Genomic DNA, 461,373 nt, shown 5'->3' on the forward strand with positions numbered 1-461,373 from the left:
CGGGATTTACGGGCGAGCTATGGTATCTGGCCCTCTGGTGTTTGCGGAGGAAACGGGGACGGATAATGCCTACCTTCATTTAGTGATCCCCTTAGCGGGCCATCGATGTGATGGTATTGAAAAAATCTATTTTGGCGATGACGTAGCCTGGGCCAATGGTGCGCTAACGGCAAAGTATGCCAGTGTTGCACGGATCAAAATTCACCTTGGCAATCAAACCACCTCTGATCCTGATTTAACCGCTGAATGCCGCCAGTGGACATCGGCCCACGTTGGCTTTGGTGTCACGTACCTCTATGCTCGCCTCAAGTTTGATACCAAGGTATTCCCCAACGGTGTACCGAACATCAAAGCGTTGGTGCGCGGCAAACAAGTCTATGACCCCCGTAAAACCACCCATAACTGGAGTGACCCTGCAACGTGGGAATGGTCTGATAACTGGGCATTATGCTGCTTGGACTATAACCGCTTTGAGTCAGGCGTTGGAGCCGCAGCACACGAAATTGATTTAAGTTATTTTGCAGCGGCGGCCAACGATAGTGATCAACTGGTTGAATATAAAACGGGTAAATTTGAGAAGCGCTATACCTGTAATGGTACCTATAACACCGATGTGTCGCCTTCATCCATTATGGAGAAAATGCTAACGGCGGGCGCTGGCATGCATGTGTATGTTAGCGGCCAGTATCGGTTATATGCAGGCGTGTACCAAGGGCCAGAAGTTCTGGTGTTAACCGAGGATGATGCCGCAGGTGATATTGATGTTAGGCCATATACGCCCCGTGCAGAACTGTGCAACGCAGTGCGCGGTACCTTTGTTGACCCTGAGAACTTCTATCAGCCAACGGACTTCCCGCCGTATGAGTCTAGCTATTATCGTGCCCAAGACGATGGCGAATATATTGATCACGATTTAGATCTGCCCTTTACCCAATCAGTTTGGACAGCACAACGCCTAGGTAAACTGTACTTAGAGCAGAAGCGTGCAGGCATGCAAATCTCTATGCCCGTTAAAATGATTGGGGTAGCTGTGAGCGTGGGTAAAGTGGTGGGCTTAAGCCTGCCACGCTTGGGGATTGATGGCACCTTTCAAATCGTTGATTGGCAGTTTGATTACGGTAAACCTGTTAGTTTGATTTTGGTTGAAACCTCACCCGAGTTATTCGACTACGCCATGGGTAGTTATACCGAGCGAGACTTAACCCCTAACGTGATTTTACCCAATCCTGCTACGGTACCAACGCCAGTTGGTTTGCAGTACGTTGAATATCAAGATGACCCCCAATGGCAAGGTGAACTGACATGGAGCGCCCCTGCTAATAACAGTAGCTATCGCTATGTTATTGAGGTGAGCAACGGCTTAGGTGAAGTGGTTTATCAAACCAACGCAGACGCCACCCGCTTATTGCTGCCAAAATTTGATGCAGGTTTTTATACCGTATCAGTATGGGCGCTAAACCTTTTCGCCAACCGCTCTAATGCTCCTGCCACCATCACTATTGGGGCTACTCTGCCTGCACCAGTGACCGGAATTGAAGTGATTGCGGGGCCATTAACGCTAACACTCCGCCCCACAACCGCCGCTGCGATTGCGCAAACTACACAGTTTGAGATCTTAGGTAGCATCACCAACAATATCGCTGATGCGGCGCTTATCGGCACAGGTAAAGACGCTGTATGGCCAGATAGACACCCTAATACCCGTTATCAAGTGTGGGCACGTACCATTAATAACTACGGTGCAAGCAGCTGGTATGGCCCTGTGCAAGCCACAACCTCGGCGGATAACTCATCGATCATTGACCTGATTGGTAACACGTTTAAAAGCTATACCTGGTTTGCATGGGCTGATGATAACCAAGGTACGGGCTTTACTACCGTAGAAGCCTTGGGTGATGGTAAAGCCTATATGGGCCTTGCTACCGATAAACCAACTGCTACCCCAAGCGGTAACTGGCAGGATTATACCTGGTCTAAGATTAAGCCAGATATAGGCCCAATCTTTACGCCTGAGGAAGAAGCCAAGCTTGATAATTTATTAGCTGGTAAGTTGCCGAACGCTCCTGACAAAGACATGTTGGCCGCGCAAGATGCGCTTAATAACCCTGCATTAGCTAATAACTTGATCACAGCGTTGTCATTGCTTAACCAAGGCATTAACGCGCCAGCTTTGGGCGGTGAAACGCCTAGCGGTGCCCAGTCAAAAGCCAGTAGCGCCCAAAGTGCGGCAATTGCTGCCGCTGCTACCGATGCCACTACCAAGGCTAACAACGCCAAAGCGGCCGCAGAGTCTTACGCCTTGGCTAAGGCAAACTTAGCCGAAACTACAGCCAAAGCTTATGCCGATGGCATTGTGAGTGATGAAGAGGCCAGAGCGATTGCTGATGCCCAGGCTAAGGCCGATGCCGCCAAAGCGGCGGCGATTGCTGCCGCTGCTGCCGATGCTACTAGCAAGGCAAATAATGCTAGAGCACAGGCTGAGGCTAATGCTGCGCTCGATGCGCTCAATAAGGCGAATACGGCTAAAGATGATGCGATTAGTACAGCTTCAACCGATGCCACAAATAAAATCGGCGCATTAAAAATAGGAGGGACAAACTTAGTTGAAAACTCACTAATTAATGCTGATTCAACATCTTATGGTTTCGCTAACAGGGTTATAAATCTAGTATCTGGTCGTGAATATGTCTTTTCTGCTGCTGGTTATGTTAGCCAAAAAGCGCTTGATGAAGGGCATTATCTTGTTATTTATATCTATAAGCCTGATTGGTCGTTTTCAAAGGCATTATCAATTTCAACATTAAGTGAGTCAGTTAAAGATGTAACATTTGTTGCTCCTTCAACTGGGAGCTATTCAATTAACTCTTACCTTTATCCAAACGGCGGAACTAGAACGGGAACAGTTCATTGCAGTTGGTATAAGCTTGAAGAAGGTAACAAACCAACAGCGTGGGCGCCAGCGCCTGTAGATTTAGAAAATTACGCATTAAATCAGGCTGCTCAGGCTCAATCAAATGCAACTGCTAGTGCTGCCCTAGATGCGTTGAATAAGGCTAATGCCGCTAAGGCTGATGCGATTAGCACTGCTTCAACTGATGCTACTACCAAAGCTAACAATGCTAAGACTCAGGCGATCAGTTCTGCTGCTACTGATGCAACTACTAAAGCGGATGCAGCTAAAGCAGCTGCGATTGCTGCCGCTGCTGCCGATGCCACGACTAAGGCAAATAATGCCAAAGCACAGGCCGAGGCTAATGCTGCCTTGGATGCGATAAATAAGGCGAATACCGCTAAGGCTGATGCTATTAGTGCGAATGATATTTTAGGTTTAACAACTAATGGTAGTTACAGTTCGGTTCTAGGGGCAACGTGTGGGCATAATAGTCCATCCCCATCATGGGATGGGAGTGTTTATTCTAAGTTAAGCCACAATGGCGGAGCATCTATAACAGTCACGGTAGAATCATTGTCAGGTTCTACTCGTAGGGTCATGGTTGGTTTAACAACTGTTCCTAGCGCCATAATAGGCTATAACGATATTAGTTTTGCTATTTACGCAGATCTAGCTAACTACGCTATTTATGAAAGTGGCTCAGCTAAAGGTGTTGTTTTAAGCCGCTCGCCTGCTGTGGGTGATGTGCTTAATGTTAAATATGATGGACTTAAGGTCTACTATTCAATTAATGGCACAGTTCTTAAGGAAACCGTAGCAAGTAGAAATTTAACCTTGTTTTTTAAGGCTGCTTTTTATGGTTCTGGTTTCTATTTAAATAATATTACCTTTACCCCATTATCTAATCTTGTAGTGGCAAGTGATGATGCCACTACCAAGGCTAATAATGCCCAAAGCGCGGCGATTGCTGCCGCTGCTGCCGATGCTACTACCAAAGCAAATAATGCCAAGGCACAGGCAGAGGCTAATGCTGCCTTGGATGCCATAAACAAGGCTAATGCAGCAAAAACAGATGCGATTAGTACGGCTGCAACTGATGCAACGGCTAAAGCCAATTCAGCACTAACGGCTGCAAATGCTGAATTAAATAACCGAATTAATGCGGCTGAGGCTGCCGCTTTAGATAACCTCTTTAACATATCTGGTTTACCGTATCGAAAAGATATTGTTATCGGTGGTGATAGCAACAAATACTATCCAGTGGTTTTTTGGGGTGGTTCTCAAGATGTTAATCGCCGCATAAAAATATGGCGTGGTTACAATGAACAAGCGCCAAACGATTGGTACTCATCTACTCATAAAGGCCAGTTAACTATCGATTGGTTGGGTAATTTTGGTGGTTGGGGTGGTGCGGGATATTTCGACCAATTGCTTAGTCATCGATGGGAATATACAGAGTTACTTGGTGATTTGTTTCGTTTCGGCCAAAACCAAGCATATTGCTTTATGCTTCGAGGCGGCGGCGCTATTTATCATTTTGCTAGTGATTTAAGCGTATTGCCTGAAGTTTACTACAATCAAGAGCTTCTGCATGCTGGCTCAAATACCTACGCCCCCGCACCATCGACAACTGTTAACAGTGAGCGGATTTTGTATGCAAAGCTTGGTAATGCTAGCTTTGGCAATTTATTAGCCTATTCAGGCCAATTTACGGCATTAAAATCGAGGTTAGGTAATTTTGGAGGGCTTACCGCCGAAACTATCGCCGCGTTAGCCATTGCCACAAACCATTTGCAGGCTGGCGCGGTTACAGTTGATAAGGTTAGTGCAAATGCGATTACCGCCGAGAAAATTGCCGCCTTAGCCATTGCCACAAACCATTTGCAATCTGGTGCTATCACTGCTGACAAGGTTGGCGCTAATGCGATAACTGCCGAAAAAATTGCCGCCTTGGCGATTGCCACAAACCATTTGCAAGCGGGTGCGGTAACGGTTGATAAGGTTGGCGCTAATGCGATTACCGCCGAGAAAATTGCCGCCTTGGCTATTGCTACAAATCATTTGCAATCTGGTGTTGTTACTGCTGACAAAATCACTGCTGATACTGCGCTAATTCAAAAGCTGATCGCCAATGTGGGCTTATTTAATCAACTACAGGCCCAGTTGGGTATCTTTGGTGGATTAGCCGCAAACAGCATTGCGGCTGGTGCGATTCAAGCCGATAAGTTAGCGATCCTTGCTAGAGAATATGTTAACCCTGTTTCGACTAGCGGAAATTTAATCGGTTGGGGTGGCGTTCTAGAAGATGGGACTGGCGGTAACAATGCTATTATTTCTTACGATAGCACTGAAAAAGCAATAGTAATTACATCAAATTCTATGCACTCAGTCTGGTGCAAGTCATGGAAGATTAATCACGATAAAATATATCGTATATCAATGAAAATTAAAGCAAACTCTACTGAGGGGCTTTTTTATCTTGGTGCTCAAGCGTGGAACATGGGGAATGATGGTGGTGCATTAGCCGCGCATAATGGTCAAGGTAATATGTTGCTTTATGGGTATTATCCAAATAGGTTGCTGCAATCTACCGGAAATAACATTTATTTTAGTTATGGTGCCCCTTCTACTGAATATGTTGAGTATATAGTTTATCTGATTGGGGCTAACCGTGATGTTAATGATTGTCCTGCACACACTGGCCCTTCATCAAACCCATTTATTAAGCTGGATGCGGCCGCTAAAGAGGCAGGTATTCGGCTTCTAAACTGGTCTAATACTTCAACCAAGAAATTATTTGTTAAAGATATTTCGGTAACTGAAGTCGGTGCTGGGCAGGTAGTTGCTCAAAATATTGCTGCTAATGCAGTTACTGCTGACAAGATTGCTGCAAATGCTGTTAGTGCTGGAAAAATTGCCGCTAATGCCGTTACCGCCAACGAACTATTGGCTGATGCTGCGTTAATCAATAAATTGGTGGCGACCAGCGCATTATTTGATAGCTTGGTGGCTCGCTTAGCTGTGTTCGGTGGGCTTACTGCTAACTCAATTGCTTCAGATGCGATCCTAGGCCGCCATATTAAAGCGGGTGAAAAGATCTCATCCCCCATTATCGAGGGCGGTGAAGTCAGGCTGATTGGTAGCGCATTTATGAAGGTGCAATCTGCAACAGCATTTGGCCCTGATGGCCTTGTTGAATGGTATGGGCCTAAACTGCTGCTTAACGGTGCGCCTGATTGGGCTAATCTGCGTAAATCCAATGCGATCACTTATCTTGCTGCAAATGGCGATGCTTACTTTGGCGGTTCGCTCAGTGCTGGCGTGCTGAAAACTGGCGTGACTAATAGCAGCAAAACTCCTTATACGGCTAATAGTTATCCGGTGGAGATTGGGCCTTTTGGTACCAATGGTAAGCCTAAAGTCATTGTGGTTTCGTTTAACTTGAGCGGTATGTCTAGCCAGAGTAGCGCCCCTTCAGGTAATCCAACTCAACCGCAGTTATCTTGGCAGTTACAACGCAAGATTGGATCAGGTAGCTGGGCAACTGTTAGCAGTGGTGTTTTTTCTGGTGTTACTGACAGCTTTTATGAAGCCGAACCGCCAGCCCACTGGGAAACCATTGAGCGTTGTAGTGGATCGTCTACCTATACGGATAACACTGTTTCAACCAGCGATTTTAGTTATCGCATCCTAGTTGTTAGCTTTAGCAGATTCCATGCAACAGCAAACGTTAATACTCAAACACTTACACTTATATCAACAGAGCAATAGAGGTCATTATGGCATTTACATTATCAACAATTACTTTGGCATCCGGCTTACAACTCGCTAACCCGATGCTGGTTATTTCTGAACTCAGCGTGAGTAATAACTCATCGTTATCGGAGCGGTTAGATATTACTTCCGCGCCTGGTGGTGAAGGTGAGGCAATTAACCAATCGTACAAGCTGTTAAAGGATACCCACGGCGGCCGAGGCTGTAGCGCTATTGTTAGCGTGTTTATGTCACAAGCCGCGTTTGATGCTGGCAAGCCGCCAGTTGATATAGTGAAGGATGGCCGCAACACTAAGGTATTTAGTATTAACTTGGATAACCCTGATTTTGACGGCATGACACCTCGCCAGGCAGCCTATGCTCACATGATGGCCCTACCAGAGTTTGATGGTGCGGTTTTAGTTGATGGGGTAGAGGTTTAAGTCTGGATAAATAAAAGCCCCTTACGGGGCTTTCAGGTTAGTTGTTGAGCTGATGTTTTAAGTTTTGCACATCCGTCAGAATAGAGTTTAAGTGTTCATACCATGCTATATGACTCGACTGGCCCAGCTCGACCCGCTTACCCTCTAGGCAATCCATAAGTAATACAACTTTGTTCTCTATACTTTGAAACGAATCTGCATGAACTGCATGCATAAAATCTCCTTCTTATAAGTATGTTGGGGTTTTTACAAACAATAAAACAGATTCAAAATCGCGCAAATTTATGCTCGCATGAGTCAGTAAATTGTCTGAGAAAAGTAAATCACAGAAATGCCCACTGCTTTTCTTTCGAAATGCAAGTCGAAAAACCGTGCGAGAGAGTGAAATTGTGGTATGGGAAAGGGATGTATAAAGGGCGTTTAAATGAGGTTTACATGGCCTCTTATCAGTGTTTAAACGTGATAGGCAAATGAGGCCAATAAGCGATAGAATCGGATGATCAAGTTTATAGCGACGCATGATCATAATTCGCGCCGCGCTACAATCACTGTGATTTGGGATTGATTAACTTCTTTGAGTGCCTAGGGCGTGTTGACGTTTCAGGGTTATTTTTGCAGCCAAATGCTGCCCGAAGGGCTCGTCTGGCAAGCCCTTGCGCTTACTTTCTGTCATAAGAGCCGCTCGTCATTTGAGTAGAATAACGACACATCATTCCTCGTTTCACGAGCATGTGCTTGCCAGAACGAACAAAATCCAATCTCGAAACGTCAACACGCCCTAATTTAGCTGACATTATTTAATCGCAAAGTCAAAATTGTGGAGCTTCACCCTCCTGATTTTCAACTTACTTCGATTAAGCGTATCCTCCTTGCTAATGTTTTCACTCGCAGCCAAGACGCCCCTCACGGAGTTGAAAGCTCCTTGAGCATTAAGCGTGATAATGCTATCGCGTCAGAGGTTTGTCTCTGATTTGACTAATATTATCTGGCATCTAATAGTCAGGATGACTGAATGTCGTGAAGTGCATGGTCAATGATCTGCCATATATCATGCTGATATTCTCCATTACCCTTTGGAGCAGATACAAGATAAGACCACGACTTGCTCACGCTACTAACGCTAATGTCCTGCGGCGACCTCGAGGGAATGGTATATCCTTTAGCCTCTGAGGCTATTAAGTCATTGTTCTGGCGTAAAAGTATGTCCGAACTTTCTCACTTTATTTTTGACGAATTTACGTTGTATAGCTCACAATAAAAAAATAGCGCTCACATGTTACATATGTAGTGAGTTGAATCCTCTAGTGTATGAAGAAGGTTTATGATCTTAATTCATTGAAAATATTAATATTTAATTTGGTTGCGTTGCGTTCTGCCAAAATGGCTAAAAGTATCGATTGAAGTATTAGATCCAAATCACCGTCTCTTTATTATCAGTTGTAATGACAATAGTCCTTTAGAGGCCAAAAATTTTAAAAAGAGAATTTATTACGCTATGAAGGCATTATCGAATGAGAAAAACAGACATTACTTACGAGAACCCGCCAATTTAAGGACTCTGAGTTAGAAAGTCGTTTTATTGGCGTAAAAATAAATCAAGACAAGCACATTGCCAGACTGCTACTTGCCGTCATTGCATTAGTGTTATCTATCCTGCTCTGTTTTGACCATATGGTTATCAAGCAGCAGTACTGGCCTGCGATAGCCTTAGTTTGGCGTGGCGGATTAGTCATTTGCTGTATAGCGGCTATTTTTATGTTGCGTCATTTAAAAAATGTCGCCTCCTTTAGGGCGGTGACTTTTATACTGACAGCATTTATTTTTGCGAATTTACAAGGCATGGTATTAATTTATAAAGACGATTATTTTCTCCATGCTTTATTTGATATTATCATTGTAATTGCAATTTATTTTTCAACATTATTTAATGTGTTAATGTCGATTTTTTTATGTTCTTTATATTCCTTGACCGGTTTTTTAATTATTTATGTATCGAAAGATATTGACGCCTATTCTTTATTTATTGTTGGCATGGGATATCTTGCTACAAATTTAACAGGTGTGATTATCTCTATTCATGAACATACCCTAAAGCGACGTTTTTATTACAGAAAAGAGTGTCTACAAAATTTTGCCGCAGATATGAAAAACATGGCATTTCAGGATCCACTTACTAAGATTAACAATCGAAGAGCATTCTATGAGTCGTTTGTGACATATCAGAGAATGGCAAACAGGTTTAGAGGCTCTGACAGTGATGTCTACTTTGTATTAGCAGATATTGATTATTTTAAGAAAATCAATGACGAGTATGGTCATGACGTTGGCGATCAGGTTTTAGTTTGTTTTGCCCATTTCTTAAAAAATTCAATCCACTCAACCGACCAAGTGTATCGATTTGGTGGTGAAGAGTTTTTGCTCATATTTGAAGGTTATTGCTATCAAAGTGCAATACAACGGACTGAAGAATTAATTAAAGCGCTTAATGAAAAGCCGCTGAAGCTTGATGATTTATCCATTGCGGTTACAGCGAGTTTTGGCTTGGCTGTGTTGAAGGATTCTGACACTGATATCAGCGTAGTATCACGTGCCGATAAAGCATTATATCAAGCAAAGAGAAGTGGGCGTAATCGACTTTGTACAATGGAATAATATATGCGTCTTTTTATTTTCAAAAAACAATAAAGCAATATTGACACTCAGCTGTAATGACGACTTGCTGATACCAAGTATGCAGCGTATTAAGCTGATCGCCTAAAATCAGCCTGACCGTATGGAAGTGCTGTAATTGCTGCCGTAATTGGATTAGGTGGACTCTGGTGGATGACTATTGCAATTAAGGGTTACGGTGAAATGGGGAGCGGGATCAGCGCAAAGGCGGTTTAAGCGCAACCCTCGCCCTTCATTCGGCGAGGGTTGGCGGCAAAATTTAACCTTGATTCTTGGTCAATTCAACAGGTATCAGGGCTTTCATCGGCGTTGCACTAACCGAGAGTAGCTCACCTTTGTGGTAAACAAATAAGGTGAGGACGCTCTCCAACGTTGTCTCAGTGGCGTAGGTTGTCACAATTGTCGTTGAGCAGCTCTCTTTAGCACAATCAATCGGCAACAGTTTTGGGGAGAAGGAAGCTTGACTGATATCTACCGATTCGTTGTTGCGAGTGATATGTTCTAACTTTGCTGTTTTATCCAAGTCAAAGCTATATGAATAAATCACTTTGCCGTCTTCAGTCCATACCTGCAGTGTTGCTTTATCATTACTTTTATCTTGAATAATTTTTTGGCAGTACCCTTCTTTGCAGGGCGGTAACTTATCGTTGGCCACTGTTTGGATGGTAAAGCATGTACCCCAAAAAACAGTGGCTAGCATCAAAATTAAATTGTGTGATTTCATATAATTCCCTTTAATGATGAGTGGATAGAGACTGTGTTACCTGAAGCTGCTCGAAAAATGCCCAATATGTGTATCGTTATCATAGCAATTTGTCAATAAGCGTTGGTGTGGCTTAAGCGATTAAGCACCTAAGTTCTTAAACGCTGCCTGCAGTGGTCGCTAGGAGTTACTTTGGTGCCGCTTGGCATTGAAATGGGTAGTGCGCCTTCGCTGACCTAAAATAGTGCTACGAAGGCAAGGGTTTCATGCCGTTTCATTGGCTGACAATGACGCTTCATTGAAAGATATGGAAAGATAGGACATGCAAAACTCTTTTAGATTAAAGCTTACACAGAAGTTACAGAATACACATACCCTCGGAGTTGCCGTAGGGCATTTGCGTTCGTTGCGTGAGCGAGGCATGGTCGTTCATGTGCATCTGATCCATAGGGAAATGGAAAATGTCAGTATGATGTATGGAACATCATTGACCATGCACTTCACGACATTCAGTCATCCTGCCTATTAGATGCCGAGATTGCGCCAGTCGAATCAGGGACGAGCAGCCTCCTTGGTCGACTCTTGATTAAAATCAGGGGATGAAGCCCCACGACTTTAAACTAAAAAATTTTACTGTTAGTTTCAGTTAACGTATCGCTTAATTACTTGCGAAAAGTTCTCACAATAAACCCGCAATTATTCGATTGCGTTAACCAATCCAGTTTGTATCGCATAGCTCTCTAGCTTGATATCAAGATTATCCAAGTCTTTATAAAACTCATCATCGAGTTGGTCGAGTCGGGCTTCGGCTACTGGATTATCGGTTGAGGCGAGGCGTTGGTCTCTATCTGTGGGGACGGGATCGTCGCCAAATACCGCTTGTTTAGCCTGTTGTAATAGAGCTAATGAGTGCAAAGCGCCAATTTGCTTAAGGCCGCGCTCGGCGACAGCATAATGCTCGCCCGATGAGTTATCGAAATACTGGATAAAGCCGCCGTTGTAGACTTCGCCAGAGAGGCAATTGACGGCGTAATAGTGCTGCGCTGCTTCACTTAACGTGTGAAAGCCCTGTTTGTCGTCGTGCACCTGCACCACTATATCTCGCCACAGGGCTCTAAAAGGGCAGGTTTTATCTAATTCCCGCTCCTTTTGGTAATAGGCTTTTGCCTGTTCGATATTTTCGCGATTGCCGTTTTTGCAGGGCATACATAAGCCCGCGTTGCGCTCGGCAGTGCTGGGCATGATTAAGGTTTTGCAGGCTGTGCAAGGGACTTTTTCCGACATTATCTTTCCTTAGATATTCAGGTCAGCAAGAGAAGTAACAGATTCACAAACTACCCATGGAATGAATCGAGACACCCATTGTTAAATTTTGCAATACCGATGACTCTCTTGGTATTTGCAGCCAACACGTAAGTTACAGAAGTTCACCTTCCCCTGCGAAGTTGCCGCGGGGCGTTGGAATAAATTGCGTGAGTCCGGTCATGGATGAACGGCTAGCTTTCGCAGGTGCAGGGGCGAATGAAAATCAGTGATTTTCGCGCTTATGAGCGAGAGGTAGGGACTGCCGAACTGGGCGCTTTACATGGATGTAAAGCGCATCCTTCGGAAGCGATAGCAAATTTGGCAATGAGCCCAAGGGGCTTTCAACTCCGTCGGGGACGCCGAGGGATATCCAAAAGGGGAACAGGCGCTTTTCCCCTTTTGGTCGGGTGTGGGGTGAAGCCCCACGACTTTAATTCGATTAGTTGTACTTTATATTCATCGCGATCAGCGGTTCGCGGGAAGCCTTTTCGGCTCGCAGGCGTGCTAGGTATTTTTCCCATAATTCCACTTGGTGAGTGGCGAGATCGTAAAGCACTTGCCAGGAGAAGAGCCCCGTATCGTGGCCATCGTCGAAGACGATTTTTACAGCGTAGTTACCTACGGGTTCGATGCGGGTGATATTCACATTTTTCTTATGGGTGACCAGCTTAGGATTACCGTGACCATGCACCTCGGCGGAGGGAGAATAGACGCGTAACATCTCACAGCTGAGTTGATACTGCTCGCCGTTATCGAAGCTGATTTCTAAAATGCGCGATTTACGCTTGAGCTTAAGATCGGTGACATTGGGTGTGCTAGTGGTCATAGGTAGTGCCAAGAAAATGCTGAGAATGGACAAGCTGTAACATAACAATTTGTGGCTAAGGTTACAAAGTGTAAGCCTTAGCCACTGTCACAATTTTGCACCAATGTTCGGGATCTTGGGATACCGAACATTGCGTGCTTGCGCTAATAGATCTTGTTACAGGATAAAGCGGCTTAAGTCTTCGTCTTGAACCAGATTATCTAAGTGAGCACTCACATAGTCGGCATCAATCACAAATGAGCTGCCAGACTTGTCGGAAGCTTCAAAGGAGATATCTTCCATCAGCTTTTCCATCACGGTATGCAGACGACGGGCACCAATGTTTTCGGTGCGCTCGTTCACCTGCCATGCCGCCTTGGCAATGCTCTCAATGCCAGACTCGGCAAACTCAATGGTCACACCTTCGGTGGCCATTAAGGCGATATATTGCTCGGTCAGTGAGGCGTGTGGCTCGGTTAAAATGCGTTTAAAATCATCGGCTGACAGTGCATCTAGCTCAACGCGGATCGGTAAACGGCCTTGCAGCTCTGGGATTAAATCCGAAGGTTTTGCCATTTGGAATGCACCCGAGGCGATAAACAGAATATGGTCGGTTTTTACCATGCCGTGTTTAGTACTCACAGTGCAGCCTTCGACTAACGGCAGTAAATCGCGCTGAACGCCTTCGCGGGATACGTCAGGGCCAGAGGTTTCGCCACGCTTACAGATTTTGTCGATTTCGTCGAGGAACACGATACCGTGCTGCTCAACCAATTCAATGGCTTGCTCTTTTAAATCTTCCTGATTAACCAGTTTGGCCGCTTCTTCTTCGATCAACAGCTTAAAGGCTTCTTTGATCTTCATTTTGCGGCGTTTGGCCGGTGCTTGGCCCATGTTTTTAAACAGACTTTGCAGTTGGTTGGTCATTTCTTCCATGCCGGGTGGCGACATGATTTCAATACCAATTTGCGGCTGGGCCACGTCGATATCGATTTCTTTGTCGTCTAATTGGCCTTCGCGCAGCTTTTTACGGAAGATTTGACGGGTATTGGAGCTGGTATCTGTGTCGGTGTTGTCCCAGTCATTTTTAGGCTTGGGCAGCAGCGCATCGAGAATGCGCTCTTCAGCGTGTTCTTCGGCGCGTTGGCGGCATTTGCCCATTTGTTGTTCGCGGGTCAGCTTGATGGCGATGTCGGTTAAATCACGGATGATTTGCTCGACTTCTTTACCCACGTAACCGACTTCGGTGAACTTAGTGGCTTCAACCTTGATAAATGGTGCGTTGGCGAGCTTTGCCAAACGGCGGGCGATTTCGGTTTTACCCACGCCAGTTGGGCCAATCATCAGAATGTTTTTTGGGGTAACTTCTTGACGGAAATCGGCATCCAATTGCATACGACGCCAGCGGTTACGTAGGGCGACGGCGACGGAACGTTTGGCCTTTTTCTGGCCGATAATATGGGCATCCAGCTCGTGGACAATCTCACGGGGGGTCATTTCAGACATAATATTCCTCACGCCCTGTTAGTAATTAAGTTCTTCTATCGTTTTGAATTGATTGGTAAATACACAGATGTCGCCAGCAATCGTCAGCGATTTTTCTGCAATTTCCAGCGCCGATAATTCGGTATTTTGCAGCAGTGCCAGCGCCGCCGCTTGGGCATAGTTACCGCCCGAGCCAATGGCGACTAAATCATGCTCTGGCTGCACTACATCGCCATTACCTGTGATGATAAGTGAGGCTTCGGCATCGGCGACTACCAGCATGGCCTCGAGTTTGCGCAGCATACGGTCGGTACGCCAATCTTTGGCCAGTTCAACGGCCGAGCGTAATAGGTGACCTTGGTGCATTTCGAGTTTGGACTCGAAACGTTCAAATAGGGTAAAGGCGTCGGCGGTGCCGCCTGCAAAACCTGCCAATACTTTGTTGTGATACAAGCGACGCACTTTTTTGGCGTTACCTTTCATGACGGTATTGCCTAGGGAGACTTGGCCATCGCCGGCGATGACAACTTGGTTATTACGGCGTACTGATACGATAGTGGTCACAATGAATCCTCTTCTCTTGCCCGCAATGAAAATCCTGCGGTGGATGATGGAATAGATATGGGGATGGATGGTTAGATTTCAAGTGAAAGCGGAAAAAGCCACAGGGCGTTGGGGATTTTATGCCCTGTGGCTGGTAACGGATATTACTGCGATAAGGTAGAGCGGCCGACAACGGTGCGGCCATCGAGGGGATAGTATTTTAGCTCCCAATTTTCGCTGCCAAGGCGGCGATCATCCGACACATAGTTAAAGTAACAATAAGTGTTAGGGTCGGTTATCGCGCCGCCGCTGTACCAATAGACGATATCGACATTGGGGATTGTTTGCCAATCGAAGTGAGTGGCGAGGACTGTGTCCGGATTATCGAGTAAGGATTGCCACAGTTCGCCGCAGTAAGCGCCTTGTAATTGCGTGCCTTGGTTGCTGCTTTGGGCTGTGTCTTTTCCGAGGGGAAAGCCAGTAGTGGTGGAGTCGACTGTGCCATCACCATAGCAGGCGAGATTTTGGGTATAACCCGAGTGTCCACCCGCAAGCCAACAACTGTGATACAGTTTTACGCCAGAGGTAAAAGCGGCGAAGGCGGCTTTTGCCCGCGCATCGTGGGCATCCTGGCTGAGATTCATAAATCGAGGGGCCGCGACCACGGCAAGAATCCCTAAGATGATGATAACGACCACCAGTTCGATTAGGGTAAATCCCTTAGATGTGTGTAGACGGCTCATACTGCTTACCTGTTGCTAAGATGGCTGTATTTTAGCGTAATTTTTGTAGATGTTCATTAAGCTATTGATAGACAATTAATTTAACTAACACATTTGCTACATTTGTTGTTTGGATTTAGGAAGGCGAGGCGGGGTTTTTAGAGATAAAAAAGCCCCGAGAACACTGGCCGAACTCGGGGGAAGGTTCAAAGCAGTGGATCTTTAATGCCTACGGGACATAAAGGAGAGAACCTGAGCTGAGTGTGGCAGTGAATGGTGTTTGACACAAAGCCAAAGTGACAAACTGCGACAGCTTGTCGCAGGTGCTCAGTTGATTGCAGTTGGTTAATCGACAGCAGGTAGCAGATAAGCTAAGTGTCTATGTCTTGAATCGGTTAACTGGCTCTCGATCGTTTCCATCTTTCGAGGTTTATTGGATTACTCTGGTAAGAGTGTATTTAGGTGGGCTAAGTGCTGTACTAATTCAGCCATATTGTTCACTTCGAGCTTTTTCATAATCTTAGCCCGATGTACTTCGATGGTTCTTAGGGATAAGTACATGGCTTCGGAGATCTGCTTGTTGGTCATGCCTTGAACCACATGAGCTAATACTTGTTGTTCGCGCTCGGTCAGTTGGGCAAATTTTTGCTGTAGATGCTGTTGCTCAAAACTTGTTTGGCTTAGTTTGTGTGCTTTTTCAATGGCTTGAGCTAAGGCCTTGCCCGATGCGGGTTTTTGAAAAAAGTCGCAGGCGCCCTTGCGGAAAGCGCTTAATGCCATGGGCAAATCCCCGTGTCCCGTGAGAAAGATCACTCCTAGCGGACTTTGGGTTTCAAGCAGTTTTTGTTGTACTTCTTGGCCAGTGATCTCCGGCATTCGGCTATCTAAAATCACACAGCCAGCCTGTGTTAACAGGCATTGGGCTAAAAAGTCTTGTCCACTGCTAAAGGTTTGTACTTGATAGCCAAATTGTCTGAGCATAAAGCCTAAGGAATCGAGAATCGCTTCATCATCATCGACTAAATACAGTGGCAGCTTTGTAGACATGGTTTCCCTTGCGGTGGTTTGTGGCTCTCTTAAGCTTAAGTCTGCTGGGGTGCAGGCTCAATTTTAAGCCTAGGTCTTGGGAGGTGTATCACTAAATTAGCCAAATCCCATTGGGTAAATATCAGAGTTTGGCGCCATTCACAGCTTAATTTTTGCCTAGCGTATAAAGTATTCCTAAAACAAAGGCATATAAGACAAGGCGATAGCAATGGGAACTTGGTGTAGGGCGCTGGTGGTGACTTGCTTCTTGAGTCTGATGGGGCTCAATTTGTCCTATGCCGATGAAGAACTTCCCCTCAATGAATTTAAAGTCGGGGTGCTGGCGAATCATGGCGTGTTACAGGCGAAACAGCGCTGGCAGCCTATGATGGATTACCTTAGCGAAAACGTTCCTAATAGCCGTTTTGAAGTCGTACCCGTCGACTTTAATGGTATGCGTAGCCAGTTGCTTAGCAACGACTTGCAATTTATTGTCACTAACCCTGGCCAGTATCTGCACTTGAGTAATAATTTCCCCCTCTCGTGGCTGGCGACCATGAAAAGCCGCAAACATCAGGGCAGTACTTTTACCATCGGCGCCACCATTATTGTGCGCGCCGACAGCCCTATACGCAGCTTGCAGGATTTACGGGGTAAGAATGTGGTCGCCAGCGATCCACAGGCGCTTGGTGGCTATCAAGCGGCGATGGGATTGCTGCATAAAATGGGTTATTTGCCGGAGCAATTCTTTGGTCGAGTACAATTTCTCGGATTCCCTTTAGAACCGCTGATTTATCAAGTGCGCGACGGTAATGCCGACGCCGCCATTGCGCCTTTTTGTACTCTAGAGGAAATGATTGAAACCGGGCTTATTAATCAGGCCGATTTTCGGGTAATTCATCCAACCAATCCGCCTGGTTATGATTGTGAGGTCAGCACTCAGCTCTACCCCAACTGGTCATTCGCGGCGGCGGATACAGTATCGCCGCGTATTACCATGCAAATCACCCGTGCTTTGTTTGACTTGCCCGCCGACCATGTGGCGGCGATTACCGCTGATACCTTAGGTTGGACCGCGCCGGTGAGTCAGCTAAAGGTGATTGAATTATTTAAAGAGTTGCAACTACAAGGTGCGGCGCCGCCCCTGTATCAAACCGTCTATAAATGGATGGAGAAAAACAAAGAGTGGGGCGGGGTATTACTACTGATTTTTATCGTGTCGACCATTTATCACCTGTGGCTCGAGTATAAATTTCGCCAAAAGAGCGAGTTTTTGGTCAGCACCGAGCGGCAGTTAAAGGATAAAGCCTTGCAGCTAGAGCGGTTGCAGAGTGCGGCGATTCTCGGGGAGATTGGCGCCGGGCTGGCACATGAATTAAATCAACCCATAGCCGCTATTACTCAATACAGTGAAGGCGCCATGATACAGCTAGAAAGACTGGGGCAGGATAATCCTGAACTCTATGATATTTTGGGTAAAATCAACGCGCAATCGATACGGGCGGGGGCAGTTGTACACCGAATTCGCGGTTTGCTTAAGCGCCGTCAGGCCAAGGCTGAGCCGCTGAATGTGACGTTAGTCGTCAAAGAAGCCCTCGCACTGCTGCGGCGCGAGTTAGACCGCGCCGAGGTACAAATCACTGTCGAAGTTGAAGGCCATCCCTATGAATTAATGGGTGACAGTGTTGGCTTAAGCCAAATGTGGGTCAACCTAGTGAAAAACAGTCTCGATGCGCTGGAGGCCTGTAAGGATAATCGAGCACGGCAGCTAAGGATTGAGATCTATTATCACTCTAGTGAAATCAAGGTATTAGTTATAGATAATGGCGAAGGGTTACAAGGGCAAGCTAGCGAGTTGATGGCCTCATTTGCCTCCACCAAGGATGCAGGGCTTGGCTTAGGCTTAGCCATTTGCAAGGATGTCGTTAGCCGCCACCATGGCAGTATTCAAATTGAAAATTGTCAGCAATCGACACTCGCTAGATTGCCTTGGCAGCAGGGGTGCGTGGTAACTGTGGTGCTACCTAAAGGCTAGTTTTCCCTTTAATAACCTGAACGATTGAGTCGCTGTGGTTTAAATCAGCCAAGTTGCCTCTAAGCTAAGCTCTAAGGCGCTGGATATTCTTGGCTAAATTGCTGCAGTTTTTGCACTAAAAACTCAATGGTGCGGCGTATTTTATGGCTTGGATAGTCGGTTTGCAGATAGACCAATTGCAGTGGCACCGGAGGTGCGAGTTTATCGGCTAGGATAAGCTTTAGCCTGCCTTCGGTGACATCCTGTGCCACATCGAGCCAACTTTTATAGGCGATACCTCGCCCCGCCAGTGCCCAATCGCGCACAACGGCACCATCATTACAAAAGCGTTTTCCTCTCACTTCAATCTCTACGGCTTCATCATTGTGGCTGAATTTCCATTTCTGCCATGGCTCACCTCCACGATTTAAGATCAACACTTGGTGTTGACTCAGTTCGTTCAGTGTTTGTGGTTCTCCATGTTGAGCAAGATAAGCGGGGGAGGCAACGAGCACTCTTGGCGTCATCGACAGTTGGCGTCGTTTTAGATTGGAATCTTCAAGCTGGCCATAGCGTAGGGCTAAATGGATATTTTGATCGATAAGATCCGCCATATGATCGCCAAAATAGAGTTGGATCGACAGGTCTGGCGCACTATCCATTAGTTCATCTAACCAACCGCGGATCCGCGTGCGGCCAATATCAGAGGGGAGAGCGATACGTATTTCACCTTTGAGTTCGCCCCTATGTTCGGCCAAATTGGCAGAAGCAGTTTCGAGTAAAACTAGGGCAGGCTTGGCGGCATCGAGAAATATTCGCCCTTCTTCCGTGAGTTGCAATCGCCGAGTGGAGCGAGCAAACAGCTGACAACCTAGCTTTTTTTCAAGCCGTTGTAGGGCGGCGCTAGCGGCGGCGGGCGTCATGCCGACCTCTTTACTGGCGGCGGACAGGCTTTCGAGCGCAGCGATACGAAGAGCGAGTTGCAGATCATTTATATGGTACATATCAAATTATTTTTGAAAATGATTTAAATATTTGGCCGATTATCAATATAGATTAATTAATGCACTATTGCACTCAGATATTCAAACTTCATTTATGGTTCGGAGTGCATATGAGTTTATTTACAGCCTATGAGTCAGCGGCGCTGACACTGCAAAATCGTATCGTGATGGCGCCGATGACTCGGGCGCGTACCACACAGCCTGGGAATATTCCCAACGACTTAATGGCGCAATATTACGCCCAGCGTGCTTCGGCAGGTCTGATCATCACCGAAGCGACCCAAATTTCGGACGACAGCCAAGGCTACTCTTTTACCCCCGGCGTTTATACCGAGGCACAAATTGACGGCTGGAAAAAAGTCACCGCGGCGGTTCATCAAGCGGGTGGTAAAATCTTTAATCAAATCTGGCATGTGGGCCGAGTGTCCCATCCCATTTTTCAGCAGGGCGGGGCGCCTATTGCACCTTCGGCGATAACCCCTGTTGGCACTAAGGTGTGGATTGTTGATGAACAGCATCCCGAGGGGCAAATGGTGGACTGCCCCGAGCCGAGGGAAATGACCCAAACAGATATCGACCGCGTAGTGGCCGACTTTGCCAAGGCAGGGGCAAATGCCGTTGCCGCAGGTTTCGATGGTATCGAAATCCACGGTGGTAATGGTTATCTCATCGACCAATTCCTTCGAACTAACTCTAATCACAGAACCGATGCCTATGGCGGCACGCCCGAAAAACGTATTCGCTTTTTATTGGAAGTGGTTGAAGCGGTAAGTGCCCAGATTGGCGCCGATAAAGTAGGCGTTCGCCTCGCACCCTATGTGACTTTTAAAGACATGGCTTGCCCTGAGATAGTCGATACTATCCTGTTAGCCGCTAAGCATTTATCGGCGTTGGGCGTAGCATATTTGCACTTGTCGGAAGCCGATTGGGACGATGCGCCACAGGTGCCTGAGGCTTTCAGAATCGAGCTACGCAAAGTATTTAAAGGCAGCATTATTGTGGCGGGTCGCTACGATGTCGAGCGTGGCAATGAGGTTATCGAAAAAGGTTATGCCGATTTAGTGGCCTTTGGTCGCGCCTTTATCGCTAACCCCGATCTGCCCTATCGTTTAGCCAATCAATTACCCCTATCACCCTTCGATAAGGGGCCATTATTTGGTGGCAGTGCGGCTGGATATACGGATTATCCAAGTTATCAAACGGCGCTGCGAGCTGTGATCCGCTCTAGTGATGATGAGGTGGCATAATGCAACATCGTACTTATTGCGCCGTTGCGCCTTGGATAAAAGTCGGTTTATGGAGCTCAGGATTACTCGGCTTAGCCATTATAGGCTTTGCGCTTGCGAGTCTAAGCATGACGGCATTTGCCGCTCAAGGGGGTTCAACCCAAGCCAGTGTTGATGTCAAAACCGCTCTTACTCCTAAGGTAACGGCAATGGAGCTGATCAGCGATGGTTCACCACAGGCTGAATCTATTGCCCACGCCGCTTTGCTATACGCTAGTTTTTGGGATACAGGCGACCCAACATTTGCCCACTGGGCATTAGCGACCAGTTTTATCGATCGCACCTTGCCAGAAGGTCGTGCACAGGGGATTACTGGTCCGCTCGACGCTTCTAAGCACTTCAGGGCGGCGGTGCCCGATCTCTCGGTAACCGTCGAGCATCTGCTGGTGGTCGGTGACCGTGCGGTTGTGCGTCTCCGCTTTAATGGCCATTTTACCGGTGTCTTTGGTGAACAGCGTGGACAAGGGCAAAAAATTGATTTTCGCGCCGTAGATATGTACCGAGTGCGTGATGGTTTTATCACAGACAACTGGCACCTTGAGGATTATCAGACGCTATTTAGCCAGTTTGCCGCTAAAGCTGTGACCACAGGAGCCAAGTCATGAACCCACGTCGACAATTTTTAAAGACCAGTCTACAGGCGGGCGGTGCTTTGGTGGCGGGTGTAGGGCTAAGTCAATCAGCCTTTTCCATGGGGTTACCAGGTTTAGTGGCACTCGATGATCAAACACAAACTTCTGTTGGAGGCAGTATGAATAAGCGTTTTTGGCCTAATGGCGAACAACTAGTGATTTCTATCTCCATGCAGTTTGAGGCTGGCGCGCAGGATAAAAACGCCGAAGGTCCGTTTCCACCAATGGAGCAGGGTTATCCTGATACTATTACCCCCAGTTGGTACGACTACGGGATGAATGAGGGGATACCGCGTTTGCTACGTTTATGGCGTAAGCACAATATTCAGGTGACATCCCACATGGTGGGCCGCGCCGCCGAATTACATCCACAACTTGCCAAACAAGTGGCGGATGAAGGCCATGAGATTTCAGGCCATGGGCAGACGTGGACACCGCAATACAGTATGTCGCCAGCGCAGGAGCGTGATTCTTACATCCAGAGTATCAATACCTTAGAAAAGATTACCGGCCAGCGTCCCATAGGGTTTAATGCGTTTTGGATGCGCCACAGCACCCAAACCTTAAATATCCTGCAGGATTTAGGCTTTATCTATCATATTGATGATCTATCAAGGGATGAACCTTCAATTATCCCTGTGCAGGGTAAGCCCTTTGTCGTGGTGCCTTATACCTTACGTAACAATGATATAGGTCGCTTTGGTGGCAATACTGCGATGACGGCTGCCGCCTTCTTGCAGGAGCTTAAAGACGAATTCGATATGCTTTATCAGGAAGGCGCATCCCAGCGGCGGATGATGTCAATCAGTGTGCACGACCGTATCGGGGGGGCGCCAGGTCTTGCCAATGCCTTAGACAAGTTTATTCAATATGCTAAGGAACACGCAAAAGTAGGTTTTATGCGTAAGGATGCGATAGCGAAATGGACGCTGGCACAAAAGGATACGCCCACCAATCCTGCAAGAACATTTTAAGAGATAAAAACACAGCACAGGGAGGTGCTGTGTTTTTTACTTTCTTGGAGATATTGGTGCTTAACGCATGGCGAGCATGGCCCAAGTGCGGCGCCCTTGCTCGAGAAGAATACCAACAGCCAGCCCAGCGGCGGCGTTGACAGCCAAGCAAGTGACTGCGGTTGCGAGGATCACAAAGATACAGAAGGGCTTACCATCAATAAGGCGTTTTGACCACGCCAGTTGCAAACCGCCGATGGATAGCAAACTGCCGAGAATTGCCACAGGAATAAGCCCGAGCAACCACGCAATTTGGCTATCCCAAAACAGGGCAATCACCACACAAGTACCACCGAAGATTAATGGCGCGAGGTGAGTGCGCGCGCCAAAATGGTATTGCACCGCAAGGCCACCCGCCCCATGGCACATGGCCGCCGCCCCAAAAGGCGCGAGTAACAAATTGGCAAGCCCAGAGCTAATGGCCAAGTTTTTAGGCGTGAGTTTGGCGGCGTCTTCGGGGAATTTTTCCTGCGCCATGGCCGAGGTAGCTATCACTGCATTGGTTAAGGTGAGGGCGAGCTGCGGCAACACCAGTAAAATCGCCGCCGAGCTCCACTCATTAAGACTAGGCCAAGCCAAATGTAGGGAGGCGCTCAAGGCGGGAATAGTCAGGCTGCTAGTTATTTCGGTTTGGCTGTTGGCTTGCCACAACATGCCCGCAGCAATAACGAGTGGCATAGCAAGGTAACGTAAAGGTAAGAATTTACTCACAAATAGCAAGGCAAACGCGCCGAGTCCGAGCAGCCCAAAGTCGCTCATCATCTTAGTGCCCATCCACATTAATTGCAGTCCAATAGCAAGCTGGATACCAACACTCACGGCTTGGGATAATTGCTTGGCAAGCCAAGTAATGGCGCCACTAAAGGCCAAAATTAACAGTATGATACCCATCAGCATGGCGCTTGCTTGCAGCATCCCGGGCGTTAAGCCTTGGGCGATGACGAGGGCAGCGATGACCTTCATGGGTTGGACGGGAATAGGGCGGTGATAAAATAAGGCGCTTAATATTGCGAATAGGCCAAAGCCTAAAAATATCCCTTGGGGCGAAAATTGGTTTAGGGCAATTAAGCCCAAGACCAAAGGTAAAAAAGTGCCTAGGTCGGCGAATGCACCGCTGGTTTCACCGAGTAAACGGTTGAGCGGTTGAGTGGGGTGCTGTGTTGGGGTTTTGCCCGCGGTCATAGAGGTTGCCACAATTGAACATTGCCTGATTAGGCAAAATAAATGCCATAAAAATCAGTTAATTTGACTTATAAACAGAGCCAAACTCCTTTTCGTGCCAATTGGTTGAGACAAACTGGGACAGTGTTATTTTTTAACTGCGGCGATTTGTCTTTGTCGGCGGATATACCACGATAAAAAAGAGAGCTTAGCCAGCGGGTGCTAAGCTCTCAAAGGTTTGCAGGGGAGCGATACTCGCTATGCCTTAAGTTTGGTTAGGCGATAGCGAGTGGAACAGCTTATGGTTGCTTATGCTTAGGGCCTTGCTTGTTTTTCATTGGGTCGCCTTGATAGCCCAAGGCTTGCCAATCGAGGCGAGTGCCTTTGTTATGGCAATCATTACAGTTAAGCGCTTGCTCTTTAGGTGACACCATGTGGTTGATCCGCCACCACATTTCAGTGGCAGCAAAGTCATATTCACCACTGTATTTAATACCTTTTTCCAACATGGTTGGATTGGCTTCCATACCCAGTTTCGCCGCTAAATTCCAATCAAACTCGCTCCAATATCCGCCCTTGCCATAGGTTTTTGGGGTGATAAAGATGTTGAGTTTCTTGTCGTAAATCTGCTTACCGGTATGCACCTTAAAGGGATAAATCTTGGCTTTAGCATCGTTAATATCGCCCATAGGGTAGGTCAGCTTAGTGACGACATTCGGGTCCATTTTGTCCCCCGCCATATAAGCGTTAGCCGTGCCGTTGTACCAAGCGTACTGGGGCTTGACCATTTTCTCCCACACAAAGTCACCCTTTTTCTTTTGATAGGTGTGTTTACCATATTGATCTACGGTTTCAGGCTTATCATCCCCTGCGGTTGACCAATCCCAGTGCATCTTGGTGGGTTCATTCTTAGCGAAGAAGGGAATATGGCAGGTTTGGCAGGCCACGGTTGCGGTATGGGTATTGAGCTTTTTGTTGCTATGCGGCGCACTCTCGTGGCAGTTCTCACAACCTATATGGTCAATACCGCCAGGGGATACGCCCATCGCATTACCTGATATTTGATGTTTTTCAGTGGTATGGCAGTTTTGGCATTGGAAGTTATTGCCGTCGCTGTCCATGTGTACATCAGTGGCTTTATCGGGATAGGCCATGGAGGAGTCTAGATCCCCATGTTTGACCGCATCACCACCGCCACCATAGAAGTGGCAGCTACCGCAGTTATCCCGCACGGGTTCACCCACGTTTTGCGCGATCTTCGCCAGATCGAGTTTTGCCATGGGTTCACCTGCACCAGCAGGGTCTTTTACATAGGTGCCTGTAGTGTCGTGGCAGACTAAGCAGTCCACTTTGGTTTTATCTTTAAAATCAAAATTGCTGTCCTTCCAACCATAACCAGCGTGGCAGCTAGTGCAGCGAGGCTCGTTGCTGGAAATCGACACACAGAAGTTATTGATACTGTTTTTCTTACCGCGTAATACGGTTCTATCGGGGAGCTTTTGTTCTAATTCCCATGTCCAGTGGGAGGTTTTCATCATGTCCGTGGCTTGTTCTTCGTGGCAGGTTAAGCACTGAGTCGTGACCTCAGAACCTGTGGCGAAGGGGCCTTTAAGAACGTCTTTATGGGGATTGGCAGCCTGCGCTTGCAACGCCATACCCGCTAAGGCAATAACAATGAGTTTTTTCATTCTGTACTCCTGCCCTCGGCGATACCGAGGGCTGAATGGCGTCTAGGTTAGAAGTTAATGGTCAGCGAGGCGTTAACATCGAAGGCCTTATCGACTACCGGTAGCATCGAGTAGGCTGAGCCCGCTAGCACCTCATCGATTTTTTGTGGTGCGCCCACAGGTGTGCCGCTACCTGTGTATTCGTAGTCGTAGTAGAGTCCAGCCAGTTTGATAAACATTTTGGGATTGATATCAAAGATGTAATAGGCTTCGCCGACATGGCCACGGGTGGCTAACTTGCTACCGATTGGGTCATCTTGGGCTTGGGTGAAGGGCGTCCAATATTTAGAACCGTAGTTATATTCCAAGCCAAACTTGCCGTAGGGCGCTGGGATTTGGATACCTACATAGATGCCATAACCATCTTTGGTATCGGTATCATCGCTGGTTTTTGGCACCATGATGATTTCGGTCCCTGTGCTATTGAGCTCAGCTTCAAACACCGCATCGGATAACATGCCGCCGAACATGCCAGCATTGCCATTTGGCTCTGCGCGTGTCCAACCCAGTGATGCAAACCATTTAATATCGTTAGCTTCTTCCCGCGCAAAGCCAATGCCGCCAAGGTACATATCACCAATGACGCCGCTAGGTTGCACTCGGGTGACAAAGTTAAAGTTGTCAAACTTTTGCATATCCTGGTACATGGTGGGGGCGAAAATTCCCGCCAGTTGGGTCGGGAAGGCCATAGTGCCTTTAAAGCCGTCGTTCACGTCTTTGGCACCAAAAAGGGTAAATTGCAGGAAGTTAGTACCGTCGTTGATGGCATCGATATTAAAGCCGCCGAGGTGAGTATCCTTGGTGACGATATCACCAAACATTTCGCCATTACCCCATTGGGATTCAAAGCCTTGGCCATAACAGAAGCGAACCACTTGCCCCTCAACTCCAGTGATTTCCCCTAGGTTGTAGCCTAAGGTTGCACCGTCGAAGTTAAAGTTAACTAAATGGCCCGAAGGTGTGCCGCCACGCAGTTCGTTTTCACGGTAGTGGCTTGGTGGGCCATAGGTGGATGGGCGGCGGCCAATCGAGAGGTAAAACTCGGAGCCGTTGATTTTTTTCCAGTCGAAATAGGCGCGCTCTACTCGCAGCCAGTCACCGCTGGTGTTACCGCTGCTGGTGCCATCCATAGTAAATGAGCGCCAAGAGTCGAACACTTGTACGCCTGTGGAGTCGCCCCAGTTTTTGTACATGCTCAGACGACCGGCAAAGCTGACGTTATCCCATACCTTGGCCTTAAGATTTAACCGCAGGCGAGTGGTGTAAAAGATATCGTTATCAATATCTTGGATATGTTGCTGCGCGAGTACATAGGGCATCACGCCCTGTAACATGCCATTTTGAAAGGCGGCCGCAAGGTCTGGGTTGGCTTGCATCATCTGTCCGAGAGGTGAATTAGGATCGTTTGGCATCCCAAAGGCGCCGGACATGGCCTTGGCGCCAAAGTCATTAAAGTTAACCTTAATGGCGGGGTTCCAAACGACATCGCGGTAATGCAGTGAGTGAGCCTTGGTTCTAAAGTCGCCGGTGATTTCAAGGCGATCTAACGAGGTGTGGCGTTCGGTTTTATCGACACGACTATTGAGTTCATCGAGCTGTTCGGTGATATCGGCAAGCTGTTGTTTCAGCTCTGCCATTTTTTGGGTGTCGGCTGGCGTTTCGTTGGCTGCGGCAAAGGTTTGGCCGGACATAAACAGCGCATTAGCAACCAATATCGAAATGAGTGTACGTGTACGCATAGGGTTTCTCCCTGAGTGTTCCGCTGGCACTGGCTCAAGGCTCTGTGCCAAATTTACCCAACAGGAGGCCCTGAGGTGTGCTCCCCATTTTTCTCTTATTGGGCTTGGATTTTATTTCAATGGGTTAACTTGCAGTTGCAGGCCTGCGGTTATCCCTTTGATTTAGGCTCAGCAGCAATTAACCGCAGGTTTGCGGTTGCTCCGAGTCGGCAGCATGGTCATACAGAAATTGCTGTATATCTTTGAGATCTTGCTCAGTGAGGCCATTGAATACCTCAGGTTTGAGTTTGTGTTTATCTTTGTCGAAAAAGCGATCCCATTGGCTCATGGTTTTGCTCATTGGGGTTAGCTCGCCACCTTCACCACCTTGGCTATGGCAGGCTTTACATTCTTTTTTATAGAGGTGCTTTCCTTTTTTAGGATTACCCCCTTCGGCGGCATAGGCTTGAAGGCCTAAGCTACTAATCAGCGCGACGGCGATTGCGATCTTAGTTGAAGTTTTCATCATCTCATCCTTTCTTAATTGTCATTCACATGACTTTGTTGGTGGAATGTGGCTATTGCTTCCACCTTGTGAATAAATTTATCAAAGGTGATGGGATGTTTATTTGAGGTATATCACTTCCATTAAAAAAATCTAATTGATAAAAATTTCATTGATAAAAATCTAATTGATTGGTGGTGGAATGATTTGGGTAGGAATTTACAATTTCAAAAACAATGATTTGTTTTTATTGCTAAATTAGCCTGTTGTGTCGCAGCTAGGGTTTTAAGTCGGATAGGGCGGAAAAATGAGAGTGATCGAGTTAACACTTTGTAAAATTTGCGATCGCTAAAGTAGTCGTTCGGAATGATTTAGCTCCATTTTTGCTGTGTGGAGGGGGAGGTTTTTGCCGCTAGGCGTTGAGCACACTCGGTCGATTTTTATATTTTTAAACGCAGTGGCACTCGCACACTGCGTTTTACCCATGACTATAGCGAGGTCGTGCCAAGCACGTTGCTTAAGGTTGCTGGCGTGTTGGCGCTAACACTATCTCACGCACACAGACATTTTGCGGTTGTTGCCAAGCAAATAATGCTGCTGCGGCAACGTTTTCGGGGGCAATCACGCCGCCCATTTGTACTTTCCAATCTTGATAGCCCGCTTTGATAGCATCATCCGTGGTGTGGCTTAAGAGTTCTGTCTCGACCGCTCCTGGCGCAATGGTGATTAGGCGTACATCGTCCATTGCGACTTCTTCGCGGATGTTTTCGGTTAAGGCATGCACGGCAAATTTTGTCGCGCAATAAGCCGCATGGTTGGGGAAGGTCTTACGTCCCGCCACTGAGCTGATATTGATAATGGTGCCGGTTTTGCGCGCCTTCATTCCGGCTAACACTGCATGGATACCATTGAGTACACCCATCACATTGATATTGAGCATGCGGCTCCATTCGTTGGGATCTTGAGTATCAATTTGCCCAAGCAGCATGACGCCAGCGTTGTTGATAAGGCAACCGACTGGGCCAAACTGTGCTTCCGCTTGGTTAATGGCGGCCTTGATAGCGTCTGCATCGGTTACATCAACGCTGATGGATAAACTGTTTGGTAAAGCAAGAGCTTGCATTGCCTCGACTCGGCGCGCTAACAGTAAGAGTGGGTGTCCTGCGGCGCTAAATTGTTCGGCGATGGCGGCTCCTATGCCCGATGAGGCGCCAGTGATCACAACGAGGGGCTGAGTAGTATTTGTCATTTGTCATTCCTATCTTTGTAAGCGTTAAATGGGGTTGATTGATGAATTTCTAACTTGGACGTTAGTATAAGTGGCGGTTTTTGGACTGAAAAATACTTATTTCCACTGAATATGATAGGCTTTACCTATGACAGCATGCTGAGAAGATAAGGTGACGGCAAATGGTTGATTTACGCCTATTAAGGTTTTTTATCGCAATTTATGAAGAAAACAATATTACCGCGGCGGCAACACGTTGTTATGTCAGCCAGCCCTCGCTCTCTGCTGGGCTTAAACAGTTAGAGGAAGAGCTTGGCGGCGCCTTATTCGAGCGCAGTAAAAAGGGCGTAAAAGCTTTGGATAGTGCCCACTATCTTTATCCACTGGCAGTTAAGTTGGTGGAGGAGGCCAGTAAATTACCCGCTCTATTTATGGCAAAAGCGAGTCGACAAAAGCTGCGCTTAGCCGTGATGCCCGATCTGAGTCAGCGTCGTCTTGCAGGGTTATTAACTCAAATCAATCAGGCGATTAGCCATTTAGATTTAGAGCTGGTGGATTATCAAAGCCCTGCGGATTGCAGGTTAACCTTAGACAGTTTACGCCATGAGGATGAAGTGTTTTTTCCGTTATGGGAGGAGGACTATGTGCTGTGTGTGCCGAGTGAGCATAGGCTTGCGCAGCTCAGCAGTATTCGCCCCGAAGAGTTAAGCCAGTATGACTTTATTGAGTGCCCACCCTGCGAGGCGCATCAGCAAACCATCGGCTTACTCGCCTGCAGCAATTTGTCGCTCAATTTGGTGGCGAAGGCGGAATCTAAGTCTTTAGTGATGTCGCTGGTTCTGGCGGGATTTGGGGTGAGTTTTCTCCCCGATGGATTAATCGAAGACGAGCCTCGGCTTAAACAGATTAAATTCGATGGGCCTAGGATGTTTCGCCGTATTGGCTTGTGTTATCCATCCCATCAAACCGTTGCGCCTACGCTGGCAACATTGCTGCGGCATTTGAGCAAAACCACGGCTTAAGCCGTGGTTTTTAATCATAGGGTTTGGCCAAACAGCTAAACCCCAGTATTCAGCAACTTAATCCTTATTCATTACTCTGTAAGTAAGGTGCTAGCTGAGTTTCAATCCTCTCGATTTCATCTTGGGCATACAACAGCTCGGACTCCGTTAAGCGGGATAGGGCCTGTTGTTGATACAAGAGTTGATCGCTATTCATCCCGTATTTACCAAAGTTGCGCAGTAATATACTCGACCAAATATATGTTTGTACTGGTTTATCAATCGACTCATGGCGGTTGATATCAACGAGGGCTTGCATACCATCTTGGCTGCCCAAGTCGGCAGCTTTACGGTACCAAGTCTCTGCGGTTTGCAGCGCTTCGCGGCTCGGATGCTCACCCTTGCGGTAGATTTCTGCTTGGTTAAGATGGTAATAAGCCTGCTGCTCATTGGGGATTGGGTGTTGATGCAGAAAGTTATTACAAAGGCTTTGGGCTTCGCGGATCTCTAGGGTGCCCAAGCGCTTACTGAGCTTCTCATATGCGTCTTGATAATCACTGATATGGCTCATGGCCGCCAGTTGGTAATACATTAAGGCTTTAATCGGTTGGCGCGAGACGCCTAAGCCTTCCTCGTAGATTTTACCTAGGCCGAATAGGGCTTCTTCTTGCCACTGGGACGCCAGCGTTTCAAATTCTGTTCTTGCCTGCTGGTAGTCATTATCCGTTTGTGGGTCGAGTAGTTTAAGGTGTGCCAGCGCTAACTTAGCAAAGACATTGTCAGCGGCGCAGGATTTTTCTAACCAATGGCGGGCCTTACCGTAGTCGACGGCAAAATCTTCACCATAAAGGAAACGTTTGCCTAGGTAAAACTGACGAAAATCATTTTCTGCGGCATATTCGCTGAGTAAAGCTTCGGCGCGGACGAGGTCCTTAGGGCCGCCTTGGCCTGATGCCAGCATATGGCCTAAGTTATCTTTTGCAAGTTCATCACCGGCGGCGACGGCTTTCTCAAAGTATTCCCGCGCTTTGCTATAGTCGGGCGTAACACGTTCATCGTGCCAGTAGAGTGTACCTAAGTGGTAATAGGCATCTTGGTTTCCTTGGGCAGCCGCCTTTTCGAACCAATAAATGGCTTGGCTAGCATCGGGATCGAGAAAGGGTTGTCTGAGATACAAATAGGCTAGCTCATATTGAAACTCGACTTGCCCCGCTTCTGCACTGGCTTTGAGCTGTTCTACCTGTTCGCCTAACTGCTCGGGTGTTTGCGCCTCAGAGGCGACCAAGCTAGTCAGGGTGAGCATGGGTAAATATTGTGGATCGATCTCGGCGGCCTTTCGATACCAATCATTAGACGCTTTGATATCGGCCGGAACCTGTGGGAAACGGCCCGAATACAGTTCGGCCATGGCAATGGCTGCCACGGCGAAACCTTTATCGACGGCCTGCTGAATATAGTCTAGGCCTGAATTGACTTCGCCTTGATTGATTAATGTCAATCCATGATTGAGTAACGCTGAGGGTTCTCCTGCGGCAAGTGCTTCGGCTTGAATCTTCTTTTTTTGGTACTTTGCGAAAAAAACAAAGAGTACGATAAAAGCTATAATGATAAGTATCAACAACATAGTATTCCGTCACTATCGATATTTGGGCTGCACAGTAAACGCGTATCCCGAAAAAAATGCAAGTTAACTGTGTTAGATGGGGCGAATGGTATAAGCCATTCGCCTCGGCGGATGCGCTTACTTTTCTTGCAAATGAATTTCTCGCACTGGGCAAGCCATTTCAATTCCCGCCTGTTTGAGGGCGTTATAAATTGCTAGGTTAATCTTATACTTATGCTGGAAGTAGTTTTGAGTTGGCACCCAGTAACGCACACCAACCTCAATACCGATGGCATTAAAACCATTAATACCAATATTTGGCGTAGTGTCCTGACTGACATTGGGGTTTTGGCTCAGCAGCTCAGTGATTAGGCTTATTGCCGCTTCTGGATTGTTGTTATAACTCAGGTTAAATTGGGTTTCGACCAGCTTATTACTGAAGGAGTTATGTAAGATTTCGCCGACAATATGCTTGTTGGGAATGCTAATTTGCTCGCCTTCCTCATTGGTTAAAATCGTCATCCCTAAATTAATCCGTGTGACGACACCACTTTCACCTTTGATTTCGATGGTATTTCCGACTACAAAAGGCCGAGTCACAATAATAGTTACCCCAGCGGCATAGTTCGACAGCATGCCCTGTAAGGCTAAACCCGCGCCGAGGGAGGCTGCACCAATCGCGGCCACCATAGGGGTGACGCTAATGCCTATCTTGCCTAGGGCGATAATGGCCACCATGACAATGATCAGGATGCGGATCAGATTGCTGACAAAGTTACTTAGGGTGATGTCGATTTGGTGCTTTTCGCACTGCTTAGCCACTAAGCGCGAGACTTTGCTAGCGACCCACAGACCGAATAAAAAGACCAGCGCCGCGCCGATTAACTGGAAACTATAATTAACTAAAAATTCGGTAATAAGTTGGTAAACGCCCTGCAGTTGCTGCAATTCTTGATCAAGTCCTGGTGTTATCATTATGATATCCTTGCAATTAATTTTACTGCCCTAGTATAACGTACAATTGTGTTGAAAGGCGTATTTGTCATGCATTGTGAAGCGTATCATGTAATGGGGCGGATTAAATGAGTGGGTTGCGAGACTCGGGTATGCTATTGCCCGTATTAAAAATGGAGTAAGTGTTTATGAGAAAGCTGTTGTTGTGCCTGTCCTTCCTTTTCACTCCCATGATGGCCTTAGCGGCGAGTTATGTTGCTGGTGATGCGATCAATCCTATTACTTTACAGGATCAAAATGAGCAAGTGGTCAGTGTGACCAACGAAACCAAAGTGGTGCTCTTTAGCCGCAGTATGAAAGGCGGCGATATTATTAAAGAAACGCTTACACCATTGGCGGGAGATAAGTTTCCGACGCATTTAGTCTATGTGGCGGATATCAGTGGTATGCCATCATTGATTGCTAAGTTTGTCGCTGTGCCGCAAATGCAGGAATTGCCCTTTGCCATTGGCTTGGACCGGGAAGGTGAGATCAGCCGCCTGTTACCCGATACTAAAGATATGGCAACAATGATTTTGCTCAATAACTTTAGTATTCAAGATATTGCCTACTTTGATTCGAGTGAAGCTCTAGGCCAAGCCTTAGCGAAACTAAACGAGTCGCAGCAATAATATTTATGCCGTTAAAGTTGAGGAGGCTTACTCCTCAACTCTGTTATTCGTCCTTTAGCTGTATGACTTTGGATTCGCTAAGATTGGGTTGAACTCTTCAATCGGGCGTCAGGTTTTACTTCTTTTTTCCGCTCGGTTAATCCTTAGCTGTATAAGCTTGGATTGACGTCGCAAAAAATTCATTTTTTCTAACTCAAAAACGTCAACATTCTCTGTTGTGCTCTTATGCATAATTATCTGTTTTTATGATCATTTTTGATCTTCGGTATTTCCTTAAAATTTCAAAGAATAAAAAGTTAGTTATTAAGCATAAAAATTCGTTGCGTTAAATAAAAAAATAGCGTTTACTGCGCACGTTTTTAAGACCGATAAGCCAATTTTTTATAATTTGACCCAAAGGAGACTCTGGCCCAATGAGCCAATTTCAATCTATTGATGTTGCTGACTATTATGATGCTGAAACCTTCAAACGTATTGAAGAGTTTGCTAAAGATAAAGCGACCCCGTTCGTGGTGATTGATACCAGTATCATTGCGAAACAATACGATGACATGGTTAATAGTTTTCCTTATGCCGATGTTTATTATGCAGTTAAGGCAAACCCTGCGGCTGAGATCCTGACGTTACTCAAAGACAAAGGGTCAAACTTTGATATTGCCTCGATTTATGAGCTAGATATGGTCACTAACGTGGGTGTAACACCTGACCGTGTGAGCTATGGCAACACCATCAAAAAGCGTCAAGATGTGCGTGCGTTTTATGAGCGTGGCGTGCGTATGTATGCATCGGATTCAGAAGCCGACTTACGTATGATCGCCGAAGAAGCGCCAGGTTCACGCATCTATGTGCGTATCCTGACTGAAGGCACAGACACCGCCGATTGGCCACTGTCCCGTAAGTTTGGTTGCCAAAATGAGATGGCTTATGAGCTGTTAGTTCTGGCGAAGGAATTAGGTTTAGAGCCCTTTGGTATTTCATTCCACGTGGGTTCACAGCAGCGTGATATCGGCGCTTGGGATTCGGCGATTGGTAAAGTGAAGAGCATCTTCGATCGTCTGCGCGATGAGCACAATATCGTCCTGAAGATGATCAACATGGGTGGTGGCTTTCCTGCTAACTATATCGACAAAACCAATCAACTCGGTGTGTATGCCGAGCAAATCACCCACTTCCTGAAGGAAGATTTTGGGGACGATTTGCCACAGATCATTCTCGAGCCAGGTCGCTCGTTGATCTCTAACGCAGGGGTGCTGGTGTCTGAGGTGGTGTTGATCAGTAAGAAATCCTACACCGCATTAGAGCGTTGGGTATTTACCGATGTGGGTAAGTTCTCTGGTTTAATCGAAACCATGGATGAGGCGATCAAATTCCCAATCTTCACTCACAAACAAGGTGAATTGGATAAATGTGTTATCGCTGGCCCAACCTGCGACAGCGCCGACATTATGTATGAGCACTACAGCTATGGTTTACCCAATGACCTAGCGATTGGAGACCGTATGTACTGGTTAACCGCCGGTGCTTATACCACCACTTATTCTGCGGTGTGCTTTAACGGTTTCCCACCCCTGAAGGATTACTACCTGTAATCTTGACCGCAAGGCAACAAAAAGGGCGCTCAGGCGCCCTTCGTTTTTCCGCGATGAAAAGCTTAGCTGTGGGATTTGAGAATTTGATAGATCTCTTCTTTTAAATGCAGTTTTTTGCTTTTGAGTTCTTTCACCGTGGGATTGAAATCACTACCGACGCGTTTTTCCAGTTGTTTTATTTCCTCATCTAATTGATTGTGCTCGTTGAATTTACGTTGGAAATGAGCATCTTGAGTCTTTAACGTGCTAATCAGATCTCGATATTCTGGAAACATTGGCGTTCTCCTTGTCGTCTTTTATCATGCTTTGGTTTCGTCTTAACCCTAACCCTAGGCACGATGATGAAACGTGATATGGATCAATATTTGTCCTTCTACAGATTAATACTAAAGGGTGATTTCAGCAAACTAGCTATAAATCAATAACCTATATCTTTTATATTGCAGGGTGTGGCGAGTGTGTCTGATCTGGCTCACACTTACATCCACGAAATTGATACAAGCCGACAGAAGCATCACAGTTTTGCTATCTTTGTGATCAGGCTGTAATAGATTTGGTAATTACATTACGAATGAACAATTCTTCTTGCCGATAATTCTGTGATCAAGTTAACCTTCACCGCTTCGATACTAGGTTAAAGTCGATTATATAAGAATTTTACTATCAAAAATGAAAGGGGTTTTCACGATGGCTGATGTATTTCATTTAGGTTTGACCAAAGCGATGCTCGATGGCGCAACTTTGGCGATTGTGCCTGGCGACCCAGAGCGCGTAAAACGTATTGCTGAATTAATGGACAATGCCACATTCCTCGCAAGTCACCGCGAGTACACCAGCTACTTAGCGTATGCTGACGGTAAGCCTGTGGTGATTTGCTCTACCGGTATCGGTGGTCCATCGACTTCTATCGCGGTTGAAGAATTAGCGCAATTAGGCGTGAATACCTTCCTGCGTGTTGGTACCACAGGTGCGATTCAACCCCATGTGAATGTAGGTGATGTGATTGTGACTCAAGCGTCAGTGCGTTTAGATGGCGCGAGCTTACATTTTGCTCCTATGGAGTTCCCTGCGGTTGCTAACTTCGAATGTACCACAGCGATGGTTGCTGCGTGCCGCGATGCGGGCGTAGAACCTCATATCGGTGTTACCGCATCTTCAGATACCTTCTATCCAGGTCAAGAGCGTTATGACACTGTGACTGGCCGTGTGACCCGTCGTTTCGCTGGCTCAATGAAAGAGTGGCAGGATATGGGCGTGCTGAACTATGAAATGGAATCAGCGACCTTATTCACTATGTGTGCGACTCAAGGTTGGCGTGCGGCGTGTGTGGCTGGCGTTATCGTAAACCGCACACAGCAAGAAATTCCTGATGAAGCGACAATGAAGCAAACTGAAGTCAGTGCGGTTTCTATCGTCGTGGCTGCTGCTAAGAAGCTACTGGCTTAATTTAGCTAAACACTCCCCTGCAAAGTGAGTGATTTGAATAATAAAAAAGGTGCCCTAGGCACCTTTTTTATTGGCTATATCCGCTAAGGCGGACAGTATCACTTAGATTAGAAGTGGTACTGAGCAATTACAGAGTAAGTGTCTTGGTCGACCCCTTTTACACCGTATTTATTGGTCCACAGATCGTACTCGATACCGACAAGCAATTTATTTGCCTTATGGTCACCAAATAGGCTCTTACCTAAATCGTATTTAAGCTGAGGGTTAAAGTGGAAGTTCTCTTCATAACCACTATTGTCCGTTGCAAATACCCAATCGATAAAGCCATCAAGAACTATGTTGGCTGACCCAACTGGAATATCGATTCTGAAGACTGGTGTAAATTGCCAACCATCACTGATATTACCTGAGCTCATCGCATCGCGGCGATAGGTGTTAAAGTTAAGGTAGGTAAAGTAAGGTACGGCAACATCGACCCCTAAGCCATAGAGCAAGCTATGAACAGGGCCTTCACCTTCTTCGTAGGTGAGGGCTAATGAAAGATCGGTAATTGGGCCGAAGGCAATCTTTTCGCCGAGGATTTTGCTTGCGCTAAAGCGAGGTGAAATCTCTCCGTAGGTGGTGCTATCCATGCCCGTGTGGTCGCCTTTGAAATAGATAAAATCTTGGAAGGCAAACCAATCACCGTATTTCCATGCACCAGCGGTTTCGAGTGTGACTGTTGTTTGCTTGTCCGAAGGAGCCAAGTCGTAGTCTTCGCCATAAAGGGCGGTTGCACTGAAATCCCACCACTGTACTAAGTCACCAGCAAATGCTTGAGGTGTAAGCATTAATGCTAGACATAGGCATGTCTTTTTCATTGTTATTTCCTATTGTAGGGGTAGAGGTTAATAAGGTTGTACTCAGTTCCTGCTCTGAAGGCTAAACCCTTAAGCGGCTAACATTTTGCAGCTTGTATCGGCGCTAACAGAGGGCTAGGTAAAAAGTGCGGGCAATATATGCAAAAATTTACAATTATTCAAAGTTTTTTATCGAATGTTGTTGTGAAAATCACATAATCAAATTGTGGGTTTTATGATGTTTAATTTATTGATTTTTAGTGTTTATTTTGTAGTTCAACACATCGATGATGATATTTTAAGCTAACTTTTTGAATTGATTGTGCTTAATTTTAGAACAACTTAAGTCAGCTTTTGGTGCCGAGTAAATTCACTCCCTGATTATCCTCGGTGAATTGTCTTGCCGTGCTTTTTAAATCGGCGTATAAATTTATGACATATTATGTCGCATATCTGTCACTCTGCTGCTATAGTGCTGCACAGGATGCTCTCATTTCAGGGGGGAATATGGAGTTTTCGAATCTGATTTTAGTCTGGTCTATTATCGGGATTATCTTGATGCTAGCCGAACTGGTGATACCTGGTGGTATTGTCGTGCTACTCGGCGCTGCCTGCTTAGTGGTGGCTGGCGCCTTAGGGATTGGCCTAGTGGAAGGTGTGGTGCAGAGCCTGACACTGTGGTTTATTTCCGCCATCGTCTTATTACTCGCCTTTCGGCAAGTCACTCAAAAATTGGTTGGTGGAGACTCCCATGTGGATAACACCGATGAAGAACTTGATATCTACAATCAAATCGCCCGTGTGAAACAAACCATAGGTCCAGGACAAACGACGGGAAGAGTCGAGTTCCAAGGGAGCGAATGGCCCGCATTGGGGGATGGTAGTATCATTGCTGCGGGCTCTGTGGTCAGGATTATTTGCCGTGAAAACATTGCCCTAGTGGTTGAGCCTGTTGATCAGGCAACGTCTCAAAACTAAAGGATGAGTCTATGTTTGTGTTTACCTTAGTCATTTTATTTGTCTTGTTTATTCTCTATAAGCTGATGCTGATAGTGCCGATGCGTGAGGTGCATGTCATTGAGCGTTTAGGGAAATTTCGCACTGTGCTACAACCGGGATTCCATTTCTTAATCCCTTTTTTCGATCGCGTCGCATACAAACACGATACACGTGAGCAAGTGCTCGACGTGCCGCCACAAAGCTGTATCTCAAAGGACAACACTCAGCTTGAAGTGGACGGTTTAGTTTATCTCAAGGTTATGGATGGAAAACTAGCGAGCTATGGTATTGAAAACTATCGTAAAGCTGCCGTGAATCTGGCACAAACCACTATGCGTTCTGAAATCGGTAAGCTGACACTCAGTGAGACCTTTTCCGAGCGTGACCGCTTAAATGAATCCATAGTGCGCGAGATTGATAAGGCGTCAGAGCCTTGGGGGATCAAAGTCTTACGTTATGAGATCCGTAATATCACCCCATCGCGCCATGTGATCCATACCCTTGAAAAACAAATGGAAGCCGAGCGTCGTAAGCGCGCCGAAATCACCTTAGCCAATGCCGAAAAGGCCGCAATGATCAATATGTCAGAGGGTGAACGCCAAGAGGCGATTAACATTTCTGAAGGCCAAAAACAGAAACGTATCAACGAAGCTAAAGGTACGGGGCAAGAAATTGCCATTATCGCTAAGGCCAAGTCCGAAGGCATGGCGATGATTTCCCAAGCATTAGCGGTTAATGGCGGTAACGATGCGATGAATATGCTGTTAAAAGAGCAGTTTATTGCTCAGGTCGGTAAGATCCTTAACGATTCGCAAGTGTCGGTTGTCCCCGCGGAAATGGCAAAACTCGAAGGATTCTTCGAAGGTATGGAACAAGTCACCCAAACTGTGGGTGGCCATAATGCAACTAGCAAAGGAGCACGCTAATGGAAATCCCATTGAATACTGATGTCGCGGTAATGGTCATTTGGGGACTGATTTTCGCCATATTTGTGATTAAGCTGTTCCAATCCATCCGCTTAGTTCCGACTAAATCCGCTTACATTGTTGAGCGTTTGGGTAAGTACCACTCGACGCTAGATGCGGGTTTCCACACTTTAATTCCTTTTGTCGATAAAGTTGCTTATATCCATGACTTAAAAGAGGAAACGATCGACGTACCACCACAGGAGTGTTTCTCAAGTGACGAAGTGAATGTGGAGGTCGACGGAGTGATTTATATCTCTGTTACCGATCCTGTGAAGGCAAGCTATGGCATCACAGACTATCGTTATGCAGCAATTCAACTGGCGCAGACCACCACGCGCTCAGTGATTGGCACCTTAGATCTCGACCGCACCTTCGAAGAGAGGGATGTGATTTCGGCTAAGGTAGTGGAAGTGCTCGACCAAGCGGGCGCCATGTGGGGTATTCGCGTACACCGCTATGAGATTAAGAACATCACGCCGCCCGAGACAGTGAAAAATGCCATGGAAATGCAAGTGAATGCCGAGCGTGAGCGCCGTGCATTACTGGCAAAGAGTGAGGGTGATAAGCAGAGTAAGATCAATCGCTCCGAAGGTATTAAAGCTGAAACCGTAAACCGCTCTGAAGGTGAAATGCAGCGCCGTATCAACGAGGCCGAAGGTAAAGCGGAGGAGATTTTAACCCTGTCGCGAGCCACTGCAGAATCGATTGAGCGTTTAGCGGCGGTGATTGCCGCGCCAGGCGGCCATAATGCACTGCGTATGCAGCTTGGTGAGCAGTACTTCAAGCAGCTCGATGGCTTAAGCCAGAAGTCCAGCCGTGTGGTGCTGCCCGGTAATATGGTCGATTTCGATTACTGGATGAATAGCATAGGCTTAAAAGAGAAAGCTTAATGCGCATAAACCATGTTGCGGCTTAAATATTCATCGGTTTAAGCCCCATAAACCTAAGGCCAAATAGTGATATTTGGCCTTATTTTTTGTGGTTTAGCATGGGATTTATGATAAGAAAGCAGGTTAAAAATATTAGTTAACTGGCGCGGCGTATAGGGAACTCAATGCAGCCGTCCATTGGCTTATCGCGTCGTCTTCAGCCGTGATTAATAGGCCAAGCGTTCAGAGATTTCAGAGTGGGAATGGGTTTCGATAAGGCGCGCTATTGTGTCTTGTTCGAGCACCGCTAAGGCCGAAATCTCGTTGTAAATCTTATCCTGCACATCTAGAGGCATGTGTACATGCTCCATATACATTCGGATACTTAAGGCGTCACCGCTTTTGAACAGTTGGCTAAATTCAGAGGCTTCAATCTCGATTAATGCATTCATAATACTTCACCCTGAGGTTGGTTTTTGAAGAGTAGACAACAGGTTTTGCTGTTAATTAAGAGATACGCCTAAGTTTGATCTAGGTCAATTAAACGCCATATTAATCTTTCTTAATAAACAAATTTACTGTTTAAAAATAGATGGTTATAAATTTCATAAAATGAAATTGTGAATTATACCAATCACATTAAATATCTAATCAGTTCAGAGCCTCACAGGTATCTCAATCCAAGGCACATTGACGAAGAAATGGTTATTCCCTTTTAAGTCAATGTAACACGGGAGTGAGATACCTGTGAGGCTCCCGCTGAATGAACAGATATTTAATACGATTGGTATTAGCTCAATGTTTGAAACGGGGCGAAAGAGGGTTGTTTGGGTAGGACTTCCGTTGGCGAGAAGATAAAAAAATCGCGGCGCGTGATGGGGCACGCGCCGCGATGCTTAGACTGATTTTGCGAGCGGAATTACTTTGGAATGGCTAACAGCTGACAGCCATTGATCCCTGCATTTTGTAAGGTGTGACGCTTACGCTCGGCATCACGTTTGCGCTCATAAGGCCCGAGGATAACTTTATACCAAGTGCCTGATGTGCCCTCAATTTGCCTGACCTGCGCCTCTAAGCCTTGGAACGCAATCACAGCTTTCATCTGATTCGCCTGTGACTCTTGGCGGAACGAGGCGCACTGCAATTGATATTGCTGTGGTGCTCGGGTTGCTACAACGTCTGGAATATCTACTTCGACGTGCTTATTCTCAAGCTCGTCAAGATAGGTCCATTCTTCCTTTGGCTTGGGTGGCAAGGCGTTCGGATCTTTCTTCGGCGCTTCAACAACGGGTTGTTCCTGTACCGGCGCAGTGACTTCCACGGCTTGACGCTCGGCCTCTTTCACCTTAGGCGTCAGAATCGTTGCCGGTTCTTTTGCCTTAGTCGGCTTCTCGGTTTTCACCTCTACAGGCGCTTCCTGCTTGGCGGTATCTTTAATGCTAAACAGAAAATAGCCAAAACTGCCGACGGCAATAAAGGCGAACAGGATCAACGGGATCGGGAGTTTACGGCGAGGCGCAGCCTTTTTAGCCGCAGGCCTCGCTCGTGTTGCGCGCATGGGGCGCTGTTTCGCGCCCGCTTGCGGTCTTCTGTTGGCATAGTCACGATTGCTCATGGCTTACATCCGTTCTAGGGTTTCGATACCTAGTAGATTAAGGCCTTTTTGCAGCGTGTTGGCCGTCAGTTGTGACAGCAGTAAACGGCTATGCTTTTGCTCGTCGTTATCGGCGGCAAGCACTGGGCAGGCCTCGTAGAAGCTAGAGAAAGCCCCCGCTAATTCATAGAGGTAACCACAAAGTACATGTGGTTGGCCCTTGTCGACCACGCGGCTGAGGATTTCACCAAACTGCGCCAGTTTGTTACCTAAATCTTTCTCTTTTTCGTGTTCGAGTACGATCTTGGCTTGGCTTAAGTCAATATCGGTTGCACGCTTGAAGATACCAGCAACGCGGGTGTAGGCGTATAGCAGGTAAGGCGCGGTATTGCCTTCAAAGCTCAGCATTTGCTCGAAGCTGAAGATGTAATCGCTGGTACGGTTTTTCGACAGGTCGGCATATTTGACTGCGCTGATCCCCACTACGCGGGCGATTTCAGCTAAGGTCGCTTCATCCATATCTGGGTTTTTGCTGCGAACCAGCTCAAGTGCGCGAGTATTGGCTTCATCCAGCAGATCCACCAGTTTCACCACGCCACCGGTACGGGTCTTGAACGGACGACCATCTTCGCCATTCATGGTTCCGAAGCCTAAGTGCTCCAGTGACATATCGTTACGGACAAACTTGGCCAGCTTGGCAAGGCTAAACACTTGTTGGAAGTGCAGCGCTTGGCGTAAATCGACAAAGTAAAGTACGCGGTCGGCTTTTAGCACGCTCGAACGGTAACGCATAGCCGCTAAGTCGGTAGTGGCATAGAGGTAACCACCATCGGCCTTTTGAATGATAACAGGCAGCGCTTCGCCTTCTTTATTACGGAATTCTTCTTGGAAGACCACTTTGGCGCCGTTGCTTTGGGTCAGTAAACCTTGGGCATCTAAATCTTTGACTACTTGCTCTAAGTCAGCGTTATAGGCGCTTTCACCGTGCACATCGGCGCGGGTTAAGCTCACCCCTAAGCGCTCGTACACTTCGTGGCAGTGACTTAAGGAAATGTCGTTAAATTCACGCCACAGTTTGTTGCAGTATTCGTCACCTGATTGCAGTTCAACCACAAGCTGACGGGCACGGGTCGCGAACTCTGCCGATTCGTCAAAACGCAGTTTGGCGGCGCGGTAGAAGGTTTCGAGATCCGATAATTCTAATTGGGCTTGTTCGCCATTTTGCGCGCGCAATTCTTCCATGTAGGCCAGCAGCATACCAAATTGGGTGCCCCAGTCGCCTACGTGGTTTTGGCGGATAACTTTATGGCCTAAAAACTCGAGGGTACGCACCACGCTGTCACCAATGATGGTCGAGCGCAGGTGGCCGACGTGCATCTCTTTGGCGAGGTTAGGTGAAGAGTAGTCCACGACGATAGTTTGTGGCGTTGGTAGCTTAATCCCTAAATGCTCATCGCTAATGGCGGCCTGTAATTGGTTCGCTAAGGCGCTGTCATCAATGAAGAAGTTGATAAAACCAGGGCCTGCGATTTCAACTTTCGCCACATAGGCTGAGGCGGGTAGGTTGTCGATGATCAGCTGCGCCAATTCGCGGGGATTTTTACCCGCCGCTTTGGTTAGCATCATGGCTAAGTTGGTTGCCAGATCGCCATGGCTCTTATCCTTGGTTCGATCTACTTGAATTCGAGCCTCAAAATCCGCAGGCAAAATACCTTGTTGTTTAAAGGATTCGATAGTTTGTTCAAGTAATGATTGGATATGTGATTTCATGGATTAATTAGCTACTAACTTTAAGAATGAATACAGGGAATAACCGCGTATTTTAGCCGTTTGTGGTGACTAATTGCTATCTTCCCGATGATTTTTTATCAAATTATTGAATCACAACAGATCCTGCGGATCCCTATCTAGGCTCCAGCGACAACGTTTGGCCTCTGGTAGCTGTTCGACGAGGGGATAAATACGCTCAAACTCCTGCTGTAATCTATGTCTGTGCTTGGCTTGAAACATCAATTGGCGGCGAAACTTGCCAGCTTTTCTGTCGAGAGGCGATGGCATTGGGCCTATGATTTCAAACTCTTTATCTTGGGGCAGCAGCGCTGCAAACGCACTAAGAAAGTTATCGGCATCCACGGCGGAGTGGGCTTCTGCGCGCACCAGCACCATGTGCCAAGCGGGAGGCAGCAGCGCCATTTGCCGCTCCTTTAATTGGCTGCGGGCAAACTCGCCATAACCCCGGTGGAGTAAATCCCTCAGTATCGGGTTATCACTTTGATGGGTCTGTAGCAACACAGTGCCGGGTTTGTTGGCGCGACCAGCACGGCCAGCGACTTGAGTATAGAGCTGGCCGAAGCGCTCAGGCGCCCTAAAGTCGGCGCTAAAGAGCGCCCCATCGACATCCAGTAATCCCACAAGGGTCACATCTGGAAAGTGGTGTCCTTTGGCAAGCATTTGGGTGCCGACCAAGATCTTGTACTCGCCCTTATGAATTGCGCTTAAGTGGCTTTCGAGCGAGCCTTTAAGACGGGTGGTATCACGATCGATTCGAACCACGGGATACTTGGGGAACTCCTGCTGCAATGCCTCGGCGAGTTGTTCTGTACCTATACCTTGGCCCATCAACATAGTGCTGCCGCAATTGTGGCACTGCCTTGGAATGGCATATTGGTTGCCACAGTGGTGGCAGCGGATCTCGCCAAGGGATTGATGCACAGTAAAAAACGCATCGCAGCGGTCACACTCGTGTAAGTGCCCACACTCGTGGCACAGCAGTGCAGGTGCAAAGCCACGGCGGTTCAAAAACAGTAATACCTGATTCCCAGCCTCTAAATGGCTGCGGATTTCGTTGATGAGTGGCGCCGACATCCCCGCCTTGAGGGGCAGGTTTTTGATATCGATAATCCCTTGGCGCACTTTTTTCGCATTACCCGCACGCTCCCCAAGTTGCAGGTGATGGTAACGACCGCTGAGGGCATTTTGTAGGGTTTCTAACGAGGGCGTCGCCGAACCTAAAATCACTGGGATCGATTCTAAATGTCCACGCATCACGGCAAGATCGCGGGCGTGGTAGCCAACGCCTTCTTGCTGTTTAAAGCTGCTGTCGTGCTCTTCGTCGAGGATAATCACGCCGGGAAAAGCCATGGGCGTAAACAGGGCAGAGCGGGTGCCAATGATGATGGCAGCTTGGCCGCAGCGAGCCTGTCGCCAAGCTTCGAGGCGCTGGTTATCGGTCAGGCCTGAATGCAGCACGGCCACATTGACTTTAAAGCGGCGCTTAAAACGGTTGATGGTTTGCGGTGTTAAGCCAATCTCAGGTACCAGGATCAGCGCTTGCTTACCCTGCTTAAGGATATGTTCGAGTACGGCTAAATAGACCTCGGTTTTACCCGAACCGGTAATGCCCTCGAGCAGAGTGCAGTGGTATCCTTGCTGTTGGGTTAATACTGTTACGGCAATAGCTTGTTCTTTATTTAGCCTGTGGGGTGTTTCATCGAGTTCGAGTTGGCTGCGCCAATCGAGATTGAGCTCGGCGAGTTTCTCATGTCTGGCAATCCAGCCCTTATCCTCTAAGGTTTTAAGCGCCGTTTTATTCAGTTCTAAACTGATGACGTCTTCCTGCGTCAGGCTGGTTTGCTGTAAGCGTTCGAGTAAGCGTTTTTGCGCCGGGGCGCGTTTTAATGTCTCAGGCGCAATATTGCTGCCCAGCTCTGTGATTTGCCAGTACTGAATTTTTTGCGGCGCGGCATCAAGCCCTTTACGCAGCGCCACGGGGAGCGCCTGTGTCAGCATTTGCCCTTGGCTGCAAAAGTAATATCTTGCTGCCCAGAGGGTTAATTTATAAAGCGATTCTGGCAATAAGGGCGCGTCATCAATAAACTCTATGACAGATTTGAGTTGCGCAGGGGCTAGTTCACAACTGTCGGTGATGGCGGTGACAAGGCCAATCAGTTGCTGGCGTCCAAAGGGGACTTTTACTCTTATACCAATCTGAGGCTGTTGGGGGCTTTGATTAGCGTGTTCATCGGTATCGACTCGATAGGTAAAGTTTTGCCGCATAGGCACAGGTAACGCAACTTCAACAAACAGTGACATATGCAGGTCGAGTCTTAAGGGAAATGAGGTTTAGTGTACTCAGCACGGCTAGCGAGGGCTAGTCCTAATGACAGTTTATCCAAGGATAGTTGAGAGTAAGTAAATGACTAAAATAGCGAAATCATTAGGACTATTCGCCTTAATGTGCAGCGTTTGTGTGCAGGCGCAAGTTTCCCATGTGAGCATCAACAGCCGCATGTTTGAATTGGGTGCTTACCCTAAAATGCGCGTCAATGTGATCGCCGATAATCAGGATATGACCCGGCTCGAATTTGCGGTGCATCAGTCAGGCGGTGAAGAAAAACTTATGGCCGAGCAGCTTAACCGTTTCTTGGTTTTGCTAACGGGGGTGGAGGATGTGACCGATCCTAAGGCACGGCTGTTGGTACGTGAATATCGTGTCGACCGTTGGTATGAAGTGAAAAACCTGCCACTGTTTGATAATGCTTCCTCTGCGGAGTCATCAGTATCGCAAGCAAAAGCGGCGGTTGTTAAATCAAGCAAAGCAGCCAAAGCCGAAACTACTCAGTTGGCGGCAAGCGCTGCTAAAAGTGATAAAACCATAGTTAAATCAACTAAGGTTGTGCAAGAGGTGAATTTAGTTACCGCAGAAGCCGATGTTGCGCCTGTTGTGCCCGTTGCTTCCGTTGTTGTAGCTGCTGTGACAGTAAACGATGCTGCTGCGCCCCGCGCTTCTGGATTTACCTTCCCAGAGGATAAGCCTGACGCGAAAGCATCCTCAGCTTCGAGTGCGTCTACAGAACCTTCTTTAGCTAAGTCATCGACCGAACCATCGGCTGCCCAAGTCTCATCTGCAAACGCAGATATGGTAAAAGCTGATAAGAGTATAAATGGGATTGATGTGTCTGAAGCTAAGACAGCCGAAGTGACTAAGATTGCTAGCTCGACAAATGCCAATGCAACAAACTCGGGTGAGTGTATGTTGGATTATCACAACGAAACGTTATGGCGCATTGCCAATCGTTATGCCCCTGAATGGAAAGTGAGTGTCTATGGTGCCATGTTGGCGATTCACGATGCCAATCCTAAGGCCTTTTCGAAGAATCGGATTAACGCGTTGAAGAAAGATGCCACGCTTTATTGCCCATCGGCCGAGATACTTTCGCGTTATCCCGATGCGCAGGCGGCTAAGACAAGTTTTGAAGATCGGGAAGCGGGAAGGTAAGCGTCAGCGAACGAGTAGATTATCGTAAAAATGCTCAGATAATCTACTTGTGTCTGCGTGGACGATACTGTAGTATTCTGCGCCCTAACATATCGTTATTAACTGCATGTGGTGTCCGACTTCGGGTTGGAAGAGCGACATGGCCTTACATTTGAGGTAATCCCAATGAAACCAGGTATCCACCCAGAATACGCAGAAATCACTGCAAACTGTACTTGTGGCAACGTAATTAAAGTAAACTCTACTGTAGGTAAAGACCTGCACTTAGACGTTTGTGGTGCATGTCACCCATTCTACACAGGTACACAAAAAGTTGTTGATACAGGCGGTCGTATCGACAAATTCAACAAGCGTTTCGGTATGCTTGGCAAGAAATAATTGCATTCGCAATGTTTCTAAAAAAGGCGCCTATGGCGCCTTTTTGCTTTCTGGTCTTCTGGCACAAAATCGCTACTTTCCTGCCTTTCTGGTACGACTTCACTTAAAAAAGCATCAAAGTCATTCAATAGGTGCTTAAAACCGTAAAAATCGACTTATTTATAGCAATTAACTATAAGATAACTGAGTTACTTATCTCTATTGTAATTTAGCCAACATTTTTTGTTTTTTGTGGGCTATTTATCATTGTTTTAGTGGGTTATGTTCGTTTATTTCCTACAAAATTAAACGGGTAATCATCCTTTATCGGCAGAGATAAGTTTATAAAACTTGGCTTAGGGCGATGATTCTGTCGCAAAGGCGAAAATTCTCAATATCTTATTTAAAATTTGAGCTAATTGGCGTATCTTACCCCGACCTGCCACACTGTTTAAATCGCCCGTAAATGAGGTGATCTTGGGTTGGTCGGCCTTACTTCCATACTTATAAATGTCGCATTTCAGGATGTTAAAATGTCAGATATTCGTCAACAAGCACTCGATTATCATGAATTCCCCGTTCCCGGTAAAACCGCAGTCTGCCTCACTAAACCTGCTGAAACGAGCCATGACCTCGCGCTAGCCTATAGCCCTGGAGTGGCTGAGCCGGTACGTGAAATTGCTGCTAATCCTGACAATGCCTATCGTTATACCAATAAAGGTAACACTGTCGCTGTTATCACTAACGGCACAGCGATTCTGGGGTTAGGTAACTTAGGCCCATTGGCATCAAAACCTGTGATGGAAGGTAAGGCTTTGTTATTTAAGCACTTTGCAAATATCGACTCGACCGATATCGAAGTGACCCACAACACCCCTGAAGAGTTTATTAACACAGTTGCGGCTATCGCTGGCACCTTTGGTGGGATTAACCTTGAAGACATCAAAGCGCCTGAATGTTTTGTTATCGAGCGCGAATTGATTGAGCGTTGTAATGTGCCCGTGTTCCACGATGACCAGCATGGCACCGCCATTGTGACTGCCGCTGGCATGATCAACGCCTTAGAGATCCAAGGTAAACTGATCAGCGATGCGACCTTTGTGTGTATGGGGGCAGGCGCAGCGGCTATTGCCTGTATGACCATGTTGGTTAAGTGTGGTGCAAATCGCGCCAACATCTATATGTTAGATACCAAAGGCGTTATCCATGCGGGTCGTACCGATCTGAATGAATATAAAGCCTTGTTTGCAAACGATACCGACAAGTGCACCTTGCAAGATGTGATTAAAGGTGCCGACGTATTCTTAGGTTTATCTGGCCCGAACGTGATTGGCGCTGAAGAAGTGGCCATTATGGCGGATAAGCCGGTGATTTTTGCCTGTTCAAACCCAGATCCTGAAATCAAACCTGAGCTTGCCCACGCGACGCGCAGCGATTTAATCATGGGTACTGGCCGCAGCGATTATCCAAACCAAGTGAACAACGTACTGTGTTTCCCATTCATTTTCCGTGGTGCCTTGGATGTACGTGCATCTTGCATTAACGACGAGATGAAAGTGGCCGCGGTTCACGCGATTGCTGCATTAGCAAAAGAAGAAGTCCCCGCGAGCGTATTGAAGGCCTATCCAAAGGTGAGTTCATTAAGTTTTGGTCCTGAATATGTGCTGCCAAAACCAATGGATCCACGCTTGTTACCTCGTGTTGCCCGTGCGGTCGCGCAAGCCGCGATTGATTCGGGGGTTGCGGCAATCACCACGCTGCCACACTATGCGGATTAAGCGCTAGCTCAACTAATCTAAAAGAGGCTAATTAGCCTCTTTTTTGTTTTATCCTCGGATGAAATTTCTGCAATTTACGCTATTTTCAGCGTCTTTGAAGCAAAATCCTTGGTTGCCTTTTGGCTTATGCTACTGAATAATCTTGAGTAGCATTTGTTTAACTCGTGTTAATAGTGCTCCAATAATTATAATAATCCTGCAGGATAGCGGCTCGATGAAATTCACTCGAATGTTAACAACTAAATTGACCAGTTTTTGGTTAATGTCTTTGGCTGCTATCGCCTTTGTCTTTTTACTCAGCGCCATGATGAGCTTTGTGCAGTTGACCTATAAATTTCAACAGCAAAAAGTGTCTGAACTTGAATCCCTTTTGATTGAACATTATCAAACTCAACCCGATTGGGAATTAGAGTCTTGGTTGCCGCCGATGCTGCTGGCGTACAATGCCGTCGAATTCCGTTTGACCATGAAGAGCGAAGTGCTTTTTGCCTATCAGGGCAATGTGAATACGCAAAATGCCATGGTGTATAACCATTTACTCGATCCCAAATCGGGGCTGAATATGACCCTCACGCTGCCACAACCCTTCGAGCATTACAGTGTCAGTTGGTATGAGCTGCTTATTTTAGGTGTGGGGCTGTTGGCTGTTATTGCTTTGGTGCGTTTTGGCCATGTATGGTTTTCGCAGCAGTTGGATGGTATCGAAGAACTAGCTGAACGCAGCCGGCTTATTTTGCAAGGCAAGCATGAGCAAGCACTCGCCTCTCCTGGTAATGGTAAGCCAAGGCTGATCAATAGAGCCTTAACCAAACTGCTTGAGGAACTGCAGGATGCCCATAAGGAACGTGGTCGTTTCGATAAGTTTATTCGCTCCAATACTTTTTTAGACGCGCAAACTCGTATCGGTAATCGGCTATTTTTAAATAACCGTCTCGATGCCATGAGCCATGATCAAGGTATGGTGGCCCACGGCGTGATTTATCTGTTGGAGATGGACGACCTCGACTTACTGCAACAGACAAAAGGAGAGAGTGCCGTTAAAGAGTTGCTCCATGCAACAGTTAACAGCATTAACTCCATTTTGCAGACCTTACCCAACAGTATCTTTGCACGTCGCTCCCATAACCAATTTGCGATTGTCGTACCCCATGTGTCTTTAATTGAGGCCGATCAGCTTGCCAGTAAATTACTCAAAGTCTGTTTGAGTCAACCTTTGCCCGATGATGTAGAGAATCAAGATAACTTTTATCACTTGGGCTGCGCTTACTTTACCGCGGGAGATAATGTTAATCAGCTGCTCGATGAAGCCGATATGGCATTACGCGCCGCGCAGTTACAAGGTAACAGTAATTGGTTTATGTACGATAAGGGGGCGATTGATGAGGAGTTTGCCAAAGGCTCGGTGCGTTGGCGCAGCTTCCTCGAAAATGCCTTAGTCCAGCGACGTTTTTATCCCTTTAGCCAACCTGTGATGGATTCCGACGGCGTTGAACATCACAAGGAAATCTTTACTCGGGCTCGGGATAACCAAGGGGCGTTAGTGCGAGCGACGCTCTTTATTCCTATGGCAAACAAATGCGGTTTGATGCCTCAGATTGAGCGGCAAATGATTGAGCGAGTGCTGGGGTTATTGGCTAAGGAACAACATAAAGATCAAGTCTATAGTGTGAATTTGAGCCTCGATACCTTAATGAGTCGTGCCTTTACCCAATGGCTTAAAACCACCTTGCTTGAATATCGCCACCTGACGCCACAACTGATTTTTGAGGTGTCTGAGGATATCGTTATCCAGCACCAAGATAAGCTTAAGCCTAAGCTGGATATGATCCGTAAGATGGGTGCGCGTCTGTGCGTCGACCATGTGGGTCAGCAGGTGGTGGGCACTTACTATATTCGTGAATGCCATTTCGACATGATAAAACTGCATAGATCAATTGTGCGTCATATTCATTTACGACCTGAAAATCAATTATTTATCCGCAGTCTTATTGGCGGTTTATATCGTACTGAAGTGCAAGTCTGTGCAGAGGGCGTTGAAGTATTTGAAGAGTGGCAAACCTTGCAAATCCTCGGTGTCGGGATGGCTCAGGGCATGTATTTTAGTGACCCAATTGAGGTGCAATAGCGGGTAAATTTTCCCTCATTGTATGTGATCACTGTGGAAGAATAGGGCCGAATTGTCGGATTTCTCTATAAAATTCACAGATTAGCGGCTAAACTAGCCTGTGCCAAAATTATGACGCTTAATATGCGGTTTTCATTCCAAACTCGGTTGGATTTTATTCCTCGCATTTTGGATATTGCTCTATTGATGGGCTTATGACTCAAGCTTTAACTTTATCGGAAGACAGGCATTTTTATGGATAAAGGACTTTTTGCTCGGTTGGCCTTTTGGCGAGCCAAACAGGCTGGCGCGATGCTCGGTGTCTATGTCTGTGCCGATAGGTTGTGGGTCTATGCACCTGCGACAGGAAGTCATGCGGAGCAATGGATTTCCTTCGAACTGCAACAAGACCAATGGCAACAGACCTTTGCAGAACTTGCCCGCGCATTTCCCCACGCATCCTTACAAATCGTCCTCGGCAGTGGCCGCTACCAGTTGCTCGTAGCCGACAAACCCAATGTCGACAGTGATGAATTATCCCAAGCTTTACTCTGGTCTATCAAAGACATGGTCACTATTCCTGTGCCGCAAATTCACTTGGATTATTTTGAATCGCCCCTACCGAGCAATAAGCTCAGTGTGGTTGTCGTCGATAAAGATAAATTACGTGCTATGGTGCAGGCTATCAGTGAGCATGGTTTAAGCGTGCTCGGCATTAGCATCGAAGAATTAGCGATGACCAATTTGTTTGATGAGGATAATCAGGCGAGATTGGTGGTAAGCCATCACTCAGGGCAAGAGTTATTGCTGACTGTGGTCAAGCAGGGTCAGCTTTATATGCAACGCCGAGTGCGTGGTTTTAGTGGGCTGGATAAAGCGGAAGTGGACGAGCTTAATTACGGGTTGGCAGATAACTTAAGCCTAGAAATTCAGCGGTCTATGGATTATTTTGAGAGCCAATTGCGCCAGCCTCCGGTTGCCTCAATTGAATTATTCGCCGACGGCGCCGTCGATGCCTTGGCTAAGTTAGTATCAGCCAACTTTAACCAAGCCGTTAATGTAGTTAATAAGCGTGCCGTAGGCGCGAGCATGGCGGGATTAGCCTTTAGTGAACTTTCACGAGGTGCCGAGTGATCAAATCGAGAGTCAATCTATATTCTGCGGCATTATTACCTCCAAAGCAGAGCTTAACCTTTTCTAAATTAATGGGTTATGCATTGAGCTTAGTGCTGGTTTGCGCGATTCTCGCGGCCTTTAGCTATTGGCAATTAGCCGAGTCTCAGCGGGCGTTAAGCCAAGCCTCTGCGCAAAAACAGCAATTCGATCAGCAAAAAGCGGAGCTTGAAGCACAAATCGCCGCCCGTAAACCCGATCCTGAGTTAGTCGCGCGGGTCGAGCTAGAGTCACAGCAGATCGAGTTAAAACAATTATTAATGAATGAGTTGGCACTGCGCTCCTCGCTCACCAGCCGAGGCTTTGCGCCCGTGCTGAAGGATTTAGCTATGGTGGCTGATGCGAGTGTTTGGCTGAATCATATTGTGATTAACGAGCAGCACTTTATGTTTGAAGGCTTTGCCGAACATCCGCAGAGCATTCCGCAATGGGTGGGCAAGTTAAAAACAACCAACACCTTAAAAGGTCAGGCTTTTTCGTCTATGACCATGGATCGCGGTGAGGATAAACCACTGGCTTTCACGTTGACGAGTGAGACCCCAGAGGAGCAAGCGCGATGAAAGCCCAATTTGAACAGTTAGCGCAAAAGTTTGATGCTCTTAGTCAGCGTGAGCGCGGGCTTATCGCTCTCGCCGTGTTAGTGCTGGTCGCTATGTCTGCCTATATGCCTATCGAGTCGCTGTGGAAACAACAGCATTCGACAGCGCAGCAGTTAAATGCCATAGAGCAAGAAAATCAGGTTTCGGTGCAGCAGCTTGAGTTATATCAGCAGCGATTGGCTATGGATCCTAATCAGGACTATCGCCAGCGTTTAACCTTGCTACAGCAACAAAATCAACAGATTGATGCTCAGCTAGGCGAGCAGATGGTGGATATGGTGCCCGCCGATTATATGCCTGAGCTATTAGGCAATCTGCTTGGGCAGGTTCAAGGTATTAAATTACTTAAGTTTACCTCGGTTACGCCCGTGCCACTCCTTGCCGTGGGTGAAGAGAAAAAGCTAAATCTCTACAGCCATGGAATACGCATGAGCTTGGAGGGGGATTATTTTTCTGTGCTGCGCTTTGTTGAAGCGGTAGAGGCTATGCCCGACAAACTTTACTGGAAACGACTCGACTATAAAGTGGCCGATTATCCTAAGGGGAAAATCGATATTGAGCTTTATACCTTGAGTATCAATAAGGACTTTATCAGTGTCGCTAAATAAGCCTTATATTTTGATCGCATTATTGGGGTTGTCGGCCCAAGCCTCGGCCGAAGCCTTAAGGGACCCGACCTTACCTGGCAAAGGCTACTCGGCCGCTGGCGCCGTGACTCAGAACCCAAATCAAGCCCTAGTGCTCAACAGCATTGTCAGCTCGGGCAACACGGCCTATGCCGTGATCAACAATAAGATTGTGTCCGTGGGAGATAGCATCCAAGGGGTTAAAGTGGTGCGTATCACCCCCTCGTCAGTCTCCTTGTCTGACGGACGGAAATTAGCATTATTTCAAGCAATAATAGAGAGATAGGGAATAACACTCAGATGACAGCCATTAAATATATCACGCCTCTACTCTCGCTTTGCCTTATGGCCTGCCAAACCACGGATAGACCGCAGCCCGTTGCCTCAAAAGAAGCGCTGGCCACCTCGATGCAAACCGCGAGTCAGCCAACGCCTCCACCACCGGCTGCAATGCCCGATGCGGTGCAGCGTGAACTAAACGCCAATACCATGATGGGTGGGTTAACCCCGCCAATGGAGACAGAGCGTCGTATCGATGTGTCTGCCCATGATGTGGATGCGAGGGTGTTTTTCCCCAGTCTTGTGCAGGGCACCCCCTTTAGCGTGGCTGTGCATCCCGATGTGCAGGGCACGATTTCATTGTCTCTCAAAGGCGTGACCCTGAGCGAAGCCATTCAAGTGGTGGAAGATATTTATGGTTATGAGGTAAGCCGTGAAGGGCGTATCCTGCGCGTATTCCCAGCGGGCATGCGAACAGAGACTTTCCCATTAAATTACTTATACATGGAGCGTGATGGTCTATCGCTGACCTCTGTGAGTTCGGGGCGGATTTCTGACAATAACAACTCGAATAACAATAACTCCAATAACAATAATTCGAACAACGGCAACGCTGGCAATAACAGCAATAATAACAACTCGAACAACGGTAATTACGGTAACAATAACAGCAGCGATAGCACTAACGGCACCTTTATTCGCTCGCGCACTAAGACCGATTTTTGGGGCGAGTTGAAAGAAACCTTGAGCGCCATTATTGGTGACACTGGCGGTGGTCGTCAGGTGGTGGTGACGCCACAGGCGGGATTAGTGACAATTCGTGCCTATCCTAATGAGCTGCGCCAAGTTCGTGCCTTTTTAAATTCCGCCGAGAGCCATTTGCAACGCCAAGTTATCCTCGAAGCAAAAATCCTCGAAGTCACTTTGTCAGATGGTTATCAGCAAGGTATTCAGTGGGAAAATGTGCTGGGGCATGTGGGAAATACCAATATCAATTTTGGCACCTCTGCGGGCGCAGGTTTAAGCGATAAAATCACCGCTTCCCTCGGTGGCGTGACGTCCTTAAGCATTAAAGGCTCAGATTTCAATACCATGATTAGCCTGCTCGACACCCAAGGCGATGTGGACGTGTTATCCAGCCCAAGGGTGACAGCGTCGAACAACCAAAAAGCGGTGATTAAAGTCGGTACCGACGAGTACTTTGTCACTGACGTGTCATCGACCACAGTGGCGGGCACCACGCCTGTGACCACCCCTCAGGTAGAGTTAACGCCGTTCTTCTCGGGCATCGCATTGGATGTGACTCCACAAATCGACAAAGACGGTAATGTGTTACTGCATGTTCACCCATCGGTTATCGATGTTAAAGAACAAACCAAGGACATTAAGGTCAGCAGCGAATCCTTAGAACTGCCGCTAGCACAGAGCGAGATCCGCGAATCCGATACCGTTATCCGCGCTGCTTCTGGCGATGTGGTGGTGATCGGTGGTTTGATGAAGAGCGAAAATACCGAAGTGGTCTCTCAGGTGCCGCTGCTCGGTGATATTCCACTCGTCGGCGAATTATTTAAAAACCGCAGCAAGCAGAAGAAGAAAACCGAGTTGATTATCATGTTAAAGCCGACCGTAGTAGGCAATGATACTTGGAAAAACGAGTTAGAGCGTTCTAAGACCTTACTCGACCGTTGGTATCCAGAAAATAAGTAAGCTTTCATGTATTTGAAGCACTTTGGACTCAGCCAAACGCCATTTTCGTTAACCCCTAATACCGGATTTTTTTTCGGGTTATCCCCGCACGTAGAGGCGCTGCAAGTATTGCAGACCGCCCTACAAACCGGGGAAGGTTTTATCAAAGTCACCGGCGAAGTGGGCACGGGCAAAACCTTAATCTGCCGTAAGTTGATTAATGAGCTGCCGCAGGGCTTCCATTGTGCATATCTTCCTAATCCCTATCTCACCCCCGCCGAGCTGCGCTGGGCGGTGGCCAATGAACTTGGATTAAAGTACACCAGCGAAATCGATCAGCAGCAACTCACCGGACTTATCCAGCAACAATTACTCGCCCTGAGCGCCCATGGTCACGCCATTGTATTAGTGCTGGACGAAGCGCAGGCCTTGCCCGATGAGAGCCTCGAAGCACTGCGACTGTTTACCAATCTTGAAACCGAGAGCCGTAAGCTGTTGCAAGTGGTGCTATTTGGTCAGCCCGAGTTGGATGAGCGATTAAAGCGCCAAGCCTTTAGGCAACTGCGGCAGCGCATCACCTTTAGCTACAGTCTGCGGCCGTTAACTTGGGATGAAACCGATGCGTACATTCGTTACCGCTTAGCGGTGGCTGGCTATGCGGGGCAAGCATTATTCAGCCCTAAACTCACCCGTAAAATTGCCGAGGCATCACGTGGTATTCCAAGATTAATCAACATTTTAGCCCATAAGGCCCTAATGCTTAGTTTTGGCGAAGGCGCAACGCAAGTACATATGTCCCACATCAAGGGCGCGATACAGGATACCGAAGATGCCAGTCGCAGCTCGCAAAGGTGGCCGGCCTATATGGCGTTCGTACTGATAGCATGTGCAGCGGCGATTGGGGCGTGGCTGGCATCTGGCGTTAACCTACAACAGTTGTGGGGAGGCTCCGCATGAGTGTGATCAACAAGATGCTGCAGGATCTCGATAAGCGTCAGCAGGGGCATTCCCTTAGCAATGTCGCTGCGCATCAGGCGCAGTATTTAGGGCGCCCCAATTCATCGCGTAAATGGTTAGTTATCAGTTTAGTGTCGCTGCTGGTGGGCGGATTATCGGTATATGCCTTTCAGGCGACCTATGGCGTAAAGAGCGTCGCAGATAACAATGCAAATCCTGTAGCGAGTGCGCAAATTCAGCTGGATAAAGTCAGTTTGCAGACAGATGAACGTCCTTTGGAAAAAGAAGCGACTACGTCAACTCAAGCTAGTCCGTCGTCAACAGATGCTTCAGCAAAGGAGATGTCTGCATCAGCAGATTCAGCCCCAAGTATTGCTCAACCTCCCATTGTAAACGCGGCGTCCGTGGAGCTAAGGAGTGAGCAGGCAACAGCGTCGATTGCGGCAAACACTTCAAGCGAAATGCCTAGCAAGATGGAATTAACCCAAGAGTCGGGGCAGCCCAAACCTGAGCCACAACCGGTTACTGCAAAAGCAAATGAAGCAGAAGTTAACGCAAGTCAGAGCGCAGTAAAAATAACTCAAACTGAGGCCAAGGCGAGTGAACCAGTCGTGCCTGCTGCGGCTCAAGCTTCAAGCCAAGCTTCGGTTAAGTCTTCGAGCCCTGCTTCGGCTCAAGCTCAGTCCGCGGGGCAAATGGCGATTCGAGAAGTGAAGTTATCCCCAAGCCAACTCGCGCAAAAGCAGTTAGTGTTGGCTACGGACGCCGAAAAGCAGGGGCAGTTGGTCAAGGCGATGGATTACTATGCTAAAGCGCTCAAGCTTGACCCGAGCTTACATGAGTCGCGCAAACAACTGGCGGCGCTGCACTATGGTCAAGGCGAGCTGGCGCAAGCGGCCGAAGTGTTAGCGCAGGGACGATTGCTTTATCCGCAAGAGTTTGAATTTGCTTTACTATTGGCAAGGGTGCAACATGCTATGGGCGAGACAGATCTGGCTCTTGCTAGCCTTGATCAAATTCCCGATAGTCATCCTTTAGCTCGACAAAAGTGGTTAGCGCAAACGGACTTGGCTCAAAAACAAGGGCAATATTCGTTAGTTGAACAGGCTTACCGCAAGTTATTGCAGCAGGAGCCGCAGCAGGGGAAATGGTGGATGGGATTAGCCTATGCCCTCGATTCACAGCAACAATTTGGCCCCGCCAGTCAGGCCTATCGCACCGCCTTAAGTTATTCAGGCCTGTCGAGCCAAGCCACGGCTTTTATTGAACAACGTTTACAACAACTAGGAGATAGCCAATGAAACCCAGATTAAAGATGCGTTTGGGCGATCTGTTAGTTCAAGAATCGATTATTACCGAAGAGCAGCTACAACAAGCCTTGGGTGAGCAGCGCAAGACTGGGCATAAGCTCGGCCGAACCCTTATTGAGCTGCGCTCCATTACCGAAACCCAACTGCTGCAATTTTTGTCGCAGCAGTTAAATCTGCCACTGCTGGATATCAGCAAACGCCCAATCCCCGCTGAAGTGGTAAGCCTTATCCCCGAGGTGCAAGCACGGCGTTTTCGTGCCCTTGCGGTGGAAGATCGGGGCGATACGGTATTAGTGGCTATGAGCGACCCTGCAGATTTACAGGCGCTCGACCATTTAGAAAACTTAATTGCGCCTAAAAAGCTCAGTGTTGCGGTCGCGCCCGAGCAACAGTTACTGCAAGCCTTTGATAACCTGTATCGTCGTACCGACCAAATCGCGCAAATTGCCGGTAAGCTCGAAGAGGAATATGCCGCAGATCAAATGTTTGATCTGGCGAGCCTGACCTCAAGCGATAGTGATAATGAAACCACAGTCGTTAAGCTGCTGCAGTCGATTTTTGAAGATGCGGTGCAAATGCGCGCTTCGGATATTCATATTGAACCCGGCGAAAAAGCCCTGCGGATCCGTCAACGTATCGATGGCCAATTACACGAGACCATTCTTAACGAGGTCAATATTGCCGCGGCCTTAGTATTGCGACTTAAGCTTATGGCTGGACTAGATATTTCTGAAAAACGTCTGCCGCAGGACGGGCGTTTTCATATGGAAATCAAGGGCCACAAGATTGACGTGCGTATGTCGACCATGCCGATTTACCACGGCGAATCTGTGGTGATGCGTCTACTCGATCAATCCGCAGGCTTGTTGACCTTAAACGAGACTGGGATGCCGCCACATATTTTGGCGCGTATCCGTAAGCAGATTAAACGCCCCCACGGCATGTTGCTTGTAACTGGGCCTACGGGTAGCGGTAAAACCACCACCTTGTATGGCATCTTAAGTGAGCTCAATACTGCGGATCGCAAAATCATCACGGTAGAAGATCCGGTCGAATATCAATTGCCAAGGATCAACCAAGTTCAAGTTAACCATAAGATTGGGCTCGATTTTTCGAACGTGCTGCGCACTACTTTGCGTCAAGACCCGGACATTATCATGGTCGGTGAGATGCGTGACCAAGAAACCGTGGAGATTGGTCTTAGGGGCGCACTTACGGGTCACTTTGTGTTATCCACGTTGCACACTAACGATGCGGTGACCAGCGCGCTACGTTTGCTCGATATGGGCGCTGCTAGTTACTTAGTGGCGAGTGCGTTAAGGGTGATTATCGCCCAGCGTTTAGTGCGCCGCGTGTGCCATAACTGTGGAGTGGAATATCAGCCTACGGCGCAGGAAAAAGCCTGGCTGAATAGTGTGAGTCGTCAGGATTTTTCATCGGCCAAGTTCCGCGTTGGCACGGGCTGCCAAAGCTGTAACGGCAGTGGTTATCGCGGCCGTATCGGTATTTTTGAGATCCTAGAGTTGGATGAAAAGATGATCGATGCGATGCGTACCGGTAATCCACAGGATTTTGCCCGTGCAGCCATGCAAAGCCCGAATTTTACTCCGCTGGCCGAGTCGGCACTGCAATATTTGAGCGAGGGCATGACGACCATTGAAGAGGTGGCTAAGCTAGTTGAAGATGTGAGTGAGTCGCAGGTGCCACTCTCGCAGGATATTATCAGTCAGCAAGGCGTTGAGGCGTAATTATGCCGGTTTATCAATACCGTGGACGCAGTGGACAAGGTCAGGCCGTAACGGGTCAGCTCGATGCTGCCTCCGAAAGTGCTGCTGCTGATATGCTGTTAGCGCGCGGCATTATTCCCTTGGAGGTTAAAGCGGCAAAGGTGACTAAGTCATTTTCACTGACACAGCTCTTTGGCAGTAAAGTCGGTTTAGATGAATTACAAATTTTTACCCGGCAAATGTATTCCCTTACGCGTTCGGGGATCCCGATTTTGCGGGCCATTGCTGGTTTATCTGAAACCGCGCATTCCCAACGTATGAAGGATGCGCTGAATGATATTTCAGAGCAGTTAACGGCAGGTCGCCCGTTGTCATCTGCCATGAATCAACATCCAGATGTATTTGATTCTCTGTTTGTTTCTATGGTTCATGTGGGCGAAAACACCGGTAAGTTAGAAGATGCTTTTATTCAGCTCTCGGGTTATATCGAGCGTGAGCAGGAAACCCGCCGCCGGATTAAGGCTGCGATGCGTTATCCCATATTTGTATTGATTGCCATTGCACTAGCCATGGTGATTTTAAACATCATGGTGATCCCCAAATTTGCCGAGATGTTTGCTCGCTTTGGTGCCGACCTGCCTTGGGCGACTAAGGTGTTGATCGGCACATCAAACTTGTTTGTCAACTATTGGCCCCTGATGCTGGTAATACTGCTCGGGACCATTATTGGCATCCGCTACTGGCACCATACGGAAAAAGGTGAGAAACAGTGGGACCAGTGGAAGTTACACATTCCCGCCGTGGGTTCGATTATTGAACGCTCGACTCTCTCCCGTTATTGTCGCAGTTTTTCGATGATGTTGAGCGCTGGAGTGCCGATGACGCAGGCACTCAGTCTAGTGGCCGATGCGGTGGATAATGCCTATATGCACGACAAAATTGTCGGGATGCGCCGTGGCATAGAGTCAGGCGAATCTATGCTGAGGGTGTCTAACCAGAGCAAATTGTTTACGCCACTGGTGTTGCAAATGGTCGCCGTTGGTGAAGAAACCGGCCAAATTGACCAACTATTAAACGATGCCGCCGATTTTTACGAAGGTGAGGTCGACTACGATCTTAAAAATCTTACGGCTAAGTTAGAGCCGATTTTGATCGGGATCGTAGCTGTGATTGTATTGATTTTAGCGCTGGGTATTTACCTGCCCATGTGGGACATGCTCAACGTGGTTAAAGGCGGGAAGTAATGCCGAGTCGAGAATTTAACTCATTTAGGATCAAATAGATGCAGAGCCAGCAGAAGGCCGAAAGCGATCTATTACGTGTGTATGGTCGGCTCGTTAGCTTGACCTTGATCTTGGTTATTCTCGCGGTGATTGGCGTTAAATATTTTGCCACTATGCCACAACTTGCTGCCCGTAGTGTGGAGCTCGAACATACGCGCTTCTTAAATGTGTTGGCTATGGTGCGCTCCCAGTGGTTATCCCTTGGCAAACCACAACAAATGCGACTAGATTGGGAAGTGTTTAATGAGCAAAATACTCATAATGAGCAGCAAACGCTGGTGATCATGAGCGCTCAGGGATGGCCGCAACCGACCGAACTTAGTGACCAAGGTTGCCAAGCCTTATGGTGGCAACTAATGGGGCAGGAGGTGGCAGATAACTCCTTAATTGGTAGCTATTTTCACAAGGATAATAGCTGCCGTTTTCGGTCACAAAATGGCGATAGTATCGGCTATCAACTAAATTCTGGCAGGGTCATTTTTTTGACGTCTCCCTAAAATATTGTTAAGTAACGGGCTTTTTTAAACTGATTTAGCTGTTAGAATGGACTTTCATCAAGATAGGGAGAGACTAATGAAGACTAAGCAAAATGGTTTTTCATTGATTGAACTGGTCATAGTGATCGTAATTTTGGGGTTGCTTGCGGCAACAGCTATCCCACGTTTTTTAAACGTCACCGATGATGCTGAAGATGCTAGTGTGGACGGTGTGGCCGGTGGTTTATCCACAGCCGTAAGTTTTGTGCGTTCACAATGGGAAGTCGATGGTCGCCAAAATAGCAGTGTGATCTTAGATGGTACTTCTGTTTCACTCGACCCACGTTTTGGTTATCCAACGGGTACCTCTGGTACCGATGCAACGGCGATGACGGATGCGAGCTGTCAGCAGGTATTCAATACGGTATTACAAAGTGCGCCACGTAATGTGCTCTATTCGCAAGATGCGCGAAATCAACGTTATACAGTACGTGTAATTGATGGTGCGGGTGGCAGTACTAATTCAATTGCGGGTACAGCCGTGAGTGGTTTGGATTTATGTGTTTATCATCAAGTGGCCTCACTGGTGTTAAACCAAAATACAGGTGTGCCAACTCCGGCACCAGATTTATCAACCACTGGCGCTAAAGGCGTGGTTTATAATCCGGGTACAGGCAAAGTATTAAGTTTCACTCAAACACCATTTACGCCTTAATTTAATGTTTTATTTGGTTTATCTTTTAAGTAGTTTATTTTTAAGTTACTTAAGTTAATTGGTTCTCAAAAAAGGGTAGTTTTATATGAAAAGACAACAAGGTTTTACCTTAATCGAATTAGTCGTAGTGATCATTATCTTAGGTATTCTTGCTGTCACAGCAGCACCTAAGTTTATTAATCTGCAGTCAGATGCTCGTGCATCTGCAATTCAAGGTCTAAAAGGTGCAATTCAAGGTGCAAATAGCTTAGTTTATTCAAAAGCGGCGTTAGCTGGAAAAGAGAAAGAAGCAACTTATACATTAGACATTGCTGGTACATCAGCTACAACTGATGATGTTGCTATCGTTTATGGCTATATGGATGCGACTAAAGCGGCTTTAGAAGCGGGTATGGACGTTAAATTTGATGCGGGTACTTCACCAACCGCTACTGGTTCAAATGATTGGATTATTAATGTGGATACTACTGCCAAAACTGCAACTATATGGCAACGCGGTGCACCTGCCGATGTCGCTTCACCTGCTGCAAGCTGCAAGATTGTATATCAAGCAGCAGCGAGTGCTGGTGCTTTACCAACGATTACGCTTACAGATAATGGTTGTTAATTTGAGTTACGGAAAAAGGCCTGCCTAGCAGGCCTTTTTTTTAGGTCAGCTATCTATCGAAGTGTTGGCTGTAATAAAATGAATTTGCTCATTATTTCTTTTGTTTAGGCGAAATATTTGCCTTACGAATCAAGTTGGCAGAAACTGAACCTAGAACCTAGAACCTAGAACCTAGAACCTAGAACCTAGAACCTAGAACCTAGAACCTAGCATCACGGCAAAGCGGACAATGCGAAGATTTCCCAGCGGCAGACAGTTTGGGTTTACCTTAGTCGAACTTGTGACCACTATTATCCTGATTGGGATTTTGTCGGTGACGGTATTGCCGCGCTTATTTAGCCAGTCATCCTACAGTGCCTTTAGCCTGCGTAATGAGTTTATGGCCGAGCTGCGCCAGGTTCAGCAAAAATCCTTAAATAATACCGATAGATGTTACCGCGTTGTCGTTTCAGCGACGGGCTATCAAGTGAGTCAGTTTGCCAGTCGCGATAGCACAGGTTGTACGGGCACGCCTTTATCTCCTAACCCTTTATCCAGCCAAGCTTTTCAAGGTGGTGCGCAGTTAGTGCTTATCAGCAACAATGCCAAGAGCTTTTATCTTGATTTTGATATCAATGGTCGAGCGTCGCTTGCTTGTAATGGGCCATGTATCAATGTGATTGCCAATGACACTGTGGCGATTAATATCTCCAGCGAGGGCTATATTTATGCGAATTAATCCTCGATTGCTGAAGAGCAGAATAATAACGCCACTCTTAAAACCCACACCACAACAGGGATTTACCTTAATTGAATTAGTGGTCGGCATGTTAGTCATTGCCATCGCTATCGTCATGCTTAGTAGCATGTTATTTCCACAGGCGGATCGCGCTGCCAAAACTTTACACCGAGTAAAAAGTGCCGAGCTTGCCCACTCGGTGATGAATGAGATTTGGGGCAAACGTTACGACCAAAATACCAATGCTAATGGTGGTGTGCCTGCTTGCGGGAGTCCATTAGGCAGTAGTTGCTCGGCCGTCTTAGGGCCCGAAGCGGGAGAGGGGCGCAACGATTTTAACGATGTGGATGACTATAACGGCTTAACCCAGAACGCTACTATGCTCAATTCCAGCCAAACTTATGCGCAGGCGTACCCCAACTATCAATTAAGTGTCACAGTCGCCTTTGGGCCTGCGCCTAATACCAAGTTAGTGACCATTAATGTCACCACGCCAGATAACGAAGTGATCACTTACAATTTGGTCAGGAGCAATTACTAATGCGCTCTTTATCAATGAAGAATAAGCGTCTATACGCGCAGGGGTTTACCTTAGTTGAAATGGTCACTGTGATCCTGATCTTAGGCATTCTGGTGGTCGGGGTGAGTAGCTTTATTATTTTCGGCACGCGGATTTTTGTGGAGTCGAGTTCGGTCGATCAAGTGCTAAGCCAAAGCCGCTTTGCCATTGAGCGTATGACCCGCGAGCTGCGTAGCGCAGTGCCTAATAGTGTGCGGCTCAATGGTAATGGCTTAACCTATCAGTGCGTTGAATTTGTCCCTATTGAGACGAGTACCACCTATTTAGCAATGCCGATTGCGCCGAGCACAGCAGCGCTAACGGGCACTGTGATTTTAGATAATCTGACCAGTAAGATTGCAGCGAACCAATATGTGTGGATTTATCCTTTAACCGAGAGCGATGTATATAACAGCGCGAGACAAAAACGCGCAAAGATTAACACCGTTAGCAGCGCCGCAAACCAAGTGACCTTAACCTTTACGGCCAATACGAGGTTTGCCGAAGCCTCTCCGCGGCAGCGGATCTATTTTGCTTCAGCACCTGTGAGTTATTGCTTTGAGAAAGCCTCATCGACCAATGAGTTAACCTTAACGCGTTATACTGGCTATGGGGTGAATGCCAGCCAGCCAACACCTGCGGATATGAGTTCGGGCGTGCTAATGGCACAGAGCGTGGCTAATGTGCTGAGCAATAACGCTGATTTACCGCTGATTTTAACGCCGTCGAGCCTCGTTAATAATGCGATGGTGCATTTACAACCGCGATTTAATGTCAACGGCGAGACATTTCAATATCGACATCAAGTGCAGGTGATTAATGTCCCCTAACTTATTTAGCCTCTCGCGCTCAACATATTGTCAGTGTGCGGCCCATCGCCAAGGTGGCAGCGCCTTAGTCATCGGTATTTTTGTCATTACAGTGATGTTTTTATTGGCCGCAGCCTTAATTAATATTGTTGAAGATGCAGATAGCGGATTAACCCAAGAGGTGTGGGGGACCCGTGCATTAGCCGCAGCAAACAGCGGTGCCGATGCCGCATTAGCGCAATTATTCCCATTGAATGCGCCTGCCAACGCTACGGCGACTTGTACAAGTGTTTCAAGCAGTTGGACGCCACCCGATGTAGTGGGCTTTCATGCCTGTAGCGTCAGTTTAAGCTGCACATCCTATGCAGTTGGCGCTGTCACTCAATATCGGATCAATAGTAAAGCGGTGTGTGAGAGTGGTGATACCCGTGTTAGCCGTCAAGTAGAGGTAGAAGCCCGTGGTTAGATTGCTAGGGATGTTTATTAGTTTGCTGTTATGCAGTTATGCGACTCAAGCGTTTGAGAGTGTTGACTATAACAAGTATTTTCCTGCGGTGGTTCAAGGACACCATGGAACGGCCAGTGGATGCGCTAGCCCTGCTTCAAACTTAACTATCTATCGCGGTTTTATTGATGGAACGGGCGGGCAAAATCTCGCTTATTGCAGCAGCAATAAGGCGGGTAATAGTATGCAGAATAATGTCTGTGATGATGGTGCCGGAGGGGTTCGATATTGTGATATTACGGGTTCTGATATTGCAGGCCTTAATTTGAATTCTCCCGCTAATCAGTTTCAAACGGGTAATGGTTCTGTTGGAATTGGTTATGGTCAATGCCAACCCAGTACCACCTTTGGGGCTGATAATACAACGGAATTTGGTTCAATTATTTTAGATAAAAATGGCTGTCAGCTAGCGTTTTCTGCTAATCACTCTACTTATAAAATTAAAAATCTGATTCTCGATAAGTCGACTGTGCTTAATTTATCCGCGGGAGATTATTGGGTTGAGAATTTTACCGTTACTGGTGGTTCACCCAATATTAATATCGCGGGCGATGTACGATTTTTTGTTAAAAATGCCGTTAACATTTCAGGCGCCCTAAAGTTTAATGCATCTGGCGCCGGTGAATTACTGTTTTTGGGGTACAGTAATATCGCTCTAAATACATCTAATATTGATATAAATGCTTATATCTACAGCGATGCAGAAGTCACTATTAATGGCACTAATACCATTTTTGGTCGTATAACTTCCCGTAAGTTAACGGTTAATGATGATTCAAAAATTATTGGTGGTTCAAACTTACAATTGAGTTTTGGTAAGGCGACATCTACTTCAGTGGTTTTTGATGAGGCCTTTCCTGCTGGAGTGACTCCCCTCGTATTCTTGATGCCTACCATTTCGAGTTCATCCATTAATGCTGATGGACCTGCTTCGGTTTTCTTGTCGAATGTGAGCAATACAGGTTTTACTTGGTACCAAGCAGAGCCTTCGAGCCAAAACAATCGTTACATTCCATCTTCGCCCATGCCAGAAGTGCATTGGATTGCGGTAACACCGGGTAGCTACACTCTCTCTAACGGTAAACGTTTAACTGCTGGAACAGTGACTACCCATAGCGCTTTGAATATGTCTTCGTCGGCTTGGGTTAATCAACCACTTGCTAGTGGATTAACGGTAAGACTCAATCAGTTGCAAACCCGCAATAATAATTGTTGGTTAACCAGTATCTCTCGGCCCTATAACGGCGGCATGCAATTAAATTTAGATACTTCTGAAGTGTATTCTGGTTCAGGTAGTAATCGGCGTTGTCAGCCTAGTGGTGTGAATTCACTTAACGATGAGACAATTGCTTATCTTGCCATCGAACCGGGTGTTGGCACTATGGCGCTCGGTGGAGAAAATGTTCGCTATCAATTCGCTAACACCATCACCCATCAATCAGGCACTTCATTAACACAGCAATGTGCTTACACCACGGCGTTAACAGGGTTTGACAATGCTCCAACCTTTGTGGCGGGTAGGTCATCTCGTAATGGTAGTGATGGTGGTTGGTTAAGGCGTTGTACACTGACATCGACACTGGTCAGTGTCGTCAATGACGAAGATACTTATCAAGATACTGACCGGACGCATGTTTCGGAAGATTATGGGTTTATCGCGCTCGAAAAAGTCGCCCCTGTTGAAGAATGTTTTACTGACGATTTTTCCCGTTCTAGCCTTGGAAATGACTGGGCAATAAAAGTATTAGGGAGTTCAACGCCACCAAGTATTGTGGGTAACAGGCTTAGAATTACCCCTGCATTGGGTAACCAAGCGACATCAAGTACCTTCCAGCGGCTATTTCCTGCTGAGGATAACCTAGTCACTGTTGAGTTTGACTATTTTGCTTGGTCTCCATCGTCAGGTACCGGGGGGGATGGTATTGCGGTTATTCTCTCTGATGCATCAGTGACTCCTCAACCGGGTAGTTTTGGTGGTGCCCTAGGGTATGCTCAGCGTAATGATGGTACATCGGGTTTTGCTGGTGGTTGGCTAGGTGTTGGTTTAGATGAATATGGTAACTTTTCGAGCGGTAACGAAGGTAAAGTGGGGGGGCCTGGATTTAGGGCACAATCCATTGCCCTACGTGGTTCCGCCGCATCAAATTACAGTTATTTAGCTGGAACAGCTGCAAATTTAAACCCTGCTATTGATGTGCGAAGTACCCAAACGGCACAACCTAACCATAAGTATCGAATCAAAATTGATTCAACGATCAATGGGCAAGCGTGGGTCTCCGTTGAACGGGATGTTCGTGATGGAAGAGGCTATCAAGCACTTGTTTCGGCTTTTGATGCAAGGGCAAAAGCTGGCCAGGGTGCGGTACCAGAAGATTTTTATTTGTCATTCACGGGTTCTACTGGGGGAGCAAATAACAACCATGAAATCGATAACTTCAAAGTGTGCGCCATAAAATCACGGCCTGTTGGTCAACAAGTGCATCATTTTGAATTTGATTATTCGAACTCGCCGTTGACCTGTAAAGCTGAAACAATGGCAGTACGTGCCTGTGCAAATGCTGATTGTAGTCAGTTATTTACCGATCCTGTTGTTGCGCAGTTGTCGTTAAATCCCAATACCAATGGCGCTTGGTATGTTGGTGGAGTAAATACTTCGAGTCTTAGTTTTGTTAATGGCATAGCAACCGCAAGCCTACGTTATAATGTGACAGCTCCGCCAGTGACGATTGGCGTCAGTAGTTCTATTCCATCTACCATTGCTGGAAGCGATACTCTTTGCCGTAAGGGGACTGGTCCTTTAAATACGGCTTCATGCACTTTAGCTTTTGCTGATAGTGGATTTATTTTCGACGTCCCTGATAAATTGGCAAACAAGCCTACTTCCATCAATATTTCTGCAGTAAGAAAGTCAAATTCGAGTTTGGAATGCGTACCAGTATTTGAAAATACGACTAAGAATATTGGTTTTTGGAGTAGCTATATTTCCCCCTCTTCCATCCCAAGCACTTGGCAGCAACCTCTTAGTATTAAAGGGAATGTATCTGGCTCGACAACGACTGCTATCGGCAAAACTGAGGTTTCACGTACCCAAATTCCGTTACAGTTTACTAATGGCGTTGCATCCCTCGAGATAAATTATCCCGATGCCGGACGAGTACAACTTGATGCTAGGTTTGATGGCACGGGTGAAGATGCGGGTCTTTTGATGACTGGCTCAGATCAGTTTGTCAGTGTGCCTGCGGGATTATGCGTCAAACCCGTGGACGCCAGCGCCAGTTGCCCGAGTGCGGATATGAGCTGTAATGCCTACCGTAAAGCGGGGCAGAATTTCGGTATGACGGTCCAAGCTATGGCTTGGGAAAAGGACGGTGATACGGACTTTTGTTCGGGCAACGTATCTACGCCTAACTTTAGTGACCAAACCATAAAGCTTGCCAGCAAAGTCGTGGCGCCTAGTATTGCCAGCGGCGGTCATGATGGGGTTTTAGGTGTGACTACCTATAACCATAGCGCGCAAACTAATAATCTTAATACCATAACAAATCAAACGATTAGCGAAGTGGGAGTATTTCAAATCGCGGCGCAGGCGAGCCCTAACTATCTCGGGTCAGCCAGCAGCTTAAATATTCCGATTGGCTATTCAGCCAATATTGGCCGCTTTGTGCCCGATAGATTTTTAGTGGGCGATATTTCCGTCTTACCCGCCTGCGGCAGTTTTAGCTATATGGATCAACCCTTCCCGATGTCGATGAGCCTCAAAGCCTTAAATATCGGCGGCGCGGTGACGCAGAACTATTTCCCACCATTCTCCCTTGCGACCGCCAAATTGGTGGGAGAGAACAATAACAATGGTATCGACTTACAGAGTCGCTTAAGTGCCTTGCCCGTCAACGCGGCGAGTTGGGTTCAAGGTGTGGCGACGGTCGATGGCGCTTACCGCGCTAACTTGAGCCGTGTAACCCCGAATGTGGCGACGAATCAGTATCAAGACGGTCCCTTCGAGCTGCTCGATATTGGTGTGCAGTTGATGGATAACGATCCTCGGCCAAATGGACTTTACAGTTATGTGGCCTCGCCCGATATGGATGCAGCAACCACGGGGAATTGCACTAACTGTAATGCCAAGAAAATCACCACGCAGATCCTACGCCATGGCCGGGTGGTGATGGACAATACCTATGGCCCCGAGACTGAAATCCTCAAGATGCCGACCCGAGCCGAATATTGGAATGGGGCTAATTGGGTATTAAATGGCGATGATAGTTGTACCATTGCCACCTATGGCCTGGGGTCGCAGGTGGATAATGCAGCCCTTGGCTATAACTTTGACCCCGATTTGACCACAGGACAAAGCATTAATCGCTCGGGCGCTTCATCGGCTTTTCAAGCGGGGCAATTTGATTTGCTGTGGCGAGCAGTGACCTCCAGCGGCAACTTATATCGCGGCCAAGTCACCGCGCCTTTAGATGTACCAACCTGGTTAGAATGGTATTGGAACTGGAATGGGGTCTCCCCAACCAGCTTATCCGATCCCCGTGCGAGTGCATTTTTTGGTCGTTACCGTGGTCATGACAGAATCATCTACTGGCGAGAGGTCAATTAAAGCGGTTTTCAGTTCGTTTTTGCTGAATTGGGTTTCTGCTTTGGTGATTGATCATGGCGTGATGGTTTTAGGGCGACGTTGCAAAGTGTGATACAGGGTAAAAATGCAAGAAACAGGTTTTGCTAATGTTGCCAGCTTGTATTTGATATGGTTTTTAACTGTTGGATTTTTCACCAATAAAGCGCTTTTTTCGATTAAATAGTGTTTTTGAGCGGCACATTTGAAAAAAAATCACTCCATTAGCGATTGTTAACCTCAACGGTCTTGTGGAATCAGGGTGGCATTGATAAAGTTAGCTGATTTTTCTTTTCTTCTGACTCCACAGAATACAGGCTAGTTACATGTTCAAGAAGCTGCGTGGCATTTTTTCTAATGATCTATCGATCGATTTGGGTACAGCTAACACCTTAATTTATGTTCGTGACGAAGGCATAGTCCTCAATGAGCCTTCTGTTGTTGCTATACGTGGTGAGCGTAGTAGTTCTGGTCAGAAATCTGTTGCCGCTGTCGGTACAGAAGCCAAACAAATGTTAGGCCGTACCCCAGGCAATATCCAAGCAATCCGTCCGATGAAAGACGGGGTGATTGCCGACTTTTATGTGACAGAGAAAATGTTGCAGCACTTTATTAAACAAGTGCATAACAACAGCTTTTTTCGTCCTAGCCCACGCGTTTTAGTCTGTGTACCGGTTGGCGCAACGCAAGTTGAACGCCGCGCGATTCGTGAGTCAGCCATGGGCGCAGGTGCCCGTGAAGTCTATTTGATTGAAGAGCCAATGGCCGCAGCAATTGGTGCGGGTTTACCTGTCTCTGAAGCTACCGGTTCTATGGTTGTGGATATCGGTGGTGGTACCACTGAAGTCGCGATTATCTCCTTGAACGGTGTGGTGTATTCCTCTTCTGTACGTATTGGTGGTGACAAGTTTGATGATGCCATCATCAACTATGTACGTCGTAACTACGGCAGCTTGATTGGTGAAGCAACGGCTGAGCGCATCAAGCACACTATCGGTACTGCTTACCCTGGCGATGAAGTATTAGAGATTGAAGTTCGTGGTCGTAACTTGGCCGAAGGTGTACCTCGTAGCTTCACGCTGAACAGCAACGAAATTTTAGAAGCACTGCAAGAGCCATTGTCTGGCATTGTGAGTGCCGTTATGGTGGCATTAGAGCAATCGCCACCGGAATTAGCGTCTGATATCTCTGAGCGCGGCATGGTATTAACCGGTGGTGGTGCCTTACTGCGTGATTTAGACCGTTTATTGATGCAAGAAACTGGAATTCCAGTCATGGTGGCGGACGATCCTCTGACCTGCGTAGCGCGTGGTGGTGGTAAAGCCCTCGAAATGATTGATATGCACGGCGGCGATCTGTTCTCCGAAGAAACCTAATCTAACTTCGGTATGGGGCGGTTAATCACCGCCTTAGCTTTCCTATGAAGCCTATTTTTGTTCGTGGTATTTCGAACCAGTTCCGTTTAACGCTGGCAATTATCCTGTCGGTGATTTTGCTTGCCGCAAATCACCGTCTCGAGCCTGCCCGTGAATCCCTTTCAACTGCCTTAAGCCCCATCCAATACCTTGCGAGTGTGCCCAGTGCGATCCTCGATTGGTCATCGGAGAGTTTTGCTACCCGCAATATGTTGGCGTTGCAAAATAAAGAGCTGTTAAGGCAACAATTATTAATGAGTGAGCGTCTGCAGCGCTTCGAGCATCTTCGTCAAGAAAACGAGCGTTTACGCGCTCTGTTGGGATCGCCTGCCTATCAGGACTCCCGCAAGATGGTGGCCGAAGTGATGGAGGTGGCCAGCGATCCTTCCCATCATTATGTGGTACTCAATCACGGCTCGCGAAGTGGAGTGTTTGTCGGTCAACCCGTAGTTGATGCCCAGGGCGTCGTCGGCCAGGTTGTACAGGTCAGTGAGATGACCAGCCGCGTGCTCTTGCTCTCGGATGTTTCCCACGGTTTACCCGTGCGAATTACCCGTAACGATGTGCGTTTAGTGGCTAACGGTACCGGTGAGCTCGATGAGATTGAACTGCGCCATGTGGCCAAGAGTACCGATATTCGCGTTGGAGACTTATTAGTCACATCAGGCCTTGGTAATCGCTTCCCCGAAGGTTATCCAGTGGCGCGGGTCATGGAAGTCTTAACCGAAGACGGTCAGAGTTATGCGCGTGTCACGGCTCAGCCATTAGCGGCGCTCGATAGGATTCGTTATCTGCTGTTGATTTGGCCATCCCCTGATTCTGGCGTGACTTTGCCGAATCAAATCCCTGTGCCAGCTGCGGATCATCCGGTAGAAGAGGCTAAACCCGATGCGGGTAATTGCAATGCGAATCCTCAAGGCGCTGCTGCTAATGCGACCGTGCCTAGTAACGCAGCACCTAATAGCACTGTACCTAATACGACAGCGCCGAACGCCGCTGCGGCGCCAAGCAATGCCAATGGTGCTTCGAACGCTGCCACCACTCAACCGCCAGCCGAGGTGCACTAATGAGTTTACAAGCTGCAAATGGACGCATCGCGGTTTGGTTAACCCTATTTGTCGGGCTGTTAAGTCAAATTATGCCGCTGCCAACTATTGTTGAGGCTTGGCGTCCCGATTGGTTATTGATGATTCTGATCTATTGGTCGATTGCGTTGCCCCACAGATATAACATTCTGACGGCGTGGTTGATGGGGTTGGCTTTAGATATTCTGCTCGGCGCTACCCTAGGTGTGCGCTCACTTTCGATGTCGCTAGTGATTTATATCGCGATTTTGCACTGCCAGCGGTTACGCAACTTCCCTAAGTGGCAACAGTCACTGGTGGTGATGTTACTGATTGCTATCTATCACCTGATTATCTATTGGGTCGAGTTTGTGATGGACGGTGCTAAATTCCATACGGATTTGTTCTTACCCGCGTTATCGGGCCTAGCATTTTGGCCGTGGATTTTTTGGATTTTACGTCGCGTTCGACGTCATTATAAGGTTCGTTAGTCGTGAATTTAGTCTTAGCCTCAACTTCGCCACGCCGTAAAGAGTTATTGACTCATATAGGTTTAGGCCGCGCCGATTTTAGTTTTACCCAAGTGGCGCCGGATATCGATGAAACCCCTAAGAAAGGTGAGTTACCACGCGACTATGTTCAGCGCCTCGCGGCCGAAAAAGCCCAAGCAGGGCTTGCATTATGCTCAGGTATGTCACAGCCTGCTGTATTAGGTTCTGATACTATCGTGGTGCTTGAAAACGAAATATTAGGTAAGCCTGTTGATGAAGCCGATGCCAAACGTGTGCTACGCGCACTTTCAGGTAAGGCGCACACTGTGATGACAGCTGTGGCCTTAGCAAAGGCTGACCATACCTCTGTGCGTTTAGTTGAAACTTTAGTGCGTTTTTGCGAGCTGTTGGACGCGGATATCGATGCCTACGTTTCCTCAAAAGAGCCGATGGATAAGGCGGGTAGCTATGGGATCCAAGGTTTGGGCGGTTGTTTTGTCGAATCTATTGAGGGCAGTTACTCCTGCGTTGTAGGCCTACCTTTGGTGGAAACCCGTGAGCTGTTATCCGAGGCGGGAATACGCTAATCGACAGACAGGGCTACTCGCTAACGGAAGTCATCCTCGGCCTTAGTTGAGTATCCGCAAGACAAACATCTGTGATATTGGTTTTCAGGCTTATAACATACTGAGATTAATTTAATTTCCCTAATGGGGTGAGTCGTGAATACCGGTCGCTTAAATCCGAATAAAGTTCAGCGCAAGATGGGTTCAGAATTACTGATTAACGTAACCCCATCTGAGGCTCGTGTTGCTCTGGTTGAGCATGGGGTGCTACAAGAAGTCCATATCGAGAGGCGCATGAAGCGCGGTCTAGTGGGCAATATTTACAAAGGCAAAATCAGCCGTGTGTTGCCCGGCATGCAAGCCGCCTTTGTTGATATTGGCTTAGATAAAGCCGCGTTTTTACATGCCTCCGACATAGTGCCGCACACCGAGTGCGTGGCCGATGTGGAAAAAGGCCATTTTGTGGTACGTGATATCGCCGAGTTGGTTCGCCAAGGGCAAGATATTATGGTGCAGGTGGTAAAAGATCCGCTCGGCACTAAAGGTGCGCGCCTGACTACAGATATCACCCTGCCTTCCCGTTATTTGGTGTTTATGCCTGGCTCAAGCCATGTTGGGGTCTCTCAACGGATTGAGCAGGAGGAAGAGCGCAGTCGCCTTAAGAAAATCACTCTGCCTTTTGTCGATGAAGACGGCGGCTTTATTATCCGCACCGCCGCCGAAGGCGTGGGTGAGGATGAACTTGCCCAGGATGCGGCTTTTCTGCGCCGGGTATGGTCTAAGGTCTCGGAGCGTCGTCAGCGCCGTGGTGTGGCACTCTTGTATCAAGATCTCGCTCTACCAGTACGCATTGTGCGCGACTTTGTGGGAACCGAATTAGATAGAATTCAAGTCGATTCGCGCCGCACCTTTGCCGAGCTGCAAGCCTTCGCCCAAGAGTTTATGCCGGAAATCGCCGACAAGATTGAGCACTATTCTGGGCCTGCACCAATTTTCGATCTCTACGATGTGGAGAATGAAATCCAGCGCGCCCTAGGTCGCAAGGTCGAGCTCAAATCGGGTGGCTATCTGATCATCGATCAGACCGAGGCCATGACCACGGTCGATATCAACACCGGCGCTTTTGTTGGCCACCGTAATCTTGAAGAAACCATCTTCAACACTAACCTCGAAGCCACCCAAGCGATTGCGCGGCAGTTGAGGCTACGTAATCTCGGCGGCATCATCATTATCGACTTTATCGATATGCTGAGCGACGAGCATAAAACACGGGTACTCAATAGCTTAAATAGCGCGCTCGCGAAAGACAGAGTCAAGACGAATGTCAGTGGCTTCTCGGGTCTAGGCTTAGTCGAAATGACCCGTAAGCGCACCCGTGAGAGCTTGGAGCACGTGCTGTGCGGCGAATGTCCTGCCTGTCAGGGCACGGGCAGCATGAAAACGGTTGAAACGGTTTCTTATGAAATCTTCCGTGAAATCATTCGCTTGAATCGAGCCTATGATGCCGATGAATTTTTGCTTTACTGCTCGCCCGCTGTATATAACAGCTTAAGTGGCGATGAAAGTCATCTGGTCGCCGAGCTTGAGGTCTACATAGGTAAACGCATTCGCCTGCAAAATGAGCCCATGTATTCCCAGCACAAATACGACGTGGTGATGATGTAGTGGCAACGCTTTTTACTGCGAAAAAACTCAGCCGTTTTTGCTGGCAATTACTGGCGCTGATCTTAGTCTTGTTTGCCCTGACGGTAAGCTTGATCCGCGGCTTATTGCCTCAAGTAGACGGTGTGCGTCAGCAGTTAGTTGAGTATGTAAAAAGCGAATATCAAATTGATGTGCAGGTTGGTGAGTTATCCGCCCAGTGGCAGGCCTTTGGCCCAGCGGTGACGGTCGATAATCTGGTGATCCCACCGCAGGAAAAACTCCCCGTTACCGTGCTGGTTAAGAACGTCCAAATTAAATTGGATTTTTGGCAATCACTGCTAACGACCAGCCCACGCATCGAAGATGTGAATTTTGATGGTGTTCATATTGCCCTCGATATCGATAAATTATCGGGTAATAGGGCTTCTGGCACGGCCAATCAAACGGCGCAAACTGATTGGCTATATAAGTTACTGTTAAAGCAGCTCGAGCGCTTCTCGCTGACGGATGCCTCGGTGCAACTGTTGAGTTTGCAGCATGAATATCGACCCATCCATATTCGCCACCTTAACTGGCGCAATAGTGGTGAGCGCCACCGCGGCGCGGGGGAAATTTACCTCGATAATAATGTTTCGGTAAAAGAGTCCCTTAACTTGCAGCTTGATATTCAGGGAGACGCAACTGCGCCGGATACCCTGAAGGGGCAAATCTATCTCGCGGCTCAGTCCTTAGATTTAGGGGAATGGGCATCGCGTCAACCCAATCCCTATGATCCCAGCCAAAAGTTACCCTTAGAAGGAGTGGTCAATCTTAAGGCATGGTTTGATTTTGCCCACCGCAGTTTAAGCGCTGGACTGGTGCAGTTTGAACCCAGTTGGTTGCAGTGGTCGATGGAAGATGCACCACAAAAGTTTGAAATCCAGTCTGGCAGTATTAGTTGGGCCCCCAAGGACACCGGCTGGGAAATCAGTAGTACCGATCTGGACTTTGTCACTAACGGCGAGCATTGGCCCGATCTTAAGCTCGCGGCTAAACAGCAAGATGATGCCTTTTATGCCTATGTGAGCCGCTTGGATTTACCGACCTTATTTCCACTCTTGCCATTATTTCCGGGTGTCGATTTAGCTGTACTTGAGCAATGGTTCCATCTCGCGCCCGAAGGCAGTGTTGGGCCGATTCGCCTCTATCAAAGCGCCAAGCAACCCTTGCTCGCCAGTACACATATCCAGCAATTGCATTGGCAGAAAGTTGAAGGCATACCTAACACCAACCCATTAGACATTAAGTTGCAGTGGCAGAATGACAGCTTAGTGTTTTCGCTGCCTGAACAGACCTATACCCTCGATTTTGGCGATCAATTTTCAGCCCCTCTAGTGCTGCATGGCGCTGAGTTAACCGGTGCCTTCGATACTCAAAGGGCGACCTTATCTGTGCCTGAGGTTCTGCTCGAAAACGACGATATTGGCGTGTCTGCCGCCCTAAAACTGGATTTTAGCGCCGAAGCCAGCATGTCACTCGCCGCCAATGTGGCCGTTAAAAATGCCACTAATGCGGATAGATACTTTCCCGTTAAAGCCATGGGCGAGGCGCTGGTGGAGTATTTGGATGGCGCTATCAAGGCGGGTCAGAGCCAAAATGCCCAAGTGTTATGGCAGGGCGCCCTAGCGCATTTTCCCTTTGAGGATAATAGCGGAGTATTCCAAGCGGCCTTTACCTTAGATAACGCCGAGTACCAATTTCAACCCGATTGGCCCGCGGTGACTGAGCTTTCCCTCAACGCCTTATTTGAAAATGCCCGTATGGATATCTGGGTTAACCAAGGCAAATTGATGAATGTGGTGGCCGATGGCGCCCATGTATTTATCCCCGAATTAGGCGAGCATTCGCTGTTAAAAATTCAGGCCGATCTCGCGACTAATGGTAGCGCCGCCACTCAGGTGCTGCAGGCATCGCCGCTCGCCGATACTGTGGGCAAGACCTTAAGCGTTGTGCAAGTGCAGGGCGCAGTGACCGGAAATTTAGATATCAGCATCCCCTTGTACGAGGGCGAGGCCGAGGATATCCGTGGTCAAATTGCGTTTGATAATACGCCCGTCTTTATTGCCCAACCAGGCTTACTGCTCAAGGCCGTGACGGGCACAGTACAGTTCGCGAATGAGATTGTTGAAGGCAAAGGCATTAAATCCCGCCTATTTGAGCAGCCCTTCGAGTTTAGTTTTGCCACTAAACCTGAGGGTAAAGATTTTGCGCTCAATGTGGATATGAAGAGTCGCTGGGATCTCAGCCGTTTACCACAAGAGTTGCAAAATCCCTTGAGTGATTTTTACCAAGGTAAAGTCGCTTGGGGCGGCAACTTGAATATGGTGTTCGACGATCAAGGCTACCAAATTCAAGCCAATCTGGGCTCAGATCTGGTTGGCGCCACCTTGAAATTGCCGGGCGCCTTTGCCAAACCCGAAGATGAACCTAGACCCTTAATGGCGGAGTTTTCTGGCGATCAGCAAACGGCAACGCTAAGGGTAAAACTCGATAAACAGGCCGAGTTTATTGGTGGCTTCGAGGCCGAAAAGGGCACCCAATTTAGCTATTTTGACTTGTTATTGGGCCGACTCTTCGATGCGGCCGAGGTGCCTAATACCGAGCTTGGGCATATCAAGATTGATGTGACCAGCGGCAAGCTCGCCAATTGGTTACCTGTAATTAATGCCTTTGTCGGCACAGACAATAAGCCCATCCGCACTGGCATTTTAGTGGAAGAGGCGAGCCACTCGGCCTTGTTCCCCTCGGTGGTTGGGATCGATGCCAATATCGGCAAGTTTGATTTATTAGGCCAAGGACTGACAGAGCTTAGATTGAGTGCTAAGCCGAACGAACATGGCTGGCGCTTCGATGCTAAGGCCAGCGAGTTTGAAGGCTGGGTCGATTTTTATCCCAACTGGATGACCCAAGGATTAAAAGTTAACGCCAGTAAGTTTTATTTATCCCCCGAAGTGAAACCCGAAGGGGAAGCGGATTTCGCTGCGGATCAGGTGCTCACTAATTTACCGCCGGTTGCCGTGAATGTGGATGATTTTCGCTTTTTCGACAAAGCCTTCGGGAAGCTGGTCTTGCAGGCGAGCCCGCAACCTTTGGGCTATCGTATTCAGACCCTATCGTTAACGACGCCAGAGGTGTCCTTACAGGGCAACGGTATTTGGCAGCAGCAGAATGGTCAAAACCAAACAGAATTAACGGTGAGTTTAAACGCCAGTCAGTTTAATTATTTGAGTCAGCAATTGGGCATCGACCCAGGTGTGAATGAGGCGCCTTTGAAGGTGAATGCCGAGCTTAAGTGGCAAGGTGCGCCCTATGCTTTCTCCCTCAATACCTTAAACGGCAAGGTGAAGTTTGAGCTGGGTAAGGGGCATTTATCTCAGGTGAGCGATAAGGGCGCGCGGATTTTTTCCCTGTTCAGCCTCGACTCCTTAGTGCGTAAGTTATCCTTAGATTTCAGTGACGTGTTCGGCCAGGGCATGTACTTCAACTCCTTTAGCGGCAATCTGCAAATCGATAATGGCGTGGTTAAAACCACGGATACCGAAATGGATGCGATTGCGGGCAATATGAAGGTGCGCGGCTATACGGACCTCACCAGCGAAAGCTTAAACTACGATATCCGTTTTGTGCCACAGCTGGCGTCGAGTGTGCCGACCGTGGTGCTGCTCAGTACCAGTGCGTGGACGCTGGGGCTTGGCGCGTTTGCGCTGACCAAAGTGCTCGAACCTGTGATTGAGGTGATTTCGGAAATTCGCTTCCGAGTGACTGGCACTATGTCCGATCCTGTGGTGGAAGAGCTCGAACGTAAGAGCAAAGAGATTGAGATCCCCGAGTCGATTCTGCCTATGGTGGGGGGCGAATTGCCTGCGCCAACCGAGGGCGCAGACCCTAAGAATGATGCGGTGCCCGTCAAGAATAGCGCTCCGACTAAGACAGACGCTACTCCATCCGTCGAGCCTGAAAAAAACAATGAGCAGCCTGCGCCAGATGCTGATAAACCTAAAGAGGAACCAGTAAAAGCGGTCGAGGAAGAAGTGTTGCCTCAAGCGCCGACGCTCCCCAAGGTAGAGCCTTTAGATCCATCCCAAGTCGAACCCGCACAGCCTAAGCCTGTGAGCCCCAAGGTGGCATTGTCGATAAACACAATTCAAGGAGATAGTCATGCGCATCAGCCTGTTGCAATGTCAGAGCAGTCGCGACGTCAGCGCGAATCTGTTGTTTATCGAATCGCAGCTTGAGGAATTAACCCGTGAGCGCCTGCAATGGGACAAAGATGCCCCGCATTTAGTGGTGTTACCAGAATGCAGCCTGCTGTTTGGTGGCCATGAGAGTCAGCAACTCGCCTATGCGGGCGACAGTCATCTTAGCCCGTTAAAATCTGCCTTAAGTGCCTTAGCCGCCCGTTACTGCGTGTATATGGTGGCGGGAACCATCCCTGCGCTGGCGGAGGATGGACGTGTCTACAGCCGTTGTTATCTGTTTGATGATAAAGGTGATACCTTAGGGCAATACGATAAACTGCATCTGTTTGATGTGGATGTCGCCGACGGCACTAAGCAATACCGCGAGAGTGAAACCTTTTGCCCCGGCAATCATATCAGCGTCATCGACACCCCTTTTGGCAAAATTGGCTTGACCATCTGTTATGATTTACGCTTTCCGGACTTATTCAGGGCGCTGCGCCTCGCGGGAGCCGAGATCATTACCGTGCCTTCGGCCTTTACTAAGGTCACGGGAGAAGCACATTGGCAGGTGTTATTACAGGCCAGAGCCATTGAAACCCAATGCTTTATTTTGGCTGCCGCCCAATGGGGTGCCCATAACGAAGGCTGCCGCGAGACCTGGGGGCAGAGCATGGTGATAGGCCCTTGGGGCAATGTGATTGCCGAGCAGAAAACCGGTACAGGTTGGGTGCATGCCAATATCGATGTGGCCGAGGTGCACAGCATTCGCAGTAAAATGCCCGTGGCGCAACATAATCGCTTTATTGCACCGAACCTTAAGCCTTGAACAGATCAAGCCTTGAACAGATTAAGCCTTCAACAGATTTAGATGAAATAGACTCACAGCGAATTTAAGTTATTTTAAAAATGAGTGAGTTGCCAATTTTAGCCAAGCTTTCAGAGAGAACCGCGATGCCTTTTTTAGCACAAGTAGAGCAAAGTTTATTAAAGGGTGGCTTAGCCCTAGATGGGTTACAAAGTTATTTAAACACCATACATCAACATAAAGTCGATTTTTCCGATCTCTATTTCCAAGGCAGTCGCCACGAATCTTGGGTGCTCGAAGATGGCATTATTAAAGATGGTAGCTTCCATATCGAGCGTGGTGTAGGTGTGCGTGCCATCAGCGGCGAGAAAACCGGTTTTGCCTATGCCGATGATATTACGCCAGCGGCATTAAGCGCTGCGGCCGAGGCGGCGCGCGGTATTGCGGGGGCCGGTGAGCAGGCCAAGGTGCAGGCTTTCAAACGTCAACAAGCCTTAGCGCTGTACGATAGTCTCGACCCTATCGCCGCCATGGAAGAAGTGAAAAAAATCAACCTGCTGAAAGAGGCCGATGCCTATATTCGCAGCCTCGACAGCCGCATTATCCAAGTGGTGATTAGCCTTGCTGGTGTGCACGAAGAAATCTTGGTCGCTGCTAGCGATGGCACCTTGGCCGCCGATATTCGTCCCTTAGTGCGCTTTAATTGCAGCGTGATTTTAGAAGAAAATGGCAAGCGTGAACGTGGCAGCGCTGGTGGCGGTGGTCGTCACGATTACAGCGTGTTTATGGTGACGGATGAAACCGGTTTACCTATGTGCTTTGCCTTCGCCCGCGAAGCGGTGCGTCAGGCGCAAGTTAATCTCAATGCCATCGATGCGCCCGCCGGAGAAATGCCCGTGGTGCTCGGTAATGGTTGGCCAGGCGTGTTATTGCACGAAGCTGTAGGCCATGGTCTGGAAGGTGACTTTAACCGCAAGGGCAGCAGCGCCTTTAGTGGCATGGTCGGCGAGCAAGTGGCTTCGAAACTCGTGACCGTGGTGGACGATGGCACGCTCGCGAATCGCCGTGGCTCACTGAGCATCGACGATGAAGGCGTACAAACCCAGAGAACCGTGTTAATCGAAGACGGTATTCTTAAAGGCTATATGCAGGATAAATTAAATGCGCGCCTGATGGGCGTGGCACCGACGGGTAATGGTCGCCGTGAATCCTATGCGCATCTGCCTATGCCTCGCATGACCAACACTTATATGACGGCTGGCGAGTCAGACCCGAGCGAGATCATCAAGTCAGTGAAGAAGGGCATTTATGCGCCTAACTTTGGTGGCGGTCAGGTGGATATCACCTCGGGCAAGTTTGTGTTCTCGGCCTCTGAAGCCTATTTGATTGAAAATGGTGAAGTGACTCAAGCAATTAAGGGCGCTACCCTGATTGGTAATGGCCCAGAAGCCATGAGCCAGATTTCCATGGTGGGTAACGACATGGCGCTAGATAAGGGCGTTGGTGTGTGTGGTAAAGATGGTCAAAGCGTGCCTGTGGGTGTCGGTCAACCGACCCTTAAGCTCGATAAGCTGACTGTAGGCGGTACTGCATAAAGCGAGAGCTAGAAGCTCCTACGTTAACTAGCTAAGTGCTTATTTTAGAACCCATCTTACACTTCCGGTTGTGGGTTCTAGCCGCCTTCCATGATGGATGTTATCATTCGCAAAGGAAATTAGAGTAACTACTCTAGAGGTGTTAATGAAACTATCACGTTTGGCATGGCTGTGTTTATTGCCTTTGCCCTCGCTATTGCCGTTAGCGGCTAGTGCCCAGCCCAGTAGCTTTACTGAGGCTTGGCAGCAAGTGCTTAAGGTGAGCGATAAACTTCAGGCCCAATCCCAAGAGGTGAATCGTGCCAAGGGCGAGCAAGAGGCGGGAGAGAGTTTAAATCTGCCGTCCCTCAGCCTGAATGGCAGTTATACCCACCTCGAAAAACCAATCGAATTAGATTTAAGGGATCTCAATCCCCTAGCCTCGGGTTCATTGCCATTACCTCCTGAATTAGGTGGCATACTGGCGAGTATTCCGGGTTCATTATTTGTCACGCCCTTTACCGAGCAAGATATTTTTCGCGCCAGCTTACAGGCGATGTGGCCGATTTATACCGGCGGCCAGATCACCGCGGCTCAAGGCATTCACGCCGCCATGGTGGCCGAGAAGCAACAGGAATTACAGTTAGCGACCCGCGACTTATTCACTCAGTTAGTTGACCGTTATTATGCCGTCGATGTGACTCAATCCCTCGTCAGCACCCAAACCGAGCTGGTGGCTTCCTTAACTAAGCACGTTGACCATGCGCTAGCGCTGGAACGCGAAGGACAAATCGCTAAGGTCGAGCGCCTTAATGCTCAAGTTGCCTTAGATAACGCTAAGGTCAATTTAGGCAGCGCCCGCCGTCAACATGAAATGGCCGTGATCGCCCTATCGCGCATGTTGCAGCTGAGTGATGTCAGCACTAACTCGCCACTGTTTGTGCTGCCACAGGCGCCTTCATTGGGGGATTTGACCCAAGTGACCTTGAGCCAGCATCCCGCACTTAAACTGCTTGAGGCTAAAGAGGCGCAGGCGAATGGCTTGGTTTCCTTAGAGAAAGGGAAATACCACCCAACGGTGTTCCTCTTTGGTAATTACACCTTATACGAAGATGACAGCTTGTTTTCTAAGGTGGAGCCGGACTGGATGGTCGGTGTCGGCGTAAAAGTGCCCTTGCTGAGCCGCGATGGCCGCAGCGGTAAAGTGGAAGCGGCTAAGAGTGCCTTGCTGCAAGCCCGTTACACTAAGGCGCAGACCCGCCAAGACTTAAGTTTGTTGCTCGACCAAAGTTACCGTCAGTTATTACAGGCCGAGGAAGAAGTTAAGGCGCTGAATACCTCGCTCGAACTGGCCAGTGAAAACCTGCGTTTAAGGGAAATCGCCTTTAATCAAGGGCTTTCGACTTCAATCGACAGGGTCGATGCCGAATTAAAACTGAGCGCCGTTAAAACCCAGCAGCTCGGTGCCAGTTATCGTTATGTGCAAGCCTATGCCAGATTAATGGCCATCAGTGGTCAATTAGATGAATTTATCGGTCGCAGTGCCACAGGCGCTCAATCGCAGGAGACTATCAATGCGCGCTAACAGAATCCTTGCCCTAACGGCGTTGGTCGCATTAGGCCTTATCTTAGCCTATGGGCTCAAACTGGCTTACAGCCCGCAGCCGAGCTTGTTGCAGGGGCAAATTGAAGCCCGTGAATATAACGTATCCTCCAAAGTACCAGGGCGGGTAGAGCAAGTGCTTGTGCGCCGTGGCGATAGCGTCAGCGAAGGTGATTTGTTGTTTGCCATTCATAGCCCAGAGTTAGATGCCAAGTTGATGCAGGCCGAAGGCGGCCGAGATGCGGCTAAGGCGTTGCAACAGGAGGCGAATAACGGCGCCCGCACCCAAGAGGTGATGGCGGCTAAGGAACAATGGCTCAAGGCGCAAGCGGCGGCAACGCTGGCGAAAACCACCTATACCCGAGTGGAAAATCTCTTCAACGAAGGGGTTGCCGCAAGACAAAAACGCGATGAGGCCTTTACCCAGTGGCAAGCGGCCAAGTACACAGAGCAAGCGGCGTTAGCTATGTATCAAATGGCTGAAGAAGGCGCGCGGGTCGAAACCAAAGCCGCGGCGGCGGGTAACGCTCGCATGGCTGAAGGGGCGGTGAAAGAAGTCAGCGCCATTATGGCCGACAGCCAAATGCGCGCACCTAAGTCTGGGGAAATCAGCGAAGTATTGTTGCAAGCGGGAGAGTTGGCACCGAGCGGCTTCCCAGTGGTAAGCCTTATCGACATGCAGGACGCTTGGGCGGTATTCCAAGTGCGTGAAGATCAGCTTAAGCGTTTTAAAAAGGGCGACAAACTGCCATTAACCATTCCTGCGCTAGATAAAACCGTGGAGTTCACAGTCTCTCATATCAGTGTGATGGGCGACTTTGCGACTTGGCGTTCAACCGAAAGTGGCCACGATTTTGATATGCGCACCTTCGAGGTAGAGCTGCGCCCAACTGCGCCGATCCCCGATCTGCGTGTCGGTATGTCTGTGCTGCTCAGTGCTGAGTAACCATTGTGGCCAAGTCACCGAGCGAGCAAACGCATTTGCGCGAGTCTAAGCCGTTGAATAAGGCTCAGAATGCGGCGCATCCTGCATCTTCAGGCATCATTGCATTAGTGCGGCGCGAGCTTAGGGCGCTATGGCGCGATCCTTGGCAACTGGCCCTTATCAGTTATATCCCGCTGCTGGGCATCTTGTGTCTCTGGTGGTTATTTAGTGCTGGGCTACCACGGCAATTACCCGTGGCGATTGTCGACCAAGACCACAGCCAGCTGAGCCGAATGTTGACCCGTCAACTCAAAGCCAACCCTGTGACTGAGCCGCGCAGTTTTACCGATCTCCCATCGGCCATCGCGGCCATGCAGCAGGCGCAGGTCTATGCCGTGGTGGTCTTTCCCTATGATATGAAAAAGGATTTACTCACCGGCCATAAACCAACAATCGATGTGCGTTACAACAGCCAGTTTTTGCTGGTGGGTAAGCTGCTGTCGAGCCAAATTCAGTTGAGTCTAGGCGATGGGCTGTTACAGGTCGCTGGCATAAAACAGCTGATGACGGGCACGCCGAAATCCCAAGTCGCGGTGAATTTAAGCCCAGTAAAGAGCCAAACCACCGCGCTGTTTAACCGTAATAACAACTACATAGGTTTTTTAGTGCCGCCGGTATTGGTCGCGCTGTGGCAGCTATTATCTATGTTGGTGATGGCCAACAGCTTAAATCGCGAGTTGCACCTTAATGCCGCACAGTCAGAGGAGGGGATCTCCAATCGATTGACCGAGCATTTTTGGCCTAAGGTGTTGGCTAAAATTCTGTTGTTTACTCCGATATTGATGCTGCAAGGCGGGTTTATCCTTGCTTGGTTGTATCTGTATCTGGCTCTGCCTTTTGCGGGCAGTTTAGCGCTGCTGCTGTTTGCCCAGTTGATTATGCTACTGGCGGTGTGGAGCCTAGTGCTGTTTATCTTTGTGCTGATGCGCGATAGCGCGCGGGTCATCAGTTTTTGTACTGCGCTGTTTGCGCCAGCCTTTGCTTTTATGGGGATCACTTTCCCCACCCATGAAATGCCGCAACTCGCTCAGTGGTGGCGACTCATCATGCCATCGAGCCATTATATTGAGTCCCATGTAAGCGTGGTGAGTTATGGCGCGACTTGGTCAACTGTGGCGCAGCAACTCAGTAGTTATTGGGGATTCATCGGTTTATTGCCGCTGATTTATCTCTTGGCGATTAAATTACTGCCGATGACGGTAAAAGCACCGGCGGAAGCGGCGGAATACGATGCGGCGCCACTGGCTGCGAAGGGGCAATAACATGAATTTATGGCAGTTAGTGCTGACAGAATTAAAGGCGATCGTGAGTGACAAGGCTATTGCCGTGACCCTATTCGGCGGAGTACTGTTTTATTCGGTGCTCTATCCCTTGCCTTACTTGCACCAAGTCCCAACAGAACAACAGCTTATCGTGGTGGATTTAGATCATTCCTCCCTAAGCCGTCAACTTATTCGTCATGCAGATGCCAGCGCAAAAATTCAGGTGATAGGCCAAGTGGGTTCCATTACCGAGGCGAAGCGTTTTATTGAAACCGGTAAGGCCCATGGCTTATTGGTGATCCCCGAAGGATTTCGCCGCGACTTGCTGCTGGGCAAGGGCGTGACCTTAAGCTACGGCGGCGATGCCAGTTACTTCTTGATTTATTCGGCGGTGGCCGAGGGGCTTGTCAGCGCGGGGATGGATGCGGGCAAACAAGTGCAATTGATTGGGATGCTCGCGCAGGGGAAAAATCCGAAAGAAGCTGAGCAAAACCTGAATTCGCTGCACTTAAACAGCGTGCCTGCCTTTAACCCTAGTCTGGGTTATACGCCCTACGTGGTGCCAGGGCTGTTCTTACTTATCCTGCATCAAACCCTGTTGATTGGGACTGGGATCTTAGGCGCGGGGCAGTGGCGCAGCCGCAGCTATTGGCAACAGGTGTCGCCGTTGCAATTGGTCTGTGGTCGAATTCTTGCCTTTATGTTGATTTATATGGTGTTTACCAGCTTTTATGTGGGGTATTGCTACCACTGGTATAAGGTGAGCATTCAAGCGAGTTTTGGGCTAGTGGCGCTCTGGTTGTTGCCGTTTTTACTGGCGACGGCTGCGGCTGGGGTTGCTATGAGCACCTTGTTTACCCGCCGCGATTTACCGACCCAAGTATTGCTGCTGATTTCTATGCCGATTCTGTTCGTCTCCGGCTTTGTCTGGCCGATTGCTTTAATCCCCGAGCCTTTGGTGCTGGGCTCGCAGATTATCCCTGCGGTGCCCGCCATTATGGGAATGCTGGAGCTGAATCAAATGGGCGCCAGCTGGGCGAGTGTGTTGCCAAAATGGTTACAGCTTTGGGGCCTGTTTGTGCTGTTTTTTGGCCTTGCGATTTTAGGGATTAAACGTCGGGCGCGGGAATGGGAGTAGCTCTGTTCATCTTTCCTATTGCCGCATAGTCTCTGCATCTACTACATAGTCTCTGCATCTAAAATAAGCTTTCCCTTGCTTTAAACATAGCCTTAATGGTCTGGTTTGTTTATCTGTATTTAGCGGTTTTACCGTGCAGACGACACAGATAGGCAACTTAATGTCCTTATTGGGTTGTCTTCTCCTCTGTTTTGGGGGAAAATTCGCGCCGCAAAAATAACCGGGGTATTCAGTATCCCGGTTATTTTCTTTTTGAGCGTATGAGTTTTAAACCAAATGAGGCCGGTAAACATCCGGAAATGATATGAGGTTCGTTTGAACCTACTTTACTGAGGACAATTCAATGGGGCTGTTGTTTACCGGATTTTCGGTAGTTGCCGTAAATCAAGCTGTTGCGTTTGCCATTCCACCTACTGCAAAGGGAGGTTGGATATGAGCCAACAAAATCCAGGCTTAAAGCAAAGCCTTAGTCTGTGGCAAGTGGTGGTGATGGGATTAGCCTATCTCACGCCTATGGCCGTGTTTGACACCTTTGGCATTGTCTCCGAAATTACCTCAGGCCATGTGGCCACCTCTTACCTGCTCGCGTTAGCGGGGATCCTGTTTACCGCCTTTAGCTACGGTCATTTAGTGCGTAAATATCCCTATGCGGGCTCGGCTTATACCTATGCGCAGAAAACCTTTAGCCCGAATGTCGGCTTTATGGTGGGCTGGTCATCGCTGCTCGATTATATGTTTATGCCGATGATCAATATGCTGCTGGCAAAGATTTACCTTACGGCCATGTTCCCTAACGTCGAGCCGTGGATTTTTATCTTTGGTTTAGTCGCTATGATGACGGTATTAAACCTCAGGGGCATAGATTTAGTCGCGAATTTTAACGGCGTTATCGTATTCGCCCAGATAGCCATTATCTTGGTGTTTATTGGCTTGATGGCCCATAGCCTGTCCCTTGGCGAAGGTGAAGGTGTGATTGCCAGCGTGCGTCCATTCTATTCCGAAGAGATAACCCTTGCGCCGCTGTTTACTGGCGCGACCATTCTGTGTTTCTCCTTCTTAGGCTTCGATGGCTTAAGCTCTTTGAGTGAAGAAACCAAGGACGCTAAGCGGGTGATCCCCCGCGCTATCGTGCTAACTGCTTTGATTGGCGGCGTGATTTTTGTCAGCGTGTCCTATTTCTTGCAGCTGTTTTTCCCGGATATTTCTCGCTTCCAACAGTTAGATGCTGTGCTGCCTGAGATTGCCCTGTATGTGGGCGGTAATTTATTCCAGTCAGTGGTGCTGGTGGCAACCACCATCGCGGTGTTGGCCTCGGGCATGGCAGCCCATGCGGGCGTGGCACGTATTCTCTACGTGATGGGTCGCGACAATATGCTGCCCAATAAAGGCTTTGGCTATGTGCATCCTAAATGGCGCACGCCAGCATTTAACGTGATTCTGGTGGGATTACTGGCGCTTTCGGCGGTGTCCTTCGATCTCGAAATGGCACTGGCGCTCGTTAACTTCGGGGCACTGGTGGCTTTTACCTTTGTGAACCTGTCGGTAATAGTGCAGTTTTATATCAAAGAGAAACGTAACCAATCCTTGAAAGAGCATTTGCAGTATTTCGTCTTACCCTTGTGCGGCGCGGCGACTATTGGCGTACTGTGGATTAACCTTGAGCCTCAGTCCTTAGAGCTTGGCTTAATTTGGGCGGCTGTTGGGGTCTTGTACTTGGCGCTGCGAAGCCTGCGTTTACGCAAGGCGGTAGAGTTACAGAATTAACCAATAATTTGAGCTAGAAAGTAAAAGACCCGCCTTGGCGGGTCTTTTGGTTTTTACAGTGTTGGCACGGTAAAGCTGAGGGAGGTTTTAACTTGCTTGGGCGTAGTGGTCACTACACTGATTTGACTCCCCGCAGAGGCGGTAAAACTGAGTGGTGTGCCTAAGCCATTCTTCGCGGTGAGAGTGTTGGCTACCTCAATGATATCTGGCGTTCCGTTACAATCTACGCAGAGCTCGATTTGAGTCTTAGCAGGCATAATTTGCTTGGCACTGTCATGCACAAACACCACAAACTTAGACTCGCTACCTGCGGCAACGGGTTTAATATCATTAACGCTTGCGAGTAACACACCGTCTTGCTGCACACTGATATAAGCCTGCGAGCCCGACATGCTCATTACCAATCCCTTGCGAACATAGGTTTTGTTGGCTTGACCTGTACCACAGAGGCTGCCTTGGCATTGCGGGCCGTTAAACTTACCATCTGCTGCAGGATAAGTATCACGGGCGAGGTTATCGAAATAGCGCTCGCCACTGTCGTAGCTGAAGTTTTCATTATCATCACGGAACGCCGTCGGTAAGTCGCTAAAACCGCTACTGTGAAAGGTTTCAATATCCATACCATTACCGCTGCAGTGAGTTGCGGCGCCATTGAATAAGCAGGCATTAGTGATAGCGCCACCATCGGCACTATCAAACTGATTGTTGCCGTTAGTGTCGAAGAAGGTTTCGTGACCCAAGGCGTAGGCCAAGATGGTAATACGGTGATCTTGAGGGCGATAATCGCTGGATGTCCAAGTCACGCTACAGGCGCCATTTTGTGTCAGGCAGCTTGGGGTGATTTGGCCGCCTTCGGTGGTGAAGTTCACCGTGGTATCGTCGGGCGCTGGGTTTCCAAAACTATCGGATAGTCTGGCGGTAATAGTCGCGGTTTCACCGTTATAATCGCCCGCTTCGGGGTTAAATATTGTCGTCGAAAGACCAAAGCCAAGCTGTTGTGGCAGGCCAGTATTAACGGTTAATTGCTCGGATTGGCTAGTGATCACTTCCTTGGTATCGGCATCCACTGCGGTGGCGACCACGCGAATGGGAGTCGGCACAGTGCCCGAAAGCACACGCACACTGGCGATACCTTGGGAGTTGGTTAGGCTCTCAGCGCTAGCACTGCCATTGGCAAAACTTAAACCGCCAACGACGGTATCTAAACTAAAACTAACCTTTTGCTGGGCTGCTGGCTGGCCATTGGCGCTGGTGACTTTAAAGCTGACGAGGGATGATTCGCTCGACCCAGTTCCACCTGCGCCTTTAATGCGAATTTGGTTGGGCTCGGCCGCTTCAAAACTAAGGCTCGCTAAGGTTTGGCGCTGTAGCGTAAAGGGAAAGTTCGCCGTTAGCGTTTGATTACCGACCACTGTGGTGGCAATGATTTGATCGTTACGCTCACTATTACCACTGCAACTAGTGTCTTGGAAGGTCGAGCTGGCATTGCCCGATAGGGTCGTGACAGGCGTATCTAAGGTTGCATTATTACTGTTGGTGCAGTCCGAGCTAAAACTGATGGATGACGGGGCCTGTACGCGAGTGATAGTACCATCGCTGGCCTCTAACACTAAGCTTGCGGTCACACCAAAGCTGCCGCCAGCACTGATTTTATAGCTGCCATCGGCCTGTGCCGTTAACGTACTCGCCAGTTTTCCTTCGGTAAAACTGCTGCCATTAAAGGAGCCTAATTTTAAGGTGCCGGATTCGTTAACGGCATCTTTGCTGAGTACTTCATATAAGCTGCTGCTTTGTAGCGATTGCCCTTGATAATCCACAGTTACCGTTAAGGCATTGGCGCCTAATTCGGTGGCGCTCGGAGTATAACTGACCTGAGCAATACCTTGGCTATTGGTGAGCGCACTGGCGGGATTTAATGTAGCTGAACCCGCGCTAAAAGTGACCTTGGCATTGGCAATACCTTTACTCTCGGCATCGAGGAAAATGGCTTGCAGTTGCACAGCTTCATCCACTTTAAAACGGGTAACAAGCGCCGCACCATTCACAATGCTAGCGCTGAGCTTAGGAGGGGTTGCGGTGCCTGAGCCACCGGTTCCTATAAATTCATAATTACGATTAGCCGTTAAAGCATCGGCACCTGTGGGAGTGTAACTTGCGGTCACAGTACCTGCGCCTTCGGTTAAACTGCCATTGGCTATCACGACTTCAGCCATCCCATCGGCATTAGTCAATTTAGTCGCGGGTGTAATAGTGCCTAAGGTGGCAGTGAAACTGATCAGTTGTCCACTAAGCTTAGATGAGCCCTGTTTTAAGGTCGCAACCGCGCAAAAACTGCTTTCAGTGGGAAAACTTAGCTGACTGGTGTTATCTGCACATTGGCCATTGACTAAGGTTTTATAGCTTAGGCTGAGACTATAGCTGTCGGTACTGCCATCTGCGTCAGTACCATCTGCTGCACCATTGCAACCACTTAGCGCCGCAACGCCCAGTAGTGTCCACGAAAATACTGATAATGTTTTGCTAGGAAGCATAAGCAAACATCCTTGTTGGGCTGAATTGTTAGTCTTGGATTTCGCTGCGTAGGTATTTAAACAGCTCTTTTGATGATTTGGACTCAGGGCCTTTTGCCAACTCTTTTGTGGCTTGGCGCACTAAGGTACGCAGCTTCTGTCTGTCCAACTGTGGGTAATGTTCCACTAGGGTTTGAATTTCGCTATCGCCCTGGCTCAGTAAACGCTCGCGCATTTTCTCGAACATTTGCAGCTTAGCGGTTTCGTTGTTGTTTTTGTTCAGTACGACAGCGAGCGCGGCTTTAATCGGCTCCACATCGACGTTACGCATCAACTTACCGATATATTGCATATGGCGGCGATAGGCTTCGGTCTTCGGCTTAATCTTATGAGCTTGCTGGATGCTGTCGTATAAGTGCTCGTCCAGCTCGATTTTATCTAGCTGGGTCTTGCTGAGCGACACCAATTCCATACCGACTTTTTGAGCAGCTTCGCAGTCACGCTTGTCCTCGGTTTTGCTGACATACTCTTCGTCACTGTCATAGGGTTGTTTAAAATGCTCTGAATCACCAACAATCTTCATATAGATAAAACCTCAGTTAAATAACGGCCTAATAATAACATCTCCCGCCAAAAATCGCCTAACGAAAGCGCGTGCGCCATGGCTGAGATTGACGAAATAAGCGCGCAATAAATAATGAGAATGGCATGGGTGTTTGTTATGCTAACGCCATTGCCGACAACGAAAGAGTAGCTTTGTGTCTTTGAACAGAATCGATAGTGAATTGACCGCGCTGAAAGATGCGGTTGCCGTGGCCCTCGAATATGCCAATAAATTAGGGACAAATGCCGCCGAAGTGGCGATCAGTAAACAACAGGGATTATCGGTTTCAACCCGCTTAAAAGAAGTGGAAACAGTTGAATTTAATAAAGATGGCGCCCTAGGGATTACGGTTTATCGCGATGGTTGCAAGGGCAGTTCATCGACTTCCGATCTCAGCCCTGAAGCCATTGCTCTGGCGGTGAAAGCGGCGGACGATATCGCCCGTTATACTTCTGCTGACCCCTTTAGTGGTTTAGCCGACAAAGCCTTAATGGCGACCGAGATCCGCGATCTTAAGCTCTATTATCCTGAAGATATTTCCCCCGACGAATTAGCCCAATTGGCGATTCGCGCCGAAACCGCGGCGCTCGATGCCGACTCGCGCATCAATAACTCCGATGGTGCCAGCGCAAACGCCCACACTTCGGTCAAGGTTTACGGCAATAGCCACGGCTTCTTAAACGGTTATTGCAGCTCGCGCTACAGCTTAAGTTGCAGCGTGATCGGTGAAGACAGCGACGGCAGCATGCAGCGGGATTACGATTACACTATCGCCCGTAAATTCAGTGAGATGCTATCTCCCGAATCCGTAGGTTTGAAAACCGCACAAAAGACAGTGAGCCGTTTAGGTGCGCGTAAGATTGCGACTTCGCGTTTACCTATTCTGCTTTCGCCTGAAATCGCCACAGGGCTTATCGGCCATTTAGTCGGCGCGATCAGCGGTGGCAGCCTGTACCGTAAATCCAGCTTCCTGTTGGATGCGATTCACACCCAAATCTTCCCCGATTGGTTCAACATTGAAGAACAGCCGCATCTGCTGGGCGCGCTTGCCAGTGCCAACTACGATAGCGAAGGTGTAGCGACGCAAGATAGACGCATCATCGACCGTGGCATGTTAGAAAGCTATCTGCTGACCAGCTATTCGGCGCGCAAATTAGGCTTAACTAACACAGGCCATGCGGGCGGCATCTACAACTGGACGCTGGCGCACACGGGGCAAAGCTTCGATGAGTTAGTCAAAGGCATGGGCACTGGCTTGATTGTCACAGAAGTGATGGGTCAAGGCGTGAATATGGTGACGGGGGATTATTCCCGCGGCGCCGCTGGTTTTTACGTCGAAAATGGCGAAGTGCAGTTTCCCGTCGAAGAAATTACCATTGCTGGCAATTTGAAGGATATGTTCCGTGGGATTCAGGCGGTCAGTAAGGACTTTGATTTACGATCTTCTATTCGTACTGGCGGGATTTTATTGTCCGAGATGAAGGTTGCGGGTAACTGATTGAGTTAACTTAGTCGGGTTCATTTAATGACTCAGCTCTCACCAAGTGAGCTTTAAACAAAAGGGCAAATGCAGCTGCATTTGCCCTTTTTGATTTAATTGCCCCATCCTAAATAGCCTTGCCACTTGTTAGCGGCGGTGCTCATTAGAATTTGTAGCTGGCGCCTAATTCAAATGAGCGACCCGAGCCTGCGACTTGGCTAAAGCCACCCGTGCTATCGGCTTTAAACTCGGCAAGGTTGACACCACCCAGTGGCAGTTCGTAGTAAGTATCAAACAGGTTGTTGATCGCAAAGGTTAAACTCAGCTCTTGCCATTTGATACTGCTGCTTAGATTTAACAGCGAATAGCTGTCGGTCTCATTTTCTAAACGGCGATCATCGACCTTATCCTTAGTCGCTACCCATTGCCACGACAGGCGATTTTCCCAATCACCCAGTTGATGGCTAAGGGCTAACTCGGTTTGTAGCGGTTTGATTTGATAAAGCGGCTCGTTACCCTCATCGCGCTCACCACGGGTGATATCGAGCTTACCTTGCATCTGCCATTTACCGCTGTCGGTATTGGCTAATAGGTAGTTCGCACTCAACTTAGCGCCATATAAATTGGCATCTTCGTTGGTGAATTTAAGGATATTGCGTTTACCGCTGGCAAGGCCAGTACGGTTAAAGCTGCCAATCACCTCAGCATCAATATAGTCGGTCACTGCGCTATACCAAGCCGTGGTCGAGAATTGCCATTCATCGCCATTAAACTTGTAGGCCGCGCTCAGGGTATGGGCTGTTTCGGGCTTTAGATCGGGATTACCCACATAACCGTTGCCGTCACCATACCAGCCGATCATAGTGGTTGCCATTACGCCACGACCCCAGCTGTAACGCTCATACAGGTTTGGCGCGCGGTTTTTACGGGCTAAGCCAAATTCCAATTGTTGTTTGGCCGACAATTGATAGCGTGCTAGCAGCGTGGCGTCGATAAGGTTATCGTCTCGGCTTCTATCCATAGCATTAAAGGCTTTTGCTGCCTCGGCATCCACATTCGGCATGCCCATCATGGGCATATTGCTGTAGGCCTGCACTTCGCCCGTATCAGTGGTGACATATTCATAACGCACCCCTGCAGACAACCACCAGAGTGGCGTGAGGTTTTGCTGCCATTCGCCATAAACTGCGGCGCGGCGACGTTCACCGTCGTTGATATTGATATAGTCATTGGGGGCCATCATAGTGCCGGGCACCGCTGGCCAAGTATCATCGAGTTGATAGTTATAATATTCCTGACCGACAAGTAACGTGCTGTTATCGCCCATGGGTAGGCGCCAATGCAGTTGGTAGCTGTAATCGCTACCCTCTGTATTCATTGGCATCTTGCCGGTTTTTTCTGGGGTAAAGAAGCCCATTTCATGCTTCACACTGTGCCAGTTTAACTGGGCGCTAAATTCACCATCGTTGTCTAAATCCCGCAGATAGCGGACTAGGGCGCCATAACTCTTGTTATCCGTCATATCCATGTATTGGTTAGGGAAACCTTGGAACGGGATCGCTTGGTGCGTTAGCTTAATCGCCAGTTGTTGTGTGTCATCGCGCCATGCCGCCGTTAAGGCGTGGTTTTGGGCGCGATATAAAGTATCGAGCACTTTATCGCCGTGACCATCGTGGTAGCTATTGGCATCTTCATAGGCGCCTTGATAGCTAAAACTTAAGTCCTTACTGGCAATCCCAGCTTTAGCGCCGAGTAAGAAGGCATCGCTGGTGCTGCGGTATCCCGATGAGATTTCGCCGCTTTCGAAGCTGAGGTTGTCGCTGTTGTTAAACTTTGGATTGAGGCTATTAACCTTAATCACCCCGGCGATATTATCACCGCCCGCACTGACGGGGGACACGCCCGCGACCACTTCTACAGAGCTGATTTGGTTAGCGGAAACGTAGGATAGTGGTGGGTTCATTTGGTTAGCACAGGAGGCGGTGATATCTGCGCCATCGACTAACACTTTAATGCGATCGCCCATCATGCCATTGAGTACGGGCAAGGCAGAAACGCCGCCCGCTTCGGAGAAATCGACGCCTTGATCTTTCAGTAAAGCATCGGCCGAGCCTAAGGCGTTACGGCCAATATTCTGCTCGCCATGGACTTGAATACGTTCGATTTGAGTCTGATTTGTCTCGTCGGCCATGGCCTGTGAGGTAACCGAAGCGCCTAATGCTAAGGTCAGCGCGCTGGCGATTGCAGAGCATTTAAAGCCGTGGGGGATAGTTGAAGTGTTTGCAGCCATCTTATTGTCTTCCATTCACTCGGATAAATTGCGCTGCATTATAAAGATCATCGAAGTGTGACAGGTGCGGCATATTGTCGCAGAGCTTATAAAGATAAAACTGAAATAGCGGCCTTAAGTGCTAACTAGCGCCAAGATGAAGATAAGCTAGCAGCAAGGTGAGGGTAACAAGCGGCGCGGTTTAACACGCTTTTGGATTAACCGAAGTGATTAAAGTAGATCCGCTGGGTTTCACCCTCGGCATCCATTAAAGCCAATGCTCTTGCAAACTCATAGGCCTTTGAATCTTCGGCGAGTCTGTTGGGGCTGTTATCTGGGCTGACGGGTAAATCTGCACGGTAGTTAGGGTTATGTTGCCCGCGAAAATGGCGGCTTTTTTTCGAAAATCCCAGATACATGGCCTGAGGCTGCTGGCAGCAATTGGGGTGCAGCTTAAATTGGCTCATGTCCCGCTGTTTAAGGTAGTAGCTGATGGTGGCCTGATCGTAGATAAAAAAATCCCCTTGGCTGGCAAGCAGGTAATCTAACGCCTTAGGCACATCCAGTTCGGGTGGTTTGCGCACCGACATAGTCTCGGCTAAGCCGTTAAAATCATAGCTACCGGGGGCGATTAATAGTGTCATTCCACTTTGGGATAGTTGCTCCAGTGAATTGATATTGGCGGCACCAGCTCGACTTATCCCTATGTAGCGCTCCGACAGACCATTAGGGATAAAATAGGCAAATTGGGCGCGCTCTTCAGTAAAATGCAGACCTGGATAAAAATCGACATTACCCAGTTTGAGATCCCGTAAAATCCGCAGTTTTGGGGCTCGGATTACCCGCAATTTGCAACCAATTTTCTCTGCTGCGGCCTGATAGATATCGCGGTAAAACCCTTGGTTATTGGGTTCGTGCTCAATAAAGGGAAGGCGCTCACTGGTGCGATACCCCATGGTAATGATGCACTCAGAGCTTGAAAAAGCCTGCGCTAGACTAGGGGAGAGGCTGAGTAACAGGACTACTAAGCAAAGCAAAGGCCGATAAATAACTGCAAACTGCAAAATGATCTCCTTCTGCTGTGATTACCAAGGGTAATCGTGTCGATTAATGGCGACCCAAAGTAGTCTTTAAGAAAAGACTTTGTTGTTCTAATGTATTATTTTTATTGAATTAATCTATCATACTTTTTGATAATAAAAAGAGAGATTCTTTGCACTACTGCACAAACTCTGTACATCCTGTCATATTGCGCTATAGTGTCGCCGCAGGTCGGGTGAGGTGCATTTGGCCTGTAAATATTAACTGAGGAGTTCCTATGGCAAAGCTTAAAGAGACTAGCGTGCTCGAGCATGAAAATGGTCGCGGCACTATTACCGACAACGCACTCAAAGCAGTGGTGACGAGCTCACTGTTTAGAATGCGAACCGAAAAGCCGAAAAAGGGCAAAGGGTCTTACAACCGTAAAGCAGCAAACCGAAAGGGGTATCAGCACAGGGGCGATACCCCTTTCGACTTTATGGGGCTTGCCTCGCAGGTGCCTAGTGCTGAAGCCTTAACTTTGCTCGCGCTGATTTGTTTTTCCCTTATCTCTGCTCGATTTCTCTTTGATTCTTGTGCTGTAAACCTCTTAACGTGCCACTCCTGAGCTTATTCCTCTTATCAGCTCTGCCATTTACAGCCTATATCCTTCAATACCTATCACTAGGCCAGTAACGATTGCCCATAAAAAAGCGAGCCCTTGACTATTAGTATTAATATCAAGGGCTCGCTATTTATGTTTTTAATCCGGCTAATCGAATGCCGAGGGCAAGCGCTTAAGTAGCACGCTTAAGTCGAGTGCTTAGGCCTCGATATCATCTTCAGCATCGGCGTCGACTAACTCGGCCCACAGATCGTGCTCGTCCGAGTGAGTGATCACAGCGCGGACTAACATGCCGGGTTCGAGTTCGGTTTCACCGTTGATAAATACCATGCCGTCGATTTCTGGGGCATCGGCGAAGCTGCGGCCAATGGCACCTTCTTCGTCTACGTCATCGATCAGAATATCCATAGTGCGGCCAACGAAACGGGCTAAACGCTCGGCGCTGATCTCGGCTTGGACTTCCATAAATCTGTGGTATCTGTCTTCCTTCACGTCTTCGCTGATCAGTTCAGCTATGGTGTTGGCGACTGCGCCTTCCACTTCTGAGTACTTGAAGCAGCCGACGCGGTCGAGGCGCGCTTCACGCAGGAAGTCGAGCAGCATTTCGAAGTCTTCTTCGGTTTCGCCAGGGAAGCCCACGATAAAGGTTGAGCGGATCACCAAGTCTGGGCAGATTTCGCGCCAGCGTTGGATGGCTTCTAACTGGCGGTCAACACGGCCTGGACGCTTCATCATTTTCAGGATGCGAGGGCTGGCGTGCTGCATTGGAATGTCTAGGTATGGCAGGATTAAGCCTTCGGCCATCAAGGGGATCAGATCGTCAACCCATGGGTATGGGTAGATGTAATGTAAACGTACCCAAGCGCCCATCTTACCCAATTGGCGGGCAAGGCTAGTGATGTCTTGCTTAACTGGCATACCGTTCCAGAAATCGGTGCGGCCGCCCTTGTCTTTGCCGTAGGCAGAGGTGTCTTGGCTGACGACTAAAATCTCTTGCACGCCCGATTCAATCAAACGCTTGGCTTCATCTAATACACTACCCGCAGGGCGGCTGTCTAAATCGCCACGCAGTGCTGGGATGATGCAGAAGGTACAACGGTTATCACAACCTTCTGAAATTTTTAAATAAGCATAATGCTTAGGCGTTAACTTAACCCCAGTTTGCGGGATTAACGAGGTAAATGGGTTGTGCGCTGGTTTTGGCACGTACTTGTGTACATGCTTTAACACGGCTTCGTAACTGTGTGGACCCGTGATTTCGAGCACGTCTGGGTGCACTTCACGGATTTGGTTTTCCTTGGCGCCTAAACAGCCTGTCACGATCACTTTGCCGTTTTCTTCTAGGGCTTCGCGCACCGCATCTAAGGATTCTTCAACCGCCGCATCGATAAAACCACAGGTGTTGACGATAACCAGATCGGCATTGTCGTAGCTGTTGGTGACTTCATAGCCGTCGATGCGTAATTGGGTCAGAATGCGCTCTGAGTCCACTAGGTTTTTTGGGCAACCCAAAGACACGAAACCGATGCGATTCCCGGTAGCACTTTCGGCATTAGCTAAGTCAGCACTCGCTGCTTCTAATGTCTTGGCTGGGGTCTCAAGCGTGGTTGTTTGCTTAGGATTAAAAGTTTCAACTGTCATGGTGTCTCGCTGATGCTGATAAAAGAGCGCCGTAAAAAGAGCGCGGATTATACCTGAAGTGATTAAAAGGTACAGTGTCTTTGGGTGAAAAGTGTACAGCCAAGAGGGCGTTTCTACCAGTCGTGGCGCGGTAGAGTCCGCTGCTCTGTTATCCCGCCGCATTTCATCTTGGGCGAATGGCTTTAAGGTTTGAATGGCTCAGTGCACTGCCGCTCGAAGCCGATTTAAAAAATTTTCAAAAAAATTAACCCTTTTTATTTTTGCCTGCGTTTATAGGGGTAGTTTGCATGATGCGTGGCTATCGTAACGGACGACAAATCGGGCTGTTACATATTGGTGCTGTTACATATTGGTACAGCGAGTCGCACTTTTAGCCGATAGCCGCCGCGTCAGAACCACGGCAGTCTCGCCTTAAATGATTTAGTTGGAGTTAACAATGAAGCATTCTCTTTTAGCTGTATTAGTGGCTGGTGGTCTTTTTTCTGGTGTGTTTGCTGCGAAAGCGATAGCCGCCGACGTAGATTTTCCCCATATTGAAACCATGGGGGTGAGCCAAATTCAGGTTGAGCCGGATATGGCCGAGCTTAATGTCGAAGTGGCCGTTACCGAGAAAGAGGCTAAGGCCGCTAAGGATAATTCGGATGCCGCAGTGGCGAAATTTATCGCCCGTTTAACCGCCGCGGGCATTACCAAGGAGCAAATCCAAAGCGCTAACTTAAATCTGCAGCCGCAATATGTGTATGCCCAAGATAAGGCGCCAGAGCTGAGTGGTTATACCGCGAGTCGCCAAATCACAGTCACCATTCGCGATTTAGCCCGCTTAAATACCATTTTGGACTCCGCCTTAGAGGAGGGGATTAACAGGGTCAATAATATCGCCCTTAAGTCGAGCAAAGAGGCCGAGTATGTGGCCAAGGCGCGCCAAGCGGCGATTGTCGATGCTAAGCAAAAAGCTGAAAGCTTAGCCAAAGGATTTGGGGAGAACTTAGGTAAGGTATGGCAAATTCGTTATTACGATCAACGTCCTGTGCAACCCGTGATGTTACGTATGAATGCCAAGGCCGATGCCATGGGCGCCGCCGAAAGCTATCAATATGGCCAAGTCACAATCGAAGACAGAGTCGAAGTGGTTTATAAACTCAAATAAGTCATAACGAGATGCAATGGATGGAGACTCTTTGGCTCATCCATTGTTGTTAGGGGGGGGAATCGGCTAAATTCTGAGTCAACACTATACAATATTGCATGTTTTAACAGAGTAAAGGCACTAAATACTGGCAAAAATAGCTATTTATCCCCACACTAAGAGAGGATAAGGTTATGGAGGCCTATGATGGATTTTCCCCCTAGAATCAAGCAACAAACCTGCATGGACTGCTTAAGTGGTAAATCACTCGGATTTGAAATTCGTATGGCATTTCAGCCAATCATCGATTGGCCAAATCAGCAAATTTATGGTTATGAAGCCCTAGTGCGCGGCCCAAATGGCGAAGGCGCCGCTTGGGTGTTTGAGCGCATAAATGAAGGCAATAAGTACTATTTTGATCAAGCTTGCCGAGTAAAAGCTATTGAAACCGCTGCTAAGCTTGGCCTTGATAAAGTTTTAAGTATCAATTTCTTACCTAATGCCGTTTATAACCCAGAAACCTGTATCCGCGCCTCGATTGAAGCGGCCGACCTCTTTGGTTTTAATATTCATAACATCATGTTTGAAGTCACAGAGGGTGAACAGATTGTCGATAGAGCCAAATTAAGTCGTATTTTTGAAAGTTATGCCAAACGGGGATTTATCACCGCCATCGACGACTTTGGCAGTGGCTTTGCTGATTTGAGTTGGTTGGAATTTTTGCGCCCTCAAGTATTAAAACTCGATATGGAGTTGATTAGAGATATCCATTTAGATACTCAAAAGCAGTTGGTGATTGACGAGGTACTAGGGATTTGTAGCACGCTTAACACTCAGGTGTTGGCCGAAGGGGTCGAGTGTAAAGAGGAGTTAGACTACCTAAGCGAGCGTGGTATAGCCTATTTTCAAGGCTACTATTTCGCCAAACCCCAACTCGAGCATTTAACCAGCTTTGAGACATTGGATTGTTATTCTGCGCTGTAGCATTGATTTATTGGATTAAATTGATGCAAGTGTCTTGCGCTAACGCTGAGGCGTTACATTGCGTGTATCGGTTCTTAGCCAACTGATATATCATGCGCGCCCCTTAATTGCCTATGGCTCCTGTTTGCCGCTATGTCTTCTAACGCGCTTTATACCGATCTATCCGGTTATTACGATTTAATGTGCTCCGATATTAACTATCAACAACAGAGTGCGAGCATCCATCGATTGCATCAGTTCTTAGGGAATAATGGTAAACAACACCTTGATTTAGCCTGTGGCACTGGCCCACATGTACGGCATTTTATCGACCTTGGTTATCAGTGCAGTGGCCTGGATATTAATCAGCCGATGCTTGATATGGCCATGCGTCGTTGCCCTGAGGCCCAGTTTAATCTGCAAGATATGACCGCCTTTTATCTTGAGCAGCCAGTCGATTTAATTACCTGTTTTTTATATTCCATCCATTACAGTGCGGGCATAGAGCGCCTTAAGAGTTGTATCGCCAGTGTGCACCGCGCCCTGAATGACGGCGGGATATTTTGTTTTAACTCAGTTGATAAGCACCGCATCGATAACCGCTTATCGATTAAGCATTTTGCTGAGTTTGAGGGGCACCATTTTGCCTCTGAATCTGGCTGGCATTACAGTGGTCAAGGCGAAAACCAGTCATTAAACCTGAGTATTGCAAAGAGTTTGCAGCCTTTTACTCAACAGGCTGATGTAGACGCCGATGCCGATACATCTGCGCATCAGTCTGAGTTATGGCAAGACCAACATACTATGGTCGCCACCAGTTTTGCGGAGCTGCAAGCGTTACTCGCGCCATATTTTGAAGTGCATATCTTTGAGCTCGATTATGAAAAAATCGTCCCATGGGATTTTAGCTCGGGTAATGCGCTGTTTGTCTGTGTGAAGATTTAACCTTGGGTTGAGGGTGTGGCAACTTTCTTTATTTCCATCCGTCTTCTTTAGCTTATTTAGACTGTTGATGGTTTCTTTATAAAATCAAAGTCGTGGGGCTTCATCTCACACTTGTTTATGTAGATGTATAGTTATTGCGGCCTAACGGCCGAGGTGAATCAAAGTCGTGGGGCTTCACCCCACACCCGACCAAAAGGGGAAAAACGCCTGTTCCCCTTTTGGAAATCCCCCGGCGTCCCTAGCGAAGTTACATGCATTGGTTAGTGGCTTCGTGCTTATTCGAAAATCGCTAACGCTTCCGATGGGGCGTCCCTTCCCCCCGAAAGCTACGCAGACGTCCTGTCTGCGTCACGCGCTATCCTTTTAATAAAGAGTCTTCAACGCCCTTCAGCAACTTCGCAGGGGATGGTTGACTTCTGTGATCTCGGTGTTTGCTGTTAATCCCTAAAGAGTTATGCCTGTCCTATCTTTCGGGTTGAAGGTGTGACAACTTTCTTTACTTCCATCAGTTTTCTTTAGCTTATTTAGACTGTTGATGGTTTCTTTATAAAATCAAAACCAAAGTCAAAGTCGTGGGGCTTCACCCCACACCCGACCAAGAGGGGATCAACAGCAATTCCCTCTTGGATCTCCCTTGCCGCCCCCAACGGAGTTGAAAGCCCCTTGTGCTCATAGCCAAATTTGCTATCGCTTCCGAAGGATGCGTCCCTGCACCTGCGAAAGCTAGCTTGCCATCCATGGCAAGACTCACGCAATTTGTCTATTCGCCCTGCGGCAACTCCGAGGGGAGGTGTACTTCTGTGGGGGCGGTGTCAGCGGTTAATCCCGAAAGAGTTATGCATGTCCCATCTTTCGAAAGTCGTGGGGCTTCACCCCACACCCGACCAAGAAGGACTGCTCGTCCTATCCTCCTTGGATTCTCCAAGACGCCCCTAGCGAAGTTACATGCATTATAGACTGGCTTCGTGCTTATTCGAAAATCGCTAACGCTTCCGATGGGGCGTCCCTTCCCCCCGAAAGCTACGCAGACGTCCTGTCTGCGTCACGCGATTTTCTTCAACGCCCTTCAGCAACTTCGCAGGGGATGGTGAATTTCTGTCACTCCTGTGTTGGCAGTTAATCCCAAAAGAGTTATGCATGTCCCATCTTTCGTGTCATTTTTTCTCAAACCAAGGTCAATAATCACTCGAAAGTGAGCGTGACAGAATGAAAAAGATAAAAAGATATCAATTGATTACCCATCAAACTGCATAAAAACAGCTACCGTAAAAAAGCAAATTCCTATAGCATCATTTATACCAATTGACATTGATGTGGCAGCGGCCAAGTCCAACAAGCGATTTATGCCCTGCAAACAGCGCAGCGCATAAATACTAAGTCGTTAACTGGCTACACCGCCTCCAGTTTCTGATAAAATGTCATAAATGCAACAAAAATTTGGAAGTATAATGAGTTTAATCAAAGAGATAGAAGATAAAAGAAAAGAAATTTTTACTGACTCTTATCCAATGTCAATTGGCGAGTTAGCAAATCTTTACAGAGATGGTGAAATCAAAATTAACCCTGCTTTTCAACGATTCTATCGCTGGACAGATACACAAAAAGTAAGGCTAATTGAATCAATCCTGCTGGGTATACCTTTACCATCGATTTTCGTTGCTCAACGTGAAGATGGAGTATGGGATTTAGTTGATGGATTACAAAGGGTATCAACAATTTTATCTTTCATGCATGTTTTAAAGAATGAAACTGAGCAACTTGTAGATCCACTTGTATTATCTAAAACTGAATATCTTCCGAGTTTAGAAAATGTTTCTTGGGATGGTCCTAATGAATTAGATGAAAATATTAAAAGAGCATTTAAACGAGAAAAACTAGAAATAAAGATTATAAAAAAAGAAAGTGATGCTAACACTAAGTTTGAATTATTTCAGAGATTAAATACCGGCGGTTCAAATCTATCAGATCAAGAAGTAAGAAATTGTCTCTTAGTTATGCTCAATGAAGGCTTATATCAAACTCTAATGAATATGTCAGCCTATAGTAGTTTTGTTGATTCAATTAGCATTACAGAGCGATTGAATGAAGAACGTTATGACATGGAGTTGGTTTTACGTTTATTATCGTTAGGCTCTGCTAATGAGGGGCAGTTACTTCGCATACCTGATGTTTCTGAATTTTTAACAAATTCACTCAAGGATATGGCATTAGCATCGATTGATTGGGCATTTGAAGAACAATTATTCAAAGATGCATTTGATATTATCTATGCCACCCTAAGTGATAACGCTTTTAGAAAATACAGTAATGGTAGCTATAGAGGTGGTTTCCAACTTTCTGTTTATGAAGTGTTGTCTACCGGTGTATACCTGTATTTAAAAGATCAACGAGACCGTCAAGCGTTACCAGATTTGATTAAAGCAATATCAACAACCTTATGTGCTAATCCAATATTTGATCAATATAGCGGCTCAGGTTCTAAGGCAAACTATCGTTGGCCTAAATTAATACCATTAGCAAAAAATTTATTTTTAAAATGAAAATAAGAACTAAAAGCCAACTCCAAGATGCTATTCAAAATGATAAGTCTTGGCGTATGAAAGAGCTTATAAACACGAAAGGTTTAGTGTCTAATGCTCGTGGTGCTCACGAACATACCCTGATAAGAGCAGGAATATTACTGCTCTATTCTCATTGGGAAGGATTTATCAAAAAGAGTACTGAGTTGTTTTTTGTGTACTTGAACAACTCAGGGTTAAAATATCAAGATCTTAATAAAAACTTGATTAGTCTTGGTATTTACGATCAATTTGAAAATGACTTTCCACATAAACAGTTTAAATCTTACTTAATAACAACTAATTTCATAATTGATGGCATAAAAGATAAGAAGTTTAATCTAAATATAACAAAACACATTGATACAAAAAGCAATTTGAATAGTGAAGTTTTAATTGATCTAACAAGTAAACTTGGCATCGACTGCACCAATTTTCTGAATGAGCGATTTCATATAGATAGTCGATTATTAAAATTTAGAAACAGTATTGCCCATGGTGAACGCACAGACAACAATCCAGATCTATTAATTACAAAAGAAGAGTTTTTTGAATTATTCGATAAAATTAAAGATTTGATTTCAATGTTCGAAAATATGCTCTTAAACCATAGCGAAACAAACGCATATAAAGCCAGTTAACAAAAAATTAGTGTGGGACCACTTCGTGGCCCCACAAGTTGAAGTTATGCTATAGAAAATCATGGGGATGAGTATGTGGGACGACGAGGATCATACAGATTTTAGCTTCAGTGTTTCATTCAAGGGCCCTGCTGAGATCGAGAGGGAAAGAGCAGTCGAGCTATCGAAAAAGCGACCAAGCCTACTGCGGCCAGAAGATGTATTTGATGTAGTGGACGCAGGCTTGGAACTGCAGATTTTCATTCCTGAAGCTATAAGATTGATCGAGAGTGGGTGCTATATTGATTTTGTTGATCCGTATAAGGATGCGTACTCAATCTTGGATGCTCATGCAGCTTACTTTTCAAAAAACCCAAGCCAAAAAAAGCGGTATGAGAAGCTAAAGCTTTGGCGCAAGAATCGTGGAAACTGCATAAGCCCTAAAACTGGCCGAGCAAGGAAATCATATAGTAGCGAGGCGTGTGCTAACGATGCAGTCAGGTGTATGGCTGATTCTTATGGGCAGCAAGTGGCAGTGCAATGTGATTTTTGTGGGGAGTGGCATTTAACCCCTGCATCACGCCATACTCCAAGTAAAATATGCGGATATTGCACTGACGGGGATGGAAACAGCAAGCAGCTGTATTTTAGCAGGGAAGGCGCAATGAAAAGAGCGAAAATCATAGCTAATGAGCGTGGCTTGCATTTGGAGCTATATAGATGCCCACATGAAGATGGGTGGCATCTGACCAAGGGATAGGCATAACAAATAAGGATAGGCCGCGCGTAGCCGCGACCTTATCCCAAGTGTTGAACAAGCCCGATGTTGATTGTTGATACTTTATTATGCAAATAGCGGATAGTTAATCAGGCCACCCAAGATAAAATAAGAACAGAATGCACTTTCTGTTGGCATTCAAGGTGACGAAAAGTCACTTAGCCGTTAAAAGGCTAGCGAAGTAGGGTTACAAAGGATGATGACTGACTAAATTGACCTAATTTGGCTGAAAAAACAATATTTTTAGTAAAACAAGCCCAACCCATTGCCTCGTTGGAGGTCTTGAAGGAACGAGCAATGAAACAGGCTTGAAATCAGCCAGCGTTAAGGTACCGACAGCATTTAGCAAAGTGCCATCGTCGCTTCTCTAAATGCTCGCAGTAATCGGTCAGTTCTTGCAGCGTCCCCACAGGAAAGATGGGACAGGCACAACTCTTTCGGTATTTAGCGGCAACGCCGAGAGCACAGGAGTTCACCTCCCCTCGGAGTTGCCGCAGGGCATTTGCGTTCGTTGCGTGAGCGAGGCATGGATGCCGAGATAGCGTCAGTCGAATCAGGGACGAGCGTCTGACGCGATAGCATAAGGACGCTTAATGCCCAAGGGGCTTTCAACTCCGTTAGGGGCGTCTTGGAGCATCCAAGGAGGATAGGACGAGCAGTCCTCCTTGGTCGGGTGTGGGGTGAAGCCCCACGACTTTGATCCAAACGAAGTTTGGACAATTGTTAGTCTTGCCTCCTAAGACTTATTCTTAAGAAAATAACTACTCAATTCAAACACAGTTTTCGAAGCAAACAAAAAGGCGCCTAAGCGCCTTTTCTACATTCTGAGGTTGAGGAAAAACTCCCTACCTCATCGAAATCTGATTAAACAATCAGATCATACTCTTCACGTAGGATCTTAATAATATCTGCCTTTGGATTGGCTGGTAGCGGGATTGCCGCGCCAGTCACCTTCTCGGCGATGCCGGTGTAAGTACGTGACACATTCATCATGGCCTCTAATGGCAGGGCATTATCACGGGCGAGGGCTTCGCGCTCTGGCATTCTGTCTTTGTTAAGCAGAATATCCGGATCAGGGAAATGATTTAACAGGAACTGGCGGAAACCTTCCTTAGAGTTTTCAAGGATTTTACCATCGCGGTAGGCGGCGCCGTCCCAAATACGGGATGAATCTGGGGTGCCCACTTCATCCATATAGATCAGTTTTGAGTTACCGTTTTTATCGGTCACATAACCAAACTCGAACTTGGTGTCCACAAACACTTGGTCAAGGTCGGCTAGGGCTTTAGCGATCACCTTAAAGCCGTCTTTTAACAGCTTCTCGTACAGGTCGATATCTTCTACCTTTTCAAAACCAAAGGCTTGATAGTTGGCTTCGATATCGCTGCGGCTGATGTTCACATCGTCCTGCGCGGGCACACCTGGGATACCAGTTAAAATACCTTTGGTCGAAGGGGTGATCAGTAAATCTGGCAGCTTTTGATCTTTCTCTAAGCCTTCTGGCAGTGTGATACCGCAGAATACGCGCTCGCCCTTAGAGTAGGCGCGCCACATTGAGCCAGTGATGTATTGGCGGCAAATGGCTTCGACTTTAATCGGGCGGGCTTTTTGGACTATCCAAACGAAGGGATGCGGAATATCTAAAATATGGCTGTCGGCTAAACCGTTTTCGGCAAATAGCTTAAACCAATGATTAGAAATGGCATTTAATGCCGCGCCTTTACCAGGAATGCCTTTTAATCCGCCTTCACCGTGGAAGATGCAGTCGAAGGCTGAAATACGGTCGCTAATCACCATAATGGCAAGCGGTGTATCTTCGGGCACATTGTAGCCCTTGGTTTGAATTAAACGGCGGCTGTCGGCGTCGGTTAGCCAGTAAACGCTACGTACCTTGCCGCTATGGACTGGGCTGTCGGTGCGGATGGGTAAATCGTTGTTTACGGCTAATACGGAATCAGCAAGACTCATGACGAGTATTCCTTTGGATAGAGAGTGTAGGGACGAGTTTTTTATTCGTTGCGGTGTGCTTAAGCCGTAAATGCTTTGCCACCTTTTTATTATTGACCAATAGCTTATTGCTAAGTGCGCACAAGAGATTGGCGAGGTTAAAACGTAAAGCGAATAGGATATTTTCGGGCGATAGGCAGAAGAGAGAAGGTCGGGATAAGGGGGAAAAATAGCACGCAGAGCAAGGTTGGCGCCAGAAGGAGTCTGGTCTGTTCAAGCGGGGGAACCCCGTGCCATTTTGCTCGAAAAGGCTAACCATTAATCCGAGAGAACCTTGTTAGACAGCCGCGAAAAGTGGCGCCATTTTACCTTTATTCGCAAAATTTTCCACGGCTATTTATGCACATCTGTGCGGCGTGTCGGTGTAAATTGGGGAGGGGATCAATGTGGCAGCTGAAAATACTTCCCATGAAGCCCGAGCAGAGGAATCGCGAAGTTTGAGTTTATAGTGTGACTCGCTAAGCCTTAGAATGACATTAATCCCAATATAGGCATGCAGTTAGCGCTGTAAATCGGGGTAATATTGATGGCCTGAATAAAGCGAGTGCCTGAGCCCCCATACCGCGTGGCTTTTTGTGTTAACACCTATTTTTTGTGAATTGAAAAACACAGTTTGCCCATCAGACCCTAACATAAGGCATAAATAAAACATATCGAGGTAGTAGATGACTGAACCCAAAACGCCGATGATGGCGCGTGCCGCCTCCGAAGGGCGGTATTTTTTCTCGAAGCAATTTATCGCCTTAGCCGAATGCCAAACCCAGTGGCAGGATCTGGAGTTTGAAGAGTGCGAGTTCCACGATTGCCAATTTAGCGATAGCACATTCCGTAACTGTAAGTTTATCGATTGCCGTTTTGTGGGCTGTAATTTGAGCCTGCTCAAGGTGCCCTTAAGCCAATTTAACGGTGTGAGTTTTGAAGAATGTAAGCTGGTGGGCATAGATTGGACTCGCGCTGCTTGGCCGAGATTATCCTTTGCGGCGCCTTTTAGTTTTAGAACCTGCATCTTAAACGACTGCTCTTTTATGGGGCTTACGCTCGATGAAATGGTGCTCGAGGGCTGTAAGGCACAGGATGTGGATTTCCGTGAAGGTAAGTTTAATCGCGCCAACTTTAGTTACAGCGATTTTCGCCATAGCTTATTCGGCCGCACCGAGTTGATGGAGGCAGATTTCTCCGAGGCGACCGATTACGATATCGATATTTTTAATAATAAAATTAAAGGTGCTAAGTTTAGCCGCGACGAAGCCGTTCGTTTACTCAATGGCTTAGAGATCACGCTTGTCGATTAAGCTGCCATTTTACCGAGCTTGTTTTGGTAATTTTTTAGATTTTTTTAGGGTGTTTTTTATCTCAAAATTTAGGCGGGTTAAGCCCTAAATGACTCGCCAATTCAATTGATCCTATTCACAAATTTTTAGAGTATTTTTAACTTTTAGTTGCCGCAGATCACACCAAACTTGCCTATGTGGTTTACCACAATAGCCGCATACCTCTTTCGAGATAACAATTACCCTGGAACAGCAAAATGCCAACGTTTTTTAAGGCATTGGCATTAATAACTAAAAACCTGTGAGCAGATTTAGCCCTTTAACCGCAGTGGTGACAAAAAGCCTAAGTTTGCGTGTGCCAATTGGCGCATAAGGGTGGATGAGTGTGATGGAGGTAACCATGATTGAGCTTAATAGGCGAACCTTTTTAAAGGGCGCAGGGGCCAGCGGTGCAACGTGCGCCTTGGCTAGCCTGTTGCCAGGCAGCTTAGCGGCATTAGAAAGTAAGCAGCTGAAGGGAATGGGCAAAGAAATTGCCAGTATCTGTGAGATGTGTTCGACCCGCTGCCCGATTTCAGCGCGGGTGATTGAAGGTAAAAACGTCTTTATCAGCGGCAATAAGGCGGCTAAATCCTTTGGCGGTAAAGTCTGTGCCCGCGGTGGTGCTGGCCATAGTTTACTTTACGATCCACAGCGGATTGTGAAACCACTCAAACGGGTTGGCGAGCGCGGCGAGGGTAAGTGGGCTGAAATCAGTTGGGATGAAGCCTATCAACTAATTGCCGATAATCTCAATAAAATCAAGCAAGCTCACGGCCCAGAGGCGGTAGCGTTTTCCTCAAAATCCGGTTCGCAAGAAAAACACCTATTCCACCTCGCCACGGCGTTTGGTAGCCCAAATACCTTTACCCATGCCTCAACTTGCCCAGGTGGTTATGAAATTGCCGCTAAGGCCATGTTTGGCACTAAGGTAAAGCGCGACTTAAGCAACTCCAAATACATCATTAACTTCGGCCATAACCTGTACGAAGGCATCAACATGTCCGAAACCCGTGGCATGATGGCGGCGCAAATGGATAAAGGCGCCAAGCTGGTGGTATTTGAGCCAAGATTCTCAGTGGTTGCCGATAAAGCCGATGAATGGTACGCGATCCGCCCCGGCACCGATGTGGCCGTCGCTTTAGCCTTATGTCATGTATTGATTGAAGAAAACCTTTACGACAAGGCCTTTATCGAGCGTTATGTGGAAGGTTTTGATGCCTTCGCCGCCGAAGTAAAAGCCTATACCCCAGAGTGGGCCGAAACCGTTTCCGATGTGCCCGCCAAAGACATTCGCCGTATTGCCCGTGAATATGCCGCTAAAGCGCCCCATGCTGTAGTGGATTTTGGTCACAGAGCCACCTTTACCACCGAAGAGTTTGAAATGCGCCGCGCGCTTTACGCTGCCAACATATTGATTGGCAATATTGAGCGTAAGGGCGGTATCTACCTAGGTCAAAAGCCTAGCGATTATAACAAGCTCGCGGGTGAAGATGTGTCGCCTGTGCTGGGTAAACCCGGCGTGAAAGATATGCCAAAACCAGCGGCAAAACGTATCGACCAAGTGGAAGAGCAGTACGCCATGATGTGGTCATCGGGCGGGATTTATCAAACCATCCTCGATGCGACCTTAAGCGCTGTGCCTTATCAGTTACATGGCTGGGTGATGTCCCGCACTAACCCTATGCAAACCATGACCGATAGAGCGCGCGTGGTTGAAGCTTTGAAAAAGCTCGACTTTGTTGCCGTGTGCGATGTGTATATCAGCGAAACCGCCGCCTATGCCGACGTGATTTTACCTGAGTCAACTTACCTTGAACGCGATGAGGAAATCGCCGACAAGTCAGGTAAAAACCCTGCCTACTATGTGCGCCAACGGGTAGTTGAAACCTTAGGGGATACTCGTCCTTCATGGCAAATCTTTAAGGATATTGGCCACAAACTGGGCCTGAGTGAATTCTACCCTTGGGACAACATGGAAACCCTGCAACTGTTGCAGGTAAACCGCGACACAGATCTGCTACGCCGGATCAAAGACGAAGGTTTTGTCAGCTTCGGTAAGCCGATAATGCTGCGCGAACCTAAAATGGTGGCCGAATTTACTAAGGCTTACGCCAATGCCAAACCCGTGGATGAAGACGGCACCTACGGCAGTTTACTCAGCTTTAAAACCCCAAGCGGCAAGATTGAATTGACCTCAGCCAAGGTTGAAGCCATGGCGCCAGGACGCGGGGTGATTAAGTTCCGCGAAGTGCAGCTTAAAAAGCCTAATGAACTCTACTTTATCCAAGGTAAGGTTGCGGTACATACCAATGGCGCGACCCACAATGTGCCCATGCTGGCGAATTTGATGTCGGATAACGCCGTATGGGTTCACCCAGATACCGCGAGTAAATTAGGCATCAGCAATGGCGATCCTATCCGCTTAACCAGCAGCGTAGGTACAGAGGAAGGTCATGCGTTAGTCACCCCAGGCATTCGCCCCGATACCGTGTTTGCTTATATGGGCTTTGGCTCTAAAAACAAAGAGTTGGTCAGAGCGACAGGCAAAGGTATCCACTGCGGAAACTTATTGCCCCACGTTACCGCACCTGTGTGTGGCATGACAGTACACACCACTGGCGTCACGCTGGCAAAACGCTAATTGGAGGCTCAAATGACTAAAAGATATGTGATGGTGCACGATGAGAACAAGTGCATCGGCTGCCAAGCCTGTAACGTGGCTTGCCGCAGTGAAAACGGCGTACCAGAAGGGGTGACCCGTTTGCAGGTGAGAGTCGAAGGGCCCTATGGCGAAATGCCACATCTGCACTTTAAGTACCACAGAGTGTCGTGTCAGCAGTGTGAAGATGCGCCCTGTGTGAAGGTGTGTCCAACGGGCGCGGCCTACGTGGGCGAGGACGGCATTGTCTCTATCCACGGCGACAAGTGTGTGGGTTGTATGTACTGCGTGGCGGCGTGCCCCTACAAAGTGCGTTTTATGAATCCCGAAACCAAAGTGGCTGACAAGTGTAACTTCTGTAAGGACACCCGTTTAGCCCGTGGAGAACAACCAGCCTGTGTGACTGTATGTCCGACCGATGCATTGGTGTTTGGCGATGCTAACGATCCACAAAGTGATGTGGCAAAACTGCTTAACACTAAGATCACTTACCAAGATAAGACCCATTTAGGCACTCATCCTAGGGTATATCGCGTTCCTACCAAAAGAGGGGGGATTTGATTATGAACAATACTTGGGGCGATATGGCGCAATATGATCCCGTCACTTGGCACTGGGTCATCGCCGTGTATCTGTTTATGGCGGGTTTATCCGCCGGAAGTTTGCTGATTGGCATTGGCTTGCGTTGGTTCAATCAAGAAAAAACGCAAGTTGAAAGCAATATCCTCAAGGCTGCGGCGATTATTGGCCCTGTAGCAATCAGCTTAGGCTTGGCGTGTTTAGTGTTTGATTTAACTAAGCCTTTCCACTTCTGGCTGATTTTAATTAACTATAACTTCCAGTCCGTTATGGCGATTGGGGTATTAGCGCTGCTGGCTTACTCCCCCTTGGCATTTGCCTACGCAATTTTAGTACTGCGTGATGAACTGCCAAAGTGGGGCTTAGGTTTCTTAGTGCCTATCGCTAAGCTGCTGATGCCCTTTAGAAAGCTGATTGAAGTGCTATTGTTTGTCCTCGCGATTGGCGTAGGCGCTTACACTGGCTTCTTAATTTCGGCGATGAATGCCTATCCGATGCTGAACACTGCGGTATTACCAGCGCTGTTCTTGGTATCTGGTTTATCGGCGGGCGCTGCGGCCAATGCGGTGCTGGCGCTGGTGATGTTCAAAACCGATAGTCACGACAAGACCTTAGCCAAAATGCATGGCTTAGAGCTGCCAGTGATGGCAATCGAAATCATGTTCCTGTTTATGTTGTTCTGCGCCTTGTACTTTAAGGGCGGTGCGGCGGCTGCGGCGCTGGCATCACTCACCTCTGGCGTGTGGGCAAGCGTATTCTGGATTGGCGTGGTCGGGATTGGCTTTGGTGTGCCACTGCTGTTTATGCTGTTGCCTGCCGCAACTCGCCACAGCAAGGGCGCGATGATTATGGTGGCCTGCGCCAGCTTAACCGGCGTGTTAGCACTGAGACACTTTATCGTGTATGCGGGACAAAGCTACCTGAGCTAAGTGATGTTAGCGAATGCTCTAACCCATGGCATTCAAACTAGCGCACAAATATGAGTATTACTTTAATACGATTAAGTGATACTCAAATGGGTTACAACACGCATCCCTGCAAGCAAAAAGCACCGGTAACGGTGCTTTTTTATGGCGGCAATTGGCTGCGATTGGAAGAGGATTATTGCGGTAATTATTGCGGCAATAGCTCAATCACAGATTTCACCGTAAGCACTAAGGCGCTGATAGCACAGAGGGCTAAGGTTGCCATCTTGGTCTTATGCTTATCCACATTCCCCACCAGTTTGCCCGCCACTAAATAGCCTAAAAACACTGAGGGCAACAGCATCAGGGATAACCATAAATGCTTAACTTCGAGCAGGCCCGTCACCCCAAGAATGACCAGCGCTATGGTCGAGCTGAAGATAAAGAAGGCTGATAGTGCGGCGCGAAACTTTGAGGCATCCTTACCCGCCAACAGAATCGCCATCGGCGGACCACCAATGGCGGCAATATTACCGAAGATCCCCGATACCACGCCCGCGCCAAATAGCGTCGCTTTATTCACTGGCAAGCTAAATTTATACAGGCTCAGCACCACGGCGACTGCCACAATGGCTGCAATCGCTAAACCAAGAATCGGCTGCGGCGCAAACAGCAACAGGCTGGCACCGATAAAACCTCCGGGTACTCGACCGATAAGCGCGTATTGCAAGCCATTGAATTCTAAATGGCCGCGTTCACGCAGTAGGGTGAGTAGGGCGATGGAAAAGCCCATCACAATCACCGGGGCGGGCACTAATTCGGGGTCGACAATATACAGCAGCGGACTCGCCACCACAGCAAGGCCAAAGCCAATCAGACTTTGGGTGAGGGCACCTAAAAACACAATCACAGACGCAATAGCGAGCGTTTGTGGATCTATCAAGGAGAACATAGGATTCCATCAAAATAAAATAGGGATCGTTACTCTAACCCATCAGGCAAGATGAGTATTAACGATCCCTAATGATTAGGTACGGCAGAATTATGGACGCCTGAGCGTTATTCCATATCTTCCCACTCGATCCCCATTTCGTCCATCAACCGCTTGGCTTCGGCGGGGATGCTATCTGGGCACTCTTTTGACAGATCGGCATCATCAGGCAGAGGCTGGCCGGTGTAGGCATGCAAAAATGCTTCGCACAACAGTTCGCTATTGGTGGCGTGGCGCAGGTTGTTCACCTGACGACGGGTACGTTCATCCGTGAGGACTTTTAGCACTTTGAGCGGAATAGACACAGTAATTTTCTTTACTTGTTCATTCTTCTTGCCATGTTCAGCATAGGGGCTGATGTATTCCCCATTCCATTCAGTCATTGACTCACCTGTTATAACGCTAAATTCGGGGCAGATTTTAAACCCTTACAGATTACAGTCAAATTATTGCTACTATTTCTGAGCGATTGCAAACAGATTTCTTTATGTTTAGACGTCTAAACGTCTTAACGCCTATTGACGATACCACTGGGCTTAGGTACATTTAGACGTCCAGACATCTCTTTGCGAACTTAGGAGTTCCCGATGACCGCAGGTAAATTAGTGACCGAACGTCAATTAGCCACATTAGCAGTGCGTCAGGGTATCGAAAGCGATACTCAGTATGGCGCTGTGGTGCCGCCAATTTACCTGTCGACGAATTACGCCTTCGATGGTCATAAAAATCCTCGTGAATTTGATTACAGCCGTTCCGGCAATCCTACCCGCAGCATCCTAGGTGATGCCCTAGCTAAGCTGGAAAAGGGCGCAACCGGTGTGGTGACTTGCACAGGCATGGCAGCCATTACCTTAGTGACCACTTTACTCGGCCCCGATGATTTGCTGGTGGTGCCCCACGATTGCTACGGCGGTTCGTACCGTTTATTTACTAACTTGGCTAAAAAGGGCCAATTTAAACTGCTGGTGGTCGATCAAACCGACGCCCAAGCGCTTGAGCAAGCCATCGCCCAGCAACCTAAGATGGTGTGGATTGAAACCCCATCTAACCCTCTGCTGCGAGTCGTCGATATCGAAGCTATCGCCAAGGCGAGCCACGGTGTGGGCGCGTTAGTGGTAGTGGACAACACTTTCCTCTCACCAATTTTACAGCAACCGCTATTACTGGGTGCCGATATCGTTATCCACTCCACCACTAAGTACATCAATGGTCACAGCGATGTGGTGGGCGGCGCGGTGATCGCCAAAGATCCTCAACTCGGCGAGACCTTACATTGGTGGTCAAACACCTTGGGCTTAACGGGTTCAGCCTTCGACAGTTATCAAACCCTGCGCGGTCTGCGTACCTTAGCCGTGCGTATTCGTGAGCACCAAAGCAATGCCCAGCGTATTGTGGATGTGCTGACGAGTAGTCCTGTGGTGAGCAAAGTGTATTATCCCGGCCTTACGGACCACCCCGGTCATGCCATTGCCGCCAAGCAACAAAAAGGTTTTGGCGCTATGCTGAGTTTTGAGCTTAAGGGCGGCGAGGCCGAAGTGGTCGCCTTTTTAGATGCCTTAAGTTTATTCAGCGTGGCCGAGAGTTTAGGCGGCGTAGAGAGTCTCGTGGCCGTACCCGCGACCATGACCCACAGGGCGATGGAGCCGCAAGCGCGTTTTGAAGCTGGTATTAAAGACACCCTATTACGTTTGTCGGTTGGTATTGAAGATGCCGACGACTTAGTTGCAGATATTCAAGCAGGATTGGCCGCCGTAGCGGCTTGTCAGTAGAGGAATAATAGATGGCACGTTGTCACTTACATAAATTTGGTGGTTCCAGCTTAGCCGATGCCGATTGTTACCGCCGAGTCGCCCATATTCTGTTAACCCATGGCCACAGTGATGATCTGGTGGTGGTGTCTGCCGCGGGTAAAACCACTAACTTTTTATATAAATTATTGTCCCTGCGCGATAGCAACCAATTATGGCAAGAAGAATTACAAGTCCTTATCAGCTATCAGCAGGGCTTGATTGAGCAGCTGTTATCTAACGAGCAAGCGCGGGACCTGCGTGAGCGTTTAACCACGGATAAAGCCCAGTTAATCAGTCTATTATCTTTAGATTCTCGTAACGATTACCAAATTAGCCATGTAGTGAGCTTTGGTGAGCGTTGGTCGGCGCGCTTAATGGCAGCGCTGCTGCGCGAATCGGGTGTGGCTGCAAGCCATGTGGATGCCTGTTCGATTCTCGTGGCCGACGAGGCCGCCGTACCGCAAATTCGTGTGCAAGAATCCCGCGCCAAAGTACAAGCATTACTGGCCGCGCATCCTAACGAGCGTCTAGTGATCACCGGTTTTATTTGCGCCAACGAGCGTGGCGATACCTTGCTATTGGGTCGCAATGGCTCTGACTTTAGCGCCAGCTTAATTGCCAGCCTTGCCGACATTGAGCGCGTGACCATTTGGACCGACGTTGAAGGGGTATTTAACGCCGATCCGAATAAGATCAACGATGCGAAATTACTCAAGAGCATGTCCCTCGCCGAAGCCGACCGCTTGGCGCGTTTAGGCTCGCCAGTACTCCATTCACGCACCTTACAGCCGCTGTTTAACACTGAGGTGAGCCTAGCCGTGCGTTCAAGCTACGCCTCCCATACCGACTTTACCCTGATTGCGCCCCACAGCTCCTCGGCGAGTGCGCCCGTGGTGACTAACCTGAATGCCGTGGTGTTATTTGGCTTTAAGATCGCGGGCGATGTGGCCAGTCTGCTTGAGCAATTAGTCGAGGCAGGGTTAACGCCACTGGCCCATTGGGTATCGGCGCATCAACGACTCGAACTTGCCTATACCGCTGAAAACCAAAAACAAGTACAAAAGTTATTGGATGCGCAGGCAGAAGCCTTTGGCATTAAAGATCTGCAAATTAATACCGAGCTTGGTTTAGTGGCACTTGTGAGTGCCGATGCCGAGCATTATCGCCGTAGCTTTGCCCGTTTACTGAGCCGCGACGCTAAGCCCTTGTTCAGTGGTGACTTAAGTCTGGTGACCTTAGTGCCACAGTCGCAGGTTAATCTGCTGACGCAAAAAGTGCATCGCCGCTGTGCTGGCCCGCGTAAACGCATTGGCGTATTACTACTGGGTGTGGGCAATATTGGTGAGGCGTGGGTGAAGCTGTTTAAGTCAGTTTCTCCCTCGTTAAATCAAGAGCTTGAAGCGCAAGTCGAGTTAGTCGGTCTGGTTACTTCCAGTAAAGCTTTGATTAAGTCCTCTGGTGTGGATTTGGAAAGCTGGCAGCAGGAATTCGATGCCGAGGCAACACCTTGGCAGTACGAGCACTTATTCGAACAATTAGAACAACTTAACTGTGACGAACTGATTGCATTAGATATCAGTGCCAGCGCCAGTTTAACCCTACAATACCCAGAGTTTTTTGAGCGCGGCATCCATATGGTCAGCGCGAACAAACTTGCGGGTTCTGGCCCGTTGCCTTTCTACCGCGAGCTGAAGGAACAACTCGGTTATCGCCGTCTATTCTGGCGTTATAACGCTAGCTGTGGCGCGGGCTTACCTATTCAGCACGCCTTAAACGATTTGCGTAACAGTGGCGATAGCGTTGAAGCCGTTGGTGGGATTTTCTCTGGCACTCTTTGCTGGTTGTTTGAGAAATACGATACCAGCAAACCTTTCTCGGAATTAGTGATTGAAGCGCGTGGTTTAGGGATTACCGAACCCGATCCACGCGACGATCTTTCTGGCCGCGATATGCAGCGTAAGCTGCTGATTTTAGCCCGTGAAATCGGTCTGGAAATCGAGCTTGAGGATATTGAGCTGCGCTCCTTAGTGCCTGCCCATTTAGCGGATATTCCGCTGGAGCAATTCCTTGCCCGTATCGGTGAGCTGGATGATGAATTGCTGCAACAATACGGCGCAGCGGCGGAGCAAAACAAGGTACTGAGATATGTCGCCTCCTTGGACAATAGCGGTGCGACCCTAAAAGCCGAGGTGGGATTACAGTGGATTGATGCGAATCATCCCTACGCCAACCTTACGCCCGGGGACAATGTGTTTGTGATCCGCTCTGCCTTCTATCAAGGTAATCCTTTGATTATCCGTGGGCCGGGTGCTGGCCGTGAGGTAACAGCGGCGGCGGTGCAATCGGATCTAACACAGATCTGTCGCGATCTGCTGCAAGAATAGGAATAAACCCCGTATCTTCAAGTTGATTCGGCTTATATTCATAGACTTAAAGGACTCATTCGAGTCCTTTTTTGTTGGCTAAAATTAGGTCTAGGATCTAAGTGGCAAACAAGGGATAAGAAAATGCCAAAAAGGGGGATTTTTTGGCTTGACTTAACCGCCAGTTTCTCTAGTATATGGACATATAGACGTCCAAACGTCCATATGGATTAAATTACTGCATTTATAAGTCGTACCAGCGCGATGGAGCGTCGCACTTGGGCGGTTGAGGAAATACACATGGCTTTTCATCACGCACAACATTCACATTCGCTAAACCAAAGTTTGTCCGAACTTAATGGCGATATTAATGTTTCTTTTGAGTTTTTTCCGCCATCAACCCCCGAAATGGAACAGATCCTGTGGAACTCTATCCGCCGTTTAGAGCCGCTGAATCCTAAGTTTGTTTCAGTGACCTATGGTGCAAACTCGGGTGTGCGCGACCGTACCCATGGCGTAATTGAACGTATTCAAAAAGAAACCAATCTGGTTGCCGCGCCGCACTTAACCTTAGTGGATGCCAGTGATGAAGAGCTGTTAGATCTGGCGAAGCATTACTGGAAATCGGGTATTCGTGACATAGTGGCGCTGCGTGGCGACTTGCCTGCGGGCAGCCCAAAACCAACTCGCTTTGCGGTGGATTTAGTGCGCCTGCTGCGCTCAGTGGCTGACTTTGATATTTCGGTCGCCGCTTACCCAGAAGTGCACCCAGATGCGGCTAACGCTCAGGCCGATTTGATTAACCTTAAGCGTAAAATCGATGCGGGTGCGAGCCGAGCTATTACCCAGTTTTTCTTCGATGTTGAGTCTTACCTACGCTTTCGCGACCGCTGCGTTGCGGCGGGAATTGATGTCGAAATCGTCCCCGGTATTTTACCCGTGACTAACTTCACTCAGTTAAAACGTTTTGCGGGCATGACCAATGTGAGCCTGCCGAGCTGGTTGCATAAGCAGTTCGATGGCTTAGAGAATGATGCAGGAACCCGTCAGTTGGTGGGCGCAAACGTGGCGATTGATATGGTCAAAGTGTTATCCCGTGAAGGTGTTAAAGATTTCCACTTCTACACCCTTAACCGCGCCGAACTGACCTATGCGATTTGCCATACCTTAGGGGTTCGCCCAAAGGCGGTATAACTCAGTAACCCCCCATAAAAAACGCCGCTTTTTAGCGGCGTTTGGTTTCGTCTTGTTTAAGCATCAAATTTTAAAATGCGCCAGTAGGGCGGTTAACCGTGCAGCAAGTTGAGCAAGTTCATCACCTGCCCGCGCGGTTTGCAATGTACTATCGGTCGCATTGGTTGCAATATCATTAATATTATTGATGTTTTTATTAATCTCCGCAGAGACGGCGCACTGCTCATTGGCGGCACTGGCGATTTGAATGTTCATTTGGCTGATGGTAGAAACCGCCGCTGTAATTGCATCAAGAGATTCTCCTGCCTCATGTACTTGAGAGACACAATTTTGAGTTGTCGCTGTACTGGTTTTCATCACGTTAACTGTGGATTTTGCTTTTTGTTGCAGAGCTTCAATCATTTGCTGAATTTCGGTAGTGGAAGCTTGAGTACGGCTAGCGAGTGTGCGTACCTCATCTGCCACTACCGCAAAACCGCGGCCTTGTTCACCCGCGCGGGCGGCCTCAATCGCCGCATTGAGGGCGAGTAAGTTGGTCTGATCGGCAATATTGCGGATAACGACTAATACCGAATCAATTTGTGTGGTATTGCGCTCGAGTTCGTTAATGGCATTAGCGGCATGGGAAATTTCACCCGCAAGCTGGCTAATTGTTGAAATAACCTTTTCAACCAGTAGCTTACCATGTTCAGTTGATTGATTGGCGTGATTTGCCGCATCGGCGGCGTCGGTGGCATTGTGGGCGACTTCTTGCACTGTTGCCGCCATTTCATTCATTGCGGTGGCGACCTGTTCTGTCTCTTGGTGCTGCCTGCTTGCCATTTGTTGGGTTTCATGGGTGATGGCGGACATTTCTTCAGCGGCAGTTGCTAATAGGCTGGTTGAGTCTGCAACTTGGGAAACTGTATGATGAATTTTTTCGACAAAGTGATTAAACGCGATTGAGAGTTCTGCTATTTCGTCTTTGCCTTTTACTTCAATACGGCGAGTAAGGTCGCCTTCACCTTTGGCTATATCGTTCATCGCATGGGTTGTCTCTGCGATTGGGCGAGTAATGCCTTTAGCGATAAACCAAGCAATAGCTGTACCGATTAATAAAGCAGATAGGCCAATCAGATTTAACTTGAGTCGAATATTCGACATTGTTTCTTCGAAATGACTGCGATCAATTGCAATGTCTAATACACCAAATATGCGGCCTGAATAGTCTCTAATTGCATGGCGGTATAACGCAAAGGATTGACCATTTAAGGTCGTGGCGCGAATGACTTCCCCCTTATCTTGCATGACAGCCGTTAACTCATCGATAGTTGCAGTTTCAGGGGTAAATGTACCGCCAAAGACTTTAAATCCATTGCCATCAGGCAAGAGTAAGGCGATTTCAGCTTGATAGGCTTGTTTAAAATTATCAAAAAAGGGTTGACCAAAAGACATGCCAAATTCTACTGAGCCTGTATGTTCTCCATGATTAAACATGGGTACTAGACCGCGAATACCTAAACCTTCCACACCATACTCTAATCCATAAAGAGCGCGTTTTTGCTGGTTGGTTTCAACGATAGTTTTGCGGATAGCGGTGAGGTCATCACCAAATTTTTCGGGTCTATGTAGCCGTAAAAATGAGGTGGCAGGTGGCGTATGAAACTGAAATTGTTGTACTGCAAATTCTTGCTTGAGTTTTGTGAATATAGGTAAGGTGCGACTGGCTAGCTCATTTCGATCTCGTTCGGCAAACGCACTTTGTACCTCAGGTGTGAGTGAGACAATCGTCGCCATCGCTTCGGCTAATTTCCCCGATGATGCAATTTCAGCAACAGCGGTTTGATAGAGTTTATGTAGTTCTCTTTGCTCGGATTTTTCTGCTTGGCTACTAAATTCTGATAGCACGAGTGGCATGATAAACGTCATGACTGCTAGCAAGAGTATGCACAGCCCAATCACAATTCGAGTGCTAATTTTTAGATTGATCAAAATAACCTCCCAGTCGATATAAATCCGTCTTTTTACTTAACGAAAATTATAGATAGCTAACAGATTCATATCTGAGATAAAGCGTGCTTTTTCAGATTGTTCCTTGCCTTTTATGCTAATTCGTGGACTCGGACACAGAATTTCATATTCCTTAAAACTATTTACTTAGCCTGCTAACTATGTATAATGCTTAGCAGGCTAAGTAAATGAGTAAGCATGATGCAAAAAGAATTAGAGCGATTAAAGGAGTTATCCCTGGCGGAACATTTGGGCCGCTTGCACCGACTATGGCGCACCGTGGCGGATGTGGAGTTAGCGCCACTTGGGTTAACCCATCCTCGTTGGACGGCATTGTGGAAGTTATTGCGTTTGGGCGACAACGTGAGCCAGAAGGTGTTGGCGGATGCGCTGGAAATTGAATTGGCTTCTTTGATGCGTACCTTAGGGCAGCTTGAGGAGCAAGGTTTAGTCGAGCGCCACTGCTGCACTAAAGATAAGCGCGCTCGAATCGTATCGTTAACGCCCGCTGGTAAAGACGTATTAAAGCAAGTAGAAGCGCGGATTATCCATGTGCGCGGTGAATTATTAGCGGGCATTAGTGCCACTGAGCTTGGCGAGTTTGAACGCATCATTAGCCTAATTAGTGAAAACGCCTTGGCCAAGTTGGCTAAGAGCACAGATATTCTTGAGTGAGAAATAAGATGACACCGGATCAACAATTTGCCCGCCTCGTCAAAATCGCCATGCTCGGTTTTGTGGCTGTGTTTGGCTATTTTATGTTTGCCGACGCTATGATGCCCTTAACCCCACAGGCCATGGCAACCCGTGTGGTGACTAAGGTGACTCCGCAGATCAGCGGTAAGATTCAAACTATTAATGTGAAGAATAACCAAGTAGTCGCCAAGGGCGATTTACTGTTTCAAGTCGACCCCGCCCCCTTTGAGTTAGCCGTGTCTCAGGCCAAATTGGCCCTAGAGCAAGTGCGTCAGGACAATGCCGAGTTAGATGCTTCGTTGTTAGCCGCCAAGGCGGAAGTGAATGCCAGTACCACTACGGCTAAACTAAAACGTCGCGAAGCCAAACGTTTAGATGCACTGTATGCCACCCATGGTGTGTCGCAGCAGCAACGGGATCAGGCAGATAGTGATGCGGCCGCCGCCGAGGCGAACCTGTTAGCCGCTAATGCTCGCCTTGAAAAGCTTAAAGTGAGCCGTGGTCTCTATGGTGAAGATAACCTAAGAGTTCGCCAAGCGATGAATGCCTTAGAGCAAGCTGAGCTGAATCTGTCTTACACCCAAATCCGTGCCGACCAAGATGGGGTGGTGACTAACCTGCAACTCGAAGTGGGTAGCTTTGCTGCCGTGGGCCAGCCGTTGCTCGCCTTAGTCTCTGATAAATTAGATATTATTGCTGACTTTCGTGAAAAGACTTTACGGGGTGTTAACGCATCTTACCCTGCATTAATCGCCTTCGATGGCGAGCCTGGCCGTTTATATCGCGCCCAAGTGAGCAGTGTCGACGCCGGTGTGAGTGCGGGGCAGTTTGATGCCAATGGCCGTTTAGCTGCGCCGCAGGAATCGGACCGTTGGGTGCGTGATGCGCAGCGCTTAAGACTGCATTTAGTATTAGACGACAATGCGATGAATAACCTGCCAGCAGGTGCGCGTGCCACAGTGCAATTGCTGCCCGACAATACGCTGTTTAGCCTGCTAGCCAAGGTGCAGATTAAGGTCATTAGCCTGCTCCATTACATCTATTAATCTCAAGGCAATTTGCATGTTGTTACGCCACAATCCGTTAACCGCTAATGACTTACGCCAGTGTTTGCGCATTGCCACTGGCGGCACCATTGGTTTTACCCTCTGTAAGCTCTTTGGGTGGAGTAATGGGGTATTTTTTACGGTAACCCCAATGCTATTACTGGGTTTGGTCCCTGTGATAAGTGGCCATGCGGTAAGGCAATTATTGGCATCATCTGCCATAGCGGGGCTTGAAGTCGGCCTGCTCGGAGGCTTCTTCGGTAGCCATCCCGGATTGATGACGCCGATTGTTTTTTTACTGTTTTTATATCGTTTTGCGGCGATGTCCCGCGGTAGCCTGTTTCTGTTTGGTGCCAATGGCGTGTTGAGTTTAAGCATTATGCTGCACTTTGCCAGCTATCCGGGCACAGATCTTAATGATCTGATTTTTAGTAACTTTTGGGCGACAGGGCTATCTGTCATTATCGCCTATCTGATGACGGCACTTTGGCCGGATGTTGAACCTCGCGCTGCCTATCAACCCGGCCCTAAGGCACCACATCGGATGCGCCATGAGGCCTTGCTCGGTGCCAGCATTACGACGTTTTCTTTCTTAGTGTTTCAGATTTTCGATCTGCGTGACTCTATGTCGGCGCAGGCAACCACCTTGCTACTTTTATTCCCCATGCATTGGAACGGGGCGTTGGATTATGCCCGTAAACGTGCTGTTGGCACCTTGCTTGGGGTGTCGTTTGGAGTGATGGTACAACTCCTCCTCTACGATTGGTCGGGTTTATTGATCCTTATCGTGCCGATGCTATGGCTTGGCTTAATGTTATTTGCGCAGGCCCATGTAAAAGAGGCGAGCGGCTCAGGTGTGGGATTTGGTGCTATGACGACCCTAGGGATTTTATTTGGCCAATACTTAACCCCAGGTAACGACTTAATTTTTAGTGCACTGTATCGGGTGAGCAGCATTTTTGTGGCGATAGTGGCGACTTTATTCCTCTGTTATTTGCTACATAAGTTATTGAATAGCTTTGAAGCGACCCGATTTGGTTACTAAAGCGTTAATATTAGATTTTTTTAATGCTTGTTCCGCTTCCGTGCAAGGAGTATGGTGTTTCAATGCGTTTAGTGTGGGCTAAACGTGTGAACGCATCACTCAATTATCTCTTTTTAGCAACCTTAGGTTTGACGTTAACACGGTTTTAAACCAGTTAAGAATGACTGAAGGTTTGTTCAAGGATAGAAAATGAATATTAAAATTAGAACATTAGCCAAGGGCATCACACTTATCTATGGCTGTGTCTTGACCTCTGTCGTTATGGCGAATACCAGCGCTCTCCCGCCAGTGGGACAAATCTGCGTGACCTGCCACGGCGTCGAAGGTGAGGGCATTGAGCCACTTGGCCCTCGTTTGGCTGGACTCTCGAAAGAATATATCACCACCCAATTACAACATTTTCAGGCGGGTGTGCGCCAAAACGCGACCATGATGCCAATGGCGATGACACTGCAAGGTGATGGCATTGAGCAAGTGGCGAGTTACTTCTCCGCCAAATCCCCTAAAACCGAGGTTAAGCCTGTGATCCGTGGTGAGCAGGTGACCTTTAGCGATGATACTGCGCGCTTAGCTTACCAAGGCGATTGGTCACGTGGCTTACCAGCCTGCGTGACTTGCCATGGTCCCTCTGGTTTAGGCGGTGGCCTGTTCCCACGTTTAGCGGGTCAGCAGGCCAGTTATATCAAGACGCAACTCTTGGCGTGGCAAGCTGGCACGCGTAAGGGAGATGTGGACGGCATGATGGCCAATGTGGCTAACAAGCTGACTGCCGCCGAGGTGGATGCCTTAGCGAACTACTTTGCGAATTTGAAATAAGGAGCCGGCCATGAAATCTTCTGCCATCTTACTATTGGCCGCAATGGGCGTGCTGACAACTCAAGTGCAAGCGGCGCAAGAGTTACCCGACAAACAAGCGCCATTGCCTTCAGTGCCTAAAAACCCTGATCAAACCTATCTTACGCCTAGACCTTTAAGTGCGATTCCCGAAGGTGCCTTCGGCGATAAAGTACGCATGGGTTATCAATTATTTGTGAATACCCAGCAGTTAAGAGATAAGTATGTGGGTAACGAGCTTAACTGCGCCAACTGCCATATGGATGCGGGCCGTAAGGCGAATGCGTCACCGGTGTGGGGCGCCTATTTTGCCTATCCCGCGTATCGTAAAAAAGACGATAAAGTAAATACCTTTCAAGAGCGGATACAAGGCTGCTTTAACTATTCGATGAATGGTAAAGCCCCCGCTGCGGGCAGCCCCGAACTGGTTGCACTATCGGCTTATGCCTACTGGTTAGGGATGAGTGGTTTGATGGATGCGGCTAACCTTGATGGCCCTGTACCAGAACTTAGCGATGCCGAATTGGTAAAAGGCGCCAAACGTGAGGATTTCCCGCTGCCAGACACACTAGCCAAAGCGATGACAGTGGAGCAACGCGCGAATCTGCCCGGCCGTGGTTATCCTGAGATCCCAAAACCAGAACTGGCGTTCTCACCCGAGCGCGGTAAAGCCGTGTATACCGCCCATTGCCAAGCGTGCCATGGCGCCGATGGTCAAGGCCAAGCGATTGCCGGTGTTTACTCTCTGCCACCACTTTGGGGCCCAATGAGTTACAACTGGGGCGCGGGGATGCACAGGGTCAATACTGCTGCATTTTTCATTTATGAAAACATGCCTTTCGCTAAGAGTATTCAGCTCACTAACCAACAGGCATGGGACGTTGCCGCTTACATTAACTCCCATGAACGGCCACAGGACCCCCGCAATAAGGGCGATGTGAAACAAGCGCAGGAGAAATACCATAATGACAACGACTACTACGGTGTCGAAGTCGATGGCAAAGTGCTTGGCACTGGCTCTTATCCGGTGTTTCCGAAAAAGTCCTAGTTGAGTCGCTCTTATTCAGTGCTCGCGGTGAAATAAAGCGAGTCACTGGATTAGATAGGCAGAAAAGCCAGCAAGCATTTAGCTTTGCTGGCTTTTTTATTGGTCAATTGTACCGACTCATTTGGGTTTTACGTTGAAGGGGTCTTAGTATTTGCAGGTATTAACGTATAGGCTTGTCATGGCATTCGCTCACCGACTCGCAGCGAGTCCATCCGTGGATGCAGGGCCGCCCCGTCTGATGTGGAAGGATTCACAAATGCCGCGATGGCATGGATGCCAAAAAGCGGCCTTGGGGCGGACGGTCGTCTCGCTAATCACCATGACTCGCCTTTCGGGCATCAGTGTGGTCTGTGATTTCAAAACCGATCTTGAATACATGAAACGTATCGAGGGAGTCGAACCCTCTCTACGTTTTCTAAGGAGCTGATTTACGCTGGTTTTTTGTCAAAGGAAACAAACACTTGTTACACCTTACTGTATTCCACCATTTAAAGGGAAGGCCTAGTGTAGTCTACAAGAGGTCTAAAAGTTTTAACGGGTCTTATATATTAGTGACCGAAAATGTTTTATTAGCTGATTAGGATTGAATTTAACAAATGTTAACTTACTGACTTCATTTAATAATAAAATCAGACTTTCTCTTCAAACCTTACTTTCAGTAGGATTCAGATGAGTTTTCTGAGTGGAAATCTCATGTTCTTTCAGTATGAATAGACCAAAACGATTAAATACTAGCTTTAGTACTGCTGATGCAGAGTTACCTGAAATTCATCTCTTCAATGGAGAGCTACTGGTACGGTTTAAGGATTGGAGAAGTAAAAAGGTAATAGTGTCCTTTGCAGTTCCAATTGCTTTCAAATGGGAGTTCGCAGATTTTTTCTATGAGGGTGAAAAGGATGATTCTTGCTATGTAATTGAGAATTCTGGATGGTTAAAAACTTATTCTGAGCAAGGAGAAATATTAGAAGGCGATATATATCAACATTTTAAGTTTAATTTTAACGGTATTGGACAACTAGAAGTAATTGCACACTCCTTCACGGAATTAACATGAGAATTCTCATTACAGCACTTCTGTTAGTCACTTTATCTTCTAACGTTTTTGGAGAAGAAATAATGCAAGGAAAAGAGCAATCCCAGACGTTATATGATTCTGCTATTTTGTTTGCACAGCAAATGCTCGAACAGCATGGTGAGTTTTTGCCTTATGCAGAAGCTTTAAAAAGTAACGGTGAAATTTCAGCATTAGGTGCAGACATGGACAAAGAGTTTCCAAAGTCTTCAGAGGTTATAGATCTACTTCGAAATCACTTAAAAGAAGAGGCAGTGAAAGGAACTTATGTTGCCACTGCTATTATTTATGATGTCCGTGTGCGCCTACCTTCTAGTGAAGAAATAAGCGATGCCATAGCTATTCAACTAAATCATGTCTCTGGTTATTCTGTAATAGTTTACAAACCATACAAGTTGACTGACAGCTCAATTGTATATGGTGCTCTGTTTGTTCACGCTGGTAGAAATGATGTTTTTGATTAGAAAACTACAAACGCTTCCATTTATTGCGAACTAAGCACGAAGGCCATTTTCGTACGTTACCTTTAACGTTTTTTACTTTTAAATACCTAATTAGCGATTATGTATCTTGCTTTCATATCAATGAATTCGCACTCACCATGTATGAATCTATGAATACATTTTTCATAACGCAGGAATGCGGCTTACTAAGCTAAATGAATGCACTAAATATGATTTTAGTTAGACACCACTTGATGAATACAGCTAATTAAAGGGCAATAAGAACCTAGGTGTTTATTGGCACGCTTAATCGATATGAGTGCCTTGATGATGGAATGATTATTCCAACGTTAATGAAAAAACAATTATTATTTCTGCGTTATATCTCCGATGCCATAAGGATGACCGTGCCTCAGCCCTTACCCGAACCTCAGTTCGATACCGCGCAGCTGTGCCCTTTATGCCAAGGGGCGAATCAGTGTGCTATGACTCTTGGTGCAGATATCAGTGACTGTTGGTGCACTAAGCAGGCGTTTCCGAATTTGACTCAATTGCTATCTGGTGATTTGGCTGTGGGCTTATCGACAGGCGATGCAGCGGGGCTGAGTGCTGATAAGCTAGCGCAACTATTATCGCAACCAGCGACGGCTTGTATTTGTGAGACTTGTTTAAGCCGGATAAAGCGCGAGCTAACAGTTTCTGCTTCAGAAGATAAAAACAGCCCATCGGGATTAGGCGATGGGCTGGGATATGAGGTGAAGTAAGCGATTAAGACTTATCGGTGAAATAGTCTATACGCACAGTCGTTTGTGCTGGCACGGGCTTGCCGTGTTCAAACTTAGGGGCATAGCGCCATTCTTCGATCATTTTCAGTGTGGATTTTTCAAATAGCACACCGCCTTTGGATTCGAGCACTTCAGGATTTTTTACAAATCCCATCTCATCAACAGTGAAGTTAAGGGTCACATAGCCGCTTTTACGTTGCATGAGGTAGGACTTAGGGTATTTGGGTTCCGTGCGAAACAGCGGTTGTTGCTCCTGCATGTCCGCCCAAGGGCGCATTTTGCCGATGGCGATACAGTGGGCGGTGGACTCGTCACGCTTTCCTTGGCGCTCATAAAGTTCGACTAGATAAGCATGGGCGCTTAACGCATAAGGGTGAGTATAGTTAAGGGCTTCAAATTGCTTAACCACCTCTAACAGTAATGGAATAGCCTTGTCGTCATGCTTTTCGGCATATTCAACGGTGCCGACTACATAGGTGGCTTTAACTCTGTCGAGGGCATTTTCGGGCAGGATCTCTTTGTAAGTTTCATAGGCCTCGAAGGCATAGTCTCTTACCTTAGCAGTGTACAATTCTGTTTTGCTGAGGCGAGCAAAGGCTGCCATTTTTACGTCTGCCAACAGCTTTTTATTTGCTGTTTCTTCAGCAATTTCAATAGCATTTTCAAAAAGCTCTTTCGCCACAGTCGGTTTAGGTGAGGTTTCCGCTGCGCCGAGTAGCGGGTCGATTAGCTCTGCTGCATGCTCGCCGTAATGCTTTTTATAATTGCTTAATGCGAGTTGATATAACTCATTCGCCTTAGCTGTTTTTGGCAAATTCTTTTCTTCAAACGGGTAAGGAGCTACTTGCTTCTCTATAGCACCAGCCCAGTTCATGGCGAGGTTCGCTAAGTCGACACTGTCCTTGGCATATTGAGCTTCGCCCAATTCAAAGGCCCTTTTGGCACTGGCTTCTATTTGGGCGTCATCACCCTGTTTGAGTGCGGTTTGGTAGTCACTGTAGGCTTGGGAAAAGGTATTTTCCGAGGCATTTAAGGGTAACGAAGTATTTAAGGCTAAGGCAAATAGACTTGCTAAAGGCAATATTTTTCCGTCTAACATATTGTATATCCTTATATTTAGTTCTATCGGATAGTACAAATGTTTCACTCTTGATACAAGCTTGTTTTCGCTCTGTTGGTCGTTAAGGGGATTGTAGAAGGTAAGCATTTGCCTACCTTCTTACTTTGCTGGCTAGCTTGGCACTCTTTAGGCTGTACTTATTTAGCCACAAACTGCAAGCCAAACTGGCCTAAGTCGCCGTAGTGGAATTGGCAGTGCTGATTGAGTGGCAAATCTAATACCCCCGCATAGGAGCCTGTGATCACATATTGCCCTCGGGTTAAGCCAATCCCTTGGGCAGATAAGAAGTTGACCAACCAATAAAGCCCAGCTTTAGGGAAACCATTTGGATGAACCGCGGCTTTTTGCAGCGTCTCACTTGCTTGCTGTCCGCTTGCGGCGATTTCAACGCTTAGGGCGAAATGGCCTGTTTCTATCTCGGCAGGAGCAAGCAGTTCAGGCCCTAACCATAGGCCTTGATTCACTAAGCCATCGGCGAGGGCGTCGAAGTGATTGGCTTCGCCTGGGTTTTGATAACGACTTTTGATTAGTTCCAAGGCGAGGTGCGTTTTACCGAGGGCGGCGTCGATTTCGGCTTCCGAATAAGGCGTGGCTCGTGGTGGTAAATCGTTGCCAATTTCAAAGGCGAGCTCGGGTTCGACACGGGCAAGCCCTTTGCTCGAAGGATAAATCGGACACTCGGAGGCTTGCAGATACACATCTTGTTGATAGATAGGTGCTACCACGGTTTTTTCGGTGGTTGGAAGTAGGCACTTCCACCCCGCAATCGGGTTGCCTTGGGCGCTAAACTGCTGCGCAATGGTTTGCTGGATAGCAAAGGCCTGGGGAAAATCCTTGGGTCTTAGCGCTTCTTGTAACAGCGCGCCCACTTCACCTTTGGCACGGCGCTGTGCGAGTTCTTGTGCTGCTGCGTGAATGGACTCAAGCTGTGTTTTAGCGTCTGTCTGTGACATGTTTAATCCTAACTAAGGTATTTAAAAGGCTTATACAGAGTGGTTGATGCCGCAAAAACTGAGCGCAAAAGGCATAAATCGACTCTGTAAATCCAATTTGAGCTAAAAGAGAAATTGCGCTCAATATACCTTTTTGTGCTGCTAAAGGCTTGATAAAACTTAGCTTGAAATGCTCTGCATTTATCGCTGGGCAAGATTGATTTAGTGTCAGCTTAACTATCCAATCCGGCGGATAAGTTAATCGCTTTTTAGGCTAGATCTTAGCGCGCCGCGGTGCCAGAATGGCGTTCCTTTCTGCGGTACTACTGGGACTTTTCCGTGAATCAAAGCCACTCTGGATCCTTGGCAACTAACCATGCTCAATTGGGATTGTTGTTTATTTCTGTCGCTGTGCTGTTTTGGGGTATGTTGCCCATAGCGCTTAAGCTGTCGGGGAGTTTTATCGATCCTGTGACTTTGACTTGGTTCCGTTTTTTAGTGGCGCTCATCGTCAGTATTTTGGTGCAGTGGAGCGCGGGCAGTTTAAAGCAGTTTGCGGCGCTCGATGCCAAGGTTTGGCTCAGGCTTATCCTCGCCGGACTGTTTTTAATGCTTAACTATGTTTCATTCGTGTATTCCCTTGACTATCTGGCACCGGGGGCCGCGCAGCTTAATTTTCAAACCTCGCCATTTTTCCTCGCCTTTGGTGGCGTGTTGTTTTTTAAAGAACGCTTGAATGCGGTGCAGCTCAGTTGTTTTGCTAGCTTAGCTTTAGGGATGTTGATGTTTTTCCATCCCTATTTAGATTTTTCCGCCACCGATAACCATGAGATCTGGCTTGGGGTGATGATAGTGCAGTTTTCAGCATTGTCATGGACCACCTATGCATTACTTCAAAAGTCACTGTTGAACCGTTTATCCCCCGCCAACGTACTCTTAGTCATCTATGCCTTAGGGATCTTTGCGATGGCGCCCTTTAGCGACTTTAGCCAGTTTGCACAAATGGATAGCTTTGACTGGCAAGTGGCGCTATTTTGCGCCGCCAATACCTTGATTGCCTACGGCTGCTTCGGACAATCGATGAAGTACTGGCCGACGGCGCAGGTGAGCGCCATGCTGGCGTTAACGCCGGTATTTAGCTTTAGCGCCACGGCGTTAGTGGTCAGTATAGGTTGGTGGCCAGATGTATTTAAGGCCGATAAATTAGATGCGCTATCGCTATTCGGCATAGGTGTGATTATTGTGTCAGTGATGGTAGTGCAGTTGCTGCCCATGTATCGCCAGCGCCGCGGACGACGTTTGCAACCCGCTTCACAGACCACTGAATAGGTACCCGAGTGATAACACGCCTGACAGATATTGAATTAGAACAGATCCGCGGGGTGATTTTCGACCTCGACGGCACGCTTGCCCATTCGAACCCCGATTTTAAAGGTTTAAGGGCGGCATTAGGTATTGGTTCGGGGACCGATATTCTCGAGCATATACATAGCCTCGAGACCACTATGGCTAAGATGCAGGCGCTGGAAATTGTCCATGACTATGAGCTGGAAAGTTCGCGTCAGGCGAGCTGGATTGAAGGTGCGCAGGCGTTGATTGCGTTTTTAAAGATGCGGCAACTGCCGCTGGCGATTTTGACCCGCAATATGCCCGAGGCGGCCAAAATCACCATCGAAAAACTCGGTATCGATATCCCTTTAGTGTTGACCCGCTACGATGCCGAGCCAAAGCCACATCCGCAGGGTATCCACTTGATTTGCGAGCAATGGCAGTTGAGTCCGGCGGATATCTTGTATGTGGGGGATTATCTATTCGATTTGCAAACCGCGCAGAATGCCGGTAGTCGCTGCGCCCTCTATTGCCCAGAAGAGGTGCCCGATTATGCCCAAGCGGCGGATTTACTTATTGGCAATTATCAGAGTTTTATTGAAGCTTGGGCATTGGCAATCCCAAGGGACTAAGTGCACACAATGCAAGATTGATAAGGTTTTAGAGCACTTTATTTCAATTCTTACTCGATGTGTTCGCTGTTAAGGAGTCTTGCTTATCTTGTTTAAGCCCAAGCCGAATACTGTCGACTAATGCCACTAACCAGCAGAGCAAAAAGCCATAGAGCAGTTCATTGGCATTGGCCATGGTGGTTTGGGTTTGTTGGGTAATTTCGGCGGATATCACCCCGACATCTAGGGGGAGGGTGCCATTTTGGATCTCTAAGGCGATGACTTGTGCCACTTGATAGATTTGCATGAGTAGCAGCATCAGGCTGATGACAGCTAAGCCGAAAAACACCAGCGCCGAACGTTTATGTTTAAGGTAAAAGTGGCCGCTGCCGGGGGCGATAAAGGCGGATAGCAGGCCAGCGGTAAGGGCTTTTTTCATCGAAATACACTAATTGCGTTGCTAAAGACTAAGCCGACACTAATAGACCTATTGGCTTAAGTGCAAGTTAATTTGCCATGGCGACTAACATTCCAATAAAGCCTGCAAACAGAGTACAACCGACAAGTACCATGATTAATAAGGTTTTATCTTGGCAGCATGACTTAGCTAGCTCGGGCAGTGATGAGATAAATTGGTAAATGATCAGCGCTAAAAAATCCATTTAATGTCCTTAAGTTAGGCATCCATTGACTGACTATACCTGCTTAAAATATCAACTGACCAGTGAAGTTTGAGTGGGAGCGATTTTAAGACAACAAAAAAGGAGCCTAGGCTCCTTTTTTAATGCGTTTGTTTAAATCTGCTTAACCTAACGGCTTAGGTTTGGCGATTACTCTTCGCGTGGTTTACGTGGTCTACGCTCGCCTGCTGGCTTGTCTGAGCGTGGTTTGCGGTCTGCAAACGGCTTGTCACCAGAGGCTGAACGTGGTTTACGCTCGCCCATTGGACGATCACCACGTGGACGGCGGTCGCTACGTGCGCCACGGCCAGAGTCTACGAAGACTTGATCGCCAGCTTCACGGATGTTCAGTGGCTTGCCACATACGCGCACTTTCTTCAGGTGCTGCAGCACTTCTTTTGGCATGCCGTCTGGCAGGTCAACGGTAGTTACTGCATCGTATAACTGGATAGCACCGATGTAACGGCTGTCGATATTCGCTTCGTTTGCAATAGCGCCAACGATGTTGCCCACACCCACGCCATTGTCACGACCTACGTCGATAACATAACGGCACATCTTCAGATCTGGATTGTCTTTTAACGCTTCAGCACTACCAAGGCTTGCTGGCATTGGGCGTGATTCACGGCTACGACGTTCACCGCGCTCGCCACGTTCAGCACCACGTTCACTGCGCTCATCGCGAGTACGTTCTTGAATCGCTGGTAATTGCAGTGGACGCTCTTGTTGTACTTGGTGCAGCAGGGCTGCAGCCAGCAGATCGGTATCCACTTCCAGTTGTTGACATAACTGGGCAACCGCTTCGCGCATAAAGTCCAGATCTTGAGTCATGGTTTGCGCTAACTGCTCACCTAAGCGAGACAGACGACGTTCTGCAACCGTCTCTGGGCTTGGCACTTTCATTGGCGAAATACGGCTGTTAGTTGCGCGCTCGATGGTGCGCAGCATACGCATTTCACGGCTGGTGACGAACAGAATCGCCATACCTGTACGGCCAGCACGGCCAGTACGACCGATACGGTGTACGTAAGCTTCAGTATCGTAAGGGATATCGTAGTTAACTACGTGGCCGATACGCTCAACGTCTAGACCGCGAGCCGCAACGTCGGTTGCGATCAGAATGTCTAGCTTGCCGCTTTTCAGCTGTTCAACCGCACGCTCACGGGCTTGCTGGTTCATATCACCGTGTAGTGGTGATGAAGCGTAGCCACGGGCTTCGAGTTTTTCTGCTAATTCAACGCATGAGTTACGGGTACGAACGAAGATGATGATACCTTCAGTATTTTCAACTTCTAATACGCGTACTAGGGCTTCTAACTTGTTGTGCTGAGACACTTGCACGAAACGTTGCTCGATAGAGTCAACTGTAGTGTGGCTCGCAGCGATGCTGATGTTAGTCGCATCTTTTAAGTGCTTGTTAGCAACACGCTTGATTTGTTCTGGCATAGTGGCCGAGAACAGTGCCAGTTGGCGCTGCTCTGGGGTGTGTTCCAGAATCCATTCGATATCGTCGATAAAGCCCATTTTTAACATTTCGTCGGCTTCGTCGAGTACCAGCGCTTGCAGGGTTTCCAGCTTTAAGGTGCCACGGCGCATATGGTCCATAACACGGCCCGGGGTACCCACGATAACCTGTGGACCACGCTTCAGGGCGTTTAATTGCTGATGCATGCTCTGACCGCCATAGATTGGCAGTACATGGAAACCTTTCATAAATTTCGCGTAGCTGCTGAATGCTTCTGCTACTTGCACCGCTAATTCGCGGGTTGGCGCTAATACTAAGATTTGTGGAACAGCTTGGCTGGTCACTTTGTTGAGTAGGGGCAGGGCGAAGGCGCCAGTTTTACCTGTACCTGTTTGTGCCTGACCTAAAATATCTTTGCCAGCCATTAATGGGTCGATACTGGCTGATTGGATTGGCGTTGGGTTTTCGTAACCGAGCTCGTCAAGAGCACGCAACAAATTCTCGGACAAGCCGAGTTCACGGAAAGTTCTTTCACTGGATGACATTGGGTTGTAGCCTTGTGGATGCGCCCGGATTGGCGCTTAAGTTTCACAGACAGAAAATCAACCCCGTGTCGATTTCCCGCACCGAAAACGCCAGATTATAGCAGCATTTTAGCCGCTTTACCAAGTGACTCTCGGATAAATACAGGGTTTTGCGTGGATTTTTTTGCCAAAACTGAGCAAGAAACGCGCCACTTCGATTAATTTTTCAAAAAGTCGCCATTGAGTCGTAGGATTTCGAAGGCGGATTCCGTCACCGCCGCGAGAAACACATAGTCCAAAGTGTCGGGGGTATCTTCCGGGGTGTGATATTGCAGATGAGTCGGGACGCCAAAATAGAGCCAAGGGATCTTAGCTTTATGGAATGGATAATGATCCGAGGCCCTGAGCCAATCAGTGCTCTGGATGCTTCGTCCCACGGGTTTGGGATGACTCAACTTAATGCAGAGGCGATTATTCGCGTTTAGCCTCGGCCTAAATTGCGGAAATTGATAGAAGTTGCGGCTACCCTCGAGGTAAATGGCGTAGGGGCGGCTCGGGTGGCCAATCATATCGAGATTGAGCATCAGTTCAAATTGCGCCTCGGGCATTCGCTGCTTGAGTTGCTCGACGAGGGCAGTACTGCCAAACAGTCCCGGCTCTTCGGCATCGGTGGCGACAAACATTAAGTTAATGTTGGGCAGCGAATCGGGGGCGGCGCTTAGCTGCGCTTGCCAGTGGGCGGCGAGAGCCAACAGGGCGGCAACACCTGAGGCGTTATCATCGGCGCCGTGGTAAATCTTGCTGCCACTCATGCCGAGATGATCGTAGTGAGCCACCACAATGCGCCATCGATGAGTGGATTGGCGTGCGGGGATTAACGCCACCATATTGCTTCCCGTCTCTTGGCTAAAAAGCGTGGCATATTCGAAGGGAACCTCGAAAGTTTCTCCCCAAGGAGTAAGCCCAAGTTGTTGATACTGGCTGTGCAGATAGTCGCGTGTCTTGGCGGCGCCTTCGGTTTGGGTTTTACGCCCCATGAATTCTGCTGCGCTGAGTGTTGCTACTGTTTGCTTAAGAGCTTCTGGTTCGGCCCAATTCAATCGAATTGCCTCAGGTGAACAAGTGTATTCGGCGGGTTGATTGGAACAGGCGGCAAGGCTTAAACACAAACTAAGGATAAACAAGCGCAATAAGCTCAAGCCTATGCGGTGAGACTGGGGGCGAGTGATTGCTATGAATGGGTGCGCCAAATTGCCCATGGCTATCCTTAAAATTGGCAATAGGATTATCAATCCTAAGCCTAACAGGGATTTAGCTTGGCTGCATGGGCCGTAATGCTGAATCAGTCTAAGACGCGGATCTCGGGGGAGAGTGTCGCCTCCTGATGACGGCTCAAATTAAAGTACTCCAAGCCAGAGACCAAATGGGTTCGTGAGCAAATAGTGACTTGAGCGTTTTTGGTGAGGCCGCCTTGATCTAAGGTGGTGATCCGGCCATCGGGCAAGGCGAGCAGGCTACTATTGGCTGAGCTATCTAACACTGTCACTTGTAAACGTGTGGGTTGACCGATAAGCGGATCGACAGCGGCGATAACCAGCGCCACAAGCGTTAACCCCAAGCAGGCAATCAGCAATACATTAGCGCGACTTAAGCTCGTCAAACTCGGGCGATGCGTTGGCAACATGTTCTCCTTGATTGATAACGGCGAATGGCCTGACTGGAATGGTTCTATACAGCAATAGGGTGTAATCACAGCGCCTTGGTGATGCCCAAGGCGCTGTTAATCTTATCGCTATGACTGCTTGGCTAGCTTAGCATCCCGTTCCAGCAGCGGCTTTAAGAAGCGCGCGGTATGGGATGTCGGATGCTGCGCCACGTCTTCTGGCGTACCAGTTGCTAGGATAGTACCGCCACCACCGCCGCCTTCTGGGCCTAAGTCGATAATCCAGTCTGCGGTTTTAATCACATCCAAGTTATGCTCAATCACCACGATAGTATTACCGTGGGATTTGAGGCGATGCAGTACATCGAGCAGCAATTGGATATCGGCAAAGTGCAAGCCCGTTGTCGGTTCATCCAGAATATACAAGGTCTTACCCGTATCGCGCTTAGAGAGTTCCTTCGCGAGTTTCACCCGCTGGGCTTCACCGCCCGACAGCGTGGTCGCGCTCTGGCCTAAACGCACGTAGGACAAACCTACATCCATCAGGGTTTGCAATTTGCGGGCAATCGCTGGCACAGCATCGAAAAACTCCCGCGCATCTTCCACTGTCATTTGCAGCACTTCGTGGATGTTCTTACCCTTGTAGCGCACCTCTAAGGTTTCGCGGTTATAGCGTTTACCCTTACAGGCGTCGCAGGGTACATACACATCGGGCAGGAAATGCATTTCGACCTTAATTAAGCCATCGCCCTGACAGGCTTCACAGCGACCGCCTTTCACGTTAAAGGAGAAACGGCCCACCTGATAACCACGGGTACGGGATTCCTGCGTTGCGGCAAAAATCTCTCGAATAGGCGTAAAGATGCCAGTATAAGTGGCGGGGTTAGAGCGCGGTGTGCGGCCAATCGGGCTTTGGTCGATATCGACCACTTTGTCGCATTGCTCCATGCCGACGATGCGATCGTAGGGCGCGGGCTCGTCGACAGTGGCACCGTTGAGTTGCTTATGGGCAATTCTAAAGAAGGTGTCGTTAATCAGGGTCGATTTGCCTGAGCCCGATACTCCAGTCACGCAGGTGAATAATCCCACAGGGATAGTTAAATCCACATTGCGCAGGTTATTGCCACGGGCGCCGTAAAGCTCAATCACTTGTTTTGGATCGTAAGGCGTACGTGGTGTGCTGATATGGATATTGCGTTTGCCCGAAATATATTGGCCAGTCACGGACTCGTCGCAGGCGACAATTTTCTCGATAGGACCATCACAAATCACTTCGCCGCCGTGTACACCTGCGCCGGGGCCGATATCGATAATATGATCCGCTATGCGAATCGCATCTTCATCGTGCTCCACCACGATCACTGTGTTACCTAAATCCCGTAGGTGGATTAAGGTCTGCAGCAAGCGTTCGTTATCCCGTTGGTGCAAGCCGATAGATGGCTCATCGAGCACATACATCACACCGACCAGTCCTGCGCCGATTTGGCTGGCGAGGCGAATACGCTGCGCTTCACCGCCTGAGAGGGTTTCGGCCGAACGCGACAGACTTAAATAGTTGAGGCCGACATTAACGAGGAAGCCTAAGCGATCGCGTACTTCCTTCAATACCTTCTCGGCGATCTGTGCCTTTTGGCCGCTGAATTCGAGTTTGTCGAAGTATTCGAGGGCTTCACCTATCGACCAAACGGTGAGTTTCGGCAGGTTTAGATCGCCAATAAACACGTTACGGGCTTCTTCACGCAGGCGTGAGCCGCCACAGCTTTGACAGGCCTGAGTGTTGATAAACTTGGCTAATTCTTCGCGCACAGCGTTACTTTCGGTCTCGCGGTAGCGCCGGTCCATATTATTTAAGATGCCTTCGAAGGGGTGATTGCGCACCACCACATCACCACGGTCGTTGATATATTTGAAGGCGATGCTGTCTTTGCCTGAGCCGTAGAGGACGATTTTTCTCACCTTATCCGACAGCTGTTCGAAGGGGACTTCGACATCGAACTTATAGTGGTCGGCGAGCGAACTCAGCATCTGGAAGTAATAGAAGTTACGTCTATCCCAGCCACGAATCGCGCCGCCCGCAAGTGATAACTCAGGATTAGTGATCACTCTGTCGGGGTCGAAAAATTGTTGCACCCCTAAACCATCACAGGTTGGGCAAGCGCCCGCCGGATTGTTAAAGGAGAAAATCCGTGGCTCAAGTTCGGCCATCGAATAACCGCAGTGCGGACAGGCAAAATTTGCCGAGAAGATTAATTCTTCAGTAGCGCCTTCATCCATGCTGGCGACCACGGCAATCCCGCCGGAGAGTTCGAGCGCGGTTTCAAAGGATTCGGCGAGACGTTGCTGAATATCGCTGCGGACCTTAAAGCGATCGACCACCACTTCGATGGTGTGCTTAACGTGTAAGTCGAGTGCGGGGGGATCGGTTAAGTCACAGACTTCGCCATCGATTCGGGCGCGGATATAGCCCTGCGCGGATAAGCCTTCGAGCAATTTTACGTGCTCACCTTTACGACCGTTGACCACGGGTGCCAGCAGCATCAAGCGACTGTCTTCGGGCATTTCTAACACTTTATCGACCATCTGACTCACGGTTTGCGCCGCAAGCGGTTGGCCGTGAGTTGGGCAGCGTGGTTCGCCCACACGGGCAAACAACAGACGCAGATAGTCGTAAATTTCGGTGATAGTCCCGACGGTGGAGCGCGGGTTATGGGACGTCGATTTTTGTTCGATGGAAATCGCCGGGCTTAAGCCTTCGATATGGTCTACATCGGGCTTTTCCATCAAGCTTAAGAATTGGCGGGCATAGGCAGAAAGAGACTCAACGTAACGTCGTTGGCCTTCGGCATATAAAGTATCAAATGCTAGGGAAGATTTGCCTGAACCCGATAACCCTGTGATAACGATTAACTTATCCCTTGGGATAGTCAGGTTGATATTTTTGAGATTGTGGGTCCGTGCGCCGCGTATTTCAATCTTATCCATCTATCGCTCAAGTCTTATGCTTAAAAAAATGAGCCTAAGTATCGCACAGTTCGGCGGCTGAGTTTAGTCGATTCTGTGATCTTGCTGACATGCCGATTGGGCGCGGTTGTGGGGCTGGCATTGCTGATAAAAGGTGATGCAGTTAGCGGATTAACTAAGATTAATCCGTATAACGACTTTGAACTTACCCAATTTCTGTAAGCACCGGGTTAACTATTTGTAGCCAATGGGCTTTTAGATAAGTCTTAAAAATAAAGGCCTAAGCGTACGCTAAGGTGCGCACATCCGCATTGGCGCGGGGCAAAATTCACTGTTTTACACTCTCGGCGTGGGCGGTTTTTCCTTTTGAGCAAACGCTTTTGGGTGTGTTAACATGCGCCCCCTAAAAGACTTCAATCCAGGGCAAAATCATGGGTAACAACGGACTTTCAGGAACCGAGAAAAAAGTCGCGTTTTCTTTAGCCAGCGTATTTGGTTTACGTATGATGGGCTTGTTTATGATCATGCCCGTCTTTGCACTCTATGGTCAGCATTTAGAAGGTTTTTCTCCCCTTTGGGTGGGGATTGCCATTGGTGCCTATGGCTTGACTCAGGCCGTTTTGCAGATCCCTATGGGGATTTTATCCGACAAGTATGGTCGTAAACCTGTCATTCTCGCTGGATTGGTATTGTTCGCCATAGGCAGCTTAATTGCCGCCAATGCTGATACCATTTATGGCGTGGTATTTGGCCGCGCCGTGCAAGGTATGGGGGCGATTGCTGCCGCCGTGTTGGCCTTAGCGGCGGATTTAACCCGAGATGAACAGCGCACTAAGGTGATGGCCATTATCGGCATGTGTATCGGCGGCTCCTTTGCCCTGTCGTTACTCGTCGGCCCGATTGTGGCGCAACATTTAGGCTTATCGGGTTTATTCCTGCTAACCGCAGGCCTTGCAGTACTTGGCATGTTGATTGTGCAGCTATTAGTGCCGAATCCGATTTCCCATGCACCTAAGGGCGATACCTTAGCGGCGCCCGCCAAGCTCAAGCGTATGTTGACTGATCCGCAGCTGTTTAGGCTCGATGCGGGCATTTTTATTCTGCACTTAGTGTTAACCGCAGTGTTTGTTGCCTTGCCGCTCGATTTAGTCGATGCGGGTCTGGTAAAAGAAAAACATTGGATGCTGTATTTCCCCGCGTTTGTGGGCGCCTTCTTCTTGATGGTGCCGTTAATCATCATCGGGGTGAAGCGTAAGAATACTAAGGCGATGTTCCAAATTGCCTTAGTGATCATGATGTTTGCCCTGGCGGCCATGGCGATTTTTGCCAACAACCTATGGGTGTTGAGCGTGGCCGTGCTGCTGTTTTTTACTGGCTTTAACTACCTTGAGGCGTCGCTGCCGAGCTTGATTGCGAAATTCTGCCCAGTTGGTGAAAAAGGCTCGGCCATGGGCGTCTATTCGACCAGCCAATTCTTAGGCGCCTTCTGTGGCGGTATGCTCGGTGGCGGTGCGTTCCAATTAGTCGGCGCTGTGGGCGTGTTTATCGTCGCGCTGGTATTGATGGGCGTTTGGTTATTATTGACCCTAGGGATGAAAAATCCTGTGCTGCTTAAGAGTTATACCTTAGAGGCTGCCGTAAAAGATAAGGCCCAAGCGCGGGATATGGCGTCGCAGCTGTCACAATTGATGGGTGTGGTCGAAGCGATTGTGGTGTTAGACGAGAAAGTTGCTTATCTCAAAGTTGACGAGCATTTCGATTTAAGAGAAGCCCGAGCTGTGTTAGGCTCTGCTCAATAATATGTGTTATTGCAGCGAGTTTTAGGGAAGCGGATTTTCCCTTGCGGCAACAATTATAAACAACATACTGAATTAATAGATTATTTAAAGAATCGCAGGAGATTTCAATGGCCAGTCGTGGTGTTAACAAGGTAATTTTGGTTGGCAATTTGGGACAAGATCCAGAAGTACGTTACATGCCAAACGGTAACGCAGTCGCTAACATCACAGTAGCGACCAGCGAATCGTGGAAAGACCAACAAGGTCAACAGCAAGAGCGTACTGAATGGCACCGTGTGGTTCTGTTTGGCAAGTTGGCTGAAATTACGGGTGAGTACCTGCGTAAAGGTTCACAGGTTTACCTCGAAGGTAAATTACAAACCCGTAAGTGGAAAGACCAAAGCGGTCAAGATCGTTACAGCACTGAAGTGGTTATCGACCAAAGCGGTAGCATGCAAATGTTAGGCGGCCGCAATCAAGGCCAAAGTCAAGGTCAAGGCCAAGGTGCACCTATGGGCGGCATGCAACAAAACACGGGTTACCAAGCAGCTCCTGCTCAAACTGCGCCAGCGCAAAACCAATACGCGCCCGCACAGCAAAGTTACCAAGCACCTGCACCGCAGCCACAATCTGGATACAATCAGCAGCCTGCTCAGCAAAGCTATGGCCAGCAGCAATCCCATGCGCAGCAACATGCTCAGCCACAGCAAGGTGGTTATGCGCCTAAGCCTGCTGCACCAGCGTATCAAGCGCCAGCGGCACCAGCACAACGTCCAGCGCCACAACCGCAACAAAACTTCACCCCAGATTTGGATGATGGTTGGGACGACGATATCCCGTTTTAATTTACTTTAGAATCAATTTGAGATTCAAAAACACAGCCCCGTTTACGGGGCTTTGTTTTTGCCTCACTTTTTAAGGGCAACATACTTGATTTAGCTGGATTTACAGGATGTAAAGATGGAACGATTTTATAAGTTGCAGAGTTTTTACCATCGAGATGTATATTTTGTGTATGGCGAGCGAAATGTACAGTCCTATGCTGATGCCTTGACTCAACCCTCGAATGGCGTTGGCACCTTTTACTATGAAGTAGATTTTCTTGATGATGAGATAACGCAATACGACATTTTACCCACCCTTGGACCTGAGCTGGTGAGCGCAGCATTTGTTGAGCAATTTCGAGATGTTATAGGTCAAGCGGTTCAATTTACTCCCGCCGAAATTTGTGATGCACAGGGGAATATCAATCGGCAGTTTTATGGGATGCAAGTGCTTAATCGTTATGCCTGTGTGGATTTTACTCGATCGCAGATAAGCCATCGCACCTATGGGCAACACCGCTTTTTGGCGATCCATTCCTTAGTGATTGACGCCAGTAAAGTGATTGAACCATCGATATTTTCTTTACAGGAAAAGCTGGGCTATATCCTAGTGAACCAAGCTCGCTATCATGTGTGTCAGTCGTTACGGGGCGTGGAGTGTTTGCCGTTGGACTAGGTATTTGGATCGAGATTTGGGTGAAATTATTTCTAAAGATATTTTACTAAATATCAAAGTGATAATTGCTTTTGGTACGGTGTAAGGTATTGATTTTGTGACTTAAAGCTTTTTAGCGGCTATAGTAAAAAGTCAATTTATCAGTATTGAGGTAAGCATTTTCTCTGGTGTATCAAGCAAATTTCAGGGAGAAAATGAATTTTTATGAATAATTTCAAGCGAATCCAGTTTAAACACCTGTGGCTATGGCTGCTATTTATCAGCGTGGCCTTCCCCTTAAGGGCGGTTGAAGCGCCACTGTGGCCTGAGTCGGCCGATTTACCCTTAAGTCCGCGAGTACACACAGGCACCCTAGCTAATGGGCTGCACTACCTATTGGTGAACAACAAAACTCCTGAACAGGCGGTTATCGTCCGTATGCGGGTGGATGTGGGATCTGTGATGGAAACGGATTCCGAGCAGGGTCTGGTGCATTTTTTAGAGCATATGGCATTTAATGGCTCTACCGGACTCGCGGCGGGGGAGATGATCCCGACCTTACAACGCTTAGGCTTAAGTTTTGGGGCCGATACCAATGCGGTGACTGAATTCCAGCAGACGGTTTATCAGTTTAATTTACCGAGCAATAGCCAAGATAAAGTCGATACCGCTTTGTTTTTAATGCGTGAAATCGCCAGTAATCTGTTGCTGGATCCCGCCCTTATCGAGCGTGAAAAGGCTGTGGTCTTGTCTGAACTGCGTGAGCGCAGTAGCGCCGATTTAGAAAACTATCGCCATCAGTTAGCCTTTTTAATGCCGCAAACCTTGCTGTCGCAGCGCTTTCCCGTGGGAGAGGCGACGAGCATTCAAAATGCTAATCGTGACAAGTTATTGTCTCTCTATCAGCGTTTTTATACGCCATCCCGCACCACCTTAATAGTGGTGGGGGATATTGATGTCGGTCGTATCGAGCACAAGATCAAACAGCAATTTACCGACTGGCAAGCCGCGCCTCAGGCTGCTGGGGTGAAGGCACAATCCATAGGCACGGTACAGGCTAAAACCGCTGTTGAGGCGGCGGCATTTTTTGACCCAAGCCTGCAAACCTCAGTTTCCCTCGGGCTGTTAAAACCGCAAACCCCTAAAGCAGATACGATTGCTCTGCGTGAGCAGGAGATTTTATTAGAGGTTGCCCATGGTATTTTGTATCGCCGCCTAGAATCACAGTTGCTACACAGCCAAGGCTTATACGGCGTAAGCTTACAAATCGGCCCACAATACGATATTGCCTATGGCACGCAAATGACCTTGGGGACGCAGGAAAACAACTGGCAGCAAGGACTTGGACTATTAGAGCAAACCCTGCGTCAGGCGCTGGAATTTGGTTTTAGCCAACAGGAAATTGACCAACAACTTAAGCGGATGCACAAGGGCTATCAGCTCAGTGCCGCTGGCAGTAATACCATCCACAGCGTCAATATTGCCGAAAGTCTAGTGAATGCCGTGGCGAGCCGACGTGTGCCTGTGGAACCCGCATGGCAATTGGCGCTGTTTGAAAAGCTGATGCCAAGCATCACGCCGCAAAAACTGCAGCAGTCGTTTAAACAGGCTTGGGAAGGTACGCCTTATCTGTATCTCACCAACAATAAACCCATTGAAAATATTGAAAAACAACTCTTAGCCGCCTACGACGCGAGCCAAAAGCAAGTCGTGACAGTGCCCGAAACCAAGAGCATTGCCGAGTTTGCCTATAGTCAATTTGGTGAGCCGGGGCAGATTGTTGCCGATCAGCGCGATGCCGCAACTGGGATCCGTAAGCTAGAGTTTGCTAACGGTGTGCGTCTCAATGTAAAACCTACCCCCTTTAATCAGGGGATGACACTGGTAAGTCTCAATATCGGTTTTGGCGAGGTGCCATTCCCTGAGCTAGATGGTTTGTCTTACCTGTTTAATAGCGCCTTTGTGCAGGGCGGTTTAGGGCTGCACGATTGGGACAGTTTGCAGGATATTTTTGCTGGGCAAGATATCTCGGTGGGCTTGAGTTTGCGTGAACAGAGTTTTGGCGGCGAGATCAGCACCAATGCTGCCGAACTACGCACCCAATTAGGCGTGCTAACGGCTTATCTTGTTGACCCAGGGATGGATAAGCAAGCCGAGCAGTTATTCCGTGAGCAAGTGATTGCTGAGCAGCAGAGCATTCATAGCAATCCGCAACTGGAGTTTTCGAATCAGTTTGCCCGTATTGCTCATAATGGCGACAAACGTTATGGCTACGGTAATCCTGATGAAATCCTCAAGCGTCAGTTTGCTGAACTCGCGCCTAGCTTCCATTCTGCTGTTCAGCAGGGGGCGATTGAGCTGGCGATTGTTGGTGATTTTGATGAGGACAAAGCGATTGCCGAGGTTGCACAAACCTTAGGGGCCATTGCGCGACAGCCGATCCCTAAGGGGCAGACTATCGTACCTGTGTTTCCCAAAGTGCCAGCACAAATGAGCCTGACCCATTATGGTCAAGTCGATATGGCGGCGCTCGCGCAGGTATGGCCGACGACGGATATGAGCAATCCCCGTGAGCTGGTGGGTTTAGGTTTGCTCGAGCAGGTACTAAACATCCTACTCACTGAAAATGTGCGCGAAAAAGCCGGTGCGAGTTATTCACCCTCAGCATTTTCATACAGTGACTTAAACCCAACGGGTTATGGTTATCTTGGCTTATTTAGCGTGACAACTAAGGCTATGTTGCCTGAAGTGGCTAAGTATTACGCCATCGCAGTTAAGCAAGTCAAAACGCCTTCGGGGATCAGTGAGGATTTACTCAATCGCGCCCGCCAGCCGGTGTTAGAGTGGATGCAGATGGCGCCGCAAAGTAATAACTTTTGGTTAGATTTGGTCTCAACCGCCCAAAGCCAGCCGGAGCGTTTTGCGGGCTTTAACCAACGATTGGCGCTGGTACAGCAGATCACCCCCACCGAGTTAAGCCAGTTGGCGCAGAAATACCTCAAAGATGATAAGCGTTTAACCATCGAAACCATACCAGCACCCGTCACGGCTCCGTGAGCCATTAAACCGCCATTTATCTGAAGACCTACCCCTTATGATATTCATTTTATAGGGGGTAATTCACTTGAGTGCTTTATAAGGAAAGCTTGTTACCTGGGCGTGTAGTGTAAAACAGAATTGGAAACTGCTTATGCATTCAAGGTTTGTTTGTATAGCCTAGCTGGGGAGTACCCAATTGCTGGCAAATATATTGGATGCACAATTCTTGCTGTTGGCACCATAGCCCGTAGCTGACGGGGATAAGTTTAATCCCCGCGCGCTGTAACAGTTTATACAGTTCAATATCGAAAAAGTCCGCCCATGGCCCTGGGTAACCGATTAAATCTATTGCTAAATATTGGTTACCATAGCGGCACAGAATATCCAGTTCTAGCCCCGCCATATGGTAGGCGCGCCAGACTGTTATGCCTTTTGCTTCAATTGCCTGTGCAACCGACTGGCCGAAGCTATCGAGGGAATCGACATAATTGTGTGCCGCTTGAAATTGGCCCGCCGATGCTAAGTAAGTTGCCAGTAAATTATTTTTCGGAAGCTCGTGCGCTTGTACCGATAAAAATAGCCACTGCATTTGTTTAGCGCGGGTGATGGCGACATTGAACATATCTTCGCGATTTAAATACACGGCGGCGCGGCGGTCGTTGGCCGTAATGCTAAACGACAGCAGCATAATATCGCGTTCCTCACCTTGAAATCCAAAGGGTGTTGCAACCCGTAATTGGTGACGCTCGAGTTGTTGTGCGCTAAAGCGTGCGAGAATTTGCTGGGATAAATACGCCGTCTGATTGCGAAAACAAGAGAGTACACCAATGCTGGCGGGCACTAATGCATTTTCTTGTTCATCAATCAGTTGAGCTAACTTTTCAATTAATGCCTCCGCTTCTATGGCGTTAATTCCTTTATTATCACGGCTGCCAGTAACCTGGACTCGGTGTAAGTGCCCTGAACTTGTGCAGGGTCTGTGCTGCATAATCTTCAGCATGCCTTGATAAAACTGCTGATTACTAAATTGGATCAGCTCAGGTTTACTCCGAAAATGCTCATTTAAAAATACCACTTGGGATTGGCTCGCAAGGGATTGTGATACTAAGTCGAGCATACTGGCATCACGGTAGCTCATTAGGCCGCGGCAATCCGCAGCAAGTCCGAGTTGCGTTTGGATTTGGGTTTGTTTTGCGCGGGATAAAAACGAGAAATGGCGCAGTTGTTTGCTGTCGCCCACCACCAGTGCCGCTTTTGCCCGCTGCAAGGCCGGTAAACAGGCGGCAATATTGGCTTGGGTGGCTTCATCAATAATCACTAAATCAAACATTTGCTGCTCCATGGGCAGCACTTTATGTAAGCTGGCAAGGCTAGATAACCAAATGGGAAAGGTTTGTTTTAAGGCATCAAAATCCGTCTTGTAGAAACCGTCGAGCTGTTTGGCAGACTGCCTTGCCCGTAGCGCTCCGGCAAAACTCACCAAAGTACTGCGTTTATGTTTGAGTAATTGATTCAAACGATAGGACGTTGCCAGTTGAAGGTATTTGAGGCTTAAGTTTTCTTTTTGCTCGATGAGGGCTGTTAATTTATCGAGCACAGTCCATTGCTGGGCAAATTGTTTGATACCCGAGCGGTTAAACCATTGATAAAACCGAAGTCGCCAGCGGGATTGCTTTTGCTCTAGTGTCGCGAGTTTTTGGCCGCGACGTATTGCGTGCTGGCAGTGGCGTATAAAATCCGTTTCCATATTGGCCTGCTCACGGGTGACATTAGCTAGCTGTTGTTTTGCAAGGCGTAGCACAATATCCGTCACCTCTTGGTCAACCGCGGGGTGTTGGCCGTGGAGGATCTCATCGATTTGGTTTTTAAGGATTTTAATAAACTGCGGCGAGCCTGCTCGGATAAGGCTGCTACCAAGTTGGAACTGTTGCTGCAACTTATCGGCAATCACATCAACGGCAACATCTGTGTGAGCGACGATGAGGACAGATTTGCCCCTTAATACCTGCTCCGCCGCCACTGTGGCTATGGTGTAACTCTTGCCTGTTCCCGGAGGGCCTGAGATTTGCCCCAAAGTATGATTAGCCGCCACCTTTAAGACTTGAATTTGCGCGCGGCTTAATAACCCAGGAAGGTAATCCTCTTGGGTATCAACATTGTGACTAACAGAATCTTGCGTGGGTGCCTGCCCAAACAGCGCGTGTAGCGGCGCTGAGAGTGAGGGGGCTGTGATAAGCTTGTCTAACTCATGCAAAATGCCGCGGCTGACGAGGGAACGTTCCGCCAAAATGATTTGGCTACGGCTGACCAAAAACTGTCCGCGTTTACGACTAAGCTGAATAAATTCCGTCTCATCGATAAGTTTGGGGAAATGCAATAAATGGCTGGTATCAACCTCGGCTTGGCCTGCTCGTAGCCAAGCTATCCAACCACTGACATCCGTAGGATTGTCGCGTAACTCTTGGCTTAGACTGTGTCCTTCAACGACTAATTTTTCTAACAGGGCTTCATTAATGGTAAATGGCCCGCCGCCAGAAAAGCTGTTATTGGATTCGAGGTAAATGTTATCGCCATCGGCCTGCAATTGGCATTCGCGATAAAGGAGTGGGGTGACGACTTTACGTTTTTCGCCATTAAGCTCGATACTGCCGCAGAAAAACAGACAACAGTGCAAGAGCACTTTTTCACGCAGGTATAAAGCACTACGTGCTAGTAATGTACTCGCGGGAGTAAATGGCACTGGTAGGCGCGGTAGAAAGCCACTACTAAATTCATCTTCATGTTGAAGTAAGAGTTGATCTTGCTCCGCCAGCTTATGGCTAGCCCAGAGGTTAATTTCAGCACTATCGTGTTGAAAACACTGTTTGTAGTAGTTAAGAATCCCTTGCAAACCCTATCCATCCCCAAGACTTAATTGGCGATGCGAGAGTAACCTAATCGCATAGGTCGAACAAGGTTGACACCATTTGTAAGCACGATCAAAAAGTGAGGAGAAGCCCCTACATTTTTCAACGGCAGTATTTTGAGCTGTAAATAAAAGTATCCTTAACTGCATTTGTATCAATTAAGTGCCTAAAAAATGTGATTTGTATCAGAATTTGCTTTATTGCTGAAATGTTTGTTAAATGTTTGGTTTTGAGGGGTTTTTTGTTTGTTTTTCGGTGGAAATTGCCATTGTTGTCATTGTATAACTGCGCAGATTGAACTGAATTTTTTGTCTGCTAATGAGGGATACGATGCTTAATAACAAACTAAAAGGATTCGCGGTTTTGACTTTCGCCTGTTTGGGCGTGACCGCTTGTGGTGGCTCTGATAACAACAAGGATGAAGACACCTCGAAGACCGATACCTATGTACAATTTTACAATGCTTCTGTAGGGAGTACGGCTACTGCACTGAAGATTGGCGATAAAACCTATGAGAGTGTGAGTTACGCCGATGCGATGCCAAGGTTCACTTCAACAACTGGTGTCAGTGCCGTCGAGGTGATGGGGAAAGATGCGTCGAATAAGGATATTTCGATCTACAAAGAGAATATCGATTTAAAAACCGCGACCGACCATTTCTTTGTCTTGTATGGTGATTTTGCCTCACCCTCGCTGCTGAATATCAATTACTCCCGCACTGAGTTAGATAAGCAAAACGCCGAAGCGGACAAGAGTAAAATGCAGTTATTGATTGCTCACACTGCAACCAATGCGCCAGCGTACGATGCGTATATTGCCAAGGCGGATAAAGGCTTTGCCGATGCTGTGATGCTAGGCAGTGTTTCCTATGGTGAAGTCTCAACGCCGCAGATTTTGGATACTGGGGATTACAAGGTTTACCTCGCCCCTGCGGGAACGACTAATGTGAGCTACACCACGGCAAGCATTAACTTTAAGACCAAAGTACCCTATAAGTTGATTTTACGGGAAAGCTTTGGCGCATCAGCGGCTAAAATCAGTTTAGACAGCGTCGATTCGACCACCAATGTGCGAAACCATGTCGCCCTAGAAAGCAGCGTTGATTTTAGAGTATTCAATGGTTTAGCAACGCACAATGTCGATGTTAAAGTCGTGAGCAACAAGCAAGAAGCTCTATTTAGCAATGTGGCTCCCTTTGACGTGACTGCTTATCAAGGCGCGGAGTTTAATGATTTTGGCGTGAGCGTATTTGACCATACGAGCCAAGCCAAATTGCTCGACAATGTGTTGATCACCCTTAATCAGGACGATATCAAAACCATCTTTATCTACGAGCAAACTACTGATCAAGGTAGCCAAGTTAAGGCGATGGAGATGAAACAAACTCAAACACCAAGCCCATACAGCTTTAAGTTTGATATCGTGAGTTTTGCCGACAAAAGTAACCTGACGTTGTACTTCTTAAAGGCGAACGACACTATTGAAACTGCAAGCTATAAGATCAGTGCGGTTAATCCAACGGCGCCGCAGTCGTTAGTGGTGCCCAAAGGTGAGTATTCCATCAAGGTGATCGCGGTAGAAAATGGCACTAAAACCGTGGTTTATGCTTCAGAGATGATGGATTTTAATAACGAAGATAATGTCACTATGGTGCTGAATAAGGACGCTTCAACCAGCTTTGGCTATAACCTCGTTAAGCTCTAATCGCTTAGACTGGGCAATAAGCAGTCAATAGCTTGGGCAATAAAAAAGCACTACCTTGGTAGTGCTTTTTCGTATTATGCGGCGTTATTCCGACAGTTTTAGCTCTTGGCCAGGCTTAATAATGCTCTTGGCATTGAGTTGATTCCACTTCATTAAATCCGCGAGTTTCACTTTGTTTTTACGCGCGATTTTATCTAACGAGTCACCGGACTTCACCTTGTAAGTGCTGGCTTTCGCCGCTGGCTTATCTGCGGTTTTACTGCTGGCTTTAGTCTTTGCCGATTGAGACGTTGTTTGAGCTTTGCTCTGTTTTGGCGTTTCGGTCGAGGCGTTATCTTCGCTGTTCATTGGCGTTAACAGGGTTAACTCTTGGCCGATTTTAATTCTATCGGAGCTGAGGTTGTTTACCTGCTTTAACTCTTTGACTGAAATGTCAAATTTCGCGGCAATTGTGCCTAGGCTATCGCCGGATTTCACAATATAGCTCTGGCTGTCGTAACGTTTTTGCGCGTACAGCTTATGCTGATTCTCTTGATACTGACCAATGTTTTCAATCGGCAGGGCGATTTGGTATTTGCCTTTACTGGGGATCACGCTTTGGCGATAACCTGGGTTATAGGTTTTAAACTCCGCTTTAGTAAGCCCTGCTGCATTGGCGATTTGGCTTATTTCAACGCCATTGGGTGCGGGTAAACGCTCTAGAAATGGGCGATTGGCAATCGGCATTACTTTGAGATTGTAATGGCTTGGGGCGCGGATAATTTGGATAAATGCCAGCCACTTAGGCACGGTTTGTACTTGGCGAGCTGGAATATTCAGCGACCAGAAATCCGTGGGTTTGCCCTTAGCTTTGTTTCTATCGATAGCGGCTTTGATCACTAACTCGCCACTGTTATAGCCTGCAACCGCGTTGATCCAGTCGTTACCTAAGGTGTCGTGCAAGTGTTGTAGGTAGTCGAGTACGGCATCGGTCGAGGCCAGTGCATCTTTACGGCCATCGTAGGCTGAGTTGATGGTCAGGCCAAAATTACGTCCCGTCGCAGGGATCATTTGCCAGAGTCCGGCGGGGCCATTTGCCTGGGCAAGCGGGTTATAACCACTCTCTACAATTGGCAGGAGTGCCAGTTCAAGCGGCATATTGCGAGCCTCAAGTTGGCTGACAATATAGTATAAAAAAGGCTCGGCGCGCAGGGTCACCTGAGTCATAAACTTTTGCTTATCATCGAAAAAGTTACGTTGTTTGCGTACTTCGGCATCGTCATGTACATCAATAGTGCGCGCGTGTTGGATTTTCTCCCACACATCGGTGTAGCGCTCGTCGATAATGTCCGTTTCAACATGCTGAGGTTGTGCTGTATCTTCACTATTGCCTTCGGCTTCAGGCAAGGCTGCAGCGTATTCCGTTGGTGAAGTTTGCGCCGAAGTGGTTGCGCAGCCGCTTAGCTGAGCTGTCAAGATGGCGACCACGAGCGCAGCTAATGCACTGGGTTGGCGAAAGGTTTTCCGCATGATTATCCTGTAATCTTTGATGACTTGATGTTCCATGATTTGGCACATGCTAATCTGTTTTCGTATTTCTGAATAGCTTTGCTGGAAATTTGACCGCCTAGGTCACATTTAGATTTACGCCTAAATAGGCTAACATAGCGGCGATTTTTCATCGTAGTGGGTTACAGAGTGCAGACGTTAGCGCAGTTAAAAGCGGGACAATTAAAAGGGATTACTCGTTTACAATTGGTTGAAAACTTAACCGAGTTTCCGCGGGAGATCTTCGATTTAGCCGATACGCTCGAGATCCTCGACTTATCCAATAACCAGCTCAGTTCACTGCCCGACGATTTACCTCGCTTAGCCCATTTGAAGATTTTGTTTGCTTCGAATAACCGCTTTGAAGTGCTGCCAGAGGTGTTAGGCCAGTGTCCGAAACTGGAGATGATAGGCTTTAAGGCGAATCAAATTCATTCGGTACCTGAGGCGTCATTGCCCTTGCACACTCGCTGGTTGATCTTAACGGATAACCAAATCACCGCCTTGCCGGAGTGTATGGGGCAGTTGCAGCGTTTGCAAAAATTAGCCTTAGCGGGCAATCGGTTAACCTCGCTGCCAGCGTCAATGGCCCAATGCCATAACTTAGAGTTAGTGCGTTTATCGGCAAATGCCTTAGCCGCGCTGCCGAGTTGGTTGTTTAAGCTACCCAAACTTACTTGGCTGGCGTTTGCGGGCAATCCCTTTAGTCATACGCTGGTCGATCCCCATGCCGATGTGGCCAGTGTGCCCAATGTGACGCTAGCGGACATCGAACTCGGAGACAAATTAGGTGAGGGTGCCTCCGGTATTATTTACCAAGGGCGTTGGTTAAATTCCGCAATGGTGGCTGCCACGGGGAGCGAACATATTGCAGTGAAGCTATTTAAAGGGGAGGTGACCAGTGACGGTTACCCTGCCGATGAATTGGATTGTTGTTTAACCACGGGCGAGCATCCCAATCTTATCAAGGTATTAGCTCATATCAGCCAACAGGATCAGCTAGGGCTAGTGATGTCGCTAATTCCCCAAGGATTTTATAACTTAGGTTTACCGCCTTCCCTTGAAACCTGTACCCGCGACACCTTTAAGGCGGGGACCAAGTTCAGCCTGAAAGATATTACTAAAATAGCTTTGCAATTGGCTGACACCCTAGCGCATATGCACGCCCAACATATCAGTCATGGGGATGTTTATGCGCACAATATGATGATTAATCAGCAAATGTCACTATTATTCGGTGACTTTGGCGCCGCTTCAAACTTAGCAAAATTATCTACATCGGAGCGTAATGCCATGCAGGCCATAGAGGTGCGGGCCCTAGGCTGTTTGATTGATGACTTATTGCCCTTTGCTGGTGCCAATGATGATGAAGCGCTGCGCGCTCAACTGCGACAGTTAAAAGCACTCTGCATGCAGCCGGAATTATCCTGCCGTCCACGGTTTAGTGATATCGCGAAAACATTAACTGCGCTGTGTTAAGTTAGCGCATATGGTATGAATAAACTCGAGGGGTGGTTCCATTGGTGAAAACCGATGTAGAGATATTTAATCAAGAGCGACTCAATCTCATCAGCAATGGAGAGCTGGCATTATGAGTTCGATTTCAAAACTGGTTTGGCTTAGCCTCTGCGTAAGCTCGTTTTTCTCTGCACCCGTTTGGGCTGGATTTTGGGATAACCTTTGGCAGCCTGAACAACCTGTTGACCAAACCACACCACCTAAAAATGCGCAGCGTTTCGAGATTAGTGGGACTTTACCCGCTTATACCCAACTAGAACTTGTGGGTTACTACACTTCCTCTGTATGTACCCGTAAAGAAATACGTTTCCCGAATGGCGATATTGCCAATCCCTATCGCGCCACGCTGAATAAAAGTTCGGTATTACGCCAATCACTTGAAAGTGGCGCTGTCGTTAAACCATTCTCCCTTGTGTTAGCCCTGCAAGGGGGCGGAGATTGCGATTGGCAATTGGAGGATTTAGTCCTCGACCTTACCTTGGTGCCTAGTCATCCAATATGGCAAAAGGTTAAGTCATTAAAAGATGAATATTTACAGACGTCACCGCCATTAACACCCAGTAAACCGGCGGCCAAAGCCTCGCCCCACGATGGATTTTATTTGAGCCAAGAACTGACCATCGAGCCTGTGCTTGCTGGCAGCGAAGAAGATACTAATCTGGTTTCGGCGTTACCGCTTAGCCTTAATCCCGTTTATTACCCTGTGGTCATCTACAGCCCCAAAACAGATAGCGCCTTTGAGGTGCAACTTAAGAGTAATTTACAGTCGACCAGCAGTTTATGGTCGAGCACGGCAACGCAAATGGTGCGTTTCGATAAAGATGCTGTATTGAGGGTGGAGTTTAATCCCGAAATTTTGCCCGACTATCAAGTGAATGTGTGGCGTCAGCCTGACCATATCTCGGTGCATTACCCCGACGGCACTGAATATCGTTATCCACGCGGGGATGCGCGACTCTATGCCTATGGTAAACCTGAATCTAGGCTCAATACCTTAAGTGCGAGCACCAAGGCCGAAGATAAGCGATTGTTAGCACAAATCTATTGGGCAGGTTATGCACTGGCGAAGGATGAAGAAAAAGCGCGTAAATTCTACCGAGAGGCGGCCGAGGGCGATGACTTGATTGCAATTCAGTGGATGCAATCACAGGCAGCCTATGCGGGCGAGGTGGAGCAGAGCCGCTATTGGCTACAACGCGCTGCAAGGCTTGGAAATATGGAAGCTAAACTGGAGCTTATTCGTCAACCACTTGAGGTTATCCTGCGTGGTAAATTGAATACAGCCGAAGCAAAAAGCGCGGAAGTTAAGGCGTGGGAACAATTAAATGTATTAGTTAATCAAGGTGTCCCCGAGGCCATGGGGATGATGGCTCTCTATCAAGTATTGCCTTGGTCGCCCTACTATAATGCAACGGCGGCATTAGCCAATTATCGTTTGAGTGTGCAGGCTGATCCCGCTTTGGCCCTTAGCGCTGCCAGTGATTACTATTATTTGCTCGAGGATTTTGAACAAAGCCAAGAGTTTTGGGAGATTGCCGCCAAGCGGGATTTGTATGCTGCCGCAGAATATGCCGATATCTTATTGAAACCGGCGCAGCGCAACCCCCTAAGAGCTCGTTATTGGCTTGATAAGGTTGCCTCTCAAGGTGAAAAACAAGGTATTCAACAGGATGTGCTGGGTCTGGCTTATTTTCAATTGGCCAGTTTACTCGATGCTGGAGAGGGCGGCGAGGCCGACCCGAAGCGTGCACAAATCCTGTACCAGCAAAGTCTCGTATTGGCTGAACGTTTTTCAAATGATTATGCCGCTCAAGCGAAGGAAAGACTCAAATCCCTTGAAGAGCGCCGCCTGTAGCTAAGTTAACAGGGATAACTCGATAACAGGCTTATTCAAGCCATAGGCAAGACAGGGAGATTAATCTATGGCTTTTCAATTTGAGACCTATCGTTTTAATACCGAAGATGCGATCCAAGTATGTGTTGGAGCCTTTGCGCTCGCGGTGCCCATTGGATTTTCTGAAGAGGCATGGCAACTCGGAGAAACCTTGCCACTGCTGAATTTACTGATGTTATTGGGTTTGTCGTTGCTGTTCCTTGGGGTGTTTACTTATCAGAGTGTGTTCCAACAGGATATTCGTCACCGCCTACCGGTGTTTATTTTTCGGATTATCGTTGCCTATTTGATAAGTGCTTGTGTCGTCAGTTTAGTGCTTCTGTGTATCGATAAATTGCCCTTAATTGACGACACTATGACTTCAATCAAACGGATTATCGTGATTAGTATGCCCGCTTCTATGGGGGCGATTGTGGTGGATAGCTTCGACAAGGAATAAATGTGGGTGGATATCATGACTTTTGTCACTGGTGCATTTAGGTTATGTTGCACATACTGGAACCCAATAGAACGATTGCAAAAGGACGCATTATGAACACAGCAACGCTTGCATTACTTATCCCTATTTTTGCCATTGTGGGCGGATATACAGTCGCGATTATGAAGATCCGCGAGCGCGGCAATTCCGTCAGTAATAAGCTTCAGGCCGAAAACCAACTGTTACGCATTGAGCTTGATAAACTACGCGAGCGGGTTGAAGTGTTAGAACAACTGGTGACCGACGAGAGTTTTCAATTAAAGCGCGAATTTAAGCGAGTCTAGTCCTAAATAATGGTCATGGTGCGGCTGAGTGCCATGATTCTAGCTTGTATCTAGTTGCTTAATACTGCGTTTAAGGCTTTCGACAGAGCGCCACTATGCCTTCAAGCCTTCGCCTTGTCTAAAGCCCGTTTAACTCCCGCTGAATGAACAGATATTTAATACGATTGGTATAAGTCATCGGGTGAGTGAAATGCCAAAACTGAGGTAGACTCGTGACAATTATGTTATTAGCCCAATATTGAGCCATTAAAGATCGAGTTAATATGTTTCTATCGCCGTATTTTTCAAAGCAAAATCAATCTATTTCTGTTTCTGCACAACAAGCCAGTGACTTCGCCAAGAAAATCGCCCAAGATTTCAATCCTATTCACGATGTCGGTGCAAAGCGTTTTTGTGTGCCCGGTGACTTGCTGTTTGCCCTCGTCTTAACCCAATACGGTTTAAGCCAGAATATGAAGTTTACCTTTGCTGGCATGGTTGGTGATGGCGTGGAGTTACAATTTCCGGAGCAAGTCAGCGACAGTTTTGCTATTTGTGATAACCGCGAAAAAACTTATTTACAGGTGAGCCGTCAAGGCGACATTAGCCGCTGCGACGCACAAACCGAATCCTTTATTCGCAACTATGTGGCATTTTCTGGGCATAATTTTATCGATATTTTGATGCCTTTGATGAAGCAGCATCAGGTGATGATTAACCCCGAGCGTCCCTTAGTGATCTACGAGAGCATGTCATTCGATTTAACCAGTCTCGACTTTGTGGAAGTGAAGTTATCGCTTGTACAACAGGAGCTTAAGATTGATGGCAAGCGCGGTGATGTGACGCTGCACTTTGAACTGCATAGCGGCGATACCTTAGTCGGTACCGGAATTAAAACCTTGGTCATGAGCGGCCTGCGCCCCTACGAAGAGGCGCAAATGCAGCAGATGTGTGCCGCTTACGAAGGGCGCAAAACCGAGTTTTAATTGAGTCTGAGGCCCGCTTTATCGCTCAGGTCTCTAGGGCGAGATAATTTGGGATAAAGAGTGGTTTGGGATAAGGCTTGAACTTGATCCCAAACCAAGGCGTTTTAATGCTAACTATGCTGCTCATCAATCGACAGTTGGGACACGGTATTTGCCACATTTTCTGCGCCAGTACGAATATCCCCCATCACAGCGGTCACTTCAACGAGTTGTTGTTTACCTTGCTCGGCAATTCGCTCTACCTCGTTCATCATGCTGGTGGCACTCGCAGTAAGTTGGCTGTTTTTGTCGACGACCGCTGCAATTTCACTGGTGGATTTACTGGTTCTTGCGGCAAGCTGACGTACCTCATCGGCCACCACGGCAAAACCTCGACCTTGTTCTCCTGCGCGGGCAGCTTCAATTGCAGCATTGAGCGCTAATAGATTGGTTTGGTCTGCAATAGCGCTAATCGTCGCTACAATTGCTTGAATACTTTGGGATTGCTCATTAAGTTGATTGATGGATTTTGTGGTCTTTACCGTTTGCTCGGCGATTGCATTTGAAGTATTTACGGTTGCATCGAGTAACTTCACGCCTTCAATAGCTTGCTCTACCGTGAGTTGCGAGGTTTCTAATGCAATATCCGCAGCTTCACGCACCGCTTTATTTTGTTCGATCCTTTTGGTGATATTACTTGCAAATTTAATGACTTTTATCACTTTGCCATTTTCATTCACCACAGGGTTATATACGGCCTCTAGCCATACAGAATCCCCATAGGCATTTTTACGCTCGAATAGGCCTTTTTGATATCTACCTTGTTTGAGTTCGTCCCAAAAGCGCGGATTTTGCTGATAAAAGGTATCGAAACAAAACATCCGATGGTGCTTGCCGACAATTTGTGATGCTTGATAACCCATGGTTTTTAAGAACTTTGGATTAGCCTGCAAAATAGTGCCATCGGGTTTAAATTCAATGACGGCTTGAGCGCGATCTAAGGCTGTAAAAATCGCTGCTTGATCATCGAGTTTGTGTTTATCTTGGGTAATGTCTGAGGCAATTTTCATAATTTTGATGACTTTGCCGTCCATCTTGATCGGAAAATAAGTTGCCCTTAACCAGACTTCTTCGCCATCTTTCCGGAACCGTTGAAAATTACCTTCTTTGGGTTGGCCTGATTTTAGGCTTGTCCAAAACTGTTGGTAGCTGGGTGAATTGGCTAATTCGGGGGAACAGAATAATCTATGGTGTTTGCCAACAATCTCTTGCAAAGAATAACCAATTTCTTTTAAAAATATTGGGTTAGCATCGATTATAAGCCCTTCTGGCGAGAATTCGATGGTGGCAATACAGTCTTTTATCGAGTCAATTGTGGCTTGCGCTTCCCTGCGTTTAGTTTCACTTAGCTCGAGGCTTTTACGTAATGAAGAATTAAACACTAAAGTACTCCTAATGAGTTTGGCAAACTCAGAAACGGCGATGTTTTTTAAGGCGCAAGAATATGTGTCACATTATAGTGTTAAATATAGCTGTGATTTAAGTTGCTGCTGGATTTGTGCATCATTTGTTGAGCAAGCTCAATACTAAAAAACCGTTCAGTAAGATCACTTATCCTGCAAAAAGTAAGCAAATGAAGTGGGATACTAAGGTAACCTCCTTGTTACCTTACTCCTTGGTCCCTGAGTTACGGGGTGTGAGTTAACCTATTTTTTCGATTTTGGCGGGCAGTCCTTGCCGCGCCGATGCGCCGCTGGCCCAGTCCACCAGCGGATAGCGCCCATGGCGGCTTGGGTCGAACAGATTTAAGTCGTTCATATTGACTCCGACGCGGATCAGCGGATTGGCGGCGATCTTTTTATCATCGATAACTATGTCCCGCGCGCCTAACTCCTTATGGCCATAGCCGTGCTCGATGGCAATACAGTCGGGATGTACGCCCGCCACACATTCAACTAAAGCCACCACACTGCCATTAGGCGTGCTGATCTTAACCGTGTCTCCGGTTTTAATGCCAAAACGTACGGCAGTTTGCTCATTGATGCGCACCGGATTATTGGGGTGCACTTGGCGTAAACGGTCCGAACCTATGCTCATCGAACTCATGGTATGCGACTTATAACTGCTGATCAGCAGCGGCCACTGTGACTTATCGAATGCTTGCTCCAAGGGCGTGCCATCGGCGAGCGCTGGGTGATAACGCAGTGGACAGCCACTCATATACTCACCGCTTAAGCTGTTGCGCCGACTGCCCACCTCAGGGTTCCACAGCATTAAGGGTTTTGGCCAAACCTTGCTGGGGTTACCCGCTTCGTCGCGACCAGCGCTGATATTCTCAAAGCGGCCGCCACGGGCAAATAAGTAACTGACTTTTTTGACTTCTTCGGGTTTGAGTCTGGCATTCAGTTCCGCTTGAATGCGCCCAACCCCACTGAAGTAGATATCCTCGGCATTGATATCGGCAACGGGTTTACCTAGGTAGGCCACGTTTGCCGCGCCATAGAGCGAAAAGTCAGCCGCGCGGCTAAGAGGATGCAGACTACCATCGGCGGCCTTGACCGCATTGTTACCAAAGCCGGGCAGATTGAGTTTTATCGCCACTTGGCTAAGGAAGGATTCCATACAAATCACATCGCCGTCGGCGGTTTTGGCTACCCTCGGCTCGACAATCGGCCAGCGCCCGGTAGCCTCTTTGGTGAGCGTGCCATGCCATGCGGCGCTCCAGCCCCAAGATTCATAGGTTAAGGTGTCGGGGACTATGTAGTCCGACAGAGCCGAGGTCTCATTGATAAAGCTGTCGATGCTGATAAATAGCGGTAATACTTTAGGATCTTTTAATTGTTCACCAATGGCTTCGCCGAGTCCCGCCTGACCATAAATCGGGTTACCCATATGGTTGATCCACGCCTTGAGTCGATAGGGATAACCATGCACCGCCGCAGTCAAGTGCTCTCCGAGTAGAGGCGATGAGATGGGGAACCAAGGCTCCTTTGACGGATAGGGCGACTCTCCCGCCTCGACTTTACGACGATACTCAGAGGTTTTTTCGTAGGGGAACTTAGAGCGGGAAAGGAATACGCCCTTAGGTTCGACCATGCCGTCAAACTCCTGCAAATTGTACCTTGGGCCAGATCCAAAGGCGGGGAAGGTGCCGCCTTTGGCTATCGCGCCACCCTTAAGATTTAGGTTACCTATCATGGCGTTAAGCATCATGATCGCCCATGCGCTGTAAAAACCATTAGCGCTCATGGTGCCGCCGTGGGAAATCACCGCCGCCTTAGTGCCATGGCTAGTAAACTTGTGGGCGAGGGCCGCGATTTGCGCCTCGCTGATATCACACTCCTTGGCGTAGTCGGCCATCTCGACGCTGCACGCGGCTTCACTGAGCAGTTGAAAACTGGATTTCACGCTCAGCTCGCCCTTTGGCGTATTCACGCTTTGCTCAACCTCAAGTTGTGCCTTGGCGCATTGTCCCGCTGGTAGGATCTGCCCAGTAGCGGCATCGACAACCAGTGGAGAATCCTGCTCGCCATAGGCTTTGCCTTCGAAGGGCAGGCCGAGATCGCTGGCATACAAATATTGGCCGTATCTGGGGTGATTTGGCGTGCTGATGATTAAGAAGCTGGCATTACTGAAGCCTCGGTAGCCTGCTGCTTTCGCCGCCTCGGCATTGGGCGCGGTTAAAAACGCACTGGCGTAGCGCTGGTTATCGATAATCCAGCGCAGCATGCCCATGGCTAGGGCTGAGTCGGTTGCGGGGCGAATGGGCAGCCAAGTATTGTTACCCGCGCAGGGCTGGCTCGAGGTGTTAGGCAGCATGGGCGACACCACCACATAGCTGAATTCTCGCCCATCGACCCGAGCGTTGGCCAATTGCCGCGCTTGGCGTTTAAAAGGGTTGCCCGACTGCTGCGGCGAGGTACCGATAAACAGCAAAAACTCGCTATTGTCCCAATCGGGTTTAAGGTGAGCGTACTTTTTTAAATCGTCGAGCAGGGCACCCGCACCTGCGCGATAGGTAAAGCCGCAATAGGCGCCGTGGTTGGCAAAATTTCGTGTGCCGAAGCTATTGAAGGTAAAGCGTTTAATAATGACATCTCGGCCTTCATCCGAGGCGTTTGACACTAAGAGCTGGTTGGCCTTGGGGCCATATTCAGGATTATTGGCATCGAGTGGCGTACTGATATCGCGAATTGCCCTTAAGCCTTCGACATGTCCCTCACCAAATAAGTCACCGCCATCGACGACCTCAGTCAGCAGTTGCTCGAAACTGATGCTTTGCCATTGCCCACTGCCGCGCGGCCCGACCCGTTTAAGGCATTGAGTGACGCGATAGGGGCTATCTAGTTGTTCCAACATGGCATTGCCACGGGCGCAGGCGGTAGAGCGCCCTTGTAAGCCTTGCTCCTGATAGGCACTTAAGCCGACTAAGGCGGTTTTGATCGGCGTATCGAAGTCAATATGTTCTCGCGCCGAGAGTGGATGATAGGGATTGCCGCTGATGCGGAGGATTTTATCTGTCTTATTATCGATACGGGCGCGCACGCCGCATTTGGTCCAGCAACCGAGACACATGGTATTGGCGATGCGCTGCTCATCGTTGCCAATCAGCTGGCCTGAGGTTAAATCTATTTTATATTCAGGGGCTAGCGAATTGCCATGGATAGGATCTTGGGTAGTCTTGCCCGAACTGCCATTTACCACACCTTTGCCCATTTGCGCTAAGGTATGGCTGTAACCTGCGGCAAATAATCCCACGCCACCCGTCACAGCAGCGCCTTTGATAAAACGACGTTTACTCTTATCCATTACGGACTCCTTAATGCGGTAACTTTTCTTAATGCAAATGCTCTTAATTAAAGCGATGAGGCTCACAAGGTCTGTTGGGCTGAGCGTGGTTGATGGCGAATAAATTCAGACACTAACACCATTAGCGCGAGCCACAGGCCGAAGGTGCCAGCGATGCCTAATAGGCCCTCTGGCCCCCATGGCAGTTGATAGAAGTAAGTGCCCGCACCGTATTTAGGGTCGGTTTGCGCTTGGATAAGTACAATCCAGCGAAATCCCCATGCCAGATGTACCGCCGTTAAACTGACGACTAACATCAATACCGAGGGGAGGCGGCGCACTGCTAATACCAATGCCAGCAAAGCGAGGGTGACTAAGACCCAAATGGCGGCCAGTTGCCAGCTTGGGCTGGTGTCTAATAACAACGCGGCTTCGTGCGCCGAGCCGTTATCGAATAAGGCCCAGCCGATAAGACACAGGGCGAAGAGGCCAAAGCTTGCCCTGACCCATTGCAGTAACCTGTCTTGGGTGCTGGCTTGATAACCGTGCAAAATGCGATTAAGCAGGGCGAGTGTGCCGCAGGCGGCAAGCAGGGCACTGGTTGCCATCAATGGCGGCAACCAATAGGTATGCCAGAGCGGTCGTGCTTTAATCGCCATGGTCTCCATTCCGGTATAAAGCGCAATACTGCAGGCGCTTAGGCTAGCAATCAGTGCGATTGGCTTGATCCATTTATCGCTATCCCAGTCTCCTAAGCGGATAAGTTGGGCAATACGCCTCACCCAATCTTGGGACGATTCCCCATGTGTCGAGGCTTTGGTTGGCAAGTATTGGCGCAGTAACAACCAAGCAAACACTAGACTCGTGCCCGAAAATAGCGGCAGTAAAAAAGCGCCGTACCACATCCACGAATGCGGCCTGATTTGGGCATAGAAATGCCATGCCCGTAGCGGTTGATGTAGGTCTGCAAGCAGCGCAATCGGCGCGACTATACCAGCGGTAAGCATCAAACAGGCGCAGAGCTTGAGCAGTCTGGCATCGGTTTGTTTCGCACTAAATAAATGAATGGTCGCCACCCAAACACTGGCGTAGGCCAAACCCATTAAAAAGAAGTATTGCACCGCCCATGGCAGCCAAGTGATGGCGATATCTGGAGTAAAGATTTCTTTAATGACCATGGTGGATCTCCTCGCCAGTGTCTGTCAGTAGGGTGCGAACGGGGGCTTGGCCGTTAATGCGATCTTCAAAGGCGCTGTTCATGCCGATGTAAAACACTCTAGGTGCGGTATTGGCATCGGGCTTGAGCACCTTTATATCCGCTTGATTTGCTTTGAGTAACTGGCTTATGTGGCTGTGAGGATCGTTTAGATCGCCAATCACCCTTGCTTCGCCGACACAGGTTTCGATACAGGCGGGTAAGAGTCCAGCTTCGAGCCTGTGGGCGCAAAAGGTGCATTTATCGGCGGTGTTGGTCTCATGGTTGATAAAGCGCGCATCGTAGGGGCAAGCCTGCACACAATAGCCACAACCGACGCACCATTCGTTGTTGACGACCACAATGCCATCTGGGCGTTGGAAGGTGGCACCCGTGGGGCAAATCGGGATGCAAGGCGGGTTTTCGCAGTGATTACATAGTCTTGGTAACATCAAAAATGCGGGCGGCGTAGCAGCATCCTGTTGCGACACTTCATATTGCTGCACTGTGGTACGAAATTGCCCCAAAGGCGGCAGGTTTTCGAAGGTGCACGCCACGGTACAGGCCTGACAGCCGACGCAGCGACGCAAATCAATCACCATGCCGTAGCGTTTACCCGTAGCTGCAGTTTGAGCCGGTTGGGCTTGCACTTGCACGACGGGAATGAGCGCGGCGCCGACACTCACACTGGCCATTTTGCCGAGAAACTGACGTTTACTCTTGTCCATAGGGATTTCCTTCACTCTTACAGAAAGCTCACTTCATGCCCGTAGATATCAGCGGCTGAGACTAAGGGCTGGGTTTAAGGGCATTCTGGTAAAGTGAAGGGGGGATAACTATAGTGGTTTTCCACATAGCGGCAGAGGGTTTGATCTAGCGCAACAAATATTCGCTACAATAGCGCATTCTGCTGTGATTGTTTTTTGTAAGTTATGGGGACGAAGTATTGTACAGGACGTTATTTTGCATACTCCAAACAGCGATGAGTGTTGGCTTTTGTGCTGCGCGATGGCCTAGTAATACGCTTATCATCTTTTTGATATTATTAGTGTGTAGCCCTACTGCCATGTCAAGCACGGGCGTGAATCCTGCCGCAGTTAACGTGCTTGGGGGGCAAGAGTCCACCACAGAATCATCAACATCCCTTACCTTATCCGCCCTCGATGCAAATAACGCTTTGGTTAGCGACAGTCTTGCGATTTTGTCTTCCGAGGCGGGTTATCAAGTGGTCGATGTAGGCGTATTGGCCATTCGGGGCTATAAGAGCACAGTCAATCGTTGGCAGCCTTTGATGGGCTGGCTTGAGTCGCAAATACCTAATAGTTACTTTAGATTGCATCCCTTAAGCATTGAAGAATTAGCCAAAGGCGTTGAAACCGAAGCGTTGGACTTTGTTATCACTAACCCTGGGCAGTCGGTGATGTTGGCGCGGCAATTTTCCCTGTCTTGGCTCGCCACCCTACGAAGCCCAATCAATAATGGCGCCGCGATGCAAGTGGGGTCTGCGCTGGTGGTCAGAGCCGATTCACCCTATCAGACCTTACAGGATCTTAAGGGCAAGCGCCTTGGAATTGTCTCCAAAAATGCCTTTGGTGGTTATCTTACTTTAGTTTATGAGGCACAGCTTAAGGGCATAGATTTACCTGATTTTGTGGGGGAGATTATTCCCTTAGGCTTTCCACTCGATAACCTTATTTATCAGCTCGGTGCGGCAGATAAGCTAAGCGATAAATCCCCAAGTTTAGATGCGGCAATTGTGCCCGTATGTCAGCTTGAGCAAATGCAGGCCGAAGGTTTGATCAAGCTGCAAGATTATCGGGTGCTCGATAATCAGGCGCCAGCGGGGTTTCATTGCCAAGTCTCGAGTCGGTTATACCCCAACTGGTCTATGGCTAAAACCAACCGTGCGACTCAATCGCTCGCAAAACAGGTGACTCAAGCCCTGTTTGCCCTACCCGAAGACAGTCCCGCTGCTAAAGCCGCCGAATCTGCGGGTTGGACCACGGCTGTGAGTCAATTGGCGATAGATCAACTGCTTAAAGATCTCGATATGCATCCCCTGCAAACGCCTTGGTGGCAGCGGGCGTGGCAATGGGTAAAACTGCATCAACATTGGGCATGGTTTGTGTTAACCATATTGGTATTGCTCAATGTGTACCATTTCTGGCTCGAATATCGTTTTAGTCGCCGCGGCCGTGAGTTGATAAACACCCAGAGACAACTCAGTGAAAACCGCGCCCTGTTGGAGCATGCCCAGCGGATTGCGATTGCGGGGGAGTTAGGGGCGAGCCTCTCCCATGAACTCAATCAACCTTTGGCGGCGATTGGCCATTATTGCCATGGCGCCGAGGTACGTTTACAACGAGGGACGAGTCCTGAAGAATTACAATCCGTGCTGACTTTAATCCAGCAAGAAGTCAGCCGCGCCGACAGTATTATCAGCCGTTTACGTAATTTATTGAAAAAGCGGCCTGTGTCTAAGCAGCTTCTGTATTTACATCAGTTAGTGAACGATACTGCGCCGCTGCTCGCCTATGAACTGGAGCAGCACCATATCCAGCTTTCGACCAATGTGAGCGGCGAAGCCTATCAATTGCCTTTAGATGAAGTGGGCATGCAGCAACTATTGCTCAACCTTTTGAAAAACGCCGCCGATGCCTGTGTGCAACGCCAGCAGAGCGAGGTCGATGCGTCGAAACCCTATCAGCCCACGATTGATATCGACCTGCGTTACCAAGAACACAAGCTACTGCTCACGGTCACAGACAATGGCACAGGTTTAACTGAGGATGCCAATCTGCTGATGCAGGCCTTTTATTCGACTAAGTCTGAGGGCTTAGGGCTAGGGCTGGTGATTTGCCGTGATATCGCCGAGAGTCATGGCGGCCGCTTTAGCCTAGAAACCGCTTTAAGTGGCGGCTGCCAAGCGCAGGTATCCTTACCCCGTAAGTTTGATGGAGCACCAGCATGAGCCACGCATTGCCCGTGTATTTAATCGATGATGATGAGTCGGTGCGCCGCTCGCTGCGGTTTATGCTCGAAAGCTATGGCCTGAATATCCGCGACTTTGATAGCGCCGAGGCGTTTTTTGCCGCCATCGACTTAAGCCAGCCTGGCTGCGCCTTAGTCGATGTGCGTATGCCGGGCTTAAGTGGGCCGCAATTACATGCGCAATTAGTGCAGCACAATAGTCCGTTGGCGGTGATTTATTTGACTGGCCATGGCGATGTGCCCATGGCGGTGGAGGCGCTAAAACTCGGGGCGGTGGATTTTTTCCAAAAGCCCGCCGATGGTGCCAAGTTGGCCGACGCAGTCGTTAAAGCGCTAGAGCATGCCAAGGCGCATTATCAAGATAATCAATATCTTCAGACTTATCAGACTCTCACACCGCGGGAGCGGGAAATCCTTACCCTTATCGCCAAAGGCTATAAGAATCAGGAGATTGCCGATACGCTGTGCATCGCTATGCGTACGGTCGAAATTCACCGTGCGAACTTAATGAAAGGCATGCAGGTCGGCTCGCTCGCCGAGATGATATTAATCTACGGCCGGATTGCCGATCGCCTTGCCCCCACATAAAACCGCCCTTGTTCGCGCGAATTGGCGTATCCTTGGCCGTTTGATGTGAGCTAACGCATTCAGCCCTAGGTGCTTAATTGCCAAGGCTCGACGATTGCCTTATTTTAGGGGCTAACTTTTAAGGCCAAGACTTTTAACGCTGATTTATGAAGTCTTAGGCCGCTTTTGGATGACCTTATCGTTCGCTTTGTGCATAAGGTGCTCCCGTTTGGATAAGGAATGAAATGCCAAGCTTGATTCGTATTGTGCTGATTGATACGCACCTTCCGGGCGTTGTGGAACTCGCCCTCAATGGCCATACCAATATTTGTGGTACTAACGCCTCGGGTAAAACCACTCTGCAACGTTTAGTGCCGGTATTTTATGGCGAATATCCTAGCCGCGTGGTGCCTTCAACCCGCGATAGTTTCGAGCGTTGGTACTTGCCACACGATTCAAGCTACATCATTTACGAATACCAAAAGGCCGATGGCTTGCTCTATCAAGCCGTGCTGGCATCGGCGGGTGATGGTAAAGGGGTGAACTACCGCTTTATCGCCAAAGGTTTTGAGTTAAGCGATTATATTAAATCGCAAAATGGTGACACTATTCTCTGCCACACCATGGCAGAACTCGGCCGGGATTTAAAACGCCAGGGCGTAGCCACCACCAACTTGCTCAACACCCGCGAATATCGCGCGATTATTCAAAACGATCGCACTTTGTTAAGCACGGGCAGCAACCGTAGCGAACTGCGAGCCTATGCGCGCCAATTTGCCCTGTGTGAAGGTGAGCATTCACTGCGCCATATCGAAAAACTCGCCAAGGCGGTGCACTCCAAAGAAGGCAAAATGGAAACGGTCAAATCGATGATCGCCGCCATTTTGGAAGAAGACGGGGTAAATCCACCTAGCTCACGCCTCAATCCGCAACGCGTCGAGGCGTGGATCCGCGAGAGCCAGTTAATCCAAGGCTTTGAAGTCATTCGTCCCGAGTTTGAAAAGCTCGAGCAGGAATTTAACCAACTGCTCAGCGCCGAGATGCGTCTCTCGAGCCTGTCCCGTGGCTATCGCAATGACGAAACCTTAGAGGCCGATCGGTTAGAGATCCAACAAACCTTGTCTAAGGAGCTGAATTTAAAGCTTCGAATGTTGGATGACGAATGGAAAGAAGTGCGTGATGAGTTAAACCTCGACCTATCCGCCGCCAAGGGCGATGTGGCTAAGTGCGAGTATGAGTTAGATGCCATTGAAGATCAGCACGGCGCCTTTTTAGATGCCAATATTGAGCAAGCTAAGGCTGACTTGGACATGCTGCCAAACTGGCGCGCGGACATGGAAAACTTAAGCGAGCGCCATAAGTTACAAACCGAAAAACACCAAGATATTGAAGCGGCTTACAATGCCCGCCGCAGCAAAATTGGCGAGCAGTTAAACCGCGAGCTCGAAGGCTTACACGCGGACCAAGACAAGCAACGCGAAGCGCGCGACAAACAGCGTGAAGTGGCAAGAGCCGATCTCGATGCCCTCGAAGCCCAATGGCGCAGCCAAATGGATGCGGGCAAGGCAAGCTTTAGCGAGCAGGAATATCAATTCAAACTCAATGCCGCCGAGCTTAAATTACGTGTCGATGGTGTGACCTACACCGAGGAAGAAAAGTTAAGCCTTGCGATTTTCGACGAGCGGATTCACCGCGCCGACGAAGAGCAAGAAAGCTGTAACGCTAAGGTGGAACGCTTAACTAGCGATGAGCGTAAGCTGCGCGCCAAACGCGACCAAGCTAACGAAGCGCTGCGTATCGCCAGCCTGCGGGTTAACGAGCGCCAAACCGCGCTCGATGAACTGCACCATATGCTGTTCCCGCAGTCCCATACCTTGCTCGAATTCCTGCGTAAGGAAGCCCAAGGTTGGGAGCAGAGTCTGGGTAAAGTGATTGCCCCCGAGTTGTTGCACCGCACCGATTTACACCCAACGGTCACGGGCGAGAGCGACACTGTGTTTGGGGTGCATTTAGATCTTAAAGCCATCGATGTGCCTGAATATGCCGCCTCCGAGCAGGAACTGCGTATTCGTTTAAGCAAGGCCGAAGAAGCGCTGCAAAGCGCGCAGGAATTACAGGCCGAGGCCGAATCTCAGCTGGTGGCGATTAACGGTGAGCTGGATAAACTCAGCCGTGAACTGACCTTTGCCCGCACGGCTTACAAGAATAGTCGCGATGATTTACGTCGTCTGTTCGATGAAAAACGCAGTGAGCAGGACAAGATCAATAAGGCGCTGGCCGAACGTAAAGCCTTTGCCCAGCAGCGCTTAACTCAACTCGATGGCGAGCTAAAGCTGCTTAAGCATCAGCATCAGCTCTGGCTCGAAGAGCAAAAGGAGCAGGCGCTCGAAGCGCGGATGGAAAAACAAGCCTACTGGCAGGAAGTCATTGGCGCGCTCGACAATCAACTCGGGCAAATCAAGGCCACTATCGACGCCCGCCGTGAGAGCGCTAAGGCCGAGCAAAAAGCCTGTGAAACCTGGTACAAAAACGAGCTTAAATCCCGTGGTGTGGATGAGGACAATATCCTTAAACTCAAGCAACAAATCCGTGAGCTTGAAACCAAAATCAGCCGCGCCGAGCAGCGTCGCAGCGAAGTATTGCGCTTCGACGATTGGTATCAACACACTTGGCTTATCCGTAAGCCCAAGCTGCAAACCCAGTTAAGCGACGTGAAACGCGCCGCCTCGGAAATCGATCAGCAGCTTAAAGCCAAGACTCAAGAAGTGAAGACCCGCCGCCAACAACTCGAGACCGAGCGTAAGGCCTCGGATGCGGCGCAGATTGAAGCCTCTGAAAACTTAACTAAACTGCGCGCCGTGATGCGTAAGTTGGCCGAGCTGAAATTGCCCGCCAACAATGAAGAAGCCCAGGGTAGCCTTGGTGAGCGTTTGCGTCAGGGCGAAGATTTACTGCTAAAACGCGATTATTTGATGGGCTCGGTTAAGCAATATGTGGAGCATTTCGACTCTGTGATTGCTAGCAAGTCAGGCTCAGGTTTAGCCGAGACTTGGGAGCGTGCCCGCGAAGAATCGAGCTTTATCAACGACAAAGGTATTCGCCTGCTGGATTACCGCAAGCTTGTGCCGCAGCTTGAGCAGCTACTCAATGTGATGGTGCCGCAATCGATTATGGCGCTGCGTGAGCAGGGGCGGATCTTCGGGGTCGATTTAACCGCCTTCTACGATGTACTTGCCGATATCGATCGTCGAATCGCCTCCCAGAGTGCGCGTATTACCCGCGAAGTGGGCGAAGAGTTATTCCTCGATGGTGTGTCCGAATCTGCGGTCCGTATTCGATCTAAGATCAGTGAATTAGAGTTTTGGCCTGAGCTTGAGCAATTCGTTAAAGCCTTCAAACAATGGAAGGCCGACGGCTTTAATGGTCTGCCCGATGAGGAATACACCAACAGTATGCGCCGCGCCTTAGACATTATTGGCCGCGCGGCCTTAACCGGCGGTATTGCTAAGTTGCTGGAAATCGAGTTGCGCCTCAAAGAGGGCAATAGCGACCTGATTATCCGCACCGACAGACAGCTGAACGAATCCTCGAGCCACGGTATGGCTTACCTGATTTTATGTAAGTTCCTGTTGGCATTCACGCGCTTGCTACGTGGCCGTGCCGATGTGACCATTCACTGGCCGATCGACGAGCTGGGTACGCTGCACCATACCAACGTGAAGAAGATTTTCGATGCCTGTGGTAACAACAATATCAGCGTGTTAGGCGCCTTCCCGAACCCAGAGTCAGAAGTGCTGAACCTGTTCGAGAACCGTTACATTATTAATAAACAAACCAAGAAGTTGCAGGTGGTGAAGCCCAAAGCCAATCCGATTGCCGATTTGTTGAGTAAACGCCTGAGCAAGGAGGCCATCTAATGAGTGCCATGAATGAGTCAAACCAAACCGTATTAGTCGGCACGGGCGCCATTATCGAACTCTTGCTAAAAGGTGAGTTTATTTGCCGCACCACCAATGAAGATGGCTGGCGCGCATTAAAAAATCACAGTACCCGCGAGCGGGTCGAGGCTTATCTTAATCAAATCAATCGCACCGTGGCTTCGGCCGCCGAGGGGGATGTGTTTTTCTGCGGTTATTTGCAGTTAGGCGAGAGCGAGCGCAAGGTGATTTCATCGCAGTTTAAGGATATTTGTCAGGCACTTATCCCCATGGTGGAGTGGCTGGTATTAGTGCAGGAAGCCAGCGGCCAAGATGCTCCCTTAAGCGAAGGCGCGCCAGTGCGATTAACAGAGCTGCAAAGCCGAATTGAAGATACGCCCGCGTTTCGTGAGCAGTTGGCCAAACTCAGCCAATACCGCTTATTCGGCTCAACCAGTACCAATAGTGATGCGCAAATTAAGTTAGTGTTCAAACGCTTAGTGGAGCTTGGTTATCTGGTGCGCCCTAACGTTGAAAAACAAATTTATATCGCCACCGGCAAGCTGGATTACCTGTACGAAGTGATCCGCTTTATCGACGAGACCGAAGGCCTAAGCCTTGAAGCGCAGGCGGAAACGGCGACGCAGCGGGATTTACTATGATGCCTTGGACAATAACGCATAGCATCAACCAAGGAGGCCGTGATGAGCAGTAACTTACATCAGGCTGGGGTGAAGCTGCTCAAACAGTTAGGTCGCCATGCTGACATCATTATGGATGCCTATCTGGCCGGTTCGCTCAAGGAAGAGAGCCATGATCCCGCCGTGGTTGAAAAACTCAAGCAGGCGGGGATTTTATGGCGCCCAGAGCCAGACCAAGAGCTGCGCCTTAAACGCTCGGTGCGTGCCTTGCTCGAAGAGGGCTTAAGTGATGAGCGCAATCGCCAAATCGACTCCAACGTCGGCTCGGCGCTCGCCACCATTAAGACCTTGGCCGACCACTATAAAGAGGCGCGCCACAGCTCAGACTACAGCGCCGCCGAGGCGTATCTGTCTGATTTAAGTGAGCATGTGTATAGCTTTGCCGACAGTTTGCGCTACTCCATCCGCGTGTTGTGGGGGCGGATCAACAACGAGTTCGGTTATGTCGGCACCATTAACGCTAAGATCCGTGAAAACGAACTCGCCCAGAGCCAAGTGTCTGAATTGCTCAATGGTTTGGAGATGTTCCAGTTTAGCGAATTAGGTGAAATCGCCGGTGATATCCGTGAGTTGCGTAAGTTGCTGGTCACGACCTTGCAGGAGACCATGAGCGACTGCGCCCAGGAACTCAGTGTGGTGCAGGGTAGGTTGCTGGAACTTCTCGGCCGCTTTAGGCAAATTCGTGGTCGTACTCGCTTGCTTAAGGGCTGGTTACTGTACACAGATTTGCATCCTGATTATCGCCCTGCAGACCATGTGTCGCACAAGGAAATCCCAAGCCTTTTCAATCGCGCCGAAGTGCTGTTGGCCCCAGCGTCTGTGGATGTGCATAACGCCAGCCAAGAGTTTGAGCTGATGAACATCGTCGCCCATATCAAGGCGATTAGCCGTCAGGGCGTGATAGAAACAGTGCGTGAGCAGGATGTGAGCGTGTCGCTTACTCAGAGTGAAGACTTTGATATTCCTGATAATCCACTCAAGCAAGCCGTAGATGCCTATTTTGTTGATGTGATTGAGTCTGGCTTACGTCAGTCGGCGCTCGACTACTTAGCCGAAAAAGCCCTGCCATGGGATGCTGAAAGCTGGATTTATCAAGTGATTGGCGGCTACGACGGCTTACCCGATGAGCATAAAGCCTATTTCGAGTTAGAACCCTTAGGCGAACCCCATCCGATCTACAGCGGTAACTTTATTATCCGTGATGTGGAATTATGGCTCGCCTAGGTCGGCAGCAGTTGCAACTCTTGGAGGGCGTTTATCTTAACCGCTCTCCAAGGGTGAAACTCACCCCGAATTGGCGAACGATTTACCGCGAGTTAGAAGTGGGCGAGCTGGATGGTGCAGAAAAATATTTGTGTTTTGCGCCGCGGGATTTTGAGTTGCTGCGCCAGGGCGTGTTGGCAAAAGAGGGTGTCGATTTACAGGCGCTGGATTTTAATCTAGACCGTATTGCCATGTCCGCCCAAAGCCAGAATGAAAAGCTGGCGAGTATTCGCCCCGAAGCCGAGTATGTTTTGTTGAAGTATCTCGGGTTTGAGTCATCTCCCGTGGGGATGTCTGCGCGTTCTTCGTTACGTATTCCCTTAGATGAAGCGCAACAGCTTTGCCATGTGTTTAATGTTAACGCCATCTTAGTGGTTGAAAACCTAGATATATTCGATGCCATCACTCAAGCGCGCCTACCTGCCGAACTTAGCCGCGTTATGGTGATTTACCGTGGTAGCGGCCACCATTCCCCCATTGGTGTGCGACAGTTTTTACAGGCGATGGTAGGTAAAATGCCGATTATTGCCTTTACCGATCTTGACCCCGCAGGGTTGCAAATTGCCCATACCTTAACGGGCATGACCCATTGTATCGTGCCGCAGTTAGCACTTTTCGCGCCCAACGAGTTACTCGCTATCCCACAAATTAATTCCGCGGATGACTTTGCCAAGCAAGCGCCTCAGGCTAAATATTTACAGTCAGCCGATTTAAAAAATTGGCGGCCATTAAGCCTTTGGTTAACTCAGCAACGTATTAGCATTAAACAGCAGCACCTGCTGGCGCATCGGCTCGAGCTAGTGCTACTGGCATATTGTTAGTCGTTATCCTTCACAATCTCTCTGTTAAGTTCGATATCTGTAGTTTTTAATACCATTTAAAGTACTTATTCAGTTTTTAAATCTAGTCTTATTCGGTATCAATCGATTAATTGTGTTTATTTGGTTTAAATACTGTTTAATTTTTGATTTTTTAACTTATGTATTAATAGCGTGATTATTAATCGATAATTTTATTTATGATAAAAATCAGTTAAATACAAAATTTTTGTGATGGGTTTGGCTTAATTGAAAATGAAATAAGTAAATTTATTCATTGAATTTACTGCCAGCATGTTTCACTATCCCCGCCTGAAGCGAAAAGGGAATGGCGATTTTGCTCATCAAGGAAGATGAAGAATAAAAGATGAGCTATTTGGGGAAACCACAAGCATGATTAAATCACTTTCGACACGGATCTTTATCGGTCTGTTTGCGGGACTTATTCTTGGCACCTTAGTGCAATATTTTCTAAACGATATTGGCTTCTTTTCTGGCAATTTAGTCGAACTGGCTGGCGGCGTCGGCACCATGTTCGTCAATATGATCATGATGTTGGTCGTGCCTCTGGTATTTGTCAGTATCGTTTGCGGCGTATGTGAGCTGCAGGACTTAAAAAGCTTTGGCCGCCTTGGCGGCAAAACCTTCGGCTTTTACATCGTTAATACCCTGGTCGCTATCTCTACCGCCCTATTAGTCGTATTACTGCTAGACCCTGGTAAAGGCGTCGATATGAGTAGCACCGATGGGGTTGCTATTACCGCGACTGAACTCCCAAGCTTAATGGCGCTGCTAATTGATATAGTGCCGCGTAACCCGGTGGCGGCTTTTATGTCGGGCAATATGCTGCAAGTGATCTTTATGGCACTGATGCTGGGCGGGGTGATTAAATCCCTCGGCGAGCATGTGGCTGGCGCGGTACAAGGTTTTCAAACCGCCAATAAAATCATGATGAAACTGATTTCTGTGGTGATGAGCCTTGCGCCTTATGGGGTGTTTGCGCTGATGTTTAAGTTAGGCGCCACCTTATATGCGGCGGTATTTATCAGTGTGCTCGAATATGTCGTGATCATTCTGGCGCTGTTATTACTGTGGATTTTTGTTGTCTATCCGCTTGCGGTCGGTATGTTCACACCGATTTCGGCCAAGCGCTTTCGCGAGAAAACCCAAGAGCAAGTACTGTTTTCCCTGTCTACCGCCAGCTCTAATGCCACCATTCCTGTAACCATGCGCACCCTAACGGAAAAGCTTGGGGTGAATCGTGCCGTGGCAGGTTTTGGTGTGCCGCTCGGAGCGACCATGAATATGGGCGGCGTGGCGATTTATATCACGATTGCGATTTTCTTTGTTGCCAATGCCTTCGGAATGCCAATCACCAGCGAGCAACTGCCATCGCTACTGTTTAGTATCTTTTTGTTATCTGTTGGCGCGGGTGGTGTGCCTGGTGGCGGCATGGTGATGATTGGGGTGTTAATCCATCAAATGGGTCTGCCGATTGAAGCCTTTGCAATTGTGGCCGCACTGGACCGCATCATCGACATGGTGCTGACCTCCTGCAACGTAGTTGGTGATACCGCGGTATTGACCATTGTCGATCAAACCGAAAAGGCCCATCAAGTCGAGTTGGTTGATAGCGAGTCTTAAGCAACAGAATAAAAAAGCCACTGATTACAGTGGCTTTTTTATTGATTATTTGCGTGTCAGCTTATCCAAGTAGCCCATAGCAAAGGCAGATAACACAAAGGTAATATGGATCAGCAAGTACCACATGATTTTGTCGTTATCGATATTCTTCACATCCATAAAGATTTTTAGCAGGTGGATAGACGAAATCGCCACAATCGAGGCAGCCACTTTGTTTTTGAGTGAGCCTGAATCTAATTTACCCAACCAGCTGAGCTTCTCACTGTCTTCGCCCACATCGAGCTGCGAGACAAAATTCTCATAGCCAGAAAACATCACCATCACAATCAAACCACCAACAAGGGTGATATCAATTAAGGACAGGCTGACCAGCACTAAATCCACTTCACTCATTTCAAAAATGATCGGCAGAATATGGAAGATTTCTTGGAAGAATTTAATGCCTAAGCCCAATAGCACTAGGCTGAGCCCCAAGTAGATGGGCGCCATAATCCAGCGTGATGCATACATGAGCTTTTCAAATATTTGTTCCATATGGAGTAAACCCTTAGTGGTTAAAGCGTAAAAATCAAATCAATGAAGCCAAAACAATAACATACTGGGTTAACGCTGCGCTATCGGCCAATCGCAAAGGCGTGAGGTATATGCAGCTAAGCCCAAGTTGCGGGCTTAGCTGATTTGGTTTTTGTAGTCTTACAGCCAAGGTGAGTTAGGTTAGTGGGGTTAACTATCCCATTTTATCCCTTGCGGCTTCTGGCTAAAGCATTAACTCATTGCCTGCCGCAGGCTTTCGCACTGTTACACCAGTGACTCGCTGTAAATACGTCCCTGTAAGCTCTACTAAAACATCCTGTTTTAGAAGGTCACCGGTGCAACAATGCCAGTTTTGGTGTAACCATTGAGTGAAAAGTTATACTTGTGCTGTTTTTTTGATACCTCGCTCACGCAACGAACGTAAATGCCCTGCGGCAACTTCGTAGGGGATGGTGAACTTCTTTTGCCTTGGTGTTAGCTGTTAGTCCTAAAGAGTTATGCCTGCCCATCTTTCCCCTCTCCTGTTTTTTGAATGACATTTGTCATCCGTAATTGCTGACAACTCACACTGCCGTGATTTAGCGGATGCAGGGATACTTAAGCCATACCAACAAGGAGGCTTAATCATGCAACATCAATCACTGGATCAACAACTTATCGAATATCGCCAAAAACGTGCTTTAGCTATGCCTGTATCAGGCATGATTGTATGGACGCTATTGTTTATCTTGAGTTTTATTTTGCCAGCATCGCAAATGGTGATGGCAACATTTATCGGCACGGGTTCTATTGTCTACCTTGCTATGGGAGTCTCGCGTCTCACAGGTGAGAATATCTCCTTCAAGAAAAGCGCTGATCGTAATTGGTTTGAGACTGTGTTTTTGGCTGCCATGGGGATGAGTTTTTTAACTTTTAGCATCAGTATTCCATTTTTTATGGAAAACTATTTAGCCTTGCCCTTCGCCCTTGCAGTACAAACAGGATTAATGTGGTTGGTTTTCGGCGTGTTAGCGGCGCAAAAGGTGGCGATTGTGCATGCGATTGTGCGCACTGTGGCTTGCGTGGCAGCCTTTATGTTATGGCCTGAGTTGAGTTTTCAGCTTCAACCTTTGATTGTGGTGGTATGTTATGGGTTTTCGATTCCACTCATGGAACGTCGTTGGAAGATTCAGCAAAATCTTTGTGTTGCAAATTAGTTGTTAGTCAGTTTTGCGGCCTTACGGCCGAGGTAAGTCAAAGTCGTGGGGCTTCACCCCACACCGGATAATAATGCTGGTTTGTTTAGCGTTTGAATTGGCAAAGTTATCGCTGTGGGTATGTGAATGATTGCGGCCTTTCGGCCGAGGTAAATCAAAGTCGTGGGGCTTCACCCCACACCCGACCAAGAGGGGATCAACAGCAATTCCCTCTTGGATCTCCCTTGCCGCCCCTAGCGAAGTTAAATGCATTGGTTAGTGGCTTCGTGCTTATTCGAAAATCACTAACGCTTCCGATGGGGCGTCCCTTCCCCCCGAAAGCTACGCAGACGTCCTGTCTGCGTCACGCGATTTTCTTGAACGCCCTTCAGCAACTTCGCAGGGGAAGGTGAACTTCTGTTGCTAATGTATCGGCTGTTCATCTCAAAAGAGTTACCCCAGTTCTATCTTTCATTGGTAGGTTTCGACTCAAAAAATCTTACCTGTATTGCCTGTGACGAGTGGAGTGAGATTTTCTTTAGAGGTTATAAATTTCTAATAATATCAGGTGGTTTATTCTCTTTTTAAAATCATTGAATGCTGTATAATGCGAAAATGGATATTTATAATGGGGAAGATTATGAATTCAACAAAACTAAACATTGGAGCTAAGTTTTCATTGTTTGTTGTTTCATTCTTACCTCTATTTTTATTGCTTGTTTTTTTGCAGTTTTATAGAGGTAATATAAATATTTCACATCCGGAACTATGCGGGTCTTTTTTGTTGCCTCAAATATTTTCATCGGTTTTGTTGCTGGTGAGTTTGGTTGGTGTTTTAGGGTTGTTCTTAACTATTAATAATATGAAAAGGCGAGTTTTTAAGGATGGGTTCACAGGTAGGATTATAGAAATTGAAAATAAAAATAGTGATGTGATTTTGTATTTGTTTACATATCTTGCTTTACTTTCATTCTCTGATATGTCTAAAACTGATAATGTAGTTATTTTATCTACGTTTTTGATTATTACTTATCGTATTTATGTTAATTCTAATATGTTAATTGTTAATCCGGTGCTGGGCTTTTTTAAATATAGTATTTACCAAGTTTCTTATGAAAATAATGGAGTTGCAAGAAAAGGGATGATCATAACTTCTTCTAGTGATTTGAATATAAATGTTTGTTTGAATATGTTGGATTTAGATAAGAACTTATTTTATGTTGAGGTAGCAAATGGATAGTGGGATCGCAACGTTAGATGTATTAAAGCCTGAAGAGTTACTTGAGTACACTGAATTGCTAAATGACAAGGGTAAATCACTCAAATTGTCATTGTTCTTTGTAATGCGTGAACTAAAAGCAGGGGTGAAACCCAATGATCCAGTGATGGATAAATACAACTTCAACTTAGTAAAAGCATCTTTGACTGATGAATTGATTGGACACTTCAGGGGGTTGCTTGCTACTCAGATTGAGAAACATTCTGCAAAGGATGAAGTTGAAATTAGTGAGTATAGGGTTATTGATGATGACTCTGGGGATAAAATTTACTCTTATGCGTTAAATAATGCTTTATCATTTTCGGATGTGGTAACCAATAAAATTGAAGATGATACTAAGTATTCAATAGTTAAAAGTCTTACAGATCTAAAAAGTAGCACTAGTTCGACTGCTGGGCCTAAATTATGGGCATATTGTTTACGTGTGGAAAATATAAATAATAGTGAGATTTTTTACTCATTCAGAAAGATTGCTGATGGAAAATTAATTACAAGCGATCAAAGTATTAGAGATAGGGTTTCGGCACTTTTTGATATTAATCATAAAGAGTTGAAGGCTTTTGATGGAAACTTAATTAATTTTGATGATAAAATTGATTGTGTATGCATAAAAGATAGATTTTATGTTTTTCATAAAAAATCGTTTGAAAGTATCCTTGGTATGGATGAGGAGTTTCTTGAGGTATCTAAAAAGACATTGAAGACAATTCAGTCATCTAATGTCATTGATGAGCATGGTATGGGTATTCTTGACAATCTTATTACCCATAAGCCATCAATTAGAAAACAGTTGATTAGTATCACTGAAAAGAATAATCATCAGGATATTCATATCGAAGAGGTTAACCGTGTTCGCACAGAACAGATGAAAAAAGACCCTTTTGAAATCGAAAATGGAAAAATTAAGTTTTCTTCTGAAAATGCAGAGTCTGATGCAAGGGACTTTTTAAAAATTATGAATGATTATTATAAAAAAGGTCTAACGTCTGGGAAGATTTACAAGACAGATGCTGGCAGTTTAGTTGATAAGTAGGAAAGTTCGGACAGGCGTAATTCTTTCTGAATTTACAGTCCATACAGCATCGACAGGAGTTCACCTCCCCTCGGAGTTGCCGCAGGGCATTTGCGTTCGTTGCGTGAGCGAGGGATGGATGCCGAGATAGCGTCAGTCGAATCAGGGACGAGCGTCTGACGCGATAGCATAAGAACGCTTAATGCCCAAGGGGTTTTCAACTCCGTTAGGGGCGTCTTGGAGCATCCAAGGAGGATAGGACGAGCAGTCCTCCTTGGTCGGGTGTGGGTTGAAGACCCACGACTTTGATTCATCTCGGCCGTAAGGCCGCAATTTCTAATCGCGATTCACAGCGATAACTTTGTTAGTGATACACCAAACAAATCATCACAATTGATTGAGGGTGAAGCCCCACGATCTTGATTCACCTCGGCCGTTAGGCCGCAATGACTCCGGCGGTAAAGCCGCATCTAAACTCAAATGTCGCATTCTGCGACAATAAAAAAGCCACTGTGGTTAGTGGCTTTTATCATAAAAAAATCAAAGCTTAAGCGATTCGGCTTAGTCTAAATCAGGTTCTTCGCTGTAATCCAAACCATGGTAGCTTAGGCAAGCGTCAACTTCATTGGCGCTACCTAGGATAACCGCAACGCGTTGGTGAATTTGCGTTGGTTGAATATCCAGAATGGTTTCATAACCCGTAGAGGCTTTACCGCCAGCTTGCTCGACTAAAAGGGCCATTGGGTTGGCTTCGTACATTAAACGCAGCTTGTATGGCTTTTTCGGATCTTTATTGTCGGTTGGGTAAGTAAAGATACCGCCGCGAGAAAGTACGCGGTGCACGTCACCCACCATGGCGGCAATCCAGCGCATGTTGAAGGATTTTTCGCGTGGGCCAATTTTGCCTAGCAGTAAATCGGCGATATAGGTCTGCATTGGCGCTTCCCAAAAACGTTGGTTCGACATGTTGATGGCGAATTCTTGGGTGTCAGGGCTGATGCTCATGGCCGCGTTGGTCAGTAAAAATTCGTTAGTTTCTGGGTGCAGGGTAAAGAGTTGCACGCCTTGGCCTGTGGTGAGGGCGAGCATGGTTGATGGGCCGTAGAGCACATAACCTGCGGCTAACTGATTGCGACCCGATTGCAGGAAGCTCGCTTCGGTTAACTCACCCTGTGGTGCAGGTAAAACAGAGAAAATTGTGCCGACCAGCGAGTTGATATCGATATTCGATGAACCATCTAGAGGGTCGAAACACACCAGATATTGACCATTGGCGCTGACTTCAACCACATGATCTTCTTCCTCAGAGGCTAAGCCGCGCACTGTTCCGTCGGCTTTTAATGCATCTTTGAGCATATCGTTGGTGATGATATCCAGTTTTTTCTGGGTTTCACCTTGCACGTTTTCCTGTTCGGTCGCGCCTAACACACCGGCTAAGGCACCGTGGCGTACGGCATGGCTGATGGCTTTGGAGGTGTCGGCTAAGGTCAAAATCAGTTGCGAGAGGGATTCGTTCACTGCCTTTGAGGTTAAGTGCTGGGCAAGAGTCTGCATGTTAGGTCCTTTAGGGGTTCAACATTGAGGTCAATTTCATTATTTGCCGCGAATAATAACTCAGTTAGTCGACAATTTCAGCGATGTTGCTGTGGGTTTTACGCAATTTAGGTTGTTACCGTTATCTGTTATCGCAAGGCGATGTTGGTTATCTTGAAAATTGAGCTAACTTAAGAAGTTTGCTTGCTAATTTGTATCTGTATATTGCCTGCGCTTTTTATTTAGGCTTGGCCTCTGGCACAATGGCGGCAGTTTTTTAATCGCCACCTAAAGGCGAATATGCTTCCAAGGAATAATAATGACTAAAAATGGGTTAGCTTCTTCCCTGCGCTCGGTGACATTGGGCGCCTCATCCCTACTGATAGCGAGTCAACTGGCCATGGTTTCTAGCGCGATATTGACCCCCGCCTATGCGCTTGAGGGTGGCACAACCCCGCTGACTATCGAGCGCATGAATGCGTCGCCTGCCTTGGCGGGCACGAGTCCCCGTGGATTAAAGTTATCCCCCGATGGCCAGAGGGTGACTTACCTTGCGGGGCGTAAAGACAACCAGAACTTTTACGATCTCTGGCAGATGGACGTGAAAACGGGCGAATCTAGCCTATTGCTAAATGCCGATAAGCTGGCGAGCAATGAACTGTCCGATGAAGAAAAGGCCCGCCGCGAGCGTCAACGTATTTATGGCGAAGGCATTATGGAATATTTCTGGGCCGACGATAGCAAGGCGCTGTTGATCCCTGCCTCGGGTAATCTGTATTACTTTTCCTTAGCGGATAACAGCGTTAGCCAACTGCCGATAGGCGAAGGCTTTGCCACCGATGCTCGCCTATCGCCCAAGGGCAATTTTGTATCTTTCGTGCGTGATCAAAATCTATATGTGTTAGATCTGGCGACTAAAAAGCTTGAGGCCATGACCACAGATGGTGGCGGCGCGATTAAAAATGCCATGGCAGAATTTGTCGCCCAGGAAGAAATGGCTCGCATGACGGGTTACTGGTGGGCTCCCGATGAGTCGGCCATCGCCTTTACCCGTATCGATGAGTCTGGCGTTGAGTTAGTCACCCGCAATGAAATCTACGCCGATGGCATTAAGCTTACCGAGCAGCGTTATCCGGCGGCGGGTAAAAACAATGTCGAGATCCAACTGGGCGTGGTGACGTTAAGCAACAAAACCATCAATTGGGTCACCTTAAGTGAGGATAAAAATAAGGATATTTACCTGCCTCGCGTCGATTGGTTGCCCGATAGCAAGCATTTATCCTTCCAGTGGCAGAGCCGCGATCAACAAAAATTAGACCTGCAACTGGTGGCGCTCGATGCGCTGACCAAGCCGAAAACCTTAGTTAAAGAGCGTAGCGATGCTTGGGTGAATCTTAACAATGACCTGCACTTCTTAAAGCAACAATCGGCCTTTATTTGGGCCTCGGAGCGTGACGGCTTTAATCATCTGTATTTGTTTGACCTAAAAGGTAAGCTGAAGACGCAACTGACCAAGGGCAATTGGGCGGTCGATGAGCTGGAATATATCGATGAAACCGCAGGTTGGGTGTATTTCACTGGCCGTAAAGATACCCCAATCGAAAAACACCTCTACCGTGTACCGTTAGCGGGTGGCAAGGTTGAGCGCGTGAGCAGCGAGGCGGGGATGCACAATCCGGTATTTGCCGATAGCCAAAGCGTGTATCTGGATTATTTCAATAGCTTATCTCAGCCACCACAGATCAGTTTGCACGGCGATAAGGGCCAACACTTGGCGTGGGTCGAGCAAAACCAAGTCAAAGCGGGTCATCCTCTGTATGACTATGCAGGCTTGTGGCAACTACCTGAGTTTAAAGAGCTAAAAGCGGAAGACGGACAAGTCCTGCAAACGCGCCTCTTTAAACCCGTGCCCTTCGATGCGAGCAAAAAGTACCCCGTAGTGGTGCGCGTATATGGCGGCCCACATGCGCAATTGGTGACTAATAGTTGGAGTGAGCAGGATTACTTTACCCAATACTTAGTGCAGCAAGGTTATGTGGTATTTCAACTGGATAACCGCGGCAGTGCCCACAGAGGCACTAAGTTTGAGCAAGTGATTTACCGTCACTTGGGCGAAGCGGAAGTGAACGACCAAAAGGTTGGCGTCGATTATCTGCGCAGCTTGCCCTTTGTTGATAGCAATAATGTGGCGATTTATGGTCACAGTTACGGCGGTTATATGGCCTTGATGAGCCTATTTAAGGCGCCGGATTACTTTAAGGCGGCGATTTCGGGCGCACCCGTCACTGATTGGCGCTTGTACGACACTCACTACACCGAACGTTATCTCGCCCATCCCGCGAATAATGAACAGGGTTACGAAGCCAGTAGCGTGTTCCCCTATGTGAAAAACTACCAGTCGGGGCTATTGATGTACCACGGCATGGCCGACGATAACGTGTTGTTTGAAAACAGTACTCGCGTGTATAAGGCGTTGCAGGACGAAGGCAAACTGTTCCAGATGATTGATTATCCCGGCTCTAAGCATTCGATGCGCGGTGAAAAAGTGCGTAATCACTTATATCGCTCGCTGGCGGATTTCCTCGATAGACAGCTTAAAAACGGCAAATAACTCACAGTAGAACGCTGTTTAACCAAGCGTATGCAGTTAAACTAGCGCATGCAGTTATCCAAGAGTGAGGCTAACACCTCACTCTTTTTTTACGCGGTATTTGGCTAATACCTTAGCTACCACCTTAGCGAGCACCTGAGTTAACGCTGTGGATAGCGCTTGGTCGTGAGTAAGTGCTCCATTCCAATCGGTGCGCTTAAAGTCTGCGATGGCTATTTAAGCTTGGCGATTCAAGTTTTGCGGGGGTGATAAAGCGGGGCAGAGGGTTTGCCATATTGCAGAGATAAAAAAACCAGATCCGAGGATCTGGTTTTTTATTATTCAAACGGATTTAGAAGATTAGTCTTCTAAGTTACCGCAGAAACGGTAGCCTTCACCGTGGATAGTCGCGATGATTTCTGGCGTATCTGGCAAGCTTTCGAAGTGCTTACGGATACGACGGATAGTCACGTCAACAGTACGGTCGTGTGGCTTTAACTCTCGGCCAGTCATCTTCATCAGTAGATCGGCACGAGTTAAGATTTTGCCTGGGTTTTCAACAAAGTGCAGCATAGCGCGGAATTCGCTACGTGGCAGTTTGTAAGATTCACCCTGTGGGCTCACCAGAGAACGGCTATTGATCTCTAGGCTCCAATCGTTGAAACGGTAGTACTCGACAGAGCTCTTTTCTTCGACTTCGTTACCAGCGCTATTCACACGAGTCAGAAGGTTGCGAGCACGAATCGTCAATTCACGTGGGTTGAACGGCTTGGTAATATAATCGTCCGCGCCAATTTCAAGTCCAAGGATTTTGTCGACTTCGTTGTCACGGCCTGTCAGGAAGATCAGACCGATGTTGTTGATTTCACGTAATTCACGTGCCAACAACAGACCGTTTTTACCTGGTAGGTTAATGTCCATAACCACTAGGTTAATTTTGTTTTCCTGCATAGCCTTATGCATTTCTGCGCCATCATTGGCCTCAGTGACCACATACCCTTCTGCCTCGAAAATACTTCTCAGCGTGTTACGGGTAACGGCTTCATCTTCAACGATCAGAATGTGCGGATTTTGCATATTAATTACCTAAATTTTAACCAATTTTATTCTAACCATAAGAACCACTTACATCGGATCCTTATATTCATAAAATGTTGATACTTCCTCTAACTGCTCTGTGCTTCAAAGGAAAGATCTTTACGGCGACACGTCAGGATGTATATAAAGTGCACGTTTAAAGTGTAATACGTTAAAACGTAACTAGTATCAACTTCGATAAGCAATAGTTATAAATAGTTCCTTAACTATTGTTTTTTTTAAAATGTTTAAATGCTAACTCAAATGTAGAACACATTTTAAAAGATGTCTGGCTAGCTTAAGGTGATTTCGCAGATGAATCTAACAAACCCTTGTCAAGATTAAGCAAACTTAATGTTATCTGCTTAACTAGCCAATGGCGACATTGTACTCGTTTTAGGCATTTGTTAACAAATGAAATGTTAACAAATTTCTCGTTGAGGGCCTGATTTACCATGATATTTACTTTAGTCATTGATTAGTATAACTAATGTATTTCTAATTCTTGTGAGCCAGTTCACGCCTCTTTGGATTTTTGAGGCGCTCTGCTACACTAGCGCGGGTTCATTTTTCGACTAGACTACCAATGGACAACATGACTCAAGATTTGTGGCAGCATTATCAATCGCCGTTGTTTTTGCTTACTCAAGCATTATCCTGTGATTTCTCCTTTGCCGTAATAACCGCCCATAATCCCGCTTCAACCCTCCTTAGTCCCAGCCAAAACCGTTTACTCGACCGCCAACTCCTCCGTGATATTGAATTAATCGGTAGCCCCTATCGTGCAATGGTGGGCGCATCGCCAGATTTATCCCATATGGAAAAGAGCTGGGCGGTGTTTGTGGATAGAAATATGGCGCTGCAGCTAGGGAAAAAGTTTAATCAATATGCCATCTACATGGTTGAAAAGGGCGAGGTGAGTTTAGTGCCTTGCACCTTAACCGGACATACCGAGGTGTGTTTAGGCAGATTTAACGACTATGTTCGCTTAGTTTACGAACTGCCCGATTTAACGACTTAATCTCGTCAGCGCGGTTTCGACTCTCCAACTAAGCTTTGCCTCAGGGTAAGGCTAAGTTGGTTATTTTGTTATTTACGCCATCTCAGTGCTACAGCTTCTGACTTGTCTGCTTTAACTACTCATCTTAAATTCCCATTGTTTTTAAAAGCGTTTATTGAATTTGTATATAGTGTGTGAAATTAGCATTGACTTCATTAGGGGTTTATTGCTACTTTTTTCGTCCCTTTCCGGCGGAAAGGAACAGAAGAGGAGCGTTAACTAGGTAGTCAGTCAGAGGAGCACAAACTCCAGCGATGATTGATGAGGGAGATTAACGCCGAGGCATAGATGTGGTTGCTGCATGTTTATGTCGGTCGCTTAGGCTGAATCCTAACGATTGTCACCTGTAATTGGTGGAGAGCTTCTGGTGACGATTGCTGTTTCCCTTCTATTGGGGTGCGTATCATTGAGCACCAGGCTCTTCGAACGAAGTTAGTTCGGAGCGTAATCATGTTAGTTAATCAATATCTTATCCTTGTTTGTGCCGTGTCTTCTGCTTCTGCGGAGGTACGATAATGTCTCTTGTTGTCGCAAAATTTGGTGGTACCTCTGTCGCCGATTACGGTGCAATGAATCGCTGCGCCGATATCGTACTGGGCAATCCCGATTGCCGTTTAGTGGTGGTTAGTGCCTCCAGTGGCGTGACTAACCTTTTGGTTGAGCTCACCCAAGAGTCGATGAACGACGATGGTCGTTTACAGCGCTTAAAGCAAATCGCGCAAATTCAATACGCAATTTTAGATAAACTGGGTCGTCCCAACGATGTAGCCGCGGCATTGGATAAGCTATTAAGCCGTATGGCGGTATTGAGCGAAGCGCTAGCATCCCAGCGCAGCAAGGCCACCATGGATGAGTTATTGTCCCTTGGCGAGCAGTGTTCGTCGGCATTATTTGCGGCGGTATTGCGGGAAAAAGGCGCTAACTCGAGTGCCTTTGATGTGCGCCGTGTGCTGCGAACCGACAGCCATTTTGGCCGCGCCGAGCCACAGGTTGAGCAAATTGCCTCTCTCTCACGTGAGCATTTACTGCCGTTGTTATCTGAACAAGTGATTGTGACTCAAGGTTTTATTGGTTCAGATGAAGCCGGACAAACCACTACGCTTGGCCGTGGCGGTAGTGACTATTCTGCGGCACTGTTAGCCGAAGCCTTAAAAGCCTCTGCGGTTGAGATTTGGACCGATGTGGCCGGGATTTACACGACCGATCCGCGCCTTGCGCCAAACGCCCATCCTATAGCCGAAATCAGTTTTAACGAAGCCGCCGAAATGGCGACTTTTGGTGCTAAAGTGCTGCATCCTGCGACGATTCTTCCTGCGGTGCGCCAACAAATTCAAGTGTTTGTCGGCTCAAGTAAGGAGCCTGAAAAGGGCGGCACGTGGATCCGTCATCAGGTTGAAGATGCGCCCGTGTTTCGCGCGGTTGCGCTGCGCCGCGACCAAACGCTACTCAATTTACACAGCCTGCAAATGCTGCATGCACAGGGCTTCTTGGCGGAAACCTTTGCCACACTGGCAAGACATAAGATCAGTGTGGACTTGATCACCACTTCCGAAGTTAACGTATCGCTCACCCTAGATAAAACCGGCTCTGATTCTAGCGGCCAAGGGCTGTTGAGCGAAGCGCTGTTGCAGGAATTATCACAGCATTGCCGTGTGCGTGTTGAAGATGGTTTAGCACTGGTGGCGATTATCGGTAATCGCATCGCTACGACTGCGGGCATTTGCCGCCGGGTGTTTGAAGTGCTTGAGCCCCATAATGTGCGCATGATCTGCCAAGGTGCCAGCCCACATAACTTGTGCGTATTGGTAGCCGAATCTGAAGCGGCGCAAGTGGTTAAAGCGTTGCACGAAAATCTGTTCGAAGGCGTGTAATATGCAACCGATTGCATCGTCTTTAACCATTGGGGAGCTTGCCGCAGGGCAAGCACTCACCCTGCCGATTTACCACTTTAAGCCAAGTGGTCATGTCGCTGGCCCTAAAGTGTATATTCAGGCCAACGTCCACGGCGCAGAGGTGCAAGGTAATGCGGTGATTTATCAATTGATGAAGCAGCTCGAACACTGCGATATCTTAGGGGAAATTACCTTAGTGCCCTTAGCGAATCCGCTGGGAATTAATCAAAAGAGTGGCGAGTTTACACTGGGGCGTTTTGACCCTATCACAGGGGCAAACTGGAACCGCGAGTACTTAAATCACTCGATTGATTTGCCCGCTTGGTACCGTGAGCATGCCGAGCTTAGCGATAGCGCACTTATCCAAGCTTACCGCAGCACCTTAGTCGAGGCGTGTCAGCAGCGTTTACGCAACGAGTGGGGCGTGACGACGGGTCACAGATTAGCGGTTAATCTGCAGGCCATGGCACACGAGGCGGATATAGTATTGGATCTGCATACCGGGCCTAAATCCTGTAAACATTTGTATTGCCCAGAATATGACCTTGCAGCGGCGCAGTTTTTCTCGATTCCTTATACCTTAGTGATCCCCAATAGTTTTGGCGGGGCTATGGATGAAGCGGCATTTTGCCCTTGGTGGCAATTGAGTGAAGTGGCGAAAGCGCAGGGTAGGGATCTCGAGATTGCCGTTTCTGCTTTTACCTTGGAACTGGCGAGCCAAGAACGCATTTGCCTTGAGGATGCTTTAGTCGATGCCAAAGGCATTTTGGCCTATTTGAGTCATCGAGGGGTGATCGCCGAGCGAGTCGCGCCCGCAAAGATGCCGCGTTTTGGCTGTTATCTTAAGGATTACAAAAAGTATCATGCGCCCATGGCAGGATTAGTGGAATATGTGGCGCCCGTGGGAGAGCCACTGGCGGCGGGTGAGACCTTAGTTAATCTGCTGCGCCTTGACTTATATGGCAGTGAGCGGGAGCTCACGGCGCTCAGTTTGCCGCAGGATTGCGTGCCCATACTCCATTTTGCCTCGGCGTCAGTGCATCAAGGTACTGAGCTTTATAAAGTTATGACGAATCTGTTTGAGTTGCCACAGTAACGGCAATAGGTAAAACAAAACGCCAATCATGAGATTGGCGTTTTTTATTACAGTCTACAACCACTTAAAGCGATAGAAGAGCGCCATTTGCAGGGCGACCAGCGAGATAAGAATGCCGCAGAAGGTCGCAAAGGCCCAGGTATTATCCGCACCGGGAATGCCACCAATATTCACCCCAAGCAAGCCGGTTAAAAAGCCCAGCGGCAAGAAAATGGCCGAGACTAAGGATAAGAAATACAAGCGCTTGTTTAGCTGCTCCGATTGCTGGCTGAGTAACTCTTCTTGGGTCACATTGGCCCTATCACGCAGGGCGTCTAAGTCTTCAATAGTGCGAATAAGTTTGTCCGTGGTTTCGCGCATCTTGAGTCTTTCTGGCTCGTTAAATAGCACAAACTGATCGGACAGCATCTTAGCGAATGCTTCTTTTTGTGGCCCTAAATAGCGGCGCAGCGCCACGGTTTGCCTGCGTAGCTCGGCGATATCTGTGCGTAAATCTTTCACATTACCTGAAACAACTTGTTCTTCTAAGTCAGACAGTTGTTCTTCGAGTGTGTCGATAAAATCCACTTTGCGGGTGGTGAGCCTTTCACATACGGCGACGATAAAGTCTCCCGTGGTGGTGGGGCCTGCGCCTTCCATAATGAGTTCGGCAACATCTTTGACTGAGAGCAGCTCGCGATCGCAGGTTGAGATAATTCGTTGTTTATCCGCGTAAATACGCACTGCGACCATGTCTTCTGGCGCTGAATTGGGGTTTAAGTTTACCCCGCGCAGGGCCAGCAAGACGCCTTCGCCAGCCAGTACGGCCCGCGGGCGAGTATCCTGGGCGAGCAGTGCATCGGTTTCGACTTTATTCAATCCGCTGTTTAGCACCCAGTGGCGGGCTTTTTTGTGGCGATAACGAAGGTGTATCCAGATCAGTCCATCTTTAGGATCCCAGGTTTCAAGTTCTTCTGGGGTTAAGGTTGACCCCGCGCGCGCGCCGCTAAGCACTAAGCTGTAGATAAATCCATCGTGCATTACGCATTCCATCTCTTGCTAAATCATGGCTTCAAGCTAACTGATTTCGTTGTAAAAATGAAGTCTAGGCGACGATTGTGCTGACAATCGCAGCCCTTGGTGGGGCTAAATTGCTGGCCAAGCAAGTTACGATGAAATAGATTAAAATTAGCCATAGTTGTAATGCATTGAGAAGATAAAATGGAATATGAATTTCGGCGTAACAGTTTGACGGGCACTTATTTAGCCAGCTTTAGTATGGACCATGAAGTGCTGGGCCAATGGTTTACTGAGGAGTTGGGGCCAGAGTTAGCCAAAATTCAACAGGTGCTCGATATTATCAAAGAAATTCAAGCAGGTAAGCGTGATTCTTGGCGGTTAATCGGCGGCGATCTCACCCTGGATCTGGATGAAGAACAGGCGCGCATTTATGCCAATGCTTTAGGATTTGAGCAAGAGTTTGAACTCGAGGAATCGATGTCCCTCTACGATGCGGAATCGGAAGCCTATTGTGGCTTAGAGGATTTAGAGGAAGCCCTGTTAAGTTGGTATCAATTTGTGCAAACGGGGCGGTAGCTCTGCTTTCAATTTCGGTAGTTAATAAAGGCAATCGATTGATTGCCTTTATTTTTATCTTCGCTTGGTATCAGGAGGTTTCTGTATCAGTTGTTCAGATACCTTACCGCCATTTCGGTTCTCGACTTGGCATTGGCCTTACGCAGCAGGTTTTTAACATGCACTTTTACCGTGCCTTCACTGATATGTAAGTGCTCTGAAATCATCCGGTTGCTTAACCCTTCTGCAAGTTGTTGCAGTATCTGTAGCTCCCTTGGCGTGAGGCTTGAAATCCATTCCTGCTCATCGGCGGCATTTTTAAGCTCGTACAGATATTCTTCAACTTCTTTACTGATCACTCTATGGCCTAACATGGCATTTTTAAGCTTATCGAGCAGCAAATCCGGCTCGGTATCTTTCAGCAAATATCCATCGGCACCGGCGCGCAGTAGTCGAATAACATCTTGTTTGGCATCCGAAACGGTGAGGATCACAATTCTTGAGGTTACACCCTCTTGGCGCATGGCGTTGAGGGTATCTAGCCCAGTCATCCCCTTCATATTCAGATCGAGCAGTACAATATCGGGTTCATCGGTGGCGACGGCGCTTAAGGCGTCTAAGCCACCGCCGACTTCGCCAAAGAGACTAAAGTCCGGATCGGAGGCGATCAGCTGGCAGATCCCTTTTCGTAGGAGGGGGTGGTCATCGACCACTAGGATTGAATAAGGCTTACCCATGTGTAGGCTCCTGTTGGGAAGGGAAGATTAAAGTAACTTTGGTTCCCTGTGACAAATTGGATTTGTGAGTCGATGCTAAGAGCGCATCGGAAGGTGTTTGCTCTTGCTGTTGGGTCATTTTAGCGCTACTAGTCTGCGCATCATTGCTGCTAAATACAACAGTGCCGCCTAACTTACTGGCACGCTCATGCATAATGCCTATGCCGAAGTGTTGATCCCGCTCTTTAATGTGGCCAATGCCAACACCGTTATCGCTCACACTGATATTGACCATGCCATTATCGTCTTTATAACAGCGAATATTGATTTGGCTGGCATTGGCATGTTTTATCGCGTTGAGTGTGGCCTCGCGGGTAATTTGCAGAATATGGATATGTTGCTTTGCCTCGAGCCACTGGGGTGAGAGTTTATAATCGAGATGAATTTTGATCTCGGTATTGGCCCTAAGTTGCTCTAGCATAGCCTCCATCGCGTTCTTCAGGTTCGGTTCTTTGATGGTTAATCTGAAGGTGGATAATAACTCCCTGAGCTGTACATAGGCTGTACTGACGCCTTCGTTGATCTCCGTCAGTTGCCCCTCGATCGCAGGGCTGCGGCAACTATGATCTAAGTTTTTGCGCAGTAAACTAATTTGAATTTTGAGGAAGGACAGCACTTGGCCGAGGGAGTCATGCAATTCCCTAGCAATCACTCCGCGCTCTTCCATCAAGGCCAGTTGTTGGCGTTGCTCGGTGGCATTATGGATAACGATGGAGCGAGTGAGCATGATGGCGAAGTTTTTAAACAGCGGCGTATTCGTATCCTGCGCTGAGATAAGCTCTAAGTAACCTAAGTCGGCCTGCTCAAATTGCAGCGGAAAGCGGGTGCTGTTTTGAGTATCTTCCGGCCAACCACCATCGGCTTCAACCACTTCTAACTCTTGCTCTGGGTACTGAATAATCAGCCTTAAATAGTCGATAGACTCATAATCTTTTAATTGATTTAACGCCGCTCTAAGTGCCTTGTAGTCGAGTTTATTCGCATTTAGTGTCAATAGGTTATCGTATAAAAACGCGAGCTCATTGTTTGCTCTGGTGAGTGCTAGGGTCTTTTCGGCCACTTGGGATTCTAAGTTGCCATACAGGGTTGCTAACTCGCGGGCGGTTTTTTGCAGCGCATGGGTCAGGGCGGTGAGCTCAATATATTCGGTCTCGGGCATTTCTATCTCAAAGTTACCCTTCGAAATGGTGTTGGCCGATTCCATTAACTGCTGTAAGGGGACAACGACTTTTCGCTTGGTAAAACGTACCGCTAAAAAGGCGATGGCGAGCATCAACCCAAGCCCAAAAATCTGACTCGCGGCAAGCAGGCGCAGCTTAAAGGCGGCATGGTGCTCCATTTCTAACACCAACAAATCAATGGTATCGACAAAGTCTTTAAGCGAGGCGGCGTAATCGCGGGAGTTTTCCTGCTCAATGTAGTACTTCATCACCAGCCATTTATCGATGACGAGTTGATACTGATCGGCGATCTTTTTCGGGCTAAGCCAACCCGTGGAAGGTTGCAAGGCTTCGGAGTGCAAGGTGTTTTCAAACTCGGCAATCTTCTCTTGGGCGGCGTCACTGCCCGAATTGGCATAAAACATCAGCCGGTAACTTTGCATCCGCAGGGAACCCGAGGCGTTGATGGCCTTTGCATCGCCTAAACTGTAAGACAAATTGATGATTGCGAAGATAGCTAAGCTGCTTGAAAGCAAAATCAAAACTAACATTAAGCCGAGAATTTTTGAGGTAAGACTGCCTCGTTTCATATGTCCACTACCTAGATTACAACCACTGAGTTAATGGTACTTTAGCCGTGTTTTTTACATTAGAAAATAATGTATTACATTAACAAAAGCATAAAAATGTGAACAACAACACTATTACATTTTGATCTAGCGCAAACTTCGTTCCAGATACCCCCTAAGAGGTATATTTTTGGCGGTATTTAGCTACTAACTTTGACCTTGGAGATGTCGTGACTCACTAAAATAATGCAACACGGAGATGAGATGATGAAGAAGATGACAGGTAAGTCCTTTGCACTGAGTGCATTGGTTGCCGCCAGCTTCATGGCGGCGGGTGCGATGGCGAGCGATAAGACCGAGCCTCGCAATGAAGTTTATAAAGATAAGTTTGCTAATCAATATAATAGCTGGCATGACACCGCAAAAAGCGAAGAGATCACTGACGCATTAGCGGGTGATCCAAGCTTAGTGATCCTGTGGGCTGGTTATGGTTTTGCTAAAGACTACAACGCACCTCGCGGCCATATGTATGCCGTGACTGACGTACGCGACACGCTGCGTACTGGCGCACCAACTAGTGCTGAAGACGGCCCAATGCCAATGGCCTGTTGGAGCTGTAAGAGCCCTGACGTACCACGCCTGATCGAAGAACAAGGTGAAGACGGTTACTTCAAAGGTAAGTGGGCTAAAGGTGGTCCAGAAGTCGTCAACACTATCGGTTGTAGCGACTGCCACGAAAAAGGCACCCCAAAACTACGCATTTCACGTCCATTCGCTGAGCGCGCAATGGAAACTATCGGCACACCATTCGACAAAGCTTCGAAGAAAGACAAGCAATCTATGGTTTGCGGTCAGTGCCACGTTGAATACTATTTCGAGAAGAAAGAAGATAGAAAGAACTTCGTAAAATTCCCTTGGGATTCAGGTACTACTGTTGAACAAATGGAAGCTTACTACGATGCTATCGAGTTCTCTGACTGGACTCATGCGCTGTCTAAAACGCCAATGCTGAAGGCGCAACACCCTGGTTATGAAACTTGGAAACTGGGTGTACACGGTAAGAACGATGTGAGCTGTGTTGACTGCCACATGCCTAAAGTGACTAACGACAAAGGCCGTAAGTACACAGATCATAAAGTGGGTAATCCATTCGATCGCTTTGAAGAAACCTGTGCAACTTGCCATAGCCAAAGCAAAGAGTTCTTACAAGGCATCACTAAAGAGCGTTATGCCAAAGTGAAAGAGTTAAAAGCTCGCGCTGAAGGTCAATTAGTGAAAGCACACTTCGAAGCGGCTAAAGCGTGGGAAGTGGGTGCAACTGAAGCCGAAATGAAGCCAATTCTGACTGACATCCGCCACGCTCAATGGCGTTGGGACTTCGCGATTGCTTCCCATGGTGTTGCGGCTCACGCGCCTGAAGAAGCACTGCGTATCCTAGGTACTGCGGTTGATAAAGCGGCCGATGCCCGTGTGAAATTAGCCCAATTACTGGCGAAGAAAGGCGTGACTGACGCGGTTGCTATTCCTGATATCTCTACCAAAGCTAAGGCTCAAGCTGCACTGGGTATGGACATGGACAAGATGAATGCAGAGAAAGAAGCATTCAAGAAAGACGTGTTACCTAAGTGGGATGAAGAAGCGAAAAAACGCGAAGCAACTTACAAGTAAATATTCTTGAATATGAGCTAACCCCTCAGAGCAAAGCCCCCGTAACTCAGGTTACGGGGGCTTTTTATACCAATCGTATTAAATATTTGTTCATTCAGCGGGAGTTAACGGGCTTTATGCAAGGCTAATGCTTTGAATTAATTGGATGTTTAATGTGATTGGTATTATTACTGTACTCGTGCGTATAACGGCTATTAATTTGGCTCAGTTTTATAAAATGGCGTTGACTGACGTCGAATAAAGTCATGTTCAAACTGTTCTGGCGTAACGGGTTTGCCATAGAGATAGCCTTGTCCGTAATTACAGTCCTCATTGCAAATAAATGTGTCCTGAAAGGTATTTTCAACGCCTTCTGCAATGACTTTTAGTTTAAGTTTTTTCCCTATCGCAATCATAGCTTTAGTGAGCTCTCGTGCTTGCTCGCTATGTTCGAGTTTGCTGATAAAACAGCGATCGATTTTCAAAGTATCGAAGGAATACTTTTGCAGATAACTCAGTGAAGAGTAACCGGTACCGAAGTCATCGAGTGAAATATGAACCCCCAGTTCCTGTAGTTGCGAAATCGCATGATGGGCTATGTGCTCATCCTGTAGCAGCATTCCCTCTGTAATCTCTAGCTCAAGAGCGGTTGCGGGTAATTGATATAGGGTCAAAAGCTCGGCGATATGTTCACCAAAGCGAGGATTACGCATTTGCACTGGAGAGATATTAATGGCGATTTTAAAGTCTCGTTGCAATATCTGGCACCAATAAGCAGTTTGCTTTAGGGCTGAGTGCAGAACATAGTTGCCAATTTCAATGATTTGGCCATTACGTTCGGCTAATGCAATAAATTGATCTGGTGCCACTTGACCTAGCACTGGGTTATACCAGCGTAATAGGGCTTCTGCACCTATAACTTGGCGTGTGTTGAGTTCGATAATCGGTTGGTAGTGGAGGCTGAGTTCATGCTTTTTAAGCGCATCGACTAAGTAGGATTCAATTTGGTAGCGCTCATTAAGTATGCTTTGTGTTTGTTGATCAAAAAAACTGTAACTGAGTCCTTCAGCTTTGCTGATTGTCATGGCCGCTCCCGCTTTTTGTAGAAGTTGGGCGGCATCAATTCCATCGTTAGGTGCTTGGGCAATACCAATTGAGCAATGTAAGCTTATGATAAGATTTGCAATCCCAAATGGGGAGTGGCAGCAATTAATGATTTGCTCGATAAACTTATGCGTCTCTGTATGAGAGGAATTATTGGCTTGCACTAAAACAAATTCTGCTCCAGCAATACGGGCAATAAAGGTGTCATTTGAGGTGCTATGTTGTAAGCGCTGACCTAAGGTTGCGAGAATTTTGTCACCAATTAAATAGCCGTAGCTGTCGTTGATGGATTTAAAATTCCGTAAGCCAACATAAAAGACAGATATTTTTTGCTTGCGATTAATGTCTTCTAGCATGTTCGCCAGAGTATTAATCAAATTGGGTCTGTTAGGTAATCCCGTCAGCGGATCGTAGCTCTTATGATACTCAAGTGAGCTTTCAGTGTTGGTGCGGGTTTCGATTTCGCGAATTAATTTGGCACTCAATTCAGCTAATTCGTAGGTTCGTTGTTGCACTTTTACTTCGAGTTGCTGGTTATGTAGCTGTAATTTTGCCTGTTGGTATAAAGTAATTAGATTAGTTTCGATAGCATTCTGAAACCTTGCCAGCAGACTGCGGAACTGTTGGCTGTAGTTGCGTTCTTTATTGTCTAGCATACAAATAGTGCCGAAAGTCGTGTTATCGGGCCAATGCAGTGGCAGACCGCAGTAGGCTATCATCCCCAGTTTTATATCGGGATTTTTATCCCAATTTGCATCCTTTAATGCGTTAGGAATATGGAGCTCCCGGCACTCTTTCATCACGGTTTCGCAGTAAAGCCCATGCCCCAAATGTTCTCTATCTTGAGGTTTGTAGGGGTTTCCTTGGCTATGGCTTGAGGCAAAAACTTCAATTTCCGTAGGATGAACCCGCATAATGAGTACGGCTGGGGTATCAACGATCTCCGATATTAAATCTAAGGTTTGTTGCCAATTTTCAAGCATGTTTGGCGGCACCATTATCTTGTTTGCATCAATACCTAAGTCGGCGTACAACCGCTCTTTTTGATCCTGTTGGAGTGCGAAGTGGTAGGGCATAGCGGTTCATCCATAAAGCTCGATACTATTTATTGACTATAGTCTTTTTATCTCTATGTGGGGTGTTAATCACAGCCTGAATCGTTTTGAAATGTAAAATATATGTTGTATATTCCCATGGATTTCTTAAGTTTTTGATAAGAATTAGCCTGTATTCTAAGGGCGGGTATAGCTGAGTAGTGGACAACTAAGTGCATCACAATATGAAAAGCAATGTTAGGACGACATTTTTAAGCTTTGCAAAGGGACATTTGCTGGTACCTTGGTTAGTGTTTGCGGTGATTATTTTTTGGCTCGAACTAACCCATGCCGACATGCGTTTCGCTAACTTTTTATTTCACTGGCAGGGTGGTGTCGATTCTTGGCCTTTGCGTGGCCATTGGTTGACAGAGGATCTGCTGCATGTCACTGGACGTAATCTGGTTATTTTGCTCGCGGTGGTTGTTGTAAGCGGTATTGGCTTAAGTTTTCGTCTCGATAAACTGCGTCCATATCGTAAAGGCTTTATTTATCTGTTTTGCAGTGTACTAGCGAGTGTTGTGTTAGTTCGAATTGGCAAAAGCTTGACTCATATGACCTGTCCATGGGATGTGATTGAGTTTGGTGGTCGTATGATGCACTCATCCCTATTTGCTCGTTTGCCGGAGGGCGCCGAGTTTGGTCAGTGTTTCCCTGGCGGGCATTCTAGCGGCGGCTTTGCTTGGATTGCTAGTTATTATTGGTTGAAAGAGTATCGCCCAAAATATGCCTACGCAGGGCTTATCTTTGGTATAACCTTGGGCGCGGTATTTGGTTTTGCGCAGGAGCTTCGCGGCGCTCACTTCTTGAGCCATGATCTATGGAGTTTGGCGATTGCTTGGACATCCGCCAGTATGCTCTACTATGGCTTCTTCCTGCGTGTGCCCAAGGTTAACAAGATTAAAGTCGCCAACAAAATCAGTATTATCAATACCAAAGAAGCCATCTCTAAGTGATGGCTTATCCCTTAAGCCATTCTGACACGAACGCTTAGAAGCGAAACTCAAAGCGGATATCACCTCGGCGAAGGCGTAGTCTTTCGTCGAGGAGATGGTTTTTCTCGTTCAATAAGATGTTCTTTTGCTTCAGTAGCTCTGCTTTATCGGTGAGATTGTTTAGCTTGTTGTTGATGCTACTAATCTCGCTATCGATGGCATTTAAGCGATCGGCAATTTCAGCCAGACGCTTATTCACCAGATATTGCTCATGTCCTTGGTTATAACGCTCAACAAACTGATTGTTGCTACAAACGCCATAGTAACTTTCACCCGCTAAGCCTACACGGTAGCCATTTTCGGGCAAACAGTAGCTGATGAGCCCTTGCTGATATCCCTGCTGCCACTGTGCCGCATCGACTCTTAGGTTAAACTCCCGGCAGTCCTGCTGATATTGATTGAGTTGAGTTGCCGTTACGCCTCTATTACCGTCGGCTAAACCCGTGGCATACCAGTCGTTATCACGACATTCTTCGAGTGAGAGGCTAGTACATTGGGTAAGAGAGAGCGCGGTAAGTGCCAAAGCAAAATTAAGATAACGCATGTGATTTTCTAAAACTGTCGTCAAAGTGGCCTCAGCATAAAGCTTAGGGCATAGGAGAGCTAGTGCTATATTTCGCCAGCAATACGGTTATCTTGCACAATACGCGGGCTGGCTTTTCTATCTGAGTCACAACTTGCTTGATATCATGATGCTAACGCATTGAGTTAATGTTAGTTTTACTCATAAATCTCCTGTGTCGGAAATCCATATGTTGGCTTCGCTCCCTCCATCAGATAGATCGCTCTTAGCGACAAAAACACCTGTGCCACACTCTGCGGCCACTTTTTTGTCGTCTAAAGAGGTGAAAGCAGAACTGAAAATGGCGACAGACTCCCCAGAGTCGAGCGATACCAATGCCTCAACTAAGGTCGGTGCCCTGCAATCTTTTGCCCATGGTGCACTAGGTTTGGCTGAGCCAAACGCCCATGACACTTTTTGTGAATCCAAAAGTTCACACCAGGATAGTAGCCAAGGTTACTTTAAGGCGGGACAATTGTTGAAAGCCGCTGCAACCGTTGGCAGCGTGATTGCACTCTTCGTATAAATTATATTGGATTTCAGTCTCTTGCCTAATAAGTTATTTGAAACGCTCATTAAGGTAAGGTACTGGCAATTGGGGATATTTTTCAGCAGCTTTACTGACTTTAAATCCTGCTAAGTTTTGCTATTGTGTTCCTAGTTGTGGTGCTTTAGTTTTTACTGAAGTCAGGTATCTTTAACGGTATATTTTTATCTATCCTCTTTATAAGGCTGCTTTTATATGAAGATTTGCCCGGCGCATTCCATCTTACGCCTAACTAAGGTATAAGGTCGGTATGAAAACTCCTAAACGAATCCAACCACTGGTTGATGAAGGACTGGTTGACGAAGTCATCAGTCAATTAATGAGCGGTAAAGAGGCTACAGTGTACGTGGTACGCTGTGGTGAGGATATTCGCTGCGCCAAGGTATATAAGGAAGCGGAAAAACGCAGTTTTAAGCAAGCTGTAGTTTACCAAGAGGGACGTAAAGTCCGTAATAGCCGTCGTGCTAGGGCGATGGAGAAAGGCTCCAAATTCGGCCGTGAACAGATGGAAGAAGCTTGGCAGAGTGCCGAGGTCGATGCGCTGTTTCGTTTAGCCCATGCAGGTGTCAGAGTGCCAACGCCCTTTGGTTGTTTCGATGGCGTATTGCTAATGGAATTAGTGACTGACAGCGAAGGTCATGTCGCGCCTCGCCTCAACGATGTGAGTTTCAGTGCTGAGCAAGCCATCCACGACCATGGGTTAGTGATGACCTATGTTAAACGCATGCTTTGCGCTGGTTTAGTCCATGGAGACTTATCCGAGTTTAACGTCCTAGTAGATGCGAATGGCCCGGTGATTATCGATTTGCCCCAAGCCGTTGATGCCGCAGCTAACAATCATGCGAAATGGATGCTTGAGCGTGATGTAAATAACATGACGCAATACTATGGCCAGTATGCCCCTGAGCTACTTAAGACCCAATATGCCAAAGAAATGTGGGCGTTGTTTGAGGCGGGTCAATTAAAGCCTGATACGCAATTAACGGGCAAATTCACCGAAGTATTAGTCGATTCCGATGTGAATGCTGTATTAGATGAAATCCAAGCCGCATACGATGAGGCCCAGGAACGTAAGCTGCGACTTCAAGAAGCTAATGAAGGCTATTAGTTTATCTATTTAATAAAACAGGCGCTTTTTAAGCGCCTGTTTTATTGTTCAACTTATTAATACACAGATTTTAGTATCTGGTATTACCATCCTTGGCATGGGGATCCTTCCCCCTCCTTGCATTGAACCTCTGAATAAAAGGACAAGACCAAAGGGATAAATATGTTGATGGAGCACAGAACATCATCAACATATTAAATCTTTGGGGGAGATAACTCCCTTGAGCCTTGCCGAAACCTTAAGTGTTTTAAGCCATCCGTGGCGCGCTATCTTAGCGCTGGATCCTCATTGATCCATGAATAAAAGGACAAGACCCAAGAGGGTAATATGTTCGTGACTTGGGGGAGCACAATTCACATATTTGATCTTTGGGGGAGACAACTCCCTCTTAAGCCTTGCCAAAACCTATCGTTTTCTCCCTTGATTTCGCCTACGGGGAGAGAGTTGACAGAGTCGGATAGTAAACAGCACAGTTATTATTGTTATGTGTACGATTTATATCTTAGGTCGTTGGGGAGCGATAATAGATACCCATCCGACTCTGTCTAAACTTTTACGCTAATTCAATTAATTGGATGACAAGGCCGGACATAAAAGGGCGCTGTTATTTTTATTTTTAGCACATCTATCATACCGCTTGCAGACCTCAAGCCTGTATGAATTGGAGTCCGGCCTTGTCGATAACTGCACTAGAAGTTGTTAGCTCAACCTATAGTGCGTAATTCATTATTAAGCTGCTTAATGCGTTTTTGGAGCTGAGCGATTTCACTCATTAACGCGCATTCACGCTGCTGTGGCTGCTGCTCACTTTCCCTTACCCATTGGTAAACCGACTTAGCAGAAAGTCCATACTGGCGAGCAACGTCAGAGAGTAATCTGCCTTTAACTTTCACTTCAAAAATAACGTCAGGTTTAAGACTATGATTGGCGATTCCCATGGGCTGTCCCTCTTACTCAATGTTCAGTCTATTTGCTAGTTCTTTTGGTGTTTTCCTTGTTGATTAGTGGCGCTGCTCTATATCCCACTGGCTATGTCCTAGGTGGCGCAGGGACAACCATTCATGGTGACAATGACTAATGAGTTTCATCAGATGTTTCATCTCTTCCTCCTCAATCCGTTTGGGATTGTGCTTCGATTAATATGCCTCATTAGGGGCATTCAGATTAACGTCCATTGATGTTGAACAGCTTACTTAAGGTGTGGAGTGAATTGCGCTTGAGCGCCTTTGCTCTTCTACCTATTTATTAGTATGTAAGAACTGTGCCAATTTTTTGAAATTTACATTTTCATTTAAAATCATAATCTTATTTAAATGTTTCAAACGGTGTTTTTTCAAAGCCATGTCAGAAACGGTGCAGCTTGCACTATTTCAGTGCTTTTACTCTAAATGTTATGCAGATGAGCTTGAGATGTTTCTGTTTAGTGTTGCTTTCGATTGAATCAGTCATAAACTGAGCGATAAAGCGATTAAAGATTGTCTCAACAGAGAATGTTTATATACTGCGGTTTTTATGGTGTCTTTTGGCGACTTGCCACGCCCTCTGCCTTTTGGCGGGCAAATACCATCATCAATCATGTTATGAGGTCATAAATGATGAAGCCTTCTCTGATTAAATCTCTGCCGGCGTCAAAGCTGGCGATTGTCGTGGTTACCAGTGCCCTGATTGCTTCGGGCTGTACGACTGTCAATCCCTATACCAACGAACAACAAACGGCGAAAGCGACGACTGGCGCCTTAATTGGTGCGGTTGCCGGAGCGGCTGTTGGGGTTGCGTCATCAAGTAAGAGTGACCGCGGTAAAGGTGCTTTAATTGGTGCAGCCTCTGGCGCCGCCGTAGGTGGTGGGATTGGCTATTACATGGATGTGCAAGAAACCAAACTGCGTCAACAACTAGCTTCAACAGGCGTGAGTGTAACCCGCAACGGTGACAATATTATTCTCAATATGCCAAACGAAGTGACCTTTGGTGTCGACCAAACTGAGCTGAGCGATGGCGCTAAGCGCGTATTGAACTCAGTGGCGCTGGTGGCCAAGGAATACAGCAAGACCCAACTGAATGTATTAGGTTATACCGACAGCAGCGGCTCAGATGCTTACAACCTACGTTTATCACAAGTGCGTGCCAGTGAAGTGAGTAACTATTTGATGAGTAAAGGTGTCGCTTCTGCTCGGGTTAAATCTAAGGGCATGGGTGAGGCGAGTCCTATCGCATCGAATGCAAATGCCGCAGGTCGCGCGCAAAACCGCCGAGTGGAAATTGTGTTAACTCCTACCGGTTAATGATGCGTCAGAGAATATAGAGTCGCCTACGGGCGACTTTTTACATTCTGCATTTGGTGATTCTTTGCATTAGGGAACAATTTACATTTAGGGAACAATTTACATTTAGGGAACAATTTACATTTAGGGGACAATTTGTCCATTCATCTAAAAGACTTAAGTGATCTTGGCCACAATCGCCCCGATTTGCATTTATCGGACTGCGTTAATACTTGATCCGCTAAAGGTTTTGCCGTCTTGTATACACTAGGACATTTCTGTGTGAATGGAGAGTACAGCATGGCAAAACAAGGTTTAGTGTTAGCAATCAGTTTAGGGTCGACATTGATGGCGGGAATAGCACAAGGCGTACCAATGAGCACTGAGGCGGCTGCACCAATTGAACTAAGGGCCGCAGGCAGTTTAAAGGCGGCGATGAACGATATTATTGCCGCTTACCAAGCGAAATCCGATGCCAGAGTCGCGGCGCAATATGCGCCTTCGGGCCTATTACTCAAGCGGATCCAAGAGGGTGAGCAGGTTGATATCTTCGCTTCGGCGAATATGAAACACCCGCAGGCGTTAGTCGATGCGGGAGCGGGTCGAGAGGTGCAAATGTTTGCCCGTAACCAGCTCTGTGCCATTGCTCAAGCGGATGTACCACTCACTAGCGCGAATTTATTAGATACACTGCTCGCGCCGCAAACAAAGCTCGGAACGTCAACACCAAAAGCCGATCCCGCGGGGGATTATGCTTGGGCAGTGTTTGCGAAAGCCGAGGCCTTAAAAGCCAATGCAAAAACCACATTAGAAACCAAAGCCTTGCAGCTAACGGGTGGGCCTGATAGTGCTAAACCGCCCAAGGATCGTAATCCCTATGCTTGGGTGATGGAAAATAAGCAGGCAGACGTATTCTTAACCTATTGCACCAATGCGGTGCTGGCACAAAAAGAAGTGCCAAGTCTTAAGATTGTCGATTTACCGCCAGAGTTAGCGGTCGGTGCCGACTATGGCCTATTGGTGTTAAAGGATGCCAATAGTGCAGCTGCACCTCTGGCCGAGTTTATTTTATCCCCTGAGGGACAAGCGATTTTAACGGGTTATGGTTTTCAGCCGCCTAAAAAATAGTGCTAATTGACTCATTAAAATGGCGCCCTATGGCGCCATTTTTGTTGTTCGTTTTAGCAGGTTGAGTGCTAGGGCGTGTTGACGTTTCGAGATTAGATTTGTTCGTTCTGGCAAGTACATGCTCGCGAAACGAGGAATGATGTGTCGTTATTCTACTCAAATGACGAGCGGTTCTTATGACAGAAAGTCAGAGCAAGAGCTTGCCAGACGAACCCTTCGGGCAGCATTTGGCTGGCGTTTCTGCTGCGTTATCGTCCGTTTATGTAGAATAACTACACTGCACGGACGTTGCCTTGCATAAAAGCCAGCTAAATTGCTGCAAAAATAACCCTGAAACGTCAATACGCCCTAGTGCATTAAATACAGGGTCGCTAATCCTAGGAAGGCAAACAGACCAATCACATCGGTGACTGTGGTGAGCACCATGCCGCCCGCTAACGCAGGATCCACTTTTAAGCGCTTTAAGATCAGCGGAATACTGGCGCCGGCTAGCCCTGCAACTGTCATATTGATGAGCATTGCGCCGCCAATCAGGCTGGCAAGCGCCATATCGTCTTTCCAAACTAATACCGCGATAAACACCAAAATCGACCACATCAGGCCATTTAAAAAGCCAATGGCGAGTTCTTTGCCTATCAGCCAGCGAGCATTGCTCTGGCCAATATGACCCAAGGCAATCCCGCGGATAACAAGAGCTAAGGTTTGATTGCCCGCGACCCCGCCCATGCTCGGGACAATCGTCATTAAAATCGCAATCGTAGCAAATTGTTCGATTGTGCCTTCAAACATATTGCTGACAGAGGCTGCCAGCAGGGCGGCAAACAGGTTAATCGTCAGCCAGAGTGAGCGGCGGAAAGTACTCTTCACTACAGGGGCGAAGGTGTCTTCATCATCGTCCATCCCCGCCATCCCCATCATGGAGTGCTCGGCGTCCTCACGGATAACATCCACCACGTCATCGATGGTGATACGCCCGAGTAATTTGCCCTCGCTATCGACCACGGGCGCGGACACCCAGTCATGGCGCTCGAACAGCTGCGCTACTTCACTGTCGGACATGCCCACGGGAATGCTCTCGATATCGGTATCGATAATGCTGCTGATATGAGTATTGGGATCGCAGGTGAGCAGATCCGTAAGTTTGACCCCACCGAGCACGCGATCGTGCTTATCCACCACGTATAAGGTGTCCGTGGTGTCGGGCAGATTGCCCCGTTGGCGCAAATAACGCAGTACCACATCGATATTCACATCGGGCCTTAAGGTCACAGTATCTGTGTTCATTAAGCTGCCCGCAGTTTCATCGGGGTAGGAGAGCGCTTGCTCAACCCGCTGGCGGTTTTGCAGACTCATGGACTGCAATACTTGTTTATACACTGCATCAGGTAGGCTTCGCAGGATATAAGCGAGATCGTCCGTGTCCATGCTGGCGGTGGCCTTGGCGACCCGCTCAGGGCTCATGGCACTGATCAGCGGATCTTTTAGCTCTTCACTGAGCTCATCGAGAATATCCCCGAGCTGATCTTGATCGACAAGTTGCCATAGCACTTGCCGCGCCTTAGGGGGCGAGGACTCTAAAATCAATGCGATATCCGACGCCGCCATGTTTTGCAGCATTTGCCTGACATGCACAAACATACCGCTATTGAGGGCATGGCTCAGTTGGTCGAGACGTTGTTCGACTTGTAAGCTGTCTGAGGCTTCTACAGGCATGTTTCCTCCAAGGTGGCGACGGTGGATAGGCGGGCGTTTAGCTATTGAGGACTTAAGCCAAAGCGCAGCAGTATATTGTAATTGAGCGCACGGGAGGGCGTCGAGTCACAAATGTGTTTAACTTGTATAAGGTGCTGAAATCAAAACCAAACAGGGTACTGAATAACGGCAGGGATCATCGAGATGAGATGTCGAGGCTATTAGCAGGCTTCGTCGAACTTAGCGTCGATAAGCGCGCAAATGGCATTGAGTGCAGGCTCCGCATCCGGGCCTTCGGCAATCAGGGTAATGGTTTTACCCATGCCAGTTTCTAGCATAAGGAGCCCTAACACACTGGCGGCAGAGGCCTGTTTTTCACCTTGGATCAGCGTAATGCTGGCATCAAACTCTGAGGCCAACACCACGAGTTTTGTCGCGGCGCGGGCATGTAAACCAAGCTTATTGCAGATGGTGACTTGGCGCTCAAGCTTTGGCATGGCTTAACTCTCGGTGGCGGGCATTCACTTTGTGTTTACCGTTGCTAAAGCGTTTAGCCAGTTGCTCGGCCACATAAACCGATCTGTGTTGACCGCCAGTACAGCCGATGGCGATGGTCAGATAGCTGCGGTTATTACGCTCTAAGTGGGGCAACCAAGTCTCGAGTAAATTCTCGATTTGCCAGATGAACTTATTGACCAGTGGCTGGCGATTTAAAAATTCCGCCACGGGTTCATCTAGGCCGGTTAGTGGACGCAGTTCGAGTTCCCAATGGGGATTAGGTAAAAAGCGCACATCAAACATAAAGTCGGCTTCGGTTGGCATACCATGCTTAAAACCGAAGGACTCAAAGTTAATCACCAGTTCCTTATCGACACTGCCAAGCAGGATTTGCCGTACTTGGTCGCTGAGTTCATAGATATTCAGATTCGAGGTATCTATGTAGTGATCCATCTGCTGAGACAGGGGCTCGAGCAATTTGCCTTCAAGCTTAATGGCTTCTTGCAGAGAAACACGGCTCTTAGATAAGGGATGTAAGCGTCGAGTCTCGCTGTAGCGTTTGAGTAGCACTTTATCGCTGGAGTTTAAGAAGAAGCTAGTAAGTTCAGTGCCCGCAGGCAGGCTGGCAAGCTGTTTGACGAGTACCTTGTCTTGCTCCGGCAGGTTACGCACGTCGACGCTGATGGCGACGAGATCGTTACTGCCCTTGAGCTGTTCGAGTAAGCTGCCAATCAGCGGCAAAGGAAGATTGTCGACACAATAGTAGCCGAGATCTTCAAGCACTCTTAGTGCGACCGATTTGCCCGAGCCTGAGCGCCCTGACACTATGACCAGTTTCATCCAGTGATTACCTGATAGAGTTCCGTTTCATCATGCGTCTTGCGCAATTGCTTCAATATTTGTTTGTCACTGAGCTTTTCAGCCATGCAGGACAAAGTGCTTAAGTGCTGTTGACATTGGTCAGCAGGCACTAGCAGCGCAAATAAAATGTCGACAGGTTGTTTATCGATAGCATCAAAGGCTATCGGCTCCTCACATTTCACCAATATGGCTATGGGTTGTGTTATATCGGTTAATCGACCATGTGGAATGGCGATGCCGTTACCTATACCTGTGCTCCCCATCTTTTCGCGCGCCACAAGGCTTTCGAAGATCTCTTGAGATGAGAGGGTGGGGTACTGGGCAGCGGCTAAGTCGCTGATAAGTTCCAGTACCTTTTTCTTACTGCCCGGAGTGGCGCAGGTCGTGCATTCCGGCCGCAGTATGGTACGAAGTTCCATTGCTAGTGTTTTGTTAACTTCTCTTTGTGTTTAATAACCTGACGATCAAGCTTGTCGATCAGGACGTCTATGGCAGCATACATATCTGCATGCTCTGAAGTCGCGAAGACTTCACCACCGGTGAGGTTGATTCTCGCTTCGGCAATTTGTTGCATTTTCTCAACATTGAGCACAACGTGCACATTATTGATCTGTTCGAAATGACGTTCAAGTTTTGAAAACTTTTCCTCAACATAAGCCCGTAACGATTCAGTAATCTCGATATGGTGTCCACTCAGGTTTATTTGCATATAAACGTCCTCCGATTTCCACTTTAGGCTATAAACTTTTACGCTGATTGGAAGGGGGAATAAGCATCGCTTCTCTGTACTTCGCAATGGTTCTGCGCGCAACGTTAATTCCCTGTTCTGCCAGAAGTTGTGCCATCTTGCTGTCGCTTAATGGTTTTTTCTGGTTTTCCGCTGCAACCAGTTTCTTAATGAAGGCTCTGATTGCCGTGGATGAGCACTCACCGCCATCATCAGTCCCGACGTGGCTTGAGAAGAAATATTTTAGTTCAAAAAGTCCCTTTGGGGTATGCATGTATTTTTGTGTGGTCACCCGTGAAATGGTGGACTCATGCATCTCTACCGCTTCAGCGATATCGTTTAGGACCATAGGTTTCATGGCTTCTTCACCGTATTCGAAGAAACCCTGTTGGTATTGCACTATGCAGTTTGCCACCTTGAGCAGTGTTTCGTTACGGCTTTCAAGGCTTTTAATAAACCACTTGGCTTCTTGCAGATGCCCGCGGATAAATTGGCTATCGGCTTGGCTTTTGGTGCTGCGCGCCATGGCTGCATATTGCTGATTAACATTGATTTTTGGCATGCAATCTGGATTTAACTCGACCACCCAGCGACCGTTTTTCTTCGATACCGACACATCGGGGATGACATATTCTTCATCAACAGGGGTGATGAGCAAACCGGGACGAGGGTTTAAGGTTTGGATCAGCGCTATGCTGTCCCTTAACTCGTCTTCTTTGAGTTTGGTCTTACGCATCAACAACCTAAAATCGCGGGCAGCGATCAGATCTAAATGATCTTTGATCAGCATGCGGGCGTTTTCGAGGTGTGGAGTATCCGGTGAAAAGTGGGAGAGTTGGATAAGCAGACATTCGCTTAAATCCCTTGCGGCGACACCGACGGGATCGAAGTGTTGAATACGCTTGAGTACGGCTTCGACTTCATCCAGTTCTATTTCGGGATTGCCCATGGCTTCGAGGATATCTTCAGTACTTTGAGTGAGATAACCTTGATCGTCGATGGCATCAATAATCGCGGTAGCGATGGCTAAATCGGTTTCAGAGAAGGGCGTGAGGTTTTTCTGCCATTCTAAATGTTCGTAAAGGCCTTCACTGGTTTCCCCTTGGAAGGGCATGTCATCTTCACGGCTGGCGCCTGAACCTGAGTTTGGCGATGCGGTAAAGACTTCATCCCAAGTGGTGTCCATGGGCAGTTCTTCGGGCAAGGATTCTTTGGTCAGCGACTCGGCAATGTCCACGGTGGAATTGTCTTGTTCCTGTGGCTGAGCCGTCGTTTCGCTAAAGTCGGTATCGGCGATATCTTGATTACGTTCGCTAGGCGCGTCGAATTGCTCCTCTTCCAGCTCGAGAAGAGGATTAGAGTCTAAGGCTTGCTGGATCTCTTGCTGCAGTTCCAATGACGACAGTTGCAACAGACGAATGGCCTGTTGGAGTTGTGGCGTCATGGTTAACTGTTGACCCAGTTTGAGCTGGAGTGACGCTTTCATGTTACCGCTGATCCCTACGTTATTATTTTGAATTTAGGCCGCTTGTTATCATATTGATGGCGCTGATAAGCCAAAATTCAAGGCTAATTGGCTCTGTTTAAGTAACTATAGCCTGAATTGTTCACCTAAGTACACAGCCCTAACTTGCTGATTGTCTAAGATCTCTGCGGGAGTTCCTTCGGCTATCAGGTTTCCGTGACTGACAATGTAAGCATGTTCACAGACGTCTAAGGTCTCACGCACATTGTGGTCTGTGATCAGTACCCCAAGGCCTCGGCTCTTGAGTTGTTCGATGATTTTCTTGATATCGATAACCGAAATCGGGTCGACACCGGCGAAGGGTTCATCGAGCAGAATAAACTTAGGATTGGCCGCTAAGGCGCGGGCAATTTCGACGCGGCGACGTTCGCCGCCCGATAACGACATGCCTTGGCTATCGCGAATATGGGTGATATGGAACTCTTCGAGCAGATGTTCCAGCTCTTCTTCGCGTTGGTCGCGATTGAGCTCTTTACGGGTTTGCAGTACCGCCATGATATTGTCGTGCACGGTCAGCTTACGGAAGATACTGGCTTCCTGTGGTAGGTAACCAATGCCTTTGCGAGCGCGCAGATGCATGGGATCGGCAGTTAAATCATCGTTATCGATAAAGATATGGCCTTTATCGCTTTTGACTAAGCCCACGACCATGTAAAAGGTGGTGGTTTTACCCGCGCCGTTTGGGCCGAGTAAGCCGACGACTTGACCCGTTTTGACCGTCAGGCTGACATCTTTCACAACCTGACGACTCTTATAACTCTTGGCGAGATTCTGTGCTTTTAAGGTGATTTGGGTCATTTAGGATCCTGTTTTTTCACAGGTTTGTCTGCGGGCTGATTCTTGAGTTCTTCCTGATAGTTGTCAGGTTTAATAATGGTAATCACGCGATCATCACCGCTACCCGTGCTCTCCGCGATCAGTTTTTGCTGAATAATATCGTAACGGATGAGGTTACCCGTGACTTGGCTACCCGCTTGGTCAAGGGTCGCTGAACCCGTTAAGGTTAAGGTACGAGTCGCCATTTCATAGCGAATTTCTTTGGCACTTGCTGAAGCAGGGCGTCCATCATCCAGAATTTGGCTGTAGGTCGCAGGATTCCCCGTTGCGACTAAAATCTTGCTGTTTTCGCCTTCGGCAGAAAACGCACGTAGTTGATTTGCATTAATTTTTATCGAGCCCTGGGTTACTTCTACCGGACCGAAGAAAATGATCTGGTTATTTTTAATGTCCGCAGTTTGGCTGACGGCTTTGATTTTTACTTCTTGCTGTAAGTCACCGACCTTGGCGAAGGCGCTCATGCTAGTGATTAGCATTAGGCCGACAAGTAATATGTTATTTTGCTTCATAGGTTCCTACTACCTGACTGGTCAATTGCACTTCCTGCGCGTTAAGGTCGGCATAAAGGCCTTGCCCTTGAATATTAAAATCTTTCCCTGTGACGTAAATGATGCGGTCAGAGGTCATTATCATAGTGTTGAGATCGAGTTCTAAAAAACTGGTGGACAATGTCTGTATGGGTTCACCAGGGCTGATGGCATCGATAATAACATTCTTTTCTAATACAACCTTGCCGGTATCTTTGTTGAGTCGACCTTGGTCGGCTCGGATCTGCCATTTTGCTTTACCTTGGTCGGGATAGACAAGATAGACAGGCTGAGTAAAGTCGGTCTGGTTTTTCAGCTCATAGTGCTCCATGTGCTTTGCCGTGACGCGACTGTTAACTTGCCCTTGCTCATTAAACTCAATGCTACGCAGATCTTCGATAATGTAATCGGGTCTATCACTGACGTTCAAGCTGTCATCCGTATCGCCACCACGTTTTTGCTGCACTTGCCAATATAGCACCAGCGCAGTACCAAAAAAGGCGATAATGGCGAGGGTCACACGACTCATATGCTCATCCCATGGGCGGAAGTGAACTTATTTTGGCTCAGCAACAGCAGATCCGTGAGTTCCCTGAGTGCGCCATGTCCACCATTTAAGTGAGTCACAAAATGGGCGTGTTGACGGACATAGGGATGACCATCGGCAACACAGACGGCAAGGCCGACCACATTCATTACTGGTAGGTCGACAATATCATCACCGATATAGGCGACTTCTTCTGGGGTGACATTGTAGAGCGACAGTAGCTCTTCATAGGGGACGAATTTATTATCCACGCCCTGATAAATATGGGTCACACCCAGAGCCGTCATGCGGTTTTCAACAATTTTAGACTGACGGCCAGTGATGACCGCCAGATTAAACCCACTGGTCAATAATGAACGAACGCCATAGCCATCGCGGGTGTGGAAGGCTTTGAGCTCTTCCCCTGAGTTGCTCAAATAAATGCGGCCGTCGGAAAACACTCCGTCCACGTCGCAGATTAGCAGTTTAATTTTTTGCGCTCTTTGCCAAACATCGTCGCTGATGGGGCCGTAAAATCCTTGCTGTGGCATTAAATGACTCCCGCTTTAACCATATCGAGCATATTGAGCGCACCGACAGGATGATTGTCTTTATCTATCACTATCAGGCCGTTGATATTTTTGGAATCCATCACTTGCAGCGCCTGCGCCGCTAGGACGTTTTCAGTAATTGTGACACAGTTTCGCGTCATCACATCGGCAATTGGCGTGGTGCGCAGGTTGACTTGGGCGTCGATAACGCGGCGTAGGTCGCCGTCGGTAAAGATACCCACAAGTTTGTTCTGCTCATCGATAACAGCAGTCATGCCAAGGCCTTTCTTGGAGATCTCGTACAGGGCATCGGTGATGCAGATATCGTGTTTAACCAAAGGTAAATCATCGCCGCTGTGCATCACGTTGCTGACTTTTAGCAGTAGCTTACGGCCTAAGGCGCCGCCCGGATGGGACATAGCGAAATCGTCTCGAGTAAAGCCTTTAGCTTGCAGCAATGCAATGGCCATCGCATCTCCCATCACTAAGGTTGCCGTGGTGCTGGAAGTTGGCGCAAGTCCGAGCGGACAGGCTTCTTCTGGTACTTCAATGCATAAATGAATTTTGGCCAAACGTGCCATGGTGGACTCAGGTTTGCCCGTCATGGCGATCACTGGGATGGCTTTACGCTGGATAACCGGCATCAGCGCGAGGATTTCGCTCGACTCACCCGAGTTTGAAATGGCAAGAATAATATCATTATCCGAGAGCACACCTAGATCACCATGACTGGCTTCGCCAGGATGCACAAAAAATGCAGGTGTACCTGTGCTGGCGAGGGTGGCTGAGATTTTATTGCCAATGTGGCCGGATTTTCCCATCCCCATCACTATCACTTTGCCGGTGCAGTTGAGAATTAACTCGCAGGCTTGGGCGAATTCAACGGAATCGACATATTGATATAGATTGTCGAGGGCCGATTTTTCTATATCGATAACTTTACAGCCCCACTGGCGCAATTGTGATTGGTCTACCATGTCTATCTCTCTTCTTGCATTGTCTTTGTCGCCCCGTCTGGGATTGGAATAGCACAATTTGGTACGCGATAAAGATGATAAAATTAACGGCTTCTTACCGGAGTAGCGTCTTATTGTTTGCCCTTGCCAATCAGGTTTGAGGCAATAGGGCAGAATAACCTGTTTAGCGATTGAATGTCTTGAGCAAAATCATCGTCTTGGTTGTTTTAGCGCTGCCACTTTTATGGTTATGGTCGCCATGATAACCAGTTTGACATTCAATACGTCTTTTGAACTAAGTTATCTTGCCTAGTTCAATGTGATTTCGCTTAGCTTATTAGCCTTAGCTAAACAATCTTGCTGATTTATCAACAAGGATGAAAACATTAAGTAACACTTTATCTTCACAGAGCGAAAACTTAGGGCGCATTCTCGCTGGAAATGAGGCAAATTGAAAGTATCGCAGGACGATAGTGTCGATTCTGTTGTAGGTTAAAGCGCAATTACGTACAATTTGCGGCTCTTCGATTGGTCTGGGCAGGAAGCGTAGGCCACCTCTTTTCAAATATCGGAATCAAGCATGACTCAAGAACAAACGCCGTTGGTTGAGATCCGTCATTTGGGCTTCAGCCGTGGCCAGCGTGTCATATATGAAGATATTAGCCTGTCTATCCCCCGGGGCAAAGTGACCGCTATTATGGGCCCCAGTGGTATAGGTAAAACCACCTTGCTTAAGCTTATCGGTGGCCAATTGATGCCAGATAGCGGCCAAGTGTTGTTCGATGGACAGGATGTGCATGCCGCGAGTCGTAGCCAATTATTCGAACTGCGTAAGCGCATGAGCATGTTGTTCCAAAGTGGCGCTTTATTCACCGATATCAACGTCTTTGATAACGTCGCCTTTGCGCTGCGTGAGCATTCGGGCTTACCCGAAGAGATTATTCGCTCAATCGTATTGATGAAGCTCGAAGCCGTTGGCCTGCGTGGCGCCGCGCAGTTGATGCCAAGCGAATTATCCGGTGGGATGCAGCGCCGCGCTGCCCTTGCTCGGGCGATTGCCCTTGAGCCTGAAATGGTAATGTACGATGAGCCTTTTGCCGGACAAGACCCGATTTCCATGGGCGTGCTGGTGAAGCTTATTCGCGAACTCTCAGATGCGTTGAATCTGACCTCGATTGTGGTGTCCCACGATGTGGATGAAGTGCTCGGGATTGCAGATTATGTGTATGTGGTTGCAGATAAAAAAGTTATCGCCCATGGCACGCCTGAGGAGTTAAAGCATGCGGATAATCCGCAGCTCAAACAGTTTATTCAAGGGGCGCCCGACGGCCCTGTGCCGTTCCACTATCCGGCAAAGGATTATCAGCAAGAATTGTTGGCAAAAGGAGTTGGCAAGTGAAGTTATTTGACAGTATTGCCGACCTCGGCCGCAGCGCTATCGAGTTAGTGCTCGGTTTTGGCCGTGCGGGCCTGATGCTCTGGGGCGCGATTTTTCGCTGGCCTCGGGTGCGTAAAGGTTTTCCATTATTAGTGCGCCAAATCTATGTGGTCGGCGTACAATCTATGGTCATTATTGTGGTCTCGGGCCTGTTTATCGGCATGGTGTTGGCGCTGCAGGGCTACAACATCTTAGTCGGTTTCGGTACTGAGGAGAGCTTAGGCCCCATGGTGGCCTTAAGCTTATTGCGTGAACTCGGTCCTGTGGTTACTGCATTATTATTTGCTGGTCGCGCAGGCTCGGCGCTGACCGCCGAAATCGGTCTGATGAAGAGTACCGAGCAGTTATCTAGCTTAGAGATGATGGCGATTGACCCGCTCAGGCAAATCATTGCGCCACGCTTTTGGGCGGGGGTGATAAGCATGCCGTTATTGGCGCTAATGTTTACAGCAGTAGGCATTTATGGCGGCCATTTAGTGGGCGTGGAATGGAAAGGCATCGATGGCGGGGCCTTCTGGTCGATTCTGCAAGCCTCGGTCGAATGGCGCCAAGACATAGTGAACTGCCTGATTAAGAGCGGCGTTTTTGCCGTGGTGGTGACTTGGATTGCCTTATACCGCGGCTATCAAGTGGTGCCGAATCCGGAAGGGATCAGCCGTGCAACCACTTCAACCGTGGTGCAATCGAGCCTCGCCGTACTGGCATTGGACTTTTTACTAACAGCCCTGATGTTTGGCCGCTAACGGATTGCAGCGCCAAGGATACAGATAGACGGATTAACAGAGTGGTAACTGAGCATGTTGACACGAAAAATTGAATTATTAGTGGGTATGTTTCTCTTAACGGGCTTAGCGGCCTTTTTGGTGTTGGTGTTTAAAGTCGCCAATATCGAAGTGCAGACCAGCGACAGCAGCTATACCCTCACTGCCAACTTCACCAATATCGGTGGCTTAAAGGTACGCTCTCCGGTCAAGGTCGGCGGCGTAGTGGTTGGCCGCGTGAGTAAGATAGATTTAGACCCAGTCAAACTGGTGGCTGTGGTGACGATTGTGATGGACAAGCGTTTCGATAAATTCCCTGAAACCAGTAGCTTAGCTATTTTAACTTCAGGTTTACTCGGTGAGCAGTTCCTTGGATTAACACCGGGCTTTGTCGATGATGACGTGAGTATGCTTAAGGATGGCGACAAAATTGACGATACTCGCTCCGCATTAGTGTTAGAAGATCTGATTGGTCAGTTCTTATATAGTATGGGTTCAAAGGATAAATAGGGGTTACCGCTATGTTTAAACGCTTATCGCGCTTTTTACTGCCGTTAGTATGGATATTTACCGCAACGACCGCGCTGGCGGATGATGCACCGATTAACACTATGGACCCGTACGCCATGGTGAAATCCGTTGCCAACAAAACCTTCGACCGCTTTCATCAAGATAAAGCCTTGATCGACGCCGATGCGGATCATTTAAAAGTGATCGTGCGCGAAGAGTTGATGCCTTATATCGACTATAAATACGCCTCTTACAAAGTGTTAGGCCAGTATTTAAAAGAGTCGACTGAAGATCAGCGCAATCGTTTTGTCGATGCCTTCGAAGGTTACTTGATCTCAACCTACGCCCAAGCGTTTACCGAATACACTAACCAAAAAGTGGAGTTTTCTCCCGGTAGTGATTTCAGCAATGAGAAGATTGTCGATGTCAACGTGCAGATTATCGAAGCGGGTCGTCCGCCGATTAAGCTGTTGTTTAAAGTGCGTCGCCTCAAGGATGACTCTTGGAAGGCGTTTGACTTAGTTGCCGAAGGCGTGAGTTTGCTGTCCTCTAAGCAATCTGAGATCTCGAATCTTATCCGCCAGCAGGGGATTGATTCAGTGATTAAGATGTTGGAAGAGCGCACCAAAGACAAAGTGACTAAAAAGCCTAAAGCAGGGAAATAAGCGCCGTGGTTGAATTTGTGCAACAGGGTAAAATTTGCCACCTCAAAGGGCGTTTATCACAGGAGCAAGTGGTCGCACTTTGGCCGCAAAGGCAAAGCTTGTTAAGCCAAGATACCCAAATGTTGTCGCTCACTGAGCTGGAGTACAGTGACAGTGCTGGCGTGGCATTTTTGCTGGCGTTAGTGCGTCAGCACGGTACGCCACTGCAGTTGTGCTCAGCATCGGATCAGCTAAAAAAATTAATCGACTTATATGATTTACAGTCCTTCTTCACCGAAGAAGCGAATTGAAAAGGTAACGAATTTCATGGAATGCAGCTTAATAGAACAGATTTTACGTGACGCGTTAGCACTCGATGAAGTGCACGCCAGCTCCGATGGCAGCCACTACAAAGTGATTGCAGTGGGTGAATGTTTTGACGGTATGAGCCGCGTAAAACAACAACAAGCCATTTATGCACCCCTGATGAGCTATATCGCCAGCGGTGAGTTACATGCATTAACGATTAAAACTTTCACGCCGACCCAATGGAAACGCGAGAAAATTTTCAACAGCTAGTAGTGAGGAAAAGTGGATAAATTAGCGATTCAAGCAAGCCCTCCGCTTGCTGGTGATGTGATTATTTCCGGCGCTAAAAACGCTGCGCTGCCGATTCTAATGGCAGGCGTGTTAGCCGAGACTGATTTTATTGTGTCGAATGTCCCCAATTTGCGCGATGTGAGCACCAGCTGCAAGTTGCTGCGCTGCCTAGGTGCCGATGTGGATGAGTTGGGCGAAGGTAAGATCCGTATTTCAACCAAAAACCTTAATGAGTTTTGTGCTCCTTACGACCTCGTTAAGACCATGCGTGCCTCGATTCTGATCCTTGGGCCGTTATTAGCCCGCTATGGCACCGCAGACGTATCATTACCCGGTGGCTGCGCCATTGGTGCTCGTCCAGTAAATCTTCACTTACATGGCCTCGAAATGATGGGCGCCAAGATTGAAGTGAAAGAAGGTTATATCAAGGCCCGTGTCGATGGTCGCTTAAAGGGTGCCCATATTTTTATGGACATGGTGAGCGTAGGCGCGACCGAAAACCTATTGATGGCCGCGGCACTTGCCGATGGCGAAACCGTGATTGAAAACGCGGCCCGTGAACCAGAAGTGATCGACTTGGCGAACTGTTTGATTGCCATGGGCGCGAAGATCACTGGTGTCGGCAGTGCCACACTGCGTATTCAAGGTGTTGAGCGTCTACAGGGCTGTGAGTACCGAGTGATGCCAGACCGTATCGAAACCGGTTCCTTCCTTGTTGCCGCAGCAGTGACCCGTGGTCGTATCCGTTGCTTAAAGGCAGACCCTGCTTCGTTAGAGTCTGTTATCGCGAAACTTGAAGATGCGGGCGCCAAGATCACTACAGGTGAAGATTGGATTGAGCTCGATATGGAAGGTAAGCGTCCAAAAGCGGTAAATATCAAGACGGCACCATACCCAGGTTTTCCAACCGATATGCAGGCGCAGTTCTGCGTGCTCAACGTATTAGCCCAGGGCACGGCGACCATTACCGAAACCATCTTCGAAAACCGCTTTATGCACGTGCCAGAACTTATCCGTATGGGCGCGACCATGGAGCTTGAAGGCAATACCTGCATTATTCAAGGCATTGAGTCTTTGAGTGGTGCGCAGGTGATGGCGACCGATTTACGTGCTTCGGCAAGTCTAGTGATCGCAGGTTTAGTCGCCGATGGTAAAACCATCGTCGATCGCATCTATCACTTAGATCGCGGCTACGAGCATATTGAGCAGAAATTCCAAGGATTGGGCGCGCATGTAGAGCGTGTGCAATAACATTTGCGTAGGATTAGCTCCCAATAAAAAACCAGCCAAGTGCTGGTTTTTTATTGCGCGTAATTTGTTTGGGTAAAAAGGAAAGGGACAAAAACATGTTAGATTCCCAACTCTAATTTTTGAGTTTCGGATTAAAATTTCTATGGGTTAACGCTTTGCTAATTGGCTACCGCAACGTAGCGTAGGCAGTCCAGTGGAGGCCACGCTGTTTGCGGCCGAAACGAAATTAAGCAACTTGTTATAAAGCATTTAACTACCAACTGCATTAATTGCGTGTTGCACTAAACCTATGACAAACAAAGCAACCACTATTAATATTAAAGCCACAGGAACACCTAGAAGAATACGAGTAAAACTAGACCTGTTTTTAAAGACCTGTGAGCCTAAGACGGTTTCACCTAACCACTCTAGAAATAGATATGCCGGAATACCAATGATGATAAGTGCGCCCCAGCCTAAAACGCTAGAAGGTATTTCGGGGTAAAACGTCCAAGCTAGAAAAACAGCGCAAAAAGCTACTATTCCTAATATGCTCAGCATTCTATTCATGCACAACCCTTTGATGCTTTATAACGCCCGCATTTGCGGCTGGTTTGGAGCGCAGCGGAAAACCAGTCCGCCAACATGCGCTTGTTATGCGCTGACACGATTGCACCCTTCAACTTCAATGGTTTTCAATTTTGGAAGCTGCTCTGTGCCAGCCATTGATGAAAGAAATGGGCAATTACAAAGATCTAATAGCTCAAGACTACCAAGCTGCTCAATACCCTTTAAAGACTCCAGTTTCCGGGAGGTAAGGTAAAGCTGCTTGAGAGCAACCATTGAGGTAACTGGCTCCAGGTTGCTATATGGGTAATTTTGAATATTAAGCTTTTCGATGGATGCTAGTTCAAGCAGTGAACCAAAACCTTTAGACCAAGTTATTAGAGCTACCCTCAGCTTCGAAAAAGCTGATAAATCAATTTTTTGAGTTGATTTACATTGCAGACCAAGTACTTCTAATTGAGAGAGCGACTCAATGACCTTTATGCCCTTTGCTTCCCAGCAATAGAGTTCTAGGCTTCGGAGGAAAAACAGCTCAGGAAGAAAGGATAGATCATGGCCTTTGAACCCAAAGGAACCGGTAAGTCTCAATGCTGAGATTCCATTATCTCGCATGTAAGCCCCCACCTCATCAGACCAAGCTCCCTTTAAGATAAGGACCTTTCCTATTCCATTGTCATCTTCTTTTATTTCAAAATTGTTCATGAACTCTCTTTGGCGCATAACGCTGGAGTTAAGCCGACGGGCGTAGCCCGGTCGGCTTGAACGACTTGTTATACATTTGCCACTTTTGGTTGATTTTGAAGGAACATAACTAGGTTTTTAACCGACGTAACTTGATCGAAATATGGATTGCTTTCTGGACTCTCTGTATCAATACCAAGCCTGTCGGCTACAGCCCAATAGACCTCATCCAAATCATCCGAATCCATTTTGTATGTATCTTCAAAGAGATCATCCGCTTTGATAGGAAAGGGCTTTCCCTCAAAGTTACCCAGGCAAAGCTGAACCTCATTCCAAACTTCCCGCATGATCTTGGTATCCACCTGACGGTAATCAAACGATCTTGCGTATTCGCATATATTTGGATCGCCTCGCTCAACTGAGATTCTCTTCAATCTCTGATGATCAAAAATCGCATAACCCAATCCGAAGATAAGGGCGATCCCTATAAAATATAGAGCCACATTGCTCACCTATGTATAACATTTTATTCGTGCGCATGCGCGTTTACCTCGGTGGACCAGTGAAAACGCGCACGGTTAACTATCTGTATGCAAAGAACTTATCAGCTTTCTGCCAAATACACCATCTGGAAAAACGCGCATGCGCGTTTTCCAAACCTATTAACTAAAACTCATCCTCTATAGTCATTTGATTTTTATAGCATTTTATTTGTTATGAATCGAATTAGTGCGCACTGATTTTGTCTGAAAATCATACCAAACACCTAAATCTAAATACGACTGTATACCCATACATTGTTAGTCGATTTATGGCAGGACCAAACATAGGCAAATAGATAAGAAATTGTATAGCAACAGAGTGGGAATTTTCGATTGAGCTAACAAGCCGAAATACGGAATGAGGCAAAAGTCAGTGAAAATCACAGTGCGAGATAAATAGCTCTGCCATTTAAGGGGGAGGTAATAGGTGATTTGGATGATGACTCAGAATGAGGTTTTATACATGCCTCATTCTGAGGTTAACAAGGTCAGCTATTGAGCTTAATTATCGACGACGACTTTTTCATCGATAATCACAGGCAGTACTTGCTCTTTGCCTTGGCGAATAACCGTCATCATGACTTTCTTGCCGGGAGTAGTTTCGGCAATTCTATCCATCAGCATTTCGACCCCAGGCACATCTTCGCCATCGTATTTGATGATCACATCCCTTGGTTGTAGCTGCGCCCGTGCTGCGGGGCCATTAGGATCGACACCAGTGACTAATACGCCGCGTAAATCGGGCAGGTTGAGGATTTGCGCAACAACGGGATTAATCGGCTCGCCAGAGATCCCTAAGGCACCACGGATCACTCGACCATTTTTAATCAGTTTACCCATAATGCTGTGGGCCAATTTAATCGGGATCGCGAAGTTAATCCCGTGTCCGCCACCTTCGCCGCCCACTTGGAAGGCGGCAGTGTTGATACCAATCAGGCTACCGTTAGTGTCGATTAAGGCGCCGCCTGAGTTACCGGCGTTAATTGCAGCATCTGTTTGTAAAAAGTCTAAATAACCAGAACTTAAGCCGTTACGACCCGTAGCGCTGATAATCCCTTGGGTAATGGTTTGGCCGAGGTTATAGGGGTTACCAATGGCTAATACCACATCGCCAACCTGCGGTGGGCTGTCGAGATTGACTGGCACTGTGGGAAGATTATCGCCTTCGATCTTAAGCACGGAAAGATCGGTTTCGGGATCAAAACCGACCACTTCCGAGGTGAATTTGCGGCCATCCTGCAGAGCCACCACAATTTCATCGGCTTTTTTAATCACATGATAATTCGTGAGAATATAGCCTTCTTTACTCATTATCACCCCAGAGCCTAGGCCTTGGAGGGAACCAGAGTTCAGCGGACGACTCTGATCGATACTTAAGCTATAAATATTGACCACGGCAGGGGCGGCACGGCGGACGGCCTTAGCAAAGGAGAGTTCGACCGTGTTGTTACCACGGTTTTGCAGTAACGAGCTGCCGAGATTTTTATTGTCGAAGTAGTGTGTAACTAACAAAAACATGGCCGCCATGATAAGGCCGAAGAGTACGGCTTTACCGAGATATAACAGAGTTTCTTTTATTGTCATGGCAGGCTAAGTATTGAAAAAGGTGAGTTAGATTAACATGTTTAACAAGTTAAAGCATAGGGAACCCGCGTTCCCTATGCTGATCCGCATCTGATAATGGGATAAAGATCAGAGCGGCGTACCGATTAACGCAGCACTAAGTACAACAAGCTCTTACCACGGAGGATCTTCAGGGCGACAGCGCCTTCTTGATCTTTGAGTTGCTCCTTGAGTGATTTCAGATCTTTTACCGCCGAACGGTTAATGCCGACAATCACATCGCCTTTTTGTAAGCCGCTCATTGCCGCAGGCGAGCCTTGGGCTATTTCGGTGATTTCCACCCCTTTAGAAGCGTTTTCTAACGAGGCACCTTGTAGCATGGGGTGCACAGCGCCCGCAGCTTTTTCAGTGGTTTGGCTTGCTTCACCTAAGGTGACATTCACGGTTTTCTTATCGCCATCGCGGATAATTCCCAGTTCAACCTTGGCACCCGCGCCCATAGTCGCGACTTTTGCACGCAGCTCTTGGAACGACTTAATCGCACGGCCATCGACGCTAACGATAATATCGCCTGCCTTGATGCCGGCTTTTTCAGCGGCGCTGCCTGCGGTCACTTCATTCACAAAACCACCGTGCTGGGTATCTAAGCCAAAGCCTTGGGCAAGTTGGCTATCTAAATCACGGCCTGAAATCCCCAGTACGCCACGGCGAACTTCACCGTGCTCGGCAATTTGTGCCACGAGGTTTTTCACCATGTTGGCGGGGATCGCAAAACCGATACCCACGTTACCACCGCCTGGCGCTACGATCGCGGTGTTAATACCAATCAGCTCACCTTTTAGGTTAACCAGCGCGCCACCCGAGTTACCGCTGTTAATCGCCGCATCGGTTTGGATAAAGTTTTCAAGCATTTCAATGCCTAAACCACTACGGCCTAGGGCGCTGACGATCCCTGAGGTGACGGTTTGGCCTAAACCAAAGGGATTACCAATGGCGACGGCAAAGTCACCAACCCGCAGTTCATCTGAGTCGGAGGTTTTGATTGCAACTAGGTTTTTCGCTTCGATTTGTAATAAGGCAATGTCAGACTCTGAATCGGTACCAATCAGTTTGGCTTTAACTTCACGGCCATCGTGCAGGCCGACTTGGATATCATCGGCACCGTCGATCACATGGTTGTTGGTGACGATATAGCCTTTATCTGCGTCGATAATCACGCCTGAGCCTAAGCCTCTAAAAGGACGCTCTTGCACTTGTTCCTGCGGTGCATTGGGGCCGAAGAAATAACGGAACACATCGGGGACACGTTGTTTAGAAACGTGCGTGCCAGAAACCGCGACAGAAACCACGGCGGGGGTCGTGCGCTCTAGCATAGGCGCAAGACTTGGAATGGATTGACCCTCAACAGATTGCGGAATAGCGGCCTGTGAGACAGCGGGCATCATTGTTAGAGTTGCGGCTAACATTGCGGCTGAAAGTACAGATAGTTTCGTTTTCATCTATTCATAACTCCAAATAAGGGATCAAGGATCTGGATGTAATGCGTCGTGAGTTGTGTCCGCACCAGATCGAATCTGTATCGTTACCGGCTATTTGCCTAGGTAACCATTCGGACACGCACCTCATTGAAAAAGTTCATCAATATTAACAAAGGTTAATTTCTTAACGGCTATTTTATCAGCATTTTATTGAGTGTAACTTAAGTGAAACCTGTGGGCTTTTAAGGCCTTTTTCAAGTATTAAAATGTTTCAATCGTCGCGTGAAATAAGTTAACAGCATAGCGCTTTATAAATAAGTTTTTATCCTTTAACGCTCAATCTTGCTTTTTTGTCGCCGAGTGCCGAAATATGGAATCCAGCGTCCTTTCGCTTGTTAGGGGATAAATATATGCCGCACCAGATTGGCCGTGGTAATATCGACGCAGTTTTTCCAAAGGATAAAAGAGAATTATAACGTGCCCCAGTTAAGCCCTTGGCAGCATTACCAAAAAGATCTTACTCGTGATGGTTTTTCCCATGATCCCGCGCAGGAAATGGCCGTAAAGGCACTGCAACGCGTCTACGAAGATTTAACCGCTGCCGAAGCGCCAAGCTCACTATTAGGCAAGTTATTGACCTCCTTTGGCCTTAAGTCTGCGCCTGTCGCGCCTAAGGGGTTGTATCTGTGGGGCGGTGTTGGTCGTGGCAAAACCTATTTAATGGACACCTTTTTTGATGCGCTGCCAGGTAATCAAAAATTAAGGGCACACTTTCACCGTTTTATGCATCAACTGCATTTGGATCTGGATGCGCTTAAAGGCACCCGCGATCCTTTACTAGTGATTGCCAAACAAATGGCCGCGAAATACCGAGTCATTTGTTTTGATGAATTTTTTGTCTCTGATATCACAGATGCCATGCTACTTGGCACCTTATTCCAAGCTCTCTTTAAAGAAGGCGTGGTCTTAGTGGCGACCTCAAACATCATTCCCGATGATTTGTATAAAAACGGATTGCAACGGGCACGATTCCTTCCTGCGATCGCCTTGATCAATCAACATTGTGAAGTGCTCAATGTGGATTCGGGCATCGACTATCGTCTGCGCACTCTCGAGCAGGCTGAGATTTATCACCATCCACTTGATGAAGAGGCCGACACTAACCTGCTGCGTTATTTCCGCCAGTTAGCCCCCGAGGCCGAAGTGTTAACCGATGCGATTGAGATTGAAGGACGTGCAATCAGCATACGTCAACAGGCGCAAGGCGTGTTGCTCGCGGATTTCAGAGCCTTATGCGATGGCCCTCGTAGTCAGCGCGATTATATGGAGCTGGCGCGGATTTATCATACCGTGTTGGTGAGTGGCATAGAGCAAATGGGCGCATTTTTAACGGGTGATGATATCGCCAGACGTTTCTTGGCCATGGTGGATGAGTTTTACGAGCGTAATGTTAAGTTGATCGTTTCCGCGCAGGTGCCGCTGGAAGAGATTTATGCCGATGGCTTATTGAGTTTTGAATTTAGACGCTGTCGCTCTCGCTTAATCGAAATGCAATCCCACGATTACTTAAAATCAGAGCATTTACCTTAGGTTAGTGAGTGCCAATCATTGGAGGTTAGCGCGTTTTTTATGCAAACCTCCTGTGGCTCATCCATCCCAGTGAAAATCAGCCTCACAGATCGATTTTTTATGATTTTTGTCAAAATATCAGGTGATTTTTAGCTCACGTTTGTCTATAATCCGCCACCTGCCCACGTTACTCCACCAAACTAGGTGGAAGTTGTACGCCGAGTTAAGTACTCGAAGGGGTACTGAAAGGCAATTTTGTGTTGTTTACCATTGTAGGCAACATGTGAGACAGAAATTAACTTTGGGTTTTTGTAATAATGAAGACTTTTACTGCTACACCAGAAACTGTAACTCGTGACTGGTTCGTCGTTGATGCTGACGGCAAAACTTTAGGTCGTATCGCTACCGAAATCGCTCTGCGTTTACGCGGTAAGCACAAGCCAGAATACACTCCTCACGTTGACACTGGTGATTACATCATCGTTATCAACGCTGAGAAAGTTACTGTTACTGGTAACAAAGCGCAAGGCAAGACGTACTACTCGCACTCAGGCTTCCCTGGTGGCATCAAGCAAATCAGCTTTGAAAAGCTGCAAGCTCACAAGCCAGAAATGATCATCGAGAAAGCAGTTAAGGGTATGTTACCAAAAGGTCCTCTGGGCCGTGCCATGTTCCGTAAACTGAAAGTTTACGCTGGCGCAGAACATAACCACGCTGCACAACAACCTCAAGTTCTTGATATCTAAACGGGATTAAGCAAATGGCTGCAACTCAGTACTACGGCACTGGCCGTCGCAAAACCTCTACAGCACGCGTATTCGCTAAAGCTGGTAGTGGCAACATCGTTGTAAATCAACGTCCTTTGGACCAATACTTTGGTCGTGAAACTGCTCGTATGGTTGTTCGTCAACCATTAGAACTAGTTGAAATGACTGACAAGCTGGACATCTATGTAACTGTTAAGGGCGGTGGTATCACTGGCCAAGCAGGTGCAATCCGTCACGGTATCACTCGTGCCCTGATGCAATTAGATGAAGCTCTGCGTCCATCATTACGTTCTGCTGGTTTCGTAACCCGTGACGCTCGTAAAGTTGAGCGTAAGAAAGTGGGTCTACGTAAAGCACGTCGTAAGCCACAATTCTCTAAGCGTTAATACGTTTTGGAATCTCAAAAAACCCAGCTTATGCTGGGTTTTTTATTACCTAAAATTGGCTATGCTCGTGTTAATGAAAGTGTTTTTTGCTGACAGTTCGAAGAGAGGGGAAGATGAGCTTACAGTTATTTATGCTGGCCGTGGCATTAGTGTTGATTTTAGAGGGTGTGGGGCCTTTGTTATTCCCCAATAAATGGCGCCGATATTTGAACGAGCTTTCCCATCAAAATCAGCAAGTTTTACGCCGGATTGGCGGTTCTTTAGTCACCGCGGGGCTGGTCATTTTGATTATTTTTTCATAAATGCCTTACCACTTGCGGTTTAAAATCTGTTAGAATCCATTTTTAACCACAACCTTGCAGCAAACAATGGGCAAAAACGTAGTTGTTCTCGGCACCCAATGGGGTGACGAAGGAAAAGGTAAGATTGTCGACCTTCTAACAGAACAGGCAAAATATGTAGTTCGCTACCAAGGCGGTCACAACGCGGGTCACACTCTCGTGATCAATGGCGATAAAACCGTACTTCATCTGATCCCATCAGGTATCCTACGTGACAATGTGAAATGCATTATCGGTAACGGTGTAGTGCTTGCACCTGACGCCCTGATGAAAGAGATCAACATGCTTAAAGAGCGCGGCATTCCGGTTGAGGAACGTCTGCTGATCTCTGAAGCATGTCCGCTGATCCTACCATTCCACTGTGCCTTAGACATCGCTCGCGAAAAAGCGCGCGGTAACAAAGCTATTGGTACTACGGGTCGTGGTATTGGTCCTGCGTATGAAGACAAGATTTCCCGTCGCGGTCTGCGTGTGGGCGATCTGTTCAATGCTGAACTATTTGCTGAAAAGCTGAAAGAAGTTATGGCATATCATAACTTTATGCTGACAGAGTACTACAAAGTTGACGCCGTAGATTACGAGCAAACACTGAGCGATGCGTTAGCTTTAGCTGACTACCTGAAGAGCATGTGTGTTGACGTAACTGAACTGTTGGATAACGCGCGTAAAGCGGGTGAGCCAATTCTGTTCGAAGGTGCACAAGGTACGCTGTTAGACATAGACCACGGTACTTATCCGTTTGTGACTTCGTCAAACACTACCGCAGGTGGTGTGGCGACAGGCAGCGGCTTTGGTCCACGTCATTTAGACTATGTCTTAGGTATCATGAAGGCATACACCACTCGCGTGGGTGCTGGTCCTTTCCCAACTGAACTCTTATGTGAAGTGGGTGATCATTTAGGGACTAAAGGTCATGAATTTGGTGCGACTACCGGTCGTAAGCGTCGTCCAGGTTGGTTAGATGCAGTGGCAATGCGCCGTGCAGTACAAATCAACAGTGTAAGCGGCTTCTGCTTAACTAAGTTAGACGTACTCGATGGCCTGAAAGAAGTGAAGATCTGTGTGGGCTACCAACATCCAGATGGCACTATTTCTAAGGTTACGCCATTAGCGGCTGAAGGTTATGAGCAGGTCACACCTGTTTATGAAACTATGCCAGGCTGGAGCGAGTCAACTTTCGGTGCGACCTCTTTAGAGCAGTTACCGCAAGCAGCTATCAACTACATCAAGCGTATTGAAGAGTTGTTAGAAACGCCGATCGACATCATTTCTACCGGTCCAGACCGTAATGAAACGATGATTTTAGTTAGCCCATTTAACTAAAATCGTAGAGGCCGTGTTTCACGGCCTTTTCTTCCTTTGTTGTTCCTTCCTGTTTGTTTTCTGTGGTTAGAAATTCGGCTTGAGCTCAAGAAATAGGTTATACTGCCGATGCAAGTATTCACCCTATTGTCATTGAGAGTCGTTATGCTACGTACTGCCTTAGTTGCGCTGCTGCCCTTAGTATCTTCAATGTGCTTTGCTGAAACACAGGCAGTGGATATTTATTCTCAAGATCAATTACTTGAAATGATCCGTGGCGAAAAATATCTGGCAAGAGTTAAGCAAGATGACTGTCAGTTAGTGCAAGATATCGAAGCGCGCGCTGAAGTCTTAAAGCAGCCCCTGTATCAGTTTTTGTGGGGGGAAATGCTCAACCATGGTACCTGCGTAAAAGCCAATGCAGTCAAAGGGATGGGATTATTGCAAGAGGCGGCCGAGCAGGGCAGCCCTGAGGCCATGGTGAAACTTGCCGAATATTATCAAAATGGTAAGTTTGTTATTCGTAATAAAGACCGTGCGGTCAATTATTTATTGCCAGCGGCGGCGAGCGGCAGTTTAGCCGCGCGGATGATGCTGGTTCGTTTATACGGTGAAGGTTATGGTAGTCCAAGGGACTATGAAATGGCCTATAACTGGTTATACAACAATGTATTTACCGATGAGGCGACCAAGAAAAAAGCCTTGTCATTACTGCAGGTGTTAGCCGCTAAAATGCCCGCCAGTGCAGTGGCGCGGGCCCAGCAAGAGCACTTGCGAACCCGTTGAGTTGTCTCTACTGATTGAGACAGAAATATTGGATATTGAATGATCAAAGACCCTCATTTCGAGCGTGAACAGGATAAGTACGAAAACCCTATCCCAAGTCGTGAGTATATTATCGAGTACTTACGTTCTCAAAAATCACCTATTACCCGTGACAGCATCGCTGTTGCACTGCAGATCCACGATGAAGAACAGTTAGAAGCCCTGCGTCGCCGTTTACGGGCGATGGAGCGTGACGGTGAACTGGTATTTACTCGCGGTCAAAGCTACGGCTTACCTGAAAAAATGGATCTGATTTCCGGCACTGTCCTTGGGCACAGAGAAGGCTATGGCTTCTTTAAACCTGACGAAGGTGGCGACGATTTATTTATCTCAAATCGCGACATGCTGATGTATTTCCATGGCGATAAAGTACTGGCCCAAAAAGCCGGTATGGACCGTAAAGGCCGCCGCGAGGCCCGTATTGTCCGTCTAATCCAGCCGCGCAGTGCCGCCATTGTGGGGCGATTCCACGTCGATAGCGGCATGGCATTTGTGATTGCCGATGATAAGCGCATTACCCAAGAAATCTTAATCGCTACCGAAGATCGTAATGGCGCCCGTCAAGGCGATGTGGTCGTGGTTGAACTGACCCGCCGTCCGGGTCGATTCGTGAAAGCGGCGGGTAAAATCACTGAAGTGCTCGGCAAGCAAATGGCGCCGGGAATGGAAATCGAAATTGCCCTACGTAATTACGATTTACCCCACACTTGGTCGGCGGTGATTGAGAAAAAACTGCGCCGCATCCCCGATGAAGTGACTGAAGCCGATAAAGTTGGCCGCGTCGATCTGCGAGATCTGCCCTTAGTGACTATCGATGGTGAAGATGCCCGCGACTTTGACGATGCGGTATACGCCGAAGTTAAGCCCAGTGGTGGATGGCGTCTGTGGGTGGCGATTGCGGATGTGAGCTACTATGTGCGTACCGATTCGGCCTTAGATACCGAAGCCCGTGCCCGTGGTAACTCTGTATACTTCCCATCGCAAGTGATCCCTATGCTGCCGGAGAAAATCTCTAACGGCCTGTGCTCGCTTAATCCCCACGTCGATCGCCTGTGTATGGTCGCTGAGATGACGATTTCGGCACGCGGTAAGTTGTCGGGTTATAAGTTTTATCCCGCGGTGATGCATTCACATGCGCGTTTCACTTACACCCAAGTGGCCGCCATGCTCGAAGGCGGACCGATTGCGCCTGAGCATGAAGCGCTATTCCCGCACCTGCAATGTTTGCAGTCGCTCTATTTAGCGCTTGATCAACAGCGCGCCGAGCGTGGGGCGATTGCCTTTGAGACCTTAGAAACACAGTTTATTTTTAACGACCAGCGCAAGATCGATAAGATTGTGCCAAGAGCGCGTAATCAAGCTCATAAAATCATTGAAGAATGTATGATTTTGGCCAACGTATCGGCCGCTAAGTTTGTGAAAAAGCACAAGGGTGAAATTCTCTATCGCGTGCATGAGTCGCCCTCTGAGCAGAAGCTAGCAAACTTTAAAGAGTTTCTGGCCGAACGTGGTTTAAGCATGGGCGGCGGACTCGAGCCAACGCCTGCGGATTATCAGAATGTAATGCTGCAAATCGCCGATCGCCCCGACGCCGAGCTTATTCAAGTGATGTTGCTGCGCTCAATGCGCCAAGCTATCTATACACCTGATAACGAAGGCCACTTTGGTTTAGCACTCGAAGAATATGCGCACTTCACCTCGCCAATTCGTCGTTATCCTGACTTAGTGCTGCACCGCGTGATCCGCTATTTATTGGCGAAGGAAAAAGGCGAAGCCAATGAGAAGTGGACATCCGATGGTGGCTACCATTATCAACTCGATGAGTTAGATCTCTTAGGCGAAGAATGTTCGAATACCGAGCGCCGTGCCGATGAAGCCACACGTGATGTAAGCGACTGGTTGAAATGTGAATTTATGCAGGACCATGTGGGTGACACCTTTGAGGCGGTTATTGCCTCTGTCACTAACTTTGGTTTATTCGTTCGCTTAAATGACTTATTTATCGATGGCTTAGTGCATATTTCTAGCCTAGGCAGCGATTATTATCAGTTCGATCCTATGCGTCAGCGTTTGATTGGCGAGCACACAGGTCAAGTCTATCAAGTGGGTGATCCCGTCACGGTAAAAGTGGCTGCGGTAAACTTGGATGATAGACAGATTGACTTAGTCATGCTTGGCGACAGCGGAAAAGGCGGTCGCCGTAAGTCTGCGCCGAGTCGAGAAAAACCGATGACAGCGCGTGAGCGGGTAAACCGTGAAGGCGCAAAAATGGCTAAGGCAGCTAAATCGACAGGTGCGAAATCGAAAGCTGGTTCGGATAAAGCTGGGGCGAGTAAGTCTAAGTCTAAAGCAGGCGCTAAGCCTAAGAAAAGCGTAAAAAATTCGGCGAAAAAGCCAAAGGCCGCGAAGCGGAGCACGAGAAAGAAGTAAATGAAGAAACAAGATATTATTTTTGGGATCCACGCAGTTGAAGCTCTGTTAAAACACAGCCCAGAGCGCATTATTGAACTTTGGCTGTTGCAGGGCCGTGAAGATGAGCGCTTAACGCCGCTGATCCGCCAAGCTAAAGCTTTTGGTACTAGCATCCAAGTGACCTCACGCAAAGTATTGGACGATAAAGCCGAGAGTGCTCAGCATCAAGGCATTGTTGCCCGTGTTAAAGCGGCTAAAATCCTTGGAGAGCATGACTTAGATGAGCTGTTAGCTCAGACTGACTTACCATTTTTATTGATTTTAGATGGTGTTACCGATCCGCATAACCTAGGTGCTTGCCTACGTAACGCCGATGCCGCGGGTGTGCAGGGCATTATTGTACCTAAGGACAACTCAGTAGGTTTAACGGCTGTGGTGAGTAAAGTAGCCTGTGGTGCAGCCGAAACAGTGCCCTTATTCCAAGTGACTAACCTTGCGCGCACCATGCGTCATTTGCAGGAAAAGGGCGTGTGGATTGTTGGCACGGCGGGCGAAGCGGATTGTGAGCTATATCAAGCCGATCTTAAAGGACCGCTGGCGATTGCGATGGGCGCCGAAGGCAAAGGCTTACGCCGTCTAAGTCGTGAATGTTGCGATACCTTGGTCTCGATTCCGATGGCGGGGAGCGTTTCTAGCTTAAACGTGTCTGTCGCAACGGGCATCTGCCTATTCGAAGCAGTGCGTCAACGTCGTAGCTAATTGATATATTCAGTAAAAAGACGGGCAAGCCCGTCTTTTTTATTGCAAGTAATTAGCTTTTAAGCCTTTTTCGCTGCATCGAGATTCGAGTTCTCTAGGTCGTTACTTTCTGCCTCAATAAAGGATTGCTCTGGGTTAAATTCAAACTCGAATGTCAGCTGTTGTTCGCTATCACTGTCATTATCCTCTAGGGCATCGGCACCTAAATCTTCTTCATCGTTGGTGGGCGAGGCGGTCATTTGCTCTTGCACTGATTCGACATCAACCCTTGGGTCGAGTGCAGCTGCTAATGGGGATGAAACTAAGTCACCAGTTGCCATGATATAGTCTTGAGTTACATTGGTTTCGGCCTTTTGTTGTGAGTGAACATAACGCAGGCGTAAAAATAGAATTAAGGTACAGGCCGACATAAAGCCATAGAGCATGCTATTGCCGAGCCATTGCATTAAGGTTGAGGCGATAAGCGGGCCGATACTGGCGCCAAGGCCGAAGGTCAGTAATATGGTGGCCGACAGACCGACCCTTTCACTCTGCTCGACCCGGGAGTTGGCCAGTGCCGTCGCCAAGGGGTAGAAGGTAAAGCCAAGAATACCGAACAGAAACGTCATCACCAGTGAGAGTGTGGGATGGTAAGGCGTGAGGGCGATAGCTAAGGCTAAGATCCCAAGCAGTACGCAGTTAATGCGGATAAGTCGACTGCGGGACATAATGTCGGATAGCTTCCCCATTGGCCATTGTGCCAGCAGACCCGCGAGAATGGTGGCCGTCATATAAGTGGCGACTTTCTCGGGCGGTAAACCTAAGTTACTCGCATAGGCGGGGGCTAAGCCGTAAAAGGAGCCGACAATCATGCTGCCTATCGCTATGGTAGTCAGAGCTTGCGGGGCTTTGCGCCAATAGTGGGCGATTTTTAAGGGCGCGGGCACCAGTGGCGCCGGGTGAATCCGGCGAGTCAAGGAAATGGGGACAATACACAGGGCAAAGCAGATGGCGATCAGTAACAGTGGCTCTAGGCCGAGCTCAGGATAGAGGCTTATCGCACCTTGGCCCAATATTAAACCGAAGTACGAGACTATCATGTAGCTGGCAAACACTGTGCCGCGTTGGCTGCTTTCGGCCTGCTCATTTAGCCAGCTTTCGAGCACCATGTATTGGCACATCATGCCCATACCGACGATAAGCCTTAAGAGGATCCAAACCACTAGCTCATCCACTAAGGCATGGCCGAGGGCGGAGGCGGCCACTATCCCGGCACTGGCGACAAAGGCGCGAATATGCCCAACTTGGGCAATCAAACGGTGGCCAATCTTAGAACCAGCCACTAGGCCGACGTAATAGGCCGACATCATGCCGCCTATCCATAGCTGTGGAACCTGTATTACCGATAGGCGCAGGCCTAAATAGGTGGTGAGTAAACCGCCTGCCAACACAGTTAATAGAGTCGTGCTATATAAAGAGGCGAAAGTGCGTAGCGGATTTGCCATTAACTACTCCTTGTATGATTGCAGGGAGAGTATATCAGGTGTTGGTGTGTATTCCGTGTTGCAAAATGTTGGAATTTAATGACTAATTTATCGTTTTTGTGTATGGGTCACTAAATCCGATTGAAATGGGATTTGGCTGAATGGGGGAATTTAGGTTTCAGCCAAACCATTGGGTATCTTGATTATCTAAAGGTATAGAGCAAGTTAAAGGTGGTGACTGTGTCAGTCTGCTTACTGCCTTCTGGGACGACTTCGGTGTACTTGATGTTCATGCCGATTTTAAATGCCCAGTCCTGAAACACTAAGTTCTTGTAGTTCATATCGAGGGTGAGGGTATTGTTATTCTCGCCCACCTCGGCGGTGAGATCGGCATTGATGCTGGTGTATTCCTGCAATTTTTGCGAAAACTTAGCCGCAGTACGTAAAATCACATCCTTTTCGGCGGCGGGATCGGGCTCTGAGACTGATTCCGCAGGTAGGTTGTATCGATAACCTGGGCCGACTTCGAGGCTGAGTTTGGTTTTATAGCTGTTAATGGCATTAAAACCATAACCCGAAGAAAGGGTTGAGATTTGGGTATAACTACCGAACTGATCCCAAGTAAAATCGCCACGGCCAAAGATATAGCCCTTGGTGAGTTTATAGTTGCTCTGGAGTTGGAGTTCGTACTTCTCTGAGGTGGTTTGGTTTTTCTCTGAGGCGAAATACGCTTTTAGCGTGGCTTCTTGTTTTGTTTGCTTGGTATCGTAAATCAGTTGGGTGCGACCATTAAAACTGCTTGATTCGGTATTGCCCGTGTTCAACTGTAAGCCAGCTTCGACTTCTGCAGTAAAATCGCTTGGCGGTTCCTGATAATCGGGAGGCACAAGCGCAAGTGCCGGAAAAGATAGGCAAAACGAACTCACAGGGGCGATAACTTTTAGCATTGCTCGTAACATTAGTCAGGGTTCTTGAATGGCTGGTGTCTGATATCCGAATAGGGGTGAGGCGTCATCATACCCGTATTGCGGGTTGAGGCAAAGTTATTGCTTGAGTTTCGCGTCTGCTTTCTGTACTATCTCGCGCTCGAATCAGTCACTATTTTCGTTCCTTGCCTCCACTTGGTCTGACTGAGCCAATAACGAGGCTACATAACCGTAAGGAGCAATAAATGCGTCATTACGAAATCGTATTTATGGTTCACCCAGATCAAAGTGAACAAGTACCAGGTATGATTGAGCGTTACACCGGTGCAATCACCGAAGCTAACGGCAAAATCCACCGTTTAGAAGATTGGGGCCGTCGTCAACTGGCTTACCCAATCCAAGACCTGCACAAAGCTCACTACGTTCTGATGAACGTTGAAGCACCAGCAGAGACGATTGAAGAGCTAGAAACTGCTTTCCGTTTCAACGACGCAGTTCTGCGTAACATGGTAATGCGTACTAAAGGTGCCATCACCGAAGCATCTCCAATGGCGAAAGCTAAAGATGAGCGCGATTCACGTCGTGGCCCAGCTGGCGACCGCTCATATGATGAAGCTAACGCTGAAGAAATCGCTGAGTAAGTTTATCTGTGACCACCAATAACTTGGTGTTGTCAGGAACCATAACCCGTTCCAGACGCTTTAAAAGCCCGGCAGGCATCGCACACAGTGTGATAATGCTAGAACACAAATCGCAGCGTTATGAAGCAGATATGCTCCGCAACGTCTACGTACAAATACAAGTGATATTGAGTGGCCCACGCTTTGAGAGCGTGGCAGACAATCTGAAAGCAGGTGTGGAAGTACAAGTTCAAGGTTTTATGACGCTTCAACAGGGGCGCAATGGCCAAAATCGCTTAGTCATCCATGCCGAAAATGTCGAATTGAAAACTTAGGAGACTGTCAAATGGCACGTTATTTCCGTCGTCGCAAGTTCTGCCGTTTCACCGCTGAAGGTGTTGCAGAAATTGATTACAAAGATATCGTTACTTTAAAGAACTACATCACTGAAAGCGGCAAGATCGTTCCAAGCCGTATCACTGGTACTAGTGCTAAATATCAGCGTCAACTAGCTCGCGCAATCAAGCGTGCTCGTTATCTTTCTCTACTGCCATACACTGATTTACATCAGTAATTGCAGTATTCCTAATCGAATATAGAGGATTTGATAATGAACGTTATTCTGCTTGATAAAATCGCTAACCTGGGTAACCTGGGTGACCAAGTTGCAGTTAAAGCTGGTTACGCTCGTAACTACCTGCTGCCACAAGGTAAAGCTGTTGTTGCTAACGAAAGCAACGTTAAAGTATTTGAAGCTCGTCGCGCTGAATTAGAAGCTAAATTAGCTGCTGATCTGGCTGCTGCTAACCAACGCGCTGAAAAAATCGCTGCTCTGGAAGCTGTTGTTATCGCTTCTAAAGCTGGTGATGAAGGCAAACTGTTTGGTTCAGTTGGCACTCGTGACATCGCTGATGCAGTAACTGCTGCTGGCGTTGAACTGGCTAAATCAGAAGTTCGTTTACCATTAGGCGCTCTGCGTACTACTGGCGACTTCGAAGTTGAAGTTCAGTTACACACTGAAGTTAAAGCTGTTGTTAAAGTATCTGTTGTTGCAGAAGCTTAATTACCAACTGCTTTAAATGAAAAACACCGCTTCGGCGGTGTTTTTTTATGGGCGCGATTTAGTTCGTATTGTTGTGTAAGTGGTTGTTTGTCAGCATCAAGGATAAACAGGCTTAGCTACTTCATCGCAGCTAAGCCTGGCACTAAGGCTCAATATGTTATTGCTGAAGACTGTTGTTAAAAGGCGTAAGCACCCGTGGTAGTACGCCCTGTAGCTGTGAAATCGTGACCCCGTAGTTAGTGATAGGCACATTGCGCCGTTGGCATTCGTGGATGCGGCGAAGCATTTCATTACGATTAAACATACAGGCACCGCAGTGGATGACGAGGGCGTATTGCTCTAAATCATCGGGAAAGTCGTGGCCGGACGTCACGATAAATTCGAGTTGTTTACCCGTATAGCTATTTATCCAGCGGGGAAGTTTGACTCGGCCGATATCATCCTCTTGGACATTGTGGCTGCAGGCTTCGGCGATGAGCACTTTATCGCCATCTTGCAATTTATCTAACGCCTCAGCGCCTGCGGCAAGGGTGGGCAAATCCCCTTTAAAGCGCGCAAACAGAGTTGAGAAAGTCGTGAGTGGAATCGATGCTGGTACTAGGGCAGCGACTTGTTTAATCGCCTGAGCATCTGAGATCACCAGTTTGGGGGTGACGACGGATAATGCCTTTTCTAGTTCTGTTTCTTTCACCACCATTGCGATCGCGCTGCGATCCAATGCTTCCCTAAGGATCTGTACCTGCGGCAGGATTAAGCGTCCTTTCGGTGCTGCCATATCGATTGGTACGACGCAGAGGATAATGTCCCCCGCTTGATAGAGGTCGCCCGCTAGCAGTGGCTCTTGCTTATATTCCGCGGGTGCTAAATCGATAATCTGCTGCTTAAGTGTTTTGGCCGCAAGACCTGTGGTAGCCGAGACCACAATATAAGGTAATGATTGCTGTTGGCAGAAGGCAATATCTTCAGTTTTAGGCATGTAGATATCAGCCTTATTGAAGACCACCAATATTGGCATTCGCATCTGCTGTATTTCGTTTACTAAGGCGATATCCGATGGATAAAGCCCTTGTTCGTCCACCACCAAGAGTGCCATATCGGAGCGGAACAATACTTTACGAGTTGCCTTCACCCGCATTGCACCTAATTCTCCGTCATCATCGATACCGGCAGTGTCATAAAAGGTCACAGGCCCCAGGGGCTGCAACTCATAGGCCTTGGCTACGGCATCCGTCGTGGTGCCCTTAATATCGGACACAATGGAGATCTGTTGCCCCGCGATCATATTGAGCAGAGAAGACTTACCCGCATTGCGTCGACCGACTAAGGCGATATGGTAACGCATGCCCCGTGATGCCGATTGGTTTTGGGAATGCTCTTGTGGATTAATGCCTTGACACATATTGGTTCCTTTTTGAATCACCACGGCTAAAGGATGGCAGTAGCCCATGGCTTTGAATTTGCTGGCAGACTTGGTTAAGTCGCTCTGCTGCCGGATGTTGTTGCTGGTTTTTTCCCGGATAAATGCTGTAATCGGCACTCACTTGTGTTGGGGTGAAGGAGGGCATAATCACATTGCAACCTCGCTTTAGTGCCTGTTCCCGTGCGCCTTTTTCGAGGGCATCGAGGGAGCTGGTCGCAGGGATATTCGCCCCAGGATTCATCAGTCGCAAAATCGCACTCACCCTATGACTCTTAAGGGCGCTGCCGTTGGGCGATGTGGCAAATGGAGTTTGTGCATGGGCGATAAAAGGGCCGCAGGCCAGCATATCGAGCTGCAGCTCAGTCAAGCATTGAATATCGCGGGCTAAGATAGCGTCAGTCATCCCAGGTAAATCGATGATGATGCCGGAACCTGTCTGAAAGCCGAGTGACTTAAGGTGAGTAAGTCTTGCAATTCGTTCATCGAAATGGGCTTTAGGGCGACAGCGAGCAAAGAGGGCGCGGTCGAAGGTTTCCATCTTGAGTAAATAACGATCGGCACCCGCCTCACGCCAGTTTTCCAATTCATGATGTTTGCGATCGCCAAGGGAGAGGGTGATTGCCAGGTTATGGCGCTGCTTAATTTCACTGATAAGGCTACTGATGCGCTTGCAACTGTAGCTAAAATCATCCCCCGATTGCAGCACCACAGTGCCGAGGCCGAGTGCAGCTATGTTATTCACCGCGCTGAGGATTTCTTCGTTCGAGAGCCGATAACGCTTTACCTGCCGATTCTCGCTACGCAGTCCACAGTAATGGCAGTGGTTACGGCAATGATTCGAAAATTCAACAATGCCGCGTAAATAAACCTGTAGCTGAAATTCGAGCTCAGTGGCGAGCTGCGCGCGGCTAAACAGCCATTCATCGTCCTGCCCTTGGAGCAGCTCAAGGATTTGCGCATAACTGAGCGCTATAGGTTTGAGCAAACTTGGTTGCGTACAGGAAGGTGTTTGCTGAATGATTGGGATATGACAGGCATGCATCAGTGACGCTCCTTATCCAGCGCAATCACACTTTGATACCAGAGATCGCCTACGGCGCGGCGACATTCTTCCACGTAACGGCCAAGGGGTATTGCCACCGGAGAGTCTTGCTCTGCGGTGACGCCGGAATAAAACCAATCGATTAAGCTGTTTGGCGCAAGGCCTAAAGCAATAGCATCAAACTCTACCCAAAGCCCCTGAGCCGAAGTGGTATGGCTATGGGCGTAATGACCGACAAAGAGCCTATCGCCAATCAGCAATATAGGTTGCAGTGGCAGCGCTTGGGTCGAGACTAGATTGACGACCTCAGGAAACTGCGTTTTAAGCTCGGCGCACCAGTGGCGGGAGTTTTCATAGAGTCGTTCCACTTCCGGCAGTGGCATCTCAGGTCTTAAGATGGTGGCAAACTCATCCCGCCATAGACGAGTGGGCTCAAGTTTAATCAGGGTGAGTTGCCTTAAGCGGGCGTTTTGTAGCCGCTTTAATAACAACTGCCCCACGGCATTATCGGCAAAATTACTGTAAATCGCCGCGTGTAACACGATTACATCAGCGCGCTCTATCGCATTCAGTAAGGCGCTAGTGTTAAGGCCAAAATGCAACTGCACGCCGGGCTCAGAAAATAAATAAGGTGCCATTTAAAGATAGATATCCCGTTCACCCGCATCGGTTTTTTGCAAACAGCCACGCACATTACGTTCCCGTGATGGACTCATTTTGGCGAGCTCTCGCTCTATCAGGGCGTTACCTGCCTCGCGGGTTTTATCGCTGGCGTAGTCGTTCAGATATTCCCTAAAGGTGATCAAGGCATTCGGCTGGCAGAACTTGCCAATAAACTGCTGTTTGGCTAATCCCATAAAGTGATCGCCAGTGCGCCCTTTACGGTAACAGCCTGTACAGAAAGAGGGGATGGCATCCGAATCCGTAACTAATTCATAGATGATCTCATCCATGGCGCGATGATCGCCAAGGCTAAATTGCTCGGCATCGTGTTGATTTAGCTTGCTGTCTTGATAGCCACCCGGCGCAGTGCGTGAGCCTGCACTGATTTGTGATACGCCGAGTTCTAACAACTCTTTACGTAGGGCCGCGCTCTCCCGTGTACTCATAATCAAGCCTGTATAAGGTACGGCGAGGCGAGTGATGGCTACAATGCGCTTAAAGCAGTCATCATCGACCTCATAGGGCGGCTTTTCACTGATAGCGGAGCCATGGGCGGGTTCTATCCGCGGGAAGGAGATAGTATGCGGGCCAACGCCACAGTCTTTTTCGAGTTGCTGAACATGGGTGAGCATGGCGAGCAGCTCAAATCTATGGTCATACAGGCCAAAGAGGGCGCCGATACCGACATCATCGATTCCCGCTTCCATTGCCCTGTGCATGGCGTATAGGCGGTATAAAAAGTCGGTTTTTTTACCTTTAAGATGGACTTGGCTGTAGGTGTCTTGATGATAGGTTTCTTGGAAGCATTGATAAGTGCCTATCGCCGCGGTTTTAAGTTGTTTAAAGTCTTCCACACTCATTGGCGCGCAGTTGACGTTGATACGGCGAATTTCGCCACCCTTGCCCTGCTTAACGCTGTACATGGTTTGAATACTTTCAACAATGGCTTGCACATTGTTGCGTGGATGCTCGCCATAAACGGCCAAGATCCGTTTGTGGCCCATTTCTTCGAGGATCGCAACTTCTTGGCGGATCTCATCCTGTTTTAAGGTCTTTCGTTTTAGCTCATGATTATCGGCATTAAAGCCGCAGTAGCTACAACTGTTGGCGCAATGATTCGACACATACAGCGGCGCAAACATCACAATACGATTGCCGTAAATGGTGTTTTTAATCTCACGGGCGACGGCAAAGAGTGCTTCATCCAGCGCTTTATCTTGGTTTTGCAGTAGGAGAGCGGTTTCTTGAATGCTTAAGCCTTCGCATTGGCGCGCTTTGTCGAGAATGGCGAGGACTTGCTCGCGACTCGGATTGCTAGCGTCTTCAATGGCCTGCCAAATCGCCTTATCGTCGATAAAACTGATGTTGGGATTGTAGTCCGAAATGGTAATGGAATGATGCTCGTGTGTGCTCATGGTTATCTATGCCCTTGAGTGTGAATGCAGAAATGCGGCAGTTTTTGAGCAACTGCCGCAGGAGACCTTGCTATTTGCTGGTCAGTTGTTCGCCGTTTGTGGCGACGGGGGCAATTTCATTTTTGACCCATAGCGGGGTGTACTCGGCGGCATCATGGTAGGGCACATTGCCGTGGATCATCATGGCTTTGAAGTCATCGAAGCGGTACACCGCGAGGAATAAATGCACGGGTAAGAAGGCGGTTAACACTAGGCCTGAGACTAAATGGGCTTGACCTAAAAACCACACTATATCCCGCGGCGCAGCGTGGGGGATAAGCCACAGCACTAAGCCGGAGAGGATAAGCACTGTGCCGCCAATCAGTACGCAGGCACCAAAGAGCTTCTGGCCAGAGTTGTACTTGTTCATCGGAGGGATAGGCACTTTTTTACCCATTAAGAATTTCTGTGGGTAACCCCCTAACACCATAAACCATTTCACGTCACGCTCGGAGAAGCTGAACACGCGGGCGATAAATAGCACCACTCGGTCGAATGCCATGATGGTAAATGCCACGGCATCGAGGGCCATAACAATCCCCGCAATGATGTGCACATCATAGGTTAGCTGCATACCTTCTTGGGAAAGCGGTTTAAAAAACAATAACAAACCCGTCGCGGCTAACGGCAAAAAGCTCAGTAGCAGGATGTAGTGGAAGATCCTGACGTTTAGCGGATGTTTTAAAATGGGTCTCATATCATGTTCTTGATGCATTTTTCATCTCCAATCAAGAGCTTAATTTAGTGCGGTCGACAAAGTGGGTGTGCAGCAGCTCGTGAGACATATGTCCTAATTGCTCGCCACCGAATTCTTTGTAGTATTTCTCTACCGCAGGGTTGGCGTGGCTGACACGCTTTTTCGCTAGGCTGTCGTCCTTATATAACCCTTGGCTTCTGGCCTTAATGTACTCATTGCGGCGCTCAAGCTTGCTGGTAAACCAACCAATAGGAATGGCTAAGGCGGCGACAAAGGCTGCACCGACGGCCATAAACTTACGGCGTGACAGAAAGAAACTGTCCTCGGCAAATAGGTGTTTTTTCTTGTTCATATCCGTTTTCCGTTAAATGTTACCAAGCCAAGAAGAGCCTTTACCTTCAATAGGTTGGCCTCCACCGTTGACACAACCGCCAGCGCAGTTCATCACTTCGATAAAGTGATAGGGCGAGGTGCCAGCCATTACGTCGCGTAGCACGGGTTCGATGTTGTTGCCCATGTCGTGTACTACTGCGACATTGACGGTGACATTCTGGTTGAGCTGAGTATCAAACAGGCTGACGGAAGCCGATTTGACGCCTTTTAGCCCGCGTACGGGTTCAAATTCTAATTTGGCCATTTCAGTACCAGTGAGCACCTTGTGGGCGGTACGTAATGCCGCTTCCATCACGCCACCTGTGGTACCAAAGATAGTGCCCGCGCCAGTGTATTCAGAGAACAAGCTATCGCCTTGATATTCGGGTGTATTAGCGAGGTCGATATCGAGCATTTTGAGCAATTGAGCCATTTCCCTTGTGGTCAGCACGGCATCAATATCTTGGTACGAAGGCGCGTTAGCCCCATGTTCCTGATGGTATTGCCAAGCCGAGTTAAATTCGGGGCGTGAGGCTTCGAGTTTTTTCGAGGTACAAGGCATCACAGAGACAGTGAAAATATTCTCTGGCTGCATTTGATACACTTTAGCGCCATAGGTTTTGGCGACCGCTCCAGCCATTTGTTGGGGAGATTTTGCTGTCGACAGGTTAGGTAATAGCGCTGGATAGCGGGTTTCTAGGTAACGCACCCAACCTGGGCAGCAGGAGGTGAACTGCGGCAGCGCCCCTGCATTTTCTTCACCTTTAACATTGGCATGGAGGCGATGAATAAACTCACTGCCTTCTTCCATAATGGTGAGATCGGCGGCAAAGTTACAGTCGAAAATCTTAAAGCCTGCCTGATTCATCGCACCATAGAGCTTACCCGTCACGAGTTCGCCTGTGCCTAAACCGAATTCTTCACCAATTGCGACCCGCACCGCCGGGGCGATAATGCCAACGACTGTAGTATTTTTATCGGCGAGTTTTTTAATGACGGTTTCAAGGGCGCTATGGGTTTCTTCAATGGCACTAAACGGGCAGTTAATTAAACATTGGCCGCAGCTTAAGCATTTATCTTCATCAATAGAGTGCGCAGCACCCGAGGCGCCATTAATGGCATGGGTTGGGCAGAACTGTTTGCAAGCATCACATCCTTTGCATTTAGATGCATTTATCTTGATCAGCCCTTGGATTTCTCCCGGTTGATAAGTTGTCGCTGTCATAGGATTTCGCGTTCCTCATTTTCAACCTGAATTATATTTTCAGTGTTATTTAATGTATTTATTTAGCAGCTTATGCCTATGGCAAAAGCGTATTGGTAACTTTTTAAACGGCTGGATAATAGGAAATTGGCTTTGGAAAAAACTTGAGAATGATCAAGTTTTATTGTTTTTGATAAAACAGGCGTTTTTAATGGTTTAATTGGCTATTTTTGATAATTTTTTAGAAATAAAAGTAGACTTCTATGTTTGTTTGTTATTAGTGTTTATGTTTTTTGTTGTTTTTATACAATGACTTATTTTGATGTGGCTAATCGCCTAACACTATTTGTTGTATTTTAAAGGCTTGCGGTGTGATTTATTGCATTATGAGGGTGTTATCACTTGTTTTGTTTTTGTGATTGGACAAATTGTCCATAAAAACTCTTGATTTAAATTATGCTAATTAAGCTAGATTGGTAACTTAACTCGCTAATACATCACGCGACAGATCACAAATTAGTAAATTGAATAAAATAAAAAACCGTCCAAAGAGTATTCTTTGAACGGTTTTAAAAGATGCTTAATTTATGTAGATTAAATTAATTGGATTAATATCAGCTAATTTTATTATCAATTAATGCTGAATATTAATTTTATATTAATTTCTCACTAAATCGAGTTCCTTAATTAAATTATCGGCATGGTCTACTTCATCCATCATCCACAGGATATAACGGATATCCACGTGTACGGCGCGGGTGATGGTGGGGTTGAAGAACCAATCTTTAGTAATGGCTTCATAGGTAGAGTCGAAGTTAAGACCGACGAGTTCGCCTTTACCGTTAAAGACAGGGGAACCCGAGTTACCCCCCGTGGTATCCACACTCGATAAGAAGTTAACTGGCACTGAGTTAAATTCTTCTGGCTTGTCTAAGCAAGAGAACAGACGGCAAATCCAGCCGCGTGGATCTTGATAGACAGATTTCACTAAGTGATTGCCAAAACGCTGCTCATGGATTGCATCGAGCAGTTTTTTCGGTGCGTTATAGGGCTCAACGCCGGTGTGCTTGGCTACAATACCATCAAGGCGAGTAAATGGCTGTTTGTACAGCGCATCGCGGGATTGATAACCATCGACCATACCGTAGCTGATACGTAGAGTGCCGTTTGCATCCGGATACACTGGCCAGTTGTTGGCTTTGTAGTAGTCGATAACGGCAGCCATGTAGGCAGGACGCGCAGTAGACAGTTTACCCGCCAGGATTTTTTCAGCCTTTTCCTGCACCATATTAGTGTCATATAACGCGACAGCGAGGCGGATAAACGGATCGCTGCTGGTTTCAAAAGCCTTCGCATCGGCGTCCATCCACGCCAGACGTTGCGCTTGGTCGGTTAGCGTCGTTAGCGAATACAGGCCATCGAGTTTTGCTTCTAGGCTGACATTTTTATCGTCCAGATTCAGCATATTGTCTAAAGCAGCAACGCGATTAGGCTGTGATAAATAAGCATTTAAATCTTGTAACCACAGGGTTTTATCGACTTTAACGTCAAAGCTGGAGTCGATACGCTTCAGGCGCGAGCTGAACATGGCAAGGTCACGCTCTTGGTAACCGATTTCACGCTCGGCATCGCTCTTTTGCTTTTCCTTGGCTAAGCGATAAAGGCTATTGGCCGCAGTGAGCAGCGTGCTCGATTGGGCGTTGGTGAAGTAATAATTGGTTTGGGTTTGCAGTTGCTGCTCGGCCAATAAAACTTCCAATTCGCTGATAAGGTTTTGATTAAGAGTTGGGTTTTTCTTTAACCAAGCCAGAAAATCATCTTCGCGTTGCTGCTTAATGCCGACGATATCCGTGGCTTTAAAGCCAGCCAGCAGACCGTTGAGTTTCTTCATCCGGTTCGCCATCGACGCCATATTGCCCGCATATTTAATGGCGATGTCGGCATCTTCCTGACCCATGGCTTCGATAGTATCAATCTGTAATTGATAGCGTTTTGCCTGAGTGGGATACAACCAGTCGCTAGCAAATTTAAGCTCGCTGGTGAGATTGTAACGGCTGGTGGTGCCAGGGTAACCCGCCACAAATACGCCGTCGCCCGCTTTCACACCATCGGCGTTTACTTTCAGGTAACTCTTTGGCGTGTAAGGAATGTTATCTTCGCTGTAGGCTGCTGGCTTACCATCTTTACCTACATAGGCACGCAGGAAGGCAAAATCGCCCGAGTGGCGTGGATACTCGTAGTTATCGATATCACCGCCATAAGCGCCAACGCTTTCTGGTGGCGCGTATACTAAGCGCACATCGCGGATCATCAATTGCTTGATGAGGTAATATTCCAATCCATTGTGGAAGCTGCGAACGTTACAGCGGTAGTTATCATCGGCCTCACAGCTTTTGATCAAGGCTTTGCTGTGGTTTTCAATGTCTTCGTAGCGTTTGAGCGGATCTTGACTTAAGTCTTTGGTGACATCGCTGGTGACATTGGTCACGGCTTCGGTGATGTATAAACGCTCGTTTGGACCTGCCGACGGTTCTTTATCCATCGAGGTGGCTAAAAAGCCCTGTTCGAGATAGTTATGTTCTTTCTTAGTGTTATATTGTATCGCCTTGTAGGCACAATGATGGTTTGTCACAACTAGCCCTTGGGGCGAGACAAAACTGGCGGTACAATAGCCCAGCCCGACAACGGCATTCATAGGATAACTGGTGAGATCGGCTAATTTATCAGCGGGAATATCGATTCCACGTGCGCTGAGTTTGTCCGCAATTGAAGGCATTTGATAGGGTTGCCATTGTCCTTCATCGGCTGTTGCTACGCCAGAGGTCAGTACTAAGGCTGCAACCAATGCAATACGCATGTTCTTTCCTTATTTTTAGTTAGAGTGTCCGTTGGAATGAGGTAACAGGCGAATGTAAACCACCTGTTTGCTTGACGCGGGTTTTATATCATATTTTGTTAAGTTGTTGGAAATCGGGAGTGTTAATGTCACAACAAGGTGCGTTTAAACCTAAGAATAAGCCGACAGATGTGCAGGTCGATAGCTTAAAGCTGCCGCCGCATTCGATAGAGGCTGAACAATCGGTCTTAGGTGGCCTGATGTTAGACGCCGACGCTTGGGATAAAGTGGCCGAGACTGTGGTGAAAGAGGATTTTTATTCCCGCTCCCACCGCATGATTTTTGCGGCCATGCACCGTTTAGTCGAAAGTGGTCAACCCATCGACTTAATTACGGTTTCTGAACAGCTTGAAGTGGAAAACCAACTCGAAGAAGCGGGTGGCTTTGCCTATTTAGGCGAGATTGCCAAAAACACCCCGAGCGCGGGTAACATTGTTTCCTACGCTGAGATCGTGCGTGAGCGCGCCGTGGTACGGGAGATGATCCGTGTCGCCCATGAGATTGCCGATGCGGGTTACAATCCCGAAGGGCGTGACTCCAGCGCCTTGCTCGATTTAGCCGAGAGTAAAGTCTTTAAAATTGCCGAGCAGCGTACCAATGCCAATGAAGGTCCTGAAGGCATTAAAACCATTCTCGAAAAAACCGTCGATAAGATTGAGCAGCTCTACAACAACCCCCACAACGGTGTGACTGGGGTGTCGAGTGGGTTTACAGATCTCGACCGAATGACTGCTGGCTTCCAATCCGGCGACTTGATTATCGTCGCGGCGCGTCCTTCTATGGGTAAAACTACCTTCGCGATGAACCTGTGTGAACAGGCTGCAATGAATGAAGACAAGCCAGTGCTGATTTTCAGTCTCGAGATGCCCTCTGAACAGATCATGATGCGTATGTTGGCTTCTCTAGGGCGCGTCGATCAAACCAAAATCCGTACTGGACAACTCGATGATGAGGATTGGGCGCGGGTATCCTCGACCATGGGGATCATGCTCGAGCAGGGCAAGATGTATATCGACGACGGCTCAGGCCTAACCCCGACCGAAGTGCGCAGCCGTGCCCGCCGTATTGCCCGTGAACATGGTGGCTTATCGATGATCATGGTCGACTACTTGCAGTTGATGCAAGTGCCGGCATTATCGGACAACCGTACACTCGAAATTGCCGAAATCTCACGCTCTCTCAAGGCATTGGCGAAAGAGTTGGAGATCCCCGTGATTGCTCTTTCCCAGCTTAACCGCTCGCTCGAACAACGTGCTGATAAGCGTCCTGTAAACTCGGACTTACGTGAATCCGGTTCTATTGAGCAGGATGCGGACCTCATCATGTTTATTTACCGTGATGAGGTGTATAACAACGATTCTCCCGATAAGGGCACGGCAGAAATCATTATTGGTAAACAGCGTAACGGCCCCATTGGACGTGTGCGGTTGACCTTCCAAGGCCAGTTTTCCCGTTTTGATAACTACGCAGGCCCGCAGTTTGAAGAAGATTAATTTCTAGTGTTAGAAGCTAAGCACTGCTTATGTATTCTTTTTATTTCCTGACTTTCCAAATAGACAAGGCAAATTTTGAAACCTTTTCCCCGAGCAGAAATTAGCAGTAGTGCACTGCAGAACAATCTCGCCGTCTTGCGTCAACAGGCGAGTCGCAGCCAAGTGATGGCAGTGGTGAAAGCCAATGGTTATGGTCATGGATTATTAAATGTCGCCAATTGTTTAAATAATGCCGATGGCTTTGGCTTGGCCCGATTAGAAGAAGCCTTAGAACTACGCGCTGGTGGCGTAAAAGCGCGCCTGTTATTACTTGAAGGCTTCTTTCGCAGCACAGATTTACCTTTGCTGGTGGAGCACGATATCGATACTGTGGTACACCACGAGTCGCAAATTGAAATGTTAGAGCAGGCGACGCTATCAAAACCTGTCACTGTATGGTTGAAAGTGGATTCTGGTATGCATCGGTTAGGCGTGACGCCTGAGCAATTTGCACAGGTGTATGCACGTTTGACCGCCTGTGACAATGTCGCCAAGCCCATCCATTTGATGACTCATTTTGCCTGTGCCGATGAGCCTGAAAATCATTACACTCAAGTGCAAATGCAAACCTTTAACCAGTTAACCGCGGATTTACCTGGGTTTAGAACCTTAGCCAATTCTGCGGGTGCACTCTATTGGCCCAAGAGCCAAGGGGACTGGATCCGTCCAGGGATTGCACTCTATGGTGTGTCTCCTGTAACAGGGGATTGCGGTGCCAATCATGGTCTGATCCCGGCGATGAACTTAGTTTCGCGTTTGATTGCCGTGCGCGATCACAAGGCGGGACAACCCGTTGGCTATGGTTGTTATTGGACGGCGAAACAAGATACTCGCCTTGGTGTTGTGGCTATTGGCTATGGTGATGGTTATCCACGTAATGCGCCCGAAGGCACGCCTGTGTGGGTGAATGGTCGCAGAGTGCCGATCGTTGGTCGCGTATCTATGGATATGCTAACCGTCGATTTAGGCGCTGATGCGACAGATCTTGTGGGCGATGAAGCCCTGCTTTGGGGCGCCGCCTTGCCCGTTGAGGAAGTGGCAGAGCACATTGGCACCATCGCCTATGAGTTAGTGACTAAACTTACCCCAAGAGTAGCGGTGTGCTTAGCATAAGTGACTAAAATAAATAAAAAACGGCGCTCCGGCGCCGTTTCCGTTGTGTCAGTTTTATAAAATTTATCTTTTGCCTGTTATGCGATAGAAAAACTCAATAATGCAAAGCAGTTTAGAGATCATAAAACCAGAATTGGTATTCTAATTTACTCAGACATTTTATTGCTAACTTTCAAAACACACTTCGATATAGGCCGTTCCATGTGAGCTGGTAAAAGGCATAATGATTTTAGTGCCATTGGCTTTGTGGGATATGGTATGCCCTTGGCCAGATACCACCATAGGGGTTGCCATTTCGAACTCATAACCCTTTTGTCCTAAAAGATTTTTAGCGCCACCTGTAACCATATTGGTGATTTCGCCTACCAAATCTGTCACTTCTTCATTTATTTTACCGGGATTTTCACCCAGCATATTTTGCATAATTTGCAGTACTAATTTTTGCTCAAACGTAATTGAAAGTGAGCCTTTGGTTTGTGGCCCAACCATACCAATCAAACCTGACACATCACCTTTAGCTAGATTATCAGTTTTGATCTGAGGTTTACCAGGCGTGAGCTCTAAGCTGGCCATGGTCGAAATGACATTGAGCAGCGACTGCAAAAAAGGATTAATAAAATTGACGTTCATGCTTTAGTGTGTCCTCTTATGAACTTAAGCCTTATGGTCACCACGTAATTAAGGGTAGTCGAAAAGTGGCTCAACCACAGCAATCTTAATCACACTCTATCAGCTTAGATGACACAAATGGAAATGTGAGGTTAATTTCACGATTTTCTTGTTGTTTATCGTAAAAATCTTTGCATATGTGAGACTCGACAAACAATAAACAAGGCTCACGTTTTTGGATGCTAACTTTATCCAGCTATTGAGTGGGTTTCTAACTAAAGATTGATGATACGGATTACCATACCGCAAAACTCAATAAACTAAAATTTCTACATTCCCTTAAGACTAAAAAGCATAAATGGTAATTTTTACAATTGCTTATGCAGTAAACTATTATCGGTTTGAAAATATCTCCTCTACAACCACCTAGCAACACATAGTGTCATAAAATGTGATTTACATTAAATTATAATGTAAATGATAATAATTATTGATCACAAAATTAAATTTACATATATTAGCGGCGATTAACAGATGGGGGACATCTGTTACAGAGTTTACTCCGCAACAGGAATGCTTTTGATGAAATTTGCAAAACGCCGCAATGGCCGAGTCATACTCGGTGCCCATGTTTTAGGTTCGTTAACCATAGGTATGGCGGTTTCTGCCGCGCCTGCTATGGCGACAGAATCTCAGTCTCAAACCGTTGATAAGAAAGTTGAACATATTGAAGTTAACGGTGAGTATTTAGGTTATAACAGCCGTAAAGTGCAATCGGGTAAATTTACCGAAGATCTGCTTAATACCGCTAAAACCGTTACCGTAATCAATCAAGATCTCATCAAGGATATGGGCGCTCAGAGTTTTACCGATGCGCTGCGTGCAACACCTGGTATCACCTTAGGTACAGGTGAAGGCGGTAACCCCTATGGTGATAGGCCTTTTATCCGTGGTTACGATGCACAATCTTCAACCTTTATCAATGGTATGCGCAATGTGGGTTCACAAAGCCGCGAAACCTTTAACATTGAACAAATCGAAGTCCTGAAAGGCCCAAGCTCTGTCTATAACGGTCGTGGCGCTGTTGGCGGTAGCATCAATATTGTGACCAAAAAAGCCCAGTCCGATGACTTTATTAATGCCGATGTTGCTGTCGGGACGGATTCACTTAAACGCGCCAGTGTCGATGTCAACCATGTGATTGCCGATGAGGCTGCGGTCCGTATTAACATGATGGCCCATGATGCCGATACTCCGGGCCGTGATGAAGTCACGGGTAATCGTTGGGGTGTAGCGCCTTCGGTGACCTTTGGTTTAACGACGCCAACCAAAGTGACACTCGAATATTATCACTTTGAAAATCATGATATTCCTGATTATGGTATTCCCTACGATCAGGCAACGGGTCAACCTGCGGATGTCGACCCTGATAACTTCTACGGTTTGTTATCGCGGGATTTTCGCGACACTATGGACGATACGGCGTCGGTGTTGATCAGCCATGATTTTAACAACGATATGCAGTTCACTTCGACTTCTATCTATAGCCGTAACAGCAATTACTATATTGTGACTAACCCAGACGACACCACGGGTAACGTGGCTAATGGTTATGTTTGGCGAAACACTAAGTCGCGCCATTCGGTCACAAAGACCTTAGCGACTCAATTGCAACTCTCGGGTGAAGCAAAACTTGCGGGAATGACTAACCGTTTTGCCGTCGGTACTGAACTCAGTAACGAACGTACCAGCAATTTGAGTTACACCGTCGATACGGGCAATGGCCGCAACGCGGGTTGTAATCAGGCAATGCTTGATAACTACAACTGTACGCTGCTGGATAATCCAAATCCGCATGATCCTTGGGTTGGCACTATCACCCTCGGCACCGATGCGACTGTTACAGAAACCGATACTCGCTCGCTTTATGCCTTTAACACCATTGAGTTAACCGAAGCGTGGATGGTGAATGCCGGGATCCGTTGGGACGATTACAGCACCAGTGCTGAGAATTCGACCTCTCAATTCAGCAACGATACCGACTTCTTTAACTATCAATTATCGGTACTTTATAAGCCCGCTGAAAACGGCAGTATTTATGCCGCGTGGGGCACTTCTTCTAACCCTCCGGGAACCTCAAATGGTGATGGCGCGGATCGCCTTGGCAGTACCAACGCCGATTTAGAGCCAGAAGATACGGAGAGCTATGAGTTAGGCACTAAGTGGGACTTCTTTGCCGGACGTTTATCTCTGAATGGTTCTGTATTCCAAATCGAGAAAAACAACGCTCGGGTTGCGACCTCTGGTGATCGTAACTCGCCACAGGAAAACGTTGGCGAGCAAAAGGTGAAAGGTTTCGAGCTCGGTTTCTCCGGTGACTTTACTGAGCATTGGCACGGTTTTGGTGGTTACACTTACTTGGACGCGACGTTGGAAAGCAATGGCTATAATCAAGCGCAAAATGGCAATCGCTTCCCTAATACTGCTAAAAATAGCTTAAGTTTATTCACGACTTACGATGTGACTGAGGATTTTACAGTTGGTACGGGCGCATACTACATGGGTAAGGTTTATGGTAATACGGCTAACACGTTATCGATTCCATCCTACTGGCGTTTTGATTTGACTTCATCTTATAAAATGAGCGAATTCTTGACCTTACGCCTGAACGTACAAAATCTAACGGATGAGCGTTATTACGATAAAGCGTACACCGCGCACTTTGCTAATATGGCCCCTGGCCGCTTAGTGATGTTAAGTGCCGATATGCACTTCTAAGCAGTATTAATCGAGATCTGAATGGCAGCCCTTGGGCTGCCTTTGATGTTTATGCTATTCCAATAGGATTTTGAAATGCTTATTGAAATTCCGAATGTTTTTTCTAAAGAAGAAGTCATTCAGCTAAGGGAAGAGCTCGATGCCCGCACTTGGATTGATGGCAATCAGACTTCGGGCGTAATGGCGAGCACCCGTAAACGTAATCAGCAGTTAGACAAAGATGACCCTGTCGCACTGCAAATCGGTGAGCTGATCATGGCACGCTTGTTGGCCCACCCTTTATTTGTCTCGGCGGCCCTGCCATTACAGTTTTATCCTCCCTTGTTTAATCGTTATCAAGGCGGCGAAACCTTTGGCTACCATATTGATAACGCGATTCGCTCGACCAGCGATGGTATGGTGCGCACCGATCTATCAGCCACCTTATTTTTAAGTGAGCCAGACACTTATCAAGGTGGTGAGCTGGTGATCCAAGATACCTATGGCCAGCAAAGCATTAAGCTCGCGGCGGGCTCATTGGTGTTGTATCCCTCGACAAGTTTGCATCAGGTCACTCCTGTTACCTCGGGTGTACGTACCGCTGCGTTTATGTGGCTGCAGAGTATGGTGCGCGATGAGGGGCAGCGCCGTTTGCTATTTCAACTCGATCAATCGATTCAAGCGTTGACGGCGCAGGCCGCGCCAGAACAAGAGTTGTTTAATCTGACGGGGGTTTACCATAACTTGCTCAGACGTTGGAGCGAGTTGTAGTGATTCTAAGCTAGGCTTCTCTCCTCGCTTCATCTCCCCAAAGCGGGCGGTTTAGGGTATAATCCCGCCAGCTCTGAGGGGGCAACAAAACAGTAAACGTTAACTCGTTTACTGTTTTTGTATTTTTACGCTGGCGCTGCATTGCTCATCAGCGGCTTAAATTAAGGCGCTTTATCCCTCAAAGCTTGAACTTACTGGCAAATTTTAATTACTTGAGTCGATAGTCACGTGTTGAAAAATAATCTTAATGATGGTCTACAGCTCGACCGCACCTTTTCCATTGCACCTATGTTGGATTGGACGGATCGTCATTACCGTTATTTTGCTCGCTTAATGTCGGCCAATGCCTTGCAGTATACCGAGATGGTGACAACGGGGGCGATTTTGCATGGCCGTGGTGATTATCTTGCCTATAACCAAGAAGAACATCCTCTTGCATTGCAGTTGGGTGGCTCGAATCCTGCTGAACTTGCTCGCTGCGCCAAACTTGCCGCCGAGCGCGGTTATGATGAAGTAAACCTCAATGTGGGCTGTCCTTCCGATCGGGTGCAAAACGGTCGCTTTGGTGCCTGTTTGATGGCGGAACCTGAGCTGGTGGCTGAATGTGTCGATGCCATGAAGCAAGTGGTTGATATTCCTGTGACGGTAAAAACGCGCATCGGCATTGACGAGCAGGATAGCTATGAGTTTTTGACTCACTTTATTGATACTGTTATGGCTAAAGGCTGTGGTGAGTTTATTATCCATGCGCGTAAGGCGTGGTTACAGGGCTTAAGTCCAAAGGAAAACCGCGAGATCCCGCCCTTAGACTACGACAGGGTGTATCAGCTTAAGCGTGATTATCCGACGCTCAATATCAGCATTAACGGTGGTATCACTAGCCTTGAACAGGCTAAAACCCACTTGCAGCACTTAGATGGTGTGATGGTGGGACGTGAGGCTTACCAAAATCCCTATATTCTAGCGCAGGTTGACCAAATCCTCTGCGGCAGCCAGAAGGCGGTGATTAGCCGTGAAGCCGTGATTGAGACTATGTTGCCCTATATTGAGGCTCACTTGCAGGCGGGCGGACGCTTAAATCATATCACTCGTCATATGATTGGCTTATTCCAAGGCTTACCGGGTGCCCGTGCGTGGCGTCGTTATTTGAGCGAAAACGCCCATAAAAACGGTGCCGGTATTGAGGTGGTCAAGCAGGCTTATCAAAGTATTCAGAGCGAAATGATTGCTCAATAATCATTCGATTTAAAAAGTGGTGAGATTGACTAATGCCTGTAGTATTTTCCACCACTTTACCTTTATCAAATATCTCGCCTATATCACCCCTGCTTAAAATAAATTAATAAATCTTTTAAAATCATAATCTTAAATTTGTTTTGATAAATTGGCACGCCCTTTGTATTAGTCCCTATGTCAAGTTAATCAATCGGAAAGGGACGACATCATGTTTACTTCAAACGTTAAAAAATCAGTTCAAGCAAGTGTGTTATTCGGTGCCTTAATGGCGAGTGTTGCGGTACACGCCGAAGCTGCACCCGTATCTGATGTAGTGGGCGCTATTGAGCAAACGCTGAGCACCCAAGCGCAGGAGTTGTTGGTTAACACTAAGCGTGAACTGGTGTTATCACTGCAAACACAATTAGCTGAAAGTATCTATGACTTCAATAGTCAGCTAACACTGAGCGCGGATAACCAAGGTGAGTCTGTCACCTCAGGCGAATACAGCGCAAACAAGTAAGGAGCTGCCTATGTGGTTTGTAGCACCTCTTATGACTCTGCTACTGCTACCAGTGATTAGCCTCGCGTTGTTTTCAGGAATTATCTGCTGGTTTCAGTGGCACAGTGTCAGCGATAAGTAAATTATTCATCAATTGGAGTTCAAAATGAAACGAGCGCAAATGCGAATGGACAATTCAGAACGTTTAGTCTGTGGTGTTGCCTCTGGTATGGCGTGGCAATTTGGTTGGTCCTGTTTTTGGACTCGTGTAGTGTGGGCTGGCGCGATTCTATTTATGCCGGGTGTGAGTCTGCTAGTTTACTTTGTACTGGCCTTACTTGTGGACCAATGGAAAAGACCGATTTAACCCAAGTTTCAACTCCCTCGATTTGGGGACGTGAATGGGTTAGCCGATGCAAGTTTATGGACACAGCCTTTAGCGGGATGCTATCAACAAGAGGGCACATCGACCCTCATGCTAATAGTGAACACTGTTTAAGTGAGTATCACTTTTTAAGAAAAGCCTGAAATCTGGCTTTTGCTTCATCGCTTTTAAGTCTTGCACTAAATTGTTCTAATTCTTGATGCATCTGGTGTTGCACGCGGTTTTTATGTGGTCGCATCAACTGACGGGTAATTTGCAGTGCTTGCGGTGGCTGATTAGCCAGTTTCTTGGCCTGATTTAGGGCGTAACCAAGCAACTCTTCTTGGGCGATGACATCGTTAATGATATTCAGCCTGTGCGCTGTACTGGCATCAAAACTTTCGCCGAGTAATAAGAACTCCGCCGCTTTTTGATAACCCACCAATTCGGGTAAAAGTAAGCTTGCACCAGCCTCGGGCACTAGGGCCAAATTCACAAAGGGCAGTTGGAATTTAGCCGTGTTGTCGGCATAGACCAAATCACAGTGCAGCAGCACCGTTGTGCCAATGCCAACGGCGGCACCAGAGACGGCGGCAACCAGCGGTTTTTTGAGTTCCAATAGGCAAAATAGGAAGCGCACCGCAGGGTGATTTGGGCCTAAGTCACTATTTTTCAAAAAGTCAGCAATATCATTACCCGAGGTGAAACAATTATCTTCACCATGGAGCATAAAGGCACGAATGTCGTTGTCTGCTTCACCTTCGATCAGGTATTCTGTCAGTTGTTTATACATATTTAGATCAAGTGCATTGCGTTTATCTGGGCGATTAAAGCTGATAACACGAACGCCCTGATCATCCCTTACCTGTATATGACTCATGGGTTGTTTTCCTTTACGACGACATTGGGTAGACATGGAGTTTAAGACATTGAAACCGATATTCAAACAGATGTTTAATTGTGTCGCATTATCCTGTGCCTCATTTTCTGTTTTCGCCAGCGTAGTGATGACCGAAGGCCACGTCCGTGCAATGCCTGATACAGTACCAAATACCGCCGCTTACTTTACGCTGGAGAACCATAGCGATAAAACGGTTCGCCTCACCGGAGTGACAACTGAGGTCGCGAAGGAAGCACAATTGCATACTATGATCGAAGAACAAGGCATGGTCAAAATGCGCCATGTTGAAGGTTTCGATATTCCCTCCCACGGAAAATTAACCCTCTCGCCGTCTGGAGAGCATGTGATGCTCATCGGACTCAAAGCCCCATTAGCCTTAGATCAGCAAGTTAAACTGCAATTGCAGTTTAACGATGGCGAGAATCTAACGATTACATTGCCTGTTGCGAAACAGGCCGAGAATGCTGCTGAACATGAGCATCATCACCATCATTAAGGAGTCACTTGATGCAAATAACATGGAAGAAGGTCACCGGAATTGGTTTATTTGTTGTTTTAATAGGTTATTTTGTAAGTGTGTGGTGGAGTATCGAACCTGATACCCTGACGCCACAACAACTAACGGCTGCCGAGAAAAATATTGTAGGCTATGCGACTACTACGTCGCTGATCCTGACCGTTGAAACACTGCTGGATAAGCAGGGGGGATGGTTATCAAACGATGTGATGCCACCGTCGATTTTTATGGATAACATGCCTGCGTTTGAGTATGGCGCTTTAGAGCAAGCCCGTGATTTAGCACTGATTATGCGTAAGGAATTTAGTCGATCTCAGTCGCAGTCAACTGCAGATAAAGACTTAAGTGAAGCGCAGGCGAAACTGAACATTGATCACACTAGCTGGTTAGTGCCAAGTGCTGAAAGCGAATACCGCGATGGTGTTAAGTTACTCAAACTGTACCGTGCGCGTATGATGGATCCAAACAATCAGGATGCACAGTTCTACGCCCGTGCTGACAACCTTAACGAGTGGCTCAAAGAAGTGCAAAAACGTTTGGGTAGCATGTCTCAACGTTTATCAGCCAGTGTTGGTCAAGAACGCGTTAATACCGATTTAGCTGGCGATAACGCAGCCCGTCAATCGACCCCTAACTTAGCAAGCCATCAGGTGAAAACCAGCTGGTGGAAAATCGATGATGTGTTCTATGAGAGCCGAGGTGCTTCATGGGCACTGCTGAATTTTATGCGTGCAGTTGAAGTCGACTTTGCTGACGTATTGAAAAAGAAAAATGCTGAGGTCAGCCTGAAACAGATCATTCGTGAGCTGGAGGCGACTCAACAAACGGTTTGGAGCCCTGTAGTACTTAATGGCAGTGGTTTCGGCCTAGTCGCTAATCATTCATTGGTTATGGCTAACTATGTGTCCCGTGCGAATGCCGCGGTGATTGATTTAACGAACTTGCTATCTCAAGGTTAATTATGAAGAAAACATTCCTCGCCAGTGCGGTATTAGGATGCTTAATGGCTACATCTGCCCAAGCGGCAACAGTGGTTGGTTTTAAAATTGGTGGCGATTACTGGCGCGCCGATACCAGCGGTACTTTTTCTGATAAAGGTCAGCCACAGCAAGGGTTTGACTATAGTTCATCGGCGCAAGGTAGCTACTGGATTGCGGTTGAGCATCCGCTGCCGTTTATCCCGAATCTTAAAATTCGTGAAAATAGCTTAGATCAGAAGGGCAGTCTGACCAATGCTGATTTTAGCTTCAACGGTCATGATTTTAAAGGTAATGTGACCAGTTATACCGACTTGAGCAACACCGATTTTGTGTTGTACTACGAGCTGTTGGATAACGACATTCTGTCATTTGACCTAGGTGCTGCTTATAAGCTGATGAACGGTTCTTTGCGTGTTCAAGACCCTGGTCATCCTGAAGAGAAAGACGTAGATAGTGGCATTGTGATGGGTTATGCCAGTACACATGTGAGCATGCCTGGCCTTGGTCTATTCGGCTTTGCGGATTTAATGCTTGGGGTAAATGAGTCTAAGGTTCACGACTATGCAATCGGCTTAGGTTGGGAGTTCGATGGTATGGCGGTAGATACCCGTGTACGAGTGGGCTATCGTGAGTTTGCCTTTGATGTGAACAACTTTTCAGGCATCAGTGCCGATACTAAGTTTGATGGCTATTTCGCCGGCGTAGAAATTAGTTTCTAAGCGTTAAAGCGAACAATAAAAAACCGCCTTGATGGCGGTTTTTTATTGGGTGATATTGCAATCTTATTCGGCTTTTAGACCGTTGTTGATAGCGATAACATCGTCTTCATTTAAGGTACCAGCAGCTTGTTTCAGCGCAACAATTGAGTTGATGTAGCTGTAACGAGCATCCGACAATTTACGTTTTGAGTCGTACAGATCTCGTGTACGGTTCAGTACGTCAACAATGGTACGAGTACCCACTTCGAAGCCCGCTTGCGTCGCTTTTAACGCACTTTCAGATGAAATTACTGACTGCTCATAGGCACGGATAGAGCTAATTGAAGCGCCAACGTTGTTGTAGTTGTTACGAACGTTTTTCACTACACTACGGTAGGTTTGCTCTAACTTCTCACTCGCTTCTACATATTGGAATTGTGCTTCTTTGACCTGTGACGTGACTTTAAAGCCTTCGAAAATAGGAATGCTTAAGTTCACGCCAACGTTCACATTGTCAAAATCTGGCTCATTTACGTCGCCAGTTTTTTGCTCTAACCCTTTGTTGTAGCCAGCGTTTAGGCTAAGAGATGGCATATGGCCCGCTTTGTAGAGGCTAATGGTCTCTTGGGCGATATCTTTACCGATGCGTTGAGTCATCAAATCGACGCTGTTGGTCTCAGCAATCTTTAACCACTCGTTTGATGATGTTGGCGCAGGTGTTACCGCTGAAAAACGGTTGGTGTCGAGCACGTTTAGGGCTTTGTGGTCGATGCCTGTGATTTCACGCAGTGCCTCATAGCTATTTGCTAGGGTATTTTCAGCAAGAATTTCTGAGGCTGAGGCTAAGTCATATTGTGCTTGTGCCTCATGAACGTCAGTAATTGCAGTTAAACCTACGGCAAAACGTTGTTTAGTCTGCTCGAGTTGACGTTCAATCGCACGTTTCTCAGCACCTTGGAACTCGTAGTTATCTTTTGCCGTTAATACATCGAAGTAGGCTTTAGTCACACGAGTGATCAAATTTTGCAGTGCAGAAGCGTAGTTTGAATCCGCTTGAGAAGCCGCTTTTTCGGCAAGACTTAAGCCAACCCAAGCACTGTGATCATAGATCACTTGGTTCAGCTTTAGGCTACCAGTTAGTCCACTGGTGTTGTCCCGAGGATCATTCCATGCTTTGTCATAACCCACGTTAGCGCTGATAGTGGGTAACAGTGGTGCACGGTTTTGTTCAATCTTTTCAAACAAGGCATTACGCTGAGCTTGCGCTTGTAATACCTGCGGGTCGCTCGTCAGTGCTTGTTGGTATATTTGCAGTAAATCATCTGCTTGAACCGCTTGAGCGGAGGCTGCGAGAGTTAATGCTGCGCATAGAGAACGGATCTTAAATTTCATTTGCTGTCCTTATTAGACAAAATCCCCAAAAGGAGAAATATGTAACTTCGTTTAGACTAAGTAATGCCTTTACCAAGGCGGTTTGCGCTTCCCGACGCTTCCCGATACAGCTAAAACTTAATGTCGTAGAGTCTAAAAACTCCCACACGTTCAAGTCAACTGCGAAGTGTAACAGATTTTATTTTAAAAATGAGCCAAATTGCCTTGATAATAGGCGAAAATTTAACAGCTAGGGATAAAATATGAAGCCTTCCGTTTTTTCGCAAATAGATGTTGAGATTCTCGAGACAAAGTCGCTGTATAAAGGTTTTTTTGCACTCGAGCAGTTTACATTTAAACATAAGTTATTCGCGGGTGGCTGGAGCCAACCCGTAACCCGTGAAGTGTTCGAGCGCGGCCATGCTGTAGTTGTGCTACCCTATGATGTTGCTCGTGACAAGATTGTTTTGATTGAACAAATTCGTTTTCCTGCATTAGCGACCACTAAATCTCCTTGGCTAATGGAGTTAGTCGCGGGTATGATTGCGCCCGACGAAACGCCGCTGGATGTCGCACATCGCGAATTGTTAGAAGAAACAGGTTTAACCGCCAATAATATGCACTTTGTGAATAGTTATCTGGCAAGCCCCGGTGGAAGTACGGAGCGTTTCTATTTCTATTGGGCAGAGGTGGATTCCTCTAAAGCCCAAGGCCTGCATGGATTAGCTGAAGAACACGAAGATATTCGATTGCATGTGTTAGACCGTGAGGATGCCTATAATGGTGTCGTCAGTGGGGCAATTGACAATGCGTCGACCGTAATTGGATTACAGTGGTTGCAATTAAACTATCAGCAACTAGCAAGCGTTGGATAAAAGTTTGGCTTCTTCAATATCGCACCGTAAACCGCGCTACCAACCAAACGTAAGCGACTTTTTAGCGCTATGCGGGCGTAACTATAGCTATATGCAAAAGTGGTTGCCGCTTGATATCGAAGTGGGTCAGTCTTGGCAACTCGAAGGTGAAGCGGGTGTATTAGTAATCCGTATTTTAGAAAATACCAAATACACTCAATTAGTTGAGATCTCACGACCAGTTAACATTATTGAGTTTATCAATACTCCCAAGGTGTTAGTGAGAATTTATCACGATGCTAAATTAGCAGAAGTGTTAACTGGTCAACAGATTTACCAATTGCGTCCAGTGTATGATTATCCCAATTTACGTATGTATCATAGTGATGAGAAGTACCAGGTTAATGCATTCCTGGGAGAATTATTGAAGATTGGTTGCCAACAACGGTTGGTTTGCCAGTCTTAAAAATTGGGTATTCAATGTGCTGAAAGAGGCTGTCTCTTACTCTATAGCTGATGAAAGTGTGCGCATAGTGCAGGTCACAGATCCGCACCTTTTTGCCGATCCTGAAGCGCAGCTCCTTGGTGTTAATACCAGCAAAAGTTTGGCCGCAGTGCTCAATACGATTCGGGCGGTAAATTATCCTGCACACTTGATGTTAGCTACGGGCGATTTAAGCCAAGATTATTCCCCTGAGTCTTATCGTCATTTTGTTACCGCTGTGGCGCCGTTGAACTTGCCTTGTCATTATCTGCCAGGGAATCATGATGATCCGCGGATCATGTTTTTGCACATGCAAGGTGAGCGAGTTTTTGGCCAGCAGCGTATTTTAATTGGCAAATGGCAAATTTTAATGCTGGATTCCACTGTGCGTGGAAAACCAGGCGGGCACATGGGCGAAAGTCAATTTGAACTGATTGAGCAGGCCGTGGCTGCTCACCCAGAACACCATACACTGCTTGTGATGCACCATAACCCTATCTTGGTTAATTGTGCTTGGTTAGACCAACATTGTATGGATAATGGCACTGAATTCCTCCGACGTGTTGCCCAATACCCACAGATTAAAGCTTTGCTCTGGGGGCATGTACATCAACAGTTGGATACCCATTACGATGGCCCACACGGCATGCTGCAATTAATGGCAACACCCTCTACTTGTATCCAGTTTAAACCGCAATCGCCTTATTTTGCCCTTGATGTACTGCAACCCGGTTATCGTTTGCTGGAGCTCAAGGCCGATGGTAGCATCAGCACTAATGTGTATCGCGTGCCGGGAAATCTGTTTTCCCCAGATAAAGATTCCAGCGGTTATTAACGCGAGTGACCGCAGCTTGAGGAACTATGCTGCTCTATATTCACGGATTCAACAGTTCACCTTTCTCCGATAAAGCGGTGATGACGGCGCAATATATGGCCGAGCATCACCCTTCCTTAGTATTCCATCAACCGCAATTACCCAACACTCCTAAGGCCGCCATTGCCTTGTTGCAAAGTTATGTTGAGGAAGCTTCACAAGCGGGCGAGCCTCTGAGCTATATCGGCTCATCCTTAGGGGGATATTTTGCGAGCTATTTAGCAGAGCAATATGGTGGCCGCGCTGTATTGGTGAATCCAGCGGTAAAACCCTTTGAACTGTTTGATGAATTTATGGGGCCGCAATTTAACCCTTATACCGAAGAGCATTATCAGGTATTGCCAGAACATAAGCTGGAAGTGGCTGAATTTAATACGGCTGTTATCCGCAATCCCGATCGTTTTTTGGTACTATTGCAAACGGGCGATGAAGTACTCGATTATCGAGAAGCACTGCATAAGTATCATCATTGCCAATTACGGATTGAATCCGGTGGTGATCACAGTTTTGTAGGTTATGAGCGATATCTGCAAACTGTAAGCCAATTTTTACACTTACCTTGACAAATAGTCATCCAGAGCCGCAACATGGCCGGATATAACAACTTATAGCGTACACTATGACGAATCAATACACCTCTGACGCCATTGAAGTTCTTAACGGACTCGACCCAGTTAAACGCCGTCCAGGTATGTATACCGATACCACCCGACCTAACCACTTAGGCCAAGAGGTCATAGATAACAGTGTGGACGAGGCCTTAGCGGGTCACGCCACTAAAATCGAAGTTGTGCTCCATACCGATAATTCCCTTGAAGTCACCGACGATGGTCGTGGAATGCCAGTCGATATTCACCCTGAAGAAGGCATTCCCGGGGTCGAACTGATCCTCACTAAATTGCATGCTGGCGGTAAATTTTCGAATAAGAATTACCAGTTCTCCGGTGGTTTGCACGGTGTGGGGATTTCGGTGGTTAACGCTCTGTCTCGCCGCGTCGAAGTGACGGTGCGTCGAGATGGACAAGTGTATGATATCGCTTTTGAAAATGGCTTTAAGGTTGAAGAGTTAAAAGTCACTGGTACTTGCGGTCGTCGCAATACTGGTACCCGAGTACATTTCTGGCCCGACGCTAGCTATTTTGATTCGGCGAATTTCTCCAACTCCAAACTCATCTATTTACTGCGTGCCAAGGCCGTGTTGTGTCCAGGCCTTAGGATCAAGTTTACCAATAAGCAAACTAATGAAGTCCATGAGTGGTACTACGAGAGTGGACTAACCGATTATCTTAAAACTGCGGTTGGCGATAATTTAATGTTGCCAGAAGAGCCCTTTATCGGCAGCTTTAAAGGCCAAATTGAAGCCGCGGATTGGGCTATTACTTGGCTGCCTGAAGGTGGCGATGCGATTAACGAAAGTTATGTTAACTTGATCCCTACGCCGTTAGGTGGAACCCACGTGAACGGTTTCCGCCAAGGTTTGCTGGAGTCGATGCGCGAGTTCTGTGAGTTTCGCAATCTTATCCCCCGCGGCATCAAACTGTCGCCTGAGGATATTTGGGACCGCGCGGCTTTCATTCTCTCGGTGAAGATGCAAGATCCGCAATTTGCAGGCCAAACTAAAGAGAAACTCTCGAGCCGTCAAAGCTCAGCCTTTGTCTCAGGGATTGTGCGTGATGCGTTTTCGTTGTGGCTTAACTCGAATACTGAATTGGCCGAGTCGCTGGCGGAAATGTGTATTAATAACGCCCAGCGCCGCTTAAAAGCTGCGAAAAAAGTGGCCCGTAAAAAAGTCACCTCGGGCCCGGCATTACCGGGTAAATTGACAGACTGTAGCGGCCAAGATCCGATGCGCGGCGAACTTTTCCTCGTGGAAGGGGACTCTGCGGGCGGCAGTGCCAAGCAGGCGCGCGACCGTGAGTTTCAGGCCATTATGCCGCTGCGTGGTAAAATCCTAAACACTTGGGAGGTAGATGCTTCGCAGGTGTTGGCTTCGCAGGAAGTGCATGATATCTCGGTGGCGATTGGTTGCGACCCTGATAGCAACGATATCTCCGAACTAAGATATGGCAAGATTTGTATTCTCGCAGACGCGGACTCTGACGGGCTACATATTGCAACTTTACTCTGCGCTTTGTTTTTGAAACATTACCGAGTGCTGGTCGAACAGGGGCATGTCTATATCGCTATGCCACCGCTGTTCCGTATCGATATTGGTAAAGACGTATACTACGCCTTAGATGAGGCTGAAAAAGAAGGTATTCTCGACCGTATTAGTGCTGAAAATAAAAAGGGTAAGGTTCAAGTTACACGCTTTAAAGGTTTGGGTGAGATGAACCCGCTGCAATTGCGTGAAACGACCATGGATCCGAACACCCGTCGTTTAGTACAGTTAACTATTGATGATGTTGAAGAAACGGACTCTTTAATGGATATGTTGCTCGCTAAGAAACGCTCTCCCGATCGTAAAACTTGGCTCGAGGATAAGGGTGACATGGCGGTACTTTAATGTTGTGCACTATTGCCGATAACAATAAAACTTAGGCATAAAGAAAATTACCATGTTGTATATAAAAACAAATAATTATAAGTGTTTAAAGGTGTTCTCTGCCTATTGGACCCTACTGGCGAGCTTGGCTTTGTTAACGAGTCAGGCTGCAATAGCGGGGTCTCAGTCGATCATGATTACCGTCTCTAAAGGCTTTGGTTTATCTCTTTATGCTTCCGATCTAGGGGATGCTAAGCAGATTGCAATGGGCTCAAATGGCACCTTATTTGTCGGTTCCAATAAGAGTGGCACAGTGCATGCTCTGGTTGATAGCAATCAAGATGGACGCGTTGATAAACGCTATATCATTGCCAAAGGACTGGAGTCTCCCGATGCGATTGCCTTCCATAATGGCGATCTTTTTGTTGCAACCGAAAACCGTATCGTACGTTTTATTGATATCGAGCAGCGTTTGCGTCGGCCGAGTCGCCCTAAGGAGATCTATAGCGATCTGCCTGAGTCTGATAAGAAAAGCGCCCGTGCGATGAATTTTGGCCCCGATGGTAGGTTATATGTTTCTATCGGTGCACCTTGCAATGTGTGTGAGGCGAGCGCGCCCTATAGCAGTATTATTGCAATCAATGTCGATACTGGAGCAAGTGAGCAGATTGCACTTGGTATTCGTGATGCAACAGGATTTGATTGGTCCCCGAAAGATGGCAAGCTCTGGTTTGCCGACCAAGGCCGCGATTGGATGGGCGATAACCTTCCGCCTGATGAAATTAACCGTGTCGATGTAGTCGGTAGCCATTATGGATTTCCTTATTTGCATGCATCGTCTGTGGTCGAGCCTGCTTACGAAAAACCGAAGAATTTGAAGATAGCCATCCCTGTCTATGAGTTGCCTGCCCATGTTGCCCCTACGGGGCTGGCGTTTTATCGCGGCAAACAATTCCCTGAGATGTACCATAACCAATTGTTTGTTGCTGAAAATGGTTCGTGGAACCGTTCAAGTAAAGTCGGTTATCAGATAGTTATGTTGAAACTCGAGAATGATCAGGTAGTAAGCCGTGAAACCATCGTCAGCTTTCTCGATGGCGAGTTTCCCGTTGCCCGTCCCTATGCCTTGTTATCTGGTGAGGATGGGGCAATGTACATCTCAGATGATTTAAAAGGTAACCTGTATCGGCTGTTCTATAGGGATGGCGATAATACTGAAGAACCACAGGAATTAGAACAAAATGAGTGACGCGATCAAGTTAAGCTTAGACGGTGTAGAGCAAATGCCCCTGCGGCGCTTTACCGAAGAAGCTTATCTGAATTATTCCATGTACGTCATCATGGACCGAGCCTTGCCCCATATTGGTGATGGGCTTAAGCCAGTACAACGGCGGATTATTTATGCCATGAGTGAGCTTGGGTTATCAGCTCAATCCAAGCATAAAAAATCAGCCCGTACTGTCGGTGACGTGTTAGGTAAGTACCATCCCCATGGCGATAGCGCCTGTTATGAGGCTATGGTACTGATGGCGCAACCATTTTCATACCGCTACCCATTGGTAGATGGTCAAGGTAACTGGGGGGCACCGGACGATCCTAAGTCCTTCGCGGCGATGCGTTATACCGAGGCGCGTCTGTCTAAGTTCTCTGAAGTCTTATTGTCTGAGCTAGGGCAAGGAACGGTCGAGTGGGGCGCTAACTTCGATGGCACATTAAAAGAACCTAAAGTGCTGCCTGCACGTTTACCGCATATTTTACTCAATGGCATCACGGGTATTGCAGTGGGCATGGCGACGGATATTCCGCCCCATAACGCCAGAGAGTTAGTCAATGCCTGTGTGGCGCTGCTGGATGATCCTAAACTCGAACTTGAGCAGTTGATGAGCTATGTGCCAGGGCCGGATTATCCGACCGAGGCTGAAATCATCACGCCAGCTGCCGACATCGCCAAAGTCTATGAAACGGGCCGTGGCTCCCTAAAAGCTCGCGCTGTGTATAGTGTAGAAGCGGGTGAGATAGTGATCACTGCTCTGCCACACCAAGCCAGTAGCGGCAAAATTTTAGAGCAGATCGCGGCGCAGATGCAGGCGAAAAAGCTACCTATGGTAGCGGACTTACGTGATGAGTCCGACCATGAAAACCCGGTGCGACTGGTGGTGGTGCCGCGCTCAAACCGCGTCGATTGTGACCAGCTCATGGCACACTTGTTTGCGACTACCGATCTTGAGAAAAGCTTTAGGGTAAACCTCAACGTGCTTGGCCTTGATGGTCGTCCACGGGTGAAGGGCCTTAAAGACTTATTAACTGAATGGCTCGAGTTCCGTGTCGATACCGTAAGACGTCGCCTCGAGTATCGTCTCGATAAAGTACTGGCACGGTTACATATCCTCGAAGCCTTGATGATCGCCTTCCTCAATATCGATGAAGTGATTGAAATCATTCGCTTCCACGATGAACCGAAGGCCGAGTTAATGGCGCGCTTTAACCTGACTGATAGGCAAGCCGAAGCTATCCTCGAGTTAAAATTACGTCATTTAGCCAAGCTTGAAGAGTTTAAAATCAAGGCTGAACAGGATGAGCTTGAGGCTGAGCGCGAGAAACTAGAGCAATTATTAGGCTCAGATCGCCGCTTAAAAACCTTGATCAAGAAGGAACTCATTCAAGATGGTGAAACCTATGGCGATGAGCGCCGCTCGCCGATTGTTGAGCGCCATGAATCCCGGGCCTTAACCGAGCAGGAGCTAACACCGAGCGAGCCTGTGACCGTAGTGTTATCTGAAAAAGGCTGGGTGCGTTGTGCTAAGGGCCATGATATCGATGCCGAGTCTTTATCCTATAAAGCAGGCGATCAATATCTGTGCAGTGCGATGGGGCGCAGTAATCAGGCGGCGGTGTTTATCGACTCATCGGGTCGTGCATTTGCCACCGATAGCCATAGTCTGCCATCGGCGAGGAGCCAAGGTGAGCCTATCACCACGCGCTTTAATATGGCGCCTGGCGAAACCATGCAACATGTGATTTTAGGTGAAGATGAACAGTGTTTCCTACTCGCCACCGATGCGGGTTATGGTTTTATCTGTACTTTCAATGATATGGTTTCACGCAATAAGGCGGGTAAAGCCCTGTTAAGCCTACCGACGAATGCCAAATCTCTACCGCCTAAACCGATTGATCGTAATCGGGAGATGTCTATTCTTGCTATCACCAATGAAGGCCGTATGTTGCTGTTTTCATTGGAAGCATTGCCACAGCTGTCTAAGGGTAAAGGCAATAAAATTATCGGTATTCCAAGCGAGCGTGCTAAGAATCGTGAAGAGCTGATGACCCATTTGCAGCTAGTCCCAGCGGATACGTCTGTGACTCTTTGGGCTGGCAAGCGGAAATTGACGTTAAAACCAAGCGATTTAGAGCATTACCGTGGTGAACGTGGCCGCCGCGGCGCCAAACTACCGCGCGGGCTACAGCGTGTTGATAGTGTGGAATTAGGTGAAGGTGCCGAGATTCTGCCTAGCATTTAAAGGTAATTTGAGCTTGCGTAAGATCTAGTTGCAACAAGTTAATCAAAGCCACTTAAGTGTCCCTTGAGTGGCTTTTTTATGACTTCTGTTATGAGCTAAAGAAGCACTTGTCTCAAATACAAGGCATAAAAAAACCTACCGCAAGCGGTAGGTTTTTATTAGTTAATATCCGAAAGGATATTAGAAGTCGTAACGTACACCTACAGAGAATACGTTGTCGTCTTGTAAGTCTACTTTGTTACCCGCTACGACATGGTCACCACGGTACATTGCGTATTGGCCATATACCATAGTTGATTTAGAGAAGCGGTAATCAGCACCGACGTTGAAGTTTTGCACGCTGATATCAGTACCAGTTGCGCCACCTTTGTTTACGTTTTTGTAGTAGTTACCGAAACCTGCTTCATCTGAACCGTATTCAGCTTTCAGGTTAACACCGTTTAAGGTGTAAACTACGTTTACAAAGTAGGTATTACCATCTTTAGCGCTATTCACAACATCTTCAGATTGTTGGAATAAACCGCCCACTTTGAAGTCACCAAATTTAACTTGAGCAACACCACGGTATGCATCAACACCAGCGATACCTTTGTTGTAAGCTACAGCGACATAGTAGTTTTGATCTTTAAATTTGCTATCACCCAGAGTCGCGCTCAGAGCGTATAAGCTTTCGTTAGTTTTTGCTGTAGTGTCGTTATCGTCGAACAGATAAGTTGCGTTTAACGTCACTAAGTTAGCGATTTTTGGAGAGTAGTACCAAACACCGTCTGCGCTACGGGTTTGAGCGCTAACTAGACGGTCGATATCCGCGTTAGTGTTACCAAATACGTCTACCGCGCCTTCAGCTTGTTTGAATACTGTGTCGTTACGACCTACTAATACAGTACCTGCATTAGTTTTTAAACCTAAGAAAGTGTTACGAGCTTTGAAAACATCACCAGAACCTGAAGTGTTTTCAACTTGGAACTCCATTTGATAAACAACATCATAACCGTCAGCGATCTTTTCAGAACCTTTAACACCTAACAGAGAGAAGTTGTTTTCTAAATAGGTACCAGCATTGTTTTCATCAGCATAGTTTGCTGTGTCAACACCATTTGTTCCAGATTGTAGAGTTGCACCTGTTTCAGTATTAGTAAGTGCAAGCTCTAAACGACCGTAGAAGCTTGGGCCTTCGGCTAGCGCGCCGAATGAAGCCAGTGCCAGTACTGATGCAACTGATGCAGAGATGAATGTCTTTTTCATGTTTTGTGCTCCCTCGAACCTAAGTTCTTATCCATTTTTCATGGTTTTTGTGTGGTTTAACACATTTGTTACAGAAATCAGTAACAAAGTTGCCGCCGATTCTTACAGTTTTACGACTCACAGGCTGTGTTGCAGATCATGTTTTTGGCTCTCCTTGTCCGTATTCGGGGTTTTTTAGGAATTTTCCCTATAGCTTGATCGTAAATCGGCGTGAAAGTGGTAAAACTGTCTTTTTCACTTACCACTAAAGAGGTATGTGAGGCGCCATGGCATAAGCGAGCCGGCGGGGGTAACTGTAGCATATACTAATGTTGTCGCAAGTTTGTCATAAATAGGCTGATTGATGCTATTTGGTACTCAGTACGATAATAAATTCGAGTAAAGAGGTATTTTTTATCAAATCTATATGGTTGTTTGATTTAGTTATCTTTTAAAAATCAATATGTAATATCAAAATTGTTTGAGCGTCATTTATATCTTGTTTTACCCTAGCTAGCATAAGCTTGCTAATGAAGCGAGTAGGGTTACCCTAGACCATAGTATTAGGGCGTGTTGACGTTTCGAGATTAGATTTTGCTCTTTCTGGCAAGCACGTGCTCGCGGAACGAGGAATGATGTGTTGTTATTCTATTCAAATGACGAGCGGCTCCTATGACAGAAAGTCAGAGCAAGGGCTTGCCAGACGAACCCTTCGGGCAGCATTTGGCAGGCTTTACTGCTGCGTTATCGTCTGTTTATGTAGAATAACGACACTGCACGGACATTGCCTTGCATAAAAGCTAGCTAAACTGCTGCAAAAATAACCCTGAAACGTCAACACGCCCTAGTGTATGTAGACGTTTTTTGTCTAGTTTAGATAAGCCTGACTGCTATAGGCATTGACAGCCATAACGGGAAGCAATGCCTCGTTATTTGGCCCGGTTAAGGGCAAGCGGCTTTATGAGGGGAAAGAGCAAGGGATTGTTAGTCATACCCGTTAGCCCACATTTAACGGGTGCTTTGCTGAGTAATCATTAGCAAGGCAAAATAATCTACATTATTGGCTGTGTCTTCGTTATCGTTCTGTTCTAGCCCGCTTGAGTACCGCACATAACCCAAATTATGGGGGTACTTGTTTATGTGCTTAAGATCTAGGCTATATCTGTCGTGCCTTTCAATTGATTAAATCTGTTGTGCTTTCAATAAGAGATTTTATTCATTCGTGCGAGCTTGTATTGGCATAATGAACTATGGATGGTGGTTACGTTATTATAATTAAATGGATTGATGGCGAGGTGGTGCTTTTTTAACTCTCTTGGCTGACTTTGGCGAGATAGCTTTGCCTATATGAATAAATACAACTTTGCAGGGGCTGTTCGGTGAGCCCGGTTGCAGCGGCTAACTTGTTGTGACAGTTGTTGTGACTTAGTGTCAGCTTAAATCGACAAAACAATAGTGCGGCAGCACACCTTGAATGCTGGGCATAGAGCGAGTTTGATTTCGATTTTGGGGTTAAATCGTTTAGAATCCACGGCGAATTTTTATTGCATTATGCTGCGCAGGATAGTGATTCCATCCATGCGGATGTATTTAGCTAGATATAAGGTAAGTATTAATGACTGAAGCCTATCAAAATCGCTTTGGTGGCATTGGCCGCCTATACGGGCAAAAGGCGCTCGCTAAATTTGCCGCCTCCCATGTGGTGGTGATTGGCATCGGTGGCGTTGGTACTTGGGCGGCGGAGGCCTTGGCGCGCAGTGGTATTGGCCAAATTACCCTGATTGATTTGGATGATATCTGTGTAACCAACACGAACCGTCAAATTCATGCTCTGACAGCGACGATCGGCGAATCTAAAGTGGCTGTGATGGCGCAGCGGATCCGCGCAATTAATCCCGATTGCCAAGTGAATGAAGTGGAAGACTTTATTACTGTCGATAACCTCGGTGAGTATTTGCTCGGAGCAAAGGCTGGGGGTAATATTGATTATGTGGTTGATTGTATTGATGCGGTTAAGCAAAAAGCTGCTTTGATTGCTTGGTGTAAACGCCAAAAAATTAAGATAGTGACGGTTGGTGGTGCGGGCGGTCAAACCGATCCTACGCAAATTCAGCTCACCGATCTGGCAAAAACCTATCAAGATCCTTTGCTGGCCAAAGTGCGTAATATTTTGCGCCGCGAATATAACTTCTCAAAAAATGTGCAGCGTCGTTTTGCGGTAGATGCAGTGTTTTCCAGCGAACAATTAGTTTACCCTCAGACCGATGGTTCCGTGTGTAGCAGTAAGGCTGGCGCTGATGGCTCGATGCGTATGGATTGTGCGTCTGGCTTTGGGGCTGTGACTATGGTGACGGGCACTTTTGGATTTGTGGCCGCAAGTCGTGTGCTCGCAAGACTGGCGCAACTCGCAAACGAATAAATAAACTAAAACGCGTGTGAGATCTTACGTTTATTTCAACCTTTTATAGCAACTCAAGTGGTCATTTCTTGCTGTGTACTTAACTTGGGGCCACTGCATTGTGCTAGTGGGATGCGAATATCAAATTGTGCTCCCCCAAGCAGGGAGTCTGCTTTGTAGCTCATCGTTCCCTTTAGCAAAGTGGCCGCATTAAAAGCGGCGGATAACCCTAATCCGGTGCCACCTTTACTTCTGTTGGTGGTAAAAAATGGCTCAAACATATGTTCAGCAACTTCAGGTGGTATAGTAATGCCATTGTTTTGAATGCTTATATTCACAAAATCTTGCTCAATAGATGCCTTAATTTGTACCTGATTGTTGTCTCTATCTTGGAATGCATGGGTAAAGGCGTTTGATAAAATATTGCTGACAATTTGGTTCAGCAGACTGACATTAGTTTGGATATTTAATGTTGGATCGACAAGCAATTGAGTTTGTGCTTGAACCTTAGGATGCATAATCAAACTAGACTCTAAAATCTCCTTTAACTGGCTTTGTAAATTGATACATTGATGCTCTTCATGGCTGCGATCAATGGCGATCGTCTTGAATTTTTGGATAAGACTGCTTGCTTTGGTGATATTGCGTACGATTAACTCACAGCTTTGTTGATACTCATCCAAAATCGCATTAATTTCATCCAGCGTAGCCTGCTCACTGTGAATAAGTTCGATGAGTTCTTCTATATGACTCAACTGAGCGCTAGCTGCCGTCAAGCAAATACCTATCGGAGTGTTAATTTCATGGGCGACACCCGAGACTAAGCCACCCAAAGCTGCCATCTTTTCCTGCTCGACTAATACCTGCTGTGCCCGTTTCAACGCTGCTAAGGATTGTTCTAATTCCTGTGTTCTTTCTTTAACTTGCCTTGCAAGCTCTTCTTTATAACTGCGTTCAAGTTTGAGTAAGCGTTCTCTATCTTCTAACGCTGTTTGCAATTCTGCTTTGGAGTTTTTTAATGCCTCGAATGAGCTACGAAGCTGGCCCTGCATACTGTTAATAGCATCGGCCACTTGTTTAAACTCATCGATTTTCTCTTTACGTTCAAATTGGAGAGGTTCAAAGTCAGTATCTAAGTTGATACGTTTGCAGTAATTACTGAGTTTATCCAGATGCTTAGTGATGTTGTACCAAACTAGAAACAGAATAAATCCAGCGACTAAGAATGTTTTTATGCCATTGGAAAGCAAAATGAGGATCGCTTTATCAAAAAGACGTTGGTAAATCGCATCCATATCTACTTGAACCTCAAGGGTTCCGACATTGATGTTATCGGTTGGCGATTTATAAATCAGGGGGAAAATCTTTTTTAGGGTGTGGGTTTGCTTTTCGTTACCAGAGTTCCAAGACTGCCCGCTATCATCTTTTATAGAAATGTAATTGATATCAGGTAGTTGAATTAAACCATTCAACTGAGTATTAATAAGTCTTTCATCGATCACCCAAATACTTGCCGCTAACACATCTAGATTGGCTTTTTCGATATTGGAGAAAACGCGATCAATCCGGCTGACATCTCCTCGGTAATCACTAATAAGTTGATAAGCGGAAGTCATTAACGTGATTAAGGAGCTGAATAGCACAATAGACAAGGTGAGATGCCGACCTATCGGGCTTTTAATAAATTGGCTAAAGAATGTCAGCATCTTAAATAAACTTTATCTGATAGCGAGTTGGATGCTTATAAGCATAGACTCAAGCACAAGAAATTGTGCATTTTATCCCTCTGAAATATCCCTCTACACACTAACAATGTAGTGGCATTAAACTTGCTTGGTGTCGGCAACAGTTCAATTTTTTGTCGCAGGGATAACATTATGATTAAACTCAAACTGGATTCTGTGAAGTTGTTTAGTCCTAAAAAGATGATGTTTAGGGTTATGTTATGGTTAATGGTGAGTTGTGCCGTTTTATTGGCGATTCCATCAAATATCCTTAGCCTATTAGCGTTAGATAAGTTTGTCCCTGAGCATGCTCATTTTGTTGGCTTAGGGCTAATCATTTCAATTGCTTATTTTTTAACTCAATTATTGAACTTGGGTTTGGATGAGTCGATTCGTCATCTTAGTGATAAGCGAATGATAGAAACCATTGAGGCTAAGGTTAACTTGCTTGACCGAGCCGAGCGCGCATTATTGCGGGAGTTTTTTTTACAGGGCGCCACTATTCTGACATTGCCGCAAAATGAACCCGCAGTTAAAAGCTTACTCAATGCCTGCATCCTCGAATGTTTAGGTAATGAACGTCATTATGCGATCCAAGGCCCAACAGCAGACTATAAGATTTCCATGAAAGCACGCATGTATTTAAATCGTGGTGTATTACGTTTGCCAGCGGGTGAACCGAGTCAAGAAGAGATGCAACACTTAATCAAAGCACGTCCGCAGTTTCTAAATGGTTTAGTACAAAATCGTAAACATGCCGCTTAATGCAGGTTGTGTGCTAAAGCAGAAATCACAGGCACAAAAAATGGGGGTTATTACAACCCCCATAACAACGTGCAATTTCTACAATGAACAGAATAACAATTTGGAAGCAAAAACTACTATTGTTGCGCGGACTTCACGATGAACATCCAGGTGATATAAGAAATTATCCCTATAGTGCTAAAGATAACGATCATTGAAAGTAAACCTATTGGGTTACCGAACATTAAATCTAACCAAAATGCCATGATTGAAATCCTCTTTCCTGTGAAGTCCCCTCTACACTAGCGCCCTTAGCGTTAACAAATACTGATCCTGATCAATAAAAAATCGACACCTACAAACAATATTGTAACTACAGGTTAACCGTGTGATCTGCTTCAAATTTGGCGAATGGCAAAATTTTGCCAAACTCAATCTTTCGGACTTTGTTTCTTGTCTCATTAGGGACTAGTCTTAAGAGTGTTAAAGAAAAAATTCATTAAATGACACTAAGTTCTGACAGTTATCTAAATTTGTCTAACCTTTGACTGATGTTTTACCGCATTTTTGAAGGAGCCAAAAATGGCTAGCACCACTGTTAAGAGGGGCACTATGGGATACGGTATTATTTTCGCTCCCATGGTTTTACTTTTATATCCCCTCTATTGTTTGCTTAGTAGCGCGCATTGGGTTGCAACCTTATGTTTAATCGCACTTGCCCTTATTTTATTTTTTAACATTAACAAACTTATCCGTAATTTAAGGCACCTCGAGCGTGCCGCTCATCACTTAGGTGACGGTGATTTGAGCTATCAGCTTGATGAGAAAGATGCGGGCGTGTTCCACACTGTCGTACACAGCATCAATCGCATGGGCGAAGATGTAAGTCGTACTATTTTATCTCTAGTTGATACCAGCGAATGGATGAAGAAGGTCGCCACCGACATAAAGACGATTAGTGAGCAGGCAAAACAAGGCGTGTTAGAGCAAGAGCGCCAAACCGAGCTTGCGGCAACGGCAATGACCCAGATGGTTTCAACCGTACAAGAAGTTTCACATAATGCTGCTAACACCGCACAAGCTGCTGATATTGCTCAGACTTCAGCTAAACATGGTGATGAAGTAATGGGTACTATAGTCAATAAAATCAGCGATATGACGTCGCAAATTCACCAAACAAAAGCAGTGATTGAACACCTTGCCGCCGATACGAATAGCATTAGCAGCATTATTGAGACTATCTCGCAAGTGGCCGAACAAACCAATTTACTGGCACTCAATGCGGCGATTGAGAGTGCCAGAGCGGGTGAGCATGGTCGAGGATTTGCGGTTGTGGCTGATGAAGTGCGAAATTTAGCAAAACGCACCTCTGAGGCGACTGCTGAAATTCAACAGCAAATAACGACATTGCAAAAAGGCGCCCAACAGAGTGTCGAAGTCATGTTAAAAAATGTCACCATCGCCGATGAGACTGCCTTAATGGTTGAGCAAGCACATAAATCTCTAGGTGAAATCGTGACTCATGTCGAGAGCATTACGGATATGTCTCACCAAATTGCTGCCGCCTCGGAAGAGCAGCATGCCGTGGCGGAGGAAATCAACAAAAATATCAGTGTGATGGCCGAACTTGCGTTGAAGAATGCTCAACATACAAATCAAACTAACTTGTCCAGTCTCAAAGTTTATAATATGTCACAGGAGATCGGTTCACTGTTACATCGTTTCCACGTAGACAAACAGCTATTTACCTCTAATCAAGCCCAAAGCCAGCTATTTGTAAAATGGGGACCTGAACTTGATATCGGTATGCCTGAAATTAACCGCCAACATCAACGTTTAGTTTCTTTAGTCAACGAATTGCACCGAACCCTAAGTGAGGCCTATGGACTCGAGGCGATTAAGCGTATCGTTCAAGGACTAGTGGATTACACTGCCAACCATTTTTCCTATGAAGAAGAACTGTTTGCACGCTTTGGTTATCCTCAAACAGCTGGACATAAAGAAAAGCATGCTCAACTTGTTGGTCAGGTGCTGGATTTCCAGAAGCGGGTAGCGAGAGGTGAAGATGTTGCCGATGAACTTATGGCATTTTTAAAATCCTGGTTAGTTAACCATATACAAAAAAGTGACAGGGAATACGCGCAATTTTTACTTTCCCACGGAGCTGAGTAGAATCAGGCGTGATAAATGTATTCTTATCGAGCTATGTAGGGCTGTAACCCTATATAAGACTGATTTTTGAGCGGTTAAAACTAATTTGCCACCCAGCCTTTCAAAAGGGCTTGCCATTGTCAAAGGCAAAGGTATAATTCCCAGCACTTAGAGCCAGCTACTTGTTTTTGTTAGCTCTAAATCTTGATGCCAGAGTGGTGAAATCGGTAGACACAGCGGATTCAAAATCCGCCGCCCTTAAAAGCGTGACGGTTCGAGTCCGTCCTCTGGTACCATCCCTATTAAAGGGACTAAAACCGACCTAGAGTCGGTTTTTTTGTACCTAAAATTCAGTATTCAGTAAAACGCTGCCTAGTGAATTGCTAGAGAAAGGCCTCACACTGGTGACAAACGTGCGTAAGAATGTGAAAGCAAAAGTGACGTAGTTGTGGGATAGAGCGATGCTGTCGAGACGTTTTATCATAGAAACTATCAACGACCAGTTAAAAAATATCTCACAGATAGAAGACTCCAGACACCGCAGCGTACATGGCTTTATGCTCATAATGATTGAGTAACTTATCGCCTATCAATTGAAAGACAATAAGCCACAACTGAACATTACTAACGCGGAGTTTAATGCTATTGCAGTTATGGTCCGTTAAACCGATCTCAGTTTTATTAATACCAAACATTTCAATTTTTGTTAGATTCATATCACGGTTTAGCCACGACTCGATCATGTGTGATTGGGGAATAGAGCCCCAATGCACTAAACTTTCATTAATAATAACCGCTGGTGAACTTACCTCTTTATAGTCCATAACAACTTCTGGATTTGACTTCAAAATCAAATAAATACTGACCTTGTGCTCCTCTTGTGCTCCTCTTGTGCTCCTTTGTCGCTGAGTGTAGTCTAGAAATAGTGCACCCATAGCTGCGTTAGTTGATAAAGTGTACTACTCATCTAAAAAGTACGGGAGGAACTATGAAGGGTCATGGTAAATGCTTGTGTGGTTCAGTCGTTTTAGAGGTTGAGTATTCCAGTAACGAGATAGCGGCATGCCACTGTAATATGTGTCGCAATTGGGCTGGTGGTCCAATGCTATCAATCGACTGCGCTGATTCTGTAAAAATATCTGATGAAAAAAGTGTCACAAGGTATTCATCATCAGATTGGGCGGAAAGGGGTTTTTGTACAAAATGTGGGACACATTTGTTTTACTACCTTAAGCCTGCTAATCAGTACCATCTTCCTATTGGTTTGCTAAAAACTGATAACGATTTTAAGTTTACCCACCAAATATTCATTGATGAAAAGCCTGAATATTATGCATTCAGTAACCAAACACACAATATGACTGGTGCCGAAGTTTTTGCGCATTTTCAAGATGAAGGCTAAACAGATAATCGGGTTGCAGGGGACCTTCCAAAATCCCACATCACCACACATGTTGTTCCGTTCAAGGGATATTTAGAACCGCTACTGTTTATTATTGTTAGGATGGTTAACTGCGTCCATTCTTTAATATTGCTCTAGTCAACTTCCGGCTATGCTTGGGGTCAGCTTTAAAAAGTAGGTTGGTATGCTGGCCTTCGCAAAAGTTAGATTAGTGTTGAGGATGCTCACTGTTCTCATGGCTGTTACCCTTGTGCGGCGAGCATTTTTCTGTGTGGACCGAATCATTCGCAATTATAAGCTTGTGGGCATCAGTAAAAATAACGATAAGTTTTGAGATTTTTACTGATGCCCAGGGAATGTTCAGGTTTTTAAATCAGCACTCGTTGATATTGCCTGGTTTGCCTTATGCGAGGATGCCATTGCCTGTTAGCTCTTTTTGCTCATGAAAACAGTTGCTTCATTGCGGTTAGAAGATTACTAAAAAATTGGAGTCCTAGTGGATGGCAAATCAGATTTGTTTAGCAAAAGCTGAAGAAACTATCGTATCGGACGAAAATGGGATTCGATACATACGCAGGTATCCATTCTGGATTCGCCTTTTCCTGCTTCCTTGGTTCCTGTTATGTGTTCCGTTCATTCACCTTTATTTGGAACACGTGCGATTAGTCGACTGGGCGAGTCCTCCGGTCTTTGGAACGATGTTCGCGACTTTGGGCTTTTTGGTCGTTCCGCTTAGTTTTTCTGGTATGGTATTATGGTTCGCGTTATTTGGTGATGCTGTCGATTTGGCGCTAAATGCAAGAACCAGCGAGGTAATTCTCCTTCGGAGGTCTCCGTTTCGCAACAGGTTGACCTGCTACCCTCTTTCCAATTTGCAGATATACAAAATCGAACTAGAAGCTAACACTGCTTACGATTCAGCAATTGTTACGATGAGAATGCCGGATGGTGTAAAAGTAAAGATTAGGTCCTTCTATCGAGACGAAGAAGCGCTTTCTTTGGTTCAACATGTCGAAAAACTTATTACAAATGCCTCTAAGGTGTCATTCTGTCAACCGCAACATTGATGAATTACACGTCGACACCAATTTAGGACCGTAGGTTGGTTGGGTCCTTGCATCGAATTCAGACTACCTTTTCAACTCAGTGGGACTCAGCAATATCCATTTGCGTCATAGTTACGCCTTTAATTTGAGCATAAATGTCTTTTCCCGGAGTCAGTTGTAACTCGTCACAAGCCCATGGGGTGATGTTGGCCCACAATTCGTCTTTACCTAGGGCAATTTTAAGTTGAATTTGCTCGCCATTATCGCTGGGGTAGAGCTCTTTTATTTTTCCTTGTAGTAAGTTACGGATACTCGAGCCTTTAGGTTCCTCAGTGCAAACCGAAACATGGTTCGCTTGAATGCGCACCTTTAACTGTTTATGGGTGGGCGGCAGTTGGCCGCTGACCCAGAGCTGATTGCCATCATCCATCAACAGTCTAGTCATTGGATAATCGGGATGTCTGTCGGCGATTCTGGCGCTCAGCAGTGAACTTAATTCCTGCAATGGCACCCAGGGGCGCATTTGTTCACTATTCCATACCTGTGTTAGTGGTCCTTGGGCGATCATTTTTCCTTGATGCAACACCAGCATATGGTCGGCGAGTTGCAGGATTTCATCCAAGCTGTGGCTGACATAGACGATCGGCAGCTTCAATTCCTGCGCTAGGGTTTGTAGATAAGGCAGCAATTCGCGTTTTCGAGGTAAATCGAGGGAGGCTAAGGGCTCATCCATCAATAACATCTGCGGCGAGGTGAGCAGGGCTCGGCCAATAGCGACCCGTTGTTTTTCACCGCCAGAGAGCGTGTTGGGATAGCGGCTTAAGAGTTTTTCTATGCCCAGTAGCGAGACCACTTTGTCGAACAATTCAGGTGCTTTATGGCGCATCCCATAAGTGAGATTACCTTTCACACTGTAATGGGGGAATAACCTCGCTTCTTGAAAGACATAGCCAATCTGGCGTTTTTCAGGGGGCAGATTAACGGTTTTATGTTTAAACAATAGTGTGTCGCCAAGGCTAATCTCGCCTTTATCCGGTGTGGTTAAGCCGCCAAGTAAATTCACTAAGGAGGTTTTGCCCGCTCCCGAGCGGCCGAATACGGCGGTGACGCCCTGTAACGGCAATTGAGTGTTCACCTTAAGTTGCAGTTGGCCGAGCTGTTTTTCAATATTGATGTTTAACATACACTTGCCGTTCTTTTGAGGGCCTTTTTAGTGAGCCATTGGGAGGCGAGTAAGGAGGCCAGCGCTATCACTATCGAGATGATACATAGGCGCATCGCCTGATATTCCGCCCCCGGTGTTTCGATAAAGGAATACATGGCCAGCGGAATGGTGCGAGTTTCGCCGGGAATATTGGAGACGAAGGTGATGGTCGAGCCAAATTCCCCAAGGCTGCGGGCAAAGGCGATGATCATTCCCGACACTATTCCGGGCGAGGTGAGCGGCAATGTGATGGTCAAAAATACTCGCCAGCGACTACTTCCTAAGGTGCGCGCCGCCTGTTCGAGGCGAATATCGACGGTTTCGAAGGATTGACGTATGGCTCTGACCATCAAAGGAAAGGAGACCACTGCGGCGGCGAGCGCCGCGCCGCGCCAGCTAAAGCTAAAACTTACGCCAAACCAGTTATAGAGCCATTGTCCGATTACACCCTGGCGCCCCATGCTGATGAGCAGTAGGTAACCCACCACCACTGGCGGCAACACCAACGGGAGATGCAAGAGACTGTCGAAGATAGCCTTACCGTGGAACTCTACGCGTGCCAGCAACCAAGCGCATAAAATGCCTAAGGGTAAGCTGGCCAGTACGGCAACCGCTGAGACTTTGAGGCTCAGCAGCAGCGCGGCGGTTTCGTATTCGCTGAGTAGTGGTCCCTCAAACAGCGAACCACTTACTAAAATATCACTCAGCACTAGTTCACTCCAAAGCCATATTTTTCAAATACTGCTTTTGCACTTGAGCTTTGAAGGTATTGATTAAAGTCTTTAGCGCTGGCGGTGGATTCCTGCTTAGTCAAGGCGCTGGGATATTCAATCGGGCTATAGCTAGTGGCGGGGAAGGTTGCCACAATTTTAATCTTTTGCGCTACTTTGGCATCGGTCGAGTACACGATACCGAGCGGGGCTTCGCCCTGTTCTACCAATGCTAAAGCGGCGCGCACATTGTTTGCTCTCGCTAGGAGTGGCTCGGCGGTTTTCCAAAGATTCAGGTTTTCAAGTGCTTGCTTGGCGTATTGTCCGGCTGGGACATGGTCAGGGTCACCTACCGCTAAACGGCTGCCGTTGACCGCGGCCTTAATATCCCAATCACTGTTTAGGGTGACTTGGTCCACAGGGCTATTTTTTTCGGCAATCAACACTAAGGTATTTTTTAACAGGGTAATACGGCTATCGGCATTCACCGCCTTGGCATCGACAAGGTAATCCATCCATTTTTGGTTTGCGGAGATAAACAGATCGGCAGGCGCACCATTAGCGATTTGTTTGGCGAGTGTTGAGGAGGAGGCATAGGAGAAAATCACTTTCGTTTGATGTTCTTTCTCATACAGCTGGCCAATCTCATTCAGCGCATTCGTGAGGGATGCGGCAGCAAAAACAGTCACTTGCTCTTTGTCTGCGGCAAAGGTGACACTGCAACTGAGGGCTAAGCCAACGACTGAGGCTGTGGTAAAGCGTAAAAAGTGTTTGAGCGAGCTCATGGTGTTCCTCCGTGATAAAAAGTGATCGTTATATACCAATCTATATATCGATCATTCAAGCCCCGATGTGTAAATTAGTGATCTCTGCTCGATTTATCTGCCAAAACAGCAATACCTTGGTGGATATTTCCGACTGTGCGTATTGGTATCTCAAGATTGATCAGGGAGAATAACATTCACTTAAGTTTAGGCGCGCAGGAACATGGACTTACACGCACTACTGACACTGTCATTGGGGGACAAACCCTTCGCCAATCCTCGGCGGATAGCTTTGCTGCGCCAAGTGGCCAATACTGGGTCTATCAGCCAAGGCGCTAAGTTGGCGGGGATCAGCTATAAGGCCGCATGGGATGCGATAAACGAGATGAATTCCACTATGCCCGAGCCTGTCGTCAGTAGCGAAAAGGGCGGTAAGGGCGGTGGCGGCGCCAAACTGACCGAGTTTGGTGAGCGTTTACTTAAGGTGTATTCCATCACCTCGCAGGTGCAAGAAATGGCGCTGTCGGCGCTGCTGGATGATTCAGTCGATATGCACAGTTTGTTAGATGTGATGGCACATTTCTCCCTTAAAACTAGCGCCCGCAACCAGTTAACCGCTCGTATCCATAGCATTGAACCGCTCGGCTTGAATGACAGCCTGAAAGTGACGTTGGCGGGAGGGCAGCAGATCCAAATCTCAGTGACCCATGCGAGTTTTGAGCGTCTGCAGTTAGCGCTTAATCAATCGATTTTATTGTTGTTTAAGGCGCCCGCAGTGACGGCTAGTCGTGAGGCCTGCCAGAGCGCGGGGCAAAATTGCGTTAGTGGGCACTTACTGAGTGTGACTGAACTGGCCGATAAGGCTGAGTTAGCGATAGAAATTGGCGGTAAAGATATTATCTATTCGGTGATGCCATTGGCCGATATTCAAACGCTCAAAGTAGGCGAGCCCTGTTTTGCCTGTTTTGATGCCACACAAGTGATTGTTGCCAGTATGAATTAAGGCATTAAGCTAAGATGCTAGGCATCCCTTGGTAGGCCTTTTTGAATGACCCGAACCAGTCGCTCAGTTTTACGGTTATTGGCTGGTGAGCTTCTTGAGTGTTGCTGCGCTAGGGCCCAATCGATATGTTCTTTCACCATATCATCGACATCCGCTTGGGCTTTACGTTGCTCGAGGGCGGTGATGATTTGCGGCGAACTTGGCGCATTGCCTAGGGCAACGGCGATATTGCGTAGCCAGCGCTGATGACCAATACGGCGAATGGCGCTGCCTTCGGTCTGTTTGAGAAACTCGGTTTCGCTCCAGGCAAACAAGGTAAGTAGTTCAGGTTGTTTGAGTTTAGGCCGAATGTGGAAGTCACTCTCCTGAGTCAGCGGCGCCTCGCGATTGACTGGGCACACCAACTGACAATCATCACAACCGTAAATGCGATTTCCCATCAAAGGGCGAAACTCCTCTGGAATAGCTCCCTGCAATTCGATGGTTAGATAAGAAATACAGCGCCGTGCATCCACGGTATAAGGTTCGACGATAGCGCCTGTTGGGCAGGAGGTGATGCATGCCACGCAGGTGTTGCAGTCTTCTTGGATAGGAATGTCTACGGGTAAAGGCAGGTTGATCAGCAATTCCCCGAGGAAGAACCAACTGCCCGCATCGTGATTAAGGATAAGTGAGTGCTTACCTGTCCAGCCTATGCCAGCTTTTTCGGCGAGTGGACGTTCGAGCACTGGGGCAGAATCGACAAAGGGTCTAAAGTCGGCAGCATCGAACCCGAGAGAGACAAGCTCGCTACTGATTTGATCCCCCAGTTTTTTTAAGCGGGCACGGATGAGTTTGTGGTAATCCCTACCGCCCGCGTAACGCGAGATATAGCCCATATTCGGCGAGGCTAAGTTAGTGGCAAAACCCGCCTCAGGCGGTAGATAATCCATCCGTGCTGAAATCACTCGAACTGTGCCTGGGTGCAATTCGTGGGGGCGAGCACGCATCATGCCATGGGTCGCCATGTAGCCCATTTCCCCGTGATAGCCTTTATCCAGCCAAGCCTGTAATTTGACTTCTTCCGCAGTTAAGTCGGTGTCGCAAATCCCTATTTGGGCAAATCCGAGCGCCTTTCCCCAAGTCTTGATTTGCATGGCGAGACGACTAAGTGTTGCGGCGTCGGGAATATTGGCGGGAGAGGTTACTGTGGTCGACATGGAAACGGCATTGGGCTTAATTGGATGGCTCTATGATAGCAGTTTTAAGCCACTGCGGACGAGTTTAGTGTTTAGGGGATTTAAGCCAAACCGCAATTGTTGCTTTCTTCTGTGTGTAAATTAGATCTATGATTAAGATTAACTTTCCCCTTCGGCCTTGCCCATGTTGCCTACCTTTAGTAAACACTGCTATCGCCTATTGTTTTGTATGGGCCTATTGGTTTATGCCGGCGCGAGTTTTGCTGTAACCGAACCTGTTCGTTTAGTCACAGAAGCTTGGCCACCCATGAGCTTCGAGCAAGATGGCGTACCAACAGGCTTTGGTGTGGAGCTGGTTAATCAGTTACAGGCACGAATTGGTCAGCAAGAGAAAATTGAAATTTTACCTTGGGCGCGGGCTTACGCGATTGCTAACTCGGCGCCAAATATATTGTTGTTTGCCACCTCCATTAGCGATGAGCGGGAAGCCCATTTCGATTTTATTGGCCCTATTGCGACCAGCAAAATCACCCTCTACGCCAAGGCTGAGGATCCCATCAGTATTAAACAGTTGGCAGATGTCAGTGCGGCGGGAATTGTCGGTGTTTATCGTGAGTCTGTAGGCGCACAGTTATTACAGCAGCAAGGTGTAACCTCTTTATTAGTAGCGAGTTTTCCACAGCAATCGGCTAAACAACTATTATTTTCACGGGTACGCTTTTGGTGTCAGGCTGATTTGGCCGTAAAACATATACTCGAGGAGGTTGGGGCGAGACTTGAAGATGTTCGACCCGTTTATGTCGTGTCTGAGGTTAATCTCTACCTTGCTTTCTCTAAGGGGACGTCTGCGGATATGGTTCAACGCTGGCAAGCTGAGCTAGAAAAGCTTAAAGAGTCGGGGGATTTTACTCGACTCTATCAAAAATGGTTTGGCGCATTACCGCCACCTCTTCAACATCAAATCTTTTGGCATAAAGATAATTAAGCTATCGCCTCAGCAGCTTTAACGCAGTTTCTTCCGGCATTCTTGGCTTCGTATAAGGCATTGTCCGCGCGTTTCAATAGGCGGGCAAAGCTATCATCTTGTTTGCCTAATTCAGGATGTAAAGTCGCTACTCCAGCACTTACGGTTAGCTTTAACTCTACGGGTAAATTAATAGCGCCATAACGAGTGATTAAGGTTTGTAATTCATGGGCGAGTTGCCAAACTCGGTTTGCATCAGTATTGGGCAGTAAAATTAAAAATTCTTCCCCGCCGATACGACCAATCAAATTGCGATCCGCCGTTAAAGCTTGGCAGGCTTCGGCTATGGTTAACAGAGCTTGGTCACCAATTTCATGGCCAAAATTATCGTTAATCTTTTTAAAATGATCCGCATCGAAAATAATCACTGATAACGGGGTTTGTTGCTTTAGCGCCTGTTGAAAGTACAGTTCCGCTTGGGCATAGATATGTCTGCGATTGGGCAATTGGGTCAGATAATCTGTTAGAGCGATGGTTTGTAGGTGACGATTGCGGTGTACTTGTTTATAGGCAAACAGCGATACTATCGCCAAGATACAGCCTGTGAGCAGTAGGATGATAAGTTGTAGAGATTTGTTTTTTTCAAGTAGTGCTAATTCTTGTTCCTTCGATTTTTGATTATCAATCAATCGCTTATTTTCTGATTCGATCCAACTAGTATCAAACTTTACCTTTAATTCCGTCGTCTGATGCGCTGAAGTGTTATCATCCACTTTTTTGGTAATGACAACAAATTGTTGAAGCGTATTATAGGCTTGCGGTAAATCGCCAAGGGAGGCATAAATATCGCTTTTTAGTTGTAAAAGCTGGATCAGACCTCGGTCATTGTGCATCACTCTAAACGCATTTTCTGATGCCGAGAGTTCATCCAGTGCTTCTTGATAACGCCCCTGCTGAAAACGAATTTTCCCCAAAAATAGCTTTAAAAAACTATAAGCGGCTGGTTCATTTTCAGTAATCTCCTGCGCGGCTTCCTTTAAATAGGTTTCGGCTTCATTTAGGCGATTTAACTGAATAAGGCTATAGGCAATATTGGTTGCGTTGATTGCGGCAATAAGGTTGAGATTATGTTCTTTAAAGTACTGATAGCTAGAGCGAAAGTTTTCAATTGCTTGCTCATGCTCACCCATTTCGTCTAATGCAATCCCGATGTCGGAAGTGACATTGGCAACTTGCTCTTTATTTCCATTTTTTACATATAATTCTTTGAGTTTACTATAGTATTTTATAGCGCTCTCAGGGTCGCCATAACGCCTAAAGCTCGTGGCTATATCGCTGAGATTGACATTTGCCCATCCGGTAAGATTTAAAGACTCATAAAGTCCTTGAGCTGTCACTAGGTCATCTAATGCTTCAGAAAAGTCACCTATATAAGAGTGCAGAGCACCCCGCAGGCTGCGAGCATCGGCAATAAGTTTGATGTCCTCATTCTCGTACGCACTTTTAACGCTCTTGGTATAGCCTTGCATGGCTCCACTGATATCACCAGTTAATTGTAGAAACCAAGAATGGCAAAGAGTGATATCTGTGATGTAATGAGCTGATGCTGTTGCAGTTATATTGGCGAGTGCTTGTTCTGCAGAATGTAAAGCCTTAGCAATTTCTTCTTCGGTGTCGGACGGCTGGTTCCAGCACTTGAGCTGATTAAGTTTCTCTATACGCAGAGAATCATCGCTTGATATTAATTTTTCTAATAACGCTAGATTTTGTTCGATAGTTTCACGCGGTATCGCCTCGCCACTATCAAATAATGCGAATATTTGATCAACTTGAGTTTTCTCTTCTGCTGCAAGCGTTAGTGGCACAATAAGCAACAAAATGAGTATGGCTAAATATCGTAGGCAATGTTGCAAGTGAGGTATTTCCTGTTCGCACTGAAACAGATAGCTAATCATTATCTTAGCATAAGTTTTTCACCTATAGTTTACATTGTCTATTGGCAATTTTTGCATTCATTCCGCTATCAAGGTATAAACGTCGCCTTGGATCTCTCCCAATAAGGAAACCCTTTGAAAAAATTACTCTGTGCCGCACTGTTGCTGTTCACGGGAGCGAGTTGGGCAAACTCGGATGATATCGAAACCTCGGGCGATGTAGTTCATTTACTCCTGCCGGCGACGGCTTTGGGCGCGACCCTATTCTATGAAGATGGGAATGAAGGCTCATGGCAATTACTTAAAGCAGCAGTCTCGAGCAGGGTCATAGTCGAAGGGCTCAAACTGGGTGTCAGTAAGGACAGACCCGATGGCAGTGGTGATGATTCTTTTCCGTCAGGACACACTTCGGACAGCTTTATGGCGGCGACCTTTATTCAGCAGCGTTATGGCTGGCAATATGGTCTGCCAGCATACCTTGCAGCGACTTATGTGGGCTATACCCGAGTCGAGAGCGATAAGCACTATTTCGAAGATGTCCTCGCAGGCGCTGCCATTGGCGCACTGGCGGGTTGGTATTTTACTGAGCCCTATAAAGGGATCACTTTGACACCTTTAGCCCACAACGGGGTTTATGGTTTGTATATTAGCGGCCAATTTTAAGCCGTTTAAGTTAAGAGAGAAATTATGGCTGAAGTATCTGTTGAGTATCGTGAAACCGCCGAGCGGATTTCCCACAATGTTGCCAATAAAGTGTTACCTATGGCAAAAATGCCAGAAAGCCTATTAGAGGCTTATAAAGGTCTATGCGCCGAGTTGTTACTCGATCGCGAAGGCAAATTTGCCGCGGCTTGGGAGGCATTGCCTGCCAGCGCCCGTAACTTGATGCCACAGGCTGAGTTCCACGGTTTCTATATTGCCAATGCTTGGCTGCAACTTAGCCGTGTCGCCCAGGAGATTTCTGAGCAGGCCGATACCGATGAGGCCATCAACGAGAAGGAATACAACGGGATTTTCGGCCGCTTAGCCGATGAGTCACTGAAAGAGTGTGTGCGGAAATTAAAGAAAGCGCGTACCGACCGTTCAATGCTCAACAGCTTTAAACAGGTAATGGCGCCTTAAGCTGTGAGTTTGACTCAATAAAAAGCCCGTCGATTGACGGGCTTTTTATTGGAATAATGTCTGAAATTAGAACGAAGTACGCTTATAACGGCGGTACTCTGGCTTCCAGAAATTATCTTCGATTGATTGCATCAGCAGTTCATCACTCGCTGGTAAGGATAAGCCTTGCTCAATCGCCACTTTACCGACGGCGAACGCAATATGCTTACTCACTGAGTGAATATCTTCCAGTTTTGGCAGGAGCGGCCCAGAGCCATTAATGGCTAACGGTGAGCATTCGGCGAGCGCACGGCTCGATGCCATTAACATCGCATCGGAGACATGGCGAGCACCCGAGGCGAGTACACCTAAACCAATACCTGGGAAGATAAAGCTGTTGTTACATTGCGCAATTTCATAGGTCTCGCCATCAACAACCACAGGTTCGAACGGGCTACCCGTTGCAACTAAAGCTTGGCCAGACGTCCAGTGCAGAATGTCTTTTGGCGTCGCTTCAACACGACTGGTAGGGTTCGAAAGTGGGAAGATAATTGGGCGTTCGCAGTGGCTATGCATTGCACGCACAATTTCTTCAGTAAATAGACCCGGTGCGCCCGATACGCCAATCAGAACCGTTGGCTTAGCGTTATTGACTACATCGAGCAGTGAAATATTATCGCTGAAGTTATTCCAGTTGCTGATATCGGCACATTTTTGAGCCAATTTTTGTTGGAATGGCAACAGGTTAGGCATGTTGTCGAGCAGCAGGCCCCAACGGTCAACCATGCAGACTTGGCTGCGGGCTTGCTCATCGCTAATCCCTTCAGACACCATTTGCGCAACGATAGCTTCGGCAATACCGCAGCCAGCGCTACCCGCACCTAAAAAGGCAACTCGTTGTTTGTTCAGCTCAGTGCCCGCGGCTTTACAGGCGGCGAGTAACGAACCTACAGTCACAGCGGCGGTGCCTTGAATGTCATCGTTAAAGCAGCAATAGCGATCTTTATAACGCTCAAGGATTGGCATCGCATTCTTTTGGGCAAAATCTTCGAATTGGATCAGTGTATCTGGCCAACGTACATGCACGGCTTGCATAAAGGCTTCGATAAACTCGGCATACTCTTCGCCGCCAATACGTGGATGGCGCCAACCCATGTACATAGGATCTTCCAGCAATTGTGGATTATCGGTACCTACGTCTAAGGTAATGGGTAGTGTATATGCGGGGCTGATCCCACCACAGCTAGTGTACAGTGACAATTTACCAATCGGGATCCCCATGCCGCCAATACCTTGGTCGCCTAAGCCTAAGATACGCTCACCGTCGGTCACAACGATGATTTTTACTTTTTGGCGAGTCGAGTTATTGAGGATGTCGTCGATTCTGTCCTTATTCGGGTAGGAGATGAACAGACCACGGTTACGGCGATAGTTTTTCGAGAAGCGCTCACAGGCCAAACCTACCGTCGGGGTGTAGATAATTGGCATCATTTCGCTGATGTGGTTTTGCACTAAACGATAAAACAGGGTTTCGTTGGTGTCTTGAATGTTGCGCAGATAGATGTGCTTATCGAGATCGTTATTGAAACTTCTGAACTGATCGTAGGCGCGCGAAGCCTGTTCTTCAATGGTTTCAATGGCGTAGGGTACTAGGCCTTCGAGGTTAAAGAAAATACGCTCTTCTTCCGAAAATGCACTGCCCTTGTTAATTAAGGGAGCTTCAAGAATGGCAGGTCCTGCAAACGGAAGATAGAGGGGGCGTTTATTATCGTCCATGGGTAACCTTTGAGTTATTGTTTAAGTGGTTCGGTACGTGCTTGAGACGTGCTATAGGTCACGTAAGGTTATCACGAAATGTGATCTTTGTTGCCTGTGTCGTGCGCTATTTGTGGCTTTTTTTGCAGCACAGGCAATTCTTACTGTTTAAAACAGGCTTCTGTTAAATTGTTGTAAATGCTTTTGCCGAGTAAATGGCTGTTTAACGGCGTTATTGAAACAAAAACGCAGCCTAGGCTGCGTAATAGAATCACTGTATTTCGAGCACTAAATTGATGGATTGATATCCCACAGCGCCTTGGGCTATCTGGCAGCTATCATCTAGCATAGGTTTAATCGTTAATCTGGCTTTATTTACCATGACTTGGTTTTGTTCTTCATCTAAGCATGCACTCTTCACCCATTGTGTAAAATTATTCACTACTGGCTTAGTTACTTGGGGTGAATTAGAGGTGGCTGCTTCTGCAGTTTTCCTTATTGTTAATTCAGCAATTTTATTGCCCTCTTTGTTCATAGTGAGCACTGACCCCTTAGTGAGATAATGGGATATAGCGTTTATTTGAGTGTGAAAACTGTGTGCGGTTTTCTGCTTAACTTGTTCAATAACCCATACGCCATGTTGCCCAGAAACTGTAAATTTTTGTGATTTAGTATCAACCAGTAAAGCTGTGTTTTCATCAATTCCAAACGCCATCTCAGTACCAGTATTTGCGGCCAAGATCAGCAAGCGTAGCTGGCGATCCCGTTCAGTAAAGTGGGTATCGAGAATGCCAAAGGGGAAAAATCCTAGGCCCCCTTCAGGTCGGTAAGTCACTGCTGTAGCTGGAATTGCACCATCACAATTATTGAGTTCACAACGTTCACTTGGCGCCTTTGCGGCATACGTGCCAAAGGTGAGTGCCCCCTCGCTGGTGCCACCAGTAATCATATTATGTTGGGTCATGACTGCTGTGCCTGCACTGGTGCCGCCGATAACGATTTGTTGCTGAGCAAAGCGCTTTTTAACCAGTGTTAAGGCGTCACTTGGTTGACCCTCAGGCGTTAGCCAGGCTTTTAGGGTTAGACTTTGATCGCCTCCGTTGAGGAACAATCCATCCATTTGTTCAAGAAACTTGTAAAGTGTGTTTGGATTATCGCAGTAATCATGTTGACGTTGAGTCTTTGCAGGATAGAGCCTTTGTTTATCAATGTTTCCTTGGAGTTGCTGACGGAACAATGGCAGCATTTTACATTCACCAGTGGCAATTCCCTTTTGCAGAGCAGCGTCAATGGGGAGCCAAATCACCTCTGCGCCCGCTTGCTCAAACACACTTAGATAAAAGTGAGCACTCTCAAAGGGATCTCTGGCCGATGCCGTAACGATAGCAATTAATGGCCGCTGTGCAGTCGGTTGCCTTTGTTGACGCTTTTTTAAGGCTTGTTGAACAAACACTCGATAAAGTTCAATAGTCTGTGAACTACGACTGGCATCAAGTATGACTTGCTCTTGTTTACTTGAACCATCCGCTTGCTGCTGTCCTTCGAGTAAATCGAGTAGGGCAAAATACGTTTTATCATCCAATGAGTTGAGTAACGCTGGATCGAATTTTCCAATCTTCTGTTTTAATTCGTTTAAGGGAATTAGCGCGGGGTATTTTTCTGCGGCTAAGCTGGCATTACGTAGATTGGTCTGTTGTGCTTGAGTGAGCATCTCAAGGCTTGGGTGAGCCAAAGCCCGCTCTAGCCATAATGGACTGAAATCATAGCGAATGTCACGTTTGGCGGTTGGCGAAAATGCGGTGTTGATTTTGCAATTTTCAGGTGACATTGAACTACAGGTCTTTATTCCTCCACCAACGAGCATCAGGTCAAATTGTAGCTGCTGAGGAGCTTGTTTTTGGGGTTGTAAAATAGGTAACGCATTGAGGTTAGGAGAAACTAAGACGCCAAAAAAACAGCAAAACGCTAGCAACTTCTTGGATCTAAAAAGTAAGTATTTTGATGATGGATGGTTCATGGTGGCACTCAATAAAAAAGTGTGCGCCATGTATTGACTCGGAGCTTATGTTACGGATAGCCTCTTAACAGGTCAATAACAAGAGACTGTTTTTTATAACATGAACTCTGCAGCAACTCTTTTCCAACGATATCACTATCGTACGTGGTATCTGTCCGAATGGTGGGACGAATAACCTACTGAACACGCTTGTGTTTAGTGGAGTTTTGTTCTGCTGTCTAACTCCCCTATCAATGATTTGATAGACGAAAGGCTTTCTGTAAAACATTAACTAATGCCATGCGTATTGACTCACGCACAGCAAAGCCACGTCTCAAAATTCTAATAAGATGATTTTCGGGAGCTTACCATGAGAAGTTCAGTACTTTTATGCACAATTTTTGGCTTGGCCTTGTCACCTATCGCAGTTGCAGTTGCAAATGAATTAGAAAAAAGTTCGCCAAATCAACCCGCGACAGAATCTGAGGTTGAACGGGTTGCCGTCACAGGTTCTCGCCTTAAGGGCGTGGATATGGAAGGGGCAAATCCCTTACAAAGTTTTAGTCAGGATGAGATCACTAAACGCGGTTATGCATCGGTCAGTGAGTTTCTCAAGGATTTACCTCAGGCTTCGAGTGCGGGAACCTTCTCCGAAACAGGCGGTGTAGGCGGTGCAGATGGCGCTCCTGCGGGAGCCTCTGGTGTGAGTTTGCGTGGATTAGGCTCTAGCTCGACCTTAGTGCTCGTCAATGGTCGACGGGTTGCTGTGGATTCATTTTCAAATGGCTCGGACTCCTTTGTTAACGTTAACGCAATTCCCTTATCTGCGATTGAGCGCATTGATGTATTAACCGACGGCGCCTCATCTATTTATGGCTCAGATGCGATTGCAGGTGTGATTAACTTTATCTTACGTAAAGATTTTGTTGGGCATGAGCTGACCGCGCAATATGGTGACGATACCTCGGATCATGATGCGAGCCGTAAAAATCTGACCTACGCGGGCGGTTTTGCAACGGAGAAAAGCAATACCACTGTCGTATTAGATTACGCAACCCGTAACCCCATTTTTAACAGTGATAGACCTGTCAACGTCACGTTTGAATCGAATACTCGTATGACAATTGATGGTAGCGATTATGCCGAAACCTGGTGTGGTAACGACACCCAAAAGGCAGGCACCCGTTGTAATTATGACTATGTGATCCAGCGGGCTATTCAGCCTGATTACGAAAATGCGGGAGCGACTTTCAATCATATTTATCGATTGGATAATGGTTTAGAGCTATTTGCTGAGGGCATGTATCAAAAAAATACGGGCTCAGCATATGAAGCACCTGCGGGCTATACCGTTGATGTGGCTGGTGACGCGGCGTTTATTCCGCAATATGTGAAGGATATTGATCTTAAAGATGGCAGCGTCAGTGATTTTATCACGGTGAGAACACGCTTTCCTGAGCGTCGAGTTCAGGAATACGATACACAAAGCTACCGTTTACTTGCGGGCCTGCGTGGTGAACTGGCGGAGTGGAGCTGGGAAAGTGCGCTGAGCTACGGCAAGTCGACTAATGAAATCAAAAACATATCTGGTTATATGAATGCGAATTTATTGGACGATGCTGTAGCGATGGGGAAATTTAATCCCTTCAATTTAGGTCGTGATAATACAGAGGCTGAGCTAGCGGCGCTAAGAGATCCCGGAGTTCGTCGGGGTGAGTCCGAGGTGCTTTCTGTCGATTTTAATATTAGTGGCGAGTTATTTAATTTACCTGCTGGTACTGTAAGTTCAGTATTTGGCGGTGAATTCCGTAAAGAGGACATATTCGATAAACCGTCGGTTAATGCGGTCAATAACGAGATTATCGGCTTAGGGGCAAGTGATGCCGCAGCAGACCGCACCCAATATGCTGCCTATGGCGAGTTTAATTTTCCACTCACTGAGAGTTTGGACCTGATCGCAGCTTTACGTTACGACCATTACAGTGATTTTGGTGGCGATGTGAATCCTAAAGTATCGCTGCGTTATCGCCCAATAGATGAATTGGTGCTGAGGGCTTCATGGAGCACAGGTTTCAGGGCGCCATCGCTTTCCCAGCTTGGGGCGGGAACCTCCCTTAGCAGTCAATATATTAATTGCGGCGCTGACGAACCCTACAATAGTCTATGCGGTGTCGCGGGGGCTGAGTTTGGAGAGCTAGAATTTGATCAAGAAACCATTGGTAACAAAGGGTTAGAGGCTGAAAAATCTGAGGCATTGAATATAGGAATGTCTTGGAATGCTACTGACAATTTGCAATTTACTGTCGATTATTGGCGTTATGATCACGATGATATTGTCGATATTGATGCTAACACCACCTTAGATGCCTGTATTAAAAATCCTGCAAATATTGTCGATAGTATCGCAGCATTAGGAGACAACTTTGGCTGCGTGGTGGATAGCCAAGGAGATATTAGCTTCTTACGGACGGGTTACTTTAACGTCGGTAACCAATCGACCGATGGTTTAGATTATAAAGTGGACTATCGTCTTGAAACCGATGCGGCCGGCGAGTTTAGCTTTTATCTCGCGGGTACCGAAACCTTCTCCTTTGAGCGGCAATTGACTCCTTCTACACCGAAGGAGGATTTACTCGGTCGTTTAAGTGGCGCCTCTGAAATTGCTCGCCCTGAAAGCGTGATTGATCTCGGTACTGACTGGCAGCTGAATGATTTGAGCGTCAGTATCGCAGGACACTATATCAGCTCATTAGGTGACGGTGATTTTAAGTTTGATAATGAAACCGTAGATAGCTGGCTGACGTTTAGCGCTAGCGTGGGATATGAGCTAAGTGAGCACCATAGCTTGTTGTTGTCAGTGCGTAACTTAACCGATGAGGAGCCGCCTTATGCTTCATCCCCCACTAATGGTTATGCCAGTTCAGTACATGATTGGCTCGGCCGTCGCTGGAATATGAGTTACACCTTCAAGTTTTAATCAGTCTGTGGGCTGGCTTAATCGCGATTAAGCCAGCCCTTTGTCATCCTATTGATGAAGGTATTCCTCAATGAAATCACCCCTAGCGCGGCAAATGCCCGACGCCTTTGTTATCTTATTTTTTATTGTGTTACTCGCAGCAATCAGCAGCTACCTTGTCCCCGCGGGGTGGTTCGCGATGACGGAGGTCATAGACTCTGCGGGAAATACCGTTAAGCGAATTGACCCACAGCAATTTTTTATTGCTCAAGATACTGCCCACCATGTGAGTTTGTTTTCCTCAACCGATAAAACGGGATTAGTTAACTTTGCCTTTGATGGTATGACATCGGGCGACAGAATGGGTTCCGCCGTTGGGGTTGTTGCTTTTATTCTTATTGTGGGCGGCGCCTTTGGGGTGGTAATGGAAACTGGGGCTATAACCGCCTGTATCATGGCCGTGATAAACCAATTACAACGTAGTCAAATATTATTAATCCCGTTGCTTTTTGTTATTTTCTCACTGAGCGGCGCTGTTTATGGCATGAGTGAAGAAGCGATTGCATTTTGCATTGTCTTATTACCCCTATTTAACGCTCTGGGTTACAGTGCGGCAACGGTTGTGATGGTGACTTATCTGTCGACCCAAATTGGTTTTGCCACCTCTTGGATGAATCCCTTTAGTGTGGCTATCGCCCAGGGGATTGCTGATGTGCCGTTAATGTCTGGCGCGGGTCTGCGAATGGCCATTTGGTGTTTGTTTACTGCCGTTGGACTGGCCTTTACCCTGCATTATGCCAACAAAAACCGTAATCCTTTGCCTGATAAAACCGAACAACTTGAGCAGAGTTCCCTAAATACTCAATGCTCTTCCTTTGATATCATAGTGTTACTTTGCTTGTTTGGCGTCATCCTGTGGGTTATTTGGGGGGTGGTAGCCAAGGGATATTATATTCCCCAAATTGCCAGCCAATTTTTTACCTTAGCCTTACTGGTTGGATTCATTAGCGTTTTATGGCGCAAACGCAGTTTGAACCAAATTTCAATGGCGTTCCAACGGGGGGCAAGTGAATTACTCCCGGCTGCCATGATAGTCGGTTTTGCCAAAGGGGTGGTGTTACTGCTGGGGGGAGATGATCCGCAGCAGCCTTCCATTTTGAATACTGTGCTGCATTATGCGGGTCAATGGCTGGCCTCCTTACCTGATGCTATTGCGGCACTGCTGATGTATCTGTTTCAATCTGTGATGAATTTTTTCGTCGCATCTGGTTCCGGACAAGCAGCACTGACTATGCCTATTATGGCGCCGCTGGCTGATATTGCTGGAATTAGCCGACAAATCGCGGTGTTATGTTTTCAATTAGGGGATGGTTTAACCAATTTGGTCATCCCTACATCCGCCTCCCTCATGGGCTGTTTAGGTGTCGCCAAGCTGTCTTATGGTCAATGGCTCGCGCTGATTTGGCGCTTTCAACTCTTATTGACGATTATGGCGAGTGCGGTGGTTTTATTTGCAATTTTTATGGGATATCACTGATGTTAACTTTAATTCGCAATGCCTTGGTCTACTCTCCACAATTACTGGGGCTACAGGATGTCCTATTTTGTGGGTCGAACATACTGCAAATTGCTAAAGGGATTAAATTATCCAATGCGGCTTGGGTCAAAGAAGTTGATGCCGATGGCTGTATCCTTATTCCTGGTTTGGTTGATCCTTTAGTGCATATTACTGGTGGCGGTGGTGAGGGGGGCTATCATACTCGAACGCCTGAAATGCAATTAACGGATGCCACACTTGCCGGAGTGACCACCTTAGTAGCCGCGCTTGGGACGGACGCGGTAAGCCGCAGTTTAAATGAGTTAGTGATTAAGGCGCGAGCATTAACCTATGAAGGCTTAAGCGTTTTTTGTTACACAGGCTCATATGAGTTTCCGGTTAAAACCATTACTGGTGACGTCACTCAAGATTTAATGATGATTGATAATGTGATTGGGGTTGGCGAGATCGCCATTGCTGATCACCGAGGCTCGCAACTTTCAGTTGCAGAACTCGCACGGGTGGCAGCGCAGAGTCGAGTAGGGGGCATGCTCAGTGGTAAAGCGGGTATTGTATTTGTTCATGTGGGCGATGGCGCATCGGGGCTCAAATTATTACATCAGGTTGCACAGCAATCGGATATTCCTCTGACTCAGTTTTATCCAACGCATATCAATCGCTCACAACCGCTGTTAGAGCAAGGTGTTGAATTTGCTAAAAAAGGTGGGGTCATTGATTTTACCACATCGACCAATCAACATTTCTTAAATCATGGAGAAGTGTCAGTGGTGTCGGCTGTCAAATTTGCATTTGAGCAAGGGGTTGAACTTAGTCGGATAAGCTTAAGCTCCGACGGTAATGCTAGCTTACCCGTATTTGACTCTGCGGGTGAATGTATTGGTGTTGAGGTGGGTAAGGTTAGTAGCTTATTCAATGCGATGCAGGCATTGATCATAAGTGGTTTTACCTTAGAGCAAATTCTTCCACTAGTGACATCCAATGCCGCGCGTAATTTGAAGTTAAAGCGCAAAGGAGGGATTGGTCTTGATAAAGATGCTGACTTTGTTTTGTTAGACCATAAGCTTGCTATTAATAAAGTCTGGGGTAAGGGACAACTACTTGTTGATAATGGCATTGCCGTTAAACGGGGAACCTTCGAGCTTTACTAGCGTTATATTTACATAGTGCTTGCGTGAAATTGATGTATGAAAACTAAAAATCCGAATATTTACAGATATTCGGATTTTTAGTTTTCAGGCTAATCTTAGCAAGATTTGCATTGATGCTAGCAGGATTAGACGCCGCGATATTTCAGTGAGAGACCACGGATAAAGTTACGCAGGATCTGGTCGCCGCAGGCCTTGAAGTTTTTATGATCTGGGTTGCGAAACAGTGCGCTTAACTCAGACTTAGACATTTGCACTTCGGCGAGCGCTAAGGTGGCCATGATATCTTCTTCACGCATTTCGAGGGCAACACGTAACTTTTTGAAGATTAAGTTGTTGTTTAGTTTTGATACTGGCTTTGGCAGTTCAGCCCCTTCACGTAGACCACGTTTTTCGATGATAAGACCATCTAAAAACTGGCATAGGGTCGTGTCGTTACAGGCCTTATAGCCTTCTTCCTCTTCTTTGCGCAGCAGACTAATCATCTCTTCGGTTGGCACTTCTCTTCCAACTTTGGCAAAGATCTTGATCATTTTGGCATTGTTGAAATCAAACACGAAGCGCAAACGGCGCAAAATATCATTGTTAATCATGGTCATCTCTAGGCGCGGCTGCGCTGTCTGGTTTAAGAGCTGACATTATATACTCAAAGTAACAGAAAAGCAGGAAAGTCTAGCGTGGATGAGCAAGTGGCACGGTAGAGCATGAGCCCTCACTGAGGACTCATGCTCAAATGAGTTGAACTACACCTTAACCGCTAGATACCAGTAAATAAAAAGCACTGCAAAAATAAGCAAATAGCTTAATCCTATCCAAGAGAGGCCTTTCATTTTTGTGCTATAACGATGAGCCTCTGGCAGTTGGGTGCTAGTCATTAAGCGATAGTTGAGCCATGCAAAAACCACTGTGGTCATAAAGGCTTGAATCATCACAAACTCCAACAGTGGCAGCAGCGCTCCCTTAAAAAACAGGATGAGCATTAACCCTAATGCGCTTACGCTGAGCATGATGCCCGTCAGGCGTTTGTCCGATTGGGCTTCGCTGACTGCCGAGTGTGACAGCAGTTGCCAGCCCATGTTCAAGGTTCGGCTATAGCCATCGATTACAGTGACAGTGGTGCTGAAAATACATAAAAACGCCACAATGCCAATCAAATAGCGGCTCTCACCACCCATGACTTGGCTATATAAGTTGATTAACTGATTCGCAAATTTGGCGCCAGAGTCGGAAAAGTGCTCTCCGCTACCATGCATTACCAGCGCGCCTAAGGCCAAAAAGACCACTGCCAGCAGGGCAGTGACGATATAGCCTAAGTTGAAGTCTAAGATGGCTTGGGCGGGGGTAACGGGTGATGTCTTTTGTTTTTCCAATAACCACAGCGAATTCCATGCGCTGACCTCAATTGGTGCTGGCATCCAGCCCATCATGGCGACCAAGAATCCCACATGGGCCCACTGCCAAGGTGAGGGGGAGACAAACTGGCTTTCTAGCGGTTTCATATGATCCAATGCCAGCGCGACCGCAATTAAAGTGGTGAGCGTCAGGGCGAACATGATGATCTTGGTCAGCCTGTCCAACAATGAATAGTGCCCTAAAATCAATAACAACAGTGAGCTTATCAGCACCAGTAACGCCAAAATATCTAAGGGTAATGGAATAAACTGCGTGAGCATTGCGGCGGTTAACATGCAGACCCCAGCGGTACTCGCAATAGAGGCGATCACATTTAGTCCAGTAAATAACCACAGATAACCTCGGCCTTGCTTAAGATATCCATGCAGTAAACTTTCGCCCGTTGCAGCGGTGTAACGTGCCCCTGCGGCAAAGAAGGGGTATTTCAACAAGTTTACTCCCAGAATCACCCAGGCGAGTTGCCAACCAAATTCAGCACCGGCGCGGGTGGATGACACTAAATGTGAGGCCCCAATCGCGGCGGCGGCCATTAATACACCGGGTCCCATGGCCTTTATGCCGAGGGCAAGTTGGGCAGTCCAATTCATGGGGAGAAGTTTTACTTGAGAAGTCGCCATAATACGCAGGGTGTTTCCTTATCCGTTGGAAATGGTCTGGTTGATACTGAGTTATCTAAGCACTTAAGTCGCGGTGTTAACTGTTAAGAATTGTATTTGGCGGCGAGGAGGGCTTCGATGCGTTTTAAGCTTGCCGTCATTTCCACAAGTTGGGTCAGTAGGGCGTTATCTTCTGTGGGGGAACTCGCCTCGGCGGGGGAGTGCACATCACTTAAGCGTTCTTTTTGCTCCAAAATCTGCGCCCTAAAACCCGGCGCGTCGACTATGCCCACCAGAGTGATTAAAGCGCCAGTGCCCGATTGTCCAGCGGTTTCAACAGTGAGTTTATGTAATCCCATTAGGCGCATAATCGGCCCCTGAATGAGGGCGATATCGGTAATTTTATCTAAGGGAACCGTATTTTCTGTGCGAGTTAAAATGCCTCTGCACACAATCAGTTTTTTGCTAGTCAGGCGTGCGCTCATATTACTGATATAGCGGCGCGTTCCCCATAGTCCGATAGGGAACCACAGTAGTAACAAGGGGATACCAACAATACTTAAGGTGAAGTAGGCGGCCCCAGCGAGTAACCAATACATGCCTAAGTTAGCTTCAAATTTGGCTTCATGAATCGTTTGTTCTTGCATTTTCTTCCCTAATTTTTGCATCCAGTTGTTAACTATCTTGAGAGATTTCTGCTTTAAAATACATAGTTTTTGTTAGTAACAAAATAGTAACTTAACCGAAGTAAGGATTTTTGTATCTGGCATTATTTTAAGTGAGTATTTTGGTCGTTATTTTATACAAACTGACACTTAATGCTTTAGCAATGCGGGCGGAGCCGACATGACCTAAATGTTTTACTCTGGTAGAGAGTATTTGCTAAATACCTATAGTTCAATTAATCGGCACTCGCCAAAATGGATGCAGTCGCTGCTGCGGCGCAAGCTTAATCTGATTTAGGCATTAAAAACAAAAGGGCAGAAGATTCACTTCTGCCCTTTTTGCTTAAGTCGTTTAGCGTTTATAGCTGAGTCGCCGCCCATTTCGCGCGGCTTTCACGGCTCTCACTTAAGCCATTTTGCTCACGGAATGCCTTGTAGGCTTCGACATCAAGATTGACTAAGCTAACATCCACTTCGAGCACCAGTTTACACTCTTTCTTAATGCGCCATGCCGCTGTGTTGTACAGCTCAGTTAACGGCAGCGAGCTTAAAAATTCCGGATTATATTGGGTGTAAACGGCCTGAGTTGGATACACCACGAAGGCCAAGTGCCGCTTAGGCTCTTTCTTAAATAAGGCTTCGATGCCATCAGTGGTATTGAGTACTTGCATCTCGATAATATCATCGAGATCTAACAGCTTTTTCTGTGCCAGTTCAGGGGCCTGTGTTTCAGCATTTTCCCAAGCTAATACATCGGCTTCGCTGTGGTTGGTCAGTTGTCCTACTTGAGCCGCACTGAGGCTGAGTGATTGGCGTAAGTAGCTCATTTCGATGGCGTTCAAGCCAATATTTTTAGACATAATGCGGTTCTCAAGTTGATAAAAATAAAATCTCGGTAAAATCAGTATTTGTTTTTAAGCCAAATATCTTCGACCCATTCCCAGAAGGATTCCCAATAAGTATCGGTAAAGTCACCGTTTTGCCAGAAGTGAACTTGGCCATCCTGATCGATACAGTAAAAATCATCGCCTAATTGGCAGATGGCAATTAAGTCCCTTGGTAGGCCGATTGACCAAGCATAGCAGGTGACTTCAGGCAAATAGGTGTGCGAGTAAGGATCGGCTGCGGTGACAGGTTCAATCGCGCCATAAATCACATCACTGGCATGGAGCAGGTATTCTTTTAATTCCCGTGGCAGTGGGATGAGTATTTGCTCCTCTACTTCCACTAATTGCTCGAATGTGGGTAACTCGAGTGGCACAGGTACTGTTTCGCTGCGTTCTTGGAGTTGCTCAATAATGTCGTGCATGGAATGTCCTTAAGGGTCGCCTTATGGCGCGGAATTATATAGGGAAACAAGGCTGGATGCGAGGGAAGGGCTCAGAGGGATGGCGGTCATAGCTCGATGATGAGCTGGATGATGTTTGGGCTGAGTCTGGGGCACCATAAAAAAGCGCTGGCATCTGTTTTCACAAATAGCCAGCGCAACAGTGGAAGTGGTGCAGTTTAAACGGTTAAGCGATTAAATAAACGGGTAATTAAGCTACTGAGTTAGTGAGCAGCAGGCCTTGATCGACGCGTTTATAGTTAAGCCAAGCCTTGTGATACAGCTTATGGGACTCTTGGCGCAGCTTAGCGATCTGTGCGGTTTCAAACTCACTTAATGCACGTTGCTGTTTTATCGCATTTGCCTCAATCTGTTGAACTTGCTCGTAAACCTTGTGCTCTGGGCCACTTTTAATGTCGGCAATATCTTTAAGGTGTAATTGGACCTCGGCAATCATGCCGCTTTCGGGCAAACGTACCAGTAAGTTAAGGTCGCGATAACCTGAGGCTTTTGGCTCGGCAAAACGGTTTTTCTGTTTCACGACCTGAGCTTGCTCGCTTAAGGCGTAGTAGCTTTGCATCAGCTCGGAGATGCTGTTACTGACGATGCTAGCGCGGGCAAGGTCGGTGATTTGGCTGGCATCCCCATTAAATTTAGTGGCGACCTTCTCGGCGGCGCGTTGATAGCTTTTTACGTCAGGCAAAATCACCTGCGCCTGTGAACTGGCCGTCACTGTCTGCAACAGGCTTGCGAGTTCATTTTGGGCCGCGTGGGCATTGGCATATAAGTTGTCTAAACAGGTTGACGCTTGACGTGGGGTGTCGAAGGTTTGAGTGTTGAGTGCATATAGCCCTTGAAGATCATGGCTTTGAGCTTGCCTTGCGCTATAGCTGCCACGTTCGGCTCTGCTGTCATTGATATCTAAAGGATTGGCTACGCCAGTGCGGGTCGATAATAAGAGTAGAAAGATAAAAAAGGTACGAAATAACTTATTCATAACGGCCTACTTCCTTATGGGAGTGATACACATCACGGGAATACCATAGGCTGGAGTGGCTTAATTAAAGCTGAATCAATGATGAAGACTTGTTCATGTTTGGCTTAGGTTCACATTTTTCGCGCCAAAAAAATAGCGCCGCTATAGTGAGCGGCGCCATAGGGTTTGTTGATTACTATCTTGAATTAATTTGGGATTACCAAATTTTCACGCGTTTCTCTGGTGCGATATACATAGCATCACCAGGTTTCACATCATAGGTGGTGTAAAACTCAGGCATGTTAGACAGCGCGCCAAGAGCACGGAATTCCGCTGGTGAGTGTGGATCTGTTGCTACGCGGTTACGCAGGGCTTCTTCTTTGGCTTTTGCACGCCAAATTTGCGTGAAGCCGATGAAGAAACGTTGGTCGCCAGTCAGACCGTCGATAACCGGTGCTTCTTTGCCATTGAGTGACTTTTTGTACGCACGGTAAGCGATAGTCACGCCCGATAAGTCACCGATGTTCTCACCTAAGGTCAGGCTGCCGTTCACGTGCAGATCGTCAAACACATAGTAGCCATCGTATTGTGCGATCAGCGCCTTACCACGGGCAGAGAATTCTTCTAAATCTTTCTCTGTCCACCAGTCGCGCATATTACCTTCGCCGTCGAACTTAGCGCCTTGGTCGTCGAAACCATGACCCATTTCGTGACCGATAACCGCACCGATACCACCGTAGTTAACGGCATCATCCGCTTCCATGTTGAAGAAAGGTGGTTGCAGAATGGCAGCTGGGAACACGATTTCGTTCATGGTTGGGTTGTAGTAGGCGTTAACCGTTTGTGGGGTCATGTGCCACTCGTCTTTATCGATTGGCGCGCCTAACTTAGCCAGTGACTTAGCGTGCTCAACTTCGCTTGCGCGAACCGCGTTACCAATCAAATCATCGGCTTTGATGGTCAGTTTGCTGTAATCTTCCCACTTGTTTGGATAACCAATTTTCGGGTTGAATTTCGCTAATTTTTCGGCAGCAGCTTGCTTAGTGGTATCGCTCATCCAAGTCAGATCTTTGATGCTGTCGCCGTAGGCACCGCGCAGGTTTTCAACCAGTGCTTGCATACGCTCTTTAGCTTCTGGAGCGAAGTGACGCTTCACGTACACTTTACCCACCACTTCACCTAATACACCGTTGACTGCCGCAACACCACGCTTCCAACGTGGCTCTTGTTCTTCTTGTCCGTTAAGGGTTTTAGAGAAGAAAGCAAAGTTTTCGTTGTCGAAGTCTTCGCTCAAGTTGCTCGCCGCGTGGGTCAGCACTTGCCATTGCATGTAGGTTTTCCAAGTCGCCAGATCGGTCGTTTTGAGGACTTCGTTCAGGCCTTGGATATAGCTTGGTTGGTTTACGATAATGTCGGTTTGCTTGTCAGCACCTAATGCCGTTAAGTAGCCTGTCCAGTCGATATCTGGCGCTAAGCTTGGCAGATCTTTAACTTGGTACAGGTTGTAGGTCTTAGTGCTGTCGCGTGTTTCAACCACATCCCAATGTTTAGAGGCAATCGCAGTTTCGAGTGCGAGGATTGCTTCAGCGCTGGCTTTTGGATCCGCAAGACCTGCCAGCGTGAACATTTTTTCAATATGGGCAAGGTAAGCTTTACGGATATTGACGAAACGCTCTGCTTCGTTGAAGTAGTAATCTTTTTCCGGCAGGCTTAAACCGTATTGCCATAGGTGAGTGGCGTAACGGCTAGAGTTTTTCGCATCGATATCGATGTAGAAGGCGATAGGTGTACCGGCACCCATGATTTGGCTGTGGGCGAAGTATTTCACCAGCTCGTTTTTGTCTTTTAAGGCGTTGATGGCATCAAACTCGCCTTTCAGTGGCGTTACGCCCAGTTTGTTTAGCGTCGCTGTGTCCATAAATGAACGGTAAAGATCAGCCACTTTTTGCTCGTCAGTGCCTTCAGCCAGATTTGGCGTGGCGGCCACTTCTTCGATAATGGCTTTAACGTCATCACGGGATTTTTCACGCAGATCGTAGAAGGCGCCAATGCTAGTGCGATCTGCTGGGATCTCGGCTTTCTTCAGCCAAGCACCGTTAACATATTCATAGAAATCGTCCTGTGGACGCACTGATTTATCAAAGTTTTCAAATTCGATACCAGAGCCCAATGCTTTAGTGACAGCGGCAGCAGTAGCGGTTTTAGCTGTTTCTGGCGCTTTAACTTCAGCGGGTTTGTCATTACAGGCAGTGAGGCCTGCGATGAGTGAGGCACACAGTCCCCCAATGAGTACTTTTCTCATGTCGTTTCCTTCGAGTTTGTTATTGTGCCCATCTCTGGGGCTGTTTGGTGCAAAATGGGATTGCTTCAGGCGCAACGCTACGTATGTTAATGCTTTAGTGGGAATCTAAACAAGGTGATTACACTTTTTCAGCCGGATTTATTATCCGCTAGTTGTAACTAAAAATTACCATGATTGAAATTGGCCTAAAAACCGCCAAACATACCGTACGCATGTACTGAAAAGTTAGTAAGCACTTAGGTTTGAGATATATCGATAAGGTCGCTGCTCGATAGTTTCATTGTCTAGGCTTTGCCCTTTCATTCGTTGGGCCTCATAATACGGCGGTTTTCATTTATTGAAGTTGAGTCGTCCCGTGCGTTTAGACAAATTTATCTGTGAAAGTACCTCGCTGACCCGTTCTTTAGCGAAAAAAGCCCTGCATCGTGGTGACATCACCTGTGATGGCGTGGTGATTAAAGATGCTGGTTTTAAAGTGCTTGAGGGGATGCAAGTATGCCTCGAAGGTGAGCTTATCTCCCTCCTCGGTGAGCGTTACCTGATGCTCAATAAACCCGTGGATACGATTTGCTCGACCATAGATGAAGTCTACCCTTCGGTATTGAGCCTGCTAGATATTGAAAAGCCAGAAACCTTGCACATTGCTGGCCGTTTAGATGCCGATACAACTGGCCTTGTGCTGATCACCAGCGATGGTCAATGGTCGCATCGGATCACTTCGCCGAAAAAAGACTGTGGCAAGCGTTACTTAGTGACGTTAGCCGAGCCTGTGGATGAGAGTCTGATTGGCGTCTTTGCCGCGGGAGTGGAGCTGAGAAACGAGGACGGCCTGACAAAACCCGCAGTGCTTGAAATCATCGAGCCGCAGCGGGTGCGTTTAACCATTACCGAAGGCAAGTATCACCAAGTGAAGCGGATGTTTGCCGCAGTAGGCAATCATGTGGTTGGCTTACACCGTGAAAGCATTGGCAAAATTGAATTAGACGCAGAACTTGCCCTCGGCGAGTGGCGTTATCTGACGAGTGAAGAAATCGCCTCGATTTAACACCGTTTGGCTAAAAAAATGCCGCTCCTGATGAGCGGCATTTTTATTGCTATTTTTATCGCTAATTCGTGTTTTCTGATAAGACTATTGTTTTTTCAGGATCAGATTACCGCTAATGGTATCCATCTTCACACTGGCGCTACCAGCACCCGTTTGGAAGCTTAAGGATTCATTCGGCACGTATTTTTGTCTTTGTGGCGCATCTTGGCTCAAGCCATTTTTGATTTTGCCACCAGGGCCGCCATTGAGCTCGAAATTAGCATCGGGCGTATCAGTAAATGTCACAATAATATCGCCGCTGACGCTCTCAAGATTGGCTTTATCGAAACTTTTCGCCAGTGAGACTTGAGTATCGCCGCTCACGGTGCGGACATTAACTTCTTTGGCGCTGTTAAAGTCGGCTTTAATTTCCCCTGAAACCTGCTCGACTTTCACTTTATCGGCTAAGGTTTGGCTGTTGAGATCGCCACTCACTAAACGGTATTTGATTTCGCCTTTGCTCTGGGTGTCTTTAATCTCACCTGAGACGGTATCTAACATCACTTTGCCCGCTAATCCCTTAGTGGTGATATCACCAGACACAGTGTGCAGTGTCGGTGTGCCGTCCAGTGCTTCGGCGGTGATATTACCGCTAACGGTATTCAGCTCGAGCTCACCTTGAGTCTGGCTGATTTGCAGATTGGCTGAAATTGTATCGGCGTTCAGCTTGACGGATTTAGGTACCTTAATGGTGAGTTTTGAGCCGTTGTTGTCACTGCCGTTATAGTGGCGTGGCATTTTATCTTCGATAGTTAGGTTGTTACCTTTCTGCTCGAAAACAAAGCCTTCGCTCAGCTCATCGAGAGTGCCCGTAACACTGACTTCATTTTTATCCCAGCTTTGAATTTGCACTTCGCCCCGTTGGACTTTGATTTGCAGCAGAGTATCGCTACTCATAGGTAACTGCTTATCCACACTTTCAGCGGCGAACACACTGCCCATAAGGCCAAGATAAAGCGTTGATACGAATAGACTGGTTTTCGTGAGGGTAAAATGGCTCATATGCTATTTCCTTGTGTTGAGTTTTGAATCGGAAGTTTTTGGCCTTGCTGAAGCAAATCGAGTTCACGTTGTTGCACCCAAAGCCAGAGTTGCCAAAGTTGTTTGTCGGTTGGATTAGCCTGCAATGCTTGATAAATCTGTTTGCCTGCGCGGCGTAATTCCGCTAAGCCTTGCTCTAGCGGCGCGCTAAAGCGACTGGTTTGCCAAGCGACAAGCGTTGGGGTTTGTTCGAGACTCGTCACTTGGGCTTGGTGCGTCTGGGCAATTTGGTTAAGCAGAGTGTGCAGCGCTTGCTCATCATCCGCCGATTGGCTAGCGATTTGTTCAGGGAGCGACGTTTTTATCGGCGCTTGAGTGTTGAACCCGAAGAACACTGCCAGCACCACCGCTGCGGCAATCGCCCATTGCGCACCTTGTAGTCGCGGCGCTTGGCGAACAGCTGTTTGCGACGCCAATGGCTTATCCATACGCTTTTCGATGCCTTGCCAAAGATCCCGTTCGGGAGTTAATGCTTTGGGGGCATTATCAATCAATTGCTGGAGTTTGGCCTCGCGGGGATCGTTAGATAAGGACATTACAGCATCTCCTGTAGTAATTGCTTGGCTCTGTGGTACTGGGTCTTACTGGTTCCCACGGCAATACCAAGTAATTGTGCAATTTCTTCATGTTGATAGCCCTCAATGGCGCAGAGCACAAACACGATACGCGCCCGCTCTGGCAGTTTGAGGATCAATTTGTCTAACCCTTGATAATGCTCATCTGCGCTTGAATGTTCATCGTCACTCTCCATCGGGATAAAACGCGCCCAAAACGACTTTTGCTTACGGATAAAGCTCAGCGCCTGATTCACACAGATACTGTGTAACCAAGTGGAAAACTGGCTCTCTCCCCTAAACTGCGGCAATTTCTGCCAGACCAGAATAAAGCACTCTTGGGTGATCTCTTCCGCCTGCGAGGCTTGGCCTGATAACCGCAGTGACAGGGCATATACCCTTGGATGATGGTGTAAATACAGCTGCTTAAATGCGGCTCTATTCCCTTGGCTAGCCAAGGTGATGAGATCAAGTTCTGACATTGCATTGTTGAGTGGGAGTCTCCCTGCCGTCACTGTATTTTCCTGTCATCAAGGTGAATGGTTACTAATAGGACGCTTTCAAAAGCACAAAAGGTTTGTATTTGATAGAAATAAATTTTTTATTTGCCCTATCTAGCATTACTTGTACGAGTTTTATAGTAAAATTATCGGAAAATTTTAGGGCTAAGTTTATGAACTTAATGGTTTTATACCAAGTGGTATTCTGAATCTTAATCCTATAGAAGTGAAATCACAGACTATACTTTCATAGTTAGACACTTTTCTTGGCTGTTAATGTGAATCGAAAGATGGAAAAAGTTAAGAGCGGATAAAACAATAAATGAAAAATGAACTTTTTATGTCAAGACAATATTTTCTGTAAAAGACGTGACTCCCAACTATCTTTTAATAGATGTTATTTATTAGGGGCTTTTTATGTTAATCCGCTCTAAATTACTACTCAGTGCCGCTGTATCAGTCTCTGCTTTGTTTGCTATGTTTGGATTGCAGCTTCATTCCAATTCGGTTGAGTCGGAACTCTCTGATGCTGCGCAAACTGTGCTCGAACTCGAGCGAGATGTATTGTTATTGCGGAAAAATGAAAAGGATTTTTTTGGCCGTAAAGATATTCAATATGTTGAAAAACATAAACAAGTTCATGCGCAAATCGACTCAACTATTCCCACGCTCGAAAAAATCTTTAAAAAATACGATGTTCCTATTACTTCCCTCGAAAGTTTTGACCGCAATTTAAATCAATATCAAGCGGCCTTTAATGAGGTTGTTCAACTGCAACAAGAAATTGGTTTAACACCTAAAGCGGGGCTGTATGGTACCTTGAGGACTGCTGTGCACAATGTCGAGTCCATGCTGAAGGAGTACGATCAACTTTCTTTGCAAGTTGCCATGTTGCAGCTTAGACGCAATGAAAAAGATTTTATGTTGCGCCGCGAAATGACCTATGTTGAGACCTTCGATGCCAACATTGCCTTGTTCAATAGCAGCCTAAGGGCATCAAGTTTAGACCTTGACACACAAAATAAAATTGCTGCCTTAATTGAGCAATATCAGCGGGATTTTAAAAGCCTCGTGAGTAAAGAGCAGCAACTCGGTCTTAACGAAAAAGAGGGTACAATGGCTCAACTTGTTGCAGCCAATAGATTAACCGAGGCTAGTGCTGATGAACTCCATAATCTTGCTTTAAAAGCTATCGATGATGCTGAACAGAGCAGTATGAACACCGGAATGTTTGTATTCTTTATCATTGCATTAATTCTAGGTGTAATTACCTATCTGATTATTCGCAGCATCATCACACCTGTAGAACGCATAACCCAGGTTATTTCACGTATCGAAGTCAGTAAAGATTTAACCCTTAGATGTGATGCGTCGACTCAAGATGAATTAGGTGAAATTGCGCAGCATTTCAATAGTATGGTGGGGAGCTTCCAGCAGCTTATTGAGCAAGTCATCGATTCTGTTGCCACAATCAATACCTCAAGTAAGAGTGTCTCAGAGAATGCCATGCTTGCATCTGAAGGTGTAGCACAGCAACTTAATGAAACCGATATGGTAGCCACAGCAATTACCGAAATGGGCGCTACCATTGATGAAATTGCTAAAACGACGGAGCTTGCCGCGCTTAAAGCGGGTAAAACCCATGATAATGCTCAGTTGGGGCAAACTGAGGTTGAGCAAACCATCCTGAAGATCAGGCAACTGTCTGAACAAATCAACAGTAGCGCCTCTGTGGTGGATGAGCTCGAGCGTGATAGCGAAACCATTGGTAGTGTGCTGGATGTTATCCGAGGTATTGCGGAGCAAACCAATTTACTTGCACTCAATGCGGCGATTGAAGCGGCGCGTGCTGGTGAGCAAGGGCGTGGATTTGCCGTGGTTGCCGATGAAGTGCGTAGTCTAGCGATGCGTACTCAGACATCGACTCAGGAAATTTCCAACATTATTCAAACACTGCAAAGTAGAACCCGCTCTATTGTGCAATTGATGGATGCGAGCCAAAAGCAAGGCGCCGAGAGCGCCGAGCAGGCAGCTGCGGCAGGGGAGTTACTCAAACTTATCAATAATGACGTTCGAAACATTATGGATATGAGTACTCAAATTGCAGCGGCAATTGAAGAGCAAAGCATGGTGGCTGCCGAAGTGAATAAGAACGTGGTCGTTATCCGTGATATTGCCGAGCAATCTTCCCATGCCGCAGATGCTAATGCTTCGGCATCGGACGAATTAAGAACCCGTGCTGAGTATTTAGTGAGTGCTGTTAGCCATTTTAAGATCTAAACGACCTTGCTTGAGGCGCACCGTTGGGGCGCTTCAATAGCATTTTGAGGTGTGGTTTGTGGATGGATAAGGCAGAAGTCGATTCAATCCTAAAATGTAAGCTAAGACCAAAGCTAAAGCGCGCAAACAAAAAACGCACCTTGAGGTGCGTTTTTTTATGCAAGTGCCGTAAGATTAGTGGCTGAACATTGCAGAGATAGACTCTTCGTTGCTGACGCGGCGAATGGCTTCTGCCAATACAGCCGACATAGTCAATTGAGTCACTTTTGCCACTTTAAGCATTTCAGGGCTTAAAGGTACGGTATCGGTCACGATGACTTCATCGATCACTGAGTTTTCGATATTCTCAGCCGCTTTGCCAGAGAATACTGGGTGAGTCGCGTAGGCAAATACGCGGTTTGCACCGTGTTCTTTTAAGGCTTCAGCCGCTTTACACAGAGTGCCGCCTGTGTCTATCATATCATCAACGATAATGCAGTCACGGCCTTGAACGTCACCAATGATGTGCATCACTTGTGCTACGTTTGCCTGTGGACGACGCTTGTCGATAATGGCCAGATCAGAATCATCTAATAGTTTCGCTACTGCACGAGCGCGAACTACACCGCCGATGTCAGGGGATACAACCACAGGGTTGTCCAGCTTTTTCGCTACCATGTCTTCTAATAGCACTGGGCTACCGAATACGTTGTCTACAGGAACGTCGAAGAAGCCTTGAATTTGCTCTGCGTGTAAATCACAGGTCAGAACGCGGTCAACACCGACGCTTGAGAGGAAGTCAGCAACGACTTTTGCCGTAATAGGTACACGTGCGCTACGTACGCGACGGTCTTGACGAGCATAACCAAAGTAAGGAATAACGGCAGTAATACGACCAGCAGAAGCACGGCGTAGTGCGTCAACCATTACGATAAGTTCCATTAGGTTATCGTTAGTTGGTGCGCAGGTGGATTGGATGATAAACACATCGGCACCACGTACATTTTCGTTAATTTGGACACTGATTTCACCATCGCTGAAACGACCAACCACTGCGTCTCCGAGTTTACAAAATAGACGATCGGCTATCTTCTTAGCGAGACTGGGGGTGGCGTTCCCAGCAAAGAGCTTGATGTCGGGCACTGTATGAACCTCAGGCGTTTGCTTTATATTTTAGTGGCTAGAGCAACGACGATGCGGGGACGGGAGCGGAACCCGTAGGCTATCGTAAAAAGTTGCTCTAGAAGAAAGTAGTTTATGGATGATTGAGTCGCACTATAAGCGGCGAAATATTCATCCCTTTTGCAACAAATCCTTGCATATCAGACGGTAATTTCGCCAAGGCTGCGAGAGCTTGCTGCTGCGAAGAAAACTCCCCAAACACGCATGCGCCCGTTCCGGTCATTCTCGACGGCGCATATTCTAGCAGCCAGCTTAAGGCCTTGGCAACTTGAGGGTATTTGTAAACGACCAGATCTTGGCAATCATTTGTCCAAGGTTGGCTCATCAAAGTGTCAATACCAAGCTTGGGTGTATTGCGGGGGAGCAAAGGATCTTGGAACACTGCTGCGGTGGAAACATGGGCATCGGGCGCGATGACTAAATACCAAAATTCATTGGGGGTAACCGCTTGTAAACGTTCGCCAACACCTTCGGCAAAAGCGGCGAAACCGCGAATAAAAACAGGGATATCGGCACCGAGTTTTAAACCAATCGCCGCTAATTCATCGTTAGATAATTGGGTGTTCCACAACTGATTTAACGCCACGAGTGTGGTGGCCGCATCGGAGGAACCGCCACCTAAACCGCCGCCCATGGGTAAACGTTTTTCGAGCCAAATTTCGGCGCCGCCAGGATAACCTGTCACCTGTTGTAATGATTTTGCGGCTCTCAGAATTAAGTTATCGCTATCCGCGACAACGGTCGACATGTCCGAGTGCAATTTCAGCTCAGGCGTCTGCATCACCCTAAAGTTGAGCAGATCGCAACAATCGATAAATTGAAATAGCGTTTGCAACTCATGGTAACCGTCGGCGCGGCGCCCGTTGATATGCAAAAACAGATTTAGTTTGGCGGGCGCGGGCCAATTGCGAGAAATCTCATTCGACATGCTAAGGTTTTTCTCCGAGCAGTATTGAGGGTTTACCTAAGGCTTGCCATTGATTGAGTTGCAGCTTGAGCTGTAAATCACCGCGTTCAAGCTTTAACTGATAGGGCACCTCGGCACCACTTTGGGACTGCCAACTTAAAAATGTGACGTCCCAAGGCGGTAAGGTTTGCGAGTTTTGAATTTGCTTTGTTTTGCCATTGCTATCAACGGCAAGCACACGATCTAAAGCGCCGACTTGGCCGGTGATCCAAAGGGGTAAGTCGTTAATCGGGATGGACCAGCCGCTGACTCGCTCAAGCAAGGCTTGGGCGTTACTATCGCGAAAATCTTTGCCATCGACATGCAGGTGAGCCGAGTTAGGCGTAGCATCCAAGGTCAACACTGTGGTGCCGAGCATAGTGGTGAGAGTGAGTTCGTCCCGCTCCTCACTGTGGCGCCAATACAGATTGGCACTGAGCTTATCCTGCTGCGTGCGGATAGCGAGTTTCCCCTGTAACTCCCATGCCTTGGCTTGGGCGGCGTTATCGACTGTGATAGGGCTGAGATCTGTCGCTGGCGATAGTGTCTCACAGCCGCCTAAAAACAATAGGCCACTCAAGGCGATACAAGAGAAAATGGATTTTGTGAAGCGCTTCAAATTATTCATCTATAACTGATATACCAAAGTCCTTATGATACGAGGGCTTGGAAAGAATACCAATGCCAATCGTAAAATTTCCATTGGCGGTCAGTCGGGCTAACTTCAGCCGTGATAATCCGTAGTTATCTATCATTGATAGAAAATTTAGGTAAGAAGTTAGACCTTTATTCGGTTTTGTTAAGCGTATTCTGTTTTTAGTTGGGCCAATTCAGTAGAATGCCCTTATTAAGAGAGACGCCAAGAATCTAGAAAAGAGTCAGATGAGCCTTGTAGCAATCGGTATTAACCATAAAACAGCCACGGTAGACCTGCGTGAGAAAGTTGCCTTCTCTCCGGACAAAATTCATGATGCCATGAAGAGTCTGGCCAGTCGTACACGCTCGGGTGAAGCCGTTATCGTCTCGACCTGCAATCGCACCGAATTGTATTGTAACAATGGCGATGAGGCCGACATCATTGAATGGCTTGAAGAATATCACGGCCTAGATCATCAAGATGTTGCGCCGTGCCTCTACAATTACCACGGTCAAGCGGCGGTAAGGCATTTGATGCGCGTCGCTTCAGGTCTTGACTCGTTGATCCTCGGTGAGCCGCAGATTCTTGGTCAAGTTAAACAAGCCTTTGTCAAAGCCAAAGAAGCGGGTACCGTTGCGCTGACCATCGACCGCTTGTTCCAAAATACCTTCTCCGTGGCGAAAAAAGTGCGTACCGAAACCGAAATCGGTGCCGCGGCTGTCTCGGTGGCCTTTGCCGCTGTGAGCATGGCAAAACATATCTTCTCTTCGCTGTCGACCACTAAGGTGCTATTAATTGGCGCCGGTGAAACCATTGAGCTAGTGGCTAAACATCTTAAGGATAACGGCGTTGCTTCTATGGTCGTGGCAAACCGTACTCTGGAACGTGCTCAAAGCATGTGTGAAGAGTTTAATGCCACGGCAATTACGTTGGCACAGATACCAGATTTTCTCCCTAAAGCCGATATCGTGATATCCTCTACCGCCAGCCCGCTACCAATCCTTGGTAAAGGCATGGTAGAAAAAGCGCTAAAGCAGCGTCGCCATCAACCTATGTTATTGGTTGATATAGCAGTTCCCCGGGATATTGAGCCGGAAGTCGCCGATTTGGACGATGCGTTTCTGTATACAGTGGACGACCTGCATAGCATTATTGAACAGAATAAGGCTTCCCGTAAGGAGGCCGCCGAGCAAGCTGAATTAATTACTGAAGAACAATCCTACCTCTTTATGGATTGGGTACGTTCTTTAGAGTCGGTCGACAGTATTCGCGAGTATCGCAGCCAAAGCATGGCGATAAAGGATGAGTTAGTGGAACGTGCCCTGAATAAATTAGCGCAGGGGGGCGACACTGAGCAGGTATTGATTGAACTAGCCAATCGCCTGACGAATAGACTCATTCACGCACCCACCCAAGCCCTCACGGTGGCCAGCCGTCAGGGGGATTTGAATACATTAGGTCAGTTAAGAACAGCGCTCGGATTAGATAAAAACTAAGGTTAGCGAGTTAAATGAAGGAATCCGTTATCCGCAAGCTGGAAGGCTTGCTCGAGCGCAATGAAGAAGTCTTAGCCTTGCTTGGTGATGCATCCGTTATCGCCGATCAGGATCGTTTTCGCGCGTTATCCAAAGAATATTCTCAGTTAGAAGAAGTGGTTGCAGGCTTTAAAGCTTACCAGCAAGCACAGGCAGATCTCGAGTCTGCCAAGGAAATGCTGGAAGAAGATGATGCTGAAATGCGCGAAATGGCGCAGGAAGAAATCAAGGCTGCTAAAGCTGAACTTGAGCGTCTCGAAGCCGAGCTGCAAATTCTGTTATTACCAAAAGATCCTAACGACGACACCAACGCCTTTATCGAAATTCGTGCCGGTGCGGGTGGCGACGAAGCCGCAATCTTCGCGGGTGATCTGTTCCGTATGTATAGCCGTTATGCCGAAGCCAACCGTTGGCAGCTCGAAATCATGAGCTCGAACGAAGGTGAACACGGTGGTTTTAAAGAAATCATCGTTAAAGTCAGTGGTGAAGGCGCCTACGGTAAACTTAAATTTGAATCCGGCGGTCACCGTGTTCAACGTGTGCCTGAAACTGAATCTCAAGGCCGTGTACACACCTCAGCCGTCACTGTGGTAGTCATGCACGAAGTGCCTGAAGCGGAAGCGATTTCAATCAACCCAGCCGATCTGAAGGTCGATACCTTCCGTTCATCGGGCGCGGGTGGTCAGCACGTTAACAAAACCGATTCTGCCATTCGTATTACCCACATTCCCACCGGGATTGTGGTGGAATGTCAGGACCAACGTTCACAGCATAAAAACCGCGCGCAAGCGATGAGCGTGTTAGCGGCGCGTATCCAAGCCGTTGAAGACGAAAAGCGCCGCAGCGCCGAAGAGTCGACTCGCCGTAGTCTGGTAGCCAGTGGTGACCGCTCCGAACGTGTGCGTACCTATAACTTCCCACAGGGCCGCGTGAGTGAACACCGTATCAACTTAACCTTATATCGCTTAAACGAAGTGATGGAAGGCGACTTAGATGCGATTTTAGGACCGCTGATGCAAGAGCACCAGGCTGACCTATTAGCCGCTCTGGCTGATGAGCAGGGGTAATTTTGGCTGATCAATCGAGTATCGCCGAGGCCCTGCAGTGGGCCTATGTTCAGTTAGCGCCTACCTCTGAATCCGCTCATCTGGATGCAGAGGTTTTCCTGCTGTATTGCCTCAATAAAAACCGTGCATTTCTCTACACTTGGCCCGAAAAAGCCTTGACGGTGGAGCAGTGGAAACGCTTTCAGCAAATGGTGCAACGTCGCCAGCAGGGCGTACCCGTGGCACATATTGTAGGAGAGCGTGAGTTTTGGTCACTGCCCTTTATCGTGAATGACACCACGTTAATCCCTCGTCCGGATACCGAAATCCTGGTCGAAACCGCCTTAAACTTGCCGCTTGAGAGCAATGCTAAGGTGCTGGATTTAGGGACTGGCACTGGCGCGATTGCGCTGGCGCTGGCTTCTGAACGAGCGACTTGGCAAATCACCGCCGTCGACAAAGTGGAAGATGCGGTGGCATTGGCCAAGGCGAACCGGACTAACCTTAAGCTCGAGCAGGTTGAGATCCTCCAAAGTGACTGGTTTAGCGCTATCAAGGCCCATGACTTTGATTTAATTGTCTCAAATCCGCCTTACATCGATGAGGCCGATGAGCATTTACATCAAGGTGATGTGCGTTTCGAGCCACAAAGTGCGCTCACCGCCGCTGATGAGGGCTTTGCCGATCTTTACTACATCGCAAAAACCGCTCGGGATTATTTAAAACCCAACGGCTATATTCTGCTCGAACATGGATTTGAGCAGGCGGTAAAGCTCAGGGCAAAACTGACAGAGTTGGGTTATCAAAATGTCGCAACAGTGCGTGATTTTGGCAGCAATGACAGATGCACTATGGGTAAGTGGATGGGATTGATTGGAATTTGATCTATTAATCATATAAATTCCGTTTTGATAATTTTAGAACGTCAACACGCCCTAGTGGTTAACTTGTGGCGTTTGATGTTTTCAGTGTGATGAACGATTCGTCATTAATTTCTAACCGACCCAAATTACCCACTGCTTGGTTTCTTCCTTGCGTTTTGGCTTTGTATAAATATTCATCAATTTGATTTAATACTTGGTCAATTTGAGTTTGGTTAATCATTTGATAAACACCAAAACCAATCGATATAGTGACATAGAGTTGATTATCTTTTAACTCTATAGGTGTATTATATATTTCGTTTAACAACCTTTCTATTAATTTAATACAATTAACTTTGTTATCCGGGTTCTCAATATATACTAAAAACTCTTCACCGCCCCAACGAATCACTTTATCATTATTTTTAACTCTATTACTAATACGCTTACTAACGATTTCTAAAACCAGATCTCCTATTTGATGTCCATATGTATCATTTACATTTTTGAAATGGTCAATATCTATTAATAGAAACAGTGCGTCAATATTATCATCATTATATTTAGTTCTAATAAACTGTTCGAAGTATCGACGATTATAAACTTTGGTTAATGGATCATGTTTGCTCTCGTAATCTAATTGATGACTTTTTACTGCTAGAAGTCGATGAGCATTTCGCAACCTTAAATAGACTGTGAGTATAAATAACGCCATAGTAATGGTTATAATTACTATAGTTATTATTAGGTTATATTCATTCTGTTGTTTTTCTAATAATATATTTGCTTTTTTGTGTTCCTCTGATAACTCAAGTAGAGCTCGTTTATGTTGTTCTGACTCCAAACGAGCATTATTTAACAACGCATCTCGCTGCCTTTTTTGTATATTTAGTCTGTGCTTTAAATTGCTTGCATCAGTTAATGCGTAATAAGCTGGCTTGTATAGATTAGATTGCTCAAGTAATTTTGCCCACTCTTCTATTTTTGGCACTAGATAAACTAGCCAATGGTTTCTTTCGAACCATAATTGAGATTGGTAGAATAATTTATTAGCGGCATCATATTGGCCAGTTGTTAATAATGCAAACGCTCTTAAAATATTGGCTTGATGCCAACTGTATGGATCTTTTGCTGGATCTATTATAGTTAATATTTTTTTAGTTAGTTTCAAGTTTTCATTGTTTTTTCCTATCGATTGATAGATTGCTGAGATATTTAAGGCAGCTGTAATGTACGCATCTGCATAATAGTCGTTTTCTTTATTAATTATATTATTATAAACGGCGAGTGCATCATTGAATTGATTAGCCTCTTTAAGAATAAATCCCTGTCTCAATTGCAATATTTTAATATTGTCAGCATTCCTACTAAGTTCAATTGCTCTATTTATTGTTAAAAGAGCTAGGGAAGTCTGCTTTATGTCGCTTTGCAGTAATGCAAGAATGCCTAAACTTTCACTGACCCATTCTTGTAAATTATTCGCTTCTGCAATTTCAATTGACAGACCTATAGAATTTATCGCCTCATCAGTATATCCTGCATCCATTGCAAGATTTGCAAAGTCATATGCAAGCCACATTTTCAGAAGTGGAGTATCAGACTCATTCAATTTGTAAAATGCTTCATATTCAAGGAGGAATATTTTGTCGGATTCTGAGTTTAAATATTCTTGGTATTGTTTACATTTAATTAAAGCTGCTGAATCATATTTATATATTTCATATCGATTAAGATTTTGAAGTTTTTTTAGTACTTGGGGATTAGGTTGTTGAGTTGCTCGTATCGCTATACGGCACTCATGCATAAGGAAAAGGGCTTGTTCATTTGGTTGCATATTTCTTAATTCTAAATTCAAACCTTGCAATTCAGAATAGACTTGTTGCTCAGTTACTGTTTTATCAGAAACTAAAGTCCAAATTTTTTGCTCGAATGCTGAAAATTTTAGATCTTCAGCATAAGACCATGAGTGTAGTGTTGTGATTGCTAACACTATTGATAGTCTTAGATAATTTGCAAATAAATGAGACATATTATCTCCATAAAATACTTCCGCACCATCAAGACTAGGTCAAAGTAGAACATATTGCTAGTTTGTTAATTTTAATTGATTAAAAACTAGGCTTTAAATGAATGTTAAGCATAAAATAGCCAAACAATATTGAACTTACTTCAATTTTATTACTGCATATGTTTTTTGAGTATTGAAGATAGTGAATGTTTTTATTAATTAAAAACATTCACTTGTATGGGCGGAAATTAATACTACTTCGATTTCTAAAAAGATGAGTGATTAACTATAGATAAACTACTGATAATTTCAATCATTTGTTTTTTTGTAAATATTTATTCCTAATAGGAAGTGATTTTAGAGGGATGCAATAGACAATAGTGTAAATACTACAGTTATTTAACAGGTGCTAATTTATTTCGCATTATCAAGCTATAACACTTTGACCATAAAGAATTTACTGCCGGTTTCGGGATAGGCTTGTTGTACCCATTGCACGCGATATCCGTGGCGCTCATAGAAAGGTTTGGCTTGAAAATCTAAGGTATCGAGCAGGGCAAATTGGCAGCCGCGTTGTTTGGCCTTGCTTTCGGCCTCGAGTAATAAGTGTGAGCCGATATTTTGCTGGCGCAATGCGGCATCGACCCAAAGGTAGTCAATCAATAGCCAATTACCAAAGGTTTTGCCGCTTAAGCCCGCGAGTAAGTTGCCGTCCTCATCCTGTAATTTTAATCCTAGGTTTTGGCGTTTTAGTGTTTGCCAGTGCAGCTGATTAAACTCGACGATTTTTTGCTTTACCGCATCGGCAAATTCGGCGGATTCATCGTCAATTATCATTAAATTCATTGTGGTTTCCTACAAACTGAGGGACGGGTTTTCGTCTGCGAATCTCGCGTGTTAGGCATTGGTCTGGCGTTATGATTAGGGTAAACTAGCGCCTTTGTCACTGGCCATAAGTATCATAATGGAAACTTTTTACAGTCTTTATCCTGCTGTTAAGCACCTGCATTTAACCTTAATTGCCGTGAGTGTGCTGTTTTTTGTCGTTCGTTTTGTGTTGCACTTACGTCAGTCAGCACTGATGGGCAAGAAGGTATTCAAAATCGCGCCCCATGTTATCGACACTTTTTTACTGCTGTCGGGCTTAACTCTGTGCTTTATGATCAAGCAATATCCCTTTGTGGACCCTTGGTTGACCGAAAAGATTGGCGCCGTGCTCGCGTATATTGCCTTGGGCGTGATTGCGATAAAAGCGAACAGAAACAAATTGTTCAAAGTTTTTGCCTTTTTAGGTGCATTAGGTTGGTTAGTTTACGCGGCCAAATTGGCGCATTTTAAACAAGCGGTATTATTGGGTTAATGGGTAAATACAATCTGCAAGATGGCATTTCTTTGCCCGAGTCGGCATTGGATGTAGGTGCTCACCTTGGATTTTCAAACCTCGAAGCGGCGAAATGGGCTTGGTTTGAATTGGCGGGAGCCGTATTAAGTCATTACCTGGTGGATCAACAGCAACGCTTAAATGCGTTGCTGCATTGGTTTTATCAGGACTTGGGTTTTTGTGTCCGCGACAATTACTTCAGTACCGAAGCGGCGGATTTAGGCACTTGTCTTATCACTAAACAGGGCAATAGCACCACACTGGCGACGGTTTTGATACTACTGGCCAAGCAGCTCGATTTAGAGCTTGAAGCTTTACTCTTACCGGGTAATACCGTGCTTCGCAGTAACGTTGCTGGCGTTGTGCGTTATCACGATCCGCTGACGGGCAAAGAGCTGACGAAACATCAGCTCCATGTGTTAGTGCGCGGTGAACTGGGTAACTCGGCCGAGCTTAAGCCAAGCTACTTAAAGGCGGTGTCGGTGAAGAAGCTGATTTCGCGTATGCTGCATGAGCTTAAGGCGGGGTGTATCGTGTCGCATCAATTTGAGGCGGCGATGGAATGTTGCAACTTGCTGCTACAGTGGCATCCAGATGATGTGCACTTAAATCGGGAGCGCGCCTTTATTGCCCAGCAGCTGGGGTGTATCAATGTCGCGGCGGCCGATCTGCAACACTTTGTTGATAACAGCCCGCATGATCCTGTTATCGAAATCGTCAAAATGCAGCTCAAAGAGCTCAGTGAACACGCTGAAATCTATCACTAAATCTTAAAGGAGAGTCTAACAGGCTCTCCTTGTTTTTCTAAAAAACAACAATAAATCGGGCGAATGGGAAGTTTGCCCACTAACTGCAAACGGCAGTTTTTAGCATAAATACAATAACAACTGTACCAAACAGGGAGAATACACATGGCAAGCACGGCATTAGTCACCAATGACGCGGTGGCGTTGGGAATATTGGCAACGATTCTGGGATTTGTGTTTTATACCAGCAGTAGTAGTCATCCATTTTGGCAAAAGTTTTACCGTTTTATTCCTGCGTTATTACTCTGCTACTTCTTGCCATCGTTGTTAAACACCTTTGGGGTGATCGATGGTCACACATCGCAGCTTTACTATGTGGCCTCGCGCTACCTATTGCCCGCCTGTTTGGTGTTATTGATTTTAAGTGTGGATTTAAAAGCCATCTTAGGACTTGGGCCTAAGGCGGTGATCATGTTTTTAACTGGGACAGTCGGTATTGTGATTGGCGGGCCGATTGCGTTGCTCGTGGTGTCCTTTATCGAGCCCTCATTAATTGGTGTTGATAGCCCTGATGCGGTGTGGCGTGGCATGACGACCCTCGCTGGCAGCTGGATTGGCGGCGGTGCTAACCAAGCCGCGATGAAAGAAATATATGAAGTGGGCGGCAATATCTTCTCCGTGATGGTGACAGTCGATGTGATTGTGGCCAATATCTGGATGGCGGTATTGTTGTTTATGGCGTCAAAGGCCAAGGAAATCGATGCCAAGACGGGTGCTGATACCACAGCAATTGAGACTTTAAAGAACAAGGTTGAGCAGTATCACGCTGAAAATGCGCGTATTCCAAGCCTGCGTGATTTGATGCTGATTGTGGCCGTTGGTTTTGGGATTACGGGCGTGGCCCATATTGCCGCCGATTTCCTCGGTCCTTATTTTGAGGCCAACTATCCTTGGACTGAGGATTACAGCTTAACCTCTAAGTTCTTCTGGTTAGTGGTGATTGTGACCACCATAGGTTTAGCCATGTCCTTTAGCCCTATGCGCCATTTAGAGGCGGCGGGGGCTTCTAAGGTGGCGTCGGCGTTCTTGTATATTTTGGTGGCGACCATTGGTTTACATATGGATGTAAGCAAGGTCCTTGATACACCGCTATATTTTTTAGTGGGCATTATTTGGATGATAGTGCACGCAGGCTTTATGTTATTGATTGCTAAATTAATTAAGGCTCCATTGTTTTATATGGCCGTGGGCAGTCAGGCAAACGTAGGTGGGGCTGCATCGGCGCCAGTTGTGGCAGCTGCGTTCCACCCCGCTTTAGCCCCTGTAGGGGTATTGTTAGCCGTATTTGGTTATGCGCTAGGCACTTATATGGCGTGGCTCTGCGGTCAGTTACTGCAAGCCGTCGCGGTATAGTTGCCTTAGCTCCTGTTCAGCGCTGGTAAGGTTCCAGCATTTTAGAGAGAAGTTGCGATGAGTAATAAAATCATAAACCTAGGTTCAATCGAGATCGCTAACGATAAACCTTTCGTGTTGTTTGGTGGCATGAACGTGCTTGAGTCTCGCGATCTCGCTATGTCGATTGCTGAAACCTATGCCGAAGTGACGCAAAAACTGGGAATTCCCTATGTTTTCAAGGCGTCGTTCGACAAGGCTAACCGCTCTTCTGTTAACTCTTACCGTGGTCCTGGCATGGAAGAAGGCTTAAAGATTTTTGAAGAAATCAAAAAGACTTTCAATCTGCCATTAATCACCGATGTGCATGAGACTTACCAATGTGCGCCTGTCGCTGAAGTGGTTGATATTATTCAGTTGCCTGCTTTCTTAGCGCGCCAAACAGACCTCGTAGTCGCCATGGCGAAAACGGGCGCTATTATCAACGTGAAAAAGCCGCAGTTTTTAGCACCACACGAAATGCGCCATATCATCACTAAGTTTAACGAAGCCGGTAACGACGAGATTATCCTGTGTGAGCGTGGTTCATGCTTCGGTTACAACAACCTGGTAGTTGATATGCTGGGTATGGATGAGATGAAGCAATCCGGTTATCCGGTGATTTTCGATGCCACCCACGCATTGCAACGTCCCGGTGGTCGTGCCGATTCGGCGGGCGGCCGTCGTGCTCAAGCGACTGAATTAGCCCGCAGTGGCATGGCGTTAGGCTTAGCGGGTCTGTTTATTGAGGCCCACCCAGATCCAGATAACGCTAAATGTGATGGCCCATGTGCGCTGCCACTGCATCAGTTAGAAAACTATCTGAAGCAGATGAAGGCTATTGATGATTTGGTGAAATCCTTCGACCCGATTGATACCAGCAAATAAGCTTGGCTGAACCTTCTTAACTAAAAAGCCCCGAATCGTTCGGGGTTTTTTATTGGGTGAAATTTTCTCCATAGCGATATCAATACCTTGTGTTTATGATGTTGGCTCTAATTAACGCATAACCCATGTCAGAGTGCAGTCTGGCAGTAACAGGATGGCTCGGATGTGGATTTTCTTTACCTTGTTAGCCGCGTTTATGCAGGCGTGGCGCAATGCCTTTCAAAGCCAACTGAGTAAAGAGGTTAAGGTGGCGGGCGTCACCTTAGCGCGGTTTATTTGGTCTGGCCCGATTGCGGCCTTGTATCTTGGGCTGTTATATCTTTGGAACAATGTGGGATTACCACGTTTTACGGCGGAGTTTATCGGCTTTATTGTCGGTGCCTCCATGATGCAAATCCTTGCGACTGGCTTGATGGTTAAGTTGTTTCAACAACAAAATTTTGCCATTGGTGCCGGGCTGGCCAAGAGTGAGGCCATCGTTGCCGCAATATTAGGCACCTTCTTTTTTGGCACCCATTTATCGTTACTCGGTTGGGTAGGGGTAATTATAGGTGGCGTAGCTGTGTTTTTACTGAGCGCCAAACAAGGGCTTAGGCAGCAGTCCCTAAGTACAGTGCTACTCGGCATTGCTAGCGGTAGCGCCTTTGCATTGACCTCTCTATGGGTGAGGGAAGCAAGCCTGAGGTTAAATATCGGTTTTCCCCATAGCGCCGCATGGGTATTACTTTTGGTGATATGTCTACAAACCTTACTCCTAGTCAGTTATTTAGTATTGAAAGATAAAGAAACTTTAATCGCCCTGATGCGACGACCTAGGCTAACCTTACAAACGAGTACCGCCAGCTGCTTTGGCTCTATTGGTTGGTTTAGTGCCATGTCTTTGCAGGCCGTGCCCTATGTTAAAACCTTAGGGCAAGTGGAAATCTTCTTTATGATGTTGATTTCGGTATTTTGGTTAAAGGAAGGGGTAAAAATCAAAGAAGTACTTGGGTTAGTCTTGATTGCGTTTGCGGCAATACTCGTCATGTGGGAGTAACCCTTTAAGCTATTTATCGCACATAATTAATAGCCTGTTGGCTAGGGCGTGTTGACGTTTCGAGATTAGATTTTGTTCGTTCTGGCAAGCACGAGCTCGCGAAACGAGGAATGATGTGTCGTTATTCTACTCAAATGACGAGCGGCTCTTTTGACAGAAAGTAAGAGCAAGGGCTTGCCAGACGAACCCTTCGGGCAGCATTTGGCTGGCGTTTCTGCTGCGTTATCGTCCGTTTATGTAGAACACTACACTGCACGGACGTTGCCTTGCATTAAAACTAGCCAAATTGCTGCAAAAATAACCCTAAAACGCCAACACGCCCTAAGCACTATGTTGTTCTAAAGATAAGGATTTAGGATGCCTAATCGCATTAACAGTCTTTCGTCACTCTTACGGCTCTTGATTTCCCGTTATGATCTTTCCCGTAAGCATTTATTTATTATGCTATTTTTACCCATTATCTTAGCGATCGCTTCCAGTTATCTAATTACGGGTTACTTAGTAGGAAAAAAAGCGCGGGAAGTGGGGGAGTTTAATCTAGAGCGGTTAGAGAGTTTATTGAGTCAATCAAAGGATATTGGTCAATACGCTTTAACACTCAATGAGGGTGATTGCGGTCATCTTAATGAATACATGAGGTTTAAACCCTATTATCGGGGAGTGTTACTTTTTAACGATAAAAGATTTTATTGCTCATCCACTAATGGAGTGATCGATTTACCCCTTAACTCACTTTTACCTGAACCCAGCTTAAAAACCTTCGCTTATCATATCGTTCCTGAAACTCCTGCGCGTTTAGGCGTTCCCGCCATTATTGTTATTTTTAATAACAGTCACGGAGCGGGTGGTGCGATTGTTGTGATAGAAGGGCAGTATTTAATCGATAGTTTTATTCAGCCAGAAGTATTCCCTCGTCCTGTGCGGCATGTGGTGTTGGGATTGGGGGGAGCAACGTTACCCACGGTTCCACATTTTAGTGATGGCAAGGTGGTTGCTGTCCACGCGGATAATTCTGAATTAGTGATGTTGCTTGAAATTTCTCAAGCGTTTTTTTGGCACTTCTTCTGGATCTACTTTGGCCTGCTATTACCAGTGTTATTGATTTTCGCCTGGTTGCTTGGTTTACATATTTTGCGTAAAAACGGTCGATCTTCACTGGCCGATGACATAAAAAGTGGTATCGAGAACCAAGAGTTTTTCTTGGTATACCAACCCGTTGTAAGCAGTGAAGACGGTAAGGCCAAAGGCGTCGAGGCATTGGTGCGCTGGCAGCATCCGCAAATGGGTTTAGTGCGGCCCGATTTGTTTATTCCCATCGCCGAAGAAAGCCAACTAATCGTCCCGTTGACCAATTATATTTTTGAGCGCGCCTTGGCTGATTTTAGCCAATTGCAGTTAACCTCGGATTTCAGGATTGGCTTTAACGTGGCGCCGGAACATTTCATCCAAAGTGATATTGAAGCTAAGTTTCGTTACCTTAGGGATGCGTTTGCCGAAATCGGCGTGCAGCCGCTAATCGAAATCACCGAGCGGCAATTATTAACGGCGGATATGTGTGAGCGAATCACGGCGCTGCGTGAGCTGGGCATTCTTGTAGCCATTGATGATTTTGGCACTGGGCAAACAACCTTGTCGCTGCTGCAAACCTTTACCTTGGATTACCTTAAAATCGATAAATGCTTTATCGATACCATAGGCCGAGATGCTGTGACCTCCCATGTGCTCGATACCATCATCGAACTCTGTCATAAGATGAATTATGTGGCCGTGGCCGAAGGCGTGGAGACCCAAGAGCAGGCGGACTATTTAATCAGTCGTGATGTGCATTTTTTGCAGGGCTATTTATACGCTAAGCCGATGAAATTAAATGAACTGGAACTGTGGCTTAAGGAGCATAACTAGTTCATAACCGTCAGGGCAGACATGCCCCTGACGGTCAGTTTTGCGAGGCGAGTATTAGAGGCTGTAGCCTGTTTCTTCATGTTCGGAAAGATCGAGGCCATTCACTTCTTGCTCTATGTTAACGCGCAGTCCGCCAAGTATTTTGCCAACAACGATAAACAATAACCAAGTTACAATCGCGGTATAGGTGAACGTAGCGATAACGCCAATCGCTTGCGCCCCGAGTTGGTCGAGCATAGTGGGGTTAACACTGGCAAAACCATAACCGCTGAAGATCCCAAGCTGAGTCGAACTAAATACTCCCGCCAGCAAAGTACCGAGAATGCCGCCGACACCGTGTACTGGGAACACATCTAGCGAGTCGTCAATCTTAAGCTTTTGTTTAATGTAGACAGTTGAAAAGAAGCAAACCACACCGCCAAGAAAACCGATCACTAACGCGCCAGCAGGGCCGACATAACCCGATGCTGGGGTGATAGTGCCAAGGCCTGCCACCATGCCAGTGACGATACCGAGTGCACTGGCCTTACCGAATTTATACCACTCGATACCCGCCCAAGTAATGGCGCCCATCGACGCGGCTAAATGGGTTGCGAGTATCGCCATTGCCGCAGTGCCATTGGCGCCTAAGGCGCTGCCGCCATTAAAGCCAAACCAGCCCACCCACAGCATGCCCGCGCCTGTTACTGTCATGGTCAAGTTATGGGGCATAATGGCTGAGTTTAAAAATCCCTTACGCGGCCCTAACACTTTTGCCGCCACCAGTGCCGCCACCCCAGCGGTAATGTGTACGACTGTGCCGCCAGCAAAGTCATATAGCCCAAGTTCGGCCAACCAGCCGCCGCCCCACACCCAGTGGGTGATGGGGGCATAGACTAACAACAGCCAAGCGCTTGAAAACATCAGTACGGCGGAGAACTTCATTCGCTCGGCAAAGCCGCCAATAATCAGCGCAGGCGTGATAATGGCGAAGGTCATTTGGAATAGCATAAACAAAGGTTCGGGAATATCCCCACTGACACTGTCGCGACCAATGCTGGCTAAAAAGGCTTTGCCCAGCCCACCGATAAAACCGTTACCGGTATCGAAGGCGATGGAGTAACCCACAACAAACCACAGTACAGAGGCGATAGCAGCGATAGAAAAACACTGCATTAAAATCGATAGCACGTTTTTACTGCGCACCAGACCGCCGTAAAACAGCGCCAGTCCTGGGAGTGTCATTAATAGGACGAGGGCAGATGAGCTTAAAATCCATGCGGTATTGGCGCCGCTGATCTGCGCCTCATCGGCCAAAGCTGTGCCCGCAAAGCCGCTGGCGAGCAGAGCCAATAATGCCTGATAACCCAATTTTGAATAACGGGCGGTTGGCTGAGTGAACTTAGCGTGCTGGCCGTTTGGCGTATTCGTGCAGCGCTCGAGCTTAGCGTTAAGTGCGGCTGTCTGTTGGCTCATATTGCATCACTCCCTTCTTCCGAGGTGCGTACGCGGATCACTTGCTCGAGTGGGGTGACGAATACCTTGCCGTCACCGACTTTACCCGTGTGGGCGGCGGCAACAATGGCTTCGATGACCGCATCTTCTTGCTCGGAATGGATGGCGATTTCGAGCTTCATTTTGGGGAGAAAATCGACCGCATATTCGGCGCCGCGATACAGCTCTGTATGTCCCTTCTGGCGACCAAAGCCGCGCACTTCGGTCACTGTCATACCGTGGATGCCTAGTTGCGTCAGCGCTTCACGTACATCATCAATTTTGAAGGGTTTAATAATAGCGGTGATGAGTTTCAACTTTATTCTCCAACGAACTTCAGGCGTAAGTGGGATGAATAAAGCAGGAATCAGGCCATAACAATAATGTTTTTATTATCATTATGTTAACAACGTAGCGCACTCAAATAGACCGAATTTTTGCTGCAAAAGAGTGCAAAAACAGATGATTGCGCCCTGATTTGGGGCGCTTTCATGGTGCATTTAGCATCAAAATGCCAATTCGAGTGCATTTAACGATGCTGGAATATCAGCGAGTTTGATTTAGCTCGATTGATTGGGGTTAAATCCATTTAAAATCAAATAAATGTATTGATTAAGCTTGTGGTGTTATCGGCGACAGCTGTTTAATCGCTTGGCACATTTTGGCATTGGTGGCTGCACTTAAACCGTGCGCGCTGGCGCGGTCACAAATATAACCACTAATTTGTTCAATCTCGGTTGGTCTATGGTGTGCTACATCTTGGTGCATCGACGAGAAGTTCGCGGCCGTAAGTTCAATTACCCGATACACACGTTCCTCAAGCATTTGTCTATCCAGCGCTATGCCATCGTGGGCGGCCACCTCAACCAGTTCATCTAAGATACTGGCGATGGTTTGGGTAAATTGCGCCTGAGCCAATGTGCCATTGGGGCATTGATGCAGGGCGGTCAGGGGATTAATTGCAGCGTTTACTGCGAGTTTTTGCCAAAGACTCGGAATAATTGCCTCAACCCATTCACTGTTGGGGATAGCGTTTAGCAGGCCATCATGCAGTGATTTCGGTAATGCGGGACCGGTAAAGTGGCCAAACTGGGTTAAGCCTTGGCCAGTTTGTTTGACTTGCCAGCGGGACTGGCGCAACACGCCTTGGGAGGTAGTGCCTAGGCTTAAGCCGCGTCCCTGTAATTTGGGCGCCAGTGCCAAGTGTGGACCCATGCCATTATGCAATAACAGGATATGACACTGGGGCGAGAGTTTGTCGAGTAAAGGGCTAATGGCATCAATGACTTGATAAGCCTTGACGCACACAATTAGCAGCTTAACCTGCTGTAAGCCTGTGCTGTCTAAACTACATTTAGGTACTCGGTATGAGACTGAGTCGGCACTTGCATCCGTTGATGGCAGAGGGCAAAACACTAAGTCTTGCCAATTCGTCTCAGTGGTGGATGCAGAGGCCTCACGCGCTATCAAGCCTACGGCTAACCCCGCCGAATGCAGTTGATGGCAAATCAATTGTCCTACGGCGCCAGCACCTAAAATTGCAATATCGGTGACTTGAGACTCCACAGTCGATGATGCACCTTGGCCTAACATTATTCTTCCTTGAGTTGGGCGGCGCTAAAGTATTTTCGATAGGCCCAAAGACAGAAGTAAAACAAAGCGATACCGGCAAAGTCTGCTAACACGTCGCCCACAGAGGCGCTGCGGTAGGGTAAACGCGATTGCACTAGCTCAATCAAAATCGCGTAGGCGGCAAGTACCAGCGAGAGCCAATACCATTTAGGGCGAAAGGCGAGAAAGGTCAGATAAGAGAGGCAGAAGAAGCTCCCAAGATGGCCTACCTTATCGATATTGGGGATACTTTGCGAATAGGTTGGTCTGGAAAACACCAGATAACTGATCACGACAAAGGCTACGGCTAAAGCCAATTTGAATAGGGTGTTTTTAGTTATCACAAATACAATTTGATTATCTTAGTGTGACGCCATAATAGGAAAATGTGCCGCCAAAGTCATCCATAACCCGAGTTTTATCTTGCTTGGGTAAAGTTAACCTTCAACTTGGGGGAGGGAGTCGGTAAACTATGGGCATTTACAATCACCTAAGGGGCGGCAACTATGCCTTCATTTGATATTGTGTCTGAAGTGGATGAGGTTGAATTACGTAACGCGGTCGAAAACTCCCGCCGTGAACTCAGCAGCCGATTCGATTTTCGTGGTAAAGATGCCAGCATCGAATATAAAGATCATGTGGTGACTCTCACCGCGGAAGATGATTTCCAGTGCAAACAGTTGGTCGATATTCTGCGTACCCAATTGAGCAAACGTAATGTTGAGCCTTCGACTATGGATGTCGACGAAAAGTCGGTTCACAGCGGCAAAACCTTCTCCCTGAAAGTGCGCTTTAAGCAGGGCATTGAGACGGATATCGCCAAGAAAATCGTTAAGATGGTCAAAGATAGCAAGATTAAGGTGCAATCTCAGATCCAAGGCGACACAGTGCGTGTAACGGGGAAAGCCCGCGATGATTTACAAGCTGTGATGGCATTAGTGCGTCAAGCGGATCTGGGTCAGCCTTTCCAGTTCAATAACTTCCGCGATTAATCGCAAAACCTAGCCAGCATTTGATTCACCTTGAGTCTGTGCTGATAGATATTCAAAGGCCCTTCGCTATCAGCGAAGGGCTTTTTTATTGCTTAGGATTCGGCGTCGTCCTTGCTGCCATGGGGTACGTATTTATTCACTAAATGAATAAGCAGCAACACGGGGAAACCTATCACACTGGCGGCGACAAAGAAGTTCACATAGCCATAGGCATCAACATAGGCGCCCGAGAAGCCAGCAATAAACTTAGGGAAAAGCAACATAATCGAGGAGAGCAGCGCATATTGGGTTGCACTGTAACCGCTGCTGGTGAGGCTCGAGAGATAAGCGATAAAGGCGGCGGTGGCAATACCAGCACTAAAGTTATCGACCGAGATCGCAAAGGTTAAAAATTGGACGTTGTAACCAATCATCGCCTGCCAGGCAAACAGTAGATTGGTTACGGCGACCAAGAGGGCACCAAGGAATAAAATCTTCATGGTGCCGAAGCGGGCTAAAAGGATACCGCCGAAGGCTGCGCCAACTAAGGTCATGATAAGACCATAGATCTTACTCAGATAAGCAATTTCTTCTTTGCTAAATCCCATGTCCACGTAGAACACGTTGGCCATAATCCCCATCACAATGTCCGAAATGCGATAGCAGGAAATCAGCAATAAAATCAAAATAGCGCTGCGACCATAGCGTTTAAAAAAGTCGATAAAGGGCAGTATGCTGGCGGTATATATCCATGAGAGGCTCGCCGCAAGCGGCTTGGGGTAACGCTCGCTCAAGCGTTGTTTTACCGCTAATTCGGTTTCATCGGCGGCGCGAGTATCGACCTGTGGCTCGCGGCTAAAAAGCGTTGTTAATACCCCGACAAACATCAGCCCTGCCATCACTAAATAAGAGGTTTGCCAAGCGAGCAGGTTATATTCGGTATTGCCTGGTTCCACCCAAGCGGCGATGCTCAAGGCTCCAGCCGTCGCCACAATCATAGCGCTGCGATAGCCTACCTGATAGGCGGCGGCAAGCGCGGCCTGCATTTTTTCGGGGGCTGATTCGATACGAAAGGCGTCAATCACAATATCTTGGGTAGCGGATGCAAAGGCGACCATGAGGGCAAATACGGCCAAGCGTTCGAGATCTTGGAGTGGGTCGCTAAAGGACATGCCCAAAATGGCACCGACCAACAACAGCTGAGCAAACAGCATCCAACTGCGTCGCCGGCCTAAAAAGCGCGTCAGTATGGGCAGAGATAATCTGTCCACCAAGGGTGACCAGGCCCATTTGAAGGCATAGGCCAGGGCTATCCAACTGAAATATCCGATAGAAGTGCGGTCGACTCCCGCTTCCCGTAGCCAAAAAGACAAAGTTGAAAAGACCAGCATTAATGGCAGGCCGGCAGAAAAGCCGAGTAACAGCAGTATCAGCACGCGCTTATGGTAGTAAACGCTGAAGAATTCTAAGATGCGTCGATTTAAACCGATTACGAACATAAGCATGAGCCGAGGAGTCGAATCCGCCTAGCTTACGGGGAAGATGTGGTGGGATTCAAGGATTAATGCGTATCCTTTTGATGCTCGATGGGTTTCTGTCCGAAAGGGGAGGCAATAAAAAGACCCAGCAAGCTGAGTCTTTAGCGAGCGTATTGCTCAAGGTCGAATACCAATGCACCCCGAGGGCATTTGGCCTCCCAAACTAAGGAAGTCACAGCACGCATGTAACTGCTGACACAGGTACTGATTGCCGCGGATCATCCAGTCTGGCCACTTGTTAAAGCTATGGAGTAAATGCCAAAACACGGTTTCGGTTTCTGTTTGCGCTTCACTACTTGGAATGAGTAATTGCCATTCCTCGAGTGTGTCCCAAAGATAGAGCTGGACTTCATGGAAATCGAGCTCGTCACTCAAAAATGCTTTGCCATACATAGCAAGTTGGGGAGCTTTGTTATCAATAAATTCTGCAATAGTCACCCTAGCCTCCTTTCTCTAGCTTTTGGAGTATAGACGGAGAATTAGGGCTTTTGCTCAAATTTTTTTCAATTATTTTTTTGGTAGTAATTTAGCTGTTTTCAATATGATAGGTGTGACAGGCACATCGGGCCAATTCAGTTTAGCATTGGTAGTCGTTTCGACTACGGCCATAGCTTCCAGCACTTGTTTGCCCTCAATCACTTCACCAAATACGGCATAACCCCAACGACGTTTTGATGGGTCTAGCTTAGTATTGTCCGCCACGTTGAAATAGAACTGGCGGGTAGCCGAGTGGGGATCGTTGTCGCGCGCCATCGCAATCGTGCCCATGCTGTTAGATAGGCCGTTGCCAGACTCGTTAACAATAGGCTTACCCGCTGGAAGCTCTTCTAATTGTGGGTTTAGCCCGCCGCCTTGAACGACAAAGTCACTGATCACACGGTGGAAAATCGTATTGTTGTATTCGCCTTTGACCACATAGGTCAGGAAGTTATCGACAGTAATCGGTGCGCGGGTTCTATCGAGTTCGACCACAATCTTACCTAAGCTAGTTTCAAACTCGACTTGGGGATACAAGGTATCGGGTTGAATGTCGATTGCCGCCCAGCTGCTATAGCTGGCACAGAGAACTAAGAGTGCAGATATCCAACGAAACATTATGATTTCCTTATTAATTACCGATTAGCACTATTATTGTTTATTGTTGTAAGAACTGGTTTAACTCAGGGTCATTCAAAATTTCCCCAGTGAGTTGGCCGAGTAACTTGTTCATATCCAGCTCTAGAGTGGCAAAGTCTGGCGTTAACGGACCTTTTAAGGTGCCCTTGGCTTTATAGCGTTTGACCAATTCTTGACTGGAATTACGGGCTTGTACGGCAATCAGCACGCTGTGTTTGGCCTCATAACCGAAGGTCTTTTTGGTAACATCCATTTGCAGTTCTTCTAACTGAACTTGCACAGAGTTGGTCGCGCTAGGGTCAATCTGGTAGCCCGCTTGGGTAAAACCGTTACGGAACACTTCATCGAGCAATAATTTAGGTGGCTCACTCGGTCCGACAAGGCGAGTCTTAGTGCCTTCTTCCATAAAACGCGCCACGTACTCAACGTTACGGGTATCAATTGTATCTAATGAGATCTGTACGGGTCTGGTGGTCTGTTGGCTAATATCGGGAACCTGAGGGCTAAATGCCATATGAGTTGGATTTTGGCTCGCGCAGCCCACGAAGAGCAGGGGGAAAGTCAGCGTCAATAATAACTTTTTCATGGGGGATCTCATGCAAGTAAAAAGTGGCTACAGCATACCAGAAATCCCTTTTGTTGCCACAAGGTACTCGGGTTCAGTTTTTGTACAGGTGTAAAGCTTATGATGTGGAGACATTTAAACACTGAATTTAAACAATATGAAATACTTAACAATTAATACTTGGTTATTGTCGTTCGCACTGTTGGCGGGGTCTGTTGTCGGCAAGGCGCATGCCGGCGATTCTCCCCATCTGTTAGGTGGTAGCTTAGGTTATGGTACTCAAGAGTTTGAAACTAAGAGCGGTAAATATGATGCGGGTGATACTTTTACCAGCGACTTATATTATCGCTATATGCTCAATGAGCATTGGGGGCTGGAAGCGGGCTATTTAGCGGGGTCTGGTGGAGTAGTGAGTGCCCTTGTGAGTGCAATTAGTGATATTAAAGACCTAAGTTACCAAGGCGTAAGAACCACTGTTTACGGTGAGTATGCCTTGTCACGCGGTAATAGTCTGTATGCCAAACTCGGCGCAGCTTACACCAAAGTGAGTTATGAGATGGATAAGCAAGAGATGGATTCGGACGATGTGGGCTTCTATGGCGCTGTTGGTTGGCAATATCGTTTTCGCTCGGGCTTTGGCTTAAACCTCGAATATCAATATGTGCCAATGAAAGAACTGGAGCTGCAAGGGGTAAACTTTGGCATGAGTTATCGTTTCTAACGACTTAGGTTTGCGGAATTAGGTTTACGGAATCAGGTTTACTTAGTCATTCACTATCATTTAGCGGGTCAGTCTGTCTCAATTAAGCGCCTTCGGGCGCTTTTTTATGATCCACAGGTGGAATTAAACCGAGTTATCGCTGGCAACAAAATCACAACAATTTGAGCTTGCACTCTTTTAATGCAATGGGCGACAGGTTAGAGTAAAAATTCAACATTAAATAAGAGAGCATAAATGCTCCCTCAAGTGCAAAAGCAAAGGCGAGTTTATGTCTAGGATTATTACCCAAATCGCCCCTGACAGTTTAATCAATGCCAAAGGTCAGCCACATTTCGGCCATTTCGACGGTATAGTCAGTCGCTTAGGTTTAGCGGATTTTGCCTATTTCGATACTATGGATAAGCCCGCATCGGCTTGGGCAAAACGGTTTGACTATAAGCAGTTCCAGTTTATTTCCATTATTACACCGCGCTATATCCTTGGCATTGCTCTGGCGGATATCGCTTACCTTGGTAGTGGATTTTGTTATTTATACGATATTAAAAACAACAGGTTAACTCAGCAGGACTGGTTAAACCCCCTTGGGTTTGGTTACCGGATGACACCTTCACCAGCCAATGGCACGGCAACCATTGGCGGCAAAGGTAAGTGCATAACCTTTAAAATCCAAGAGGGGAATTGGCATTTAGTGATTGATACTAAAAGCATTCAAGCCGACTTAACCTTAGATGCTTTGCCTTTAAGTTTACCTATGGCCATGTGTAGTCCTACGGGGTACAACGGCTGGACCTATACCCAAAAGCACAATGGGTTATCGGTCAAAGGACAACTCACCATCGACCATGAACCGCAACCATTAAATTTTGCCCTCGCAGGCTATGATTTTTCCGCGGGCTTTATGCGCCGCGATACTAGCTGGCGTTGGGCATCCATCAATGGCCAAATAGATGAAGGAGTGATCGGATTAAATCTTGCTGCGGGCGTTAATGAAACCGGTGCCAATGAGAATGTGTTTTGGATCAATGGCGAGCGGCATTTACTCGGACCTGTCCAATTTGAGTTTGACCGCCATGGCCAGCATGGCACTGATCTCTGGCGCATTCACAGTCACGATGGCCGCGTCGATTTAGAGTTTACGGCGCGAAATTGCCGCAGCGAGAAACGTAATTTTATCCTGCTGAAGAGTAACTTCCGTCAATATCTTGGGCTTTTTAGCGGTTTTATCATTGACAATCAGGGACGTAAATTTCAACTGAACAATGTATTGGGATTAACCGAGGATCATTACGCCCGCTGGTAGGTTTGTGGCAGATTTACGATTTAATACAATAATAACAATAGGATAAAGGTATATGGATATCGCTGCGTTAACGAATCATCCCGAAGTACTGTTACTGGTACTTGCCCCACTGTTTTTTGTCTGCATTTTGCTGGAATGGTATTTCGGCGACAGAAGACAAAAACTGCCAGTGAGCGCCCGTTACTACACCAAGGAAGTGCTGTGTAATTTTAGTCTTGCCGCCATGCATCAAGGCGCGGATATCCTCGCAGGTTTGTTGATTGCTAAGTTGTATCTGGCGGTATTTGGTTGGAAATTATTCGATATTCAAATGGGGCCAGTGAGTTTTGTTTTGCTGATGATTGCCCAAGATTTTTGCTATTACTGGTTCCATCGTGCGAGCCATAGAGTGCGGTGGATGTGGGCGGCCCACGTGGTGCACCATAGCTCGGAGAATATGAATTTTAGCACCGCGTTTCGCCAGAGTTTGATGTATCCCTTTGCTGGTATGTGGGTGTTTTGGTTGCCGTTAGTGATATTAGGCTTCGACCCTAATTGGGTGGTTTTTGTGGTGCTGCTGAACTTGGGATTGCAGTTTTTTGTGCATACCCAAGCGGTGAAAAAACTAGGCCCATTGGAATGGCTGTTTAATACGCCTTCCCACCACAGGGTGCACCATGGGCGTAATCCGCAATATATCGATAAAAATTATGCTGGTATTTTAATCATTTGGGACAAACTCTTTGGTACCTTTGTACCTGAAGAGGGAACAGTAATTTACGGGATCACTAAACCCGTCAACAGTTTTAATCCACTCAAAGTGACCTTTAGCGAATGGCGCGATATGTTCAGCGAGGCGACGGCTCGAGGGCTGACGTTATTGGAGCGATTTAAAATACTCTTCGCGCCCCCAGCAAGCCAGCAAAAGGATGAATGATTTGGCTCAATACGCGAGCCTGTAGCCCTCAACGAGTGGTTCGCTCTTCATTAAATAGTGCAAATGGCTAATAGTAGCCATCACTTAGCCTTGGTAGCCTACTTTTCTTTTTTTGCAAATTAATCGCTGAAAAAATGTACAGAATCATGCTTTGGTGGTAATTTTTTGTACAAGAGATTCATCTTAGTAGGTTGCACATGGTTGATGAGCCGCATTTAACCATAGAGGAATTAGCTTGTTTTAGAGAGCTATTTTCCCCTAATCGCATAGCCCATAATGCCGAGGACGCTCATCCTGAGCCCTTGGTTAACCATGTATTAACGGTCAAAACTGATGTGCCACAGGCGCTAGCCTCGCTTTTGGGTAAGGCCAAGTTGACCCTGCTGGCCGAGGTCGGCCCTTATAAACTCTGGTTTCCCCTTGAGATGCGCCTTGATGATTTTGGTCAATTACAGCCCACTCTCGGGGTGCCTGAAGTGCTAGATGCTAAAGGGGCTGAACGGAGTTGGCGTTTGACTCAGCCTGAAGATGTATGGATCTTCGATCAAGATCAAGGCGAGCAATGGTCAGTGGTGTCTTTATCGAGTTCCGGGATGGCGATCCGGGCTAAATCACCACAACAGTTTGAGCGCTTAGTCGATAGCCAAGAATTGCAATTACAGTTGCCCGAGGGTGAAACCATGCGGGTTAAAATCGAGCCTATCCGCCATGAAGAAGGATTGGCGATTGTCAGGTTTCAGGCCGAAGCCGAAGAGCGAGAAGCCCTGCGTCAATTCCTTTTTAATCGCCATCGCAGTCAATATCCAAAGCTCTATGCCAGCTTGCGCGGATAAGTGAGTTCAGTGGCGCAATTCTGTTAGCTAAACTTCACTCAATTGTAAAAATTCTCTTCGCTATTAGGATCTTTGCCAAACAAGTGGCTTTTCCGAGATCCTAACCTGCCAATCTGCGGTGCTATGGATTAGAATAGCCTTGAATTCAAAAACATCAGAGCGAGCGGTATGCACGTACATATTTTAGGAATTTGTGGAACCTTCATGGGTGGTCTAGCACTCTTGGCTAGGGCAAAAGGGCACAGAGTGACAGGCTCTGATGCCAACGTCTATCCACCGATGAGTACGCAGCTTGAAGAGCAAGGTATTGAACTCATTCAAGGTTTTGACCCAAGCCAGTTAGGTGAAGCGGGCAGTTATCCCGATCTTGTGGTGATTGGTAATGCCATGAGCCGAGGTAATCCTTGCGTCGAAGCGGTATTAAACCTTGGGATCCCTTACACCTCTGGACCACAGTTTTTAGCCGATCATATTCTGCCTGAGCGTTGGGTGTTAGCCGTATCTGGCACCCATGGAAAAACTTCTACCTCAAGCATGCTGGCGTGGATCTTAGAGGATTGTGGTTATCAACCCGGTTTCTTGATTGGTGGCGTGCCACAAAACTTTGGCGTGTCGGCCCGTTTAGGGGAGTCGGCGTTTTTTGTGGTCGAAGCCGATGAGTACGACAGCGCCTTCTTCGATAAGCGTTCTAAATTTGTGCATTATCATCCCCATACGCTGGTGATTAATAACCTCGAATTTGACCATGCCGATATTTTTGCCGATTTAGCGGCGATCCAAAAACAGTTCCATCATCTGATCCGTACCGTGCCAGGGCAGGGCAAAGTGATTTGGCCTGCCGATTCCCACGCGGTTAAGCAAACCATTGATATGGGCTGCTGGAGCGAACAAGAGACTTTCCACACTGCTGAGGTGACTAAGGGCTGGCATGCAAAGGCTTTAAGTGATGATTGCCATGAGTTTGAGGTCTTCTTCGACGGTGAATCCCAAGGTGTGCTCGAATGGGCGCTGATTGGTCAGCACAATATCGAAAACGCGCTAATGGCCATCGCGGCCGCGCGCCATGTTGGGGTTAAACCGAGTGCCGCTATCGCGGCATTAACCCGCTTTGTACCGCCGAAACGTCGTCTAGAGCTGTTGGGTACAGTTCACGGTGTGAGCGTATACGATGATTTTGCTCACCATCCAACGGCGATTGCGACCACTATTAAGGGCATGCGTGCTAAGGTCGGTCAAAGCAAAATCACTATCGTATTAGAGCCGCGGTCGAACACGATGAAGAATGGGGTGCACAAAGACACACTGGCTCATTCCATGCTGCAAGCGGACGAAGCCTTTTTATATCAAGCCGATACTATCGATTGGAATATGAAAGAGGCGATGGAAGCGGCGGTGATCCCTGTGACTGTCCTGCATCAAATTGATGATGTTGTGGCTAAAGTCTCTGCCTCGGCAAAAGCGGGTGACACTATCGTGGTGATGAGTAACGGCGGCTTTGGCGGCTTACATAAGAAACTGTTGGCAGCGCTCGAAGTTAGCCCACAGTTTGTTCAGCAGGCGGACTAATATGGCCTATGCCAAATCAGAGAAAGCCATTAGCTTAGCTTGGACGGGAGCCTCGGGCGCACCCTATGGCTTGAAATTATTAGAATGTTTGCTGGTCTCTGGCTATCAAGTATTTCTAATGATCTCGAGCGCCGCACGTGTGGTGCTGGCCACTGAACATGGCCTGCAGCTCAGTGCTAATAGCGATAAAGCCAAGGCACAATTGCTCGATGTGCTAACAAAGAAGCAGATAACCTTATCTGGCGAGTTAGTGGTATTAGGCAAAGATGAGTGGTTTTCGCCGCCAGCTTCGGGCAGTGCCGCACCTAAACAAATGGTGATTTGCCCTTGCTCGACGGGGACACTGGCGGCTGTTGCCACCGGCATGAGCAATAATTTGCTCGAACGGGCGGCGGACGTGGTATTAAAAGAGCGCGGTCAGCTGATCCTAGTTCCGCGTGAAACTCCGTTTAATGCCATACACTTAGAACATATGCTAACCCTATCGCGCTTAGGCGTTACTATTATGCCTGCGGCGCCGGGCTTTTATCATAATCCCAAATCCGTAGAAGATCTGGTAGACTTCATGGTCGCTCGAATCCTCGATCATTTGGGCGTTGACCATGCATTAACGAGTCGCTGGGGCTATGACAAACACTCCCCCAATGACATCGACAATTGAGACTGATATGAAACACACCACCGAAGTGATGATCTCCGCCGAAGAGATCAGCCAAAAATTGGATCAAATGGCCGAGCAAATCAATGCCCACTATGCCAACAGCGAGCGTTTGCTGATGGTGGGATTGTTAAAAGGTTCAGTCGTATTTATGGCTGATCTGTGCCGCCGTATTAAAGGCCATGTTGAAATCGATTTTATGTCGGTTTCGAGCTATGGCAATGCCATGACCAGCTCACGGGATGTGAAAGTGCTGAAGGATGTGCAATCGGATATCGCAGGCCGCGACGTGCTGATTGTGGAAGACTTAATTGACTCAGGTAACACCTTAAACAAAGTGCGCGAAATGCTGTTATTGCGTGAGCCAAAGAGCTTAGCCCTGTGCACTCTTTTGGATAAACCCGAGCGCCGCGAAGTGGATGTTAAAGTCGACTTTATCGGTTTTACCATTCCAGACGAGTTTATTGTGGGTTACGGCATCGATTATGCTGAGCAATACCGCAATTTGCCTTATATCGCCAAAGTGGTACCGCTCGAATAAGCCCGATGTGTTATGACTCAAACTCCCGCCTAGGCGGGAGTTTTGTTTTGTGCTGTAAGCTGGCGACGCAAATGTTTTTGGGGTCACTTAACCGCGTTTGGTGATCTATTAGTTATATTTAATGAATTAATCTTTATCGATTCAATCAACTAGAGTCATACTTCGTTTTTATACAGCTTGGCGTATTGCATTTGCTGTTTTCGACACCATCTTATTGTTTTGTTCATTCTTTCAGGATCAGGTAGCACTATGGCCAATCATGCCCATGCTCTCGTAATCGAGGGGCTTAAAAAAACCTACAAAGGCGGCGTTGAGGCGGTAAAGGGGATTAGCCTTATCGTTGAACAGGGAGACTTTTTTGCTCTACTCGGCCCGAACGGCGCGGGTAAGTCGACTACCATTGGTATTATCAGCTCCTTGGTGCAGAAAACCTCAGGCTCTGTGCAGGTGTTTGATTTTGATATCGACAAGCAGCTTGAGGAAGCCAAGTTGTGCATCGGTTTAGTGCCACAGGAATTTAACTTCAACCAGTTTGAAACGGTACTGCAAATCGTCGTGAATCAGGCAGGTTATTATGGTGTGCCTAAGGCCGTGGCTCTTGAGAGAGCCCAAAAATACTTAAGCCAGCTGGATTTGTGGGATAAGCGCAACAGCCAATCTCGTACACTGTCAGGCGGGATGAAGCGGCGATTAATGATTGCGCGCGCCCTGATGCACGAACCTAAGTTACTGATCTTAGATGAGCCAACGGCAGGGGTCGATATTGAGCTGCGCCGCTCAATGTGGGAATTCCTCAAGCAAATCAACCAGCAGGGCGTGACTATCATTCTGACCACCCACTACCTTGAAGAAGCTGAAATGCTGTGCCGCAATATCGGCATTATCGATAAGGGTGTGCTGGTGGAGTGCACGAGCATGAAGGCCTTGCTGAGTAAGCTGAATCTCGAAACCTTTATCCTCGACCTGCGTCGTGACATCGATGTCGCTCCCGCACTCAATGGTATGGTGTGCCGTTTAACCGATCCGCATACCTTAGAGGTGGATGTGGCGAAGGATCACAATCTCAATGATGTGTTTACGCAACTAACCGCCGCTAAAGTAGAGGTTTTGTCGATGCGTAACAAATCCAATCGTTTAGAAGAACTCTTCGTCGAGTTAGTGAAGAAAACCCAAGGAGCTAAGGCATGAAACAGCTGTATTTTATCGCCTTCAAAAGCATATTAACTAAGGAAATCAATCGTTTTACCCGTATCTGGATCCAGACCTTAGTTCCGCCAGCAATCACTATGACCTTGTATTTTTTGATTTTTGGTAACTTAGTCGGTAGCCGCATTGGTGATATGGGTGGCGTATCTTATATGGAGTTTATAGCGCCAGGTCTAATCATGATGTCGGTGATTACTAACTCCTATTCGAATGTGGCAAGCTCTTTCTATAGCGCGAAATTTCAGCGTAATCTCGAGGAGTTAATGGTCGCGCCCGTACCTCACTATGTGATGATCGCAGGCTACGTGGGTGGCGGTGTCGCTCGCGGCTTATGTGTTGGGTTAATCGTCACGCTAGTCGCCATGTTCTTTGTCGACATCAGCTTGCACCATGCAGGCCTTGTGGTTATGACGGTATTTTTAACCTCAGTGCTGTTCTCCTTAGGGGGATTAATTAACGCGGTATTTGCTAAGAGTTTCGACGATATCAGCATCATCCCGACGTTTGTGCTCACGCCATTAACTTATCTTGGTGGCGTATTTTATTCTCTGTCGTTGCTGCCATCCTTTTGGCAAGGTGTGTCGGCACTGAACCCTGTGGTCTATATGATCAACGTCTTCCGTTACGGTTTCTTAGGTTTTGCCGATATCAGCATTCCACTTTCTATTAGCATTATGGTGGGCTTTTGTGTAGTGCTTTGGGGCGTTGCGTATTACCTCATATCGCGGGGAATAGGGCTGCGTTCGTAATTCGGTTTTCGTTGATATCATCGAGATCCCACACATCTACACAATAAAAAAGGGAGTCATATAGACTCCCTTTTGATTATTGATGAACTGCTTATTTCATACGACGACGCATTGCCGCCAGAGGTAATAACAATGCACTTAACCAACCCAGTGCACCGCCGGATGGGTTATCTAAAACTGTCACTTTTACAGTTCCAATGTCACTCTCAAGCTTTCCATCCGTTGCAATTACAGAGAAGGTTAACTCTTGAGGTCCATTTGGTGTAGTAAAGGTAATTTGGTTTCCACCATTTGTGAACGATACTGGCGTACCACTTGTTTGCACCCAGTTATAGGTTAATACGTCATTATCGGCATCTACGCCATTTGCCTTGATTGAAGTTGCTGTATTCTCAGTAATAACTATGTTTGTCGGGGCAACAGTTGGTTTAGTGTTATTAATCAACACTGTCACTTTGGCTGGTGCAGAGGCATTTCCCATCGTATCTAGAGCAATAACTTCAACTTCCATGGTTTTACTTTGTTGATTAATCACAGCATCGTCACTTAGACGAACAGTTCCATCTTTCTCAACGAGTACCATACTGCTGTTAGAGTTAGTTGTTACAAACTCAGAGAACGGACTGGTCAGCATATCTGGATCTGTGGCTTCAATCTGTCCTAATACAGTGCCGCCGGCAGTGCCTTTATTCACTGATAGGGTGACGTTTGCTACGGTTGGGGCTGAGTTGCCTTCATCAGTAGTATTGGCCACAACAGACATGGAGCCTGAGTCCGACAGGAACATAAAGCCTTTAGCGTTATCACCAACTTGCGCTTCTAAAATCGCACTTTCACCTGGTTTGAGCTCCGTGATTTCTTTGCCATCAGCATCAACTAGCATTGCCGATGTACCTGATCCATCCAGAACAAGCGATGCAACAACACTATCTTCATCACCAGAAGGTGTCGGAGCCCAATCACTGTCTTCGACACGGTAGCGAACTTTAATGGTTTTACCTAAGTCTGCTTCAGTTAAACCAATGTCTTCAAAACACACTTTGCTGGTTAGGAAATCATTACCTGTAACGTGGAAAACAGGTTCTAAAGTCCCTGATGAGGTGCCGTATTTAGCCACTAAACCATAGATGGATCTTGGATAGGCATCATTAAACCAGTTTAGGTTTGCGGTTGCTGCTGTATAGTCCCAAACACCGTCATTGTTTAGGTCATAGTCTACGTCATAACTGGCCACTAACGCATGAACGATAGGATCGCGCATTTGTAAGGTGTTATAGATGGCAATGCCAGTATCACATGAGCTACTAAGCAACAGTTCACTTGATGCATTTAACAAGTCATGGCGTTTAGATTCGTCGACAGGGCTTGTTGCGATCAATGGAGCTGTAAATGGATCGGTGATTGAGGTTGCACCAACGTTGGTTAGTGTACGAACTAAGCCGTCTTCAGTGACTTCAGTTTCGACTGAAATTGCCGCCGCTGCTTTAGGTAACACGTGGTATACCAAGTGGAGTGCTTTTGATTCACCATCCATGAACTCAATAGCACCATCATATTCTGATAGCGTCAGGGCTGCTGATGCATCTGCAGCTGTTCCGTCAAGCTCATATGATGAGGTTAGAGTCCATTCTGGTAACTTAGTCGGATCAATTGTCGCAGTAACATCAAAATCAACGGTTTGTCCGGCTGGGATTGTGATGCTAGCAGGTAACGCAAAGCTTAAGGCACCAGAGTCGATATCGTTTTGGAAACGTTGTTCGACTTTTAACGTATACGTTTTTTCAGCCGTAGAGAAGTTTTTAACTGTAACGGTTTTTGTGATTGATGTAGTTTTGTTAAGTGCCAATAAACCAAATGCTAATGCTGCTTGCTTGGTATCTTTGTTCCAAGCAGCCACAGGAAGATTAACGGCTTTTTCTACGTCAACTAAACCTGAACCGATATAGCTGATAGGTGCAAGCTCTGTATCTGGGTTGATTTCTTTAGGTTCCAGCGTTACGTCAAGGTTTGCCGCGTTCATTATCGTTGCTTTAACCTCAAACGCATTGCGATGCGGTAATGCTTCACGAATAATACTGACGGCACCTGCGGTAATTGGGCTAGAGAATGATGTGCCGCTGATCGGTGTTAACCCTTCACCTAATCCTGGGTGTGCAGTGAGGATATCAGTGCCGGGTGCGGTAATTTCTGGCTTTAACGTTCCGCCGATTGATGGCCCTCTCGACGTAAAGGTCGCAATGGCACCTGCGGTAGTGACTTCTGTTGATGTAATACTAAATGGAATATCTCCAGATGCGAGTGCAGCTTTAATTGCATCACCATCCTCTTTAGAAACCATCACTGATGGGATGGTGATATTGTCATCAGTTCCGCCCATAACAATTGCACCAGCATTGGCTGCGTTGTTGGCAACAATAACAAATGACGCTCCTTTTAACTGAGCATTCAGCACTTTAACTACGAATCCACAGGTTCCGCGGTCAATTAGCACTGTTTTGCCTGTTAAATCTTCAGTATAAGCCACACAGCCATTTTTATTGGCGGCAGGATAAACAATTGGTGCAACGGTATTTGTAAAGCTATAGGCATTAGATTTGTTAAATCCGGCACCAATTGCTGTGACTGTATTACCCGCAATGGATGCTTCCACTTTACCAACTTTGGTTGTTGGGTGAGTCATTGCACCAACAGAAAGTGCACTGTTTGTTGTACTTGGGCCGCCAACAACGAAAGGTGTTGGACCATCGTTACCAGCTGAGATCACAAGGTTTACACCTAGTTTGACCATTTCATTGATCATGGCTTGAACGGCGCCATCCTCAACATCACCAAAATCACCGCCTAACGACATGTTAACAGTGTCGACGCGATCGCTGATGTCTCCATCACCGTTTGGATCCATAGAGGCTTCAAGCGCGTTTAATTGAGCGATACCAGAACAGCCAGAGTTACATACTGAATATACTAGCAGCTCAACATCTGGAGCTGTTCCAACAACTGAATGGCTTACATGCGTACCATGATTGGTTGTAACATCAATTGGGTTTGGATCATTATTTACAAAGTCCCAACCTCCAATCACTTTGCCTTGTGGCCAGTTTGGCATTTCGCTTTTGGCAGCAACTGCAGCTTGATAGTCAGCCACTAGGCCTGAACCACCAAGTGCTTTATGAGTGTAGTCAACACCTGTATCGAGTACGGCAACTCGTTGACCTTTACCTGAGGCGATACCTGCATCAATCACTGCTTTGGCTTTGATGTATTCAGCGCTTGCGGCAACATCTAATTTGTAGTCATAGATTGGCAGAATAGCAGCTACTTCAGCGTTGTTAAGTAGGGATGCAATTTGCTTATGATTACCTTCCACAACAATCGAGTTTACTAATTTTGATGTTGTTGCAACGATTTTTAAATCAGCATCCATGCTGTTAATTGCATTTTTGACTTTGGTTTGAGAGCTTTCAATTTGGCTCATGACCAACTGTCGATTAAATCCCTTTGATTGGCTTTGTTCTGCAAGAGAAGGTGACTTTAGTTTTACCATCCAAGCTACAGCTTGCTTTTGCTCGTTGCTATCATTTTTGGTAACGCTTAAACCTGCATATTTATCAGTTGTTTGGTTGGTTGTATTGTACTGAGCTGGTGTGCCTGCGACTGCTGCACTTGATAATAGTGCCGCGGAGATAGCGATAGATAGTTTTGTCTTCACAACTTCATTCCTTGTCAATTAATGCTTTTAGTGCGGGAAAAGACACTTGTAGCTAAATTGTTATAGTTATGCTGCGCATTTTATGGCTAACAATGAAGTTGTAACACAAAAATATCGTACGGTTAACACTTTTGAAGTAAAAAAGACTTAAGTCATACTTTTGCGATATGCCGTTCTGTTTATTGGGCTTTATCTTCTCGAGTTAATTAAGGCTTTACCGCCCGCGTAATCGGGTTTTGCAGGCTGATTAGGGTTTCAGTTGATTGAATTTCGTCGATGGATTGGATGCGGTTAATTAGCACGTGTTGCAGGCCATCAATGGATTGGCACATGACTTTGACAAAAATGCTATAGTTGCCTGTGGTGTAGTAGGCTTCTACCACTTCTTCTAATGCGTTTAGCTTGGCGATGGCGGCGGGGTAGTCGCCGGCACTTTTGAGATTAATTCCGATAAAACAGCAGACATCGTACCCGAGAGCCTTGGGATTGATGGTGATCTGGGCACCCGTGATAATCCCCGCTTGTTTCATTTTCTCGACACGCACATGGATAGTCCCCGCACTCACGCCGAAACGTTTGGCAAGCTCGGCAAACGGGGTGCGTGCGTCTTGCATTAAGGCTTCGAGGATATGGTTATCAAGCTGATCGCGCTGAAATGCGGTTTCCATAAATAAACTCTCTATAACATAATGAATTGTCATAAAGTTACGTTCTTTTATGGTGAATGGCTACTGCTTTTAGGTGTTTTTATTGTGTTTAGTGATCATTGCTCACCTTCTGGCTCACAAAAGGGAGCATCGGCACTGAACGTCATGCTCTCACCTGTGTACGGGTGTTTAATGGTGAGCTCTGCGGCGTGGAGTAATAATCGCGGTGCTAGGGATTTTGCTAAAGGATCGGCATAAAAACCGTCGCCGAGGATCGGATGCCCCAGCGCCATCATATGTACCCTGAGTTGGTGTGAGCGCCCTGTAATCGGCTTAAGCTTTACCAGAGTAGAGCGTTTGGCGCGGCTTAAAACTTCAAAATGAGTCAATGATGGCTTGCCAATGGCGTGGTCAACCTTCTGTTTTGGGCGATTGGGCCAGTCGCAGATCAGCGGATAATCCACACTACCCGTCGCATTTTTAACGTGTCCCGCGACTCTGGCGAGATAGGTTTTGCTGGTTTCTCTATCGTGAAATTGGCGTTTTAGCTCGCGCTCGGCGCTACGAATGAGCGCAACCACCATGACACCCGAGGTCGCCATATCGAGGCGATGGACGATTTGGCAATGGGGATGCTCGGCTTTGACTCGGGCATACACACTGTCGTAATGGGCGGGATCGCGACCGGGCACGGACAATAATCCCGAAGGCTTGTTGACCACGATTATGTCTTTATCTTGATAAAGCACATCGAGCCAGGGAGTTGTCGGTGGTTGGTATATAAAATCAGTCATAATCGCGCCTATTAAACAATGCGCGGCAAAGATACTCTGCTCGGCTCTGGGGCGCAAGTTTGTTGTCTCTCCTACTTATCTCGCCCAGCTTTAATCCAGCGAAGAATGATTTGCAGATAGAGCTAGATTTGAGTTTTTGTTATACTCGTCACCTTTTTCGTTATTGTTCATTTTGAGCCTGTGAAGTATGAGCCAGCCAGAGATTTACACACCTGAGACACTTTCTCACGTTAATAACCGCTTAGAGTTATTGGCGCCCGCAAAAAATGCCGATTATGGTATTGAAGCCATTCGCCATGGTGCCGATGCGGTTTATATCGGAGGTCCTGCATTTGGGGCGCGTGCGACGGCAGGTAACAGTGTGGAGGATATCGCGCGCCTGTGTACTTTTGCTCATAAGTACCATGCTCAGGTGTTTGTGGCCCTAAATACCATTTTGATGGATGATGAGCTCGAAACCGCAGAAAAACTCATTTGGGATGTGTATAACGCTGGCGCCGATGCACTGATTGTGCAGGACATGGGGGTTTTACAGCTTAACCTGCCGCCGATTGCGCTGCACGCCAGCACCCAAATGGATAACCGTAATCCCGAGAAGGTCGCCTTTTTGGAGCAAGTGGGATTCTCACAAGTGGTATTGGCACGCGAGTTAGGCTTAAGCCAAATCCGTGAGGTTGCGGCTCATACCAATATGCAGATTGAGTTCTTTATTCACGGCGCCCTGTGTGTGGCCTACAGTGGATTATGTAACTTAAGTCATGCTTTCAGTAACCGCAGTGCGAACCGCGGTGAATGTTCGCAAATGTGTCGTTTGCCGGGCAATCTTAAGACCCGTCAAGGGGATGTGTTGGCGCAAAACGAGCATTTACTCTCATTAAAAGACAATAACCAAACCGATAACCTCGAAGCCTTGATTGATGCCGGCGTGCGCTCCTTTAAAATTGAGGGACGTTTGAAAGACTTAAGTTACGTTAAAAACGTAACCGCCCATTATCGCCAAAAGCTCGATGCCATTATGGCGCGCCGCCCTGAATTTGTGGCGTCATCCCATGGCCGTACTGAGCATACTTTTACCCCAGATCCAGAAAAAACCTTTAACCGTGGTAGTACCGACTACTTTGTCCATGAGCGCAGCCAAGGGATTAAAGACTTCCGCTCGCCAAAATATATCGGCCAAGATGTGGGTAAAGTGGTCGCCATCGGCAAAGACTTTATTCAAGTCAGTTCAACCCACGAATTTAATAACGGTGATGGTTTAGCGTATTTCCCGCCTAACTATGCGATGGCAAAACAGTCCGATGATAAATTGCAAGGTTTACGGGTAAACCGCGCAGAAGGCCATAAGCTGCATGTATTGCAGGTGCCGCGCGATCTGCGTGTTGGTATGACGCTGTATCGTAACCATAACCAAGCCTTCGAGACTTTACTTTCCAAGGAGTCAGCTAAACGTATTATTGGCGTCGATATGCGTTTAACTGATACCGCTACGGGTGTGGCGTTAACGATGACGGATGTGTACGGCCTGAGTGCAACAGTTGAATTGGAAGTCGAAAAGACGCCCGCCACCGACGCTGAAAAAACCTTGCAGACTATCCGTACTCAATTGTCGAAACTGGGCAGCACCGATTTTACGGCGCGCCAGATTCGTATCGAAACCGCTCAGCCTTGGTTCCTGCCAGCATCAACGCTCAACGGCCTGCGCCGTGATGCGGTAGCGGCATTAGAACTTGCCCGAGTGGAAGGCTACCAGCGTCCCAAACCTTGGAAATATAACCAAGATGCCGTGTATCCCTTCAAGCACTTAAGTTACTTAGGTAACGTGGCAAACGAAAAGGCCAAAGAGTTTTATCAACGCCATGGCGTGATTGAAATTCAGGACACCTACGAGAAAAACGGTGTGACCGAAGATGTGCCGTTAATGATCACTAAGCATTGCCTGCGATTTAACTTCAATCTGTGTCCTAAGGAAGTGCCAGGCATTAAGGCCGATCCTATGGTGCTTGAGATTGGTAATGATGTATTGAAGTTGGTGTTCGACTGTCCAAAATGCGAGATGATGGTCGTTGGTGAAAATCGTCAGGTTCGTGGTCAAAAAGCCGTTTAATTTAGGCTTGAATGGTTATCAAGGGAGCGTTGAGTATTCAATGCTCCCTTTTTGTTTTTAAGGCTGTCACAGCTCTCTTTGTTGCCACTTGGTTAACTACAAGATATTTTATTGAAAAGTTTCAATAATAAAGGATGTCAGCATGGGATTGTTAGATGGGTTACTGGGGAATGCGTCAGAGGTCGATTTACAGGAACTGGCCGAAGAGCTGCGCCCAATTATGGGCATTCAAGAAGAATTAAAACTGGCCTATAAAGTGATCCGCGATCTGTTTGTATTTACCAACAAACGCTTGATCTTAATCGATAAGCAAGGACTAACGGGCAAGAAAACCAGCTATCATTCAGTCCCCTATAAATCCATTACCCATTTTGAAGTGGAAACCACAGGCCATTTCGATATGGATGCCGAGCTTAGGATCTGGATCTCTGGCCAAAGTGATCCTCTGGTCAAAGAGCTCAAACGAGGCACCGATGTCGTTGGGATCCAAAAGACCATAGCGACGTTTGCGCTCTAATTACTCACTTTTGCGATTGAGTTATCAGCAGGTCGTCGCCGAATTGACCTGCTGATATTCAATCAATTCAAGACTCTATGGTTTGAACCGTTGGACTGTTCTATCGGTTCACCATTCATAGTATAGGTTTCGGATAATTCGAGCCGGCCTTGTTTATCGTACTTATTGTGGATCCCCACCCAAAAGTGTTCTTGCCCCTGAAAAAGTAAGTTGCCTTCTTCGGCGATTTGACGATTCGGATGATAGCGTTTCATGGCATAGAGTTGGCTATCTGGGTCGAATATTAAATGGTAACTAAGGATTGGCGCCGACGTTTGAGGCTCCTTAGTATCATTGGCCCTAGCCGTTGCCTCGACAATAAGCTTATTGTCATTGAGCTTGGTTTCCGCTGCCATCGTCGGTTCCTGCTCGGCTAAATCAAAATAGTGGCGGGTTTCATTGAGCTTACCATCGTCGCTGAGCCAGGCTTCGCGTTGTAACTGGCCTTGCGGTGTAAAACGTTGCCAGTGGCCGACATCCTGATAATCGTTTTCTATCACTTTTACAAAGCCAGACTCGAGCAATTCGCCTTGTTTTGAAAAGGCTTTTGAGCTGAATAGGTTCTCGTCTAGGCGAGTGAGCAGCCAACGGATAGCCCCATCCTCATAGTATTCGATGCGAGTATCAGGGTGACCCGTTTGATAATATTCCCGTTGATTATCCTCAAGATGGTAGCCGCAACGGGTGTTGGAGTGGCTCTCAAAGGATTCGAGAACACCTTGCTTGTTATAGGAGGATCGTTCCTTGAGGTAACCTTGGCCATCACGGACAACATATTCAGCAATTGTCTTGATGGTACCGTCTTCATAAAACCAGCGAGCAGTGCCATCGCGATTACCTTGAGTGTGGGGCAGATACATTTGAATTTGCTGGTTTTCATAGTATTCGATAAAGGGCGCGATGGAGAGGTTACGCTGATATTGGCCTTCGGCTGACAATACGCCGCTTTCATAATAACTGCGGAAAAGGCCTTCTCTTAAGCCCTTTTCAAGATAGATCTCAAGGGAGAGTTGACCATTTTCATGGTACCAAGTGGCAAGACCCTGCTCATGGCCATTTTCAAAGGGGATGCATTGTTCAAGCTGTCCGTTCCGATACCATTTCTCGCTGTTACCATGGGCAAGGCCATCAACAAAATTGAGTTGGCTTGCCAGCACGCCATTGGGGTGCCATTCCTGACGTAAACCGCAATTTAACCCCTGTGGATTGAGGTGTTCTCGCCAGGCCAGTTGGCCATCTTCGTAATAGGTTTCGAGGCTTTTACCCGAGGCATCGAGATGCACTTCTTGTTTCAGATTGCCGTTGGTATGGTACCAAAGCTCTTTAACCAACTCCCCCATGTCATAGCTTAATTCGGCCTGCAGCGTGCCATCTTCATAGTAGATATGCTCGGTGCCATGGATTTTTCCCGCCTGCATGGGGCGTATTAGCCACAGAGCGCCTGATTCATAATAGCGAGTTAACTGGTTGATATAATTATCTTCGCTATCCTTTTCGGCGGTTTCTTTTATCTCACCATTGCTATAGTAGCGGGTTAGTAGCATCCCCTCGGAGTGGCGCTCCTCGACTTGATTGATTTTGCCCTCATTGTCATACCAAGTCTGGCGCCCGAGCTGCTGTTCCTCAATAAAATGTCCTTCAAACTGCAATACACCTAAGGCATTGAATTGGCGAGTGATGCCGTTGCGCTCACCAAAGTAATTACAATCGACGGCCTGAGTGAGGTTGGGGGATTGGGTGACAATTCTGAGTAGATTCTGACCTTGCTCTGTCTCAATCTGATGGAATGTCCGTTGCAGTTTGCCCGTGAGACTGCCGAAGTCCTGCATATCGCCTTGGACTCTGTGCTCGGCATCGACATGAAAACGGCAGATCACTAATTCTTGCGGGTTTACCAGTGCCACTTTCCATCGTGCTTGAGTTGTCGCCGCATCAGCATCCGGCTCTAGGCTACAGATCTTATCCTGACCGAGATAAAAATCTTGCACTGGGCCGTGTCTCTCTATGCGGTCAAATTGGGTCTCGTGGAAGGTACAGGATTCATGCTCTCGCTCCCAACCGAGTAGCTCGATCGTTTGCGGGTTGTCGAAGTAGTGGCGGGTAAACTCTTCATGGGTTTCTGAATGAGTGGCTTGCGCCGGAGTCGCTTGAATGGCAAGACTAAAATAGGGCTTGAACGTACTGGAAGGGAATGGAGCGGGATTGGGAGAGGTTTGAAAAGGTATGTCTTGATGGGCGCAGCTATTTTTCTTGGCATTAAATAACTTAGTTTTAAATGCGCGAAACAACGACATAGGTCAACTTCTCCATATCCATATGATACAACGATCTTTTTGTCATCTCATAAGGCTCTTAGCCCTAAGAGCGCCTATGATAACGGTTTATACTTTGGTTTCTCAATAGATTATCTTGCTCTCGAGCCATGATAAGGATTCAAGATGCTACAAAATTTTTATCACTCACTCCCCGATGATTTATCACAAGAAGTGTTCGAAACCCTTGCTGGCAACGGCAAGGTGAAGATAGAGCGCATTATCTCGCAAGGTCATTCGACGCCAGCGGGGGAGTGGTACGATCAAACACAATATGAATGGGTGATGTTGCTTAAAGGGGAGGCACAGCTCGAATTTGAAGATGCTCTGATAGTTACCCTAACACCTGGGGATTATCTCACCCTAGCGCCGCATCAAAAGCACAGAGTCGCGTCGACCAGTTCAGAGGGGGAAACCCTATGGCTGGCAGTATTTTACGATGCTGAATGATGCAGAGATTCTATATATCTACGGCTATTTGAGTTGCCATTGCCAGCTCGGCGTATTGAGTAAATCCTGCCCCACAATTTGGGTTTGCCCTAGATTTTTATCGAGTGCCAAGGTATTGCAATGCTCAAACTGACTCAAGGCATTAATCAAGCGGTTAGCGTGGGACACGACCCAAAGCTGACAACCCTCGGAAGCCTTAGCGATAAGCCGAGCTAAAGCGGGCAATAAATCGGGGTGCAGGCTGGTTTCTGGCTCATTTAATACCATTAGCTCGGGTGGTCTTGGGGTGAGCAATGCCGCGATAAGCAGTAAATACCTCAGGGTACCGTCGGAGAGTTCACTGGCATGCAGCGGCCTTAATAAGCCTTGCTGGTGGAATTCGAGTTGGAGTATCCCGCCCGCTTGGGGCGTGATACGCACCTTGGCCCCCGGGAAAGCATCGGTCACCGCATGATCGAATGCCGCTTTATCGCCAATCTCAAAAATAGTTTGTATGGCAGAGGGGAGATCTCGACCGTCATGGTGCAATACGGGCGTGGCTGTCCCGAGCTGCGGACGACGCGCTGCCGCTTCGGCATCGGTTCGAAAATGATCGTAAAAACGCCAGGCGCGAATGCTATCCCTTAGCGTTAACACTTCAGGGCTACGCTCAGGATCGGCAAGTTCGGTAAAAATACTGTCACCGCTTTGCAGATGGGCGCTCAAGGTGAGCCAACCTTGTCCCTCAGGGCTACGACTCTTCACCATAGGGCCGCGCCGCTCCACCAACACGCTGGCGGGGCGATATTTGGGGCCATTCCAAATCGCCTCGCGTTTAATTTGCGGATCTAAGCCAAATAGGGTGGTGGAGTCCGGTTTGGGGAGGCCAAGTTCAATCAGGTAACTAAAATCTTCGCCCGCAAATCCGAGTTTGAGGCGTTTGGGCGCTTGTCTGACCGTCGCTTCAATTGGCGTGTCGCCCGCTAACATGCCCTTGGTGAGATTTTCTGGTCCTGCCCAAAAACAGGAGTCTAAGCCGCCTTCCTGCGCCAAAGCATTGACTACGCCACCCTGCGCCGTTTGCGCCAATAGACGTAATGCTTTGTATAAATTAGATTTGCCACTCCCGTTAGCGCCAGTCACTAGGTTCAGGCGTCCAAGGGGTAAGACTATCTCCCTTAAGGTGCGATAGTTAGAGATGGCTAGGGTGGTCAGCATGACGGTCCATTTATTCGTGTGATTATTCGCAATTCAACCATGACGTTGTTAGCGCGCTTAGATGAGTACCTGATTGAGCACTCTTTGCCAGTTACCGCCCATAAAGCGGTCGCGATCGGTCGACTTAAAGCGGGCCTTAGCTAATGCATCGTCGATACGGCTCATACGCTCGATATGGTTTAGCTCGGGAATGACCACATGCCTTGGCTCCGCATCAAACCCTAACACTTTTTTAGCCCTTAGGCTGTACCACCATTCTTGATATTCCTTCACGCCCTGGGCATTGTCGTTATTCAGGGCTAACAGATTTTCTTGGCCTCTGAGCGGATAATCATTGGCGATGGCGACACAATCGACCCCACCGACACGGGCCACATATTCTAACTGGCGGATATAGTCATCAACGGTCGGGACGGCTTTGTTGGTGAGCCAAAAGCTCATCATAAAGACCCCGAACACGCCGCCTGAATCGGCAATGGCGCGGATCACTTCATCGGGGCTGCAGCGGGCATGTTTGACAATACCGCGCGCCGCGCCATGGCTTTGGACTATGGGCGCGCGGCTGAGTTTGGCAACATCTAACGCGGTTTGGGCACTTGAGTGACTGACATCGACTAAGATATTGGCATGGTTGAGTTTTTCAATCAGTGCACGGCCATGTGCCGTAAGAGGTTTATTGAGTCCTCCATTGACGTCGTTATCGAGGGCGCCGCCCGCAAAGGTATTGCCGTAATGGTGGGTGAGCTGCAGTGCTCGCAGACCTTGGTGGTGAAACTCATCAACGCGGGCCCATTGGTTAGCCTCGCTGTCGTCTTCAACGCAATCCGCGCCTTGAATTTGGAAGAAAACCGCAGTGCGATTGCTCTCCCTCGCCAATTGGATATCGCGTCCGGTTAAGCCTTGCAGGAGAATGTCTGAATGTTCGCTGACGCGTTTCGCAGCTTGCTGGATGCTTTCCATGCAGGCTTTGTAGGTGCGCTTGTAGTTTAAGGTGCCGTCGGCTTGTTCAATGGTTTCGATGGCGGAGATATCACATAAAAAGGCATCGAGCCCCGATGCGCGGACATCGGCTAAGTCATCGGGCAAAAAGGATAAACCATCGATATATAAGCGCCGAGAGCGCGGCGCAGCAAGGCTGGAGAAACTGGCAAAGGGGCTAAGTAGCGTGGCTGCGCCAATCCCTTTTAACAGCGTTCGACGATCTTGATTAACAGCCTTCATGGGCGTGCGCTCTCCTTCAGATGAAGCTAATTTTTACTTCTTTATACCCTGTTAAGGCGTAGAAGTCTTTGATTAAATCCCTCTTTTACCGATTTAACCCGCAGATTGATTTAGGGTTTTACCGCATCAATCATTGCCTTGGCTAAGGCATGTAAGCCATTGGTGCGCGAGGGACTTAATTGGCCCTCAAGCCCTAATTGTTTGAAATAGGTGGAAGGGTCGAAGGCGAGTATCTCGTCGCTCTGTTTGCCGTGACAGGCACTCAGCAGTAAACCGATTAATCCCTTGACGATGCGCGCATCGCTATCGGCCAGAAAATAATGCTTAGCGTCTTGCTCAATATGGTACAGCCAGGCATCACTCTCGCAGCCTTTCACTTGGGCGGCCTCAAGGCGAAATTCATCCGCTAAACTCGGTAAGGTTTTTCCTAATAACATGATTTGGCGATATCTTTCCTGCCAGTTTGGTGCTTGCTCAAAACGAGCTAACAGGCTTGATGAATCCTCAACGGAGTAATCAAACTCGGTGGCAGCGGGCATGATTGGCAATGTCATAGAAAAAATGTCCTCCTCTTAAGCGTGTAGCCTGATGGCGCAATGATATTAGCCCTTAGCGAGCGGATTAGAGCAGCAACTCTTTGACAGAGGCTAAGGCGGCAATAAAGCGGTCGATATCGGCTTTATTAGTGTAGATACCAATCGATGCTCGGCAGCAGCCCTTAAGGTTAAGGGTTTGCATTAAGGGCATGGCGCAGTGATGGCCGCAGCGAACAGCAACGCCTTGTTGGTCTAATAAAATCCCGACATCTTGATGGTGCTCATCGCCCAGATTAAAGGCAACCGCACCGAGATTATCACTATGGGCAGCATAGAGATGCACATCTCCGAGGGCGCGCAGCTGCTGCTGTAAATACTGCAGTAGTTCTGCCTCGTGGGCCTGAACCGCTGGCGTTAAGTGTTGTTGCAAAAAGCGGATTGCGGCGCCTAGGCCGATGACTTCACTGATGGGCGGGGTACCTGCCTCTAAGCGATTAGGTAAACTGCCAAACTCGGTGCCATCGAAACTCACTCGTTTAATCATCTCACCGCCCGTTAACAGTGGCGTGAGCGTATCTAACTTGTCGAAGCGGCCATAAAGCACGCCAATGCCGGTTGGACCATACATCTTATGGCCTGAAAACACATAAAAATCACAATCGATAGCGGCCATATCTAAGCTTAAGTGTGCAACCGCCTGCGCTCCATCGACTAAGGTGATCGCACCCTGCGCCTTGGCTTGCTGCACTAACTCGACAACAGGATTCACTGTGCCTAAGGCGTTCGACACATGGCACAGGGCAACTATCTTGGGCTTGAGGGCGAGCAATACTTGATAGGCATGGCGATCGAGCCTGCCATCTTGATCGAGAGGGATAGGTTTAATGATGGCGCCCGTGCGTTTTGCCAATTCTTGCCACGGCACTATGTTGGCGTGGTGGGCGGCGGTATCGATCAAAATCAGATCGCCCGCTGCAATCTGTGGCGTTAAGCCATAGGCAACTAAATTGATCGACTCAGTAGTGCCATGGGTGAAGATGATTTCTTCGCGGCGTTTAGCATTAATAAACCCTTGTAACTCATCGCGAACCTTCTCGTAGCTAGAGGTCGCGCGCGCCGACAATTGGTGCGCCGCGCGGTGCACATTGGCATTGTCGTTCAGGTAATACTGCGCCATGGCATCTAACACGGATTGCGGCTTTTGGCTGGTGGCAGCAGTATCGAGATAACACAGGGGATAGTCGCCCAACATTTGCGAGAGGGTAGGAAATTGCGCGCGGATTTGGCTATGGCTATCGGACAATGCTGTGTCGGTCGAGGTTGAGTGTGTCATCTAGGGCTTTACGCAATAAAAAGGCGTTGGGATCTTCGGATATCTTCCCGTCGAATGCAAGTTTTCGCGGGCGTTTATGGCATCCCAACGTTTATTTCCCCGTTCCCTTATTATGGCGGTTTAGCTTAACTAAGATTCAGTCTCAAATTTCTCCTTATGCTTAAGTCGTAGACTCAAACGTTAAGTTTGTAGATTGCTACTATTTTTGTTTCGCCACGCTTGCACGTCACTGCAAAGCCAAAAACTCCGACTATGCTAAATAAAGACAAATAAGACATTTGCAGTCGGAGTGACATCCCCATGCTTGGCTTTTTAAAAGATTTACAGATCAAATATAAGATGAGCAGCCTTATTGGCATTATGCTGATACTTATCCTACTTTTAGCCGGATTTAGTTTGCTTAAAATGAAGCGGGTTGCCGATGAAATTCATGGTATTACTGCTGAGAATTTGCCATTGGTGAAGCTATCAAGTGAGGTCACTATCTGGCAGCTTGAAAGTTCGGTTAGTCTTGAGAAAGCCTTCAGAGCCTCTGAAATCCCCGTATCTGCTCAAGATAAATTAATTGAGGGCTTTATTGCTGAGGTGATTCAGCATAAAGAGCGAATCAATAATGAACTGACGTCAACCCAAACTCTACTCAATGAGGCGTTAACAGTTCAGCAAGCTCCTGAATTACGAGAAAAAACACAACAACTTAGCCAGGAAGTTGCCAATATTATTCAAATTTACCGCGATTATGATGCAAAGCTTGCTATTGTCGTCAGTGAAATACAACAACATGTAAACCCGACGGAATTGCTACAGCAAGTTGATGAGCTTGAACGTATCCAGAGCCAATTTAATTTAAAGTTGAGCCAGTTTACTGAGCGCTTAGAAGAAATGACTCAAACCGCAGTCAGTATTACCGAGGATGAAGAACAACATGCAGTTTACGGCTTAATGATTCTTTCATCCATTGCGTTGATTTTTGGTTTAGTCATTGGTATCGCATTTAGTCAATATATAGTGCGTTCGATTATGCGTTTACGTAACGCGGCAGCCATGATGGAGGCTGGAAACTTTAGCCGAGAGCTCAAAGTGGAATCTAAAGATGAGCTTGGTGAGCTTACGGTGAGTATGAATCAAATGGGGTTGACCCTTAGCCGTACTGTTGGTCAAGTCATCAGCCGCAGTGAAGAAATCGCCTCTATGGTGACGGAATTGAATGCGGTCGCAGAAAATAATCGAAAAGCCATCATGAGCCAGCAGGACGATACAGACCAAGTGGCCGCCTCTATGGCACAGATGGCGGCGACGATTACTGAAGTCGCAAGCAGTGCTGAAAGTACATCCTATTCATCTGGGCAAGCGGAAAACCGCGTTAAACAAAGTTGTAATGTGGTGGAGGCCAGCGAGAAAATAAGCCAGCAATTAGTGATTAGTGCCCAGCAATCGAGTCAACTTATTCAACAATTACAATCTAGTACCAGCAAAATTTTAAATTTTGTGTCAGTCGTTGATGCTATTGCTGGCCAAACCAATTTACTTGCCTTAAACGCTTCAATTGAAGCGGCGCGGGCTGGTGAACAGGGAAGGGGATTTGCTGTGGTTGCCGATGAGGTGCGAGCCTTAGCGACTCGAAGCCAAACCGCCACACAGGAAATCAGTGAGCTGATCCAAACCTTAGTGCTGGACGCTAAGTCTGCCGTCGATTCATTCAGTAAAAATGAGCAGCAAATCAATGAGTCATCTTTACTCGTTAATCAAATAAAGCAAAATTTATTTGATATATCAGACGCCTTAACTCAATTGTCTCTGGCGAATACGCAGGTTGCTACTGCAAGTGAGGAACAAGCAGTAACTGCTGAGGATATTAGTGAGCGGATTAATACCATTCGTGATTCAGGTGAGTCTGTTCTCAATAGTGCCTTCGAGACAACAAAGGCCAGTGAATCGCTATCTCAGCAAGCCAATGCGTTACGTGAAGCAATGCATCAGTTCAAGGTTAGAGCAGGTTAACACTTTGCTTTTACTTACATAACAAAAATGCCCAACCTATAAAGTTTGGGCATTTTTATATGAACAAAGTGCAAGAGCGGATGTGGTTTAGCACTGAAGTTTGCAGCGATATCTCAATCCTTTCACTCTATTACGTCACCTTATTGCTTACTGAAGACAATTCGTTTTTTGCAGCATTGCGGGTGGGTTTTGCGCTCGGCTGGCGACGATCTTGATGCCTAGCTTTAGCATTATCCGTCTGTTGTGGACGAGATTTAGCGGGTTTGTGTTCGCCGTTGGTTGAGTTAGCTGCGCTTTTACCGCGTTGCGAATGTTTATGCTGCGGTTTTGGTGAGCGGCCTTGTTCGGTAATTGAGTGCGAGTTTTTATGCTCAGCGTTTTTTGCAGCTTGGGGACGCTTATGCTCACCTTGCTGATTTTGTTGCTCTGGGGGCTGAGTGCGCTGGTGTTGCGTATTGCGCTGCCCTTGATTCGGTTGCGTTTTTGCGCTCTTTTGCTGAGTAGCGGGGTTGCTACTATTCTCAGACGTTTTACGACCATCGCGGCCCGTACCCGCTCTTGGCGTTGGTTTACCTGCGCTGCGATGCTTACGTTGGCTCGCCACGGCTTTGATTTTGTTCTCTTTACCATGGGCATTTAGGGTCGACTCTGGGAGCGCATGAACAGGGCTGAAGCCTTCAACCTCCTGCCTTTCAAGCACGCGATTGATCAAACGCTCAATGTCCCTGAGTAGCTTAGTTTCTTCGTTACTGACTAAGGAAACGGCTTGGCCTAAGGCGCCAGCACGGCCGGTGCGGCCAATACGGTGCACGTAATCTTCGGGCACATTGGGCAGATCGAAGTTCACCACTTGTGGCAATTGGTCGATATCGAGCCCGCGTGCCGCAATGTCGGTCGCCACAAGTACTCGTACTTCACCACTCTTAAAGTCGGCTAAGGCTTTAGTACGTGCGCCTTGGCTCTTGTTGCCGTGGATAGCGGCGGCACTGATCTCGGCTTGAATCAGAGTTTTAGCCAGTCTGTTGGCGCCGTGTTTAGTGCGTGAAAACACTAAGACTTGCTGCCAGTTTTCCTGCTTGATGAGCTGAATAAGTAGCGCCGATTTTTGATTCTTATCGACGGGACAAATCCATTGTTTGACTGTGTTTGCCGCGGCGTTGCGTGGCGTTACTGAAATTTCTACTGGTTGATTTACTAGGCCTTTGGCAAGCTCACGGATTTCATCGGAGAAGGTCGCCGAAAACATCAGGTTTTGTCGCTGAGTGGGCAACATGGCGAGGATTTTTTTTATATCGCGGATAAAGCCCATGTCAAGCATGCGATCCGCTTCATCCAGCACTAAGACTTCGAGTTGATTAAACTTCACCGCCTTTTGCTGCTCAAGATCTAATAAGCGGCCTGGCGTGGCGACCAGTACATCTACCCCGTGGCGTAGTTTTTGAATTTGGGGATTAATCGGCACGCCACCAAAGACAACCGCCGAGCGTAATGGCAGATATTTACCATAGGTTTCAACACTTTCGCTGACTTGTGCCGCTAACTCGCGCGTGGGGGTGAGCACTAGGGCGCGGATTTGTCCCGCCTTCGCTTTATGGCCTTTAGAGAGTAATTCGAGCAACGGCAAGGTAAAGCCTGCGGTTTTTCCTGTCCCCGTTTGGGCCGCAGCCATCACGTCTTTACCCGTCAGTACGGCGGGAATCGCCTGTGCTTGAATGGGAGAGGGTGTGTCATAACCTTGTTCAGTCACGGCTTTTTGGATTGGAGCAGATAAACCTAGGGAGGAAAAACTCATTAATGGGTCTCTTGTGGCAGCAAAAGTTCGCAGCAGTAGTATGGCCAAATTGGCGGGCGTGCAGCTTACATGAACAGGCGCTAGATCGCCATGTTTCAAAGTCGTTTGTTGTTTATCTGGCGCAAAAGCCTATTCAGGAGTAGCTAATTTATCGTCCTATCAGTATCTTGTTCAGTATTTTGGGAAAGATCACGCTTGTGTTAATTTCATTGCTTCTAAGTAATCTAACTTGGAGTAAAATTAACAAACCTCCTCAATAGGTTGCAAAGACATTAGTATGGCGTTGTTGTAAATCGGATTGGTAAAGGTAATCGGGGAATTTTCCCTTTGCAGCTTGAACTCTGCACCATTGAATTCTTAGGATGGGTTCTCTTAGGAATATTCACGCTCCATGGCAGGTGGATTATGACAGCAATACAGCATATTGAGCGCCTAGCGCGTAGTCGAAGTGAACAGGCTGTGGCAGTTATTCGAAACGTGCAGCAGATGTCCAACATTCCGATGCAGGAGATGCAGTTAGCGCTCAAGCAATTATTACACTGTGGCCGAGTGGCATTGCATTTTCATCCGGACAGAATCGATAGCCGTGGCCTCACTGTGGCCGAGGGGTTATTACGTGATGGTCAATATCGCAGTCAATTCGAAACCCATATCTCCAATGGGCAGTTATCTCCTGAGTTAGGTGGACCAAGGGACCACTGGGAAAATCAACTCTTTGGCGACGTCTATAAAGGAACTAAGTCTCGCCCTAAATATGGCGCCTTAGATTTAGGCATGTGGCAGGATGGTCCTGCCCCACGTTTTGGCAGCTGTTATTTGCTGACCCATTCGCAGTTGCTTACGCGCTCGACGTTCACTTATTTAGATTCCTACCGTAATCCAAAGGAAAAGGGCACCTTATCCTGTTTTGATGATGTATTAGCGGCGCTGCTCACTGAGAGTTTTGAGCGCCACTATGCCTTGGGCAAAGTGGATTTTAAACCGTTAAACGTGATCCAATATTTGGCGCATCAGCTGAATTCATCTTTGCTGTCGCGGTTTGAACGGCCGATGTCGACGAATCTCGATCATTATATCGAAGCGCAAATCCACGGTGATGTATCCCTCGATGAGGACATTGCCATGCTGGTGGCCGATCCGAGCTTTAAAGGGACTGAAATCGGCACCACCTTAAGCAAGCTCTGTGATCGTTATGATATTGAGCTGCAATACCATAATGGCTTTAGCTTGCACACGGCGCAGATCCCCAGTGATTTTCGTGGGCCGACAATGCCATCTTTGGCAAGTCGTATTGCAATTGATGAACGTGTTGACGCCTATGCGATTGGCGTGGCAGCGCGGGATTTATACCATTCGCCCCAACATTGGCGTGATCGGGGGAACCGCGCTCAGGTGGCACACGAACTCAAGCTACTCTGGCATGTGTTAGTTAAATATGGTAGTACTCAGCCTTAGCGCAGAAATAGGGCCATTCAATATGGCGACTTGCGCATTGTTGACGTTTTGATAGCGCCCAAAACGTCAACACGTCTGTATGATTAGCAACCTGTGTCAACCTTCGTATAAGTTGGAACACCAGTTGTCTCCCATTTATAGTCTATATAACAATTAGTTGCTGATACCTCCGCTTGAGTCGGGGTCGCCAAATTTAACTTTTGCTTTGGGGTTGCTATAACTTGATAGGTGCCGTTGGATGTATAAATGCGGTAGGACCAATCATTAACGTTTAAGCCTGCTGCATTAAAAATTTCAGGTGGTGTTGTGTAGCCCGCACTCGGTGCTGTGCCACTGCTACTTGCGGCCCAAGGTTGGTAATTCTCACCCCGAATGCCATCAAAAACTACACGATTAGTCGTACCTGTGTTGGCGATTTCTGATTTTGCCTTGAATAAGGTGACGGCAGACTTCATTGATGCCAATGCACCAGACAACTGACTTTTGTACGCATCAGACTGTAAATTCACAAATTTGGGGACGGCCACTACGGCTAAAATGCCCAAAATAATAATCACAACAACAAGTTCTATTAACGTGAAACCGGAATGCTTGTTTGTCATTGCTATCTAACTCCTTGAAAAATATTCCTATCTTAGCTAACTATTTCGCTAATGACCAGTTAGCTAAGATTTTAGTCTTTATCCTTGCTAAATAGGGTTATCCGCAATCAACAAAGACTGTTAAGTTTGATGATATGTGAGAGTGCGAATACGTGTTTATAGGCGTGCAGTGTTTATCTGTGTGAGCTAAATCTGAATTTATTGATCGTTATCGCATTTTTATGAATCTTTTGGCAAAAGGTACGTCCAAGGTTTCATCTGTTGGGGATGCCTGCGATACTGCGTCCCTATCGAACCTTTTCGCTTATTGCAAGTTCTTGGCATTGATTGGTAAGCGTTAGTTCGATTTCTACAATTTACTGCAGTGTTGGTTTTGTTGGAGCACCATGGATAAGTCGTTAGAAAAGTCCCTTCTCGTTTGGCTCAAGTCGCAAAAAAAAGCCTGTGGCTGGTTTGTTAAGCTCTCCGTATGGTGTGGAATGTTAAGTGCTATTGCATTGATAGCACAGGCTTATCTGATAGCCACACTCCTCGATGGCGTCATTGTTGGCAATGCATTACAGGCTTTTACTGAGGGAGGGAATAGCACACCAATCCAGTCTGCTGTGGGTGCGAGCGATTATCTGCCACATTTTATGGCCTTGATTGGGTTAATGTTGCTGCGAGCCTTACTCGCCTATGGCCGTGAGCGCGCCAGTTTTGAAGCGGGTAAGCGCTTACGCCAACAGATCCGCGGTGCGGTAATGGATAAGTTAACTCGGCTCGGGCCTGCGTTTATTAAAGGTAAACCCGCAGGCAGTTGGGCGAGCATAGTCTTAGAACAAGTGGAAGATTTACAAGATTTTTATGCCCGTTATCTACCGCAAATGACCCTTGCCGGCGTGATCCCCTTATTGATCCTCATCGCTGTATTTCCCATCAACTGGGCGGCGGGGCTGATTTTGTTGTTAACTGCACCACTTATCCCGCTGTTTATGATCCTTGTCGGTATGGGGGCGGCCGATGCTAACCGTAAAAACTTCAATGCGTTAGCTAGATTAAGCGGCCATTTTATGGATAGATTAAAAGGGCTTTCGACCCTAAAACTGTTCCATAGGGGTGATGCTGAGCTTAAGGTTATTGAAAAAGCCTCGGAGGAGTTCCGTAGCCGTACTATGTCTGTGTTGCGCATGGCCTTTTTAAGCTCGGCGGTGCTAGAGTTTTTTGCCGCGGTATCGATTGCCGTATTAGCGGTTTACTTTGGTTTCAGTTATTTAGGGCACCTCGATTTTGGCTACTATGGCGCGCACGCTCAACTTGGGCCTAATGCGAATGAAGGCTTACCTTTTAGCCTGTTTGTCGGCTTGTTTATCCTCATTTTAGCGCCGGAGTTTTATCAGCCCCTAAGGGATATGGGCACTCACTACCATGCCAAAGCGCAGGCGATTGGTGCCGCGCAGGCTTTAATGACTCTGCTTGAGCATCCTGAGCCTCAGCCAACAGACTCAGTCGTTGGTGATACCAGACTTGAGAAGATTGAAAGCCTGATAGCTGAAGAACTTGAGGTCTTTAGCGTTGATGGCAGCCGCTTATTAGGGCCCATCAGTTTTGAGTTGAAACAGGGGGAACATTTAGCCTTAGTTGGTCCAAGTGGCGCCGGTAAAACCAGTTTACTCAATGCCTTATTAGGATTTTTGCCCTATAAAGGCAAACTGCTAATCGATGGTGTTGAGCTCGCAAGCCTCGACCTTGCCCATTGGCGACAGCAATTAGCATGGCTTGGGCAAGAACCGCAGTTATTCCATGGCACAGTGCGGGAAAACGTCGCCTTAGCCAATCCCGAAATGACGGATGAGCAGATATGGCAATTGCTGGAGCAGGCCAATATCCATGAGTTTGTCCGCAGCCAACCCCTTGGTTTAGCCACGCCGATAGGCGAGCAGTCATCGACCTTATCGGTCGGGCAGGCGCAACGTATTGCGCTCGCGCGGGCATTGGGGCAGGCGGCGCAGCTCTTTATTCTCGATGAACCGACGGCGAGTTTAGACAGTGTTAGCGAACAACTCGTCAGCCGCACCTTAAAAGCGGCGATGGCGGGTAAGATGGGCATTATGGTGACCCACAGGGTCGATCAACTAGATCATATGTCGTCCATCCTTGTGCTCGATAAAGGCAAGATAGTCCAGCGGGGGGATTTTGCGACGCTGTCAACTGAGGCGGGGTTATTCCAAACCATGTTGCATGAAAATACTGAATCAGTAGCCGATATTGGGCTTGAACCGTCAATGCCTGATACCCACAGCGATATCGCGTTAGGGACAACCGAGGGAGCCGCACAATGAAAATTATCCTTCCCTTTATTCGGTTGTTTTCCCACCAATGGTTAATGATGGCCGTTGGGCTAGTGCTCACTCTGACCACACTTATGGCGGGGATTGGTTTATTGTCGCTGTCGGGCTGGTTTTTATCGGCGACGGCGGTGGCGGGATTAACGGTTATCGGCTCCCAAGCCTTTAACTTTTTTACCCCCGCGGGTGGCGTGCGTTTCCTTTCAATCGCTCGAACGGCCAGTCGTTACGGTGAGCGCCTAGCAACCCATGAGGCGACCTTTAAGTTACTGACTGAGCTCAGAGTGTGGGCGTGGCGAAAACTCTTCCCGCTCAGCGCTAAAAATCTGCAGGGGCTGCGCCGCGCGGATATGCTCAACCGCCTCGTGGCGGATATAGATACACTCGACCATCTGTATTTACGGTTGTTGACGCCGATGGCGGCTTCCTTGCTGATGACGGCGTTGTTATATCTGTTCCTCGCATGGTTTGATGCCAAGCTGGCCTTAAGTTTATGCCTGTTTTTGATTGTGGTTTGGTTGCTGCTGCCTCTGCTGTTTTATCGGCTTGGGCACGAGCCAAGTCGCAATATGTTGGAGACCAAACGCCAATATCGGGTGCAGTTGCTTGAGATGTTGCAGGGCCAAGCAGAGCTGAGTTTATTTGGTGCGAACGCCAGATACAGACACAAGCTCGACGAGGCCGAGCAGGCGTTATTTGCTAGCCAAGGGGCGATGGCGAATATCACCGCCTTGAGCCAAGCCATGCTGATCCTCGCGACGGGCTCGGCACTCATCATGATGCTATTTTTAGCCGCCAATGGCGTGGGCGATGCTGTGCCTCCCGGCCCGATGTTTGCCTTGATGGTGTTTGCCACTATGGCCTGTGTCGAAATGATGATGCCGATTGCGGGTGCTTTCCAACATTTGTCAGGCTGCGTGCTGGCGGCGACACGAATCCACGAAATCACCGAGCAGGAAAGCGATATTCGTTTTAGCGAAGATTCAACGCTTAAGGCGACATCGGGCGGGCTGCAGATGACGGATATCCACTTTGGCTATCACGACAACCAAAGTGTATTGCAGGGCTTATCCTTAACCGTAGAGCCAGGGCAAAAGGTGGCGTTATTGGGCGCAACGGGCTGCGGCAAATCCAGTTTATTGTCCTTAATCACCCGTGAATGGCAGGCACAGCGTGGCCAAATTTACCTAGATGGTCATCAACTGAGTGACTATAGCGAGGCCGCCTTAAGATCGGCGATGACTGTGGTGAGCCAACGAATTTATCTGTATGCAGGCACGTTGCGGGAAAACCTTGCCATTGCCTTGCCTGTGCCAGCAGGGCAAAAGCGTACCGCCAATGACGAGCGTTTTATCCAAGTCTTACAACAGGTTGGTTTAGGCGAATTACTCAAAGGCGATAAGCCTCTCGATATGTGGATTGGTGAGGGTGGCCGGCAGTTATCGGGCGGCGAGCAGCGCCGTATAGGCGTAGCAAGGGCATTGCTGCGTGATGCGCCGCTATTATTGTTAGATGAGCCAACCGAGGGCTTAGATAAGCGTACCGAGCGGGAAATCCTAAGCTTATTATTTGAATTTGCGAAAGATAAAACCTTGCTAATGATCAGCCACAGATTAACGGCGATGGCCAAGATGGACCAAATTCACCTCCTCGCCGAGGGGCAAATTGTGGCATCGGGTAACCATGAGCAGTTACTGCAAACTTGTCCCGCCTATCAGGCGCTCTATCGTCGTTTAGCTTGAGTCAGGATGTCGACTGGGTGAGAAATATGTGCAGCAGGAGTAAAGCCGTTAGATGAATAACCCAATGCAAGCAGACTTTGCACTAAAAGAATTGGCACCAAAAGAATTAGTACCAAAAGAATTAGCCCCGCAAATTAACGCCCATTTTAACGGTAAGTTTGAGGTGGAGCTTAAGTATCGGCTCGCAGACCGAGAGGCTTTTTGGGCACGCCTAAGCGCTAAATCACCGGAGGTGATGCTCGAGGATAATCTTGAGCATGACTGGTATTTTGATTCACCCTCAGCGTCGTTAGCGGCTGAGCATAAAAGCCTGTGTATTCGCGAGATGCAGCCTTCTGGTATCCGACTTTGGATCGTAAAAGGACCCGAGAAAGACCGCTGTGAGGCGGTCAATATTACGGATGCAGACAAAGCCAAAAGTATGCTGCGTACTTTAGATTATCAATGTGTGCTTGAGATTAAAAAACGCCGCAGCGTGTATTTTCTCGGGGAATTTCATTTAACGCTTGATTGGCTAGAAGGTTTAGGTGACTTTGCCGAGCTTGCTATTATGACCAATGATGAAGCTAAGTTGCCCATCTATGAGGCGCAGCGGGAGTTTTTATCCTACAAGCAATTACAGCAGGCTTTACAACAATAATCGCTTTGCGTGGATACATCCCAAGTCCATTTGGGGATGAATCATGAAAACGTGTTTATGATGGCTTATTTTCCTAAGCGCTGAGAAAAGGCTAAATAACGTTTAACCTCTTCTTCGGGGAATCGTAATTCTTCACCGTCTTTCACGCTGCTAAGCAGATTTTCCCGCGCATAGCGTTTAATCGTTGCCGGGCTCTTATCCAGCAACTTGCACACTTCATCCACAGTTAACAGATTATCACTCATGGCTCACTCCCACTTATTGATTGGTGATTAACCCAATGAGTATAGAACAAGAAATAAACTGCGCTTTACTGGCGCAGTCTTAGGTTGGCTGGGACTACTTAGATTGACGCTGGGTTTCTCGCGCCAGATATTCGCTGCCTAAATGTGCCTTGGCGGCGGTAATGGCTATCACGGCGCGGGATTTAAATTCGCGGCGATAGAGGGTGACCACCACAAACAGGCTGGCCAAAATAAATAGGATAGGGTGCACAAACCAGCAGAGCACCGCCATCGAAAAGTAGTAAGCCCGCAGGCCATAGTTATAGGAATGGGCGGCTTGATCTTGCACCGTCGCCATTTGCCGCGCGTAGGCTTTGAGGTTGTCGTTGGCGCCTTCGCTATCCATGGGGCCTGCGCCAATCATCACGTTTACAAAGCCATATTGGCGCATCGACCAGGTAAATTGGAAAAACGCCATCACAAAGATCACTACCAATAGCGCCAGCTTCACTTGGACTAAGGAGTGGTTCGGTGGTGTGGCATAGGGAATAGTGGCGATCACGGCTTCGAGGCGTTCAACCTGGGCAAATAAGGTTAATACCCCCGCGAGCACGAACAGCGTAGTCGAGGCAAAAAAGGCAATATTACGCTCAAGGTTCGCTAATAACGCCGCATCGCCTACCCGCACACCTCGAGTCATCAGCTCGAGCATCCAGTAGATCCTGTGCTTATGCAGGCCACGGGCAATACAGTCGGTATCCTTCGCCTTGCGTCGGGCAAAAGCGGTATAGCCAGCCCAAGAAACGATAAACCACGTTAATGCAGAAATATCTAATAGCGAGAATGTCATAGTTGCCTTGAGAAAGTGACTTTGAGAAAGTAAAAAATAGGTTGATTGAATGGCGATTATGAAGGTTTTTATCTCTTAGGTGCAATCCCCTCATATCGCTTTCAAATCTCGGCTATTCACAATTTGAAGCCGCTCACATTGGCTTTAAAACCGCTTGCTTGGTGAGACTCAGTTTTGAGGACATTCATGTCAGGTAAGTGAGTGAGATAAATGCATTAAGGCGTATCTCGAAGCCGCGTGCTGATTGAGGAAGACTTTGTAACTATAGCCGTTGTGTGTTTAATGTTTACAAATATCGCCCGAAAGTGGTTCGCCACGGCATTTACTCACCGACACGCAGCGAGTCCGTCCGTGGATGCTCGACCGCCCCGTCCATGGGGCGGACGGTCGTCTTCGCAAATCGCCTTGGCTCACCTATCTAACATTAGCGTCATCTGATGTCTGATTCGACTGACGCTATCTTGGCATCTGATAGGCAGGATGCTTGAATGTCGTTCTAGTGCATGGATGCACTAGAACGACCATGCCTCGCTCACGCAACGAACGCAAATGCCCTGCGGCAACTCCGAGGGGATGGTGCACTCTGTGATTTCAGTGTCGGACTGTTAGTCCCAAAAGAGTTATGCATGTCCCATCTTTTGATTGGGATATTGGCCTTGCTAACCCCGAGGTGACCATATATGTCCCTGATTTCTTAACTTGAATGCTTGTTTATGTTTTTTCCTGCAGCAACCTAAGACCTTTCTTTTTATTTTGAATCCAATTTCCAGCAAGAACTACAACTGAGCTTGATAAAACCCCTATTAAGAATGAAATAAAATATTCGAAATATGCTTGCTCACGGCTGATTTTGTTTTGATACGCAAACATCGCTTCCAACTTGCTTTGGTCTAATTCTAAAATCTGCTTAATTTGATCTCGTTCAGATTCTAATTGTTCCGTTTCTTTGGCAATCAGTTGAACTGCTGATTTCTGGGACTCTACATAATTACTTAAGGTTTGTAGGGATGCTTGAATTTGATCAAGTTCATTAATCTTATTTTCTATTGACTCATCTCTAGAAGCGGTACTAAGGGCAATAGATGCAATACTAATCAATATTCCGAGCATCTAAGCTATTGATGATAAAGCGCTAATTTTAGTCACCGTTGTCCACGTAGACCAAAATTTAGTAGGAGCGAGCTCTTGATTGAGGTGCTTAATTGCATTTTCTGTTTCTGCCGGGCAACGACTTCCATTAGCTAAGACCTGACTCTTATAACCCAGCAGTTTTTTCCTGATCACTTCTTTTTCAGACCTAGACAAATCACAATTGTATGCGCCACTATGTAACTCTTGATACTCATCAACTTTCATTAAATCTCACTTCCTTCCTCAAAAACATAACGTCTTAGTATTTATTCGCTGTTTGAACGGCATAAATCGATTGTTGGACTTGACAGCTACCACATCCATGTCAATTGGTATAAATGATGCTATAGGAATTTGCTTTTTTGTGGTAGCGGTTTTATTCAGTTTGGTCGGTAATTACTTGATATTGTTTTGGCTTTTTCATTCTTTAAAGCACACGTCTTAATGATGGGATAGGCACCACTCTCTTGGGATTAATAGTTAACTCTGAAGTAACAGAATACGCCTCCCCTCGGAGTTGCCGCAGGGCGAATAGACAAATTGCGTGAGTTCGGTCATGGATGACCGACTAGCTTTCGCAGGTGCAGGGACGCATCCTTCGGAAGCGATAGCAAATTTGGCAATGAGCACAAGGGGCTTTCAACTCCGGTGGGGCGTCTTGGAGCATCCAAGGAGGATAGGACGAGCAGTCCTCCTTGGTCGGGTGTGGGGTGAAGCCCCACGACTTTGATTTTGATTAACGTAAATAAAAAAGCCAGACAGAGTCTGGCTTTCGTTTATCAATAAGTCATTAGGACTTAGGCGTCGCTATCACCCAGTGACAGTAGAGTCGCGTTACCACCGATGGCGGTGATGTTATTAGTGCGAGTTTTTTCAGTCACGAAGCGAGTTAAGTAGTGTGGACCACCGGCTTTTGGACCTGTGCCCGACAGACCTTGACCACCGAAAGGTTGTACGCCAACCACAGCGCCGATTTGGTTACGGTTGATGTACACGTTACCCACGTTAACCTTGTCAGCCACTTCGAGGGCATGGCCTTCGTTACGACTGTGGATACCTAAGGTTAAGCCAAAGCCTGTGCTGTTGATTTCATCGATCACATGGGCAAGTTCAGATGCCTTGTAACGGATCACGTGCAGGATTGGACCAAAGTGTTCTTTTTCAAGCACTTTGATTGAATCGATTTCAACGGCGGTTGGTGACACAAAGTGACCATTCTCAGTACCAGCAGGCAATGGCATTTGCTTGATCAGCTTGCCAACTTGCTTGATATGGTCGATATGGGCGTCAAGGTTAGCCTTTGCGGTTGCATCGATAACTGGGCCAACGTCGGTTTTCACTGAACTTGGGTTGCCAATCACTAGCTCATCCATCGCACCTTGGAGTACATCGATCACGCGGTCTGCAATATCTTCCTGCAGGAAGAGTACGCGCAGCGCCGAGCAGCGTTGACCCGCGCTGGTGAAGGAAGACGAAACCACATCGTTAACCACTTGTTCTGGTTGAGAAGTAGAGTCAACCACCATGGCGTTTTGGCCACCGGTTTCAGCAATCAAAGGAATGATCGCGCCTTCACGATTAGCCAGCGTGCGGTTAATCAGTTTGGCTGTGCCAGTTGAACCGGTAAAACATACGCCGCCGATGCGCTCATCAGCCGTCAGCGCGTTACCCACAGTTGCGCCTGTGCCGGGTAGATATTGCAGCACGTCCGTTGGAATACCCGCTTGGTGTGCAAGCTGTACTGCGCGGTAACCAATGATAGAGGTTTGCTCAGCAGGTTTAGCAACGACAGTGTTACCCGCAGCGAGGGCTGCCGATACTTGGCCTAAGAAGATAGCGAGTGGGAAGTTCCATGGGCTGATACACACGAACACACCGCGACCTTGGAGGAAGAGTTCGTTTAACTCACCCGTTGGGCCTGGGAGCAGTTCAGGTTTTGACATCAGCTTCTTAGCTTGCACCGCGTAGTAGCGGCAGAAGTCTACGGCTTCACGCACTTCGTCGATACCGTCTTGAATGCTCTTGCCCGCTTCACGGGTACAGAGGGCAATCAGTTCTTCGCGGTTTTCTTCTAACAGATCCGCAAGCTTTTGTAGGGCAGAGGCGCGCACTTCAACAGGCGTACGTGTCCAAGAGGCGAAAGCTGCATGGGCAGAAGACACGGCTTGTTCGATAGCCGCTTTGTCTGCAAAAGCTACTTGACCCACAGTTTGAGTGGTATCGAATGGGCTCACCACGGTTTTGTGTTCGCCAGTTAAGGTTTGACCATTAACCAGAGGGCCCGCTTGCCACTGCGTCGATTTGAATTTGTCTAAGGCCGCGAAGAATGGCTCTGCTTCTGAAATGATGTTCATATTGAGTCCCTTGGAATTTTTGCGATCGCTACCGAAGATGTCGGTAGGTAAAACGATTTTGTTGTTAGCCAGGGTTTTGTAGCCTGTCAGGGTCTTCAGTGGGTGAACCACTAAAGACTCGATAGGGGTTTTCGGATCGACCAGCTTGTGTACGAACGAGGTGTTCGCGCCGTTTTCCAGCAGGCGACGCACTAAGTAGGGCAGCAGATCCTTATGGGCACCGATTGGAGCGTAGATACGCACTGCTTTCGCGCCCGCTTCCGACAGAATGGTGTCGTACAGCTCTTGTCCCATGCCGTGTAGACGTTGGAATTCGTGGTTACGATCGCCCGCCATATCAGAAATCGCCGCTACCGTTTGTGCGTTGTGGCTAGCAAATTGGGGATAAATCGCGCCGCGGGTGGCGTCGGATAACAGATAACGCGCACAGGCTAAGTATGATACGTCGGTACCAGCTTTGCGGGTGTAGAGTGGGTATGCTGCTTCACCAGCCTGCTGTGCCCATTTCAGCTCGCTATCCCAGTAAGCGCCTTTCACTAAGCGAACTGGAATTTCATCGCCTTGCTCTTTCGCTAGGCGGGTTAACCATACTAGCACCGGCAGGGCACGCTTAGAGTAAGCTTGCACTACGATACCGAGTAAGCCCCAACCCTTAGTGGCCTCAGAATTAAACAGTTTTTGGAACAGTTTGAGCGACAGCTCGAGGCGGTCAACTTCTTCGGCGTCGATAGAAATACCGATATTTAAGCCACGGGCTAACTTAATTAAGCGAATAACTGTGTCATACAGCTCGGTCAGCACACGGTCTTCATTAGCGACTTCGTAACGTGGGTGCAGTGCCGACAGCTTGATAGAAATCGTTGGGCGTGGTGATTCGTTTTCGTTATAGCTTTGCGCGCCTAACTCGGTAATCGCATTGGCATAATCGTTAAAGTATTTTTCGGCATCTTTACGCGTCAGCGCGGCTTCACCCAGCATGTCGTAAGAGTGGGTGTAACCTAATTTACGCTTGTCTTCGCTGTTCTTGAGCGCTTCTTTCATGGTGCGGCCGAGAACGAACTGCTTACCCATGATCTTCATCGCCGCCATCATGGCTTGGCGGATCACTGGCTCACCTAAACGATTCACTAAACGGCTTAACAGGTTGCTTGGCGTACCATCGATTTTTTTATCGAGTTTGACGATTTTGCCCGTGAGCATTAGGCCCCAAGTGGAGGCGTTAACCAGTACCGAATCGCTCTTGCTTAAGTGTTCATCCCATTTTGCGCCTGAGAGTTTGTCTTCAATTAAGGCGTCGGCGGTGGCCGCATCGGGAATACGCAGCAGAGCTTCGGCTAAACACATCAGGATAATCCCTTCCTGTGTTTCTAAGCTGTATTGCTGCAGGAAGGCGTCGATGCCAACCATTAAACCTTTCTTATCGAATTGACGAACTTTGTTGACCAGTTCGTGGGCACGACGAGTGACGCGCTCGATGGCTTCATCACTGGAGGGCACTAGTTTGATTAGCTCTGACAAGTATTGTTCTTCATCGACAATGTAGTTGTCGGTGACGGCTTTGAACAGTTCGTCGAGATTGGCAGAATCGTAGCGGCCTGCCAGCACTTCACTCGCTTTGAACATAGTAATCGCTTCCATCTTGGCCAGTTGTTTTCGGCTCTATTGTTGAAACAAAAATGGGGGGCGCGAAACGCATTTGATATTTTGTATACAATATGAAGCTTTGCGCGCGCAGATTATACAACCAAAATGTGACGGACAACACTATAGCGTGAAAGAATGTGAAGATTGTTTGATTAGCTTGTTACGCGCTAGATGTAACGCCCGATTGACAAAAAAGCCAGTGTTTGAAAACACTGGCTTTTGATTTTTCTTTCAGCGGATTTGCGTAAAAATTTACATCCAACGCTTTTTATTGCGGCGCTGCGGTCTTGGTAGATACACCAAAATCACCCCCACCACTAAACCGGCTGCGGCAATCAAACCACCTTCACGCCAAAGGGCAAATTGTGCTTCCTGAGCGCTGCTATCCACGGCCAGTTTCAAACTGTCACGCTCCTGGGTGGCTTTGCTCAACATTGCCTCTGCTTCGGTCAACTTGGCTTTAAGCTCGGCCACTTCATCGGCATGGTTATCGGTTGAGCTCATCACTTCGTCCAGTTTAGCTTTGGCTTGAGCCAGTTCACTGGTGAGTGACGATACTTGCTCGCGAAAACTTGGGGTAGCGCTAATCATGTTAGTTGGTACCCAACCTTCGCGTCCCTTGTGGTCGACAATTTTGGAGTAATCGCCTTGGGTTTCGCCCAATAAAGTAATAGGTTGTCCCGCTTCAATCGAGCCTAAGATACGGTAGTCTGTACTCGGACCATTGAGAATATAAAGAAACACGTTGTCCGAGATATAACGGGGTTGGCCTTCGGCCAGCAGGTTGGGGGAGAGTAACATCATTCCCACCAGAGTCAGCATTCTTAACACTTTTGTATTCTCATCAACGAAATAGTGACCACATGCTAGGGATTTGGGGCCTGCAATGCAAGAGGGAAGTCATAGACTTCCCTCAACTTTGCCGCATCCATGCTAGCGATTCCTGTGTGTTTTGTGCGTTTCTACGGCAAGCTTGCCATAGTCACCCTGGCTTCTTAGTTAAAGATACCTTTAATCATAAAGAAGAAGATGATCGACAGGCCCGCACCCGCAGGTAAAGTAACCACCCAAGACACAACGATATTACGCACGACACCAATGTTGATTGCCGCAATACCACGGGCCATACCCACACCTAGTACCGCACCCACTAAGGTTTGTGTGGTAGAGATAGGTAAACCAGTACCAGAAGCAATAACTACAGTCGAGGCAGCAGCTAATTCGGCAGCAAAACCACGGCTTGGTGTTAAGTGAGTGATGTTTTTACCAATGGTTTGCATCACGCGCTTACCGAAGATAGCCAGACCCATCACGATACCAACGGCACCTAAAGGTAGGATCCACCAAACTAACGGAGACTTAGACGCAATTTGACCGCCACTGTTTACCACAGAGACAACCGCCGCTAATGGGCCAATCGCGTTAGCTACGTCGTTTGAACCGTGGGCAAACGCCATACAACAGGCTGTGAGTACCATCAGGATAGCAAACACTTTTTCAACGTTAGCGTACATGGTTTTGTGGGTGGCTTTCTCATCCATTTTTAAACGAGAAATGATCACCTTTCCAATAATACCAACGGCAATTGCAATCACACCCGCCAGCATATACGCTTCGGCACCTTTTAAGTGAATACCAACGTGTGATAGACCCTTAAGGATGGTGACTAACGACATGATAAAGCCAGCAAATGCCATGTAGAAAGGCACATAGCGTTTCGCGTTAGCGAGAGGGTTATCTGTGTTGAAAATCAGTTTTTGCGTGCTTTGGAACAGAATGAAAGCCATAAAGCCAGAGATTGCAGGGGTGATGACCCAAGAGCCAACAATACCACCTACTTTTTCCCAGGCGACAGACTCAGTGCCAACACCCACAGCCGCGAAGCCGATAATTGCACCTACGATAGAGTGAGTGGTTGATACTGGCCAGCCTAAGGCTGATGCGACAACTAACCAAATCCCTGCGGCTAACAGCGAGCCAATCATGCCGTATACCAGCAATTCAGGGGTTTGGGTAAAGTAACTTGAATCAATAATACCGTTACGGATCGTACTGGTCACTTCGCCGCCGGCTAAGTAAGCACCCGCAAATTCGAAGATCATTGCGATAATAATCGCTTGTTTAATAGTAATAGCGTTGGAACCCACTGAGGTTCCCATTGCATTGGCCACGTCGTTCGCACCAATACCCCACGCCATTAGAAAACCAAACGCGGCCGCAATGGCAATAAGCCACGGCCCATTAGTGGCTAAGACGTTAGCCACCTCCATACCTGCATCAACCATATTGATACCTTGATAACCTTATTTATTAAACGCGAGCCAGCATAAGCTCAAGACGCGAACCGACGCGTTCGGCAAGATCTGCAAGACCGCCGACCCATTCAATCGTTTTATAGAGGAACATCACATCGACAGGATTCAATTCTGATTCCAATGCAAATAGCTGACGACGTAATTGAATTTGCAGATCGTCAGTATCTTCTTCGATGATATCGAGTTCGTTGATCATTTTAGCCACTAAGTCGACTTCACGACCGCGGAAACCTGCTTCTAGCAAATCTTCGAGTTCGTTAATGACTTGTTGTGCAAGACCTACTGCGTCGATACAACGTTGTAGATACGCAATAAAGGGCACTTGCATGACCTGAGGGATTAATAATTGACGGCCGATAACACGACCAGAGATATCTTTTGCTTTGTTAGCGATTTTGTCTTGTTGAGTCAGTAGTTCCAATAGATCTGTACGCTCAACTGGCATAAACAAACCGCTTGGCAGAGTGAGGCGAATTTCACGCTTGAGTGAGTCACCTTGCTTTTCCGCTAAACTGATTTGCTTGCGTAGTTGAACTGCGCCATCCCAGTTACCTGTGATGGTGGCTTCGAAAAAGGGGACCAGTAACGATGCGCAATCGTAGACTTTGTCCATGTGCTCTTGAAGAGGCTTGATTGGCGATTTTGCAAACACGCCCAAAATAGAGTTTACTGGCATTGCCGTTTACCTATTTAGATTGTTCCATGATTGGAAAAAGCGGGCGCATGTTACCCTATGCGTCCGCGTATTGAAACTGTGTTTTTTTAGAAAAATTCACAGCATTATTCTAACGGGTTATATACCAACTTCAAAACCAAATCCTACGGGATTTTTATGACACATTTGTGACATTATGAACTAAAAGTGACGCATCAATGAATCTTTGATGACAAAATGAGCGGTGCCGCAATGAATGCAGAGATAGAATTAAAACTGTTTTTCCTCCCTAAGTTTCAAGAATCCTTGATAAATAAGTTAGATAGCCTGCCAAACGCCATTCCGCAGGGAAAGCGTCGCTTAAGCAACGGTTACTTTGATACCCCCGGATTACAATTACGCCAATGGGACATGGGGTTAAGGGTGCGCGGGTTTGATGGTCACAAAGAGCAAACCATTAAGACGGCGGGGCAAGTGGTGGGCGGGATCCATTCTCGTCCCGAATATAACGTCACCATTGAAGCCGACAGCCCAAATTTAAGCCTCTTTCCCGCCAGTATCTGGCCCGCCAATGCCGATTTAGCATCAGTGCAAGCGGCGCTTGGCTGCGTATTTCATACCGATTTTTATCGTCGCGCCTGGCATGTGACTATAGGAGAGAGCCTTATCGAGGTTGCCTTGGACACGGGGGATATTACCGCTAATGGTCAGCATGAAGCGCTCTGCGAACTCGAATTTGAGCTATTGTCGGGGGATGCCAGTGCCTTATTAACCTTGGCGACGCAAGTGGCCGATAGCGTTCCTGTTCGTTTAGGTAAAGCCAGTAAGGCGCAGCGCGGTTATCGACTCGCGGGGCAATCTAAGCCGTTAACCTTAAATGCGCTCGAGTTTTTACCGCTGCCCGTGCCTGAAGATCTCAACCTGCATCAGCCCCATCAACAGGATTTAACGGCTACCTGCCAAGTGCTATTGGAAACCGCACTCGAGCGTTGGCAGTTGCTCGAAGCCATGATTGCCGAAGAACAAGATAACGAAGCCGTAATTGCCCTATGGTGGCGGATGCGCGCCTGTATCCGTTTAGTACGGATGACGCTGAGCCAGTTTGGTCTCGCTAACGCTACTTTGATGCAGCACTTTACTCTGATTGAATCCCAGCTGGTGTTCATTGAGGATGCACAGGCCCTAGCGGCCTTGCTGGGCAGTCAAAAAGGCTTATTAACTCGGCATGACGCCCGTCAAGCCTTGATGCAACAACTACAGCTGCAATTTAAAGCCATGGATATCACGGGGCGGTTAACCTCACTTTGGCAAAGTGTTGAATATGGTCAATTGCAGTTGGCGATTGTCGAGATCCTATTGGCGCTCAGCGCGGGTAACATCGAGCTGCCCGCAGAGCTTGGGTTATCCCAGCATGCTGATCATGCGCAGGAAGCTTCATGGCAGGCTGTTTTGGCTGCGATGCCAAGCGATAAGACCATGACCGCCGAGGATTATCTGCAGTGTGCAGCGTTACTCGATGAGAGTATTCAAGTAGGGCAGGCCTATGGGCTTTTGTATGAGGCAAAATCCCGCGATGCCTTTAGGGCACCTTGGCAGGATTTAGTGTTAGGGATTAGAACCTTAGCTTGTTATCAGCAATTAACGTTGGCGGCGCAAACCCTTGGCATCGACTTAAGCGACTGGCTTGAGGCTAAGCAGCAAAGCTTACTTTTTGCGATGGAGGCGTCGAGACAAAACGCGATGACGCAAACAACTTATTGGTAACGGCCGATTGGTCGGCATCACTTTGAATAAAGCTTAGGAAGGCATTGCCTTCCTAATTCTTTTGGGCTTCTAATGCTTGTTTTAACTCAGCAATTTTGGCCAACATCTGCGCTTGATTCTGCTCCATCTGCCGCTGGTTTTCTTCCATTCTAGCAAGGGCCATTTCGAGTTCGCTTTTAATCTCTGCCTTATGCGCGTCTTGACGCTCTTGGCGCTCGCTTTCATCGGGGGCGACAAATACCGAGGCCATATAACCCGAAATCACCCCGAAAAAGCTCACGCCACTGACAATCACTATGCCGCCAACAATATGCCCTGCGGTGCTGACAGGGTAGAAATCACCATAACCCACGGTTGAAATGGTCACTAAAGCCCACCAAATAGCTTGTTCAGCGGTTTGGATATTGGCGCCTTCAGTACCGCTTTCGACTATCAGGATGATGATAGATGCGAAGGTTAAAATGGTCACCATAGCGACCAGTAAACTGGCTAAGGTGGCTTGTTTACGCTGCTTTATCAATGGGATAAGGAAAGATCGACTCATGCGGATTAAACGGATTACCCGCAGAATTTGGAATACCCTCGCGATACGCAGTGCCTCGATGGCGGGAATACTGGCGATGAAGTCGATCCAATGATGGCGCAGATAAAAGAGTCTATCCCGCGCGCGAAACAGGCCAACGAAAAAGTTGATCATAAAAATCATGCAAATCGTGGTATCGATAAAAAACAGTAGCCGGTAGGTTTCTATATCGAGGCGGCCGAAGGTCATTACCAGCACTATGATGACTGACAATAACGATAGCAGCATCATAGCGAATTCGAAGGGAGATGGATTAGCCAGAGAGCGGAGCGACCAAGGGGTTTTATCTGTCATGCCTAACATGATCCCTGTGTTTTAAGGCGAATATCTAAGGTAAAAGAGTTTACGCTTCGAGTAAATTAACTTTGTGATAAATCGCCCGACTTAGAATTATCGGGCCTTTAAAAGACGCGCTAACAATTAATCCTTAGCGACAAAACGGACGAGATCTTCCAGTACTCGGCGCTTTATTTCAAGTTGGGCATCGGCACTAAGACCATATTTTTCAGCAAGTTGAACATAGTCATCGGCATTAAGGGATACGGTTAGACGGGGGCGAGTCGGACGTTTTGAAACACTTAAGCCTAAAATGGTGCGGATCTGATCGGAAGGGCTGACACCCGCATCGAGTGCGGCTTTACGAATTGAATATTGAAACTTTTCATCGAGGTCGAAGGCCACTTGCGTCGCTTTTGCGGCATCTTGGTTTTTCTGCCATTGCTCTGGCAGAGGGTGTTTCGTTTTACTCATTAGGCGCTACCTGTTGTTATCAACCGTACATTTCGAGCGAATTTAATTGGGATTGTAATGGCTTAAGCGATAAAGTGCGAGTGGCGCACTTTATCGTATGCTAAAGCTTACTGACCGGGCCAGTAGTCGCGAATGTCCGACAAGGGGCGGTATAAGGTCAGCACTACGTCCGTATCACCGCCTTCGTACACTTCTACCTCTACCGCGCGGCTTTCGTCATCGTCGAGCAGTAAATAATATTCGAAGGGCTCGCCGGTTGCACCATTGGCATCCTGCGGCGGTTTTAGGCCGCGGTAGTCTTCGCGGTGAAAATAGCCAAACAGCGCAAAGGTCACTTGATGGTATTGCTTACCCAGCCATTGTTCGAGCTGCTCGGCTAACTGTGGCGACAACTCTTGGGTGGTGAGTTCGGCGTGGCCTGGTTCATCGAAAAGGGTACTGAATTGCTCTAAATCGAATAACTGTTCCACCTGGGCGCGGGTAATTTTCAGGGAGAAGGCGAGGTAAGTTTCATCGTCCTCTTCAATACTCAAAAATAGCGTTTCGCTACCATGCCCCTTAAGTACCCACTCGGTTTGCTGATTGCGTTCAAACTCATAGGTATTCACCGCTTCGACTTTGAGTTGCTGACCGCGCAATTGTGGCGGCAGAGCAAAACTATTGTCGATGGAGATCATATCGCCGATCTTGAGCGCAGAGGGATGGTTGAGTTCACGCGCTGGCGGCGCCTTTTTACCAAAAATACTGTTAAAAAATCCCATATTCGCTCCTAAACAGTGCGCACTATGCCAAAGCTCACGCTATGAGTGGGTGATTGGACATATTCGCGTGTCTAAAACAAAAAAGCCGAGCACAATAGGGGGTGATGGTCCCATCGGTGCTCGGCGTTTGGTCAATCATGAATTAGCTTTTACGTGCCTTAATACGTTCGAGCACGGCGTTGGCATTCGATTTTTGCTCACCTATGCCAGCTTCGGCTAATTTGGCTTGCAATGATTTATCGCTGCCTTCTTCGGCTAAGGTTTCAGCGGCTTTCAATCTGTCGTCAAACTGTTGTTGACGCGCCTTGATACGCTCTAATGAATCTTTAGCATTCAGCAGCTTAGAGTTGCTTGAGGCAAAAGAGTCGGTAATGGTCGCTGTTGCCTTTTGTACGCTTTCGGTGGTTTTAACCATGCTTAACTGACGTTGATAATCAGACAGTTGACGCTCAGTTTTCTTCACTAAATCTTTTAGGCGTACTGCATGGGCGCTGAAGCTATCATTAGCAGTTTGCTGCTCAGCCAGTTCTTGCTCTAATTGAGCAATTTTTTCAGCCACTTCAATGGCTAAGGCTTCGTTGCCTTTATCTAAAGCTTGCGTTGCATAGCCTTCGTGTTCGGCAATTGAACGCTTTAAGCGGTCAACTTCGCGGCTGGCTTGCATTTCTTTCGCCATCACATCGGTCAGTTCGCGCTTAGCGTTGGTTAAGTGTTTCTCGGCATCACGGATTTCCTGTTCGAAAATACGAGTCGAGTTTGCGTCTACGATGCTTTGGCCTACTTCGGTGGCACCACCGCGAAACGCTGTTAAAATTTTATTCAGAATGCCCATAGTAGTGGCTCCTTATTTCAGATAGTCGACCATTTCATCGATAACTTCTAAGCAGTTATCGGATAAGACTGCTAACTCTTGCTCGATTTCGAGCATGCTAGATTGCAGGGACAGCGCGCCGTAAACCACGTATTTGTCATCAATTTTGGCAAAGGCTGACAATGGCATTGGAATGTTTAATTCGAGCATGGTTTCAAACATTTCGCTGCGACGTTCTTGGTTTACTTCGTTCTCGCCCCATAGGTAGCTGATGCAGAGAATTTGGTTGTCCGTAACCGATACGAATACCGGGATTTCTTCACGGCCGACCACATTCACTTGCAACACTTCGACTTCACCATCAATTGGATAGCAATCGAATTGGAAGCCGGTTTGGCTGTTATTGCCAAGGCTGTTGAGGTGATTTGCAAGAGTATGGATATTCATATTTGTCCTTATTGACATATTATGTCTGTGTTCAAAGATAGCACTAAGACATAATATGTCAAGCACTATCTTTATCCGTTAAAAAAGATCCAGTCCTTGGGTTTCGGACCAAGCCTGTTGATGATAATGGTACAACTGTAATGACCCCAGTTCATTGGGCTTAATATTGGCCGCATCCTGATAAAAATTGGCTGGGAATTCAAAGGCGCCTTTAACTAAACCTAAGGTTAACCAGTCATCTGCAATTGGCAACTCTGTCAGCTGTGCCAAACGATGTTGAGCATCTTTGCCATTTAAGGTGGCGATACTCCAACCCCATTCACCAAAACTAGGGACATTGTGGTGATATTGTTTTACATCAAACCCCGCTAAGGCCAAGGTTTTTGCTACTGAGATAAAGGCCTTTTGTGCGTGATAGGGCGAGGTTGACTGTACAGTCAGAGCACCATCACTGCTCATTAGTTCCTTGAGCTTGCGATAGAAATAATCCGAATAGAGCTTATTTAGATCGGGATGGCTAGGATCGGGCAGGTCTACAATAATGGCATCGTATTTCTCCCCTGCGGCAATCAGTTTATCGACACCATTAAAGGCGTCGTCGTGGATCACGTTAACGCGAGGATCGTTAAAGGCATTGCCATTGAGGGCCAACAGGGCTTGGCTTAGACGCTTAGGCATATTTGTATCGGGCGTTTTAAAGAGTTGCACCAATGCGGCATCAAGATCGAGTAAGGTCACTTGCTCAGGTTCCCAGCGCAGTACTTGCTTAAGGCCCAGTCCATCACCACCACCAATGATTAATACCTTGTTGTGGCGAGCGCTTGCCGCAAGCGTTGGGTGAACTAAAAACGCATGGTAGATATGCTCATCGATACTCGAAAACTGTAATCGGCCATTGATATACAAAGAGTATATGGGGGAGAGGCCATTGCCGCGTAAACGTTCGGTAAAGGTGAGTTGTTGAAAGCGCGTGGCCTTAGCGTAAACCACTTTGTCTTTATAGAGCAGATTGTTGAACTGTTGCTCCCAACTCGGCCCTTGAATGGCGAGCAGCAATAATACGCCCGTGACCACAAAATGCCCCGCGAGCAATAATTTCGCCCTTTGGATTTTGGGCCAAAAACGCCAGATAAACACAAAGCCCGCGAGCAAGTTAAAGCTCGCGGTCAGCGCGGCGGCGAGTTGAATATCGATGGCCAGCATAAAGCCGACCCAAATGGCCGCGCCAATCCCTGCGCCAATATAGTCGGCGCCATAAATGGTACCAGCGTTATGCAGTAAGTGTTCATCTGATAAGGATTGTCTCACCCTCGCGATCAGCGGAATTTCCATCCCGATCATCAAGCCGAGCAAAACGCCCCAGACATAGGGCAGATGTTCGCTCAACTTTTGCAGCGAGCCAATCATGCCACCTTCGGGCAGTTGATCCGGTGGTAAACCTAAGGTGGAGGCGATAAGCATCGGCAGTTGCTGACCAAAACCTATCACGGCAGCGGTAATTAAAATCGCCAGCGAGCCACAGAGCGCGACCGTGAGTTCCAGCACCGCAAAGCCGGTAAAGGCATCTTTAATTTTGCGAGCGGCAAAGGCGCCAAGACCCATGGAGACGATCATCAGGCCGATCATAGTGTAAATGGCGGCTTCTAACGCGCCTAAGATCCGGCCTGCGTAGTGGGACAACAGGTATTCGTAGATCAGGCCGCACCCAGCGAGTACGGCCATAATGCCCAATAGTAGGACATCATCGAACCAGCTTAGGCGACTCGTTTTTACCGCTTGAGTCGCCGAGCAGGTTGTTTGGGATTCGTGCATTGGATTACGCCATTAGGGCCGTGAGAATAAGTGCGATAGCAATACTGATGGCCATTTCTACGGCAGCGATACCAATGTTGTGCTGTCTTTCGACCTCATCCGCTAAATTGATTCGTGCCAGCACCAGCTTTTTGATCACAAACAGCAGTAGTGTCAGTACGACCAACATGATGATGGAGAACACTAACCAGCCGATGATGTTAGTCACATAGGCGGTTGGGTTGAACAGGATAAAATGACTCGCGGCATTAAAGCTTAGCGCCATGGCGATCATAAAGCCTGCGTGGCGGATGGCTAATGCCGTGTGGCCTTGGGCGAGTGCCTGTTGCATGGAGGAGTCTTGATTACGACTCGCGAAGCGTTTTTCACGTAGGCGGGTAAGTAGCACTAGCATCAACTGCGAAATCGCAAAGGCGCTGAAGATGGCAATAAAGGTGTCGAGTGTTAAATCCTCGGCCCATAGCAGTACGGCGCGAATAATGATCGCGGTTGCGATGGCGGCGCTGGCATCTACAATGGCGACAGATACGTTACCTTTAAGGATTTGCTGATTCTTATCTAACTCGTTTAGTGCGATTTTATCGTGTAAATAGCGTCCGAATTTAATCAGCACTAAGCCAAATAACCCGTAGGCGCTCATGCCAATGGCTTCGGTTAAATAGGAGGGCGCAGCAGCGCCAGTAATTGCGCCTGTCAACACTATGCCGAGTGCGGCAACTGCGCCGGCGGTACTGATCCCAAAGGCAAAGTTATCGCGTTCAGCCAGCTCTTTACTGCTGTTGACTCTCACACTCCAGCCCTGCAAATAACGCATTAATGTCAATAAGATAACTGCAATAGTGAGGTCAATTGCCAGTATGGTGACTAGCTCTGGTGTGATACCGAAATCCTGAAATAATGTCATAAGAGATCCTTTAGGTTACTTGCCTCGGCGCACACTGCGGGTCGTGCGGTTGCTGGAATTACGGAAACTGCTGTCTTTAGAATAATTAGAACGGAATTTGCTGCCTGACTGCGCACCCGACTTATTCGCGGTACTTGCGGTATTGGTTTTAGGCGCGCTGCTGCTCTCACGGGAGAGCGCCGTGGCACCTGTACGCGATTTAGCATAGGGGCTATCGAAGCGTTTCCCTTGGGAATCAAAACGTTTTTTGGTCTGCTCGAAGGTTTTTTCCTGCGCCTGTGCTTGTTTTGGCGAAGTATAGCGATAGCGACCTACGTCGTTGTAATAGCTGTAGCCACGATTACCCGACCAACGGTCGTAATAAATAGGACGTTGAAAAATATTCGAAAACATCGAATACATGCCGTACCAAGCCCAGAAGGACATGCCGCTTGAGTCTGTCTGCCAACTGCCGTAAGCCGGGTTACCCACCAATTGACTACCAGGGCCAAAATCTTCGGCATTATTGGCAAGGGCCGCCGCCTCACGGCTGATGGCATTGACGCGGGCAAGCTTGCCCTCAGACATATCGGCGATCACGTTAACAGGATCGGAAAGCATGTCGTTATATAGACTAGGATCGGCCGCTTGGTAGAGATTCTCAACCTCGTTGAGTTGCTGGTCGAGATCGGTAAAGTTGGCCGAATTTTTGGCATCAGCTAAACGACGCTTCAGCGAGGTATACATAGGCCCTTCGGCGGTTGCATCCTTGGCTAATTCATCCACTAATGGTGCTAAATCAGGCTTTTGCTGTTTTAGCAAACTGCTATATTGCTTGAGCAGATTGGCGTTACGCACCTGACCGTCCTCAAGCATAGTATTGAGTGTCGAGAGGCGCTGTTCTGTGAGTTGTTGATACTTCTCAATTTTCTCTGGCCTGTCATCGCCACAACCTGTAAGCGATAAGGTCGCAGCCAAAATGAGCATCGACGTGAGAACCCGCATTAGCATTCCTGCCATGTTTTCTCCAAAAGTGCTGAAATAAAACTCAAATATGGGCAGTCAATAATAATCTATTTGCCCAATATGTTTGCCTCACAGGTTATAGTACCCTAAACAGCCAAAAAAGAGGGGTTACTTTCTTTTGGGCTGAGTTCGCATCTGCCATGAAGGGATAATGCGAGAATTTGCCTTTAGGCATGACAATGGCATCAAACCTGATGTGATTTCATTCTATATCATTTATGACATAATATGTCGATGTTTAAATTTGTTAGGGATTATTATGGCCGTACAAAAAGACAGTAATAAGTCATTGTCTCCCCTCATTACTCAAGCCGCGGAGCGTCATTGGGCACGTCTTGCCGAAGTATGGTCAGAAGGACTGGCAAATTTAACACCTGCGCAGCAGCAGGAACTGAAAAACGTTTTAGGATTAAGCGATTATATCGCAGTGCAATTAACTCGGTCACCCGAGTGGATTAACACTTTATTCGCGGGCGATTTGCAGCAAGTGGAGCGGCTAACCTTTGATGCCCAGCTAAACGAACAGTTAAGCAGTGCGACGACAGAAGACCTCGCAAAACGTCAATTACGCCGATTCCGTAACTATCAAATGGTGCGTTTAGCATGGCGAGATTTTTTAGATTACGCCAGCTTAGAAGAATCACTGTTAGACCTCTCAGCACTTGCCGAAGCATTAGTGATCGGTGCAAGGGATTGGCTCTATAAGGAAATGTGCGCCCAATATGGTACGCCTATGGATAAGGCGGGCAATCCGCAGCCTTTGCTTATTTTGGGCATGGGCAAGCTCGGTGGGCGTGAGCTGAACTTCTCCTCCGATATCGACCTGATTTTTACCTTTCCCGAACATGGCGAAACCGTGGGCGGGCGTCGAAGCCTCGATAACCAACAGTTTTTCATCCGTATGGGGCAGCGGCTAGTTAATTTACTCGACCAAATTACCGTCGATGGGTTTGTGTTCCGCGTCGACATGCGCCTGCGTCCCTACGGCGAGAGTGGTCCTTTGGTGGTGAGCTTTAGTGGTCTTGAGGATTATTACCAAGAGCAAGGGCGGGATTGGGAACGCTATGCCATGGTCAAAGCCCGTTCGCTCGGACCTTGGAATCATTTTTCCGACGAATTACACAGCTTGCTGCGCCCCTTTGTCTATCGCCGCTATATCGACTTCTCGGCGATTGAATCCCTGCGCAAAATGAAACAACTCATTGCCCAAGAGGTGCGTCGCCGTCAGTTAACCGACAATATTAAACTCGGTGCAGGCGGGATACGTGAGGTGGAGTTCGTGGTGCAAAGCTTTCAGCTGATCCGCGGCGGCCGTGAGCCCGCCCTGCGCCAGCAGAGCCTATTTGGGGCCATGGATACCCTTTACAGCCTAGGGCAATTCGAATACTTGGCGGTCGATGAGCTAAAACACAGTTACTTATTACTGCGCCGAGTCGAGAACCTCTTACAGGCGATTGATGATAAACAAACCCAGACTCTGCCAAATAATCCCCTCGATTGGGCAAGACTTTGCGCAGTGCTGGATATGATCAACGAAACCGATCTTCGCACCCATATCGAGGCGGCGATGGCGAAAATTCATCGCTATTTTAAAGCCACCGTGGGCGGTGAAGAAGGTGAGGAAAAAGCCGAGCATTGGACTGCGCAGCTGTGGAATGTGCAGCAGGCCGACCACGCGATCAACCTCCTCGCCGAGCAGCAGATTGATGACGATAAACTCTGGCCTCTACTCAGCAGTTGGCGCGAAACCGTGACAAAACGCTCGATTGGCCCCCGTGGCCGTGAGACCCTGGATAAATTAATGCCAAGGTTGCTCGACGAGTTACTCAATCAGCCAAGCCCTTCAGCGGCCTTCGAGCCCGTCTCAAAGGTGCTGGAGCAAATTCTGACGCGCACCACTTATCTTGAGTTGCTGTGCGAAAATCCCGGCGCCCGTCAGCAGCTTGTGAGCCTGTGCTGTGCTAGCCCTTGGATTGCGGCGCAGCTTGCTAAATTCCCTATGTTGCTCGATGAGCTTATCGATCCGGCGCATCTGTACGACACGACTTCACTTGATGATTATCCCAGTGAGCTGCGCCAGTATCTGCTGCGGGTACCTGAGGATGATATGGAGCAGCAAATGGAGGCGCTGCGCCAGTTTAAGTTGTCGCAACAGCTGAAAATTGCTGCCGCCGATGTCACCGGCGTTTTGCCCGTGATGCAGGTGAGTGACCACTTAACCTTTTTGGCCGAAGCCATTATTGAGCAAGTGGTGATGCAGGCGTGGCAGCAAGTGGCGGTGCGCCACGGAGTGCCCAGTTATCTTGAGGAAGGCAATGACACCGGCTTTGCGGTCATAGGTTATGGTAAGTTAGGCGGTATCGAACTGGGTTATGGTTCAGATCTGGATTTAGTCTTCCTCTACGAAGCACCCGAAAACATGGCCAATAGCCTCACCAATGGCGATAGACCGATAGAAGTGGGTCATTTTTATTTGAAACTGGCTCAACGTATTCTGCACTTATTCTCGACCCGAACCACCTCGGGTGAATTATATGAAGTGGATATGCGCCTGCGTCCGTCTGGCTCATCGGGGTTAATGGTGAGTGAGATTGCTCGCTTTGGCGAGTATCAAACGCAGGAGGCTTGGACCTGGGAACATCAAGCCTTAGTGCGTTCACGCTTTGTGTTTGGCGATAATAGTTTAGCGGCTAAATTTAGCCAGATCCGCGCCTCCGTGCTCGAACAACCAAGGGACAAAGACGAGCTGAAAAAGGCCGTGCGTGAGATGCGTCAGAAGATGCGCGACCATCTACTCAAGGTCAGTGAAGGCGAGTTTGACTTAAAACAAAGCCCCGGCGGGATCACGGATATTGAGTTTATCGCCCAATATTTAGTGCTTGCTCATGCCCATGAGTATCCCGAGTTGTCGATTTGGTCTGATAACGTGCGTATTTTTGGGGTGCTGGCCGAGCTTGAGCTTTTGCCGCTGATGAGCGCGCAGCACTTAACTCAAAGTTATTGCTGGTTAAGGGATGAAAATCATCGTCTTACCCTGCAACAAAAAGCCGGTAAGTTGGCTTATGATAATGTGGCTGCGCACGCAGAAAGGATACTCGTCATCTACCAGAACATACTCGAGTAGGACTGCGTGAGTCTAACAGTTCGTCTATCCTTGAATGTGTGCCATTAGCGGAGCGAGCTATGCAATTACCTCCCATTCCTGAGAATGAGCTGCAACGTTTAGCCACCTTAAGGGCGTTGAATATACTCGATACCGATGCCGAGGAAAGATTTGATAGGATCACTCGGCTGACTCGGCGGATATTTGCCCTGCCGATTTGCGTGGTGACCTTAGTCGATGCGAATCGTCAATGGTTTAAGTCTCGCCAAGGGTTAGAGGTGACTGAAACTCCAAGGGATATTTCCTTTTGCGCCCATGCTATCAACCATGATGGTGTGTTTATCGTTCACGATGCATTAAAGGATCCACGTTTCCAAGATAATCCATTAGTTACGGAGTCCCCGCATATCCGTTTTTATGCTGGTTACCCCTTAACTATTCATGGTGAGTATCGGGTTGGGACCTTGTGCTTAATCGGCAATGAGCCTCGGGAATTTAGCGATGATGATATCGAAACCTTAACGGATCTTGGCCAGATGGTTGAGGCTGAGTTAATTTCAATCGCGCAAAATACCTTAGATCCATTGACCCTGATTTCTAATCGCCGTGGGTTTGAATTACTTGCTTATCAATCTTTAGCCAGTTGCCGTCGTACGAATGCTGAGGCGGCCTTAGTGTTTTTTGACCTCGACTTTTTTAAGGAGGTTAATGATAGTTTTGGCCACCGCAAGGGCGACCAATTACTCTATGATTTTGCCCATATTTTGATGGCAGCCTTTAGGGAGTCTGATGTTATTGCACGGCTAGGCGGTGATGAGTTTGTGGTGCTGTTAAGCTTTGTGCATCGCGATACGGTTAATTTTGCGGTTGAGCGCTTTAAACTATTACTTACCCAATATAATCAACAGCATCCTGAGCAGCATCCACTAGATACGAGTATTGGTGTTGCCCATTGGTCTCCGGAGTCTGATATCAACCTCGATGATTTACTCGATATGGCTGATCGAGCTATGTATCGAGAGAAAGCCGTTCATCACTCAAATAAACCTGAATGATGAGATATACAAAGGGAGACCTCGGTCTCCCTCGTGCAATAACATTATCCCGTAATTTGCATTACCCAGTGTTGGTATAAGGGCAAGCCTATCAAGACGTTAACAGGAAAGGTAATACCTAGTGATGCCAGCATAGCAAGCCCGATATTAGCCTCGGGAATCGCGGCGCGTATCGCAGCTGGTGCAGCAATATAGGAGGCGCTGGCACTCAACCCCGCCAGAACTAAGATACTTCCTGCTGGTAGTGCTAACCATAAACCCACAGCAATCCCTAGCCATGCCAAGATAAAAGGTGTCACAGCGGCAAACACCAGTAAACGCCATTGCTGGAGTGGTAGAGGAGAGCAAACTTTTGCTGTTACTAAGCCCATCTCTAGTAAAAACAAGGCTAACAGGGTTTTAAAGCCACCAATCAAGACTGGCGTAATTGGGGCTAGTCCAGTCGGACCATAAAGCCAACCAATAATGACACCGCCGACCAATAGCACTACGCCACGGCTGGTTAAGGCTTCGTGCAGTATACTCGACTGGTGGGATGTCGGCTTGGCATCTTGCCCTGATGATTTAGCACTTAAGTATCTGTGCAGCCAGAGCATAACTACAATCGCGGGCAGTTCGAGCAGTACCAGATATAAGGTTGTTTCTGGCCTTAATTCCATCCCTGATTTTTCCACCATGGCGAGCACCACGGCAAAGGTGCCCGCACTGACTGACCCATAATGGGCGGCGATACTAATGGCATCTGTTCGACCGAGTTGCACTAAGCGCGTCAGCACAGGGTAAAGCACTAAGGGGATGAGTAAGCCTAAGGCGATAACTGCGATGAGTTCAGTGATCACTAGGTTTTGAGTGTGACCATGCAGCGCCATGCCTCCCTTTAATCCTAAGGTGAGCATTAACAATATCGACAGGGTTTCGTAAATGGCGGGCGGAACCTTAAGGTCAGATTTAACTAAACCTGCTAGCAGACCTAAAGCGAAAAACGCAATGACAATATCTGGCATAAGTATCTCATTAATAATGGCATCAACAGGGATATGCTCAGAGAAGATTCTCGGAACATCGATGGCTGGAGATTCTGAACCCAATTCGTTATATTGAAAAATAAATTGTTTACAGATTAGGTATAGATAATTATCTATGATTAACTTTTCCCAAGGTCAACTTAAACTTCGGCACTTAAGTTTTCGTCTGCTTGAGGTGTATGTTCAGGTGGTCAGGCTTGGCAATATCTCGGCCGCCGCGCGAGCTTTGCATCTTACCCAGCCGACAGTCTCTCTTCAGCTTAAAAAGTTGGTCGATATTTTGGGTGAGCCTCTATTGGTAAGCGCAGAGGGACGAATGCAGCCGACCCTAGTCGGGCAAGAACTCTATCGGGTCGCCTGCGATACCTTGAGTCGTTTTGAAGACTTTGATGCCTTTATTCAGCAGGCGAGGGGCGGTAGTGTGGGCCATATCAATATCGGTCTAGTGACTACGGCAAAATACGTGATGCCTCGGATTTTAGGAGCCTTCTATCGCCAATTTCCGCAGGTAAAAGTCACTCTGAATATTGGCAACCGCGCGCATATTTTGGGGCGATTCGAGCGTCAAGAAGATGATTTATATCTCTTTAGTCATCCCCCGAGTGGTGAGCATGTGTTATCGGCGCGGATCATTAAAAATCCGCTGCAACTGATAGCCCCTAAGGATCATTGGGCGGTTGAGCGCCAACACCTCAACTTTAATGAGCTGAAACAAGAGCGCTTTATCATGCGCGAGCCGGGCTCTGCCACGCGGCTAATGTTTGAGTCTTGGTGTAGTGCCCAAGGGATTGCCTTGAGCGACACTATGCAAATTGAGAGTAACGAGGCCATTCGTTTAAGTGTGGCGTCGGGCTTAGGATTATCGGTGATTTCGGCGCATACCCTGCAAGAAGGACGTGAAAAACCCGCAATATTGTCGGTGAATGGATTTCCACTGGAGAGTAATTGGTATCTGGTGGGGCGCAGGGACAGGCGCTTACCCTATGCCGCTATGCAGTTGGTGTCGTTTATGGCGAGCCAACTTGCAGACTGTATTGAACCTGAGTGGGTCGCTGCGGATATTCAGCAGTTAAGCCAGCGATTTAATGGATGATGCTTATCTTGGCGCGGCAGTGGGGATTGGGTAGTTTAGGAAAATATGTCGTTGCTGATAATCAGGGGAATATAAATGGAGCTAGATTCGTTGCTGATGTTTGTGATTGCGTGCCTCTCAATCAATCTGATCCCTGGGCCCGATGTGGTCTACATCGTTTCGAACACTATGAAGGGGAAGATGGCCAGCGGTCTTAAAGCGGCGTTAGGATTAGGTGCGGGTTATTTTGTGCATACCTTGGCCGCTTGCTTAGGGCTCTCCGCCATTATCTTAAGTTCGGCCTTGGCCTTTAATATAGTTAAATGGCTCGGTGCGGCTTACCTATTGTATTTAGGTGTAAAAGCCCTGATATCCTGCTGGCAGGGCCAGAGCAGAATAGTGATTGGCGACAACGTCACGCCAAACACCAATGTGTTTTTACAGGGCGTGGTGGTGAGTGTGTTAAATCCTAAGGTAGCGCTGTTTTTCCTATCATTTTTACCGCAATTTATCGACCCCACCTCGGGCGAGGTTGCCACGCAGCTGTTGATCTTAGGTTTACTCTTCAGTGGCCTAGCAACCTTGGTTAACCTGCTATATGCCGCCTGTGGCAGTTGGCTATTTAATCGAGCCGATTCACAGCGTTACGCTCGCGGACTTGAGGGCGTTTCCGGCGTGTTACTGGTCGGTCTTGCCGGAAAAGTCGCTATTAGCGACTGATAACCTAAGCGTCTGCCTTTTACTCACTGCCAGTTAGTGAATGCATGAGATGGCGTCACACTTATCCACGATGTCATCGAGCATACGCTTAGATTAACTTGCGTTCCTTGGTGATTTCAGCCAGCCCTTGTTCAAAGCGAGTGACCTTAAAATCAGGGAAACGGGCTTTAAATTTATCGGAAATAAACAGATTGTCGCAGCGATAACGGGGCAGCAATTCTCTAGCATCACGTATGGTGGGGTTGAATTTACCCGCGAGCCACAGTTGCCATTCTTTGATCACAGTATATCGCGCCGACACTTTAAAAATGTCGGCTGCAAGAGTAATAAATTCCTTATAGGTCAATCTATTGTCATCACAGGGTAAGTGCCATGTTTGTCCATAGGCATCAGGCGTATTCCCGAGTAAGGCCATGGCGCGGCTAGCATCTGGGGTGTAAATCAAACTGCGTTTCGTATCGTCACGTAAAAATACTTTGGCCTTTTTCCCTTGGGCGAGATTGTCGATAACCGTGGTGTTGGTAATGCTCTGGGTTTGACCTGGGCCGTAAAATTCTGGCGCGCGGCAGATTATCGCCTCGAGTCGCCCGGCCTTCATCTCATCGAGTAACATTTGGGTGATTTCGCCCCTCACGCGGCCTTTGGCACCATTGGGTGCAAATGCTGCATCCTCGTGCTGCGGCGCCGCCGTTTGCGGATACATATAGGTATTATCGAAATACACCAGCTTGGCGCCGTGAGTCTTACAGGCCTGGATAACATTCTCCATGATAACAGGCCATTGCTCGACCCAAAGCTGAGTATCCATTGGCAGTCCCGCCGTGAGATAAACGATGTCAGAGCCTTCCACCGCGGCTAAGGTTTGTGCTAAGTCGAGCAGGTTGGCGCTCTTTAACTCGTCCGTGGCATTCACTTTTTGCGGTTTACGGCTAACAAGGCGAATGTCACAGTCAAACTCGCGGTTAAGGCTAAGGGCTAGTTCTCTGCCGATTTGGCCACTGGCTCCGAGTATAGTTTGTCTCATATTTTCTCCAAAGGGATGACTCGTTTGCCGCTATCCTAAGGTTAAAGCTAAGTTTAAGGTCAATAGCCAATCTTGGGATTTATTCGCTTGAACTTAAACCGCACCTAGTGATGCCATAAGAATAAAGAAGCTAGTTGGGATGTGGTGACTCATTTAGGCTAAATCCACTGCCAGCAAAGTGGTGGCAAAAAAGAGGGGGCCGTTATTGTCTTCGATGTAAGGCCTTTCTGTGATCGGGTTATTTGGTCTTTGGCTGCGATTGAGTGGGTAAAATATCCCAACCGAATTGAGACATCACCCGCTGCGCATTGGTTTGGCAGTCCATATCTTGGGGTTTAGCTTCAATTTCGGTTAAGACCTCCAATAACTTGGCTTTGTTGAGTGCGATTTTTCGCTCGATTTCTTCGAGGTCGTTGACCTTTTGTCGTAGCGTAGTGAGTAAATGTTGATGATCCCAGTTGGCCAGATCGGCTGGAAGTAGCAACCGCAGTTCGTCGAGGCTAAATCCCGCCTGTTGCCCAGTGGTGATCATCTCGAGCGCCATCACAGCCTCAGGGGGATAACTGCGGTAACCATTGGCTTTACGTTTCACCGCTTTGAGTAAACCAATGCGTTCGTAGAATCGGATCCGCGACGCCGCAAGTCCGGTCTTTTGGGATAATTCACCAATATTCATCTTGATATCACTTTCTTGCTGATGTTAATCGTGACCATGGGGCATTTTGCCTCATTCTACTCTTTGCTGACTCATCTCTATGAGCCGACTATAGGTGCGGCGAAACTCAAAACTGAGGGCGCCGCCTTGGTAGAGTTCGCTCAGTGGCACGTCGCAGCTTAAATATAAGCTCCCCCCTTGGTCGTATAACTCATCGATAAGGCTGATAAAACGCCGCGCTGGGTCATCGTTAGCGGCGTAGGACAGTTGTCGTTCTCCCGTGGCGGCCGCTTGGTTGTCGCCTGTGCCATCTTCAGTGCCGCGGGCGCGGATCCAACCTTTTACTTCGCCCCCGAGTCTGGGCACATTGCTCAGCATTAACACCTTAAATCGGCTCGCAATTTCAATATAGTCGAGTTGTGAGCGCGGGCCATCGCACAGTGCATGAAAATCAAACCAAACAACGGAAGGCTGCTGGCCTTCAGCAGTGGCGCGCAGGACAGGAATATCACGCTGACAAACGCGCAGTGTATTGGCTTCACGCACGGGCGCACCATGAGTGAGTGTCGTAAAAATGGCCTCGAAATCCAGTGTGCCAGTCAGGCCAATATGCTTTGAGGTGGCGGCAATGGCCTCTGCCGACGGCTCGTGATTCAAGGTGTGCAACCTATGGTCTTGCTTGCCATTCAGATGCAGCATTTGGGTATGGGTCTGGAGCAGGGCAATGCAGGGTAAAAATCTGTGTCTGGCGAGGCCATTTTCATATAAGCGCTCGATGGGAATGTTGGATGTGGCGACTAGCACCACCCCTTGGGCAAACAAGGTTTCAAACAAACCAGCGAGGATCATGGCATCCCCTATGTCTGAGACAAAAAACTCATCGAAACAGAGTACCTTGCACTCCTGCGCTAAATTTTTTGCGATCAGCTGAAGCGGATCGCGCTGCCCTGCATGTTCTTTCAAGGCTTGGTGCACCCGCGCCATAAAGCGATGAAAGTGCAGTCTAAGCTTTCCCTGTTGTGGCAGGGCATCGAAGAACAAATCCATAAGAAAGGTTTTACCCCGGCCGACATCGCCCCACAGATACAAGCCCTTGGGTGGCTGAGCGTCTGTTTGGCCACAGATCTGCTGATACAGTTCATCTAAGGCGAGTACCGCCTGTGCCTGCGCGGGATCCTCAATCAGCTCGGCGCCGATTTTGGCCTGATAAATGGCCAGAGGTGATTGGGTGGCGGTTGCCGTTGTGAGCGGGTTTAAGACCATGGAATTTATCATCGATTGAGTCAGTGTTATCCCTTTGCGGCAGCAAGCTTGTGCTAATGTAGGGCCCAAAGATGCTGAAAAACCTTGCCAGCCTAACACAGTTAATCAGCGGACTAAAATCTTACCTAAAACCGACTCAAGTCAAATATCAAAGGAATCCAATGCTTTATTCTTCAGGTATTTTCACTTAACATCTTTTTCACAAAAATAATGAGATGGAATTAAACCTATGGGTAGCAAAGGTAATTGTGTCACTTTTATCAGTGCCTCAACCTCCATTGAGGGCGAGATGCAACTGGCGGGCACGGCATTAGTTGCGGGGAAATTAGCGGGGAATATCCGCTGCGCCGGACAGATTAAAATCGAGCTTGGTGGTGAAGTTTCGGGTGAGCTCAGCTGTGATGAACTGAAAGTCTGTGGAGTTTTTCGCGGCAAGGTGCGTTGCAATAAATTAGTGATTGTCAGCTCTGGCACGGTCGAAGGCGAAGTGCTTAGCCACCAATTAGAAATTTATGAAGGCGGGCAATTTATCGGTCAGCGCATTATTGGCCAAGAGTTGGAGCATTTACCCGAGCTATTACAAACCTTAGCGCCAGAAGGTAGCGCCAAAAATACCAAAACCGCTCAGACTAACGCCTTGTTTGCTCGGGATAATCAGCCGGGTGCGCGCAAATGGTTGCCCTATGGCGCCGCGGCGGCCGCCGTTATTGTGCTGGTTAGTGTCATAACACCGGCAAAGTTAACTACTTGGGTAAGCACCTTTGGTCAACCAGCGGCCATTACAGCAAATACTGCCAAGGGCGATGCCCTGAATAGTGAAACTCTGCTGCAATCCCCCGTGAAAGATGACTCGCTCGTCAATGATAGCGCTGTAGCAAGCGATAACGACACACAAACGGCTTCAGCCATGGCATTGGATAGCCAAGATGGCAGCAATCCAGAACACCCAAGCGAAGGGCATCCTAATATGGAGTCTGACGCCGCCATGGAAGACTTAGCGCAAATGGAGCAAGGCCATGCCCAGATGTTACAACAGGGCTCGGCGAGCGATGTACCTAGCGGTAAACTCTAAAAATTAATCGTTTACTTTGACCACCTTTAGCTGCCAGCCCGGCAGCTTGTGGGTGAGGTCGGCCGTTATCCTATCGACATCCCCCCGTAAAATCACCAGAGGTTCACCGCTAAAAGCTTGCTGGGTTAACTGCTGCAACTGTGGGGGCGTCAGATCCTGCAGTTTAGCGCTCATCGCTTGATTCAACAGGGGATCTAATCCCAACACGAGTTGATGAATAAACTGAGTTTCGCGCTGGCTGGGATTGTCTTGGGTTAACAGCGCTTCGCCAATCAGATAGGTTTTAAGGGCGGCGATTTCCCCTTCGCTCGCGGGCGTAGAGGCTAGCAGCTTTAGATGATCTAAAATCCCCACCACAAAGGCGCCCGTGTGCTCTATTGCCGTACTGCCATAAAACTTAATGCTGGTGGCGAGTGGCGCATTAGCGCATTGGCCGTAAATGCCATAGGTTAAGCCGCGCTGTTCACGCAAGTCGTAATAGAGCCGGCCCGAAAAGCTGCGCCCCAAGATGGCGGCTAAACTGCGGCAAGCGAGTGGAATATCTTGTGCTGATAAGTGTTTATCGTCGAGGGCATAACCGATCCGTACCTGAGTTTGTACACTCCCCGGCGCATCAATCAGATAGATAGTGTGGGACTGCTTTATCGACGAAGTCGCTCGATTAAGCGGCTTTGGTTTAGTTGATGTCGTGGCCAAGCTTAAGTCGGTGTTACTTGGCCACAGGGCGAGGCTTTGCTTGAGATCAAACTCGGCTTCTTCGGTCTCTGTGCCTTCTAAAAACAGGTGCCACTTTGCTTGGGTAAATGTGCGCTGCTGCAACTGCGATAGTTCACTTAAGGTGAGTGAGTCGTACAGTGCCTGATTATTAATGCTCTGATTATAGGGATGCGCCGCCCCGAGGAGTTTATCGCGCCAGACTTTATCAATTTCAGCGCCACTAAAGGCATTTAAGTGCTTATTGAGTTTCAATTGGCGGCGGATATTGTCGATATCGACCGCAGCCACGGCATGTTCGCTAAACGCATCGGCTTGCCAAAACTGTATCAATAGGCGGTAGATATGATTAACCGGCATGGGGCAGGCTAGGCTCAGATTGATACTGTGCAGGGTAACGCGAGTCTCGAAGGTTTCAAGGCAGGCATCGGGTTGGTTGAGCGCCAGACTACGAGCTTTTTCCTGCAGGGCGAATTGTAAAATATCCGGATTTTCGAAGGGCATGCTGGGACTGATGGCCACTAGACTCACCCTATTACTCAACCCTTGGCTGCTGTGTACTCTGTGGAGCTGATAGGGGAGTGTTAGGCCATCGGGCACCACATCGATAAAAGCCGATTCTGTGGGCAGGCGGATCAGCCCCACCTCCGGTAGCTGAGTTGGGGTATCGAAGCTTGCCAAATTGGGCGCTTGGGTGGCGGTAAAGTTAAGCTGGGTCTGTTGGCAGGCCATTAGCGTGATACCGACAAGGCCAAGACTCATGGCTTTTAGGCCTTTAAGGAGAGTTGGCGCTATTGCCAATCTACTGTATGAAATCATTTTTATCATAGTACCGCGTCCTCAAGGCTATCGCTCACACTCGATGGCAGCCACTCCAGCAACGTCTTGCCAACGCGGATATACCAAGGCGGTAACAGGTCAACCCTGACCATATTGTTGGTAAAGTAGAGCGTGGCAACCCGTTGAAGATCCTCTGTCGTTACAGAGTTAATCCGTTGCCACTGGGCCGTTAAAGGATGCATTTGGTCTTGTTTCGCCGTGGAGGATAACAGGGTGGCGAGCGATTGAGTGTTATCGAGCAGCGCTAACTGATTGTTCAGCCAGGTTTGTTTGAGTTGACACAGTTCCGCGTCGCTCAATGGTGTCTGCTGCACTTTGGTAACCACGCCTAAAACCTTTTCCGTTAAGTCATCGAGTGAGGTTTTGGCCCTAGGCACTAAGACCAGATTGGTTATGCCATGATTTTCCAGCTCAAAGGGCAGTGAATAACTCAACATTTGCGCCGGGTCGTGCTGGCTGATTTGCGCTATGGCGCTGCGGGTATTTTGGAATAAATAGCCTTCGAGCAGGCGAATAGCGGCGGCGTCGGGATGATTTTTACCTACAGTATGCCAGGCGAGCAGTAAGCCGGGCCAAGGACCACGCTTATCGATAAGCTCCGCATGTACTGGTTTAGGCGTGATTTTCAGCTCATCAAATTCGGCTATGGGCTGATTAGGTGTAGACCAAGCCTTAAAGTGTTGTGCTATAAGCGACTTGACATCGGAGGGAAGCTTGCCGACTAAGGATAACTGCATCGCATCGGGACGATAATGGGCTCGGTGAAAAGCGGTTAAACGCTCGGGACTCGCCTGAGAAATATCCTCACGGCTGCCAATAATACCATGGCCGTAGGGCGTATCCTTCACCTGCTCTAGCAGAAACTCCATCGCACTGCGCACATAGGGCTGGTTATCTATGGTTTGCGCCATTTCTTGGAGCACGGTTTCCTGCTGATTCTTTACTGTAGTCTCGTTTAAATCGGGACGAATAAAACGATCGGCCTCGAGGAACAGTCCCAAGTCGAGGGCTTGGCTGGGTAGAGTGACATAATAATTGGTGTTATCGAAGTGGGTGCTGGCGTTAAAACGCGCCCCAAGGGCACTTAACTGCTGGGCATAGCTGTCACCAGGCGCTTGTTCGCTGCCCTTGAAGAGCATGTGTTCGAATAAGTGCGCATAGCCAGTTTGGCCCTTGGCCTCATTGCGCGCACCGACATTAAATTGGCTGGCAATGGTCACGGTATGCTTATCCGCTTGCGGCAAGAGGTGAACAGTGAGGCCATTGGCTAAAGTGTAAGTCTCAATTTGCGACTCGAGTTGATACAGGCGCTCGGCGCCCGTTATCTGGCACTGCGCCTTAAGCGAAGGGCTAAGCAACACGAGCGCTAGGCCAAAGTAATAACTGAGGTATGTTCTCATTTAGCATTCCATCTAAATTACCCGCTGAAGGCTTTCATCTGTGTGCTTGTGTGAGCAGCTTAACCCACTCCTCTGATTTCATCTAAATCAGTTGAATAGCATTCAGTTTTTGAAAAGAACTGCTATGATGGCACAGTTCTTTTTCTGGCATAAGTACAAGATATGGTAAGCAGATCTCCGTTCGAATCCTTTCAGTGGAAAAGCGATATTTTTAACTGTGAAAGCACTGATATCGATAATTTTTATCTACAGCTTGAGCAGGAAATGTCCCGTTTGGGGATGGTTGAGAAAAAACTCGGTGAAGTCGGCAAGTATAGCGTCAGTCTGTATCAATCTCCCGCCGCCAAATCTGGCTTACCTTCGTTATTGATCAGCGCAGGGTTTCACGGTGAAGAATCGGCGGGTCCTTGGGGCTTACTGCACTTTTTAAGTGAGGCATCGGCCGATTTATTCGAGCGGGTGAATTTGAGCATTCTGCCCCTGGTGAATCCAACCGGCTTTAAACGTGGTCACAGATTTAACAAGTTTGGCGAAAACCCTAACCGTGGCTTCGTGTTTGAAAACGGTAAACCTAAGGCCAACGAGAGCACTTCGGTGGAAGGTAAGCTGCTGTTGGATCATGCGCAGTTACTCATCGCGGCGAGCCGTGACGGTATTTTAACCTGCCATGAGGACGTGCTGAGCCGCGAGGCTTATGTGTATTCCTTCGAGCCAAGCCAAGTGCCGGGACGTTTTAGTCTCGATTTACGCGATACCTTAGGGGGCTATTTCCCTATCGCCGCAGACGGTGAGATTGATGGTTGCCCTGTTAAAGATGGTTTGATTTTCAATCACTTCGATACCTCATTTGAGGCGTGTTTAGTGCGTAGTGGTGCGCGTGTCGGTGCCTGTACCGAAACCCCCGCACTGCAAAACTTCGACCAACGCATCTTGGCAAATAGCGCGGCAATGACCCATTTCTTGGCCCTTTGCGCACCATTATGTGATTGAGCCGATAGGTTTTATTTCGATTGAAACAAAAATACCCGCCTAGGCGGGTATTTTTATGGGCGCAGCGGCATCAACCGCTGCAATCTATTACTGGTTGCCGATTATTGATTAATAATCGTTGGCACGCCTGTACGCTCATCGAGCAGCTTTTTAATCACTGCTGAATCGGTATCGGCCTTAGCAATAAACTTAGCGATGTCTTTCGGTAAGGTCAGAGAGACGGGCTCTTCTGATTCAAACTCGGCAATGGTGCGTGACAGTGGCTGGTGTACGGCTAAGTAGCGCTTACCATCTGGCTCTTCGGTCGCTTTAATTGGTTGGTTCACAAATTGTACTCGGGTACCCACTGGAACCGTTTTGAATAAGTGTTCAATGTCATCGTGGCGTAAACGTACGCAGCCTTGGCTGACACGTAAACCAATACCGAAGCTGGCGTTGGTACCATGGATGGCATACAAGTTACCAATGTAAAGCGCGTACAGTCCCATTGGGTTATCGGGACCAGCTGGCCATACCGCAGGCAGAATTTCACCCCTTGCCGCATATTCTTTACGAATACGTGGGGTTGGTGTCCAAGTTGGGTTAGCGCGTTTACGTTGAACACTGGTGACCCAGTTTTCAGGGGTATCTTTACCAATCTGACCAATACCGATGGGCAGCACTTCAACGGTGTTCTTACCTTTTGGATAGTAATACAGGCGCATTTCAGCAACGTTGATCACTATGCCTTCACGCGGCGCATTTGGCAGAATGAGCTGTTGAGGAATTAATAGCTTGCTGCCTGGTGTTGGTAGGAAAGGATCCACGCCAGGGTTTGCTTCCAGCAAGTTGCTTAGACCGAGTTGGAATTTAGCGGCAATATCTTCGAGGGTGTGTTTACCCTCTGGCACTGTGTAATACAGGTTCTCGCCAACTAACCGACTCTTTGAAGACGGTAAAGGGTATTCCGTTGCTAAAGCGGAAAGACTCGGAAAAACCAGAGTCAATAATAAAGCTGTGGTGCGAAGCATACTCATAAGCGGATACTACGATTCCTGTTAATAAAATAACCTGTTTTACGCGGCTTTTTCTCCCCAAAATAGGGCGGCAAATTGTCGGGCAAAGTGCACTGGCGCGCGAAGCTCGCATCCTTCCTTATTTTGGCCATTATTTCAACTGAAATATGATCCGTACGGCGTATTTATCACTTATTTTAGCCTTAAGCGTTTTGCAAGGCGATGCAGATTACCTGGGGCGAGTCCTAAGGTCTGGCCGAAGCGGCCCAATTACCATGATGCGCTGCGAGCACTTGCTGGATATAGTCACGCTGAAAGGTGTCAGTTGCTTGAGCTAAACTGGTGCCTCCCGGCGGACGAAGCCGTGTTTCGTTTACGCTTAAACTTGTCGATGCGCTTGTCCTAAAAGGCTTTTGTGTAAACGATAAATCTCACTGTCGATGCACAGTTGTACAGTAAATGAAGCAATCAGCACAATTAGCAGTGCGATAGCGGCAAATTTGTATTTCTCATAAGTCTCCTTGATGCAACGTCACTTTGATACGTTTCACCTGCTATTGCGTAATATTTGCCAAATCTTTTGTTTTTGAAAATAAAGAGAAATGTTAGTTTTACTCTATGCTTGATTGTCTTTTTGATACTGATTTTTAATTGTCTATTTGACAGAGATTGTCTTTATGACAGCTTTAGAGGCTTGTATGTCGATAACACAATGGAAAAGGTAATTTTATCTATGCTTTCAATTTATTATGAATTTTGTAGTAGTGGAGTGGATTTTTGTCGGTAAGATAGATTTCTATATGGTTACCTCCAGTATTTATGCATTAAATAGTCAGTTTGTATGGAGTGATAATTTAAAGTTTATTGATAAATAAGTTTTTTTTATAACTTATAGGGTTAGATGGGGGCCAGAGATGATTTTTTTGTTGTACTGGTTTTTCTATTGAATTTAGCTGAAAAGGCCTAGGAGAGATGATTTCAATGTAGATGTTTGAAATTTAATATTTAAAACTCCATAAAATTGCATTTTTTATGCTAGTATAGAGACTCCAAAATTTTCAATTGAGTCATTTTTAATCTAGGTGATTTCTTTATCGTTTAACTAAACACTCTTGTATTTAAGGAGGCATGTGTGGATGCAGATTCCATCAATAGTTTTTTTCTGATCGGTGCCTTGCTTGCCGCTGTGAGTGTTTTGTTAAGTCCCGTGTCTTCGCGCTTGGGTATCCCTATCTTATTAATTTTCCTCGCAGTAGGGATTTTAGCTGGGGAAGATGGTCCCGGCGGCATTTTGTTTGACGACTACTCAACCGCTTATCTTGTCAGTAACTTAGCCTTAGCCATTATCTTGCTCGATGGCGGTATGCGCACGCGTGTCGCGAGCTTTAGGGTGGCACTGTGGCCGGCATTGTCGCTGGCGACCTTTGGGGTGGCTATCACCACCAGTATCACGGGCGTGATGGCCGCATGGTTATTTGACTTACACTGGCTACAAGGCTTGCTGGTGGGGGCAATTGTCGGCTCCACCGATGCGGCTGCGGTATTTTCTCTATTAAAAGGGCGCAGTCTTAACGAGCGTGTTGGCGCGACGCTGGAAATCGAATCGGGCAGTAACGACCCCATGGCGGTGTTTTTAACCGTAACCCTGATTGCCATCCTCGCTAATGTGGACGCCGAGTTATCCGCAAGTTTTATGCTGATTAGCTTTATCAAGCAGTTTGGTTTGGGGATTTTATTAGGCTTGGGTGGTGGTTGGCTGCTGTGGAAATTGGTGAACTTAAGTCAGCTTGCTGAAGGTTTATATTCGATTTTAGTGCTCAGTGGCGGCCTGATGATTTATGCCGCGTCGAACAAACTTGGCGGCAGCGGCATTCTGTCGATTTATCTAGTCGGTCTATTCCTCGGCAACAAGCCTACCCGTGGTCGCCATTCAATCTTAAACGTGTTGGATGGCATGACTTGGGTGAGTCAAATCGGCATGTTCCTTGTTCTAGGGCTGCTGCTCACACCATCTGACTTGTTGGATATCTGGTTGCCGGGCTTGGCATTAGCCTTTGGGATGATCCTGTTTGCCAGACCGTTAGCCGTATGGCTCAGCTTGCTGCCCTTTAAGAGCTTTAGCAGCCGTGACCGTTGGTTTATTTCTTGGGTCGGATTGCGTGGCGCCGTGCCGATTATTTTAGCGGTATTCCCTATGATGGCAGGATTACCTGGGGCGCAGTTGTACTTTAACTTGGCATTCTTCGTGGTGTTAGTGTCACTGCTTGTGCAGGGGGCGTCACTCACCACGGCGGCGCGTTTAGCTAAGGTTGAGTTACCGCCTAAGCCGTTGCCGATTTCACGTTCAGGGGTCGAAATATATCCGAGCAGCGAGTGGGAAGTGTTTGTGTACCATCTGAGTGAAAACAAATGGTGCATCGGCGAGCCGCTTAAACGCCTCTCTATGCCAGATGGTACGCGGATTGCGGCGGTATTTCGCCATAATACACTGCTGCATCCATCGGGCAGTACCTGCCTTGAAGCGGGGGATATTTTGTGCGTGCTTGGGCAAGAGAAGAGTCTAGAGGCCTTGAGTAACCTCTTTAGTCAGGCGCCTGAAACTAAAGATGTACCACGTTTCTTTGGTGACTTTTTTATTGATACCAAGGTCAAGCTGCTGGATTTGGCACCGATTTATGGTCTGGAATTAGACGAAGTAACCGGCGATATGACGGTCGCAGATTTAGTGGCGGTTGAATTAGGCTCACATCCGGTACTTGGGGATCAGTTCCTGTGGCAGTCATTGCATTGGGTAGTTGCAGGGCTCTATGAAGGCAAAGTGACCAATGTGGGTATTCGCTTACCCGCAGAAGCATAACCTGTTTTGGGACTTAACGAGCTAATTTTCTTCTTTTACCCAAGTATCTAAAGATGCTCAACAAAACAACAGATATAAACAAAATGCCAAGCGATTGCTTGGCATTTTTTTATCCGCTTTTAAGCACTTATCTCGAACACTCTGAGCGAAAGCTTACTTATATAAGGACTTGTCCGTTGGATCGGGGCGAGTCTTAAAGCGGCGGTGAAGCCACATATATTGAGCGCGATTTCTATCGATAATCCCTTCGATAATTTTGTTACCACGAATGGCATCGGCTAGCTCATCTTCACCGGGGAAGTTATCCAGCGGTGGCATAATCTCAATATGGTAACCCTTATCGCCTTCGGTACGCTCCACAAAGAAGGGTAATACTTTGGCCTTACCGAGTTTTGCCAGTGTGGTGGCACCGGTAATGGTCGCGGCATCGGGCACGGCATAAAAGGGAATAAACACCGCACTCGAACGCCCAAAATCCTGATCGGCGGTATACCAAATCACATCGGGATTACGTAAACAACGCACCATCTGGCGTAGATCGCGTTTTGGCACTAAGGCTTTGTTTGAGCGTAAGCGACCTTTTACCTGTAGATATTCCATCACCGGATTGTTGTGTGGACGGTACACCCCAACACCGGGTTGGAATTGACCAAAAATACGCGCGCCCATTTCCAGTGGTAAACAGTGCACGGCAAACAGAATCACCCCATGGCCAGCATTCAAGGTGTCTTGCACGTATTCTTTGCCTGTGATCTGCATATGCTGTTGGATTTTTTCATCGGACCACCACCAGGCATTGATGGTATCGAAAATCGCTTTACCTGTTTCTTCAAAGTTACGGGTCAGCAGGGCTTCGCGCTCCGATTCGGGCATATCGGGGAAACAGAGAGTTAAATTGCGGCGCGCGGTATGGGTACGACTGCCTGCAATAGTCTTAACTAATCGGCCTAATCCTTTGCCTAACTTCATCTGCCACGAGAGCGGCAACACTTGGGTAATCCGCATCACTAACACCCCAAACCACATGGGCCAGTGTTTCGGATGATATAAGGAGGATGAAAACTCAGCTTTCTCGACCACAAAAATACTCACTACTTTTGAAAATTACTGCTTATTCTAACTCATATTTTGCTGAAAATTAGGTACAATCACGGTTTAATTTCTGCAATAGATAAGAGCGCTATGAAGGTTTCTCTGCCAGCATTTGAAAAAGCCAAAGTGTTAGTTGTCGGCGATGTGATGTTAGATCGCTACTGGGTTGGGCCAACGGGTCGTATCTCGCCCGAAGCGCCTGTGCCCGTGGTGAAGATTAACCAAGTCGAAGACAGACCGGGCGGTGCGGCCAACGTGGCGCTAAATATCGCGACCCTAGGCGGCCAAGTGCAATTGGCGGGGTTAGTCGGCGAAGATGATACCGCTAAGGCGTTAACTCTTGGCGTGCAAGCCTTAGGCGTTGAGCCACAGTGGTTGAATATTGCCGATAAACCGACCATTACCAAACTGCGGGTACTGTCGCGTAACCAGCAGCTCATTCGCCTCGATTTTGAAGAGTCCTTCGATAAGCAGGATAGTGCGCGGTTGCTTAAACAGTCTGAAGCCTTACTCGATTCGGTCGATGTGGTGGTGCTGTCGGATTATGCGAAGGGAGCTATCGATAAGCCGCAGGATTTTATTGCCCTGGCTCGCGCTAAAGGCGTGAAAGTGCTTGTCGATCCAAAGGGTTCCGATTTTAGCCGTTACCATGGCGCTTCACTCATCACACCCAACATGAGTGAATTTGAAGCCGTAGTTGGCGCGGTAACCTCTGAGGCGGATCTGCTCGAAAAGGCCCGTGGCTTACTCAACAAACACCAGTTCGACGCTATCTTAGTCACTCGCTCCGAAAAGGGCATGACCTTAGTGACGGCCAATGCCCCTGAGTTACATATCCCTACGGTGGCCCGTGAGGTGTATGACGTGACAGGCGCTGGTGATACTGTGATTTCAGCTCTCGCGACCTCACTTGCCGCGGGCGCAGAACTGCCGCAGGCGTGCGCCATTGCCAATACCGCTGCTGGGGTTGTGGTGGGTAAATTAGGTACTTCAACTGTATCCCGTATCGAGCTGATTGAAGCCTTAGCACTGCACCACGGTGAATCGGGTTTTGGGGTGGTGAGTGAAGATCAACTTGCCTATGCCTTAGAGCAAGCCAAATTGCGCGGCGAGCGAGTGGTGATGACTAACGGTTGCTTCGATATTCTGCACGCGGGGCATGTCAGTTACCTCAAGCAAGCCAAAGCTTTAGGCGATAGATTGATTGTGGCCGTGAATGATGACGCCTCGGTCAAACGCTTAAAAGGTGAAGGTCGCCCTGTCAATCAAGTGGATAGACGTATGGCTGTGTTAGCGGGATTAGCCGCTGTCGATTGGGTTGTGCCTTTTACTGAAGACACACCACAGCGGATTATCGCTAGATTACTCCCTGATCTCCTCGTCAAAGGCGGAGATTATAAGGTTGAAGATATTGCTGGTGGTGCAGAGGTGATCGCCGCGGGTGGCCAAGTCCAAGTATTAGGGTTTGAAGACGGGATATCAACCACGGCCATTATCCAAAATATCATGGCAAAACAGTGAGTCTCATTGCCCTGACACTGATTTCAAGCCTGACTTGGGTGCCTATTGGCGACAAGCAGGCATTAATTTGTCCGTTAGCGCAATTGAGTCAGTGTCTGGCAACATTTCCAACTCAGGTTCGTAAACAGCTCCCCTACAGCGAGGCCCTGTTTAAAACAGAGCTTGGGCTTCGCAGTGCAATGGTGTTACCCATCGATGATAGTCATTTCTCCGGTCTAATCCTGGTAAATGAGCGAGAAACACCAGATTTTCAACTGCTCAATATCGATGGTACAACCTATCAATATGACCTCAAAGAACAGGCACAATTAACCCTGTGGCATGAGTTAGGTCACCTTGAAAATATTGGGTTACAGGGCGATGTTTTACCAAATGAATTAACGGCTTATCAGCATGAATGGTTAGCGGATATTTACCTGATTTGGCGTATTGCCAAGGCCAAAGGTAATCTTGATTTAGCTTGGCAGCAATATCATAGGCGCAATCTTGCAGCGTTAACAAACTCGCAGTATATGTCTCACTGGACTAGCCCTATGATGATACAGGTGTTAAAAAAGTATCAAGTGAGCCAAATCGCCAATTACAGCCAATATCGTGATTTTGTAGTCAATTTTTACTCCCAAATCACGCAAATCGAACCGCAGAATTTACGCGAATACTCCAGTTTAATGCAGCGCACTTTTGGTGAGGCTGTGCTGCAACCCCTACCAGAATACCTATCTTGGCGTAAGCCTGAGCTGGGTCGTTTTCTTGCACCTACGTTGATAGTGCTAATGGGAGAGGCAAAGGCACATGACTGGTTAGTACAAAATTCGATGTTATAAAGATGTTAATGTAATCGGTAAAATCCACTGTTTCAAACTGAACCCTAGCTGAACAAAAGCGAAATACACTTGTTTGGCGTTTCCAAACAGCAGTAATCCCTGAAAGGCTTTGGTAAGCTCTATCCCACAAAAAGAACAACGGGAGACTTTACTATGGCTAAGCGCTCACGAGTACAGACAGAGCAAACCATCAATCAGATTATGGATGAAGCGTTAAGACAAATTTTGACTATTGGCTTTGAGACGATGTCTTATACCACGTTATCTGAAGCAACGGGGATTAGCCGCACTGGTATTAGTCATCACTTTCCGCGTAAAAACGACTTCTTAATTCGTTTAGATAGTCGTATTGGCAATTTATTTGTTGCCGCGCTCGATTTTTCTAGCCAAGAAGCTTTAGAGGCCTCTTGGATGCAAGCGATGCAAGAGGAGCATTACCGCGCAGTGTTAAGATTATTCTTCAGCCTCTGTGGTGGCGCGAATAATGAAATTACCCTCTTCAGAGCGGTCAGCACAGCACGTCAGCAAGCCATTGCTGAATTAGGATTGGTCGGCGATCGCACCATCAATCACCTATTAGGCCGTACTGCGGTCATGCTGCTGTCAAATTTTGATGTTGCCAAAGCGGCATAATCAAAAATGAATTGCTATCAAAAGGAGCCTTGGGCTCCTTTTGGCTTTTTAGGGGGGGTAAATTAGCTCGCGATTGGGGGAGTGATATTTGCCTGCTTTAGCTTTTGTTGGCTAAGGTAAACGCCAATTGCCATAAAAGTAAGGGCGGCTGCAATCATTGCGCAGAGTGCATGATGGAATACCAAATGACTGATTAAAAAGGCCGGAATATCCTCTAGGCTATCGATCAGGAAGAGTTTTACGACAAGGCCGACATACAGCAGCAGATGCAATATCGCCCCACTGATAAAAAGCCGTCTAAATTTTTTGACCAGTAGGTCTGCAAGATTAATTTGGTAAAAACGGCAAAAAAGATAACCCCCAACGCCGATACCTATTGATATCCAACCCAGCCCCAATAACGACGTTTTGATTAATATTGCCGACAGAATAAATAATCCAAGCAGCATGAAGATCTCCGTTTATCAGAAGCGAGAAATTGCGCTGAGACTAGCTGAGCTGGCTTAAAAACGTGTGAAAACACATCCCTAAACAGGGGAAAAGATAAAGGGAGCCAAGTGGCTCCCTTTATGATTAACAAGCAAACTTAAGCATTACAGCGCTTTTAAAATCGCCTCAACGCTGGCCTTCGCATCGCCGAACAGCATTTGAGTATTATCTTTAAAGAACAGTGGGTTTTGTACACCCGCATAACCTGTGTTCATCGAGCGTTTAAAGCCAATCACGTTTTGCGCTTTCCACACTTCGAGCACTGGCATGCCCGCAATTGGGCTGCCCGGATCTTCCATCGCAGCAGGGTTCACCGTATCGTTGGCACCAATGACGAGCACAACGTCGGTATCGCTAAAGTCCTCGTTGATTTCGTCCATTTCGAGCACGATATCGTAGGGCACTTTGGCTTCAGCCAAGAGCACGTTCATATGGCCAGGTAAGCGACCCGCCACAGGGTGAATACCAAAGCGTACCTTCACGCCGCGATCACGCAGTTTTTGAGTGATTTCAGCTACAGGATATTGTGCCTGTGCCACTGCCATACCATAGCCTGGGGTGATGATGACAGAAGTTGCATTTTTCAACATGTCAGCCACATCTTCGGCGTTGGTTTCACGGTATTCGCCCATTTCTTCATCGCCAGATGAGGCCACACCATCGGTGCCAAATCCACCTGCGATAACAGAAATGAACGAGCGGTTCATCGCCTTACACATGATGTAAGACAGAATCGCACCCGATGAGCCCACGAGCGCACCTGTCACGATCAGCAGATCGTTTGACAGCATAAAGCCCGCTGCTGCTGCTGCCCAACCTGAGTAGGAGTTCAGCATAGAGACCACAACTGGCATGTCCGCACCGCCGATTGAAGCCACTAAATGCCAGCCAAAGGCGAAGGCGATAAGTGTCATCAACAGCAGGGCAGGCATAGTGCCACCGGTTTGCACGAAGTACACCAACAGGCCAAGCGATACCAATACCGCTGCGAGGTTCAGTTTATGGCGATGTGGCAACATCAAAGGTTTTGAAGAAATTAATCCGCGTAACTTACCGAAGGCGACGATAGAACCCGTGAAGGTTACTGCACCGATAAAGATCCCGAGAAACACTTCCACTAAGTGAATGTTGAGCATGGCGCCAGTTAAATGGGCTTTCTCGGCGGCTTTGGCCGCTTCGCTTAGCGCATCCTGCACTGCGGCTAAGGTGGAGTTGATATCTCCGCCAACGGCCACAACCACTTGGGATACTTGCTCTGGGTGTAGGTCGATAAAACTGTTAAAGCCCACTAATACCGCCGCCATACCCACAAAGCTGTGGAGTACTGCGACCAGTTCGGGCATTTCTGTCATTTCGACTTTAAGTGCTAAACGCACGCCGATGGCACCACCAATCACCATGGCGACAATAATCCAAGCGACACCGCTGGTGTCAGGATTAAAAATGGTCGCCAGTAGGGCAATGGCCATACCTGTGATACCAAATAAATTGCCGTGTTTGGCCGTTTCTTGCTTCGACAATCCTGCGAGACTGAAGATAAAGAGCACGGCGGCAATAATGTAAGCTGCTGTTACCAGTCCTTGAGACACGTTATACCCCCTTAATCTTTACGGAACATCTTCAGCATGCGCTGAGTGACGGTAAAGCCGCCGAAGATGTTAATACTGGCGATCAGCACGGCGATAAACGCCAGCACAGTGACCAAGGTTGAACCTTGTCCAATTTGCAGCAAGGCGCCGACCACGATAATGCCCGAAATCGCGTTAGTCACTGACATTAAAGGCGTATGTAGTGAGTGGGATACGTTCCACACCACGTAATAGCCCACCACGCAGGACAGGACAAAAACCGTAAAGTGGGATAAGAACTCGGCTGGCGCAACCGAGGCAACCGCGGCAAAACCCGCAGCGCCAAGGGCGGCGAGAATATACTTAAGCTTGGATGGCTTTTTGGCCTCAGCCGCTTTGGCTTCGACCTTAGCCGCAGGTTTGGCGGGCGCGGCCGACACCGAAATCGCCGGTGGCGGGAAGGTCACTTCGCCAGCTTTGACCACTGTCATATTGCGCATGACCACATCATCGAAGTTGATGCTGGCGACGCCGTTTTTCTCTTTACACATTAACTTCATCAGGTTGACTAAGTTAGTTCCGTAAAGCTGTGAAGACTGCGCAGGCAGGCGGCCGGGAAGATCGGTAAAGCCGATGACTTTAACGCCATTCTCGGTCACAAACAGCTCGCTTGGCTGAGTGTATTCACAGTTACCGCCCGCTTGTGCGGCCATATCGACAATCACAGAGCCGGGCTTCATGCTGTCGACCATAGCCTTGGTGATGAGCTTAGGTGCTGGGCGGCCTGGGATCAGCGCTGTGGTAATGATGATATCGACTTCTTTGGCTTGCTCGGCAAACAGTGCCATTTCGGCGGCGATAAACTCGTCTGACATGGTTTTGGCGTAACCATCCGATGAGCTGCCATCTTCATTGGTGAAGTCCAGCTTGAGGAACTGGCCACCCATAGATTCGATTTGTTCGGCCACTTCTAAGCGTGTGTCGAAAGCACGTACTATGGCCCCTAGCGAACCTGCGGTACCAATGGCCGCAAGACCCGCCACACCGGCACCAATCACCAGCACTTTTGCTGGAGGAACCTTACCCGCGGCGGTAATTTGTCCGGTAAAGAAACGGCCAAAGTGGTGCGCGGCTTCAACAACGGCGCGATAACCGCCGATATTGGCCATAGAGGAGAGAGCATCGAGGGATTGGGCACGGGAAATACGTGGCACCATGTCCATCGCCATCACATTGATGTTGCGTTTAGACAGTTTCTCGACCAACTCTGGATTTTGAGCGGGCCAGATAAAGCTGATTAAGGTCGCGCCTTCTTTAATTTGCGCAATTTCAGCATCGGTCGGTGCATTGACTTTAAAAATCAGATCCGCTTGCCAAACCTCTGCCGTGATCTTCGCCCCAGCGGCTTCAAAAGCGGCATCGTCAAAGCTAGACAGTAAGCCAGCATTGGCCTCAACAACAACTTCAAAGCCGAGCTTTTTAAGTTGTTCGACGGTGGCAGGGGTCGCGGCGACCCGAGTCTCACCGGCGAGACTCTCTCTCGGTATTCCAATCTGCATGATTACTCCCTGGTGGTTTATATAATCGTTCCGCCTGAGTGCTTCCCCTGAGCTAAACCTAGGTAGGGCTAGGCCGCGGTAAGAATGGACTCGTTTATTCAGTTGTGACAGTTAGCGCATTCAATCTTGGTATGAAATTTGTGCTTGAAAACAAACTTCTTTGCGAGCAACAGAGGTCACTGTACAGCAGGCTCGTCACCATTGTGGCAATACTTTGGTTTGACACAAGCGCATATTGCTCAAGCTGGCCGTTTCTGAACTGGTCGTATCAAAAACTTTTAACCAGTGCACACTTTTGTAGCTTAAATTTTGCGCTTTGTATATTCCAAAATGGAATTAAAAATCAAATATTATTCTTTTTTGCTTTTCTAAAACCACGTTAATCTGCTGGACATTACACTGTCATAGGGCCGTCTCATGTTGTTAAAAGAACTTTCATCACTGGCTTCACCCCTGTCGCAACCGCAGGTCGAAAAGCTGAAACAACTCACCGCTGAATTAAACGCGGTGCAACTTGCTTGGGTGAGCGGTTATTTAGCCGCAACGGCTAATGCGGGCAATCAGGCTCAGCTCGCGCCCGTATCCGACGCTCAGGCGGCGCAGACAGTGACCATTCTTTATGGCAGTCAAACCGGCAATGGCCGTGGTATTGCTAAAGCTTTGGCCGATAAGGCAAAGGCACAGGGCTATAGTGTGAATTTAGCCTCTATGGGTGAATATAATGTGCGCCAACTCAAGCAAGAAACCTTGCTATTGCTGGTGGTAAGTACCCATGGTGAAGGTGAAGCGCCGGATGATGCGATTGAATTACATAAATTTTTAGCATCGAAACGTGCACCTCAATTAAACAACCTGCATTACTCTGTGTTGGCGCTGGGCGATTCGAGCTATGAGTTCTTCTGCCAGACAGGTAAAGACTTTGATGCGCGGCTTTCGGCGTTAGGCGCTAAAGCCTTATTGCCGTTGGTTGAGTGTGATGTGGACTACGAAGCTGCGGCCGGACAGTGGCACGCCGATGTGCTTACTGCGGTGAAGCCACTTATTCAAACCACGGCTAAGGTGGTGGCGCTCAATGATACCGGCTCGGCACAAGTTGCCAGCGAGAGCGAATTTACTAAGCAACACCCTTACAGTGCAGAAGTGTTGGTGAGCCAGAAGATCACCGGACGTGGTTCAGACCGAGATGTACGCCACGTTGAAATCGATTTAGGTGAGTCAGGACTGCGTTACGAAGCCGGTGATGCCCTTGGAGTGTGGTTTAGCAACAGCGAAACTTTAGTCGATGAAATTTTAGCGGGCTTAGGGTTAGCGGCCGATACCACGGTAACCGTCGGTAATGAGTCCATCAGCCTCAAACAAGCCTTAATCGAGAAGAAAGAGCTGACACAGTTATATCCTGGATTAGTCAAAACCTGGGCCGAGTTGTCCGCAAGCCCTGAGCTGCTTGCCATTAGCGAAGATAAAGAACAGGTTCGCCAATTTATCTTACATCATCAATTTGCAGACTTAGTGGCTAATTACAAGCTCAAGCCTGACGCTAATCTCGATGCAAACAAGTTAGTGGAGCTATTACGCCCATTAACACCGAGACTCTACTCCATCGCCTCGAGCCAAAGTGAGGTCGATACTGAAGTGCATCTCACCGTGGCCTTGGTGGAGGATGAGCATCAAGGGCAAACGCGTTTTGGCGGTGCTTCTCACTTCTTAGCCTCGGCACAGGAAGGTGCCGAAGTAAAAGTGTATGTTGAACCGAACAAGCATTTCCGTTTACCTGAAGATCCACAAACGCCAGTCATCATGATTGGTCCTGGCACAGGGGTTGCGCCGTTTCGCGCCTTTATGCAGGAGCGCGTGGCACAAGGTGCGAAGGGCGATAGCTGGTTATTCTTCGGTAATCCTCACTTTGAGCAGGACTTCCTGTATCAAACCGAGTGGCAACAGTATCTGAAAAACGGCGATTTAACCCGTATCGATGTAGCATTTTCGCGGGATCAAGCCCATAAGATTTACGTGCAGCACCGTATTAAAGAACAGGGGCAAGCCCTGTGGCAATGGCTGCAAAATGGCGCGCATCTTTATATTTGTGGTGATGCCGAGCGTATGGCTAAAGACGTACATCAAGCCCTATTAGCGGTTGCGGTGGAGTTTGGCGGACTGTCTAGCGAGGCGGCGGAAGAATATTTCGAGACTCTGCGCAGTCATAAACGTTACCAAAAAGACGTGTACTAATTAATCGATACCAAAGATAGAGAGCAGTATCCACTGAGATACTGCCACCGAACGAATTTTAAGAGGCAGTTGCCATGAGTGAGCAAAAGTTAGCATTAAACGAATACCTAAAGACCGACAGTGATTATCTGCGTGGCACTATTAAAGAGGGATTAGATTCCTCTGTAACGGGCAGTTTTAGCGATGGCGATCAGCAATTGATCAAATTCCACGGCTTCTATCAGCAGGATGACCGCGATTTACGTAACGAGCGTAAAGAGCAAAAACTCGAGCCTTTATATAGCTTTATGTTACGTGCCCGCGTGCCAGGCGGTGTGTGTACACCTAAGCAATGGTTAGGTGTGGATGAAATTGCCTCGACGCTCACCAGCTCTAACAGTATTCGTTTAACGACGCGTCAGACGTTCCAATACCACGGAATTCCAAAGCGTAACCTCAAGACCATTATTCAAGGCTTAGACCGTGAGGCGCTCGATTCTATCGCCGCCTGTGGTGACGTTAACCGTAACGTGATGTGTAACCCGAATCCGGTCGAATCTAAACTGCATGCGCAGGCCTATGAAGTCGCGAAAAAGCTGTCTGATCACCTGCTGCCCCACACTCGTGCCTACGCCGAGATTTGGTTAGACGAAGAGAAGTTGCTGACCACAGAAGACGAAACCGTTGAACCTGTGTATGGCAAGACCTACTTGCCACGTAAGTTTAAGATGGCCGTTGCCGTACCGCCGGATAACGATGTTGATGTCTACACCAACGACTTAGGCTTTATTGCTGTGGCCGAAAATGGCGAATTAGTCGGTTTTAACCTGACAGCAGGTGGCGGCATGGGCTCGACCCACGGTGAAGTCGAAACCTTCCCGCGCTTGGCCGATGACTTTGGTTTTATCAAAACTGAAGATGTGATGAAGTTTGCCGAAGCTGTGATGACAGTGCAGCGTGACTGGGGGAATCGTACCAATCGTAAGCGCTCGCGCCTTAAGTACACTATCGTTGACCATGGTTATGAGAAGTTTAAGGCCGAAGTGGAAGCAAGAACTGGCGTCAAATTTGAACCTAAGCGTGATGTAGTGATTGGCGATCGCGGCGATCGTTACGGCTGGGTCGAAGGTGTCGATGGTAAGTGGCATTTAACCCTGTTTATCGAAAGTGGCCGTATTAAAGACGTGCCTGGTAAGAGTTTACAAACCGGCATGCGTGAAATCGCGAAGATCCACAAGGGCGATTTCCGCATGACGTCAAACCAGAATATGATTATTGCTGGTGTGGCTCCCGAGGATAAAGCAACCATCGAAGGCCTTGCCCGTAAACACGGTTTACTCGGCCAAGTGCTGACCCAAACCCGCGGTCATTCGATTGCCTGTGTGGCCTTGCCAACCTGTCCATTGGCGATGGCGGAAGCAGAGCGTTATTTCCCTGAGTTTATCGACCATATCGATGCGCTGCAGGCTAAAAATGGTATTAGCGATCAAGCCATAGTGGTGCGTATGACCGGCTGTCCAAACGGTTGCGCCCGCCCATTTGCCGCCGAAATTGGCTTAGTGGGTAAGGCGCCGGGTCGCTACAACCTGTATCTCGGAGCTAACTTCGAAGGCACTCGACTGAATAAGATGTATAGAGAGAATATCCAAGAGGCTGAGATCCTTGCTGAATTGGATGCATTATTTGCCCGCTACGCGGTTGAGCGTAATGCAGGCGAAACCTTTGGTAACTTCACCGTCCGCACGGGCGTGGTGAAGGCGGTAATCGATGCCGCTAAGGATTTCCATGGCTGATCTTGATTCTGGGGTAACGGGTTCTGGTTTGCCGAACGCGTTGCAGAGCGTGGTAAGTCACAGCGAACTTAACGCGCTGCTAACGGCACCTAAGGATGTGCAGCAAGCGGAACTGGAGCGCATTAATCGATTCTTGGCCGGATTGACGGCTCAAGAGCGAGTGCTCTGGGGCTTAGCCTATCTGCCGGGTAATCACGCGCTGTCATCCAGTTTTGGGATCCAGGCGGCGGTGATGCTGCATATGGTGAGTCAGGTGCAATCGGATATTCCGGTGATCTTAACGGATACTGGCTATCTCTTTCCTGAAACGTATCAGTTTATTGACCAGTTGACCGAGCGTTTATCCTTAAATCTTAAGGTCTACCAAGCGCCGATGACGGCGGCATGGCAGGAGGCGCGTTTTGGCAAGTTGTGGGAGCAGGGCTTAGAGGGTCTTGAACGCTACAATCGACTGAATAAAGTGGAGCCGATGCAACGTGCCTTGGCGGAACTTGAAGTCGGTACTTGGTTTGCGGGACTGCGCCGCAGTCAGTCGAGCACTCGCGAAGAGTTACCGATATTGGCTATCCATGGTACTCGCTTTAAGCTGCTGCCGATTATCGAGTGGTCGAACAAAGATGTGCACCTATATCTGACGCAATTTGACTTGCCTTACCATCCTCTATGGGAGCAAGGTTATGTTTCTGTTGGGGATACCCATTCGAGTAAACCCTTAGAATTAGGGATGACTGAAGAAGAAACCCGCTTTAATGGCTTAAAACGCGAATGCGGTTTGCATTACGAAATATAACCATCTATTTGATTAAATAGAAAAATGCCACAGTATTCCCTGTGGCATTTTTTATTTTATGCCGCCAAAAGAATGTTTTGCTTAATTTTGCAGCGCTTTTGCCGTTAAAGTGTTTTGAGTGTCATTCTGGCGTCATTAAAGTCAGATAAAGTTTGTTTTCATAGAGTTAGATTAGGCTTTTTCACCGAGAATAAAATTTTTGTACATTTTTACTCACAGAGTTATGCACATTAGAATGTTCTGAGCTATATTACAAAGTTCCCGTAGATGGTTTTGAGGGAGTTTACTACGCAGATATGCCCTAGTCGGTATTTTGCCAAGTTAAGTTGTTGAATATCGTTATTTATGGGCTTAGTTTGCTGTGTAACGATATAACGAGACGGAAAACAGTCGCACTTCCAAAAGACCTTGCTCGCCGCCGCGAGTATCAAGCAGTTTGATTGACTTGCTAGCCCTAGTTAATCTGCCCATTTCACCTCGGTCAGCTGTGGTCAAAGCTGCCGAGGTTGAGCCAACATCGTTAACATCGTTTATTTCGCTAATTCATCAATTCAGCTCGGTTTTTGGCGCTGTTTATGACAATATTATCATCAACTTACACTGTGCTATTTTATGCTGAGTGGCTAATGCCGCCGCATATGGCCCCTTTGATGGAACTATTAATGAGGATTAGTGGATGACCGCCCCTATGTATGCCATGCGCGATCATGTCAATCGTCCTCAAGGGAACAAATCTAATCGCCCAGCGCCCAAGCCCAAAGCACGCGGCCTTAAGCGACTAGTCGCTTGGCTCGTGAAACTTATCTTAGGCTTATTACTCGCCTCCGTTCTAAGTGTGGTGCTACTGAGATTTATTGACCCGCCGATGTGGACTTGGCGGATTGAACGGGCAATATTCCCGCCCGCGCCGATTACTGAGGTTAGGCATCAATGGCGCCCACTCGAGCAAATTTCCCCTGAGTTACAATTAGCCGTGATTGCCGCAGAGGATCAAAAGTTTGCCAGCCACACGGGGTTTGACTTAGCCGCGATAAGTTCGGCCATTGAATACAACCAAAAGGGCAACAAGGTTCGCGGTGCGAGTACCTTAAGTCAGCAAGCGGCGAAAAACCTGTTTATGTGGTCGAGCCGCAGTTTTATCCGCAAGGGAATTGAGGCCTGGTTTACCCTGTTAATGGAATTGGTTTGGGATAAGTCGCGCATTCTCGAAGTGTATCTTAATATCGTCGAATTTGGCCCCGGAATATATGGCGCCGAAGCCGCATCGAAACATTATTTTGGTAAGAGTGCCGCCAAATTAACCCGTTATGAGGCGTCATTATTAGCGGCGGTATTGCCTAATCCTTGGCGATATAAGGTCTCGCCGCCTTCACCTTATGTTCAGCAGCGCTCCGCTTGGATCCGTAAGCAAATGCGCCAGTTAGGGGAGGTGACGCTCAACCGTGTTCATCAGGCCGATTAACGAATAAATAAGGCGATAACTTTTGTCTTATTAATATGCCATGTGCTTTATCGTTAATATGAACTTTATCCTCAAGATGAATTAGGCTCTGAATGTAAATTTCATTTAGTTTGCTAAACGAATTTGTCTTAATCGTGCAGCTTGATTCGCATCCTAGGTTAATTAATGGTAAATTAGCGCACGAATTTCCCCTTCAAATACACTCAGTCCTTTGGCTATTCCCCTCGCTAATTTTTAGCTTGTGTCGGATGTTGGTTTGCCATGACGCGTGTAAAAAGGAATGACAATAGGTCAGTATTTAGATGCCGAAGGTGAGTGCCTTCGGTATTATTTTTATCACTTTGACGATGATTAAATGGAGTTTTAGATGAAGAAGATTGTTATTGCTGCGGCAATTATTGCAGCGGGAGCAGGTGCTTATTGGTACACTCAGCATGGAACTAGCTCGAGTGCTTCGGCCAATCCTTTGCTTGATTTTATCCCTGCCGACACCCCAGTATTTTCAGGTCAGTTAAAACCTTTCCCACTGAAAAACTACCTGCAATCTATTTCTGGCAATTACCAGCAATACTCTACGGATTCGTTGGCCGAATTAGGCGAATTAGATAGCCCTATGGCCAAGTTCTTTGTCAGCATCTATACGCAGTATATGGATGGGATAAAAAATCCAACCCAATTGCTTAAGACCTTTGGTTTACCAAATGAAGTCGAGCCTTTTTTCTATACCTTGGGCGTGATCCCCGTACTTAAAACCAATGTGGATCAAATCGATGCATTCTGGGCCGTCTTGGATAAAGCTGAGAAAGACAGCGGCTTCACCCATGAGAAGCGCACCCTAGCGGGCGTTGATTATCGTGCTTATTCACTTGCTGAAGAAGGTTCTACTGAGAAGGTTGACCTGTTATTTGCCCATAAAGATGGCATCTTAACTGTGACCTTATCTGGCACAACGATTGAGCCAGAAATCTTAGAAATGGCCTTTGGATTAAAGAAACCTACTCAATCCTTAGCCGCTTCAGGCATGCTGAAAGACATCATTAAAACTCATGGTTTTATGGAAGATAGCATCAGCTTTATCAACCACGTTGAGATTGTTAAAGCGATTACCTCTCCCGATGGCAATATGCTAGGCAAACAGCTTACTCAATTCATGGCGGAAGAAAGCCAAGGTGAAGATCCGTTAGCGGAAATCCGTACTCCTGAATGTAAAACTGAGCTAACCGCCATTGCTGCTAACTGGCCTCGTACTGTTGCGGGATTAACCGCATTTAGTTCGACCGAAAAAGAAAGTCATATGGCGGCCTCTTTTGTGGTTGAAAGCAAAAATCAGGCAATCTTAACCGCATTGCAAAAAATGCGCGGCTACATTCCAACCCACTTAGCTGACATTAACAGCACTATCTTCTCTATGGGGCTGGGGATTGACGTTAACGAAGTTGCGCCTTCACTGACGGCGATTTGGGACGACCTGCAAAAGCCGCAGTTAACCTGTGCTCCGCTTGCCGAGTTGCAAGCTGAATTAAGCCAACAGAGCCCTGCGATGCTGGGTATGTTTACCGGCATGGCTAACGGCGTTAAAGGTGTGAGCCTGTCATTGCTTGATTATAAGATGAGCACACAGGACCAAGAGCCTAAGCTTGAAAGCTTAGATGCCTTAGTGAGCTTAACGGCTGATAATCCTTCAATGCTGTTCAATATGGTGAAACCTTTTGCACCTATGCTGGCTGAACTGCAAGTTGCGGATAATGGCGAGCCTACCGACTTATCACCACTGTTAATGTTGCCACCTGAGATGAACATCAAGCCGATGCTGGCGATTAAGGGACAACATTTAGTGGTTTACTCTGGCGATAAAGGCTTAGCGTTAGCCAATAAACTGGCTGGCGAAAAGCCATCGGCCAATGGGCTTTACAGCATGTCGGCTGATTACGGTAAGATGTTTACCCCAGTGTTAACGCTATTAGAATTGACTGGCGAGCCGATTCCTGAAGAGCTGCAAATGCTGAAAGATTACAATATGCGCGTGCAAATGAGCTTCGATGTGAACAAACAGGGTATAGTGTTTGGTTCTGTGATGAACTCAAAAGCGAGCGAGAAGAAGTAAGCTTGATACCTTAGAGTGTTAATCGAAAAGCTAGCAGATTGCTGGCTTTTTTGTTAATTGGCTTGCGCTAACTTAGGTTGAGAACCGAGGGGCGTGTCTATGGATTTCGGTTTCGCAGCGCGCACTAAACTGACCAGCCCTTGCCATTCAATATCGCTGTTCTGTGGCAGCCAAATATCCGGCTCAGTGCCTTTTCCTGAAAGCAGCTCGCCCGCGGCGTCATAGGTAAGTGAGCTGCTAAAGCGAACATCTAAGTCACTGTTAGGTAAAGTGAATTGATATTGTCTGGCAAAATCCCCCGAGGTTTTTTCGCCAATCAGATTCACCCTAGACCAAGCTTTAGTGCGGTAGGCTATCCACTCGCATTCCTGTTTACACAAAGGACTGACAAGCAGCGCAAGGCGATTATTGCCTTCGGCTACAACTTCGGGTTTTGTGCGAACAAACCAAGGGCTAAATCGGCTTTCATCTATGCTTGGTAGACGCCTCGTTAACACCTTAAGTCGAGGCGAGCTGAGTTCCAGTGCCTCGAGCGGCCTAAAATTTAGGGGCCTTAAATAATCATTCCTCAGTTCTGGCGAGCGGCGGTAGTGAGCAAATCCCATGATTTGTTCAACCGCCGAGTGATACTGGCTAGTATTGGGCTGCATATCTTGATAACGCGACAACATGGTCAGTAATTTAGGACTAAAGCCCCTCGCTTGCCTCAAATCGACAATCAACAATGGTTGCTCCATGCCTTGGCGTAGGGCGTCTTGTTGTCTTTTATCGAGTTCAAAGGCATAGAGATCATCAATCTTGAGCCGTGCTGTCGTCGGATTAATCTGCTCTAATGAATAATCAGGCCTGATTGGCGCCGTCGGGGCCAAATTATCGAGTTGGGTGATCAGGCTTTCAAAACTCAGCTCAGCCTCATCCTCAATCGGTTTAACTATGGTTTTCGATGGTTGCGGCAGGGCGATAGTCACTTGCGTGGTCTGCAAATCATCATTAATTAAGCTGATAAGCACATGGGGTTTGATACTTAAGCCTAAGTCCTCCCGCAGCAAATTGAGTCGCTTGAGCCAAATCAGCTGCATCTCTTGGCTATTTTTTGCAGGCTCAGATAAATAGGCTTGGCTGGCCGAAATCCATTTGCTTAAGGGAATGCCATCGATATGGGTAATAAAGGGAAAATCGGCGCTGATGGGATTATTTTGGCTGTCCAAGGCGAGCCATTGCTCGTTGACGGGCCTGAGTGTTAAGGGCAGTTCGCCGCTGCTATTTTCGACTTTCGCAACCAGTGTCCCTGGGTCTTTTAAGGTATTAAGTAGTTTTGTGAGCTCGGCGGCGAAGCGCTCTTTAGGTACAACATCTTGATATTGTGCTGTGATTAACCCTGCCAGTCGTTTGAGCTGCTGCTCATTGGTCTGTGGGTCCAGTGCGTAAAATGCCGAGTGTTGCTCAATTTGGTCAAACAGAATATAGAGATCTTGGCGAATATCTTTGGTCGTTAGCGTGGGTTGTGCTTTTTTAGGAATAGCGAAAAACGCGAGCCTGATAAGGCTCGCGCAAATAATCACGCCCAGCAAACTAACGACAGTGCGATAGCTAAAATTCATATTCCTCCATGACAACTTACTTTTACTGCTAAAAAGGTGTGCGACTATCGATGTAAATGTCTATTTTGGCAATATAAATCACCTGAGCGCACCTTTTGCTCGTGTCCATTTGAGCAATTTAACAGCAGTTCTCATCAGTCAGCATAGAATTATGGCTATTTTTTGTGCCTTGTCACGGTTAAGAGACTAGAGAATATCGTTTAGGGAAACGCCAATACCAATACGTTGATTATGATGGTTATAGTCGATAAGGCTCTCACCATATCCGTTAAAATATTGAGTATAAAGGCGTAAATTGCCGATTATCGGGTAGCTCCAAGTAAATTCTGCCGAGCCTCGGTCAATATCTTTAAAGTTGGTTTTTAGGGTGAGGGTGAATCTATGGTCATCGATGCCATAAACCCCTACAAACTCGGCTTTACCTATGTATTCATCGATGTCAGGGTTATCATCTCCACGGGGTTGATGGATATCGGTTTTTTTATCCTCAGGAATACGCCACCACACCTTAGTGGCAAAGGCCAATGGACCGGCATCAAAAATCATAGTGCCATAGATGCGATTCCAACTTCGGGATAGTAACCCTGATCTACCATTCGATTGATGTACCGCACCAAAGCCCCAGAAGGAGTTGGTCACGCTGCCGATTTTCCAGTCATTGTTAAACAGCATAAAGATTTCGGGTTCGTGGTTAGTTTCACGGAACGGGGAAGAAATATCCTTGTTATACAGCTGCCAATAGGATTGGTTTGTGTAGGCAAAAAACAGGTGGCCATTGTCGCCAAACACGTTATACCAAAGAGGAAATTTAAAGCTTATCTGGAACTTAGCTTCCATTTCGTCCAGGGTATAGTCGTTTTCGGCCGCATCTTGGGCGAAGGGCGCCATATTGGGATCGGGATTGTAGGTGGCGGGTAAAATGTAATTCACTTTATGCGGCGTGATCACGAAGGGACGTTCTGAGGTGGCTAGCTCGTCCTGTACTCTTCCTTCAACAAGGGATTCTTCCGCTTGAAGTCCAGTACAAGTTAACAGCCCAATTAATGCGATACCTTTATAAAATAGGGACATCGGCCCTCCTTGATGTGTCTGTTTGCCTTACGCTTTCTCGTTGTTTGCCCAGCTTAACATTAGTTTGTGGATCTATTGTGAGAAACCCTGCCATTTGCCCAACTTGGTTATGGCGATATTGAACCTATTTTCGTGATCTAAAGAAGCAACTAAGTAGAATTTTTAGCAATAACATAGTGCGGTTATGTGACTTTATGCAAGTTTTGATTGCCGGAAAATCAGCTTTGAAATATTGATTTATCTTTTTATTTCAATTGTTTAAATTATTTTTAGGCCTGTGGCGCTTTTGCCGCCCTCAAGTATAGTGAATTGGCTTGATTCGAAGCCCTGTTGTTATTTCTTTTTGATATAACAATTAATGATTTTATATTTATTAAGGAATATAACTAGGGCTATATTGCAACACATTGATCTCATATCGGGGAATGTGATGGAAATTTTATCTTTACCGGGCCAAGGGGCGAAGGGCAAAGTCTGGCTAGTTGGCGCGGGCCCCGGAGACGTGGAGCTATTAACCCTCAAGGCTTGGCGCATTCTTAAGTCCGCCGACGCAGTGCTATACGATGCGCTTGTCAGCCAAGATATCCTCGATTTGATCCCCAAAGATGCAGAGAAGATTGCCGTTGGCAAACGTGCTGGTAAACATAGTGCTGCGCAGGATGAAATTAATCAGTTACTGGTGACTAAAGCCTATACCCGTAAAAACGTGGTACGACTCAAAGGCGGCGATCCGTTTATTTTTGGCCGCGGTGGTGAAGAGTTACAAACCTTAGTCGAAGCGGGCGTCGAATTTGAAGTGGTTCCTGGCATTACCGCCGCCAGTGGCACTTCGGCCTATGCGGGCATTCCATTAACCCACAGGGATTATGCTCAAGGGGTAACCTTTATTACTGGCCATTGTCAGCTTGAAAGCCGTCCGATGGACTGGCAGGGTTACGCTAATCCAAACAATACCTTAGTTGTGTATATGGGGATTTTAAATGCGGGCATTATTCGTCAAGGATTAATCGATGCTGGCCGTAGCCCACAAACCCCAGTGGCGATAGTGTCGAAGGCGACCACTCAGTCGCAGCAGCGTTTTATTGGCCAATTAGATTCGCTCGAACAGCTCGCGGCCGATCCGCAATTGCAAATGCCCGCCCTGATGATTATTGGCGAAGTGGTTGCGTTAGCTGACAGCTTAAATTGGTTCCAGCCTAAGGGTGAGGGCGAGTCAGCACTCGATACCGCGGATGCCGCCAAGATTGTGGCAAAAATTTAGTTAAATCAGATTTTTTAGAAATAGTTAAGTTAAATTCAGCTGCCTTTGGCAGCCCATTTTAGGTAAACGGAGAAGAGTATGGCCGGGCGTGAATTAAGCCACTTACAACAACTGGAAGCCGAAAGCATTCAGATCATTCGTGAAGTCGCTGCCGAATTCGACAATCCAGTAATGTTGTATTCCATCGGAAAAGATTCTTCGGTGATGTTACACCTTGCGCGTAAAGCCTTTTATCCCGGCAAGATCCCATTCCCCTTGCTGCACGTGGATACGGGCTGGAAATTCAAAGAGATGATCGCCTTTCGTGATGCGCAGGCGAAAAAGTTTGGTTTTGAATTATTAACCCACACCAACCCCGAAGGCGTTGCCCTAGGGATTAATCCCTTCGATCATGGCAGTGCCAAGCACACTGACATCATGAAAACCCAAGGCTTAAAACAAGCCTTAAACCAATATGGTTTCGATGCCGCATTCGGCGGTGCGCGACGCGATGAGGAAAAATCCCGCGCGAAGGAGCGGGTGTATTCGTTCCGCGATCGTCACCACAGATGGGATCCCAAGAATCAGCGCCCCGAGCTGTGGCGCACCTATAACGGCGCGGTGAATAAGGGCGAAAGTATTCGTGTCTTCCCTTTATCTAACTGGACCGAACTCGATATTTGGCAATATATCTACCAAGAAAACATTGAGTTAGTGCCACTGTATTTTGCCGCCGAGCGCCCTGTGGTTGAGCGTGGCGGTCAGCTGATTATGGCCGACGATGAGCGTATGAAGCTTGAAGAAGGCGAAACCATCAAGCATGAAGTGGTGCGTTTTAGAACCTTAGGTTGTTATCCATTGACGGCGGCGATGCATTCGCAGGCGGATAATCTCGAAAAAATCATCGAAGAAATGCTGTTAACTCGCTCGAGCGAACGCCAAGGGCGATTGATTGACTCGGATCAGAGTGCATCGATGGAGCAGAAGAAACGCCAAGGTTATTTCTAAACCAAGGCATTTCGAGCGCAGGTTAGAGACAGATTAAACCGATTTCGTGAATGTCCCGATGAAGGCTTTTAGAGCAATCAAGTACCAGTGATTTCACGAACAGTTGAGCAAGATAAGAGTGAGATAAAGATGGATAAAGCGGTCAATAAAACCAATCGTATGGCGGCAGAAATTAGTCAGCACGGGGTTAAAGAATATCTAGCCCAGCAACAACATAAAGGTTTGTTGCGCTTTTTAACCTGCGGCAGCGTAGACGATGGCAAGAGCACCCTTATTGGCCGTTTACTGCATGACAGCGCGCAGATTTACGAAGACCAACTCGCCAGCTTAAAAAATGATAGCGCTAAGATGGGCACAACGGGCGAAGCCATAGACTTGGCTTTGTTGGTGGATGGTCTGCAAGCCGAGCGCGAGCAGGGCATCACTATCGATGTGGCTTATCGTTATTTTTCAAGCGATAAGCGTAAGTTTATTATCGCCGACACCCCAGGCCATGAGCAGTACACCCGTAATATGGCGACTGGTGCCTCAACCTGTGACCTAGCGGTGATCTTAGTGGATGCGCGTTACGGCGTGCAGACTCAAACTAAGCGTCATGCCTTTATTGCCTCTTTGCTGGGCATTCGCCACTTTGTGGTCGCGGTTAATAAGATGGATTTACTCGGGTTCGATGAGCAAGTATTCAATCGTATCCGTAATGATTTCAGTGAGTTCGTAAAAGATTTTGGCGACTTAGATATCCACTTTGTGCCCTTATCGGCCCTCAATGGTGATAACGTGGTTGAGCCGAGTCTACATACGCCTTGGTATCAGGGTGGCACGCTGCTGGAGTTACTCGAAACCATTGATACCCAACGTGAACTTAGCGCCTTGCCTGTACGCTTCCCAGTGCAATATGTGTCGCGACCCAATCTCGATTTTCGTGGTTTTGCCGGTACTTTAGCCTCTGGCGTTATCAAGGTGGGTGACGAGGTGGTTGCGCTGCCTTCGGGTAAGCGTAGCAAGGTTGAACGCATTGTGACCTTCGATGGGGATCTTGCCGAAGCAACGGCTGGGCAAGCCGTCACTATCACCTTAGAAGATGAAATCGATATTTCCCGCGGTGACTTACTGGCACTGCCAGAGAGTGCGCCACAGGTTGCCAATCAAATCGTGGCTGACCTAGTGTGGATGGATGAAAAACCATTACAACTCGGCCAGTTATACGACATTAAAGTTGCGGGTAAGAAGACCCAAGCCTCTGTGACGGCAATCGACTATGTGGTTGATGTGAACACGCTTGCGCGCAGCAGCGCCGACACTTTAGGGCTCAATGCCATCGCCCGCGTGACCTTAGAGTTGACCGAAGATATCGTTTTCGATGCCTATTCTCTGGTACGTGATACTGGCGGCATGATCCTGATTGACCGTTTATCCAATGCTACTGTTGCGGCTGTGATGGTGGTATCGGGACAGCATGTGAACAAGCAAGCGTCTTCACAATTTAGCGCCTTTGAAATCGAGTTTAATGCGCTGGTGCGTAAGCACTTCCCGCATTGGCAAGCGATCGATATTTCAAAGCTTGGAGCCTAATACGTGAGTGACTTGTGGCTATTAGCTATAGTGTTGTTTGGATTAGTGGCTGGCTTAATCGCCGGCCGCATTAATCCCGCTGTGTTGTTTTTATTTGCTTTTTTACTCTGTTACCTCCTAGGAATGGTATCACTCGACACGGCGCTAACTAGCTTTACCAACACAGGTTTAGTCACACTGGTGTTATTGGTGCTGGCGGCGACGGCACTGGAAAAAACCTCACTGCTGGGCAAGTTAAGCCAAGTGATTGGCAATAATTCGCTTGCGGTGACTATGGCAAAACTGGGGTTTTCGACGGCGCTGTTGTCCTCTTTTACCAATAACACCGCCGTTGTTGCATCTTTGATTGGAGTGGTGCGCCGTAATCAGGCGCATGCTCCGGCTAAGTTGTTGTTACCACTTAACTATGCGGCGATTCTGGGCGGTACGCTGACCTTAATTGGTACTTCCACTAACCTTATCGTCAACTCGTTTGTCGAAAACGCGGGCTTGCCAGCGCTGGGGTTCTTTGAGTTCACGCCAGTGGCCACGCTGATTGTGCTGTTAGGCATAGTGCTGCTGATTGTATTGGCTAATACCTTACCCGACAGGCGAGAGGATACGACTGAAGAAACTCTGCCCTATCTGCTGGAAGCCCACGTGGCCAAAGGCTCGCCTTTAGTTGGGCGCAGCGTGGTGGATAACAAATTAAGAGCCCTGAAAAAGCTCTATTTAGTCGAGCTAGAGCGCAGCGGTATATGTATTTGTCCGGTTCCGCCACAGTTAGTGTTACAGGCGGACGATGTGCTGCGTTTCAGTGGCGCGGTGGAATCGGTGGAGCTGTTGCATCAATTCGATGGCCTAGATTGGTTTGGCAAACATCAAGCCAAGGGGCAAAACCTAGTCGAAGCCGTGTTAGCACCCTCATCAAGTCTAGTGGGCAGCAGCTTAAAGGAATCTCGTTTTCGCGAGCAGTTTGATGCGGCGGTTATGGCGATTCGCCGCGGCCATCATCCGTTAAAAGGTGGTTTGGGCGATATCGTATTACAACCAGGCGATGTGTTGCTGCTGACGCCAGGGGATGGTTTTAGCACCAATGCTAAGCTGAGTACCGAATTTGCCGCCGTAAGCGGGCTCGATTTAAATGTGCGTTTAGACACTAAACGTAGTCGTATCGTGTTAGCCGGATTTGTGCTGACGATTGGCCTGAGTCTGGCGGGGATTTTACCCTTGGCAAAAGGATTGGTGTTATTACTGCTGAGCTACTTTGCCATTGGCGCCGTGACCTTATCTGAACTTAAGCGTCGTTTCCCGCTGGAATTAGTAGTGATAGTCGGCAGTGCTTTGGGGCTGGCGAACCTGATGATGAGCACAGGTCTTGCCGATGGGTTAGCGCAAGGCTTGCTCGGTACCATCAATGGTTATGGGGTATTTGGCGCCTTTGTGGGGGTCTATTTAGTCACCTTATTGCTGACGGAACTCGTTACCAATAATGCCGCGGCGGCCTTGGCCTTTCCGATTGCCTATGCGGTGGCGCTGAATTATGGCGTTGATCCAAGGCCGTTTATTATGGCCGTGGTGTTTGGTGCCAGTGCCAGTTTTATTTCGCCCTATGGCTATCAAACTAACTTGATGGTGTTTAACGCGGGTAACTATCGTTTCAGTGACTTTTTGCGCTTAGGGTTACCGCTATCTGTGCTTTATTCCCTGATAGTGATTTTTATGGTGCCAGTTATCTTTCCGTTTTAATGATTTTTGTCTTAGGTTGTTACTCAACCTAAGGTTTGAGGAGTGTTTATGAGCAATATTGTGTGGCACCAACATAGCGTCGACCAAGCGGCCAGAGCCAAACTTAAGGGGCAAAATCCAGTGTTACTCTGGTTTACTGGGCTGTCTGGTGCGGGTAAGTCGACTTTGGCAGGGGCGCTTGAGCGCGCACTGTTTGAGGCGGGCTTTCACACTTATTTGCTTGATGGCGACAATGTACGCCATGGTTTGTGTAAGGATCTGGGTTTTAGCGTCGCCGATAGGGATGAAAACTTACGCCGTGTCGGCGAAGTGGCAAAACTCATGGTGGATGCGGGTTTAGTCGTACTATCAGCCTTTATCTCGCCGACCCGCGAGGAGCGCGATAGCATACGGGCACGTTTTCCTGAAGGGCAATTTATCGAAGTGCATGTGTCGACACCGCTTAACATATGTGAGCAGCGCGATCCTAAGGGCTTGTACGTTAAGGCTCGCCGCGGTGAGATCAGCAACTTTACTGGTATCTCATCACCCTATGAGGCACCCCTCTCTGCGGAGTTAACAATTGATACCAGTAAAGGGGATTTATCTTCCCAAGTCAGTGCATTGATTGATTATCTAACGGCGATAGGCGTTATTAATTCCAGTCGGTTAACCGCTTCGGCTTAGTCGTTAGCTTCTTCGCGATTATTGCTCAATTTTGAAATCCTTGGCAAACAGGGCTTGGAGTGCTTTGAGGTACTCATGGTCCTGTTTAGGCAAAACGAGTTGTGCCAGCTCATCGCCAATCGGCGTTAATCGATAGTAGCTAAACAGCAAGTTACCGCTCTTTGGGGTGAGCTTCATTTGGATACCGGGCATAGTGAGTTGGATCGGAGTTTTGCTATTCAGTAAACCGGTTTCGAACTCACTGCTGTGAAGGATCCCCGCATCGACCAAGGTAAGAATGCTCGAGTAGGGTAACCCAAATTGCGATAGTCCCAAGGTGATGGTCGTATGTTTGCGAAAATACTGCCCGAGTCCGCCAGTCAGTCGATAGCCGCTAATGAGTTTTAAGCGTTGTTCATTATTGACTTTGGCCGCCATACCCAAGGCCTTTTCGAGGATTTGTGCTTCTCTGTGGGTGAGTTGTTTGAGTAGCGCTAAGGTGCGTAGGCTAAAGTTGCCCGGATTGATAATTTCACTGGAGAGAATGCGTGCCCAGAGATCCTGCATCTTTCGATTGTGAATTTGTTCGGCCATCAGAAAAAATTGATGACTCCAGTCGGGATCGAGATCGACTCCTGTGACATCCGATGGCGTATAGCTCAAGGCGAGGGCGAAAATGGTTTCAACATTGGCCTGGTATTGGCTGGCAAGTTTACGCTCCCTATGCTGCGCGCGCTCGGCAATAGAGGCATTGGCGGGACGATATTCTTGCTCGCTGGCAAGCCCGAGTTGGCGCCCGAGTAGCAGAGCCTTTTTACGGGCTGACACTTCCGCTGCGGGGGCTGCTTCATCCGCAAGCATTAAAATATCTGAATCCTTCATGCCTTAATCCTGTGACCTATTCGCTGTTGATATGCGGGATACTTATTTATTCCGCACATCAGCTTAGTCGATTGTAATCCTTAAGTCGCTGCTCTAGATTGCTTTTTTGCATTCAACGATTGAACTTTATGCAAAGCGTTAGCTATCGAGGTGGACTTTATCTATCGCCTTCGTTGGCCATGCCCAGTAGGTTTCATTACCGGGTGATGGATAACGCGGCACATTGAGAGCCAATACTAATGAGCACACTGCAAAGCCTGCACCTATATAGAAGACTAGGGCGGGATCGCTTAGCCACAACAGGCCTAAGAGTACGGGGATAATGACCGCGGCGATATGGTTAATGGTAAAGCTGACCGACATAGTGGCGGCAATATCTTTGCTGTCGGCAATCTTTTGGAAATAGGTTTTCATGGCAATCGCCATCGCAAACAGTAAATGGTCAACCACATAGAGCGCGGCGGCCATATGGGGTTGTTCGACAAGGGCATAGCTGACAAACACAAAAAACAGCCCAATGTATTCCACTGTGAGGGCATTACGTTCACCAATACGGCCGATAAAGCGGCCAATTGCTGGGGCGAAAAGCAGATTAACTACATAGTTGATAAGGAATAAGGCGGTGATTTCGCTAACGCTATAGCCGAATTTCTCGACCATCATAAAGCCTGCAAACACCATAAAAATCTGCCGACGGGCGCCAGAGAAGAAGGTCAGTAAGTAATATAACCAGTAGCGTTTACGCAGGATCACCTTTTTATGTTGCACTTCATGGGTATCAAACTGTGGGTAATACAGGCTCATACTGATCACCATCAGTAAACCTAATACACCAATAATCAAGTACATATGCCAGTAATCTAACTTTAGCCAGGTCATGACTAGCCAAATACTGCCATAACCTACTAAGGCCGCCGCCGAGCGCCATGCGAGAGCTTTACCCATAAATGCCGCGGTGTCTTGTTTATCGACCCATTGCAGGGTGAGGGATTGGTTAATGGTTTCAAAATAATGGAACCCAACTGACATCAGAATTGTGGTCAGATATAACCCCAACACCTGCGGGAAAAAGCCTGTAATCGCCACGCCAATACAAAGCAGGGCTAACGAGAGCAGAGCGAAGGCTTGCTCGCGCACTAACAGCAATACAAAAATGGCGGTAAAGGCCAAGAAGCCGGGGATTTCCCGCAGGCTTTGCAGCATACCGATTTCGGCACCGGTAAATTGCGCTTTTTCAATCACGAAGTTATTGAGCAGGGCTTGCCAGACGGCGAAGACCAGCGACATAACAAAGGTCATCCACAGCAGTAATGCCTTGGGATTTGGGGTTTTATTTGTGTTCATCAATGGGGAACTCAGGCGATAAGTGAACAAATGCTAATGCTTTTACCCCATATTAGCTACCAGTGAGCACTTAGTCAGATTTCTGATTTTGTAACATTTTGATCCCTATGAAGCGGATATTTATTTTTGTGAGCAAGCTAGAATTACCGTATATCCAGTGTTTATTTGGCGCTAAGCCCGTGATCTATTTCATGTAAATCGATGACTAAATCACCTAGTATGCAATATCGTAATAGGCAGTTTGCTTTTTGCGTGATAAACCTAAATGCCGTTATCTGAGTTGTTCCTAATACAGGCGCATTGTGTATATCGTCGTTATCTTCTGTATTACGAGGGATTTAGTCCCACTTTTAACGGTATGTTGAGGTCAACATAAAGCCGCCGTCTTGTCTTTTTTCTGGCCGCTTTTTCTTGTTTTTGTTGAGATAATCGAGGCTTAAGTGAAAAAAATTCTGATCATCTTTTCCAGTGTTCATGGTCACACTCGTAAAATCACCAATCAGTTAGCGCAGCAACTTAAAGAGTTGGGTAATTCTGTGGTGATTGCGGATATTAAGGCTGTTCCAGCGATGGAATCCTTCGATAAGATCATTATTGGTGCCAGTATTCGTCACGGAAAACATAATCCGACCTTGTACGAATTTATTCAAAAGCATCAACAGATCCTCACGCAAAAGGTGAGCGGTTTCTTCTCAGTCAGTTTAGTCGCCCGTAAACCCGAGAAAAACACCCCAGAAACCAACCCGTACATGCAAGCATTTTTAAGTAAAACGACTTGGCGCCCAACCCTATTACAAGTGTTTGGCGGCAATCTCAATTACCAAGGTTATAATGCTTTCGATAGAAATATCATACGCTTTATCATGTGGTTAACTAAGGGGCCTACGGATCCTGTCACCAATGTTGAATACACAGACTGGCAAAAAGTGAATGAGTTTGGCCTTCAGATCCACCAAGCCTAAACGGGTTAATGGAATAAGTCTGTCACAAGGGTAAGCAGCTATGTCGGAAAAATTAATGCAGGCACTCGGTTTTTTATTGGCACGTTTGCACGTTTGGATTGTGCTGTCTTCTGCCTTACTCGTCTGTACTAGCCCGTGGATTTTTATTGGCAGAAGCCTGCGCGCTAATGCCAGCATTTGGGATTACCTGCATGTTTACCTTGGATTAATTTGCGCTGCTCTGGGGATTTTATTTTTACTGCGCAATACCCTTCAAGGGAAATGGCACCAGTACTTTGCCTGGTTAGTGGGAGATTGGGGCCAATTAGCGCAGGACATTAAAGGGCTGTTTAAGGGCAAATTACCCGTTGCGGGCGGTAAGGGCTTATTCAGTACGGTTGAAGGTATGGGCATGTTACTGCTGGTGGCTACAGGATTAACTGGCGTGGTATGGTTTATGTATCAAGGTACCCCGCTCGCGATGATATGGCGTGGATATCATCAAATCTGTGCCGATTTCTTTATCGGCTTTTTAGTTGTCCATCTGATTCTTGCTGCAACTCATATTATTGAATTTATAAGACAATAATTCCCTCGTTAGTATTTCATTTACCCCATCAACCTGTATGTTGCCGTCCGATATTACACATTGGCTTACGAATAAATTGAGCGGTTCGGCGAGTATCAATTCTCTATGCTATTGATACCTCACCGAACCACCTGAGTTGATTAGCTCAAGCGTTTTTGACGGCCAAGAGCAACTGCTGCGGCAAAGGCTAAGAATAACCAGTTTACGCTACCGCCAGAACTCTTAGGTGCCTGAGCATCTTTTTCGACGGCAAGATAGTTAATCAGGCCAATTAATTCATCTAAGGTTTTGATACTACTTAAGTTAACCGCATATTTATCATTCACGATAAAAGCGGGAACGCTTTCAACGCGGAATTGGTTCTGCTGGGCACGCCATAGGGCGAGTTTTTCATCTGTACTCTTGCTGTCGGCCAGTTTGTCGTACTTGGCCGCATCGATACCAAACTTAGCGAAGACTTGTTTAATGTCGTTTCGGCTGTTGATTTGTGACTCGTGCTTGTGCCCTGGTGCGCTGTGGTCATGGCCATTAGCGCCTTCTTCCCCTTGAATCGCGGCAAACATGGCGTGGGTTAATTCATCTTTATTATCTAACTCTTGAATTACAGCCAGTGAGCGCATCACTTCGGTGCCTATGTCGCTATTCATAAAGTCAACATGCTTAGTATCAAATGCGATGCTTTTGTTTAGGTTCGCTTTGATATCAGGCAGATAGTTGGTTTCCATATTGAAGCAGTTATGGCAATAAAAGGAGAAAAACTCGGTCAGTTTTGGCTCACTACTCGGGGCTTTGTCAGAGATTTGAGTGTAGTGAGTACCTTCAACAAAATTAGCTGCAAAGGTGCTAAATGGTGCAACGATTAAGGCGACAGCCAAGGCGATTGGTTTGATCATAGAACCCTCAAAGTCGGTTAGCGTGAATTCATCGTATCGATTGGGATGCGCAATTAACTCAATTGGCGAGATGACTTCAAACTGAAAAATACGCTGGGCTTTTACCCGCGAGATTATGGTTTTAGGTTAGTTTGAGATGCTTAATTATCGCTGAATTCAGCTGCGGATATTGGACTAAATCTGTGATCCCGCTGGAGTTTAACCATAAGAATTGCAGGACTGCAAAGGGGATCACAGTTATAAAAGGGAAAACTTAAGCAATATCCCGCAGGGATTGCCAAGCCTCACAGACCTCACGGAAACGCGCGGCGTCACCTTCGGGTCTATCGGGGTGCCATTTCAGCGCTAAACGGCGCCATTGTTTGCGGATGTCCCTTGGTGTGGCGCTTTCATCCAACTCGAATACTCTCAGGGCATGGCCCTTGTGCATCAAATTCACATTCAAGCCAATATAGCTCTTATAACTGCTCCAGAAGGCCTCTAATAATTCGCGAACTACATTTTCACTGGTGTCGTAGTTATTCCAATCAAGATAGTATTCCCGCAGGGAAGTATCTTCCATTATCAATAGGTTAACGTTAGAAGGGACTAGGCGGAAAATTTGGATTTGCATGGCTTTGACTTGCAACCACTGCTTAGGTAGCAGAATTTCTTGCAACTCAAACAGGGCATTCATCAGTAAAAAATTACGTTTAAAGAGGTCGTTGCCTGGATTTTCATCTAACTGATGAATGAGTCCTCTATTTTGCAACTCAGTCGCAAGATGGTGGATTTTCCAACTTTGGTTGGAGGCTTGTAATACGGATAACACGGGCCAGATTAATGGGTTATCGCCCTTGGTTGTCGATACCTTTGCCGATTGAGCTTCTGCACTGAGTGAAGGTTTAGCGAGTAGCATACTGACAGTCCCATCCTAAGTTGTTATCAAGCAAGAGTGGCGAAATGTAAGGTTTCCCTATATCTATAAGATTATTAATGTTTTTATCTTATTCTGAGCCATTAAATTTACGCATTAGGTACACACTATGCCACAGTGCAAAGTGTAGGCAAAGATGGATTTTAGAGCAATTAGGGCTCTGGTCACTCCGACTTTGGTTGGTTTTAACTGTGATAATTGTATTGTGATAGTCTGGAGTGGAAGCAATAAAAATGCCCTTACTTATCTATGTAAGCAAGGGCATTTATCGTCTTTAGCTTAGATTGGCTAAGAGCTAATGACTTAAATTTCGGTAAAGATAACCTCTTGCGCTAAACGCGACTTAGGTAACTTAGCGTTAAAATCTTCTTCAGAGCGGTAACCTAGAGCGACCACGACAGAAGCGCACAGGCCTTTTTCACGTAAGCCTAAGACTTGATTGAGTTTAGTGGCATCGAACCCCTCAATTGGGCAAGCATCAATATCGAGTACACTTGCGCCTAACATTAAGGTACCGAGCGCTAAATACACTTGTTTTTCCATCCAATGTTGGACGTCTTTTAATTCAAATTTGTGCATATTGGCAAAGAAAGAACGGCCATTATGTTGACCTTGTTTGGCTTCTTCATTGGCAAAACGGCCATCTTTAGCCTCTTGCTCTAGCACTTGCAATAAATGGGCTTCATCGAGTTGAGTACGGGTGCACAGTACGACTACGTGGGAAGCATTGAGAATTTTTTGAGTATTGAAGGCATAGTTTTCGGTCGCTTGTGCGATCAAGGCTTTGCCTTCCGCCGTGCCTGCTAACACAAAGTGCCAAGGCTGCGAGTTGGTCGATGATGGGCTGAACTGCAGTAAGGTCTTGATTTCGGCAATCTTATCGGCAGGAATCGTCTTGGTTGGATCAAAGGCCTTAGTGGTGTAACGCTTTTTAGCGAGAAAACTTAAATCACTCATGTAACGGCTCCAAATCATCTAGGAATACAAATTCAACCTCAGCATTTTAAGCGGGTTTGGGTAAAAAACAATGTGATCAAAACAGCTATCAGTTTCAAAATATTTTTGAAATTAATAGTCGTTTTGCGTCATGAAATGATTAGGGACTTTTTTGAATAGCTGTTAATAGCAAGAGTCAGCTAATGGCGTTATGGCTGGTTAAACAAATTTTTGAGTGCTGTTTTGTTGATAACAGGGATATGGTCGATGCCAAAAATGCTGAGTTAGATCAAAAATCCTCCATAATACAGTTGTAGCACGTGTGGTTTAATCTATTCCTTTTGCTACATTTTTTATTAAGCCGAGCTTAAAGTTTTACTTAGGGGAATGTATGGCGAGATTATGTATGTTGCTAATTGCGCTTAGTCTATTACCACTGTCTTCCAGCTATGGGAAAGAGCTTAAATTTGCAGTTGTTCCCAAATTTTATAGTGTTTTCTTTGACCAAAGTAAAACCGGTTGTGTTGACGCCGCTGCACAAATAAAAGGGGTTGAGTGTATCTACCGAGGACCCGAATTAAGTAGTGTGAGATTGCAAGATCAAGTGATAAATCAGCTTATTGACGAAGGTGTTGATGGTATTGCCGTTGCGGTTACCCAATCTAAGTATTTAATTGAAAATAGCCTTAAAAGAGCAAAGGAAGCCGGCATACCCGTTGTTACCTATGATTCTGACTTTGATGCTTCTATTAACCAAGATCCCAAGAATTTTCGCTTAGCCTATATCGGTACTGACAATTTTGAACTGGGTAAATCATTAGGGGAGGAATTAAAAAAATTACGGCCTAATGGAGGGACGTTAATCATACAATCTGGGCGACCAGATTCCCCCAATTTGAATTTAAGACTGATGGGCGTTCGCTCCGCATTATCAGGGACTACATACAGTGTTCCTCCCGGGAAAATGCTAAATAACGAGCAGGGCTGGACTGAAGTGCGGGAACCTTTGTTTAATTTTGACCAACTTAGTCAAGCGGTTAAACAAATGGAGTCCGTGATGAAAGGTAAGCCAGTGAAGGCCGACTCCTTCGTTTCCGTTGGTGGTTGGGCACAAAATGATGCAGCCCTCTACCGAGAAATGATGGCACCCTATCAAGATAAAATCGATAAAAAGGACATCGTCATTATTATTACCGACACCTCTCCAGAGCAATTAGCTATGTTGAAAGACCGCCTTGCCCATATCAACATTGGTCAAAGTCCCTATGAAATGGGTAGGCAGGCCATTTTGACCTTATATAAAATTGTCACCAAACAAAAATACGACGACATTATCTACACACCTGTGACCTTTTGTACTCAACAGAACTATGAGACCTGCGAAAAACCTGCGGGAATGTAATGCCATAGAGGTTATGTTCTAGAAACAGTTTTAGAGTGTGTAGCCCCAAAGAAGTCACAAACAGATGTTTGCACAGTCTTTTATATCCATAAGTTGGTGATAAAAGATCATCGGCCATCTGTTGCTTGGAGTAGTTTGACTTAACCTATCAATATTCAAACATGACAGTGGATCAGACTTGGTTAGCCTAGTTGTGCGACTCTTACTATTTTTGGGTGGCTTCGGGCGAACGCGCTTTTGCCCCATTCCGTGTATCGGCTCGTTAGCTCAACCGATAATTCCCACTCCTGCTGCCATACAAATTCTTATCTATTTGCCTATGTTTGGCCTTACCAGAAATCGACTAACAATCTATGGGTATACAGTCGTATTTAGATTTAGGTGTTTGGTATGATTTTTAGACAAAATCAGTGCGCACTAATTCCATCCGCAATAAATAAAACGCTATAAAATCAACTGACTATAGAGGATGAGTTTTAGTTAATAGGTTTGGAAAACGCGCATGCGCGTTTTTCCAGATGGTGTATTTTATAAAAAGCTGATAACTTCTGCATAAACAGATAGTTAACTGTGCGCATTTTTACTGGTCTAACGTGATAAACGCGCATGCGCACTAATAAAATGTTAACCCCAATGGAGAGTTCATTGCCACAAACGAAATTGGAAGTAGAGCTGCCAGAATCTGATTGGCACAACTACGGGTCAGAAACCTTATGGGGAACTCTTATAGAGGGCGACATTTATCAAATTGATAATGTGCCAGTTTTCGCTTATGGACTTTCGTGTGGCGATAAGGTTCGTGTAGTTATCGAAGAAGGCAGGGCGTTTCCAATCGTTGAAGAGGTTGTTGCCGGCGGCGGTCATTCTACCTACAGGCTCATGATGCCATCTCAGCGGGGCGCAGAACACAACCCAGAATTTGAAAAGTATTGGAAGCCACTAGAAGAAATTGGTTGTAACTTCGAGGGTTATGATGCAACAGTAATTGCTATCGATGTTCCATCGCAAACAGATATCTATCAAGCATATAGCTTGCTTCAAGCTGGCGAAGATAATGGCGTATGGTCGTTTGAGGAGGGGCATTGTGGTCATCAGCTTGAGGGTTAACAAGTCAAAGCACTCGGACTTGGTAAAGCTGTCACCTTTTTTGTTTCAAAAAAGCCGCCATCTTCACCAAGCCGGTGTTTGAGGCGTTAGCCCATAGAAATTTTCATCTGAGAATGACGAGTTAGAGTTAATAACCTAACTCATTTATGTCCCAAAGCATGCTGTGTGTTTCTTTAAAACCTGCAAACTACACCGATGCTAAAAGGGTGAGCCATGGTGATTAGCGAGACGACCGTCCGCCCCAAGGACGGGGCGGTCGAGCATCCACGGATGGACTCGCTGCGTGTCGTCGAGCAAACACCATGGTTCGCCTTTCAACATGGGCATGAATTTAATGACTAAGCAGTGATATTAGCCTTTCAATTTTTCACGCTCTTCTGTCTCAAAGCATGCAGAGTCTCATCAAGCAAATACCATTGTTCACCTTTCAATGTTGTATAAGTCTTTATTACCTCAGCACCTTACTTAAAAAGCTTTGGGTTCTGGCTTCTTTGGGGCTGGTGAATAGTTCCTCGGGGACATTGGACTCCACCACATAGCCGCCATCCATAAAGATGACTCTGTCGGAAACATCGCGCGCGAAACCCATTTCGTGGGTCACAATCACCATGGTCATGCCTTTTTGCGCTAAGTCCTTCATTACATCCAGCACATCGCCGACCATTTCAGGATCGAGTGCCGAGGTGGGCTCATCGAATAGCATCAGGTCCGGCTCCATCGCCAGCGCGCGGGCAATGGCAACCCTTTGTTTTTGTCCACCCGAGAGACTCGAAGGATAGGCATTGGCTTTATCCTGCAAACCCACTTGAGTGAGCAGCGACAGCGCCTTGTTATCGGCTTCGGCTTGGGTCATTAACTTTAGGCTTACAGGTGCTAAGGTAATGTTTTGCAATACGGTTTTATGGGGGAATAGGTTGAAGTTTTGGAACACCATGCCCACTTTTTGCCGCAATTTATCGACACAGGCATCCTTGGCGGTAATGGATTGCCCTTCGATTTCAATATCCCCTTGGGTGGGTTTTTCTAACAGATTGATGCAACGTAAAAAGGTACTTTTACCGCTGCCGCTGGGGCCGATAACACTCACCACTTCGCCTTGGCGAATATGTTCGTTGATGCCCTTAAGGACCGCATTATCGCCGTAACTTTTGTGTAGGTTGGTTATGTTAATCACTTTGCTTCAACCTCTTTTCGAATTTCGACAGCATAAATGTGAAGCTGTAGGTCAGGAACAGGTAAATCAGTGCACAGGTAAAGAGTGGGATACTGTCTTCAAAGGTGCGGCTACGGATAATCTCGCCCGCCCGCATCAAATCAACGCCGCCAATAAAGCCAATTACGGCGGTTTCTTTGAGTAGCACGATAAACTCATTGCCTAACGCGGGCAGAATATTCTTAATCGCCTGCGGCAGAATAATCAGCTTCATGGTCATCGCCTGTGACAGGCCGAGCGAGCGAGCTGCTTCGGTTTGACCTTTATCGACGGCTTGGATCCCTGCGCGAATAATCTCAGAGATATACGCGCCGCTGTTTAAACCAAAGGCGATAATGGCTGCAGTAATTTTATCGACATCGAGCGCTGCCAGTACGATAAAGTAAAGGATCACTAACTGCACCACTACAGGCGTTCCGCGGATAACGCCAACATAAAGTTCGGCGGGAAAGCGGATATACCACTTAGATGACATCTTCATCAGTGTGGTGCCCACGCCTAATACTGCGCCTAATAACATGGCGAAGAAGGTCACAGTCAAGGTGACTTTTAAGCCGTTTAAGATCAGCAGTATGCCTATCATGCCGTCGTCGCCAATCGGGCTAAACAACGAAGTATTGATTGCTTCTAACATAGGGATCACTTGATATGGGCTGAAACAAGTGCCTGATACTGGCCGCTTTCTTTCAGGTTTTTCAGCGTATGATTAATACTATTGAGGAGTTCGGGTTGCTGTTTGGAGACGGCAAAACCATAAAACTCGGGAGGAAAATCCAGCTTAATCAGTTTGAGATCGGGGTTTTTCGCCAGATAGTTCGCCGCGGGCTCGCTGTCGAATAGCACTAAGTCGACTTTGCCATTTTTCAGTTCCATGATGGCTTCAAAGCCTGTGTTAAACGCCGTGACATTTTGGGTGTATTTTTTAGACATCATATCGGCGGTTGAGCCGAGCTGTACCGCAAAGTGTTTATCTTTAATGTCATCAAGGGTATGAATGGTGTCGTTATTTTTATTCACGAGCAGCACTTGAGTCGCTTCGTAGTAGGGCTCCGAAAAGTTAACGCTGGCTTGGCGCTCTGGAGTGATGGTCATGCCTGAGGCGATAAAATCAATCTTGCCAGAGTTTAGCGCGACGATCAGTGAATCGAATTTCATGTTTTCGATTTTAAGCGTCTTGCCGGCATCCTTAGCGATTTGCTTGGCAAGTTCAATGTCGAAGCCTTTGATTTCGTCGCCACTTTGTCCTCCAACGTATTCAAAGGGCGGGAAGGCCGCATTGGTACCAACCACTAAAACATCGTTGCTTTTCCCACATCCAGCTAACAACAAGGTGGCAGTCAGCGCTAGGCCGCCTAATAACATGGATTTTTTCATTTAAGACTCTCTTTTGAATGACTCGCAATGTGGCGACTATAGGGATATACAGCATGGGTGTCAATAATTATGCTTTAAAAATGATTAAAAATTCATTGGTGAGTGTGGGTAATTTAGATAGGATTCTATGTTTAATAGGATAGTGTTATTTGATATCAATAGATTTTTAAAAAGTTACCAAATTGTTTAGGGTGACCGTGAATAGCAATTTCACGGTTTTAAACCGCGAGATATGCAATTTTTTATTCACTTTGGCGAAAGGGATGGATTTTTATGAACTATCTCAGATACAAATGGTAAAAACTTCATTAAATTACACTTAAATCATCTAATCTTAATGCAGTATTAAACAGTATTTTATGGAGCGAAATGTGAGATACCTAACTCTGGCACCAGTGGCACTCCTTCTCGGTTTAACCACCTCAGTCAGTGCAGAAGAATCCACCCAATGGCATTACACCATGGGGATACATGATTTTATTGTGGAGCAGGAGAGTTCACATACCTTTGGATTCAACGGCAATATTATGATTGAACATACCACTGCATCGGATATTTATTTGTCTGCGGTGCTGGATATGTTTATCGATATTGATACGGATAAGCTGGATCCTGACCATATTCCAATGTGGTTCAAATCGGAATATGCCGCTCTTGGAGAGCTTTATCGTTTTTCTCCCGAGTTGTCCTTAGGGTGGCAAGTGGATTTGCAGGGCAAGCGTAACACCGTAAGTTCAGTGGAGAAGCAGGCGAAGTTTTTTCCCGGCCTCACAGCCAATTATCATGGCAAACAAACCAAAGCCCAGCTGAAAGCGGGCGCGGGCTATTACTATTTAGAAATCGATGATGACGTCCCCCGCACCCGTGGTTACGATCGGGGTGACTTTGGTAATAGCGAGTTTGCTTATACTGTGATGGGCAGTTTTGGCGTTGATTTTACGCCAAAATTTGATCTGAATTTAGCCGCTCAAACCTGGAACGATGGCGACCAATGGCTTGAGAATCAATACCGTTTGACCCTGAGTTATGACACCGATTATTGGGAAAAGGGTAGCCAATGGTTACTGTATGTTGAACATACTGAATATAACTTGGACCCCTATGCTAAGGTGAGCGTAAATTCGCCCAATTACTTACCCATCCTGCCTTGGGATAACGATACCTTAGTGCGACTTAGTTTAGTCGTGCCTTGGTAGTATTACTTTTGGGTTAAGTGTTTCTCCACTAACGCAATCATCGCCTGCGCCGCAAAGGACAATACCTGTTCTTTGCGCCAAAATAGCGATAACTCCCAGCGCAGTTCATCGCTCGCCAATGGAATATTCACCACCCCCGACACGCTGTAACGCCGCGCAATAGAGCGCGGCAGTATCATCACACCTGTTCCCGCTGCCACCAGAGCGATACCAAAGTCGGCTTGGCTGACTCGAGTGATGTTTTTAGGAGTAAATCCTGCGTGTTGGCAAGCGGTTAACACCAGTTGATACAAGGTATATTCGGTCTCAAACATCACTTGCGGCTCATTGATTAAGTCGTGGATTGACAGTATTGGCCGTGAGGTGAGGGGATTTTCCTTGGGCAGCACTACCACCATAGGATCGTTAAACACCCGAATGCCGTGGTAACCATCGTCGAGGTTGATAATCCCGGTTGCCAGTTCGATTTCACCCTTTTGAATCGCTAAGGTTTGCTCGACGCCGCCGCGCACCAGCAGATGCATATCAATTTGCGGATATTGCTGGCGATACTTGGCAATAATAGGAGCAAAAATCTCAGCACTGCCGAGCGGCGCGAGACCGAGTTTTAATTCGCCAGCAGTTAAACTGCGCTGGGCACTGAGTTCGGCCAACATGCGTTGTCGGCCAGCGAGTAACTCCTTGCCATGGCGATAGACCACTTCTCCCGCTTGGGTGAGTTTGACCTGAGTGCCACGTTTGCCGCGCTCGAGTAGCACGAGATCCAGTTCTTCCTCTAATTGGCGCAGCGCCTTGGAAAGGGCGGGTTGGGTGAGGTGAACTTTTTCGCTGGCCTTACCAAAACCGCCGGCATCGATGATCTCGATAAAATAACGCAGCACTTTAAGATCCATTATCTTCCCTATAATTCATTCTTAAAATTCATGGATTACATTCTTAATATTCATTTTTTTTATCAAATAGGCAAGCCTAAAATAATCCCATAGCAACTTTTAGTGTAAATCGAGAAACCGCATGTCTTTCCTACAAGCCGCAATACGTCGATGCCGTCATGGGGCTTTATTGTTAACTCAAATTGGCCTCTTCTGTTTATTGTCTTTCGCCTGCCATTGGTTTGCGACTTGGGCGCATTCACCTGTGCCTGGTAGTGTGCTGGGTCTAGGTATCTTACTGATTTTACTTGCGACTAAATTAATCCCCGAAAACGCCGTGCAGCTTGGTGCCGCTTGGCTGATAGGTGAGTTGCTGCTGTTTTTTATCCCGCCAGTGATCTCTGTGATCAAGTACGAAGGCCTGTTTGAGCAATATGGGGTGAATATTCTCTTCACCTTAGTGGTGGGCAGTGTGTGCGTGATGGTGGGGACGGGATTTGTGGTTGACCGAGTATTTCGTTTCGAGCGTCAACTCAATATCAAAAAGCATGCACGCCGCCATGCTAAGGCCGCCTAATGTTGAGCCTTAACTTAAGCCCTGAGGCTGTTTCTGAGTTGCTGTTTTCGCAGACGGGATTGGCGCTTATCAGCTTGTTATTAACGCTGTTCTGTTACTTTGCGGCCAAGCGATTATACAGGCTCCACCGTGTGTGGTGGTTGGCGCCGATTGTGCTCGCGCCTGTGGTGATAACGCTCTTAGTGTTTAATCTCGATATTCCGCTGCCAACTTATTTTGAATATACCCATTGGTTAATGGCGATGTTGGCACCTGCGACGATCGCATTTGCTTTGCCGATTTATCGGGAGCGTAAACTTATTCGCCAATATCCGTTGACCATTGCCCTTGGGGTGATAGCAGGACTGTTGCTGGGTATGATCTCCAGCTGGCTGTTAGTGAAATTTGTGCCGCTGCCAGTCGAGTTATCGAAGAGTTTATTGGTGCGCTCGGTATCTACGCCCTTTGCGATGGAGGCCACAAGCGCCTTCGGCGGTGTGCCAGAGCTGACCGCCATGATGGTGCTTATCACTGGCATTATCGGCATGTTAGTGTGCGAGCCGCTGTTCAAGCTGATGCACATTCGTACATCTTTAGGTAAAGGCGTGGCACTGGGCGCCTCGGCCCACGGTGCGGGCGCCGCAAAAGCCAGTGAGTTAGGCCAGCAAGAGGGCGTTATTGCCAGTTTAACCATGATTTTTATTGGGATTGCCATGGTGCTGGGCGCGCCCGTATTTGCCGTGATTTTCAGTTAGAGTGAGTCAGTTATTCGCTAAACTTGCGTTAATCTTCTCCACCTTTATTGCGATTTTGTTTGTTTAAATGATGTTGTTTTGCCTCTTAGGGCGCTAACCTCTGCTTGGGTTATGCGCCCATTTTTTTAGCTGGCGGCGAATGTTGAAATCTAGTGACACTCAATTAAATCGAATAGGGATATAGGATGGATAAGCAAACACGGGTATCGAATGTGACATTGAGACCCATAGGACAAGACGATCTGGAATTGATCTTCACCCATCAGCAGGATCCGATAGCATCCCAATTGGCACAGTTTCCCTCGCGGGATCGCGAGGCGTTTTACCTTCATTGGCAGCAAAATATCCTCGGGCAGGCATCGGTGCTGGCACGGGGGATAGAAGTCGATGGCTTGCTCGTTGGCAATATCGGCCATTGGCATATGGATGGTCAGGCGATGATTGGTTACTGGATCGACCGTGCATTTTGGGGTCGTGGGGTAGCAACACTAACCTTAAGCGCGTTTTTACCTTTAGTGACCTCAAGGCCGCTCTTTGCCCATGTGGCTCAGCATAATGTGGCGTCCCAGCGGGTGTTGCTGCGCCATGGGTTTATTCAGACGGGGAACACTATCCAAGAAGAAGGGGATGTCGCCCCATTGATTGAATTTAAGTTGTTATAGTGCGGCTGTGTTGTGAGTAGGAAAACGGCTTAACTCTTCAAGCTATTTGAAACCTTATGTCAATTTCCTACAAACCATAATCAATCTACATACAACTCTGCAGCAATTATTCAAACGCCTGTTGCGAACGGCCATTTTGCCTAGAAAATTTTAATACTATTTTCATAAACTGGCGCCAGTATTGAATATTGTCACTATGAGATATTCCATTGCGACGAAATTATGTTAGATTCTGGCGAACTGATGGAGATAGAGGTATGGTTATCACTGTCATCAACAGTTCTCCACAGGGCAGTCACTGCAATAATGCTTACTTTTGCAGAGAAGTGTCAGGAAGTTACACCAAATCAGAGTCTGCTTATGCAACCCAATTTATTTCCCGAACAAAGACATTTAAATCGTGAGCCGATGGTGATGCCGTCGGTGGAAGCTCAGTCTACCCGTAGTCGTTTACAACGCATGGTAGGCAGTGTGCTACTCACTTGCAGCGTGTTGTTAAGCTTATCTGCTTGTGCCGCGGGTAAGGCGAGTGCACCGCAGGAAGAAGAGTTTAGCTACGCCTGGTTGAAAGGCTATGCCCATACGCTGGCGACTGAGTCCTATGTGAGCCATAAGGGTGAGTTGCCAAAAAGCTTACAGGGCATGAGCTGGGATGATTACCAGCAGTTCCATTTCAAGAAAAAAGCCGCCCTGTGGCGTGAGGATGATTCGGAGTTTCGCGCCGAGTTATTCCACTTAGGCCTGTACTTCGATACGCCTGTGCATATTTACCAATTGGAAAATGGCAAGGCAAAGCTTATCGAATATTCGTCTTCCATGTTCGATTACGGCAAATCCAAGGTAAAGGGTAGCCAGCTACCAAAAGACCTAGGTTTTGCTGGGTTTAGAATGCAGTTTAATACCGACTGGCAGCGTGACGTGGTCGCCTTCTTAGGTGCCAGCTATTTCCGCGCCGTAGGTCAGGAAATGCAATATGGTCTATCTGCCCGTGGTTTAGCGGTAGACACTGCGCTGCCTAAACCTGAAGAATTCCCCATGTTTACCCGTTTCTGGTTAGAGAAACCACAACCGGGCTCTAATATTGCGACTGTGTACGCTCTGTTAGATTCACCAAGTGTAACAGGGGCTTACCGTTTCGATATAGAGCCGGGTGAACGTTTAAAAATGAAGGTCGATGCGGCGATTTACCCGCGTAAGGCCATCGAACGTTTAGGCGTTGCGCCACTGACCAGTATGTACATGGTGGGTGAAAACGACCGCCGCACGGGTTACGACTGGCGCCAAGAGATCCACGATTCAGACGGCCTTGCCATGCACACGGGTAACGGTGAGTGGATTTGGCGTCCGCTGGGCAACCCAAGCAACCTGCGTTTCAATGCCTATAGCGATGAGAATCCAAAGGGCTTTGGTTTAATGCAGCGCGACCGTAATTTCGACCATTATCAAGATGATGGTGTGTTCTACGAGAAGCGTCCAAGCCTGTGGATTGAGCCAACGGGTAATTGGGGTAAAGGTTCGGTGCAGTTAGTGGAAATTCCAACACTGGATGAAACCTTCGACAATATCGTGGCGTTTTGGAACCCCGCTGAGCCCATTCAGCCTGGCCAAGAACTACTCTACAGCTACAACATGTATTGGGGCGGTATTCCACCCGTTCAGTCACCCCGTGCTCGCGTAGTCGATACCTTTACTGGTATTGGTGGTGTGGTTGGTCAAAAGCGTAAGTACTATAGCAAGCGCTTTGTGATTGATTTTGCTGGTGGTTCTTTACCTATGCTGGGTAAAGATACCCAAGTGAAGGCGGTGATTTCTACCTCTCAAGGTCGTGTCGAAATTGAATCTGCTCGCCCACAACATGCGATTAACGGTTACCGCGCTATGTTTGACTTAGTGCCACCAGAAGACAGCGTAGAGCCAATTAACCTCAGAGTATACTTAGAGGTCGATGGTCAGCCGTTAACTGAGACTTGGATGTACCAATGGACACCACCGCCAATGAACGAGCGTGAGTTGCATAACGCCGGTCATCTGCAGTAAGCCGTGACTCAGTTTTAAATCTTAAAACGCCAGCCCAGTGCTGGCGTTTTTATACTCACTCCTTAGTTAATTGCAAGCCTGATACGAGGTTATTGAGGAGTAATTCACTTTTTGACAATCTAAATAATTTTTCACTGTCAAAGAGACCAAGCTTAGGCGTAATCTGTGGCGTCCTCGTTATAGGTTAGCGATTCATGTTTGAGATATTGACTTCTATCGGCCTGGGTTGGTCGGTAGCTTTAGTGCTAGCAGTGTTATTTGTGCTGGCGTACGAATTTATCAATGGTTTCCACGATACCGCCAACGCTGTTGCCACAGTTATCTACACCAAGGCGATGCCCGCCAATCTCGCGGTGATTTCTTCAGCTCTGTTCAACTTTGCCGGTGTGCTACTCGGAGGGCTTGGCGTGGCCTACGCCATAGTGCATTTACTGCCGGTGGATTCATTATTAGGAATGGATTCGACCCAAGGGCTGTTGATGGTGTTCTCGCTACTCTTCTCGGCCATTATTTGGAATTTAGGTACTTGGTATTTTGGTATTCCAGCTTCCAGTTCCCACACTTTGATTGGTTCGATTATGGGTGTTGGTGGCGCATTTGCTTGGATACACAATGAACCTGTACTGCATGGTATCAACCTTACCAAAGCCACGCAGATTATGCTGTCGCTGATCATCTCGCCCACGCTCGGTTTTGTGCTGGCGGGAGTACTTTTGTTGCTAATGAAGTTCGTGTGGCAAAAACACAAGATCCACCGTACTCCCGATGAGCAATTTCAGATTAATGGTAAACGCCATCCGCCGTTCTGGGCGCGCGTCAGCCTGATAGCGTCGGCTATGGGAGTGAGCTTCGCCCACGGTTCTAACGATGGCCAGAAGGGCATTGGTTTAGTTATGCTAGTGTTGATTTGTATGGCACCAGCGTATTTTGCCCTCGACATGAGCAGCCAATCCTATGATTTAGAAAGAACACAGGATGCTAACCGCCGCATTATGGCTATCTACAGTCGTAACCAAGCGCAGATTAGCAATCTGGTGGATGTGCAGGCACAGGTGAGTGCCAATGACAGTTTGCTCAGCCACTGCTCGGCCCAAACTGTGCTACCAGCCATGTCTTTGCTCGATCGCCGTTTAGATAAGGTCAGTAGTTTTCAGGAGATGAGCGTCGAAGAACGTCGAGAGGTGCGACGCTTGCTGCTCTGTATCGATGATACTGCACGCAAGGTCGCGAAATTAGACTTACCTGCCAAGGAGTTAACCTCTCTCAATAAATGGCGTAAAGATTTAACTAAGTCGACCGAATACGCGCCTTTGTGGGTGATAGTAGCGATTGCCACTGCCTTGGGCTGTGGCACTTTAGTCGGCTGGCGCCGCATTGTTTATACCGTTGGTGAGAAGATTGGCTCCTCGGGAATGACCTACAGCCAAGGGATTGCCGCGCAAGTGACAGCCGCTGCATCGATTGGGATTGCCAGCGTGACGGGCATGCCAGTATCGACTACGCATATTTTGTCTTCGGCGGTGGCAGGGACTATGGTGGCCAATCGTTCAGGGCTTCAAAGCCAAACGATTAAACAGATATTACTCGCATGGGTACTGACTCTGCCTATTACTATGCTCTTATCGGCCTTGGTTTTTATTACCGCTAACGCTATTTGGGGTTAAGCTAAATTTCTTTTACCACGTCAGTTGCATCTGCGCGGCGGACTCTGCCAAGGCCTTATGCAATTGAATCGTCGGCAAGCTGACCTCATCGGCCAGTTGTTGCTGCAATTGCTGATATAAGCGCGCCGCTAATTCGGGCGCGGTTTGGTTATCAGGCGTATGGATAAACAGATAAGGCTCACGGCCTTCTTTTATCCACAGCGCGAGTTGCCGCAACCAGTTGTTAAAAAAGCTATCGTTATTCTTGACTTGCAGCTGATCGTTGCTCGCCGCTAACGCTTCAATCGTGCCGTCCGTTTGGCCAATAAAACGCACCACGGGTGTAGTTGCAGTCGCGATAGCATGAACGGGTACCTGTGGCTTTTTCTTATGGGCATCGATAATTGCTTCGTTAGCGGGCGGCAGGGCAAATAACGGTCGGCTGTCCATAATAATGCGATTAACTTGCCTGTCCATCAGCAGGCGATTTAGCGCCCGTTCGGCATCTCCCTTAGCAAAAAAGGCTAAATGGCGAACTTCTACGCCATAAGTTAAACCTTGCGGTAACAGATCAAAAAAACGTGCTAATGCGGGCAATTGTTCCGGACCGAAGGCTGCGGGGAGCTGAATTTTCCACAAACCGGTTTTTTCGACCAAGGGCGACATGACTTGGAAGAAGGCCAATAATTCCTGCTGACAATTCTGCAACTGTCTTTGATGGGTGATGGTCTGTGGCAGTTTAAAGGTAAAGCGAAAGTCATCTGGAGTGGCACTGTGCCAATTCATCACAGTTTGGGCATTTGGCGTAGCGTAAAAGCTGGTGTTGCCTTCCACTGTGTTGAAGATACAGGCATAGCGGGCAAGTCTGTCAGCCTGTTTAGTACTTGAACCATAAACACTTTCTTGCCAATGGTTATGGGACCACATGGCAAGTCCTAGACGTAAATTTTGTGCAGTATGGCAAGGGGATTTGAATGACGCCAAAAATGCTCCTAGTTAAAACTGATTATGGGTATTTATTGGATAGATGTGCTGTGACTTTTATCATGGCGGATTTATATCTGTATTGTGCTTAAATCTAGTTTGCTAGGTCAAATATACTACTTTATCTGCTGCGTTTGGCGGTTAACGAGTTTAAGTGAACATGGAACTGTTAGGGTAATTAACCTACTCTAATAGTATGTTATTCTGTGCACTAAGTTGTAGGTATCAAGTGATTGTTAAGCAAGGATGAAGATGTTAGCAGCAAAAGGCTGTTAGCGGTTCTCGATTTAGCTTTGGGCATGGTGGGAGATGAGTGTGAAAGACGAAGGTTATACGTCACTTGGTCGTTTTATTGATTTGTTATTAGATGCCATTTGTGTCGTTGATAAATCGGGGCGCTTTGAATTTGTGAGTGCCGGAGCTGAACGCATCTTTGGTTATACCCCTGATGAAATGATTGGCATGAAAATGCTTGATTTAGTTCTGCCAGAGGATCGTGAACGCACACTTGCCGCCGCAGAGGAAATTATGGCGGGTCGATACAAAGTGGACTTTGAAAATCGTTATGTACGCAAGGATGGCGCGATTGTGGATATTCTTTGGTCTGCTCGTTGGTCAGAGGAATATCAACAACGGGTGGCCGTCGCTCGAGATATCACTAAGAATAAAAATGCTGAACGTCGCCAGGCTGCATTATATGAGATTTCTGAAGCTGTCCATGTGGCAGAGGATTTACTCTCACTTTACGGTCATCTCCATCAGATTATTGCCAAACTCTTACCCGCAGAAAATTTTGCTATAGCGCTTTATGATCAAGATTTAAATCAATTAGATTTCCCCTATCGGATAGCCGTGGCTGAAAATAATGTCGCTCATTTTGGTAGTGTTAACCTTTTTGCTGAACAGATTATTCAAACGGGTGAATCATCACTTTTTTGTCCTGTGTGTGAGACCTATACTTTTCCTGTGGGCGAAACCCCGATAAACCCTCATATTAGTTGGCTTGGTGTGCCACTAAAATTACAGAAGGGGGTGATTGGTGCGTTAATCATGCACAGTACGCCAGGTGCTAGGACTTATACTGCGCAGGACTGTGAATTAGTTGAGTTTGTCTCTTCCCAAATTGCTTTTGCCATTGAACGCCGCCAAATGTTGGCACGCTTAGAACATATTGCTCTTTACGATCAGTTAACGCATCTACCAAATAGAGAGCTATTTTACGATCGATTTCAAAAAGCCTTGTCTCGAGCCCATAGGGAGGCGAGTTATTTCTCTTTGCTCTATTTAGATTTGGATAAATTTAAATGGGTGAATGATTCCTACGGTCATAGCGTGGGAGACATGCTGTTGCAAATTACCGCTCAGCGACTGCTTGGGTGTGTGAGAGCCTCTGATACTGTTGCTCGTTTTGGTGGTGATGAGTTCGTAATTCTGCTGGAGCGAGTAGATTCTGCCCATAACACACTGTTGGTTGCCCAAAAAATACTGGAAACATTAAGCCAGCCATTCGAACTCGCTGATCATCAAATTCATGTTTTCCCAAGTATTGGCGTTGCTTTTTATCCTGAGCATGGCAGGGATGAGCAGCAACTTTTGTCCTGTGCCGATGATGCCATGTATAAGGCAAAGAAAAATGGCGGAAATCGCATTGAGTTAGGCTACCCGGGATTGAGAGGAAAGCACTTAGAAGCATTGATGATTTAATCCCCCAAAAGCGAATGGCAATTGGGGGACAAATCACTCAAGAGGATGAATTAGAGTTTAAAGCGCGAAACCTCTTGTTGTAGCGAGGCGGCTAAATGAGCCAGCTCTTGCGACTGCACCATTGCACTTTGGGCTTCGATAGAGAGGTTTTCTGACACTTCGCGGATAGACTCAGTATTTCGATTAATTTCACTGGTAACCGACGTTTGCTCCTCCGCTGCCGTGGCAATTTGGCTCGCCATGTCCGAGATCTCATTAATGGCTTTACTGATCTGTAGCAAGCTCTCACTAGCTGAGTTGGCGTCGGCAACACTGGTTTCAGCCATATCATGACTTTGGGTCATGGATTTTACCGCTTTGCCTGCTGTTTGTTGCAAGGTTTCAATCATGGCTTGAATTTCTTGAGTCGATGAGTGTGTACGTTGCGACAGTACGCGAACCTCATCGGCGACCACAGCGAAACCTCGACCTTGTTCACCGGCGCGAGCAGCCTCAATAGCAGCATTTAGGGCCAATAGGTTGGTTTGCTCTGCAATGCCGCTGATGGTGAGCAGAATACTATTAATCTTTTGTGAGTGTTCATTAAGCTCACTGATAATACGGCCAGCTGTATCAACTTCGTTCGCTAGGTTACGAATGGATTGCTGACTCTGCATCACTTGTTTTTGACCATGGTCAGATAGTCCAACGGCGTTTTGAGCGGTTTGTGCTGTATGCTCGGCGTTGCTGGCAATTTCTTCGGTGGCACTGGCCATTTCAGTTACAGCGGTGGCAACCATAGTGACTTCATCTTGTTGCACTGCAATACGTTGGCTATTTTCCGTCGCCGAAGCGCTGCTACCCTTCGCTTGGTATTCAAGCTGGCCTGCGATGTTGTGCATTCGTGAGATCATGCCGTGCAGGCGCTCCACAAAGCGGTTAAAGCCAGAGGCCAAGATGCCAATTTCATCATGGCTATTGGCAGTATGGATCCTGACCGTTAGATCGCCATCACCCTCGGCAATATCATTCAGAGCCAAGGCAACACGTTCTAAGTCCTTGAATTGAATTTTAAAGATAGCGACTAATACCAAGCCAAAAATCACCAGTAAGCAAGCACCAACGGCGGACATCCACCAAGCGAGTGACGTGGCTTGCGACATAATTTCCTGTTTGTTCATCACGAATATCAATGCCCAATCCGTTGATGGAACAGCAGCAACATAAACCAATTGGGTTTCGCCATCGAGTTCGCGCTCTTCCATTGTGTTGGTATTGGCACGTTGGGATAACCAGCTAGGCGTAAAATTTTTATCGACTGTATTGAGTTGTTGGTTGTTGAGCTGGTTGTTCGGATGGCTAATGATAAGCCCCGTTTTGTCGACCATCAGGGTATAACCTTTACCTGGGACTTCGAGTCGTTGCACGGCATCGGTCAGTTGATCTATGGTGAGGTTTGCTGCGGCCACCCCGAACAGACTGCCTGAGATCATCACAGGTTCAGCAATGGTCACTACTTGTTTCTTCAAAGTGGCGCTGACATAGGGAGCCGTCATCACCATAGCATTTGCGGCTTTGGCATCCATATACCAAGGACGAATGCGGGGATCATAGTTGGCTGTATTAAGCGACGGATCCTGACGGTACATGTTGCCTTGTTCATCACCAAAATAAGTGAGTGCAAAACCCATTGCATTGTGTGCTTGCAACAAATAAGGAGTTATTTGCACACTAGGGTTCGCTTCAATGGTTTTTTTAAGACTGGTGATGGCTGTTTTGCGATCTTGCATCCACAGGCCAATACCTTCGGCAAAGGTATTAGCCAGTTGGTCAATTTCGCGCTGCGTATTTTCTAACGCATTATTTCTAATGAAATAGCTTGAAATGCTTACCAGAACTGCGACTGTAATGAATACGGCGAAGAGGCTACTAAAAAGTAGCCGAGTTTTAAGTGTTGATCGCATATTTAATTCCTTTAAATTCCGTTAGCAACCTAACGTTAATAGAGTATAGCGGCTGAAAAGGGGAAAGCATTAATGGAACATAGCTTGTCTATATTACTTTGATTAAGTTGCGGTCGAAGCTTAGCTTAATACCAATCACATTAAATATCTCATCAGTTCAGAGCCTCACAGGCATTTCAATCCAAGGCGCATTGACGCAGAAATGGTCATCCCCTTTTAAGTCAATGCAACACCGGAGTGGGATGCCAGTGTGGCTCCCAAAGGGCGGGTTTCAACGCGCTTTATACTGCGTTTAAGGCTTTCGACAGAGCACCACTATGCCTTCAAGCCTTCGCCTTGTCTAAAGCGCGTTGAATTCCCGCTGAATGAGCAGATATTTAATACGATTGGTATAAAAGGTTGAGTGCGTCTGCATAAGGAAAATGATGAATTTGATTTATCCCACAGCTTTCGGTTGGCTTAAAGCATAGTATGTTGATGTATTTTAAGTGAGCGTGTTTTGAGTTCTTCATTAAGGAATTGAGTTGAATGTTATGAAATGGAATTTTCCCCGTTGGTGCCTGAATCCTTGGTTACATACCTGCCTGATATTTCTATTGCCCATCTTATTGGCCGCGGCGCTTCAACCACTCATTACTTCATATAGTGTTGAACAGAGGTTTAATCGAGATCTCAATGAGATAGCACTTACCTTTGTAAATGGTTTGGATGGTTTTGAGCAGAATAATGTTGAACAGGCGTTTGCGGAATTATCTTTTACCTGTAATGCCGATGATATTGCCCTACTGAATAGCCCTTCATTAAGCCCTGCTATCGTTCGTTTTATACAGTTAGAATTGGCAAACGGAGTTCAATGCTCAAATATCGGACCCGCGGTAAATTATCAATTTGACCACACTCGTAGCTTATTGATTGACTCACAACAGGTGGATATCGCTACAACGGTTGCTGCTAACGAAAGAACTCGCAGTATTGGTTATATTTTCCATTTAGGTGTACACCGTTTAGTCGTATTAACGAATAGCTCTGTTTACAACGAAATTCTCTCAAACCTGTGCGATGACTGTTACCAGTTAGACATCTATTATCAAGGACTATCTCCCCTTCAGCGTGGTGCTGAAATTTTAGAACAATCGAGTGCATTTATTGAGGACTCTCGTTATATCAATGTATTAGATATCACTTTAACCTTAAAAGCTGGAGATGTGCTCTATTGGCGTGAATTTTCACGTATTGGTGTTATGTTGTTCGTCGCCGCTTTAATTGTGGCCTTTTTAGCGGTGATTTTTTATTGGAACTGGCAATCTGCGCGGGTGTCGCTGGGAATGCTGATCCAAAAGGGCATTAGCCGCAAAGAGTTTATTCCCTTCTACCAACCAATTATCGATTGCCGCAGCGGCGAGGTGGTCGGGCAGGAAATGTTAGTGCGCTGGCGAAGGTTTGATGGGGTGCTCGTTCAGCCGAATCAGTTTATTCCCTATGCCGAAGATTCGGGCTTAATTCTGCCTATTACCGATCTGATTTTGGAGCGGGTGTATCAGGATTTACCTCAACTTAAGGGCTGGGTTAGCGTTAATATTGTCGCCCAGCATTTAGAGTCGGGTTTACTCAGTCAATGGTTTTCGTCTCACCCCGATCCTAGGACTAAGCGCATTTCCTTCGAGTTGACCGAGCGCAAACCCATCACTCAATTCGAATTAGCCTTGGCCGAAATGAAGGCGGTCACTCCCCTATGCCATGACTTTAAACTGGATGATTTTGGCACTGGCTTTGGTGGTTTTAGCTATTTACAGCGTCTTGGAATTAACAGTATCAAAATCGATAAGATGTTTATCGATACCATAGGCACGCAGGACTTAAAGGGCGCGGTACTCGATGCCATTATTGCCTTTGGCCGTGAGTCGCAGATGGATATGGTGGCCGAAGGTGTCGAAACGCAGGAGCAGGCGGATTATTTAGCTGCTAAAGGTGTGTATCAACATCAAGGATATTTTTACTCAAGGCCTTTGGCCTTTGAGGATTTGCTGCGGTTTTACCAGAAATTACCCTTCGGGAAATAAGACCGAGGCATAGAAAAGAGGCTCAGATGAGCCTCTTTTAGTGGGCGATTTATCAATGGGTCATTTTATTCTTAATCAGCACGCAGCGCTGCTCGGCTTGGCGAGTTTCTAACAGGGTGCGGCGGGCAAGATTCGATAATCCAGTTTGGCTATCTAACACTTTATCCAAGGCAGCAATACTGGTGTAGTTACAGTCGGTTGGGATAAGGTTACGGCTATAGCTACGCATAAATACTGGGCCTTTTTTATCCATATCCCCTAAGTTGGTGAGGCGCTCTTCGGCGGTCGCGGCGCTTAAGAGTTTTTGCTCCGCAGGATAGAGGTTTTCCATAATGATGCGCTGTTTAGCAAACGGTAGGGCGTCGGCGTGGACTTTACTCAACCAGCGTCGTTTTGCAGCCGCTTCTGGGCGGATAACTTGGGCGGCCAAGGCGGCTTTTTCACCCGAATCTGAGTTATCGCGGGCGGCTTCTTGGGTAATACGTTGCTGCGCATTCGGGAAGTCGTAGCGATTCAGCTGAGTGATAATGGCCCAGCGCAGATCTTGGTCTAAAGTTAAGCCCTTGATTTTGGTCCTGCCATCCAGCAATTGCGCTAAGTGACGCAGACTGTCGCGATCGCCTGCCAACTGAATATAGGCATTGAACCAGCGGCGCTGGAAGTCATTGTCGCCTCGACTCTCCATGGTCTTACGAAGGCTCATTTGCGCTAAGCCTTTGACCGCGTTTTCGGCATAATTTTGCTGAATCGGCGCGATTTGCGCGAGGTATTCTTTACTGCGTAGCAAGCTCGAAATAATCTGGCCGACGACAGTGTAGTCATTCTCCGCAGGGGCGTTAACGAACACTGTGCTCAAGTATTGATCTAGGCTCAGGTTACCCTCACGCACACTGTCCCACAGGCTTTGCCATAGCATAGAGCGCAGCAGCGGATCTGTGACTCGGCTTAACTGTTGCTTCGCGGTGTCGAAGGATTTGTCATCGAGTTGCACCTTCACAAAGCCCCAGTCATCGTAGTTGGGGTAAACGAGGTCTGGACAACGCTCACCGACTAATTGTTTCACCTCAGTGCGTTCGCCCTTGTAGGTGACTGGTACTGTGGTCTCGTGTCTTAAATCGAAGCGTCCTTTAGTGAACAGGGCGATTTGGACTTTCTGCTCCCTGAGTGTCGGCAACTCGCTGCTGGCAGGATACTGCAACAGGCTAAATTCGCTGATGCGGTTGCCGTCGCAGCGATACTCGACCTTGATGGTGTTGACTCCCGCACTGTAGAGCCAGTCCTTCGTCCAGGCGCTTAAGTCACGGCCAGCGGCTTTGGCTAGGCTATTGATAAAGTCATCTAGCTCAGCATTTTGATAGCTGTATTGCTTTAAGTAATTGCTTACGCCGCGCTGGAACACCAGATCGCCGAGTAAATGGCGCAACTGCTTGAGGGTCGAGGCGCCTTTTTGATAGGTGATAGCATCAATATTATCGAAGGCATTTTGGGTGGTCGCCACGGGCACTTCGATAGGATGCGTGGTCACTAGGCTGTCTTGCTCATAGGCGCGCTGTTTGCCTTGGGCGTAAAAACTGCGCCAAGCGTTGGTAAATTCGGTGGCTTCTTGGGTGGCGAGTGTGCCCATAAAAGAAGCAAAACTCTCGTTTAACCACAGGCCATTCCACCATTTCATGGTGACTAGATCGCCAAACCATTGGTGCGCCATCTCATGCATGATAACGCCAGCTAAGCTTTGTTTTTGCTCTGCGGTCATTGCCGCTTTGTGGAGGAAATGATCTTCGGCAAAGGTCACTGCGCCAGCGTTTTCCATCGCACCGTAGAGGAAATCTGGTACTAAGAGTTGATCGTATTTTTTAAAGGGATAAGGGATACCAAAATAGGCATCGAAAAAGTTTAAGCCTTGTTTAGTATAGGTAAACCAATCCTCTGGCGTGACTTGGTTAGCCACCGATTGGCGTGCAAATAAACGCATTGGATAGCGGCCAGAATTATCCTGCCACATATGGTATGGCCCTGCGTGCATAGAGAAGTTATACGGGCTTAACTTAGGTGTTTCAGGAAACTCCCAACGATTAATTGCCCCCGCAGGTGTGACTGAAGACTCGCGCATGGTGCTGATCACTTGCCAGTCCTTCGGCGCGGTCACGCTGATTTTATAGTTGGCTTTTAAATCGGGTTGGTCGAACACTGCAAACATTTGCTGCGCCGCTGCGGGTTCGAAGTGCGAGTACAGGTAGACCTTGCCATCGACTGGGTCTTGGAAACGGTGCAAGCCTTCACCATTGGTGCTGTGGGCGCGAGTAAATTGCACTTCTACCGTGTTGTCGCCCGAGGACAGTAAACGGGTATTCAAACTGATGTAGGACCCATTGTAATTAGGGTAAACCGCGGTGCCGTTAATCAAAAAGCGCTTAATTTGTGCCTTGTTCAAATCGAGACTCAATTGCTTAGGCACTTCGCTAAGATTGAAATGGACCTTAGTCGTTGCGCTAAACTCAGTGTCGCCAGTCAGTTGAAAATCCAGCTCATAATGCACATTCGAAATCACCTGTGAACGTAAGCTCGCCTGATATTGGCTGATATAAGGGCTGGCATCCCTAGGACCCGTATTTAACGGACTTTGGACGGCGCACGACATCAGTGCCGAGCAGGTGAGGGCGACTAGGCTGGCTTTAAACAAATTCACGACTTCAATCCTTCAACGATTTACTTTATTTATGGCTTGGATACGGCTCAGGAGGGCCAGTTTAAGTGGCGAACTTATCCGGTTCAAAAGCGGCACCCTTGCTGAGTATTTTGGGCGAGTACACTACCTTATTTAGCATGGATAACCAATGTTAAAAATGTAAAAAAAGCCAGCGAAATTGCTGGCTTTTATTGAGTATTTCGGTTTTAGCCCATGGGGCTGAGCGAGATTACATACCTAAGAAAGACTTAGACTTTGTCTTACGGATTTCTTTTTCATCTGACCATTCGATTAGGCCTGTCTCTAAATCCATCAGACGCATAGTCATCTTGTAGTAAACGTCTTTAGTGCTGCCATCTTGCTTAACGATGCTAGACAGGTTGCCATACAGCATGTACTGGGCACCGATTTGACGGCCAAACTTGATGGCGGTTGATGGGTCAACCATACCAGTATTGTTTTGGTAATCCAGTTGCTTACGAACTGAATCAACTTTTGTCATATCGATAAAACGGAACTTACCTGAGCGCAGTAACTTGTTGCTGATAGAGTCGGTTACTGACTCAGTATCGATATGCTCAGAGGTTTTGTTTTTGATGCTATCGACAAACAAAATTGGGCGGTTGTTCGCTGTCATCGCCACGATAGGCGGGAAAGTCATCATGCTATCGACCATCTTAGCGGCGATGGCTTGCAGATCCGTTGAGCCAAAGTTTGCGTTAACGGTTTCCACTTCGGTGGCATCGCCATACTCGACTTTCGATTGACATGCAGCCAGACCCATTACGGCAGCCAGCACAAAAATCAGTTTAAATTGTTTCATAGTCAGTTCCATTTTGTGATTGTAAAAACTTAATGACACTCGTTTTATTCAAACATTCACCGCTAGGTTAAATGATTATTGAATAAATTCGGGTGTAATTACCAGTATCAATTGCCCAGACCAAGGTGGTCTTGCCTGCGGCAACGTCAATTTTGGCCGGTGGTGCCTTGTCCAACTGTAGCGTGTATTGCCCCGGATTGAGGTAACGTCTGCCAATTTGCGCCTGTTTCGGCAGGGTCAACCAACTGCGGCGATCCGCCTGCTCGGTGACCACGTTAAAAATCTGCATCGCGATACTGCCAATATCGGCAGCATTATTGCCAGGCTTACCGCTTTTTTCGACCTGATAGGCCATTTCCGATTTGGCATACACCCGCGCGACTTGGCGAACCAAAGTACCGGGCAAATCTTCCTTGAGCGCGTTAATCGCTAGGGCATCGATATTGGCGATAGGCTCGGTTTTCAGCACTGTGCCTAAGCCTTGCACTTGAGCCTCGGCAACAAAACTATTGTTCGGTCCATAGGTTGCCAAAGAGACGGTTTGCCAATTGCCATGGATAGTGAAGGGCACTGTGAGCGCTTGTTTTTCAGGTACAAAGCCCTTTTCGACCATGAGAATCACTTGGCCTTCACCCGCCTTGGGAAGCTTGGCATCGCCCCAGCGCCTTTTAAACTCATCGTATTGCGGCATGCCGAGTTGCTTGGCAAGACGAACTAAATCCTGTTGCAGATAAGTGTTATCTGGAGTGATTTGCGCCGCTTTACGGTAGTCGATAAAGGCATCGTTTGGCTCGCCTAATACTTCATGCAACAGACCCGTAGTGTAGTAGCTGTAGGCATTGAGGAAGGAGCTGGTCACTGTGCCAGCGGCTTGACCGAGCTTATTCACTTCGGCATCTATGGTGCCATTGGCCATCGCCTGTACGGATTTTTGTGACTTTTGATAACGCTCCTGCTCAGAGCCTTGCAGCTCGTTACTGCGGCGAACCTCCACTAATGCGCCTTGATAGTCACCGCTGAACAGGTAATTCAAGGCTTGATATTGGTGCAGCATAATGCGCTCGTAGCCTGGGCCACGATAGGGAATGGCATTATCGTTTAATACTAAACTGGTGGCCGTTGCACCTATATCGCTGGCGCTGATCTTGGCTTTATCATCGAAGGCAGTATAGGCCTCAACCGCTTGCTGATAATACTTACGGCTGCTGGCAAAATCGCCGGCCACCTGCGCCACACGTCCTGCTTCTTGGGCGTAGAGCAGGCCATCATTACCTTGGATATTGCTGGCTAGTTTGTCGATATCCGCCATGGGCGTTGCGGTATTGAGCTGTTGTTTTATCGGTGCAATTTGTGCCGGATAATTAATAAAAATACTGTTATAGGCACAGCCGCTCGAGCCTAAGATGGCGGCGAGCATTAGCGTGCTAAGTGTGGGTTTAATAAAAGAGTATATGAAGGTGGTTTTCATGCCTGTGGTTTACCTTCTTGCCATTAGTTTTTGTTCTGGCATTTGAGAGCGTTCAAGCAAAGTGATCCCTTGTAGATGATCAAACTCATGTTGGAAAATACGAGCGATAAAACCTGTTAACTCAGTCTGTTGCCAGTGTCCTGCAAGATCTTGATAGCGCACGACAATCGTCTGGTGGCGCCAAATAGTAAACCTTTGTTCTGGGACAGATAAACAACCTTCCTCCCCCTTCTCAAGTAGTAAAGATCTCAACACTATCTGTGGATTAACCACCACGACAGGGTCCATTAGCGGTGCATCGGGATAACGCTCGTTTGGCCGGGATGCCATAATAAACAGGGCGAGTGGGCTATGGACTTGAGGAGCGGCAATTCCGACACCTTTTGCCTCAACCATGCTTGCAACCATTTGCGATGCTAAATGACTGAGCTTTTCATCAAAGTCGCGTACTTCATCCGCCTGCTTTTTTAAAATGGCTTCACCCACCAAGGCTATTGGTAGTGGCTGATTGGGGGCTGGTAACATCTCATCTTTAAACATCGCATTCCCTGGATATTTAGTGGTCATAGTGTCGTTAATGGATTGGATTATCCGTTATTGAATTAGTAATGTGGCGGTGGTGTTTCTTCTGCTTGGGTCGCAATATTACTGGGCTCCATCGCCTTTAACTTACCAATCAATAACTGAATTTGATGTTGCTGATTGGCAATAAGCTGGTTCAGCTTAATAACCTCTTGGTTTAACTCTTCGACCGTGAGCTCTTGAAAAGCCAATTTCATTTGCAGCTCTTCAATCTGTTCTTGTACGCCTTGCATGACTAACCTCTACTCCTGCCAAGTCTCAACTAGGCCTTGGCTACTGATACTAACCACTTTATTGGTATCTCGAATTGCCACAGAGTATACAACGGCTCCTCGGTTTTGGCTGTTTTTAGTCAGCGCAATTTGCCACTTAGCAATAGGTTTACCCGTTTGACGTTGCCAGAGTATGACTTCACGCGCGGGCGTGCCTGTAATCAGTTGAGTGTCTTGCTTGGCAAAGCGTACCGCTGAAAAGGTCATTTGGCGACGGTTAATTGCTAATTGATTTAAAACATTACCGCTATTGTTGTCCCAAATTTTGGCCTCGTTGGTACTGCCATTGGTAAAGCTTAAACTGCCGCTGTCGTTGAGAGCCACTTTAGTCACTCGGCTACCTATATTCCAAGTGTGGATAGGCTGGCCGGTTTGCGCTTGCCACAGGATAGCCTGCATATCGTTGGCGCCTGAGAGGGCAATACGGCCATCGGCGGAAAGCGCAACCGTATTCACTCGTTCCTTGTGGCCTAAGAATTTAATCAATGCTGTCTTAGTGGCATTGAGTGACATTACGCTGCCATCGTTTAAGCCAATCAGTAAGGCGCCATTATTCGCCACAGCCACACTCTCACCCGAGGCGGGCAGTGACCACCATCCAAGGGATTTGCCGTCGGCTATTGTCCATAGGGCAACTGAATCCCGGCTTAACGATGCGGCGAACTCACCGTTAGGCGAAATCGCGGTGGCCGTGACGCCAGTGTTGAGATCGCCATGTACCCATTGGTATTTGAGGCTATGAGTGGTTAAGTCCCAACATTGGACTCCCTGGCTTTGGGTGGCCACAATGGCAACAGTGCCATCACTCGAGAGACTCGCACTGTATGATGGCTCCTTTGAAACCACACGAATATCATCGGCTTTTGGCTGACATGCCGTTAAAAAAAGTGTGCAAATTACCAGCAGTAGGGTTTTCTTCATGAACTTGCTCCTAAAGTTGGTGTCTCTAGTCCGGTAGAGTGAAATTAATCACAGTTAACCCATAAAGAATCTAGTTGGTATAACCCAGATAACTAGTATAAAGTTGTCGCGCTTAGGTTATTGTAACCGCTTGAGGATGCTGAGGAAGCTTTAATGAAATCGATTTATAAATTATCGTTAGTTGCATTGGCTGTTATTGGCCTATCTGCTTGTAATCAAGAAGAAAAAGCAACAAATGCAAGCACAAATGTTGAATTAACGACTGAAGCACAAAAAGAAGCCTACAGTGTGGGCGCTTCAATCGGTCGTTATATGTCTGGCCATATCAAAGAGCAAGAAGAATTAGGCCTGCCAGTTGATCGTACTTTGATCGTAACGGGTTTTACTAACGGTTTGAATGATCAACTGAAATTAACCGAAGAAGAAATGCAAACTATTCTTCAAGGCTTAGACAAAAAGTTAAACGACAAGCGTACAGAACAAGCTAAAGCCATTGCGGCTAAAAACCTTGAGGATGGTAAAAAGTTCCTCGAGGAAAACAAAGCTAAGCCTGGCGTAGTAACCACTGAGTCTGGCCTACAATATGAAGTGTTAACTCCTGGTTCTGGTGACAAGCCAGCGGCTGAAGACACTGTAGAAGTGGATTATGTAGGTACTCTGCTTGATGGCACTGAGTTTGATAGCTCTTACAAGCGTGGTCAGTCGGCTAAGTTCCCATTAAACCGCGTTATTCCTGGTTGGACTGAAGGTGTACAGTTAATGCCTGTTGGCGCTAAGTACAAGTTCGTTATTCCTTCAGAGTTAGCGTACGGTGAGCGTGATAACGGTACTATTCCACCAAACTCAACGCTGATTTTTGAAGTTGAGCTGAAGTCTATTGAGAAAGCACAGCCAGCAGCTGCGGCTGAGCCTGCTAAAAAGTAATTGACAGTGATAACAACTTAACTCTGCTTAAGTTTTGCACTCATAGAATACCGCCCATTCAGGGCGGTATTTTTTTGCAATAAAAATGGCAATAAAGATGCCTGAAGAGTGCTGTTATCGATACAAACAAAACCATGGGGAGACTTGTTTAAGTGTTTTACATCATCTCGCAAACGACCAACGGCTAGGCTTTTTAAATCAAACCAGTGTTTAAAAGACGGATAAAGGGTATTATTTTGGTGACGAATAATATTTCAAAATAATGATCAAATAATTAAGTTTTAAATAAATTGCCATAATTTAAATTATCAAAAGCTCTTATTTTATTCGGGATGCCATACTTAAAAATATCATTAAAATATCATATTAATTTTTTGTTTGTTATTTGTGCAGGTTGTTTGGTTTGACTAAGTTGCTGTCTCTCTCTTACTTATTGTTTTATTGTTGTTTAATACTTTTGTTTTATCTGACTGTTCTCTATATGAGACAGTTGTGGCTGTAAAATTACATTTCCATCAATATGTTATCCGTGGATAGTGAGATCTTGCCCCCTTTTTTTAGCCCTACAACTCTGGAATAATCCGCCCGCACGTTAATAAAAATTAGCGGCAATATTATAATAATGGGGTTGTTGATATGGATAATGTTAATAAATTAACGGCTATTTCTTTAGCTGTTGCGGCTGCTTTGCCTATGATGGCAAGTGCTGATGTGATGATCACTGAATACGTAGAAGGTAGCTCAAACAACAAGGCTATCGAATTGTACAACAGCGGTGATACCGCAATTGATCTCACTGGTTATAAACTCGTTCGCTATAAAGACGGCGCAACCGATGCGCTGGATATGCAAGTATTAGATGGACAAAGCATCGCGCCTAAAGCGACTAAAGTTATTCTTAACTCAAGTGGTGCCATTACTCTCCCTCAAGGTGTCGATAGTTTTTCGGGCGCTTTAAGTTTTAACGGTGGTGATGCGGTTGCCTTAGTTAAAGATGGTGCGGTAGTTGATATTATTGGTGATGTACCAACGCCGACTGGTTGGGGCCTCGATGTCACTCTGCAGCGTAAACTCGATTCATTAGTCGCTAATACTGTCTTTAATCCTGCCCAATGGGAACAATTACCTAAGGACACCTTCACCGGTTTAGGTTCGCTAGAAGGTGCAGCAGAGCCAGAAACACCAGTCTTTAGCTGCAGCGGCGCGAAAATCGTCCCTATTTATCAAGTCCAAGGCGCGGGTGAGTCTAGCCCTTATGTTCCAGCTGGCGCATTCGAGTCTGAAACTGAAGTGACTGTTCGCGGTGTAGTGACTGCCCGTGGCGAGAGCTTATTCAAAGGTTTCTACCTTCAAGAAGTGAAGGGCGATAACTCGCCATACACCTCAGACGGTGTGTTCGTGTTTTTAGGTGAGAATCCACCAGAAGCGATTCAACCTGGGGTTGAGGTCTGCGTTCAGGGTAAGGTGAAGGAATACTTCGGCTTAACCCAAATCGATATCAAAACCGACAAGAAATTCGAAGTCGGTACCAAGGGCGAAGTCCCTGCTGCTGCGCCATTCTATGTTGCTGATGGCGAAACCTTAGCGCAGGCATTAGAGCGCTACGAAGGCATGAACGTGAAACTGGATGCGGGTAGCGATCTGAAGATCAGTCGTACCTTCAGCTACGATTATGCTGGCCGTCGTAATAATATGCTGGTGTCTTACAAAGCGCCGTTGATGAAGCCAACTCAGCTTTATCCTGCATTATCTCCAGAAGCGACTGCTTTAGTTAAATCTAACCTTGAAAATCAGTTGTTTATCGAGTCTGACTACAAGCCTGCCGATGGTGTTATCCCTTACTTCCCTGATTTTAACGTCGAAACCGGTTATATCCGTGTGGGTGACCAACTGACTAATCTTGAAGGGGTGATTGGTTATAGCTACGGTGCTTACCGTTTAGTGGCTACTAACACCATTACCGCTGGTGACTTTATCCGCGGTGACGATAGAACTGACGCACCTTCGGTTGCAACTAAGGGCGATATCCGTGTTGCTAGCTTTAACGTACTGAACTTCTTCAACGATGTTGTCGGTGGTGACACTAATCCATCGGGCAGTAACCGCGGCGCTTTGACCGAAGAGGAAATGTTACTGCAACGCGCGAAAATCGTTAGCGCTATCACCGCCATGAACGCCGATATCGTAGGTTTAATGGAAATCGCTAACAACGGCTTTGGTGAAAAGAGCGCAATTAAGAACTTAGTTGATGCCTTAAACGAGAAGCAAACTGCTGAAAACGCTTATAGTTTCGTTGAAATCACCGATGAAGATAAATACGACGGTAAGTACTTCGGTAGCGATGCCATTACTGTGGGTATGCTCTACCGCGCAGGCAAAGTGAGCTTAGCGGGTGCGGCTCGTACTATTGATACGCCAGAACAACACGCTAGCGCTGGCAGTGTGACTCGCACTAAAGACGGTAAAACTGAGACCAACCCAGGTAACGATGCTTATCAACGTCACAGCTTAGCGCAAACCTTTAAGATCCATGATGAAAACTTAACCGTTGTGGTTAACCATCTAAAATCTAAAGGTTCAGGCTGTCTAGAAGATTGGGTCAACTTCGAAGAGTCAGTCGATCCTGCCGATCAACAGGGCAAGTGTAACGCCTTCCGCGTGTCAGCGGCTAAAGTGCTTGGCGAAGCTTTGAAAGATGTTAAAGGCGATCTGCTGGTGATTGGCGATATGAATGCCTACGGCATGGAAGATCCTATCCGCGTATTGACCGACTACGATGCGAGCAAGTCTGACAGAGATATTATGACCGCCTCTTGGACCACCTTAAATGGCAAAGTGTTTGAGCGCCAAGGC

At 47.4% G+C, this 461,373-nt stretch carries 387 protein-coding genes, 1 tRNA gene, 2 pseudogenes and 1 riboswitch (2 of these 391 only partly in view); of the genes and pseudogenes, 219 read left to right on the forward strand and 171 right to left on the reverse strand.

What is annotated here, in order from left to right; genetic code table 11:
* The 3 genes from EYR25_RS21255 to EYR25_RS01570 form a co-directional block, all read left to right on the forward strand.
* A protein-coding gene (locus tag EYR25_RS21255; protein ID WP_207953672.1) for a phage tail tip protein J-related protein crosses the window boundary here: on the forward strand, window positions 1-6,664 show its 3' portion. 194 nt of this gene lie to the left of the window's left edge; 6,664 of the gene's 6,858 nt are visible here — the last part of the coding sequence; its start codon lies off the left edge, out of view; its stop codon occupies window positions 6,662-6,664.
* 8 nt (window positions 6,665-6,672) lie between these two features.
* Complete coding sequence (locus tag EYR25_RS01565) at window positions 6,673-7,089, forward strand: hypothetical protein (protein ID WP_133178283.1); 417 nt, start codon at window positions 6,673-6,675, stop codon at window positions 7,087-7,089.
* Between the two features lie 1,671 nt (window positions 7,090-8,760).
* Window positions 8,761-9,741, forward strand: coding sequence for a GGDEF domain-containing protein (locus EYR25_RS01570; protein ID WP_133178284.1), 981 nt, complete (start codon window positions 8,761-8,763; stop codon window positions 9,739-9,741).
* A gap of 277 nt (window positions 9,742-10,018) precedes the next feature.
* On the opposite strand, the gene EYR25_RS01575 is transcribed toward EYR25_RS01570, so the two are convergent.
* From EYR25_RS01575 to EYR25_RS01610, 7 genes are all read right to left on the reverse strand, one after another.
* Window positions 10,019-10,483 carry a hypothetical protein gene (locus tag EYR25_RS01575; protein WP_133178285.1) on the reverse strand — a complete coding sequence of 155 codons (465 nt, stop codon included), beginning with the start codon at window positions 10,481-10,483 and terminating at the stop codon, window positions 10,019-10,021.
* 675 nt (window positions 10,484-11,158) lie between these two features.
* On the reverse strand, window positions 11,159-11,746 hold the full coding sequence (locus tag EYR25_RS01585) for a DMP19 family protein (RefSeq protein ID WP_133178287.1): 588 nt from the start codon (window positions 11,744-11,746) through the stop codon (window positions 11,159-11,161).
* A 460-nt stretch (window positions 11,747-12,206) separates the two neighbouring features.
* Entirely contained in the window at window positions 12,207-12,593 is a 387-nt protein-coding gene (locus EYR25_RS01590) for a gamma-butyrobetaine hydroxylase family protein (protein ID WP_133178288.1), read from the reverse strand.
* A gap of 156 nt (window positions 12,594-12,749) precedes the next feature.
* The gene (hslU, locus tag EYR25_RS01595; RefSeq protein ID WP_133178289.1) at window positions 12,750-14,078 is read right to left on the reverse strand and encodes an HslU--HslV peptidase ATPase subunit; all 1,329 of its coding nucleotides are present in this window, start codon (window positions 14,076-14,078) and stop codon (window positions 12,750-12,752) included.
* Between the two features lie 18 nt (window positions 14,079-14,096).
* Window positions 14,097-14,621 carry an ATP-dependent protease subunit HslV gene (hslV, locus tag EYR25_RS01600; RefSeq protein WP_011073856.1) on the reverse strand — a complete coding sequence of 175 codons (525 nt, stop codon included), beginning with the start codon at window positions 14,619-14,621 and terminating at the stop codon, window positions 14,097-14,099.
* Between the two features lie 143 nt (window positions 14,622-14,764).
* Complete coding sequence (locus EYR25_RS01605; RefSeq protein ID WP_133178290.1) at window positions 14,765-15,343, reverse strand: type II secretion system protein; 579 nt, start codon at window positions 15,341-15,343, stop codon at window positions 14,765-14,767.
* 417 nt (window positions 15,344-15,760) lie between these two features.
* Window positions 15,761-16,369, reverse strand: a complete 609-nt coding sequence (locus EYR25_RS01610; RefSeq protein ID WP_133178291.1) for a response regulator transcription factor — start codon at window positions 16,367-16,369, stop codon at window positions 15,761-15,763.
* 208 nt (window positions 16,370-16,577) lie between these two features.
* Here EYR25_RS01610 and EYR25_RS01615 point away from each other — a divergent pair, with 208 nt between their 5' ends.
* Window positions 16,578-18,383 carry a sensor histidine kinase gene (locus EYR25_RS01615; protein ID WP_133178292.1) on the forward strand — a complete coding sequence of 602 codons (1,806 nt, stop codon included), beginning with the start codon at window positions 16,578-16,580 and terminating at the stop codon, window positions 18,381-18,383.
* Window positions 18,384-18,454: 71 nt separating this feature from the next.
* Here EYR25_RS01615 and EYR25_RS01620 read toward each other — a convergent pair whose 3' ends face one another.
* On the reverse strand, window positions 18,455-19,366 hold the full coding sequence (locus EYR25_RS01620) for a LysR family transcriptional regulator (protein WP_133178293.1): 912 nt from the start codon (window positions 19,364-19,366) through the stop codon (window positions 18,455-18,457).
* Between the two features lie 110 nt (window positions 19,367-19,476).
* Here EYR25_RS01620 and EYR25_RS01625 point away from each other — a divergent pair, with 110 nt between their 5' ends.
* Genes EYR25_RS01625 through EYR25_RS01635 form a run of 3 tightly spaced genes read left to right on the forward strand, consistent with a single transcriptional unit; the run spans window position 19,477 to window position 22,258 of the window.
* Window positions 19,477-20,613, forward strand: coding sequence for an alkene reductase (locus tag EYR25_RS01625; protein WP_109287485.1), 1,137 nt, complete (start codon window positions 19,477-19,479; stop codon window positions 20,611-20,613).
* Window positions 20,613-21,257: an ester cyclase gene (locus tag EYR25_RS01630; protein ID WP_133178294.1), complete on the forward strand. Its 645-nt coding sequence runs from the start codon at window positions 20,613-20,615 to the stop codon at window positions 21,255-21,257. Before EYR25_RS01625 ends, EYR25_RS01630 begins: the two co-directional genes overlap by 1 nt.
* A complete protein-coding gene (locus EYR25_RS01635; protein ID WP_133178295.1) occupies window positions 21,254-22,258 on the forward strand; it encodes a polysaccharide deacetylase family protein in 1,005 nt (334 codons plus the stop codon). Before EYR25_RS01630 ends, EYR25_RS01635 begins: the two co-directional genes overlap by 4 nt.
* Window positions 22,259-22,318: 60 nt before the next feature.
* Here the strand turns inward: EYR25_RS01635 and EYR25_RS01640 are convergent, their stop codons facing one another.
* From EYR25_RS01640 to EYR25_RS01660, 5 genes are all read right to left on the reverse strand, one after another.
* The gene (locus EYR25_RS01640; protein ID WP_165953539.1) at window positions 22,319-23,479 is read right to left on the reverse strand and encodes a putative sulfate/molybdate transporter; all 1,161 of its coding nucleotides are present in this window, start codon (window positions 23,477-23,479) and stop codon (window positions 22,319-22,321) included.
* Between the two features lie 278 nt (window positions 23,480-23,757).
* Window positions 23,758-25,146: a tetrathionate reductase family octaheme c-type cytochrome gene (locus tag EYR25_RS01645; protein ID WP_088210015.1), complete on the reverse strand. Its 1,389-nt coding sequence runs from the start codon at window positions 25,144-25,146 to the stop codon at window positions 23,758-23,760.
* A 47-nt stretch (window positions 25,147-25,193) separates the two neighbouring features.
* Window positions 25,194-26,924 (reverse strand): DUF3373 domain-containing protein, encoded by a 1,731-nt coding sequence (locus tag EYR25_RS01650; RefSeq protein WP_023266903.1) that lies wholly within the window; start codon window positions 26,922-26,924, stop codon window positions 25,194-25,196.
* A 178-nt stretch (window positions 26,925-27,102) separates the two neighbouring features.
* Window positions 27,103-27,432 carry a c-type cytochrome gene (locus EYR25_RS01655; RefSeq protein ID WP_011718452.1) on the reverse strand — a complete coding sequence of 110 codons (330 nt, stop codon included), beginning with the start codon at window positions 27,430-27,432 and terminating at the stop codon, window positions 27,103-27,105.
* Between the two features lie 493 nt (window positions 27,433-27,925).
* Window positions 27,926-28,657, reverse strand: coding sequence for an SDR family oxidoreductase (locus EYR25_RS01660; RefSeq protein WP_133178297.1), 732 nt, complete (start codon window positions 28,655-28,657; stop codon window positions 27,926-27,928).
* A gap of 161 nt (window positions 28,658-28,818) precedes the next feature.
* Here EYR25_RS01660 and EYR25_RS01665 point away from each other — a divergent pair, with 161 nt between their 5' ends.
* On the forward strand, window positions 28,819-29,658 hold the full coding sequence (locus EYR25_RS01665; RefSeq protein ID WP_023266905.1) for a LysR family transcriptional regulator: 840 nt from the start codon (window positions 28,819-28,821) through the stop codon (window positions 29,656-29,658).
* 64 nt (window positions 29,659-29,722) lie between these two features.
* On the opposite strand, the gene EYR25_RS01670 is transcribed toward EYR25_RS01665, so the two are convergent.
* Window positions 29,723-31,261, reverse strand: coding sequence for a tetratricopeptide repeat protein (locus EYR25_RS01670; RefSeq protein WP_133178298.1), 1,539 nt, complete (start codon window positions 31,259-31,261; stop codon window positions 29,723-29,725).
* Window positions 31,262-31,378: 117 nt separating this feature from the next.
* Window positions 31,379-32,215 carry a mechanosensitive ion channel family protein gene (locus EYR25_RS01675; protein ID WP_133178299.1) on the reverse strand — a complete coding sequence of 279 codons (837 nt, stop codon included), beginning with the start codon at window positions 32,213-32,215 and terminating at the stop codon, window positions 31,379-31,381.
* A gap of 167 nt (window positions 32,216-32,382) precedes the next feature.
* On the opposite strand from EYR25_RS01675, the gene EYR25_RS01680 reads away from it, so the two are divergent.
* Together EYR25_RS01680 and EYR25_RS01685 are read left to right on the forward strand one after the other, a co-directional pair.
* Window positions 32,383-32,865 (forward strand): hypothetical protein, encoded by a 483-nt coding sequence (locus EYR25_RS01680; RefSeq protein WP_133178300.1) that lies wholly within the window; start codon window positions 32,383-32,385, stop codon window positions 32,863-32,865.
* Between the two features lie 413 nt (window positions 32,866-33,278).
* Window positions 33,279-34,454 (forward strand): type III PLP-dependent enzyme, encoded by a 1,176-nt coding sequence (locus EYR25_RS01685; RefSeq protein WP_023266909.1) that lies wholly within the window; start codon window positions 33,279-33,281, stop codon window positions 34,452-34,454.
* A 62-nt stretch (window positions 34,455-34,516) separates the two neighbouring features.
* Here the strand turns inward: EYR25_RS01685 and EYR25_RS01690 are convergent, their stop codons facing one another.
* Complete coding sequence (locus tag EYR25_RS01690; RefSeq protein ID WP_023266910.1) at window positions 34,517-34,729, reverse strand: HP1242/YdcH family protein; 213 nt, start codon at window positions 34,727-34,729, stop codon at window positions 34,517-34,519.
* Between the two features lie 412 nt (window positions 34,730-35,141).
* Here EYR25_RS01690 and udp point away from each other — a divergent pair, with 412 nt between their 5' ends.
* Window positions 35,142-35,900 carry a uridine phosphorylase gene (gene udp, locus EYR25_RS01695; RefSeq protein WP_133178301.1) on the forward strand — a complete coding sequence of 253 codons (759 nt, stop codon included), beginning with the start codon at window positions 35,142-35,144 and terminating at the stop codon, window positions 35,898-35,900.
* A 107-nt stretch (window positions 35,901-36,007) separates the two neighbouring features.
* Here udp and EYR25_RS01700 read toward each other — a convergent pair whose 3' ends face one another.
* Window positions 36,008-36,760 (reverse strand): outer membrane protein OmpK, encoded by a 753-nt coding sequence (locus EYR25_RS01700; protein ID WP_039978035.1) that lies wholly within the window; start codon window positions 36,758-36,760, stop codon window positions 36,008-36,010.
* Between the two features lie 486 nt (window positions 36,761-37,246).
* Between EYR25_RS01700 and EYR25_RS01705 the strand changes: the two genes are divergently transcribed.
* Genes EYR25_RS01705 through EYR25_RS01715 form a run of 3 tightly spaced genes read left to right on the forward strand, consistent with a single transcriptional unit; the run spans window position 37,247 to window position 39,596 of the window.
* Window positions 37,247-37,717 (forward strand): NfeD family protein, encoded by a 471-nt coding sequence (locus EYR25_RS01705; protein ID WP_023266913.1) that lies wholly within the window; start codon window positions 37,247-37,249, stop codon window positions 37,715-37,717.
* Window positions 37,718-37,728: 11 nt separating this feature from the next.
* Window positions 37,729-38,664, forward strand: coding sequence for an SPFH domain-containing protein (locus EYR25_RS01710; RefSeq protein ID WP_011624233.1), 936 nt, complete (start codon window positions 37,729-37,731; stop codon window positions 38,662-38,664).
* Complete coding sequence (locus EYR25_RS01715; protein WP_023266914.1) at window positions 38,664-39,596, forward strand: SPFH domain-containing protein; 933 nt, start codon at window positions 38,664-38,666, stop codon at window positions 39,594-39,596. Before EYR25_RS01710 ends, EYR25_RS01715 begins: the two co-directional genes overlap by 1 nt.
* A 206-nt stretch (window positions 39,597-39,802) precedes the next feature.
* On the opposite strand, the gene EYR25_RS01720 is transcribed toward EYR25_RS01715, so the two are convergent.
* From EYR25_RS01720 to priA, 4 genes are all read right to left on the reverse strand, one after another.
* On the reverse strand, window positions 39,803-40,027 hold the full coding sequence (locus tag EYR25_RS01720; protein WP_011624229.1) for a hypothetical protein: 225 nt from the start codon (window positions 40,025-40,027) through the stop codon (window positions 39,803-39,805).
* 467 nt (window positions 40,028-40,494) lie between these two features.
* The gene (locus EYR25_RS01725; RefSeq protein WP_133178302.1) at window positions 40,495-41,190 is read right to left on the reverse strand and encodes an SPOR domain-containing protein; all 696 of its coding nucleotides are present in this window, start codon (window positions 41,188-41,190) and stop codon (window positions 40,495-40,497) included.
* 3 nt (window positions 41,191-41,193) lie between these two features.
* Entirely contained in the window at window positions 41,194-42,939 is a 1,746-nt protein-coding gene (argS, locus tag EYR25_RS01730) for an arginine--tRNA ligase (protein ID WP_011624980.1), read from the reverse strand.
* Between the two features lie 111 nt (window positions 42,940-43,050).
* Window positions 43,051-45,261 carry a primosomal protein N' gene (priA, locus tag EYR25_RS01735; protein WP_133178303.1) on the reverse strand — a complete coding sequence of 737 codons (2,211 nt, stop codon included), beginning with the start codon at window positions 45,259-45,261 and terminating at the stop codon, window positions 43,051-43,053.
* A gap of 103 nt (window positions 45,262-45,364) precedes the next feature.
* On the opposite strand from priA, the gene EYR25_RS01740 reads away from it, so the two are divergent.
* The 34 genes from EYR25_RS01740 to EYR25_RS01910 all read left to right on the forward strand — a co-directional run bounded on the left by EYR25_RS01740 (window position 45,365) and on the right by EYR25_RS01910 (window position 87,864).
* Window positions 45,365-46,447 (forward strand): FimV/HubP family polar landmark protein, encoded by a 1,083-nt coding sequence (locus EYR25_RS01740; protein ID WP_133178304.1) that lies wholly within the window; start codon window positions 45,365-45,367, stop codon window positions 46,445-46,447.
* Between the two features lie 165 nt (window positions 46,448-46,612).
* On the forward strand, window positions 46,613-46,825 hold the full coding sequence (gene rpmE, locus EYR25_RS01745; protein ID WP_011073821.1) for a 50S ribosomal protein L31: 213 nt from the start codon (window positions 46,613-46,615) through the stop codon (window positions 46,823-46,825).
* Window positions 46,826-47,337: 512 nt separating this feature from the next.
* On the forward strand, window positions 47,338-48,582 hold the full coding sequence (locus tag EYR25_RS01750; protein WP_133178305.1) for a malic enzyme-like NAD(P)-binding protein: 1,245 nt from the start codon (window positions 47,338-47,340) through the stop codon (window positions 48,580-48,582).
* Window positions 48,583-48,796: 214 nt separating this feature from the next.
* A complete protein-coding gene (gene csrD, locus EYR25_RS01755) occupies window positions 48,797-50,707 on the forward strand; it encodes an RNase E specificity factor CsrD (protein WP_133178306.1) in 1,911 nt (636 codons plus the stop codon).
* Between the two features lie 234 nt (window positions 50,708-50,941).
* A complete protein-coding gene (locus EYR25_RS01760; protein ID WP_133178307.1) occupies window positions 50,942-51,820 on the forward strand; it encodes an MSHA biogenesis protein MshI in 879 nt (292 codons plus the stop codon).
* Window positions 51,817-52,419, forward strand: a complete 603-nt coding sequence (locus EYR25_RS01765) for a PilN domain-containing protein (RefSeq protein WP_133178308.1) — start codon at window positions 51,817-51,819, stop codon at window positions 52,417-52,419. The genes EYR25_RS01760 and EYR25_RS01765 overlap by 4 nt, the downstream gene beginning before the upstream one ends.
* On the forward strand, window positions 52,416-53,066 hold the full coding sequence (locus EYR25_RS01770; protein ID WP_133178309.1) for an MSHA biogenesis protein MshJ: 651 nt from the start codon (window positions 52,416-52,418) through the stop codon (window positions 53,064-53,066). Before EYR25_RS01765 ends, EYR25_RS01770 begins: the two co-directional genes overlap by 4 nt.
* Window positions 53,053-53,370, forward strand: a complete 318-nt coding sequence (locus tag EYR25_RS01775) for an MSHA biogenesis protein MshK (protein WP_133178310.1) — start codon at window positions 53,053-53,055, stop codon at window positions 53,368-53,370. The genes EYR25_RS01770 and EYR25_RS01775 overlap by 14 nt, the downstream gene beginning before the upstream one ends.
* 14 nt (window positions 53,371-53,384) lie before the next feature.
* Window positions 53,385-55,070 carry a pilus (MSHA type) biogenesis protein MshL gene (gene mshL, locus EYR25_RS01780; protein ID WP_133178311.1) on the forward strand — a complete coding sequence of 562 codons (1,686 nt, stop codon included), beginning with the start codon at window positions 53,385-53,387 and terminating at the stop codon, window positions 55,068-55,070.
* A 6-nt stretch (window positions 55,071-55,076) separates the two neighbouring features.
* Window positions 55,077-56,006, forward strand: coding sequence for an ExeA family protein (locus tag EYR25_RS01785; RefSeq protein WP_023266927.1), 930 nt, complete (start codon window positions 55,077-55,079; stop codon window positions 56,004-56,006).
* Window positions 56,003-57,307: a tetratricopeptide repeat protein gene (locus EYR25_RS01790; protein ID WP_133178312.1), complete on the forward strand. Its 1,305-nt coding sequence runs from the start codon at window positions 56,003-56,005 to the stop codon at window positions 57,305-57,307. The genes EYR25_RS01785 and EYR25_RS01790 overlap by 4 nt, the downstream gene beginning before the upstream one ends.
* Window positions 57,304-59,064: a GspE/PulE family protein gene (locus tag EYR25_RS01795; RefSeq protein ID WP_133178313.1), complete on the forward strand. Its 1,761-nt coding sequence runs from the start codon at window positions 57,304-57,306 to the stop codon at window positions 59,062-59,064. The genes EYR25_RS01790 and EYR25_RS01795 overlap by 4 nt, the downstream gene beginning before the upstream one ends.
* Window positions 59,065-59,066: 2 nt before the next feature.
* Complete coding sequence (locus EYR25_RS01800; RefSeq protein WP_133178314.1) at window positions 59,067-60,287, forward strand: type II secretion system F family protein; 1,221 nt, start codon at window positions 59,067-59,069, stop codon at window positions 60,285-60,287.
* A gap of 38 nt (window positions 60,288-60,325) precedes the next feature.
* Window positions 60,326-60,823, forward strand: coding sequence for an MSHA biogenesis protein MshF (locus tag EYR25_RS01805; protein WP_133178315.1), 498 nt, complete (start codon window positions 60,326-60,328; stop codon window positions 60,821-60,823).
* Window positions 60,824-60,899: 76 nt separating this feature from the next.
* Window positions 60,900-61,517 carry a pilus assembly FimT family protein gene (locus EYR25_RS01810; protein ID WP_023266932.1) on the forward strand — a complete coding sequence of 206 codons (618 nt, stop codon included), beginning with the start codon at window positions 60,900-60,902 and terminating at the stop codon, window positions 61,515-61,517.
* A gap of 85 nt (window positions 61,518-61,602) precedes the next feature.
* Window positions 61,603-62,124, forward strand: a complete 522-nt coding sequence (locus EYR25_RS01815) for a type II secretion system protein (RefSeq protein ID WP_133178316.1) — start codon at window positions 61,603-61,605, stop codon at window positions 62,122-62,124.
* A 229-nt stretch (window positions 62,125-62,353) separates the two neighbouring features.
* Complete coding sequence (locus tag EYR25_RS01820; protein ID WP_133178317.1) at window positions 62,354-62,842, forward strand: type II secretion system protein; 489 nt, start codon at window positions 62,354-62,356, stop codon at window positions 62,840-62,842.
* A complete protein-coding gene (locus tag EYR25_RS01825; RefSeq protein ID WP_133178318.1) occupies window positions 62,832-63,383 on the forward strand; it encodes a type II secretion system protein in 552 nt (183 codons plus the stop codon). Before EYR25_RS01820 ends, EYR25_RS01825 begins: the two co-directional genes overlap by 11 nt.
* Complete coding sequence (locus EYR25_RS01830) at window positions 63,383-64,231, forward strand: PilW family protein (RefSeq protein ID WP_133178319.1); 849 nt, start codon at window positions 63,383-63,385, stop codon at window positions 64,229-64,231. The genes EYR25_RS01825 and EYR25_RS01830 overlap by 1 nt, the downstream gene beginning before the upstream one ends.
* Window positions 64,221-64,676 (forward strand): hypothetical protein, encoded by a 456-nt coding sequence (locus EYR25_RS01835; RefSeq protein ID WP_023267788.1) that lies wholly within the window; start codon window positions 64,221-64,223, stop codon window positions 64,674-64,676. Before EYR25_RS01830 ends, EYR25_RS01835 begins: the two co-directional genes overlap by 11 nt.
* Window positions 64,677-64,686: 10 nt before the next feature.
* Entirely contained in the window at window positions 64,687-69,318 is a 4,632-nt protein-coding gene (locus EYR25_RS01840) for a DUF6701 domain-containing protein (protein WP_133182705.1), read from the forward strand.
* A 341-nt stretch (window positions 69,319-69,659) separates the two neighbouring features.
* Window positions 69,660-70,709, forward strand: coding sequence for a rod shape-determining protein (locus EYR25_RS01845; protein WP_011624203.1), 1,050 nt, complete (start codon window positions 69,660-69,662; stop codon window positions 70,707-70,709).
* A gap of 44 nt (window positions 70,710-70,753) precedes the next feature.
* A complete protein-coding gene (gene mreC / locus EYR25_RS01850; RefSeq protein WP_133178320.1) occupies window positions 70,754-71,815 on the forward strand; it encodes a rod shape-determining protein MreC in 1,062 nt (353 codons plus the stop codon).
* Complete coding sequence (gene mreD, locus EYR25_RS01855) at window positions 71,815-72,303, forward strand: rod shape-determining protein MreD (protein WP_133178321.1); 489 nt, start codon at window positions 71,815-71,817, stop codon at window positions 72,301-72,303. The genes mreC and mreD overlap by 1 nt, the downstream gene beginning before the upstream one ends.
* Window positions 72,304-72,305: 2 nt before the next feature.
* Window positions 72,306-72,890, forward strand: coding sequence for a Maf family protein (locus EYR25_RS01860; protein ID WP_133178322.1), 585 nt, complete (start codon window positions 72,306-72,308; stop codon window positions 72,888-72,890).
* A 177-nt stretch (window positions 72,891-73,067) separates the two neighbouring features.
* The gene (gene rng / locus EYR25_RS01865; RefSeq protein WP_011625004.1) at window positions 73,068-74,534 is read left to right on the forward strand and encodes a ribonuclease G; all 1,467 of its coding nucleotides are present in this window, start codon (window positions 73,068-73,070) and stop codon (window positions 74,532-74,534) included.
* Window positions 74,534-78,787: a YhdP family protein gene (locus EYR25_RS01870; RefSeq protein WP_133178323.1), complete on the forward strand. Its 4,254-nt coding sequence runs from the start codon at window positions 74,534-74,536 to the stop codon at window positions 78,785-78,787. The genes rng and EYR25_RS01870 overlap by 1 nt, the downstream gene beginning before the upstream one ends.
* Window positions 78,711-79,559, forward strand: coding sequence for a carbon-nitrogen hydrolase family protein (locus EYR25_RS01875; RefSeq protein ID WP_133178324.1), 849 nt, complete (start codon window positions 78,711-78,713; stop codon window positions 79,557-79,559). Before EYR25_RS01870 ends, EYR25_RS01875 begins: the two co-directional genes overlap by 77 nt.
* Window positions 79,560-79,684: 125 nt before the next feature.
* Window positions 79,685-81,133 (forward strand): metalloprotease TldD, encoded by a 1,449-nt coding sequence (gene tldD, locus EYR25_RS01880; protein WP_055648024.1) that lies wholly within the window; start codon window positions 79,685-79,687, stop codon window positions 81,131-81,133.
* A 145-nt stretch (window positions 81,134-81,278) separates the two neighbouring features.
* The gene (locus EYR25_RS01885; protein ID WP_133178325.1) at window positions 81,279-82,697 is read left to right on the forward strand and encodes a TolC family protein; all 1,419 of its coding nucleotides are present in this window, start codon (window positions 81,279-81,281) and stop codon (window positions 82,695-82,697) included.
* Window positions 82,687-83,661 carry an HlyD family secretion protein gene (locus tag EYR25_RS01890; RefSeq protein WP_055648022.1) on the forward strand — a complete coding sequence of 325 codons (975 nt, stop codon included), beginning with the start codon at window positions 82,687-82,689 and terminating at the stop codon, window positions 83,659-83,661. Before EYR25_RS01885 ends, EYR25_RS01890 begins: the two co-directional genes overlap by 11 nt.
* Before the next feature lie 53 nt (window positions 83,662-83,714).
* On the forward strand, window positions 83,715-84,962 hold the full coding sequence (locus tag EYR25_RS01895; RefSeq protein ID WP_165953540.1) for an ABC transporter permease: 1,248 nt from the start codon (window positions 83,715-83,717) through the stop codon (window positions 84,960-84,962).
* A 1-nt stretch (window position 84,963) separates the two neighbouring features.
* On the forward strand, window positions 84,964-86,100 hold the full coding sequence (locus tag EYR25_RS01900) for an ABC transporter permease (protein WP_133178327.1): 1,137 nt from the start codon (window positions 84,964-84,966) through the stop codon (window positions 86,098-86,100).
* A gap of 432 nt (window positions 86,101-86,532) precedes the next feature.
* Complete coding sequence (locus tag EYR25_RS01910) at window positions 86,533-87,864, forward strand: APC family permease (RefSeq protein WP_133178329.1); 1,332 nt, start codon at window positions 86,533-86,535, stop codon at window positions 87,862-87,864.
* A 53-nt stretch (window positions 87,865-87,917) separates the two neighbouring features.
* On the opposite strand, the gene EYR25_RS01915 is transcribed toward EYR25_RS01910, so the two are convergent.
* Together EYR25_RS01915 and yjgA are read right to left on the reverse strand one after the other, a co-directional pair.
* The gene (locus tag EYR25_RS01915) at window positions 87,918-90,395 is read right to left on the reverse strand and encodes an Ig-like domain-containing protein (RefSeq protein ID WP_133178330.1); all 2,478 of its coding nucleotides are present in this window, start codon (window positions 90,393-90,395) and stop codon (window positions 87,918-87,920) included.
* A gap of 28 nt (window positions 90,396-90,423) precedes the next feature.
* Window positions 90,424-90,957 (reverse strand): ribosome biogenesis factor YjgA, encoded by a 534-nt coding sequence (gene yjgA, locus EYR25_RS01920; RefSeq protein ID WP_133178331.1) that lies wholly within the window; start codon window positions 90,955-90,957, stop codon window positions 90,424-90,426.
* A 175-nt stretch (window positions 90,958-91,132) separates the two neighbouring features.
* Here yjgA and pmbA point away from each other — a divergent pair, with 175 nt between their 5' ends.
* Window positions 91,133-92,476, forward strand: coding sequence for a metalloprotease PmbA (gene pmbA / locus EYR25_RS01925; RefSeq protein WP_133178332.1), 1,344 nt, complete (start codon window positions 91,133-91,135; stop codon window positions 92,474-92,476).
* Between the two features lie 145 nt (window positions 92,477-92,621).
* Here the strand turns inward: pmbA and EYR25_RS01930 are convergent, their stop codons facing one another.
* Both EYR25_RS01930 and EYR25_RS01935 read right to left on the reverse strand, forming a co-directional pair.
* The gene (locus EYR25_RS01930; protein WP_165953451.1) at window positions 92,622-94,763 is read right to left on the reverse strand and encodes a TonB-dependent receptor plug domain-containing protein; all 2,142 of its coding nucleotides are present in this window, start codon (window positions 94,761-94,763) and stop codon (window positions 92,622-92,624) included.
* 182 nt (window positions 94,764-94,945) lie between these two features.
* Window positions 94,946-95,791 (reverse strand): substrate-binding periplasmic protein, encoded by an 846-nt coding sequence (locus EYR25_RS01935; RefSeq protein ID WP_133178334.1) that lies wholly within the window; start codon window positions 95,789-95,791, stop codon window positions 94,946-94,948.
* Window positions 95,792-96,045: 254 nt separating this feature from the next.
* Here EYR25_RS01935 and EYR25_RS01940 point away from each other — a divergent pair.
* Window positions 96,046-96,255, forward strand: a pseudogene (locus EYR25_RS01940) (ribosome alternative rescue factor ArfA); the annotation flags it as partial.
* A gap of 315 nt (window positions 96,256-96,570) precedes the next feature.
* Here EYR25_RS01940 and rimO read toward each other — a convergent pair.
* On the reverse strand, window positions 96,571-98,013 hold the full coding sequence (gene rimO, locus EYR25_RS01945; RefSeq protein ID WP_133178335.1) for a 30S ribosomal protein S12 methylthiotransferase RimO: 1,443 nt from the start codon (window positions 98,011-98,013) through the stop codon (window positions 96,571-96,573).
* Window positions 98,014-98,449: 436 nt separating this feature from the next.
* Here rimO and EYR25_RS01950 point away from each other — a divergent pair, with 436 nt between their 5' ends.
* From EYR25_RS01950 to EYR25_RS01985, 6 genes are all read left to right on the forward strand, one after another.
* Window positions 98,450-99,160 (forward strand): oxidative stress defense protein, encoded by a 711-nt coding sequence (locus EYR25_RS01950; protein WP_133178336.1) that lies wholly within the window; start codon window positions 98,450-98,452, stop codon window positions 99,158-99,160.
* A gap of 186 nt (window positions 99,161-99,346) precedes the next feature.
* Complete coding sequence (locus EYR25_RS01955) at window positions 99,347-100,123, forward strand: EAL domain-containing protein (protein WP_039978445.1); 777 nt, start codon at window positions 99,347-99,349, stop codon at window positions 100,121-100,123.
* A 132-nt stretch (window positions 100,124-100,255) separates the two neighbouring features.
* Entirely contained in the window at window positions 100,256-101,047 is a 792-nt protein-coding gene (locus tag EYR25_RS01960) for a class I SAM-dependent DNA methyltransferase (protein ID WP_133178337.1), read from the forward strand.
* A 1,448-nt stretch (window positions 101,048-102,495) separates the two neighbouring features.
* Window positions 102,496-103,587 carry a DUF262 domain-containing protein gene (locus EYR25_RS01975; protein ID WP_207953673.1) on the forward strand — a complete coding sequence of 364 codons (1,092 nt, stop codon included), beginning with the start codon at window positions 102,496-102,498 and terminating at the stop codon, window positions 103,585-103,587.
* Entirely contained in the window at window positions 103,584-104,246 is a 663-nt protein-coding gene (locus EYR25_RS01980) for an MAE_28990/MAE_18760 family HEPN-like nuclease (RefSeq protein ID WP_133178339.1), read from the forward strand. The genes EYR25_RS01975 and EYR25_RS01980 overlap by 4 nt, the downstream gene beginning before the upstream one ends.
* Window positions 104,247-104,319: 73 nt before the next feature.
* Complete coding sequence (locus tag EYR25_RS01985) at window positions 104,320-104,985, forward strand: hypothetical protein (protein ID WP_133178340.1); 666 nt, start codon at window positions 104,320-104,322, stop codon at window positions 104,983-104,985.
* Between the two features lie 882 nt (window positions 104,986-105,867).
* Here the strand turns inward: EYR25_RS01985 and EYR25_RS01995 are convergent.
* Window positions 105,868-106,971: a phosphoribosylaminoimidazolesuccinocarboxamide synthase gene (locus EYR25_RS01995; RefSeq protein ID WP_133178341.1), complete on the reverse strand. Its 1,104-nt coding sequence runs from the start codon at window positions 106,969-106,971 to the stop codon at window positions 105,868-105,870.
* A 704-nt stretch (window positions 106,972-107,675) separates the two neighbouring features.
* On the opposite strand from EYR25_RS01995, the gene EYR25_RS02005 reads away from it, so the two are divergent.
* The 4 genes from EYR25_RS02005 (at window position 107,676) to nrfD (EYR25_RS02020) (ending at window position 112,490) form a co-directional block, all read left to right on the forward strand.
* On the forward strand, window positions 107,676-108,302 hold the full coding sequence (locus EYR25_RS02005; protein WP_133178342.1) for a pentapeptide repeat-containing protein: 627 nt from the start codon (window positions 107,676-107,678) through the stop codon (window positions 108,300-108,302).
* A gap of 379 nt (window positions 108,303-108,681) precedes the next feature.
* Window positions 108,682-110,964, forward strand: a complete 2,283-nt coding sequence (gene phsA, locus EYR25_RS02010; RefSeq protein WP_133178343.1) for a thiosulfate reductase PhsA — start codon at window positions 108,682-108,684, stop codon at window positions 110,962-110,964.
* A gap of 12 nt (window positions 110,965-110,976) precedes the next feature.
* Window positions 110,977-111,543, forward strand: coding sequence for a 4Fe-4S dicluster domain-containing protein (locus EYR25_RS02015; RefSeq protein ID WP_039978442.1), 567 nt, complete (start codon window positions 110,977-110,979; stop codon window positions 111,541-111,543).
* Between the two features lie 2 nt (window positions 111,544-111,545).
* Window positions 111,546-112,490: an NrfD/PsrC family molybdoenzyme membrane anchor subunit gene (gene nrfD / locus EYR25_RS02020; RefSeq protein WP_133178344.1), complete on the forward strand. Its 945-nt coding sequence runs from the start codon at window positions 111,546-111,548 to the stop codon at window positions 112,488-112,490.
* A gap of 184 nt (window positions 112,491-112,674) precedes the next feature.
* Here nrfD (EYR25_RS02020) and EYR25_RS02025 read toward each other — a convergent pair whose 3' ends face one another.
* Together EYR25_RS02025 and metJ are read right to left on the reverse strand one after the other, a co-directional pair.
* A complete protein-coding gene (locus EYR25_RS02025; protein WP_023267756.1) occupies window positions 112,675-113,418 on the reverse strand; it encodes a sulfite exporter TauE/SafE family protein in 744 nt (247 codons plus the stop codon).
* A 107-nt stretch (window positions 113,419-113,525) separates the two neighbouring features.
* Entirely contained in the window at window positions 113,526-113,840 is a 315-nt protein-coding gene (gene metJ, locus EYR25_RS02030; protein ID WP_011073770.1) for a met regulon transcriptional regulator MetJ, read from the reverse strand.
* Window positions 113,841-114,062: 222 nt separating this feature from the next.
* Between metJ and metB the strand changes: the two genes are divergently transcribed.
* The 3 genes from metB to metF all read left to right on the forward strand — a co-directional run bounded on the left by metB (window position 114,063) and on the right by metF (window position 118,804).
* Entirely contained in the window at window positions 114,063-115,226 is a 1,164-nt protein-coding gene (gene metB, locus EYR25_RS02035) for a cystathionine gamma-synthase (protein WP_165953541.1), read from the forward strand.
* An 11-nt stretch (window positions 115,227-115,237) separates the two neighbouring features.
* Window positions 115,238-117,631: a bifunctional aspartate kinase/homoserine dehydrogenase II gene (locus tag EYR25_RS02040; RefSeq protein WP_133178346.1), complete on the forward strand. Its 2,394-nt coding sequence runs from the start codon at window positions 115,238-115,240 to the stop codon at window positions 117,629-117,631.
* A gap of 279 nt (window positions 117,632-117,910) precedes the next feature.
* Window positions 117,911-118,804 carry a methylenetetrahydrofolate reductase gene (metF, locus tag EYR25_RS02045; RefSeq protein WP_039978441.1) on the forward strand — a complete coding sequence of 298 codons (894 nt, stop codon included), beginning with the start codon at window positions 117,911-117,913 and terminating at the stop codon, window positions 118,802-118,804.
* A 63-nt stretch (window positions 118,805-118,867) separates the two neighbouring features.
* Here the strand turns inward: metF and EYR25_RS02050 are convergent, their stop codons facing one another.
* Window positions 118,868-120,772: a methyl-accepting chemotaxis protein gene (locus EYR25_RS02050; protein WP_039978457.1), complete on the reverse strand. Its 1,905-nt coding sequence runs from the start codon at window positions 120,770-120,772 to the stop codon at window positions 118,868-118,870.
* Window positions 120,773-120,994: 222 nt separating this feature from the next.
* Between EYR25_RS02050 and slyA the strand changes: the two genes are divergently transcribed.
* The 8 genes from slyA (at window position 120,995) to EYR25_RS02090 (ending at window position 127,741) form a co-directional block, all read left to right on the forward strand.
* On the forward strand, window positions 120,995-121,468 hold the full coding sequence (gene slyA / locus EYR25_RS02055; RefSeq protein WP_039978440.1) for a transcriptional regulator SlyA: 474 nt from the start codon (window positions 120,995-120,997) through the stop codon (window positions 121,466-121,468).
* 8 nt (window positions 121,469-121,476) lie between these two features.
* Entirely contained in the window at window positions 121,477-122,535 is a 1,059-nt protein-coding gene (locus EYR25_RS02060; RefSeq protein ID WP_133178347.1) for an HlyD family secretion protein, read from the forward strand.
* A gap of 16 nt (window positions 122,536-122,551) precedes the next feature.
* Window positions 122,552-123,580 (forward strand): DUF2955 domain-containing protein, encoded by a 1,029-nt coding sequence (locus EYR25_RS02065; RefSeq protein ID WP_133178348.1) that lies wholly within the window; start codon window positions 122,552-122,554, stop codon window positions 123,578-123,580.
* A gap of 189 nt (window positions 123,581-123,769) precedes the next feature.
* Entirely contained in the window at window positions 123,770-124,396 is a 627-nt protein-coding gene (locus EYR25_RS02070) for a c-type cytochrome (protein WP_133178349.1), read from the forward strand.
* Window positions 124,397-124,406: 10 nt separating this feature from the next.
* A complete protein-coding gene (locus tag EYR25_RS02075; RefSeq protein WP_133178350.1) occupies window positions 124,407-125,462 on the forward strand; it encodes a c-type cytochrome in 1,056 nt (351 codons plus the stop codon).
* 706 nt (window positions 125,463-126,168) lie between these two features.
* Window positions 126,169-126,516: a hypothetical protein gene (locus EYR25_RS02080; RefSeq protein WP_133178351.1), complete on the forward strand. Its 348-nt coding sequence runs from the start codon at window positions 126,169-126,171 to the stop codon at window positions 126,514-126,516.
* Window positions 126,513-126,998 (forward strand): hypothetical protein, encoded by a 486-nt coding sequence (locus EYR25_RS02085; RefSeq protein ID WP_133178352.1) that lies wholly within the window; start codon window positions 126,513-126,515, stop codon window positions 126,996-126,998. The genes EYR25_RS02080 and EYR25_RS02085 overlap by 4 nt, the downstream gene beginning before the upstream one ends.
* Before the next feature lie 332 nt (window positions 126,999-127,330).
* Window positions 127,331-127,741, forward strand: coding sequence for a cysteine-rich CWC family protein (locus EYR25_RS02090; RefSeq protein ID WP_425057195.1), 411 nt, complete (start codon window positions 127,331-127,333; stop codon window positions 127,739-127,741).
* A gap of 4 nt (window positions 127,742-127,745) precedes the next feature.
* Here the strand turns inward: EYR25_RS02090 and EYR25_RS02095 are convergent, their stop codons facing one another.
* Both EYR25_RS02095 and EYR25_RS02100 read right to left on the reverse strand, forming a co-directional pair.
* Window positions 127,746-128,861 (reverse strand): energy transducer TonB, encoded by a 1,116-nt coding sequence (locus EYR25_RS02095; protein WP_133178353.1) that lies wholly within the window; start codon window positions 128,859-128,861, stop codon window positions 127,746-127,748.
* A gap of 158 nt (window positions 128,862-129,019) precedes the next feature.
* On the reverse strand, window positions 129,020-129,835 hold the full coding sequence (locus tag EYR25_RS02100) for a hydratase (protein ID WP_133178355.1): 816 nt from the start codon (window positions 129,833-129,835) through the stop codon (window positions 129,020-129,022).
* A gap of 318 nt (window positions 129,836-130,153) precedes the next feature.
* Here EYR25_RS02100 and EYR25_RS02105 point away from each other — a divergent pair, with 318 nt between their 5' ends.
* Together EYR25_RS02105 and EYR25_RS02110 are read left to right on the forward strand one after the other, a co-directional pair.
* Window positions 130,154-131,143 carry a DMT family transporter gene (locus tag EYR25_RS02105; protein WP_133178356.1) on the forward strand — a complete coding sequence of 330 codons (990 nt, stop codon included), beginning with the start codon at window positions 130,154-130,156 and terminating at the stop codon, window positions 131,141-131,143.
* A gap of 8 nt (window positions 131,144-131,151) precedes the next feature.
* Window positions 131,152-131,775, forward strand: coding sequence for an HAD family hydrolase (locus EYR25_RS02110; RefSeq protein ID WP_133178358.1), 624 nt, complete (start codon window positions 131,152-131,154; stop codon window positions 131,773-131,775).
* Between the two features lie 43 nt (window positions 131,776-131,818).
* On the opposite strand, the gene EYR25_RS02115 is transcribed toward EYR25_RS02110, so the two are convergent.
* The 6 genes from EYR25_RS02115 to uvrA form a co-directional block, all read right to left on the reverse strand.
* A complete protein-coding gene (locus EYR25_RS02115; protein WP_133178359.1) occupies window positions 131,819-132,193 on the reverse strand; it encodes a hypothetical protein in 375 nt (124 codons plus the stop codon).
* A 67-nt stretch (window positions 132,194-132,260) separates the two neighbouring features.
* Window positions 132,261-132,416 carry a hypothetical protein gene (locus tag EYR25_RS21170; protein ID WP_165953453.1) on the reverse strand — a complete coding sequence of 52 codons (156 nt, stop codon included), beginning with the start codon at window positions 132,414-132,416 and terminating at the stop codon, window positions 132,261-132,263.
* Window positions 132,417-132,584: 168 nt separating this feature from the next.
* Window positions 132,585-134,444, reverse strand: a complete 1,860-nt coding sequence (locus tag EYR25_RS02120) for a DEAD/DEAH box helicase (RefSeq protein WP_011718375.1) — start codon at window positions 134,442-134,444, stop codon at window positions 132,585-132,587.
* A gap of 197 nt (window positions 134,445-134,641) precedes the next feature.
* Window positions 134,642-135,682, reverse strand: coding sequence for a M28 family peptidase (locus EYR25_RS02125; RefSeq protein ID WP_133178361.1), 1,041 nt, complete (start codon window positions 135,680-135,682; stop codon window positions 134,642-134,644).
* Window positions 135,683-135,765: 83 nt separating this feature from the next.
* The gene (locus tag EYR25_RS02130) at window positions 135,766-136,107 is read right to left on the reverse strand and encodes a hypothetical protein (RefSeq protein WP_133178362.1); all 342 of its coding nucleotides are present in this window, start codon (window positions 136,105-136,107) and stop codon (window positions 135,766-135,768) included.
* Window positions 136,108-136,215: 108 nt separating this feature from the next.
* Window positions 136,216-139,068, reverse strand: coding sequence for an excinuclease ABC subunit UvrA (uvrA, locus tag EYR25_RS02135; protein WP_133178364.1), 2,853 nt, complete (start codon window positions 139,066-139,068; stop codon window positions 136,216-136,218).
* 410 nt (window positions 139,069-139,478) lie between these two features.
* On the opposite strand from uvrA, the gene EYR25_RS02140 reads away from it, so the two are divergent.
* From EYR25_RS02140 to EYR25_RS02155, 4 genes are all read left to right on the forward strand, one after another.
* Window positions 139,479-140,846 carry an MFS transporter gene (locus EYR25_RS02140; protein ID WP_023268732.1) on the forward strand — a complete coding sequence of 456 codons (1,368 nt, stop codon included), beginning with the start codon at window positions 139,479-139,481 and terminating at the stop codon, window positions 140,844-140,846.
* 107 nt (window positions 140,847-140,953) lie between these two features.
* Window positions 140,954-141,670 carry a single-stranded DNA-binding protein gene (gene ssb / locus EYR25_RS02145; RefSeq protein ID WP_133178366.1) on the forward strand — a complete coding sequence of 239 codons (717 nt, stop codon included), beginning with the start codon at window positions 140,954-140,956 and terminating at the stop codon, window positions 141,668-141,670.
* Between the two features lie 115 nt (window positions 141,671-141,785).
* On the forward strand, window positions 141,786-142,325 hold the full coding sequence (locus EYR25_RS02150) for an imm11 family protein (protein WP_133178368.1): 540 nt from the start codon (window positions 141,786-141,788) through the stop codon (window positions 142,323-142,325).
* A gap of 204 nt (window positions 142,326-142,529) precedes the next feature.
* Window positions 142,530-145,361: a M16 family metallopeptidase gene (locus EYR25_RS02155; RefSeq protein WP_133178370.1), complete on the forward strand. Its 2,832-nt coding sequence runs from the start codon at window positions 142,530-142,532 to the stop codon at window positions 145,359-145,361.
* Window positions 145,362-145,500: 139 nt separating this feature from the next.
* On the opposite strand, the gene EYR25_RS02160 is transcribed toward EYR25_RS02155, so the two are convergent.
* On the reverse strand, window positions 145,501-148,233 hold the full coding sequence (locus EYR25_RS02160) for a DEAD/DEAH box helicase (RefSeq protein ID WP_133178371.1): 2,733 nt from the start codon (window positions 148,231-148,233) through the stop codon (window positions 145,501-145,503).
* Between the two features lie 346 nt (window positions 148,234-148,579).
* On the opposite strand from EYR25_RS02160, the gene EYR25_RS02165 reads away from it, so the two are divergent.
* Window positions 148,580-149,953 (forward strand): DUF4397 domain-containing protein, encoded by a 1,374-nt coding sequence (locus EYR25_RS02165; protein WP_133178373.1) that lies wholly within the window; start codon window positions 148,580-148,582, stop codon window positions 149,951-149,953.
* A gap of 84 nt (window positions 149,954-150,037) precedes the next feature.
* On the opposite strand, the gene EYR25_RS02170 is transcribed toward EYR25_RS02165, so the two are convergent.
* Window positions 150,038-151,462 (reverse strand): LysM peptidoglycan-binding domain-containing protein, encoded by a 1,425-nt coding sequence (locus EYR25_RS02170; RefSeq protein WP_133178375.1) that lies wholly within the window; start codon window positions 151,460-151,462, stop codon window positions 150,038-150,040.
* Between the two features lie 168 nt (window positions 151,463-151,630).
* Between EYR25_RS02170 and EYR25_RS02175 the strand changes: the two genes are divergently transcribed.
* From EYR25_RS02175 to EYR25_RS02195, 5 genes are all read left to right on the forward strand, one after another.
* A complete protein-coding gene (locus EYR25_RS02175; RefSeq protein WP_133178377.1) occupies window positions 151,631-152,959 on the forward strand; it encodes a leucine-rich repeat-containing protein kinase family protein in 1,329 nt (442 codons plus the stop codon).
* A 112-nt stretch (window positions 152,960-153,071) separates the two neighbouring features.
* A complete protein-coding gene (locus EYR25_RS02180; RefSeq protein WP_133178378.1) occupies window positions 153,072-154,853 on the forward strand; it encodes an SEL1-like repeat protein in 1,782 nt (593 codons plus the stop codon).
* Between the two features lie 67 nt (window positions 154,854-154,920).
* Window positions 154,921-155,331 carry a DUF2391 family protein gene (locus EYR25_RS02185; protein ID WP_023268723.1) on the forward strand — a complete coding sequence of 137 codons (411 nt, stop codon included), beginning with the start codon at window positions 154,921-154,923 and terminating at the stop codon, window positions 155,329-155,331.
* A gap of 92 nt (window positions 155,332-155,423) precedes the next feature.
* Window positions 155,424-155,654 carry a hypothetical protein gene (locus tag EYR25_RS02190; RefSeq protein WP_039978763.1) on the forward strand — a complete coding sequence of 77 codons (231 nt, stop codon included), beginning with the start codon at window positions 155,424-155,426 and terminating at the stop codon, window positions 155,652-155,654.
* A gap of 263 nt (window positions 155,655-155,917) precedes the next feature.
* The gene (locus tag EYR25_RS02195) at window positions 155,918-156,619 is read left to right on the forward strand and encodes a DUF3581 domain-containing protein (protein ID WP_023268721.1); all 702 of its coding nucleotides are present in this window, start codon (window positions 155,918-155,920) and stop codon (window positions 156,617-156,619) included.
* A 110-nt stretch (window positions 156,620-156,729) separates the two neighbouring features.
* Here EYR25_RS02195 and EYR25_RS21470 read toward each other — a convergent pair whose 3' ends face one another.
* The 4 genes from EYR25_RS21470 to dsrO form a co-directional block, all read right to left on the reverse strand.
* Window positions 156,730-158,040, reverse strand: a complete 1,311-nt coding sequence (locus EYR25_RS21470) for a methyl-accepting chemotaxis protein (RefSeq protein ID WP_133178380.1) — start codon at window positions 158,038-158,040, stop codon at window positions 156,730-156,732.
* A 259-nt stretch (window positions 158,041-158,299) separates the two neighbouring features.
* Window positions 158,300-161,407, reverse strand: a complete 3,108-nt coding sequence (locus EYR25_RS02205; RefSeq protein ID WP_133178383.1) for a tetrathionate reductase subunit A — start codon at window positions 161,405-161,407, stop codon at window positions 158,300-158,302.
* Window positions 161,408-161,469: 62 nt separating this feature from the next.
* The gene (gene nrfD, locus EYR25_RS02210; protein ID WP_133178385.1) at window positions 161,470-162,564 is read right to left on the reverse strand and encodes an NrfD/PsrC family molybdoenzyme membrane anchor subunit; all 1,095 of its coding nucleotides are present in this window, start codon (window positions 162,562-162,564) and stop codon (window positions 161,470-161,472) included.
* Window positions 162,554-163,309 (reverse strand): sulfate reduction electron transfer complex DsrMKJOP subunit DsrO, encoded by a 756-nt coding sequence (gene dsrO, locus EYR25_RS02215; protein WP_133178387.1) that lies wholly within the window; start codon window positions 163,307-163,309, stop codon window positions 162,554-162,556. Before dsrO ends, nrfD (EYR25_RS02210) begins: the two co-directional genes overlap by 11 nt.
* Window positions 163,310-163,563: 254 nt before the next feature.
* Between dsrO and EYR25_RS02220 the strand changes: the two genes are divergently transcribed.
* From EYR25_RS02220 to EYR25_RS02250, 7 genes are all read left to right on the forward strand, one after another.
* Window positions 163,564-165,552, forward strand: a complete 1,989-nt coding sequence (locus tag EYR25_RS02220) for a sensor histidine kinase (protein ID WP_133182711.1) — start codon at window positions 163,564-163,566, stop codon at window positions 165,550-165,552.
* On the forward strand, window positions 165,549-166,160 hold the full coding sequence (locus tag EYR25_RS02225) for a response regulator transcription factor (protein ID WP_023268714.1): 612 nt from the start codon (window positions 165,549-165,551) through the stop codon (window positions 166,158-166,160). Before EYR25_RS02220 ends, EYR25_RS02225 begins: the two co-directional genes overlap by 4 nt.
* 224 nt (window positions 166,161-166,384) lie before the next feature.
* A complete protein-coding gene (locus EYR25_RS02230; protein ID WP_133178388.1) occupies window positions 166,385-170,056 on the forward strand; it encodes an ATP-binding protein in 3,672 nt (1,223 codons plus the stop codon).
* Between the two features lie 8 nt (window positions 170,057-170,064).
* On the forward strand, window positions 170,065-170,718 hold the full coding sequence (locus EYR25_RS02235; protein WP_039978974.1) for a condensin complex protein MksE: 654 nt from the start codon (window positions 170,065-170,067) through the stop codon (window positions 170,716-170,718).
* 42 nt (window positions 170,719-170,760) lie between these two features.
* Window positions 170,761-171,981 carry a hypothetical protein gene (locus EYR25_RS02240; protein ID WP_023268711.1) on the forward strand — a complete coding sequence of 407 codons (1,221 nt, stop codon included), beginning with the start codon at window positions 170,761-170,763 and terminating at the stop codon, window positions 171,979-171,981.
* A complete protein-coding gene (locus tag EYR25_RS02245; protein ID WP_133178390.1) occupies window positions 171,969-172,841 on the forward strand; it encodes a DUF7281 domain-containing protein in 873 nt (290 codons plus the stop codon). Before EYR25_RS02240 ends, EYR25_RS02245 begins: the two co-directional genes overlap by 13 nt.
* Before the next feature lie 390 nt (window positions 172,842-173,231).
* Window positions 173,232-174,482, forward strand: a complete 1,251-nt coding sequence (locus EYR25_RS02250) for a dicarboxylate/amino acid:cation symporter (protein ID WP_133178392.1) — start codon at window positions 173,232-173,234, stop codon at window positions 174,480-174,482.
* 45 nt (window positions 174,483-174,527) lie between these two features.
* On the opposite strand, the gene EYR25_RS02255 is transcribed toward EYR25_RS02250, so the two are convergent.
* Window positions 174,528-175,016: a TIGR00645 family protein gene (locus EYR25_RS02255; protein WP_133178394.1), complete on the reverse strand. Its 489-nt coding sequence runs from the start codon at window positions 175,014-175,016 to the stop codon at window positions 174,528-174,530.
* A 626-nt stretch (window positions 175,017-175,642) separates the two neighbouring features.
* On the opposite strand from EYR25_RS02255, the gene EYR25_RS02260 reads away from it, so the two are divergent.
* From EYR25_RS02260 to EYR25_RS02270, 3 genes are all read left to right on the forward strand, one after another.
* On the forward strand, window positions 175,643-176,212 hold the full coding sequence (locus EYR25_RS02260) for a DUF7010 family protein (RefSeq protein WP_133178396.1): 570 nt from the start codon (window positions 175,643-175,645) through the stop codon (window positions 176,210-176,212).
* A 619-nt stretch (window positions 176,213-176,831) separates the two neighbouring features.
* Window positions 176,832-177,431, forward strand: coding sequence for a hypothetical protein (locus EYR25_RS02265; RefSeq protein ID WP_133178398.1), 600 nt, complete (start codon window positions 176,832-176,834; stop codon window positions 177,429-177,431).
* Window positions 177,424-178,503 carry a Kiwa anti-phage protein KwaB-like domain-containing protein gene (locus EYR25_RS02270; RefSeq protein WP_099457460.1) on the forward strand — a complete coding sequence of 360 codons (1,080 nt, stop codon included), beginning with the start codon at window positions 177,424-177,426 and terminating at the stop codon, window positions 178,501-178,503. Before EYR25_RS02265 ends, EYR25_RS02270 begins: the two co-directional genes overlap by 8 nt.
* Window positions 178,504-179,043: 540 nt before the next feature.
* Here the strand turns inward: EYR25_RS02270 and EYR25_RS02280 are convergent.
* Window positions 179,044-180,036, reverse strand: a complete 993-nt coding sequence (locus EYR25_RS02280; protein ID WP_133178399.1) for a class 1 fructose-bisphosphatase — start codon at window positions 180,034-180,036, stop codon at window positions 179,044-179,046.
* 298 nt (window positions 180,037-180,334) lie between these two features.
* On the opposite strand from EYR25_RS02280, the gene EYR25_RS02285 reads away from it, so the two are divergent.
* A complete protein-coding gene (locus tag EYR25_RS02285; RefSeq protein ID WP_133178400.1) occupies window positions 180,335-182,626 on the forward strand; it encodes a S9 family peptidase in 2,292 nt (763 codons plus the stop codon).
* A 339-nt stretch (window positions 182,627-182,965) separates the two neighbouring features.
* Here the strand turns inward: EYR25_RS02285 and arcA are convergent, their stop codons facing one another.
* On the reverse strand, window positions 182,966-183,682 hold the full coding sequence (gene arcA, locus EYR25_RS02290; RefSeq protein WP_007644695.1) for a two-component system response regulator ArcA: 717 nt from the start codon (window positions 183,680-183,682) through the stop codon (window positions 182,966-182,968).
* A gap of 586 nt (window positions 183,683-184,268) precedes the next feature.
* Here arcA and EYR25_RS02295 point away from each other — a divergent pair.
* From EYR25_RS02295 to EYR25_RS02305, 3 genes are all read left to right on the forward strand, one after another.
* On the forward strand, window positions 184,269-184,703 hold the full coding sequence (locus EYR25_RS02295) for a DUF3293 domain-containing protein (protein ID WP_023268699.1): 435 nt from the start codon (window positions 184,269-184,271) through the stop codon (window positions 184,701-184,703).
* Window positions 184,704-184,939: 236 nt separating this feature from the next.
* Window positions 184,940-185,114: riboswitch (Lysine riboswitch) on the forward strand.
* Between the two features lie 143 nt (window positions 185,115-185,257).
* Window positions 185,258-186,613 (forward strand): lysine-sensitive aspartokinase 3, encoded by a 1,356-nt coding sequence (lysC, locus tag EYR25_RS02300; RefSeq protein ID WP_133178402.1) that lies wholly within the window; start codon window positions 185,258-185,260, stop codon window positions 186,611-186,613.
* 1 nt (window position 186,614) lies between these two features.
* Window positions 186,615-187,730: a succinylglutamate desuccinylase/aspartoacylase family protein gene (locus EYR25_RS02305; RefSeq protein WP_133178404.1), complete on the forward strand. Its 1,116-nt coding sequence runs from the start codon at window positions 186,615-186,617 to the stop codon at window positions 187,728-187,730.
* Between the two features lie 54 nt (window positions 187,731-187,784).
* On the opposite strand, the gene EYR25_RS02310 is transcribed toward EYR25_RS02305, so the two are convergent.
* Window positions 187,785-188,750 carry a zinc transporter ZntB gene (locus EYR25_RS02310; RefSeq protein WP_133178407.1) on the reverse strand — a complete coding sequence of 322 codons (966 nt, stop codon included), beginning with the start codon at window positions 188,748-188,750 and terminating at the stop codon, window positions 187,785-187,787.
* 180 nt (window positions 188,751-188,930) lie between these two features.
* On the opposite strand from EYR25_RS02310, the gene EYR25_RS02315 reads away from it, so the two are divergent.
* The gene (locus EYR25_RS02315) at window positions 188,931-189,305 is read left to right on the forward strand and encodes a YacL family protein (RefSeq protein WP_023268695.1); all 375 of its coding nucleotides are present in this window, start codon (window positions 188,931-188,933) and stop codon (window positions 189,303-189,305) included.
* Window positions 189,306-189,391: 86 nt separating this feature from the next.
* On the opposite strand, the gene EYR25_RS02320 is transcribed toward EYR25_RS02315, so the two are convergent.
* A complete protein-coding gene (locus EYR25_RS02320; protein WP_133178409.1) occupies window positions 189,392-190,021 on the reverse strand; it encodes a response regulator in 630 nt (209 codons plus the stop codon).
* Entirely contained in the window at window positions 190,014-191,810 is a 1,797-nt protein-coding gene (gene narQ, locus EYR25_RS02325) for a nitrate/nitrite two-component system sensor histidine kinase NarQ (protein ID WP_133178411.1), read from the reverse strand. Before narQ ends, EYR25_RS02320 begins: the two co-directional genes overlap by 8 nt.
* Before the next feature lie 243 nt (window positions 191,811-192,053).
* Between narQ and nrfA the strand changes: the two genes are divergently transcribed.
* A complete protein-coding gene (gene nrfA / locus EYR25_RS02330) occupies window positions 192,054-193,457 on the forward strand; it encodes an ammonia-forming nitrite reductase cytochrome c552 subunit (protein ID WP_133178413.1) in 1,404 nt (467 codons plus the stop codon).
* Between the two features lie 194 nt (window positions 193,458-193,651).
* Here the strand turns inward: nrfA and EYR25_RS02335 are convergent, their stop codons facing one another.
* On the reverse strand, window positions 193,652-195,616 hold the full coding sequence (locus EYR25_RS02335; protein WP_133178415.1) for a bifunctional diguanylate cyclase/phosphodiesterase: 1,965 nt from the start codon (window positions 195,614-195,616) through the stop codon (window positions 193,652-193,654).
* A 203-nt stretch (window positions 195,617-195,819) separates the two neighbouring features.
* On the opposite strand from EYR25_RS02335, the gene EYR25_RS02340 reads away from it, so the two are divergent.
* Complete coding sequence (locus tag EYR25_RS02340; RefSeq protein ID WP_133178418.1) at window positions 195,820-196,590, forward strand: phosphatase PAP2 family protein; 771 nt, start codon at window positions 195,820-195,822, stop codon at window positions 196,588-196,590.
* Between the two features lie 34 nt (window positions 196,591-196,624).
* On the opposite strand, the gene EYR25_RS02345 is transcribed toward EYR25_RS02340, so the two are convergent.
* A complete protein-coding gene (locus EYR25_RS02345) occupies window positions 196,625-197,173 on the reverse strand; it encodes a DUF2799 domain-containing protein (RefSeq protein ID WP_133178420.1) in 549 nt (182 codons plus the stop codon).
* A gap of 319 nt (window positions 197,174-197,492) precedes the next feature.
* Here EYR25_RS02345 and EYR25_RS02350 point away from each other — a divergent pair, with 319 nt between their 5' ends.
* Both EYR25_RS02350 and EYR25_RS02355 read left to right on the forward strand, forming a co-directional pair.
* The gene (locus EYR25_RS02350; RefSeq protein ID WP_243729930.1) at window positions 197,493-197,717 is read left to right on the forward strand and encodes a hypothetical protein; all 225 of its coding nucleotides are present in this window, start codon (window positions 197,493-197,495) and stop codon (window positions 197,715-197,717) included.
* A gap of 271 nt (window positions 197,718-197,988) precedes the next feature.
* On the forward strand, window positions 197,989-198,846 hold the full coding sequence (locus EYR25_RS02355; RefSeq protein WP_133178423.1) for a PA4780 family RIO1-like protein kinase: 858 nt from the start codon (window positions 197,989-197,991) through the stop codon (window positions 198,844-198,846).
* A gap of 704 nt (window positions 198,847-199,550) precedes the next feature.
* Here EYR25_RS02355 and EYR25_RS02360 read toward each other — a convergent pair.
* Window positions 199,551-199,784, reverse strand: a complete 234-nt coding sequence (locus EYR25_RS02360) for a transposase (RefSeq protein ID WP_023268687.1) — start codon at window positions 199,782-199,784, stop codon at window positions 199,551-199,553.
* A gap of 654 nt (window positions 199,785-200,438) precedes the next feature.
* Here EYR25_RS02360 and EYR25_RS02365 point away from each other — a divergent pair.
* Together EYR25_RS02365 and EYR25_RS02370 are read left to right on the forward strand one after the other, a co-directional pair.
* Entirely contained in the window at window positions 200,439-201,128 is a 690-nt protein-coding gene (locus tag EYR25_RS02365; protein ID WP_023268686.1) for a YiaD family glycine zipper/OmpA-like lipoprotein, read from the forward strand.
* 279 nt (window positions 201,129-201,407) lie between these two features.
* Window positions 201,408-202,235: a molybdate ABC transporter substrate-binding protein gene (locus tag EYR25_RS02370; protein ID WP_133178425.1), complete on the forward strand. Its 828-nt coding sequence runs from the start codon at window positions 201,408-201,410 to the stop codon at window positions 202,233-202,235.
* A gap of 348 nt (window positions 202,236-202,583) precedes the next feature.
* On the opposite strand, the gene mgtE is transcribed toward EYR25_RS02370, so the two are convergent.
* The 11 genes from mgtE to EYR25_RS02430 form a co-directional block, all read right to left on the reverse strand.
* Window positions 202,584-203,948 (reverse strand): magnesium transporter, encoded by a 1,365-nt coding sequence (mgtE, locus tag EYR25_RS02380; protein WP_023268684.1) that lies wholly within the window; start codon window positions 203,946-203,948, stop codon window positions 202,584-202,586.
* Window positions 203,949-204,148: 200 nt separating this feature from the next.
* Window positions 204,149-204,424, reverse strand: a complete 276-nt coding sequence (locus tag EYR25_RS02385; RefSeq protein ID WP_011627201.1) for an HPr family phosphocarrier protein — start codon at window positions 204,422-204,424, stop codon at window positions 204,149-204,151.
* On the reverse strand, window positions 204,411-205,265 hold the full coding sequence (gene rapZ / locus EYR25_RS02390) for an RNase adapter RapZ (RefSeq protein ID WP_023268683.1): 855 nt from the start codon (window positions 205,263-205,265) through the stop codon (window positions 204,411-204,413). Before rapZ ends, EYR25_RS02385 begins: the two co-directional genes overlap by 14 nt.
* Window positions 205,262-205,705: a PTS IIA-like nitrogen regulatory protein PtsN gene (gene ptsN, locus EYR25_RS02395; protein WP_011621469.1), complete on the reverse strand. Its 444-nt coding sequence runs from the start codon at window positions 205,703-205,705 to the stop codon at window positions 205,262-205,264. Before ptsN ends, rapZ begins: the two co-directional genes overlap by 4 nt.
* A 2-nt stretch (window positions 205,706-205,707) precedes the next feature.
* Window positions 205,708-205,995 carry a ribosome hibernation promoting factor gene (gene hpf / locus EYR25_RS02400; protein ID WP_007650503.1) on the reverse strand — a complete coding sequence of 96 codons (288 nt, stop codon included), beginning with the start codon at window positions 205,993-205,995 and terminating at the stop codon, window positions 205,708-205,710.
* A gap of 28 nt (window positions 205,996-206,023) precedes the next feature.
* On the reverse strand, window positions 206,024-207,499 hold the full coding sequence (locus tag EYR25_RS02405; RefSeq protein ID WP_133178427.1) for an RNA polymerase factor sigma-54: 1,476 nt from the start codon (window positions 207,497-207,499) through the stop codon (window positions 206,024-206,026).
* 105 nt (window positions 207,500-207,604) lie between these two features.
* Window positions 207,605-208,336, reverse strand: coding sequence for an LPS export ABC transporter ATP-binding protein (lptB, locus tag EYR25_RS02410; protein ID WP_023268681.1), 732 nt, complete (start codon window positions 208,334-208,336; stop codon window positions 207,605-207,607).
* A complete protein-coding gene (lptA, locus tag EYR25_RS02415; RefSeq protein ID WP_023268680.1) occupies window positions 208,333-208,884 on the reverse strand; it encodes a lipopolysaccharide transport periplasmic protein LptA in 552 nt (183 codons plus the stop codon). Before lptA ends, lptB begins: the two co-directional genes overlap by 4 nt.
* A complete protein-coding gene (gene lptC, locus EYR25_RS02420; RefSeq protein WP_133178428.1) occupies window positions 208,871-209,431 on the reverse strand; it encodes an LPS export ABC transporter periplasmic protein LptC in 561 nt (186 codons plus the stop codon). Before lptC ends, lptA begins: the two co-directional genes overlap by 14 nt.
* Window positions 209,428-209,979, reverse strand: a complete 552-nt coding sequence (gene kdsC / locus EYR25_RS02425) for a 3-deoxy-manno-octulosonate-8-phosphatase KdsC (RefSeq protein WP_023268678.1) — start codon at window positions 209,977-209,979, stop codon at window positions 209,428-209,430. The genes lptC and kdsC overlap by 4 nt, the downstream gene beginning before the upstream one ends.
* Window positions 209,979-210,956, reverse strand: coding sequence for a KpsF/GutQ family sugar-phosphate isomerase (locus EYR25_RS02430; RefSeq protein WP_023268677.1), 978 nt, complete (start codon window positions 210,954-210,956; stop codon window positions 209,979-209,981). The genes kdsC and EYR25_RS02430 overlap by 1 nt, the downstream gene beginning before the upstream one ends.
* Window positions 210,957-211,515: 559 nt before the next feature.
* On the opposite strand from EYR25_RS02430, the gene mlaF reads away from it, so the two are divergent.
* From mlaF to murA, 7 genes are read left to right on the forward strand one after another with little or no spacing between them, the layout of a single operon-like run.
* Window positions 211,516-212,334 carry a phospholipid ABC transporter ATP-binding protein MlaF gene (gene mlaF, locus EYR25_RS02435; RefSeq protein ID WP_133178430.1) on the forward strand — a complete coding sequence of 273 codons (819 nt, stop codon included), beginning with the start codon at window positions 211,516-211,518 and terminating at the stop codon, window positions 212,332-212,334.
* Entirely contained in the window at window positions 212,331-213,116 is a 786-nt protein-coding gene (mlaE, locus tag EYR25_RS02440) for a lipid asymmetry maintenance ABC transporter permease subunit MlaE (protein WP_023268675.1), read from the forward strand. Before mlaF ends, mlaE begins: the two co-directional genes overlap by 4 nt.
* 54 nt (window positions 213,117-213,170) lie before the next feature.
* On the forward strand, window positions 213,171-213,644 hold the full coding sequence (gene mlaD, locus EYR25_RS02445; RefSeq protein ID WP_011715852.1) for an outer membrane lipid asymmetry maintenance protein MlaD: 474 nt from the start codon (window positions 213,171-213,173) through the stop codon (window positions 213,642-213,644).
* 11 nt (window positions 213,645-213,655) lie between these two features.
* Window positions 213,656-214,309: an MlaC/ttg2D family ABC transporter substrate-binding protein gene (locus tag EYR25_RS02450; RefSeq protein ID WP_133178432.1), complete on the forward strand. Its 654-nt coding sequence runs from the start codon at window positions 213,656-213,658 to the stop codon at window positions 214,307-214,309.
* Between the two features lie 5 nt (window positions 214,310-214,314).
* Window positions 214,315-214,599, forward strand: a complete 285-nt coding sequence (locus EYR25_RS02455; RefSeq protein WP_011715854.1) for an STAS domain-containing protein — start codon at window positions 214,315-214,317, stop codon at window positions 214,597-214,599.
* A gap of 16 nt (window positions 214,600-214,615) precedes the next feature.
* Window positions 214,616-214,867 carry a BolA family protein gene (locus tag EYR25_RS02460; RefSeq protein WP_011621481.1) on the forward strand — a complete coding sequence of 84 codons (252 nt, stop codon included), beginning with the start codon at window positions 214,616-214,618 and terminating at the stop codon, window positions 214,865-214,867.
* Between the two features lie 12 nt (window positions 214,868-214,879).
* On the forward strand, window positions 214,880-216,139 hold the full coding sequence (murA, locus tag EYR25_RS02465; protein WP_133178434.1) for a UDP-N-acetylglucosamine 1-carboxyvinyltransferase: 1,260 nt from the start codon (window positions 214,880-214,882) through the stop codon (window positions 216,137-216,139).
* A gap of 249 nt (window positions 216,140-216,388) precedes the next feature.
* On the opposite strand, the gene EYR25_RS02470 is transcribed toward murA, so the two are convergent.
* The 5 genes from EYR25_RS02470 to degQ form a co-directional block, all read right to left on the reverse strand.
* Window positions 216,389-216,688, reverse strand: a complete 300-nt coding sequence (locus EYR25_RS02470; protein WP_133178436.1) for a hypothetical protein — start codon at window positions 216,686-216,688, stop codon at window positions 216,389-216,391.
* An 84-nt stretch (window positions 216,689-216,772) separates the two neighbouring features.
* Window positions 216,773-217,387, reverse strand: a complete 615-nt coding sequence (locus tag EYR25_RS02475; RefSeq protein WP_133178437.1) for a hypothetical protein — start codon at window positions 217,385-217,387, stop codon at window positions 216,773-216,775.
* Window positions 217,388-217,455: 68 nt separating this feature from the next.
* Entirely contained in the window at window positions 217,456-217,869 is a 414-nt protein-coding gene (locus EYR25_RS02480; protein WP_133178439.1) for a hypothetical protein, read from the reverse strand.
* Window positions 217,870-218,409: 540 nt separating this feature from the next.
* Window positions 218,410-219,492 carry an outer membrane-stress sensor serine endopeptidase DegS gene (gene degS, locus EYR25_RS02485; RefSeq protein WP_133178441.1) on the reverse strand — a complete coding sequence of 361 codons (1,083 nt, stop codon included), beginning with the start codon at window positions 219,490-219,492 and terminating at the stop codon, window positions 218,410-218,412.
* A 125-nt stretch (window positions 219,493-219,617) separates the two neighbouring features.
* A complete protein-coding gene (degQ, locus tag EYR25_RS02490) occupies window positions 219,618-220,970 on the reverse strand; it encodes a Do family serine endopeptidase DegQ (RefSeq protein ID WP_133178444.1) in 1,353 nt (450 codons plus the stop codon).
* A 456-nt stretch (window positions 220,971-221,426) separates the two neighbouring features.
* Between degQ and zapE (EYR25_RS02495) the strand changes: the two genes are divergently transcribed.
* From zapE (EYR25_RS02495) to rlmB, 8 genes are all read left to right on the forward strand, one after another.
* A complete protein-coding gene (gene zapE / locus EYR25_RS02495; protein ID WP_133178445.1) occupies window positions 221,427-222,539 on the forward strand; it encodes a cell division protein ZapE in 1,113 nt (370 codons plus the stop codon).
* A gap of 296 nt (window positions 222,540-222,835) precedes the next feature.
* Window positions 222,836-223,264 carry a 50S ribosomal protein L13 gene (gene rplM / locus EYR25_RS02500; protein ID WP_011073682.1) on the forward strand — a complete coding sequence of 143 codons (429 nt, stop codon included), beginning with the start codon at window positions 222,836-222,838 and terminating at the stop codon, window positions 223,262-223,264.
* 14 nt (window positions 223,265-223,278) lie between these two features.
* Window positions 223,279-223,671: a 30S ribosomal protein S9 gene (gene rpsI / locus EYR25_RS02505; RefSeq protein ID WP_006083052.1), complete on the forward strand. Its 393-nt coding sequence runs from the start codon at window positions 223,279-223,281 to the stop codon at window positions 223,669-223,671.
* Window positions 223,672-223,784: 113 nt separating this feature from the next.
* Window positions 223,785-223,973 (forward strand): DUF2065 domain-containing protein, encoded by a 189-nt coding sequence (locus EYR25_RS02510; protein ID WP_011715861.1) that lies wholly within the window; start codon window positions 223,785-223,787, stop codon window positions 223,971-223,973.
* Window positions 223,974-224,039: 66 nt separating this feature from the next.
* Entirely contained in the window at window positions 224,040-225,335 is a 1,296-nt protein-coding gene (locus tag EYR25_RS02515; protein WP_089068466.1) for an adenylosuccinate synthase, read from the forward strand.
* Window positions 225,336-225,443: 108 nt separating this feature from the next.
* Window positions 225,444-226,100, forward strand: a complete 657-nt coding sequence (gene motX, locus EYR25_RS02520) for a flagellar protein MotX (RefSeq protein ID WP_011715863.1) — start codon at window positions 225,444-225,446, stop codon at window positions 226,098-226,100.
* 39 nt (window positions 226,101-226,139) lie between these two features.
* Window positions 226,140-228,569 (forward strand): ribonuclease R, encoded by a 2,430-nt coding sequence (gene rnr / locus EYR25_RS02525; RefSeq protein WP_133178447.1) that lies wholly within the window; start codon window positions 226,140-226,142, stop codon window positions 228,567-228,569.
* The gene (gene rlmB / locus EYR25_RS02530; RefSeq protein WP_133178448.1) at window positions 228,570-229,310 is read left to right on the forward strand and encodes a 23S rRNA (guanosine(2251)-2'-O)-methyltransferase RlmB; all 741 of its coding nucleotides are present in this window, start codon (window positions 228,570-228,572) and stop codon (window positions 229,308-229,310) included.
* A gap of 59 nt (window positions 229,311-229,369) precedes the next feature.
* On the opposite strand, the gene EYR25_RS02535 is transcribed toward rlmB, so the two are convergent.
* Together EYR25_RS02535 and EYR25_RS02540 are read right to left on the reverse strand one after the other, a co-directional pair.
* The gene (locus EYR25_RS02535) at window positions 229,370-230,794 is read right to left on the reverse strand and encodes an MFS transporter (protein WP_133178449.1); all 1,425 of its coding nucleotides are present in this window, start codon (window positions 230,792-230,794) and stop codon (window positions 229,370-229,372) included.
* A 182-nt stretch (window positions 230,795-230,976) separates the two neighbouring features.
* Window positions 230,977-231,720: a DUF481 domain-containing protein gene (locus EYR25_RS02540; RefSeq protein WP_133182713.1), complete on the reverse strand. Its 744-nt coding sequence runs from the start codon at window positions 231,718-231,720 to the stop codon at window positions 230,977-230,979.
* A 224-nt stretch (window positions 231,721-231,944) separates the two neighbouring features.
* Between EYR25_RS02540 and rpsF the strand changes: the two genes are divergently transcribed.
* From rpsF to rplI, 4 genes are read left to right on the forward strand one after another with little or no spacing between them, the layout of a single operon-like run.
* The gene (gene rpsF / locus EYR25_RS02545) at window positions 231,945-232,340 is read left to right on the forward strand and encodes a 30S ribosomal protein S6 (RefSeq protein ID WP_011073674.1); all 396 of its coding nucleotides are present in this window, start codon (window positions 231,945-231,947) and stop codon (window positions 232,338-232,340) included.
* 8 nt (window positions 232,341-232,348) lie between these two features.
* Window positions 232,349-232,654, forward strand: a complete 306-nt coding sequence (gene priB, locus EYR25_RS02550; protein WP_011073673.1) for a primosomal replication protein N — start codon at window positions 232,349-232,351, stop codon at window positions 232,652-232,654.
* A gap of 11 nt (window positions 232,655-232,665) precedes the next feature.
* Entirely contained in the window at window positions 232,666-232,893 is a 228-nt protein-coding gene (rpsR, locus tag EYR25_RS02555) for a 30S ribosomal protein S18 (RefSeq protein WP_006083042.1), read from the forward strand.
* 36 nt (window positions 232,894-232,929) lie between these two features.
* Entirely contained in the window at window positions 232,930-233,382 is a 453-nt protein-coding gene (gene rplI / locus EYR25_RS02560) for a 50S ribosomal protein L9 (RefSeq protein WP_023268570.1), read from the forward strand.
* Window positions 233,383-233,539: 157 nt separating this feature from the next.
* On the opposite strand, the gene hydF is transcribed toward rplI, so the two are convergent.
* The 8 genes from hydF to EYR25_RS02600 all read right to left on the reverse strand — a co-directional run bounded on the left by hydF (window position 233,540) and on the right by EYR25_RS02600 (window position 243,091).
* Complete coding sequence (hydF, locus tag EYR25_RS02565; protein WP_165953454.1) at window positions 233,540-234,781, reverse strand: [FeFe] hydrogenase H-cluster maturation GTPase HydF; 1,242 nt, start codon at window positions 234,779-234,781, stop codon at window positions 233,540-233,542.
* Entirely contained in the window at window positions 234,765-235,844 is a 1,080-nt protein-coding gene (hydE, locus tag EYR25_RS02570; RefSeq protein WP_133178450.1) for a [FeFe] hydrogenase H-cluster radical SAM maturase HydE, read from the reverse strand. Before hydE ends, hydF begins: the two co-directional genes overlap by 17 nt.
* Window positions 235,844-236,482 carry a hypothetical protein gene (locus tag EYR25_RS02575; RefSeq protein ID WP_023268567.1) on the reverse strand — a complete coding sequence of 213 codons (639 nt, stop codon included), beginning with the start codon at window positions 236,480-236,482 and terminating at the stop codon, window positions 235,844-235,846. The genes hydE and EYR25_RS02575 overlap by 1 nt, the downstream gene beginning before the upstream one ends.
* Complete coding sequence (gene hydG, locus EYR25_RS02580) at window positions 236,483-237,922, reverse strand: [FeFe] hydrogenase H-cluster radical SAM maturase HydG (protein ID WP_133178451.1); 1,440 nt, start codon at window positions 237,920-237,922, stop codon at window positions 236,483-236,485. It abuts the gene before it with no gap.
* 70 nt (window positions 237,923-237,992) lie between these two features.
* Window positions 237,993-238,676: a cytochrome b/b6 domain-containing protein gene (locus tag EYR25_RS02585; RefSeq protein WP_133178452.1), complete on the reverse strand. Its 684-nt coding sequence runs from the start codon at window positions 238,674-238,676 to the stop codon at window positions 237,993-237,995.
* Window positions 238,677-238,689: 13 nt separating this feature from the next.
* Complete coding sequence (gene hydB / locus EYR25_RS02590; RefSeq protein ID WP_133178453.1) at window positions 238,690-239,010, reverse strand: iron hydrogenase small subunit HydB; 321 nt, start codon at window positions 239,008-239,010, stop codon at window positions 238,690-238,692.
* Window positions 239,011-239,022: 12 nt separating this feature from the next.
* Window positions 239,023-240,255: an iron hydrogenase large subunit HydA gene (gene hydA, locus EYR25_RS02595; protein WP_133178454.1), complete on the reverse strand. Its 1,233-nt coding sequence runs from the start codon at window positions 240,253-240,255 to the stop codon at window positions 239,023-239,025.
* Window positions 240,256-240,892: 637 nt separating this feature from the next.
* Window positions 240,893-243,091 (reverse strand): S46 family peptidase, encoded by a 2,199-nt coding sequence (locus EYR25_RS02600; RefSeq protein WP_133178455.1) that lies wholly within the window; start codon window positions 243,089-243,091, stop codon window positions 240,893-240,895.
* A gap of 125 nt (window positions 243,092-243,216) precedes the next feature.
* Here EYR25_RS02600 and dnaB point away from each other — a divergent pair, with 125 nt between their 5' ends.
* Both dnaB and alr read left to right on the forward strand, forming a co-directional pair.
* Entirely contained in the window at window positions 243,217-244,623 is a 1,407-nt protein-coding gene (dnaB, locus tag EYR25_RS02605) for a replicative DNA helicase (RefSeq protein ID WP_023268561.1), read from the forward strand.
* A gap of 75 nt (window positions 244,624-244,698) precedes the next feature.
* Window positions 244,699-245,775 carry an alanine racemase gene (gene alr / locus EYR25_RS02610; RefSeq protein WP_023268560.1) on the forward strand — a complete coding sequence of 359 codons (1,077 nt, stop codon included), beginning with the start codon at window positions 244,699-244,701 and terminating at the stop codon, window positions 245,773-245,775.
* A 165-nt stretch (window positions 245,776-245,940) separates the two neighbouring features.
* Here alr and EYR25_RS02615 read toward each other — a convergent pair whose 3' ends face one another.
* Window positions 245,941-246,405, reverse strand: a complete 465-nt coding sequence (locus EYR25_RS02615; RefSeq protein WP_023268559.1) for a chemotaxis protein CheX — start codon at window positions 246,403-246,405, stop codon at window positions 245,941-245,943.
* 561 nt (window positions 246,406-246,966) lie between these two features.
* Here EYR25_RS02615 and EYR25_RS02620 point away from each other — a divergent pair.
* The 5 genes from EYR25_RS02620 (at window position 246,967) to EYR25_RS02645 (ending at window position 251,996) form a co-directional block, all read left to right on the forward strand.
* Window positions 246,967-249,162: a TonB-dependent receptor gene (locus EYR25_RS02620; protein WP_133178456.1), complete on the forward strand. Its 2,196-nt coding sequence runs from the start codon at window positions 246,967-246,969 to the stop codon at window positions 249,160-249,162.
* A gap of 75 nt (window positions 249,163-249,237) precedes the next feature.
* Complete coding sequence (locus tag EYR25_RS02625) at window positions 249,238-249,912, forward strand: Fe2+-dependent dioxygenase (RefSeq protein WP_133178457.1); 675 nt, start codon at window positions 249,238-249,240, stop codon at window positions 249,910-249,912.
* 228 nt (window positions 249,913-250,140) lie between these two features.
* Window positions 250,141-251,148, forward strand: coding sequence for a tRNA dihydrouridine(20/20a) synthase DusA (gene dusA / locus EYR25_RS02630; RefSeq protein WP_133178458.1), 1,008 nt, complete (start codon window positions 250,141-250,143; stop codon window positions 251,146-251,148).
* Between the two features lie 208 nt (window positions 251,149-251,356).
* On the forward strand, window positions 251,357-251,650 hold the full coding sequence (locus EYR25_RS02635; RefSeq protein ID WP_023268555.1) for a hypothetical protein: 294 nt from the start codon (window positions 251,357-251,359) through the stop codon (window positions 251,648-251,650).
* A 145-nt stretch (window positions 251,651-251,795) separates the two neighbouring features.
* Window positions 251,796-251,996 carry a PspC domain-containing protein gene (locus EYR25_RS02645; protein ID WP_011623980.1) on the forward strand — a complete coding sequence of 67 codons (201 nt, stop codon included), beginning with the start codon at window positions 251,796-251,798 and terminating at the stop codon, window positions 251,994-251,996.
* A 139-nt stretch (window positions 251,997-252,135) separates the two neighbouring features.
* On the opposite strand, the gene EYR25_RS02650 is transcribed toward EYR25_RS02645, so the two are convergent.
* A complete protein-coding gene (locus tag EYR25_RS02650; protein ID WP_133178459.1) occupies window positions 252,136-252,873 on the reverse strand; it encodes an enoyl-CoA hydratase-related protein in 738 nt (245 codons plus the stop codon).
* A gap of 34 nt (window positions 252,874-252,907) precedes the next feature.
* On the opposite strand from EYR25_RS02650, the gene EYR25_RS02655 reads away from it, so the two are divergent.
* The 3 genes from EYR25_RS02655 to EYR25_RS02665 are packed head-to-tail and all read left to right on the forward strand — an operon-like array spanning window position 252,908 to window position 255,110.
* Window positions 252,908-253,390: a copper chaperone PCu(A)C gene (locus tag EYR25_RS02655; protein ID WP_133178460.1), complete on the forward strand. Its 483-nt coding sequence runs from the start codon at window positions 252,908-252,910 to the stop codon at window positions 253,388-253,390.
* A gap of 11 nt (window positions 253,391-253,401) precedes the next feature.
* Window positions 253,402-254,370 (forward strand): DUF2333 family protein, encoded by a 969-nt coding sequence (locus EYR25_RS02660; RefSeq protein ID WP_023268552.1) that lies wholly within the window; start codon window positions 253,402-253,404, stop codon window positions 254,368-254,370.
* 2 nt (window positions 254,371-254,372) lie between these two features.
* A complete protein-coding gene (locus tag EYR25_RS02665; RefSeq protein WP_023268551.1) occupies window positions 254,373-255,110 on the forward strand; it encodes a TIGR04219 family outer membrane beta-barrel protein in 738 nt (245 codons plus the stop codon).
* Between the two features lie 63 nt (window positions 255,111-255,173).
* Here EYR25_RS02665 and tolC read toward each other — a convergent pair whose 3' ends face one another.
* Entirely contained in the window at window positions 255,174-256,481 is a 1,308-nt protein-coding gene (tolC, locus tag EYR25_RS02670; RefSeq protein WP_023268550.1) for an outer membrane channel protein TolC, read from the reverse strand.
* Between the two features lie 242 nt (window positions 256,482-256,723).
* On the opposite strand from tolC, the gene nudF reads away from it, so the two are divergent.
* From nudF to parC, 7 genes are read left to right on the forward strand one after another with little or no spacing between them, the layout of a single operon-like run.
* Window positions 256,724-257,335 carry an ADP-ribose diphosphatase gene (nudF, locus tag EYR25_RS02675; RefSeq protein ID WP_133178461.1) on the forward strand — a complete coding sequence of 204 codons (612 nt, stop codon included), beginning with the start codon at window positions 256,724-256,726 and terminating at the stop codon, window positions 257,333-257,335.
* 4 nt (window positions 257,336-257,339) lie between these two features.
* The gene (locus EYR25_RS02680) at window positions 257,340-257,780 is read left to right on the forward strand and encodes a DUF1249 domain-containing protein (RefSeq protein ID WP_039978681.1); all 441 of its coding nucleotides are present in this window, start codon (window positions 257,340-257,342) and stop codon (window positions 257,778-257,780) included.
* 16 nt (window positions 257,781-257,796) lie between these two features.
* On the forward strand, window positions 257,797-258,633 hold the full coding sequence (cpdA, locus tag EYR25_RS02685; RefSeq protein ID WP_133182717.1) for a 3',5'-cyclic-AMP phosphodiesterase: 837 nt from the start codon (window positions 257,797-257,799) through the stop codon (window positions 258,631-258,633).
* Window positions 258,634-258,659: 26 nt separating this feature from the next.
* Window positions 258,660-259,235 (forward strand): YqiA/YcfP family alpha/beta fold hydrolase, encoded by a 576-nt coding sequence (locus EYR25_RS02690; protein ID WP_133178462.1) that lies wholly within the window; start codon window positions 258,660-258,662, stop codon window positions 259,233-259,235.
* Between the two features lie 56 nt (window positions 259,236-259,291).
* A complete protein-coding gene (parE, locus tag EYR25_RS02695) occupies window positions 259,292-261,178 on the forward strand; it encodes a DNA topoisomerase IV subunit B (RefSeq protein WP_023268545.1) in 1,887 nt (628 codons plus the stop codon).
* 52 nt (window positions 261,179-261,230) lie between these two features.
* Entirely contained in the window at window positions 261,231-262,406 is a 1,176-nt protein-coding gene (locus EYR25_RS02700; RefSeq protein ID WP_023268544.1) for a PQQ-dependent sugar dehydrogenase, read from the forward strand.
* Window positions 262,399-264,675, forward strand: coding sequence for a DNA topoisomerase IV subunit A (gene parC / locus EYR25_RS02705; protein WP_133178463.1), 2,277 nt, complete (start codon window positions 262,399-262,401; stop codon window positions 264,673-264,675). The genes EYR25_RS02700 and parC overlap by 8 nt, the downstream gene beginning before the upstream one ends.
* Window positions 264,676-264,855: 180 nt before the next feature.
* On the opposite strand, the gene EYR25_RS02710 is transcribed toward parC, so the two are convergent.
* Window positions 264,856-265,920, reverse strand: a complete 1,065-nt coding sequence (locus EYR25_RS02710) for a porin (protein ID WP_023268542.1) — start codon at window positions 265,918-265,920, stop codon at window positions 264,856-264,858.
* A gap of 1,594 nt (window positions 265,921-267,514) precedes the next feature.
* Between EYR25_RS02710 and tcdA the strand changes: the two genes are divergently transcribed.
* Window positions 267,515-268,318 carry a tRNA cyclic N6-threonylcarbamoyladenosine(37) synthase TcdA gene (gene tcdA, locus EYR25_RS02720; protein ID WP_133178464.1) on the forward strand — a complete coding sequence of 268 codons (804 nt, stop codon included), beginning with the start codon at window positions 267,515-267,517 and terminating at the stop codon, window positions 268,316-268,318.
* Between the two features lie 53 nt (window positions 268,319-268,371).
* Here the strand turns inward: tcdA and EYR25_RS02725 are convergent, their stop codons facing one another.
* Complete coding sequence (locus tag EYR25_RS02725) at window positions 268,372-270,003, reverse strand: ATP-binding protein (RefSeq protein WP_133178465.1); 1,632 nt, start codon at window positions 270,001-270,003, stop codon at window positions 268,372-268,374.
* A 171-nt stretch (window positions 270,004-270,174) separates the two neighbouring features.
* Here EYR25_RS02725 and EYR25_RS02730 point away from each other — a divergent pair, with 171 nt between their 5' ends.
* Complete coding sequence (locus tag EYR25_RS02730; protein WP_023268539.1) at window positions 270,175-270,786, forward strand: superinfection exclusion B family protein; 612 nt, start codon at window positions 270,175-270,177, stop codon at window positions 270,784-270,786.
* 116 nt (window positions 270,787-270,902) lie between these two features.
* Here EYR25_RS02730 and EYR25_RS02735 read toward each other — a convergent pair whose 3' ends face one another.
* Entirely contained in the window at window positions 270,903-271,031 is a 129-nt protein-coding gene (locus EYR25_RS02735; RefSeq protein ID WP_039978678.1) for a DUF3149 domain-containing protein, read from the reverse strand.
* 316 nt (window positions 271,032-271,347) lie between these two features.
* On the opposite strand from EYR25_RS02735, the gene EYR25_RS02740 reads away from it, so the two are divergent.
* The 5 genes and pseudogenes from EYR25_RS02740 to EYR25_RS02760 all read left to right on the forward strand — a co-directional run bounded on the left by EYR25_RS02740 (window position 271,348) and on the right by EYR25_RS02760 (window position 275,385).
* Window positions 271,348-272,937: a bacteriohemerythrin gene (locus EYR25_RS02740; RefSeq protein WP_133178466.1), complete on the forward strand. Its 1,590-nt coding sequence runs from the start codon at window positions 271,348-271,350 to the stop codon at window positions 272,935-272,937.
* 188 nt (window positions 272,938-273,125) lie between these two features.
* A tRNA-Leu gene (locus tag EYR25_RS02745) sits at window positions 273,126-273,212 on the forward strand.
* 63 nt (window positions 273,213-273,275) lie between these two features.
* Window positions 273,276-273,581, forward strand: a pseudogene (locus EYR25_RS02750) (transposase); the annotation flags it as partial.
* A 323-nt stretch (window positions 273,582-273,904) separates the two neighbouring features.
* Window positions 273,905-274,318, forward strand: a complete 414-nt coding sequence (locus tag EYR25_RS02755; RefSeq protein WP_039978673.1) for a GFA family protein — start codon at window positions 273,905-273,907, stop codon at window positions 274,316-274,318.
* A 500-nt stretch (window positions 274,319-274,818) separates the two neighbouring features.
* On the forward strand, window positions 274,819-275,385 hold the full coding sequence (locus tag EYR25_RS02760; RefSeq protein ID WP_023268535.1) for a hypothetical protein: 567 nt from the start codon (window positions 274,819-274,821) through the stop codon (window positions 275,383-275,385).
* 76 nt (window positions 275,386-275,461) lie between these two features.
* Here EYR25_RS02760 and modC read toward each other — a convergent pair whose 3' ends face one another.
* The 3 genes from modC to modA are packed head-to-tail and all read right to left on the reverse strand — an operon-like array spanning window position 275,462 to window position 278,063.
* A complete protein-coding gene (gene modC / locus EYR25_RS02765) occupies window positions 275,462-276,547 on the reverse strand; it encodes a molybdenum ABC transporter ATP-binding protein ModC (RefSeq protein ID WP_133178467.1) in 1,086 nt (361 codons plus the stop codon).
* The gene (gene modB, locus EYR25_RS02770; RefSeq protein WP_133178468.1) at window positions 276,541-277,278 is read right to left on the reverse strand and encodes a molybdate ABC transporter permease subunit; all 738 of its coding nucleotides are present in this window, start codon (window positions 277,276-277,278) and stop codon (window positions 276,541-276,543) included. Before modB ends, modC begins: the two co-directional genes overlap by 7 nt.
* Window positions 277,278-278,063 (reverse strand): molybdate ABC transporter substrate-binding protein, encoded by a 786-nt coding sequence (gene modA, locus EYR25_RS02775; RefSeq protein WP_047539380.1) that lies wholly within the window; start codon window positions 278,061-278,063, stop codon window positions 277,278-277,280. Before modA ends, modB begins: the two co-directional genes overlap by 1 nt.
* Before the next feature lie 202 nt (window positions 278,064-278,265).
* On the opposite strand from modA, the gene EYR25_RS02780 reads away from it, so the two are divergent.
* Window positions 278,266-279,045: a TOBE domain-containing protein gene (locus tag EYR25_RS02780; protein ID WP_133178469.1), complete on the forward strand. Its 780-nt coding sequence runs from the start codon at window positions 278,266-278,268 to the stop codon at window positions 279,043-279,045.
* Window positions 279,046-279,062: 17 nt separating this feature from the next.
* On the opposite strand, the gene queG is transcribed toward EYR25_RS02780, so the two are convergent.
* Window positions 279,063-280,244 (reverse strand): tRNA epoxyqueuosine(34) reductase QueG, encoded by a 1,182-nt coding sequence (gene queG, locus EYR25_RS02785; protein ID WP_133178470.1) that lies wholly within the window; start codon window positions 280,242-280,244, stop codon window positions 279,063-279,065.
* Window positions 280,245-280,407: 163 nt separating this feature from the next.
* Here queG and EYR25_RS02790 point away from each other — a divergent pair, with 163 nt between their 5' ends.
* Window positions 280,408-281,208, forward strand: a complete 801-nt coding sequence (locus EYR25_RS02790; RefSeq protein WP_133178471.1) for a substrate-binding periplasmic protein — start codon at window positions 280,408-280,410, stop codon at window positions 281,206-281,208.
* Here the strand turns inward: EYR25_RS02790 and EYR25_RS02795 are convergent.
* Window positions 281,205-283,142, reverse strand: coding sequence for a GGDEF domain-containing protein (locus EYR25_RS02795; protein WP_133178472.1), 1,938 nt, complete (start codon window positions 283,140-283,142; stop codon window positions 281,205-281,207). The genes EYR25_RS02790 and EYR25_RS02795 overlap by 4 nt on opposite strands.
* 114 nt (window positions 283,143-283,256) lie before the next feature.
* Between EYR25_RS02795 and EYR25_RS02800 the strand changes: the two genes are divergently transcribed.
* Together EYR25_RS02800 and EYR25_RS02805 are read left to right on the forward strand one after the other, a co-directional pair.
* Complete coding sequence (locus EYR25_RS02800; protein WP_133178473.1) at window positions 283,257-283,784, forward strand: phosphatase PAP2 family protein; 528 nt, start codon at window positions 283,257-283,259, stop codon at window positions 283,782-283,784.
* Between the two features lie 24 nt (window positions 283,785-283,808).
* Window positions 283,809-284,243: a DUF3069 domain-containing protein gene (locus tag EYR25_RS02805; RefSeq protein ID WP_023268526.1), complete on the forward strand. Its 435-nt coding sequence runs from the start codon at window positions 283,809-283,811 to the stop codon at window positions 284,241-284,243.
* Between the two features lie 66 nt (window positions 284,244-284,309).
* Here the strand turns inward: EYR25_RS02805 and EYR25_RS02810 are convergent, their stop codons facing one another.
* Together EYR25_RS02810 and EYR25_RS02815 are read right to left on the reverse strand one after the other, a co-directional pair.
* A complete protein-coding gene (locus EYR25_RS02810; RefSeq protein ID WP_023268525.1) occupies window positions 284,310-285,998 on the reverse strand; it encodes an NAD-dependent malic enzyme in 1,689 nt (562 codons plus the stop codon).
* Between the two features lie 250 nt (window positions 285,999-286,248).
* Entirely contained in the window at window positions 286,249-287,805 is a 1,557-nt protein-coding gene (locus EYR25_RS02815; RefSeq protein WP_165953455.1) for a cyanophycinase, read from the reverse strand.
* Window positions 287,806-288,343: 538 nt separating this feature from the next.
* On the opposite strand from EYR25_RS02815, the gene EYR25_RS02820 reads away from it, so the two are divergent.
* The 3 genes from EYR25_RS02820 (at window position 288,344) to iadA (ending at window position 293,635) form a co-directional block, all read left to right on the forward strand.
* Window positions 288,344-290,950: a TonB-dependent receptor gene (locus tag EYR25_RS02820; protein ID WP_133178475.1), complete on the forward strand. Its 2,607-nt coding sequence runs from the start codon at window positions 288,344-288,346 to the stop codon at window positions 290,948-290,950.
* 70 nt (window positions 290,951-291,020) lie between these two features.
* Window positions 291,021-292,466, forward strand: a complete 1,446-nt coding sequence (yfcC, locus tag EYR25_RS02825; protein ID WP_133178476.1) for a putative basic amino acid antiporter YfcC — start codon at window positions 291,021-291,023, stop codon at window positions 292,464-292,466.
* A complete protein-coding gene (gene iadA, locus EYR25_RS02830; protein WP_133178477.1) occupies window positions 292,466-293,635 on the forward strand; it encodes a beta-aspartyl-peptidase in 1,170 nt (389 codons plus the stop codon). The genes yfcC and iadA overlap by 1 nt, the downstream gene beginning before the upstream one ends.
* A gap of 125 nt (window positions 293,636-293,760) precedes the next feature.
* Here iadA and EYR25_RS02835 read toward each other — a convergent pair whose 3' ends face one another.
* The 7 genes from EYR25_RS02835 to EYR25_RS02865 form a co-directional block, all read right to left on the reverse strand.
* Window positions 293,761-294,225 (reverse strand): YehS family protein, encoded by a 465-nt coding sequence (locus tag EYR25_RS02835; protein WP_165953456.1) that lies wholly within the window; start codon window positions 294,223-294,225, stop codon window positions 293,761-293,763.
* Between the two features lie 150 nt (window positions 294,226-294,375).
* Window positions 294,376-295,662, reverse strand: a complete 1,287-nt coding sequence (locus EYR25_RS02840; protein ID WP_133178478.1) for an Nramp family divalent metal transporter — start codon at window positions 295,660-295,662, stop codon at window positions 294,376-294,378.
* 83 nt (window positions 295,663-295,745) lie between these two features.
* Window positions 295,746-296,288, reverse strand: coding sequence for a PH domain-containing protein (locus tag EYR25_RS02845; protein WP_039978663.1), 543 nt, complete (start codon window positions 296,286-296,288; stop codon window positions 295,746-295,748).
* Window positions 296,289-296,665: 377 nt separating this feature from the next.
* On the reverse strand, window positions 296,666-297,166 hold the full coding sequence (locus EYR25_RS02850) for a DUF4447 family protein (protein WP_011623924.1): 501 nt from the start codon (window positions 297,164-297,166) through the stop codon (window positions 296,666-296,668).
* A 41-nt stretch (window positions 297,167-297,207) separates the two neighbouring features.
* Complete coding sequence (locus EYR25_RS02855) at window positions 297,208-297,615, reverse strand: SMI1/KNR4 family protein (RefSeq protein WP_011623923.1); 408 nt, start codon at window positions 297,613-297,615, stop codon at window positions 297,208-297,210.
* Window positions 297,616-297,844: 229 nt separating this feature from the next.
* The gene (locus tag EYR25_RS02860; RefSeq protein WP_133178479.1) at window positions 297,845-298,630 is read right to left on the reverse strand and encodes a RelA/SpoT domain-containing protein; all 786 of its coding nucleotides are present in this window, start codon (window positions 298,628-298,630) and stop codon (window positions 297,845-297,847) included.
* 196 nt (window positions 298,631-298,826) lie between these two features.
* A complete protein-coding gene (locus tag EYR25_RS02865) occupies window positions 298,827-300,911 on the reverse strand; it encodes a M13 family metallopeptidase (protein ID WP_133178480.1) in 2,085 nt (694 codons plus the stop codon).
* 337 nt (window positions 300,912-301,248) lie between these two features.
* On the opposite strand from EYR25_RS02865, the gene rsuA reads away from it, so the two are divergent.
* Window positions 301,249-301,956, forward strand: coding sequence for a 16S rRNA pseudouridine(516) synthase RsuA (gene rsuA, locus EYR25_RS02870; protein ID WP_052031085.1), 708 nt, complete (start codon window positions 301,249-301,251; stop codon window positions 301,954-301,956).
* 84 nt (window positions 301,957-302,040) lie between these two features.
* Here the strand turns inward: rsuA and EYR25_RS02875 are convergent, their stop codons facing one another.
* From EYR25_RS02875 to EYR25_RS02885, 3 genes are read right to left on the reverse strand one after another with little or no spacing between them, the layout of a single operon-like run.
* Complete coding sequence (locus tag EYR25_RS02875) at window positions 302,041-302,997, reverse strand: DUF4097 family beta strand repeat-containing protein (RefSeq protein WP_133178481.1); 957 nt, start codon at window positions 302,995-302,997, stop codon at window positions 302,041-302,043.
* The gene (locus tag EYR25_RS02880) at window positions 302,994-303,572 is read right to left on the reverse strand and encodes an anti-sigma factor (protein ID WP_133178482.1); all 579 of its coding nucleotides are present in this window, start codon (window positions 303,570-303,572) and stop codon (window positions 302,994-302,996) included. Before EYR25_RS02880 ends, EYR25_RS02875 begins: the two co-directional genes overlap by 4 nt.
* Window positions 303,572-304,105: an RNA polymerase sigma factor gene (locus tag EYR25_RS02885; protein ID WP_039978658.1), complete on the reverse strand. Its 534-nt coding sequence runs from the start codon at window positions 304,103-304,105 to the stop codon at window positions 303,572-303,574. The genes EYR25_RS02880 and EYR25_RS02885 overlap by 1 nt, the downstream gene beginning before the upstream one ends.
* Before the next feature lie 402 nt (window positions 304,106-304,507).
* Here EYR25_RS02885 and EYR25_RS02890 point away from each other — a divergent pair, with 402 nt between their 5' ends.
* Window positions 304,508-306,370, forward strand: a complete 1,863-nt coding sequence (locus EYR25_RS02890) for a methyl-accepting chemotaxis protein (RefSeq protein WP_133178483.1) — start codon at window positions 304,508-304,510, stop codon at window positions 306,368-306,370.
* A 174-nt stretch (window positions 306,371-306,544) separates the two neighbouring features.
* Here the strand turns inward: EYR25_RS02890 and EYR25_RS02895 are convergent, their stop codons facing one another.
* From EYR25_RS02895 to lolB, 3 genes are all read right to left on the reverse strand, one after another.
* Window positions 306,545-307,492, reverse strand: coding sequence for a ribose-phosphate pyrophosphokinase (locus EYR25_RS02895; RefSeq protein ID WP_133178484.1), 948 nt, complete (start codon window positions 307,490-307,492; stop codon window positions 306,545-306,547).
* A 112-nt stretch (window positions 307,493-307,604) separates the two neighbouring features.
* Complete coding sequence (gene ispE, locus EYR25_RS02900) at window positions 307,605-308,459, reverse strand: 4-(cytidine 5'-diphospho)-2-C-methyl-D-erythritol kinase (protein WP_133178485.1); 855 nt, start codon at window positions 308,457-308,459, stop codon at window positions 307,605-307,607.
* 1 nt (window position 308,460) lies between these two features.
* Window positions 308,461-309,105, reverse strand: a complete 645-nt coding sequence (gene lolB, locus EYR25_RS02905; RefSeq protein ID WP_133178486.1) for a lipoprotein insertase outer membrane protein LolB — start codon at window positions 309,103-309,105, stop codon at window positions 308,461-308,463.
* 254 nt (window positions 309,106-309,359) lie between these two features.
* Here lolB and hemA point away from each other — a divergent pair, with 254 nt between their 5' ends.
* Genes hemA through prmC form a run of 3 tightly spaced genes read left to right on the forward strand, consistent with a single transcriptional unit; the run spans window position 309,360 to window position 312,579 of the window.
* Entirely contained in the window at window positions 309,360-310,610 is a 1,251-nt protein-coding gene (gene hemA / locus EYR25_RS02910; RefSeq protein WP_011715924.1) for a glutamyl-tRNA reductase, read from the forward strand.
* Window positions 310,611-310,624: 14 nt separating this feature from the next.
* Window positions 310,625-311,716: a peptide chain release factor 1 gene (prfA, locus tag EYR25_RS02915; RefSeq protein ID WP_109287930.1), complete on the forward strand. Its 1,092-nt coding sequence runs from the start codon at window positions 310,625-310,627 to the stop codon at window positions 311,714-311,716.
* Window positions 311,717-311,718: 2 nt separating this feature from the next.
* Window positions 311,719-312,579, forward strand: a complete 861-nt coding sequence (gene prmC / locus EYR25_RS02920; protein ID WP_109287931.1) for a peptide chain release factor N(5)-glutamine methyltransferase — start codon at window positions 311,719-311,721, stop codon at window positions 312,577-312,579.
* A 58-nt stretch (window positions 312,580-312,637) separates the two neighbouring features.
* On the opposite strand, the gene EYR25_RS02925 is transcribed toward prmC, so the two are convergent.
* Complete coding sequence (locus EYR25_RS02925; RefSeq protein ID WP_133178487.1) at window positions 312,638-314,587, reverse strand: GGDEF domain-containing protein; 1,950 nt, start codon at window positions 314,585-314,587, stop codon at window positions 312,638-312,640.
* Window positions 314,588-314,998: 411 nt separating this feature from the next.
* Complete coding sequence (locus EYR25_RS02930) at window positions 314,999-315,412, reverse strand: GNAT family N-acetyltransferase (RefSeq protein WP_133178488.1); 414 nt, start codon at window positions 315,410-315,412, stop codon at window positions 314,999-315,001.
* Window positions 315,413-315,530: 118 nt separating this feature from the next.
* On the opposite strand from EYR25_RS02930, the gene EYR25_RS02935 reads away from it, so the two are divergent.
* The 7 genes from EYR25_RS02935 to EYR25_RS02965 all read left to right on the forward strand — a co-directional run bounded on the left by EYR25_RS02935 (window position 315,531) and on the right by EYR25_RS02965 (window position 321,950).
* Window positions 315,531-315,926 (forward strand): SirB2 family protein, encoded by a 396-nt coding sequence (locus EYR25_RS02935; protein WP_011623908.1) that lies wholly within the window; start codon window positions 315,531-315,533, stop codon window positions 315,924-315,926.
* The gene (locus EYR25_RS02940) at window positions 315,926-316,714 is read left to right on the forward strand and encodes a transglutaminase family protein (RefSeq protein ID WP_133178489.1); all 789 of its coding nucleotides are present in this window, start codon (window positions 315,926-315,928) and stop codon (window positions 316,712-316,714) included. The genes EYR25_RS02935 and EYR25_RS02940 overlap by 1 nt, the downstream gene beginning before the upstream one ends.
* Window positions 316,715-316,858: 144 nt before the next feature.
* The gene (locus EYR25_RS02945) at window positions 316,859-318,106 is read left to right on the forward strand and encodes a DUF819 family protein (RefSeq protein ID WP_133178490.1); all 1,248 of its coding nucleotides are present in this window, start codon (window positions 316,859-316,861) and stop codon (window positions 318,104-318,106) included.
* A 57-nt stretch (window positions 318,107-318,163) separates the two neighbouring features.
* Entirely contained in the window at window positions 318,164-319,012 is an 849-nt protein-coding gene (gene kdsA, locus EYR25_RS02950) for a 3-deoxy-8-phosphooctulonate synthase (RefSeq protein WP_011625269.1), read from the forward strand.
* Between the two features lie 163 nt (window positions 319,013-319,175).
* Window positions 319,176-320,048, forward strand: coding sequence for a DMT family transporter (locus EYR25_RS02955; protein WP_133178491.1), 873 nt, complete (start codon window positions 319,176-319,178; stop codon window positions 320,046-320,048).
* Between the two features lie 150 nt (window positions 320,049-320,198).
* Entirely contained in the window at window positions 320,199-320,390 is a 192-nt protein-coding gene (locus tag EYR25_RS02960) for a hypothetical protein (RefSeq protein ID WP_133178492.1), read from the forward strand.
* 15 nt (window positions 320,391-320,405) lie between these two features.
* Window positions 320,406-321,950: an EAL domain-containing protein gene (locus EYR25_RS02965; RefSeq protein ID WP_133178493.1), complete on the forward strand. Its 1,545-nt coding sequence runs from the start codon at window positions 320,406-320,408 to the stop codon at window positions 321,948-321,950.
* A gap of 54 nt (window positions 321,951-322,004) precedes the next feature.
* Here the strand turns inward: EYR25_RS02965 and EYR25_RS02970 are convergent, their stop codons facing one another.
* From EYR25_RS02970 to EYR25_RS02985, 4 genes are all read right to left on the reverse strand, one after another.
* Window positions 322,005-323,405: an ammonium transporter gene (locus EYR25_RS02970; RefSeq protein ID WP_243729931.1), complete on the reverse strand. Its 1,401-nt coding sequence runs from the start codon at window positions 323,403-323,405 to the stop codon at window positions 322,005-322,007.
* A complete protein-coding gene (locus EYR25_RS02975) occupies window positions 323,402-323,740 on the reverse strand; it encodes a P-II family nitrogen regulator (RefSeq protein WP_133178494.1) in 339 nt (112 codons plus the stop codon). Before EYR25_RS02975 ends, EYR25_RS02970 begins: the two co-directional genes overlap by 4 nt.
* A gap of 295 nt (window positions 323,741-324,035) precedes the next feature.
* Window positions 324,036-325,016 carry a ketopantoate reductase family protein gene (locus EYR25_RS02980; protein WP_133178495.1) on the reverse strand — a complete coding sequence of 327 codons (981 nt, stop codon included), beginning with the start codon at window positions 325,014-325,016 and terminating at the stop codon, window positions 324,036-324,038.
* Window positions 325,016-325,378: a VanZ family protein gene (locus EYR25_RS02985; RefSeq protein WP_011623900.1), complete on the reverse strand. Its 363-nt coding sequence runs from the start codon at window positions 325,376-325,378 to the stop codon at window positions 325,016-325,018. The genes EYR25_RS02980 and EYR25_RS02985 overlap by 1 nt, the downstream gene beginning before the upstream one ends.
* Window positions 325,379-325,540: 162 nt before the next feature.
* Here EYR25_RS02985 and EYR25_RS02990 point away from each other — a divergent pair, with 162 nt between their 5' ends.
* Entirely contained in the window at window positions 325,541-326,026 is a 486-nt protein-coding gene (locus tag EYR25_RS02990; RefSeq protein ID WP_011623899.1) for a YajQ family cyclic di-GMP-binding protein, read from the forward strand.
* Window positions 326,027-326,118: 92 nt separating this feature from the next.
* Here the strand turns inward: EYR25_RS02990 and EYR25_RS02995 are convergent, their stop codons facing one another.
* The 4 genes from EYR25_RS02995 to EYR25_RS03010 all read right to left on the reverse strand — a co-directional run bounded on the left by EYR25_RS02995 (window position 326,119) and on the right by EYR25_RS03010 (window position 329,245).
* Window positions 326,119-327,510, reverse strand: a complete 1,392-nt coding sequence (locus EYR25_RS02995) for an AmpG family muropeptide MFS transporter (protein WP_207953674.1) — start codon at window positions 327,508-327,510, stop codon at window positions 326,119-326,121.
* Between the two features lie 150 nt (window positions 327,511-327,660).
* Entirely contained in the window at window positions 327,661-327,981 is a 321-nt protein-coding gene (locus EYR25_RS03000) for a hypothetical protein (RefSeq protein ID WP_023268489.1), read from the reverse strand.
* A 69-nt stretch (window positions 327,982-328,050) separates the two neighbouring features.
* Complete coding sequence (locus EYR25_RS03005) at window positions 328,051-328,638, reverse strand: peptidylprolyl isomerase (protein ID WP_023268488.1); 588 nt, start codon at window positions 328,636-328,638, stop codon at window positions 328,051-328,053.
* Window positions 328,639-328,678: 40 nt separating this feature from the next.
* Window positions 328,679-329,245: a YajG family lipoprotein gene (locus EYR25_RS03010; protein ID WP_133178497.1), complete on the reverse strand. Its 567-nt coding sequence runs from the start codon at window positions 329,243-329,245 to the stop codon at window positions 328,679-328,681.
* Between the two features lie 136 nt (window positions 329,246-329,381).
* On the opposite strand from EYR25_RS03010, the gene EYR25_RS03015 reads away from it, so the two are divergent.
* The 9 genes from EYR25_RS03015 (at window position 329,382) to EYR25_RS03055 (ending at window position 337,714) form a co-directional block, all read left to right on the forward strand.
* Window positions 329,382-329,945 (forward strand): porin family protein, encoded by a 564-nt coding sequence (locus EYR25_RS03015; protein WP_023268486.1) that lies wholly within the window; start codon window positions 329,382-329,384, stop codon window positions 329,943-329,945.
* 268 nt (window positions 329,946-330,213) lie between these two features.
* Entirely contained in the window at window positions 330,214-331,245 is a 1,032-nt protein-coding gene (locus tag EYR25_RS03020) for a DUF2804 domain-containing protein (protein WP_133178498.1), read from the forward strand.
* Window positions 331,246-331,297: 52 nt separating this feature from the next.
* Window positions 331,298-332,161: a sterol desaturase family protein gene (locus EYR25_RS03025; protein WP_133178499.1), complete on the forward strand. Its 864-nt coding sequence runs from the start codon at window positions 331,298-331,300 to the stop codon at window positions 332,159-332,161.
* 197 nt (window positions 332,162-332,358) lie between these two features.
* Window positions 332,359-332,994, forward strand: a complete 636-nt coding sequence (locus EYR25_RS03030) for a hypothetical protein (RefSeq protein WP_023268483.1) — start codon at window positions 332,359-332,361, stop codon at window positions 332,992-332,994.
* 168 nt (window positions 332,995-333,162) lie between these two features.
* On the forward strand, window positions 333,163-334,560 hold the full coding sequence (gene mpl / locus EYR25_RS03035) for a UDP-N-acetylmuramate:L-alanyl-gamma-D-glutamyl-meso-diaminopimelate ligase (protein ID WP_133178500.1): 1,398 nt from the start codon (window positions 333,163-333,165) through the stop codon (window positions 334,558-334,560).
* Window position 334,561: 1 nt separating this feature from the next.
* On the forward strand, window positions 334,562-335,221 hold the full coding sequence (locus tag EYR25_RS03040) for a flavin prenyltransferase UbiX (protein ID WP_133178501.1): 660 nt from the start codon (window positions 334,562-334,564) through the stop codon (window positions 335,219-335,221).
* A 7-nt stretch (window positions 335,222-335,228) separates the two neighbouring features.
* Window positions 335,229-335,759, forward strand: coding sequence for a hypoxanthine phosphoribosyltransferase (hpt, locus tag EYR25_RS03045; RefSeq protein WP_011623888.1), 531 nt, complete (start codon window positions 335,229-335,231; stop codon window positions 335,757-335,759).
* Between the two features lie 249 nt (window positions 335,760-336,008).
* Window positions 336,009-336,947, forward strand: a complete 939-nt coding sequence (locus EYR25_RS03050) for an ABC transporter ATP-binding protein (RefSeq protein WP_133178502.1) — start codon at window positions 336,009-336,011, stop codon at window positions 336,945-336,947.
* On the forward strand, window positions 336,944-337,714 hold the full coding sequence (locus tag EYR25_RS03055; RefSeq protein ID WP_133178503.1) for an ABC transporter permease: 771 nt from the start codon (window positions 336,944-336,946) through the stop codon (window positions 337,712-337,714). The genes EYR25_RS03050 and EYR25_RS03055 overlap by 4 nt, the downstream gene beginning before the upstream one ends.
* A gap of 91 nt (window positions 337,715-337,805) precedes the next feature.
* Here EYR25_RS03055 and EYR25_RS03060 read toward each other — a convergent pair whose 3' ends face one another.
* The 3 genes from EYR25_RS03060 to rluA all read right to left on the reverse strand — a co-directional run bounded on the left by EYR25_RS03060 (window position 337,806) and on the right by rluA (window position 342,864).
* Window positions 337,806-341,423, reverse strand: a complete 3,618-nt coding sequence (locus EYR25_RS03060) for a S8 family serine peptidase (RefSeq protein ID WP_133178504.1) — start codon at window positions 341,421-341,423, stop codon at window positions 337,806-337,808.
* Window positions 341,424-341,629: 206 nt separating this feature from the next.
* On the reverse strand, window positions 341,630-342,091 hold the full coding sequence (asnC, locus tag EYR25_RS03065) for a transcriptional regulator AsnC (RefSeq protein WP_011073571.1): 462 nt from the start codon (window positions 342,089-342,091) through the stop codon (window positions 341,630-341,632).
* Between the two features lie 95 nt (window positions 342,092-342,186).
* Window positions 342,187-342,864 (reverse strand): bifunctional tRNA pseudouridine(32) synthase/23S rRNA pseudouridine(746) synthase RluA, encoded by a 678-nt coding sequence (rluA, locus tag EYR25_RS03070; protein ID WP_133178505.1) that lies wholly within the window; start codon window positions 342,862-342,864, stop codon window positions 342,187-342,189.
* Window positions 342,865-343,051: 187 nt separating this feature from the next.
* Between rluA and EYR25_RS03075 the strand changes: the two genes are divergently transcribed.
* Window positions 343,052-344,968, forward strand: a complete 1,917-nt coding sequence (locus tag EYR25_RS03075; protein ID WP_023268475.1) for a peptidase U32 family protein — start codon at window positions 343,052-343,054, stop codon at window positions 344,966-344,968.
* Between the two features lie 142 nt (window positions 344,969-345,110).
* Window positions 345,111-345,485, forward strand: coding sequence for a PH domain-containing protein (locus tag EYR25_RS03080; protein ID WP_011623880.1), 375 nt, complete (start codon window positions 345,111-345,113; stop codon window positions 345,483-345,485).
* A gap of 62 nt (window positions 345,486-345,547) precedes the next feature.
* On the opposite strand, the gene EYR25_RS03085 is transcribed toward EYR25_RS03080, so the two are convergent.
* Window positions 345,548-347,818 carry a toxin-antitoxin system YwqK family antitoxin gene (locus EYR25_RS03085; protein ID WP_133178506.1) on the reverse strand — a complete coding sequence of 757 codons (2,271 nt, stop codon included), beginning with the start codon at window positions 347,816-347,818 and terminating at the stop codon, window positions 345,548-345,550.
* Window positions 347,819-347,962: 144 nt separating this feature from the next.
* On the opposite strand from EYR25_RS03085, the gene EYR25_RS03090 reads away from it, so the two are divergent.
* Window positions 347,963-348,286: a cupin domain-containing protein gene (locus tag EYR25_RS03090; protein ID WP_133178507.1), complete on the forward strand. Its 324-nt coding sequence runs from the start codon at window positions 347,963-347,965 to the stop codon at window positions 348,284-348,286.
* A 24-nt stretch (window positions 348,287-348,310) separates the two neighbouring features.
* Here the strand turns inward: EYR25_RS03090 and EYR25_RS03095 are convergent, their stop codons facing one another.
* The 4 genes from EYR25_RS03095 to EYR25_RS03110 all read right to left on the reverse strand — a co-directional run bounded on the left by EYR25_RS03095 (window position 348,311) and on the right by EYR25_RS03110 (window position 352,573).
* A complete protein-coding gene (locus tag EYR25_RS03095) occupies window positions 348,311-349,483 on the reverse strand; it encodes an AAA family ATPase (RefSeq protein ID WP_023268472.1) in 1,173 nt (390 codons plus the stop codon).
* A 57-nt stretch (window positions 349,484-349,540) separates the two neighbouring features.
* On the reverse strand, window positions 349,541-350,704 hold the full coding sequence (locus EYR25_RS03100; protein WP_133178508.1) for a membrane dipeptidase: 1,164 nt from the start codon (window positions 350,702-350,704) through the stop codon (window positions 349,541-349,543).
* 110 nt (window positions 350,705-350,814) lie between these two features.
* Entirely contained in the window at window positions 350,815-351,258 is a 444-nt protein-coding gene (locus EYR25_RS03105) for a SufE family protein (RefSeq protein ID WP_133178509.1), read from the reverse strand.
* A 67-nt stretch (window positions 351,259-351,325) separates the two neighbouring features.
* Window positions 351,326-352,573 (reverse strand): aminotransferase class V-fold PLP-dependent enzyme, encoded by a 1,248-nt coding sequence (locus tag EYR25_RS03110; protein ID WP_133178510.1) that lies wholly within the window; start codon window positions 352,571-352,573, stop codon window positions 351,326-351,328.
* Between the two features lie 300 nt (window positions 352,574-352,873).
* Here EYR25_RS03110 and EYR25_RS03115 point away from each other — a divergent pair, with 300 nt between their 5' ends.
* Window positions 352,874-354,574, forward strand: coding sequence for a methyl-accepting chemotaxis protein (locus EYR25_RS03115; protein WP_133178511.1), 1,701 nt, complete (start codon window positions 352,874-352,876; stop codon window positions 354,572-354,574).
* 130 nt (window positions 354,575-354,704) lie between these two features.
* On the opposite strand, the gene EYR25_RS03120 is transcribed toward EYR25_RS03115, so the two are convergent.
* Window positions 354,705-356,366, reverse strand: coding sequence for a DEAD/DEAH box helicase (locus tag EYR25_RS03120; RefSeq protein WP_133178512.1), 1,662 nt, complete (start codon window positions 356,364-356,366; stop codon window positions 354,705-354,707).
* 405 nt (window positions 356,367-356,771) lie between these two features.
* Here EYR25_RS03120 and EYR25_RS03125 point away from each other — a divergent pair, with 405 nt between their 5' ends.
* Complete coding sequence (locus EYR25_RS03125) at window positions 356,772-357,821, forward strand: DUF3626 domain-containing protein (protein ID WP_133178513.1); 1,050 nt, start codon at window positions 356,772-356,774, stop codon at window positions 357,819-357,821.
* A gap of 83 nt (window positions 357,822-357,904) precedes the next feature.
* Here the strand turns inward: EYR25_RS03125 and EYR25_RS03130 are convergent, their stop codons facing one another.
* Window positions 357,905-358,423, reverse strand: a complete 519-nt coding sequence (locus EYR25_RS03130) for a type II secretion system protein (protein ID WP_133178514.1) — start codon at window positions 358,421-358,423, stop codon at window positions 357,905-357,907.
* Window positions 358,424-358,809: 386 nt separating this feature from the next.
* Between EYR25_RS03130 and cydD the strand changes: the two genes are divergently transcribed.
* The 3 genes from cydD to EYR25_RS03145 are packed head-to-tail and all read left to right on the forward strand — an operon-like array spanning window position 358,810 to window position 363,132.
* Complete coding sequence (gene cydD / locus EYR25_RS03135; RefSeq protein WP_133178515.1) at window positions 358,810-360,744, forward strand: heme ABC transporter permease/ATP-binding protein CydD; 1,935 nt, start codon at window positions 358,810-358,812, stop codon at window positions 360,742-360,744.
* Window positions 360,741-362,492, forward strand: a complete 1,752-nt coding sequence (gene cydC, locus EYR25_RS03140) for a heme ABC transporter ATP-binding protein/permease CydC (RefSeq protein WP_133178516.1) — start codon at window positions 360,741-360,743, stop codon at window positions 362,490-362,492. The genes cydD and cydC overlap by 4 nt, the downstream gene beginning before the upstream one ends.
* 52 nt (window positions 362,493-362,544) lie before the next feature.
* Window positions 362,545-363,132, forward strand: a complete 588-nt coding sequence (locus tag EYR25_RS03145; protein WP_133178517.1) for a class IV adenylate cyclase — start codon at window positions 362,545-362,547, stop codon at window positions 363,130-363,132.
* A 65-nt stretch (window positions 363,133-363,197) separates the two neighbouring features.
* On the opposite strand, the gene EYR25_RS03150 is transcribed toward EYR25_RS03145, so the two are convergent.
* The 8 genes from EYR25_RS03150 to EYR25_RS03185 form a co-directional block, all read right to left on the reverse strand.
* The gene (locus EYR25_RS03150) at window positions 363,198-363,377 is read right to left on the reverse strand and encodes a helix-turn-helix domain-containing protein (protein WP_023268461.1); all 180 of its coding nucleotides are present in this window, start codon (window positions 363,375-363,377) and stop codon (window positions 363,198-363,200) included.
* A gap of 94 nt (window positions 363,378-363,471) precedes the next feature.
* Window positions 363,472-364,206, reverse strand: a complete 735-nt coding sequence (locus EYR25_RS03155) for a DUF599 domain-containing protein (RefSeq protein ID WP_039978653.1) — start codon at window positions 364,204-364,206, stop codon at window positions 363,472-363,474.
* A gap of 711 nt (window positions 364,207-364,917) precedes the next feature.
* Complete coding sequence (locus EYR25_RS03160; protein ID WP_133178518.1) at window positions 364,918-365,304, reverse strand: hypothetical protein; 387 nt, start codon at window positions 365,302-365,304, stop codon at window positions 364,918-364,920.
* A gap of 12 nt (window positions 365,305-365,316) precedes the next feature.
* A complete protein-coding gene (locus tag EYR25_RS03165) occupies window positions 365,317-365,562 on the reverse strand; it encodes a hypothetical protein (RefSeq protein WP_133178519.1) in 246 nt (81 codons plus the stop codon).
* Window positions 365,563-366,134: 572 nt separating this feature from the next.
* Window positions 366,135-369,329: a bifunctional proline dehydrogenase/L-glutamate gamma-semialdehyde dehydrogenase PutA gene (gene putA / locus EYR25_RS03170; protein ID WP_023268458.1), complete on the reverse strand. Its 3,195-nt coding sequence runs from the start codon at window positions 369,327-369,329 to the stop codon at window positions 366,135-366,137.
* Window positions 369,330-369,587: 258 nt separating this feature from the next.
* On the reverse strand, window positions 369,588-370,136 hold the full coding sequence (locus EYR25_RS03175; protein ID WP_165953542.1) for a TIGR04211 family SH3 domain-containing protein: 549 nt from the start codon (window positions 370,134-370,136) through the stop codon (window positions 369,588-369,590).
* Window positions 370,137-370,330: 194 nt separating this feature from the next.
* A complete protein-coding gene (locus EYR25_RS03180) occupies window positions 370,331-371,620 on the reverse strand; it encodes an inorganic phosphate transporter (protein WP_023268456.1) in 1,290 nt (429 codons plus the stop codon).
* Between the two features lie 25 nt (window positions 371,621-371,645).
* On the reverse strand, window positions 371,646-372,326 hold the full coding sequence (locus tag EYR25_RS03185) for a TIGR00153 family protein (RefSeq protein ID WP_133178521.1): 681 nt from the start codon (window positions 372,324-372,326) through the stop codon (window positions 371,646-371,648).
* 231 nt (window positions 372,327-372,557) lie between these two features.
* Between EYR25_RS03185 and EYR25_RS03190 the strand changes: the two genes are divergently transcribed.
* On the forward strand, window positions 372,558-374,069 hold the full coding sequence (locus tag EYR25_RS03190; protein ID WP_133178522.1) for a CYTH domain-containing protein: 1,512 nt from the start codon (window positions 372,558-372,560) through the stop codon (window positions 374,067-374,069).
* Window positions 374,070-374,121: 52 nt separating this feature from the next.
* Here EYR25_RS03190 and EYR25_RS03195 read toward each other — a convergent pair whose 3' ends face one another.
* The 8 genes from EYR25_RS03195 to EYR25_RS03230 form a co-directional block, all read right to left on the reverse strand.
* Window positions 374,122-374,946 carry an ion transporter gene (locus EYR25_RS03195; protein WP_133178523.1) on the reverse strand — a complete coding sequence of 275 codons (825 nt, stop codon included), beginning with the start codon at window positions 374,944-374,946 and terminating at the stop codon, window positions 374,122-374,124.
* Between the two features lie 126 nt (window positions 374,947-375,072).
* Window positions 375,073-375,402 (reverse strand): hypothetical protein, encoded by a 330-nt coding sequence (locus tag EYR25_RS03200; RefSeq protein ID WP_023268453.1) that lies wholly within the window; start codon window positions 375,400-375,402, stop codon window positions 375,073-375,075.
* 107 nt (window positions 375,403-375,509) lie between these two features.
* A complete protein-coding gene (locus EYR25_RS03205) occupies window positions 375,510-376,163 on the reverse strand; it encodes a hypothetical protein (protein WP_023268452.1) in 654 nt (217 codons plus the stop codon).
* 142 nt (window positions 376,164-376,305) lie between these two features.
* Window positions 376,306-376,995 carry a PspA/IM30 family protein gene (locus tag EYR25_RS03210; protein WP_011715973.1) on the reverse strand — a complete coding sequence of 230 codons (690 nt, stop codon included), beginning with the start codon at window positions 376,993-376,995 and terminating at the stop codon, window positions 376,306-376,308.
* A 12-nt stretch (window positions 376,996-377,007) separates the two neighbouring features.
* A complete protein-coding gene (locus EYR25_RS03215) occupies window positions 377,008-377,421 on the reverse strand; it encodes a YjfI family protein (RefSeq protein WP_007645549.1) in 414 nt (137 codons plus the stop codon).
* Window positions 377,422-377,499: 78 nt separating this feature from the next.
* Window positions 377,500-379,233 carry a polyamine aminopropyltransferase gene (locus EYR25_RS03220; protein ID WP_133178524.1) on the reverse strand — a complete coding sequence of 578 codons (1,734 nt, stop codon included), beginning with the start codon at window positions 379,231-379,233 and terminating at the stop codon, window positions 377,500-377,502.
* Between the two features lie 4 nt (window positions 379,234-379,237).
* Entirely contained in the window at window positions 379,238-380,137 is a 900-nt protein-coding gene (locus tag EYR25_RS03225) for a DUF350 domain-containing protein (RefSeq protein ID WP_133178525.1), read from the reverse strand.
* 15 nt (window positions 380,138-380,152) lie between these two features.
* On the reverse strand, window positions 380,153-381,136 hold the full coding sequence (locus EYR25_RS03230; RefSeq protein ID WP_023268449.1) for a hypothetical protein: 984 nt from the start codon (window positions 381,134-381,136) through the stop codon (window positions 380,153-380,155).
* Window positions 381,137-381,401: 265 nt separating this feature from the next.
* Here EYR25_RS03230 and glnE point away from each other — a divergent pair, with 265 nt between their 5' ends.
* Together glnE and EYR25_RS03240 are read left to right on the forward strand one after the other, a co-directional pair.
* Window positions 381,402-384,266 (forward strand): bifunctional [glutamate--ammonia ligase]-adenylyl-L-tyrosine phosphorylase/[glutamate--ammonia-ligase] adenylyltransferase, encoded by a 2,865-nt coding sequence (gene glnE / locus EYR25_RS03235; RefSeq protein ID WP_133178526.1) that lies wholly within the window; start codon window positions 381,402-381,404, stop codon window positions 384,264-384,266.
* Between the two features lie 59 nt (window positions 384,267-384,325).
* Window positions 384,326-385,300, forward strand: a complete 975-nt coding sequence (locus EYR25_RS03240; protein ID WP_133178527.1) for a GGDEF domain-containing protein — start codon at window positions 384,326-384,328, stop codon at window positions 385,298-385,300.
* A 44-nt stretch (window positions 385,301-385,344) separates the two neighbouring features.
* Here EYR25_RS03240 and EYR25_RS03245 read toward each other — a convergent pair whose 3' ends face one another.
* On the reverse strand, window positions 385,345-386,304 hold the full coding sequence (locus tag EYR25_RS03245; protein WP_039978649.1) for a sodium-dependent bicarbonate transport family permease: 960 nt from the start codon (window positions 386,302-386,304) through the stop codon (window positions 385,345-385,347).
* A gap of 136 nt (window positions 386,305-386,440) precedes the next feature.
* On the opposite strand from EYR25_RS03245, the gene EYR25_RS03250 reads away from it, so the two are divergent.
* Window positions 386,441-387,418: a LysR family transcriptional regulator gene (locus EYR25_RS03250; RefSeq protein ID WP_133178528.1), complete on the forward strand. Its 978-nt coding sequence runs from the start codon at window positions 386,441-386,443 to the stop codon at window positions 387,416-387,418.
* Window positions 387,419-387,493: 75 nt separating this feature from the next.
* Complete coding sequence (locus EYR25_RS03255) at window positions 387,494-388,117, forward strand: LysE family translocator (RefSeq protein WP_133178529.1); 624 nt, start codon at window positions 387,494-387,496, stop codon at window positions 388,115-388,117.
* Between the two features lie 88 nt (window positions 388,118-388,205).
* Here the strand turns inward: EYR25_RS03255 and EYR25_RS03260 are convergent, their stop codons facing one another.
* From EYR25_RS03260 to zapE (EYR25_RS03270), 3 genes are all read right to left on the reverse strand, one after another.
* Entirely contained in the window at window positions 388,206-389,141 is a 936-nt protein-coding gene (locus tag EYR25_RS03260) for an NAD-dependent epimerase/dehydratase family protein (protein ID WP_133178530.1), read from the reverse strand.
* 238 nt (window positions 389,142-389,379) lie between these two features.
* The gene (locus tag EYR25_RS03265; RefSeq protein WP_023268442.1) at window positions 389,380-389,817 is read right to left on the reverse strand and encodes a MerR family transcriptional regulator; all 438 of its coding nucleotides are present in this window, start codon (window positions 389,815-389,817) and stop codon (window positions 389,380-389,382) included.
* A 51-nt stretch (window positions 389,818-389,868) separates the two neighbouring features.
* Window positions 389,869-391,071: a cell division protein ZapE gene (gene zapE / locus EYR25_RS03270; RefSeq protein ID WP_165953457.1), complete on the reverse strand. Its 1,203-nt coding sequence runs from the start codon at window positions 391,069-391,071 to the stop codon at window positions 389,869-389,871.
* A 217-nt stretch (window positions 391,072-391,288) separates the two neighbouring features.
* Between zapE (EYR25_RS03270) and EYR25_RS03275 the strand changes: the two genes are divergently transcribed.
* Window positions 391,289-392,131 (forward strand): bactofilin family protein, encoded by an 843-nt coding sequence (locus tag EYR25_RS03275; protein ID WP_133178531.1) that lies wholly within the window; start codon window positions 391,289-391,291, stop codon window positions 392,129-392,131.
* A 3-nt stretch (window positions 392,132-392,134) separates the two neighbouring features.
* On the opposite strand, the gene EYR25_RS03280 is transcribed toward EYR25_RS03275, so the two are convergent.
* Window positions 392,135-393,673, reverse strand: a complete 1,539-nt coding sequence (locus EYR25_RS03280) for a M16 family metallopeptidase (RefSeq protein ID WP_133178532.1) — start codon at window positions 393,671-393,673, stop codon at window positions 392,135-392,137.
* Window positions 393,670-395,085, reverse strand: coding sequence for a M16 family metallopeptidase (locus EYR25_RS03285; RefSeq protein ID WP_133178533.1), 1,416 nt, complete (start codon window positions 395,083-395,085; stop codon window positions 393,670-393,672). Before EYR25_RS03285 ends, EYR25_RS03280 begins: the two co-directional genes overlap by 4 nt.
* Window positions 395,086-395,247: 162 nt before the next feature.
* Here EYR25_RS03285 and EYR25_RS03290 point away from each other — a divergent pair, with 162 nt between their 5' ends.
* A complete protein-coding gene (locus EYR25_RS03290) occupies window positions 395,248-396,075 on the forward strand; it encodes an N-acetyl-ornithine deacetylase (RefSeq protein WP_088210999.1) in 828 nt (275 codons plus the stop codon).
* Between the two features lie 101 nt (window positions 396,076-396,176).
* On the opposite strand, the gene EYR25_RS03295 is transcribed toward EYR25_RS03290, so the two are convergent.
* Entirely contained in the window at window positions 396,177-397,091 is a 915-nt protein-coding gene (locus EYR25_RS03295) for a L,D-transpeptidase family protein (RefSeq protein WP_011625331.1), read from the reverse strand.
* 1,111 nt (window positions 397,092-398,202) lie between these two features.
* On the opposite strand from EYR25_RS03295, the gene EYR25_RS03305 reads away from it, so the two are divergent.
* On the forward strand, window positions 398,203-399,927 hold the full coding sequence (locus EYR25_RS03305) for a potassium/proton antiporter (protein WP_133178534.1): 1,725 nt from the start codon (window positions 398,203-398,205) through the stop codon (window positions 399,925-399,927).
* Window positions 399,928-400,080: 153 nt separating this feature from the next.
* Here EYR25_RS03305 and EYR25_RS03310 read toward each other — a convergent pair whose 3' ends face one another.
* Complete coding sequence (locus EYR25_RS03310) at window positions 400,081-401,007, reverse strand: LpxL/LpxP family Kdo(2)-lipid IV(A) lauroyl/palmitoleoyl acyltransferase (RefSeq protein ID WP_133178535.1); 927 nt, start codon at window positions 401,005-401,007, stop codon at window positions 400,081-400,083.
* A gap of 102 nt (window positions 401,008-401,109) precedes the next feature.
* On the opposite strand from EYR25_RS03310, the gene hldE reads away from it, so the two are divergent.
* From hldE to EYR25_RS03325, 3 genes are all read left to right on the forward strand, one after another.
* Complete coding sequence (gene hldE / locus EYR25_RS03315; RefSeq protein ID WP_023268433.1) at window positions 401,110-402,540, forward strand: bifunctional D-glycero-beta-D-manno-heptose-7-phosphate kinase/D-glycero-beta-D-manno-heptose 1-phosphate adenylyltransferase HldE; 1,431 nt, start codon at window positions 401,110-401,112, stop codon at window positions 402,538-402,540.
* Window positions 402,537-403,364: a hypothetical protein gene (locus EYR25_RS03320; RefSeq protein WP_133178536.1), complete on the forward strand. Its 828-nt coding sequence runs from the start codon at window positions 402,537-402,539 to the stop codon at window positions 403,362-403,364. Before hldE ends, EYR25_RS03320 begins: the two co-directional genes overlap by 4 nt.
* 153 nt (window positions 403,365-403,517) lie before the next feature.
* Window positions 403,518-403,997 carry a TetR family transcriptional regulator gene (locus EYR25_RS03325; RefSeq protein WP_023268431.1) on the forward strand — a complete coding sequence of 160 codons (480 nt, stop codon included), beginning with the start codon at window positions 403,518-403,520 and terminating at the stop codon, window positions 403,995-403,997.
* A 62-nt stretch (window positions 403,998-404,059) separates the two neighbouring features.
* On the opposite strand, the gene EYR25_RS03330 is transcribed toward EYR25_RS03325, so the two are convergent.
* The 3 genes from EYR25_RS03330 to EYR25_RS03340 all read right to left on the reverse strand — a co-directional run bounded on the left by EYR25_RS03330 (window position 404,060) and on the right by EYR25_RS03340 (window position 407,613).
* Window positions 404,060-404,446 (reverse strand): hypothetical protein, encoded by a 387-nt coding sequence (locus tag EYR25_RS03330; protein WP_133178537.1) that lies wholly within the window; start codon window positions 404,444-404,446, stop codon window positions 404,060-404,062.
* A 144-nt stretch (window positions 404,447-404,590) separates the two neighbouring features.
* Complete coding sequence (gene pntB / locus EYR25_RS03335; protein ID WP_023268429.1) at window positions 404,591-406,075, reverse strand: Re/Si-specific NAD(P)(+) transhydrogenase subunit beta; 1,485 nt, start codon at window positions 406,073-406,075, stop codon at window positions 404,591-404,593.
* A gap of 11 nt (window positions 406,076-406,086) precedes the next feature.
* Complete coding sequence (locus tag EYR25_RS03340; RefSeq protein ID WP_109286947.1) at window positions 406,087-407,613, reverse strand: Re/Si-specific NAD(P)(+) transhydrogenase subunit alpha; 1,527 nt, start codon at window positions 407,611-407,613, stop codon at window positions 406,087-406,089.
* Window positions 407,614-408,030: 417 nt separating this feature from the next.
* Between EYR25_RS03340 and EYR25_RS03345 the strand changes: the two genes are divergently transcribed.
* The 5 genes from EYR25_RS03345 (at window position 408,031) to EYR25_RS03365 (ending at window position 415,970) form a co-directional block, all read left to right on the forward strand.
* Entirely contained in the window at window positions 408,031-409,842 is a 1,812-nt protein-coding gene (locus EYR25_RS03345) for an assimilatory sulfite reductase (NADPH) flavoprotein subunit (protein ID WP_133178538.1), read from the forward strand.
* Window positions 409,843-409,916: 74 nt separating this feature from the next.
* Entirely contained in the window at window positions 409,917-411,614 is a 1,698-nt protein-coding gene (cysI, locus tag EYR25_RS03350; protein ID WP_133178539.1) for an assimilatory sulfite reductase (NADPH) hemoprotein subunit, read from the forward strand.
* A complete protein-coding gene (locus tag EYR25_RS03355) occupies window positions 411,607-412,404 on the forward strand; it encodes a phosphoadenylyl-sulfate reductase (protein ID WP_133178540.1) in 798 nt (265 codons plus the stop codon). Before cysI ends, EYR25_RS03355 begins: the two co-directional genes overlap by 8 nt.
* A 676-nt stretch (window positions 412,405-413,080) precedes the next feature.
* Entirely contained in the window at window positions 413,081-413,866 is a 786-nt protein-coding gene (mtgA, locus tag EYR25_RS03360) for a monofunctional biosynthetic peptidoglycan transglycosylase (protein ID WP_133178541.1), read from the forward strand.
* Window positions 413,867-414,233: 367 nt separating this feature from the next.
* Window positions 414,234-415,970, forward strand: coding sequence for a hypothetical protein (locus EYR25_RS03365; protein ID WP_133178542.1), 1,737 nt, complete (start codon window positions 414,234-414,236; stop codon window positions 415,968-415,970).
* A gap of 53 nt (window positions 415,971-416,023) precedes the next feature.
* Here EYR25_RS03365 and EYR25_RS03370 read toward each other — a convergent pair whose 3' ends face one another.
* Both EYR25_RS03370 and EYR25_RS03375 read right to left on the reverse strand, forming a co-directional pair.
* On the reverse strand, window positions 416,024-417,571 hold the full coding sequence (locus tag EYR25_RS03370; protein WP_133178543.1) for a S41 family peptidase: 1,548 nt from the start codon (window positions 417,569-417,571) through the stop codon (window positions 416,024-416,026).
* A gap of 186 nt (window positions 417,572-417,757) precedes the next feature.
* Window positions 417,758-418,642, reverse strand: coding sequence for a phospholipase A (locus EYR25_RS03375; protein ID WP_133178544.1), 885 nt, complete (start codon window positions 418,640-418,642; stop codon window positions 417,758-417,760).
* Between the two features lie 430 nt (window positions 418,643-419,072).
* Here EYR25_RS03375 and cobA point away from each other — a divergent pair, with 430 nt between their 5' ends.
* The 5 genes from cobA to cysC all read left to right on the forward strand — a co-directional run bounded on the left by cobA (window position 419,073) and on the right by cysC (window position 424,856).
* Window positions 419,073-419,903: a uroporphyrinogen-III C-methyltransferase gene (gene cobA / locus EYR25_RS03380; protein WP_133178545.1), complete on the forward strand. Its 831-nt coding sequence runs from the start codon at window positions 419,073-419,075 to the stop codon at window positions 419,901-419,903.
* Window positions 419,904-419,981: 78 nt separating this feature from the next.
* Window positions 419,982-420,890: a sulfate adenylyltransferase subunit CysD gene (gene cysD, locus EYR25_RS03385; protein WP_133178546.1), complete on the forward strand. Its 909-nt coding sequence runs from the start codon at window positions 419,982-419,984 to the stop codon at window positions 420,888-420,890.
* A gap of 129 nt (window positions 420,891-421,019) precedes the next feature.
* The gene (gene cysN / locus EYR25_RS03390; RefSeq protein WP_086902092.1) at window positions 421,020-422,462 is read left to right on the forward strand and encodes a sulfate adenylyltransferase subunit CysN; all 1,443 of its coding nucleotides are present in this window, start codon (window positions 421,020-421,022) and stop codon (window positions 422,460-422,462) included.
* A 3-nt stretch (window positions 422,463-422,465) separates the two neighbouring features.
* Window positions 422,466-424,190, forward strand: a complete 1,725-nt coding sequence (locus EYR25_RS03395) for an SLC13 family permease (RefSeq protein WP_133178547.1) — start codon at window positions 422,466-422,468, stop codon at window positions 424,188-424,190.
* Between the two features lie 48 nt (window positions 424,191-424,238).
* Entirely contained in the window at window positions 424,239-424,856 is a 618-nt protein-coding gene (cysC, locus tag EYR25_RS03400) for an adenylyl-sulfate kinase (RefSeq protein ID WP_133178548.1), read from the forward strand.
* 18 nt (window positions 424,857-424,874) lie between these two features.
* On the opposite strand, the gene EYR25_RS03405 is transcribed toward cysC, so the two are convergent.
* Window positions 424,875-425,717 (reverse strand): TIGR03899 family protein, encoded by an 843-nt coding sequence (locus EYR25_RS03405; protein WP_023268417.1) that lies wholly within the window; start codon window positions 425,715-425,717, stop codon window positions 424,875-424,877.
* 138 nt (window positions 425,718-425,855) lie between these two features.
* A complete protein-coding gene (locus tag EYR25_RS03410; RefSeq protein ID WP_133178549.1) occupies window positions 425,856-427,061 on the reverse strand; it encodes an MFS transporter in 1,206 nt (401 codons plus the stop codon).
* 440 nt (window positions 427,062-427,501) lie between these two features.
* On the opposite strand from EYR25_RS03410, the gene hemG reads away from it, so the two are divergent.
* Both hemG and EYR25_RS03420 read left to right on the forward strand, forming a co-directional pair.
* A complete protein-coding gene (gene hemG / locus EYR25_RS03415) occupies window positions 427,502-428,023 on the forward strand; it encodes a menaquinone-dependent protoporphyrinogen IX dehydrogenase (RefSeq protein WP_023268415.1) in 522 nt (173 codons plus the stop codon).
* 40 nt (window positions 428,024-428,063) lie between these two features.
* Complete coding sequence (locus tag EYR25_RS03420; protein WP_133178550.1) at window positions 428,064-428,591, forward strand: cytochrome b/b6 domain-containing protein; 528 nt, start codon at window positions 428,064-428,066, stop codon at window positions 428,589-428,591.
* Window positions 428,592-428,731: 140 nt separating this feature from the next.
* On the opposite strand, the gene EYR25_RS03425 is transcribed toward EYR25_RS03420, so the two are convergent.
* The 3 genes from EYR25_RS03425 to nfsB form a co-directional block, all read right to left on the reverse strand.
* Window positions 428,732-429,484 carry a thiol:disulfide interchange protein DsbA/DsbL gene (locus EYR25_RS03425; RefSeq protein ID WP_133178551.1) on the reverse strand — a complete coding sequence of 251 codons (753 nt, stop codon included), beginning with the start codon at window positions 429,482-429,484 and terminating at the stop codon, window positions 428,732-428,734.
* A 253-nt stretch (window positions 429,485-429,737) separates the two neighbouring features.
* Window positions 429,738-430,382, reverse strand: a complete 645-nt coding sequence (locus EYR25_RS03430) for a DNA-J related domain-containing protein (RefSeq protein WP_133178552.1) — start codon at window positions 430,380-430,382, stop codon at window positions 429,738-429,740.
* A 321-nt stretch (window positions 430,383-430,703) separates the two neighbouring features.
* On the reverse strand, window positions 430,704-431,357 hold the full coding sequence (gene nfsB / locus EYR25_RS03435; RefSeq protein WP_133178553.1) for an oxygen-insensitive NAD(P)H nitroreductase: 654 nt from the start codon (window positions 431,355-431,357) through the stop codon (window positions 430,704-430,706).
* 370 nt (window positions 431,358-431,727) lie between these two features.
* Between nfsB and EYR25_RS03440 the strand changes: the two genes are divergently transcribed.
* Together EYR25_RS03440 and EYR25_RS03445 are read left to right on the forward strand one after the other, a co-directional pair.
* A complete protein-coding gene (locus EYR25_RS03440) occupies window positions 431,728-432,738 on the forward strand; it encodes a substrate-binding domain-containing protein (RefSeq protein WP_133178554.1) in 1,011 nt (336 codons plus the stop codon).
* 645 nt (window positions 432,739-433,383) lie between these two features.
* On the forward strand, window positions 433,384-433,845 hold the full coding sequence (locus EYR25_RS03445) for a DUF4265 domain-containing protein (RefSeq protein WP_165953458.1): 462 nt from the start codon (window positions 433,384-433,386) through the stop codon (window positions 433,843-433,845).
* Window positions 433,846-434,293: 448 nt separating this feature from the next.
* Here EYR25_RS03445 and EYR25_RS03450 read toward each other — a convergent pair whose 3' ends face one another.
* From EYR25_RS03450 to EYR25_RS03460, 3 genes are read right to left on the reverse strand one after another with little or no spacing between them, the layout of a single operon-like run.
* A complete protein-coding gene (locus tag EYR25_RS03450; RefSeq protein ID WP_133178556.1) occupies window positions 434,294-435,019 on the reverse strand; it encodes an amino acid ABC transporter ATP-binding protein in 726 nt (241 codons plus the stop codon).
* On the reverse strand, window positions 435,012-435,692 hold the full coding sequence (locus tag EYR25_RS03455) for an amino acid ABC transporter permease (RefSeq protein WP_133178557.1): 681 nt from the start codon (window positions 435,690-435,692) through the stop codon (window positions 435,012-435,014). Before EYR25_RS03455 ends, EYR25_RS03450 begins: the two co-directional genes overlap by 8 nt.
* Window positions 435,693-435,697: 5 nt before the next feature.
* The gene (locus EYR25_RS03460) at window positions 435,698-436,432 is read right to left on the reverse strand and encodes a basic amino acid ABC transporter substrate-binding protein (protein ID WP_133178558.1); all 735 of its coding nucleotides are present in this window, start codon (window positions 436,430-436,432) and stop codon (window positions 435,698-435,700) included.
* Between the two features lie 371 nt (window positions 436,433-436,803).
* Here EYR25_RS03460 and EYR25_RS03465 point away from each other — a divergent pair, with 371 nt between their 5' ends.
* Window positions 436,804-437,628: a hypothetical protein gene (locus tag EYR25_RS03465; RefSeq protein ID WP_133178559.1), complete on the forward strand. Its 825-nt coding sequence runs from the start codon at window positions 436,804-436,806 to the stop codon at window positions 437,626-437,628.
* Between the two features lie 2 nt (window positions 437,629-437,630).
* On the opposite strand, the gene EYR25_RS03470 is transcribed toward EYR25_RS03465, so the two are convergent.
* Entirely contained in the window at window positions 437,631-438,521 is an 891-nt protein-coding gene (locus EYR25_RS03470) for a LysR family transcriptional regulator (RefSeq protein ID WP_133178560.1), read from the reverse strand.
* Window positions 438,522-438,642: 121 nt separating this feature from the next.
* Between EYR25_RS03470 and EYR25_RS03475 the strand changes: the two genes are divergently transcribed.
* The 5 genes from EYR25_RS03475 to EYR25_RS03495 all read left to right on the forward strand — a co-directional run bounded on the left by EYR25_RS03475 (window position 438,643) and on the right by EYR25_RS03495 (window position 444,174).
* Window positions 438,643-439,077 carry a CidA/LrgA family protein gene (locus EYR25_RS03475; RefSeq protein ID WP_133178561.1) on the forward strand — a complete coding sequence of 145 codons (435 nt, stop codon included), beginning with the start codon at window positions 438,643-438,645 and terminating at the stop codon, window positions 439,075-439,077.
* A complete protein-coding gene (locus tag EYR25_RS03480; protein WP_133178562.1) occupies window positions 439,077-439,811 on the forward strand; it encodes an LrgB family protein in 735 nt (244 codons plus the stop codon). The genes EYR25_RS03475 and EYR25_RS03480 overlap by 1 nt, the downstream gene beginning before the upstream one ends.
* A gap of 185 nt (window positions 439,812-439,996) precedes the next feature.
* Complete coding sequence (locus tag EYR25_RS03485; protein WP_133178563.1) at window positions 439,997-440,473, forward strand: GNAT family N-acetyltransferase; 477 nt, start codon at window positions 439,997-439,999, stop codon at window positions 440,471-440,473.
* 360 nt (window positions 440,474-440,833) lie between these two features.
* A complete protein-coding gene (locus tag EYR25_RS03490; protein WP_039978641.1) occupies window positions 440,834-442,510 on the forward strand; it encodes an OpgD/OpgG family glucan biosynthesis protein in 1,677 nt (558 codons plus the stop codon).
* 194 nt (window positions 442,511-442,704) lie between these two features.
* Window positions 442,705-444,174 carry an inorganic phosphate transporter gene (locus tag EYR25_RS03495; RefSeq protein WP_133178564.1) on the forward strand — a complete coding sequence of 490 codons (1,470 nt, stop codon included), beginning with the start codon at window positions 442,705-442,707 and terminating at the stop codon, window positions 444,172-444,174.
* Between the two features lie 12 nt (window positions 444,175-444,186).
* Here the strand turns inward: EYR25_RS03495 and EYR25_RS03500 are convergent, their stop codons facing one another.
* Entirely contained in the window at window positions 444,187-445,080 is an 894-nt protein-coding gene (locus EYR25_RS03500; protein ID WP_023268398.1) for a DUF72 domain-containing protein, read from the reverse strand.
* Window positions 445,081-445,452: 372 nt separating this feature from the next.
* Between EYR25_RS03500 and EYR25_RS03505 the strand changes: the two genes are divergently transcribed.
* Window positions 445,453-446,841: a sensor domain-containing protein gene (locus tag EYR25_RS03505; protein WP_133178565.1), complete on the forward strand. Its 1,389-nt coding sequence runs from the start codon at window positions 445,453-445,455 to the stop codon at window positions 446,839-446,841.
* Between the two features lie 50 nt (window positions 446,842-446,891).
* On the opposite strand, the gene EYR25_RS03510 is transcribed toward EYR25_RS03505, so the two are convergent.
* Window positions 446,892-448,784 (reverse strand): methyl-accepting chemotaxis protein, encoded by a 1,893-nt coding sequence (locus EYR25_RS03510; protein ID WP_133178566.1) that lies wholly within the window; start codon window positions 448,782-448,784, stop codon window positions 446,892-446,894.
* 533 nt (window positions 448,785-449,317) lie between these two features.
* On the opposite strand from EYR25_RS03510, the gene EYR25_RS03515 reads away from it, so the two are divergent.
* A complete protein-coding gene (locus EYR25_RS03515) occupies window positions 449,318-450,844 on the forward strand; it encodes an EAL domain-containing protein (protein WP_133178567.1) in 1,527 nt (508 codons plus the stop codon).
* A 52-nt stretch (window positions 450,845-450,896) separates the two neighbouring features.
* Here EYR25_RS03515 and pepN read toward each other — a convergent pair whose 3' ends face one another.
* From pepN to EYR25_RS03545, 6 genes are all read right to left on the reverse strand, one after another.
* Entirely contained in the window at window positions 450,897-453,530 is a 2,634-nt protein-coding gene (pepN, locus tag EYR25_RS03520; RefSeq protein WP_133178568.1) for an aminopeptidase N, read from the reverse strand.
* A 229-nt stretch (window positions 453,531-453,759) separates the two neighbouring features.
* A complete protein-coding gene (gene lpoB, locus EYR25_RS03525; protein WP_200862652.1) occupies window positions 453,760-454,353 on the reverse strand; it encodes a penicillin-binding protein activator LpoB in 594 nt (197 codons plus the stop codon).
* Between the two features lie 67 nt (window positions 454,354-454,420).
* Window positions 454,421-455,821 carry a COG3014 family protein gene (locus EYR25_RS03530; RefSeq protein ID WP_133178569.1) on the reverse strand — a complete coding sequence of 467 codons (1,401 nt, stop codon included), beginning with the start codon at window positions 455,819-455,821 and terminating at the stop codon, window positions 454,421-454,423.
* A gap of 9 nt (window positions 455,822-455,830) precedes the next feature.
* Window positions 455,831-456,361, reverse strand: coding sequence for a peptide deformylase (def, locus tag EYR25_RS03535; protein ID WP_133178570.1), 531 nt, complete (start codon window positions 456,359-456,361; stop codon window positions 455,831-455,833).
* A gap of 62 nt (window positions 456,362-456,423) precedes the next feature.
* A complete protein-coding gene (locus EYR25_RS03540) occupies window positions 456,424-456,636 on the reverse strand; it encodes a SlyX family protein (protein ID WP_011716034.1) in 213 nt (70 codons plus the stop codon).
* A 9-nt stretch (window positions 456,637-456,645) separates the two neighbouring features.
* Window positions 456,646-457,596, reverse strand: coding sequence for a WD40 repeat domain-containing protein (locus EYR25_RS03545; protein WP_133178571.1), 951 nt, complete (start codon window positions 457,594-457,596; stop codon window positions 456,646-456,648).
* A 153-nt stretch (window positions 457,597-457,749) separates the two neighbouring features.
* On the opposite strand from EYR25_RS03545, the gene fkpA reads away from it, so the two are divergent.
* Together fkpA and exeM are read left to right on the forward strand one after the other, a co-directional pair.
* Window positions 457,750-458,520, forward strand: coding sequence for an FKBP-type peptidyl-prolyl cis-trans isomerase (gene fkpA / locus EYR25_RS03550; protein ID WP_023268389.1), 771 nt, complete (start codon window positions 457,750-457,752; stop codon window positions 458,518-458,520).
* A gap of 636 nt (window positions 458,521-459,156) precedes the next feature.
* Window positions 459,157-461,373: the 5' portion of an extracellular exonuclease ExeM gene (gene exeM, locus EYR25_RS03555; RefSeq protein ID WP_023268388.1), read on the forward strand. 396 nt of this gene lie beyond the right edge of the window; the window shows 2,217 of its 2,613 coding nt (coding positions 1-2,217); it begins with the start codon at window positions 459,157-459,159; its stop codon lies off the right edge, out of view.

Source organism: Shewanella decolorationis (assembly GCF_004354305.1).
Lineage (GTDB): Bacteria > Pseudomonadota > Gammaproteobacteria > Enterobacterales > Shewanellaceae > Shewanella > Shewanella decolorationis.

What these genes read in the sequence shown, in the direction of transcription:
- EYR25_RS01845 (WP_011624203.1), top strand. Translation starts at nt 69,660, where the DNA reads ATGTTCAAGAAGCTGCGTGGCATTTTTTCTAATGATCTATCGATCGAT.
- EYR25_RS02815 (WP_165953455.1), bottom strand. Translation starts at nt 287,805, where the DNA reads ATGTCACCTGAAAATTGCAAAATCAACACCGCATTTTCGCCAACCGCC.
- EYR25_RS01885 (WP_133178325.1), top strand. Translation starts at nt 81,279, where the DNA reads ATGAAACTATCACGTTTGGCATGGCTGTGTTTATTGCCTTTGCCCTCG.
- EYR25_RS03365 (WP_133178542.1), top strand. Translation starts at nt 414,234, where the DNA reads ATGAAGAAGATTGTTATTGCTGCGGCAATTATTGCAGCGGGAGCAGGT.
- EYR25_RS02780 (WP_133178469.1), top strand. Translation starts at nt 278,266, where the DNA reads ATGGACTTACACGCACTACTGACACTGTCATTGGGGGACAAACCCTTC.
- EYR25_RS03260 (WP_133178530.1), bottom strand. Translation starts at nt 389,141, where the DNA reads ATGAGACAAACTATACTCGGAGCCAGTGGCCAAATCGGCAGAGAACTA.
- EYR25_RS01840 (WP_133182705.1), top strand. Translation starts at nt 64,687, where the DNA reads ATGTTTATTAGTTTGCTGTTATGCAGTTATGCGACTCAAGCGTTTGAG.
- rpmE (WP_011073821.1), top strand. Translation starts at nt 46,613, where the DNA reads ATGAAACCAGGTATCCACCCAGAATACGCAGAAATCACTGCAAACTGT.
- EYR25_RS02125 (WP_133178361.1), bottom strand. Translation starts at nt 135,682, where the DNA reads ATGGGCAATTTGGCGCACCCATTCATAGCAATCACTCGCCCCCAGTCT.
- EYR25_RS21170 (WP_165953453.1), bottom strand. Translation starts at nt 132,416, where the DNA reads ATGGATTTTTTAGCGCTGATCATTTACCAATTTATCTCATCACTGCCC.
- EYR25_RS02015 (WP_039978442.1), top strand. Translation starts at nt 110,977, where the DNA reads ATGACTAAAAGATATGTGATGGTGCACGATGAGAACAAGTGCATCGGC.
- yfcC (WP_133178476.1), top strand. Translation starts at nt 291,021, where the DNA reads ATGAAATCACCCCTAGCGCGGCAAATGCCCGACGCCTTTGTTATCTTA.
- parE (WP_023268545.1), top strand. Translation starts at nt 259,292, where the DNA reads ATGACGAATCAATACACCTCTGACGCCATTGAAGTTCTTAACGGACTC.
- EYR25_RS03470 (WP_133178560.1), bottom strand. Translation starts at nt 438,521, where the DNA reads ATGGATCTTAAAGTGCTGCGTTATTTTATCGAGATCATCGATGCCGGC.
- EYR25_RS01930 (WP_165953451.1), bottom strand. Translation starts at nt 94,763, where the DNA reads ATGGAAGACAATAAGATGGCTGCAAACACTTCAACTATCCCCCACGGC.
- EYR25_RS02340 (WP_133178418.1), top strand. Translation starts at nt 195,820, where the DNA reads ATGAAAAGCAATGTTAGGACGACATTTTTAAGCTTTGCAAAGGGACAT.
- EYR25_RS02170 (WP_133178375.1), bottom strand. Translation starts at nt 151,462, where the DNA reads ATGCGGAAAACCTTTCGCCAACCCAGTGCATTAGCTGCGCTCGTGGTC.
- rplM (WP_011073682.1), top strand. Translation starts at nt 222,836, where the DNA reads ATGAAGACTTTTACTGCTACACCAGAAACTGTAACTCGTGACTGGTTC.
- EYR25_RS01955 (WP_039978445.1), top strand. Translation starts at nt 99,347, where the DNA reads ATGGATTTTCCCCCTAGAATCAAGCAACAAACCTGCATGGACTGCTTA.
- kdsA (WP_011625269.1), top strand. Translation starts at nt 318,164, where the DNA reads ATGAGTAATAAAATCATAAACCTAGGTTCAATCGAGATCGCTAACGAT.
- EYR25_RS02755 (WP_039978673.1), top strand. Translation starts at nt 273,905, where the DNA reads ATGAAGGGTCATGGTAAATGCTTGTGTGGTTCAGTCGTTTTAGAGGTT.
- nudF (WP_133178461.1), top strand. Translation starts at nt 256,724, where the DNA reads ATGAAGCCTTCCGTTTTTTCGCAAATAGATGTTGAGATTCTCGAGACA.
- EYR25_RS02080 (WP_133178351.1), top strand. Translation starts at nt 126,169, where the DNA reads ATGAATAGACCAAAACGATTAAATACTAGCTTTAGTACTGCTGATGCA.
- EYR25_RS02180 (WP_133178378.1), top strand. Translation starts at nt 153,072, where the DNA reads ATGAGTTCGATTTCAAAACTGGTTTGGCTTAGCCTCTGCGTAAGCTCG.
- EYR25_RS02700 (WP_023268544.1), top strand. Translation starts at nt 261,231, where the DNA reads ATGTTGTATATAAAAACAAATAATTATAAGTGTTTAAAGGTGTTCTCT.
- rng (WP_011625004.1), top strand. Translation starts at nt 73,068, where the DNA reads ATGGGTTCAGAATTACTGATTAACGTAACCCCATCTGAGGCTCGTGTT.
- EYR25_RS02450 (WP_133178432.1), top strand. Translation starts at nt 213,656, where the DNA reads ATGTTTAAACGCTTATCGCGCTTTTTACTGCCGTTAGTATGGATATTT.
- mtgA (WP_133178541.1), top strand. Translation starts at nt 413,081, where the DNA reads ATGACCGCCCCTATGTATGCCATGCGCGATCATGTCAATCGTCCTCAA.
- EYR25_RS03325 (WP_023268431.1), top strand. Translation starts at nt 403,518, where the DNA reads ATGGCTAAGCGCTCACGAGTACAGACAGAGCAAACCATCAATCAGATT.
- ssb (WP_133178366.1), top strand. Translation starts at nt 140,954, where the DNA reads ATGGCCAGTCGTGGTGTTAACAAGGTAATTTTGGTTGGCAATTTGGGA.
- EYR25_RS03150 (WP_023268461.1), bottom strand. Translation starts at nt 363,377, where the DNA reads ATGAGTGATAATCTGTTAACTGTGGATGAAGTGTGCAAGTTGCTGGAT.
- EYR25_RS02710 (WP_023268542.1), bottom strand. Translation starts at nt 265,920, where the DNA reads ATGAAAAAGACATTCATCTCTGCATCAGTTGCATCAGTACTGGCACTG.
- EYR25_RS01630 (WP_133178294.1), top strand. Translation starts at nt 20,613, where the DNA reads ATGCAACATCGTACTTATTGCGCCGTTGCGCCTTGGATAAAAGTCGGT.
- EYR25_RS02945 (WP_133178490.1), top strand. Translation starts at nt 316,859, where the DNA reads ATGGCAAGCACGGCATTAGTCACCAATGACGCGGTGGCGTTGGGAATA.
- EYR25_RS03205 (WP_023268452.1), bottom strand. Translation starts at nt 376,163, where the DNA reads ATGGGATTTTTTAACAGTATTTTTGGTAAAAAGGCGCCGCCAGCGCGT.
- EYR25_RS03280 (WP_133178532.1), bottom strand. Translation starts at nt 393,673, where the DNA reads ATGATAAAAATGATTTCATACAGTAGATTGGCAATAGCGCCAACTCTC.
- EYR25_RS01760 (WP_133178307.1), top strand. Translation starts at nt 50,942, where the DNA reads ATGGATAAAGGACTTTTTGCTCGGTTGGCCTTTTGGCGAGCCAAACAG.
- metJ (WP_011073770.1), bottom strand. Translation starts at nt 113,840, where the DNA reads ATGACTGAATGGAATGGGGAATACATCAGCCCCTATGCTGAACATGGC.
- EYR25_RS02225 (WP_023268714.1), top strand. Translation starts at nt 165,549, where the DNA reads ATGAGCCACGCATTGCCCGTGTATTTAATCGATGATGATGAGTCGGTG.
- EYR25_RS01575 (WP_133178285.1), bottom strand. Translation starts at nt 10,483, where the DNA reads ATGAAATCACACAATTTAATTTTGATGCTAGCCACTGTTTTTTGGGGT.
- EYR25_RS02090 (WP_425057195.1), top strand. Translation starts at nt 127,331, where the DNA reads ATGAAAAAACAATTATTATTTCTGCGTTATATCTCCGATGCCATAAGG.
- EYR25_RS02060 (WP_133178347.1), top strand. Translation starts at nt 121,477, where the DNA reads ATGACACCGGATCAACAATTTGCCCGCCTCGTCAAAATCGCCATGCTC.
- mreC (WP_133178320.1), top strand. Translation starts at nt 70,754, where the DNA reads ATGAAGCCTATTTTTGTTCGTGGTATTTCGAACCAGTTCCGTTTAACG.
- EYR25_RS03020 (WP_133178498.1), top strand. Translation starts at nt 330,214, where the DNA reads ATGTCTAGGATTATTACCCAAATCGCCCCTGACAGTTTAATCAATGCC.
- EYR25_RS02790 (WP_133178471.1), top strand. Translation starts at nt 280,408, where the DNA reads ATGTTGCCTACCTTTAGTAAACACTGCTATCGCCTATTGTTTTGTATG.
- yjgA (WP_133178331.1), bottom strand. Translation starts at nt 90,957, where the DNA reads ATGAAGATTGTTGGTGATTCAGAGCATTTTAAACAACCCTATGACAGT.
- EYR25_RS01625 (WP_109287485.1), top strand. Translation starts at nt 19,477, where the DNA reads ATGAGTTTATTTACAGCCTATGAGTCAGCGGCGCTGACACTGCAAAAT.
- degQ (WP_133178444.1), bottom strand. Translation starts at nt 220,970, where the DNA reads ATGAAAACGAAACTATCTGTACTTTCAGCCGCAATGTTAGCCGCAACT.
- rapZ (WP_023268683.1), bottom strand. Translation starts at nt 205,265, where the DNA reads ATGAAACTGGTCATAGTGTCAGGGCGCTCAGGCTCGGGCAAATCGGTC.
- EYR25_RS02025 (WP_023267756.1), bottom strand. Translation starts at nt 113,418, where the DNA reads ATGTTCTCCTTGATAGATCCACAAACGCTCGCTATTGCGTCTGTGATT.
- EYR25_RS02690 (WP_133178462.1), top strand. Translation starts at nt 258,660, where the DNA reads ATGCTGCTCTATATTCACGGATTCAACAGTTCACCTTTCTCCGATAAA.
- EYR25_RS02150 (WP_133178368.1), top strand. Translation starts at nt 141,786, where the DNA reads ATGGAACGATTTTATAAGTTGCAGAGTTTTTACCATCGAGATGTATAT.
- EYR25_RS02990 (WP_011623899.1), top strand. Translation starts at nt 325,541, where the DNA reads ATGCCTTCATTTGATATTGTGTCTGAAGTGGATGAGGTTGAATTACGT.
- mlaD (WP_011715852.1), top strand. Translation starts at nt 213,171, where the DNA reads ATGTTGACACGAAAAATTGAATTATTAGTGGGTATGTTTCTCTTAACG.
- putA (WP_023268458.1), bottom strand. Translation starts at nt 369,329, where the DNA reads ATGGAAGCGATTACTATGTTCAAAGCGAGTGAAGTGCTGGCAGGCCGC.
- EYR25_RS02240 (WP_023268711.1), top strand. Translation starts at nt 170,761, where the DNA reads ATGAGCAGTAACTTACATCAGGCTGGGGTGAAGCTGCTCAAACAGTTA.
- EYR25_RS02260 (WP_133178396.1), top strand. Translation starts at nt 175,643, where the DNA reads ATGCAACATCAATCACTGGATCAACAACTTATCGAATATCGCCAAAAA.
- EYR25_RS02935 (WP_011623908.1), top strand. Translation starts at nt 315,531, where the DNA reads ATGGAAACTTTTTACAGTCTTTATCCTGCTGTTAAGCACCTGCATTTA.
- EYR25_RS02730 (WP_023268539.1), top strand. Translation starts at nt 270,175, where the DNA reads ATGATTAAACTCAAACTGGATTCTGTGAAGTTGTTTAGTCCTAAAAAG.
- EYR25_RS02615 (WP_023268559.1), bottom strand. Translation starts at nt 246,405, where the DNA reads ATGAACGTCAATTTTATTAATCCTTTTTTGCAGTCGCTGCTCAATGTC.
- EYR25_RS01820 (WP_133178317.1), top strand. Translation starts at nt 62,354, where the DNA reads ATGCGAAGATTTCCCAGCGGCAGACAGTTTGGGTTTACCTTAGTCGAA.
- EYR25_RS03095 (WP_023268472.1), bottom strand. Translation starts at nt 349,483, where the DNA reads ATGCTGACCACCCTAGCCATCTCTAACTATCGCACCTTAAGGGAGATA.
- EYR25_RS02840 (WP_133178478.1), bottom strand. Translation starts at nt 295,662, where the DNA reads ATGGCGACTTCTCAAGTAAAACTTCTCCCCATGAATTGGACTGCCCAA.
- nfsB (WP_133178553.1), bottom strand. Translation starts at nt 431,357, where the DNA reads ATGAGTGATTTAAGTTTTCTCGCTAAAAAGCGTTACACCACTAAGGCC.
- EYR25_RS01900 (WP_133178327.1), top strand. Translation starts at nt 84,964, where the DNA reads ATGAATTTATGGCAGTTAGTGCTGACAGAATTAAAGGCGATCGTGAGT.
- EYR25_RS02130 (WP_133178362.1), bottom strand. Translation starts at nt 136,107, where the DNA reads ATGTTGCCAACGCATCGCCCGAGTTTGACGAGCTTAAGTCGCGCTAAT.
- EYR25_RS02335 (WP_133178415.1), bottom strand. Translation starts at nt 195,616, where the DNA reads ATGCCCTACCACTTCGCACTCCAACAGGATCAAAAAGAGCGGTTGTAC.
- EYR25_RS03490 (WP_039978641.1), top strand. Translation starts at nt 440,834, where the DNA reads ATGCAACCCAATTTATTTCCCGAACAAAGACATTTAAATCGTGAGCCG.
- EYR25_RS02075 (WP_133178350.1), top strand. Translation starts at nt 124,407, where the DNA reads ATGAAATCTTCTGCCATCTTACTATTGGCCGCAATGGGCGTGCTGACA.
- EYR25_RS02665 (WP_023268551.1), top strand. Translation starts at nt 254,373, where the DNA reads ATGAAGAAAACATTCCTCGCCAGTGCGGTATTAGGATGCTTAATGGCT.
- EYR25_RS03180 (WP_023268456.1), bottom strand. Translation starts at nt 371,620, where the DNA reads ATGGTTGATGCAGGTATGGAGGTGGCTAACGTCTTAGCCACTAATGGG.
- EYR25_RS01975 (WP_207953673.1), top strand. Translation starts at nt 102,496, where the DNA reads ATGAGTTTAATCAAAGAGATAGAAGATAAAAGAAAAGAAATTTTTACT.
- EYR25_RS01825 (WP_133178318.1), top strand. Translation starts at nt 62,832, where the DNA reads ATGCGAATTAATCCTCGATTGCTGAAGAGCAGAATAATAACGCCACTC.
- EYR25_RS02795 (WP_133178472.1), bottom strand. Translation starts at nt 283,142, where the DNA reads ATGATTAGCTATCTGTTTCAGTGCGAACAGGAAATACCTCACTTGCAA.
- EYR25_RS03230 (WP_023268449.1), bottom strand. Translation starts at nt 381,136, where the DNA reads ATGGCAGGAATGCTAATGCGGGTTCTCACGTCGATGCTCATTTTGGCT.
- EYR25_RS02835 (WP_165953456.1), bottom strand. Translation starts at nt 294,225, where the DNA reads ATGATTAACAATGATATTTTGCGCCGTTTGCGCTTCGTGTTTGATTTC.
- EYR25_RS01915 (WP_133178330.1), bottom strand. Translation starts at nt 90,395, where the DNA reads ATGCTTCCTAGCAAAACATTATCAGTATTTTCGTGGACACTACTGGGC.
- cydD (WP_133178515.1), top strand. Translation starts at nt 358,810, where the DNA reads ATGGATAAGTCGTTAGAAAAGTCCCTTCTCGTTTGGCTCAAGTCGCAA.
- lptA (WP_023268680.1), bottom strand. Translation starts at nt 208,884, where the DNA reads ATGAAGCAAAATAACATATTACTTGTCGGCCTAATGCTAATCACTAGC.
- EYR25_RS03440 (WP_133178554.1), top strand. Translation starts at nt 431,728, where the DNA reads ATGGCGAGATTATGTATGTTGCTAATTGCGCTTAGTCTATTACCACTG.
- EYR25_RS03250 (WP_133178528.1), top strand. Translation starts at nt 386,441, where the DNA reads ATGATTAACTTTTCCCAAGGTCAACTTAAACTTCGGCACTTAAGTTTT.
- cysC (WP_133178548.1), top strand. Translation starts at nt 424,239, where the DNA reads ATGAGCAATATTGTGTGGCACCAACATAGCGTCGACCAAGCGGCCAGA.
- EYR25_RS01685 (WP_023266909.1), top strand. Translation starts at nt 33,279, where the DNA reads ATGAGCCAATTTCAATCTATTGATGTTGCTGACTATTATGATGCTGAA.
- lptB (WP_023268681.1), bottom strand. Translation starts at nt 208,336, where the DNA reads ATGACCCAAATCACCTTAAAAGCACAGAATCTCGCCAAGAGTTATAAG.
- EYR25_RS02600 (WP_133178455.1), bottom strand. Translation starts at nt 243,091, where the DNA reads ATGCGTATTGCATTGGTTGCAGCCTTAGTACTGACCTCTGGCGTAGCA.
- EYR25_RS02095 (WP_133178353.1), bottom strand. Translation starts at nt 128,861, where the DNA reads ATGTTAGACGGAAAAATATTGCCTTTAGCAAGTCTATTTGCCTTAGCC.
- EYR25_RS02635 (WP_023268555.1), top strand. Translation starts at nt 251,357, where the DNA reads ATGTTTACTTCAAACGTTAAAAAATCAGTTCAAGCAAGTGTGTTATTC.
- EYR25_RS03210 (WP_011715973.1), bottom strand. Translation starts at nt 376,995, where the DNA reads ATGGGCATTCTGAATAAAATTTTAACAGCGTTTCGCGGTGGTGCCACC.
- prfA (WP_109287930.1), top strand. Translation starts at nt 310,625, where the DNA reads ATGAAGGAATCCGTTATCCGCAAGCTGGAAGGCTTGCTCGAGCGCAAT.
- EYR25_RS01690 (WP_023266910.1), bottom strand. Translation starts at nt 34,729, where the DNA reads ATGTTTCCAGAATATCGAGATCTGATTAGCACGTTAAAGACTCAAGAT.
- EYR25_RS03120 (WP_133178512.1), bottom strand. Translation starts at nt 356,366, where the DNA reads ATGAGTTTTTCCTCCCTAGGTTTATCTGCTCCAATCCAAAAAGCCGTG.
- EYR25_RS02085 (WP_133178352.1), top strand. Translation starts at nt 126,513, where the DNA reads ATGAGAATTCTCATTACAGCACTTCTGTTAGTCACTTTATCTTCTAAC.
- EYR25_RS01795 (WP_133178313.1), top strand. Translation starts at nt 57,304, where the DNA reads ATGAAACCCAGATTAAAGATGCGTTTGGGCGATCTGTTAGTTCAAGAA.
- nrfD (WP_133178385.1), bottom strand. Translation starts at nt 162,564, where the DNA reads ATGGTCATTAAAGAAATCTTTACTCCAGATATCGCCATCACTTGGCTG.
- EYR25_RS03050 (WP_133178502.1), top strand. Translation starts at nt 336,009, where the DNA reads ATGGCCAATCATGCCCATGCTCTCGTAATCGAGGGGCTTAAAAAAACC.
- rimO (WP_133178335.1), bottom strand. Translation starts at nt 98,013, where the DNA reads ATGACAGTTGAAACTTTTAATCCTAAGCAAACAACCACGCTTGAGACC.
- cydC (WP_133178516.1), top strand. Translation starts at nt 360,741, where the DNA reads ATGAAAATTATCCTTCCCTTTATTCGGTTGTTTTCCCACCAATGGTTA.
- rluA (WP_133178505.1), bottom strand. Translation starts at nt 342,864, where the DNA reads ATGACTGATTTTATATACCAACCACCGACAACTCCCTGGCTCGATGTG.
- EYR25_RS02510 (WP_011715861.1), top strand. Translation starts at nt 223,785, where the DNA reads ATGAGCTTACAGTTATTTATGCTGGCCGTGGCATTAGTGTTGATTTTA.
- EYR25_RS02245 (WP_133178390.1), top strand. Translation starts at nt 171,969, where the DNA reads ATGGCTCGCCTAGGTCGGCAGCAGTTGCAACTCTTGGAGGGCGTTTAT.
- EYR25_RS02845 (WP_039978663.1), bottom strand. Translation starts at nt 296,288, where the DNA reads ATGCAAGAACAAACGATTCATGAAGCCAAATTTGAAGCTAACTTAGGC.
- EYR25_RS01740 (WP_133178304.1), top strand. Translation starts at nt 45,365, where the DNA reads ATGACTAAAATAGCGAAATCATTAGGACTATTCGCCTTAATGTGCAGC.
- EYR25_RS03085 (WP_133178506.1), bottom strand. Translation starts at nt 347,818, where the DNA reads ATGTCGTTGTTTCGCGCATTTAAAACTAAGTTATTTAATGCCAAGAAA.
- EYR25_RS03185 (WP_133178521.1), bottom strand. Translation starts at nt 372,326, where the DNA reads ATGCCAGTAAACTCTATTTTGGGCGTGTTTGCAAAATCGCCAATCAAG.
- EYR25_RS01715 (WP_023266914.1), top strand. Translation starts at nt 38,664, where the DNA reads ATGGAAATCCCATTGAATACTGATGTCGCGGTAATGGTCATTTGGGGA.
- EYR25_RS02475 (WP_133178437.1), bottom strand. Translation starts at nt 217,387, where the DNA reads ATGAACAATTTTGAAATAAAAGAAGATGACAATGGAATAGGAAAGGTC.
- EYR25_RS03100 (WP_133178508.1), bottom strand. Translation starts at nt 350,704, where the DNA reads ATGAAGGCTGTTAATCAAGATCGTCGAACGCTGTTAAAAGGGATTGGC.
- tcdA (WP_133178464.1), top strand. Translation starts at nt 267,515, where the DNA reads ATGACTGAAGCCTATCAAAATCGCTTTGGTGGCATTGGCCGCCTATAC.
- EYR25_RS02965 (WP_133178493.1), top strand. Translation starts at nt 320,406, where the DNA reads ATGCCTAATCGCATTAACAGTCTTTCGTCACTCTTACGGCTCTTGATT.
- EYR25_RS01670 (WP_133178298.1), bottom strand. Translation starts at nt 31,261, where the DNA reads ATGTTGTTGATACTTATCATTATAGCTTTTATCGTACTCTTTGTTTTT.
- EYR25_RS03005 (WP_023268488.1), bottom strand. Translation starts at nt 328,638, where the DNA reads ATGTTTCGTTGGATATCTGCACTCTTAGTTCTCTGTGCCAGCTATAGC.
- EYR25_RS02100 (WP_133178355.1), bottom strand. Translation starts at nt 129,835, where the DNA reads ATGTCACAGACAGACGCTAAAACACAGCTTGAGTCCATTCACGCAGCA.
- EYR25_RS01640 (WP_165953539.1), bottom strand. Translation starts at nt 23,479, where the DNA reads ATGACCGCGGGCAAAACCCCAACACAGCACCCCACTCAACCGCTCAAC.
- EYR25_RS03370 (WP_133178543.1), bottom strand. Translation starts at nt 417,571, where the DNA reads ATGAATTTTAGCTATCGCACTGTCGTTAGTTTGCTGGGCGTGATTATT.
- EYR25_RS02185 (WP_023268723.1), top strand. Translation starts at nt 154,921, where the DNA reads ATGGCTTTTCAATTTGAGACCTATCGTTTTAATACCGAAGATGCGATC.
- EYR25_RS03215 (WP_007645549.1), bottom strand. Translation starts at nt 377,421, where the DNA reads ATGAATATCCATACTCTTGCAAATCACCTCAACAGCCTTGGCAATAAC.
- EYR25_RS03475 (WP_133178561.1), top strand. Translation starts at nt 438,643, where the DNA reads ATGTCTTTCCTACAAGCCGCAATACGTCGATGCCGTCATGGGGCTTTA.
- EYR25_RS02930 (WP_133178488.1), bottom strand. Translation starts at nt 315,412, where the DNA reads ATGAATTTAATGATAATTGACGATGAATCCGCCGAATTTGCCGATGCG.
- EYR25_RS01890 (WP_055648022.1), top strand. Translation starts at nt 82,687, where the DNA reads ATGCGCGCTAACAGAATCCTTGCCCTAACGGCGTTGGTCGCATTAGGC.
- hldE (WP_023268433.1), top strand. Translation starts at nt 401,110, where the DNA reads ATGAAGGTTTCTCTGCCAGCATTTGAAAAAGCCAAAGTGTTAGTTGTC.
- EYR25_RS02925 (WP_133178487.1), bottom strand. Translation starts at nt 314,587, where the DNA reads ATGTCTCATTTATTTGCAAATTATCTAAGACTATCAATAGTGTTAGCA.
- cysI (WP_133178539.1), top strand. Translation starts at nt 409,917, where the DNA reads ATGAGTGAGCAAAAGTTAGCATTAAACGAATACCTAAAGACCGACAGT.
- EYR25_RS03030 (WP_023268483.1), top strand. Translation starts at nt 332,359, where the DNA reads ATGGTTGATGAGCCGCATTTAACCATAGAGGAATTAGCTTGTTTTAGA.
- EYR25_RS03430 (WP_133178552.1), bottom strand. Translation starts at nt 430,382, where the DNA reads ATGCTACTCGCTAAACCTTCACTCAGTGCAGAAGCTCAATCGGCAAAG.
- EYR25_RS02270 (WP_099457460.1), top strand. Translation starts at nt 177,424, where the DNA reads ATGGATAGTGGGATCGCAACGTTAGATGTATTAAAGCCTGAAGAGTTA.
- hydB (WP_133178453.1), bottom strand. Translation starts at nt 239,010, where the DNA reads ATGAACAAGAAAAAACACCTATTTGCCGAGGACAGTTTCTTTCTGTCA.
- EYR25_RS03105 (WP_133178509.1), bottom strand. Translation starts at nt 351,258, where the DNA reads ATGACATTGCCAATCATGCCCGCTGCCACCGAGTTTGATTACTCCGTT.
- EYR25_RS02355 (WP_133178423.1), top strand. Translation starts at nt 197,989, where the DNA reads ATGAAAACTCCTAAACGAATCCAACCACTGGTTGATGAAGGACTGGTT.
- lpoB (WP_200862652.1), bottom strand. Translation starts at nt 454,353, where the DNA reads ATGAAACAATTTAAACTGATTTTTGTGCTGGCTGCCGTAATGGGTCTG.
- EYR25_RS02890 (WP_133178483.1), top strand. Translation starts at nt 304,508, where the DNA reads ATGTTAATCCGCTCTAAATTACTACTCAGTGCCGCTGTATCAGTCTCT.
- EYR25_RS01615 (WP_133178292.1), top strand. Translation starts at nt 16,578, where the DNA reads ATGGGAACTTGGTGTAGGGCGCTGGTGGTGACTTGCTTCTTGAGTCTG.
- ispE (WP_133178485.1), bottom strand. Translation starts at nt 308,459, where the DNA reads ATGTCGAATGAGATTTCTCGCAATTGGCCCGCGCCCGCCAAACTAAAT.
- cysN (WP_086902092.1), top strand. Translation starts at nt 421,020, where the DNA reads ATGGATAAAGCGGTCAATAAAACCAATCGTATGGCGGCAGAAATTAGT.
- EYR25_RS01570 (WP_133178284.1), top strand. Translation starts at nt 8,761, where the DNA reads ATGGTTATCAAGCAGCAGTACTGGCCTGCGATAGCCTTAGTTTGGCGT.
- EYR25_RS01985 (WP_133178340.1), top strand. Translation starts at nt 104,320, where the DNA reads ATGTGGGACGACGAGGATCATACAGATTTTAGCTTCAGTGTTTCATTC.
- hydF (WP_165953454.1), bottom strand. Translation starts at nt 234,781, where the DNA reads ATGTGTCAAGGCATTAATCCACAAGAGCATTCCCAAAACCAATCGGCA.
- EYR25_RS02405 (WP_133178427.1), bottom strand. Translation starts at nt 207,499, where the DNA reads ATGAAAGCGTCACTCCAGCTCAAACTGGGTCAACAGTTAACCATGACG.
- EYR25_RS03515 (WP_133178567.1), top strand. Translation starts at nt 449,318, where the DNA reads ATGAAATGGAATTTTCCCCGTTGGTGCCTGAATCCTTGGTTACATACC.
- udp (WP_133178301.1), top strand. Translation starts at nt 35,142, where the DNA reads ATGGCTGATGTATTTCATTTAGGTTTGACCAAAGCGATGCTCGATGGC.
- EYR25_RS01590 (WP_133178288.1), bottom strand. Translation starts at nt 12,593, where the DNA reads ATGACCACTAGCACACCCAATGTCACCGATCTTAAGCTCAAGCGTAAA.
- EYR25_RS02655 (WP_133178460.1), top strand. Translation starts at nt 252,908, where the DNA reads ATGGAGTTTAAGACATTGAAACCGATATTCAAACAGATGTTTAATTGT.
- lptC (WP_133178428.1), bottom strand. Translation starts at nt 209,431, where the DNA reads ATGAGTCGTGTGACCCTCGCCATTATCGCCTTTTTTGGTACTGCGCTG.
- EYR25_RS01710 (WP_011624233.1), top strand. Translation starts at nt 37,729, where the DNA reads ATGTTTGTGTTTACCTTAGTCATTTTATTTGTCTTGTTTATTCTCTAT.
- EYR25_RS01805 (WP_133178315.1), top strand. Translation starts at nt 60,326, where the DNA reads ATGCAGAGCCAGCAGAAGGCCGAAAGCGATCTATTACGTGTGTATGGT.
- EYR25_RS02970 (WP_243729931.1), bottom strand. Translation starts at nt 323,405, where the DNA reads ATGAGCCAACAGACAGCCGCACTTAACGCTAAGCTCGAGCGCTGCACG.
- EYR25_RS02515 (WP_089068466.1), top strand. Translation starts at nt 224,040, where the DNA reads ATGGGCAAAAACGTAGTTGTTCTCGGCACCCAATGGGGTGACGAAGGA.
- EYR25_RS01665 (WP_023266905.1), top strand. Translation starts at nt 28,819, where the DNA reads ATGGTTGATTTACGCCTATTAAGGTTTTTTATCGCAATTTATGAAGAA.
- EYR25_RS02880 (WP_133178482.1), bottom strand. Translation starts at nt 303,572, where the DNA reads ATGTCCTTATCTAACGATCCCCGCGAGGCCAAACTCCAGCAATTGATT.
- EYR25_RS01750 (WP_133178305.1), top strand. Translation starts at nt 47,338, where the DNA reads ATGTCAGATATTCGTCAACAAGCACTCGATTATCATGAATTCCCCGTT.
- EYR25_RS01705 (WP_023266913.1), top strand. Translation starts at nt 37,247, where the DNA reads ATGGAGTTTTCGAATCTGATTTTAGTCTGGTCTATTATCGGGATTATC.
- EYR25_RS01770 (WP_133178309.1), top strand. Translation starts at nt 52,416, where the DNA reads ATGAAAGCCCAATTTGAACAGTTAGCGCAAAAGTTTGATGCTCTTAGT.
- EYR25_RS01815 (WP_133178316.1), top strand. Translation starts at nt 61,603, where the DNA reads ATGAAAAGACAACAAGGTTTTACCTTAATCGAATTAGTCGTAGTGATC.
- EYR25_RS01565 (WP_133178283.1), top strand. Translation starts at nt 6,673, where the DNA reads ATGGCATTTACATTATCAACAATTACTTTGGCATCCGGCTTACAACTC.
- EYR25_RS01960 (WP_133178337.1), top strand. Translation starts at nt 100,256, where the DNA reads ATGTCTTCTAACGCGCTTTATACCGATCTATCCGGTTATTACGATTTA.
- EYR25_RS01620 (WP_133178293.1), bottom strand. Translation starts at nt 19,366, where the DNA reads ATGTACCATATAAATGATCTGCAACTCGCTCTTCGTATCGCTGCGCTC.
- EYR25_RS01950 (WP_133178336.1), top strand. Translation starts at nt 98,450, where the DNA reads ATGAAGCATTCTCTTTTAGCTGTATTAGTGGCTGGTGGTCTTTTTTCT.
- EYR25_RS02220 (WP_133182711.1), top strand. Translation starts at nt 163,564, where the DNA reads ATGAGTGTTGGCTTTTGTGCTGCGCGATGGCCTAGTAATACGCTTATC.
- EYR25_RS01810 (WP_023266932.1), top strand. Translation starts at nt 60,900, where the DNA reads ATGAAGACTAAGCAAAATGGTTTTTCATTGATTGAACTGGTCATAGTG.
- EYR25_RS03110 (WP_133178510.1), bottom strand. Translation starts at nt 352,573, where the DNA reads ATGACACACTCAACCTCGACCGACACAGCATTGTCCGATAGCCATAGC.
- def (WP_133178570.1), bottom strand. Translation starts at nt 456,361, where the DNA reads ATGTTTAAAGATGAGATGTTACCAGCCCCCAATCAGCCACTACCAATA.
- EYR25_RS01660 (WP_133178297.1), bottom strand. Translation starts at nt 28,657, where the DNA reads ATGACAAATACTACTCAGCCCCTCGTTGTGATCACTGGCGCCTCATCG.
- EYR25_RS03420 (WP_133178550.1), top strand. Translation starts at nt 428,064, where the DNA reads ATGTCGGAAAAATTAATGCAGGCACTCGGTTTTTTATTGGCACGTTTG.
- EYR25_RS01635 (WP_133178295.1), top strand. Translation starts at nt 21,254, where the DNA reads ATGAACCCACGTCGACAATTTTTAAAGACCAGTCTACAGGCGGGCGGT.
- tolC (WP_023268550.1), bottom strand. Translation starts at nt 256,481, where the DNA reads ATGAAATTTAAGATCCGTTCTCTATGCGCAGCATTAACTCTCGCAGCC.
- EYR25_RS03480 (WP_133178562.1), top strand. Translation starts at nt 439,077, where the DNA reads ATGTTGAGCCTTAACTTAAGCCCTGAGGCTGTTTCTGAGTTGCTGTTT.
- EYR25_RS02205 (WP_133178383.1), bottom strand. Translation starts at nt 161,407, where the DNA reads ATGGATAAGAGTAAACGTCGTTTTATCAAAGGCGCTGCTGTGACGGGT.
- hpf (WP_007650503.1), bottom strand. Translation starts at nt 205,995, where the DNA reads ATGCAAATAAACCTGAGTGGACACCATATCGAGATTACTGAATCGTTA.
- EYR25_RS02195 (WP_023268721.1), top strand. Translation starts at nt 155,918, where the DNA reads ATGTTTCTATCGCCGTATTTTTCAAAGCAAAATCAATCTATTTCTGTT.
- EYR25_RS02625 (WP_133178457.1), top strand. Translation starts at nt 249,238, where the DNA reads ATGCTTATTGAAATTCCGAATGTTTTTTCTAAAGAAGAAGTCATTCAG.
- EYR25_RS02860 (WP_133178479.1), bottom strand. Translation starts at nt 298,630, where the DNA reads ATGAATAAGTTATTTCGTACCTTTTTTATCTTTCTACTCTTATTATCG.
- EYR25_RS02365 (WP_023268686.1), top strand. Translation starts at nt 200,439, where the DNA reads ATGATGAAGCCTTCTCTGATTAAATCTCTGCCGGCGTCAAAGCTGGCG.
- EYR25_RS03410 (WP_133178549.1), bottom strand. Translation starts at nt 427,061, where the DNA reads ATGAACACAAATAAAACCCCAAATCCCAAGGCATTACTGCTGTGGATG.
- EYR25_RS03125 (WP_133178513.1), top strand. Translation starts at nt 356,772, where the DNA reads ATGACAGCAATACAGCATATTGAGCGCCTAGCGCGTAGTCGAAGTGAA.
- EYR25_RS03255 (WP_133178529.1), top strand. Translation starts at nt 387,494, where the DNA reads ATGGAGCTAGATTCGTTGCTGATGTTTGTGATTGCGTGCCTCTCAATC.
- EYR25_RS02360 (WP_023268687.1), bottom strand. Translation starts at nt 199,784, where the DNA reads ATGGGAATCGCCAATCATAGTCTTAAACCTGACGTTATTTTTGAAGTG.
- EYR25_RS02315 (WP_023268695.1), top strand. Translation starts at nt 188,931, where the DNA reads ATGGAATATGAATTTCGGCGTAACAGTTTGACGGGCACTTATTTAGCC.
- EYR25_RS02660 (WP_023268552.1), top strand. Translation starts at nt 253,402, where the DNA reads ATGCAAATAACATGGAAGAAGGTCACCGGAATTGGTTTATTTGTTGTT.
- EYR25_RS03500 (WP_023268398.1), bottom strand. Translation starts at nt 445,080, where the DNA reads ATGTGGTCCCATAACCATTGGCAAGAAAGTGTTTATGGTTCAAGTACT.
- zapE (WP_165953457.1), bottom strand. Translation starts at nt 391,071, where the DNA reads ATGATAAATTCCATGGTCTTAAACCCGCTCACAACGGCAACCGCCACC.
- EYR25_RS02995 (WP_207953674.1), bottom strand. Translation starts at nt 327,510, where the DNA reads ATGCTTATGTTCGTAATCGGTTTAAATCGACGCATCTTAGAATTCTTC.
- slyA (WP_039978440.1), top strand. Translation starts at nt 120,995, where the DNA reads ATGCAAAAAGAATTAGAGCGATTAAAGGAGTTATCCCTGGCGGAACAT.
- EYR25_RS02350 (WP_243729930.1), top strand. Translation starts at nt 197,493, where the DNA reads ATGGCGACAGACTCCCCAGAGTCGAGCGATACCAATGCCTCAACTAAG.
- EYR25_RS01675 (WP_133178299.1), bottom strand. Translation starts at nt 32,215, where the DNA reads ATGATAACACCAGGACTTGATCAAGAATTGCAGCAACTGCAGGGCGTT.
- EYR25_RS02740 (WP_133178466.1), top strand. Translation starts at nt 271,348, where the DNA reads ATGGCTAGCACCACTGTTAAGAGGGGCACTATGGGATACGGTATTATT.
- EYR25_RS03190 (WP_133178522.1), top strand. Translation starts at nt 372,558, where the DNA reads ATGAATGCAGAGATAGAATTAAAACTGTTTTTCCTCCCTAAGTTTCAA.
- EYR25_RS02535 (WP_133178449.1), bottom strand. Translation starts at nt 230,794, where the DNA reads ATGGCAAATCCGCTACGCACTTTCGCCTCTTTATATAGCACGACTCTA.
- arcA (WP_007644695.1), bottom strand. Translation starts at nt 183,682, where the DNA reads ATGCAAAATCCGCACATTCTGATCGTTGAAGATGAAGCCGTTACCCGT.
- dnaB (WP_023268561.1), top strand. Translation starts at nt 243,217, where the DNA reads ATGTCACAACAAGGTGCGTTTAAACCTAAGAATAAGCCGACAGATGTG.
- EYR25_RS02805 (WP_023268526.1), top strand. Translation starts at nt 283,809, where the DNA reads ATGGCTGAAGTATCTGTTGAGTATCGTGAAACCGCCGAGCGGATTTCC.
- EYR25_RS02760 (WP_023268535.1), top strand. Translation starts at nt 274,819, where the DNA reads ATGGCAAATCAGATTTGTTTAGCAAAAGCTGAAGAAACTATCGTATCG.
- EYR25_RS02065 (WP_133178348.1), top strand. Translation starts at nt 122,552, where the DNA reads ATGTTGTTACGCCACAATCCGTTAACCGCTAATGACTTACGCCAGTGT.
- EYR25_RS02295 (WP_023268699.1), top strand. Translation starts at nt 184,269, where the DNA reads ATGGACAACATGACTCAAGATTTGTGGCAGCATTATCAATCGCCGTTG.
- EYR25_RS03130 (WP_133178514.1), bottom strand. Translation starts at nt 358,423, where the DNA reads ATGACAAACAAGCATTCCGGTTTCACGTTAATAGAACTTGTTGTTGTG.
- lysC (WP_133178402.1), top strand. Translation starts at nt 185,258, where the DNA reads ATGTCTCTTGTTGTCGCAAAATTTGGTGGTACCTCTGTCGCCGATTAC.
- EYR25_RS02310 (WP_133178407.1), bottom strand. Translation starts at nt 188,750, where the DNA reads ATGCACGATGGATTTATCTACAGCTTAGTGCTTAGCGGCGCGCGCGCG.
- EYR25_RS02980 (WP_133178495.1), bottom strand. Translation starts at nt 325,016, where the DNA reads ATGTTAGGCCAAGGTGCATCATCGACTGTGGAGTCTCAAGTCACCGAT.
- EYR25_RS02735 (WP_039978678.1), bottom strand. Translation starts at nt 271,031, where the DNA reads ATGGCATTTTGGTTAGATTTAATGTTCGGTAACCCAATAGGTTTACTT.
- EYR25_RS03195 (WP_133178523.1), bottom strand. Translation starts at nt 374,946, where the DNA reads ATGACAGATAAAACCCCTTGGTCGCTCCGCTCTCTGGCTAATCCATCT.
- EYR25_RS02940 (WP_133178489.1), top strand. Translation starts at nt 315,926, where the DNA reads ATGGGTAAATACAATCTGCAAGATGGCATTTCTTTGCCCGAGTCGGCA.
- hslU (WP_133178289.1), bottom strand. Translation starts at nt 14,078, where the DNA reads ATGTCTGAAATGACCCCCCGTGAGATTGTCCACGAGCTGGATGCCCAT.
- EYR25_RS01830 (WP_133178319.1), top strand. Translation starts at nt 63,383, where the DNA reads ATGCGCTCTTTATCAATGAAGAATAAGCGTCTATACGCGCAGGGGTTT.
- EYR25_RS02250 (WP_133178392.1), top strand. Translation starts at nt 173,232, where the DNA reads ATGATTAAATCACTTTCGACACGGATCTTTATCGGTCTGTTTGCGGGA.
- degS (WP_133178441.1), bottom strand. Translation starts at nt 219,492, where the DNA reads ATGACAATAAAAGAAACTCTGTTATATCTCGGTAAAGCCGTACTCTTC.
- EYR25_RS03040 (WP_133178501.1), top strand. Translation starts at nt 334,562, where the DNA reads ATGGCCTATGCCAAATCAGAGAAAGCCATTAGCTTAGCTTGGACGGGA.
- EYR25_RS03540 (WP_011716034.1), bottom strand. Translation starts at nt 456,636, where the DNA reads ATGCAAGGCGTACAAGAACAGATTGAAGAGCTGCAAATGAAATTGGCT.
- EYR25_RS02265 (WP_133178398.1), top strand. Translation starts at nt 176,832, where the DNA reads ATGAATTCAACAAAACTAAACATTGGAGCTAAGTTTTCATTGTTTGTT.
- mreD (WP_133178321.1), top strand. Translation starts at nt 71,815, where the DNA reads ATGAGTTTACAAGCTGCAAATGGACGCATCGCGGTTTGGTTAACCCTA.
- EYR25_RS03090 (WP_133178507.1), top strand. Translation starts at nt 347,963, where the DNA reads ATGCTACAAAATTTTTATCACTCACTCCCCGATGATTTATCACAAGAA.
- EYR25_RS02430 (WP_023268677.1), bottom strand. Translation starts at nt 210,956, where the DNA reads ATGGTAGACCAATCACAATTGCGCCAGTGGGGCTGTAAAGTTATCGAT.
- priA (WP_133178303.1), bottom strand. Translation starts at nt 45,261, where the DNA reads ATGTCACTGTTTGTTGAAGTTGCGTTACCTGTGCCTATGCGGCAAAAC.
- motX (WP_011715863.1), top strand. Translation starts at nt 225,444, where the DNA reads ATGCAAGTATTCACCCTATTGTCATTGAGAGTCGTTATGCTACGTACT.
- EYR25_RS03055 (WP_133178503.1), top strand. Translation starts at nt 336,944, where the DNA reads ATGAAACAGCTGTATTTTATCGCCTTCAAAAGCATATTAACTAAGGAA.
- EYR25_RS02280 (WP_133178399.1), bottom strand. Translation starts at nt 180,036, where the DNA reads ATGCAGACTCTTGCCCAGCACTTAACCTCAAAGGCAGTGAACGAATCC.
- EYR25_RS02165 (WP_133178373.1), top strand. Translation starts at nt 148,580, where the DNA reads ATGCTTAATAACAAACTAAAAGGATTCGCGGTTTTGACTTTCGCCTGT.
- hemA (WP_011715924.1), top strand. Translation starts at nt 309,360, where the DNA reads ATGAGCCTTGTAGCAATCGGTATTAACCATAAAACAGCCACGGTAGAC.
- cysD (WP_133178546.1), top strand. Translation starts at nt 419,982, where the DNA reads ATGGCCGGGCGTGAATTAAGCCACTTACAACAACTGGAAGCCGAAAGC.
- metF (WP_039978441.1), top strand. Translation starts at nt 117,911, where the DNA reads ATGGCTTTTCATCACGCACAACATTCACATTCGCTAAACCAAAGTTTG.
- EYR25_RS02575 (WP_023268567.1), bottom strand. Translation starts at nt 236,482, where the DNA reads ATGGCACCTTATTTATTTTCTGAGCCCGGCGTGCAGTTGCATTTTGGC.
- EYR25_RS01800 (WP_133178314.1), top strand. Translation starts at nt 59,067, where the DNA reads ATGCCGGTTTATCAATACCGTGGACGCAGTGGACAAGGTCAGGCCGTA.
- EYR25_RS01785 (WP_023266927.1), top strand. Translation starts at nt 55,077, where the DNA reads ATGTATTTGAAGCACTTTGGACTCAGCCAAACGCCATTTTCGTTAACC.
- EYR25_RS02155 (WP_133178370.1), top strand. Translation starts at nt 142,530, where the DNA reads ATGAATAATTTCAAGCGAATCCAGTTTAAACACCTGTGGCTATGGCTG.
- rlmB (WP_133178448.1), top strand. Translation starts at nt 228,570, where the DNA reads ATGAAGAAACAAGATATTATTTTTGGGATCCACGCAGTTGAAGCTCTG.
- EYR25_RS01910 (WP_133178329.1), top strand. Translation starts at nt 86,533, where the DNA reads ATGAGCCAACAAAATCCAGGCTTAAAGCAAAGCCTTAGTCTGTGGCAA.
- EYR25_RS02820 (WP_133178475.1), top strand. Translation starts at nt 288,344, where the DNA reads ATGAGAAGTTCAGTACTTTTATGCACAATTTTTGGCTTGGCCTTGTCA.
- EYR25_RS01585 (WP_133178287.1), bottom strand. Translation starts at nt 11,746, where the DNA reads ATGTCGGAAAAAGTCCCTTGCACAGCCTGCAAAACCTTAATCATGCCC.
- EYR25_RS02115 (WP_133178359.1), bottom strand. Translation starts at nt 132,193, where the DNA reads ATGAAAAAAGCCCTTACCGCTGGCCTGCTATCCGCCTTTATCGCCCCC.
- EYR25_RS03355 (WP_133178540.1), top strand. Translation starts at nt 411,607, where the DNA reads ATGGCTGATCTTGATTCTGGGGTAACGGGTTCTGGTTTGCCGAACGCG.
- EYR25_RS01835 (WP_023267788.1), top strand. Translation starts at nt 64,221, where the DNA reads ATGTCCCCTAACTTATTTAGCCTCTCGCGCTCAACATATTGTCAGTGT.
- EYR25_RS03295 (WP_011625331.1), bottom strand. Translation starts at nt 397,091, where the DNA reads ATGAGTATGCTTCGCACCACAGCTTTATTATTGACTCTGGTTTTTCCG.
- EYR25_RS01995 (WP_133178341.1), bottom strand. Translation starts at nt 106,971, where the DNA reads ATGAGTCTTGCTGATTCCGTATTAGCCGTAAACAACGATTTACCCATC.
- EYR25_RS02190 (WP_039978763.1), top strand. Translation starts at nt 155,424, where the DNA reads ATGAACACAGCAACGCTTGCATTACTTATCCCTATTTTTGCCATTGTG.
- fkpA (WP_023268389.1), top strand. Translation starts at nt 457,750, where the DNA reads ATGAAATCGATTTATAAATTATCGTTAGTTGCATTGGCTGTTATTGGC.
- EYR25_RS02370 (WP_133178425.1), top strand. Translation starts at nt 201,408, where the DNA reads ATGGCAAAACAAGGTTTAGTGTTAGCAATCAGTTTAGGGTCGACATTG.
- EYR25_RS03530 (WP_133178569.1), bottom strand. Translation starts at nt 455,821, where the DNA reads ATGAAAACCACCTTCATATACTCTTTTATTAAACCCACACTTAGCACG.
- iadA (WP_133178477.1), top strand. Translation starts at nt 292,466, where the DNA reads ATGTTAACTTTAATTCGCAATGCCTTGGTCTACTCTCCACAATTACTG.
- EYR25_RS03460 (WP_133178558.1), bottom strand. Translation starts at nt 436,432, where the DNA reads ATGAAAAAATCCATGTTATTAGGCGGCCTAGCGCTGACTGCCACCTTG.
- asnC (WP_011073571.1), bottom strand. Translation starts at nt 342,091, where the DNA reads ATGGAAACCGCATTTCAGCGCGATCAGCTTGATAACCATATCCTCGAA.
- EYR25_RS03265 (WP_023268442.1), bottom strand. Translation starts at nt 389,817, where the DNA reads ATGAATATTGGTGAATTATCCCAAAAGACCGGACTTGCGGCGTCGCGG.
- EYR25_RS03145 (WP_133178517.1), top strand. Translation starts at nt 362,545, where the DNA reads ATGAATAACCCAATGCAAGCAGACTTTGCACTAAAAGAATTGGCACCA.
- EYR25_RS02540 (WP_133182713.1), bottom strand. Translation starts at nt 231,720, where the DNA reads ATGCTAAAAGTTATCGCCCCTGTGAGTTCGTTTTGCCTATCTTTTCCG.
- EYR25_RS03200 (WP_023268453.1), bottom strand. Translation starts at nt 375,402, where the DNA reads ATGAGTAAAACGAAACACCCTCTGCCAGAGCAATGGCAGAAAAACCAA.
- EYR25_RS01720 (WP_011624229.1), bottom strand. Translation starts at nt 40,027, where the DNA reads ATGAATGCATTAATCGAGATTGAAGCCTCTGAATTTAGCCAACTGTTC.
- EYR25_RS02585 (WP_133178452.1), bottom strand. Translation starts at nt 238,676, where the DNA reads ATGCATCAAGAACATGATATGAGACCCATTTTAAAACATCCGCTAAAC.
- EYR25_RS02865 (WP_133178480.1), bottom strand. Translation starts at nt 300,911, where the DNA reads ATGAGAAAAGTACTCATTGGGGGACTGTGTGCCTCACTCATCGCAGGC.
- nrfA (WP_133178413.1), top strand. Translation starts at nt 192,054, where the DNA reads ATGATGAAGAAGATGACAGGTAAGTCCTTTGCACTGAGTGCATTGGTT.
- EYR25_RS03425 (WP_133178551.1), bottom strand. Translation starts at nt 429,484, where the DNA reads ATGATCAAACCAATCGCCTTGGCTGTCGCCTTAATCGTTGCACCATTT.
- dsrO (WP_133178387.1), bottom strand. Translation starts at nt 163,309, where the DNA reads ATGGACAAGAGTAAACGTCAGTTTCTCGGCAAAATGGCCAGTGTGAGT.
- EYR25_RS01700 (WP_039978035.1), bottom strand. Translation starts at nt 36,760, where the DNA reads ATGAAAAAGACATGCCTATGTCTAGCATTAATGCTTACACCTCAAGCA.
- EYR25_RS03330 (WP_133178537.1), bottom strand. Translation starts at nt 404,446, where the DNA reads ATGCTGCTTGGATTATTTATTCTGTCGGCAATATTAATCAAAACGTCG.
- EYR25_RS01680 (WP_133178300.1), top strand. Translation starts at nt 32,383, where the DNA reads ATGAGAAAGCTGTTGTTGTGCCTGTCCTTCCTTTTCACTCCCATGATG.
- EYR25_RS03275 (WP_133178531.1), top strand. Translation starts at nt 391,289, where the DNA reads ATGGGTAGCAAAGGTAATTGTGTCACTTTTATCAGTGCCTCAACCTCC.
- EYR25_RS03545 (WP_133178571.1), bottom strand. Translation starts at nt 457,596, where the DNA reads ATGAAGAAAACCCTACTGCTGGTAATTTGCACACTTTTTTTAACGGCA.
- EYR25_RS03245 (WP_039978649.1), bottom strand. Translation starts at nt 386,304, where the DNA reads ATGCCAGATATTGTCATTGCGTTTTTCGCTTTAGGTCTGCTAGCAGGT.
- EYR25_RS02255 (WP_133178394.1), bottom strand. Translation starts at nt 175,016, where the DNA reads ATGGAACAAATATTTGAAAAGCTCATGTATGCATCACGCTGGATTATG.
- EYR25_RS03290 (WP_088210999.1), top strand. Translation starts at nt 395,248, where the DNA reads ATGGTAAGCAGATCTCCGTTCGAATCCTTTCAGTGGAAAAGCGATATT.
- EYR25_RS03345 (WP_133178538.1), top strand. Translation starts at nt 408,031, where the DNA reads ATGTTGTTAAAAGAACTTTCATCACTGGCTTCACCCCTGTCGCAACCG.
- EYR25_RS01610 (WP_133178291.1), bottom strand. Translation starts at nt 16,369, where the DNA reads ATGTCTACAAAGCTGCCACTGTATTTAGTCGATGATGATGAAGCGATT.
- EYR25_RS01655 (WP_011718452.1), bottom strand. Translation starts at nt 27,432, where the DNA reads ATGATGAAAACTTCAACTAAGATCGCAATCGCCGTCGCGCTGATTAGT.
- mpl (WP_133178500.1), top strand. Translation starts at nt 333,163, where the DNA reads ATGCACGTACATATTTTAGGAATTTGTGGAACCTTCATGGGTGGTCTA.
- hydA (WP_133178454.1), bottom strand. Translation starts at nt 240,255, where the DNA reads ATGACAGCGACAACTTATCAACCGGGAGAAATCCAAGGGCTGATCAAG.
- EYR25_RS02875 (WP_133178481.1), bottom strand. Translation starts at nt 302,997, where the DNA reads ATGAGCCATTTTACCCTCACGAAAACCAGTCTATTCGTATCAACGCTT.
- EYR25_RS03025 (WP_133178499.1), top strand. Translation starts at nt 331,298, where the DNA reads ATGGATATCGCTGCGTTAACGAATCATCCCGAAGTACTGTTACTGGTA.
- EYR25_RS01650 (WP_023266903.1), bottom strand. Translation starts at nt 26,924, where the DNA reads ATGCGTACACGTACACTCATTTCGATATTGGTTGCTAATGCGCTGTTT.
- rpsR (WP_006083042.1), top strand. Translation starts at nt 232,666, where the DNA reads ATGGCACGTTATTTCCGTCGTCGCAAGTTCTGCCGTTTCACCGCTGAA.
- EYR25_RS02725 (WP_133178465.1), bottom strand. Translation starts at nt 270,003, where the DNA reads ATGCTGACATTCTTTAGCCAATTTATTAAAAGCCCGATAGGTCGGCAT.
- EYR25_RS03010 (WP_133178497.1), bottom strand. Translation starts at nt 329,245, where the DNA reads ATGAAAAAGTTATTATTGACGCTGACTTTCCCCCTGCTCTTCGTGGGC.
- phsA (WP_133178343.1), top strand. Translation starts at nt 108,682, where the DNA reads ATGATTGAGCTTAATAGGCGAACCTTTTTAAAGGGCGCAGGGGCCAGC.
- EYR25_RS02460 (WP_011621481.1), top strand. Translation starts at nt 214,616, where the DNA reads ATGGAATGCAGCTTAATAGAACAGATTTTACGTGACGCGTTAGCACTC.
- EYR25_RS02810 (WP_023268525.1), bottom strand. Translation starts at nt 285,998, where the DNA reads ATGGACGATAATAAACGCCCCCTCTATCTTCCGTTTGCAGGACCTGCC.
- EYR25_RS03340 (WP_109286947.1), bottom strand. Translation starts at nt 407,613, where the DNA reads ATGCAGATTGGAATACCGAGAGAGAGTCTCGCCGGTGAGACTCGGGTC.
- glnE (WP_133178526.1), top strand. Translation starts at nt 381,402, where the DNA reads ATGGCCGTACAAAAAGACAGTAATAAGTCATTGTCTCCCCTCATTACT.
- EYR25_RS03240 (WP_133178527.1), top strand. Translation starts at nt 384,326, where the DNA reads ATGCAATTACCTCCCATTCCTGAGAATGAGCTGCAACGTTTAGCCACC.
- EYR25_RS01790 (WP_133178312.1), top strand. Translation starts at nt 56,003, where the DNA reads ATGAGTGTGATCAACAAGATGCTGCAGGATCTCGATAAGCGTCAGCAG.
- hpt (WP_011623888.1), top strand. Translation starts at nt 335,229, where the DNA reads ATGAAACACACCACCGAAGTGATGATCTCCGCCGAAGAGATCAGCCAA.
- cobA (WP_133178545.1), top strand. Translation starts at nt 419,073, where the DNA reads ATGGAAATTTTATCTTTACCGGGCCAAGGGGCGAAGGGCAAAGTCTGG.
- EYR25_RS03375 (WP_133178544.1), bottom strand. Translation starts at nt 418,642, where the DNA reads ATGTCCCTATTTTATAAAGGTATCGCATTAATTGGGCTGTTAACTTGT.
- lolB (WP_133178486.1), bottom strand. Translation starts at nt 309,105, where the DNA reads ATGAATAATTTGAAGCGCTTCACAAAATCCATTTTCTCTTGTATCGCC.
- parC (WP_133178463.1), top strand. Translation starts at nt 262,399, where the DNA reads ATGAGTGACGCGATCAAGTTAAGCTTAGACGGTGTAGAGCAAATGCCC.
- modC (WP_133178467.1), bottom strand. Translation starts at nt 276,547, where the DNA reads ATGTTAAACATCAATATTGAAAAACAGCTCGGCCAACTGCAACTTAAG.
- EYR25_RS02470 (WP_133178436.1), bottom strand. Translation starts at nt 216,688, where the DNA reads ATGAATAGAATGCTGAGCATATTAGGAATAGTAGCTTTTTGCGCTGTT.
- EYR25_RS03225 (WP_133178525.1), bottom strand. Translation starts at nt 380,137, where the DNA reads ATGACATTATTTCAGGATTTCGGTATCACACCAGAGCTAGTCACCATA.
- EYR25_RS02140 (WP_023268732.1), top strand. Translation starts at nt 139,479, where the DNA reads ATGGGTAACAACGGACTTTCAGGAACCGAGAAAAAAGTCGCGTTTTCT.
- EYR25_RS02070 (WP_133178349.1), top strand. Translation starts at nt 123,770, where the DNA reads ATGAATATTAAAATTAGAACATTAGCCAAGGGCATCACACTTATCTAT.
- EYR25_RS03495 (WP_133178564.1), top strand. Translation starts at nt 442,705, where the DNA reads ATGTTTGAGATATTGACTTCTATCGGCCTGGGTTGGTCGGTAGCTTTA.
- EYR25_RS02285 (WP_133178400.1), top strand. Translation starts at nt 180,335, where the DNA reads ATGACTAAAAATGGGTTAGCTTCTTCCCTGCGCTCGGTGACATTGGGC.
- EYR25_RS02650 (WP_133178459.1), bottom strand. Translation starts at nt 252,873, where the DNA reads ATGAGTCATATACAGGTAAGGGATGATCAGGGCGTTCGTGTTATCAGC.
- EYR25_RS02385 (WP_011627201.1), bottom strand. Translation starts at nt 204,424, where the DNA reads ATGCCAAAGCTTGAGCGCCAAGTCACCATCTGCAATAAGCTTGGTTTA.
- EYR25_RS01980 (WP_133178339.1), top strand. Translation starts at nt 103,584, where the DNA reads ATGAAAATAAGAACTAAAAGCCAACTCCAAGATGCTATTCAAAATGAT.
- EYR25_RS02005 (WP_133178342.1), top strand. Translation starts at nt 107,676, where the DNA reads ATGACTGAACCCAAAACGCCGATGATGGCGCGTGCCGCCTCCGAAGGG.
- EYR25_RS03510 (WP_133178566.1), bottom strand. Translation starts at nt 448,784, where the DNA reads ATGCGATCAACACTTAAAACTCGGCTACTTTTTAGTAGCCTCTTCGCC.
- EYR25_RS02305 (WP_133178404.1), top strand. Translation starts at nt 186,615, where the DNA reads ATGCAACCGATTGCATCGTCTTTAACCATTGGGGAGCTTGCCGCAGGG.
- EYR25_RS01645 (WP_088210015.1), bottom strand. Translation starts at nt 25,146, where the DNA reads ATGAAAAAACTCATTGTTATTGCCTTAGCGGGTATGGCGTTGCAAGCG.
- EYR25_RS02850 (WP_011623924.1), bottom strand. Translation starts at nt 297,166, where the DNA reads ATGTCTAAAAATATTGGCTTGAACGCCATCGAAATGAGCTACTTACGC.
- EYR25_RS03220 (WP_133178524.1), bottom strand. Translation starts at nt 379,233, where the DNA reads ATGCACGAATCCCAAACAACCTGCTCGGCGACTCAAGCGGTAAAAACG.
- EYR25_RS02120 (WP_011718375.1), bottom strand. Translation starts at nt 134,444, where the DNA reads ATGTCATCCAGTGAAAGAACTTTCCGTGAACTCGGCTTGTCCGAGAAT.
- mlaF (WP_133178430.1), top strand. Translation starts at nt 211,516, where the DNA reads ATGACTCAAGAACAAACGCCGTTGGTTGAGATCCGTCATTTGGGCTTC.
- mshL (WP_133178311.1), top strand. Translation starts at nt 53,385, where the DNA reads ATGACAGCCATTAAATATATCACGCCTCTACTCTCGCTTTGCCTTATG.
- csrD (WP_133178306.1), top strand. Translation starts at nt 48,797, where the DNA reads ATGAAATTCACTCGAATGTTAACAACTAAATTGACCAGTTTTTGGTTA.
- EYR25_RS01725 (WP_133178302.1), bottom strand. Translation starts at nt 41,190, where the DNA reads ATGAGCAATCGTGACTATGCCAACAGAAGACCGCAAGCGGGCGCGAAA.
- EYR25_RS03285 (WP_133178533.1), bottom strand. Translation starts at nt 395,085, where the DNA reads ATGAGAACATACCTCAGTTATTACTTTGGCCTAGCGCTCGTGTTGCTT.
- EYR25_RS02040 (WP_133178346.1), top strand. Translation starts at nt 115,238, where the DNA reads ATGGCACGTTGTCACTTACATAAATTTGGTGGTTCCAGCTTAGCCGAT.
- narQ (WP_133178411.1), bottom strand. Translation starts at nt 191,810, where the DNA reads ATGAAACGAGGCAGTCTTACCTCAAAAATTCTCGGCTTAATGTTAGTT.
- EYR25_RS02230 (WP_133178388.1), top strand. Translation starts at nt 166,385, where the DNA reads ATGCCAAGCTTGATTCGTATTGTGCTGATTGATACGCACCTTCCGGGC.
- tldD (WP_055648024.1), top strand. Translation starts at nt 79,685, where the DNA reads ATGCCTTTTTTAGCACAAGTAGAGCAAAGTTTATTAAAGGGTGGCTTA.
- EYR25_RS02345 (WP_133178420.1), bottom strand. Translation starts at nt 197,173, where the DNA reads ATGCGTTATCTTAATTTTGCTTTGGCACTTACCGCGCTCTCTCTTACC.
- queG (WP_133178470.1), bottom strand. Translation starts at nt 280,244, where the DNA reads ATGTCGACCACAGTAACCTCTCCCGCCAATATTCCCGACGCCGCAACA.
- EYR25_RS01875 (WP_133178324.1), top strand. Translation starts at nt 78,711, where the DNA reads ATGCGCATCAGCCTGTTGCAATGTCAGAGCAGTCGCGACGTCAGCGCG.
- EYR25_RS03485 (WP_133178563.1), top strand. Translation starts at nt 439,997, where the DNA reads ATGGATAAGCAAACACGGGTATCGAATGTGACATTGAGACCCATAGGA.
- modA (WP_047539380.1), bottom strand. Translation starts at nt 278,063, where the DNA reads ATGAGCTCGCTCAAACACTTTTTACGCTTTACCACAGCCTCAGTCGTT.
- mgtE (WP_023268684.1), bottom strand. Translation starts at nt 203,948, where the DNA reads ATGCCTGTAGAAGCCTCAGACAGCTTACAAGTCGAACAACGTCTCGAC.
- EYR25_RS02235 (WP_039978974.1), top strand. Translation starts at nt 170,065, where the DNA reads ATGAATGAGTCAAACCAAACCGTATTAGTCGGCACGGGCGCCATTATC.
- EYR25_RS02855 (WP_011623923.1), bottom strand. Translation starts at nt 297,615, where the DNA reads ATGCACGACATTATTGAGCAACTCCAAGAACGCAGCGAAACAGTACCT.
- argS (WP_011624980.1), bottom strand. Translation starts at nt 42,939, where the DNA reads ATGAAATCACATATCCAATCATTACTTGAACAAACTATCGAATCCTTT.
- EYR25_RS02620 (WP_133178456.1), top strand. Translation starts at nt 246,967, where the DNA reads ATGAAATTTGCAAAACGCCGCAATGGCCGAGTCATACTCGGTGCCCAT.
- rnr (WP_133178447.1), top strand. Translation starts at nt 226,140, where the DNA reads ATGATCAAAGACCCTCATTTCGAGCGTGAACAGGATAAGTACGAAAAC.
- EYR25_RS03175 (WP_165953542.1), bottom strand. Translation starts at nt 370,136, where the DNA reads ATGTTACTCTCCCCCAACCTGCTGGCCGAAGGCCAACCCCGTTATATC.
- nrfD (WP_133178344.1), top strand. Translation starts at nt 111,546, where the DNA reads ATGAACAATACTTGGGGCGATATGGCGCAATATGATCCCGTCACTTGG.
- EYR25_RS02645 (WP_011623980.1), top strand. Translation starts at nt 251,796, where the DNA reads ATGAAACGAGCGCAAATGCGAATGGACAATTCAGAACGTTTAGTCTGT.
- EYR25_RS03155 (WP_039978653.1), bottom strand. Translation starts at nt 364,206, where the DNA reads ATGACATTCTCGCTATTAGATATTTCTGCATTAACGTGGTTTATCGTT.
- kdsC (WP_023268678.1), bottom strand. Translation starts at nt 209,979, where the DNA reads ATGCCACAGCAAGGATTTTACGGCCCCATCAGCGACGATGTTTGGCAA.
- rplI (WP_023268570.1), top strand. Translation starts at nt 232,930, where the DNA reads ATGAACGTTATTCTGCTTGATAAAATCGCTAACCTGGGTAACCTGGGT.
- hydE (WP_133178450.1), bottom strand. Translation starts at nt 235,844, where the DNA reads ATGCATGCCTGTCATATCCCAATCATTCAGCAAACACCTTCCTGTACG.
- hydG (WP_133178451.1), bottom strand. Translation starts at nt 237,922, where the DNA reads ATGAGCACACACGAGCATCATTCCATTACCATTTCGGACTACAATCCC.
- EYR25_RS01605 (WP_133178290.1), bottom strand. Translation starts at nt 15,343, where the DNA reads ATGAGCCGTCTACACACATCTAAGGGATTTACCCTAATCGAACTGGTG.
- EYR25_RS03405 (WP_023268417.1), bottom strand. Translation starts at nt 425,717, where the DNA reads ATGAAGGATTCAGATATTTTAATGCTTGCGGATGAAGCAGCCCCCGCA.
- EYR25_RS03015 (WP_023268486.1), top strand. Translation starts at nt 329,382, where the DNA reads ATGAAATACTTAACAATTAATACTTGGTTATTGTCGTTCGCACTGTTG.
- EYR25_RS03455 (WP_133178557.1), bottom strand. Translation starts at nt 435,692, where the DNA reads ATGTTAGAAGCAATCAATACTTCGTTGTTTAGCCCGATTGGCGACGAC.
- EYR25_RS03075 (WP_023268475.1), top strand. Translation starts at nt 343,052, where the DNA reads ATGAGCCAGCCAGAGATTTACACACCTGAGACACTTTCTCACGTTAAT.
- EYR25_RS02955 (WP_133178491.1), top strand. Translation starts at nt 319,176, where the DNA reads ATGTGGATTTTCTTTACCTTGTTAGCCGCGTTTATGCAGGCGTGGCGC.
- rpsI (WP_006083052.1), top strand. Translation starts at nt 223,279, where the DNA reads ATGGCTGCAACTCAGTACTACGGCACTGGCCGTCGCAAAACCTCTACA.
- EYR25_RS03165 (WP_133178519.1), bottom strand. Translation starts at nt 365,562, where the DNA reads ATGAAAGTTGATGAGTATCAAGAGTTACATAGTGGCGCATACAATTGT.
- EYR25_RS03080 (WP_011623880.1), top strand. Translation starts at nt 345,111, where the DNA reads ATGGGATTGTTAGATGGGTTACTGGGGAATGCGTCAGAGGTCGATTTA.
- ptsN (WP_011621469.1), bottom strand. Translation starts at nt 205,705, where the DNA reads ATGGAACTTCGTACCATACTGCGGCCGGAATGCACGACCTGCGCCACT.
- rpsF (WP_011073674.1), top strand. Translation starts at nt 231,945, where the DNA reads ATGCGTCATTACGAAATCGTATTTATGGTTCACCCAGATCAAAGTGAA.
- EYR25_RS02320 (WP_133178409.1), bottom strand. Translation starts at nt 190,021, where the DNA reads ATGGGTAAGCCTTATTCAATCCTAGTGGTCGATGACCACCCCCTCCTA.
- EYR25_RS03115 (WP_133178511.1), top strand. Translation starts at nt 352,874, where the DNA reads ATGCTTGGCTTTTTAAAAGATTTACAGATCAAATATAAGATGAGCAGC.
- uvrA (WP_133178364.1), bottom strand. Translation starts at nt 139,068, where the DNA reads ATGGATAAGATTGAAATACGCGGCGCACGGACCCACAATCTCAAAAAT.